This window comes from Mycobacterium sp. NGS27, from assembly GCF_059813005.1.
Window position 1 is genome coordinate 1 of sequence record NZ_JCALDT010000004.1, and the last position, 452594, is coordinate 452594.

Annotated in this window: 440 protein-coding genes, 4 tRNA genes, 9 pseudogenes and 2 riboswitches (1 of these 455 running past the window's edge); of the genes and pseudogenes, 206 read left to right on the forward strand and 247 right to left on the reverse strand. The window is 66.7% G+C overall.

Annotation, left to right across the window (positions count from 1 at the left end; all coding sequences use genetic code 11):
* A partial coding sequence (locus tag AC5Y30_RS11420) for an Rv1157c family protein (protein ID WP_499918271.1) occupies positions 1-957 on the forward strand: 957 nt, incomplete at its 5' end.
* 82 nt (positions 958-1039) lie between these two features.
* Here the strand turns inward: AC5Y30_RS11420 and AC5Y30_RS11425 are convergent.
* Together AC5Y30_RS11425 and AC5Y30_RS11430 are read right to left on the reverse strand one after the other, a co-directional pair.
* The gene (locus AC5Y30_RS11425; RefSeq protein WP_003875447.1) at positions 1040-1186 is read right to left on the reverse strand and encodes a hypothetical protein; all 147 of its coding nucleotides are present in this window, start codon (positions 1184-1186) and stop codon (positions 1040-1042) included.
* Between the two features lie 29 nt (positions 1187-1215).
* Complete coding sequence (locus tag AC5Y30_RS11430; protein WP_499918985.1) at positions 1216-1788, reverse strand: HhH-GPD-type base excision DNA repair protein; 573 nt, start codon at positions 1786-1788, stop codon at positions 1216-1218.
* A gap of 89 nt (positions 1789-1877) precedes the next feature.
* On the opposite strand from AC5Y30_RS11430, the gene AC5Y30_RS11435 reads away from it, so the two are divergent.
* Positions 1878-2411, forward strand: coding sequence for a nuclear transport factor 2 family protein (locus tag AC5Y30_RS11435; protein ID WP_499918272.1), 534 nt, complete (start codon positions 1878-1880; stop codon positions 2409-2411).
* A 61-nt stretch (positions 2412-2472) separates the two neighbouring features.
* On the opposite strand, the gene AC5Y30_RS11440 is transcribed toward AC5Y30_RS11435, so the two are convergent.
* Together AC5Y30_RS11440 and AC5Y30_RS11445 are read right to left on the reverse strand one after the other, a co-directional pair.
* Positions 2473-2688, reverse strand: a complete 216-nt coding sequence (locus AC5Y30_RS11440) for a DUF5302 domain-containing protein (protein WP_499918273.1) — start codon at positions 2686-2688, stop codon at positions 2473-2475.
* A gap of 51 nt (positions 2689-2739) precedes the next feature.
* The gene (locus AC5Y30_RS11445; RefSeq protein WP_499918274.1) at positions 2740-3183 is read right to left on the reverse strand and encodes a PPOX class F420-dependent oxidoreductase; all 444 of its coding nucleotides are present in this window, start codon (positions 3181-3183) and stop codon (positions 2740-2742) included.
* Between the two features lie 65 nt (positions 3184-3248).
* Here AC5Y30_RS11445 and AC5Y30_RS11450 point away from each other — a divergent pair, with 65 nt between their 5' ends.
* Positions 3249-3770 carry a DUF1697 domain-containing protein gene (locus AC5Y30_RS11450; protein ID WP_499918275.1) on the forward strand — a complete coding sequence of 174 codons (522 nt, stop codon included), beginning with the start codon at positions 3249-3251 and terminating at the stop codon, positions 3768-3770.
* Positions 3771-3814: 44 nt separating this feature from the next.
* On the opposite strand, the gene AC5Y30_RS11455 is transcribed toward AC5Y30_RS11450, so the two are convergent.
* Entirely contained in the window at positions 3815-4180 is a 366-nt protein-coding gene (locus tag AC5Y30_RS11455) for an Rv1152 family transcriptional regulator (protein WP_067352016.1), read from the reverse strand.
* A gap of 37 nt (positions 4181-4217) precedes the next feature.
* Here AC5Y30_RS11455 and AC5Y30_RS11460 point away from each other — a divergent pair, with 37 nt between their 5' ends.
* Positions 4218-4931 carry an NAD-dependent deacylase gene (locus AC5Y30_RS11460; RefSeq protein WP_499918276.1) on the forward strand — a complete coding sequence of 238 codons (714 nt, stop codon included), beginning with the start codon at positions 4218-4220 and terminating at the stop codon, positions 4929-4931.
* A gap of 12 nt (positions 4932-4943) precedes the next feature.
* On the opposite strand, the gene AC5Y30_RS11465 is transcribed toward AC5Y30_RS11460, so the two are convergent.
* Together AC5Y30_RS11465 and AC5Y30_RS11470 are read right to left on the reverse strand one after the other, a co-directional pair.
* On the reverse strand, positions 4944-5573 hold the full coding sequence (locus tag AC5Y30_RS11465) for a class I SAM-dependent methyltransferase (RefSeq protein WP_499918277.1): 630 nt from the start codon (positions 5571-5573) through the stop codon (positions 4944-4946).
* Between the two features lie 56 nt (positions 5574-5629).
* Positions 5630-7951 (reverse strand): MMPL family transporter, encoded by a 2322-nt coding sequence (locus AC5Y30_RS11470; protein ID WP_499918278.1) that lies wholly within the window; start codon positions 7949-7951, stop codon positions 5630-5632.
* A 309-nt stretch (positions 7952-8260) separates the two neighbouring features.
* Between AC5Y30_RS11470 and AC5Y30_RS11475 the strand changes: the two genes are divergently transcribed.
* Positions 8261-8383: a hypothetical protein gene (locus tag AC5Y30_RS11475; protein WP_156655929.1), complete on the forward strand. Its 123-nt coding sequence runs from the start codon at positions 8261-8263 to the stop codon at positions 8381-8383.
* A gap of 142 nt (positions 8384-8525) precedes the next feature.
* Here the strand turns inward: AC5Y30_RS11475 and AC5Y30_RS11480 are convergent, their stop codons facing one another.
* Entirely contained in the window at positions 8526-9290 is a 765-nt protein-coding gene (locus AC5Y30_RS11480) for a 3-hydroxyacyl-CoA dehydrogenase (RefSeq protein ID WP_499918279.1), read from the reverse strand.
* Between the two features lie 47 nt (positions 9291-9337).
* Positions 9338-10420, reverse strand: a complete 1083-nt coding sequence (locus tag AC5Y30_RS11485; protein ID WP_499918280.1) for a CaiB/BaiF CoA transferase family protein — start codon at positions 10418-10420, stop codon at positions 9338-9340.
* Positions 10421-10539: 119 nt separating this feature from the next.
* Here AC5Y30_RS11485 and AC5Y30_RS11490 point away from each other — a divergent pair, with 119 nt between their 5' ends.
* Positions 10540-11352: an enoyl-CoA hydratase gene (locus tag AC5Y30_RS11490; RefSeq protein WP_499918281.1), complete on the forward strand. Its 813-nt coding sequence runs from the start codon at positions 10540-10542 to the stop codon at positions 11350-11352.
* Between the two features lie 89 nt (positions 11353-11441).
* Entirely contained in the window at positions 11442-12833 is a 1392-nt protein-coding gene (locus AC5Y30_RS11495) for a DUF2867 domain-containing protein (protein ID WP_499918282.1), read from the forward strand.
* Here the strand turns inward: AC5Y30_RS11495 and AC5Y30_RS11500 are convergent.
* Both AC5Y30_RS11500 and AC5Y30_RS11505 read right to left on the reverse strand, forming a co-directional pair.
* Entirely contained in the window at positions 12796-13518 is a 723-nt protein-coding gene (locus AC5Y30_RS11500; RefSeq protein WP_499918283.1) for a CPBP family intramembrane glutamic endopeptidase, read from the reverse strand. The genes AC5Y30_RS11495 and AC5Y30_RS11500 overlap by 38 nt on opposite strands.
* Positions 13515-14663 (reverse strand): NAD(P)H-binding protein, encoded by a 1149-nt coding sequence (locus AC5Y30_RS11505; RefSeq protein WP_499918284.1) that lies wholly within the window; start codon positions 14661-14663, stop codon positions 13515-13517. The genes AC5Y30_RS11500 and AC5Y30_RS11505 overlap by 4 nt, the downstream gene beginning before the upstream one ends.
* A gap of 72 nt (positions 14664-14735) precedes the next feature.
* On the opposite strand from AC5Y30_RS11505, the pseudogene AC5Y30_RS11510 reads away from it, so the two are divergent.
* From AC5Y30_RS11510 to AC5Y30_RS11520, 3 genes and pseudogenes are all read left to right on the forward strand, one after another.
* Positions 14736-14876, forward strand: a pseudogene (locus AC5Y30_RS11510) (type III polyketide synthase); the annotation flags it as partial.
* Positions 14877-14929: 53 nt separating this feature from the next.
* Complete coding sequence (locus AC5Y30_RS11515; RefSeq protein WP_499918285.1) at positions 14930-15430, forward strand: isoprenylcysteine carboxyl methyltransferase family protein; 501 nt, start codon at positions 14930-14932, stop codon at positions 15428-15430.
* On the forward strand, positions 15427-16443 hold the full coding sequence (locus AC5Y30_RS11520) for an NAD(P)/FAD-dependent oxidoreductase (RefSeq protein WP_499918286.1): 1017 nt from the start codon (positions 15427-15429) through the stop codon (positions 16441-16443). The genes AC5Y30_RS11515 and AC5Y30_RS11520 overlap by 4 nt, the downstream gene beginning before the upstream one ends.
* On the opposite strand, the gene AC5Y30_RS11525 is transcribed toward AC5Y30_RS11520, so the two are convergent.
* Positions 16444-17247, reverse strand: a complete 804-nt coding sequence (locus AC5Y30_RS11525) for a crotonase/enoyl-CoA hydratase family protein (protein ID WP_499918287.1) — start codon at positions 17245-17247, stop codon at positions 16444-16446.
* Complete coding sequence (locus AC5Y30_RS11530) at positions 17244-18392, reverse strand: thiolase family protein (protein WP_499918288.1); 1149 nt, start codon at positions 18390-18392, stop codon at positions 17244-17246. Before AC5Y30_RS11530 ends, AC5Y30_RS11525 begins: the two co-directional genes overlap by 4 nt.
* A 180-nt stretch (positions 18393-18572) precedes the next feature.
* On the opposite strand from AC5Y30_RS11530, the gene AC5Y30_RS11535 reads away from it, so the two are divergent.
* Positions 18573-20015 (forward strand): WS/DGAT/MGAT family O-acyltransferase, encoded by a 1443-nt coding sequence (locus tag AC5Y30_RS11535; protein WP_499918289.1) that lies wholly within the window; start codon positions 18573-18575, stop codon positions 20013-20015.
* A 14-nt stretch (positions 20016-20029) separates the two neighbouring features.
* On the opposite strand, the gene AC5Y30_RS11540 is transcribed toward AC5Y30_RS11535, so the two are convergent.
* The 10 genes from AC5Y30_RS11540 to AC5Y30_RS11585 form a co-directional block, all read right to left on the reverse strand.
* Complete coding sequence (locus AC5Y30_RS11540; protein WP_499918290.1) at positions 20030-20821, reverse strand: lysophospholipid acyltransferase family protein; 792 nt, start codon at positions 20819-20821, stop codon at positions 20030-20032.
* The gene (locus AC5Y30_RS11545; RefSeq protein ID WP_499918291.1) at positions 20818-22086 is read right to left on the reverse strand and encodes a cytochrome P450; all 1269 of its coding nucleotides are present in this window, start codon (positions 22084-22086) and stop codon (positions 20818-20820) included. Before AC5Y30_RS11545 ends, AC5Y30_RS11540 begins: the two co-directional genes overlap by 4 nt.
* A gap of 121 nt (positions 22087-22207) precedes the next feature.
* Positions 22208-22843, reverse strand: a complete 636-nt coding sequence (locus AC5Y30_RS11550; RefSeq protein WP_499918986.1) for a maleylpyruvate isomerase family mycothiol-dependent enzyme — start codon at positions 22841-22843, stop codon at positions 22208-22210.
* 91 nt (positions 22844-22934) lie between these two features.
* Positions 22935-24419 (reverse strand): aldehyde dehydrogenase family protein, encoded by a 1485-nt coding sequence (locus tag AC5Y30_RS11555; protein WP_499918292.1) that lies wholly within the window; start codon positions 24417-24419, stop codon positions 22935-22937.
* Between the two features lie 91 nt (positions 24420-24510).
* Complete coding sequence (locus AC5Y30_RS11560) at positions 24511-25728, reverse strand: cytochrome P450 (protein ID WP_499918293.1); 1218 nt, start codon at positions 25726-25728, stop codon at positions 24511-24513.
* A 10-nt stretch (positions 25729-25738) separates the two neighbouring features.
* Entirely contained in the window at positions 25739-26752 is a 1014-nt protein-coding gene (locus AC5Y30_RS11565; RefSeq protein ID WP_499918294.1) for an SDR family oxidoreductase, read from the reverse strand.
* Complete coding sequence (locus tag AC5Y30_RS11570; RefSeq protein ID WP_499918295.1) at positions 26745-27896, reverse strand: spirocyclase AveC family protein; 1152 nt, start codon at positions 27894-27896, stop codon at positions 26745-26747. Before AC5Y30_RS11570 ends, AC5Y30_RS11565 begins: the two co-directional genes overlap by 8 nt.
* 3 nt (positions 27897-27899) lie before the next feature.
* Entirely contained in the window at positions 27900-29018 is a 1119-nt protein-coding gene (locus AC5Y30_RS11575) for an ABC transporter substrate-binding protein (protein WP_499918297.1), read from the reverse strand.
* 84 nt (positions 29019-29102) lie between these two features.
* Positions 29103-29960, reverse strand: coding sequence for a CbbQ/NirQ/NorQ/GpvN family protein (locus AC5Y30_RS11580; protein ID WP_499918298.1), 858 nt, complete (start codon positions 29958-29960; stop codon positions 29103-29105).
* A 55-nt stretch (positions 29961-30015) separates the two neighbouring features.
* Positions 30016-31740, reverse strand: a complete 1725-nt coding sequence (locus AC5Y30_RS11585) for a nitric oxide reductase activation protein NorD (protein WP_499918988.1) — start codon at positions 31738-31740, stop codon at positions 30016-30018.
* 121 nt (positions 31741-31861) lie between these two features.
* On the opposite strand from AC5Y30_RS11585, the pseudogene AC5Y30_RS11590 reads away from it, so the two are divergent.
* The 6 genes and pseudogenes from AC5Y30_RS11590 (at position 31862) to AC5Y30_RS11615 (ending at position 38185) form a co-directional block, all read left to right on the forward strand.
* Positions 31862-32835, forward strand: a pseudogene (locus tag AC5Y30_RS11590) (SDR family NAD(P)-dependent oxidoreductase).
* Positions 32836-32919: 84 nt separating this feature from the next.
* Positions 32920-34062, forward strand: coding sequence for an acyl-CoA dehydrogenase family protein (locus AC5Y30_RS11595; RefSeq protein WP_499918299.1), 1143 nt, complete (start codon positions 32920-32922; stop codon positions 34060-34062).
* Complete coding sequence (locus AC5Y30_RS11600) at positions 34059-35180, forward strand: acyl-CoA dehydrogenase family protein (protein ID WP_499918300.1); 1122 nt, start codon at positions 34059-34061, stop codon at positions 35178-35180. The genes AC5Y30_RS11595 and AC5Y30_RS11600 overlap by 4 nt, the downstream gene beginning before the upstream one ends.
* The gene (locus AC5Y30_RS11605; protein ID WP_499918301.1) at positions 35180-35827 is read left to right on the forward strand and encodes a nitroreductase family protein; all 648 of its coding nucleotides are present in this window, start codon (positions 35180-35182) and stop codon (positions 35825-35827) included. The genes AC5Y30_RS11600 and AC5Y30_RS11605 overlap by 1 nt, the downstream gene beginning before the upstream one ends.
* A gap of 138 nt (positions 35828-35965) precedes the next feature.
* Positions 35966-37246 (forward strand): TetR/AcrR family transcriptional regulator, encoded by a 1281-nt coding sequence (locus AC5Y30_RS11610; protein ID WP_499918302.1) that lies wholly within the window; start codon positions 35966-35968, stop codon positions 37244-37246.
* Between the two features lie 96 nt (positions 37247-37342).
* Positions 37343-38185: an SDR family oxidoreductase gene (locus AC5Y30_RS11615; RefSeq protein ID WP_499918303.1), complete on the forward strand. Its 843-nt coding sequence runs from the start codon at positions 37343-37345 to the stop codon at positions 38183-38185.
* On the opposite strand, the gene AC5Y30_RS11620 is transcribed toward AC5Y30_RS11615, so the two are convergent.
* Positions 38182-38316: a hypothetical protein gene (locus tag AC5Y30_RS11620; RefSeq protein WP_499918304.1), complete on the reverse strand. Its 135-nt coding sequence runs from the start codon at positions 38314-38316 to the stop codon at positions 38182-38184. The genes AC5Y30_RS11615 and AC5Y30_RS11620 overlap by 4 nt on opposite strands.
* On the opposite strand from AC5Y30_RS11620, the gene AC5Y30_RS11625 reads away from it, so the two are divergent.
* Together AC5Y30_RS11625 and metE are read left to right on the forward strand one after the other, a co-directional pair.
* Positions 38315-38956: an SDR family oxidoreductase gene (locus AC5Y30_RS11625; RefSeq protein ID WP_499918305.1), complete on the forward strand. Its 642-nt coding sequence runs from the start codon at positions 38315-38317 to the stop codon at positions 38954-38956. The two genes, AC5Y30_RS11620 and AC5Y30_RS11625, sit on opposite strands and share 2 nt — an antisense overlap.
* Positions 38957-39012: 56 nt before the next feature.
* Positions 39013-39182: riboswitch (cobalamin riboswitch) on the forward strand.
* 154 nt (positions 39183-39336) lie between these two features.
* Positions 39337-41607 (forward strand): 5-methyltetrahydropteroyltriglutamate--homocysteine S-methyltransferase, encoded by a 2271-nt coding sequence (gene metE, locus AC5Y30_RS11630; RefSeq protein WP_499918306.1) that lies wholly within the window; start codon positions 39337-39339, stop codon positions 41605-41607.
* A 36-nt stretch (positions 41608-41643) separates the two neighbouring features.
* On the opposite strand, the gene AC5Y30_RS11635 is transcribed toward metE, so the two are convergent.
* The gene (locus tag AC5Y30_RS11635; protein WP_499918307.1) at positions 41644-43377 is read right to left on the reverse strand and encodes a DUF3556 domain-containing protein; all 1734 of its coding nucleotides are present in this window, start codon (positions 43375-43377) and stop codon (positions 41644-41646) included.
* A gap of 301 nt (positions 43378-43678) precedes the next feature.
* On the opposite strand from AC5Y30_RS11635, the gene AC5Y30_RS11640 reads away from it, so the two are divergent.
* The 3 genes from AC5Y30_RS11640 (at position 43679) to AC5Y30_RS11650 (ending at position 46853) form a co-directional block, all read left to right on the forward strand.
* On the forward strand, positions 43679-45043 hold the full coding sequence (locus tag AC5Y30_RS11640; RefSeq protein ID WP_499918308.1) for a flavin monoamine oxidase family protein: 1365 nt from the start codon (positions 43679-43681) through the stop codon (positions 45041-45043).
* A gap of 79 nt (positions 45044-45122) precedes the next feature.
* Entirely contained in the window at positions 45123-46484 is a 1362-nt protein-coding gene (locus tag AC5Y30_RS11645; RefSeq protein WP_499918309.1) for an HNH endonuclease signature motif containing protein, read from the forward strand.
* Positions 46485-46622: 138 nt separating this feature from the next.
* A complete protein-coding gene (locus AC5Y30_RS11650; protein WP_499918310.1) occupies positions 46623-46853 on the forward strand; it encodes a hypothetical protein in 231 nt (76 codons plus the stop codon).
* A 37-nt stretch (positions 46854-46890) separates the two neighbouring features.
* On the opposite strand, the gene AC5Y30_RS11655 is transcribed toward AC5Y30_RS11650, so the two are convergent.
* A complete protein-coding gene (locus tag AC5Y30_RS11655; RefSeq protein ID WP_499918311.1) occupies positions 46891-47400 on the reverse strand; it encodes a DoxX family protein in 510 nt (169 codons plus the stop codon).
* Between the two features lie 68 nt (positions 47401-47468).
* Between AC5Y30_RS11655 and AC5Y30_RS11660 the strand changes: the two genes are divergently transcribed.
* The 3 genes from AC5Y30_RS11660 to AC5Y30_RS11670 all read left to right on the forward strand — a co-directional run bounded on the left by AC5Y30_RS11660 (position 47469) and on the right by AC5Y30_RS11670 (position 50396).
* Entirely contained in the window at positions 47469-48083 is a 615-nt protein-coding gene (locus AC5Y30_RS11660; RefSeq protein WP_499918312.1) for an NADPH-dependent F420 reductase, read from the forward strand.
* Positions 48084-48147: 64 nt separating this feature from the next.
* Positions 48148-49785, forward strand: a complete 1638-nt coding sequence (locus tag AC5Y30_RS11665; protein ID WP_499918313.1) for a pyruvate, phosphate dikinase — start codon at positions 48148-48150, stop codon at positions 49783-49785.
* Complete coding sequence (locus tag AC5Y30_RS11670) at positions 49782-50396, forward strand: MarR family transcriptional regulator (protein ID WP_499918314.1); 615 nt, start codon at positions 49782-49784, stop codon at positions 50394-50396. The genes AC5Y30_RS11665 and AC5Y30_RS11670 overlap by 4 nt, the downstream gene beginning before the upstream one ends.
* On the opposite strand, the gene AC5Y30_RS11675 is transcribed toward AC5Y30_RS11670, so the two are convergent.
* The 3 genes from AC5Y30_RS11675 to AC5Y30_RS11685 all read right to left on the reverse strand — a co-directional run bounded on the left by AC5Y30_RS11675 (position 50397) and on the right by AC5Y30_RS11685 (position 53142).
* A complete protein-coding gene (locus tag AC5Y30_RS11675; RefSeq protein ID WP_499918315.1) occupies positions 50397-51623 on the reverse strand; it encodes a WS/DGAT domain-containing protein in 1227 nt (408 codons plus the stop codon).
* Positions 51624-51648: 25 nt separating this feature from the next.
* Positions 51649-52557, reverse strand: coding sequence for an alpha/beta fold hydrolase (locus AC5Y30_RS11680; RefSeq protein WP_499918316.1), 909 nt, complete (start codon positions 52555-52557; stop codon positions 51649-51651).
* A 108-nt stretch (positions 52558-52665) separates the two neighbouring features.
* Entirely contained in the window at positions 52666-53142 is a 477-nt protein-coding gene (locus tag AC5Y30_RS11685) for a VOC family protein (RefSeq protein ID WP_499918317.1), read from the reverse strand.
* Between the two features lie 122 nt (positions 53143-53264).
* On the opposite strand from AC5Y30_RS11685, the gene AC5Y30_RS11690 reads away from it, so the two are divergent.
* Entirely contained in the window at positions 53265-54128 is an 864-nt protein-coding gene (locus tag AC5Y30_RS11690) for an alpha/beta fold hydrolase (RefSeq protein ID WP_499918318.1), read from the forward strand.
* A gap of 154 nt (positions 54129-54282) precedes the next feature.
* On the opposite strand, the gene gnd is transcribed toward AC5Y30_RS11690, so the two are convergent.
* Positions 54283-55305, reverse strand: coding sequence for a phosphogluconate dehydrogenase (NAD(+)-dependent, decarboxylating) (gene gnd, locus AC5Y30_RS11695; protein WP_499918319.1), 1023 nt, complete (start codon positions 55303-55305; stop codon positions 54283-54285).
* Between the two features lie 13 nt (positions 55306-55318).
* Entirely contained in the window at positions 55319-56728 is a 1410-nt protein-coding gene (locus AC5Y30_RS11700) for a glucose-6-phosphate dehydrogenase (RefSeq protein WP_499918320.1), read from the reverse strand.
* A gap of 130 nt (positions 56729-56858) precedes the next feature.
* Between AC5Y30_RS11700 and AC5Y30_RS11705 the strand changes: the two genes are divergently transcribed.
* On the forward strand, positions 56859-57683 hold the full coding sequence (locus tag AC5Y30_RS11705) for an adenylate/guanylate cyclase domain-containing protein (RefSeq protein ID WP_499918321.1): 825 nt from the start codon (positions 56859-56861) through the stop codon (positions 57681-57683).
* Here AC5Y30_RS11705 and AC5Y30_RS11710 read toward each other — a convergent pair.
* Positions 57680-57844: a hypothetical protein gene (locus AC5Y30_RS11710; protein ID WP_499918322.1), complete on the reverse strand. Its 165-nt coding sequence runs from the start codon at positions 57842-57844 to the stop codon at positions 57680-57682. The genes AC5Y30_RS11705 and AC5Y30_RS11710 overlap by 4 nt on opposite strands.
* 155 nt (positions 57845-57999) lie before the next feature.
* Between AC5Y30_RS11710 and AC5Y30_RS11715 the strand changes: the two genes are divergently transcribed.
* Positions 58000-58680: a guanylate cyclase gene (locus AC5Y30_RS11715; RefSeq protein ID WP_499918989.1), complete on the forward strand. Its 681-nt coding sequence runs from the start codon at positions 58000-58002 to the stop codon at positions 58678-58680.
* 7 nt (positions 58681-58687) lie between these two features.
* Here AC5Y30_RS11715 and AC5Y30_RS11720 read toward each other — a convergent pair whose 3' ends face one another.
* On the reverse strand, positions 58688-59011 hold the full coding sequence (locus tag AC5Y30_RS11720; protein ID WP_499918323.1) for a putative quinol monooxygenase: 324 nt from the start codon (positions 59009-59011) through the stop codon (positions 58688-58690).
* A 361-nt stretch (positions 59012-59372) separates the two neighbouring features.
* Positions 59373-59930, reverse strand: a complete 558-nt coding sequence (locus AC5Y30_RS11725) for a peptidoglycan endopeptidase (RefSeq protein WP_499918324.1) — start codon at positions 59928-59930, stop codon at positions 59373-59375.
* Here AC5Y30_RS11725 and AC5Y30_RS11730 point away from each other — a divergent pair.
* Positions 59881-60021 (forward strand): hypothetical protein, encoded by a 141-nt coding sequence (locus AC5Y30_RS11730; RefSeq protein ID WP_499919064.1) that lies wholly within the window; start codon positions 59881-59883, stop codon positions 60019-60021. The two genes, AC5Y30_RS11725 and AC5Y30_RS11730, sit on opposite strands and share 50 nt — an antisense overlap.
* Before the next feature lie 95 nt (positions 60022-60116).
* Here AC5Y30_RS11730 and AC5Y30_RS11735 read toward each other — a convergent pair whose 3' ends face one another.
* From AC5Y30_RS11735 to AC5Y30_RS11750, 4 genes are all read right to left on the reverse strand, one after another.
* On the reverse strand, positions 60117-60476 hold the full coding sequence (locus AC5Y30_RS11735; protein ID WP_499918325.1) for a hypothetical protein: 360 nt from the start codon (positions 60474-60476) through the stop codon (positions 60117-60119).
* 63 nt (positions 60477-60539) lie between these two features.
* Entirely contained in the window at positions 60540-60923 is a 384-nt protein-coding gene (locus tag AC5Y30_RS11740; protein ID WP_499918326.1) for an Mtp family mycobacterial-type pilin, read from the reverse strand.
* Positions 60924-60986: 63 nt separating this feature from the next.
* Positions 60987-61385 carry a VOC family protein gene (locus AC5Y30_RS11745; protein ID WP_499918327.1) on the reverse strand — a complete coding sequence of 133 codons (399 nt, stop codon included), beginning with the start codon at positions 61383-61385 and terminating at the stop codon, positions 60987-60989.
* A gap of 112 nt (positions 61386-61497) precedes the next feature.
* The gene (locus AC5Y30_RS11750; protein WP_499918328.1) at positions 61498-61836 is read right to left on the reverse strand and encodes a WhiB family transcriptional regulator; all 339 of its coding nucleotides are present in this window, start codon (positions 61834-61836) and stop codon (positions 61498-61500) included.
* Between the two features lie 334 nt (positions 61837-62170).
* Here AC5Y30_RS11750 and AC5Y30_RS11755 point away from each other — a divergent pair, with 334 nt between their 5' ends.
* Together AC5Y30_RS11755 and AC5Y30_RS11760 are read left to right on the forward strand one after the other, a co-directional pair.
* A complete protein-coding gene (locus AC5Y30_RS11755; RefSeq protein WP_499918329.1) occupies positions 62171-62809 on the forward strand; it encodes a methyltransferase domain-containing protein in 639 nt (212 codons plus the stop codon).
* 283 nt (positions 62810-63092) lie between these two features.
* Positions 63093-63593: a nitroreductase/quinone reductase family protein gene (locus AC5Y30_RS11760; RefSeq protein WP_499918330.1), complete on the forward strand. Its 501-nt coding sequence runs from the start codon at positions 63093-63095 to the stop codon at positions 63591-63593.
* 49 nt (positions 63594-63642) lie between these two features.
* Here the strand turns inward: AC5Y30_RS11760 and AC5Y30_RS11765 are convergent, their stop codons facing one another.
* The 4 genes from AC5Y30_RS11765 to ychF form a co-directional block, all read right to left on the reverse strand.
* A complete protein-coding gene (locus AC5Y30_RS11765) occupies positions 63643-63906 on the reverse strand; it encodes a type II toxin-antitoxin system RelE family toxin (protein WP_499918331.1) in 264 nt (87 codons plus the stop codon).
* A complete protein-coding gene (locus AC5Y30_RS11770; protein WP_499918991.1) occupies positions 63903-64178 on the reverse strand; it encodes a type II toxin-antitoxin system Phd/YefM family antitoxin in 276 nt (91 codons plus the stop codon). Before AC5Y30_RS11770 ends, AC5Y30_RS11765 begins: the two co-directional genes overlap by 4 nt.
* 88 nt (positions 64179-64266) lie before the next feature.
* Positions 64267-64611: a limonene-1,2-epoxide hydrolase family protein gene (locus AC5Y30_RS11775; protein ID WP_499918332.1), complete on the reverse strand. Its 345-nt coding sequence runs from the start codon at positions 64609-64611 to the stop codon at positions 64267-64269.
* A 92-nt stretch (positions 64612-64703) separates the two neighbouring features.
* Positions 64704-65777 carry a redox-regulated ATPase YchF gene (gene ychF / locus AC5Y30_RS11780; protein ID WP_499918333.1) on the reverse strand — a complete coding sequence of 358 codons (1074 nt, stop codon included), beginning with the start codon at positions 65775-65777 and terminating at the stop codon, positions 64704-64706.
* A 140-nt stretch (positions 65778-65917) separates the two neighbouring features.
* Between ychF and AC5Y30_RS11785 the strand changes: the two genes are divergently transcribed.
* On the forward strand, positions 65918-67102 hold the full coding sequence (locus tag AC5Y30_RS11785; protein ID WP_499918334.1) for a DUF6542 domain-containing protein: 1185 nt from the start codon (positions 65918-65920) through the stop codon (positions 67100-67102).
* A gap of 69 nt (positions 67103-67171) precedes the next feature.
* On the opposite strand, the gene AC5Y30_RS11790 is transcribed toward AC5Y30_RS11785, so the two are convergent.
* Positions 67172-68182, reverse strand: coding sequence for a 4-hydroxy-3-methylbut-2-enyl diphosphate reductase (locus tag AC5Y30_RS11790; RefSeq protein ID WP_499918335.1), 1011 nt, complete (start codon positions 68180-68182; stop codon positions 67172-67174).
* A gap of 89 nt (positions 68183-68271) precedes the next feature.
* Here AC5Y30_RS11790 and AC5Y30_RS11795 point away from each other — a divergent pair, with 89 nt between their 5' ends.
* Genes AC5Y30_RS11795 through AC5Y30_RS11810 form a run of 4 tightly spaced genes read left to right on the forward strand, consistent with a single transcriptional unit; the run spans position 68272 to position 71544 of the window.
* Entirely contained in the window at positions 68272-68871 is a 600-nt protein-coding gene (locus AC5Y30_RS11795; protein ID WP_499918336.1) for a lipid droplet-associated protein, read from the forward strand.
* On the forward strand, positions 68868-70124 hold the full coding sequence (gene xseA, locus AC5Y30_RS11800; protein ID WP_499918337.1) for an exodeoxyribonuclease VII large subunit: 1257 nt from the start codon (positions 68868-68870) through the stop codon (positions 70122-70124). Before AC5Y30_RS11795 ends, xseA begins: the two co-directional genes overlap by 4 nt.
* Entirely contained in the window at positions 70114-70383 is a 270-nt protein-coding gene (locus tag AC5Y30_RS11805; protein WP_499918338.1) for an exodeoxyribonuclease VII small subunit, read from the forward strand. Before xseA ends, AC5Y30_RS11805 begins: the two co-directional genes overlap by 11 nt.
* 60 nt (positions 70384-70443) lie before the next feature.
* Entirely contained in the window at positions 70444-71544 is a 1101-nt protein-coding gene (locus AC5Y30_RS11810) for a 3-beta-hydroxysteroid dehydrogenase (protein ID WP_499918339.1), read from the forward strand.
* Here the strand turns inward: AC5Y30_RS11810 and AC5Y30_RS11815 are convergent.
* The 3 genes from AC5Y30_RS11815 to AC5Y30_RS11825 are packed head-to-tail and all read right to left on the reverse strand — an operon-like array spanning position 71541 to position 74633.
* Positions 71541-73079, reverse strand: coding sequence for a carboxylesterase/lipase family protein (locus AC5Y30_RS11815; RefSeq protein WP_499918340.1), 1539 nt, complete (start codon positions 73077-73079; stop codon positions 71541-71543). The genes AC5Y30_RS11810 and AC5Y30_RS11815 overlap by 4 nt on opposite strands.
* 25 nt (positions 73080-73104) lie before the next feature.
* Complete coding sequence (locus tag AC5Y30_RS11820) at positions 73105-73902, reverse strand: dienelactone hydrolase family protein (protein ID WP_499918341.1); 798 nt, start codon at positions 73900-73902, stop codon at positions 73105-73107.
* Positions 73903-73934: 32 nt separating this feature from the next.
* Positions 73935-74633, reverse strand: a complete 699-nt coding sequence (locus tag AC5Y30_RS11825) for a DUF4245 domain-containing protein (RefSeq protein WP_499918342.1) — start codon at positions 74631-74633, stop codon at positions 73935-73937.
* A 55-nt stretch (positions 74634-74688) separates the two neighbouring features.
* Here AC5Y30_RS11825 and glpX point away from each other — a divergent pair, with 55 nt between their 5' ends.
* From glpX to AC5Y30_RS11840, 3 genes are read left to right on the forward strand one after another with little or no spacing between them, the layout of a single operon-like run.
* A complete protein-coding gene (gene glpX, locus AC5Y30_RS11830; RefSeq protein ID WP_499918343.1) occupies positions 74689-75768 on the forward strand; it encodes a class II fructose-bisphosphatase in 1080 nt (359 codons plus the stop codon).
* Positions 75769-75794: 26 nt separating this feature from the next.
* Positions 75795-77201, forward strand: a complete 1407-nt coding sequence (locus tag AC5Y30_RS11835) for a class II fumarate hydratase (protein WP_499918344.1) — start codon at positions 75795-75797, stop codon at positions 77199-77201.
* A 53-nt stretch (positions 77202-77254) separates the two neighbouring features.
* The gene (locus AC5Y30_RS11840) at positions 77255-78271 is read left to right on the forward strand and encodes a hypothetical protein (RefSeq protein ID WP_499918345.1); all 1017 of its coding nucleotides are present in this window, start codon (positions 77255-77257) and stop codon (positions 78269-78271) included.
* A 14-nt stretch (positions 78272-78285) separates the two neighbouring features.
* Here AC5Y30_RS11840 and AC5Y30_RS11845 read toward each other — a convergent pair whose 3' ends face one another.
* From AC5Y30_RS11845 to AC5Y30_RS11865, 5 genes are all read right to left on the reverse strand, one after another.
* The gene (locus AC5Y30_RS11845) at positions 78286-79728 is read right to left on the reverse strand and encodes an adenylate/guanylate cyclase domain-containing protein (protein ID WP_499918993.1); all 1443 of its coding nucleotides are present in this window, start codon (positions 79726-79728) and stop codon (positions 78286-78288) included.
* 144 nt (positions 79729-79872) lie between these two features.
* Positions 79873-80748 carry a polysaccharide deacetylase family protein gene (locus AC5Y30_RS11850; protein ID WP_499918346.1) on the reverse strand — a complete coding sequence of 292 codons (876 nt, stop codon included), beginning with the start codon at positions 80746-80748 and terminating at the stop codon, positions 79873-79875.
* Between the two features lie 57 nt (positions 80749-80805).
* Positions 80806-82107 (reverse strand): RNA 5'-3' helicase PhoH2, encoded by a 1302-nt coding sequence (phoH2, locus tag AC5Y30_RS11855; protein ID WP_499918347.1) that lies wholly within the window; start codon positions 82105-82107, stop codon positions 80806-80808.
* A 246-nt stretch (positions 82108-82353) separates the two neighbouring features.
* Positions 82354-83181 (reverse strand): acyl-ACP desaturase, encoded by an 828-nt coding sequence (locus tag AC5Y30_RS11860; RefSeq protein WP_499918349.1) that lies wholly within the window; start codon positions 83179-83181, stop codon positions 82354-82356.
* Between the two features lie 131 nt (positions 83182-83312).
* Positions 83313-84782 carry a glycine hydroxymethyltransferase gene (locus tag AC5Y30_RS11865; protein WP_499918350.1) on the reverse strand — a complete coding sequence of 490 codons (1470 nt, stop codon included), beginning with the start codon at positions 84780-84782 and terminating at the stop codon, positions 83313-83315.
* Positions 84783-84897: 115 nt separating this feature from the next.
* On the opposite strand from AC5Y30_RS11865, the gene coaA reads away from it, so the two are divergent.
* Entirely contained in the window at positions 84898-85836 is a 939-nt protein-coding gene (gene coaA / locus AC5Y30_RS11870) for a type I pantothenate kinase (protein WP_499918351.1), read from the forward strand.
* A 25-nt stretch (positions 85837-85861) separates the two neighbouring features.
* Here coaA and AC5Y30_RS11875 read toward each other — a convergent pair whose 3' ends face one another.
* The 3 genes from AC5Y30_RS11875 to AC5Y30_RS11885 form a co-directional block, all read right to left on the reverse strand.
* Entirely contained in the window at positions 85862-86284 is a 423-nt protein-coding gene (locus AC5Y30_RS11875) for a hypothetical protein (RefSeq protein ID WP_499918352.1), read from the reverse strand.
* Positions 86285-86512: 228 nt separating this feature from the next.
* Positions 86513-87892 (reverse strand): hypothetical protein, encoded by a 1380-nt coding sequence (locus AC5Y30_RS11880; protein ID WP_499918353.1) that lies wholly within the window; start codon positions 87890-87892, stop codon positions 86513-86515.
* A gap of 40 nt (positions 87893-87932) precedes the next feature.
* Complete coding sequence (locus AC5Y30_RS11885) at positions 87933-88721, reverse strand: (2Z,6E)-farnesyl diphosphate synthase (RefSeq protein ID WP_499918995.1); 789 nt, start codon at positions 88719-88721, stop codon at positions 87933-87935.
* A gap of 175 nt (positions 88722-88896) precedes the next feature.
* Here AC5Y30_RS11885 and trhA point away from each other — a divergent pair, with 175 nt between their 5' ends.
* A complete protein-coding gene (gene trhA, locus AC5Y30_RS11890; protein ID WP_499918354.1) occupies positions 88897-89670 on the forward strand; it encodes a PAQR family membrane homeostasis protein TrhA in 774 nt (257 codons plus the stop codon).
* A 19-nt stretch (positions 89671-89689) separates the two neighbouring features.
* Here the strand turns inward: trhA and AC5Y30_RS11895 are convergent, their stop codons facing one another.
* From AC5Y30_RS11895 to mca, 4 genes are all read right to left on the reverse strand, one after another.
* Positions 89690-90073: a nuclear transport factor 2 family protein gene (locus tag AC5Y30_RS11895; RefSeq protein ID WP_499918355.1), complete on the reverse strand. Its 384-nt coding sequence runs from the start codon at positions 90071-90073 to the stop codon at positions 89690-89692.
* A gap of 77 nt (positions 90074-90150) precedes the next feature.
* Positions 90151-92166 carry a thioredoxin domain-containing protein gene (locus AC5Y30_RS11900; RefSeq protein ID WP_499918356.1) on the reverse strand — a complete coding sequence of 672 codons (2016 nt, stop codon included), beginning with the start codon at positions 92164-92166 and terminating at the stop codon, positions 90151-90153.
* Entirely contained in the window at positions 92153-92446 is a 294-nt protein-coding gene (locus tag AC5Y30_RS11905; protein ID WP_499918357.1) for a hypothetical protein, read from the reverse strand. The genes AC5Y30_RS11900 and AC5Y30_RS11905 overlap by 14 nt, the downstream gene beginning before the upstream one ends.
* Positions 92443-93315, reverse strand: coding sequence for a mycothiol conjugate amidase Mca (mca, locus tag AC5Y30_RS11910; protein ID WP_499918359.1), 873 nt, complete (start codon positions 93313-93315; stop codon positions 92443-92445). Before mca ends, AC5Y30_RS11905 begins: the two co-directional genes overlap by 4 nt.
* 113 nt (positions 93316-93428) lie before the next feature.
* Between mca and AC5Y30_RS11915 the strand changes: the two genes are divergently transcribed.
* The 3 genes from AC5Y30_RS11915 (at position 93429) to greA (ending at position 99002) form a co-directional block, all read left to right on the forward strand.
* Entirely contained in the window at positions 93429-93863 is a 435-nt protein-coding gene (locus AC5Y30_RS11915) for a DUF4307 domain-containing protein (protein WP_499918361.1), read from the forward strand.
* Positions 93864-97454: 3591 nt separating this feature from the next.
* A complete protein-coding gene (locus AC5Y30_RS11920; protein ID WP_499918362.1) occupies positions 97455-97790 on the forward strand; it encodes a hypothetical protein in 336 nt (111 codons plus the stop codon).
* Positions 97791-98507: 717 nt separating this feature from the next.
* Positions 98508-99002 (forward strand): transcription elongation factor GreA, encoded by a 495-nt coding sequence (gene greA / locus AC5Y30_RS11925; protein WP_067348672.1) that lies wholly within the window; start codon positions 98508-98510, stop codon positions 99000-99002.
* Between the two features lie 31 nt (positions 99003-99033).
* On the opposite strand, the gene AC5Y30_RS11930 is transcribed toward greA, so the two are convergent.
* From AC5Y30_RS11930 to AC5Y30_RS11945, 4 genes are all read right to left on the reverse strand, one after another.
* Positions 99034-100200 carry a cystathionine gamma-synthase gene (locus AC5Y30_RS11930; RefSeq protein WP_499918363.1) on the reverse strand — a complete coding sequence of 389 codons (1167 nt, stop codon included), beginning with the start codon at positions 100198-100200 and terminating at the stop codon, positions 99034-99036.
* An 11-nt stretch (positions 100201-100211) separates the two neighbouring features.
* Positions 100212-100946 (reverse strand): RDD family protein, encoded by a 735-nt coding sequence (locus AC5Y30_RS11935; protein WP_499918364.1) that lies wholly within the window; start codon positions 100944-100946, stop codon positions 100212-100214.
* Between the two features lie 87 nt (positions 100947-101033).
* Positions 101034-102440 carry a cystathionine beta-synthase gene (locus AC5Y30_RS11940; protein WP_499918365.1) on the reverse strand — a complete coding sequence of 469 codons (1407 nt, stop codon included), beginning with the start codon at positions 102438-102440 and terminating at the stop codon, positions 101034-101036.
* Between the two features lie 63 nt (positions 102441-102503).
* Positions 102504-103571: an alpha/beta hydrolase fold domain-containing protein gene (locus AC5Y30_RS11945; RefSeq protein WP_499918366.1), complete on the reverse strand. Its 1068-nt coding sequence runs from the start codon at positions 103569-103571 to the stop codon at positions 102504-102506.
* A 244-nt stretch (positions 103572-103815) separates the two neighbouring features.
* Here AC5Y30_RS11945 and AC5Y30_RS11950 point away from each other — a divergent pair, with 244 nt between their 5' ends.
* Positions 103816-104778: an SGNH/GDSL hydrolase family protein gene (locus AC5Y30_RS11950; protein WP_499918997.1), complete on the forward strand. Its 963-nt coding sequence runs from the start codon at positions 103816-103818 to the stop codon at positions 104776-104778.
* 93 nt (positions 104779-104871) lie between these two features.
* Positions 104872-106089 carry an acetyl-CoA C-acetyltransferase gene (locus AC5Y30_RS11955; protein ID WP_499918367.1) on the forward strand — a complete coding sequence of 406 codons (1218 nt, stop codon included), beginning with the start codon at positions 104872-104874 and terminating at the stop codon, positions 106087-106089.
* Positions 106090-106226: 137 nt separating this feature from the next.
* On the opposite strand, the gene AC5Y30_RS11960 is transcribed toward AC5Y30_RS11955, so the two are convergent.
* Positions 106227-107084, reverse strand: coding sequence for a Bax inhibitor-1/YccA family protein (locus AC5Y30_RS11960; protein WP_499918368.1), 858 nt, complete (start codon positions 107082-107084; stop codon positions 106227-106229).
* Between the two features lie 215 nt (positions 107085-107299).
* Here AC5Y30_RS11960 and AC5Y30_RS11965 point away from each other — a divergent pair, with 215 nt between their 5' ends.
* The 3 genes from AC5Y30_RS11965 to AC5Y30_RS11975 are packed head-to-tail and all read left to right on the forward strand — an operon-like array spanning position 107300 to position 110934.
* The gene (locus AC5Y30_RS11965; RefSeq protein WP_499918369.1) at positions 107300-108346 is read left to right on the forward strand and encodes an enoyl-CoA hydratase/isomerase family protein; all 1047 of its coding nucleotides are present in this window, start codon (positions 107300-107302) and stop codon (positions 108344-108346) included.
* A gap of 14 nt (positions 108347-108360) precedes the next feature.
* Positions 108361-109143, forward strand: coding sequence for an enoyl-CoA hydratase (locus AC5Y30_RS11970; RefSeq protein ID WP_499918370.1), 783 nt, complete (start codon positions 108361-108363; stop codon positions 109141-109143).
* A 9-nt stretch (positions 109144-109152) separates the two neighbouring features.
* On the forward strand, positions 109153-110934 hold the full coding sequence (locus AC5Y30_RS11975) for an alpha/beta hydrolase (protein WP_499918372.1): 1782 nt from the start codon (positions 109153-109155) through the stop codon (positions 110932-110934).
* On the opposite strand, the gene AC5Y30_RS11980 is transcribed toward AC5Y30_RS11975, so the two are convergent.
* Together AC5Y30_RS11980 and AC5Y30_RS11985 are read right to left on the reverse strand one after the other, a co-directional pair.
* Positions 110931-111368 (reverse strand): rhodanese-like domain-containing protein, encoded by a 438-nt coding sequence (locus tag AC5Y30_RS11980; protein ID WP_499918373.1) that lies wholly within the window; start codon positions 111366-111368, stop codon positions 110931-110933. The genes AC5Y30_RS11975 and AC5Y30_RS11980 overlap by 4 nt on opposite strands.
* Positions 111365-111976, reverse strand: coding sequence for a cupin domain-containing protein (locus tag AC5Y30_RS11985; RefSeq protein WP_499918375.1), 612 nt, complete (start codon positions 111974-111976; stop codon positions 111365-111367). Before AC5Y30_RS11985 ends, AC5Y30_RS11980 begins: the two co-directional genes overlap by 4 nt.
* A gap of 115 nt (positions 111977-112091) precedes the next feature.
* On the opposite strand from AC5Y30_RS11985, the gene AC5Y30_RS11990 reads away from it, so the two are divergent.
* Positions 112092-112535 (forward strand): lipoprotein LpqV, encoded by a 444-nt coding sequence (locus AC5Y30_RS11990; RefSeq protein ID WP_499918376.1) that lies wholly within the window; start codon positions 112092-112094, stop codon positions 112533-112535.
* 102 nt (positions 112536-112637) lie between these two features.
* A complete protein-coding gene (locus AC5Y30_RS11995; RefSeq protein ID WP_499918377.1) occupies positions 112638-113702 on the forward strand; it encodes a patatin-like phospholipase family protein in 1065 nt (354 codons plus the stop codon).
* Between the two features lie 32 nt (positions 113703-113734).
* Here the strand turns inward: AC5Y30_RS11995 and AC5Y30_RS12000 are convergent, their stop codons facing one another.
* The 11 genes from AC5Y30_RS12000 to AC5Y30_RS12050 all read right to left on the reverse strand — a co-directional run bounded on the left by AC5Y30_RS12000 (position 113735) and on the right by AC5Y30_RS12050 (position 123460).
* The gene (locus tag AC5Y30_RS12000; RefSeq protein WP_499918379.1) at positions 113735-114604 is read right to left on the reverse strand and encodes a patatin-like phospholipase family protein; all 870 of its coding nucleotides are present in this window, start codon (positions 114602-114604) and stop codon (positions 113735-113737) included.
* Positions 114605-114627: 23 nt separating this feature from the next.
* A complete protein-coding gene (locus AC5Y30_RS12005) occupies positions 114628-115518 on the reverse strand; it encodes a class II glutamine amidotransferase (protein WP_499918380.1) in 891 nt (296 codons plus the stop codon).
* A 25-nt stretch (positions 115519-115543) separates the two neighbouring features.
* Complete coding sequence (locus tag AC5Y30_RS12010) at positions 115544-116017, reverse strand: SRPBCC family protein (RefSeq protein WP_499918381.1); 474 nt, start codon at positions 116015-116017, stop codon at positions 115544-115546.
* A gap of 19 nt (positions 116018-116036) precedes the next feature.
* A complete protein-coding gene (locus AC5Y30_RS12015; RefSeq protein ID WP_499918382.1) occupies positions 116037-117662 on the reverse strand; it encodes a long-chain fatty acid--CoA ligase in 1626 nt (541 codons plus the stop codon).
* Between the two features lie 219 nt (positions 117663-117881).
* On the reverse strand, positions 117882-119000 hold the full coding sequence (locus AC5Y30_RS12020; protein WP_499918383.1) for a WD40 repeat domain-containing protein: 1119 nt from the start codon (positions 118998-119000) through the stop codon (positions 117882-117884).
* A 380-nt stretch (positions 119001-119380) separates the two neighbouring features.
* Positions 119381-120154: a DUF427 domain-containing protein gene (locus AC5Y30_RS12025; RefSeq protein ID WP_499918384.1), complete on the reverse strand. Its 774-nt coding sequence runs from the start codon at positions 120152-120154 to the stop codon at positions 119381-119383.
* Positions 120155-120162: 8 nt separating this feature from the next.
* Entirely contained in the window at positions 120163-120435 is a 273-nt protein-coding gene (locus tag AC5Y30_RS12030) for a DUF6295 family protein (protein ID WP_499918385.1), read from the reverse strand.
* A 9-nt stretch (positions 120436-120444) separates the two neighbouring features.
* Entirely contained in the window at positions 120445-120720 is a 276-nt protein-coding gene (locus AC5Y30_RS12035; protein WP_499918387.1) for a dienelactone hydrolase family protein, read from the reverse strand.
* Positions 120708-121193: a dienelactone hydrolase family protein gene (locus tag AC5Y30_RS12040; protein WP_499918389.1), complete on the reverse strand. Its 486-nt coding sequence runs from the start codon at positions 121191-121193 to the stop codon at positions 120708-120710. Before AC5Y30_RS12040 ends, AC5Y30_RS12035 begins: the two co-directional genes overlap by 13 nt.
* A 107-nt stretch (positions 121194-121300) precedes the next feature.
* On the reverse strand, positions 121301-122098 hold the full coding sequence (locus AC5Y30_RS12045; RefSeq protein ID WP_499918390.1) for a hypothetical protein: 798 nt from the start codon (positions 122096-122098) through the stop codon (positions 121301-121303).
* Positions 122099-122233: 135 nt separating this feature from the next.
* A complete protein-coding gene (locus AC5Y30_RS12050; RefSeq protein ID WP_499918391.1) occupies positions 122234-123460 on the reverse strand; it encodes a methyltransferase in 1227 nt (408 codons plus the stop codon).
* A gap of 243 nt (positions 123461-123703) precedes the next feature.
* Between AC5Y30_RS12050 and AC5Y30_RS12055 the strand changes: the two genes are divergently transcribed.
* Positions 123704-124885: a serine/threonine-protein kinase gene (locus tag AC5Y30_RS12055; RefSeq protein ID WP_499918392.1), complete on the forward strand. Its 1182-nt coding sequence runs from the start codon at positions 123704-123706 to the stop codon at positions 124883-124885.
* A 44-nt stretch (positions 124886-124929) separates the two neighbouring features.
* Here AC5Y30_RS12055 and AC5Y30_RS12060 read toward each other — a convergent pair.
* A tRNA-Leu gene (locus AC5Y30_RS12060) sits at positions 124930-125006 on the reverse strand.
* A 351-nt stretch (positions 125007-125357) separates the two neighbouring features.
* Between AC5Y30_RS12060 and AC5Y30_RS12065 the strand changes: the two genes are divergently transcribed.
* The 13 genes from AC5Y30_RS12065 (at position 125358) to AC5Y30_RS12125 (ending at position 139252) form a co-directional block, all read left to right on the forward strand.
* Positions 125358-126257, forward strand: a complete 900-nt coding sequence (locus AC5Y30_RS12065) for a PPE family protein, SVP subgroup (protein ID WP_499918393.1) — start codon at positions 125358-125360, stop codon at positions 126255-126257.
* Positions 126258-126315: 58 nt separating this feature from the next.
* On the forward strand, positions 126316-127470 hold the full coding sequence (locus AC5Y30_RS12070) for a PPE family protein, SVP subgroup (RefSeq protein ID WP_499918394.1): 1155 nt from the start codon (positions 126316-126318) through the stop codon (positions 127468-127470).
* A 160-nt stretch (positions 127471-127630) separates the two neighbouring features.
* A complete protein-coding gene (locus AC5Y30_RS12075) occupies positions 127631-127927 on the forward strand; it encodes a WXG100 family type VII secretion target (protein ID WP_007771418.1) in 297 nt (98 codons plus the stop codon).
* A 36-nt stretch (positions 127928-127963) separates the two neighbouring features.
* Entirely contained in the window at positions 127964-128248 is a 285-nt protein-coding gene (locus tag AC5Y30_RS12080; RefSeq protein WP_067128747.1) for a WXG100 family type VII secretion target, read from the forward strand.
* Between the two features lie 210 nt (positions 128249-128458).
* Positions 128459-129232, forward strand: coding sequence for a response regulator transcription factor (locus AC5Y30_RS12085; protein ID WP_499918396.1), 774 nt, complete (start codon positions 128459-128461; stop codon positions 129230-129232).
* Positions 129229-130755 (forward strand): sensor histidine kinase, encoded by a 1527-nt coding sequence (locus AC5Y30_RS12090; RefSeq protein WP_499918397.1) that lies wholly within the window; start codon positions 129229-129231, stop codon positions 130753-130755. The genes AC5Y30_RS12085 and AC5Y30_RS12090 overlap by 4 nt, the downstream gene beginning before the upstream one ends.
* Before the next feature lie 318 nt (positions 130756-131073).
* Positions 131074-131157 (forward strand): potassium ABC transporter ATPase, encoded by an 84-nt coding sequence (locus AC5Y30_RS12095; protein WP_499918999.1) that lies wholly within the window; start codon positions 131074-131076, stop codon positions 131155-131157.
* The gene (locus AC5Y30_RS12100; protein ID WP_067355147.1) at positions 131154-131243 is read left to right on the forward strand and encodes a potassium-transporting ATPase subunit F; all 90 of its coding nucleotides are present in this window, start codon (positions 131154-131156) and stop codon (positions 131241-131243) included. Before AC5Y30_RS12095 ends, AC5Y30_RS12100 begins: the two co-directional genes overlap by 4 nt.
* On the forward strand, positions 131244-132914 hold the full coding sequence (kdpA, locus tag AC5Y30_RS12105; protein ID WP_499918398.1) for a potassium-transporting ATPase subunit KdpA: 1671 nt from the start codon (positions 131244-131246) through the stop codon (positions 132912-132914).
* The gene (gene kdpB / locus AC5Y30_RS12110; RefSeq protein ID WP_499918399.1) at positions 132914-135061 is read left to right on the forward strand and encodes a potassium-transporting ATPase subunit KdpB; all 2148 of its coding nucleotides are present in this window, start codon (positions 132914-132916) and stop codon (positions 135059-135061) included. Before kdpA ends, kdpB begins: the two co-directional genes overlap by 1 nt.
* Before the next feature lies 1 nt (position 135062).
* A complete protein-coding gene (locus tag AC5Y30_RS12115; protein ID WP_499918400.1) occupies positions 135063-135986 on the forward strand; it encodes a potassium-transporting ATPase subunit C in 924 nt (307 codons plus the stop codon).
* A 12-nt stretch (positions 135987-135998) separates the two neighbouring features.
* On the forward strand, positions 135999-138572 hold the full coding sequence (locus tag AC5Y30_RS12120) for an ATP-binding protein (RefSeq protein WP_499918402.1): 2574 nt from the start codon (positions 135999-136001) through the stop codon (positions 138570-138572).
* Positions 138572-139252, forward strand: coding sequence for a response regulator (locus AC5Y30_RS12125; RefSeq protein WP_499918404.1), 681 nt, complete (start codon positions 138572-138574; stop codon positions 139250-139252). Before AC5Y30_RS12120 ends, AC5Y30_RS12125 begins: the two co-directional genes overlap by 1 nt.
* Positions 139253-139316: 64 nt before the next feature.
* Here AC5Y30_RS12125 and AC5Y30_RS12130 read toward each other — a convergent pair whose 3' ends face one another.
* The 8 genes from AC5Y30_RS12130 to mfd form a co-directional block, all read right to left on the reverse strand.
* Positions 139317-139604 (reverse strand): hypothetical protein, encoded by a 288-nt coding sequence (locus AC5Y30_RS12130; protein ID WP_499918405.1) that lies wholly within the window; start codon positions 139602-139604, stop codon positions 139317-139319.
* A gap of 101 nt (positions 139605-139705) precedes the next feature.
* Positions 139706-140662, reverse strand: a complete 957-nt coding sequence (locus AC5Y30_RS12135) for a Ppx/GppA phosphatase family protein (RefSeq protein WP_499918406.1) — start codon at positions 140660-140662, stop codon at positions 139706-139708.
* Positions 140656-141144, reverse strand: a complete 489-nt coding sequence (locus AC5Y30_RS12140) for a DUF501 domain-containing protein (protein WP_499918407.1) — start codon at positions 141142-141144, stop codon at positions 140656-140658. Before AC5Y30_RS12140 ends, AC5Y30_RS12135 begins: the two co-directional genes overlap by 7 nt.
* Positions 141137-141844, reverse strand: coding sequence for an FtsB family cell division protein (locus tag AC5Y30_RS12145; RefSeq protein ID WP_499918409.1), 708 nt, complete (start codon positions 141842-141844; stop codon positions 141137-141139). The genes AC5Y30_RS12140 and AC5Y30_RS12145 overlap by 8 nt, the downstream gene beginning before the upstream one ends.
* Positions 141845-141864: 20 nt before the next feature.
* On the reverse strand, positions 141865-143154 hold the full coding sequence (eno, locus tag AC5Y30_RS12150) for a phosphopyruvate hydratase (protein ID WP_499918410.1): 1290 nt from the start codon (positions 143152-143154) through the stop codon (positions 141865-141867).
* Between the two features lie 65 nt (positions 143155-143219).
* A complete protein-coding gene (locus AC5Y30_RS12155; protein WP_499919000.1) occupies positions 143220-143948 on the reverse strand; it encodes a lytic transglycosylase domain-containing protein in 729 nt (242 codons plus the stop codon).
* 317 nt (positions 143949-144265) lie between these two features.
* Entirely contained in the window at positions 144266-145291 is a 1026-nt protein-coding gene (locus AC5Y30_RS12160) for a nucleoside triphosphate pyrophosphohydrolase (RefSeq protein WP_499918411.1), read from the reverse strand.
* Between the two features lie 82 nt (positions 145292-145373).
* Complete coding sequence (mfd, locus tag AC5Y30_RS12165) at positions 145374-149042, reverse strand: transcription-repair coupling factor (RefSeq protein WP_499918413.1); 3669 nt, start codon at positions 149040-149042, stop codon at positions 145374-145376.
* Positions 149043-149172: 130 nt separating this feature from the next.
* Between mfd and lysA the strand changes: the two genes are divergently transcribed.
* Positions 149173-150513: a diaminopimelate decarboxylase gene (gene lysA / locus AC5Y30_RS12170; RefSeq protein ID WP_499918415.1), complete on the forward strand. Its 1341-nt coding sequence runs from the start codon at positions 149173-149175 to the stop codon at positions 150511-150513.
* Between the two features lie 9 nt (positions 150514-150522).
* On the opposite strand, the gene AC5Y30_RS12175 is transcribed toward lysA, so the two are convergent.
* Complete coding sequence (locus AC5Y30_RS12175) at positions 150523-151116, reverse strand: TetR/AcrR family transcriptional regulator (protein WP_156656103.1); 594 nt, start codon at positions 151114-151116, stop codon at positions 150523-150525.
* Positions 151117-151286: 170 nt separating this feature from the next.
* Between AC5Y30_RS12175 and AC5Y30_RS12180 the strand changes: the two genes are divergently transcribed.
* The 8 genes from AC5Y30_RS12180 to pth all read left to right on the forward strand — a co-directional run bounded on the left by AC5Y30_RS12180 (position 151287) and on the right by pth (position 157640).
* Positions 151287-151358 (forward strand) — tRNA-Gln (locus AC5Y30_RS12180).
* 121 nt (positions 151359-151479) lie between these two features.
* Positions 151480-152973 carry a bifunctional UDP-N-acetylglucosamine diphosphorylase/glucosamine-1-phosphate N-acetyltransferase GlmU gene (glmU, locus tag AC5Y30_RS12185; protein WP_499918416.1) on the forward strand — a complete coding sequence of 498 codons (1494 nt, stop codon included), beginning with the start codon at positions 151480-151482 and terminating at the stop codon, positions 152971-152973.
* 94 nt (positions 152974-153067) lie between these two features.
* Positions 153068-154048, forward strand: coding sequence for a ribose-phosphate diphosphokinase (locus AC5Y30_RS12190; RefSeq protein WP_499918417.1), 981 nt, complete (start codon positions 153068-153070; stop codon positions 154046-154048).
* Positions 154049-154393 carry an arsenate reductase (glutaredoxin) gene (gene arsC, locus AC5Y30_RS12195; protein WP_499918418.1) on the forward strand — a complete coding sequence of 115 codons (345 nt, stop codon included), beginning with the start codon at positions 154049-154051 and terminating at the stop codon, positions 154391-154393. It begins immediately after the preceding gene.
* Positions 154390-155049, forward strand: a complete 660-nt coding sequence (locus AC5Y30_RS12200; RefSeq protein ID WP_499918419.1) for an LpqN/LpqT family lipoprotein — start codon at positions 154390-154392, stop codon at positions 155047-155049. Before arsC ends, AC5Y30_RS12200 begins: the two co-directional genes overlap by 4 nt.
* Positions 155050-155177: 128 nt before the next feature.
* The gene (locus AC5Y30_RS12205; RefSeq protein ID WP_499918420.1) at positions 155178-156047 is read left to right on the forward strand and encodes an oxidoreductase; all 870 of its coding nucleotides are present in this window, start codon (positions 155178-155180) and stop codon (positions 156045-156047) included.
* A 336-nt stretch (positions 156048-156383) separates the two neighbouring features.
* A complete protein-coding gene (locus AC5Y30_RS12210; RefSeq protein WP_499918421.1) occupies positions 156384-157052 on the forward strand; it encodes a 50S ribosomal protein L25/general stress protein Ctc in 669 nt (222 codons plus the stop codon).
* Between the two features lie 12 nt (positions 157053-157064).
* The gene (gene pth / locus AC5Y30_RS12215; protein WP_499918422.1) at positions 157065-157640 is read left to right on the forward strand and encodes an aminoacyl-tRNA hydrolase; all 576 of its coding nucleotides are present in this window, start codon (positions 157065-157067) and stop codon (positions 157638-157640) included.
* A 16-nt stretch (positions 157641-157656) separates the two neighbouring features.
* On the opposite strand, the gene AC5Y30_RS12220 is transcribed toward pth, so the two are convergent.
* The 5 genes from AC5Y30_RS12220 to AC5Y30_RS12240 form a co-directional block, all read right to left on the reverse strand.
* A complete protein-coding gene (locus AC5Y30_RS12220) occupies positions 157657-159291 on the reverse strand; it encodes a fatty acyl-AMP ligase (RefSeq protein WP_499918423.1) in 1635 nt (544 codons plus the stop codon).
* A 224-nt stretch (positions 159292-159515) separates the two neighbouring features.
* Positions 159516-160472 (reverse strand): 4-(cytidine 5'-diphospho)-2-C-methyl-D-erythritol kinase, encoded by a 957-nt coding sequence (locus tag AC5Y30_RS12225; protein ID WP_499918424.1) that lies wholly within the window; start codon positions 160470-160472, stop codon positions 159516-159518.
* A 59-nt stretch (positions 160473-160531) separates the two neighbouring features.
* Positions 160532-161473: a 16S rRNA (adenine(1518)-N(6)/adenine(1519)-N(6))-dimethyltransferase RsmA gene (gene rsmA / locus AC5Y30_RS12230; RefSeq protein WP_499918425.1), complete on the reverse strand. Its 942-nt coding sequence runs from the start codon at positions 161471-161473 to the stop codon at positions 160532-160534.
* A complete protein-coding gene (locus tag AC5Y30_RS12235) occupies positions 161437-162564 on the reverse strand; it encodes a resuscitation-promoting factor (protein ID WP_499918426.1) in 1128 nt (375 codons plus the stop codon). Before AC5Y30_RS12235 ends, rsmA begins: the two co-directional genes overlap by 37 nt.
* A gap of 158 nt (positions 162565-162722) precedes the next feature.
* Positions 162723-163565 carry a TatD family hydrolase gene (locus AC5Y30_RS12240; protein WP_499918427.1) on the reverse strand — a complete coding sequence of 281 codons (843 nt, stop codon included), beginning with the start codon at positions 163563-163565 and terminating at the stop codon, positions 162723-162725.
* A 33-nt stretch (positions 163566-163598) separates the two neighbouring features.
* Between AC5Y30_RS12240 and metG the strand changes: the two genes are divergently transcribed.
* Both metG and AC5Y30_RS12250 read left to right on the forward strand, forming a co-directional pair.
* Positions 163599-165155 carry a methionine--tRNA ligase gene (gene metG / locus AC5Y30_RS12245; RefSeq protein ID WP_499918428.1) on the forward strand — a complete coding sequence of 519 codons (1557 nt, stop codon included), beginning with the start codon at positions 163599-163601 and terminating at the stop codon, positions 165153-165155.
* Between the two features lie 115 nt (positions 165156-165270).
* Positions 165271-165675, forward strand: coding sequence for a PAS domain S-box protein (locus tag AC5Y30_RS12250; protein ID WP_499918429.1), 405 nt, complete (start codon positions 165271-165273; stop codon positions 165673-165675).
* Here AC5Y30_RS12250 and AC5Y30_RS12255 read toward each other — a convergent pair.
* The 3 genes from AC5Y30_RS12255 to AC5Y30_RS12265 form a co-directional block, all read right to left on the reverse strand.
* A complete protein-coding gene (locus AC5Y30_RS12255) occupies positions 165668-166378 on the reverse strand; it encodes a TetR family transcriptional regulator (RefSeq protein ID WP_499918430.1) in 711 nt (236 codons plus the stop codon). The genes AC5Y30_RS12250 and AC5Y30_RS12255 overlap by 8 nt on opposite strands.
* Before the next feature lie 15 nt (positions 166379-166393).
* Positions 166394-167074 (reverse strand): TetR family transcriptional regulator, encoded by a 681-nt coding sequence (locus AC5Y30_RS12260; RefSeq protein ID WP_499918431.1) that lies wholly within the window; start codon positions 167072-167074, stop codon positions 166394-166396.
* A 298-nt stretch (positions 167075-167372) separates the two neighbouring features.
* Positions 167373-169043 carry a hypothetical protein gene (locus tag AC5Y30_RS12265; RefSeq protein WP_499918432.1) on the reverse strand — a complete coding sequence of 557 codons (1671 nt, stop codon included), beginning with the start codon at positions 169041-169043 and terminating at the stop codon, positions 167373-167375.
* Between the two features lie 366 nt (positions 169044-169409).
* Here AC5Y30_RS12265 and AC5Y30_RS12270 point away from each other — a divergent pair, with 366 nt between their 5' ends.
* Genes AC5Y30_RS12270 through AC5Y30_RS12280 form a run of 3 tightly spaced genes read left to right on the forward strand, consistent with a single transcriptional unit; the run spans position 169410 to position 172760 of the window.
* Complete coding sequence (locus AC5Y30_RS12270; protein WP_499918433.1) at positions 169410-170597, forward strand: NAD(P)/FAD-dependent oxidoreductase; 1188 nt, start codon at positions 169410-169412, stop codon at positions 170595-170597.
* A complete protein-coding gene (locus AC5Y30_RS12275) occupies positions 170594-171505 on the forward strand; it encodes an RNA polymerase sigma-70 factor (protein WP_499918434.1) in 912 nt (303 codons plus the stop codon). The genes AC5Y30_RS12270 and AC5Y30_RS12275 overlap by 4 nt, the downstream gene beginning before the upstream one ends.
* Before the next feature lie 16 nt (positions 171506-171521).
* Positions 171522-172760 (forward strand): aminodeoxychorismate synthase component I, encoded by a 1239-nt coding sequence (locus tag AC5Y30_RS12280; protein ID WP_499918435.1) that lies wholly within the window; start codon positions 171522-171524, stop codon positions 172758-172760.
* A 64-nt stretch (positions 172761-172824) separates the two neighbouring features.
* Here AC5Y30_RS12280 and rsmI read toward each other — a convergent pair whose 3' ends face one another.
* Entirely contained in the window at positions 172825-173661 is an 837-nt protein-coding gene (gene rsmI, locus AC5Y30_RS12285; RefSeq protein WP_499918436.1) for a 16S rRNA (cytidine(1402)-2'-O)-methyltransferase, read from the reverse strand.
* A gap of 25 nt (positions 173662-173686) precedes the next feature.
* Here rsmI and AC5Y30_RS12290 point away from each other — a divergent pair, with 25 nt between their 5' ends.
* Positions 173687-175282 carry a dolichyl-phosphate-mannose--protein mannosyltransferase gene (locus tag AC5Y30_RS12290; RefSeq protein ID WP_499918437.1) on the forward strand — a complete coding sequence of 532 codons (1596 nt, stop codon included), beginning with the start codon at positions 173687-173689 and terminating at the stop codon, positions 175280-175282.
* Positions 175283-175384: 102 nt separating this feature from the next.
* Positions 175385-176233 carry a DUF559 domain-containing protein gene (locus AC5Y30_RS12295; RefSeq protein ID WP_499918438.1) on the forward strand — a complete coding sequence of 283 codons (849 nt, stop codon included), beginning with the start codon at positions 175385-175387 and terminating at the stop codon, positions 176231-176233.
* A 50-nt stretch (positions 176234-176283) separates the two neighbouring features.
* On the opposite strand, the gene arcA is transcribed toward AC5Y30_RS12295, so the two are convergent.
* Positions 176284-177498, reverse strand: a complete 1215-nt coding sequence (gene arcA / locus AC5Y30_RS12300) for an arginine deiminase (RefSeq protein WP_499918439.1) — start codon at positions 177496-177498, stop codon at positions 176284-176286.
* A gap of 95 nt (positions 177499-177593) precedes the next feature.
* Here arcA and AC5Y30_RS12305 point away from each other — a divergent pair, with 95 nt between their 5' ends.
* Positions 177594-178190: an alpha-ketoglutarate-dependent dioxygenase AlkB gene (locus AC5Y30_RS12305; RefSeq protein ID WP_197694692.1), complete on the forward strand. Its 597-nt coding sequence runs from the start codon at positions 177594-177596 to the stop codon at positions 178188-178190.
* Between the two features lie 4 nt (positions 178191-178194).
* Here AC5Y30_RS12305 and AC5Y30_RS12310 read toward each other — a convergent pair whose 3' ends face one another.
* The 5 genes from AC5Y30_RS12310 to AC5Y30_RS12330 all read right to left on the reverse strand — a co-directional run bounded on the left by AC5Y30_RS12310 (position 178195) and on the right by AC5Y30_RS12330 (position 183869).
* Complete coding sequence (locus AC5Y30_RS12310; protein WP_499918440.1) at positions 178195-178845, reverse strand: DUF5642 family protein; 651 nt, start codon at positions 178843-178845, stop codon at positions 178195-178197.
* Between the two features lie 27 nt (positions 178846-178872).
* Positions 178873-179562: a DUF5642 family protein gene (locus tag AC5Y30_RS12315; RefSeq protein WP_499918441.1), complete on the reverse strand. Its 690-nt coding sequence runs from the start codon at positions 179560-179562 to the stop codon at positions 178873-178875.
* 56 nt (positions 179563-179618) lie between these two features.
* Positions 179619-180563 carry an acetyltransferase Pat gene (pat, locus tag AC5Y30_RS12320; protein ID WP_499919001.1) on the reverse strand — a complete coding sequence of 315 codons (945 nt, stop codon included), beginning with the start codon at positions 180561-180563 and terminating at the stop codon, positions 179619-179621.
* Positions 180564-180846: 283 nt separating this feature from the next.
* Positions 180847-181980 carry a M42 family metallopeptidase gene (locus AC5Y30_RS12325; RefSeq protein ID WP_499918442.1) on the reverse strand — a complete coding sequence of 378 codons (1134 nt, stop codon included), beginning with the start codon at positions 181978-181980 and terminating at the stop codon, positions 180847-180849.
* Between the two features lie 95 nt (positions 181981-182075).
* Complete coding sequence (locus AC5Y30_RS12330; protein WP_499919003.1) at positions 182076-183869, reverse strand: CocE/NonD family hydrolase; 1794 nt, start codon at positions 183867-183869, stop codon at positions 182076-182078.
* Positions 183870-184295: 426 nt separating this feature from the next.
* Between AC5Y30_RS12330 and AC5Y30_RS12335 the strand changes: the two genes are divergently transcribed.
* Positions 184296-184427: a hypothetical protein gene (locus AC5Y30_RS12335; protein WP_499918443.1), complete on the forward strand. Its 132-nt coding sequence runs from the start codon at positions 184296-184298 to the stop codon at positions 184425-184427.
* A gap of 892 nt (positions 184428-185319) precedes the next feature.
* Complete coding sequence (locus AC5Y30_RS12340; RefSeq protein WP_499918444.1) at positions 185320-186690, forward strand: PPE family protein; 1371 nt, start codon at positions 185320-185322, stop codon at positions 186688-186690.
* A gap of 361 nt (positions 186691-187051) precedes the next feature.
* On the opposite strand, the gene AC5Y30_RS12345 is transcribed toward AC5Y30_RS12340, so the two are convergent.
* Entirely contained in the window at positions 187052-187753 is a 702-nt protein-coding gene (locus tag AC5Y30_RS12345; protein WP_499918445.1) for an anti-sigma factor, read from the reverse strand.
* The gene (sigK, locus tag AC5Y30_RS12350) at positions 187750-188313 is read right to left on the reverse strand and encodes an ECF RNA polymerase sigma factor SigK (RefSeq protein WP_499918446.1); all 564 of its coding nucleotides are present in this window, start codon (positions 188311-188313) and stop codon (positions 187750-187752) included. The genes AC5Y30_RS12345 and sigK overlap by 4 nt, the downstream gene beginning before the upstream one ends.
* A 296-nt stretch (positions 188314-188609) precedes the next feature.
* Here sigK and AC5Y30_RS12355 point away from each other — a divergent pair, with 296 nt between their 5' ends.
* The 3 genes from AC5Y30_RS12355 to AC5Y30_RS12365 all read left to right on the forward strand — a co-directional run bounded on the left by AC5Y30_RS12355 (position 188610) and on the right by AC5Y30_RS12365 (position 191832).
* Entirely contained in the window at positions 188610-189278 is a 669-nt protein-coding gene (locus AC5Y30_RS12355; protein WP_499918447.1) for a fasciclin domain-containing protein, read from the forward strand.
* A 111-nt stretch (positions 189279-189389) separates the two neighbouring features.
* Positions 189390-191138: a cytochrome c biogenesis protein DipZ gene (locus AC5Y30_RS12360; protein WP_499918448.1), complete on the forward strand. Its 1749-nt coding sequence runs from the start codon at positions 189390-189392 to the stop codon at positions 191136-191138.
* A 115-nt stretch (positions 191139-191253) separates the two neighbouring features.
* A complete protein-coding gene (locus AC5Y30_RS12365) occupies positions 191254-191832 on the forward strand; it encodes a fasciclin domain-containing protein (RefSeq protein WP_499919004.1) in 579 nt (192 codons plus the stop codon).
* Between the two features lie 39 nt (positions 191833-191871).
* Here the strand turns inward: AC5Y30_RS12365 and AC5Y30_RS12370 are convergent, their stop codons facing one another.
* From AC5Y30_RS12370 to AC5Y30_RS12385, 4 genes and pseudogenes are all read right to left on the reverse strand, one after another.
* Positions 191872-192807, reverse strand: a complete 936-nt coding sequence (locus AC5Y30_RS12370; RefSeq protein ID WP_499918449.1) for an anti-sigma factor RsbA family regulatory protein — start codon at positions 192805-192807, stop codon at positions 191872-191874.
* A 262-nt stretch (positions 192808-193069) separates the two neighbouring features.
* Positions 193070-193489: pseudogene (locus tag AC5Y30_RS12375) on the reverse strand (arsenate reductase ArsC); the annotation flags it as partial.
* Positions 193490-193547: 58 nt separating this feature from the next.
* Positions 193548-194604: pseudogene (arsB, locus tag AC5Y30_RS12380) on the reverse strand (ACR3 family arsenite efflux transporter); the annotation flags it as partial.
* Positions 194601-195053 (reverse strand): ArsI/CadI family heavy metal resistance metalloenzyme, encoded by a 453-nt coding sequence (locus AC5Y30_RS12385; RefSeq protein ID WP_499918450.1) that lies wholly within the window; start codon positions 195051-195053, stop codon positions 194601-194603. The gene AC5Y30_RS12385 and the pseudogene arsB, both read right to left, overlap by 4 nt.
* A gap of 98 nt (positions 195054-195151) precedes the next feature.
* Between AC5Y30_RS12385 and AC5Y30_RS12390 the strand changes: the two genes are divergently transcribed.
* Entirely contained in the window at positions 195152-195511 is a 360-nt protein-coding gene (locus tag AC5Y30_RS12390; RefSeq protein ID WP_499918451.1) for an Rv2640c family ArsR-like transcriptional regulator, read from the forward strand.
* A gap of 719 nt (positions 195512-196230) precedes the next feature.
* On the forward strand, positions 196231-197094 hold the full coding sequence (locus AC5Y30_RS12395) for a hypothetical protein (RefSeq protein WP_499918452.1): 864 nt from the start codon (positions 196231-196233) through the stop codon (positions 197092-197094).
* A gap of 65 nt (positions 197095-197159) precedes the next feature.
* Here the strand turns inward: AC5Y30_RS12395 and AC5Y30_RS12400 are convergent, their stop codons facing one another.
* The 9 genes and pseudogenes from AC5Y30_RS12400 to AC5Y30_RS12440 all read right to left on the reverse strand — a co-directional run bounded on the left by AC5Y30_RS12400 (position 197160) and on the right by AC5Y30_RS12440 (position 203723).
* Positions 197160-197303 carry a hypothetical protein gene (locus tag AC5Y30_RS12400; protein WP_499918453.1) on the reverse strand — a complete coding sequence of 48 codons (144 nt, stop codon included), beginning with the start codon at positions 197301-197303 and terminating at the stop codon, positions 197160-197162.
* On the reverse strand, positions 197300-197461 hold the full coding sequence (locus AC5Y30_RS12405; RefSeq protein ID WP_499918454.1) for a hypothetical protein: 162 nt from the start codon (positions 197459-197461) through the stop codon (positions 197300-197302). The genes AC5Y30_RS12400 and AC5Y30_RS12405 overlap by 4 nt, the downstream gene beginning before the upstream one ends.
* 30 nt (positions 197462-197491) lie before the next feature.
* Positions 197492-198400: pseudogene (locus AC5Y30_RS12410) on the reverse strand (phage major capsid protein).
* A complete protein-coding gene (locus tag AC5Y30_RS12415; RefSeq protein ID WP_499918455.1) occupies positions 198292-199119 on the reverse strand; it encodes a hypothetical protein in 828 nt (275 codons plus the stop codon). The pseudogene AC5Y30_RS12410 and the gene AC5Y30_RS12415 overlap by 109 nt, the downstream one beginning before the upstream one ends.
* 203 nt (positions 199120-199322) lie before the next feature.
* A tRNA-Ala gene (locus AC5Y30_RS12420) sits at positions 199323-199395 on the reverse strand.
* Positions 199396-199445: 50 nt separating this feature from the next.
* On the reverse strand, positions 199446-200504 hold the full coding sequence (sepX, locus tag AC5Y30_RS12425; RefSeq protein WP_499918456.1) for a divisome protein SepX/GlpR: 1059 nt from the start codon (positions 200502-200504) through the stop codon (positions 199446-199448).
* A gap of 213 nt (positions 200505-200717) precedes the next feature.
* Positions 200718-201371 carry a GNAT family N-acetyltransferase gene (locus AC5Y30_RS12430; RefSeq protein ID WP_499918457.1) on the reverse strand — a complete coding sequence of 218 codons (654 nt, stop codon included), beginning with the start codon at positions 201369-201371 and terminating at the stop codon, positions 200718-200720.
* Positions 201372-201391: 20 nt separating this feature from the next.
* Positions 201392-202681, reverse strand: a complete 1290-nt coding sequence (glp, locus tag AC5Y30_RS12435) for a molybdotransferase-like divisome protein Glp (protein WP_499918458.1) — start codon at positions 202679-202681, stop codon at positions 201392-201394.
* A gap of 130 nt (positions 202682-202811) precedes the next feature.
* Positions 202812-203723, reverse strand: a complete 912-nt coding sequence (locus tag AC5Y30_RS12440) for a UTP--glucose-1-phosphate uridylyltransferase (protein WP_499918460.1) — start codon at positions 203721-203723, stop codon at positions 202812-202814.
* A gap of 76 nt (positions 203724-203799) precedes the next feature.
* Here AC5Y30_RS12440 and AC5Y30_RS12445 point away from each other — a divergent pair, with 76 nt between their 5' ends.
* The 4 genes from AC5Y30_RS12445 to mscL all read left to right on the forward strand — a co-directional run bounded on the left by AC5Y30_RS12445 (position 203800) and on the right by mscL (position 206102).
* Positions 203800-204399: a 5-formyltetrahydrofolate cyclo-ligase gene (locus tag AC5Y30_RS12445; protein ID WP_499918461.1), complete on the forward strand. Its 600-nt coding sequence runs from the start codon at positions 203800-203802 to the stop codon at positions 204397-204399.
* Positions 204400-204482: 83 nt separating this feature from the next.
* Positions 204483-204833 carry an FmdB family zinc ribbon protein gene (locus tag AC5Y30_RS12450; RefSeq protein ID WP_499918462.1) on the forward strand — a complete coding sequence of 117 codons (351 nt, stop codon included), beginning with the start codon at positions 204483-204485 and terminating at the stop codon, positions 204831-204833.
* A gap of 64 nt (positions 204834-204897) precedes the next feature.
* A complete protein-coding gene (locus tag AC5Y30_RS12455) occupies positions 204898-205578 on the forward strand; it encodes an SAF domain-containing protein (protein ID WP_499918463.1) in 681 nt (226 codons plus the stop codon).
* 65 nt (positions 205579-205643) lie between these two features.
* Positions 205644-206102, forward strand: a complete 459-nt coding sequence (gene mscL, locus AC5Y30_RS12460) for a large-conductance mechanosensitive channel protein MscL (RefSeq protein ID WP_499918464.1) — start codon at positions 205644-205646, stop codon at positions 206100-206102.
* Positions 206103-206142: 40 nt separating this feature from the next.
* On the opposite strand, the gene AC5Y30_RS12465 is transcribed toward mscL, so the two are convergent.
* The 5 genes from AC5Y30_RS12465 to rpmF all read right to left on the reverse strand — a co-directional run bounded on the left by AC5Y30_RS12465 (position 206143) and on the right by rpmF (position 210789).
* Positions 206143-206640 (reverse strand): MogA/MoaB family molybdenum cofactor biosynthesis protein, encoded by a 498-nt coding sequence (locus AC5Y30_RS12465; protein WP_008254072.1) that lies wholly within the window; start codon positions 206638-206640, stop codon positions 206143-206145.
* Between the two features lie 59 nt (positions 206641-206699).
* The gene (locus AC5Y30_RS12470) at positions 206700-208211 is read right to left on the reverse strand and encodes a S1C family serine protease (protein ID WP_499918466.1); all 1512 of its coding nucleotides are present in this window, start codon (positions 208209-208211) and stop codon (positions 206700-206702) included.
* A gap of 72 nt (positions 208212-208283) precedes the next feature.
* Positions 208284-209855, reverse strand: coding sequence for a HAMP domain-containing sensor histidine kinase (locus AC5Y30_RS12475; protein WP_499918467.1), 1572 nt, complete (start codon positions 209853-209855; stop codon positions 208284-208286).
* 16 nt (positions 209856-209871) lie between these two features.
* A complete protein-coding gene (mprA, locus tag AC5Y30_RS12480; protein WP_067930060.1) occupies positions 209872-210558 on the reverse strand; it encodes a two-component system response regulator MprA in 687 nt (228 codons plus the stop codon).
* Positions 210559-210615: 57 nt separating this feature from the next.
* On the reverse strand, positions 210616-210789 hold the full coding sequence (gene rpmF, locus AC5Y30_RS12485) for a 50S ribosomal protein L32 (RefSeq protein WP_003872812.1): 174 nt from the start codon (positions 210787-210789) through the stop codon (positions 210616-210618).
* A 317-nt stretch (positions 210790-211106) separates the two neighbouring features.
* Between rpmF and AC5Y30_RS12490 the strand changes: the two genes are divergently transcribed.
* The 7 genes from AC5Y30_RS12490 to AC5Y30_RS12520 all read left to right on the forward strand — a co-directional run bounded on the left by AC5Y30_RS12490 (position 211107) and on the right by AC5Y30_RS12520 (position 220227).
* The gene (locus tag AC5Y30_RS12490) at positions 211107-212837 is read left to right on the forward strand and encodes an acyclic terpene utilization AtuA family protein (RefSeq protein WP_499918469.1); all 1731 of its coding nucleotides are present in this window, start codon (positions 211107-211109) and stop codon (positions 212835-212837) included.
* Positions 212834-213982 (forward strand): acyl-CoA dehydrogenase family protein, encoded by a 1149-nt coding sequence (locus AC5Y30_RS12495; RefSeq protein ID WP_499918470.1) that lies wholly within the window; start codon positions 212834-212836, stop codon positions 213980-213982. The genes AC5Y30_RS12490 and AC5Y30_RS12495 overlap by 4 nt, the downstream gene beginning before the upstream one ends.
* A gap of 2 nt (positions 213983-213984) precedes the next feature.
* A complete protein-coding gene (locus tag AC5Y30_RS12500; protein ID WP_499919006.1) occupies positions 213985-215574 on the forward strand; it encodes an acyl-CoA carboxylase subunit beta in 1590 nt (529 codons plus the stop codon).
* 5 nt (positions 215575-215579) lie between these two features.
* Positions 215580-217559 carry an acetyl/propionyl/methylcrotonyl-CoA carboxylase subunit alpha gene (locus AC5Y30_RS12505; protein ID WP_499918471.1) on the forward strand — a complete coding sequence of 660 codons (1980 nt, stop codon included), beginning with the start codon at positions 215580-215582 and terminating at the stop codon, positions 217557-217559.
* Positions 217556-218722 (forward strand): acyl-CoA dehydrogenase family protein, encoded by a 1167-nt coding sequence (locus AC5Y30_RS12510; protein WP_499918472.1) that lies wholly within the window; start codon positions 217556-217558, stop codon positions 218720-218722. The genes AC5Y30_RS12505 and AC5Y30_RS12510 overlap by 4 nt, the downstream gene beginning before the upstream one ends.
* Complete coding sequence (locus AC5Y30_RS12515; RefSeq protein WP_499918473.1) at positions 218722-219492, forward strand: enoyl-CoA hydratase family protein; 771 nt, start codon at positions 218722-218724, stop codon at positions 219490-219492. The genes AC5Y30_RS12510 and AC5Y30_RS12515 overlap by 1 nt, the downstream gene beginning before the upstream one ends.
* A 132-nt stretch (positions 219493-219624) precedes the next feature.
* A complete protein-coding gene (locus tag AC5Y30_RS12520; protein ID WP_499918474.1) occupies positions 219625-220227 on the forward strand; it encodes a DUF1707 SHOCT-like domain-containing protein in 603 nt (200 codons plus the stop codon).
* A gap of 9 nt (positions 220228-220236) precedes the next feature.
* Here AC5Y30_RS12520 and AC5Y30_RS12525 read toward each other — a convergent pair whose 3' ends face one another.
* The 7 genes from AC5Y30_RS12525 to AC5Y30_RS12555 all read right to left on the reverse strand — a co-directional run bounded on the left by AC5Y30_RS12525 (position 220237) and on the right by AC5Y30_RS12555 (position 229352).
* Positions 220237-221085 carry an aldo/keto reductase gene (locus AC5Y30_RS12525; RefSeq protein WP_499918475.1) on the reverse strand — a complete coding sequence of 283 codons (849 nt, stop codon included), beginning with the start codon at positions 221083-221085 and terminating at the stop codon, positions 220237-220239.
* Positions 221086-221156: 71 nt separating this feature from the next.
* Entirely contained in the window at positions 221157-223190 is a 2034-nt protein-coding gene (locus AC5Y30_RS12530) for a vWA domain-containing protein (protein WP_499918476.1), read from the reverse strand.
* Positions 223183-224571, reverse strand: a complete 1389-nt coding sequence (locus AC5Y30_RS12535; RefSeq protein ID WP_499919008.1) for a sigma 54-interacting transcriptional regulator — start codon at positions 224569-224571, stop codon at positions 223183-223185. The genes AC5Y30_RS12530 and AC5Y30_RS12535 overlap by 8 nt, the downstream gene beginning before the upstream one ends.
* Before the next feature lie 93 nt (positions 224572-224664).
* On the reverse strand, positions 224665-226248 hold the full coding sequence (purH, locus tag AC5Y30_RS12540; RefSeq protein WP_499918477.1) for a bifunctional phosphoribosylaminoimidazolecarboxamide formyltransferase/IMP cyclohydrolase: 1584 nt from the start codon (positions 226246-226248) through the stop codon (positions 224665-224667).
* Positions 226245-226892 (reverse strand): phosphoribosylglycinamide formyltransferase, encoded by a 648-nt coding sequence (gene purN / locus AC5Y30_RS12545; protein ID WP_499918478.1) that lies wholly within the window; start codon positions 226890-226892, stop codon positions 226245-226247. Before purN ends, purH begins: the two co-directional genes overlap by 4 nt.
* A gap of 133 nt (positions 226893-227025) precedes the next feature.
* Positions 227026-228393, reverse strand: a complete 1368-nt coding sequence (locus tag AC5Y30_RS12550; RefSeq protein WP_499918479.1) for a cell division protein PerM — start codon at positions 228391-228393, stop codon at positions 227026-227028.
* Positions 228394-228440: 47 nt separating this feature from the next.
* Positions 228441-229352: a DUF5336 domain-containing protein gene (locus AC5Y30_RS12555; protein WP_499918480.1), complete on the reverse strand. Its 912-nt coding sequence runs from the start codon at positions 229350-229352 to the stop codon at positions 228441-228443.
* Between the two features lie 255 nt (positions 229353-229607).
* Here AC5Y30_RS12555 and AC5Y30_RS12560 point away from each other — a divergent pair, with 255 nt between their 5' ends.
* A complete protein-coding gene (locus AC5Y30_RS12560) occupies positions 229608-230456 on the forward strand; it encodes an LLM class F420-dependent oxidoreductase (protein ID WP_499918481.1) in 849 nt (282 codons plus the stop codon).
* 96 nt (positions 230457-230552) lie between these two features.
* Here AC5Y30_RS12560 and AC5Y30_RS12565 read toward each other — a convergent pair whose 3' ends face one another.
* The 3 genes from AC5Y30_RS12565 to sucC all read right to left on the reverse strand — a co-directional run bounded on the left by AC5Y30_RS12565 (position 230553) and on the right by sucC (position 234265).
* Positions 230553-232076 (reverse strand): acetyl-CoA acetyltransferase, encoded by a 1524-nt coding sequence (locus AC5Y30_RS12565; protein WP_499918482.1) that lies wholly within the window; start codon positions 232074-232076, stop codon positions 230553-230555.
* A 110-nt stretch (positions 232077-232186) separates the two neighbouring features.
* Positions 232187-233089: a succinate--CoA ligase subunit alpha gene (gene sucD, locus AC5Y30_RS12570; protein ID WP_499918483.1), complete on the reverse strand. Its 903-nt coding sequence runs from the start codon at positions 233087-233089 to the stop codon at positions 232187-232189.
* Positions 233090-233101: 12 nt separating this feature from the next.
* Positions 233102-234265 carry an ADP-forming succinate--CoA ligase subunit beta gene (gene sucC, locus AC5Y30_RS12575; protein WP_499918484.1) on the reverse strand — a complete coding sequence of 388 codons (1164 nt, stop codon included), beginning with the start codon at positions 234263-234265 and terminating at the stop codon, positions 233102-233104.
* Between the two features lie 329 nt (positions 234266-234594).
* On the opposite strand from sucC, the gene AC5Y30_RS12580 reads away from it, so the two are divergent.
* Positions 234595-235638 carry a M23 family metallopeptidase gene (locus AC5Y30_RS12580; protein WP_499918486.1) on the forward strand — a complete coding sequence of 348 codons (1044 nt, stop codon included), beginning with the start codon at positions 234595-234597 and terminating at the stop codon, positions 235636-235638.
* A gap of 1 nt (position 235639) precedes the next feature.
* The gene (locus AC5Y30_RS12585; RefSeq protein ID WP_499918487.1) at positions 235640-236230 is read left to right on the forward strand and encodes a hypothetical protein; all 591 of its coding nucleotides are present in this window, start codon (positions 235640-235642) and stop codon (positions 236228-236230) included.
* An 85-nt stretch (positions 236231-236315) separates the two neighbouring features.
* On the opposite strand, the gene pcrA is transcribed toward AC5Y30_RS12585, so the two are convergent.
* On the reverse strand, positions 236316-238640 hold the full coding sequence (gene pcrA / locus AC5Y30_RS12590; protein WP_499918488.1) for a DNA helicase PcrA: 2325 nt from the start codon (positions 238638-238640) through the stop codon (positions 236316-236318).
* Between the two features lie 391 nt (positions 238641-239031).
* On the opposite strand from pcrA, the gene AC5Y30_RS12595 reads away from it, so the two are divergent.
* Together AC5Y30_RS12595 and pgi are read left to right on the forward strand one after the other, a co-directional pair.
* The gene (locus AC5Y30_RS12595) at positions 239032-239352 is read left to right on the forward strand and encodes a chorismate mutase (RefSeq protein ID WP_499918489.1); all 321 of its coding nucleotides are present in this window, start codon (positions 239032-239034) and stop codon (positions 239350-239352) included.
* A gap of 65 nt (positions 239353-239417) precedes the next feature.
* Complete coding sequence (gene pgi / locus AC5Y30_RS12600) at positions 239418-241082, forward strand: glucose-6-phosphate isomerase (RefSeq protein ID WP_499918490.1); 1665 nt, start codon at positions 239418-239420, stop codon at positions 241080-241082.
* A gap of 3 nt (positions 241083-241085) precedes the next feature.
* Here the strand turns inward: pgi and AC5Y30_RS12605 are convergent, their stop codons facing one another.
* From AC5Y30_RS12605 to cobF, 4 genes and pseudogenes are all read right to left on the reverse strand, one after another.
* On the reverse strand, positions 241086-241835 hold the full coding sequence (locus tag AC5Y30_RS12605) for an SDR family oxidoreductase (protein ID WP_499918491.1): 750 nt from the start codon (positions 241833-241835) through the stop codon (positions 241086-241088).
* 41 nt (positions 241836-241876) lie between these two features.
* On the reverse strand, positions 241877-242344 hold the full coding sequence (locus AC5Y30_RS12610) for a zinc finger domain-containing protein (RefSeq protein WP_499919010.1): 468 nt from the start codon (positions 242342-242344) through the stop codon (positions 241877-241879).
* A 153-nt stretch (positions 242345-242497) separates the two neighbouring features.
* Positions 242498-242740, reverse strand: a pseudogene (locus tag AC5Y30_RS12615) (DNA-formamidopyrimidine glycosylase family protein); the annotation flags it as partial.
* A 4-nt stretch (positions 242741-242744) separates the two neighbouring features.
* Positions 242745-243491 carry a precorrin-6A synthase (deacetylating) gene (cobF, locus tag AC5Y30_RS12620; protein WP_499918492.1) on the reverse strand — a complete coding sequence of 249 codons (747 nt, stop codon included), beginning with the start codon at positions 243489-243491 and terminating at the stop codon, positions 242745-242747.
* A gap of 124 nt (positions 243492-243615) precedes the next feature.
* Here cobF and AC5Y30_RS12625 point away from each other — a divergent pair, with 124 nt between their 5' ends.
* The 4 genes from AC5Y30_RS12625 (at position 243616) to AC5Y30_RS12640 (ending at position 247843) form a co-directional block, all read left to right on the forward strand.
* Entirely contained in the window at positions 243616-244521 is a 906-nt protein-coding gene (locus AC5Y30_RS12625) for an AurF N-oxygenase family protein (protein WP_499918493.1), read from the forward strand.
* 245 nt (positions 244522-244766) lie between these two features.
* Entirely contained in the window at positions 244767-245750 is a 984-nt protein-coding gene (locus AC5Y30_RS12630) for a DUF4873 domain-containing protein (RefSeq protein WP_499919011.1), read from the forward strand.
* Positions 245751-246120: 370 nt separating this feature from the next.
* Positions 246121-246864, forward strand: coding sequence for an STAS domain-containing protein (locus tag AC5Y30_RS12635; protein WP_499918494.1), 744 nt, complete (start codon positions 246121-246123; stop codon positions 246862-246864).
* A gap of 112 nt (positions 246865-246976) precedes the next feature.
* Entirely contained in the window at positions 246977-247843 is an 867-nt protein-coding gene (locus AC5Y30_RS12640; RefSeq protein WP_499918495.1) for an LLM class flavin-dependent oxidoreductase, read from the forward strand.
* A gap of 3 nt (positions 247844-247846) precedes the next feature.
* Here the strand turns inward: AC5Y30_RS12640 and AC5Y30_RS12645 are convergent, their stop codons facing one another.
* Positions 247847-248653, reverse strand: a complete 807-nt coding sequence (locus AC5Y30_RS12645) for an enoyl-CoA hydratase/isomerase family protein (RefSeq protein ID WP_499918496.1) — start codon at positions 248651-248653, stop codon at positions 247847-247849.
* A 73-nt stretch (positions 248654-248726) separates the two neighbouring features.
* On the opposite strand from AC5Y30_RS12645, the gene AC5Y30_RS12650 reads away from it, so the two are divergent.
* The gene (locus tag AC5Y30_RS12650; protein WP_499918497.1) at positions 248727-249644 is read left to right on the forward strand and encodes a class I SAM-dependent methyltransferase; all 918 of its coding nucleotides are present in this window, start codon (positions 248727-248729) and stop codon (positions 249642-249644) included.
* A gap of 13 nt (positions 249645-249657) precedes the next feature.
* Here AC5Y30_RS12650 and AC5Y30_RS12655 read toward each other — a convergent pair whose 3' ends face one another.
* Together AC5Y30_RS12655 and AC5Y30_RS12660 are read right to left on the reverse strand one after the other, a co-directional pair.
* A complete protein-coding gene (locus AC5Y30_RS12655; RefSeq protein WP_499918498.1) occupies positions 249658-251598 on the reverse strand; it encodes a fumarylacetoacetate hydrolase family protein in 1941 nt (646 codons plus the stop codon).
* Positions 251595-253850, reverse strand: coding sequence for an ATP-dependent DNA ligase (locus AC5Y30_RS12660; protein ID WP_499918499.1), 2256 nt, complete (start codon positions 253848-253850; stop codon positions 251595-251597). Before AC5Y30_RS12660 ends, AC5Y30_RS12655 begins: the two co-directional genes overlap by 4 nt.
* Before the next feature lie 128 nt (positions 253851-253978).
* Between AC5Y30_RS12660 and AC5Y30_RS12665 the strand changes: the two genes are divergently transcribed.
* The 5 genes from AC5Y30_RS12665 (at position 253979) to ku (ending at position 259704) form a co-directional block, all read left to right on the forward strand.
* A complete protein-coding gene (locus tag AC5Y30_RS12665) occupies positions 253979-255505 on the forward strand; it encodes a mannitol dehydrogenase family protein (protein ID WP_499918501.1) in 1527 nt (508 codons plus the stop codon).
* The gene (locus AC5Y30_RS12670; protein ID WP_499918502.1) at positions 255502-256350 is read left to right on the forward strand and encodes an HAD family hydrolase; all 849 of its coding nucleotides are present in this window, start codon (positions 255502-255504) and stop codon (positions 256348-256350) included. Before AC5Y30_RS12665 ends, AC5Y30_RS12670 begins: the two co-directional genes overlap by 4 nt.
* Positions 256351-256384: 34 nt before the next feature.
* Entirely contained in the window at positions 256385-257797 is a 1413-nt protein-coding gene (locus AC5Y30_RS12675; RefSeq protein ID WP_499918504.1) for a mannitol dehydrogenase family protein, read from the forward strand.
* Entirely contained in the window at positions 257794-258702 is a 909-nt protein-coding gene (locus AC5Y30_RS12680) for a carbohydrate kinase family protein (RefSeq protein WP_499918506.1), read from the forward strand. The genes AC5Y30_RS12675 and AC5Y30_RS12680 overlap by 4 nt, the downstream gene beginning before the upstream one ends.
* A 96-nt stretch (positions 258703-258798) precedes the next feature.
* Positions 258799-259704, forward strand: coding sequence for a non-homologous end joining protein Ku (gene ku, locus AC5Y30_RS12685; protein ID WP_499918507.1), 906 nt, complete (start codon positions 258799-258801; stop codon positions 259702-259704).
* A gap of 5 nt (positions 259705-259709) precedes the next feature.
* Here ku and pstA read toward each other — a convergent pair whose 3' ends face one another.
* The 3 genes from pstA to pstS are packed head-to-tail and all read right to left on the reverse strand — an operon-like array spanning position 259710 to position 262752.
* The gene (gene pstA / locus AC5Y30_RS12690; protein WP_499918508.1) at positions 259710-260612 is read right to left on the reverse strand and encodes a phosphate ABC transporter permease PstA; all 903 of its coding nucleotides are present in this window, start codon (positions 260610-260612) and stop codon (positions 259710-259712) included.
* 22 nt (positions 260613-260634) lie between these two features.
* The gene (pstC, locus tag AC5Y30_RS12695; RefSeq protein ID WP_499919013.1) at positions 260635-261609 is read right to left on the reverse strand and encodes a phosphate ABC transporter permease subunit PstC; all 975 of its coding nucleotides are present in this window, start codon (positions 261607-261609) and stop codon (positions 260635-260637) included.
* Positions 261610-261639: 30 nt separating this feature from the next.
* Positions 261640-262752, reverse strand: coding sequence for a phosphate ABC transporter substrate-binding protein PstS (gene pstS, locus AC5Y30_RS12700; RefSeq protein WP_499918509.1), 1113 nt, complete (start codon positions 262750-262752; stop codon positions 261640-261642).
* A gap of 394 nt (positions 262753-263146) precedes the next feature.
* Here pstS and AC5Y30_RS12705 point away from each other — a divergent pair, with 394 nt between their 5' ends.
* The 9 genes and pseudogenes from AC5Y30_RS12705 to AC5Y30_RS12745 all read left to right on the forward strand — a co-directional run bounded on the left by AC5Y30_RS12705 (position 263147) and on the right by AC5Y30_RS12745 (position 271803).
* A complete protein-coding gene (locus AC5Y30_RS12705) occupies positions 263147-263938 on the forward strand; it encodes an SDR family oxidoreductase (RefSeq protein WP_499918510.1) in 792 nt (263 codons plus the stop codon).
* Between the two features lie 15 nt (positions 263939-263953).
* Positions 263954-265030 (forward strand): NAD(P)H-dependent amine dehydrogenase family protein, encoded by a 1077-nt coding sequence (locus AC5Y30_RS12710; RefSeq protein WP_499918511.1) that lies wholly within the window; start codon positions 263954-263956, stop codon positions 265028-265030.
* A 74-nt stretch (positions 265031-265104) separates the two neighbouring features.
* On the forward strand, positions 265105-266355 hold the full coding sequence (locus tag AC5Y30_RS12715) for an Nramp family divalent metal transporter (protein ID WP_499918512.1): 1251 nt from the start codon (positions 265105-265107) through the stop codon (positions 266353-266355).
* Positions 266356-267432: a poly-gamma-glutamate hydrolase family protein gene (locus AC5Y30_RS12720; protein ID WP_499918513.1), complete on the forward strand. Its 1077-nt coding sequence runs from the start codon at positions 266356-266358 to the stop codon at positions 267430-267432. It begins immediately after the preceding gene.
* A 7-nt stretch (positions 267433-267439) separates the two neighbouring features.
* Positions 267440-268264, forward strand: coding sequence for an LLM class F420-dependent oxidoreductase (locus AC5Y30_RS12725; RefSeq protein ID WP_499918514.1), 825 nt, complete (start codon positions 267440-267442; stop codon positions 268262-268264).
* A 47-nt stretch (positions 268265-268311) separates the two neighbouring features.
* Positions 268312-268384 (forward strand) — tRNA-Arg (locus tag AC5Y30_RS12730).
* Between the two features lie 310 nt (positions 268385-268694).
* A complete protein-coding gene (locus tag AC5Y30_RS12735) occupies positions 268695-269021 on the forward strand; it encodes a hypothetical protein (protein ID WP_499918515.1) in 327 nt (108 codons plus the stop codon).
* A gap of 245 nt (positions 269022-269266) precedes the next feature.
* Positions 269267-269983 (forward strand): annotated as a pseudogene (locus AC5Y30_RS12740) (class I SAM-dependent methyltransferase); the annotation flags it as partial.
* A gap of 1046 nt (positions 269984-271029) precedes the next feature.
* Positions 271030-271803, forward strand: coding sequence for a DUF4268 domain-containing protein (locus AC5Y30_RS12745; RefSeq protein ID WP_499918516.1), 774 nt, complete (start codon positions 271030-271032; stop codon positions 271801-271803).
* Positions 271804-271903: 100 nt separating this feature from the next.
* Here the strand turns inward: AC5Y30_RS12745 and AC5Y30_RS12750 are convergent, their stop codons facing one another.
* Together AC5Y30_RS12750 and AC5Y30_RS12755 are read right to left on the reverse strand one after the other, a co-directional pair.
* The gene (locus AC5Y30_RS12750) at positions 271904-273274 is read right to left on the reverse strand and encodes a PPE family protein (protein ID WP_499918517.1); all 1371 of its coding nucleotides are present in this window, start codon (positions 273272-273274) and stop codon (positions 271904-271906) included.
* Positions 273275-273302: 28 nt separating this feature from the next.
* On the reverse strand, positions 273303-274535 hold the full coding sequence (locus AC5Y30_RS12755; RefSeq protein WP_499918518.1) for a PPE family protein: 1233 nt from the start codon (positions 274533-274535) through the stop codon (positions 273303-273305).
* A 943-nt stretch (positions 274536-275478) separates the two neighbouring features.
* Between AC5Y30_RS12755 and AC5Y30_RS12760 the strand changes: the two genes are divergently transcribed.
* A complete protein-coding gene (locus AC5Y30_RS12760) occupies positions 275479-275697 on the forward strand; it encodes a hypothetical protein (protein WP_499918519.1) in 219 nt (72 codons plus the stop codon).
* Positions 275698-275861: 164 nt separating this feature from the next.
* Here AC5Y30_RS12760 and AC5Y30_RS12765 read toward each other — a convergent pair whose 3' ends face one another.
* A complete protein-coding gene (locus AC5Y30_RS12765) occupies positions 275862-277364 on the reverse strand; it encodes a glycoside hydrolase family 183 protein (protein WP_499918520.1) in 1503 nt (500 codons plus the stop codon).
* Between the two features lie 837 nt (positions 277365-278201).
* On the opposite strand from AC5Y30_RS12765, the gene AC5Y30_RS12770 reads away from it, so the two are divergent.
* Genes AC5Y30_RS12770 through AC5Y30_RS12780 form a run of 3 tightly spaced genes read left to right on the forward strand, consistent with a single transcriptional unit; the run spans position 278202 to position 281424 of the window.
* A complete protein-coding gene (locus tag AC5Y30_RS12770; RefSeq protein WP_499918521.1) occupies positions 278202-279428 on the forward strand; it encodes an acetyl-CoA acetyltransferase in 1227 nt (408 codons plus the stop codon).
* A gap of 2 nt (positions 279429-279430) precedes the next feature.
* Positions 279431-280945, forward strand: coding sequence for a carotenoid oxygenase family protein (locus AC5Y30_RS12775; protein WP_499918522.1), 1515 nt, complete (start codon positions 279431-279433; stop codon positions 280943-280945).
* Positions 280945-281424 carry a VOC family protein gene (locus AC5Y30_RS12780; protein ID WP_499918523.1) on the forward strand — a complete coding sequence of 160 codons (480 nt, stop codon included), beginning with the start codon at positions 280945-280947 and terminating at the stop codon, positions 281422-281424. The genes AC5Y30_RS12775 and AC5Y30_RS12780 overlap by 1 nt, the downstream gene beginning before the upstream one ends.
* Positions 281425-281427: 3 nt before the next feature.
* Here the strand turns inward: AC5Y30_RS12780 and AC5Y30_RS12785 are convergent, their stop codons facing one another.
* The 8 genes from AC5Y30_RS12785 to AC5Y30_RS12820 all read right to left on the reverse strand — a co-directional run bounded on the left by AC5Y30_RS12785 (position 281428) and on the right by AC5Y30_RS12820 (position 289393).
* Positions 281428-281862: a hypothetical protein gene (locus AC5Y30_RS12785; RefSeq protein WP_499918524.1), complete on the reverse strand. Its 435-nt coding sequence runs from the start codon at positions 281860-281862 to the stop codon at positions 281428-281430.
* Between the two features lie 108 nt (positions 281863-281970).
* Entirely contained in the window at positions 281971-282738 is a 768-nt protein-coding gene (locus AC5Y30_RS12790; protein ID WP_499918525.1) for a VOC family protein, read from the reverse strand.
* 85 nt (positions 282739-282823) lie between these two features.
* Complete coding sequence (locus tag AC5Y30_RS12795; RefSeq protein WP_499918526.1) at positions 282824-283297, reverse strand: type II toxin-antitoxin system Rv0910 family toxin; 474 nt, start codon at positions 283295-283297, stop codon at positions 282824-282826.
* A gap of 3 nt (positions 283298-283300) precedes the next feature.
* The gene (locus AC5Y30_RS12800; protein WP_499918527.1) at positions 283301-283489 is read right to left on the reverse strand and encodes an antitoxin; all 189 of its coding nucleotides are present in this window, start codon (positions 283487-283489) and stop codon (positions 283301-283303) included.
* Between the two features lie 67 nt (positions 283490-283556).
* The gene (locus tag AC5Y30_RS12805) at positions 283557-285932 is read right to left on the reverse strand and encodes a cation-translocating P-type ATPase (RefSeq protein WP_499918528.1); all 2376 of its coding nucleotides are present in this window, start codon (positions 285930-285932) and stop codon (positions 283557-283559) included.
* Positions 285929-287512 (reverse strand): serine hydrolase, encoded by a 1584-nt coding sequence (locus AC5Y30_RS12810; RefSeq protein WP_499918529.1) that lies wholly within the window; start codon positions 287510-287512, stop codon positions 285929-285931. The genes AC5Y30_RS12805 and AC5Y30_RS12810 overlap by 4 nt, the downstream gene beginning before the upstream one ends.
* A 34-nt stretch (positions 287513-287546) precedes the next feature.
* Positions 287547-288656 carry an MBL fold metallo-hydrolase gene (locus AC5Y30_RS12815; protein WP_499918530.1) on the reverse strand — a complete coding sequence of 370 codons (1110 nt, stop codon included), beginning with the start codon at positions 288654-288656 and terminating at the stop codon, positions 287547-287549.
* 5 nt (positions 288657-288661) lie between these two features.
* The gene (locus AC5Y30_RS12820) at positions 288662-289393 is read right to left on the reverse strand and encodes an enoyl-CoA hydratase (protein WP_499918531.1); all 732 of its coding nucleotides are present in this window, start codon (positions 289391-289393) and stop codon (positions 288662-288664) included.
* A 27-nt stretch (positions 289394-289420) separates the two neighbouring features.
* Here AC5Y30_RS12820 and AC5Y30_RS12825 point away from each other — a divergent pair, with 27 nt between their 5' ends.
* The 5 genes from AC5Y30_RS12825 to AC5Y30_RS12845 all read left to right on the forward strand — a co-directional run bounded on the left by AC5Y30_RS12825 (position 289421) and on the right by AC5Y30_RS12845 (position 294993).
* Positions 289421-290911, forward strand: coding sequence for a carboxyl transferase domain-containing protein (locus AC5Y30_RS12825; RefSeq protein ID WP_499918532.1), 1491 nt, complete (start codon positions 289421-289423; stop codon positions 290909-290911).
* A gap of 109 nt (positions 290912-291020) precedes the next feature.
* Positions 291021-291731 carry a two-component system response regulator PrrA gene (prrA, locus tag AC5Y30_RS12830; RefSeq protein ID WP_007777113.1) on the forward strand — a complete coding sequence of 237 codons (711 nt, stop codon included), beginning with the start codon at positions 291021-291023 and terminating at the stop codon, positions 291729-291731.
* Positions 291732-291746: 15 nt separating this feature from the next.
* On the forward strand, positions 291747-293084 hold the full coding sequence (locus tag AC5Y30_RS12835; RefSeq protein WP_499918533.1) for a sensor histidine kinase: 1338 nt from the start codon (positions 291747-291749) through the stop codon (positions 293082-293084).
* A 65-nt stretch (positions 293085-293149) separates the two neighbouring features.
* Positions 293150-293413, forward strand: coding sequence for a DUF2630 family protein (locus AC5Y30_RS12840; protein ID WP_067126442.1), 264 nt, complete (start codon positions 293150-293152; stop codon positions 293411-293413).
* Positions 293410-294993, forward strand: coding sequence for a phytoene desaturase family protein (locus tag AC5Y30_RS12845; protein WP_499919015.1), 1584 nt, complete (start codon positions 293410-293412; stop codon positions 294991-294993). The genes AC5Y30_RS12840 and AC5Y30_RS12845 overlap by 4 nt, the downstream gene beginning before the upstream one ends.
* Positions 294994-295014: 21 nt before the next feature.
* Here the strand turns inward: AC5Y30_RS12845 and AC5Y30_RS12850 are convergent, their stop codons facing one another.
* A complete protein-coding gene (locus AC5Y30_RS12850) occupies positions 295015-296313 on the reverse strand; it encodes a citrate synthase (RefSeq protein WP_499918534.1) in 1299 nt (432 codons plus the stop codon).
* A 134-nt stretch (positions 296314-296447) separates the two neighbouring features.
* Entirely contained in the window at positions 296448-297077 is a 630-nt protein-coding gene (gene pdxH, locus AC5Y30_RS12855) for a pyridoxamine 5'-phosphate oxidase (protein ID WP_499919016.1), read from the reverse strand.
* A 117-nt stretch (positions 297078-297194) separates the two neighbouring features.
* Between pdxH and AC5Y30_RS12860 the strand changes: the two genes are divergently transcribed.
* Both AC5Y30_RS12860 and AC5Y30_RS12865 read left to right on the forward strand, forming a co-directional pair.
* A complete protein-coding gene (locus tag AC5Y30_RS12860) occupies positions 297195-298316 on the forward strand; it encodes a citrate synthase 2 (RefSeq protein ID WP_499918535.1) in 1122 nt (373 codons plus the stop codon).
* Between the two features lie 130 nt (positions 298317-298446).
* On the forward strand, positions 298447-298905 hold the full coding sequence (locus AC5Y30_RS12865; protein ID WP_499918536.1) for a VOC family protein: 459 nt from the start codon (positions 298447-298449) through the stop codon (positions 298903-298905).
* Here AC5Y30_RS12865 and AC5Y30_RS12870 read toward each other — a convergent pair.
* Complete coding sequence (locus AC5Y30_RS12870; protein ID WP_499918537.1) at positions 298902-300590, reverse strand: 4Fe-4S binding protein; 1689 nt, start codon at positions 300588-300590, stop codon at positions 298902-298904. The two genes, AC5Y30_RS12865 and AC5Y30_RS12870, sit on opposite strands and share 4 nt — an antisense overlap.
* Before the next feature lie 17 nt (positions 300591-300607).
* The gene (locus AC5Y30_RS12875) at positions 300608-301633 is read right to left on the reverse strand and encodes an AurF N-oxygenase family protein (protein WP_499918538.1); all 1026 of its coding nucleotides are present in this window, start codon (positions 301631-301633) and stop codon (positions 300608-300610) included.
* Positions 301634-301877: 244 nt separating this feature from the next.
* Between AC5Y30_RS12875 and serC the strand changes: the two genes are divergently transcribed.
* Together serC and sepH are read left to right on the forward strand one after the other, a co-directional pair.
* The gene (serC, locus tag AC5Y30_RS12880) at positions 301878-302996 is read left to right on the forward strand and encodes a phosphoserine transaminase (RefSeq protein ID WP_499918539.1); all 1119 of its coding nucleotides are present in this window, start codon (positions 301878-301880) and stop codon (positions 302994-302996) included.
* 122 nt (positions 302997-303118) lie between these two features.
* Positions 303119-303892: a septation protein SepH gene (sepH, locus tag AC5Y30_RS12885; RefSeq protein WP_499918540.1), complete on the forward strand. Its 774-nt coding sequence runs from the start codon at positions 303119-303121 to the stop codon at positions 303890-303892.
* A 52-nt stretch (positions 303893-303944) separates the two neighbouring features.
* On the opposite strand, the gene AC5Y30_RS12890 is transcribed toward sepH, so the two are convergent.
* From AC5Y30_RS12890 to AC5Y30_RS12900, 3 genes are read right to left on the reverse strand one after another with little or no spacing between them, the layout of a single operon-like run.
* Positions 303945-304229: a DUF2537 domain-containing protein gene (locus AC5Y30_RS12890; RefSeq protein WP_499918541.1), complete on the reverse strand. Its 285-nt coding sequence runs from the start codon at positions 304227-304229 to the stop codon at positions 303945-303947.
* A 10-nt stretch (positions 304230-304239) separates the two neighbouring features.
* Positions 304240-305073 carry a TrmH family RNA methyltransferase gene (locus AC5Y30_RS12895; protein WP_499918543.1) on the reverse strand — a complete coding sequence of 278 codons (834 nt, stop codon included), beginning with the start codon at positions 305071-305073 and terminating at the stop codon, positions 304240-304242.
* Between the two features lie 13 nt (positions 305074-305086).
* Entirely contained in the window at positions 305087-305518 is a 432-nt protein-coding gene (locus tag AC5Y30_RS12900; protein WP_499918545.1) for an Rv0880 family HTH-type transcriptional regulator, read from the reverse strand.
* A 192-nt stretch (positions 305519-305710) separates the two neighbouring features.
* Here AC5Y30_RS12900 and AC5Y30_RS12905 point away from each other — a divergent pair, with 192 nt between their 5' ends.
* Both AC5Y30_RS12905 and AC5Y30_RS12910 read left to right on the forward strand, forming a co-directional pair.
* A complete protein-coding gene (locus AC5Y30_RS12905) occupies positions 305711-305986 on the forward strand; it encodes a DUF2530 domain-containing protein (RefSeq protein WP_499918548.1) in 276 nt (91 codons plus the stop codon).
* Positions 305987-306007: 21 nt separating this feature from the next.
* Positions 306008-306463, forward strand: a complete 456-nt coding sequence (locus tag AC5Y30_RS12910; protein ID WP_499918551.1) for an SRPBCC family protein — start codon at positions 306008-306010, stop codon at positions 306461-306463.
* Between the two features lie 170 nt (positions 306464-306633).
* Here AC5Y30_RS12910 and AC5Y30_RS12915 read toward each other — a convergent pair.
* Positions 306634-307431: pseudogene (locus AC5Y30_RS12915) on the reverse strand (DUF3027 domain-containing protein); the annotation flags it as partial.
* Positions 307432-307561: 130 nt separating this feature from the next.
* Between AC5Y30_RS12915 and AC5Y30_RS12920 the strand changes: the two are divergent.
* Both AC5Y30_RS12920 and AC5Y30_RS12925 read left to right on the forward strand, forming a co-directional pair.
* Positions 307562-309205 carry an MFS transporter gene (locus AC5Y30_RS12920; protein ID WP_499919018.1) on the forward strand — a complete coding sequence of 548 codons (1644 nt, stop codon included), beginning with the start codon at positions 307562-307564 and terminating at the stop codon, positions 309203-309205.
* Positions 309202-309702, forward strand: coding sequence for a DUF2771 domain-containing protein (locus tag AC5Y30_RS12925; RefSeq protein WP_499918553.1), 501 nt, complete (start codon positions 309202-309204; stop codon positions 309700-309702). The genes AC5Y30_RS12920 and AC5Y30_RS12925 overlap by 4 nt, the downstream gene beginning before the upstream one ends.
* A 76-nt stretch (positions 309703-309778) precedes the next feature.
* Here AC5Y30_RS12925 and AC5Y30_RS12930 read toward each other — a convergent pair whose 3' ends face one another.
* The 3 genes from AC5Y30_RS12930 to AC5Y30_RS12940 form a co-directional block, all read right to left on the reverse strand.
* Positions 309779-310783, reverse strand: a complete 1005-nt coding sequence (locus tag AC5Y30_RS12930; protein WP_499918555.1) for a glutathione S-transferase family protein — start codon at positions 310781-310783, stop codon at positions 309779-309781.
* A 77-nt stretch (positions 310784-310860) separates the two neighbouring features.
* Entirely contained in the window at positions 310861-312789 is a 1929-nt protein-coding gene (locus AC5Y30_RS12935) for an acyl-CoA dehydrogenase family protein (protein WP_499918559.1), read from the reverse strand.
* A 141-nt stretch (positions 312790-312930) separates the two neighbouring features.
* Positions 312931-313338 carry a cold-shock protein gene (locus AC5Y30_RS12940; protein WP_499918561.1) on the reverse strand — a complete coding sequence of 136 codons (408 nt, stop codon included), beginning with the start codon at positions 313336-313338 and terminating at the stop codon, positions 312931-312933.
* 165 nt (positions 313339-313503) lie between these two features.
* On the opposite strand from AC5Y30_RS12940, the gene AC5Y30_RS12945 reads away from it, so the two are divergent.
* The 4 genes from AC5Y30_RS12945 (at position 313504) to AC5Y30_RS12960 (ending at position 316549) form a co-directional block, all read left to right on the forward strand.
* A complete protein-coding gene (locus tag AC5Y30_RS12945) occupies positions 313504-313911 on the forward strand; it encodes a YccF domain-containing protein (RefSeq protein WP_499918563.1) in 408 nt (135 codons plus the stop codon).
* A complete protein-coding gene (gene moaA / locus AC5Y30_RS12950) occupies positions 313908-314990 on the forward strand; it encodes a GTP 3',8-cyclase MoaA (RefSeq protein WP_499918564.1) in 1083 nt (360 codons plus the stop codon). Before AC5Y30_RS12945 ends, moaA begins: the two co-directional genes overlap by 4 nt.
* A gap of 4 nt (positions 314991-314994) precedes the next feature.
* A complete protein-coding gene (locus AC5Y30_RS12955; protein WP_499918566.1) occupies positions 314995-315273 on the forward strand; it encodes a MoaD/ThiS family protein in 279 nt (92 codons plus the stop codon).
* 235 nt (positions 315274-315508) lie between these two features.
* A riboswitch (cyclic di-AMP (ydaO/yuaA leader) is annotated at positions 315509-315693 on the forward strand.
* Positions 315694-315706: 13 nt separating this feature from the next.
* Positions 315707-316549 (forward strand): transglycosylase family protein, encoded by an 843-nt coding sequence (locus AC5Y30_RS12960; protein ID WP_499918568.1) that lies wholly within the window; start codon positions 315707-315709, stop codon positions 316547-316549.
* A 92-nt stretch (positions 316550-316641) separates the two neighbouring features.
* Here AC5Y30_RS12960 and AC5Y30_RS12965 read toward each other — a convergent pair whose 3' ends face one another.
* The 4 genes from AC5Y30_RS12965 to AC5Y30_RS12980 are packed head-to-tail and all read right to left on the reverse strand — an operon-like array spanning position 316642 to position 318276.
* Complete coding sequence (locus tag AC5Y30_RS12965; RefSeq protein WP_499918570.1) at positions 316642-317067, reverse strand: molybdenum cofactor biosynthesis protein MoaE; 426 nt, start codon at positions 317065-317067, stop codon at positions 316642-316644.
* Positions 317064-317546: a MogA/MoaB family molybdenum cofactor biosynthesis protein gene (locus tag AC5Y30_RS12970; protein ID WP_499918572.1), complete on the reverse strand. Its 483-nt coding sequence runs from the start codon at positions 317544-317546 to the stop codon at positions 317064-317066. The genes AC5Y30_RS12965 and AC5Y30_RS12970 overlap by 4 nt, the downstream gene beginning before the upstream one ends.
* On the reverse strand, positions 317543-318067 hold the full coding sequence (gene moaC, locus AC5Y30_RS12975; protein ID WP_499918574.1) for a cyclic pyranopterin monophosphate synthase MoaC: 525 nt from the start codon (positions 318065-318067) through the stop codon (positions 317543-317545). Before moaC ends, AC5Y30_RS12970 begins: the two co-directional genes overlap by 4 nt.
* Positions 318068-318075: 8 nt before the next feature.
* Positions 318076-318276, reverse strand: coding sequence for a hypothetical protein (locus tag AC5Y30_RS12980; protein WP_499918575.1), 201 nt, complete (start codon positions 318274-318276; stop codon positions 318076-318078).
* Positions 318277-318386: 110 nt separating this feature from the next.
* Between AC5Y30_RS12980 and AC5Y30_RS12985 the strand changes: the two genes are divergently transcribed.
* Genes AC5Y30_RS12985 through AC5Y30_RS12995 form a run of 3 tightly spaced genes read left to right on the forward strand, consistent with a single transcriptional unit; the run spans position 318387 to position 323667 of the window.
* Positions 318387-319673 (forward strand): PAS domain-containing protein, encoded by a 1287-nt coding sequence (locus AC5Y30_RS12985; protein ID WP_499918578.1) that lies wholly within the window; start codon positions 318387-318389, stop codon positions 319671-319673.
* Between the two features lie 42 nt (positions 319674-319715).
* On the forward strand, positions 319716-321974 hold the full coding sequence (locus AC5Y30_RS12990) for a helicase-associated domain-containing protein (protein ID WP_499918579.1): 2259 nt from the start codon (positions 319716-319718) through the stop codon (positions 321972-321974).
* 43 nt (positions 321975-322017) lie between these two features.
* Entirely contained in the window at positions 322018-323667 is a 1650-nt protein-coding gene (locus AC5Y30_RS12995) for a DNA repair helicase XPB (RefSeq protein ID WP_499918581.1), read from the forward strand.
* A gap of 17 nt (positions 323668-323684) precedes the next feature.
* Here AC5Y30_RS12995 and AC5Y30_RS13000 read toward each other — a convergent pair whose 3' ends face one another.
* Together AC5Y30_RS13000 and AC5Y30_RS13005 are read right to left on the reverse strand one after the other, a co-directional pair.
* The gene (locus AC5Y30_RS13000; protein WP_499918584.1) at positions 323685-324830 is read right to left on the reverse strand and encodes a thiolase family protein; all 1146 of its coding nucleotides are present in this window, start codon (positions 324828-324830) and stop codon (positions 323685-323687) included.
* Positions 324831-324846: 16 nt separating this feature from the next.
* A complete protein-coding gene (locus AC5Y30_RS13005; RefSeq protein WP_499918586.1) occupies positions 324847-325260 on the reverse strand; it encodes a Zn-ribbon domain-containing OB-fold protein in 414 nt (137 codons plus the stop codon).
* Positions 325261-325410: 150 nt separating this feature from the next.
* Between AC5Y30_RS13005 and AC5Y30_RS13010 the strand changes: the two genes are divergently transcribed.
* Complete coding sequence (locus AC5Y30_RS13010) at positions 325411-325704, forward strand: putative quinol monooxygenase (protein WP_499918588.1); 294 nt, start codon at positions 325411-325413, stop codon at positions 325702-325704.
* 19 nt (positions 325705-325723) lie between these two features.
* Here AC5Y30_RS13010 and AC5Y30_RS13015 read toward each other — a convergent pair whose 3' ends face one another.
* Complete coding sequence (locus tag AC5Y30_RS13015) at positions 325724-326713, reverse strand: LLM class F420-dependent oxidoreductase (protein ID WP_499918591.1); 990 nt, start codon at positions 326711-326713, stop codon at positions 325724-325726.
* Between the two features lie 20 nt (positions 326714-326733).
* A complete protein-coding gene (locus AC5Y30_RS13020) occupies positions 326734-327270 on the reverse strand; it encodes a TetR/AcrR family transcriptional regulator (protein ID WP_499918593.1) in 537 nt (178 codons plus the stop codon).
* A 79-nt stretch (positions 327271-327349) separates the two neighbouring features.
* Here AC5Y30_RS13020 and AC5Y30_RS13025 point away from each other — a divergent pair, with 79 nt between their 5' ends.
* The 3 genes from AC5Y30_RS13025 to AC5Y30_RS13035 all read left to right on the forward strand — a co-directional run bounded on the left by AC5Y30_RS13025 (position 327350) and on the right by AC5Y30_RS13035 (position 330122).
* Entirely contained in the window at positions 327350-328558 is a 1209-nt protein-coding gene (locus AC5Y30_RS13025) for an FAD-dependent monooxygenase (RefSeq protein WP_499918596.1), read from the forward strand.
* Between the two features lie 68 nt (positions 328559-328626).
* Entirely contained in the window at positions 328627-329487 is an 861-nt protein-coding gene (locus AC5Y30_RS13030) for an LLM class F420-dependent oxidoreductase (RefSeq protein ID WP_499918600.1), read from the forward strand.
* A 26-nt stretch (positions 329488-329513) separates the two neighbouring features.
* Positions 329514-330122 (forward strand): class I SAM-dependent methyltransferase, encoded by a 609-nt coding sequence (locus tag AC5Y30_RS13035; protein WP_499918604.1) that lies wholly within the window; start codon positions 329514-329516, stop codon positions 330120-330122.
* Between the two features lie 127 nt (positions 330123-330249).
* Here the strand turns inward: AC5Y30_RS13035 and AC5Y30_RS13040 are convergent, their stop codons facing one another.
* Together AC5Y30_RS13040 and AC5Y30_RS13045 are read right to left on the reverse strand one after the other, a co-directional pair.
* Positions 330250-332394: a 3-hydroxyacyl-CoA dehydrogenase NAD-binding domain-containing protein gene (locus tag AC5Y30_RS13040; protein WP_499918606.1), complete on the reverse strand. Its 2145-nt coding sequence runs from the start codon at positions 332392-332394 to the stop codon at positions 330250-330252.
* Between the two features lie 4 nt (positions 332395-332398).
* Positions 332399-333610 carry an acetyl-CoA C-acetyltransferase gene (locus AC5Y30_RS13045; RefSeq protein ID WP_067352530.1) on the reverse strand — a complete coding sequence of 404 codons (1212 nt, stop codon included), beginning with the start codon at positions 333608-333610 and terminating at the stop codon, positions 332399-332401.
* A 280-nt stretch (positions 333611-333890) separates the two neighbouring features.
* On the opposite strand from AC5Y30_RS13045, the gene AC5Y30_RS13050 reads away from it, so the two are divergent.
* A complete protein-coding gene (locus AC5Y30_RS13050; protein WP_499918610.1) occupies positions 333891-335072 on the forward strand; it encodes a pyridoxal phosphate-dependent aminotransferase in 1182 nt (393 codons plus the stop codon).
* On the opposite strand, the gene AC5Y30_RS13055 is transcribed toward AC5Y30_RS13050, so the two are convergent.
* Genes AC5Y30_RS13055 through AC5Y30_RS13070 form a run of 4 tightly spaced genes read right to left on the reverse strand, consistent with a single transcriptional unit; the run spans position 335065 to position 337595 of the window.
* Complete coding sequence (locus AC5Y30_RS13055) at positions 335065-335514, reverse strand: SRPBCC family protein (RefSeq protein WP_499918613.1); 450 nt, start codon at positions 335512-335514, stop codon at positions 335065-335067. The genes AC5Y30_RS13050 and AC5Y30_RS13055 overlap by 8 nt on opposite strands.
* Before the next feature lie 38 nt (positions 335515-335552).
* Complete coding sequence (locus AC5Y30_RS13060) at positions 335553-336008, reverse strand: SRPBCC family protein (protein ID WP_499918615.1); 456 nt, start codon at positions 336006-336008, stop codon at positions 335553-335555.
* 58 nt (positions 336009-336066) lie between these two features.
* Positions 336067-337146, reverse strand: coding sequence for a CaiB/BaiF CoA transferase family protein (locus AC5Y30_RS13065; RefSeq protein WP_499918618.1), 1080 nt, complete (start codon positions 337144-337146; stop codon positions 336067-336069).
* A gap of 5 nt (positions 337147-337151) precedes the next feature.
* Positions 337152-337595 carry an SRPBCC family protein gene (locus AC5Y30_RS13070; protein ID WP_499918621.1) on the reverse strand — a complete coding sequence of 148 codons (444 nt, stop codon included), beginning with the start codon at positions 337593-337595 and terminating at the stop codon, positions 337152-337154.
* Between the two features lie 65 nt (positions 337596-337660).
* Between AC5Y30_RS13070 and AC5Y30_RS13075 the strand changes: the two genes are divergently transcribed.
* The gene (locus tag AC5Y30_RS13075; protein WP_499918624.1) at positions 337661-339346 is read left to right on the forward strand and encodes an alpha-keto acid decarboxylase family protein; all 1686 of its coding nucleotides are present in this window, start codon (positions 337661-337663) and stop codon (positions 339344-339346) included.
* A 4-nt stretch (positions 339347-339350) separates the two neighbouring features.
* Here AC5Y30_RS13075 and AC5Y30_RS13080 read toward each other — a convergent pair whose 3' ends face one another.
* The 5 genes from AC5Y30_RS13080 to AC5Y30_RS13100 all read right to left on the reverse strand — a co-directional run bounded on the left by AC5Y30_RS13080 (position 339351) and on the right by AC5Y30_RS13100 (position 343357).
* Positions 339351-339536 carry a (2Fe-2S)-binding protein gene (locus AC5Y30_RS13080; protein WP_499918627.1) on the reverse strand — a complete coding sequence of 62 codons (186 nt, stop codon included), beginning with the start codon at positions 339534-339536 and terminating at the stop codon, positions 339351-339353.
* A 10-nt stretch (positions 339537-339546) separates the two neighbouring features.
* Complete coding sequence (locus AC5Y30_RS13085) at positions 339547-340173, reverse strand: fatty-acid--CoA ligase (RefSeq protein ID WP_499918630.1); 627 nt, start codon at positions 340171-340173, stop codon at positions 339547-339549.
* A complete protein-coding gene (locus AC5Y30_RS13090) occupies positions 340170-341636 on the reverse strand; it encodes a FadD3 family acyl-CoA ligase (RefSeq protein ID WP_499918632.1) in 1467 nt (488 codons plus the stop codon). The genes AC5Y30_RS13085 and AC5Y30_RS13090 overlap by 4 nt, the downstream gene beginning before the upstream one ends.
* Before the next feature lie 25 nt (positions 341637-341661).
* Positions 341662-342852, reverse strand: a complete 1191-nt coding sequence (locus AC5Y30_RS13095) for an amidohydrolase family protein (RefSeq protein WP_499918634.1) — start codon at positions 342850-342852, stop codon at positions 341662-341664.
* A gap of 85 nt (positions 342853-342937) precedes the next feature.
* Positions 342938-343357, reverse strand: coding sequence for a lipoprotein LpqH (locus AC5Y30_RS13100; protein ID WP_499918637.1), 420 nt, complete (start codon positions 343355-343357; stop codon positions 342938-342940).
* A 107-nt stretch (positions 343358-343464) separates the two neighbouring features.
* Here AC5Y30_RS13100 and AC5Y30_RS13105 point away from each other — a divergent pair, with 107 nt between their 5' ends.
* Together AC5Y30_RS13105 and AC5Y30_RS13110 are read left to right on the forward strand one after the other, a co-directional pair.
* A complete protein-coding gene (locus AC5Y30_RS13105; RefSeq protein WP_499918639.1) occupies positions 343465-344220 on the forward strand; it encodes an enoyl-CoA hydratase/isomerase family protein in 756 nt (251 codons plus the stop codon).
* The gene (locus tag AC5Y30_RS13110) at positions 344217-344651 is read left to right on the forward strand and encodes an Rv2576c family protein (protein WP_499918640.1); all 435 of its coding nucleotides are present in this window, start codon (positions 344217-344219) and stop codon (positions 344649-344651) included. The genes AC5Y30_RS13105 and AC5Y30_RS13110 overlap by 4 nt, the downstream gene beginning before the upstream one ends.
* On the opposite strand, the gene AC5Y30_RS13115 is transcribed toward AC5Y30_RS13110, so the two are convergent.
* A complete protein-coding gene (locus AC5Y30_RS13115; protein ID WP_499918642.1) occupies positions 344567-345286 on the reverse strand; it encodes a TetR/AcrR family transcriptional regulator in 720 nt (239 codons plus the stop codon). The genes AC5Y30_RS13110 and AC5Y30_RS13115 overlap by 85 nt on opposite strands.
* A gap of 194 nt (positions 345287-345480) precedes the next feature.
* On the opposite strand from AC5Y30_RS13115, the gene AC5Y30_RS13120 reads away from it, so the two are divergent.
* The gene (locus AC5Y30_RS13120) at positions 345481-346776 is read left to right on the forward strand and encodes a cytochrome P450 (protein WP_499918644.1); all 1296 of its coding nucleotides are present in this window, start codon (positions 345481-345483) and stop codon (positions 346774-346776) included.
* A gap of 20 nt (positions 346777-346796) precedes the next feature.
* Here the strand turns inward: AC5Y30_RS13120 and AC5Y30_RS13125 are convergent, their stop codons facing one another.
* Genes AC5Y30_RS13125 through AC5Y30_RS13140 form a run of 4 tightly spaced genes read right to left on the reverse strand, consistent with a single transcriptional unit; the run spans position 346797 to position 349255 of the window.
* The gene (locus tag AC5Y30_RS13125; RefSeq protein WP_499918646.1) at positions 346797-347078 is read right to left on the reverse strand and encodes a cytochrome C oxidase subunit IV family protein; all 282 of its coding nucleotides are present in this window, start codon (positions 347076-347078) and stop codon (positions 346797-346799) included.
* A gap of 4 nt (positions 347079-347082) precedes the next feature.
* Positions 347083-347661 carry a cytochrome c oxidase subunit 3 family protein gene (locus AC5Y30_RS13130; RefSeq protein ID WP_499918649.1) on the reverse strand — a complete coding sequence of 193 codons (579 nt, stop codon included), beginning with the start codon at positions 347659-347661 and terminating at the stop codon, positions 347083-347085.
* Positions 347658-348473 (reverse strand): hypothetical protein, encoded by an 816-nt coding sequence (locus AC5Y30_RS13135; RefSeq protein ID WP_499918651.1) that lies wholly within the window; start codon positions 348471-348473, stop codon positions 347658-347660. Before AC5Y30_RS13135 ends, AC5Y30_RS13130 begins: the two co-directional genes overlap by 4 nt.
* Positions 348470-349255 carry a hypothetical protein gene (locus tag AC5Y30_RS13140; protein WP_499918653.1) on the reverse strand — a complete coding sequence of 262 codons (786 nt, stop codon included), beginning with the start codon at positions 349253-349255 and terminating at the stop codon, positions 348470-348472. The genes AC5Y30_RS13135 and AC5Y30_RS13140 overlap by 4 nt, the downstream gene beginning before the upstream one ends.
* Positions 349256-349355: 100 nt before the next feature.
* Here AC5Y30_RS13140 and AC5Y30_RS13145 point away from each other — a divergent pair, with 100 nt between their 5' ends.
* Positions 349356-349958 (forward strand): TetR/AcrR family transcriptional regulator, encoded by a 603-nt coding sequence (locus AC5Y30_RS13145; RefSeq protein WP_499918657.1) that lies wholly within the window; start codon positions 349356-349358, stop codon positions 349956-349958.
* A 5-nt stretch (positions 349959-349963) separates the two neighbouring features.
* Here the strand turns inward: AC5Y30_RS13145 and AC5Y30_RS13150 are convergent, their stop codons facing one another.
* Positions 349964-350383, reverse strand: a complete 420-nt coding sequence (locus tag AC5Y30_RS13150) for a hypothetical protein (RefSeq protein ID WP_499918659.1) — start codon at positions 350381-350383, stop codon at positions 349964-349966.
* Positions 350384-350566: 183 nt separating this feature from the next.
* On the opposite strand from AC5Y30_RS13150, the gene AC5Y30_RS13155 reads away from it, so the two are divergent.
* From AC5Y30_RS13155 to AC5Y30_RS13165, 3 genes are all read left to right on the forward strand, one after another.
* Positions 350567-351286, forward strand: coding sequence for an Rv1363c family protein (locus AC5Y30_RS13155; protein WP_499918662.1), 720 nt, complete (start codon positions 350567-350569; stop codon positions 351284-351286).
* Positions 351283-351888 (forward strand): Rv1363c family protein, encoded by a 606-nt coding sequence (locus tag AC5Y30_RS13160; RefSeq protein WP_499918663.1) that lies wholly within the window; start codon positions 351283-351285, stop codon positions 351886-351888. The genes AC5Y30_RS13155 and AC5Y30_RS13160 overlap by 4 nt, the downstream gene beginning before the upstream one ends.
* 132 nt (positions 351889-352020) lie before the next feature.
* Complete coding sequence (locus tag AC5Y30_RS13165) at positions 352021-352542, forward strand: Rv2253/PknI dimerization domain-containing protein (RefSeq protein WP_499918664.1); 522 nt, start codon at positions 352021-352023, stop codon at positions 352540-352542.
* A 56-nt stretch (positions 352543-352598) separates the two neighbouring features.
* On the opposite strand, the gene AC5Y30_RS13170 is transcribed toward AC5Y30_RS13165, so the two are convergent.
* The 9 genes from AC5Y30_RS13170 to AC5Y30_RS13210 all read right to left on the reverse strand — a co-directional run bounded on the left by AC5Y30_RS13170 (position 352599) and on the right by AC5Y30_RS13210 (position 363847).
* Positions 352599-354368 carry an MCE family protein gene (locus AC5Y30_RS13170; RefSeq protein WP_499918665.1) on the reverse strand — a complete coding sequence of 590 codons (1770 nt, stop codon included), beginning with the start codon at positions 354366-354368 and terminating at the stop codon, positions 352599-352601.
* A complete protein-coding gene (locus tag AC5Y30_RS13175) occupies positions 354369-355751 on the reverse strand; it encodes an MCE family protein (RefSeq protein WP_499918667.1) in 1383 nt (460 codons plus the stop codon).
* Positions 355748-357154, reverse strand: coding sequence for an MCE family protein (locus tag AC5Y30_RS13180; RefSeq protein WP_499919020.1), 1407 nt, complete (start codon positions 357152-357154; stop codon positions 355748-355750). The genes AC5Y30_RS13175 and AC5Y30_RS13180 overlap by 4 nt, the downstream gene beginning before the upstream one ends.
* Before the next feature lie 17 nt (positions 357155-357171).
* Positions 357172-358290, reverse strand: a complete 1119-nt coding sequence (locus AC5Y30_RS13185; RefSeq protein WP_499918668.1) for an MCE family protein — start codon at positions 358288-358290, stop codon at positions 357172-357174.
* Positions 358290-359312 carry an MCE family protein gene (locus AC5Y30_RS13190; protein WP_499918670.1) on the reverse strand — a complete coding sequence of 341 codons (1023 nt, stop codon included), beginning with the start codon at positions 359310-359312 and terminating at the stop codon, positions 358290-358292. The genes AC5Y30_RS13185 and AC5Y30_RS13190 overlap by 1 nt, the downstream gene beginning before the upstream one ends.
* A complete protein-coding gene (locus tag AC5Y30_RS13195; protein ID WP_499918673.1) occupies positions 359309-360568 on the reverse strand; it encodes an MCE family protein in 1260 nt (419 codons plus the stop codon). Before AC5Y30_RS13195 ends, AC5Y30_RS13190 begins: the two co-directional genes overlap by 4 nt.
* Before the next feature lie 19 nt (positions 360569-360587).
* Positions 360588-361433: an MlaE family ABC transporter permease gene (locus AC5Y30_RS13200; protein ID WP_499918677.1), complete on the reverse strand. Its 846-nt coding sequence runs from the start codon at positions 361431-361433 to the stop codon at positions 360588-360590.
* Between the two features lie 7 nt (positions 361434-361440).
* Positions 361441-362259, reverse strand: a complete 819-nt coding sequence (locus AC5Y30_RS13205) for an MlaE family ABC transporter permease (RefSeq protein ID WP_499918679.1) — start codon at positions 362257-362259, stop codon at positions 361441-361443.
* 382 nt (positions 362260-362641) lie between these two features.
* Entirely contained in the window at positions 362642-363847 is a 1206-nt protein-coding gene (locus tag AC5Y30_RS13210) for a CaiB/BaiF CoA transferase family protein (protein ID WP_499918682.1), read from the reverse strand.
* 367 nt (positions 363848-364214) lie between these two features.
* Between AC5Y30_RS13210 and AC5Y30_RS13215 the strand changes: the two genes are divergently transcribed.
* From AC5Y30_RS13215 to AC5Y30_RS13245, 7 genes are all read left to right on the forward strand, one after another.
* A complete protein-coding gene (locus tag AC5Y30_RS13215) occupies positions 364215-364916 on the forward strand; it encodes an SDR family NAD(P)-dependent oxidoreductase (protein ID WP_499918683.1) in 702 nt (233 codons plus the stop codon).
* A gap of 49 nt (positions 364917-364965) precedes the next feature.
* Positions 364966-365163, forward strand: coding sequence for a ferredoxin (locus tag AC5Y30_RS13220; protein WP_499918684.1), 198 nt, complete (start codon positions 364966-364968; stop codon positions 365161-365163).
* 48 nt (positions 365164-365211) lie between these two features.
* The gene (locus AC5Y30_RS13225) at positions 365212-366576 is read left to right on the forward strand and encodes a cytochrome P450 (protein WP_499918687.1); all 1365 of its coding nucleotides are present in this window, start codon (positions 365212-365214) and stop codon (positions 366574-366576) included.
* 75 nt (positions 366577-366651) lie between these two features.
* Complete coding sequence (locus AC5Y30_RS13230) at positions 366652-367095, forward strand: hypothetical protein (RefSeq protein ID WP_499918690.1); 444 nt, start codon at positions 366652-366654, stop codon at positions 367093-367095.
* Between the two features lie 52 nt (positions 367096-367147).
* Positions 367148-368023: an Rv1363c family protein gene (locus tag AC5Y30_RS13235; RefSeq protein WP_499918693.1), complete on the forward strand. Its 876-nt coding sequence runs from the start codon at positions 367148-367150 to the stop codon at positions 368021-368023.
* Positions 368020-368592, forward strand: a complete 573-nt coding sequence (locus AC5Y30_RS13240) for a hypothetical protein (protein ID WP_499918695.1) — start codon at positions 368020-368022, stop codon at positions 368590-368592. The genes AC5Y30_RS13235 and AC5Y30_RS13240 overlap by 4 nt, the downstream gene beginning before the upstream one ends.
* A gap of 187 nt (positions 368593-368779) precedes the next feature.
* Positions 368780-370162 (forward strand): alpha/beta hydrolase, encoded by a 1383-nt coding sequence (locus tag AC5Y30_RS13245; RefSeq protein ID WP_499918699.1) that lies wholly within the window; start codon positions 368780-368782, stop codon positions 370160-370162.
* A gap of 5 nt (positions 370163-370167) precedes the next feature.
* On the opposite strand, the gene AC5Y30_RS13250 is transcribed toward AC5Y30_RS13245, so the two are convergent.
* The 10 genes from AC5Y30_RS13250 to AC5Y30_RS13295 all read right to left on the reverse strand — a co-directional run bounded on the left by AC5Y30_RS13250 (position 370168) and on the right by AC5Y30_RS13295 (position 379592).
* A complete protein-coding gene (locus AC5Y30_RS13250; protein WP_499918701.1) occupies positions 370168-371343 on the reverse strand; it encodes an acyl-CoA dehydrogenase family protein in 1176 nt (391 codons plus the stop codon).
* Positions 371327-372325 (reverse strand): acyl-CoA dehydrogenase family protein, encoded by a 999-nt coding sequence (locus tag AC5Y30_RS13255; RefSeq protein WP_499918704.1) that lies wholly within the window; start codon positions 372323-372325, stop codon positions 371327-371329. The genes AC5Y30_RS13250 and AC5Y30_RS13255 overlap by 17 nt, the downstream gene beginning before the upstream one ends.
* 104 nt (positions 372326-372429) lie before the next feature.
* A complete protein-coding gene (locus AC5Y30_RS13260) occupies positions 372430-373059 on the reverse strand; it encodes a nitroreductase family protein (protein ID WP_499919022.1) in 630 nt (209 codons plus the stop codon).
* An 89-nt stretch (positions 373060-373148) separates the two neighbouring features.
* On the reverse strand, positions 373149-374543 hold the full coding sequence (locus tag AC5Y30_RS13265; RefSeq protein WP_499918707.1) for an acyl-CoA reductase: 1395 nt from the start codon (positions 374541-374543) through the stop codon (positions 373149-373151).
* Positions 374540-375886 carry a hypothetical protein gene (locus tag AC5Y30_RS13270; protein WP_499918708.1) on the reverse strand — a complete coding sequence of 449 codons (1347 nt, stop codon included), beginning with the start codon at positions 375884-375886 and terminating at the stop codon, positions 374540-374542. The genes AC5Y30_RS13265 and AC5Y30_RS13270 overlap by 4 nt, the downstream gene beginning before the upstream one ends.
* 85 nt (positions 375887-375971) lie before the next feature.
* Positions 375972-376430 carry a hypothetical protein gene (locus tag AC5Y30_RS13275; protein WP_499918709.1) on the reverse strand — a complete coding sequence of 153 codons (459 nt, stop codon included), beginning with the start codon at positions 376428-376430 and terminating at the stop codon, positions 375972-375974.
* Between the two features lie 10 nt (positions 376431-376440).
* Positions 376441-377073 carry a hypothetical protein gene (locus tag AC5Y30_RS13280; RefSeq protein ID WP_499919024.1) on the reverse strand — a complete coding sequence of 211 codons (633 nt, stop codon included), beginning with the start codon at positions 377071-377073 and terminating at the stop codon, positions 376441-376443.
* A gap of 442 nt (positions 377074-377515) precedes the next feature.
* Complete coding sequence (locus AC5Y30_RS13285) at positions 377516-378124, reverse strand: TetR family transcriptional regulator (protein WP_499919025.1); 609 nt, start codon at positions 378122-378124, stop codon at positions 377516-377518.
* 72 nt (positions 378125-378196) lie between these two features.
* Positions 378197-378940: an alpha/beta fold hydrolase gene (locus tag AC5Y30_RS13290; protein WP_499918710.1), complete on the reverse strand. Its 744-nt coding sequence runs from the start codon at positions 378938-378940 to the stop codon at positions 378197-378199.
* A 7-nt stretch (positions 378941-378947) separates the two neighbouring features.
* Positions 378948-379592 carry a TetR/AcrR family transcriptional regulator gene (locus AC5Y30_RS13295; protein WP_499919027.1) on the reverse strand — a complete coding sequence of 215 codons (645 nt, stop codon included), beginning with the start codon at positions 379590-379592 and terminating at the stop codon, positions 378948-378950.
* Positions 379593-379638: 46 nt separating this feature from the next.
* Between AC5Y30_RS13295 and AC5Y30_RS13300 the strand changes: the two genes are divergently transcribed.
* The 7 genes from AC5Y30_RS13300 to AC5Y30_RS13330 all read left to right on the forward strand — a co-directional run bounded on the left by AC5Y30_RS13300 (position 379639) and on the right by AC5Y30_RS13330 (position 386143).
* Positions 379639-381063 (forward strand): aldehyde dehydrogenase family protein, encoded by a 1425-nt coding sequence (locus tag AC5Y30_RS13300; RefSeq protein WP_499918711.1) that lies wholly within the window; start codon positions 379639-379641, stop codon positions 381061-381063.
* Between the two features lie 12 nt (positions 381064-381075).
* A complete protein-coding gene (locus tag AC5Y30_RS13305; RefSeq protein WP_499918712.1) occupies positions 381076-381456 on the forward strand; it encodes a carboxymuconolactone decarboxylase family protein in 381 nt (126 codons plus the stop codon).
* Positions 381453-382346, forward strand: coding sequence for an NAD(P)-dependent oxidoreductase (locus tag AC5Y30_RS13310; protein WP_499918714.1), 894 nt, complete (start codon positions 381453-381455; stop codon positions 382344-382346). Before AC5Y30_RS13305 ends, AC5Y30_RS13310 begins: the two co-directional genes overlap by 4 nt.
* A gap of 248 nt (positions 382347-382594) precedes the next feature.
* Positions 382595-383686, forward strand: a complete 1092-nt coding sequence (locus AC5Y30_RS13315) for an amidohydrolase family protein (RefSeq protein WP_499918715.1) — start codon at positions 382595-382597, stop codon at positions 383684-383686.
* Between the two features lie 29 nt (positions 383687-383715).
* Positions 383716-384861 carry an amidohydrolase family protein gene (locus AC5Y30_RS13320; RefSeq protein WP_499918718.1) on the forward strand — a complete coding sequence of 382 codons (1146 nt, stop codon included), beginning with the start codon at positions 383716-383718 and terminating at the stop codon, positions 384859-384861.
* 1 nt (position 384862) lies between these two features.
* Positions 384863-385261, forward strand: a complete 399-nt coding sequence (locus tag AC5Y30_RS13325) for a Rieske (2Fe-2S) protein (protein WP_064882584.1) — start codon at positions 384863-384865, stop codon at positions 385259-385261.
* A gap of 15 nt (positions 385262-385276) precedes the next feature.
* Entirely contained in the window at positions 385277-386143 is an 867-nt protein-coding gene (locus tag AC5Y30_RS13330) for an alpha/beta fold hydrolase (RefSeq protein ID WP_067133749.1), read from the forward strand.
* A gap of 17 nt (positions 386144-386160) precedes the next feature.
* Here AC5Y30_RS13330 and AC5Y30_RS13335 read toward each other — a convergent pair whose 3' ends face one another.
* Positions 386161-386634 carry a hypothetical protein gene (locus AC5Y30_RS13335; protein WP_499918720.1) on the reverse strand — a complete coding sequence of 158 codons (474 nt, stop codon included), beginning with the start codon at positions 386632-386634 and terminating at the stop codon, positions 386161-386163.
* Between the two features lie 36 nt (positions 386635-386670).
* On the opposite strand from AC5Y30_RS13335, the gene AC5Y30_RS13340 reads away from it, so the two are divergent.
* Genes AC5Y30_RS13340 through AC5Y30_RS13350 form a run of 3 tightly spaced genes read left to right on the forward strand, consistent with a single transcriptional unit; the run spans position 386671 to position 389459 of the window.
* Complete coding sequence (locus AC5Y30_RS13340; protein ID WP_499918721.1) at positions 386671-387969, forward strand: NADH-ubiquinone oxidoreductase-F iron-sulfur binding region domain-containing protein; 1299 nt, start codon at positions 386671-386673, stop codon at positions 387967-387969.
* Positions 387966-388262, forward strand: a complete 297-nt coding sequence (locus AC5Y30_RS13345) for a ferredoxin (protein ID WP_499918723.1) — start codon at positions 387966-387968, stop codon at positions 388260-388262. Before AC5Y30_RS13340 ends, AC5Y30_RS13345 begins: the two co-directional genes overlap by 4 nt.
* A 21-nt stretch (positions 388263-388283) precedes the next feature.
* On the forward strand, positions 388284-389459 hold the full coding sequence (locus AC5Y30_RS13350; RefSeq protein WP_499918724.1) for an acyl-CoA dehydrogenase family protein: 1176 nt from the start codon (positions 388284-388286) through the stop codon (positions 389457-389459).
* A gap of 15 nt (positions 389460-389474) precedes the next feature.
* On the opposite strand, the gene AC5Y30_RS13355 is transcribed toward AC5Y30_RS13350, so the two are convergent.
* From AC5Y30_RS13355 to AC5Y30_RS13365, 3 genes are read right to left on the reverse strand one after another with little or no spacing between them, the layout of a single operon-like run.
* The gene (locus AC5Y30_RS13355; protein WP_499918725.1) at positions 389475-390431 is read right to left on the reverse strand and encodes an LLM class F420-dependent oxidoreductase; all 957 of its coding nucleotides are present in this window, start codon (positions 390429-390431) and stop codon (positions 389475-389477) included.
* 12 nt (positions 390432-390443) lie between these two features.
* Positions 390444-391187, reverse strand: coding sequence for a hypothetical protein (locus tag AC5Y30_RS13360; RefSeq protein WP_499919028.1), 744 nt, complete (start codon positions 391185-391187; stop codon positions 390444-390446).
* An 8-nt stretch (positions 391188-391195) separates the two neighbouring features.
* The gene (locus tag AC5Y30_RS13365) at positions 391196-392119 is read right to left on the reverse strand and encodes an NAD-dependent epimerase/dehydratase family protein (RefSeq protein WP_499918726.1); all 924 of its coding nucleotides are present in this window, start codon (positions 392117-392119) and stop codon (positions 391196-391198) included.
* Positions 392120-392295: 176 nt separating this feature from the next.
* On the opposite strand from AC5Y30_RS13365, the gene AC5Y30_RS13370 reads away from it, so the two are divergent.
* From AC5Y30_RS13370 to AC5Y30_RS13395, 6 genes are all read left to right on the forward strand, one after another.
* On the forward strand, positions 392296-392619 hold the full coding sequence (locus AC5Y30_RS13370; RefSeq protein ID WP_499918727.1) for a hypothetical protein: 324 nt from the start codon (positions 392296-392298) through the stop codon (positions 392617-392619).
* A gap of 136 nt (positions 392620-392755) precedes the next feature.
* Entirely contained in the window at positions 392756-394408 is a 1653-nt protein-coding gene (locus AC5Y30_RS13375; RefSeq protein WP_499918728.1) for a thiolase C-terminal domain-containing protein, read from the forward strand.
* The gene (locus tag AC5Y30_RS13380; protein WP_499918729.1) at positions 394405-395295 is read left to right on the forward strand and encodes an alpha/beta hydrolase; all 891 of its coding nucleotides are present in this window, start codon (positions 394405-394407) and stop codon (positions 395293-395295) included. The genes AC5Y30_RS13375 and AC5Y30_RS13380 overlap by 4 nt, the downstream gene beginning before the upstream one ends.
* Entirely contained in the window at positions 395295-396110 is an 816-nt protein-coding gene (locus AC5Y30_RS13385) for an NAD(P)-dependent oxidoreductase (protein ID WP_499918731.1), read from the forward strand. The genes AC5Y30_RS13380 and AC5Y30_RS13385 overlap by 1 nt, the downstream gene beginning before the upstream one ends.
* Before the next feature lie 130 nt (positions 396111-396240).
* On the forward strand, positions 396241-397446 hold the full coding sequence (locus tag AC5Y30_RS13390) for a cytochrome P450 (protein WP_499918732.1): 1206 nt from the start codon (positions 396241-396243) through the stop codon (positions 397444-397446).
* A gap of 11 nt (positions 397447-397457) precedes the next feature.
* The gene (locus tag AC5Y30_RS13395) at positions 397458-397658 is read left to right on the forward strand and encodes a ferredoxin (RefSeq protein WP_065031025.1); all 201 of its coding nucleotides are present in this window, start codon (positions 397458-397460) and stop codon (positions 397656-397658) included.
* A gap of 3 nt (positions 397659-397661) precedes the next feature.
* Here AC5Y30_RS13395 and AC5Y30_RS13400 read toward each other — a convergent pair whose 3' ends face one another.
* From AC5Y30_RS13400 to AC5Y30_RS13435, 8 genes are all read right to left on the reverse strand, one after another.
* A complete protein-coding gene (locus AC5Y30_RS13400; RefSeq protein ID WP_499918734.1) occupies positions 397662-397946 on the reverse strand; it encodes a DUF1330 domain-containing protein in 285 nt (94 codons plus the stop codon).
* A 30-nt stretch (positions 397947-397976) separates the two neighbouring features.
* On the reverse strand, positions 397977-398165 hold the full coding sequence (locus AC5Y30_RS13405) for a ferredoxin (RefSeq protein WP_499918735.1): 189 nt from the start codon (positions 398163-398165) through the stop codon (positions 397977-397979).
* Positions 398162-399433 (reverse strand): cytochrome P450, encoded by a 1272-nt coding sequence (locus AC5Y30_RS13410; RefSeq protein ID WP_499918736.1) that lies wholly within the window; start codon positions 399431-399433, stop codon positions 398162-398164. Before AC5Y30_RS13410 ends, AC5Y30_RS13405 begins: the two co-directional genes overlap by 4 nt.
* A 126-nt stretch (positions 399434-399559) precedes the next feature.
* The gene (locus AC5Y30_RS13415; protein ID WP_499918738.1) at positions 399560-400066 is read right to left on the reverse strand and encodes a hypothetical protein; all 507 of its coding nucleotides are present in this window, start codon (positions 400064-400066) and stop codon (positions 399560-399562) included.
* Positions 400063-400677: a TetR/AcrR family transcriptional regulator gene (locus AC5Y30_RS13420; RefSeq protein ID WP_499918739.1), complete on the reverse strand. Its 615-nt coding sequence runs from the start codon at positions 400675-400677 to the stop codon at positions 400063-400065. The genes AC5Y30_RS13415 and AC5Y30_RS13420 overlap by 4 nt, the downstream gene beginning before the upstream one ends.
* A 129-nt stretch (positions 400678-400806) precedes the next feature.
* Positions 400807-401961, reverse strand: a complete 1155-nt coding sequence (locus AC5Y30_RS13425; RefSeq protein ID WP_499918740.1) for a thiolase family protein — start codon at positions 401959-401961, stop codon at positions 400807-400809.
* 96 nt (positions 401962-402057) lie between these two features.
* Positions 402058-403224, reverse strand: a complete 1167-nt coding sequence (locus AC5Y30_RS13430; RefSeq protein WP_499919029.1) for an acyl-CoA dehydrogenase family protein — start codon at positions 403222-403224, stop codon at positions 402058-402060.
* Between the two features lie 127 nt (positions 403225-403351).
* Positions 403352-404650 carry an amidohydrolase family protein gene (locus AC5Y30_RS13435; RefSeq protein ID WP_499918741.1) on the reverse strand — a complete coding sequence of 433 codons (1299 nt, stop codon included), beginning with the start codon at positions 404648-404650 and terminating at the stop codon, positions 403352-403354.
* 388 nt (positions 404651-405038) lie between these two features.
* Between AC5Y30_RS13435 and AC5Y30_RS13440 the strand changes: the two genes are divergently transcribed.
* The 8 genes from AC5Y30_RS13440 to AC5Y30_RS13475 all read left to right on the forward strand — a co-directional run bounded on the left by AC5Y30_RS13440 (position 405039) and on the right by AC5Y30_RS13475 (position 411173).
* On the forward strand, positions 405039-405572 hold the full coding sequence (locus AC5Y30_RS13440; RefSeq protein ID WP_499918742.1) for a carboxymuconolactone decarboxylase family protein: 534 nt from the start codon (positions 405039-405041) through the stop codon (positions 405570-405572).
* Between the two features lie 18 nt (positions 405573-405590).
* Complete coding sequence (locus tag AC5Y30_RS13445) at positions 405591-406868, forward strand: aromatic ring-hydroxylating oxygenase subunit alpha (protein WP_499918743.1); 1278 nt, start codon at positions 405591-405593, stop codon at positions 406866-406868.
* A complete protein-coding gene (locus tag AC5Y30_RS13450) occupies positions 406852-407175 on the forward strand; it encodes a hypothetical protein (RefSeq protein ID WP_499918744.1) in 324 nt (107 codons plus the stop codon). Before AC5Y30_RS13445 ends, AC5Y30_RS13450 begins: the two co-directional genes overlap by 17 nt.
* A gap of 3 nt (positions 407176-407178) precedes the next feature.
* Positions 407179-408399 (forward strand): metal-dependent hydrolase family protein, encoded by a 1221-nt coding sequence (locus tag AC5Y30_RS13455; protein ID WP_499918746.1) that lies wholly within the window; start codon positions 407179-407181, stop codon positions 408397-408399.
* Positions 408377-408847, forward strand: a complete 471-nt coding sequence (locus tag AC5Y30_RS13460; protein ID WP_499918748.1) for a nuclear transport factor 2 family protein — start codon at positions 408377-408379, stop codon at positions 408845-408847. The genes AC5Y30_RS13455 and AC5Y30_RS13460 overlap by 23 nt, the downstream gene beginning before the upstream one ends.
* An 18-nt stretch (positions 408848-408865) precedes the next feature.
* Complete coding sequence (locus AC5Y30_RS13465) at positions 408866-409963, forward strand: acyl-CoA dehydrogenase family protein (protein WP_499918749.1); 1098 nt, start codon at positions 408866-408868, stop codon at positions 409961-409963.
* A 75-nt stretch (positions 409964-410038) separates the two neighbouring features.
* Complete coding sequence (locus AC5Y30_RS13470) at positions 410039-410797, forward strand: acyl-CoA dehydrogenase family protein (RefSeq protein WP_499919031.1); 759 nt, start codon at positions 410039-410041, stop codon at positions 410795-410797.
* Positions 410798-410894: 97 nt separating this feature from the next.
* Complete coding sequence (locus tag AC5Y30_RS13475) at positions 410895-411173, forward strand: DUF4190 domain-containing protein (protein ID WP_499918750.1); 279 nt, start codon at positions 410895-410897, stop codon at positions 411171-411173.
* A gap of 8 nt (positions 411174-411181) precedes the next feature.
* Here the strand turns inward: AC5Y30_RS13475 and AC5Y30_RS13480 are convergent, their stop codons facing one another.
* A complete protein-coding gene (locus AC5Y30_RS13480; RefSeq protein ID WP_499919034.1) occupies positions 411182-411739 on the reverse strand; it encodes an acyl-CoA dehydrogenase family protein in 558 nt (185 codons plus the stop codon).
* A 9-nt stretch (positions 411740-411748) separates the two neighbouring features.
* Positions 411749-412369 (reverse strand): annotated as a pseudogene (locus tag AC5Y30_RS13485) (acyl-CoA dehydrogenase family protein); the annotation flags it as partial.
* A gap of 242 nt (positions 412370-412611) precedes the next feature.
* On the opposite strand from AC5Y30_RS13485, the gene AC5Y30_RS13490 reads away from it, so the two are divergent.
* Both AC5Y30_RS13490 and AC5Y30_RS13495 read left to right on the forward strand, forming a co-directional pair.
* The gene (locus AC5Y30_RS13490; protein WP_499918751.1) at positions 412612-413262 is read left to right on the forward strand and encodes a TetR/AcrR family transcriptional regulator; all 651 of its coding nucleotides are present in this window, start codon (positions 412612-412614) and stop codon (positions 413260-413262) included.
* Positions 413263-413488: 226 nt separating this feature from the next.
* Entirely contained in the window at positions 413489-414337 is an 849-nt protein-coding gene (locus AC5Y30_RS13495) for a mycofactocin-coupled SDR family oxidoreductase (protein WP_499918753.1), read from the forward strand.
* A gap of 3 nt (positions 414338-414340) precedes the next feature.
* Here AC5Y30_RS13495 and AC5Y30_RS13500 read toward each other — a convergent pair whose 3' ends face one another.
* Together AC5Y30_RS13500 and AC5Y30_RS13505 are read right to left on the reverse strand one after the other, a co-directional pair.
* Positions 414341-414757, reverse strand: a complete 417-nt coding sequence (locus tag AC5Y30_RS13500; protein ID WP_499918754.1) for a DUF5313 domain-containing protein — start codon at positions 414755-414757, stop codon at positions 414341-414343.
* Positions 414758-414776: 19 nt separating this feature from the next.
* Complete coding sequence (locus AC5Y30_RS13505; RefSeq protein ID WP_499918755.1) at positions 414777-415268, reverse strand: MarR family winged helix-turn-helix transcriptional regulator; 492 nt, start codon at positions 415266-415268, stop codon at positions 414777-414779.
* An 85-nt stretch (positions 415269-415353) separates the two neighbouring features.
* On the opposite strand from AC5Y30_RS13505, the gene AC5Y30_RS13510 reads away from it, so the two are divergent.
* Positions 415354-416193, forward strand: coding sequence for an SDR family NAD(P)-dependent oxidoreductase (locus tag AC5Y30_RS13510; protein WP_499918756.1), 840 nt, complete (start codon positions 415354-415356; stop codon positions 416191-416193).
* A gap of 33 nt (positions 416194-416226) precedes the next feature.
* Here the strand turns inward: AC5Y30_RS13510 and AC5Y30_RS13515 are convergent, their stop codons facing one another.
* The 8 genes from AC5Y30_RS13515 to AC5Y30_RS13550 form a co-directional block, all read right to left on the reverse strand.
* A complete protein-coding gene (locus tag AC5Y30_RS13515) occupies positions 416227-418665 on the reverse strand; it encodes a CaiB/BaiF CoA transferase family protein (protein ID WP_499918757.1) in 2439 nt (812 codons plus the stop codon).
* 2 nt (positions 418666-418667) lie between these two features.
* Positions 418668-419795 (reverse strand): M24 family metallopeptidase, encoded by a 1128-nt coding sequence (locus AC5Y30_RS13520; RefSeq protein WP_499918758.1) that lies wholly within the window; start codon positions 419793-419795, stop codon positions 418668-418670.
* Positions 419785-421023: a M24 family metallopeptidase gene (locus AC5Y30_RS13525; RefSeq protein WP_499918759.1), complete on the reverse strand. Its 1239-nt coding sequence runs from the start codon at positions 421021-421023 to the stop codon at positions 419785-419787. Before AC5Y30_RS13525 ends, AC5Y30_RS13520 begins: the two co-directional genes overlap by 11 nt.
* The gene (locus tag AC5Y30_RS13530) at positions 421024-422190 is read right to left on the reverse strand and encodes an amidohydrolase family protein (RefSeq protein WP_499918760.1); all 1167 of its coding nucleotides are present in this window, start codon (positions 422188-422190) and stop codon (positions 421024-421026) included.
* 48 nt (positions 422191-422238) lie between these two features.
* Entirely contained in the window at positions 422239-423483 is a 1245-nt protein-coding gene (locus AC5Y30_RS13535; RefSeq protein WP_499918761.1) for a cytochrome P450, read from the reverse strand.
* A 1-nt stretch (position 423484) separates the two neighbouring features.
* Positions 423485-423679 (reverse strand): ferredoxin, encoded by a 195-nt coding sequence (locus tag AC5Y30_RS13540; RefSeq protein WP_499918762.1) that lies wholly within the window; start codon positions 423677-423679, stop codon positions 423485-423487.
* Positions 423680-423690: 11 nt separating this feature from the next.
* Positions 423691-424356 (reverse strand): TetR/AcrR family transcriptional regulator, encoded by a 666-nt coding sequence (locus AC5Y30_RS13545; RefSeq protein ID WP_499918764.1) that lies wholly within the window; start codon positions 424354-424356, stop codon positions 423691-423693.
* 171 nt (positions 424357-424527) lie between these two features.
* The gene (locus AC5Y30_RS13550; RefSeq protein WP_499918765.1) at positions 424528-425334 is read right to left on the reverse strand and encodes an SDR family NAD(P)-dependent oxidoreductase; all 807 of its coding nucleotides are present in this window, start codon (positions 425332-425334) and stop codon (positions 424528-424530) included.
* A 129-nt stretch (positions 425335-425463) separates the two neighbouring features.
* Between AC5Y30_RS13550 and AC5Y30_RS13555 the strand changes: the two genes are divergently transcribed.
* From AC5Y30_RS13555 to AC5Y30_RS13565, 3 genes are all read left to right on the forward strand, one after another.
* On the forward strand, positions 425464-428247 hold the full coding sequence (locus tag AC5Y30_RS13555; protein WP_499918766.1) for an ATP-binding protein: 2784 nt from the start codon (positions 425464-425466) through the stop codon (positions 428245-428247).
* A 96-nt stretch (positions 428248-428343) separates the two neighbouring features.
* Positions 428344-429108, forward strand: coding sequence for an SDR family oxidoreductase (locus AC5Y30_RS13560; protein ID WP_499918767.1), 765 nt, complete (start codon positions 428344-428346; stop codon positions 429106-429108).
* 21 nt (positions 429109-429129) lie between these two features.
* Complete coding sequence (locus tag AC5Y30_RS13565) at positions 429130-429852, forward strand: SDR family NAD(P)-dependent oxidoreductase (protein ID WP_499918768.1); 723 nt, start codon at positions 429130-429132, stop codon at positions 429850-429852.
* A 164-nt stretch (positions 429853-430016) separates the two neighbouring features.
* Here AC5Y30_RS13565 and AC5Y30_RS13570 read toward each other — a convergent pair whose 3' ends face one another.
* The 8 genes from AC5Y30_RS13570 to AC5Y30_RS13605 are packed head-to-tail and all read right to left on the reverse strand — an operon-like array spanning position 430017 to position 439170.
* Positions 430017-430838 carry an alpha/beta fold hydrolase gene (locus AC5Y30_RS13570; RefSeq protein WP_499918769.1) on the reverse strand — a complete coding sequence of 274 codons (822 nt, stop codon included), beginning with the start codon at positions 430836-430838 and terminating at the stop codon, positions 430017-430019.
* Entirely contained in the window at positions 430835-431824 is a 990-nt protein-coding gene (locus AC5Y30_RS13575) for a cyclase family protein (RefSeq protein ID WP_499918770.1), read from the reverse strand. Before AC5Y30_RS13575 ends, AC5Y30_RS13570 begins: the two co-directional genes overlap by 4 nt.
* Complete coding sequence (locus AC5Y30_RS13580) at positions 431812-432639, reverse strand: coniferyl-alcohol dehydrogenase (RefSeq protein ID WP_499918771.1); 828 nt, start codon at positions 432637-432639, stop codon at positions 431812-431814. The genes AC5Y30_RS13575 and AC5Y30_RS13580 overlap by 13 nt, the downstream gene beginning before the upstream one ends.
* Before the next feature lie 41 nt (positions 432640-432680).
* Entirely contained in the window at positions 432681-433982 is a 1302-nt protein-coding gene (locus AC5Y30_RS13585; RefSeq protein WP_499918772.1) for an LLM class flavin-dependent oxidoreductase, read from the reverse strand.
* A 2-nt stretch (positions 433983-433984) separates the two neighbouring features.
* A complete protein-coding gene (locus tag AC5Y30_RS13590) occupies positions 433985-435712 on the reverse strand; it encodes an FAD-binding protein (protein ID WP_499919037.1) in 1728 nt (575 codons plus the stop codon).
* A gap of 8 nt (positions 435713-435720) precedes the next feature.
* Positions 435721-436638: a 3-carboxyethylcatechol 2,3-dioxygenase gene (locus AC5Y30_RS13595; RefSeq protein WP_499918773.1), complete on the reverse strand. Its 918-nt coding sequence runs from the start codon at positions 436636-436638 to the stop codon at positions 435721-435723.
* Complete coding sequence (locus AC5Y30_RS13600) at positions 436586-438307, reverse strand: bifunctional 3-(3-hydroxy-phenyl)propionate/3-hydroxycinnamic acid hydroxylase (RefSeq protein WP_499919041.1); 1722 nt, start codon at positions 438305-438307, stop codon at positions 436586-436588. Before AC5Y30_RS13600 ends, AC5Y30_RS13595 begins: the two co-directional genes overlap by 53 nt.
* Positions 438307-439170 (reverse strand): alpha/beta fold hydrolase, encoded by an 864-nt coding sequence (locus tag AC5Y30_RS13605; RefSeq protein ID WP_499918774.1) that lies wholly within the window; start codon positions 439168-439170, stop codon positions 438307-438309. Before AC5Y30_RS13605 ends, AC5Y30_RS13600 begins: the two co-directional genes overlap by 1 nt.
* Before the next feature lie 127 nt (positions 439171-439297).
* Here AC5Y30_RS13605 and AC5Y30_RS13610 point away from each other — a divergent pair, with 127 nt between their 5' ends.
* The 4 genes from AC5Y30_RS13610 (at position 439298) to AC5Y30_RS13625 (ending at position 443774) form a co-directional block, all read left to right on the forward strand.
* Positions 439298-439975 (forward strand): IclR family transcriptional regulator, encoded by a 678-nt coding sequence (locus tag AC5Y30_RS13610; protein ID WP_499918775.1) that lies wholly within the window; start codon positions 439298-439300, stop codon positions 439973-439975.
* A gap of 14 nt (positions 439976-439989) precedes the next feature.
* Positions 439990-441606 (forward strand): FAD-dependent oxidoreductase, encoded by a 1617-nt coding sequence (locus tag AC5Y30_RS13615; protein ID WP_499918776.1) that lies wholly within the window; start codon positions 439990-439992, stop codon positions 441604-441606.
* 60 nt (positions 441607-441666) lie between these two features.
* The gene (locus AC5Y30_RS13620) at positions 441667-442407 is read left to right on the forward strand and encodes a class I SAM-dependent methyltransferase (RefSeq protein WP_499918778.1); all 741 of its coding nucleotides are present in this window, start codon (positions 441667-441669) and stop codon (positions 442405-442407) included.
* A 116-nt stretch (positions 442408-442523) separates the two neighbouring features.
* Entirely contained in the window at positions 442524-443774 is a 1251-nt protein-coding gene (locus AC5Y30_RS13625; protein WP_499918779.1) for an HNH endonuclease signature motif containing protein, read from the forward strand.
* Positions 443775-443975: 201 nt separating this feature from the next.
* Here the strand turns inward: AC5Y30_RS13625 and meaB are convergent, their stop codons facing one another.
* Positions 443976-444863: a methylmalonyl Co-A mutase-associated GTPase MeaB gene (gene meaB, locus AC5Y30_RS13630; RefSeq protein WP_499918780.1), complete on the reverse strand. Its 888-nt coding sequence runs from the start codon at positions 444861-444863 to the stop codon at positions 443976-443978.
* 223 nt (positions 444864-445086) lie between these two features.
* Here meaB and AC5Y30_RS13635 point away from each other — a divergent pair, with 223 nt between their 5' ends.
* Positions 445087-445971, forward strand: coding sequence for a proline iminopeptidase-family hydrolase (locus tag AC5Y30_RS13635; protein ID WP_499918781.1), 885 nt, complete (start codon positions 445087-445089; stop codon positions 445969-445971).
* Positions 445972-445992: 21 nt separating this feature from the next.
* Here AC5Y30_RS13635 and AC5Y30_RS13640 read toward each other — a convergent pair whose 3' ends face one another.
* Genes AC5Y30_RS13640 through AC5Y30_RS13660 form a run of 5 tightly spaced genes read right to left on the reverse strand, consistent with a single transcriptional unit; the run spans position 445993 to position 450290 of the window.
* Complete coding sequence (locus AC5Y30_RS13640) at positions 445993-446763, reverse strand: enoyl-CoA hydratase/isomerase family protein (RefSeq protein WP_499918782.1); 771 nt, start codon at positions 446761-446763, stop codon at positions 445993-445995.
* 1 nt (position 446764) lies between these two features.
* Positions 446765-446932, reverse strand: a complete 168-nt coding sequence (locus AC5Y30_RS13645; RefSeq protein ID WP_499918784.1) for a hypothetical protein — start codon at positions 446930-446932, stop codon at positions 446765-446767.
* Between the two features lie 2 nt (positions 446933-446934).
* Complete coding sequence (locus AC5Y30_RS13650) at positions 446935-448017, reverse strand: acyl-CoA dehydrogenase family protein (RefSeq protein WP_499918788.1); 1083 nt, start codon at positions 448015-448017, stop codon at positions 446935-446937.
* Positions 448004-448909 (reverse strand): acyl-CoA dehydrogenase family protein, encoded by a 906-nt coding sequence (locus AC5Y30_RS13655; protein ID WP_499918792.1) that lies wholly within the window; start codon positions 448907-448909, stop codon positions 448004-448006. The genes AC5Y30_RS13650 and AC5Y30_RS13655 overlap by 14 nt, the downstream gene beginning before the upstream one ends.
* Positions 448887-450290 (reverse strand): class I adenylate-forming enzyme family protein, encoded by a 1404-nt coding sequence (locus tag AC5Y30_RS13660; protein WP_499918794.1) that lies wholly within the window; start codon positions 450288-450290, stop codon positions 448887-448889. Before AC5Y30_RS13660 ends, AC5Y30_RS13655 begins: the two co-directional genes overlap by 23 nt.
* Before the next feature lie 126 nt (positions 450291-450416).
* Here AC5Y30_RS13660 and AC5Y30_RS13665 point away from each other — a divergent pair, with 126 nt between their 5' ends.
* Genes AC5Y30_RS13665 through AC5Y30_RS13675 form a run of 3 tightly spaced genes read left to right on the forward strand, consistent with a single transcriptional unit; the run spans position 450417 to position 452395 of the window.
* Complete coding sequence (locus AC5Y30_RS13665) at positions 450417-450755, forward strand: 2Fe-2S iron-sulfur cluster-binding protein (protein ID WP_499918796.1); 339 nt, start codon at positions 450417-450419, stop codon at positions 450753-450755.
* Between the two features lie 23 nt (positions 450756-450778).
* Positions 450779-451093, forward strand: coding sequence for a hypothetical protein (locus AC5Y30_RS13670; protein ID WP_499918797.1), 315 nt, complete (start codon positions 450779-450781; stop codon positions 451091-451093).
* A 33-nt stretch (positions 451094-451126) separates the two neighbouring features.
* Positions 451127-452395, forward strand: coding sequence for an amidohydrolase family protein (locus AC5Y30_RS13675; protein WP_499918800.1), 1269 nt, complete (start codon positions 451127-451129; stop codon positions 452393-452395).
* Positions 452396-452462: 67 nt separating this feature from the next.
* Here AC5Y30_RS13675 and AC5Y30_RS13680 read toward each other — a convergent pair whose 3' ends face one another.
* A protein-coding gene (locus AC5Y30_RS13680; protein WP_499919044.1) for a TIGR03620 family F420-dependent LLM class oxidoreductase crosses the window boundary here: on the reverse strand, positions 452463-452594 show its 3' portion. The gene runs 747 nt beyond the window's last position; the window shows 132 of its 879 coding nt (coding positions 748-879); its start codon lies beyond the right edge, outside the window; it ends in the stop codon at positions 452463-452465.

Sequence of the window (452594 nt, forward strand, 5' to 3'; positions counted from 1 at the left end):
AACGCGGCGCAAGGGCTGCCGGGTCTGCCCGCCTTGTCACAGCTGGGCCCGCTCATCCAGCAAGCGGCCACCGACCCTCAGCAAGCGACGCAGCTGCTGATGGCCGCCGCGCAGGCTTTCGCCCACAACCCGAGCACACCCACTGAGTCCAAAAACGTTGCGGCGGCGGTCAATCAATTCGTGGCCGAGCCCGTCGCACCGGCGCAGCACGTGCCCGCGACAGGGGTGGAACCCGGTTTGCAGGCCCACCTGCCGGCCGGCATCGACCCGGCCCACGCGGCCGGCCCGGCCCCCGCTGCGGCACCCGAGGCCGCTCCCGCGCCAGCTGCTGCTCCGACGCCCGAGGCACACCTGCCGGCCGGCATCGACCCAGCCCACGCGGCAGGCCCCGCCCCCGCGGCGGCGCCCGCCGCACCGGGCCCCGCCGAATGGTCGAAGGTGCCCGCCGCGGCACCGGCGGCACCTCCCGCAGCGCCGGCGGCACCTCCGGCACCGGAAGCCGCACCGGCACCGGCTCCCGCGGCGGCTGCTCCGGGTTTCGGCCCTGACACGCCGCCCACGCAGGACTTCATGTACCCGTCGATCGGCACCAACTGCCTGGCGGACGGCACCAACGCCATCGCCACCGCGCTGTCGGTCGCGGGGCCGGCCAAGATTCCGCTCCCCGGCCCGGGGCCGGGCCAGACCGCTTACGTCTTCACCGCGGTCGGTACCCCCGGACCCGCCGAGGTGCAGAAGCTGCCGCTGAACGTCACCTGGGTGAACCTGACCACCGGCAAGTCCGGGACCGTCGCGCTCAAGCCGCGCCCGGACATCAATCCGGAGGGGCCGACGACACTGAGCGCTATCGCCGACACCGGCTCGGGCAGCGTGATGTCGACGATCTTCGGGCAGGTCACCACGAAGGAAAAGCAGTGCCAGTTCCTGCCCACCATCGGCTCGACGGTGGTGCCGTAGCGGACGGCGCCGCCATCGTCTCATCGCCTGCGAATGCGCGTGTCCCCGAGCGGGGCACGCGCATTCGCGTCGGGCAGTGCAGCTAGTACGCCATGAACAGGATGGCGTCGCGGTCGTACTCGAGGCCAGGATGAACGCTGGCGAGGTGAGCTTGGGTCAGCTCGACCAGTTCGTCCTCATCCTTGCCGACGATGGCTTCGCCGCACGGACACGTTATGTGTGTCTTCACGTTGTCGCCCTTCCCTTCTCCTGGACCTGCTACTTCGCCGCTTTGGCTGCCGCTTTCATCTGCTTCTTGTAGGCGCGCACTTTCCCCATCGATTGGGCGTCGACGATGTCGGCGACCGAGATATGCGCACCGGCCCGGCCGAAGTCCCCCGCAGCCGCGCGCCAGCCTTTCGGCGTCACGCCGTACTGCTTGCCGAGCAGCGCCAAAAAGATCTGCGCCTTCACTTCCCCGAATCCGGGCAATCCCTTGATCCGCCGCAGCAGCTCGCGTCCGTCGGGGTCGCCGGCCGTCCACAATCCGGCCGCATCGCCGTCGTAGCGGTCCACGATGATCTGCGCCAGCGTTTGGATACGCTTGGCCATCGATCCCGGAAAGCGGTGTATCGCAGGCGTTTGCGAGCACAATGCCGCGAACTTGACCGGGTCGTAGTCCGCGATCTCGGCGGCATCGAAGCTGCCCATCCGGTCCGCGATCTTCTTCGGGCCCGCGAACGCCGTCTCGAAGGGCACCTGCTGATCCAGAACCATCCCGATGAGCAACGCCAACGGACTCTCGTCCAGCAGCTTGTCGGCCTCAGGATCTTGAGCCAGGCAAAGTTTCACTGTCAACGATCTTCCTTCCGCGCAGCACCCTGGGACCGGGGACCCATTGTCGCAAGACTACTCAGCAGCAATGACCGGGTTATCGTGGCGTGGTGGTGGATGAGAGCAAGCTGGCACTGATGCTGGCTCGCGACGAGCTGCATCAGCTCGTCACCGCCTATTGCCGGGCCGTCGACCGCGCCGACTATGACACCCTGCGCAGCCTGTACCACCCCGAGGCGACCGATTCGCACGGCTCGTTTTCAACCGGGGCCGTCGAAGGGTTCATCGCGCAGCTGCAAGCCGCGGAACCGTATGTGCGTGTCTCCCAACACAACATCACCACGACGAACTTCGCCATCGACGGCGACAGCGCCCGCGGTGAGATTTACTGCCTGGTGTTTCACACCTTCGCCGGCCCCGAACACGACATCGACGTCATCATCGGCGGGCGATATCTGGACACGTACACCAAGCACGACGGCCGCTGGACGTTCAGCCAACGCACCATCGTGGCGGACTGGGCATACCAGAACGACCCGTCGCAGGTGAACTTCGAACATCCGAGCACCCGGGGGAGCCTGCGCGGCATGCCCGGCCAAGCGGACCCGTCGATCGGCCTATTCGCGGGACCGGAAGGCTGACGCCGTCAGCTGCCAAAAGCGTTGAGAAGCAACCAGACTGCGCGCCGACGCCCAGCGGCCGTCAGCCGCTCTTGCGGCGGAATTCCCGGCGGTTTCCCACCGCGCCGTGCGCCCGAGATCGTTTGGCGGCACCGTCCTTGTGGTCGGACCCGCCCGACGACTTCGCCATCTTGCGGTCCAGGGCTTCGCGGAATTTGCGCTTGGTGTCGTCGTCCGACTCCGGTGATCCCGCGGCGCCCGAGGACGTCGAACCTTGCCGGGCATTCGATTCAGCCATACGGGACAGCCTAGCCCGGGGCTGGCGGAACGGTTCGCCTACGCGCCGCGGCTACCGCTTCCCCGGCGGCATGCCGTACAGGTGGGAGATCGGCAGGCGCAGCAGCACCCGCCGGTCGGTGACCATGGCCTCGCGGTATTCGTCCCAGTCCGGATGTTCACCGGCGATGTTGCGATACAACGCAATCAGCGCCTCCACGGTGTCGTCGTCGGGCGCGGCCGCCGGGGGGGTCAACTCGGCGGTACCCTCCGCGACGGCGTACGACCAGCCGTCGTCGGCGTCGACCAGGATCGAGGCCCGCGGGTCGCGGCGCAGGTTGCGGGTCTTGGCGCGCGGCTCGGTGATCGACACCTGGATCACCACGCTGCGCGGGTCGAAGTGGTAACTCACGTTCGAAAGCTGAGGCCGCCCGTCCCGCTTGATGGTGGCCAGCACCCCAAGGGAGTGGCCGCTGATCAAGGCCAGCAGTTTGTCGTCGAAGACTTGGCGTCCCATGACGAAAGCCTACGTCGCGCGGGCCCGAGGTATTCGTCCCGCGGCCACCCTGGTGAAATCGGGGCATGACCAAGTACGCGGCCTTCCTGCGTGGCGTCAACGTCGGGGGCGTCAATCTCAAGATGGCCGACGTGGCGGCCGCATTCACCGAGGCGGGATTCACCGAGGTCCGGACCGTCCTGGCGACCGGCAACGTGCTGCTGGAATCTTCCGGCGGCGTGGCGTCGGTGCGCAAGAAGGCCGAAGCCGCGTTGCGCGACCGGTTCGGCTACGACGCGTGGGTGCTCGCCTACGACATCGACACGGTGCGCGGCGTGGTCGACGCCTACCCGTTCGAGCGTGAGCTCGACGGCTATCAGTCGTACGTCACGTTCGTCGCCGACGCCGCCGTGCTGGACGAGCTCGCCGCGCTGGGCAAGGACGCGGGTCCCGACGAGAAGATCCGGCGCGGCGAAGGCGTGGTCTATTGGCAGGTGCCCAAGGGCAGCACGCTGGACAGCAGCATCGGCAAAACGATGGGCAAACCGCGGTACAAGTCGTCGACCACGACGCGCAATCTACGCACACTGAACAAGGTGTTGCGCTGAGCGGCTCCAGGCAGCTTGTGCGGCAGAGCTTTTCGACGCCCGCCTTACTCGTCGGGCACCGCTTCGATGTAGCGCACCGCGTCGTCCTTGTCCAAGCCGAGTCCGCGCGCGACCCGGACGTACTCGCGCGCCGCGGCCGCCATCGCGGCGTCGGTCGGGTCGTAACGGGCGATGAAAGTGCCGAAACGCCCGCGGGTTTCGATGATGGCGGAGGTCTCCAGCTCCCGGTAGGCCCGCGCTACCGTGTTGACGGCGACGCCGAGCTGGCCGGCCAGATCCCGAACGGTGGGCAGGCGGGTGCCGGGGGGCAGCGCGCCCTCCCGAACCCCGTCGATGACCTGCGTCCTGAGCTGGTCGAACAACGGCTTTCCCGCCTTCATGTCGACCTTCAACCAGTCACCCAGCTCCACCCGTCCAGTATCCCCCACTCCCGGCTATGTTGGGGGGATGCGAATTGCCGTGCTCAGCGGCGCGGGGATCTCCGCGGAAAGCGGCGTGCCGACCTTCCGCGACGACAAGAACGGGTTATGGGCTCGCTTCGACCCTTACGAGCTGTCCAGCACCAAGGGCTGGCGCGACAACCCGCAGCGGGTTTGGGGCTGGTATCTGTGGCGCCACTATCTGGTCGCCGATGTGCAACCGAATGCGGGCCATCGCGCCATCGCGGCCTGGCAGGACGACGCCCAGGTCAGCGTCATCACCCAGAACGTCGACGACCTGCACGAGCGAGCGGGCAGCCACTCGGTTCATCATCTGCACGGCAGTCTGTTCGAATTCCGTTGCGCGCGTTGCAATACGCGTTACTCCGGCGCGCTGCCCGCGATGCCCGAACCGGCGCTGGAGGTGGATCCCCCGGTATGTCACTGCGGGGGCCTCATCCGGCCCGACATCGTATGGTTCGGTGAACAGCTGCCCGACGAGCCATGGCGGCGCGCGGTCGAGGCAACCGAGGCCGCCGACGTGATGGTGGTGGTCGGGACCTCGGCGATCGTCTATCCGGCGGCCGGGCTGGCCGAGCTGGCCCTGTCGCGCGGCACCGCCGTCATCGAGGTCAATCCCGAGGTGACTCCGTTGTCGAGCAGCGTGACCCTGAGCATGCGTGAGACGGCCAGCCAGGCTCTGCCCGGCCTGTTGCAGCGGCTACCGGCCCTGCTGAACTGACGGGACGGCCGGTCAGGGCCGGCGCGCGCGGCCGAGCAGGAGCTCGGAGACCGGCATGGGCGCCCAGGACGGCAACGTGAACTCCCGCCGCGACGTGTCTACTTCGAATCCCGCCTCGACGATCGAGCGCTCGGTATCGCGATGGGTATGGCAGTTGCCGAAGAGCCGTGGCCACAACGTCGCATCGGCCACGCGCTGAATCCGGCCCCGCGCACCGACACTGGCGATGTGCTCGAGATACCGCAGCTCCCCGCCCGGCCTGAGCAGCGAGTACAGGCGCCGCAACACGTCGCCCGGGTCGTTCACCGAGCACAACACCAGCGAGCACACCACCGCGTCGAAGGGCTCCGCGCCGCTGAACGCTTCGACCGTCTCGCCCGTCACGACGACGCGGGCGGGCACCACGTCGGCGGCGGCACGGGCCAGGGTCGCCAGCCGCGGTTCGGGCTCCATCGCGATCACCTCGTCGACGGAGTCCGGGTAGAGAGCGAAGTTCGTGCCGATTCCGGCGCCTACCTCCAGCACCCGGCCGCGCAGGCCGGCCAGATTTTCCCGGCGCATGGCCCGGATCGCCTCGACTTCATGGGTGGCGACGATCGGCCAGATCCGCGCGAAGAGGGGGTGGTCAACCGCCGTTGTCATACAGATCCTTTCGGCTCGGATGAGCCCAACAATAAAGGTCTGCACGCACGGCGGCGTCAACCGATGTTGGCCGCCGGCTCGGGGAGTTCGGCCGGTCCTCGCGTCGGTTCGAGGCTTTCGACGGTCGCGTCTGCCGCTTTCTCGCTGATGCCGAACCGGTCGTGCAGCCACGCCAGGGGTCTGGGCGCCCACCAATTCCATCGGCCCATCACATGCATGAAGGCCGGGACGACCACCATCCGCACCAAGGTGGCGTCGGCGAACACGGCGAGCGTCAGGCCGAGGCCGAACATTCTCATGAACGAGACGTGGGCCGCGATCAGCGCGGCGAACGACATCGACATCACCAGGGCGGCCGCGGTGATCACCCGGCCGGTGCGGGCGACCCCGAGCGCCACGCTCTCGTCGTTGGCGGCGTGGGCCTGCCTCGCCGTCGGCTTCGCCGGTCGGGCGGCGCCGGACGCCAGCCAGTACTCGCGGATCCGGGAGAGCAGGAACACTTCGTAGTCCATGGACAAGCCGAAGGCGATGCAGAACAGCAGCACCGGCATGTTCGCCACCAGCGTTCCGCTCGGCGTCGTTCCGAGCGCACCCAGATGGCCGTCCTGGAAGATCCACACCAGCGCACCGAACGCCGCCGTCAGCGACAGGACGTTGCAGGCCAGCGCCTTGGCCGGCAGCAGCAGGCTGCCGGTGAGCAGGAACAGCAACACGAAGGTGATCGCCGCCATCAACCCGAGGACCAGCGGAAGCCGGTCGGTCACGGCATCGACGCTGTCGCGGTTGACCTGCGCCAGGCCACCCATCTCGACGGCTCGGCCGGCGGGCCCGCGCACCGCGTGCAACCGCTTCAGCTGGGTGTCGTTCGCCTGGGAAAACAGCGGCGCCGCGCTGCTGACGGTCAGAAACGCGCTGCCGCCGGCCAGCCCGGTGGGCCCGGCGGGCGGCCCCACGCGATTGCCGGCCGTGAAGGTGCCGCCGGGGCTTGACACCGCCGAGACGTCGGCCACCCGCGACAGATCGGCGGCGTAGGTGTCGAAGTCCGACGGGCCCAGGCCGGTGGCATCGGGGATGACGACGGACACCGACGTGGCCGAGTCGTGTGCGAAATCGTTGCGCAGCAGGTCGCCGACCTGATGCGACGACGCCGACCGCGGCAGCACGCGATCGTCCGGGAAGCCCCACGTCACCCGCAGAAACGGATACCCGAGCAGCAACAACAGGGCGACTACCGAGAGGCCGACCGGCGCCCAGCGGCGCATCACGAATCTGGTGGACCGATACCAGAACGATTGCTCGACCGGGCGATGCGCCGGCGCGGGGCGCCGCGATATCCGCCGCGCCAGGCGGCGCACGTCCAGGGCGTCCAGCCGGGGCCCCAGCAGGACGAGCGCGGCCGGGGTGATCACGATCGAGGCGGTTGCGACGAAGGCAACGGTGGCCACGCCGGCGTAGGCGAACGACTTGAGGAAGTACATCGGGAACGCCACCGTCGCCGACATCGACAACGCCACGGTGACCGCGGAGAACAGCACGGTGCGGCCGGAGGTGGCCATGGTCCGGATGAGCGCTTCGTCGCGGGTGTGGCCCTCGGCCAACTCGTCGCGATAGCGGCTGACGATCAACAGGGTGTAGTCGATCGCCAGGGCCAGGCCCAGCGCGGTGCTCAGGTTCAGGGCGAAGATCGAGACCTCGGTGGTGTAAGTGATCAGTCGCAACACCGACATCGAGCCGACGACGGCCAGCGCGCCCAGCGCCATCGGCAGCGCCGCCGCCAGCAGCCCGCCGAACACCCAGATCAGCACCAAAAAGCTCAGCGGCAGGGCGATCATCTCCATCACCAGTAGGTCGGCCTGGTTCTGCGTGTTGATCTGCGCGTACTGCATCGCCGCACCGCCCGCCCGCACGGTGACGCCGTCACGGTCGTGGATGAACTGATCCGCCAACGTCTGGGCGTTGCGCTGGGCGTAGTCCTCGCCGCCTTTGAGGTTGACCACGATGAGTCCGGACTTGCCGTCGCGGCTGACGAGGTCCGCCGCAGCTGGTGGGGGCGCGGTCCACGGCGAGGAGACGTTGTAGACGAGTGGGGACTTTCGCAGCCCGTCAACGAGGTCGGTGCCCACCTTGCGGGCCGCTTCGCTGTTGGTGCCACCCGGCGCGGTCACCAGGATCAGCACCTGCTGGCCGCTCTGGCCGAACTTGTCGCTCAACACGCTGATGGCGCGGCCCGACTCGGAGTTCGGGTCTTGAAAGCCACCGGGCGACAGGCTCTTGGCGACGGGGACGCCGAAGACGGCGGCGGCGATGAAAACCAGGACACCGAGGGCGATGATGCGCCGCGGCGCCCTGATCGCAAGCCGGGCGGTTTTCTGCAGCATTTCGGGCCCTTCCGCCGCCGGTGCCCCGTTGCGCTGGCCGCTCGCTGGTCCGCGACAACGTAACAAACGCTAATCTGCACACGTCGAACAGTGCACTGCCTTTAACACGCAGGGCCCGCCCGAACCGTTCAATGTGCATTTTCAAACCGCTCGGACAATAAGAGTCCGGCCAGAAAATGTGCGACAAGTAAGCAGCTCACGGCCCAAATCGCGTGGTGGGCGACCGGCAACCTACTGGCCGGTAAATTGCCAAGGTTTTCCGAATCGTGACTCAAAGATTCCTTAATGGTGGCCCATACGCTCAGTGTCATGTGGATCGACGACACAAGTGCCGACGTCATCAAAGTTGACTTCGATGCCCTCTACCACGGCGACGTCCTGGTGGAAGGCGAGACCTCGGAGCAGTTCGACGAACTGCAAGCCGCGAGCTGAGGCAGTCATGAGCATGCTTGCCCGGCTGTTGATGGCCGAACCGAACGTCAGTCGATGGTTCCGCAAGTAACCATTGAGTCTGGTTAGCACGAAAGCCCCCCGCCGGTGCGGGGGGCTTTCGTTTTGTCCAGGGGCGTCCGGCTCAGCGAGGCGCCATGCGGATGGCGCCATCCAGGCGGATGACCTCGCCGTTGAGCATCGGGTTCTCCACGATGTGGACGGCCAGGGCGCCGTATTCGTCGGGATCACCCAGCCGCGCCGGGTGCGGCACCTGCTTGCCCAGCGACGCCTGCGCCTCCTCGGGCAGCGATCCCAGCAGCGGGGTCTTGAAAAGGCCCGGCGCGATGGTCACCACGCGGATGAGCTCGCGCGACAGGTCGCGCGCGATCGGCAGGGTCATGCCGACGACGCCGCCCTTGGATGCCGAATAGGCCGCCTGGCCGATCTGGCCCTCGAACGCGGCGACCGAGGCGGTGTTGATGATGACGCCCCGCTCTGGGCTTGTTTCGGGACCGATGGCTTCCGTCTTGGCGATGCGCTCGGCGGCCAGCCGCAGCACGTTGAAGGTGCCGATCAGGTTGACCCCGATCACCTTCTTGAAGCCGTCCAGCGGGAACGGGCCGTCCTTGGACAGGGTCTTGATGGCGTTGCCGATGCCGGCGCAGTTGACGTTGATCCGCAGTGTGCCCATCGACTCCGCGGCGTCCAGGGCCTTGCCGACGGCGGCCTCGTCGGTGACGTCGGCCTCGACGAAGCGAGCGCGATCGCCCAGCTCACGGACCGCTTCTTCGCCACGCAGGTCGATCACGACCACCTGGGCGCCGCGGTCGAGCAGTCGTTTGGTGGTGGCCAGGCCCAGGCCTGACGCTCCCCCGGTGACGACGGCGACGGCGTCTTTGATCTCCATCCGAGTCCTTCCTGATCGCTTGAGTCCAGCCAACTGGTTGGTTGGGACTATACCCATTCCCTGAGAACAGCTTCGGCGTCGGTCACCGGCGCCGCGGGCCGCGGCGTCTCCGGCGCGGTGCGGGAGAACCGCGGCGCCGGTAGCGGCTGCAGGCCGCCGTTGACCTCGTAGAACGTGTCGCGCTCGGTGATGTGCGGCTCGGTCTGAACCTCGCCGAAGGCCAGCACGGGCGTCACGCACGCGTCGGAGTCGGCGAACACCTTGGCCCAGTGGTCGCGGTCCTGGCTTGCGAACTTCTCCGTCAGCAGGGCCCGCAGCTCGGGCCAGCGGCCGACGTCGTTCTGGCCGGGCAGGTCGGCGCCGTCCAGGCCGAGCCCGGCCAGCATGGCGGCGTAGAACTGCGGTTCGATGGCGCCGACCGCGACGTAGCGCCCGTCGGCGCATTCGTAGGTGTCGTAGTAGGGCGCGCCGCCGTCGAGCAGGTTGGTGCCGCGCGCGTCGGTCCACATCCCGGACGCACGCATCTGCCACATCATCTGGATCAGCACGCTCGAGCCGTCCACCATCGCGGCGTCGACCACCTGGCCCTTGCCGGAGGTCTGCCGCTCCCATAGGGCGGACAGGATGCCGAGCAGCAGGAACATGGAGCCGCCACCGAAGTCACCGACCAGGTTCAGCGGCGGGACCGGCCGCTCGTTCGCCCGGCCGATGGAGTGCAGGATGCCGTTCAGAGAGATGTAGTTGATGTCGTGGCCCGCCTGCTGGCTGCGCGGGCCGGTCTGGCCCCAGCCGGTCATGCGGGCGTAGACCAGCCTGTCGTTGACCTTGGCGCAGTCCTCGGGGCCCAGGCCGAGCCGCTCGGTGACGCCCGGGCGGTAGCCCTCGATCAGCACGTCGGCTTTGGCGATCAGTTTGAGGACGAGGCCGCGTCCTTCGTCGGACTTCAGGTCGGCGGTCACCACCCGCCGGTTGCGCATCATGGCGTCCTTGGCGACTCCACCCGGCCCCGAGGAGGGGCGGTCGATGCGCACGACGTCGGCGCCCAGGTCCCCCAGGATCATCGCGGCGTGCGGGCCGGGGCCGATGCCGGCCAACTCGACAACACGCAGTCCGTTCAACGGTCCAGCCACGATCCACCGACCTTTCGTCCGCTTTGACGCCCTTGACCGTTGTCACCAAACAACCAGTCGTTCGACATCTTCGCAGCCGCGCCGCAGGACCGCGCACCCCGGTCACTTATGGTGAGCCGATGACTACATCGGCGATCGCCACCCTGACACCCGTCGCGGGCCTTGACGTCACGCTGTCCGACGGCGTTCTGTCGGTGACCATCAACCGACCCGACAGCCTGAATTCGCTGACCGTTCCGGTGATCACCGGACTCGCGGACGCGATGGAGTACGCGGCCACCGACCCTGACGTCAAGGTCGTGCGACTGGGCGGCGCCGGACGCGGCTTCAGCTCCGGTGCGGGCATCAGCGCCGACGACGTCTCCGACGGCGGCGGCGTGCCACCGGACGAAATCATCCTCGAGATCAACCGGCTGGTGCGCGGGATCGCCGCGGTGCCGCACCCGGTGGTCGCTGTGGTCCAGGGACCCGCGGCCGGCGTCGGCGTCTCCATCGCCCTCGCGTGCGACGTCGTATTGGCTTCGGAGAGCGCGTTTTTCATGCTCGCCTTCACCAAGATCGGGTTGATGCCCGACGGTGGGGCGTCGGCGTTGGTGGCGGCCGCGATCGGCCGGATCAGGGCCATGCAGATGGCGCTGCTTCCGGAGCGGCTGACCGCCGCCGAGGCCTTGTCGTGGGGCCTGGTCACCGCGGTCTATCCGGCCGGCGACTTCGATGCCGAGGTGGACAAGGTGATCGCCCGGTTGTTGAGCGGCCCGGCGGTGGCCTTCGCCAAGACGAAGCTGGCGATCAACGCGGCCACGCTAACCGAGCTGGACCCCGCCCTGCAGCGTGAATTCGACGGACAGTCGGTGCTGCTGAAATCCCCCGACTTCGTCGAGGGCGCAACGGCCTTCCAGCAGCGGCGCACTGCCAACTTCACCGACCGGTGAAGTTGATGCGGTGATCGGCCGCAACGCTTAAGCAGCCTTCGATGAGGTAATCCTCGTCGTCAGACCCACTGACGAACGACGGAGGATCGATGCCCGAACAGGTGCGATGCCTGGTTACCGGAGCGACCGGCTACATCGGCGGACGCCTGGTCCCCCGACTGCTGGACGACGGCCATCACGTTCGGGCGCTGGCGCGCAACCCGGACAAGCTGGCGCAGGTGCCGTGGCGGCAACAGGCCGAGGTGGTCCGCGGCGACCTGGGCGACCTTGATTCACTGACCGCCGCGTTCGACGGCATCGACGTGGTCTATTACCTCGTCCACTCGATGGGTACCTCAAAGGATTTCGCCGCCGAGGAAACCCGCGCCGCCCGTAACGTCGCGACGGCCGCGCGGCGCGCCGGGGTGCGACGAGTGGTGTATCTGAGTGGGCTGCATCCCGAAAACCGCGATCTCTCACCACATCTCGCGTCACGCAGGGACGTCGGCGACGCGCTGATCGATTCCGGGGTCGAGACGGTGGTGTTGCAGGCCGGGGTGGTCGTCGGCTCGGGGTCGGCGTCGTTCGAGATGATCCGGCACCTCACCGACCGGTTGCCGGTGATGACCACGCCGAAATGGGTGCACAACAAAATTCAGCCGATCGCGGCGCGCGACGTGCTGTACTACCTGGCCGCGGCGGCTTCTCTTTCGAAGGCCCCGGTACCGGAGTCGCGCACCTGGGACATCGGCGGGCCCGACGTGCTGGAATACGGCGACATGATGCGGGTGTATGCCGACGTGGCGGGGTTGGGCAAGCGCTACCTGATCGTGCTGCCGTTTCTGACCCCCACGATCGCCAGCCTATGGGTGGGGACGGTGACCCCGATCCCGGCCGGTCTGGCACGGCCGCTGATCGAATCGCTGGAATGCGATGCGGTGATGCGCAATTCCGACATCGACGGCATCATCGCGCCGCCGCCGGGCGGGCTGACCGGCTACCGGCGGGCGGTCGAACTCGCGCTCGCCCGCGCCGCGCGTGGCGTCCCCGAACCCACCTGGTCATCGTTGCGGTCCGAACCGGCCGAGGCCCTGCCCACGGACCCGGACTGGGCGGGCGAGATCGTTTACACCGATGTTCGGACCGCCGCGACCGCCGCCGAGCCCGGCGACGTCTTCACGGCGGCGGAGGGCGTCATGAACTCGCGGGCGGCCGACTGGAAGGTCGACGAGCGCACGGCGGGAACCCTATTGCGGCTGCGCTCCACCAAGCGAGCGCCGGGACGCGAGTGGCTCGAGATTGCGGTCACCGGCCAAGACGGTCGGGGCGCCCGTTATACGCAGCGCTCGATCTTCCTGCCGAGGGGTATCCCGGGGCGGCTGTACTGGTTCTTCGTCCGGCCCGCCCGCGTCGCCGCACGGCGCGCGCTGGCCCGCGAGGTCATCGCGTCAGCGGGTGGAGAAGTCAGACGCCGAACATCGGGGGCAGCACGAGAACCATGATCAGCCCCCACACCAGATGGGTGAGCATCGGCGCCAGGACACCGCCGGTCGCCCGGCGCTCGAACGCGCACACCGTCCCCAGAATGATCGCGGCGAAGCCGAGCATCGGGTTGCCGCTGGCCAGCGTCGCGCACGTGTAGAGGACGGTCGAGATGATGATCGGATGGTGGCGGCCCAGGGCGGTGTAGAGCGCGCCGCGAAAGAACACTTCTTCGGCGACGCCGTTGATCAGTGTGATCGCCACGATCACCGGATACCACCCGTGGTGGGCGTAGAGCAGCACCCGGGTTATCAACTCCGCCACGGGGGTGATCTGCCGGACGATCAGCCCGCCCACCACGAAAGCCCCGCCCACCAGCAGCCCGACGCCCGTGCCGGTGAGGACCGGCCGCTGGTTGCGTCCCCGCCAACAGATGCCGCCGAGGTGCAGCGGGCCGGAGACCAGCGCTCCGGCGGTCCACACCGCCGCCAGCACCAGCGTCAGCCAGTAAAAGCTTGCATCCCCTGGATGCCGCCGCAACGAGAACCCGAGCACGCCGGCCCCGAGGACCACCGTGATGGCCACGATGACCCGCCGGCGCCGCACCACTCCGGGCGATTCGTTATGGGGCACAGCGACATTGGTGACCGCACGGCGTAATTCGGTGAAGACGCCGGCGTGATATTGACTCGCGGACTGGGTCATGCAGGGTGCACCTTCGGGGTCAGGGCGATCAGGATGTCCAGGCCGGTGCGCACGGCCCCGGCCATCGGGCCGGGAACCCTGTCGACCAGCCCCAGGGTCGGCCGCACGATCGACGGCGTGACCCGCCGGGCGAGCCGGCGGATGCGCAGCGCGTCGCCGCCGGCCCAGGCGGGATCGGTGTTGGCGAGGTGGTGTGGATCGGCCAGCGCGTTGACGGGACGCGGCCGGTGCGTGGACTGGCCGGCCAGGGCCAGCGCGATGGACTCGTCGATGCCGAGCAGGCCGCCGGGCGGGTCGGGAACGCGATCGCGCAGCCCGCTGGCCGAAGCCACCATCGGGTGGTCCAGCGATTCGACCAGATCACCCGCCAGTCCCGGGGGCACCGGCAGGGCGACGCCCGTGATCAGCGAGGCCAGCGTGGTGTCGATCCTGCCGACCGGCAGTCCGGTGTGCCAGCGGCCGGAGACGCGTGAGTACGCCTTGAGCAGGTCCCGGTAGGACGTGGTGTCCGGGCCGGCGATGTCGTAAGCCCCGGCGGGCACCAGGTCGCGATCGGCCGCGGCCACGAGATAGTGCAGGACGTCGCGGATGGATATCGGGTCGATCGGGTTGTCCATCCAACTCGGGATCGGGATCAGCGGAAAACGATCGCCGACGTAGCGCATCATCTCGAACGACGTCGAGCCGGCGCCGATGATGATCGCAGCGCCCAGCCATACCAGCTCCGGGCCGTCCGGGATGGTGAGCGCCTCGGCCACCTCGGCCCGACTGGTCAGGTGCTCGGACAGATCCTCGTCCGCGGGCACGAAGCCGCCCAGGTAGACGATGCGTCGCACCCCGGCGTCGCGAGCCGCCGCCGCGAAGTTCGCCGCCGCGGCCTTGTCGGCGTCGCGAAATCCGGGCTGCCCGATCGCGTGCACCAGGTAATACGCCGTGTCAACGGGACCGCAGCCGGCGAAGGCGGAGGCCAGCGTCTCGGGGTCGGCGGCGTCCAATCTCACCGGCGTGACGTCGTCGAACCAGCCGAACCGCTTGAGGCGCGCCGGGTTTCGCGTCGCCGCGATTACCTGATGCTGATCGTCCAGCAGAGCGGTGACCAGGCGTGATCCCACGTAACCGGTGGCACCGGTGACCAGAGCCCGCATATCGCAGACCCTAGCGGCCCGGCAGCGCGGCGGGCAGGTGAACCGGCGGCGCGGCGGCGCCGTCACCTCGACATGGAGGCATGCGGTGGTTTCGCCGCCTCGACGGGCGCTGCGCTGAGAGATTGGTCCATTGCCGGGGTTGCGGTGAAGTCTTCACCCAACCCCTATACCCAAACTGAAGCCATCCGCGCGCCGACCGACGTCGCCGATCCGCGGACGACGGTGCTGGTGCTGCCGGGCCGGCGGAGCTGGTAAAGACTGTAGCCATGTATTACCTGCTGGTCCTGGCGGTCGGACTCGAACGCATCGCGGAGCTGGTGGTTTCCACCCGCAACGCGCGCTGGTCGTTCACCCAGGGCGCCAAGGAGTTTGGCCGATCGCACTATCCGGTCATGGTGATCATTCACGGCGGGTTACTGGTCGGCTGCCTCGTCGAACCGTGGGCGCTGCACCGGCCCTTCATCGGGTGGCTGGGCTGGCCGATGCTGGCGGTGGTGGTGGCCAGCCAGGCATTGCGCTGGTGGTGCATCACGACGCTGGGGCGGCGGTGGAACACCCGGGTGATCGTTTTGCCGCGGGCCCCCTTGGTGCGTCAGGGGCCCTACCGGTGGCTGCACCATCCGAACTACGTTGCGGTGGTGGCCGAGGGGTTGGCGTTGCCGCTGGTGCATACGGCTTGGCTGACCGCCGCCGTCTTCACGCTGGCCAACGCCGCGCTGCTCAGGGTGCGACTGCAGGTGGAGAACTCCGCGTTGGGTTACACGTGACCGATTACGATGCGGACCTGCTGATCGCCGGCGGCGGCCCGGCGGGCCTGGCGACGGCGCTACATGCGCGACGGCTTGGACTTTCGGTGATCGTGGCCGAGCCGCGGGACAGCCCCATCGATAAGGCGTGTGGCGAAGGGTTGATGCCCGGCGGGCTGGCCGAATTGACCTCGCTGGGTGTGGATCCCGTCGGCATGCCTTTTCACGGGATCGCTTACGTCAGTGGACGGGCGCGGGCCCAGGCGCGCTTTCGGGGCGGGCCGGGCCGCGGCGTGCGCCGCACCACATTGCATGCGGCGCTGGCCGCGCGCGCGAAAGAGCAGGACACCGATTGGATCCGCACGCGAGTGACGAGCGTGGCGCAGGACGCCCACGGCGTCTCCGCCGCGGGTGTGCGCGCGAAATGGTTGGTGGCGGCCGACGGCCTGCATTCACAGGTCCGGCGCGCCGCCGGGATCACGGCAACGGCGGGGGCGCCGCGACGCTACGGGGTGCGGAGGCACTACCGGGTGCCTGCATGGTCGGATTTCGTCGAGGTGTACTGGTCGCGCTGGGGTGAGGCGTACGTGACGCCGGTCGAACCCGATCTGGTCGGTGTGGCGATCCTGTCGCGTGGGCGGCCCGACCTGGCCTGGTTCCCGCGGCTGGCCCACCGGCTGCGCGGCGCCGCCTCGGGGCAGGCCCGCGGCTGCGGCCCGTTGCGTCAGGTGGTCTCCCGCCGGGTCGCGGGGCGAGTACTGCTGGTCGGGGACGCGGCCGGCTACGAGGACGCGCTCACCGGCGAGGGCATCAGCCTGGCGCTCAAGCAGGCCGCTGCGGCCGTCGACGCCATCGTCACCGACGCGCCGGCGTCCTACGAGCGGGCCTGGCACCGGATCACCCGCGATTACCGGCTGCTCACCCGCACGCTGGTGTTGGCGAGCTCGTCGCGGGCGGTGCGGCGCGCGGTCGTGCCGACCTGCACGCTGCTACCCGCGGTGTTCGGCCGCGGCGTCAACATCCTGGCGGGCTAGCTAGCGCGCCTGCCAGACCGGCTCCCGCTTTTCGGCGAACGCCCTCGGTCCCTCTTTGGCGTCCTCGGATTTGAGCAGGGCCTTCATCTCGCGCATGGTGCGTTGCCACCCCGGTTCGTCGCCCACCACGACGCCGTCATCGACGCCGTAGGCGACCCGCTTGCTGGCCTGCACCGACAGCGGGGCGTTGACGGTGATCCGCGCGGCCAGCGCCAGCGCGGCCTCCAGCACCGAGCCCTGCGCGACGACCTCGTTGATCAGGCCCCATTCGCAGGCGGCGGCCGCGCTGAGCGGTTCGCCGGTCAGCAGCAGCCGCATCGCCACCTTGCGCGGCAGCTGCTCGGCGATGCGGAAGACGCCGCCGGCGGCGGCGATCAATCCCCGCTTGACCTCAGGGAGGCCGAACTGCGCTCGCTCGTCGGCCACCACCAGGTCGCTGGCCAGCGCCAGCTCGGTGCCACCGCCGAAAGCGGTGCCGTTGACCGCGGCGATGGTGGGCTTGTCGATGAAGTGGTGGACGTATCCGGCGAAGCCCCACTCGGGATGCTCGGGGTGATAGATGTTCTCCCGCCGGGCGATCGCCTTGAGATCGGCGCCGGCGCAGAACGACTTGTCGCCCGCGCCGGTGACCACCACCGCCCGCACCTCGGGGTCGCGCTGCGCCTCTTCGAGCGCGTCCCCGAGGCCGATGCTGACGGCGGCGTTCACGGCGTTGCGGGCTTCGGGGCGGTTGATGGTTATCACCATCACGTTGCCCCGGCGCTCGGCCAGGGCCCCCTTCTCAAGGGCATCGGCCTCGGTCACAACAGTTCCACGATGGTGGCGTTGGCCTGGCCGCCGCCCTCGCACATGGTCTGCAAGCCGTACTGAATTCCCTTGTCCCGCATGTGATACAGCAGGGTGGTCATGATCCGGGCGCCGGACCCGCCGAGCGGGTGGCCCAGTGCGATCGCGCCGCCGTTGGGGTTGAGCTTCTTCTCGTCGGCGCCGATGTCCTTGAGCCACGCCAGCGGAACCGGCGCGAACGCCTCGTTGACCTCGTAGGCGCCGATGTCGTCGATCGACAGCCCGGAGCGCTTGAGCGCCTTCTGCGTCGCGGGGATGGGCGCGGTCAGCATGATCACCGGGTCCGCGCCGGCCAGCGCTGCGGTGTGCACCTTGGCGATCGGCTTGAGCCCCAGCTCCTTTGCCTTTTCGGCGGACATGAACAGGATCGCCGCCGAGCCGTCGGAGATCTGCGACGAGTTGCCGGCGTGAATCACGCCGTCTTCCTTGAACGCCGGCTTCAGCGAGGCCATCTTCTCCATCGGCGTGCCGCGTCGGATGCCTTCGTCCTTGAGGACCACGTTGCCGTCGGCCACGCTGATGCCTACGATCTGGTCACCGAAGGCGCCGGCATCCTGTGCGGCAGCGGCCTTTTCGTGAGAATCGAGAGAGAACTGGTCGAGCGCGGTGCGATCGAACCCCCACTGCTCGGCGATCATCTCCGCGCCGATGCCCTGGTTGGGGATCTGGCCTTGGTAGCGGTCCAGGAATGCCTGGGGATACGGGCGCCCGCCGTTGGCCAGCGATGCGCCCATCGGGGTCCGCGACATCGACTCGACACCACCGGCGACGACAACGTCGTAGTGCCCGGCGATGACCCCGGCGGCGGCGAAGTGGATGGACTGCTGGCTGGAGCCGCACTGGCGGTCCACGGTCACGCCCGGGACGGTCTCGGGCCAGCCTGCCGTCAGCAGGGCGGTGCGGCCGATGTCGAGGGCCTGCTCACCGGCCTGCATGACGCAACCCCAGATGACGTCGTCGACCAGGCCCGGATCGACGCCGGCCTTGTCGACCAGGCCGTTGAGCACCTGCGCGGACAGATCCGCCGCGTGTACTCCGGACAATCCGCCGTTGCGCTTGCCGATCGGTGAACGCACTGCCTCGACGATGACGGCCTCAGCCATGGTCTTGTCTCCTTTGACATGTGGACTTCGAAAAGAGTGGAGTCTTCCCGTTGATTGTCAACCAAGGGGTTGGGCGGGCGAAGCCCGGGGTGCTTCGGGGCACGAAAGCCGGCGCTCGCCGCTTAGCTGTGAACCAGAATTTTGTTCTCATCGCCGCAGGGCCAGAGCAATAATGGTCGTGTGAAGCGGCTCAACGGCATGGACGCGATGCTGTTGTACAGCGAGACGCCGAGCCTGCATACCCACACCTTGAAGGTGGCGATCGTCGACGCCGCCGGCTGCGACGGCGAGGTCAGCTTCGACGTATTTCGGCACACGCTGCGTCGGCGACTGCATCGGCTGGATCCGTTGCGCTACAAGCTGATCGACATCCCGTGGCGATTGCATCGTCCGATGTGGCTGCAGAATTGCGAAGTCGATCTCGATTACCATTTGCGGCGCGTTCAGGTACCCGCGCCGGGTGGACGCCGAGAACTCGACCAGGTGATCGGGCAGATCGCGAGCATTCCGCTCGACCGCGGCCGTCCGCTGTGGGAGTTCCACTTCGCCGAAGGCATCGCCGACAACAAATTTGCGATTATCGGCAAAATGCACCACGCCTTGGCCGACGGCGTCGCCTCCGCCAATCTGCTGGCCAGACTCATGGACTTGACCGGGCCGGCGCAGGACGACCGCGACAACGACACGACATGCACTGCGCCCTCGACGGCGCGGCTGATGCGTGCCGCCGCCGCGGATCACGCCCGGCAGGCCGCCGCATTGCCCGCGGTGATAGCCGACGCGCTCAACGGCGCCCGACGGCTGCGCCGGCGCGCCCGGCAGCGCGGCAGGCAGCCAGAGCTTGCCAGGATGCTGCACGCTCCGCCGACATTCATCAACCACATCGTTTCTCCGGCACGGGCTTTCGCCACCGCAACTTTGTCGCTACCTCAGGTCAAACAGACCGGCAAACAGCTGCAGATCACCGTCAACGACATGGTGATGGCGATCGCGGCGGGTGCGCTGCGCGAACTGCTCTTGCGCTACGACGGCAGCGCAAACCAGCCCCTGGTCGCCTCCGTCCCGGCCACCACGGACAGGTCGCCGCAGCGGATCAGCGGCAACGAGCTCGGGGGCATGGCGGTGTCGCTGCCGACGCACATCGGCGATCCGTTGGAGCGGGTGCGCCTGACGTCGGTGGCAACGACGATCGCCAAAGAGAACAACCAGCTTTTCGGCCCGGAGCTTTACGGCCGATTGATCAACTATCTGCCGGGCGCTGCAGCCCCCCTGGCGTTCCGATGGCTGGGCAGGCGGAACACCCGAAACAGGTTGTTCAACCTCCCGATCTCCAACGTGATGGGGCCGCGTGAGCGTGGCCGTTTCGCGGGCGCCCCGGTCAGCGAAATCTATTCCGCCGGACCGCTGATCACCGCCTGTGGGATCAACATCACCGTGTGGAGCTACGTCGATCAGCTCAACATATCGGTGATCGCCGATGACCGCACCCTCGGCGACCCCCATGAACTCACCGACGCCATGGTCAGCGCATTTTGCGAAATCCACACTGCCGCTGGGTTTTCCGATGACATTGCTACCGCGCAGGGCGCAATGCCACCCGCCCCTGTCAGGTCGGTGGGCTAGCGCGGGAGCTGGCCCTACCCGAGCACCGGGAAGCGCCGCTCGCGGGCCAGGCCGTCCAGGGCGGTCTGCATCACGCAACGGACGTGTGCGTCGACGTCCGCGACGCCGGGCTCATCGCCGAATCGGGCCGCGAGGTCGATCGGTTCCAGCACCTCGGTGACGATCTTGGTCGGCAGCGGCAGGTTGGGCGGAATGATCATGCTGAGCCCGAAAGGGAATCCCACGGTGACGGGCAGAATGTCGGACCGCCACCGCGACAGACCCAGGCGCTTAGCCAGCCACGTGCCGCGCGTAAGAAACAGCTGGCTTTCCTGCCCACCGATCGAGACCGTCGGCACGATCGGCACCTGCGCCTCGATCGCTGACCTGACGTATCCCGTCCGGCCGTTGAAGTCGACGATGTTCTCCGCCAACGTCGGCCGGTAGGCATCGTAGATTCCGCCTGGGAACACCAGCACCACACCGCCGGACCGCAGCGCTCGCGCGGTGTTTTTCGAGGTGGCGCGAATGACGCCGAGGCGGCCCAGCCATTCCGATACCGGCCCGACGAACATGCCGTCGTGGCCGAGGGTGTACAGCGGACGCCGATAGCCGAACTTGCGGTAGAAGGCGGCGGCGAAGATCAGCACGTCGGGCGTGAGCATGCCACCCGAATGGTTGCCGACGATCAGCGCACCCCCATCGGGCGGCACCGATTCCAGCCCACGAACTTCGAAGCGAAACCAGCGCCGCGCCAGCGGTTCTGCCGCGGTGACCAGACGCTCGGTTAAGCCGGGATCCCACTCGCCGCCGTCGCGTGCACTCACGAAGCCGGGGTGAATTCGAGGTGCAACTCGGATAGTCCTCGCATCTGCCAGGTCGGGTCGTAGGTGTAGTGCCGGGCGTCCGACGGGCCGTGTTTGGCTTCCACGATGGCGATGTCCGCCATCCGGTCGAGTATGCGGTTCAGCGAGATTCGCCCCTCCGCACGGGCCAGCGGTGCGCCCGGGCACGAATGATTGCCGCGGCCGAAGGCCACATGTTCGCGCACGTTCGGCCGATCGATGTGGAACTCGTCGGGCCGCTCGAACTTTCGCGCATCCCGGTTGCTCGCACCGGGCAGCAGCATCACCGTGCTTCCCGCCGGGACGTCGACGTCACCGATGGAGGTCGTGGTGCGCGCCATCCGGAAGTGGCACTTGACCGGGCTTTCCATGCGCAGCGTCTCTTCGACGAAATTCGGTATTCGGCTGCGGTCTTCGCGGAGCAGCTTCTGCAACTTCGGGTTCTCGGCGAGGATGCGGACCCCGAAGCTGAGCAGCTTGGTGGTGGTTTCCTGGCCGGCCGCGAATAGAAACGTCGCCAGCCGGACCACATCGATGACTTCCGGCGTTGAGCCGTCCGGATACTTCGCCTGGGCCAGCTCGGTCAACACGTCGTCGCGTGGCTGCCTGCGACGTTCGGTGATGTGGGTGGTGAACTTCTCGTCGAGGTATTCCAGCGGATTGTGTGCGCGCGTCACCGAGTCGTCCTCGACCCCACCGGAGAACTTGTTGGAGAACACATCCCGAAACTCTTCGTGGTCCTCGACCGGAACTCCCAGGAGGTCGGCGATCACCAACCCGGAGAACGGTCGCGCGTATTCGTCGAGGAATTCACAGCCGCCGCGGGACAGGAACTCGTCGAGCTGCTCATCGGCGAGTCGCCACATGAAGTCTTCGTTTTCCTTGAGCCGCCTGGGCGTTAACAGGCGACTGAGCAGACCTCGCGTCCGGGCGTGCTCCGGCGGGTCTTGCGTCACGATGTGTTCGCTCATCGGGATCTGCGAGCGATGCCGATCGATCAGGTGGCCGATGTCATCGCCCTCGGGTTCGAATGGCAATCCCGAAAACGGGCCTGCGACCGAGACGCACGACGAGAACGCCGGATCTTTGTAGACCGCGAGCGCTTCGGGGTGTCCCGTTACCGCCATGACGCCCTGATCGGGTCGCGCCAGCACGGGGCAACGCGCGCGCAGATGGTCGAAGTAGGGGTACGGGTCCGGAATCAGGGACAGGTCGGTGAAGAAATCGACCGATTCGAATTCGCTCAATAGGACTCCTAGGCATCCAGGTAACCGCCCCCGGCAACGTCAACCCGGGCGACGTAACCTCTCCTGCCAATCTAGAGCTGAACAAATATTAGGTCAAGTTGGGCGGTCGGAAGAGTTGGCTCTACCCGGACAATCGCTGGACGAGCCGCGGCAGGCCCGGGCCGTCGAGCATGCGCAGGAGTGCAGTGCGGCCGGCGACAGCCATCATCAGCGCGGCCACCGGTCCGCGGATTTCCGCACCGCTCCCCCATACTCGGCCAATATCACCGGCGCGCAGACTGATTCCGCGCAGTCGCCCGAGGGGGACGAAGCCGAACGGCCACCAGCCGGTCAGGAAATCCATGGCCAATGCTGCTCGCTGTGGATCGGGTTGATAGGGCAGTCCGAGAGGAATCCGGATGTCACCGGTGTGCACCAGAACATCCGCCAGCGGGTCCAACGGTCCGAACAGCGGGGGGTCGATCCGGCGGTCCGCGCATCGGCGCAAACTGGCTGCGATCTCGGCGGCCGGCAATTCGGCACGGCGGCGCGCCAATTCGTCGATTGCGCGAGCCATGCTCCTACGACGCAGCGCGAGCCGCAGGAACGCGCGGGTGCCGTCGGTGGCGGTGCTGACCGCATGAGCGGCCACTGTCTTGACATCCCAGCCCGCACACAGGCTCGGCGTTGCCAATTGTGCGGCGTCCAATTCGTCCAGCAGGATGGCGATGCCACGCCGCTCGTCCGCGACGGCAGCGAAGACGAATTCGCGGTCCACGCGCATGGGCGTCACCGCAGCGAGATTGCCGCTACGGTTGCGATCGGTTCGAAAACCATGACCCTGGCGGCAATCTCGTCGAAAGTGATTCCTAGCCGGCGGGGTATGCGACCGACTTGATCTCGGTGTACTGGTCGAACCCGGCCACACCGTTCTGGCGACCGATGCCGCTCTCCTTGTAGCCACCGAACGGCGAGTCGGCAGCGTAGCCGGCACCGCCGTTGACGCCCATGAAGCCGGCCTTGATCCGGCGGGTCACCGACAGCGCACGCTCGAGGGAACCCGCGAACACGTTGCCGGCCAAGCCGTACACGCTGTCGTTGGCGATCCGGATCGCGTCCTCCTCGTCGTCGAACGGGATGACGGAGAGCACCGGGCCGAAGATCTCCTCCTGGGCGATGGTCATCTTGTTATCGACATTGGTGAAAAGCGTTGGCCGGATGAAGTATCCCTTGTCGAAGCCGGTTTCCGCGCCGGGGCCGCCGACCAGCGCGGTGGCACCCTCGTCGACGCCCTTTTGGATGTAGCCGTTCACCCGCTCGTACTGCCGCTGCGAGATCACCGGCCCGCACAGCGTCGCGGGGTCCTGCGGGTCGCCGCACGTGACGTTCTCGTAGATGTTCTTGAGGATCTCCACGCCTTCGTCGTAGCGGGACCGCGGCAGCAGCAGCCGGGTCGGGTTGGCACAACCCTGACCGGCGTGCATGCACGGCGCTATGCCCACCATGCACGCAGTCGCGAAGTCGGCGTCCTCCAGCACGATGGTGGCCGACTTGCCGCCGAGCTCCAGGAACAGCCGCTTCATGGTGGCCGCACCCTTTTCCATGATCCGCTTGCCGACAATAGTGGAGCCGGTGAACGAAATCAGGTCGACCTTGGGCGACAGCGTGAGCTCCTCGCCGACGAAGTGATCCGAGGCGGTGACGACGTTGACGACGCCGGCGGGGATGTCGGTCTTCTCGGCGATCAGCCGGCCCAGCCGGTTCGCGTTGAACGGCGTGTTCGGCGCCGGCTTGAGCACCACGGTGTTGCCGCTGCCCAACGCCTGGCCGAGCTTGTTGAGCGTGACCTCGAACGGGAAGTTCCACGGCACGATCGCGCCGACCACACCGACCGGCTCCCGCCACACCTTGATGGTGGTGTTCGCGCCGGTGAGGCTGATAACCCGGTCCCCGAGGTCGGTCTCCCAGGCGTACGAGTCGATCAGCCGAGCGGGGTATTTCAGGCCGTCCGCCAGCGGCGCATCAAGCTGGGGCCCGTATGTGATCGCGCGGGGCGCGCCGACCTCGAGGATGAGCTCCTCGCGCAGCTCGTCGATCTCGGACTCGATGGCCTCGTGCAGCTGCAGCAGGCAGCGCTTGCGCAGCTCCTTGTTGGTCGACCAGTCGGTCTCGTCGAAGGCGCGCCGGGCCGCGTCGATGGCCCGGTGCATGTCCTCCTTCGAGGCGTCCGAGACCTCGCCCAGGGACTCCTCGGTCGCGGGGTTGATGTTGGTGAAGGTGCCGGCCTGGCCTTCGACGAGCTTGCCGTCGATCATCATCTTCGGCTCGAAGCGGACCTTTACAGCCTCAGTCATATCTGTCACTCTCTTCTGACTCGGTAGAGGGGCTACGGAGAGCCTTACCGGAAACTAGCCGATTGGCAAGTTGCACCCTTCAGCGGGCCGGTCATCGCGGATCGAACAGCACCGGAACCGACGTCGGCGACCGGAAGACCTGGCCGCGGATGTGGGGGTCGTCCGCATCGGGGTCCAGGCGCAGATTCGGCAGCCGGTCGAGCAGAAGGTTGATGGCGGTGCGCATTTCGAGCCGCGCCAGGTGCATGCCGAGGCACACGTGCACGCCATGCCCCCAGCCCAGATGCGCCCGGGCCTCCCGGTGGATGTCGAAAGTATTCGGATCGGGATAGCGATCCTCCTGGCGGTTCGCCGAACCGAGCATCGGCATCACCGTCGCCCCGGCCGGGATCGCCACGCCTCCGAGTTCGGTGTCGCGGGTCGCCACCCGGGTGATGGTCAACAGCGGCGACTCCCAGCGCACGCCTTCCTCGATCGCCTGGGGCAGCAACGATCGATCCGCGCGGACCGCATCCAGCTGCGCCGGATCCGACAACAGCGCCAAAAGCAGGCTGCCAAGCGCGCGGTAGGTCGTCTCGACGCCCGCCGGCAGCAGCAGCCGAAGGAACGAGAAGATCTCCTCGTCCGCAAGCTTCTCCCCGTCGATCTCGGCCGCGCCGAGGGCGCTGATCAGATCGTCCTTCGGCTCGGCGCGGCGGGCCTCGAGTATCGGCGCGAAGTAGTCGCACAGGGCGGCCGCGGCCGCGAGCCCGCGTTCGGGGTTCATCAGCCAGCTCAGCAGCGAGATCGACCACCGCTGAAACTGTGGGTAATCCTCTTCCGGCAAGCCCAGCAGCCCCGCGATGATCTGGCTCGGGTAGTCGAAGGTGAACTCCTTGACCAGATCGGCCTTGCCATTGGGCGCGAACTTGTCGATCAGGCCGTTCGCCACGCGGCCGACCAACTCGTCCTGCCAGCGCGCCAATGACTTCTGCGAGAACGCCTTCGACACCAACGAACGCAACCGGCCGTGGATCGGCTCGTCCATGCCGAGCATCACGCCTTCACCCAGCACGGGCCCGAATGCGGCGATGACCGCGGCCGAGGAGAACGTCTCGTTGTCGCGCAGCATCTGCTGGATGTCTTCGTGGCGGTACACGATGAACATCGGCAGCCCTTCCTCGTGCGGAAGCGCGCCCGACGTCTCGAGTCGCTGCACCGGTTCCTCGCGGCGCAGCCTCGCCAATTCGGTGTACGGGTCCCGCACGTCACCGGATATCGCGTCGTCGAAGGCGCCGAAATCCGCCAGGTCGTCGAAAAGTTGTTCCATGGTTGCCCCTTCAATCCCCTTGCGCCGCACCCTGTTGCGACGAGAACCGCCCCGCCACCGCGGCCAGCCGCTGCAGTACCGGCTGCGGAAGAACACGGGCGACGAAGACCATCGCCTTTTGACTTGTCGTCAACGGCCACGCCCCGCCCCGCATCGCGCCTTGCCGGGGTATGCCCAGCACGATCCGCGACAGGTGGTGCATGCCCGACGCGGGCAGGATCCTGTTGGCCACCAGCAACATCGAGGCGTCCGGACCGTTGCCTCGGCGGCGGAATGCTCCCCGATCCTCGATCGCCTTGAGCAGGCCGTCGGTGAACCGCTCCGGCGGCCGTGCCATTTTCATCGCGAACCGCCCGCGGCCGTTCATGGTGTTGTGCAGGCGGGCGTACGGGCCGTTGAAGTTTCGGTCATCGGTGGTGCCGGCGTCGGTGATGATCTCGGTGTCATACGTGCCGGCCACCAGGACGGTGACACCGAGACCGAACGGCGCGATCTCGCACGCCATCGACTCCCCCCAGCGCTCCAGGGCCCCCTTGGCCGCCGAATACGGCGCGGTGGCGGGCTGGCCCCGCACCCCGGCCGCGCTGGACACCAGCACGATTCGGCCCCGACCCGCCGCCCGCATCGACGGCAGCAGCGCCTGGGTGAGCGTGACGGGACCCAGGACGCTGGTGGCGAACATGCGCTGCCACAGCGCCATGTCGGTCTCCTCGACCATGCCGGCGGCCGAGATTCCCGCGTTGTGCACCAGTGCGTATGGCGCGCCCACCGTCTCTTCGATTGTTTTGGCCGCCAAAGCGATGGACGCGCTGTCCGTCAGGTCGAGCTGGACGCCGATCAACCGGTCGTCGTCAGGCGCCCCGAGCCCCTGTTCCTGAATAGCCTCGCGCAGCAGCGGCATTCCTTGATCGGGCGTCCGCATGGCCGCGACCACGCGCCACCCCTCCCGGTACATCCGCACCGCCGAGGCGAAGCCCAGTCCGCGCGACGCTCCGGTGATGACGACCGTGCGCGGCTCAGCCATTCTTGCCCTGTGCCGCACAGGCTCCTTGACCGGGCGGCGGCGGTTGGACGTGCGGTCGGCCGTTGGGCTCCCCACTCGCCCACGTGGACCAGATGCCGACGGAGTAGGGCCCTTGTGCGCCCTCCGTCTCGTAAAATCCCTGCGGGTCATACACTTTCGCCTCCGGATATGGCCATGGGCAGGCCACCGAAGTGGCGGCGTGACTGACCTTGATGAGCCAGAACCAGCCACCGTAGGCGAAGTAGGACACATTGATGATCACGAACATCACCAGGAACGTCCCCAGCACCGGACGCGTCGGAAGCAACTTCGCTTTCGCCGCAAGCCTTTCCGCCACCGACTTGCCGGTGTCGTCGCGGTAGCACAGGATCGCGGCCGGCACCATCACGAAGCACACCGAGAACGACTCCCAGATCAGCGGGAACTGGAAGGTCGTGCCGGTGAACACCGATCCCCACGGGATCACCTGCGAGTAGATGTACATGCCCCAGTGCACCAGGATGTTTTCCAGGAAGGCATCGAAAACGAATCCGATCACCAGCGTGATCAGGCCCAGGCTGACCAACGGATGCCGCGACACGTAACTCGTGGGCCCGTACTTTGCCTGCAGTCGGCGCAGGGTCCAGACCGCCGGGAAATAGGGCCCGAAATAGAACATCACGTAGCCGAAGACCACGAATGGTTCGACCGTCGGCGACAACGACACCAGCGGCCAGGATTCCGGCCAGTGGACGAGATCGGGGTTGTAGACGGCGAACGGTGACCAGTTCATGATCGGGTCCTGCCACACGATCAGCGTGGTACACAGGAACATCAACATCACCGGGCTACCCGGATTGCGGCGCCAGCCCCTGATGAACACGATCAACAGCAGGATCAGTGCCCCAACCGTGGCCCAATCCAGGAACCCGATGTAGTCCAGCCCGAACGTGAATTTCACCGGACGGGGCCGCCCAACCACGTTCGGGTTCGCGACGCGAGGGTCAAGGGCCACACGGCAATTGGCGATGAAGAAGAGCGCGAACGCGGCCAGTGCCGCGCCGGCGAACCAACCGCCCCAGCCGCGCTTGTCTTTGCGCTGCGCGACGGCCGGCTCCTGTGCGGCAGGCGGTGTCGTTTGTTCGGTAGACGGGTTCGTGCTCACGAGTCAGCCTTCCTCCCCGAAGCGATCGACCAGATGCGAGTTGACGCCGTCGGCATCGAGGGTGCGTGCCACCAGGTAGCCGGCGCCCATCCAGGCCCGCCGCGTCCACTTGCCGAAGGACACCCGGGTGCCGGGGGCGCCAGAGGCCGCGGGCATCATCTTCACCCGCTCGAGGGCCTCTTTGACGCCGCGCGGGCTCAGCGGATGGGCATCGGTGAACGCGCGCACCAGTGTCGCGGCGACGTCGCGGTTCACCACGGTCACGCAGAACTCGGGGCGACTGCCGTCGTACTTTTCCGCATAGGTGTCGAGGAAGTCCTGGCCGATCCGGTTCGCCTCGTCGTACTGGTCGACACCGATCCAGCCCATGAACGCCTGCCACATGATCGGGTTGACCCACGCGTTCTGCCACGCCGTCGTGGTGAAACGGGGTGGGTCCCACCCCAGGGCCTCGAGCGCCGGGTTGACGAAGACGATTCCGAATCCGAATCCCAGGTGGACGATCCCCTCAGCCTTGGCCTCGTGAAGCGTCTGGACCGCGGCGCTGATGTCCTGGGCCGTCTGGGCTATCGAAACCTCCGCCACGATGCGAATACCCTTGCGCCGACAGGCACTTCGCAGGTTCTTCAGATAGCTCTCGCCGATGAGGCTCTGCTCGACCAGAACCCCGATCTCGGCGAGTCCTCGTTTGGCGATCAGGTCGGCCAGGAAGATCGGCTCGTCGGTCATCGATCCCTGCGGGAACGAGAACGTCCACTCGCCCAGCCAGTCGTCGGTACCGGTCACGCTGATCGCGGGGACCTTGAACCGTTCCTCGATCGCTTCTCGCAACGGCACGCAGTTATCGGTGATGTTCGGGCCGAAGACGACGAGGCAGCCCTCGTCGACGAGCTCGCCATACGCATCGATCACCGCCTTGACCGACCCCTTTGGCAGACCCTCCACCTCGCGATAGATCATCTGCACGGACCGATCCATCAGGCCCTGCTCGACCGCCTGTCCGAAGATGAGATCGAAGGTCTGGGTGAAGGAGGCGAACAGCTCCTCGGGGAATCCCGGGGGAAGCTTGAAGTCCATGAGATAGCCGACCTTGATCGGCTCTGCGCTGCTCTCGTAGGACATCCGACCTCCCGGGTGACTGGATTTTGCATGGGCCGATGCGAAACCTAATATTTGTTCAGACCCTAGCGGGGGCGATATGCAGCGTCAATCGTCGGGCCCGCCGGACACGCTCGGCGCCAGGTAGATCTCGATCATTTCGCCCAGCGCCTTGCCCACTGCGACGTCGTCGGTCAGCGGGCCCGCAATCGCGGCGCGGGCCGCCTCGCGCATGCTCAGGCCCTCGGCGACCAGCCTGCCCGCGGCGATCAACACCCGCGTCGACGCGACCTCGCGCAGCCCGCCGGTTTCCAGCCGGCGGATGGCCTGCCCGAAACGAACCAGTTCGGCCGCGGTGGGCCCGTCCACACCCGCCTCGTGCGCGACGATGCCTTCTTCGAGATCTGCTGCGGGGAAATCGAATTCGATGGCAACCATCCGCTGCCGTGTCGAATCCTTCAGATCCTTCAGCACGCTCTGATAGCCGGGGTTGTAGGAAACGACCAGGCCGAATCCGGGTGCCGCGTCCAGCGTGACGCCGAGTCGCTCGATCGGCAGTTGTCGTCGATAGTCGGAAAGCGGATGCAGCACCACGGTCGTGTCCTGCCGGGCTTCCACCACTTCGTCGAGGTAGCAGATCGCTCCCTCACGCACCGCATGGGTCAGCGGTCCGTCCACCCACACCGTCTCGTCGCCGCGCAGCAGATACCGGCCGACCAGGTCCGCGGTGGTGAGGTCGTCATGACACGCGACGGTGATCAGCGGCCGGCCCAGGTCGTACGCCATCGCCTCGACGAATCGGGTCTTGCCGCACCCCGTCGGGCCCTTCAGAACCAGCGACAGACCCTGGCGGTGGGCCGCCTTGAAAACGGCCTCTTCGCTGCCGACCGCTCGGTAATAGGGCCGTACGGTCTGCGCCTCGGGGGTCCCGCCGTTGACGTAAGCAAGTCCGGATTCGTTGGCCATAGCTTCCCTTCTGCTGCCTCCGGCGATTGGAGCCTAGCCGGAACAGATGTTTGTTTCAAGTGCCCGGCCGAGCGGCATCGACGCCCCCGAGCGCCAACTTCGTTCTGCGACTTGGCATCACCGACACCCTGCGGCGAACCTCCGCCGATCGCAGTGCGGAGCGAAACAGCGGCCCGATGACACCGGCGAGCTGATCGGGTCGCGCGATCGTCGCGTGCGCGGTGCTGCCGAACACCCGGCGCAGCGATTGCACGTCGGTTCCGGCGCCGATCGTCAGGCATACGCAGCCGGTCCCCCGGCGGCGGGCCTCGCTCAGCGCGCGGCGCGCATCCGCGGCACCGTAAGCCCGCTCGTATCCGTGGTCGTAGGCCAGCCCGTCGGACAGCACCACCAGCAGCCGCCGTGACGTACCGCCGCGCGCCTCCAGGGTCGCCGAACCATGCCGGATCGCCGCGCCCAGCCGCGAATACGCGCCGGGTTCAAGGCTATTGAGTCGCCTGATGACCTGGGCGTTCAGCTGGTCGTCGAACCGCTTGACGGGCACCATGCTCACCGCGCGCCGGCCCTGCGAGTAATAGGCGTACAGCGCGACGCGGTCACCGAGATCGTGCAACGCCACGGTCAGGTTGGCGGCCGCCGCGCGCTGGTGTTCATGCACCGTGCGCCCGACTGTTCCGGGTTCGGCCGCCGAGCCCGACACGTCGAGCAGGAGCAACACCGAGAGGTCGCGCCGGCGCCGCAGGCTGTCGAGATACACGGCCTCGTCGGGCACCGATCCGGCCCGCACTTCGACCCGGGCTTCGACCGCGGCATCGATGTCGATGTCGTCGCCCTGCACCTGGCGGTGGCGGCGGTGCAGACCCATGCCGAGCCGCGACAGCGGCCGCCGCACCCCGATGGCGTCGTCGATGGGCTGGGTGGCCGACCCCTTGATCTGTGGCTCGACCTCACGCACCGTGCACCAGGCCGGCCGATAGTTCTTGCGCGCGACGTCCCATTCCGGATACCGCACACCGTCCGCGGCTGTTCGCCCCTCGTGGTCGGCGTCTGCATCGTCGTCGCCGGCGGTCGAGGCGAGCGAGGCGACGGCGTATGCGCCGCGCCTGCCGGAATGGGTGCGGTGGGTCGGGGTGTCAGCACCGGGCGGACCGCCGCCACGGCCGGTCTTGCGCGCCGACGAAAGCATCTTTTTCAGCCACTTACCGATGAATCCGCCCCCGCCGACCGGACTGGTGAACAGGTCCGGATCGTCGGAGTCGTCCACCTCACCGTCGTCGAGTTCCTCCAGTTCCGTTGCGGCATTGCTTCGCGGCGCGTGCTCGGGCTTCGCGGCGTCGTCTTGTTTTGCCACCCGGACGCACGCGGCAATGACCTTGGCCGCACGAATCACGCCGAACTCCGGCGCCGGGTCCTCGAGCGCGTCCCGCGAGGCCGCGATGGCGAGGGAAGCGCGGGGCGAATCGCTGCGACCCGCGATGTCACGATCGCCCAGCGACGCCAAAACACTTGGCAGCAAAGGTGCGTTCGCGACCAATGCCCGGTGGCCTTCGACCGCCAGGTAGCGCCTTGCCAGCTTGCGGTGCCGAACCAGCGTGCCCACCACTTCGGGCGCCAGGCTGCCGGCGGCAATCATCGACGCTTGCACCGCCACGGCCTCCAGTTGCGCGAGCGGGCCCGCGGCGGCATCAATGTGGATGATCTGGCCATCTGTCCACGCCGGTTCGCCCCGTGACAGCCCGTCGACCGCGACGGCTTGGCCCGCCAGCGCGGAAGCGAGCATGCCCAGGACCTGCAGCCGGTCGGCACGGGCGCCGTCCACGCTCAACCTCCGGATTGTTGACCAAATATCTGTTCCACCGTAAAGTCCGGCTGCACGGCAGTCAACGAAGCGGGAGCACACGATGCTTGACTTCACCGGGCAGGTGGCGGTGGTAACCGGTGCCGGTCGGGGGCTCGGTCGGCTGTACGCGCTGGACTTGGCCCGCCGGGGTGCGGCGGTGGTGGTCAACGACCTCGGCGGCTCGATGCGCGGCGACGGTTCTGACTCAAAAGTCGCCGACGACGTGGTCGACGAGACAAGAATGCCGGCGGCGCGGCGATCGCGTCGTACGACTCCGTGGACAACGCCGCGGGCGGTCAGGCGATCATCGATGCGGCGGTGGACGCATTCGGGCGCCTTGACGCCGTCGTCAGCAATGCCGGCATTTTCGGCAGCGCGCCCTTCGAGGACCTCTCGTACGCAGACTGGACGCGGATGCTGCGCGTGCACCTCGACGGCGGCTTTCACCTGTCCCAGCCCGCATATCGCGTGATGAAGAACAACGGGGGCGGACGATTCGTGTTCATCTCGTCGTCCGCCGGGATCTTCGGCCAGCCGATGGAGGCCCACTATGCGGCGGCCAAGGCCGGCCTGGTCGGATTGACGAACGTCATCGCCATCGAAGGCGAGCCGCACGGGATACTCGCCAATTCCGTTATGCCCACCGGCTTCTCACGAATGGTGACCGAGACGGTCGGTGACGAGAGGTTCCTCGCGGAATCCGGCTTCATGCAAGCGATCCGACCGGAGCTCGTCGTGCCGCTGGTGACGTTTTTGGCCAGCACCGCCTGCACGTTCACCCACCGCAACTATTCCGCGGCCGCCGGCCGCTATGCGCGGGTGTTCGTCGGCCTCACCGAAGGCTGGCTCGCCGACGCCGAGGCCGGGCCAACCGCCGAGGACCTCGAGGCGCATCTCGAGCAGATCTCCTCGACGGAGAATTTCATCGTGCCCGCGTCGATCGTGGACGAGGTGCTCGAAGTGTGTGATCGACGCGGTGTCAGCCCGATGCCGGGTAACGCCGAGGTGGCCTTCCCCGAACCCCGAGGGAGTTGATTGACCAACAATCTGCTCAACCGTAAAGTCCGGCTTGGCCACAAGGCTTTCCGACGCCGAAGACGACGCTGAAGACAGAGGAACGTGGACTTTTCCTACCCGGTGGAAGTGGAACAGTTTCGCAGCGAGCTGCGTGACTGGCTGTCGCGCAACCTCACCGACGAGCTGGTGGCGGCCCGCCGGCCGACCGGCCGCGACGACGCCGCGTTCGAGATGCTGCGCGCATGGAACGCGACGATGGCCGACGCGGGATGGGCCGCAGTGTCTTGGCCCCCCGAATACGGCGGACGCGGCGCAACGGTGCTCGAGCAGCTGGTCTACACCGAAGAGACCACCCGGGCTCGAGCTCCTATGCCGCTCAACGTGATTGGACTCAACAATATCGCCCCGGCGATCATGCAGTACGGCACCGAGTCGCAGAAGCTCACCCTGCTCCCCCGCATGATGCGCGCCGACGACATCTGGTGCCAGGGCATGTCGGAGCCCGAGGCGGGGTCCGATCTCGCGGCGCTGCGCACCCGCGCCGTGCGAGACGGTGACGACTTCGTCGTCAACGGCCAGAAGATCTGGACTTCCCTTGGGCATCGGGCCGACTGGTGTCAGCTCTACGTGCGCACCGATCCCGACGCGCCCAAGCACAAGGGGATCTCCTGCCTGATCGTGGACATGACGCTACCGGGCATCGAGGTCCGCCCGCTGGTCACACTCAACGGTGACGCCGACTTCGCCGAGGTCTTCTTTCACGACGTGCGGGTGCCGGCTGACGCGTTGCTGGGTCCGCTCAACGCGGGCTGGCAGGTGGCCACCACGACGCTCAGCCACGAGCGCGCCGGGGCCGCAAGGCTGTACGCCGAGATGCAGGCCCGGCTCGAAGAGCTGGTCCACGACCTCGCCGGCGCCGGCGCCCTGAGCGATCCGGTGAAGCTGCGGCGCCTCGGCGAAATCGCGGTCCGCATCAAGTATCTCGAGGTCCTGTGTCAGCGGTCGATCTCGGCGACGCTGCATGGTGGTGACGCGTTCGGCTCGGCAAGCCTCGCAAAGACCGTGTGGGGCGAGATCGGCCAGGACCTGGCCGCTCTGGCCTTCGACGCCCTGGGCACCCAGGGTGCCGGCGCGCCATGGGCGAACTATCGCCTGACGTCGCGGTCGCTGACCATCGCGGGCGGTACCACGCAGATCAACAAGAACATCACCGCGCAACGAGTGCTGGGGCTGCCGCGCAAATGAACCTCGAACTCACCGACGAGCAGGTGGCGCTGCGCGACACCACGCGGCGCTTTCTCGCCGAGAAGGCATCGATTTCGCAACATGTCCGTCCGCTGCTGGGCGATCCGGCCGGAACGGACGAGGCGGTCTGGCGCGGTCTTGCCGATCTCGGTGCCACCGGGCTGCTGGTGCCGGAGGAGTACGGCGGCGCCGGCATGACGATGGTCGAGGCGGGCATCGTCGCCGAGGAGCTGGGCGCCGCGCTGCATCCGGGCCCTTGGTTGTCGACCGCGGTGGCCGCCGCGCGGGCGCTGACCCGGCTCGGGGACAACGACATCGCACCGAAGTTACTGCGCGGCATCGCCGACGGCAGCACGGTGGCCACCGTTTGCTTCCCGGATTCGGCGAACGCCTCGATCGTCGCGAGCCGACGCGATGACGCCATCGGGTTGCGCGGTGAGATCGCCGCGGTGCCCGACGCCGCGGCCGCCGATGTTCTGCTCGTGGTCGCCGAAGACGCCGACGACACTGCGCTTTTCGCGGTGCGGGCCGGCTCGTCCGGGCTTTCGGTCACCGCGGAGCACGGCATCGACCCCACCCGTAAGCACTTCCGCGTCACGTTCGACTCCGCACCCGCACAACGACTGGCCGCGGCGTCCGCGCACGACCAAGCGGCGGTGATCGACGACGTGCTGATCGCCGCCGCGGCCGACGCGCTCGGCGCCGCGCGCGCCGTAATGGACCTCGCCGTCGAATATGCGAAAAGCAGAACGCAATTCGGTCAGCTGATCGGCTCCTTCCAGGCCGTCCAGCATCTGTGTGTGGACATGTTCGAGACGGTCGAGTTGGCCCGCAGCGGTGTGATCCACGCGTTGTGGGCCAGCGACGCATACCCCGACGCGGATAGCCAACAGGGCGAAGAGCGCCATCTCGCCGCGCTGCGGGCCAAGGCGTTCGCGGGACGGCTGGCCACCGTGGCCGACACCGCCATCCAGGTGTTCGGTGGGATCGGCTACACGTGGGAGCACGATGCACACCTGTACCTCAAGCGCCTGCTGAGCTGGAGTGCGTTTCTCGGCGGTCCCGATGGTTACCTCACCGAACTCGGTGCGCGCCTTGCCAAGAGAGGCGGGGCCTGATGGAGATCGACTACCTGCTCACCGCGACCCCGTCGGCGCGCAAATCGCTCGACCTCAACGCGCCGGTCGACCTCGACGACATCCGCGACTGCCTGCGCATCGCCCTGCAGGCGGCGAACGGGTCGAATGCCCAGGCATGGCGCTGGCTGGTGATCTCGGATCCGGCGCTGCGCACCGAAATCGCCGGGTTGTATCGCCAGGCCTACCTGCTACGGGTAGGTGGACAGCTAATCGCCGACCTCATGCCCGCGGGAACTCCGGAGAGCAGGGTGATGTCGTCGACGGAGTGGTTGGTCGAGAATATGGCGAGCGTGCCGCTGCTGGTAATCCCTTGCTATGAACCGTATTTGCCTCGCATCGAGGGCGATGAATCGTTTCATTTGGCAACGTTGTACGGCTCCATCTTCCCGCCGGTGTGGAATTTCCAGCTGGCCCTGCACACCAGGGGATACGGGACGTGCATCACCACCTTGCATCTGCATCACGAAGCGGAAATCCGGAACCTGCTCGGCATCCCGCCGACCTACGTTCAGGGCTGCCTCCTGCCAGTGGGCCGCCTGCGGTCGGGCCGCAGGTTTTCACCGGCGCGCCGGCGGCCGCTCGAGGAAGTGGTCGCGCGCGACCGCTGGGATGGCCCACCGCTCTAGAATGGGGCTTTCACGGCTTTGTGCAGGGCATTCAACGCGCGCAGTCTGATAGCCTCTAACAAAGATTTGGTTCGGCTAGAGAGGACGAACGCGAATGCTCGCCGACCCGCAATCGTCCGGATTCGCACACCGCTGACCATGGCCAAGGCCGAGTCACTGCGCGCCGGCGGCACAGCCGAATCCCCGACCCGCCGCGCCGAAATCCTCGCCACCGCGGCGTCATTGATCGCATCCTCGGGTCTGCGGACGTCGCTGCAGGAGATCGCCGACGCGGCAGGCATCCTTCCCGGCAGCCTGTATCACCACTTCGAATCCAAAGAGGCCATCCTGGTCGAGCTGATCCGCCGCTACCAGGACGACCTGGAGCGCATCGGCCGGGCGGCCCAGGCGAGACTGGACGAACCAGACTCCCGCCCGGCCGCCGAACAGATCATCGAACTCGGTTCGGCGATCGCCGACTGCGCCGTGGAACACCGCGCCGCGTTGCAGATGTCGTTCTACGAGGGGCCGAGTACGGACCCGGAGTTGATCAAGCTGACGCAGCAACGGCCCGTGGCGATCCAGGAGGCGATGCTGCAGACGCTGCGAGCCGCCCGGTGGAGCGGTTACATCAAATCCGACATCGACCTTCCCACCCTGGCCGACCGGATCTGCCAAACGATGCTGCAGGTCGGGCTCGATGTCATGCGCCACAAGTCCGCCCCCGACCAGGTGGCCCGGCTGCTGTGCCGAATCATCCTGGAAGGCTTGGCAACTCGGCCGCCCACCGACTCGGCACTGGACCGCTCCAAAGCCTTCACCGCAGCCAGCGACGCGATCGCGACATGGTCCGATGACAGCGACGCGGACCCGAGCGACAAGGCGGCCGCGGTGCGTGCGGTGGCACGGGCCGAATTCGGCCGTCGAGGATACGAGGTAACCACGATCAGGGACATCGCCTCGGCGGCCGGTCTCGGCACCGGAACGGTGTATCGGGTGATCGGGTCCAAGGACGAACTCCTCGCGTCGATCATGGAATCCTTCGGCCGGAAGGTCGAGGCGGGCTGGGTCAGCGTCTTGCGCTCGGAATCCACACCGATCGAAAAGCTGGACGCGTTGAGCTGGGTCAACGTCAATGCCCTCGACCGGTTTTCCGACGAATTCCGGATCCAGCTGGCCTGGATGCGCCAATCGCCCCCGGACACGCCCAACCCCGGCTGGCTGTACGCCACTCGGCTGCGGCAGATGAAAATGCTGCTCTCCGAGGGCATCCGGTCGGGCGAAATCGGCGTCGACGCGCCGTCCACCGCGATGTTGTCCCGCTGTGTCGTCGGCCTGCAGTGGATACCGGAGAACATCCTGCAAGACATCGGCACCCGCGCCGGTCTGGTGCACGCCCGCGACACCGTGCTGCGCGGCGTCGCCGTCCCCCGCAAGTAACCCTCACCAACCCGCCCCGGTATTGAACCAAATAACTGTTACCCATACAGTTGAGCAGTTAGAACCGCGTTGGCATTATCCGAGAAGGGGATTTCCATGACCATTGTCGATCGGCTGCGCTACGACGGCAAGCGCGCTCTCGTCGTCGGTGGCGCGACTGGCATGGGCGCCGCGGCGGCCAAGTCAGCGGCCGAGCTGGGCGCCGAAGTCATCGTGATGGACTACGCGCCGGTGAAGTACGACGTCGCCAAGTCCATTCAGGTCGACCTGCGCGACACCGCGTCTATCGACGCCGCGATCGAACAGCTGGACGGCCCGATCCACGCCGTGTTCTCCGCCGCCGGCATCGCCGACGGGACCACCGACCTGATGGCGATCAACTTCCTCGGCCACCGGCACCTGATCGAGCGCCTGCTCGAGCGCAACCAGCTTCCGTCGGGCTCGGCGATCTGTTTCATCTCCTCGGTCGCCGGCATGGGCTGGGAAAACGACCTGGACCTGCTGACCGAGTTCTTGGCGACGCCGGACTTCGCGTCGGCCCAGGAGTGGGTCAAGGCGCACGAGGCCGAGGGCATCATCCACTACGGCTTCTCCAAGAAGGTCGTCAACGCCTACGTCGCGACCCAGGGCTACCCCCTGCTGAAGAAGGGCATTCGGATCAACGCGATCTGCCCGGGTCCCACCGACACCCCGCTGGCCCAGTCCAACGCCGACCTGTGGCTGACGTTCGCCCAGGACTACCGCGACGAGACCGGCTCCAAGGTGCACACCCCGGAGCAGATGGGCGACGTGATGGCGTTCCTGAACAGCGCCGCCGCCTTCGGCATCAATGGCATCACGCTGTTGGTCGACTACGGGCACACGATGGCCTCGCTCACCAATGCCTACCCGCCCGGCAAGCCGATCATCGACATCATCATGGGACGGGTGAAGCTTTAGTGGTGGTCGCGAGCGCGGCGTAGCCGGGCGAAGCGGGCCGCCACCATCGAACCCGTGGTGGTCGCGAGCGCGGCGTAGCCGGGCGAAGCGGGCCGCCACCATCGGGCGAGCCTCGGTACCGTCGAAGGCATGGCACGGATCATCGTCTTCGGCGGACACGGCAAGGTCGCGCTGCAGCTCGCACGCGACCTGACCCAGCGGGGCGACCAGGTGAGCTCAGTCTTCCGCAATCCCGATCAATCCGACGACGTCGCCGCCACCGGTGCCAAGCCGGTGGTGGCCGACATCGAGCGGCTCGACACGAACGCCCTGGCGGACCTGGTGACCGGGCATGACGCTGTCGTCTTCTCGGCCGGGGCGGGCGGTGGCAATCCGGAGCGGACCTATGCCGTCGACCGGGACGCCGCGATCCGGGTGGTCGACGCCGCCGCACAGGCGGGCGTCAAGCGGTTCGTGATGGTGTCCTACTTCGGTGCGGGCCCGGATCACGGTGTGCCGCAGGATGATCCGTTCTTCGCCTATGCCGAGGCCAAGGCCGCCGCCGACACGCACCTACGCGACAGCGACCTGGACTGGACGGTGCTGGGGCCGGGCCGGCTGACCCTCGACCCGGCGACCGGCAAGATCGCGGTCGGCCGGGCGAAAGGGCAGGTCTCGCGCGCTGACGTCGCGCTCGTCGCGGCCGCCGCATTGGCCGACGATTCGACCATCCGGCGAACCATCGATTTCAACAACGGCGACGTCCCGATCGCGGAAGCGCTGGCGGACTGACTAAGCTACCTCTCGCAGCTGGTCTGCCTGCGTCGCAACCGCGCCGCAAGCATCGAGCGAAGCGAACGTTAGTAACGCTTCGTGAGAGGGAACCCGGTGAGAATCCGGGACTGTCCCGCAACGGTATGCAGGAACGACCGCCGTCACAAGCACTGGTCGCAAGGCTGGGAAGCGACGGCCATTAGGAGCACCAACGGGGTGCACGCCTGCGAGTCCGGAGACCTGCCAGCTGCGCCGGGCGCGCCGCGTCCGGCGGCTCATCGCCTCGTGGAATGGGCGTTAGGCTGCAGCCGTTGCGGTTGGTACCTGGTACGCACCGCTATCGGATCGGCTGCACGTCCGCCGGCGGTGGCCACCATGCCGATTGAAGGACGGATATCGTGACCCCTCAAGCATTTACCGCAACGATCGTCGGCTCACCACGCATCGGTCCGAAGCGCGAACTCAAACGCGCCACCGAGGGCTACTGGGCCGGCCGCACCAGCCGGGCCGACCTGGAGAAGGTCGCGGCCGCCCTGCGGCGCGATACCCGGAAGGGCTTGGCCGACGCCGGCCTGGACTCGGTCCCGGTGAACACCTTCTCCTACTACGACCAGGTGCTCGACACCGCGGTCATGCTGGGTGCGTTGCCCGACCGCGCCGCCAAAATTCCCGACGACCTGGACCGCTACTTCGCCGCGGCGCGCGGCAACAAAGACGTCGCACCGCTGGAGATGACCAAGTGGTTCGACACCAACTACCACTACATCGTTCCCGAGATCGAGCCCGCGACGTCATTCGCCCTGAACGCGGACAAGGTGCTCTCGGAGCTGAAAGAGGCTCTCGAGCAAGGAATTCCGGCCCGCCCGGTGGTCATCGGGCCGATCACCTTCCTGCTGCTGAGCAAGGCCGTCAACGGTGGCGGCGCGCCGATCGAGCGCCTGCAGGAATTGGTGCCGATCTACTCCGAGCTGCTGTCACTGCTGGCCGACAACGGCGCGCAGTGGGTGCAGATCGACGAGCCGGCGCTGGTGACCGACATTTCCCCCGACGCACCGGCGCTGGCCGAAGCGGTCTACAACGTGCTGGGCAAGGTGAGCAACCGACCCGCGATCTATGTCGCCACCTACTTCGGTGACCCCGGCGACTCGCTGGGCGCGCTGGCCCGTACGCCCGTCGAGGCGATCGGCGTCGACTTGGTCTACGGCGCCGACACCGCGATTGCGGCGGTGCCAGAACTGGCCACCAAGACCGTGGTGGCCGGTGTCGTGGACGGGCGCAACATCTGGCGCACCGATCTCGAAGCGGCACTGGACAAGCTGGCAACCGTGCAGCGTTCGGCGGCCACCGTCGCGGTCTCGACGTCGTGTTCGACACTGCACGTGCCGTACTCGCTGGAGCCCGAGACCGGCCTGGACGACGCGCTGCGCAGCTGGCTGGCGTTCGGCCGGGAGAAGGTCGTCGAGGTGGTGACGCTCGCTCGCGCACTGAACGAGGGGCGCGATGCGGTCGCCGACGCGATCGCGGCGTCCAACGCCGCGGTGGCGTCCCGCAAGAGCGACCCCCGCCTGCACAACGACCGCATCCGGACCCGCATCGACTCCATCGTCGCGTCGGGTACGCACCGGGGCGACGCCGCCCAGCGCCGCGCCAGCCAGGAGGCGCGGCTGCACCTGCCGCCGCTGCCGACCACCACCATCGGGTCTTTCCCGCAGACCGTCGAGATCCGCAAGGCGCGTGCCGCGTTGGTCGCCGGCGAGATCGACGAGGCCGAGTACCAGAGGCGGATGAAGCAGGAGATCGCCGACGTGATCAAGCTGCAGGAGAGCCTCGGGATCGACGTGCTGGTGCACGGCGAGCCGGAGCGCAATGACATGGTGCAGTACTTCGCCGAGCAACTGGACGGATTCTTCGCCACGAAGAACGGCTGGGTGCAGTCCTACGGCAGCCGCTGCGTGCGCCCGCCGGTGCTCTTCGGTGACGTGATCCGCCAGCACCCGATGACGGTGCAGTGGGCGAAGTACGCGCAGTCGCTGACCGACAAGCCGGTCAAGGGCATGCTGACCGGGCCGGTGACGATCCTGGCGTGGTCGTTCGTCCGGGACGATCAGCCGCTGGCCGACACCGCCAACCAGGTGGCGCTGGCGATCCGCGACGAGACCGTGGACCTGCAGGATGCCGGCATCGCGGTCATCCAGGTCGACGAGCCCGCGCTGCGCGAGCTGCTACCGTTGCGTCGCGCCGCTCAGGAGGACTACTTGCGTTGGGCCGTAGGGTCTTTCCGCTTGGCCACCTCCGGCGTCGCGGACTCCACCCAGATCCATACCCACCTGTGCTATTCGGAATTCGGTGAGGTGATCGGAGCCATCGCCGATCTGGACGCCGACGTGACGTCCATCGAGGCGGCGCGTTCGCACATGGAGGTGCTGGACGACCTGAACTCCATCGGTTTCTCCAACAGCGTGGGACCGGGCGTCTACGACATCCACTCGCCGCGGGTGCCGAGCACGGGCGAGATGGCCGAGTCGCTGCGCGCGGCGCTGCGGGCCGTTCCCGCCGAGCGGCTGTGGGTCAATCCCGATTGCGGGTTGAAGACCCGCAACTCCGACGAGGTGAGCGCGTCGCTGAGGAACATGGTTGCCGCCGCCCAGGAGGTGCGGGCCGAGGCATAGCGATTGTCACGCCAGCGTGGCGCTACCCGCCGAGCGTCACGCTGGCGTGGCGCTAGCCACCTCGACGGGCACGTCGTCGGCCCAAGGTTGGCGGACGACCATGTCGGCTACCCGGACGACGCCGCGCTCGAATTCGCCGGTCGCCGCGTCGACCAACCGGTACGCCTGCGTCTGCTTGTGAATGGGTTGCGCGTCAAGCAAGACCACTCGCACCTCGCCCGGCTCGAAGTGGCAGCGTTCCTGCAGGGCGGCGATCAGTTGCTCGTTGTGCATGTGGCCGTCGCCGAAGTTCCAGCCGATCGCGGTGCTGCAGATCCGCTCGCCGTCGGTGATGACGTAGTCGTCCTCGTTCTGGTCCGCCATGGCGCGGTGTGCCAGCGTGAACAGCGCGCGGCCGTGAGTGTTGAAGCCGCGGAACGCATATCCCATGTAGATCGGTATCTGGGCCGCCTCGGGGCTGCCGTAGAACCGCTCCAGCTGGGCCTGGGGCATGCTGGCGATCGCCACGATGCCCCGGCTGATCTTGTCACTGGCCGACGGCTTGATGCACCACAGCGTGGTGTCCCAATTGCCCGCGTAGTAACGCATCCCCGGGAGGAACGAGATCTTGCGCGGAAACATGTTGCCCAACACGACGATTCCCGCGATGACGACGAACAGGACCGCCACCACCACCGGGTGTCTCAGGTCATGCAGCCCGATGTGGGTGTGCGCGACGAACAACGACAACACACCGAAGATCATGAAGACGTTCCACTCCAGCGGCACCCCCATCGGGATCGACACCAGGATCCCCAGGTGGAAACAGACCATCACGATGGCGGCGATCGTGACGGGCCAGCCGCCGTGACAGAAGAACAGCGGTAGCGGCACCAACATCTCGATGGCGGTGCTCAGGTGTGCGATCCAGCGCGACAGCCGTCCCGGCCGCAGGTCATCCGGGAAGCTTTCGAAGAAGCGCCGTTTCAGCCAGCGGGGCCGCACCAACGGGTTGTTGGACATCATGGTGGAGATGACGAACGGAAAGTGTTTGTTGAGCTTGGATGTCGCGGCACCCATCCAGATCACCAGGAACACCACTTTGGAGCCGACGATCATGTCGGGCGCGGCGAACACGAACGTCACCGCCATGGTCGCGTAGACCTCGCCACGCGCGGCCAAAAAGATCACCTTGTCGCGCAGCCCGGCCACCGCCAGAAGCACGAGGATCAAAACGATCTTCCAGGCGGGCAGCAGCCCGATCGTGGTGCCCAGTTCGGGTATCGGTCCCGTGCCGTCGGCGAACAGCGCCGCAAGCGTCACCAGAAGGAAGAGGCCGTACAGCGCGACGTCGACCGGTTTGCGCTTCGTGCCCTTGGTGAGTGGCACTCGATCGGGCCACGGTGGCAGCCGGATGGTGCCGAAGCGCATCCAGTACAGAATCGAGCCCATCGGCGGGAAGAACCGGTTGTTCAAAGGGCCGAAGCCGCAACCCAGCCCGATCACCTCGAAGAGCATCGTGTACAGCACGACTTTTTCGAAGACGATCGGCTCCGACCACCACGACGCGACGCGCGTGAACCCGCCAAGACCGTTGGTGGCCGACGCGAACAGCCACGCACCGAGGATGTAGAGCAGGATCTTGACGACATAGAACAGATGCAGCACCACCGGTGTACCGAAGCCCACCTCGGCCCAGTGCTTGGCCATCGGCCGGATCTTCTCGCTGCGGGTGCCCTTGTTCCATTCGGCCATGTCGAGCTGCGGCAGCTCCGGCTTCAGAAATCCCATGGTTTCACAGACTAGAACGTGTTCTAGGGGGGCGTACCGCAACCTCGGACAAGAAATCGTTGCGTGCGGCTTTCGCGCCGGCACCGTTGACGGCGGGTCGGCGTGCGGTTACCGAACTGGCCGCGCGCGTGCCCTCTGAGCCTGCTTGTGCGCCAGATCATTTCAGGCGCTCGCCGGGCATGCGCTGGCAAGAGCCGCGTCGTCGGGCACCGAAAGCCCGCGAAGATCTGCCTAACCGGCCTCCGCGGGCACCAGGTCGGTGTAGTTTGCTGCTGGGGTGGACGAGGTCGAGGAGCCAGCCGTGTCTGAGGTCGATTTCTGCGTGGTCGGAGCGGGATTCGCTGGGTTGACCGCCGCGTTGCGGCTCAACCAGGCGGGGCACTCGGTGGCCTTGCTGGAGGCGCGCGATCGGGTCGGTGGCCGCACCTTCACCGAGACCCGGGCCGACGGCACGTGGATCGATCGCGGCGGTGCCTGGATCGGGCCGGGCCAGGACCGAATCCATGCGCTCATGAACGAGTTCGGCGTGCCGGAGTACAAGCAGCACAACGACGGCGACGCCATGATGATCGTCGGCGGCAAGAGACACCGCTATGGCGGCACCATCCCCTGGACGGTGAGCCCGTGGGCCGTCGCCAACCTCGGGTTCGGTTTGGCCGCCATCGACAGGATGTGCAAAGAGATCCCGCGCGAAGCCCCTTGGGACGCAAAGAAGGCCCACGAGTGGGACCGCATCAGCATTGGGGAATGGATCCACAAGAAGTCCATGTCCAAGGACGCCGCCGAGATGTTGGACATGGCCTTCGCCGGCCTCTACACCTCGGCGGCATCGGAGACGTCGTTGCTGTGGGGGCTGCTGCAGACGGCCTCCGCGGGCGGACTCACGTTCGCGATCTCGGGCAAGGGTGGTTCCCAGGATGCCCGCCCGGTCGGGGGGATGGGCGCGCTGCACCGCCCGATCGTGGCCGAACTGGGTGAGGCGCTGCACCTTTCGCAGCCCGTCCGGCAGATCAGCCAGGACGTCGACGGTGTGACAATCGACGCTGCCGACCTGACCGTGCGTGCGCGCCGGGTGATTGTCGCGATCCCGCTGGCGATCGCCACATCGATCGTCTACGAACCGATGCTGCCCGTGGATCGGGAGTTCCTGCATCGGCGCATGCCAAGCGGCGCGGTCGTCAAAATCTCGATCGTGTACGACGACCCCTTCTGGCGCACCGACGGACTGTCCGGCCAATCCGCGGCGCCGAACTCCCCCGCCACCCTGACCATCGACGCCTGCACCGACACCGCGGACCCGGGAATCATGTGCGTCATCACCGAGGGACGCGCCGCACGGCGGCTGACGGAACTCGATGAGGCCGAGCGCAAAGCGGTGATCATCGACGAATTGGTCGACCGATTCGGCAGCAAAGCCGAAGCCGCACGGGAATTCCACGAACAGAACTGGACTACCGACCGCTATTCCGGTGGTGGAATGATCGGCCACGCGCCTCCCGGCGTGCTGACCGAATTCGGCTACACCCTGCGCGAGCCCTGTGGCCGCATCCACTGGGCCGGCACCGAAAGTTCGGCCGTCATGTGCGGGTGGATCGACGGCGCGATTCGCTCCGGCGAGCGGGCCGCGGCCGAGGTGGCCGCAGCCGAGGTCGCGGCCGTCGCGTAGCCCAAATCACTTGTGTCACTTTTGTTTCAGTAGTTTCAACGAGGGTCGTTTTGTCGGCGCACCGACGTATTGTTCGAACATGGGTTCGACTACGCGGGAGCGGATCTGGGAGGCCGTCGGGACGCTGCGCGCGGCGGTGTCTTTGTTGCAGGGGCATTCGTATGACGGGCTGACCAATCCGGAGCGTTTAGCGCTGTTAGAGATATTTGAATGCGAGACTCGCAAACTCCAAACGCCCAGCCACCAATTGATCAATCAGGTAGCCGAGCAATCGGATCCGGCCGAGTTGGGCGGCAAATTGTCCTGGGCGTTGGCCGATCGGCTGCACATCACCCGGGCCGAGGCCGCACGGCGCATCGCCGAGGCGGCGGATCTGGGCCCGCACCGGGCGCTTTCGGGTGAGCCGTTGGCGCCGGTATTGCCCGCGACCGCGGCCGCCCAGCGCGACGGGGCGATCGGGGCCGACCACGTGTCGGTGATCCGGCGGTTCTTCCACCAGTTGCCCGAGTCCGTCGACCTCGAGACCTGTGTGCACGCCGAGAAACACCTGGCGGTCAAGGCCGCCGAGTTCCGGCCCGACCAGTTCGCCAAACTGGCCCGGCGCCTGATGGATTGCCTCCATCCCGACGGCACCTACACCGACGAGGACCGGGCGCGCGTGCGCGGGCTGGTGCTCGGCAATCAGCAGGCCGACGGGATGTCGCGCCTGAGTGGATGGCTGACGCCGGAGGCGCGCGCCAGCTGGGAGGCGGTGCTGGCCAAGCTGGCCGCCCCCGGCATGTGCAACCCCGACGACGACACACCCGTCGTCGACGGCACCCCCTCAGAAGATGCGATTCACCGCGACACCCGCAGCACCGGGCAGCGCAACCACGACGGCCTCAACGCCGCCCTACGGGCCGTCCTCGCCAGTGGAAACCTCGGTCAGCACAACGGGTTACCGGCCAGCATCATCGTGACCACCACCCTTGCCGAGCTCGAAGCCGCGGCCGGAAAGGGTTTGACGGGTGGCGGCACCATCCTGCCGATGTCCGACGTCATCCGCCTGGCCCGCCACGCACATCACTACCTGGCGATCTTCGACAAGGGCAAGCCGCTGGCGCTGTACCACACCAGACGCCTCGCGTCGCCGGGACAGCGCATCGTCCTGTACGCCAAGAACCGCGGGTGCACCGCCCCGGGCTGCGACGTCGCCGGCTACTACTGCGAGATCCACCACGTCGAAGATTGGGCCAGCACCTACCGCACCGACACCGACCAACTCGCGATGGCCTGCGGGCCCCACCACCGGCTGCTCGAGAAAGGCTGGACCACCCGACAACGCGCCAACGGCGACACCGAATGGATCCCACCCACACACCTCGACCGCGGCCAACCCCGGGTCAACACCTTCCACCACCCCGAAAAGCTATTGGCGGACGAGAACGACGATGACCCGTAACTAACCGGCCTGCTTGCGCCACTTTTAATGGTCCGCGCGGGTCGAAGCCGGAGCAATTCATCAAGAAAACATTTCAAATGAGTTGCGAAGAAAAAAGAATCGGCGACTCAGAGATTAATATCCCTAAAGTCTAGGGCCATGAATGCCGAAGTCATCGTCTACGCATTCGTGTGTGAGATCGCCTTCGCCGCCATGGCTGCCGGGGCCCTCTTGGCACTTGCGGCGCTGCTCAAGGTCATACCGCGGGGGGTGCATGACAGTCCTGGCCGTCTGGACGAGAAACGGGAATCCGTGATGGCGAAGCATCCGGACCGGGCCGAAGCCTCGGACATTTCATCGTTCGCCGAAATCAGCTCTTACGAGAGATGAATTCCGTTGGGTCGGGCGAGGGCGACGACGACGCTCACTAACCGGCCTGCTTGGCCGGAGGGCGGTAAAAGATCAGCAGCTGGCCGATGGCGCCGGCCAAGCCGAGCACCAACGAGATCGCGAGCCCGTGCCAGCCGTCCATCCAGTTCTTGCCGAAGACCAGGTGATCCAGGCTGAACTTGCCCGCGCCCAGCGTGGCCACGACCACGGCGCTGGCCGCCAGCACCAGGTTGTATTCCCAGCCCTCCTTGACGATGAAGAAGCCGTTGGCGCGGTGCACCGTCCAGGCCGCGACCAGCATCAGCGACACGAAGCCCGCCGCTGGGATCGGCGTCAGAAACCCGGCGGCCAGGCCGAGGCCGGCGGCCATTTCCGTGGTCGCCGCAACGGTGGCGTGGAACTTGCCGGGCTTCATGCCGATGCTCTCGAACCAGCGCGCGGTGCCCGGGATGCGGCCACCGCCGAAGAACTTGTTGTAGCCATGCGCGGCCAATGTCACGCCCAACACCAGCCGCAGGATCAGTAACCCGACGTCGTAGGGAGTCATAGGTGCAAACTTAGATCATTGCCCCTTCGCATTCGCGAGCAACGTTCACCGAGGGAATCGAGCCCGATATGAAGATCGCGATGATCGGGGCCGGCAACGTCGGCAGCGCGTTGGGTACCGCCTGGCGCAATCGCGGCCACCAGGTCACCTTCGGCGTCCGCCGCCCCGACGACCCGAAATACGCGTTGCTCGACGGCGTCGAGACCAACGAGTCCGCCGCGGCCGGCGCCGATGTCATCGTCTTGTGCACGCCCTGGCAGGGCACGCGGGCGGCGGTGCAGGGTTGTGGTGACCTGACCGGCAAGATCCTCATCGATTGCACCAATCCGCTGACCCTCGACTTCTCGGCGCTGGAGGTCGGACATACCACCTCGGGCGGGGAAGAGGTCGCGAAGTGGGCGCCCGGCGCCCGGGTCTGCAAGGCGATGAACCAGATCGGCGCCCCGATGATGGACGGTCCGCAATTGCCAGGCACACCGGTGATGTTTGTCTGCGGTGACGACGAGGAAGCGAAGTCGGTGACCGCCGGGTTGGTCGCCGAGCTTGGTTTCGAGACCGTCGACGCCGGGGACCTGACGGCGGCGCGGCTGCTCGAGCCCTACGGGCTGCTCTGGATCCACCTCGCACTACGTCGCGGGTTCGGTACGAACTTTGCCTTCGGACTGCTGCGCGGACAGTCCTGACATACTCGTCGAGGCCTGATGGGACGGCCCCATCGATACGGATCGCAGGACGAGGGGGTGCGCCGTGACTCGTAGCGCGCGAGGCGGCGGCCCCTTGCATGGCATCCCCGAGGGGACTTCCGTGGTGTTGCTGGACGGCACATCGAGCCATCCGCGGCAGGTGCTGGGCAACAAGGGCCACGGCATCGACGCGATGCGCCGGCACAACCTGCCGGTTCCGCCCGCGTTCTGCATCACCACCGCGGTGGGCCTGCGGTACCTCGCCGATCCCGCGGCGACCATGGACGCCATCTGGGACGACGTGCTCGACCGGATGCGCTGGCTACAGGCACAGACCTCGCGCACGTTCGGGCAAGGCCCGCGCCCCCTATTGGTCAGTGTGCGCTCGGGAGCCTCCCAATCCATGCCGGGCATGATGGACACCATCCTGGACCTCGGCATCAACGACGCCGTCGAGCAGGCGCTCGCGGCGGGCGGTAGCGCGGCGTTCGCGCACGACACCCGCCGGCGGTTCTTGAAAATGTATCGGCGCATCGTGGGCGCCGGAGAACACGAGTCGGTGCCGTCGGATCCGTACGCGCAGTTGCGCGCCGGCATCGAGGCGGTGTTCGCCTCGTGGAATTCCCCGCGGGCGGTCGCCTATCGCGCCCACTACGGAATCGACGATCAACACGGTACCGGCGTGATAGTGCAGGCGATGGTGTTCGGCAACCGCGGTCCCAATTCGGGTGCCGGAGCGTTCTTTTCACGCAATCCGATCACCGGCGACAATGAGCCGTTCGGCGAGTGGCTGCCCGGCGGTCAGGGCGACGACGTGGTGTCCGGCTCGGTCGACGTCGAACCGATCGTTGCGTTGCGCGACGAGCAGCCGGCCGTCTACGCCGAACTGGTCGATGCCGCCCGCGCCTTGGAGCGGATGGACTCCGACATACAGGAGATCGAGTTCACCGTCGAGGACGGCACGCTGTGGCTGCTGCAGACGCGGGCGGCGGAGCTCTCGGCGCAGGCGGCGGTGCGCACGGCGCTGCAGTTGCGACGCGAGGGACTCATCGACGATGCGGAGACGTTGCGGCGGGTGACACCGGCGCACGTCCAGGCCTTGCTGCAACCCTCGCTGCAGCCCGACATACGTTTGGCGGCACCGCTTTTAGCAAAAGGCCTGCCCGCCTGCCCGGGGGTGGCCTCGGGCAAGGCGTACACCGATGTCGATGAGGCGCTGGACGCCGTCGACCGCGGTGAGCGGGTGATCCTGGTGCGCGACCACACGCGGCCCGAAGACGTCTCGGGCATGCTGGCCGCGCAGGGCATCGTCACCGAGGTCGGCGGCGCCTCCAGCCATGCGGCGGTGGTCAGTCGCGAACTGGGCCGGGTGGCGGTGGTGGGCTGCGGCCAGGGAGTCGCCGCGGCGCTGGCCGGTAAGGACATCACCGTCGACGGCGCCGAAGGCGAAGTGCGCGAAGGCAATCTGCGCCTGTCCGCGTGGTCCGAAGACGATACGCCGGAACTGCGCGAGCTGGCCGACATCGCACGGCGGATCAGCCCGCTGCGCGCGCACTCCGCGGGCGAGCACGTGCGATTGGATGACAACTCCGATGCCTCGGTGCGCGCCATGCTGGACAGCGGGCGTGCCGACGTGGTTTCGGCGACGCCCTTGATCGTGATGCTGACCGCGCTGCGCCTGGCGCCGGGGCCCGTGTCGTGACCGAACTATCTGTGCTGCAGGCGGTTCGGCTCAAGGGCCGGGTGACGCCTGCCGACCTGGCCGCGACGCTGGGCGCCCGCCTTGACGACGTCGCCCCTGTCATCGAGCGGTTGACCGCGGCGGGACTGCTGACCGAAGGCGCCACGTTGCGGATCACCGGTAGCGGCTACGACCGGCTCGCGGCGTTGCTCACCGAGGAGCGCGCGGACATCGATCGGGTCGCGATCGCCGCCGCCTACGACGACTTTCGCGTCGTCAACACCGATTTCAAACGCCTCGTCACCGATTGGCAGCTCAAGGGCGGACCGGACGGCGTTCCCAACGCCCACGACGACGCCGACTACGACGACGCCGTGCTGGCCCGCCTTGACGACGTGCACGCCCGCACGATGCCGATCATCGCGGCTGCCGCCGCACAACTGCCGCGGCTGAGCACCTATGCGACGAAACTGGCTGCGGCACTGGACAAAGTGAGGGCGGGCGAGACGACGTGGCTGACGCGGCCGTTGATCGACTCCTACCACACGGTGTGGTTCGAGCTGCACGAAGAGCTGATCGTCGCCACCGGTCGGACTCGCGAAGAAGCGGCCCGATCCGGCGACGCCCACTAGCTACAGGGCTGCGCCGAGCAGCGCCACGTAGGCATCGATATCGGGCACGGCCGACGCGGAGGCGTGCACGCTGATCGCGATGGTGTCGCCGATGCCGTGCACGCCGTGCGTGAGTCCCATCATCGGCGACAGCGCCGGGTACCCCGACGTCAGCACCACCGGGGCACCGCCGAAGCTCAGATCGGCCGCCCCCCGGTTGACGCTGGACACCACGGTGTTGCCGGACACCTGCGTCGCGCGCTCCTGCACATCGAATTGCCCGATGCCCCAACGCAGCAGCCCGGCCGGCACCGCCGCGAACGCGCGATCGGCGGCCCGGGTGGCCGGGTGCTGGAAGCGGAGCCGGCCGTTGGCCAGGTCGGCCGCGATCCGCTCGGCGCGCGCCTCCGGTCCGAGCGTGGGGTACAGCCCCACCACGACATTGCCGAAGTGGTTGTAGGCCGGCGGATTACCGGGCTTGGCCATCGGCACCTCGGCCCCCAGCGAATCGCATTGCCCACCAAGCAAAGTGGACAGCGCCCGCGATACCGCGCTGAGCACGCCGACGGTGACGGTGGGGCCGGGCAGCTGCGAACGCTGTCGCACCAACGTGCGTATCGCCCGGGCGCCGTCGGGTCGCGCATTCGTCGGCAGCACCGGACGCGACCCGGCGCCGGCGACCAACAGGCCCGCGCGGATGTCGCGCTCGAGCCGGCGATGGGTGCGAGCCGCCTGGGCGGCACGCCAGGGCAGAAAGCCCGGCCGCGGGCTGGGCACCGCGGGAACTGCCTCGGGCCGGCCGAACAGCCACGCCGCCATCGCCGCGGAGCGGGCGCCGTCGGCCAGCGCGTGCGCGACCTGCAGCACCGCGACGGTTCCCGGCCCGCTGGTACTTGGAACGCCCCAAACCGGGGTGAAGACGTGCAGCCGCCAGGCCATCCGGCGAACATCCAGCTGGTCGTCGGCCAGGCCGCAGACAGCCGCCAGGACGCCGTCCCAGCCGGGCTCGGCGAGATCGTGGCGCACCACCTGCTCGGGCGTCACGCCCATCGCTATCCACTGCGGGTAGCGCACGGGGCCCCGGTCCCGCACCCGCATCGTCAGCGCCGGTTCGGCGTTGGCGCGCAAGCAGACGTGCTTCACGGCACGCGCGTAATCGGCTGGCTCACCGTCGAATCCATAGAGCAGGAACTCATCGCTGGGAATCTTGGCCGACATCCAGTAGAACTGCGCATCGACGGCAGCCATCCGGTGCCCGGCCCGAGCCACGGTGTCAGCCGGGTGAGCCGATGAACCCGAGCACCAGGTCGGCGACCTTGTCGGGTTGTTGGAGCTGCAGGAAGTGGCCGGCGTGTTCGACGATGGCGACCTCGCTGCCCGCGGGCAGCACCTTTTCCGCCCAGCGCGCGAAAGCCGGTGTCATGCAACCGTCGTCGCGGCCATGCAGGTACAGGCACGGCAGCACGGGTTCTTCGGTCCACAACTGGTTCAGTTGCGCGTACTGCGCCGACGGCCGGGTGTTGCGAATGGTGGCACGGTAGGGTCCCAGCGCCGCACGCCAACTCTCCGGCGCCCCGATCGCGGCGTCGACGTGACGCAAATCCTCATCGGCGCGGTAGCCGGGCGACCACCGCCGCCACAGCAACGGCAACACCCAGGATGCGGAACGCTCAGGTAGCCAAGGCAATTGGAAGTACATGATGTACCAGCTGCGAAACACCTGCCGTGCGAGATGGGCGGCCAGCCGGCCGCGCTCGCCGGCGCCACCACTGCGCCTTCGAAACGCCGCCGACGGCGGGACCGACATGATCACCGCCTTGGTGAACGGGCTGTCGGGCATCGCGGCCAGGCCGGTGCAGGCGATCGCGCCCCAGTCGTGGCCGATGATGACGTCGTTCTCGGTGCCGCCCGCCGCCTCGCGCACGCGCAGGGCGTCGTCCATCAGCGCGCCTACCTGATAGCTGCCGTCGGCCGGGATCGACGACGGCGCGTATCCGCGCATGAACGGCGCGATCACCCGCCAGCCCGCCTCGGCGAGCCGGGGGGCGATTTTGCGCCAACCGTAGGGCGTGTCGGGAAAGCCGTGCAGGCACAGCGCGATGGGTGCGCCTTCCGGCCCCCAGGTGAGGGCCTTGAGGCCCCCCGCAGAGCCGGTCGCGTCGATCCAGCCCGGTTCAGCCATGTCCACTCCCTGCTCGACGTCTCCGCAGGGATCAACCTAACCTGTGCGGTCCCACGACGCACCGACCCTGGTGGATACGGTGTCAAACCGACACTGTGCGAGCGGTTTTCACCGTTGCAGCGCGGCGGCTCGCTCCAGCTCGGCGACGATGATCTTGCGCATGCCATACATCGCGTTGGTGGCCGCCGCCGCCCGGGTGCGATCGGGATCGCCGATCAGTTCGTAGAGCCGGTCCGGGACAACCTGCCAGCTCACTCCGAAGCGGTCCTTGAGCCAGCCGCATTGCGATTCCTCGCCGCCGTCGGTCAGCCGGTCCCAGTAATAGTCGACCTCGTCCTGGTCCTTGCAGTGGATCGTGAAGGACACGGCTTCGTTGAACTGGAAGTGCGGACCGCCGTTGATCCCGATGAAGCGGGCGCCGTCCAGCACGAAGCTGCCGGACAGGACCCGGCCGGGTTCGCCCGGTCCCGCGTCGGTGGTCTGGTTGAAGCCCTCGATGTGGGAGTTGGGGAACACCGAGGTGTAGAACCTGGCGGCGTCCTCCAGGTTGTCGTCAAACCACAACGACGGGGTGATCGATGGCATATCGGTGGCCTCCTTGATGGCTCGTTTGTCTCTGGCCTTGATAGACCCCGCCACCGACGAAAACTCACCGCCTCGTCCACCCGCGCAACAGTGCTTAACCGGCCTATGTAACGTCAGATCGCATGAATACCGTCAGCAGCGGTCCCGAGACGGTGGAGTTTGCCGGCGCGGGAAAGATCACCCTGGTCGCCGACGAGTGGAACCGTGGCTCCGACGGCGCCGCGCGACCGAGCATTCTGATGTTGCACGGGGGCGGCCAGAACCGGTTTTCCTGGAAGAACACCGGCCAGAAGCTGGCCGATGAGGGGCTGCACGTGGTGGCGCTGGATTCGCGGGGGCACGGAGACAGCGCTCGTTCTCCCGACGCCGACTACGAAATCGAGACGCTCACGTCCGACGTCATGCGGGTGCTCGACGCGATCGGCCGGCCGGTGACGATCATCGGAGCCAGCATGGGCGGGCTGACCGGTATCCTCGCCGCTCACCGGGCCGGGCCGGCCAAGGTGACTCGGCTGGTGCTCGTCGACGTGGTCCCCCGTTTCGAAAAGGGCGGCAGCGCCCGCATCCGCGACTTCATGTTCAGCGGCCTCGACGGCTTCGACTCGCTGGAACAAGCCGCCGACGCCGTCGCCGCCTACCTGCCCTACCGAAGCAAGCCGCGCAGCCCCGAGGGGCTGAAGAAGAATCTGCGCCTGCGCGACGGCCGCTGGTATTGGCACTGGGACCCCGCGTTCATGACCAAGCCCGGCGACGATCCCGAACTGCGCACCGAGAGCTTCGAGCAGGCCGCCAAAAGCCTGACCATCCCGGTTTTGCTGATCCGCGGCAAGCTGTCCGACGTGGTGAGCCCCGAGGGCGTTCGGCATTTCCTGGCCACCGTGCCCCGCGCCGAGTTCGTCGAGCTCTCCAATGCCGGGCACACCGCTGCCGGCGACGACAACGACGCCTTCAGCGACGCGGTGGTCGCATTCGTCAATCGGCGCTAGCTGATGGCGGCGACCCGTCCCCCAGCTTCGCGGGGGTACCCCCAGCGCCCGGCGCCGCCGCGCTCGCGATCGCCGCTAGCTGATGGCGGCGACCCGTCCCCCAGCTTCGCGGGGGTACCCCCAGCGCCCGGCGCCGCCGCGCTCGCGATCGCCGCTAGTTCGCCGGCTTCTCGGCGTGGCCGCCGAACTGCTTGCGCATCGCCGAGAGCGCCTTGTTGGCGAAGTCGTCCAGTGAACGCGACGCGAAGCGGGACTGCAGCGCGGTCGTCAGCACCGGCGAGGGGACGCCTTCGTCGATCGCCGCGATGGCGGTCCACCGGCCCTCTCCGGAGTCGGAGACCCGTCCGGAGAACTCCTTGAGTTCGGGGGATTCGTGCAGCGCGATCGCCGTGAGATCCAGCAACCAAGAGCCGATGACGCTGCCGCGCCGCCACACCTCGGCGACCTCGGGAATGTCGAAGTCGTACTGATAGAACTCGGGGTGCTCCAGCGGAGCGGTTTCCGCGTCACCTTCCTGCACCTGCTTGCCGATGTCGGCGTTGCGCAGAATGTTCAGCCCCTCCGCGAGCGAGGCCATCATGCCGTACTCGATGCCGTTGTGCACCATCTTCACAAAGTGCCCGGCGCCGGAGGGTCCGCAGTGGAGATAGCCCTGTTCCGACCGGGCGACCTCGCCATCGCGTCCGGGCGTGCGGGCCGCGGCGTCGACCCCCGGTGCGACCGTGCTGAAGATCGGCTCGGCGTGCAGGAAGGCCTCGTCGTCGCCGCCGACCATCAGGCAGTAGCCGCGTTCGCGGCCCCACACGCCGCCGCTGGTGCCGCAGTCGAGTAGGTGAATGCCGTTCTCCGACAGCGTTTTCGCGTGGCGAATGTCGTCGCGGTAATAGGAGTTGCCGCCGTCGATGACGATGTCACCCGACTCCAGCGTCTTGGCCAGTTCCTCGATGACACCCGTCGTGATGGTGCCGGCCGGCACCATCACCCAGACAACCCGCGGCGCGGTCAGCTTCTCGGCGAGCTCCTGCAGCGAGCCGACCCCGGTGGTCCTCTCCTCCCCCGCCATCGCCTTGACCGCGTCGGGGTTGTGGTCATAGACCACACATTCGTGTCCGCCCTTGACGACGCGGCGGACGATGTTCGCGCCCATCCGGCCGAGGCCGATCATCCCAAGCTGCATCGTGGGTGTCTCCTTACTGTTCGTTGGGCTTGCTACGCGGCAGCCACGGCTCGTGCCAGCTGTGGTGACCGCGCACCAGCGCCTGTGCGGCTTCGGGTCCCCACGAGCCCTGGTCGTAATGGTGGATGCGGCCCGGCTTGTCCAGCACGGGCTGCACGATTCGCCACGTCTCCTCGATGGCATCTTCGCGGGCGAACAACTGGCGATCTCCGTTGAACGCGGCGTAGAGCAACCGCTCGTACGGCCGGACCGGTTCGCCGAGATCCTCGGCGAACGACGAATCCAGGTGGACGTCGTGCCACGAATCGCCGACCTGAGCCGACAACTGCAGGCGCATCCCGGGATCGGGGTCGATGCGCAGCACGATCTGGTTGCACTCGGGCGGCCGGCGGTTGGGCAGGAACGAAAATCCCGGGACGTGGTGCAGGAACATCCGGACCTCGGTCACCTTCTCCGGCAACGCCTTTCCGGCCCGCAGGAAGATCGGCACCCCCGCCCAGCGCCAGTTGTCGATCTCGGTTCGCAGCGCGATGTAGGTCTCGGTGGTGGAATCCTTTGCCACACCGGCGACATCGGTGTAGCCACGGTACTGTCCCCGGACGCAACGCTCCGGATCCAGCGCCGGCATCGCACGGAAAACCTCGGCCTTCTTGTCGTTCAGGTCGTCGGCGCCCGCGCCGACGGGGGGCTCCATGGCGACCAGGGCAAGCACCTGCAGCAAATGGTTTTGTACGACGTCGCGCAGTGTGCCCACCGCGTCGTAGAACTTGCCGCGGTCTTCGATGCCGAAGTCCTCGGCCATGGTGATGTGGATTTCGGAGATGCTGTCGCGGTCCCACAGCTTGGCGAGCCCTTGGTTGGCGAACCGCAGGTATTGCAGCTCTTCGACGGGTTGCTTGCCCAAAAAGTGGTCCACACGCAGGATTTGGTCTTCATCGAGCACCGCGCGCAGCCGCTCGTTGAGGTCGCGCGCCGAGTCCAGGTCGTGGCCGAACGGCTTTTCGACCGCCACCCGGGCGTGCTCCAGCAGGTCGGCTTTGGCCAGATTCTCCACGATGGGGGCAAACAAGGCCGGCGGCATCTCGAGGTAGTAGAGCGGATGGGAGTCCGCAGGGATCTTCTTGGCGAGTTGTTTGTAGAGACCGGCGTCGGTGACGTCGCCGTGCAGGTAAGACAGCCGCTCCGCCAGTCGGTCGAAGACGGCTTCGTCGAACGCCTCGCCCGATGCCTTGACGGCGTCGCGGGCCCTGTCCTGCAGCTGCTCGATCGTGATGTCGTCACTGGCGACGCCCACGATCGGATGGTTCAGCATGTCGCGGCGCTCGAGCCGGTACAACGCCCGGAACGTCATCTTGCGGGCCAGATCACCGGTGATTCCGAAGATCACCAGCAGGTCAGATGGTTTACTGTCGTCCTCGGCCAAAACCGCTCCTCCCGAAAGTCACCTGATCCGGCTCCTTTGAGATCACTACCCGCGGCTGGCGGAGTCCACACTAGACACTGCCAATAGGGCCGACAACCTGACTGGCCCGCGGCCTTGAAAGGATGGCCGCATGGCTGACCCGCTGCACCTCACGGTCTACATCCTGGCCGGAATTGCCGCGATCGAAGGTGTAGCGCTGATCGTGCTGTGGCGGTTGCTGGTGCGTAGCCAGCAGGAGCTCGACGAGATGCGACAGCGAATCGATGCCCGCACCCAGCTGCTGTCGGGCGGTCGCGAGGCCGTCAAGAGGGTCTGGAATACCGCCAACCTGATGCGCAAGGAAGGTTTCGGCGCGGCGGTGCGCAGCAGCATCGAAGACCTGGCGGACTGGGCCGAAGTCGAGCGACCCGACCTCGCCCGCGTCACCCCGGACGGCCGGGTGGTGATCTTGTTCTCCGACATCGAGGAGTCCACCAAGCTCAACGAGCGGATCGGCGACCGCGCGTGGGTCAAGCTGATCAGCTCGCACGACAAGCTGGTCTCTGAACTGGTGCAGCGGCGGTCCGGTCACGTGGTGAAGAGTCAAGGCGACGGATTCATGATCGCGTTCGCTCGCGCCGAACAAGCGGTGCGCTGCGGTATGGATCTGCAGCGCGCGTTACACAGGGAGGCAAACCGCAAGCGGCGCGAGGAGATTCGCGTTCGGATCGGCATCCATATGGGCCGTTCGGTGCGTCGCGGCGATGATCTGTTCGGCCGCAACGTCGCAATGGCCGCCCGCGTCGCGGCACAAGCGGTCGGCGGCCAGATTCTGGTGAGTCAGCCGGTGCGAGACGCGCTTTCCGATTCCGACGGCATTCGGTTCGACGACGGCCGCAATGTGGAGCTGAAGGGATTCTCGGGCACCTACCGGTTGTTCGCCGTCGAGGCCCCGGCCGATTCAGACTCGGACTAAGCGCCTTGCCCGTTGTATTCGGCCAACCGTTGATGCAGGCGGTCCCGGACCTCGTCCGCGGTGTATGCACGTCGTTTGCGTTGGTCGCGAACCACCAGCACGCCCCCGGCGACGACGCCGGCCGCGCCGGCCAGTCCCACCCACTTCCACACATTGCGCATCGCACCAGGCTATGCGCCGCCGAGTCGTTATGCCCCAATTGTGATTGACTTGTGTGCCCGCAACGTACGGTGCCGCATTGAGCGGCTCGTACCGCCGGGCTCACAATTGCGACGACATTGGCGAAAACCGTAACGGCGGACGGGTTTACACGACGATGCTCACCTTGAACCAGGCGCTCGAAGAGACCAGGACCGGTGATCTGTGGCTGTTTCGCGGCGGTTCGGGACCCGACCGCGCCATCCAGACGTTGACCAACAGCCCGGTGAACCATGTCGGCATGACGGTGGCGATCGACGACTTGCCACCGTTGATCTGGCACGCCGAACTGGGTGACAAGCTCGTCGACTTGTGGACCGGAACGAATCACCGCGGCGTGCAACTCAACGACCTTGCGCAATCCGTGCTGCAGTGGTCGCAGCGCTACCACCAACGGTGCTGGCTACGTCAGCTCACTCCGCCGGCCGATCGCGAGCAAGAGAACAAGTTGCTGCGCGTGATCGCGCGGATGGACGGCACCGCGTTCCCCACCACCATGCGCCTGACCGGCCGTTGGCTGCGTGGCCGGCTACCCAACGCGTACGACTGGGTGCGCGGAATCCCGTTGGTGGACAGTAAGGTTCGAGAGTCGATGGAGCGACGCAAAGAGCGCCAGCGGCTCGGCCTGGAAGCGGCGTACTGTGCGGAGACGGTGGCCATCACCTACGAGGAAATGGGCTTGCTCACCACCGAGAAGTACTCGAACTTCTTCGATCCGGGCTCGTTCTGGAGCGGCGACAGGCTTCCGCTCACACCGGGTTACGCCCTGGGCGGCGAAATCGAGATCGCGGTCGGCTAGTCGAGGATTAGCCGACCGCCATTTCACCCATCTTCGACCAGCCCGTGGCATCGATGGTCTGGTTGATGATCTTGGGCGTGGACTTCAGCGCCTGCGGGACCTCTTGGATGAAGCGCTTGAAGTGGTCGCTGTTGACGTGGATGGCGCCGGCCTCGTCGTCGCGGAACGCCTCCACCAAGACGTACTCCGTCGGGTTGTCCAGGCTGCGCGACCACTCGAACCACAGATTGCCTTCCTCGGCCCGGGTCGCCGCGGTGAACGACGCGACTAGGTCTTGCCAGCGGTCGGTCCACTCGGGTTTGGTCTCGAACTTGACGACGATGAAGATCATTGCGGCCCGCCTCGGTTCGCTGGTACCAGTTACGCCCGCCCGATCTCCGCGGGCAGCGCCAGCCTATCCGGCCAGCGGTGGGCGCCGCGGCGGCGTTCCGGCGGCCAACGCCGGGCGTAGTTTGCTTACGTAATGGCTAGAGCAAAGTGTGCTCATGCGTCACAAATGACACATGAGCACACCTTCACCGCACGTCTGATAGTGGCGTAGCTCACAAATCAGCAATTTGCGGCGATATTTCACTTTCGGAAAACATTATCCCCGGCGCCCACAGCACAGGAATGCCTCACCATTATCAGAGTGAGTCTGTGCTGTATTTGTTATTAATTCGCAATTCCTGCGTTCCCGGAATAACGGTATTTCAGGCAACCGGTGGGGGCGGTTCCGCCGGCGCCGCAGCGTCGATCAAAACGGGCGGCGGCGGCGCATCCGGCGCTGGGGGGGCCGGCGCATCCGGCGCAGGCGGCGGCGGAGCGTCAGCCGGGGGCGGCGGAGCGTCCGGCGCGGGTGGCGGAGCGAACAGAGGCGGCGGCGGCGCGCCCTCGTCCGGTGCCATCGGAAGGAACATATGGTGGGTGAATCCGGCCTGGTAGGCGCCCGCACCGCCGATATGCACGCCGCCACGCTCCCCGCTGGAGACGGACGTTCCATCCGGCAGCGTCACCGCGGTGTGGCCACCGTTCCAGCCGATGACTACGGCGTTGGGGGCGGTTCCATATTGGAAGCCGCGCGCCAGTAATGCGCCCTCTTCGTTTCCGGTGTTGAATCGATTACCAAACACGGGCCTGTCAGTCGCTGCATTCGCAATCCACGACGCGAGTCCCGAACAATCGGTACCGGCGGGTGAATCTCCACCCGCAATATACGGCGTGCCGGAGACCTGGCTGATCAGCGACATCAAAGTTGCAATAACGACCATGGGCAGCGAGGCTAGCAATAACAATTATCGTGAACCAAAATTTGTGGCGCACGTCATTCCCCGCACGGCCAATGACCTGCGCCGCACGTAGAGCAAATTGATTACGCCTCGATGAATTTCCCGCAGCTAATACCTGCGCTTCAGGCATGTCGGCTTGGCAGCTTCCGGCAGGGAGCTTCCCAGCGGTTAGGCGGGATCGCCCCCTCGTTCGCTGAGCGCCGTCTCACGGTCGACGTCGGCCTGCTCCCGCTTTGCGCGTGCTCGCAGCCGCTTTCCCTGTTCGTCCACCCGGCGCAGCCGCTCACGTTCGCGCTCCGCGGACGTGCCCTCACGTTCGTCCGCGCGCTGCTCGCGTTCGTCTGCCAGCCTCTCGCGGTCGTCCGCTATTCGCTCACGTTGGTCGGCGACCCGGTCTCTTCTGCCCGCCTGGAATTCGCGTCGTTTGAGTTCGGCCTCGCGCTGGGCGAGGGTCTCTTCGCGCTCATCGAGCTCGTGAGCCCGGCGCTCCAGCTCCGCGGGCGGCTCGGCGCGGTCCTCAATGGCCACAGTTCACCCTAAGCCTTTGGCGATTCGACCCGCCCAGGGCGCACCCGGTGGTGGCAGACCCGGTCAGATCGGCGTCCATACCCCGTTGTTCCAGATTCCCCAGTTGCCGGCGCCGGTCGGATTCCACATCATTTGCGCTCCGGGCGCCCAGGCCGGTTGAGGTGGCTGCGGCGGAGCCCATGGCGGTGGAGGTCCCCAGGGCCCCCAGCCGGCCGGGGCAGACGGTCCGCACGGGTGTTGCCAGTCGTGGCACTGATGCCAGTCCCAGTCCGAGACGTTGCCCCAGGATGGGTTCCATGGATCACCCGGGCACCAGTGACCGGTAGGCGGCGGGGCCGGGGCCGCCTGGGCGACGATGTCGCCGGCAAGACCGAGAGCGGACAGCGCCGCTGCGCCGCCCACCATCACGGTCATCGCCCACCGCACCGCCCGCTTGAAAGTCGCCATCACCTAAGAATTTCCCTCGGCGACCATCCGGGCAAGTAGTAATCGGATTCGAAAGTGCCATGCTCACACTCCGAACTTGGCCCGCGCCTCCTCGGTCACCGGAGTGAACAGGTTGACCAGGTTCCGATCGGGGTCCCGGAACAACAACGCGCGGTTTCCCCACGGCATCGTGGTCGGCGTCGTCACGAACTCGGCCACGTGCTCGCGGAGCCGCTCGTATTCGGAGTCCACATCCTCGACGATGAACTCCACGATGGCGCTCCGGTTGGCCGCGGGCTCGGCCGACCCGGCCCCAAACAACGGAACGGTCTTGTCGCTGCCTATCGCCAGCGTGCCGACCGGCGTCGGGATTTCGGCGAACAGCTCGTTGCCCCAGATCGCGGAGACCCCGGTGACCATCTCGTAGAAACTCACGAGCCGGCTGACGTCGGCGGTGATGATTCTGGTCGAAACGAACTTCATGCGGTCTCCCTCGCGCTTACCCGGTGCGTATCTGAGCACCGAATGCTAAACGCGGGCTCCGACAAGTTCTTGCCGCCAACTCCCGATCTGCCTCCAGCGGGCCGCCCAGCTGCTATCCGACCGAGCCGGCGTTGCGCTTGTCGAAAAACTCCGTCCACGAGGCGACCTGAGGATTTTTCTTGAGCAGAGCCCGGCGCTGGCGCTCGGTCATGCCGCCCCATACGCCGAATTCGACCTTATTGTCGAGCGCCTCGGCCCCGCACTCTCTCATCACCGGGCAGCGACGGCAGATGACCGTAGCCTCACGTTGCTTGGCACCGCGCACAAAGAGTGCGTCCGGATCTGTTCCACGACACAGCGCCTTCGACACCCAAGCGCGGTCGTTCTCGGCCGCCGCGTTTTTTACGAGCGCAAGGTTTGTGGGCCGCGCGGCCCCCTTCTCTGCTGACAACGAGCTATTCCTTCGTCCAGGCCGGCCGCGAAATACGAGACCGCCTCACACCTGTTGCTGGGATGTGTGCCACATCGGCCCGTACGTGTGACTTGACCCATGCCTAAGTTAGGCGAATCGGTATCGATTGCGCAACCAGATTTTGGCACGGTCGTACCTTTTTCAGCTGCCGAGGGTCGCCCAAGATGGTGAACCGAAAGTCGACCACGTCGGACGGCCCCTCGTCACGACCGCTAGACGACATTCATCCACCGACCGGACGCCGTGCCGTCTGCGCTCCCGTCACTTCATCCAAAAAGCCGTGTCGCATCAGTGTCTGCTCTACGGTCGTCAGATGGGCGCCCGCGACGCCGTCATGGCGGGTATCGCCAAGCAGCTCGGCCATCCACGTGGTCTACGCGGACGGCTGGTGGGTGCGGCGCTCAATCGGGGCAACCGGCGCTTCGTGAGCGCGGCCGCGCGAGCGCTGCAACCTGGTGAAGCGTCGACGGTGGCCGATGTCGGGTTCGGTGGCGCAGTCGGGCTGAAATTTCTGCTTGACAGTGTCGGTCCGTCGGGCAGTGTTCATGGCGTCGAGGTGTCGGAGACGATGCTGCGCCAGGCCGCAGGACGCTACCGTCGCGAGATCGCAACCGGGCGGCTGTCGTTGCATTCCGGGTCCATCACGCAGTTACCGTTTTCCGATGGGGCATTAGACGGCGCCATTACCGTCAACACCATCTACTTCGTCGCGGAGCTCGACCAAGCGTTCACAGAGCTTGCCAGGGTGATAAACAGCCGGGGTCGACTCGTCATCGGACTTGCCGACCCCGATGTGATGGCAAAACTGCCATTTACCGGACACGGCTTTCAGCTCCGTCCGGTGGCGGACGTGATCGACACGCTTCGCAGCACCGGTCTCATAGTGGAACACCGTCAGATCAGTGAAGACGACAACGCGCCGCACCTGCTGATCGCCCACGCCGTCGCGTGAAACTTCGTGAACGAGTGTGGAATTCGATCGAGGCTGACTTTCGTCGTCGATCGAGAGGGGCCGCCCCCGCCTGGGAAGCGAGATCAGAATCAGCGTGAAGCGGCTTTGCCACAAGACGCTGTTTGAAAGCGGAATTCGACCCCCTCGCATCGGCTTCCGCCAGTTATCGCTTCGCAGCAGCACCGACTGCGTCGGTGCCAGAGGGTTGACACGGACCCCATCGGGTTATCCACCGCAGGTTGAGGTCCGATCAGCTTCACCCGCCTAGATTCAGGAGTCATCCATGGCCGATCCCGATGCCGCAGCGATGCAAGCGACGCGCGCTAACTGGATCAGTGAGCACCTAGAGATCTACCTGACTTCCCGGGGCGCGCAGGGCCACATCTTCGACCTCACTGCGGTCGGAGGACGTGAGATGACGACGCACTGCTTGATCAGGTGCGTGGGCCGAAAGTCGGGGAAGGCTTACGTCACGCCGTTAATCTACGGCAACTTCGGTGGCGAGATCGTGATCGTCGCATCAAAAGGCGGCGCCGATACGCATCCGGATTGGTATTTGAATATCTTGGCGTCCAAGGCAATCGGTGTGCAGATCGCGACCCAGGCGTTCGAGGCCACCTGGCGCGAGCCCGAAGGCGAAGAGCGTCATCAGGTCTGGGCCTACATGGCGCACCTGTACCCGCCGTACATTACTTGTCAGAAGTTGACGAGCCGCCAGATCCCCCTGGTGATGCTGACGCTCGGAAGACCGATCGACGTGTTCACCGCGCAGGATTCGCAATAACGCGAATGGCGTTGCCGCTACACGTGAACCGGAACTCGACCACGTCGCGTCATCGATAAACGTCACGGCGGTGCCCGATATGGATGACTCTGACGATTACTCGGTCATCGAAAATTTGGTATATGACCCGGAATTCGCCACGCCGGGCGGAATACCTGCCCTCGAGTTGATCGCCAAGGGGCTTGCCAACGCGGTAGGGGTTTTCCGCCAGCGGGCCGCGAATGAACTCCCAACATGCGACAGCGACGGGCTCGGGCAGGTATTCCGTCAGCGCCCGCATCGCAGCCTTGGTCAGCTCGATCCGGTAAGTCACCGAGGCAGCCGCCCGGCGGCGCGCATCTCCTCGGTTACCTCGTCCAGTGAGAAGATCTCGTCGTCTTCCTCAGCCGCTCGCACATCGCGCATCAACTCTTGATCGCTGAGGATGTCGAGCGTTTCCATGATCGAGTCGTAGTCGTCCGCGCTCAGAATCACCGCAGCCCGCCGGCCTTGCCGAGTGACCTCGATCCGCTGATGGGTACGTACCGCTTCATCGACAAGCTTCGATAGGTTCGCTCGAACCTCGGCCAATGGAAGCGTCGTCATGTACAGAATTCTAGCGTGATCCTCGATAACGGCCACGCACTGAACAGTGAACTGAAATTCTATGATCCCCTGACGATCTGCATCGGGATCACGGAACGTCGAAGTAGTCGCGCCAGGCGGTGATCTTGTCGCCCTCTACCTCGAAGGCGCCCATACAACGCGCTGAAATTTTGTTGCCGTCGTAGACCATCTCGTCAATACGCTCGGTCAACACAACGTTGCCGTTGACGGCAATGTTCACAACCCGCAAGTCAGCTGATTCCATTCGTCGGACGTAGCCCTCGACGGCCGCCCTGATTTCGGCGTGTCCGCGGTGAGCGCCCAATGCGACGTTGTCCCAGACACCGTCCCGATGAAAGTGGCCGACGATCTCCTCGACGTCGAGGGCATGCCACGCACTCAACTCAGCGCGTACAACATCTTCTGGCGTCATCGGACCCCCTGAGGTCTCGTCGAGTGCAGGCCAGCGTACCTAGCAGTGTCAGCGCCTGCCGCACTTTTAGCCGGTGCACACAATGCGGCTGACTAGACGTTGAAGCGGAACTCCACCACGTCGCCGTCGGCCATGACGTAGTCCTTGCCCTCCATGCGGACCTTGCCGGCGGCCTTGGCCGCCGCCATCGAGCCGGCGGCAATCAGGTCGTCATAGGAGACGATCTCGGCCTTGATGAAGCCCTTTTCGAAGTCGGTGTGGATCACCCCGGCGGCCTTCGGCGCGGTGTCACCCTGATGAATCACCCACGCGCGCGCCTCTTTTGGGCCCGCCGTCAGATAGGTCTGCAGTTTGAGGGTGTGGAATCCGGCCCGCGCCAACGCATCTAGCCCACGTTCGATTTGGCCGATGGACTCCAGCAGCTCGGCGGCCGACTCGTCGTCCAGCTCTTGCAGTTCGGCCTCGATCTTCGCGTCGAGGAACACGGCATCGGCCGGTGCGACCATGGCCGACAGCTCGGCCTTGCGGGCATCGTCGGTCAGCACGGCTTCGTCGGCGTTGAACACGTACAGAAACGGCTTGGTCGTCATCAGATTCAGTTCGCGCAGCAGCGACGTGTCGGCACCGGCACCGAAGAGCGTCTTGCCGGTGTTGAGCACGGCCTCCGCGGCGACGGCCGCCTCGTGCACGGGCTTGCGGTCCTTGTTGTTGCGGGCCTCCTTCTCCAGCCGCGGGACCGCCTTTTCGAGGGTTTGCAGGTCGGCGAGGATCAGCTCGGTCTCGATCACCTCGATGTCGGAGCCCGGATCGACCTTGCCGTCGACATGCACGACGTCGTCGTCGGCGAACACCCGCACCACCTGGCAGATCGCGTCGCACTCGCGGATGTTGGCCAGGAACTTGTTGCCCAGCCCGGCCCCTTCGGAGGCGCCCTTGACGATTCCGGCGATGTCGACGAACGTCACCGGCGCCGGCACGACCTTCTCGGAATCGAACATCTCGGCCAGCTTGTCCAGCCGAGGGTCGGGCAGCGGGACGACGCCCTCGTTGGGCTCGATCGTCGCGAACGGATAGTTGGCCGCCACCACGTTGTTCCGGGTCAGCGCGTTGAACAAGGTCGACTTGCCGACGTTGGGCAAACCCACAATTCCCAGGCTCAGGCTCACGGGGAACCAAGTCTAGGTGTCTCGGCGCCGGTCGGCGCCGGGGACCGTTGGTCACCGCCGAGGCGCACCCCGGCATGGCACGCCAGGATCCCTACGAGGTATTTACGGGCCTTTCGGCCCATTCCCGGTACGGTCTACATGTGTCAGCACAGCGGGCAAGTTCGACGGTGGAGGGTGCTCACCGGTCGATCCACCCAAACATCCCAGGCGTGCCCTGGTACGCAGCGCTGCTTATCGCCGTCACCGCGACCGCCATCGGCTACGGCATCGACGCTGGTCACAAAGAGCTGACCCACGTCTTCGCCGGCTTCTATATAGCCGGCTGCGTGGCGGCGGTGCTGGCGGTGCGCCAGGACGGCATCTTCACGACGATCATCCAGCCGCCCCTGATCCTGTTCGCCGCGGTCCCGGGCGCCTATTGGCTGTTCCACGACGCCAAGGTCGGCCGCCTCAAAGACCTGCTGATCAACTGCGGCTACCCGCTGATCGAGCGCTTCCCGCTGATGCTGGGCACCGCCGGTGCCGTGCTGGCGATCGGGCTGGCCCGCTGGTATTTCGGAAACGGCTACAAGAAAACCACCACGACGAATGCCTCCGAGGACGCTTCGGGCGGCGCCAGTGTCGACGTCAAGTCCTTCTTCAACGGCATCGTCGCCAAAGCGCAGTCGGCGCTGCAGCCCGATGACGACGCGGAGAACGCCGAAGACACCGCCGGTTCCCGCCGCGGCCGCAGGTCGGGCTCTTCGTCGAGGACCCGCGGCACGACACGCACCACGCGTTCGGCTCGCACCCGCTCCCGGCATTCCCGCGAGTCTTTGGGCGAGGGATCCGAACCGGCCGAGCGGCCCGATCGCGAACGACGCAGCACCCGGCGCGGCGCCGCCTCGGCCCGCGATTATGACGCCACCGAGCCGCCCCGGCGCCCGCGCCGCCGGCCCCGGCCGGACGCCGACCCCGATTCGCGCGGCCAAGCGCCCCGGGAACCCCGTCGCGAACCGCGCACGCGCCGCAATCCCTACGAGCGGCCCACCCCGCGGAGCAGCCGTTTCGACGGTCTCGAGTCCTACGGCGACCGATATGACCCGCCGAGCGGCACCAATTACGGGAGCCGCTACGAGAGCCGCGAGCCGTACCAGCCGTCCTACGAACCGAGGCGCCGGCGGCCCCCGTCAAACGGCTCCAACACGACCCATCACCCCATTTCGCAGGTCCGCTACCGGGGCTCGGGCTCGCAAGACCCGCCGCGCGAGCCACACACCGAGCGCCGCAGCCGCTCGCGGACGCCCGGACGGCCACCGGCGGAATCGTGGGAGTACGACGTCTAGTGACAATCGCAAGCGCGGCGTAGCCGGGCGTAGCGGGTCGTCACGATCGTCCGAGGCGCCGCGCGGCCCCTAGCGAACGGACCGGATCTCGCGCGGTAGAGCGAACACCAGGGTCTCCTGCGCGGTCGTGACCGGCTGCACCACGTCGAAGCCGCACTCGGCGAGCCGTGCCAGCACGCCCTCCACCAGGACCTCGGGGACCGATGCCCCTGAGGTGACGCCCACGGTGGTGACGCCTTCCAGCCACGCCGGGTCGATGTCGTCGGCCCAGTCGACCAGGTGCGCGGCGGCAGCCCCGCCACCGAGCGCCACTTCGACCAGCCGCACCGAATTCGATGAATTGCGCGACCCGACGACGATCACCAGCTCACACTCCGGCGCCATCGCCTTGACCGCGACCTGCCGGTTCTGGGTTGCGTAGCAAATGTCGTCGCTGGGCGGGTCCTGCAGCTTCGGGAACCGTTGCCGCAGCCGCTCGACGATCTCCATGGTCTCGTCTACCGACAGGGTCGTCTGCGACAGCCACACCACCTTGTTCTCGTCGCGCACCGTCACGTTGTCCACGGCGGCGACCCCGTCGACCAACTGCACGTGGTCGGGCGCCTCACCGGCGGTGCCGACGACCTCCTCGTGGCCCTCGTGGCCGATGAGCAGAATGTCGTAGTCGTTGCGCGCGAATCGCCTGGCCTCGTTGTGCACCTTGGTCACCAGCGGGCAGGTCGCGTCGATGGTGTGCAGGTTCCGATCGGCGGCCGCGGCGTGCACCGTGGGGGCGACACCATGCGCGGAGAACACCACGATCGCGCCCTCGGGGACCTCGTCGGTCTCCTCGACGAACACGGCACCGGCCTTCTCCAGCGTGGTGACGACGTGGCGGTTGTGCACGATCTCGTGACGCACGTAGACCGGTGGGCCGTGCTTTTCCAATGCGCGCTCCACGGTCTCCACGGCCCTGTCCACGCCGGCGCAATAGCCGCGCGGTTCGGCCAGGAGCACTCGCTTACGGACTGGGTCGCCGGCTGCCGATCGCGCTGGTCCTCCCACACGGCCGGGAATCCCCATGTCGATAGTCGGCGGCATGCCATCCAGGGTACTGACTGCCGACACAGGGTTGCCAGCTCGCGCTTGTGGGCTTGGAGTTAGCCGCCGCTTAGGGCAATCTTGGACCCATGGGCACTGCACCGTATGGAGTTCGGCTGCTGGTCGGCGCGGCAACAGTCGCTGTCGAGGAGACCATCAGGCTGCCGAAAACCATCCTGATGTACCCGATGACACTGGCCAGCCAAGCGGCGCACATCGTGATGCGCTTTCAACAGAACCTCGCCGAGCTGGCAATCAAGGGCGACAGCACCCTCGAATCGATCTTCCCGCCCAAGGACGAGAAGCCGGAATGGGCGACCTTCGACGAGGACATCAACGACGCGATCGACAGCGCCTACCTCCCCGCGCAAGACGGCGGCGAGGGCGAGCGCCGGGCCGAGGGCCGGTTCGCGCTGTACTCGGTGGCCGACGCGCACGAAGATGCCGGCGCGCTGACCAAGTCCGCCCGCCAATCCAACAAGCCGGCCGCCAATGCCTCGATTCCGCAACCGGAGGTGGTCACCGAGCTGGATTACTCGTCGTTGACGCTGGCGCAGCTGCGCGCCCGTCTGCAATCGCTGAGTGTGGATGACCTCGAAGCCCTGCTGGCCTACGAGCAGGCCACCAAGGGCCGCGCACCGTTCCAGACGCTGCTCGCCAACAGGATCACCCGCGCGAACGCGAAGTGACCCCGGCCGTTACCTCCGAACCGAACTCCGCCGAGAACCCTTTTCCGGTGCGCGCGGTGGCCATTCGGGTCGCGGGTTGGATCGACAAGCTCGGCACCGTCTGGGTCGAGGGCCAGCTTGCCCAGATCTCGATGCGGCAGGACTCCAAAACCGTGTTCATGGTGCTGCGTGACCCGGCCGCCGACATGTCGCTGACCGTGACGTGCCCGCGCGACCTGGTGCTTGCCGCGCCGGTGAAGCTGGCCGAAGGCACGCAGGTGGTGGTGCGCGGCAAGCCGTCGTTCTACACGGGCCGGGGCACATTCTCGTTGCGGCTCACCGAGATTCGCGCTGTCGGTGTGGGCGAGCTGCTGGCCCGCATCGATCGGCTGCGCCGGCTGCTGGATGCCGAGGGGCTCTTCGATCCTCGACTCAAGCGACCGATCCCCTTCTTGCCCAACAAGATCGGATTGATCACCGGCCGGGCCAGCGCCGCCGAACGCGACGTGACCACCGTGGCGGCCGCACGCTGGCCCGGGGTGCGCTTCGCGGTGCGCAACACCGCCGTGCAGGGACCCAATGCCGTCGCCCAGATCGTCGAATCGCTGGGCGAACTCGATCGCGACGCCGAGGTCGACGTGATCGTGATCGCCCGCGGCGGGGGCAGCGTGGAGGACCTGCTGCCGTTCTCCGACGAGACGCTGTGCCGCGCCATCGCGGCGTGCCGCACCCCGGTGATCAGTGCGGTCGGCCACGAACCCGACAACCCGCTGTGCGATCTGGTCGCCGATTTGCGCGCCGCGACCCCCACCGACGCGGCGAAGAAGGTGGTGCCCGATACCGCCGCCGAGCAGCGGCTGATCGACGACCTGCGCCGGCGCAGCGCACACGCGTTACGCAACTGGGTGTCCCGCGAGCAACGGGCGCTGGCCCAGATTCGCAGCCGCCCGGTGCTGGCCGAGCCGCTGGCGGCGTTGACGGCGCGCGCCGACGAGGTTCACCGCGCCCGATCGGCGATCCGGCGTGACATCACCCGGCTGGCCGCCACCGAGACCGAACGCGTCGGCCACCTGAGCGCCAGGCTGGCGACGTTGGGGCCGGCGGCCACGCTGGCCCGCGGTTATGCCATCGTGCAAACCACCGTGCAAGCCATCGGGGCGACGAACCGCGTGCTCCGTTCGGTCGACGACGCACCGGCCGGCACGCGGCTGCGGGTGCGGGTGGCCGACGGCGCCGTGGCCGCGGTGAGCGAGGGACGCGGCGATGGCGCGTAAAAGCGACGGCGCGGACGACTCCAGCACCCCAGCGGAGGGCGAATCGATTACACCTATTAGTCACCTGGCTTATGAGGCGTGCCGGGACGAACTGATCGAAGTCGTGCGGGCGCTCGAGCAAGGCGGCTTGGACTTAGACGAGTCGCTGAAATTGTGGGAAAGAGGCGAACAGCTGGCTAAACGCTGCGAAGAGCACTTAGCTGGCGCCCGCAAGAGAATCGAAGACACGCTGGCGGCCGGCGACACCGACGACACCTGAATTCGGGGTCGCGGAGGGTCGAATTGAGAATTTCTTCCCAAACTGGAACACGTTTCAGTTATGCTTTCGGCCATGGGTGATGCATCACTGACGGCCGAACTCGGCCGCGTCCTGGTCACCGGGGGCTCCGGATTCGTCGGCGCCAACCTGGTGTCCACCTTGCTCGACCGTGGACATCAGGTCCGCTCCTTCGACCGTGCGCCCTCGCCGCTGCCACCACATCCGCAACTTGAGGTACTGCAGGGCGACATCACCGACACGGCCGTGTGCGCCCAAGCGGTCGACGGCATAGACACCGTCTTCCACACCGCGGCCATCATCGACCTGATGGGCGGCGCGTCGGTGACCGACGAGTACCGGCAGCGCAGCTTCGGGGTCAACGTCGGGGGAACCGAGAACCTGGTCCGGGCCGGGCAGGCCGCCGGGGTGCAGCGCTTCGTCTACACCTCGTCCAACAGCGTCGTCATGGGCGGCCAGAACATCGCCGGCGGCGACGAGACGCTGCCCTACACCAACCGGTTCAACGACCTCTACACCGAGACAAAGGTGATCGCCGAACGATTCGTCTTGGGCCAGAACGGCGTTGACGGCCTGTTGACGTGTGCGATTCGCCCCAGTGGCATCTGGGGCCGCGGCGATCAAACGATGTTCCGCAAGCTGTTCGAAAGCGTGATCGCCGGCCACGTCAAGGTGCTGATCGGGCGCAAGTCGGCCCGGTTGGATAACTCCTACGTGCACAACCTGATTCACGGTTTCATCCTGGCGGCGCAACACCTGACGCCCGGCGGCACCGCGCCCGGCCAGGCCTACTTCATCAACGATGCCGAGCCGATCAACATGTTCGAGTTCGCCAGGCCGGTGGTCGAGGCCTGCGGGGAGAAGTGGCCGCGGGCCCGGGTGAACGGCCCCATGGTGCGTGCGGCGATGACGGGTTGGCAGCGGCTGCATTTTCGGTTCGGGATACCGGCGCCGCTGCTCGAGCCGCTCGCCGTCGAGCGGCTGTATCTGGACAATTTCTTCTCGATCGCGAAAGCCTCCCGCGATCTCGGGTATCAGCCCCTGTTCAACACCGAGCAGGCCCTGTCGGAATGCCTGTCGTACTACGTCGAGATGTTCGGCGAAATGAAGCGACAGGCCCTGGCGGACAAGGCATCCGCCTAGCGAAAGCTGACCATCTCGCTGCCCCACGCGGCACGGATGCTGGCATCGACGTCGTGCGCCAGGGCGTCACGGCGATCGATGATCAGGCAGGAGCGCTCGTCCGTATACGGCGTCCATTGCGGCTCACCGGTGGGGCCCGCGGGCGTGGCGTTCGCGGCGAAATTGATCCATCGGGTCCGCACCCTCTTGGACACCGCCTTGGCGGACTTGGTGCCGCCCAGCATCAGCGTCGGATCCTTGGGCGCACCGAGATTGCCCCAGACGTAAGGCAATTCGGTGGCATGCGCGGCCCCGATCGTGAGCTTCAGCAATGGGGTGGCGTAATCGAACCGGTAGAGATACACCGGTGCCACGCGGGCGTGCCCCTCGGCGAGCCACACCGACGGCATCCGGAAGCCGACGTCCGTCGCGATGCTCAAACTCCTTGCCCTGCGCCGCAATCCCGAATACGTTGAGACGATCTCCTCTTCGGTGGGCAACTGCAGATCGGGTTGTTCGGCGGCGATCTGGTTGAACAACGACGTGATCGCTCTCGGAGTGATCGGCATCAGCGGCGATCTCAGCAACCGGAAGAGCATCGCCTCGTGCTTGTTGGTGCCGATGATCAGCGGGACCGGATGTGAGCGGCCCTCTTGCGCCCGCTTGACCGGGTAGTCGGTCAGAACGTCGCCGTCGACGATCGGGACGAACGCCAGCGTCCCCGGGTTGCGCACCGGCACGTCGTCGAACACCCGTTGCGACGCGGCCAGGATCGCCGCCGTCGGGATCTCCACCAGCCGTTGAGATTCCGACGGGGTGATTCCGAGCCGGTCGAGGAATGCCCTCGCCACCCGCCCTGCACGCTCGCGGTCGTACACCGAAGTGGCCGGCGAGCTTTGCGCGATCGCCCGAGCGAACAGACCTTCTGCCGCGGGGCTGGTTAGCAGCGTGGTGACGATGGCGGCACCCGCCGACTCGCCGAACAGCGTGACCCGCCGCGGATCGCCGCCGAAGGCAGCGATGTTGTCGCGCACCCACTCCAGCGCCGCCAGCACGTCGCGCAGCCCGACGTTCGAATCGAAACGCGGGCCCGCGATGTCCAACGATGACAGGTGGAGAAAGCCAAGCGCCCCGAGCCGATAGTTGACGGTCACCACCACCACGTCGCCGCGGCTCACCAGTCTGCGGCCGTCGTAGAGCGTCTGGCTGCTCGACCCCAGGACGTAGGCGCCGCCGTGCACCCACACCATCACCGGCTTGGCGTCACCCGGCTTGGTACCAGAGGACGCCCAGACGTTGAGCCGCAGGCAATCTTCACCCTGCGGCGCACCCAAATCTATTGGCAGGTTGGGAAATACCGGTTGCGGGCAGGCAGGCCCGAAGGCGGTGGCATCGGCGACCTCGGCGCACGGCGCGGGCGGTTCGGGCGCGCGGAACCGCAGCTCACCGACGGGCGCGGCCGCATACCGCAGGCCTTTCCACGCCTTGACGCCCTCGTCTTGCCCGCCCCGGACCGGGCCGTAGCTGGTTTCGACCACGAGGTCGTCGATTGCCATGCGCGCGCGAAATCTCCTGAGGAACCTAGAAAAGGCGTTGCGTGAGGAACTCGACCACGCGCTTGCGGGCTTCGTAGGCGGGGTGGCCGTCGACTTCGCGGACCTCGTCGGTGAGCACCGAGTGCGCCATCTTGCCGAAGCCGTGCTGATTGCCGGGGCTCGAATCGATGTCGATCACCTCGAAGGCGTCGCCGAGGCGTTCCTTGAGCGTCACGAACCGCTCGCGCGGTACCGCCTTGTCCTCGCTGAACCGCAGCCCCATCGCGCACAGGCCGTCGTTGGCGCACCGATCGGCCACGGCGGCCAGTTCTGATTCGCTCAGGCCGGGATCGCGACGGCGCGCGGCGCCCAGCGGAAACGGGACCGACGGCTGCGAAAGCACCGGCGCCAGCACGCTGTCGTCGACCGCGGCCGCCAGCGCGAACCCGCCGGTGAAGCACTGGCCGATCACGCCGACGCCCTTGCCGGGCGTCGACGCGTTGAGATCACGGGCCAGCGCACGCAGGAACAGCGACACCGGCCGCTGCTTGTTCAACGCGAACGCCGCGAATTCCCTTGCCACACATGCCCGCCCGATCGTACTGGCGATGTAGCCGGCCGTCTTGGCCTTGCCCGGCTCGCCGAACAAAGACGGCATGGCGACGGTGAAGCCGTTGTCTACCAGGTGATTACCCAGGGCTAGCACACCGGGGTGGATTCCGGGAATCTCGGGGATCAGCACCACACCCGGGCCACTGCCCTTGCGGTAGACGTCATGGGTGTATCCCTCACCGCTGAACGGTGCCGCCGACCATCCGGACAGATCAGCCTCTGGTGCAGTCACGTTGACAGGATCCCTTTGCTCGCGCGGGTGAGCTAGCGGCTCGGCAAAGGCGGTTGCGATTGCGTCGCCGACGCCAGCGTACGGAACTGATCGGTGTTTCCGGCGCCGGTTATCGCAATTTGGGTGGCGCCGCCGGGAGCGTTGAGTCGGGTCGTCCATACCGGCTCGGCGTCCGCGCCGTCTTGGCCGGAACCTTGATAGACCACCCAGCTGGTTCCGCTGACATCGACCGCTCCGGTCGGGTAGGCCGACGGGTGGATCGAATTGACGAGCTTGTCCTCGTCGGCGTTGCTCTGGGTCAGGCTCAGATACATCCCGGTCGGACTGATGTAGCCGACGACCGAGATGGGCGCGTTCACCCGTTGACCGCTCGCCGGGTCGGTCCGTCCGCCCTGGATGCCGCCGCGGTGGCCGGAGTTGGCCTGCCAGCCCGCGGGAAGCCGCGGTTGCCGGACCGGAAAGCCGAGCGCGGACGCGTCGGCACGCAGGGCCGCGCCGGCGTCATACGACGGGGCGGGGCCTTGGTGGCTGCCCAGCTGAAAGGAGCACATGCCCAGCATGCCGGCCAGCACAACGCACCCGATGACCAGCGGAATCAGGGACCAGAACATGTCCCGGCCGTCCTGCAACAGCCGGGGCTTCGCCGGCCTGGGAGCGGGTCCGGCCTGCGGAGACGGCGCGCCGGCCACGTTCCCATCGAGCTGGGCATTCAGCGGCGGCTCCTCCGTCATCCCCCAAGTATCCCAGTTCCAGCGGACCGATCCGCTTCTGGGACAATCGACAACCATGACAGTTGAGGGCGACCGCTCGACCGCCGCCGCCGGCCAGGCCTCAGCGCAGGGCCGACCGCGTGGTGAGGCTCCGGACCGCAACCTGGCTTTGGAACTGGTGCGAGTCACCGAGGCCGGCGCCATGGCCGCCGGTCGCTGGGTCGGACGCGGCGACAAAGAGGGCGGCGACGGGGCGGCCGTCGACGCGATGCGCGAGCTGGTCAACACCGTGTCGATGCGCGGCGTCGTCGTCATCGGCGAGGGCGAGAAGGACCACGCTCCGATGCTCTACAACGGCGAGGAGGTCGGCAACGGCGACGGCGCGGAGTGCGACTTCGCCGTGGACCCGATCGACGGCACCACGCTGATGAGCAAGGGCATGCCCAACGCCATCTCGGTGCTGGCGGTGGCCGACCGGGGCGCGATGTTCGACCCGTCGGCGGTGTTCTACATGAACAAGATCGCCGTCGGGCCAGAGGCCGCGCACGTGCTCGACATCACCGCCCCGATCTCCGAGAACATCAAGGCCGTCGCCAAGGTCAAGGCGCTGTCGGTGCGCGACATGACCGTGTGCATCCTGGACCGGCCGCGGCACGCCAAGCTGATCGAGGACGTGCGGACCACCGGGGCGCGGATCCGGCTGATCACCGACGGCGACGTCGCGGGTGCGATCTCGGCCTGCCGGCCGCACTCGGGCACCGACATGCTGGCCGGGATCGGCGGCACGCCGGAAGGCATCATCGCCGCCGCCGCGATCCGCTGCATGGGCGGCGCCATCCAGGCGCAGCTGGCTCCCACGGACGACGACGAACGCCAGAAGGCCATCGACGCGGGCTACGACCTGGATCAGGTGCTGACCACCGAGGACCTGGTGTCCGGCGACAACGTGTTCTTCTGCGCCACCGGGGTCACCAACGGCGATCTACTCAAGGGCGTGCAGTACTACCCCGGCGGCTGCACCACGCAGTCGATCGTCATGCGGTCCAAGTCGGGAACGGTCCGGATGATCGAGGCCTACCACCGGCTTTCGAAACTCAACGAGTACTCCGCCATCGACTTCACCGGCGACACCTCCGCCGCCTATCCCCTGCCCTGACCGACCGAGAGCGAGGACGCCACTCAATGGCCGCTGACGACACCGAGTACCGCATCGAGCACGACACCATGGGCGAGGTCCGTGTGCCCGCAAAAGCGTTGTGGCGCGCCCAAACCCAACGCGCGGTCGAGAACTTCCCGATCTCGGGTCGCGGCCTGGAGCGCACCCAGATCCGCGCGTTGGGCTTGCTGAAGGGCGCTTGCGCGCAGGTCAACAAGGACCTCGGGCTGCTGGCGCCCGAGAAGGCCGACGCGATCATCGCCGCGGCGGCCGAGATCGCCGACGGCCAGCACGACGACCAGTTCCCCATCGATGTCTTCCAGACCGGTTCGGGCACCAGCTCCAACATGAACACCAACGAGGTGATCGCCAGCATCGCCGCCGCCAACGGTGTCACGGTGCACCCCAACGACGACGTCAACATGTCGCAGTCGTCGAATGACACCTTCCCCACCGCAACCCACATCGCCGCCACCGAGGCCGCCGTGCGTCATCTGATCCCGGCGCTCGAGGTGCTGCACGACGCCCTGGCCGGCAAGGCTCGCGAGTGGCACACCGTGGTCAAGTCGGGCCGTACCCACCTGATGGACGCCGTCCCGGTGACGCTCGGTCAGGAATTCAGCGGATACGCCCGGCAGGTCGAGGCGGGGATCGAACGAGTACGCGCCACGTTGCCGCGACTGGGTGAACTGGCGATCGGTGGCACCGCGGTCGGCACCGGCCTGAACGCTCCCGACGGTTTCGGCGCGAAGGTGGTCGAAACGCTGGTCGCCTCCACCGGCCTGAGCGAATTGCGCACGGCGGCAAACTCGTTCGAGGCACAGGCGGCGCGCGACGGGCTGGTCGAGGCTTCCGGCGCGCTGCGCACCATCGCGGTGTCGCTGACCAAGATCGCCAACGACGTTCGCTGGATGGGGTCGGGCCCGCTGACCGGCCTCGCCGAGATCCAGCTGCCCGACCTCCAGCCGGGCAGCTCGATCATGCCCGGCAAGGTGAATCCCGTTCTGCCCGAGGCCGTTACGCAGGTCGCCGCGCAGGTGATCGGCAACGATGCCGCCGTCGCGTGGGGCGGTGGCAACGGCGCGTTCGAGCTCAATGTCTACATCCCGATGATGGCCCGCAACGTCCTCGAGTCCTTCAAGCTGCTGACCAACGTGTCGAAGCTGTTCGCCGAGCGTTGCATCACCGGGCTGGCCGCCAACGTCGAACACCTCCGCGAGCTGGCCGAGTCGTCGCCGTCCATCGTGACGCCGCTGAACTCGGCGATCGGCTACGAGGAGGCCGCCGCGGTGGCCAAACAAGCGCTCAAGGAGCGCAAGACGATTCGGCAGACCGTGATCGATCGCGGCCTGATCGGCGACAAGTTGTCGATCGACGAACTCGGCCGGCGGCTCGACGTGCTGGCGATGGCCAAGGTCAAGCCCGAAGACTGAACCGGCCGTCATTCGGTGACGGCTGTGGTCGACGAGAGTAAGGGTGGTTTTCCATGACGGCTCCTCCCGGCGGTCCCTACGGCCAGGGACCCTACGGAACCAATCCGTATGGGCAGGACCCGAATTGGGGCGGCCAGCCGCAGGGCGGTACCGGCCCCTACCCGCAAGGCGGTCCGGGACCCTACCCGCCGGGCGGTCCCGGTCCTTACCCGCAAGGCGGTCCATACGCGTACCCACCGGGTGGCGCGTACCCCTACCCCCCGCCCGGTGGCGCCCCCTACCAGCAGTATCCCCAACCCGGACAACAGTTTCCGCCGCGCGGCCCGGGCGGGCCCTACCCCCCGGGGCCGCCGCCGGGTGGTCGCGGCTCGAAGCTGCCGTGGCTGATCGTCGCCGGTCTGGTCGTGCTCGCGGTCATCGCGCTGGTGGTGACGCTGTTGGTGATGCGAGGCGGCCATGACAACAAGCCGGCCACGGCGCCCTCGACAACGAGCACCTCGGTCTCGCAGCCGAAGAACTCTGCGCAGAACGCGACCGATTGCACCCCGAACGTGTCCGGCGGCGAGATGCCACGGACCGACTCCCTTGCCGCGGGCAAACTTTCGTTCCCGGCCAGCGCCGCGCCGGGCGGGTGGACGGTGTTCTCCGACGACCAGGGCCCGAACCTGATCGGCGGACTGGGAGTTGCCCAGGACGTGCCCGGAGCCAATCAGTGGATGATGACGGCGGAGGTCGCCGTCACCAATTTCGTTCCCAGCATGGACCTTTCGGCCCAAGCCACGAAGTTGATGCAATGCATCGTCGCGGGCCCCGGATACGCGAACGCGCAGCCGACGCTCGGACCGACGAAGTCTTCGTCGATCACCGTCGACGGCACCAAGGCCGTGCGGGTCGACGCCGACGTCACGATCGCCGACCCCAGTCGCAACGTCAAGGGCGATTCCGTCACCATCATCGCCGTCGACACCAAGCCGGTCACCGTCTTCATCGGCAGCACACCCATCGGCGATGCCGCTTCGGCCGATCTCGTCGGCAAAATCATTGCCGCGCTGAAGGTCTCCAAGTCCTGACGCGGGTCGGCCGGCTAGCCCGCCGAGCCCGTCGGCGCCGAGACGTGCGTGGCCTCGGATCGCCCGCGCAGTACCGTGGAATAGCACTCGGCCCACTGCGCGCGCTCGGCCTCACCCGCGGCGTCGACGGCGCCCGCCGAGCACAGGATCCGCCGGTCGGAGGTTTTGGCGAGGTCGGCCAGTCGCGCGGCTTCGTTGACGGCGTCACCGATCACGGTGTATTCGTACCGGTTTTCGGCGCCGACATTGCCGGCGAACACCCGCCCCGCTGACACCCCGATGCCGAAATCGACCGGCAGCCGTCGCAATTGGGAGCCCAGCGCACGGGCGGTCGCCAGGGCCGACGAGGCCGGCTCGTCGGCCGGCAACGGCACCCCGAAGACGGCCAGCGCGGCATCGCCGGCGAACTTGTTGACCAGCCCGTGATGTTCGTCGACAGCGTTCACGACGATGCGAAAGAAGTCGTTGAGCACCTCCGCGACCTCTTGCGGGGGGCGGCTTTCCGCGAGCCTGGTGGATTCCACCAGGTCGATGAAAAGCACGGCCGCCTCGACCACGTCGCCCGACAGGGATGCGCCCTCGTTGAGGGCGCGCTGCGCGACGTCGGCCCCGACGTGACGCCCGAACAGGTCGCGTATCCGGTCCCGCTCAGCGAGCCCCGCCACCATCCGGTTGAATCCCGTTTGTAATCGCCCGATCTGGGAGCGTTCGTAGGCGCCGACATAGGTGTCCATGCGGCCGTGCTCGACCTCGGCCATCGCGTCGACGACCTCGCCCACCGGATCCGAGATCGACCGCGACGTCAAGATCATGGTGGGCAGTCCCAGCACCAGCGCCGCCAGCGACACCACCAGAATCGGCACGTCCAGCGACGCCGACTTCTCGATCAGCCACCCGTACGAGCGCAGAACGACCATCGTCGCAATGACCGCGATGGGAAATGCGCTGCACAGAAACCACAGCAGGACCAGGCGGGCATACACGCTCGGCACCGCGAGCCGCGGCTCGGCGCCCAACGTGGCGGCGCGCATGATGGGTCGCAGGGTGCGCTGCGCGATCAGCATCCCGGTGCCGGCCGCGGCCGATCCGCCGAGCAGCACGCCGAGCACGATCGGCAGCAGAAGCTGCGGTCTGTCAGTGAGATTCAACAGGATGAAGATCCCGCCGGTCAGTGCCCAGGACGTCACCAGGATCGCCGACTGGCGCCCGGCCAGCTTCATCACGGCTTCGCGTTGCTGCGGGGTGGGGTCGTCGCCCGCGACGAACCAGCGCACTGTGGGAGCCAGGCTGATGGCGCCGGCCACCGCGACACTGACGATGCCCAGCACGACGAGCAACACCACCGGCACCGTGTTCTGCCGCGCGAAGTCGGCGTTGGCACCGACGGAAGTGTGGCCCCGCAGCGGAATCAAGATGGCGGCCGCTTCGACGACGGCCAGGACGTAGGACAGGCTCAGGTCGAACCCGTACTGGATCAACCACCGCCGAACAGACTTTCGTTGCCCCGTGGCACGTTGCCGCGCCTGGCCACGCCATGACGGCGGGAGCCGATCCCGAAGCCAGCCCACGGTGATCATGTAGAGGTAGGTTCGAAATCCGTGCTAGGCACCGTTGTTCGGCCCTCCCGAGTTCTGCCCCGGGATGTCGGTGATCGGGAAGTTGGGCATCGGTTTCGGCGAGGGGGTGTTGGGCAGCGTGGGGATGTCGCCGGGCGGGATGTCGTGCAATGCGTTGACGGGCGGACCGTTCTCCCGGCCGCCGTAACTGCTGCCAGGGGCGCGTGGCCCCAGCAGGTCGCTGACCGTCACCAGCCGGTAGCCGTTGGCCTTGAGCACCGGAATGAACTGGTACACCAAGTCGACGGTGCTCGAGTACGTGTTATGGAACAACACCACCGAGCCCGGCTTGAGGTAAGTCATCAACATGTAGCGTGTCGCGGCCGTGTTCGAGTCGTTCGCCCAATCGAAAGGGATGACATCCCAGAGGATTTCGGCCAGCCCGAACTGGCCGGCGGTCTGTCGGACCACCGGATCGGACAGCCCCCCGGCGGGGCGATACAGGTTCGGGGTGCGCCCGGTCGCGGCGGTGATCGCGTCGTTGGCCTTGGCGAACTGGGCGGCGATGTCTTCGCGTGGGATCGTGGTCATGTTGGGGTGTTCCCAGGTGTGGCTGCCGATTTCCATCCCCGCGTCGGCAATGCGCTTGGCACCCGCGGGGTTGGCGGCCACCTTGTTGCCGATCAGGAAGAAGGTGGCCTTGGCGTCGTTCTGCTTCAGGATCTGCAGCAGTCGCTCATCGAACGGCCCCGGCCCGTCGTCGAAGGTCAACGCGACGCACTTGACGACCGAGCAGCTCAGATCGTCGGCGCGCGTCACGTGGCCCGTCAGCCCGCCGATCACCAGCACCGCGACGGCAGCCGCCACACCGACAACCGTGCGCCAGTAGCGCCAGGCTTGGGTGTCGGGTCGTTTCGCCACCGCAGAAGTTTATCGAAGACGCCGTTACCCGGGTTCAAGCGCGCTGGTCAGGCGCCCTCACTGCGGGCCGGCGATCTCCTCGAGCATCTCGGTGACCAGGGCCGCGATCGGCGATCGCTCGCTGCGCAGCAGGGTGATGTGGGCGAACAGCGGGTGGCCCTTGAGCTTCTCGATCACGGCCGCGACGCCGTCGTGGCGGCCCACGCGCAGGTTGTCGCGCTGCGCGATGTCGTGGGTCAGCACCACCCGCGATCCGGTGCCCAGCCTGGACAGCACGGTCAGCAGGACGTTGCGCTCCAGCGACTGCGCCTCGTCGACGATGACGAACGAGTCGTGCAGCGACCGGCCCCGGATGTGGGTCAGCGGAAGCACTTCGAGCATGCCGCGGGACAGCACTTCCTCCAGCACCGCCGGGCTGGCCAGGCCCTCGAGGGTGTCGAAGACGGCCTGCGCCCACGGGCCCATCTTCTCGCTCTCGCTGCCGGGCAGATACCCCAGCTCCTGGCCGCCGACGGCGTAGAGCGGGCGGAAGACGACCACCTTGCGTTGGGTGCGCCTCTCCAGCACCGCCTCCAAACCGGCGCACAACGCGAGCGCCGACTTGCCCGTGCCCGCCTTGCCGCCCAGCGACACGATGCCCACCGATTCGTCGAGCAGCAGGTCGAGCGCCACTCGCTGTTCGGCGGACCGTCCGCGCAGCCCGAACGCCTCGCGGTCGCCGCGCACCAGCTGGACGCGTTTGTCCGCGTTCACCCGGCCCAGCGCATGAGAGCTACCGCCGAGCAGCCGAACACCGGTGTGGCAGGGCAGGTCTCGCGCTTCCACCAGATCGATCTCGCCGTCGGTGAACAGGGCGTCGATGTCTTCGGTGGCGGTCTCGATCTCGCGCATCCCCGACCATCCGGACGCGACCACGTCCTGCGCGTGGTATTCGTCGGCGGCCAGCCCCACCGCGGCGGCCTTGACCCGGAGCGGAATGTCCTTGCTGACCAACGTAACTCGTTTGCCTTCGGCCGCGAGGTTGGCGGCACAGCTCAGGATCCGGGAGTCGTTGCTGTCGTTGCGGAAGCCGCTGGGCAGCACCGTCGGGTCCGTGTGGTTGAGCTCGACGTGCAACGAACCACCCTGCGCCCCAACGGGAATGGGCTGATCCAGCCGTCCGTGCACCAGCCGAAGGTCGTCGAACAGCCGCAGCGCCTGGCGGGCGAACCAGCCCAGCTCGTGGTGGTGGCGTTTGGCCTCCAGCTCGCTGATCACCACCAACGGAACAACCACCTCGTGTTCGGCGAACCGGCTGCACGCCCAGGGGTCGGACAGCAGCACGGAAGTGTCGATCACGTAGGTCCGGATATCGGTCACGTAGCGCTCCTCGAGCGGGATGAGCCCGCGCGGACCCGCACAGGCATGTCGACGGGAACCGCAGCACCAGGACCGGGGCCGGTCCTTCCGTTGTGGTGACGGGAGGTGCCGCCCTGGCAGCAGAGCATGACGCTGACCATCGAGAACGACGCTACTCCGGTGGCCGCGTGCCCGCTGTGCAGGCGCGCCGACGTGGCGAGCCGCGACCACCTTCATCCGGTGGCCGGTATCGAGAGATGCGCGCGTTCAGCCGACGACGAAGTGCTGCAGTTGGGGGTCGTCCGCGACCCCCCATGCGGTGATGCGGTCGGAGATCGCCTGGCGCAGTTGCTCAGGACCGAAAACGCCTGCCTTCTCGACGTTCTGCACCTTGTCCACGTACGCGTCGATGTCGGCGCCGGGCACCTGCAGGTCGGCCGCGCGGGCGGCGATCGCCGCGATCGTCTCGTCGCGGGTGTACTCGAGGCAGTGCGCGACGAGGTTCGAGAAGAAGACTTCGTGGCGCCGCTCGTCGCGGGCGATCCGGTCGATGAGGCCGGCCAGGATGGGTTCCTCGAGTTGCGCGGCCAGGTTCTCGCAGAACACCGCGTGGGTGCGTTCGACGAACGCCATGTGCACCAGGGTTTCCACCTGCGAGTAGGTGTCGGCGCGGTAGCCCTTCATGACGTACTGGACGCGGGCCTCTTCGTTGGCGGTCGGATCGACCTCTCGGGTCACCACCAGATACTCACGCAGCGCGATCGCGTGCAGGTGCTCCTCGGCGGTCCACCGGCCCAGCCAGCGGCCCCAGTAGTCCTCCAGGATGAAGTGCTCTACCAGCTCGCGGTGGTGCGCGGCGAGGTTGTCCTTGAGCAGGAGCAGGATCTCGCAGGCGTCGGTCAACGGCCTCGGCAGCGTCATCGACGACGGATCCCAGTCGCGTCCACCCAGGAAGGCGAAGTTCTCGCCCCGGTCGAACGGCACGTAGTCGTGCGCGAACCAGATTTCTTCGGTGGACAGGTGGCGGTCGATGTTCGCTTCGACGACCGGCTCGAGTTCCAGGGTCAGCGCGTTAGCGACAGGTCTTTCGGCCATGAGATAACTGTAACCCGCGTACACAGGTTCATGAAATCGACCGGGCCGTGTCGCGCCAACTGGTGACTTTCGTCCCCGAGCGCGCCGTCCGGCCGGGCTCCACTCCCACAGGCCCCTCGTACGGCGGAAACCTACAGCGCGAGGCCGGGGTAGAGCGGGTTGGCGTCCAACAGTTCGGCCGCGGCCGCGCTGACCCGTTCGACGGTGCCATCGGCCAGCGAGTACTTGGCCTTGGAGGTGCCTTCCGGCTTCGTGTTGGACAGAACGTCGACCATCAGCTCGGCCACCCGGTCGAAGTCGGCCGGACCGAAGCCGCGGGTAGTGAGCGCCGGGCTGCCGAGCCGGATACCGCTGGTGTACCAGGCGCCATTGGGGTCGGCGGGGATGGCGTTGCGGTTGGTGACGACGCCGGCGTCCAACAGGGCCGACTCGGCCTGGCGCCCGGTCAAGCCGAACGATGTGACGTCGAGCAGCACGAGGTGGTTGTCGGTGCCCCCAGTGACCAGCTGAGCATCGCGCTTGAGGAAGCCGTCGGCCAGGGCCTGGGCGTTGTCCGCAACCCGCCGCGCGTAGGCCTGGAACGCGGGCTGCCTCGCCTCGGCGAGCGCGACGGCCTTGGCCGCCATCACGTGTGACAGTGGCCCGCCGAGCACCATCGGGCAGCCCTTGTCGACCGCGTCGGCGTATTCGGGTTGGCACAGGATGAGGCCGCCGCGCGGACCGCGCAGCGACTTGTGCGTCGTCGTGGTCGTGACGTGGGCGTGCGGCACCGGATCCTCGTCGCCTGTGAACACCTTGCCCGCCACCAGCCCGGCGAAATGCGCCATGTCCACCATCAGGGTGGCACCGACCTCGTCGGCGATCTCACGCATCGTCGCGAAGTTGACCCGGCGCGGGTAGGCGGAGTAGCCGGCCACGATCACGAGCGGCTTGAACTCGCGCGCGGCGGCTGCGACGGCGCCGTAGTCGATGAACCCGGTGTCGGGGTCGGTGCCGTAACTGCGCTGGTGGAACATCTTGCCGGAGATGTTGGGCCGGAAGCCGTGGGTCAGGTGGCCGCCGGCGTCCAGCGACATGCCTAACAGGCGCTGGTTGCCCAACTTGTTGCGCAGCTTCTCCCAGTCCGCCTCGGACAAGTCGTTGACGTGCTTGACGCCGGCGTCGGCCAGGCCCGGCGCCTCGACCCGGGTAGCCAAGATCGCCCAGTACGCAACGAGGTTGGCGTCGATGCCCGAGTGCGGCTGCACGTAGGCGTGCGGCGACCCGAACAGCTCACGAGCGTGCTCGGCGGCGACGCTTTCCACGGTGTCGACGTTCTGGCATCCGGCGTAGAACCGATGTCCGACGGTGCCCTCGGCGTACTTGTCTGACAGCCAGGTCCCCATGGTCAGCAGGACCGCAGGCGACGCGTAGTTCTCGCTGGCGATCAGCTTGAGCGAATCACGTTGGTCGGCGAGCTCTTTGCGCGTCGCCGCGGCGATGCGTGGTTCGACGGACTCGACCACCTGCAGTGCTGCTCGGTAGGCAGCGGTCGCGGTGTCGGCGTATTCGGCGCCCGGTGACGCGGTCGAGATGGCGGTGCGGGTCAAGTCGGCTGACATGAGAACGAGACTAGTCGGCCGACTAACCCCACAGTGAGGGCGCTCGCGCTATCCAGCGCTGACTTTTCGCCAGCCCAGCCGTTCGGCATTTCATCGCTCCTGTAACACTTGCACTATGCCGCGGCTTAGCGAGCCGAGCCCATATGTGGAGTTCGACCGAAAGCAATGGCGTGCGCTTCGTATGTCGACGCCGCTGGCCCTCACTGAGGAAGAACTGGTCGGCCTGCGGGGCCTGGGTGAACAGATCGACTTGCTCGAAGTCGAAGAGGTCTACCTGCCGCTGGCCCGGCTCATTCACCTGCAGGTCGCCGCGCGGCAGCGACTGTTCGCCGCCACCGCCGAATTCCTCGGCGAACCTCAGCAAGCCCCGGACCGGCCGGTGCCGTTCATCATCGGGGTGGCCGGCAGCGTGGCGGTCGGCAAGTCGACGACCGCCCGTGTGTTGCAGGCGCTCCTGGCGCGCTGGGACCATCACCCCCGGGTGGACCTGGTCACCACCGACGGCTTCCTGTACCCGAATGCCGAGCTGGATCGCCGAAACTTGATGCACCGCAAGGGGTTTCCGGAGAGCTACAACCGTCGGGCGTTGATGCGGTTCGTGACGTCGGTCAAATCCGGTTCGGACTACGCCTGCGCGCCGGTCTATTCGCACCTCAAATACGACATCATCCCCGGGGCCAAGCACGTGGTCCGCCACCCCGACATCCTGATCCTGGAGGGCCTCAACGTTCTGCAGACCGGTCCGACCCTGATGGTGTCGGACCTGTTCGACTTCGGCGTTTACGTCGACGCCCGAATCGAAGACATCGAGCAGTGGTACGTATCGCGATTCCTGGCCATGCGCAGCACCGCCTTCGCGGATCCCGAATCGCACTTCCACCACTACTCGGCGTTGAACGACACCAAGGCGGTCGCCGCCGCGCGCGAGATCTGGCGCTCGATCAACCGCCCCAACCTGGTCGAGAACATCCTGCCCACCCGGCCACGCGCCACCCTGGTGCTGCGCAAGGACGCCGACCACTCCATCAACCGGCTGCGGTTGCGCAAGCTCTGACGCCCCGCACCGGCCGGGCGGCAGATCACGCCTCGAGGCGACGCACTCCCAGGTATTGCAGTCCCGCGAACGCCGCGGTGTATGCGCCGGTGGCCAGCGTCAACGCGACGCCCGTCAGGGTCAGCGGCAGCGCTTCCGCGGCCACGATCGAGGCCAGCGTGAACGCCACATTGACCACCATGACGCTGATACCGACGCGGCGCAGTTCCGGTAGCGCACCGAGGCTGAACACCAGCAGGCCGGCGAGCACGAAAACGACGCCCACGCCGTATTCCTGGAAGGACGTCAGGCCGGTCAGCGACGAAATCGGGTCGGCGAGGAAGGCGATGGCCAAGCCGAACATGCCCGTCAGGGTCGCGTCGGCACGCACGGCAAAACGCAACAGCGAGTCCGTCGAGTCGTAGAGGGGCCGGGTCGGGATTGTTGATACGCCGGTAATAGAGCTCATCTGCTTACTCCTCGCGATGGCGGGTTGGGTCGAACAGCTTTGAGGGTGCCGCCAGTGCACTGCCATATCGACTCGTGGCGCTGCCAACTAGTGCCACGGATACAACGACGAGGTGGTTCACCCGACTTATTCCCATCGGCGGGTAAATATTTGACACGCGCCAACCACGGGGCCTCAGCGGCCCCAGAAGCCACAGAAGTTCCTGACCTCGGCGACCGCGGTGGACTGCTACCCGTTCGAGTCGCTGGGAACCGGGATCCGCCCACGAAGATCGGCGGCGATCAAGCGGGCCGCGGCGTTCTGCCAGTTGTGCAGCGAACGCTGCGGCACCTCGGTGACGAACCAGTGCCAGGCTTGGCGCGCGGTCGGATCCAGCCCCGAGGCGGTGGCGTTCTGCGCGTAAGCACGCACCCCGACGACGTAGGGGAAGTACAGCGAGTTGTAGTAGCGCCACTCTTCGCTGGTCCCGAAGTCGCCGCCGTCGCGCGGTTTGAGCCGCGCTATGCCGTCGGCCAGCACGGCCTTGAGTTCGTTGGCCCGCTCGATCGGTTGGTCGGGGGCTCCCCGGGCCGCCAGCCGCTCGTCGATCAGCGGTAATGCGGTCAGCGGGCTGGCGACCAGCTTGGTCAGGTCACCGTAATGGCCCAGCGCCCGCCGGGTGAGTCTGGCGAAGGTGACGTCGTCGACGTCGGCGAGCGGGTGCTCCTGGCGCAGGGGCAGCGCCGCACCGGTGTGCCGCAGCGCGGCCCGATCCGCCCGCAGCGCAGGCGATTTCGAGAATGCGAGCCGGTCGAGCAGGCCGGCCAGCGGATCCGCGAGCACCTGCACGGTGATCGCGATCGCGAGGCTGGTGAACAGCAGCACCGTAAGCGCGGTCTGCGCGCCGGGATCGTTGCCGGTCACCGCCAACCCGATCAGCGCCTGGCCGCCGAACAGCACCGCCACCGCCACCGAACCGGAGAACGAGCGGAGCATGTCGGCGCGCAGCGCGTGACCCTCGTCGAACGCGTCCCACAGGGCGACGGCGACTCCGAGCCCCAGAACATCGCAACTCGTGGACGCCAGCGCGACCCAGCTGGGCACCAGGCCCAGCGGAATGATCAGGATCGCGTTGCTCAGCGCGAAGAACAGGGTGGCCGTGATCGCCAGTCCCACCGCCGGCTTGGGCCGCCGCGGCCGGCGCAACACGGCAGCCATCGCGCCGAGCGTCGACACCGAGATCACCGCGAACATCAGCCAGTGGCCCGGCCGCAGCGGCCCGTCGACGCCGCCGGCCAGCGTCGCCCCGAACAGGGTCAGCGCGGCAACCGCGGCCACGAGCAGCAACTCGCGGGCGCGGCCCCGGGACACGTCGCTGGGCCGAGACAGCTCGATGAGCACCGCGAACCACGCCACGCCGGGGACGGTCGCCAGGTAGATCTCGGCTCTGCTCAACGCCGGAGCGTACGCGGGACTGGCGATCCGGACCGCGTCCAGCCCCACCACGAGCGCGAACCCACACAGTCCGATCGCGGTGAGCGCGAGGACGGGCTTGCGCGGATCGCGGGCCGCCAGATAGAGGCCCAGCCAGGCGCTCAGCGTGAACACCACCGCCGACAGCGCAGCCATGCACTCAGTGTGGCACGCGGGCGCTTGAGACCTTCGGGGGTTACTTGCCGTGCCGGCGATCCCGCCGGCTGTAGTCGCGCAGCGCGCGCAGGAAGTCGACGCGGCGGAACGCGGGCCAATGCGTTTCGCAGAACCACATCTCCGAATACGCGCTCTGCCACAGCAGAAATCCGGACAGCCGTTGCTCGCCCGACGTGCGGATCACCAGGTCGGGGTCGGGCTGGCCGGACGTGTAGAGGTTCTCGGAGATGGCGTCGACGGTCACGGCGTCGACGAGTTCCTCGGCGGTGGCGCCGTTGGCGAGTTCCTTGTTGAGCAACGCACGCACCGCGCCGACGATCTCCTGCCGGCCGCCGTAGCCGACCGCCACGTTGACATGAAAGGACGCGACGCTGGGCGTGGACTCGACGGCCCCGCGCAACCGGCGGGCCGGCTCGTCGCCGAGCAGTTCCAAGTCCCCCACCGTGCGCACGCTCCAGCGGTTGGCCGGTGCGCAGATCTCCTCCACGACATCGGTGATGATCTCGATCAGCCCGGCCAACTCGTCGGGATCGCGTTGCAGGTTTTCCGTGGACAGCAGGTACACCGTCGTCATTTCGACGCCGGCTTCCTGACACCAGCGCAGCATCTCGGCGATCTTGGACGCACCCATCCGGTAGCCGTAGCTGACGTCTACGTATCCCGCGTCGCGAGCCCACCGCCGGTTCCCGTCGCACAGCACGGCGATATGCCGCGGCAGCTGTGACTTCGAGGCGGCCAGGCCCTGCCGCAGCCGCAACTCGTAGACGCGATACAGCGGCTCTTTGAGGCGCGGTGGGATAATTTCCACGAACATTTACCCTACTGCCAGCGGTGATCAATTCACCGGTCTCATTTCGGCTCGGTGCCTGAGAAACCTGAGAAGTCGAGACTGCGCCGTAACCATCCCTCGCTACTGTGGATTCTGAGCAGCCTTGGGCGACTTCCGCCGGTATCCACAGTTGCGAGAACAAGACACAGGAGACATGAGCAGCCAGACCAGCACCGTCCCCAACCCGGAGCCCGAATCCGACTCGATCGTTCCGGGGAACACCGTCGAGCAGTTCGCCGAGGGTGCCGCCCAGGTCTTGGGCAAGCCCCGGATGCGCGGCTGGATCCACTTCGTCTCCGCGTGGCTGGCCATCATCACCGGCGCCACGCTGGTGTCGGTGTCGTGGGCGGCCTCCTCGCCCCGCGCCGGCCACTCGACGCTGGTCTACGCCGCGGCGACGGTGGCGATGTTCGCGGTCAGCGCGACCTATCACCGGGTGCAGTGGAAGTCAGACGTCGCGCGCAGCCGGATGAAGCGGCTGGACCATTCGATGATCTTCGTCTTCATCGCCGGTAGCTACACCCCGTTCGCGCGGCTGGTCATGCCGCAGGACACCGGGGTGCTGGTGCAGTGCATCGTGTGGGGCGGCGCGGCCGCCGGCATCGCGTTGAAGATGTGCTGGCCGACAGCGCCGCGCTGGGTCGGCGTGCCGCTGTATCTGCTGCTGGGGTGGGTGGCCGTCTGGTTCGCGCCCACGATCCTGCACCAGGCCGGCGTGGCCGCGATGGTGCTGCTGGCCGTGGGCGGCGTGTTCTACAGCGTGGGCGGCATCTTCTACGGGCTGCGCTGGCCCGACCCGTGGCCGAAGACGTTCGGCTATCACGAGTTCTTCCATGCCTTCACCGCAATCGCGGCGATTCTGCACTACATCGCCATGTGGTTCGCCGTCTTCTACACGGGCGACCACGCCTGGCTATTAGGCGGCTAGGGCTGCCTCATCACCCCGATCAGGCGGGGGTGACGTCGTCGTCCGGCGACCAGTAGGCCTTCATCGAGGCGATCTTGCCCCGGCTGTCGAAGACCATGACGTCGATCGGCTCGATCACCATGCGGTGCTCGCCCGCGGTCACGGTCAGCCGGAATTGGAAGGCGGCCTCGTTGCCCGCGACGCGCAGCGTCACCAGTTCGCACTCGCGCCGCAACTCGTTGACCGCGGAGTAGAAGCCGTGGATCGCCTGCCGGCCGATGTGCACCTCGCCGCCGACCGGATCTTCGACGGTGGCGTCGTCGGCGTACAACTCGACCAAGTCGTCGGCGCTGCCCTTGGCGACCAGTTCGATGTAGCGGTTGACCGTGTTCCTGATCGCTTCGGTCTTGGCGGCATTCGGCATGGGACGCAGGGTAACCCCGCGCTAGTGGCGATCGCCAGCGCGGGGTAGCCGGGCGTGGCGGGTCGCCACCATCGGCTTCAGTGACCCGCAACACCCAGGGCGGCGGCCAATTCGGTTGCACCGGTCACCGGCAGGTCGCAGACCTGGCCGCGGCACACGTAGGCGGCGTCGGCGCCGCCCACACGGGGCCGGCCGGCCAGCAGCGGCGACGAATCCACCTCCCCGCCCATGACGATCGCCCCGCCCGGCGCCAGCCGTCGCGCGTCGGCCAGCAGCGTCGAGGCCGACGGGTCGCAGGCAACCGCGATCTGCAGCGGTCCGCGCACCGCCGCTTCCGCGACGGCCAGCCAATGCCCGGCCGACCGCGGCGCGCGTTCCAGCAGCACCGAGTGCGCACCCAGCGATTCGGTGGCCGCGCGCAGGTACCGCTCGGCACGATCACCGTCGACCAGGTGCGCGGCGGTCAGCAGCGCCTCGGTGATCGACGACGCCCCCGACGGGGTCGCGCCGTCCAGCGGGTCGGCCGGCCGGAGCACCAACCGCTCGGCGTCGTCGGCGGTGTCGAACCAGCGGCCGGGTTGTGCATGATCGGCGAAGTGCGCCAGCGCGGTGTCCAGCAGATCGGTTGCCGTCGTCAGCCAGATCGCCTCGGCGGTCAGCTGATACAGCGCAAGGAGCCCGGTGGCAAGCATCGCGTAGTCCTCGAGGATCGCAACGCTCTCGCCGACCATGCCGCCCAGGCTGGCGCGCCGCAACCGGCCGTCGACCACATGCAGATCCAGCAGCGCACGCGCGCAACGCTGCGCGGCTGCGGCCAGTTCGGGCTCGCCCAGCGCCACGCCGGCTTCGGCCAGCGCGGTGATCGCCAGCCCGTTCCAGGACGAGACGACCTTGTCGTCGCGTCCGGGCTGCGTTCGGGTGCGCCGGGCGGCCAGCAACGCGGACCGCACCCGGTGCAACCGCTGCGAATCATCGGCATCGGCGCGGGCCTGCAGCACCGAGGTGCCGTGCTCGAAAGTGCCGCTCTGGGTGACGGCGAAAATGCTTGCTGCCCAAGGCCCGTCGTCGGGTCCGAGCACCTCGTTCAGCTGCGCCGGTGTCCACACATAGGTCGAACCCTCGCGGCCGTCGGCGTCGGCGTCCAGCGACGAGGTGAACATGGCGCCGTCGGCCAGATCGTCGAGCAGGAATCGGGCGGTCTGCGCAGTGATCCGGCGCGCCAGCGGGTCATCGGTGCGCCGCGCCCAGTGCGCGTACGCGCGCAGCAGCAGGGCGTTGTCGTAGAGCATCTTCTCGAAATGCGGTACCACCCAGGCATTGTCGACGCTGTATCGGGCGAAGCCGCCGGCGAGTTGGTCGTAGATGCCGCCCCGTGCCATCGCGTTGCCGGTGTGCGATACCGCCGCAAGGGCCGCCGGCGAACCGGTGCGCTCGAAGTGGCGCAGCAACGCCTCGAGCAACGCCGACGGCGGGAATTTGGGCGCACCGCCGAACCCGCCGTGCACCGCATCGTGCTCCTGCAGCAGCGTGGCGACGGCGTGGTCGCACAGCTCCGGCGCCACCGAAGGACCGGCGCCAGGCAGACCGGACGCCATCTGGCGTAGCTCGCCGGCGATATGGTCCGAGGCCTCCTCCACCTCGCCACGACGCTCCCGCCACGTCGCGGATACGGCCGAAAGGAGTTGCAGGAAACCATCTTTCGGATAGTAGGTGCCACAGAAAAAGGGGCGGCCGTCCGGAGTGAGGAAACAGGTCATCGGCCAGCCGCCATGCCCGGTGAGGGCGACGGCGGCGTTCATGTAGACCGCGTCGATGTCCGGGCGTTCCTCACGGTCGACCTTGATGCAGACAAACCCCGCGTTCATCGCGGCGGCCACTTCGTCGTCTTCGAATGATTCGTGGGCCATGACATGGCACCAGTGGCAGGCGGCGTAGCCGACGGACAGCAGGATAGGCACGTCACGGGCGGCGGCATCGGCCAGCGCCTCGGGGGTCCACTGGTGCCAATGCACCGGATTGTTGGCGTGCTGGCGCAGATACGGGCTCGTCGCCAGGCCAAGGGTATTCGTCGAAGCGGAGTCAGCCGGGCTCATCGCCGGGCCCCGGGGCTCGCGGCGAGCCGTCCGCCTCATCCCGGTCGACCGCGTCGGTGCCCTCGTCGGCGGCCTGGTCCGGTTCGGGGTGCTTGGGATCAAACGTGTCCGGCACCTTCTTCAACTGCCGGTTCATCGAACGCAGCAGGAACAGCGTGCTGATCAACAGCAGCACGACGATCAGCAGCCCGATCGGGCTGGCCTTGCCGAAATCGGGGCCGGTGTGGTGCGGCTGGCCGTCGGCTTGCCAGCCGAGGGCGGCGAGAAACAGGTGATTCACTCGTCGCTCTCGATTCCGGCGAACAGGTCATCCTCGGGTAGGCGGACCGGAACCCGCGACCGCGCCAACTCGAATTCCTCAGTGGGCCAGAGCCGTTGCTGCCACTCGATGGGAGCGGCGAAGAAGTCGTGGTCCGGGTCGATCTGCGTGGTGTGCGCCCGCAGCGCGTCGTCGCGTTGGCTGAAGTACGCCGAGCACTCGACGCGCGTGGTCACCCGGGACGCGAACGGGTCGTGCTTGGCGTCCCAGTGCTCGAGCCACTTCTTGAACGGGGGTTCATGACCGTGCTTGATGGCTTCGTCGTGCAGCAACTGCATCCGGGCGCGCAGGAAGCCGTGGTTGTAGTAGAGCTTGGACACCGTCCACGGCTCGCCGGCGTCGGCGAAGCGCCGATAATCGCCGGCCGCCTCGAAAGCGCCGACCGAAACCTGATGGCAGCGAATGTGATCGGGGTGGGGATAGCCGCCGTTTTCGTCGTACGTGGTCATCACGTGCGGACGGAACTCGCGGACCACCCGGACCAGCGCCTCCACCGACTCCTCCAGCGGCACCAGCGCGAAACAGCCCTCGGGCAGCGGCGGCGGGGGGTCACCCTGGGGTAGGCCGGAGTCGACGAAACCCAGCCAGGTGTGCTCCACGCCGAGTATCTCGGCGGCCTTGGCCATCTCGTCGCGGCGAATTTCGGCGATGTGTCCGTGCACCTCGGGCAGGTCCATCGCCGGGTTGAGGATGTCGCCACGCTCACCGCCGGTCAGCGTCACCACCAGCACTCGATGGCCCTCGTCGGCGTAGCGGGCCAGCGTGGCCGCGCCCTTGCTGGACTCGTCGTCGGGGTGGGCGTGCACCGCCATTAACCGCAATTCGCTCACGTGCCCCCTTGTCTCACCTGCTGGTCGCCCGGTCTGACCCTATAATTCCAGTTTCGAGTTCGTTGCATGCTGTCGGCCGGTGCCGGGCAGCCGACAACCAGGCATAACCAGCTATGACCGAAACTCCTGCCTCGCGTCCGGAGGCCCGCTACGGGCGCTCCCGGCTGTCGCGTATCCCCCGGCGGTGGGTGATCCTCACGCTGGGCGTGCTGGTAGTCGTGGCGGGGCTCGTCGTTGCCCTCATCGGTTATCACCGGTTCGGCACCAGCGACGTCAAGGGGACGATGGCCGGCTATCGGGTGATCGACGACCAGACGGCGTCGATAACGATCAGCGTGACGCGATCGGATCCGTCGCGGCCGGTGGACTGCATCGTGCGGGTGCGATCTCAGGACGGCAGCGAGACGGGCCGGCGAGAGCTGCTGGTCCCGCCGTCGGACGCGGCCACCGTGGAGGTGACCACGACGGTGAAATCCTTCGAACCGCCGGTGGTGGCCGACATCTATGGCTGCGGCACCGATGTGCCCGCCTACCTGCGCCCGGCGTGACCTTCTAATCCGCGACCGAACTGAACCGCAAGTCGGGACACCGCTGTGTTCGGACCGCTGGGCACCGCACTCCACGATCCGTGTGTGGTCGATGACGCGAACGAGACAGTTGCGTAACGCATTCTCCTTGGCGGGACCGAACCTCTTCTCGAGGGTTTCGTTTTGCGGCCAACAAGCGGAACCGAGAACGTGTTGCTGGACGAAACGCGGCGAGTCGAAACCTATTGGGCTGCAAGCTCGTCGCGATTCTCGACGAAAAGGAATTCTTTACCAATCGTTTTCGAATTATCGATCTCGTTAATTTCTAACAAATTCGTTTGTAGAAACTCTACCCATTCAAACCAAACGTATGTCATAGTCACACGCTAAGGGGTTCCTTCCTCGAGAGGAGGTGTGTACCGATGAAGATCGCAGTAGCGACAGCCGGCGCCACCGTCGCGGCCGGCGCCACCACTCCCGCGCCCTTCAGGTTGTGGCGAACCCCTCGTCCCTGAACGGACTCTAACTTTTTATCTTGCGGCCTCTCGCCGCATTAAATGACCGAAGCGCGCGGGACTCACCAGCATGGCATCGAAGAGTGTCTGCGTAGTGCCATAATTCCCCGCCCTGACTGCAGAAGTTCGGCGAAACTCACCAGCCTGCGCGATTGGCGAGAATTTCGCGCGCGAGACGGCGCAGATGGCACTCACCATATCGCCGGCCTAAAACACTAATTGCGGCTGATTTCGCCGCTACCTACAGAGAGGTCGAGTGTCATGTTTGACACACGATTAATGCGGATTGCGGCCGCTGCCGCAATCGGGCTGTCGCCCACCTCGATATTTGTCGCTCCTGCGGCGAATGCCTATTGTCTGCCGTTCGTCGGCTGTTACGGGCCGAACATACCGAACCCTGTAGCACCGCAGGCTCCAATGATGCCGCACGTGCCTGCCATGCCAGCAGCGCCGGCCCCGGTGGCAGCCCCTCCAATAGCGCCACCTGTGGCGCCTGTGGCGCCGCCCCCCGTCTTGGCTGCGCCCCCGGCTCCGATAGCACCAATAGCGCCGCCACCCGTTTTGGCGGCACCACCCCCGGCTCCGCTCGCACCGCCGGTCGCGCCGCCACCCGCACCAGTCTTGGCTGCACCACCTCCGGCGCCCGCGATAGCACCACCAGCACCTGTGGCCCCGCAACCCGAGGTGCTAGCCGCGGCACCGCCGGCACCCATTGCACCGCCGCCGGCACCAGTTCCGGCCGCGGCTCCGGTAGCGCCTCCGGTGGCGCCGCCGCCTGCGGTTCCTGCCGCGGTACCTGATCTGCCAGCACCACCGGCAGCACCAGTACCCGCCGCGGCCCCGGTGGCACCACCCCCAGCGGCACCACCTGCGGTTCCGGCCGCTGCCCCGGTAGCTCCGCCACTAGCGGTGACACCGGATATGCCGGGTAACGATCCGCAGCAGACGCTAGATGCGTTGCGGAATGCAGGTGCCATACCGTCGCCTGGCAACCCCGTACCGGGCCACATGCCAGCACCGCCGCCTGCGGCATCGGAAACAGCTCCTGCACCGGCCAACACGCCGATGCAACAGCTGAACAACCTGGAGAATGAGCAGCGCGCATCCCAAGGGTTACCGCCGCTACCGCCGCCACCGGCTCCTGCACCCAACGCAGCGCCGCCACCGAACATGCAGCAGATCATGGGTCCGTTGCAGAACGAGCTGAACGGGACGAACCCGTCAGCGCAGCCAGCTGTGACGGCACCAGAGCCCGGGGCACCAGTAGGGCCGGCACCCGGCTCGCCACCCGCCATTCCGGCTTCCGCGCCGGGATCGTCCGGTCCGATGCCTGGTGTTCCGGCCGACACCTGCAGCCCTGCGGCCGGGCCGTGTAACAACAATTCGGCGTACAACCAGGCGATGTTGGGCGACTGCCAGATGGCTGGGAACTGCGACAGGGTTCAGTTGTTGCCGCAATACACACCCGGCCCTGGGTCTCAGCCAACAGGGGCACCGGCAGCTGCAGCACCGCCAGTTGGCCCGACTCCTGCGGCCACAGGGGGGGCTGGCCCCGGCAATGGGGCGCCCGCGGACGGCGGCTTACTGCTGGGTAATCCCAATCCTGCGGGTAATCCTGCGGCGGTCTCGCCGCAAGCCTCTCTCTATAACGAGGACGCCTACCCGAGGATGGCCTGCTATCAGTCTCTGATGAGCGACGCCACGTGTGGCAACCTGCCTGAGTTCAACACCAATAACCCGGGGATGAACGTCACGGCCAACGTGATTCCTGCTTCCGGTCCGCAGACGCCAATCACCGATGCGCCTCCTATGGGCTTGCCTAATCCATGTCCAATGGCCAACGGTTACTGGGGCCAATGTGCGCCGCTCGGAACCCCGTCGACACCGGCTGCCGCTCCGCTGGGCACAGCTCCGGCCGTCCCGGCAGCAGTTCCAGCCCCGATCACAAGTGGAATTCCTGCGACCCCGGCCGGACCAGCGCCGGACAGCTACTGCGCAACGTTGATAAACTGCGACTTCTCGTCGATGCCGCCGTTTGATCCGAGCGCAGGAGCGCCGGATGCGGTTCCGGCTGCAGCACCGGACAGCATACTGCCGCCCAACAATGCACCGCCACCTGCTCAGGGTCCATGCCAATCAGGTGCGGCAGTAGGTCCGGACGGCTCCTGCGGGGCTCCGGCAACTCCACCGCAGGATCAGAGCCAACCGGCGGCATGCACATCGTCCAGTGTGTTCTCGACGGGTAGCGACCCACATCGGGCCATCTTGGTTGACGTCAATGGCGCCAACTATTGCGTGGCACCGGGGAACCCACTGTCCCCGGCAGTAAATCCGTCAGACAGTCCTCTCTCAACGCCGCCCGCTAACCCGTATGCCAACTGCATCGGCTCGGCCTGTGTGCAAGATATCCACAACAGTCAGCAAACCTTCCCGACAGACGGCCAGACCTACAACGGTATGACCTACAATGCCAACTGCATCGGGGGCGGATGCTGGCAGGATGCGAACGGCAACACCGTTCCTGACCCACGGCCGATACAGCCGGGTGAAGGGGCATTAGCGCCAGCGCAGCAAACCAATCAGGGTAACGCCCCGCAGTACCAGGGTCCGTGCCCAACCGGCGTTGCAGTGAATGGCCAGACTGGCGCGTGCCCAGCAGCCCCAGCGAAGCCAGCAGTCTCTCCGAGTAACACAAACACCACTACCACGCCTTTAAATGACGGTCCTGGCAGTGGAAACTGCAATCCCGCCAAGTGGGGATTCAGGTGCATCACCGGCTAAGCGAAAGGACGTAGCCAGGTCCAGACTGCGGCCCCCAACCCCCCGGCCCGCAGTCTGGCTCATGGCTATGGCATTACGCCAAGGTCAATAGAAGGGCATGCGCATTGAAAACTCTCTACACAGCGGTGGCGGCGACTTCTTTGCCCTCGCGCCAGTCATCGTTGCCCCGGCCGCAAAGGCCGGTTCCTCCTGTAGTGGAAATGGCGCAAACGCCAGGTCCGCATGCGGATCCTGCCTTGTATACGCCGCAATGCCATGGGCTCCCAGCCGACAAGGCCGCACAGTGTGCCGACCGCATTGCCGTCGGGCGGACATAATGCGCGCCATTGTCGCGGCCTCCGTCGCCGCCACGGCAATAGTCCTGGCTGGCCTCGCGCATGCTGACGGCAGCGCAAGCCTGAACGCCGCTGTCGAGCAGCTCTATAACAAATACCAGGCACGGTGCACCCCCCTGACGCCGCCACACTTCCAAGGCATCCAGATCACCGGTGATGGACACGGCCGGGTCATCGACACCAACCCCAGCTTGGGTGGACCGTTCGAATATATGAAGCTACCCAACGGGGCACCAGGAGTTCCCGGCGCGCAGTATCTCCGCGCAGACGCCAATGACGGCAGCGGGATCTACTACGTCGCCTTTAACTTCTGCTAAGAGACGGCATGCGAAACGTCATCGTCGCGGCGCTATCGCCCTCGCGCCACCGACGGTCCTTGCTCCTATTCCCTCGGAGCCACCGGCCTATTGTGGGCTACCTAAGCCCAACTGAACCCCGAGTAATTTCGGGTGTTTAGCGGGGGTGCACAACGGCCAAGCCCGCAAGGCGGAGCATGTACGGGCACGGTGGCGCAGGTAGCTGACTGCGACGCCCGTAATTTCGGCGGTTAAGCGATTAGACGGAAATCGTTGCGTGGTTGGGCTTATAGCTCCGCTGTCGGGCTGCTTATACTTGCGCCGCCGGCCAGCGCGTGATGCCTGAAGCTTGGGGTGGCCCAACATTCCTGAAACAGACGGCGCTTCAGCCCGCTGAGGACTTTGCCCAAGGTGACGTCCCGCGGCCTTGGCGGCGGTTCCCATGCATCGCGCCGCTATCCCGCTTCCTGCTGGCGCTGGGTCTCCCGTGCCATGTCCTTCGACCCTCAGCGCCTCGTGTAAGGCCTGGTAAATCCTGATGGAGCAAAGCGGTAAGCAACATTTTGCGCGGTGGTAACATGGACTAATACACGGTTCCGGTTGGGACCGTGTTGCTGCATTAGCGGCCGTGAGCAAAACGGAGCGGCAGCACACGGGGCGGGACGCACACGTCGGGAGCGGCGGAGCTAACAGGACTCAACGCGAACTCGCGGAACAACATACGAGGAGCACGACGAGATGACGGACACTTCCGTGACCTGGCTTACCCAGGAGTCACACGACCGACTCAAGGCCGAGCTCGATCACTTGATTGCGAATCGTCCGGTCATTGCCGCGGAGATCAACGACCGCCGCGAGGAAGGCGACCTGCGCGAGAACGGTGGCTACCACGCCGCCCGCGAAGAGCAGGGCCAGCAGGAGGCGCGCATCCGCCAGCTGCAGGACCTGCTGAACAACGCGAAGGTCGGCGAGGCGCCCAAGCAGTCCGGCGTCGCGCTGCCGGGCTCGGTGGTGAAGGTCTGCTACAACGGCGACGAGTCCGACACGGAGACCTTTTTGATCGCCACCCGCCAGGAGGGCGTCAACGACGGCAAGCTCGAGGTGTACTCCCCGAACTCCCCGCTGGGCGGCGCTCTCATCGACGCCAAGGTGGGCGAGACCCGCAGCTACACCGTGCCCAACGGCAACACGGTGAAGGTGAAGCTGCTCAGCGCGGAGCCCTACCACTCCTGATCCGATGGCGGCGGGCCGCCCGGGCCCGCCATTAGCTTAGCGCCCGATCGAGATCGGCCAGCAGGTCGGCGATGTCCTCGATGCCGACCGACAGGCGCACCAGATCGTCGGGCACTTCCAATTGCGACCCAGCCGTCGAGGCATGCGTCATGGCGCTGGGATGCTCGATCAGCGATTCGACCCCGCCCAGCGATTCCGCCAGGATGAACACCGTTGTCTTGGCGCACAACTCGCGGGCGGCGTCGCGGCCGCCGCGCATGCGCACCGACACCATGCCGCCGAAACCGCGCATCTGCCGTGCGGCGACCTCATGTCCGGGGTGTGATGGCAGACCTGGGTAGAGCACGGTGCTCACCGCGGGGTGGCCGGCGAGGAATTCCGCTACGGCCGAAGCGTTTTCGCTGTGCCGCTGCATGCGCAGCACCAGCGTCTTGAGGCCGCGCATCGTCAGGTAGGCGTCGAACGGGCCGGGCACCGCGCCGGCCCCGTTCTGCAGGAAGGCGAACGCCTCGTCCAGCCCCTGGTCGTTGGTGACCAGCGCACCGCCCACGACGTCGGAGTGCCCGCCGATGTATTTGGTGGTGGAGTGCAGCACGATGTCGGCGCCCAGGGTCAACGGCTGCTGCAGCGCTGGAGAGGCAAAAGTGTTGTCCACCAACACCTTTGCCGAACTCTGCCGGCCCAGTTCGGCCAGGGCCGCGATGTCGGCGATGGACAGCAGCGGGTTGGTGGGGGTTTCCGCCCAGATCAGCCGGGTCCGCGGCGTGATCGCGGCGGCGACGGCGTCCAACTCATGGAGCGCCACCGGGGTGTATTCGACGTTCCACTTTGTGAAGACCTTGTCGATCAATCGAAAGGTGCCGCCATAGGCGTCGTTCGGGATCACCACGTGGTCCCCGGGCCGCAGCACCGCGCGCAGCGCGCAGTCGGTGGCGGCCATGCCCGAACCGAAGGCTCGCCCGTAGGCGCCGTCTTCGACGGCGGCCAGCGCCGCTTCCAGTGCGGCCCGCGTCGGGTTGCCGGTACGCGCATACTCGAACCCGCCGCGCAGGGAGCCGACACCATCCTGGGCGAACGTGCTGCTGGCGTAGATCGGTGCGTTCACCGCGCCGGTTGCCGGGTCCGGCCGATAGCCGGAGTGAATGGCTTTGGTGGCCAGCCCGGTGAACTCGGGATGTCGGTTGGGGTCGTCGCTCATCGACGATCAGCCTAGGTGACAGCGGGCCTCTCGGCGCCGTCGATCGGCAGGCACACCGTCGTCATGATCTTGTCCGCCAGCGTTTGACGCTTCGAATCCCACAGCGGGAAAAGGAAACCGATGAAGCAGATGACGGCGTCGACGAAGTGCGCCAGCGAGCGCACCACCGACATTCCGAAGCCGATGGGCCGGCCGGTGACTTCGCTGACCACGTGGAACTTGAGCACCGATTTGCCGACGCTCGAGCCGGTGGTGCCCTGACGGTAGCCGAAATTCCAGATCAGATAGAACAGCCCGATCATCGACGCCAGCCACTGCGCCACCATGCCGGCCGTCGAGTTCTGCGTGGCGCAGTACTGGTTGACGGCGTACTGCGTGACGTCGGTGATGCAGGCGGTCTGTTGGGTGGCGACCAGGATCGCGGTCCCGATGCCGTGCACGACGACGTACGGGAGGATGTCGATGATGAATGCCAGCGCCCGGGTGAGCCAGGGCGTGTAATCCTGCGTCGGCAGCGTGCGGATCGCCGGTCCGGGTGGTGGCGGCGCGTATCCCCCCGCCGAGGGTGGGGGCGGCGGGTAGGAACCGCCGGGCGGCGGCGGGGGCGGCGGGTAGGTCCCACCGGCGGCGGACTGCGGAGGCGGCGCGGTCTCCTGCCCGCCCGAGGGCGGCTGCTGACCACCCGAGGTGCCGGACGACGAGGGGGGTGACGGGTAAGCGCCGCCGGGCGGCGGTTGATCGGTCATGGGCAACCTTCCACTCGCGTCCAGCCGAACTAGGCCGAAACAGTACCCGAGCGCGTCGCGGCCGGGCGAGACGCGCGGCGTCGCGAATCACCGGCGCCCGGGCAGCCCCCGAGGCCTGTCGGAGAGGAAACCCAGCAAGTCATAGCGGGTGATCACCCCGACCGGTTTGCCTTCCTCGACCACCATCAACGCATCCCAATCGCGCAGCGCCTTGCCGGCCGCGCTGACGGACTCTCCGGCCCCGATCATCGGCAGCGGCGGGCTCATGTGCTGCGCGACCGCGTCCGCCAATTTCGCCCGGCCCTCGAAGACGGCCGAGAGCAGTTCGCGTTCGGAGACGCTGCCGGCCACCTCCCCCGCCATCACCGGGGGCTCGGCCCCCACCACCGGCATCTGGGACACGCCGTACTCGCGCAGGATGCCGATGGCGTCGCGCACGGTTTCGGACGGGTGGGTGTGCACCAGGTCGGGCAGCTCCCCGGACTTGCGGCGCAGCACGTCGCCGACCCTGGACTGGTCGGTCGAGCCGTCGAGGCGGCTGCGCAGGAACCCGTACGACGACATCCAGGCGTCGTTGAAGATCTTCGACATGTAGCCCCGCCCACCGTCGGGCAGCAACACCACCACGATCGAGTCGGGCCCGGCCTGCTCGGCGACCCTGAGCGCGGCGACCACCGCCATCCCGCACGACCCGCCGACCAGCATCGCCTCCTCGCGGGCCAGCCGCCGGGTCATGTCGAAGGAGTCGGAGTCGGAAACGGCGATGATCTCGTCGGGAATCGTGGGGTCGTATGCCTGCGGCCAGAAGTCCTCGCCGACGCCCTCCACGAGGTAGGGCCGGCCGGTGCCGCCGGAATACACCGATCCCTCGGGGTCTGCGCCGATGATGCGCACCGCGCCGCCCGACACCTCTTTGAGGTAGCGGCCCGCGCCGGTGATCGTTCCGCCGGTACCGATGCCGGCGACGAAGTGGGTGACCTTGCCGTCGGTGTCGGCCCAGACCTCGGGGCCGGTGGTGGCGTAGTGGCTGGCCGGGCCTTCCGGGTTGGCGTACTGGTCGGGCTTCCACGCGCCGTCGATCTCCGTGACCAGCCGATCGGAGACGCTGTAGTAGCTGTCCGGATGATCGGGCGGCACGGCCGTCGGGCAGACGACGACCTCGGCGCCGTAGGCCATCAACACGTTGCGCTTGTCCTCGCTGACCTTGTCGGGGCAGACGAACACGCACTTGTAGCCGCGGTGCTGAGCGACCAGGGCCAGCCCGACGCCGGTGTTGCCCGAGGTGGGTTCGACGATGGTGCCGCCGGGCCGAAGCTGCCCGCTGGCTTCGGCGGCGTCGATCATCTTGACCGCGATCCGGTCCTTCGAGCTGCCACCGGGATTGAGGTATTCGACCTTGGCCGCCACGATGCCGGCGCCGTCCGGGACGACGGAGTTCAGACGCACCAGCGGTGTGCCGCCGATGAGGTCACTGATGTGCTGCGCGATCCGCATGCATTCATCGTCTCAGGCGGTTTCGCGCGGCGCACAACCACACTCCGCGGAGTTTGCGCGCGCCTACTCGGTGGCTTCGCGGATGTAGTCGCCGATCTGCCGCAGCGAGCGGATGGCCTCGGGCACCATCGGCGCCGCGAGCTGAAAGTCGTGGATTTGTCCCGGCCATACCCGCACCTCCGCCGGCACGCCCACCGCGGCCAGCCGGCTCGCCGCCAGCCGCGCGTCGTGCAACAGCACCTCGGAGCCCGACACGTGGATCAGCGTGCGCGGCAATCCCGGCTTGATGTGGTCGAGCGGCTCGTAGATCTCTTCGGGCTTCCCGTCGACGATGTTCTTCTCGGCCGCGCCGGCCACCAGCTCGGCGAGCGCATCGAACGCCCCGGCGGTGAACATCGCATCCGTCTCGATGTTGGGGTGGGCCTGCTTGGGCTCCTTGGCCAGCTGCAGCAGCGGCGAGATTCCCACCAGCGCGGCGGGATCCTCGCCCTCCTCCTGCAGGCGTTGGGCCAGGGTGAGCGCCAGGTAGCCGCCCGCGGAGTCGCCGGCCAGCACGATCTGGTCCGGTTCGTATCCGCGCCGCCGTAGCCACCGGTACGCGTCATGGCAGTCGTCGATCGCCATTCCGACCGAATTCTTCGGCAGCAGACGGTAATTGACCACCAAGATCGGCGAGTCGGCGAACTTGGAGAGGGCTTCGACCAGCCGGCCATGCGAGTTCGCCCCACAGGTCAAAAAGGCACCGCCGTGCAGGTAGACGATCACGCGGCGGCTGCCGTCGGCGGGTAGCACCCCGGGAGCGCGCACCAGCTGCGCCGACGCGTGGGGCAGCTGCACCGTCTCGCGGACCGTGGCCGACGCCGGGATCAGCACCCGGGCCGTGAGATCGATGAGACCCCAGGGCCACGGCAGGTTGGGGACGTGGCTGCCGACGGACAGAATCGGCCGGATGGTCAGCCGCGAGGTGAGGTTCGCCAGTCGCGCGGCGACGCTGGGCCCCGATTCCAGGACCTCGACCGGGGCGCCGTCGCTGATCGCGAATTTGCGCGCCTGGGCTCGACGCGTTCGCAGGACGTCATGGGGCCGAACGGTATTTGCCGATAACCCCGATTCCTTACTAGGTGCGGTCATGCTCAACACTTCCTACGCCGTTGTAGTGCGATACAGCATGTGACGAGGAGCCCGAGCGTCTGGTTCAGCCGTTTGCCAGAGCGCTCAGCCAATCCCTTGTCTTCAGCTTGACAGGCGTTGCTTAGTACAACGTATGAAATAGCTGATTTGATACCAGTTTTGCTTCGCACCGTGATCAGTTCGTTTTCCAGCCGCACGCCGAGAACTCTTAAGTCGCACTAAACTTGATTGCGTGACCATGCGTGTGCCACGTCGTTCGGCAATCGCTCTGGCCACAGCAGGCGCGCTGGCCTCAACAGGAACCGCTTACCTGGGGGCGCGGAGCCTGTTGGTCGGCCAGGCCACGCACGCGCGCACGATCATTCCGAAAGCGTGGGACATCCCGCCCCGCGCCGACGGCGTGTACGTGCGCGGCGGCGGCCCGGTGGAACGCTGGCACCGCGGCATGGCGGTGGACCAGCACCTGATGATCTTCGGTGACTCGACCGCCACCGGATATGGCTGCATGAGCGCCGACGAAGTGCCCGGGGTGCTGATCGCCCGCGGCCTTGCCGAGCAGACCGGGAAGCGAATCCGGTTGAGCACCAAGGCGATCGTGGGCGCCACCTCGAAGGGCGTGTGCGGTCAGGTCGACGCGATGTTCGTGGCCGGCCCGCCGCCGGACATCGCGGTCATCATGGTCGGCGCCAACGACGTGACCGCGCTGAACGGCATCAGCCAGTCGGCGCAGCGGCTGGGGTTGACCGTGCGCAAGTTGCGCGCCCGCGGCGCCGTGGTGATCGTCGGGACCTGCCCGGACCTCGGGTTCATCAGCGCCATCCCGCAGCCGTTGCGGTCGATCGCGCACGAGCGCTGCCTGCAGCTTGCCCGGGCCCAGACCGCGGCGGTCCGGTCGGCCGGCGGTGTGCCGGTGCCGTTGGCGCAGCTGATGGCGCCGCAATTCCGCGCCACCCCCGACGTGATGTTCTCCGCCGACGGATTCCATCCCTCCGCACCCGCCTACGCGCTCGCGGCCGATGCGCTGCTGCTCGCCCTCTGCGACGCGCTGGGCGAGGAGGTCCAGCGGCCGCCGCTGACTCCGGCGGTGCCCGCGGCGGCACCGGTGCTCGGTCAGGGGCACACCCGATCCAGCGTGATGTCGCGGCTGTGGCGGCGCCCGACGCCCGGACCTGCCCCGTCTTCATGCCCCGAGGTCGGCAGCGACTAGATTTGTTCTCGCCCGTCGCGGTGGACCTACCGCCCAACGGTGAAGCGAGCCAGCCCCATCTGTGGGATCTGCAGTGATCTGAAGGGAACCGCCATGCCTGAAGCCGTCATCGTCTCAACTGCACGCTCGCCGATCGGCCGCGCGATGAAGGGGTCGCTGGTCAACATGCGCCCCGACGACCTGACCGTCCAGATCGTGCGCGCCGCCCTCGACAAGGTGCCCGCGCTGAATCCGCACCAGATCGACGACCTGATCCTGGGCTGCGGCCAGCCCGGCGGGGAATCCGGATTCAACCTGGCGCGGGTCATCGCGGTCGAGCTCGGCTTCGACTTCCTGCCTGGCACCACCGTCAACCGGTATTGCTCGTCGTCGCTGCAGACCTCGCGGATGGCCTTCCACGCGATCAAGGCCGGTGAGGGCGACGCCTTCATTTCCGCGGGTGTGGAAACCGTGTCGCGCTTCGCCAAGGGCAGCGCCGACTCGTGGCCGGACACCAAGAACTCGCTGTTCGATGAGGCCCAGGAGCGGTCGGCCGCCGCGGCCCAGGGCGCCGAGGAGTGGCACGACCCCCGCGCCGACGACAACATCCCCGACGTCTACATCGCCATGGGCCAGACGGCCGAAAACGTCGCGCTGCTGACCGGCATCAGCCGCGAAGACCAGGACCACTGGGGAGTGCGCAGCCAGAACCGCGCCGAGGAGGCGATCAAGAGCGGGTTCTTCGAGCGCGAGATCACCCCGGTAACCCTGCCCGACGGCACCACGGTGAGCACCGACGACGGCCCCCGCCCCGGTACCACCTACGAGAAGATCAGCCAGCTCAAGCCGGTGTTCCGGCCCAACGGCACGGTAACCGCGGGCAACGCGTGCCCGCTCAACGACGGCGCCGCCGCGGTGGTGATCACCAGCGACACGAAGGCCAAGGAACTGGGCCTGACTCCCCTGGCGCGCATCGTGTCCACCGGGGTCAGCGGCCTGTCCCCGGAGATCATGGGCCTCGGTCCGATCGAGGCGACCAAAAAGGCGCTGGCGCGCGCCAAGCTGTCGGTCAGCGACATCGACCTGTTCGAGATCAACGAGGCGTTCGCGGTCCAGGTGCTGGGTTCGGCGCGCGAGCTGGGCATCGACGAGGACAAGCTGAACGTCTCCGGCGGTGCGATCGCGCTGGGCCACCCGTTCGGCATGACGGGTGCCCGCATCGCCACCACGCTGCTCAACAACCTGCAGACGCATGACAAGACGTTCGGTCTGGAGACCATGTGCGTCGGCGGCGGCCAGGGCATGGCGATGGTGATCGAGCGGCTGAGCTAGGCCGTTCGCCGCGTCCAGTGTGAAGGTGCGGCGGCGACACGCCGCGTGTGCGCGCCATAGCTTCACACTCGACGCAGGCGCACGACACGAAAAAACCGGCACGCCAAGCGGCGTGCCGGTTTTTCTCTGTGGCGGAGCTAGTCGTTCTGCAGGTAACTCAGCAGACGCAGGATCTCGATGTACAGCCAGACCAGCGTCACGGTCAGGCCGAGCGCGATGCCCCATGCCGCCTTCTCCGGCGCGCCGGCGCGGACCATCTGGTCGGCCGCGTCGAAGTCGATCAGGAAGCTGAACGCCGCGATCGCGATGCACACCAGCGAGAAGATGATCGCCACCGTGCCGCCGCTGCGCAGGCCCAGGCCGGTGCCGCCGTTGACGTGGAACATCGCCAGCACGAAGTTGCCGAGCATCAGGGCCAGCACGCCGAACATCGCGGCGACCAGCATGCGGGTGAACTTGGGCGTCACCCGGATGGCCCCCGTCTTGTAGACGACGAGCATCCCGAAGAACACCCCGAAGGTGCCCAGCACCGCCTCACCGATCAGCGCCCCGGCGTTGGCGTTCGACACCGAGAAGTTGGCGAAGACGAACGAGATGGCGCCCAGTACCAGACCCTCGAGCACCGCGTAACTCAACACGATGCCGGGGTTGTCCTGCTTGCGGCCGAAGGTGGCCACCAGCACCAGGGCCAGGCCGCCCAGTCCGCCGACCAGGGCCAGCGGCATGGCCAGCGCGACGTCGCGGGCGACCAGGAAGTAGGAGACCACGGCGGAGACCGCCAACACGGCCAGCGTGATGCCGGTCTTGGTGACGACGTCGTCGATGGTCAGCGGCCGCGAAGCTTTGGCCTCTTGATACGGAGCCTGATACGGAGCCGCGTAGGGGTCGGCCCCATAGCCATAGCCCTGCATCGGGGGCGCGCCAGTGCCGAATTGCGCGTATCCGCCCCTCTGCTTTGGCAGCGAACGAAATACCGGGTTGCTTGTCTCCCGCACCGTCGGATCCTCTCTAATTGGCTTCGAGCTGTGCGAACACAATCTCAACGATTGGCGTTGCACCCCGGTTCCCAGCGGACCTGGGCGTTTCGGGGGTGGATATGGCCTGCGCCGTTGTCGTCGCGTTAAAGATAACCCGTACCCGCGGGTACCGCGCCGGTCGTGACGATCTAGATTTCTTGCTCGGGGCTGGACCGGCGATGGGAGGCGAGGGCGTGACCGACGAATCCGATGAGGTTCTGACCCGAGTCGAGGGAAGCGTCGGCTTGATCACCCTCAACCGCCCCAAGGCCATCAACTCGCTGAATCAGCAGATGGTTGACGCGCTGAGCGCCATCCTCACCGGCTGGGCGGACGACGACGCCGTGGGCGCGGTCGTGCTTTCCGGCGCCGGCGAACGCGGACTGTGCGCCGGCGGCGACGTGGTCTCGATCTATCACAGCGCGCGCAAGGACGGGGTCGAGGCGCGACGCTTCTGGCGCGACGAGTATCTGCTCAACGCGCAGATCGCCGAGTTCCCCAAGCCGTACGTGGCCCTGATGGACGGCATCGTGATGGGAGGTGGCGTCGGCGTCAGCGCCCATGCGAACACCCGGGTGGTCACCGATACCTCCAAGATCGCCATGCCCGAGGTCGGCATCGGCTTCATCCCCGACGTCGGCGGCGTCTATCTGCTGTCGCGGGCCCCCGGCGGGCTGGGCCTGCACGCGGCGCTGACGGGGGCGCCGTTCTCCGGCGCCGACGCCATCGCCATGGGTTTTGCCGACCATTACGTCCCGCACGGGGACGTCGAGGCGTTCCGCCGCGCGGTGATCACCGACGGCGTCGGCAAGGCGCTCGAGAAGTACGCCGTCGAGCCGCCGCCCAGTGAGCTTGCCGCGCAACGAGACTGGATAGACGAATGCTTCGGTGGCGACACCGTCGAAGACATCATCGCCAGTCTGCGGGGGCACCGAAAAGACGGGGCCGGGCCGGCCAACGACGCGGCCGACCTGATCGCCACCCGCTCCCCGATCGCGCTGTCGGTGACCCTGGAGGCGGTGCGCCGCGCCGCCGAACTCGAGACACTCAAAGACGTTCTGACACAGGACTATCGGGTGTCCTCGGCGTCGCTTCGCTCACACGATCTGGTGGAGGGCATCCGCGCACAGCTCATCGACAAGGATCGCAACCCCAAGTGGTCACCGGCGCAGCTGTCCGCGGTCACCGCGGCCGACGTCGAGGCGTATTTCACCCCGGCCGACGACGACTTGAGCTTCTAGAAAGGCGGTTGTAGATGGCAGACGCAGACTACGAGACCATCCTCGTCGAACGCGAAGAGCGGGTCGGCATCATCACCCTGAACCGGCCGAAGGCCCTCAACGCGCTCAACACCCAGGTGATGAACGAAGTCACCCGCGCGGCAGCGGATTTCGACGACGACCCGGGCATCGGGGCGATCATCATCACCGGCTCGGCCAAGGCGTTCGCCGCCGGCGCGGACATCAAGGAGATGGCCGGGCTGACGTTCGCCGACGCCTTCGGCGCCGACTTCTTCGCCCCGTGGAGCAAGCTCGCCGCGGTCCGGACCCCGACCATCGCCGCGGTGGCCGGGCACGCACTAGGGGGCGGCTGCGAGCTCGCCATGATGTGCGACGTGCTGATCGCCGCCGACACGGCGAAATTCGGCCAGCCCGAGATCAAACTGGGTGTGCTGCCCGGCATGGGCGGCTCGCAGCGGCTGACCCGCGCAATCGGTAAGGCCAAGGCCATGGACCTCATCCTGACCGGCCGGACCATCGGCGCCGAGGAAGCAGAACGAAGCGGCCTGGTCTCGCGAGTGGTGCCGGCCGACGATCTGCTGACCGAGGCCAAGGCCGTCGCGACCACCATTGCGCAGATGTCGCGCTCGGCGGCCAGGATGGCCAAGGAGGCCGTCAACCGCGCTTTCGAGTCCACCCTGGCCGAGGGACTCCTGTACGAGCGCAGGCTGTTTCACTCGACTTTCGCAACCGAGGATCAGTCCGAAGGGATGGCGGCCTTTGTCGAGAAGCGCCCGCCGAACTTCACCCACCGCTAGGACGCCTGGATGAGCGAGCCGATTTCCGCGACACCCACCGAGGCGGAGCAGCCCGCGGCCGACGTCGCCGAGAAGGCCGAGCCGGACGTCGCACCGCAACGGGCACCCGCGCCACGAGCCGGGCGCGCGGCGCCCACCCTGCCCTGGACTGAAAGACCTTGGTGGGTAAGGCATTACACGTTTACCGGCACTGCGGTCGGCCTCATCTTCATCTGGCTTTCGCTGACCCCCTCGCTGCTCCCGCGCGGCCCGTCCTTCCAGGGGCTGGTCAGCGGACTCTCGGGCGCCATCGGCTATGGGCTGGGGGTCTTTTCGGTCTGGCTGGTGCGGTTCATGCGCGAGAAGGATCACAGCCCGCCGCCGCCTTCGTGGGCATGGAAGGTGCTGATCCCGATCGGCGTGGTGGGCCAGGTGCTGATGGCGATCTGGTTCCACGTGTGGCAGGACGACGTGCGCGACCTGATGGGCGTGGCGCATTTGCAGTGGTACGACTACCCGCTGGCGGGAGTCTTGTCGCTGGTGGTGCTGTTCACGGTGGTCGAACTGGGCCAGTTCACCCGCTGGCTGGTGCGCTTTCTGGTCGGTCAGGTGGACCGGTTCGTTCCGTTTCGGCTTTCGGCGACCATCGTGGTCGTCACGCTCGTGGTCATGACCGTCGCCGTGCTCAACGGTGTCGTGCTCAAGTTCGCCATGCGCACCATGAACGACACCTTCGCCTCGGCCAACGACGAGATGAGCCCCGACAGCGCCGCGCCGAAAACCCCGCTGCGCTCCGGTGGGCCCCAGTCGCTGGTGTCGTGGGAATCCCTTGGCCACCAAGGGCGCATCTTCATCGAGGGCGGACCGAAGCTCGCCGATCTGACCGCGTTCAACGGAACCCCCGCGGTCGAGCCGATCCGGGCCTACGCCGGGCTGGACTCGTCCAAGGGCATCACCGCGGCCGCGGAGCTGGCGGCCCGGGAACTGCAGCGCACCGGCGGCCTGCAGCGCGCCGTCGTCGCGGTGGGCACCACCACCGGCACCGGCTGGATCAACGAGGCGGAAGCCTCGGCGCTGGAGTACATGTACAACGGCAACACCGCGATCGTGAGCATGCAGTATTCGTTCCTGCCGAGCTGGCTGTCGTTCCTGGTGGACAAGGAGAACGCCCGGCACGCCGGACAGGCGCTCTTCGAGGCCGTCGACAAGCTGATCCGCCAAATGCCCGAGGCGCAGCGACCCAAGCTCGTCGTGTTCGGCGAGAGCCTGGGATCGTTCGGCGGCGAAGCGCCGTTTTTGAGTTTGAACAATGTGCTGGCGCGCACCGACGGGGCGTTGTTCAGCGGACCGACCTTCAAGAACACCATCTGGACCGATCTGACGTCGACGCGTGACAGCGGATCGCCGGAGTGGTTACCGATCTACCAAGATGGTCGGTTCGTCCGATTCGTCGCCCGCGCAAAGAATTTGACGCGCCCCAACGCGCCGTGGGATCACCCGCGGGTGGTGTATCTGCAGCACGCGTCGGATCCGATCGCCTGGTGGACGCCGGACCTGTTGTTCAGCAAGCCCGATTGGCTGAGCGAACCGCGCGGCTATGACGTGCTACCTCAGACGCGCTGGATTCCGGTGGTCACCTTCCTCCAGGTTTCGGCCGACATGGCCGTGGCGGTGGACGTACCCGACGGGCACGGCCACCGTTATGTCGCGGACGTCGCCGACGGCTGGGCGGCCGTGCTGCCGCCGCCCGGCTGGACGCCGGACAAGACGGCGAAACTGCGTCCGCTACTGCACTCCGGCGACACGGGTTAGAGCCAGCGGCGGGCGGCGCCGCCGGTGTCCGCGAACACCGGATCGACAGCGCCCCCCGCCAGCTCGCTCAGCACGCCGGCCCCGGCCAGCGCGTGATAGCCGCCGATGACGTCGGTGGCGCGATGCAGGCCGATGTCCAGCAGCGCGGCCGCCGCCAGGCTGGACGTGTAGCCCTCCGAACACAGGATCACCCATTCGACGTCGTCGCCGACGGCCTCGGGCAGCTTGGCCTCGCTGGTGGGATCGCAGCGCCACTCCAGCACGTTGCGTTCGATCACCAGCGCCCCGGGCACCTCGCCCTCGCGAAAACGCTGGGCCTGCGGCCGAATGTCGACCAGCACAGCGCCGCGGCGCAGCGCGTCGGGCACCTCGACCGCGGGCAGGCGGCGAAACCGGCGCCGGGCGGACCTCAACACGACGTCGATGCGGCTCATAGCGATCCCTCCGGCTGGTCGGTCAGTTCGGTGCGCTCGCGCCGCAACGTCTTGCGGTCGGTGACCTCGTAGTACGACATCGCCGTCAAGGGCGGCGAGTAGGCGTGCACGCTCAGGGTCGGCCCTACCGCCGCGGCGCCGACGCCGGGCGCCTCCGCGACGGGCCGGGAAACGGGCACCGTGACCGGCCGCGGCGCCCAGACCACGTCGTGCACCCAGCCCAACGGGAACCCGGCCTGATCGCCTGCGTCGAGCCGACGGCGCCGCAACGCCCTTCCATCCCAGCGGTATTCATTCAACGATCCGGACAGGACGGTCAATGCGCCCAGCGAGCCACCGTGATCGTGCAGTTCGGTCGGCTGCCCGGGCACCCAGCTGATCAGCCACACGTCGAGTTCCTCGTCGCCGTGGATGCGGGTGAACCAGCGCCGCGACTCGGGTATGCCGCCCTCCGGTAGCAGGTGGTCGCAGCGCCCGCTGAGCACATCGTCGGCGGCCCGGTCGGTCGCGTAAAGCAAATCGGGCACGCGCAGCCGGGTGGGACCGGAGGACGGGGCGGAAAGGGGCCGCGGGCGCGGGGCAGCAGAGGTGAAGACGGGCACAGACATCGGAGGGCTCCAGGACGGAAAACGGATGGGACAAGCGGCGGCGTGTTACGGCCGACAACACTCGCAAAATCCGAAGCGCTCCATCACGGCCGCCAGTGTTGCATAGATTGAGAGCGTGCGCTTCAGCGGCGATCGGTCCCGGCGGTGGTGTGTGGTTGTCGCCGCGGCCGGGGCGCTGGCCGTCGCGGGGTGCGCGCACGGTTCCCACAGCGGTGCCCCCTCGGGGCCGCCGACGCGGCAATCCGGCAATCCCAACGGCCCGCGTTCGGCGCCGCCGGGCTCAGTCGGGCTGTCCCCCGCCGGCGTGACGACCAGGGTCGACGTCCCCGCCGACTCGACCGAGGAGGAGTACTACCAGGCCTGTCACGCCGCGCACGAGTGGATGGACGCGCAACCCAAGACCGGCGCGTCGCTGTTCGAGCCGTATCTGTCGATGGTCCAGGCGTCGCCGTCGGGCACCGCGGGCAGCTGGAATGCGCCGTGGTCGACGCTGACGCCGGCGCGGCAGGCCGCCGTGATCGTCGCCGCGCGGGCGGCCGCGAACGACGAATGCGGGTAGCGGCGCGTCCCGGCAATTCTTCGCCGCCGCGCAATTGCGATCACGGGTGAAAAAAGTGCCCGCGCCGCCCGCCGGGCAACGTCGTCCGCGCAAAATGGAGGGGTGCCTGACGAGACTCCGCGTCGATCCGAACCGACCCGGGTGGCACTCGCGCTCGGCAGCGGTGGCGCCCGCGGCTACGCCCACATCGGGGTGATCGAAGCCCTGACGGCGCGCGGCTACGACATCGTCGGCGTCTCCGGCTCGTCGATGGGCGCCCTGGTCGGCGGCCTGCAGGCGGCCGGGCGGCTCGACGAGTTCGCCGACTGGGCGAAGTCGCTGACCCAGCGCACCATCCTGCGGCTGCTGGACCCGTCCATCAGCGCGGCCGGCGTGATGCGGGCGGGCAAGATCTTGGACGCGGTGCGCGACATCCTGGGGCCGGTCGCCATCGAAGAACTGCCCGTCCCCTACACGGCGGTGGCGACCGACCTGCTGGCGGGCAAGTCGGTGTGGTTTCAGCGCGGCCCGCTCGACGAGGCGATCCGGGCGTCCATCGCGATCCCCGGCGTGATCGCACCCCACGCTGTCGACGGTCGGCTACTCGCCGACGGGGGCATCCTGGATCCGCTGCCGATGGCCCCGCTCGCCGCGGTCAACGCCGACCTGACCATCGCGGTGAGCCTGTCCGGCAGCGAGACGATCGCCAACCGCGAGCCGGAACCCGGCGCCACCATCGAGTGGTTGACCCGCATGGTGCGCAGCACCTCCGCGCTGCTCGACACCGCCGCCGCCCGTTCGCTGCTCGATCGGCCGACCGCCCGCGCGGTGCTGAGCAGATTGGGCGGGCCGGCCGGCGAACCGGACGACTGGTCGGACACCCCGGACGACGAGCAGCCGGTTGACGACGCCGCCGAACTGCCCGGTGCGGGCACCGAGGTGCCGAAACTGGGCAGCTTCGAGGTGATGAACCGGACGATCGACATCGCCCAGGCCGCGCTGGCGCGCCACACGCTGGCGGTCTACCCGCCCGACCTGCACATCGAAGTCCCTCGGTCGACGTGCCGGGCCCTGGAATTCCACCGGGCCGTGGAGGTGATTGCCGTCGGCCGCGCGCTGGCGGACGAGGCGCTGGACGCACTGGAAGTCGAGGACGACCAGGACGTCCCACCCGCGATCCAGCGCTGAGCACTCTCAACTCGGTTGTGCGCCAGGCACTTTCATAGCCCCAGGAAGTGGGCGATGGCGGCGGTCTCGCGGCGGCCCTGCGCGCGCCCGGCTACTGCCGACGGGATGCGGCAGCCCGGATCCAGGGCGTTGGGCCCGAAGGCGGCCAGCGATTGGCCGTCGGCGAAGACAGCGAAGGCCGCGCCGGGGAACGCCGAGACCTCGGCGGCCGGCCCGGCACCGAACGGCGACGGCGCATCGACGCCCGCGGGCACCAGCACCACAGCGGTGTCGCAGTCGGTGGCCACCGCGAGGTTGACGGAGCTGGCGACCCCGCCGTCCATGTAGTGGCGGCCGCCGATCGTCACCGGCGGCCACGCCCCGGGCACCGCGCAGCTGGCCGCGACGGCATCGACCAGGTCGACACCGGACTCGCGGTCGAACACGGTCAGCTCGCCGGTTTCGACGTCGATCGCGGTGAGCCGCAAGTCGCGATCCGGCCAGCGGTGCGACGGCAGGCGACGCGCGATCACGTCCCGGCGCACCGGCGCGGGAACGGTTTTGGTCGCCAGCGCCACGGCCCCGATCCGCTGCATCTGTTGGCGTGTTTTGTCCAGTGTCTCCTCGTACGGCTCGCCCAGGGCCGTCAGGAACAGTTCGGTGATCGTCTCGATGTCGACCCCGGAATCGATCTCTGCCGACGACTCGGCGACCTGGCGGTCGAACAGCTCGTCCAGTGTGCGGCCGCTGCTCAGCTGCGCCGCGACGGCCGAGCCCGCGGACGTCCCCACCAAAACGTCCGACTCGCCCAACAGCCGGGCCACCGTCGGCGACTCGTCGGCGATGCCCCGCAGAACACCTGTCTCCCAGGCGATTCCCGCTATCCCACCGCCGGCAAGCACCAACGCGCGTTTGGTTGTCATGCGGTTCACCTTGCCAGCACGGATCACGCCAGCTGCCGGGTGTTCGGTAGGGCGTGCTGCGATTCCTCCACCGGCGAGCTCAGGTCCTCGCGGCGCAGCAGATGTTCGGGCGGGTCGGGCAGGATCATGCTGCGGTGGATTTGCAGATTCGCATCGACATGGAAGAGTTCGCCGGCCGGCAGCAGCCGCCAGCGCGGCTCGTCGTCCATCACCTCGGTGGCGAACACCACCGACGGCCGCTCACACAGATGCTCCGACCTGGCGTGAATCCTCTTGGTGCACAAGTCGAATTCGGGATCGCGCGAACCCCTATCGCCGGATCGATCCAGAATGTAGAGCTGATGGGTCTCCGGGTATCGCAGCGCCCACATGTCGGTGGCGGTGCTCAGCAATACGTTGACCGCATAGATCGGAGCGTGCTCGGCGAGCCATCGCATGGCGTCGGTGAGGCCGGCCGTGATGTCGCCGTCGCGCGCCCGGATCGCGCCGGTGATCAACGCGAAGACGCGCTCGGAGTCGGTGTCGCCCAACATCAGATCGTCGGTGCCGACCTCACGCAGGCGCTCGTCGATGATGTCCAATCCCTCGAGGACGCCGTTGTGCGCGAAGATCCGCCCGTCCTGCAGGAACGGGTGGGTGTTATGGATGTCGAGCGATCCGGTGGTCGCGTAGCGGACGTGGGCGATGACGGTCGTGCCGGTCATCCGGTGCGCCTCGGTCGCGAATTCGGCGTCCTGCCACGCAGCTATCGGCTCCTTGTATACGTGCGGCCGGCCGTGCTCGTCGAAGACGCCCAGGCCGGTGCCGTCCGGATTTCTTCTGCTCTGTTCGGCCAGGCTGTCCGGCGCATCCAGCAGCCAAAAGGTCGCGGTGCAGGCGTGGGTCCCGGCGTGTACGCCAAAGAGTCGGCACATGGCTTTCCACGCTAGCGCTCGACGGTCAACCCGTCAGCAAGGCAGACAGGTGACGCAGCGCGCGCCGCGCGTAACCCTTCCACATCATGCCCAGCAGCGGCAGCGCCCGGGCCGTCAGCGCCGAGCGCGGGTGGATGTCCCAGCGCCAGGTGATAGCGGTGCCACCCGATGCGGGTGTGAAGATCCATTCGCCCAGGATGTGGTCGACCAGCATGGCCATCGGGCCGGTGATTTCGGAGAGCCGGTAGCCGAACGACCGTGGCGGGTCGACGCTGGTCAGTTCCTCGCGCATGCTGGCGCCGCCGGCCAGATGCACGACGCGGGTCTGGCCCGCCGCGTCCCAGGCGCCGGTCTGTTCGCGCACTTCCCTGATCGGGGGGAACGGTCCGTACCAGCGGTGAAAAAGGGTCGGGAGCGGTATCGGCAGCGTCCGGTCAAACGCGTGCCGTACCTCGACCGGGGCCACCACGGATTGGTCGACGACGAGCGAATGTGCCACCGGGGTCCAGCCTTTCAGCTCAGCGCGCCTCGATCACCTGGTATTCGTCCGCGGCGTATCGCGACCGAATGCTTTTCTTGTCGTACTTGCCGACGCTGGTGCGGGGAATCTCGTCGATGAAGGTCCACCGTTCGGGCAGCCACCATCGAACGACCTTGTCGGCCAAGAAGTTTCGCAGCTCGTCGGCGCTCACCGATGCGCCCTCTTTGGCAACGATGACCGCGAGGGGCCGTTCCTCCCAGCGCTCGTCGGGAACGCCGACGACGGCGGCCTCGAGCACGTCCGGGTGGCCGATCAAGAGGTTTTCCAACTCGACCGATGAGATCCATTCCCCACCGGATTTGATGACGTCCTTGGCGCGGTCGGTCAGGGTGACGAATCCGCGCTCGTCGATGCGGCCCACGTCGCCGGTGCGCAGCCAGCCGGAGTCGAACTTCGACTCGTCGCGGCCCAGGTAGTACGAGCCGGCGATCCACGGCCCGCGCACCTCGACCTCACCGACGGCGTTGCCGTCGTTGGGCAGCACCTGCCCCTCGTCGTCGACGATGCGCATCTCCACCCCGCAGACCGGCTGGCCCTGCGTCCCGCGATAGGACCAGTGCTGATCCGCACTGGTACCCGGTGGGGGCCACGCCATGGTGGCCAGCGGCGACGTCTCCGTCATGCCCCACAGCTGACGGATCTGCACGTCGTGCTTTTCCTCGAAAGTGCGCATCAGCGAAATCGGGACGGCCGAGCCGCCGCAGACCACCAACCGCAACGAGGACAGGTCGTGGTCGGGCTCGTCCTCGAGGTGGTGCAAAACGCCGTTCCAGATGGTCGGCACCGCGCCGGTCACGGTGGGCTTCAAGTCCTCGATCATCCGGACCAGCGACGGCGGATCGAGGTGGCAATCCGGCAACACCAGGTCGGCGCCGGCCATCAGCGCCGCATACGGCAGCCCCCAGGCGTTGGCGTGGAACATCGGCACCACGGGCAGCACGCTGTCGGTCGACCCGACGCCGATGCCGTTGGTGGTACACGCGCCCATGGTGTGCAGATAGCTCGAACGGTGGCTGTAGACAACGCCTTTCGGGTTCCCGGTGGTGCCGCTGGTGTAACACATCGCGGCCGCCGAGTTCTCGTCGATGTGTGGCCAGTCGAACTCGGTGGACTCGGCTTCGAGGACCTCGGCATAGCGCAGCACGGTCTTACCGGACCCCTGCAGCGGGTCGGTGTCGTCGCCGACGACGATCACGGTGTGCACCGTCTCCAGGTCGGGCAGCACGGGTGCGAGCAGTTTGACCAGCGCGGCGTCGACCAGCACCACCTGGTCCTCGGCCTCGTTGGCGACGAAGGCGATCTGCTCGGGGAACAGCCGGATGTTGAGCGTATGCAGGACGGCACCCATCGACGGCAATGTCAGGTATGCGGTGAGGTGCTCGGCGTTGTTCCACATGAAGGTGCCCACCCGCTGATCACCCGTGATGCCCAGCCGGCGCAGGCCATTCGCCAGTTGCGCGGCCTGCTGGCCGAGCTCCCGGTAGGTCGTGCTCCGGTAGCCATCCCCGGTGGCTGTCGTGACGGTCCGCTCCCCGTGCACCGTGCAGCCGTGACGCATGATCGCGGTGATGGTCAACGGAAAGTCCTGCATCGTGCCGTCCACTGAGCTACCGCCTTACTCTCGGCGCGGCACCGCATGTGCCGCCGGCCGCCTCTACCCTAAGCCTGAAATCGGCGCGCGTGGCAGCACCTGAGGAGACTGCTGGTCGACTGCGTGGATCCCGTTCGGCCGGGGCAGCTTTGGGCCTAGGCATTGCCGCACGTTCGCACCGAACTGCCCACGGTTCACACCCGGCGCGCCGGGCCCGCCCCTGCGGCGGGGCTAGGCCAGGACGGGCTCCCACTCCGGAAGTTCCGGCAGCCAGCCGGCAATCGACAGGTCCGGGTAATGCGCCCCGCGGTGGGTCTGCGTCGGTGTCGCGGAGGCGATCCGCGCCGCGGTGACCACACCGGAGTGGTCGGCGACATAGAGATGGCCGCCGTCGGGGCTTTCGACCACGCACGACGGGTTCTTGGACAGCGTGACCTCGCCGACGACATCCTGCTGGTGGGTGCTCAGCACCGTGATGCGGTCGTCGCTGACCAGGTAGGCGCGCGCGCCGTCACGACTGAGCGTCATCCGGGTGAGGGGGCCGGTGATCTCCGGGACCTTGTGAGTGCCGACGATTTTGTTGGACCGGGTGTCGACCACATCGAGCACCGCGCCCGCGACCGGATCGCAGCTCGCGACGTACGCCGTGCCGCCGTCGGTGCTCAACGCCACATCGCGGACGGGCAGACCGAGATCGACGACGCCGACGATGCGCGACCGTCCGCCGACCCGGCGATTGTCGGACCGCGTCCGGGTCTCGATCATGGCCAGACTGCCGCCGGTCGGGGCATTCATGCCGACGTAGAGCCGGCGTCCGTCGGCGCTGATCCGCACGCATGCGGTGGTGGCGCCCGGCGCGGTCGCCAGGTCGATGACCTCGAGCTCGCCGGTGGTGGTGTCCAGCACCGTCACGTCGGCGCCGCGAACCGCGTTCCGGCTGGCGTAGAGATATTTTCCGTCCGGGCCCACCGCCAGGCCGCTCACGCTGTTCGCGAGCTGGTGTGTGGCGATGCGCCAGCTCGTGACGACGTCGATGACGTCGATGGCGTCATAGCCGGGGGTCGCGGTGCTGACGTAGGCATAGTTGGAGTCCGCACTGCTCATGGCGACCGCGAACGGTTCGGCCAATTCGGTCACGATGCTCGAGACGCGACACGTGTGGGCGTCGACGACCGAAACCACGTCGCGGGCGTAATTCGTGACGACCAGCCGGCGCCCGTCGGGGCTGATGTCGAGATCGCTGATCGGACCGTTGTGCAACGGGACTCGCCTCACCGAAGTGGTGTCGAGCTCGAAGACTCGCCGGTCTCGATCGCCGTGCGCGGCCGTTGGGCCGTTCACATCGTTCACGCTGGCACCGCCTTTGCTGTGTGTTTCGGCGCGGAGGCGAAGCCGCCGATACGTGTGCGACGGACTGGCCTTCCGGAATCACCGGCTTTCAGCACCGAAAGGCGCTGACGAGACTGGTTTTCGGTAGTCTACTGGCCAAAAATCGCCCCACCGCGGTTCGAAGTGCTCGACGTTAGCTACGTCACTCCGCGTACTCAGGTTCTGCTCAGACTTCCAATCGAGCTGTACCGCAGTCGCTTACCCGTAGCGAAAGTCAGGCAAACCCGCTTCCGGCGGATTTCGCCCGCGCCGCTAACAGCCCACGTGAGGGCGATATCGGTACAGAAGTACGGAATTCTCAGGTTTGTCGGCCGACGAGGGATAGATCACACCGCTCGACGCTAGCTGAACTGCGTCTGCGGCCGCGCCAGCCTCACCCCGTCGACGGTGATGTCGAGCTTCTCGTTGTAAAACGCGATGAGACCGGCGATCTGTCCGACCGCCGGAAGCGGATAGTGATAGGTCCACGCCAGGTCCGCCCGCAAGTCTTGCTCATCTGCGGACCCCACTCGCACCGACCAATACGCTGACGTCACTCCCTTGTAGGGACACAACGTCTGCGTCACGCTGGGTTCCAGGTGCTCGAAGGCGACATCGGCCGGATCGATGTAATATCTTGTCGGCAAACCTGTTTCGAATAGCAGAACGGGACAACTGGTGTCGGCCAAGGTGATTCCGCCGAGTTCCACTACGACATGCCGGCGCGAACGCAGGGCGTCGACGCGCGAATAGGGGTTGCGTGGGTGACCGTAAATCGGCTCGTCTTCTTCGAACCAGCGCAACGGATTCCACTCGAACCGCACCGTACCGGCCAGCGGGCCGTCGCCGTCGGCGTCGAACACCCGCGCCGCGGCCTCGTACGTCTGGCCGGCTCCGGTCAGGGAGTACAACCGCGACGGGCCGAATTGCACCTTCTGGGCGTGGTTTTCGTCGCGCAGGAACTCCGAGCGGACGTCGTCGAGCGGGATGTAGTACTGCGGGTAATACGGGACTTCCCACACGTACCGCGCGGAGGTGGTGTCGAACACCAGGGCATCGCCGAGATAACCACGGACCCGGCGCGGGGCGGGTTCGATCCTGCCCCGCTCGGCGGCCATCTGCGGGTAGTCGATCATCGCGTGGCCTATTGGTTCTTGGAGGCCAGCCCGGCGGGTGCGTGACCGATGGCCTTCCGGATGGCGTCGGCCAGCGCGAGCGCGCTCTCCTCGGTCAATTCCAGGGCCACCCGCGCCGACGGGCCGAGCTGCGGATTGATCACGTCGATGTTGACGGTGTGACCGTAGGGCGCGTGCACCGGATGGTCGACGTACACCGTCGCGCGGTCGGCGCCGAACCATCCCGTCGCGCCCTTGCCGCTGCCGTCGATCTCGACATGTTCGGTGAGATAGGTGCACATGGCGCGTGCCTAGCCTTTCAGGTAGGTGGCGAAGAACTCGTCGATGCGCCGCCAGCCGTCCACCGCGGCCTCCGGCCGGTACGCCGGCCGGTCGACCGAGAAGAACGAATGACCCGCGCCCTCGTAGGAGTGGAATTCGTGCGGCTTGTCCAGCTTGTTGAGCTCGGCATCCAGCGTGGCCACCGCAGCGGGGGCCGGGAAGCGGTCATCGAGTCCGAACAAGCCGAGCAGCGGACAGCTGAGACTGGCGGCCAGATCCAGGATCGGCTTCATCACCTTGGGCATGCCCTCGGGCGGGTCCTCGACGCCCCGTAGCAGTCCACCGCCGCGTCGAAGGGCAGCGAGCAGGCCGCCAGATAGGCGTGGCGTCCGCCCGAGCAGTGCCCGATGACACCGAACTTGCCGTTGGCGCCGGCCAACGAGCGCAGGTGCTCGACCGCGCCCGCGACGTCGCCGACCAATCGTTCGTCGGGCACTCCGCCCGCCGCCCGCGCCGCGGCGGCCGCGTCATCGGGCGCGGCACCCGGCGCTTCCCGCGAGTAGAGGTTGGGCGCCACCGCGTTGTAGCCGCTGACGGCGAGGCGGCGGACGAACTCCTTGGTCTCCCGGTCATATCCGGGCATGTGGTGGATCCACACCACGCCGCCCCGCGAGCCCGGTGCCAGCGGCACGGCTTGGTACGCCTCGATCTCGTCGCCGCCGTGGCCGGCGATGGTGATGGTTTCTGCGCGGATGGCGTCCGCGCTGAATGCGTTCATCACGACTCCTCGTCTCCGCTCCGATGGCACTCCCGCGCCACCCGGATGCGGAGCGCCGCTGCAGTCGGTCCGCTCCGCCGAGAACCAACGTAGCGCGCCGCGGGTTTTCAGTGCCGCTTGTCGCGCACCTTGTAGGTCGAGGGCCACGACTTTCGGGACTCGTCTCCGGTCAGCGGAGTTCCCATCCCGCCGACCTTGACGGCGTAAGCCTCCTTGCCGGGCCCGACCTCGCGGTTGGCGTGCTCCTGGGCCAGGAAGTAGAGCTCATCGATGGTGGCTTCGTCGTAGGCGACAAACGAGGTCTCCCGCGCGACGTCGTCGATGCCGACGAGCAATCGGTCGGGCAGCAGCCGCGACGCCACCGCCGCGAGCCCCAGCAGCCCGAAGGGAATGATCCAGTAGCAGAGAAACGACAGCGGGGTCTTCGTGTCCAGCATCCAGGCCGCGGTGGTCCCGGTAGAGCTTTGCGCGACCGACGGGATGACCGACGACACCGTCATCCCGGCGAAAGTTGCGACCCACAGGCAACTGAGGATCTTGACGACCCGGCCGAACAGCTCGGTTTTGACGACGTCGGGAGCTTGTTCAGCCGCGGCGAACTCGGCCACGAAGGGCTTGCCAACCAGCACCCCGAGGAGCGTCACCAGCAAGATCCCGGCGTTGCTCAGCGGCAGGATCCACCGCTGCAGGAACGACTCGCTGAGCGTGAAGGCCAGGACGGCGAGAATCAAAAGCACTGCGACGGAAGCAAAATCGAAGAACTGCCATTTCCTGCCCACCGCACCCCCCACGCCCAGGCTGGCGGCGGCGATGGCCAGGGCGACCAGCACGGCCGCGACGAACGGAACGTTACCGACGAGCACCCAATACACGATCCACGGCGCGAGGCCGAACAGCATCCCCATGCTGCGTCAGTGTATGAGTGGCGCTTTGCGGCGCCGTCGGCGGCTAACCCAAAGTATTGGTCCGCGCGCCGAACACGGCGGCCGGCCGTGGCACGCAGGACTTTCAAAAACCTTGCGCCGCAACCTAACCCGGGTCTACGCGGGGGCCGGCGTGTTGAGCGCCATCGCCAGGAAGTCGAGCCGCCACAACGAGCGGAACAGTGCCAGCCCGAATTCCTGCACGCGCTCTCCATCTTGCGGTCTGACGTCGCCGCGCCGCGCCACGCAGTCGATGATTTCTGTGATCGTGCGACGGCCGTCGACGTGCTGAACGAAGGGTAACTGGGCCGGGTTGAGTTTCAGCGTCGCGCCGGGCAGGTGGATCGTCTCGCCGGACAGCAGGCACGCGGTGCGCAGCAGCGGGACGTAGTCGAGGCAAGCCGGCGCCGAGAAGTCGACCGCATAACCCGCTTTCGGGCGTTCGGGGCGGCAGGCGAGGAAGAAGTGGGTGGCGTTCGCCGGCTGCAGCCGCTCCATCACCGACCACAGTTTGGTGTCGGGCAGCTGGTTGACGAGCGACTGGAATTGGCTCGCCGGCGCGACGAAGTCGTGCGGGTAATACGGCGCGTTGCGCAGCCAGCCCTGAAACGCCAGCCCGGCCGACGCGACCAGGTCCAGGCATTCGTCGACGGTGTAGCTGCGTTGGCGGGCATGCAAGAAGGTGTCAACAAGGGCACCCTCGGACATCAGGTCGCGGGCAGCCTGCAGGTAGGAGCGGACCGGATGGTCGGAAGGTAGCGTCGCGATCGCCTGGACAACCAATTGCACCGACGCGGCGTCCTGGGACAGCCCCAGGTCGCGGAACGCCGATTCGAGCATGTCGACGCCGATTCGGCCGTACTTCGCGTAGAGCATGACGCCTAGGGCCCCGTCCCGGCGCAGACACTGGCCGAGCGCCGTGAGCCCGGCCAGCGGATCGGCCATATGGTGCAGGACGCCGCTGCAGACGATGAGGTCGAAGTCGCGGGAGAGCGCCGAGACCTCTTCGATCGGAAGCAGATGCAGTTCCAGGTTGTCCAGACCGTGCTTGTCTTTCAGCTGCCGATGGTGATTCAGCGCAGACTGGCTGACGTCGATCGCGACGACTCTGGCGCCGCGGTTCATGTAGGCCAGCAGGGCCGCCTGGAAGGTGCCGCATCCGGCAACGAGAATGTCCAAGTCCGCTTTGTAGTCCCGATCGGGCCACAGCATCCGGTGGGACCAATAGGGGTCGAACCAATCCCAGTGATTAGACGTCCACGCCGCGAGATCGGTTACCGGAGGCGGATATTCCCACCGATCGTATTGACGGCTGACACCGTCGACCCGCGAATCCTCGGTCACTTCGGCGCTTGCTCCTTCGCGGTGGCGGATCGCCCAACGGTACGACGAACTTACTGCGCCCGCCGATTCTGTGCGCGCGATGACGCACCGCGAAATTCCGTTCATCGCAAACGACATCGCCTGGTGTGGGTACGTGTTTGTGCGCTTGCGCTGTGCGGGTCGGGGATGAGCGTTTTGAGCCGTCGCTGTTCGGGTAAACGACGGCACGATTGTGACCGCAGGGGCACGGAGTTAGCAGGGCGAATGGACACCCGCGTGTTGCTCGCCGGCCGTTATGAAGTGCGCGGCAGGCTGGGTCGTGGTGGCATGGCCGAGGTTTGCGACGGCTGGGATACCCGATTGCGCCGACCGGTCGCGATCAAGCTGATGCATCCGGACGTGAGCGCCCAGAGCGGCATGCGGAACCGGTTTGATGCGGAGGCCCGCGCGGCCGCGGCGCTCAACCATCCGAATATCGTCGCGATCTACGACACCGGCGAGCACGACGGCAGGCCGTTCATCGTGATGGAACGGTTGCCCGGCGGAACCCTGGCTGACGAGGTGCGCCAGGGCCCACTCTCGCAGCAGCGGGTCCACGCATTGCTCGACAGCGTCCTGGCGGCGCTGACTGAAGCGCACCGCGCCGCCATCCTGCATCGCGACATCAAGCCCGGAAACATTCTGCTTGCCGCGGGCGGCGAAACCATGAAGGTTGCAGACTTCGGGATTGCCAAGACTCCGGAAGCCACCAAGACGCTCACCGGCCAGATCCTCGGCACCATCGCCTATCTGAGCCCCGAGCGACTCGCCGGGGCGCCTGCGTGCGTGGGTGACGATCTGTATGCGGTCGGCGTGGTGGGCTACGAAGCACTCGCCGGGCACCGCCCGTTCCCACAGGAGAATATGGCGGCGCTGGCCGGGGCCATTCTGCACGGACGCCCGCCGCGGCTGGCCGGGCTGCGACCCGACGTCGAACCCAGCCTGATCACGCTGATCGAACGCGCGATGGCGCACGACCCACGACAGCGGTTCGGTAGTGCCGAGGAGATGCGCGCCGAGCTGCACCACGGTCGCAACGCGGCCGCAGCCATGCCGGTCGCGGCGCCACCCTATCCGGCCACCAAGCTGCTGGAAGTGCCGGTAGCCGGCCGGCCCACGAACACTTTCTTCCCGGCGCTGGTCGATTCGACGACGAGCCGCAGGAGAAAGTTGCTGGGCATCATGGCGGTCGTGGCGGTACTGATCCTGGTGCCGCTCGCCCTCGCGCTTGACGCGTCGTCCTCGCACGCACCCCAGGAGCCCGCCACCACCAGCACGCCGGCGCCGGTCCCTGTCAATAGCGCCGCGCCACCGCCTTCCCCGCCCCCGCAACAGCCGCCGGTCCCCGCCTTGCACGGCCCCGGCAAAGGGCACGGCAAGGGAAACGGCGGCAACCGGGGAGATTAGGGCGACCACGCGGAGCAGAGCGGCCGCGCGGTTCCCGGCAAACTTGGTGCCCCCAGTCGGACTCGAACCGACACTGGGCGGATTTTAAGTCCGCTGCCTCTGCCAATTGGGCTATGGGGGCCCGGCGGCGAATCTAGCGCGCCGCCGCCGAATTCAAGGCATCGCATCCCGCTCGAATCGCCACAAATTCGCAAGATGCATTCGGGATGAGTCTGGGCTAAGATCCGCGCCCGCTCGCCTTAACGGTGGCTTTCCGTCAGATGACAGATGACGCCGCTATGTCATCCGGCAAGGCCGTGTTAAAACTGCCGGCTCCATCGTTAAAAAGCCGTAAACGGCTGTCAACCTGGCCCTTTAGGCCGGGAACGTGGACGTGTGGCTCGTTAGTGTTACGCCAACGCACAGGGGCCGTTACGCAAACACACAGGTCGACCAGCACATGTGGTCGGCTCGTTCCAGCTTAGGAGCAACCGTGGCTTTTCTGACAACACAGACCGAAGAGATGCTCGCCGCCGAGGGGCTGCTCTCGGGCATCAACACGAATCTGGCGGCGCAGAACGCGGGCGCCGCGGCGGCGACGACGGTCATCGCGCCCGCCGCAGCAGACCCGGTGTCGGTTCAGCAAGCGGCAATCTTCTCGGCGTACGGCACCCAGTACCAAACGATCGCCGCGGAGGCGCAGACCCTTCTGCAGAATTACGCGCAAACCCTCGGCATCAGCTCCGGCAGCTACGGGGACACCGAAGCCATCAACGCCGCCCAGGCCACGCTTTCGAGTGCCGCATCTCCTCTCGCTGCCGCTGCGGCCACACCCTCGAACACTCCGCTGGACTTCCTCTCCTACCTGCTCGGCAGCACCGGCAACGGCACCAATCCGAACATGCTCGGCGGGATCTTCGGCCTTTCGAGTAACGGCGCCAACATCCTGAACATCGGCGCCGGTAACTGGGCGTCTGCGGGGTCGGACCTGCTAGGTCTGGCCGGTGGCGGTCTGCTCGACACCTCTGCGGCCGACGCCGCCGGTTCGGCCGCCGACGCGGCGGGCCTCGCCGACTCGACAGCGCCGATGGCGCCCATGGCCGGCGGCGGCATGGCAGGCCTGGGCGCGCCGATGGCCGCAGCAGGACAGGCCACCATGGTCGGCAAATTGTCGGTGCCGCCGACCTGGGCCGGCTCGGCCACCCCGGTCGTCGGCACCAGCGCTGCGCCGCTGGAGACGGTGGGCTGGACTGCCGCCGCACCGCAGGCCGGCGCGGGGACCATCATCCCCGGGATGCCCGGGATGGGCGCGGCCGCGCGCAACAGCGCCGGCTTCGGCGCGCCGCGCTACGGCGTCAAACCGATCGTCATGCCGAAAGCGGCGACCGTCTAAGCAGCGAGCACGGTTAAGCGAAGCAGTTTCCGAACGGATAAAGGGAGCGAGAAGACAAATGGTTTTTGATTTTGCCGCCATGCCGCCAGAGCTGACCTCCACGCTCGTCTACACCGGTCCGGGCGCGGCGCCGCTCATGGCGGCCGCGGCGGCGTACGCCAACCTGGCCGCGGAGGTGAGCTCGACGGCGACCCAGTGGGAGTCGATCATCTCGTTGCTGACCACAGAGAGCTGGACCGGCGGTGGGTCGGCGGCGGCCGCCGCCGCGGCCCAGCCGATCATCACCTACCTGACCGAGACGGCGACGACGCTCGAGCAGACGAGCGCACAGGCCACGGCGTCGGCGGCAGCCTTCGAGGCGGCATACATGGGCGTGGTGAACCCGGCGCTGGTCTATGCCAATAGAGCCGCCTTCTACGCCGCACTCGCGGGGCTGCCCTTCACGCTTCCGCAGGTGGCTGCGCTGGAAGCCGAGTACGAGGCGATGTGGGTTCAAGACGCCACCGCGATGGGCGCGTACCAGGCCGCCTCAACCGCGGCCGGGGTCCTGACGCCCGTCACGCCACTGACGTCGGCTGTCAACCCGGCTAGTGCCGCGGCCGCGGACAGCACCGCCCTCGCCGCGGACTCAACCGGCGGCACGGTCCAGGCGTTGGCGGCCCCCATCTCCAATGCGGCCGCGGCCGCCCCGACCCTCCCCTTCACCACCGACGGCTTGCTGTCCTCGATCGACAACTTCCTCGGCACGCCGTCCGTCTTCAACGCCATCAACGGCGCGGTCAACACCGGGGCCTGGTTCACCATGAACGCCATCCCGACGGCCGTATCACTCGGGCACACCCTGGGTACCGTGCCATCGATCCCCTTCGCGCTGACCGACTCTGTCACGCCGCTCGCCGGCGGGATGATCCCCGGCACGATGGTGGGTTCGGTGACCGGCGCCGGGGCGTCGGCCGCGGTGGGTGAAGCCTCGGCGGTCGGCGGCCTGTCGGTGCCGGCCAGTTGGTCGGCGGCCGCGCCCGCGGCGTCGGCGGCTTCCTCCACCGCTCCCCTGGCGGGCTCGGGGTGGACGGCGGCGGCCGAGGCCGAGCCGGTCGCGGCGATGCCCGGTATGCCCGGAATGGCGGCCGCCGCAAAGGGCGCCGGCGCCTATGGCACCGGACCGCGGTACGGCTTCAAGCCGATCGTCATGCCCAAACAGGTTGTCGTCTGAGAGCGGACCGCTGATATGGCAAGAAGGGGGTACCTGTCACCCGTTTGAGGCGAGCAATTAACCGGGGCGCCGTAATCTCTTTACAACGCGGCCACCACGGCATTAAGTACAACTGTTAAGACTTCGGCGAACTGAAGCTTCACGATAGGAGACAGCCGACATGGCAACACGTTTTATGACCGACCCGCACGAGATGCGGGCGATGGCGGGCCGCTTCGAGGTGCACGCCCAGACCGTTGAGGACGAGGCCCGCAAGATGTGGGCGTCGTCGATGAACATCGCCGGCTCGGGCTGGAGCGGTCAGGCCCAGGCCACCTCGTATGACACCATGGGTCAGGTCAACCAGGCCTTCCGCAACATCGTCAACATGCTCCACGGAGTGCGCGATGGACTGATTCGCGACGCGAACAACTACGAGCAGCAAGAGCAGGCCTCGCAGCAGATCCTCGGCAGCTAACAGCCTGTCGCCCAACACTTTTAAGGAGCTACGCAAATGAGCATCAATTACCAGTTCGGCGATGTAGACGCCCACGGTGCCTTGATCCGCGCCCAGGCCGCGTCCTTGGAGGCTGAGCACCAGGCCATCGTTCGCGATGTGCTTGCTGCCGGCGACTTCTGGGGCGGTGCGGGTTCGGTGGCGTGCCAGGAGTTCATCACCCAGTTGGGTCGCAACTTCCAGGTCATCTACGAGCAGGCCAACGCGCACGGACAGAAGGTTCAGTCCGCGGGCAGCAACATGGCCAGCACCGACAGCGCCGTTGGGTCCTCCTGGGCCTGACACCTCGTCTCGACAACGGGGGCCGCACACCACGTGGTGTGCGGCCCCCGTTGTCGAATGTGCTTGTCCCGCAACGGCACGCCTGTTCGCTGCCCCGCGACTCAGCCCACCGCCCCGCGCAGTCGGACGCGGCCGCTGACCGACGGCTACATTTGAGGTTTCTATGAACTCCGTGACAGTCACGTGTGCGGCTTGCCAGAATGTAGGAACATGACCGCAATGTCGGGAACCTCAGCCGCGCAGCGCCCACGTCAAGCCATCCTGGGGCAGCTGCCCAGGATCTACCGTGCCGACGGGTCACCCATCAGGGTTTTGCTGGTCGACGACGAGCCGGCGTTGACGAACCTGGTGAAAATGGCGCTGCATTACGAAGGCTGGGTCGTCGACATCGCCCACAACGGACGCGAAGCCATGGCCAAGTTCGACCGGGTCAACCCGGACGTCCTCGTCCTCGACATCATGCTTCCCGATGTGGACGGGTTGCGAATACTGGAACGCGTCCGGCAGTCCGACGCCTACACCCCCACGCTGTTCCTCACCGCGCGCGACTCGGTGATGGACCGGGTCACCGGTCTGACCGCGGGCGCCGACGACTACATGACCAAGCCGTTCAGCCTCGAGGAACTGGTTGCCCGGCTGCGCGGCTTGCTGCGCCGCTCCGGGCAGCAACCCACGCCGACCGCCGAGACGCTCAAAGTCGGCGGACTCAAGGTCGACAGCGCCAGCCGGGAAGTCACCCGCGACGGCGACCCGATTTCGCTGTCCTCCACCGAATTCGAATTGCTGCGCTTCCTCATGCGCAATCCCCGCCGCGCGTTGAGCCGGACCGAGATCCTGGACCGTGTCTGGAATTACGACTTCGCCGGCCGCACCAGCATCGTGGATCTCTACATCTCGTACTTGAGGAAGAAGATCGACTCCGGGCGGGAACCGATGATTCATACCGTCCGTGGTGTGGGGTACATGCTCCGGCCGGCGGAATGACCCGAGACCCGATCGGCGTATCCAGGGACTTTCCCCGGTGGTTCCCCCATTCGCTGCGGCGCCAACTGCTGTTGGGGGTGCTGGCGGTGGTCAGCGTGGTGCTGGTGACGATCGGGATCGTGTCGGTGTTGAGCCTGCGCGGCTACGTCAACATCATGAGCGATGCCGATGTGGCCGAGTCCCTGGACGCGTTCAGCCACCAGTACACCAAATACCGCAACGGCGAACATGTTTCGCCGAAGCCCGGCACCCCGCCGATCGCACAGGCGATGCTGGAGTTCACCGGGCAGACGCCGGGCAACCTGATCGCCGTGTTGCACAACGGCACCGTGATCGGGTCGGCAGTGTTCTCCGAAGACGAACCCAAACCCGCGCCGGCCGACGTCGTCCGTGACCTTCAATCGCAATCCTGGGGTGATGGGCCGCCGCGCACCGAAGTTCTCGGCAGGCTGGGGCCTTACCGCATCGACAGCACTGTCAACGGGTCCGACGTCCTCGTCGTCGGGGTGTCGCACAACCTGGCCGACCGAATCATCGCCCGAAAACAGCTCACCACCATCGTGCTCACCGCGGCGGCATTGCTGGTCACCGCCGGGCTCACGGTGTGGGTGGTCGGCTACACCCTTCGCCCGCTGCGCCGGCTCGTGGCCGTCGCCGCCGGTGTCGCCGCCATGCCGCTCACCGGCGACGACCACCTGATCAGCGTCCGGGTACCACCGCAGGACACCAACCCCCAGAATGAGGTGGGGATCGTCGGCCACACGCTGAACCGCTTGCTGGACAACGTCGATAGCGCTCTGGCGCATCGGGTCGACTCGGATCTGCGGATGCGCCAATTCATCACCGACGCAAGCCATGAGTTGCGCACACCGCTGGCCGCCATTCAGGGCTACGCCGAACTGACCCGCCAGGACAGTTCGGCGCTGCCGCCGACCACCGAATACGCCTTGGCCAGAATCGAATCCGAGGCTCGTCGGATGGCATTGCTCGTCGACGAGTTGCTCCTGCTTTCGCGGCTGGGTGAAGGCCAGGATCTGCAGACCGAAGAGGTCGACCTGGCCGAGTTGGTCAGCAACGCGGTGAACGACGCGACGGTGGCAGCCTCGACGCACCACTGGGTCAAAGACCTGCCCGACGAGCCGGTATGGGTGCTCGGCGATCACGCCCGGCTGCATCAGCTGGTCAGCAATCTGCTCAGCAATGCCCACGTGCACACTCCGCCAGGGGTTACGGTGACGACCGGAATCACCTGCCGCCGTGTCGGTCCCGGTGCGCCCTACGCGGAAGTGACCGTCACCGACGACGGCCCGGGCATCGACGCCGAGCTGCTGCCCAGGTTGTTCGAACGGTTCGTCCGGGCCGACAAGTCGAGGTCCAACGGCTCGGGCAATGGACTGGGTTTAGCCATCGTCAATTCGATCGTCAAGGCTCATCAAGGTTCGGTCACCGCCGAATCCGACGAGAGCCGCACCGTTTTCCGGGTGCGGCTGCCGTTGATCACCAGGTCGACCGCCGACAAATAATCGCAGTAGCGCACCCGCGGTGGTCGCATGGATGCCGTTGCCGCAGCCGCTGATTGACCGACACTGCGGTTCTTTCTTGCCCGGGCCCCAGGCGTAAAGGAACCGTAAATGTGCACCGTGCGCCCGTTAGGAAACCGTCAACCGGACGCGCCGGCGGATGCCACCGAGCTAATTTCGAGCTGATCTTGACTGGCGAGACCTTCGCTGATGGTGGTGACCCGCTGTGCCCGGCTGTGCCGCGCTTGCGATCACCACACGATGTGGCCGGCTCGTCGAGTCCCATTTCGTATGAACGTGGTTGGCGCGGACGGAGAAATGATGGGCGTGGCGGTGTATCTCGTGCTGACGGTGGCGGTGTTCGCCGCACTCGGCCTGGCTCAAAAGTTGGTCGAGCGGCTGTGAACTACCAGAATGCGGTCGGCCTGGGGCTTTCCATCCTTATCGCGCTCTACCTCGCAGGCGCCCTGCTGTTCCCGGAGAGGTTCTAGATGAACACGACGACAGCCGGGATCCTTTTTTGGGTCGTTCTCGTCGTGGCGCTGGTGGTCGTGCATATTCCCTTCGGCGACTACATGTTTCGGGTGTACACGTCGGACAAGGACCTGCAGGCCGAGCGAGTGATCTATCGACTGATCGGGGTCGATGCCCGCGCGGAGCAGACCTGGGGCGCCTACGCCCGCAGCGTGTTGGCGTTCTCGTCGGTCAGCATCCTGTTCCTGTTCGTGTTCGAACTCGTGCAGGGAAAGTTGCCGTTGCATCTGCATGACCCGGCCACCAAGATGACGCCCTCACTGGCCTGGAACACCGCGGTCAGCTTTGTCACCAACACGAACTGGCAAGCGTATTCGGGTGAAACGACCCAAGGCCATCTCGTGCAGATGGCCGGGCTGGCTGTGCAGAACTTCGTTTCCGCCGCCGTCGGTATGGCGGTGGCGGTGGCGCTCGTGCGCGGGTTCGCCCGCCGGCGTACCGGCGAGCTGGGCAACTTCTGGGTGGACCTGGTGCGCGGAACGCTGCGCATCCTGCTGCCCATCGCCATCATCAGCGCGATCCTGTTGGTGGCCGGTGGGGCGATCCAGAACTTCCACCTGCACGACCAGATCGTCGCAGGAGTCAACGGCACCGCGCAGACCATCACCGGCGGTCCGGTGGCCAGCCAGGAGGTCATCAAGGAACTCGGCACCAACGGTGGCGGTTTCTACAACGCGAACTCCGCGCACCCGTTTGAGAACCCGACCGCGTGGACCAATTGGCTGGAAATCTTCCTGATCCTGGTGATCGGCTTCTCGCTGCCCCGCACCTTCGGACGGATGGTGGGAAACACCAAGCAGGGCTTCGCGATTGCGGCCGTGATGGCGAAGCTCTACACGATCAGCACGACGTTCATGCTGTGGTTTCAGGTGCAGCACCACGGCACGGTGCCGACGTCGATCGGCGCCGCGATGGAGGGAGTCGAGCAGCGCTTCGGCGTCACCGACTCCGGGGTGTTCGCCGCCGCCACGACGCTCACCTCGACCGGTGCCGTCGACTCCGCTCATGACTCCCTCACCAGCCTGGGCGGCATGATCGCGATGTTCAACATGCAGCTGGGCGAGGTCGCGCCCGGCGGCACCGGGTCCGGCCTGTACGGCATCCTCGTGCTGGCGGTGATCACCGTCTTCGTCGCCGGGCTGATGGTCGGGCGCACCCCCGAATACCTCGGCAAGAAGATCACCCCCCGCGAAATCAAGCTTGCCGCAAGCTATTTCCTGGTCACGCCGTTGATCGTACTGACCGGCACCGCGATCGCGATGGCACTGCCCGGCGAGCGGGCCGGCATGCTCAACGGCGGACCGCACGGACTCTCCGAGGTGCTCTACGCGTTCACCTCCGCGGCCAACAACAACGGGTCGGCCTTCGCCGGGCTCAGCGCCAACACGATTTGGTGGAACACGGCCCTCGGGCTGGCGATGGCCTTCGGCAGATTCCTGCCCATTGTGCTCGTGCTGGCCTTGGCCGGCTCGCTGGCCAAGCAGGGCGCCACACCGGAGTCGACGGGCACCCTGCCCACCCATCGGCCGCAATTCGTCGGGATGGTGGCCGGCGTCACGTTGATCGTCGTTGCCCTCACGTTCTTGCCCATGCTCGCGCTCGGGCCTCTCGCCGAAGGAATCCACTGATGACCGCGACCGCGATCGAGCCGGCCGAACAGACGCAACCGGCTCCGGTAAGCCGAAAACGGGTGCAGGGCGGCCTGCTCGACCCGAAGATGCTGTGGAAGTCGACCCCAGATGCGCTGCGCAAACTCGACCCGCGCACCCTCTGGCGGAATCCGGTGATGTTCATCGTCGAAATCGGCGCCGCCTGGAGCACCGTGCTGGCGTTCCTGAGCCCGACGTGGTTCGCCTGGCTGACGGTGATCTGGCTATGGCTGACCGTGCTGTTCGCCAACCTCGCCGAGGCGGTCGCCGAAGGCCGGGGCAAGGCCCAGGCCGAAACGCTGCGTCGGGCCAAGACCCAAACCATGGCCCGGCGGCTCAAAGACTGGGCGCTCGGAGCCACCGCGGTCGAGGAAGCCGTCGCCGCGGCGCAGTTGCAGCAGGGCGACATCGTCGTGGTCGAAGCCGGACAGGTGATCCCGGGTGACGGCGATGTCGTGGAAGGCATTGCCTCGGTGGACGAATCGGCGATCACCGGTGAATCGGCGCCGGTGATCCGCGAATCCGGTGGAGACCGCTCGGCGGTCACCGGGGGAACCACCGTGCTGAGCGACCGCATCGTCGTGAAAGTCACCCAGAAGCCGGGCGAAAGCTTCATCGACCGGATGATCGCGCTGGTCGAGGGCGCCAACCGGCAGAAGACTCCCAACGAGATCGCGCTGAACATCCTGCTGGCGGCGCTGACCATCATCTTCGTGTTCGCCGTCGCGACGCTGCAGCCGCTGGCGATCTACTCCAAGGTCAACAATCCGGGCGTCCCGGATGGCCAGGCGCTGGGCGCAAGCGGTGTCACCGGGATCGTGATGGTGTCGCTGCTGGTCTGCTTGATTCCGACGACGATCGGTGCGCTGCTGTCGGCCATCGGCATCGCCGGCATGGACCGGCTGGTGCAGCGCAACGTGCTCGCCATGTCCGGGCGGGCGGTGGAAGCCGCCGGCGACGTGAACACCCTGCTGCTGGACAAGACCGGCACTATCACCCTGGGCAACCGGCAGGCCGCGGCCTTCGTCCCGCTCGACGGCGTCTCCGCCGAACAGCTGGCCGACGCCGCGCAGTTGTCCAGCCTCGCCGACGAAACACCCGAGGGCCGTTCGGTTGTCGTGTTCGCCAAGCGGCACTTCGGGTTGCGGGCACGCACGCCAGGTGAACTGGCCCAGGCCCAATGGGTGATGTTCTCGGCCACCACCCGGATGTCGGGTGTCGACCTCGACGGGCACCTGTTGCGCAAGGGTGCCGCGAGTTCGGTGGCGGAATGGGTACGCGCGCAAGGCGGTACGGTGCCCCAGCAGCTCGGCGAGGTCGTCGACAGCATCTCCGCCGGGGGCGGTACTCCGCTGGTGGTCGGGGAAAGCCGTGGCGGCACAGCGTCGGTGCTCGGCGTCATCCATCTCAAGGATGTTGTCAAGCAGGGCATGCGCGAGCGGTTCGACGAGATGCGGCGGATGGGCATCCGGACGGTGATGATCACCGGTGATAACCCATTGACCGCCAAGGCGATTGCCGATGAGGCCGGAGTCGACGACTTCTTGGCCGAGGCCACTCCCGAGGACAAACTCGACCTGATCAAGCGCGAACAGGAAGGCGGCAAGCTGGTCGCGATGACCGGTGACGGGACCAACGACGCGCCGGCCCTGGCTCAAGCCGACGTGGGCGTGGCGATGAACACCGGCACGTCGGCCGCCAAAGAGGCCGGCAATATGGTCGACCTGGACTCCGACCCCACCAAACTCATTGAGATCGTGGAGATCGGTAAGCAGCTGCTGATCACCCGGGGCGCCCTGACCACCTTTTCGATCGCCAATGACATTGCCAAGTATTTCGCGATCATCCCGGCGATGTTCGTCGCACTGTTTCCCGGGCTGGACCTGATCAACGTGATGCGGCTGCACAGCCCGCAGTCGGCGATCCTGTCCGCGGTGATCTTCAACGCGATCATCATCGTGCTGCTGATCCCGCTGTCGCTGCGCGGTGTGCGATACACGCCGAACAGTGCGTCAAAGTTGCTGAGCCGCAACCTCTACGTCTATGGCCTCGGCGGCATCGTCGCCCCGTTCGTCGGCATCAAGTTGATCGATCTGATCGTCCAATTCATCCCGGGGATGTCCTGACATGTCTTTGTCGAATTTCGTTCGCCTGCACTGGGCGGCACTGCGCACCCTGCTGGTGCTGACCGTTGTCACTGGTCTCGCCTACCCAGCGTTCGTCTGGCTGGTCGCGCAGTTCCCCGGGTTGCGCGACCAGGCCGAGGGGTCGATTCTGACCGCCAACGGTAAGCCGGTGGGCAGCAGACTGATCGGTCAGCTGTTTACCGACAAGGACGGCAACGCGCTGCCGCAGTACTTCCAGAGCCGGCCCTCGGCGGCCGGCAACGGGTATGACCCGACCTCGTCGGGCGGCAGCAACCTCGGCCCGGAAAGCATCGTCGACACGCCCGCCGATCCGTCGCAAGTGGCGGGCGGCAAGTCGGCGTCGGACGCCGGCTTCAAACCGAGCTTGTTGACGACCGTGTGCTCGCGCAGCGCCGCGGTGGGCAAGCTGGAGGGGGTCGACGGGTCGCGACCGTTCTGCACCGGCGGTGGCGTGGGTGCGGTGTTGTCGGTGATCGGCCCCCGCGACGCGCGCGGCGGCATCATCCGACCGACCCGGGTGGTCAGCGTCAACGAGCCGTGCGGAGCGACGATCACACCGTTCCTCGCCCTGTACCAGGGCGTGCGGGTGGAATGTGCCAGGTACGGCGAGGACTACTCGATCGGGCAGACCGTCCCCATCCGCGGTGCCGCACCCGCCGATCCGGCGGTGCCTGCGGACGCGGTGACGGCCGGCGGCAGCGGCCTGGATCCGAACATCTCACCCGCCTACGCCGACATCCAGGTGGCGCGGGTGGCCAAGGTGCGCCACGTCAGTCCAGAGCAGATACGTGAGGTCGTCGCGCAGAACAGCAGCGGTCGCGGGCTCGGATTTTTCGGTGAACCATGCGTCAATGTGCTGCAACTAAATCTGCAACTCGACCACCGGTACCCGGTCACGAGTTAGCACCGAGGGGGGATGATGGTTGACGTGAGCGACGTCAGCCTCCGCGACCACCATCCCAAACGCGGGGAGCTGCGCATCTATCTTGGCGCGGCTCCGGGCGTGGGCAAGACGTACTCGATGCTGGGCGAGGCACATCGGCGGCTGGAACGAGGCACCGATCTGGTGGCCGGCGTGGTGGAAACCCACGGGCGGTCGAAAACCGCTGAGCTGCTTGAGGGCATCGAGCTCATCCCGCCCCGCCAAGTCGACTATCGCGGCGGCAGCTTCGCCGAACTAGACGTGCCCGCGGTCCTGCAGCGCCGCCCCCAGGTCGTCCTCGTCGACGAACTCGCGCATACCAATACACCGGGCAGTAAGAATGCCAAGCGCTGGCAAGATGTCGAGGAACTGCTCGACGCCGGGATCACTGTGATCTCAACGGTCAACGTGCAACATTTGGAAAGCCTGAACGACGTTGTCGCCCAGATCACCGGCATAGAACAGAAGGAGACGGTGCCCGACTCGGTGGTCCGACAGGCCTCTCAGGTCGAGCTGATCGATATCACGCCAGAAGCATTGCGCCGCAGGCTATCTCACGGCAACGTCTACGCGCCGGATCGCATCGATGCTGCGCTGTCCAACTACTTCCGTCGCGGAAACCTGACCGCGTTAAGGGAATTGGCCCTGCTGTGGCTTGCCGACCAGGTCGACACGGCGCTGGCCAAGTACCGCGCCGAGAACAAGATCACCGACATGTGGGAGGCGCGCGAGCGGGTCGTCGTGGCGGTCACCGGTGGGCCCGAATCCGAGACGCTGGTGCGACGGGCGTCGCGTATCGCGTCGAAGTCCACCGCGGAGCTCATGGTGGTGCACGTCGTGCGCGGCGACGGGCTGGCCGGCCTGTCGGAATCGCGGATGGCCAAGATTCGCAAATTGGCGAGCAGCCTCGACGCGTCGATGCATACGGTGGTCGGTGACGAGGTGCCCACGGCGCTGCTCGAATTCGCCCGCGAAATGAACGCCACGCAGCTGGTGATCGGCACCTCGCGGCGATCACGCTGGGCACGCCTCTTCGAGGAGGGCATCGGTCCAAGGATTGTCGAGCTGTCGGGAAAGATCGACGTACACCTGGTCACCCACGAGGAGTCCAAACGCGGCTTCCGGGTGTCTTCACTCGTACCCCGCGAGCGGCGGGTGGCATCGTGGCTGGCGGCCTTCATCGTGCCGTCGGTCATCTGCGCGATCACGGTCACAATGCTGGACCCATATCTGGACACCGGCGGCGAGAGCGCGCTGTTCTTTATCGGCGTGCTGCTGGTGGGCCTGCTGGGAGGCGTTGCGCCCGCGGCGCTTTCGGCCGTGCTGTCGGGCCTGCTGCTGAACTACTACCTGATCGCACCGCGGCACAGCTTCACCATCGCCGAACCCAACAGCGCCATCACCGAATTGGTGCTGCTGCTCATCGCGGTCGCCGTCGCCGTGCTGGTCGACTTCGCAGCCAAACGCACCCGGGAAGCCCGACGCGCCTCGCAGGAGGCCGAGCTGCTGACCCTTTTCGCCGGGTCGGTGCTGCGCGGCGCCGACCTGGAAACGCTGCTCGAACGGGTACGGGAGACCTACGCCCAGCGTGCCGTCAGCATGCTGCGGGAAACCGGCGAGGAAGCGCTCGCCGGCGGGAAGAAGAGCGAAGTCATCGCCTGCGTCGGCAGAACCCCCTGCGCCACCGTCGATTCCGCCGACACCGCGATCGAAGTCGGCGACGACGAGTTCTGGATGCTGCTGGCCGGCCGACAGCTCTCCGCGCGCGACCGGCGGGTGCTCGGCGCGGTGGCCAGGCAGGCCGCGGGTTTGATCAGACAGCGTGAGCTTGCCGAAGAGGCGAGCCGCGCCGAGGCGATCGTCCGGGCCGACGAACTTCGGCGCTCACTGCTGTCGGCGGTCAGCCATGACCTGCGCACCCCGCTGGCCGCGGCCAAGGTCGCCGTCTCCAGCCTGCGCGCCGAGGACGTCGCCTTCTCCCCCAACGACACCGCGGAACTGCTGGCCACCATCGAGGAGTCGATCGACCAGCTGACCGCGCTGGTCGGAAACCTGCTCGACTCATCGCGTCTGGCCGCCGGGGTGATCCACCCAGAGCTGAGCCGGGTGTATCTGGAGGAGGCCGTGCAGCGGGCCCTGGTCAGTATCGGCAAGGGCGCCACCGGGTTCTTCCGGTCCGCCATCGATCGGGTCAAGGTCGAGGTAGCCGACGCCATGGTGATGGCCGACGCCGGGCTGCTGGAACGGGTGCTGGCCAACCTGATCGACAACGCGCTGCGTTACGCGCCCGACTGCGTGGTCCGGGTCAACGCGGGCCGGGTGGGTGATCGCGTGCTGATCAATGTCATCGACGAGGGCCCGGGGATTCCGCACGGGGCCGAGGAACAGATCTTCGAAGCGTTTCAGCGCCTTGGCGATAACGACAACACCATCGGTGTCGGCCTGGGCATGTCGGTGGCGCGCGGCTTCGTCGAAGCCATGGGCGGGACGATTACGGCCACCGACACCCCGGGCGGCGGCCTGACCGTCATCGTGGATATGGCTGCGCCACAAGCGATGGACGCGTGATGACGCGCGTCCTGGTGATCGACGACGAACCGCAGATCCTGCGTGCGCTGCGCATCAACCTGTCAGTGCGGGGCTACGAGGTGATCACCGCGTCCAGCGGTGCCGGCGCATTGCGCGCGGCCGCCGAGCACAAGCCCGACGTGGTGATCCTCGACCTCGGCCTGCCCGACATCTCCGGCATCGACGTGCTGGCCGGTCTGCGCGGCTGGCTCACCGCACCCGTTATCGTGCTCTCGGCGCGCACCGATTCCTCGGACAAGGTCGAGGCGCTGGATGCCGGCGCCGACGACTACGTGACGAAACCTTTTGGGATGGACGAATTCCTGGCGCGACTGCGGGCGGCAGTGCGGCGCAACACCGCCGCCTCCGAGCTGGAGCAACCGGTGATCGAGACCGAATCGTTCACCGTCGACTTGGCCGCCAAGAAGGTCACCAAGAACGGCAGCGAAGTGCATCTCACCCCGACCGAATGGGGAATGCTCGAGGTCCTCGTCCGCAATCGCGGCAAGCTGGTCGGCCGTGAGGAACTGCTCAAAGAGGTGTGGGGACCGGCGTATGCCACCGAAACACATTACCTGCGTGTGTATCTCGCGCAGCTGCGCCGCAAACTCGAGAACGACCCGTCGCATCCCAAGCACCTGCTGACCGAGTCGGGCATGGGATATCGCTTCGAGGCATGAAACCCGCGGCCGGGTGCGCACGCCACTCTGGCGTCCGCTCCGGTGAGTTAGTTAATTGCCCGCCTCATAGCGACAGCCGGGCCGCCTCGCGCAATGCCAGCACACGCTGGTGGATCCGATGTTCGGTGCCACGCGGCATATACCCGGGCCCATACCGGCCTCGCCCGAGTCGCAACACCCTGCCGCGTTCGACCTCCCATCGCAGCGCATCCGAGATCGCCTTCGATGGTCTCCCGCACACTCCGAAGCTGTGCCATTGCAGCGCATCGATCAATTCGGCGATGGTCGCCGGGCCGTGCACCGCCAGTTGCATCGCGAGCACGTAGCGCAATTCAATTCCGCGAAGTGTCATCCCCGGACGGTCGCATACGGGTACGACACCGCCGAGACTGTCGCTACGAGGCGGGCGAAAGGCACACCCATTTTTCTAGATGCAAATGTGGCCTGTGTGATCTACGCCGAGATGGACAACACGATGCCGTCCAGGATGTCGTGCTCGCTGACCGTCAGCTCGCCGATGCCCGCTCGGGCACGCAGTTCGCGTGCCAACTCCTCGACCACGATCGCACCCCCGCCGATCACGTCGGCGCGACCCTCGTGCATCGGCGGCAAGGCCGCGCGCTCGGCGCGCGTCATGCCGATCAGCCGTTCGCAGACCGACAACAGGTCGTCGCCGGGTACGCACGAAAGATGAATGGCCGCAGAATCATACGCCGTCAAATTGTGGGCCAGCGCGGACAGCGTCGTCATCGTCCCGGCCAGCCCGACCCAGGTCTTCGCCCCCTCCACCGGCACCTCACCCAGCGCGACCTCCAGGCGTTCGCGCACCACCGCGCGCGCCGCCGCGACCTCCTCGGGCGTCGGTGGATCGGAATGCAGGCAGCGTTCGGTCAGCCGTACGCAGCCGATGTCGGCGGAGTAGCTGGCCGTCACTCCCCCGTCAGCATCGGCTCCGACCACTATCTCGGTGGAGCCACCGCCCAGGTCGACCACGACGAAAGGGCCCGCCGCACTGTCTAACTCGCCGACCGCCCCACGGAAAGAGAGCTCGGCCTCTTCGGCGCCGGTAATCACCTCCGCCACCGCTCCGGGCAGCACCGCGCCCAACACCTCGGCCGTCATCGCAAAGAACGCATCGCGGTTGGCGACATCGCGGGCGGCGGATGTCGCCACCATTCGCACCCGCCGCGCGCCGTGCTCGTCGATCAACGCCGCATAATCGCTCAGCGCCGCGCGGGTGCGCGCAATCGCGTCCGCCGCGAACTCACCGGTCGCGTCCACGCCCTGGCCCAGCCGCACGATCCGCGTCTCCCGGTGCACGTCAACCAGCCGGCCACCGTCGAGGTCGGCGATCAGCAAGCGAATTGAGTTGGTACCGCAGTCGATTCCCGCGAGCCTTACGTTCACCATTGGCCTGCCGCCAACACGCCCGCCATCGCGGGCTCGTCAGCCAGGATCGCCAGCGCCTCGTCGCCGAACGGATTGACGCCGGGGCCCTTGGCCAGCGAGTGGGCGATCAGTACGTGCAGGCATTTGACCCGGTCCGGCATTCCGCCGCCGGAGAACGTCGTTCCCAACGATTCGATCGCGTCTCGTTCGGCCAGATACGACTCGTGGGCGCGCCGGTAGGCGGCCGCCAACCCGGCGTCCTGGGCCAGCCGCTCGGTCATCTCGCGCATCAAGCCCGTGGTCTCCAGCCTGCTTGCAGCGGCCGTCAACGCCGGATGGGTCAGGTAGTACAGCGTCGGAAACGGCGTGCCGTCAGGTAATTTCGGCGCTGTCTTCACCACGCCGGGCTCACCATTGGGACACCGGTAGGCGATCTCGAGTACCCCGCGCGGCTCGCGCCCGAGCTGGCGCGCCACCGCTTCCAGGTCGGCATGGTCAACCACCGGGACCCGTGGGGTTCGGTGCGGGCACCGGCTCGGTCGATCCCGGCTCCGCCGGAGGGGGCGGGGGCGCAGGCGATTTGGCGGGCGGCAGGTGCGGGGCGTCGGCGATGGTGTGCCACAGCGACGTGTACCAGGGATCTCCGTTGGCCGGCTTCGCCGACGGGGATCCCGGCTGCGCGGGCTCGGCCGCCGACGGCGGAAGCTGAACCTGAAACGGGATGTCTCCTGGCTTGACGAAGCCCAGCCGCTCGCGGGCCTGCGCCGCAATGTAGGCCGGGTCGGCGAGTTTGGCCTTCCGCTGCTCCAACTCCGCGACCTGACTGCGCAGCGCAGCCTCGGTGGCGGCGAGCTGATTCATCTCGGTGCGCTGCGCGAAATAGGTGCGCACCGGTCCGGCGATGGTCAGCGTCAGCACGCAGACCACTGCGGCGAGCACCGCCGCGCGGCGCGCGGTGAAGCCCAGCCGTTGTTCGGAGCGCTGCTCAAGGGATTCGGCGGCCTGGCGCACGATGGGCTCGACGACATGCTCTTGCTGCGTACGCGTGGGATTGCGGCCGGCCTGGTTCGCGGTGGGCGACGTCCGCGACGACGGCTTGGACGACGGCTTGGCCGTGCGACGCCCCCGACCCGAATCGCCGGCCTTCCCCGGGCGGGATGCCGGGGAGCGCCGCTTCGAGTCGGGCCGTTTCGCGTCAGCCATGTCAGCCGTTGAACGTCAAGCTATTTCGCCTCCACGGCATACCGAGGGAAGGCAAGGTCACCGGCGTAGCGAGCCGCGTCGCCGAGCGCCTCCTCGATCCGCAACAGCTGGTTGTACTTGGCGACGCGCTCGCTGCGGGCCGGCGCACCGGTCTTGATCTGCCCGCTGCCGACGGCCACCGCCAAATCGGCGATCGTGGTGTCCTCGGTCTCGCCGCTGCGGTGGCTCATCATCGTGCGGTAGCCGCTGTGGTGGGCCAGCGCGACGGCGTCCAGCGTCTCGGTGAGCGTGCCGATCTGATTCACCTTGACCAGCAACGCGTTTGCGACGCCCTTGTCGATGCCCTCTTCCAGCCGTTCGGGATTGGTGACGAAGATGTCGTCGCCGACCAGCTGCACCCGGTCGCCGATCGACGCGGTCAACGTCACCCAGCCGTCCCAATCGTCTTCTGACAGCGGGTCTTCGATGGACACCAGCGGGTACGAGCCGAGCAGGCCGGCGTAGAACTCCGCCATCTGCTCGGCGGTGCGGGTGGCACCCTCGAACTTGTAGCCGGTCCCGTCGGTGAAGAATTCGGTGGCGGCCGCGTCGAGGGCCAGCGCCACGTCGGCGCCGGGCTTGAAACCGACCGACTCGATGGCCCGGCTGATCAGATCCAGGGCCGCCGTGGTGCCGGCGACGTCCGGGGCGAAGCCGCCCTCGTCGCCCAGGCCCGTACTCAGACCCTCCTTCTTGAGCACCGACTTCAGCGCGTGATACACCTCGGCGCCCCAGCGCAGCGCTTCGGCGAAGCTGGGCGCACCGATCGGCGCGACCATGAACTCCTGGATGTCGACGGCGGTGTCGGCGTGCGCGCCGCCGTTGAGGATGTTCATCATCGGCACCGGCAGGATGTGCGCGTTCGGGCCGCCCAGGTAACGGAACAGCGGCAACTCGGCGGAGTCGGCGGCGGCCTTGGCCACGGCAAGCGACACACCCAGGATCGCGTTGCCGCCCAGCCTCGACTTGTCGGGCGTGCCATCCAGATCCAGCAGCGCCTGGTCCACCAGCCGCTGGTCGTCCGCGTTCAGGCCGATCACAGCCGGACCGATCTCGTCCAGCACTGCCTGCACCGCTTTGCGCACGCCCTTGCCGCCGTAGCGCTCGCCGCCGTCGCGCAGCTCGACGGCCTCGTGCTCGCCCGTCGACGCGCCGGACGGCACCGCCGCGCGGGCAAAGGTCCCGTCGATCAGGGCTATCTCGACCTCGACCGTCGGGTTACCGCGGGAGTCGAGGATCTCGCGGGCCCCGACCTGCTCGATAATCGGCACTGAGTTCTCCTTGCTTGGACTTGCGTAGTCGCCGGTGCGCTTTCGCCGGTCAGCGATACATCCTGCTACAGCGGGTGACCTTTCGCGTAAGCGGTCGCCCAATCCCGGACGGCCCGGGCGTAGACACCGGAATTGTTGTAGGCGCGCAGCGCCGTGATCCAACCACGGGGAGTTCCGAGATCCTTTCCGCGCCAACACAGATAGCCGGCCGCCGCGAGCGCGGCGTCGTCGATGTTGTCGGGGCTGACGCGGCCGTCGTTGTGAGCGTCGACACCATAGAGCCGCCACGTCTCCGGGATGAACTGCATCGGCCCCATGGCGCGCGTCACGCCGTCGTCGTCGGTGACGGCTTCCTCGGTGTCCACGATGCGCAGGGTGCCGCCGCTGCCGTCGAGGCGGACGCCCCGAATCGGGGGGCTCACATCGCCGTTGGGGGCCAGCCGCGCGCCGCGATAGGTGCCGTGGTGGCTCTCGACCTGGCCGATGCCGGCCAGGGTGGTCCAGGCGATGTGGCATTTCGGGTTTTCCACTTCCGCGACCCGGGCGGCGTAGGCGTAGGCCTCGAGCGCGATCACCGGGATCTCCAGCCCCGCCGACCGCTGTTGCGCCCACTCCCGCAACTGATCCGCGGGCCGGCCGCTGGCATGAGTGTCCACCGCCGGCACCGCATCCCCGGCCGGCGGCGGGACGCCGTCGGGAATGAACAGGCTGAGCTGCCAGGTACAACTAGAGGCCAGCACGATCGAGGTCGCGCCGATCACGGCGGCCGCGCGCAGCCAACGCCTCGGCGACACCATGCTTTCCTGAGCTCCCCACACTCGCCTGCACCAACTTCCGCCACACCATCGTCCCATGCGTTCGGCAACTACCCGGTTGCCTCGGGCCTCGGCGCACCGACCTATCGCCGGTTTCAGCTAATCATCGGTTAGCTGCTGGTCGCCCTGGCTAGCCCGGCCAGACCGAGGCCGACCACGGTGATTCGCAACCTCATCCGCGATATTACCGAGTGGCCGATGACATATCCGGCAAACATTTCGGTGATCGCTCACGCGGACGGGCGAAAGTGTTGAAAAAAGGCGCGGGGCCCCGCGGTAACGACGTGGCCACTGCCTCAGGCGTCACCGGCCGCGGCGTCGGCGCCGGATTCCACCTCGACCAAGTCGGAGTCGGCCTCGACCGCCGACGCTTCATCGTCGAGTGCCGCCGCGACGGTCGGCCAGTGCTCACGCCACTCCTCCTCGGAGATCTCGCCGGGCGGGGCCACGTCGAACTCGTCGGGAACGTCGGTGCCGCGGCGTGCGGCCGAGATCGTCCGCTCGACGTCGCGGACCGTCTCCACGAAGCCCAGAACGGCGGCGCGCAGGGCACTTTCGGCGTCGACGTCGGCCGACACCGAGATCGAGCTGATCGCCTCGGGGATCAGGTCGGCGGGTAGGCCCGCTTTGCCGGCACGGGCAATGACCTTCTGGGCGAGCGCCAATGCGGGCTGCCCGGTGTGCACGTCGTCCATCACCGATTTCCGTGGCTTCTCGGCCGCCTTGCGCTCTTCCCACTGGGCCAGTTGTTCTTCGAGCGAAATAGATTGCCCGGCAAGCACTCCCGGTACCCGATTGCCCAGTTTGCGCATCAGGGTGGCGGCGACGTCGTCGATGGTGAAGGGAGACTGCGCCGCATCCTCGGCGATGCGGGCGTGGAACAGCACCTGCAACAGCACGTCGCCGAGCTCTTCGCGCAACGCCTCGGCGTTGCCGCTGCCGACCGCGTCCAGCAGTTCGTAGGTCTCCTCCAGCAGAAATCTGCGCAGGGAGTCGTGCGTTTGCTCGCTTTCCCATGGGCCGGCGGTGCGCAGTTTGTCCATCATCGCCACGGCATCGACCAGCCGTTCACCACGTGGCGTCTCGGGCGCCGAGATCAGCCGGGCACCGGCCGCCAACCGTGCGACGACGGCGGGGTGCTCGCGGTCCGACGACAGCAGCACCGGCGCGTCGTCGCCGGAGTGCACCGGGCGCGCCGCTGACAGCGACCAGGGCACCGCGACGGGCATCTCCTCGGTGTATTGCACCTCGCCGGACAGGTGCTCGATGGCTTCGACGGGGACCAGCGAGGGCCGGCGGGGGTCGAACAAGACGACGATCAACTGCGCCCCTCCTCCTCATCGCTTCGTCCCCCTCGCTGCTTCGCGGCTGGGGGTTCCCCCACTGCATCGTCGCTGGCGCGGATCATCGCGCCTGTCGCTCCTCACTTGCCATCGATGCAGGCAGCTCACTCGTTATACCAATATCTGTCTGCGGTTTACCCTGCAGTGCCGTCACCAGGTTGGCCACCATCTGCACCAGCTCGACATCGCGCAGACGCGGCGCGCCGACCCCGCCGGCCCGCGGGATGGGAACCTGCACCGTCGACGTCGTGGCCCGATAGCTCGCCGCCGGATACATCCGCTTGAGTCGCACCTGAGCGGAATCCGGCAACGTCATCGGCGACAGGCGCACGGTCGACGCCGACGCCGCGGACACCTCGGTGATGCCGGCGGCGCGGCACAGCAGCCGCAGGCGCGCCACCGCCACCAGCCGAAGGGCCGGCTCGGGTAGCGCCCCGTACCGGTCGACGAGTTCCTCGACCACCGCGTCGATCTCACCGTCGGAGGACGCCGCGGCCAGCCGCCGATACCCTTCCAGGCGCAGCCGGTCACTGGCGATGTAGTCCGGCGGCAGGTGCGCGTCGACCGGCAGGTCGATGCGCACGTCCTTGGGCTCCTCGGTGGTGGTGACGGTCTGGCCGTCGGCGGCCGCCCGGTAGGCCTCCACCGCCTCGCCCACCAATCGGACGTACAGGTCGAAGCCGACCCCGGCGACGTGTCCGGACTGTTCGACCCCCAACACGTTGCCGGCGCCGCGGATTTCGAGGTCCTTCATCGCGACGGCCATGCCCGCGCCCAACTCGTTGTTCTGCGCGATGGTGGCCAGCCGGTCGTAGGCCGTCTCGGTCAGCGGCGAGTGCGGCGGATAAAGGAAGTAGGCGTAGCCACGCTCTCGGCTGCGGCCGACCCGGCCGCGCAGCTGGTGCAGCTGCGAGAGACCGAAGGTGTCGGCGCGCTCGACGATCAGCGTGTTGGCGTTGGAGATGTCCAGCCCAGTTTCCACGATCGTGGTGCACACCAGGATGTCGTATTCGCGGTTCCAGAACCCCTGCACCGTGCGCTCGAGCCGTTCTTCGGGCATCTGCCCGTGCGCGACGACGACGCGCGCCTCGGGCACCAGCTCCCGGATCCGGGCGGCCGTCCGGTCGATCGAGCTGACCCGGTTGTGCACGTAGAAGACCTGCCCGTCGCGGAGTAGCTCGCGCCGCAGGGCGGCCGCGACCTGCTTGTCGTCCTGCGGCCCGACGTAGGTCAGCACCGGATACCGCTCTTCGGGCGGCGTCAGGATGGTCGACATCTCGCGGATCCCGGCCAGGCTCATCTCCAGCGTCCGCGGGATGGGGGTGGCGCTCATGGTCAGCACGTCGACGTGGGTGCGCAGGCTCTTGATGTGCTCCTTGTGCTCGACGCCGAACCGCTGCTCCTCGTCGACCACGACCAGCCCGAGGTCCTTCCAGCGCACGCCGGTCTGCAGCAGCCGGTGCGTGCCGATCACCACGTCCACCGATCCGTCGGCCAGCCCCTCGATGACGGCCTTGGATTCGGCCGCGTCGGTGAACCGGGACAGGCCCTTGACGGTCACCGGGAATCCGGTCATCCGGTCGCTGAAGGTCTGCAGATGCTGGTCGGCCAGCAGGGTGGTTGGCACCAGCACGGCCACCTGCTTTCCGTCCTGGACCGCCTTGAACGCCGCCCGCACCGCGATCTCGGTCTTGCCGTAGCCGACGTCGCCGCAGATCACCCGGTCCATCGGGATCGGCTTTTCCATGTCGCCCTTGACCTCGGTGATCGCGGTCAGCTGGTCAACCGTCTCGGCGTAGCCGAACGCGTCTTCCATCTCGGCCTGCCAGGGCGTGTCCGGACCGAACGCGTGGCCCGGGCTGGCCTGCCGCTTGGCGTACAGCGACACCAGCTCGCCGGCGATCTCGCGCACCGCGCGGCGGGCCTTGGTCTTGGTGTTGGTCCAGTCGCTGCCGCCCAGCTTGCTCAGCGCGGGCGCCTGCCCGCCGACGTACCGCGACAGCTGGTCCAGCGAATCCATCGGCACATACAGCTTGTCCGAGCCGCCACCCCTCTTGCTCGAGGCGTATTCGAGCACCAGGTACTCGCGGCGCGCGCCGCCGACGGTGCGCTCGACCATCTCCACGAACCGGCCGATGCCGTGCTGGTCGTGCACCACCAGATCACCGGCCGTGAGCGCCAACGGGTCAACGGCGTTGCGCCGCTTGGCCGCCAGGCGCTTGCCCTCGACGGCCGCCACCCGGCTGCCGGTCAGGTCGGTCTCGGTGATCACCACCAACGTGGCGCCGGGGATGATGACGCCGTCGTGCAGCGGGCCCTTGAGCACCCCGACCACGCCAGCTTTGGGGGCGGCGCCCGATTCGAGCATGGCGGCGGGGGTGTCGCATTCGGCCAGCCGTTCCACCACGCGGTGCGCGGTGCCGGCGCCGGGTGCGACGACGGCGGCGTAGCCGCCCGTGCTGACGTGCGCGCGCAGCATCGCGAAGATGCCGTCGATGTCGTGCTGGTGCCCGCGCGCCGACGGCGCCGACCGGATCTCCAGCTCTACGGCCAACTCGTCGGACAGCTGGCTCAGCGTCCACCACGGATGCCCGCCGCGGGCCGCCGCGGCTCGCACGTCATCGAGTTCGGCGAAACCCGATCCGCCGAACTGCGTCACGTCGACGGGGGCGTCGGTGCCCAGCGCGGCAACCGACCACGACGCTTCGAGGAATTCGCTGCCGGTCTTGATCAGGTCGGCGGCCCGGGTGCGGACCTTCTCCGGATCGCACAGCAAGACCGGTGTGCGCTGGGCCAATTGGTCGGTGAGCAGCACGTGTTCGCCGGGCCGAAGCACCGGCAACAGCGCCTCCATACCGTCGACCGCGATGCCCTCGGCGATCTTGGCCAGCATGTCGGTGACGCTGCCGGTGATGGCGGGCTCGGTGGTGCGGTGCCGCGCGGCCAGCTCGGCGGCGCGCTCACGCACCTCATCGGTGAGCAGCAGTTCGCGGCAGGCCACCGCGATCAGGGTGTCGACGTCGAGCTCCGGGATCGAGCGCTGATCGGCGACCGAGAACATCCGCATCTCGCTGACCTCGTCGCCCCAGAACTCGATGCGCACCGGGTGCTCGGCTGTCGGCGGGAAGACGTCGAGAATGCCTCCGCGCACGGCGAATTCGCCGCGCCGGCCGACCATGTCCACCCGGGTGTAGGCCAGCTCGGCGAGCCGGGTGATCACGCCCTCGAATTCGATTTCCGCGCCCACGCTCAACGTGACCGGCTCCACCAGCCCCAGCTGCGGCGTCATCGGCTGCAGCAACGAGCGCACCGCGGTCACCACCACCCGCAAAGGGGGCCCGGATGGGCGCCCGTCAGGACCGAGGCCGGGATGGGCCAGCCGGCGCAACACCGTCAACCGGGCGCCGACGGTGTCGACGCCGGGCGAAAGTCGTTCGTGGGGCAGGGTTTCCCACGACGGAAAGACCGCGACGGCGTCGCCGAAGACGCCGCGCAGTTCAGCGGTCAAGTCGTCGGCTTCGCGCCCGGTCGCGGTGACTACCAGCAGAGGACCCAACCGCGCCAGCGCACTGGCGACGAATAGCCGTGCGCTGGCTGGACCCACCAGGTGTAATTCGGCCGGCGAAGCGGCCGCGCTGTCGATCAGCTGCTGGAAGGTCGGCGCGGTGAGCGCCAATTCAACGAGCCCCGCGATCGGGGTTTCTGGGCGAGCAGCCCCCGGTGCGGTCATGATGAATTCCATTCTAGGGGCCCTCGGTGTCCGGGCCGGACACACCGAACCTCGTCAATATCGAGCTCTCCGGCGTCAAGGGATCGTAAGGAAGGCACCACCGGGTTACCCGCGGACGCACGTTGAATTCATGACATTGCTGGACATCCTGCCGTCTCTCGGTCAGGCGGCTTCCCCGCGTTTCGATCCCGCGATCTGGCCCATCACCGCACACCCCGACGAGGCGGGCAGGCTGTGCGTCGGCGGTGTACCACTGACCGATATCGCCGACGAGTTTCACACCCCGGCCTACGTCATCGACGAAACCGACTTCCGGCATCGCGCCCGCCGCTACCGCAAGGCGCTGCGCGGCGTCGAGGTGGTGTACGCCGGGAAGTCGCTGCTGAGCACCGCGGTGGCCCGCTGGGCCCGCGACGAAGGCCTCGGGCTCGACGTCTGCTCCAGCGGCCAGCTGGCCGTCGCCCTTGCCGGCGGAGTCGACCCCGCGCGCATCGTCATGCACGGCAACGCGAAATCGCCCGAGGAGCTGCGCGAAGCGGTGCGGGTCGGGGTGGGACGCATCGTGCTGGATTCGGGCATGGAAATCGCCTACCTCGCCGGGCTGGCACAGCGCCGCCAGCGGGTGCTCATTCGGGTGACCCCGGACATCGACATCCACGGCCACCGGGCGGTCACCACCGGCATCAGCGACCAGAAGTTCGGGTTCACGCTGCATGGCGACCGCGCCGACGTCGCGGCCCAGCGGGTGCTCGCGCACCCGATACTCGACCTGGTCGGCCTGCATTGCCATATCGGCTCCCAGGTCACCGACGCCGACCTGTACGGCGAAGCGATCCGCCGGATGATCGCGGCAATGGCCGACATCCGAACCAGGCACGGCGTCATCCTCACCGAGCTCAACATCGGCGGCGGCCACGCCATCCCCTATCTGGCCGGCGACCGCGAGCTCAACCTCGAACAGTTGGCCGACGTCATCGAGAACGCACTCGACGAAGCCTGCGCCGCCGAACATTTCCCGCGGCCCCAGATGGTGGCGGAGCCGGGGCGGGCCATCTGCGGCCGGGCCGGCGTGACGCTGTACCGGGTGTGCTCGATCAAAACCCAGCCGGGTGGACGCACCTTCGTCGCGGTGGACGGCGGCATGAGCGACAACCCGCGGGTGTCGCTCTACGGCGCGCAATACACGGCCGCGCTGGCCAACCGGCATGCGCTGGGGCCCAAGCACCGGGTCACCGTCGTCGGCCGGCACTGCGAGGCGGGCGACGAGATCGCCCGCGACATCGAGCTGCCCGCGGACCTGCACCCCGGCGACCTGTTGGCCGTGGCCTGCACCGGCGCCTACCACCACAGCATGGCGTCGAACTACAACATGGTCGGCCGCCCGGCGCTGGTGGCGGTCAAGGACGGGCACGTCCGCGAATTGGTTCGCCGGGAGACCGTCGCCGACCTGCTGGCCCGCGACTGCGGTTAGCCCGCGCGGCTACTCGTCCTGCAGCCGAGGGTCGGCCTCCAGGTGGGTCAGCCCGTTCCACATCAGGTTGACCAGGTGGGCGGCCACCACTTCCTTCTTGGGTTCCCGCGTATCGAGCCACCACTGGGCCGTCATCGACACCGAGCCGACGAGGGCCTGGGCGTACAGCGGCGCCAGCCCGGGATCCAGGCCACGGCGGGAGAAATCGCCGGCCAGGATGGAGCTGACCTGGTTCACGGCGTCATTGAGCAGGCTGGAGTAGGTGCCCGAGCTGATCGCGGCCGGTGAGTCGCGGATCATGATCCGGAAGCCGTCGGTGCGCTGTTCGACGTAGGTGAGCAGCGCCAGTGCGACGCGCTCGACGCGTACCCGCGACCGGTTGTTGGTCAGCGACGAGGTGATGCCGTCCAGCAGCGCGGACATCTCGCGGTCGACGACGACCGCGTAGAGGCCTTCCTTGCCGCCGAAGTGCTCGTAGACCACCGGTTTGGACACGTTGGCGCGCAGCGCGATCTCCTCGATCGAGGTGCCTTCGTATCCGCGTTCGGCGAACAGCGTGCGCGCGATGCCGACGAGCTGCTGGCGGCGCTCGGTGCCGGTCATCCGGGCGCGCGGCGCCCGCACTTCCTTCTCCACCTTGTCCGGGTCACGATCGAGCACGGCCACGTCAATCAGCGTATCGGTGAACAGCCGACAAGCGGCCCGCATCGTCGTCAGACTAAAGTCTTCTTGGCGCCGTCGGTATAAAACCGCCGCTCGCCATCGGTTAGCGATCCGTCGTGGTGTAATCGGCAGCACCTCTGATTTTGGTTCAGATAGTTCAGGTTCGAGTCCTGGCGACGGAGCTTTGATTGCTGATTGCGATATCCCATCGTTTTTTGCCTTCACCGCAGCTGAAGTGACACGCTTGACGGCGTGTCGGCGCTTGAAGCGCGCAGCCCGCGCGAACCAACGCAAGGAGGGTTGATGTCGTCTCCTGGTGATACCGCGGTCCTGGTGCTGGCGGCCGGGCCCGGCACCCGGATGCGCTCGGACACCCCGAAAGTCCTGCACACCATCGGTGGGCGCAGCATGCTGTCCCATCTTCTGCACGCGATCACCAAGGTGGCTCCCCAGCACCTGGCCGTCGTCCTGGGCCATGATCACGAGCGGATCGCCCCGCTGGTGGCCGACTGGGCCGACGCCCTGGGACGCCCCATCGATGTGGCGCTGCAAGAGCGCCCCCGCGGCACCGGCGACGCCGTGCTGTGCGGCCTGTCCGCGCTGCCCCCCGACTACGCCGGGGTCGTCGTCGTCACCTCGGGCGACACCCCGCTGCTGGACGCCGACACCCTGGCCGACCTGATCGCCACCCACAGCGCGGCGCCGGCCGCGGTCACCGTGCTGACCACCACGGTGAGCGACCCCAGCGGCTACGGCCGCATCCTGCGCACCCAGGACAACGAGGTGATGGCGATCGTGGAACACGCCGACGCCACGCCCTCGCAACGCGAGATCCGTGAGGTAAACGCCGGCGTCTACGCCTTCGACACCGCGGCGCTGCGCTCCGCGCTGAATCGGTTGAGCTCCAACAACGCTCAGCAGGAGCTCTACCTGACCGACGTCATCGCCATCTTGCGCGGCGACGGCCTGGCCATCCACGCCCGCCACGTCGATGACAGCGCGCTGGTGGCCGGCGTCAACAACCGCGTCCAACTGGCGCAGCTGGGTGCCGAACTGAACCGCCGCATCATCGCGGCCCATCAGATGGCCGGCGTCACCATCGTCGACCCGACCACCACCTGGATCGACGTCGACGTCAGCATCGGGCGCGACACCGTCATCCAGCCGGGGACGCAGCTGCTCGGCCGCACCCAGGTCGGGAGCCACTGCGTCGTCGGGCCGGACACCACCCTGACCGACGTCAGCGTCGGCGACGGCGCCTCGGTGGTCCGCACCCACGGCACCGCGTCGTCGATCGGCGCCGGCGCGACCGTCGGGCCGTTCACCTATCTGCGACCCGGCACGATGCTGGGCGACGACGGCAAGCTCGGCGCGTTCGTCGAGACCAAGAACGCCACCATCGGCACCGGCTCGAAAGTGCCGCACCTGACCTACGTCGGGGACGCGGACATCGGCGAACACAGCAACATCGGCGCGTCCAGCGTGTTCGTCAACTACGACGGCGAATCCAAGCGGCGGACCACCATCGGCTCGCACGTGCGCACCGGCTCGGACACCATGTTCGTCGCGCCGGTGACCGTCGGCGACGGCGCCTACACCGGGGCGGGCACGGTGGTGCGCAACGACGTCCCGCCCGGAACGCTCGCGGTATCCGCCGGTCCACAACGCAACATCGAAGGATGGGTGCGCCGCAAGCGCCCGGGCAGTGCGGCCGCGCAGGCCGCCGAGGCCGCCGATAAAGCCGCCGGTCAGAGCGTCACGGCCGGCCCAGCGCCAGAAGCCGAACCGAAACCGTGAATTTGCTAGCTGGCAACCCGGCCATCGTTCCGTACCATTCGCTTCGTACGATGGGGCCTTCCATCCCCCACCCCGATTTGGCGAGGGCAGTGCGTTGAGCCACGACTGGACCGATAACCGCAAAAACTTGATGCTCTTCTCCGGCCGCGCGCATCCGGAGTTGGCCGAGCAGGTGGCCAAGGAACTCGACGTCCACGTCACCGCACAGACCGCGCGGGAGTTCGCCAACGGCGAGATCTTCGTGCGGTTCCACGAATCGGTGCGCGGGTGTGACGCCTTCGTCCTGCAGTCAGCCCCGGACCCGGTCAACAACTGGCTGATGGAACAACTGATCATGATCGACGCCCTCAAGCGGGGCAGCGCCAAGCGGATCACCGCGGTCATGCCGTTCTACCCCTACGCCCGGCAGGACAAGAAGCACCGCGGCCGCGAGCCGATCTCGGCCCGGCTGGTCGCCGACCTGCTCAAGACCGCCGGCGCGGACCGAATCGTCACCGTCGACCTGCACACCGACCAGATCCAGGGCTTCTTCGACGGGCCCGTCGATCACATGCGCGGGCAGAACCTGCTGACCGGCTACATCCGCGACAACTACCCCGACGGCAACATGGTGGTCGTCTCGCCCGACTCCGGCCGGGTGCGCATCGCCGAGAAATGGGCCGACGCGCTGGGCGGCGTCCCGCTGGCCTTCATTCACAAGACCCGCGACCCGCGGGTGCCCAACCAGGTGGTGTCCAACCGCGTCGTCGGTGAGGTGCAGGGGCGGACCTGCGTCCTGATCGACGACATGATCGACACGGGCGGCACCATCGCCGGCGCGGTCAAGTTGCTGCGCGACGAGGGCGCCGGCGACGTGATCATCGCGGCCACCCACGGCGTGCTGTCCGATCCGGCGGCCGAGCGGCTTGCCGCCTGCGGCGCCCGGGAAGTGATCGTGACGAACACCCTGCCGATCGGCGAGGAGAAGCGCTTCCCCCAGCTGACGGTCCTGTCCATCGCGCCGCTGCTGGCCAGCACCATCCGCGCCGTCTTCGAAAACGGTTCGGTCACCGGGCTTTTCGACGGAGACGCCTAGATGGCCGATTCCGTCATCTATCACAACCCCAAATGCAGCACCTCGCGCAAGACGCTGGATTTATTGCGGGACAACGGCATTGAGCCCACCGTCGTCCAATACCTGAAAACCCCGCCGTCGCGCAGCGAGCTGGCGAAGATGATCCGCGACGCCGGCATCGACGTGCGCGCTGCGGTGCGCAAGCGGGAAGCCCTCTACGAGGAGCTTGATCTCGGGGACGCGAACGATGACCGCTTGCTCGACGCCATGGTCGAACACCCCATCCTGATCGAACGACCCTTCGTCGTCACGCCGAAGGGCACTCGGCTGGCCCGCCCGATCGACGCGGTCCGCGAGATTCTGTGAACCGGCTCGGCCGCCTCGTGGCCGCTGCCGCGACGGTTGCGGCGGCTTTCATCGCCGCCGCCTGCGCACCGAAATCGCCTGACTACCAATCGATCCTGTCCAACACCCCCACGACCACGACCACCAAGCCGGCGGAGAAGCCGGTTCCGCTGTCGCAGTATCTGCAAAGCATCGGGGTGACCGGAGAGCCGATGGCGCCGGGATCGCTGCCCGACCTGACGGTGTCGATACCCACACCGCCGGGCTGGTCGCCGTTCACCAGCCCGAACATCAGCCCGCAGACGCTGATCATCTCGCAGGGCGGCAAGTTTCCGACGGCGAGGCTGGTGGTGTTCAAGCTCAACGGCGACTTCGACCCCGCCCAAGTCATCAAGCATGGCAACGACGATGCCCAACTGTTCGAGAACTTCAAGCAGCTGGACGCCTCGGGCGCGCCCTATAACGGCTTCCCCTCGTCGATGATCCAGGGCAGCTACGACCTCGACGCTGGTATGCGGCTGCACAGCTGGAACCGGATCGTCATCGCGACCGGATCACCGCCCGCGCGCCAGCGTTATCTGGTGCAGTTGACCATCACCGGCTTCGCCAATCAGGCCGCCGCGCAGGCGAGCGACATCGACACGATCATTCACGGGTTTGTCGTCGCGGCGAAGTGATTGGCGATACGGCGCTGATCTCACCGAAATTGCCGTCACGGTCGTAATCGACAATCAAACACAGCCCTGACGGCAATCTCGGCGGCCGTTCGGCGGCCCGGCGCGCTCCGCGATTAGTGTTGTCTGCCATGACTGGCTGGACCGCCGCTGATCTACCGTCGTTCGCCGAACGAACCGTCATCATCACCGGTGCCAACAGCGGGCTGGGCGCCGTGACCGCCCGTGAGCTGGCTCGACGAGGGGCCACGATCATCATGGCCGTCCGCGACATCCGCAAGGGCGAGGCCGCGGCCCGCCGGATGGCCGGTCGGGTCGAGGTGCGGGAGCTCGATCTGCAGGACCTGGCGTCGGTGCGGCGATTCGCCGACGGGGCGGGCCAGGCCGACGTACTGATCAACAACGCCGGCATCATGGCCGCCCCCTTCGGCCTGACGGTCGACGGCTTCGAGACCCAGATCGGCACCAATCACCTCGGCCATTTCGCGCTGACGAACTTACTGCTGCCCAAGCTGACCGATCGGGTGGTGACAGTGTCGTCGATGGCGCACTGGCCCGGAACCATCAACCTCGACGACCTGAACTGGCAGAACCGGCGCTACTCGCCGTGGCTGGCCTACAGCCAGTCCAAGCTCGCCAACCTGCTGTTCACCAGCGAGCTGCAGCGCCGCCTGACCGCCGCCGGTTCCCCGCTGCGCGCGCTCGCCGCCCACCCCGGCTATTCGCACACGAACCTGCAGGGCGCCTCCGGCCGCAAGCTGGGTGACACGTTGATGTCGGCCGTCACCCGGGTGGTCGCGACGGACGCCGATTTCGGCGCCCGGCAAACCCTGTACGCGGCGTCCCAGGATCTGCCCGGCGACACCTTCGTGGGCCCGCGATTCGGCCAGATCGGCCGGACGCAACCGGTCGCGCGCAGCCGGCGGGCCCGGGACACGGCCACCGCGTCGGCGCTGTGGTCGCTGTCCGAGCAGCTCACGAAGACCCAGTTTCCCCTCTGAGCACGTCCGTCACGTGAGTCCCTCGCCGGACCGATCGACGTTTTGCCCGCCTTTAAGCGACAACCCGGGTCGACGGCACCAGGGCCGCACATCACCGCACCACGCCGCTGGCTTGTCGCTCGAAGGCGGGCAAAAGCAACATGCCCCCGGCAAATGACGGGTGTGACAAGACCGCGACTGACCACGAATTTCCCCTGTGAGGTGCAGATGCGCTAACCTGGCCGGGCGTCACGGCGAGGGTGGCTGGCTGGCTGGCACCGTTATCGACGGAGACCGACGAATCGTCGCGACCCCGGCCGTGCCCCGAAACACAGGCGAGCACACAGGAGCGACAAGATGGCCAAGCAAGCACTCAACCAGCTCAAGGTCGCGGTCCGCGGCGAGACCGGCAAGGGTGCGTCCCGGCGGGCCCGCCGCGACGGCAAGATCCCGGCCGTCCTCTACGGCCACGGCTCCGCCCCGCAGCACCTGGAACTGCCCGGCCATGACTTCGCGGCGGTGCTACGGCACGCCGGCACCAACGCGGTGCTGACCCTCGACATCGAGGGCAAGGAGCAGCTGGCGCTCACCAAGTCGCTCGACATCCACCCCATTCGCCGCACCATTCAGCACGCCGACCTGCTGGTCGTGCGTCGAGGCGAGAAGGTCGTCGTCGAGGTCCGCGTCGTCATCGAGGGCGACGCCGTGCCCGGCACCCTGGTGACGCAGGACGCCAGCGCCATCGAGATCGAGGCCGACGCCCTGTCGATTCCCGAGCAGTTGACGGTGTCGGTTGAGGGCGCCGAGCCCGGCACCCAGTTCTCCGCCGGACAGATCGCCCTGCCCAACGGTGTCAACCTGATCTCCGACCCGGAGACGCTGGTGGTCAACGTCGTCACCGCGCCGACGGAGGAGGAGCTCGCCGAAGAGGGCGCCGGCGAGGTCACCGAGGAAGCCGCTGCGGCCGAAGGCGAGGAAACGGGCGAGACCGGCGAAGAAGAGGCCGCCGAAGCCGAGTCCGAGTAGGCGGATCACAACGTGGCCGAGCCGTTGCTGGTCGTCGGCCTTGGCAATCCCGGAGACAACTACGCCCGGACCCGACACAACGTCGGGTTCATGGTCGCCGACCTGCTCGCGGCGCGGATGGGTTCGAAGTTCAAGGCGCACAAGCGTTCCGGTGCCGAGATCGTCAGCGGCCGCCTCGCCGGGCATTCGGTGATCGTGGCCAAGCCGCGCTGCTACATGAACGAATCCGGCCGTCAGGTCGGCCCTTTGGCGAAGTTCTATTCGGTGACACCGGGCGACATCATCGTCATACACGACGATCTCGACTTGGACTTCGGCCGTATCCGGCTCAAGATCGGCGGCGGCGAAGGTGGCCACAACGGTCTGCGTTCGGTCGGTAACGCTCTGGGCAGCAAGGACTTTCAGCGGGTTCGCATCGGGATCGGCCGTCCGCCCGGACGCAAGGATCCGGCGGTGTTCGTGCTGGAGAACTTCGGCGCCGCTGAGCGCCCCGAGGTCCCCACCATTTGCGAGCAGGCCGCGGATGCCACCGAGTTGCTGATCGAACTGGGGCTAGAGCCCGCGCAGAACCGCGTCCACGCCTGGTAGCCGCCGCGTAGCCGGACTAGGTGACCAGGTCGAGCGACGTGGATCGGCGCAACTTGCCCGACGGCGTCTTCGGGATGGTGCCCGGGCCGAGCACCACCACGTTGCGCGGCCGGACGTCGACCTCGGCCACCACCTCGCGGGCGACCCGGTGCTCGATGCGGCGCACCTCGGCCTGGTCCTGGTAGGCGTTGGACTCCACGGCCACCGCGAACGTCTCGCGGGAATGGCCGGCGTCCAGGCGCACGGCGACCGCGCAGCCCGGCCGCACACCCTCGACGCGGCAAGCGGCGCGCTCGATGTCGGTGGGATAGATGTTGCGGCCCGCCATGATGATGACGTCCTTGACGCGGCCGCACACCACCACGTGGCCTTCCTCGGTCAGGTAGCCGAGGTCACCGGTGTCATACCAGCCGTGCTCGTCCTGGGCCGAGATGAACCCGCCCATGGTGAGGTAGCCGGGCGTCAGCGACTCACCGCGCAGCTCGATGACTCCGACCCCGCGCGCCGGCATCACCTCGCCGTTCTCGTCGATGATGCGCGCCTCGAGGTCCTTCAGCAGCGGGCCGAGCGTGGCCAGCCGGCGGGTGTTGCCCTTGGTGGCGGGTACGGCCCGGCGCAGGGCGGCCAGCAGGTCGGCGTCGACCTCGTCGACCACCAGACCGGCGTTGCACTCCGAGAAGGACACGGCCAGCGTGGTCTCGGCCATGCCGTAGGCCGGCAGGATCGCCGACGGCCGCAGGCCGAAGGGCTTGCCCGCGTCGAGCAGGTCCTCGACGTCGGCGGGCTCGACGGGCTCGGCGCCGGACAGCGCGAACCGCAGGGTCGACAGGTCGAAGTCGCCAGGCTTGGCCTGCCGGCGCAGCCGCTTGGCCAGCAGCGCGTAGGCGAAGTTGGGCGCCGCGGTCATGGTGCCCTTGTACTTGTCGATGAGCTTGGCCCACAGCAGCGTGTCCCGCAGGAAGTCCATCGGGGTGACCTTGACCAGCTCGGCACCGAAGTACATCGGGATGGTGAGGAATCCGACCATGCCCATGTCGTGGAAGCAGGGCAGCCAGCTGACCATGACGTCCTTGTCGACGTCGTACTGGGCGCCGATGAACATCGCCTCGGCGTTGGAGTAGATGTTGCGGTGGGTGATCTGCACCGCTTTGGGCGATCCGGTGGATCCCGACGTCAGCTGCATCAGCGCGAGCGCGTCCTCGCCGACCTCGACGGGGTCGACCGGTTCCGCCGCGAGCAGATCGGCAACGGTGACGACGTGAATGCCCTTCTCCTCGAGGACCGGGATGGCCACCAGGAAGGGCTCCGAGACGACGACGGCCTTCGCCTCGATCATGCCGATGACGTTCATGGTGTCCTCGGCCCACACCGCTAGGTCCGTGCGTGGCGTTGGCTGGTGCAGCATGGTGAGGCTCGCGCCGCGCATCCACAGGCCCTGTGCCGTCGGCGCGATCTCCACCGGGTAACCGGCGAGCACGCCGACCGCGTCGCCGGGCCCGATGCCCGCGGCGGCCAGGCCACCCGCGATACGGCGCGCGCGTTCGTGGACCTCGCCCCAGGTGTGACGAACCGGTTCGTGAGGTTCACCGGTGACCATGCCCGTCGTCGCGGACCGGGCATTGCGGTACATCTTCTCGGTAAACCTGCTCACAAATCCTCCTCGGTTGCAGCCCTCGTACCAACGCCCCGGACTTCATGGTCCGCCCGCTGGGTAGCGCTTCGCCGCAAGCACGCCAACACAGTTGAGCGGCGGTTAGGTCTCGGATCGATGATGCGTCCGCATCCGCCGCGATCCGGCAGCGCTTCCGGTCACCGCGCCTCATCTTAAACTCCTCTTAGGGAGGCGCCAAACCAACGCACACGTTGGGAAGAAATTCACACTTCGGTGGGTGTAGGCACCACGCGCGCGCCCACCACCGGCCCACTGGCGACCCGCACCGTGCGGCAGACACCCGCGCCGGACACCTCGGTCCCGATGTCGACCGCGGCGGCCGCCGACGAGCACAGGAAGGCGCACGTCGGGCCGGAACCGGACACGATGCCCGCCAGCGCCCCGGCCTGGACACCGGCGCGCAACGTCCGCCGCAGGGCGGGGTGCAGGCTCACCGCGGCCGCCTGCATCTCATTGCCCAGCAGCGGCGCCAACTGCTCGGCGTCGCCGGCGGCCAGGGCGGCCAGCACCGGCCCGGGAGCGGGCAACCGGGGCGGATCTCCCGCCTCGCGCAGCCGGTCCAGCTCGGCGAACACGGCCGGCGTCAGCAGCTCACTGTCGGCGAACGCCAGCACCCAGTGGAAGGTGTTGCGGGACAACACCGTCGCTAACTCCTCACCGCGGCCGGTGCCCAGCGCGGTTCCGCCGTGCAGCGCGAACGGCACGTCACTGCCCAAGCGGGCGGCCAGCATGCGCAGATCGCGGCGGGGCACGTTGAGCTCCCACAGCGAGTTCATCGCGACCAGCACTGCCGCAGCGTCGGCGCTGCCACCGGCCATACCGCCGGCCACCGGAATGGTCTTGTCGATCATGATCGACACATCCGGCGCCCGGCCGACGTGTTCGGCCATCAGCTCGGCGGCCTGCCAGGCGAGGTTGCGTTCGTTGGTGGGCAGCGTCTCGGCGCCCTCGCCGACGATCTCCAACGAGAGCACATCGGCGTTGCGGACCGTCACCTCGTCGAGCAGCGAGACGGCCTGAAAGATCGTGTTCAGCTCGTGATAGCCGTCCTCGCGGCGGTCACCGACCGCCAGGTAGAGGTTGACCTTTCCGGGCACCCGAACCGTGACCGAGCCGGTGGGAACCCACTGCGCGGCGGTGTTGCCATCAGACGCTGACACCGCAGCAGACTATCGCTGCAACCGGCAGATCACACGCAACGGCGCCCCGGCGGCCGCCGTCAGCCCGCGGACGCTCCCTGCTCGGCGGTCGCTGCTGTGCCAGGGGGCCGATCGGCGGACCGCTGCCACAACCGGACGAAGTCGTCGATGGAAAGGGTCTCACCGCGGCGGGCGGGGTCGATGCTGGCGGCCAGCAGCCGGTCCGCCGACTCGTTGCCAGAGCCGGCCCAGCCCACGAACGCATTACGGCATGTCTTGCGCCGCTGCCCGAACGCGATGTCGACCAGTTCGAACACCTGGCGGCGGAAGGCTTCGTCGGTGGGCCACGGCGAGGTCGCGTACCTGTCGATGCGAACCAGGCCGGAGTAGACGCGGGGAATCGGCCAGAAGACGGTCGGCGACACCATGCCGCAACGACGAACCCCACCGAAGAAGCGCACCTTGACGCTGGGCACGCCGTATTCCTTGCCACCCGGCTCGGCGGCCAGCCGCTCGGCGACCTCGGCCTGCACCATGACGGTCACGGTGCGAATGGACTCGAACTCGGCGAGCAGGTGCAACAGCGCCGGAACGGCGACGTTGTAGGGCAGATTCGCGACCACCGCGGTCGGCGGGACGGCGAGCTCGTCGCGGCGCAGGGTCAAGACATCGCGATTGACCACCGTCAGGCGCTGGCTTTCGCTGTTGGAGTGCTCGGTGACGGTTTGCGGCAGCCGTTCGGCCAGTACCGGATCGATTTCGACGGCGGTGACGGAGGAGCCGCGGTCAAGCAATGCCAGGGTCAGCGACCCCAGCCCGGGCCCGACTTCCAGGACGTGGTCAGCCCGGCTCACCCCGGAGGTCGAAACGATCCGGCGCACCGTATTCGCGTCGTGAACGAAGTTTTGGCCGAGGGATTTCCGTGGCCGAAATTCAAGTTCTTTCGCCAGCCGCCTGATCTCGGAACGCCCGAGCAGCCGAACGGTCAGCGTGCACCAGCTCTTCCGCTGCACACTGGCCACGCGCCCCAACCCTGGCGCTCACGGGTCACCTCGGCAACGGTGATCTGCTCTTCACGGGTGGCGAGGTCGGCGCGAGAGGCGAACCGCAAACCGCCGTTGCGCTCCCAGGTGCCCTGGTCGAACTGCACACCGCCGTAATACCCGTTTCCAGTGTTGATCGCCCAGTTTCCGCCCGCCTCGCAGCTCGCGATCGCATCCCAGACGGAACCGTCGCTGACCGGAGGCACCTCGGTGCCGGGTTTGGTGCCGATGCGCACCACCGAGTCGCGGGCGGGCGTGATCACCGTGTTGGCGATCGGCAGCCGGCCCGTCTCGACGCCGTTGACGGTGGCCACTGAGAAGGTGACGTCTTGGGTGCCCGGGCTGCCCGGATCCTCGACGACCTGGCGGCTCATGTTCATGCCCGGATCTTCGATGCGACGGGCGGTGGGCGGGAGCGGGATTCGCTCGGTGACCTGCTGGATCCGGTTACGGGTGACCTGGACTTCCATCCCGTCGACGATCGGCATGCTCGCGGGGGGCGTCACCTGGTCGCTGTCCAGCAGCGGTGCGCCCGCGGCGCTCAACAGGCCGGCGACGTTGGGCGCCGCCAGGTGCACATTGCGGATAGCGCCGGCGTCGTTGATGCGGACGGTCTTGGCGCTGACCACGGGCAGCGCCATTCCGGCCAGCGGAACGCGGCTGCCGCGGTTGGCCGCGGCCGGCGCGGTGTCGGTCATCGAAAGCTGAGCCAGCGCCTCGTCGACTGTGGATGCGGTGGTCCACACCTGCTTGGTGTCGCGGCCGTCCAACGAGATCTGCAGTGGGCGGCTGCGCCGCAACACGATCTTGCCGGCGTCGTGAACCGCGACATCACCCGCGGGATACAAGTCGTCGCGTTCGTCGATGGCAAAGCCGTTCTCTTCGACGACGTCGATCACCCGCGACTTCATGGTGGTCACCTGCATGGCGACCCCGTCGACGGTCAGCGTCACCGTCTTGCACACCGAGACCGCGTATCCACCCGCGAATGCCAGGACTACCAGCAGCCCTCCGACCACGAGCCGCAACATCGGCGAAGGATTCTGATGCAGTTTTGTCAATACACTCAACGCGCGCTACCCAACCCTCAACGACCAACTCATTCAGCAGCAAGTCACAAATTAAGGGCCCGTAGGCCCTACCGTTCGATCACAAGACGGTAACGAACCGGTCAAGGTTGGGCAACTCCAACGCGGCGACTTCAAACCAAATCGCCTGGTCGTTTACCTCACACTGTGACCAATCCGTACACCCGCGCAGCATTGCGAGTTGTCATCTCGGCCAGCTCTTCCGGGCGACGACCGACCAGTTCGGCGATCGCCCGAACAGTATAAGGAAGGCAATAGGGCTCGTTCGCAGTCCCCCGATAGGGGTGCGGCGTCAGGAATGGCGCGTCGGTCTCCACCAGCAGCTGCCCCGGCGGGATCAACGGGATGGCTTCGCGCAGGGCGTGCGCGTTGCGGAAGCTCGCGGTACCGGAGAGGCTCAGCAGCCACCCGGCATCCACGCAGCGGCGGGCCATGGCGACGTCGGACGAAAAGCAGTGAAAGATCACGGCGTCCGGGGCACCCTCGGCCGCCAGCACGTCGAGGACCTCGGCGTCGGCGTCGCGGTTGTGGATCATCAGCGGTTTGCCACATCGCTTCGCCAGGTCGATGTGCCAGGCGAACGCCTCGCGCTGCACGGCCGGCTCGGCGCAGCCGTCCAGACGGCCGGGCCAATACAAGTCCAGGCCGGTTTCGCCGACCGCCACCACCCTGGGATGGGCCACCAGTCGCTCGATTTCGGCTCGGGCGGCGTCGTCGAGCGCGTCGGCGCGGGTCGGGTGCAAGGCCACCGCAGCGTAGACCCGCGGGTCCCACTCGGCGGCGCGCGTGACCCAGCGCGCCGAATCGAGGTCGTCGGCGATGGTGACGACCGCCCGCACCCCTACCGCCGCCGCGCGGTCCACGATCGCCCGCACGCCCTCGGCGTCGGCGGCGCCGCACGCATCCAGGTGGGTGTGCGCGTCGACGAGTGGGCTCAACGGCTCGGGGGCCGGGGGCGGCTGGCGTTTGGAGCTCACGCGCACACAATAAGGTGCCCCCAAATAAGGTTGAGGGCGATGAGGCCCTATTACGTCACCACCGCGATCACCTATCCGAACGGCGATCCACACATCGGGCATGCGTACGAGTACATCGCGACCGACGCGATCGCCCGGTTCAAGCGGCTCGACGGGTTCGATGTGCGGTTTCTGACCGGCACCGACGAACACGGCCTCAAGATGGTCGAAACGGCGGCGGACGAGGGCATCCCGACGGCCGAGCTGGCCCGGCGCAACTCCGATGTGTTCCAGCGGCTGCAGGAGCGGTTGAACATCTCCTTCGACCGCTTCATCCGCACCACCGATCCGGACCACCACGAGGCGTCCAAGGAGATCTGGCGTCGGATGGCGGCGGCCGGTGACATCTACCTGGACACCTACTCGGGGTGGTACTCGGTGCGCGACGAGCGGTTCTTCGTCGAATCGGAGACCAAACTCCGCGACGACGGCACCCGGCTTGCCGTGGAGACCGGCGCCCCGGTGACGTGGACCGAGGAGCAGACCTACTTCTTTCGGCTCTCGGCGTACACCGACAAACTGCTGGCCCACTACGAGGCGCACCCCGAGTTCATCGGACCCGACGTGCGGCGCAACGAGGTGGTCAGCTTCGTCTCGGGCGGCCTGCGCGACCTGTCCATCTCGCGCACCTCGTTCGATTGGGGCGTGCAGGTACCCGAGCATCCCGACCACGTCATGTACGTCTGGGTCGACGCGCTGACCAACTACCTGACCGGGGTCGGCTACCCCGACACCGAATCCGAGCGGTTCCGGCGCTACTGGCCGGCCGACCTACACATGATCGGCAAGGACATCATCCGATTCCACACCGTGTACTGGCCGGCGTTTTTGATGTCGGCCGGAATCGAGCTTCCGCGTAGGGTTTTCGCGCACGGCTTCCTGCTCAACAAGGGCGAGAAGATGAGCAAGTCGGTGGGCAACGTCGTCGACCCGATCAACCTGGTGGACACGTTCGGCGTGGATCAGGTGCGGTATTTCCTGTTGCGGGAAGTTCCCTTCGGGCAGGACGGCAGCTTCAGCGAAGACGCCGTCGTCACCCGGATCAATTCCGACCTGGCCAACGAGTTGGGCAACCTGGCCCAGCGGTCGTTGTCGATGATCGCCAAGAACCTCGACGGGGTCGTTCCCGAGCCCGGTGAGCTAGTTGCCGCCGACTCCGAGTTGCTCGCGGCGGCCGACGGTTTGATGGACCGGGTGCGGGCCCACTTCGACTCCCAGGCGATGCATCTGGCCCTGGAGGCGATCTGGCTGATGCTCGGCGAGGCCAACAAGTATTTCTCAGCGCAGCAACCGTGGGTCCTGCGCAAGAGCGAATCCGCGGCCGACCAGCGACGGTTCCGCACGGTCTTGTACGTCACCTGTGAGGCGCTCCGCATCGCCGCGCTGCTGGCCCAGCCGGTCATGCCGGAGTCGGCCGGCAAGCTGCTCGATCTGCTCGGGCAGGAGCGCGACCAGCGAGCGTTCGCCGCCGTCGGCACGCGCCTGACGCCCGGCACGGCGCTGCCCGCTCCCACGGGCGTGTTCCCCCGCTACCAGCCGGTTTCCGAAGCTGGGTGAGCAGCCGGGAGCAAAGGGTCGTCCGCATCGGTGAAAGCGCCGAGCACAGCCTTCAGAGATAGGCCATAATCGGCCGGTGGACCGACGAGACCACCGGCCACCGAACGAATCGCCGATGGCCGCATTGCAGCGCCTGCCGGCTTTGGTCGCGCTGGAGCAAATCGCGGTTCCCGTGCTGGCGATCGGACATGACGGCAGTGTCCTGTTCGCCAACACCGCCTTTGCCGACATGATGGGCTATCGGCGAGACGAGGCCTTGTCGCTGCGATTCGAAGAGGTCTTCCTCCACGCGCAGGAATCGGATTCGGTGTTGGCGACGGTTCATGCGCTAGCGAATACGGTCGTCGAAATGGCGCACAAAGACGGCTCGGTCGTGCGCGCGATGATGAGCAACTCCGCAACCACGCAAGTGGACGACCAGTTCGCGATTGCGGCGTTTCAGGATCTGACCGAACAGCTCTGGGAAGAGGCCACTAGCCTCCGCCGCGGGTCGAGGCAACAACGCGCGGGATCTAGTTGATTTCCGATTCCGTTGCGGCCTCTTCACGGGAACCCCTGGCCGCGGCGCGGCGTGTTTCTTCGCGGTAGAGGAATTGCTCGAAGTAGGGCAGCGACGCTTTTGAGACAACACCTGGGAGCAGCAAATTCCATATTTGATGCAAGCGTGCGGTGGGATCACCGATGACCTTGCCGACTTTGTCGTGGCTCCATATCGCGTTGGCTACCAATTGCGTTCCGAATATGGCGCCGATGATCGAGGCGCTGAACACGTCGGGGTCGATCTCACTGCGGAGGTCCCCCTCTTTGATAGCGCGCCGCGCCTCGTGTGCCGCCTCCCGAATCAAGTTGGCGTAGAAGCTCGAGGCGGTCGGGTTGAACCCGTCCAAAGCGAGGGCCAATTGCGCAGCCGCGCGGGCCATTCTGTCCGAGCTCAACAGCTCAACGACTGTGAATGTGCCGTGCAACAGGTTCTCCAGCCCAGGCGACGACGACCCACCGACGTTGCGGAAAGCGCTGAGAAGTGTGTAGGACCCTTCCTCAATGATGTTCGCCGCCAACGCTTCCTTCGAATCGAAATGATGATAGAGGGCGCCCTTCGTCATTCCCGTCCGCTCGATGATGGTGTTCCATCCAGCGGCGGCGTACCCCACGTCACCGAAAACTTCGATCGCGGCATCGAGAATTTTTCGGCGAGTGGCTTCAGCCCGAACTTGGCGTGCCATGGTGGCAGTCCGCCGTCACTGCTGCTCGTCGGCATCCGCTGAACTGGTGTCGATGGCCAGCGCGGCTCGCCTCCGGAGAAATTGGCGGAAGTACTCGGTGCGGCCCGCTTGCAGAATCCCGGTCAGCAGCAGCAACCAACACTTTTCCAGGTCCAGCAGGAACCGCGCGGGTTCGTCCAGATTGCTGGTTTTTCGCAGCCCGATGTGCAGCGAAACCATCAAGCGGCCGATGTCCTCCGGGTCGCACGATTGGTCGATGTCGCCCTCGCTCTTGGCCTGCTCGGCGACACCGGCCAGGGCGCTGATCCATTGATCTTGCAACTTCTCCTGCAGCCCATCCGCGAGGCCGACCGACTCCATCAGATTCAGCCCCGACCTGACCTCGTCGGTCTTGATGTCCTTGACGGCGATCAGATACGAGAAGTCGATCAGGGTCTCGAGGCCCGAGCGCCCGCGCGTCATCAGCTCGTGCACGTCGTCGGTGCCCGCCTCGGTCAGGCTTTCGATGATCGCGACTGCCAACGCGTGCTTCGACCTGAAATGGAAATACATCGCGCCTTTGGTGAGTTCGGCCTCACTCAGAATGTCGTCGAGACCTACGGCGTGGTACGGACGGCGGGCGAACTCACGGGATGCGGCCCGCAGGATCTGTTGCCGGGTCGCATCCGCTCGTCCTTCAGTCGAATGAGTCGTCATCGCACTCGCTAGCTCGGGTTCCCCGCGGAGCGGGGTTTGACGCGCATTTCCCGGCGAGATAGCCGCCGGGGGCTCGCATCGGCGGCCGCAACCTCGACAAACGCCTTGCTCACGCAGGGCACAACTACCTCGTTTTCTTCCGAAAGTGGAGCGAACACGCGTCCGTGTCGCTTAAGACATCGAGCTGCCTCCCGAGGTTAGCAGCCACATAACCGACGGTTGACACCTGCGTCAATACCGCAGATTTCCAGCATAGGCGGTCGTCGAACCATCAGAACGTGTCACACGCCGTGGATCGTTAGTTTTGCCCGCTAACGGAGTCACTCGGGATGTCAAGTGTGGCAATCGGGTACAGCCCGGCACCGTCGCGCCCGTCCCGCGCCAGGGCCATCGGTGCGTAGTTCACGACGTGTGAGGCGCCCGGTATGTGCTGTTGCCATTCAACGGAGGCGCGCAGCGTGTAGTGACCGGGCGCCAGGCCCGTCACGTCGACGCGTACCGACTCGGTGGCGGACTCCGCAACCGGCTCCTCGCGTGACGGGCTGGATTCGTCGTGGACCAGGGTCTTGAGATTGACCGTCGCGGGCAGGCTGCGAACCACCGCGCCCGAGAAGTCGACCAGCTTGTAGCCGGGCACCCAGGTCTCGGTGGCCGCCGCCGCGCCGTAGTTGGTCCAGTCGACCGAGATCGTCGCCACCTTGCCCTGGATCGACTGCGAGCCCGGCTTCGCCTCGACCGAATACCGGTAGCCGGCGGAGGTATTGGCCTGGCTCCATAACTGAAACAGCTTGGGGTCCATCGCCGACGCCGCATCGCGGTCCGGGAAATCGGTGCTGGAGGTCATCGATACGTGGTACCGGATGACGTCGTGCAGCCCCTTTTCGTAGTACGACCGCGCATCGGCTCCTTTGGGCAAACGGCACCACTGGCTGATCACCAGCGCCCTCATCAGCCGCTGCCTGATCGCGTTGACGACCGCGTCGTTGGACCGAACGTACTGCGAGTCGTTCGACTCGGCCCATTCCGGCAACGGCGTCTGCACCCCGAGGCAGTCGGCGCGGACGCCGACCGGTGCGGCCAGTTTCTTGGTGACGTCCTCGGCGAACAGCTGGCGGACGATCTCCGGATTCTGCGGAGCAACCACCAGTTGGGTGTGTGGGAAGGCGTTGACGTTGGCCGCTACCAGCTGGGCGATCGAAGCTTTGGTGATGCTCTGGTCGCGAAACTGGCTGTAATAGCCCAGCTTTGCGGTGCTTTCGTCGGGGGTGGGCCCCGCGGTGCCCAGCGAATCCCGCAGATAGGCGAGCTGGTTCTGGCCGAAGTCCCCGTATCCGGAGAACTCGAACACGGATAGCCGCTCGTCGCCGTCATAGCGGCGGCCGAGCGCGGCCAGCAGCTGGCCCACGCCGTTGAGGTAGTCGGGGTCGTTGAAGTTCGGCACCACCTGGGTGACGCCCGGTGCGGAACCGGCCGGCGCCGCGGGATAGCTGGCCGCCGACGGACGCAGCCAGTCCGGGATCGCGATGTTGGTGTTGCCGGCGTAGGAATCGTTGCAGCAGGACTTGTAGACGTACACGCCCAGGGTGAGGCGCATGTTGCGACTGCCGAGCTTGGTCAGCGCGTCATCTATGGCGCTGAAGTCGAACTTGCGGTCGTCGGGCGCGTCGGGGGGCAAGGCGCGGGGATCGACGGGCTGCAGCTGCCGCCACGAGACACGCAGGCTGGCGTCGTACGACGCCGGCCAGGCGGAGTATCGCTGTTGCGCCGAATTACCTTGCGGGAAGAGCGGATTCAGCATTTCCTCATACTGGCCACGCAGCGGGTTGGGTATCTCTTGCGCGGTGGGCGGGATGGCCGGGCTGACCATCGCAGATAGCGGTCCAGGGTCGCTTTTGTCACCGCAACCGCTGAGCGCCGCGGCCGCGCACAGGACAGCGGCCAGCGCGCGCTTCCTCCATGAGCACACCATGGTGGCGTCAGATCGCGCCCGGCGACCACGGGTCGCGGGGGTTGTGCGACTGCACCGGCGCGCCGCCGGGCCCAGTCAAAACGATCGTCGTCGTCAAGGTTGCTTCTCCCAATACACACCGATGCGCGGTAAGTGGCCCCATATTTTCGCGCGTTTCAGTGGTGGGTGAATCCGGCCTGGGGCGGGCCACGAAATTGGCGTAGCGCAGCGTATCATGCGCGTTTCGGCATAGCTTCGCTGCAGCTCAGCGGGGGTGCACGGGCAAGCTGCGCGCAGTGAGACGGGTCACAATTGCGGACTTGGCTGTCACGCTCGGCGGTTCTGCGGTGTCTCAAGGGCACAGGTCCTCACGAAAAGGAGACAGCCATGACCGAGGTGGCCCCCGAAAGAACCCATGTCGTCGTTGTCGGCGCCGGATACGCCGGAACACTGGCGGCCAACCATCTGCGTCAGCGCCCGGACATCGACATCACGGTGGTGAATCCGCGACCGGTCTTCGTCGAGCGAATCCGCTTGCACCAGTTGGTCGCCGACACCGGCGCGGCGACGGCCGATTACGCGACGTTGCTCGGCGAAGGGATCCGGTTGATCGTCGACAGCGTCGATCGGATCGAGACCGCCGGCCGGCGGGTGCTGCTTTCCTCGGGTGCCGAGCTGAGCTACGACTATCTGGTCTACGCCGTGGGAAGCACCGGTGTCACCGCATCGGCGGTGCCGGGCTTCGCCGAATTCGCACATTCGGTCGCTGATCTGGAAAGCGCGCAGCGGCTGCACTACGCGCTCACCGATCTGCCGCTGCCGGCACCCATCACCGTGGTGGGTGGCGGATTGACCGGGATCGAGACCGCGTCCGAGCTGGCCGAGGGTGGCCGCCCGGTGACCCTGGTCTGCGGCCCGGTGCTCGGTCCGTCATTGAGCAAGCGGGGCCGGCGTTCGGTGGCCAAACAACTGCGCGGCCTGGGTGTCAACGTGCTGGAGTCCGTGGCGGTGGCCGAGGTGCGCTGGGATGAGGTGGTGCTCACCGACGGCGTGGTGCTGCCCAGCGCGGCGACCATCTGGACTGCCGGATTCGCCGTGCCGGATCTGGCCACGCGCAGCGGGCTGCACACCGACCCGATGGGCCGGCTGCTCACCGACGAGACGCTCACCAGCATCGACGACGAGCGCATCGTGGCCGCCGGTGACGCCGCCGCGCCGTCGGGTCAGCCGTTGCGGATGAGCTGCCAGGCCGCCGGCCCGTTGGGTGTCCAGGCCGCCAACACGGTGCTCAGCCGCATCGCCGGCGACGTCCCCGCGGCCCTGAGCCAGGCGTTCGTCGGGCAATGCATCAGCCTGGGCCGCACCCACGCGACCGTCCAGTTCTCCCGCGCCGACGACACCCCGGTGAACATGTTCCTCGGCGGCCGGGCGGCGGCTTCGGTCAAGGAGGCGATCTGCAAGGGCACGCTGTGGTCGATCCGGCGCGAGGCCGCCAAGCCCGGTTCGTACTTCTGGATCAAGGGTGGCAAGCGGCCCGCGCAGTCACCGGCCGACGAGGAGGTCGCCGCGCGATGACGCAAGCACCGACCGGCAGCGAGCACGCCGAACGGTTCACCTTGCTGCGGCCACTGCTGTTCACCATCGCCTACGAGATGCTGGGCTCGGCGACCGAGGCCGACGACGTCTTGCAGGACAGCTATTTGCGGTGGGCGGCGGTCGACTTGGCGACGGTGCGCGACACCAAGTCGTACCTGGCCCAGCTGGTCACCCGCCAGGCGCTGAACTCGCTGCGGGCCGGTGCTCGCCGGCGCGAGGACTACGTGGGGCCGTGGCTGCCCGAGCCGCTGCTGCTCGACGAGCAGGACCCCTCGGCCGACGTCGTTTTGGCGGAATCGATTTCGATGGCGATGCTGGTGTTGCTGGAGACGCTGAGTCCCGACGAGCGGGCCGTGTTCGTGCTGCGCGAGGTGTTCGGATTCGACTACGCCGAGATCGCCGAGGCGGTGGGCAGGCCGGCGCCCACCGTCCGGCAGGTCGCGCACCGGGCCCGCGAACACGTGCGGGCCAGGCGGAAGCGATTCGACTCGGTCGACCCGGAACGCAACGCCGAGATCACCGCGCAGTTCCTGGCGACGGCGGCCGGCGGTGACGTGGACGCGCTGATGACTGTGCTCGCCCCCGACGCGACCTGGACGGCCGACAGCGGCGGCGTGGTGAGGGCCGCCCGCCGGCCGGTGGTCGGCGCGCAGAAGGTCGCCCGCGCGATCGCCGGCCTGATGCGCCGGGCCGCGACGATGGGCGCGATGCGGGTGGAGATGGTGACCTGCAACAGCGCCCCGGCGGTGCTGCTCTACCTCGGCGAACAGCTCGAAGGCGTGATCACTCTCGAGATCGCCGAGGACAAGATCACCAACTTCTACGTGATGCGCAACCCGCAGAAGCTGGCCGCCCTGGCCACCGCCCGCGACATCAGCCGCGGCTGAGCGGCACACTGGGTCGGTGCGCATCGACCGGCTCGGCGATCTCGGCGCCGCACCCCAGGTGCTGCGCGCCGTCGGTGACGCCACCACCCGGCTGGGTCTCCCGCCGCCGGCCGCGCTTACCGGCGAGTGGTTCGGCGCCCTGGCGGTGATCGCGCCAAGCCTGTCGGTGCGCCCGGTCCAAGTCGGCGACGTGTTCGCGGTCCCGGCATCGCGGACGTCCGAGCCGCACGCGGTGGGCGGGGGCTGGATCGGTTACCTGTCGTATCCCGACCCCGGCGCCGACGCCCGGCCAAACCGGATTCCCGAAGCCGCCGGCGGCTGGACCGACAGCGTGCTGCGCCGCGACCGCGACGGGCAGTGGTGGTACGAGAGCCTCTCGGGAGCACCGATGCCGGACTGGCTCGCCACCGCGCTGACCACGCCGACGGCTCCGCCGCGCGAGTGCCACATCGACTGGGGCATCGCCGATCGGGCGGCGCATCGCGACGGGGTGCTGGCCTGCCTGGAAGCCATCCGCGCCGGCGAGGTCTACCAGGCGTGCGTGTGCACGCAGTTCACCGGAACGGTCACCGGCAACCCGCTGGACTTCTTCATCGACGGCGTCGCGCGCACCTCCCCGGCACGGGCGGCCTACGTCACCGGCGCCTGGGGTGCGGTGGCGTCGCTGTCGCCGGAGCTTTTCCTGCGGCGGCGCGGCACGATCGTCACGTCCAGCCCGATCAAGGGCACCTTGCCGCTGGACGCCTGGCCGTCGGCGCTGCGGGCGTCGGCAAAAGAGGTCGCGGAGAACATCATGATCGTCGACCTGGTGCGCAACGACCTCGGCCGGGTCGCGATCGTCGGAACGGTGACCGTGCCAGAGTTGTTGGTGGTGCGGCGCGCCCCGGGGGTGTGGCACCTGGTGTCTACCGTGTCCGCGCAGGTCCCCACCGAACTGCCGACGTCGGCGCTGCTGGACGCCGCGTTCCCGCCGGCCTCGGTCACCGGGACGCCCAAACACCGTGCCCGTCAACTGCTTTCGCAGTGGGAGCCGAATCGTCGTGGAATATACTGCGGCACAATCGGTTTGGCCTCGCCGGTGGCCGGTTGCGAATTAAGCGTCGCGATCCGCACCGTCGAATTCGACGCCGCGGGCGGCGCGGTGCTCGGTGTCGGCGGCGGGATCACCGCCGACTCCGACCCGGACGCCGAGTGGGCCGAATGCCTGCACAAGGCGTCCCCCATCGTCGGGCTGCCGTCCATCGCCGCCGGCTGACCGAGCGGCTAGTCCTGATGGTGGCGGCCCGCTACGCCCGGCTTCGCCGCGCTTGCGACCGCCGCTAGTCGCGTCGTGACCGCAGCACGGCGTCGTAAAGCTGGCGCGAACGCGCCCCCGGATGGGCGACCGCCACCTGGCCGCAGGCGTCCTTGACGCGAACGCCGTCGGCCACCAACTCCTCGACCTCGGCGACCAGCGACGCCAGGTCGGCGCTCGGGGTGGCCCCGGCCAGCACCACGGTGATCTCACCCAGCACACCGTCGGCCGCCCACGCCGACAGTTCGTCGAGCGATCCCCGGACCACCTCCTCGTGCACCTTGGTCAGCTCCCGGCAGATCGCCGCCCGGCGTTCGCCGCCGAGCCGCTCGACCGCGTCGCGCAGACAGGCGGACAACCGGCGCGGCGATTCGAAGAACACACAGGTGCGCCGCTCGTCGGCCAGCGAATCCAGCCAGGTCCGCCGCGCCGCCTTCTTGCGTGGCGCGAATCCCTCGAAGCAGAACTTCTCGGCCGGCAGACCGGACAGGGCCAGCGCGGTCGTCACCGCCGACGGCCCGGGCAGGCATCCCACCGGCAGGCCGGCCTCGACGCAGGCCGTCACCAGCCGGTAGCCGGGATCGCTGATCAGCGGCATCCCGGCGTCGCTGACCACCAGCACCGTCGCGCCCGCGCGGATCGCCTCGATCACGGACTGTGCCCGGGTGCTCTCGACCTGATCGAACATGCTGATCACCCGACCGGCGATTCGCACGTCGAGGGACTTGGCCAGCGTGCGCACCCGGCGGGTGTCCTCGGCGGCCACCACATCGGCTCGGGCCAGGGCGTCCAGCAAGCGGGGTGAGGCATCCGACGGCTGGCCCAGGGGGGTCGCGCCCAGCAACAGGCGGCCGGTGGTCATGACCGACAGCCTACGATCGACACCGATGACTGCCCCGCCCCGCGAATCCCCCTTGCACACCGAGGGTGCCGACGCGGAGCGCGCCGTGCCCGTCGTCAGCCCCGGACCGCTGGTGCCGGTGGCCGATTTCGGGCCGACCGATCAGATCCGCGGGTGGGTGGTGACCGGGGTGATCACGCTGGTGGCGGCGGTGACCCGGTTCCTGAACTTGGGCTCGCCCACCGATGGCGGCACCCCGGTCTTCGACGAAAAGCACTACGCGCCGCAGGCCTGGCAGGTGCTGCACAACCACGGCGTGGAAGACAACCCGGGCTTCGGCCTGGTCGTCCACCCGCCGGTCGGCAAGCAGCTGATCGCCCTCGGCGAGGCGATCTTCGGCTACAGCGGGGTCGGCTGGCGGTTCACCGGCGCACTGCTCGGCGTCGTGATGGTGGCGCTGGTGATGCGGATCGTCCGGCGGATCAGCCGCTCGACGCTGATCGGTGCGATCGCCGGCGTGCTGGTGATCTGCGACGGCGTCAGCTTCGTCGCCTCGCGGACCGCCCTGCTCGACGGCATCCTCACGTTCTTCGTGGTCGCCGCCTTCGGCGCGCTGATCGTCGACCGCGACCAGGTTCGGCAGCGGATGCACATCGCGCTGGCCGAGGGCCGCAACGCCGAGACGGTGTGGGGTCCGCGGCTGGGTGTGCGGTGGTGGCGCTTTGGCGCCGGGATCCTCCTCGGCTTGGCATGCGGCACAAAGTGGTCCGGCCTGTACTTCGTGTTGTTCTTCGGTGCCATGTCGCTGGCCTTCGACGTGGCCGCGCGGCGTCAGTACCAGGTGACCCGGCCGTGGCTGGGGACCTTGCGCCGCGACCTGGTTCCGACCGCATACGCGCTGGGCGTCATGCCGGTGCTGGTGTACCTGGCCAGCTATGCGCCGTGGTTCGCCTCCGAGACCGCGATCGACCGGCACGAGGTGGGCCAGACGATCGGCGACCATGCGATTGTTCCGATGCCCGACGCCATCCGATCGCTGTGGCATTACACGGCCAAGGCGTTCCAATTCCACGCGGGCTTAACGAATTCCGCGGGCAACTACCACCCGTGGGAATCGAAACCGTGGAGTTGGCCGATGTCGTTGCGGCCGGTGCTCTACGCCATCGACGAGCAGAACGTCGCCGGGTGCGGCGCGCAATCGTGCGTCAAGGCCGAGATGCTGGTGGGCACCCCGGCGATGTGGTGGCTGGCCGTGCCGGTGTTGGTTTTCGCGTTGTGGCGCATGCTGGTACGCCGCGACTGGCGTTACGCCGCGGTGCTGGTCGGTTACTGCGCGGGCTGGCTGCCCTGGTTCGCCGACATCGACCGGCAGATGTACTTCTTCTACGCCGCGACCATGGCGCCGTTCTTGGTGATGGCGATCGCGCTCATTTGCGGCGACATTCTCTACACCCCCGGCGCCCCGCCCCGGCGGCTGCGACTGCAGCCGAATTCCGAGCGACGCACGCTTGGGCTGATCGCCGTGTGCTGTTACGTGGCGCTGGTGGTCACCAACTTCGCGTGGCTGTTCCCGGTGCTCACCGGTCTGCCGATTTCGCAGCAGACCTGGAATATGGAGATCTGGTTGCCCAGCTGGCGCTAGTTTTCGCCGCCGAGATTGCCGTGAGGGCTGCGCTTCGCGCCTTGTCCACAGCCATGGCGGCAATGTGGACGCGACAGCGGCGCCGACCATCATGATGAGCGCGTGGCGAGGGTCTTCCTCGGGACCGAGGCGGTAGCGCGCGGCGGGCTGACCCGGGGCCGATTGCGTTGGAACTACCGGCGGATTCATCAAGACGTCTACCTGCCGAAAGGCGCCTCGAGATCCTTGCGGGACAACATCGTCGGGGCGTGGTTATGGTCAGGCCGCCGGGGAATCGTCGCGGGCCGCGCGGCGGCGGCGCTCCATGGGGACAAGTGGGTCGACGAATCCACACCGATAGAGATCACCGGGCCGTTCAACCATCCTCCGCCCGGAATCATCGTTCGCCGTGAACGAATCGGCGCCGACGAGATCGTTGACCTGGGCGGGCTACCTGTCACCAGCCTGGCGCGTACGGCGTTCGATCTGGGCCGGCACCTACCGCGGGGATCAGCAGTCGCTCATCTCGACGCGTTGTCCGCCGCGACGGGTGTCACCGCGGCCGAAGTGACTCCGTTGATCATCACCCACAAAGGAGCCAGAGGAGTGCGCCGGTGCCGAACGCCCTTGGCACTCATGGACGGCGGCGCGCAATCACCCAAAGAAAGCTGGCTGCGACTCGTCCTCATAGACGCGGGACTCCCCGCGCCTGCCACGCAGATTCGGGTCACCGACGGACGTGTGGTGGCTTACCTGGATATGGGGTGGGAAGCGCCGATGGTGGCGGTCGAGTACGACGGCGAGCAACATCGCACCGATCGAAGACAGTACGTCAAAGACATCCGGCGAGCCGAGATGGTTGGCCGACTTGGCTGGAACGTGATCAGGGTGATCAACGAGGACCGTCCGAACCTCATCGTCCAACGTGCGCGCGAAGCGTTGGCCCGCCGTTCGTCGTCGAGATTGCCATGACGGCTGCGGTTCACGCGCGAATCGCGACCGTGGCGGCAATCTCGACGCGTCTAGGGCAGCAGGTCGCGGGCGACGGGGCAGGACATGCACCGGGGTCCGCCGCGGCCGGTACCCAGTTCGGAGCCGGCGATGGTGAGCACCTCGATGCCGGCGTCCTGCAGGCGAATGTTGGTCTGCAGATTGCGTTCGTAGGCGATTACCACGCCGGGCGCCAACGCCAGCGTGTTATTGCCGTCGTCCCACTGCTCGCGTTCGGCGACAACGGGATCCAGGCCCGTGTCGATGACGCGGAGCTGGTCGATCTCCATCGCCTTGGCCGCTGCCTCCAGGAAGGGGGCCACGTCGCTGATGGCGACCCCGTCCGGCGTGCGCTGAATCGTGAAGGCGGACAACGAGTCGACGATGTTCGCGTACATCACCACCGTATCGGTGTCGACCATGGTGCACACCGTGTCCAGGTGCATCTGGGCGCGCCGCTGCGCGATCGGCACCGCGAGCACCGTGTTCGCGAGGTCGTCGTCAAACAGGCTGCGCGCCAACGCTTCAGCGCCGGCGGGAGTGGTCCGCTCCCCGACCCCGACCGCGACCACCCCGGGCGCCAGCAGCAACACGTCACCGCCCTCGACGGGGGCGGTGCGCGACTCGTAGGCGCGTCGCACGCCGGTGAATCGGGGGTGGTGGGCGTAGATCAGATCGGTCAGCGACGCCTCGCGGGTGCGGGCTCGCAGCGCCAGCGTCGGGATGACCACCCGTTGGCCGATCCAGATCGACGAGTCGCGGGTGAACACCAGGTTGGGCAGCGGATCGATGACGAAGTCGCCGCCGTGATGCATGCGCAGCACCAGTGAGACGTCGGTCCGGGTGTCGGAGGGCAACTCGTTGAACGTCATGCCGGCCATCAGCACCTGAGCCAGCCGGGCCGGCTCGAGCCCCCGCAGGTATGCCGAAAGTTCTTGCGCCAAGGGCACTCCGAGTCGTCGCGCGTCGACGGCGGCCGCGACGCCCTGCATCCGGGCGGCTCCGCTGTGCGTCAGCGCCTCGGTGAGCAGGTCCGACAACAGCAGCACCTCGACGCCGCGGGACCGCAGCAGATCGGCGAACTGGTCGTGCTCGTCTTGCGCGCGGGCGACCCAGGGCAGGCCGTCGAACAGCAGCTGGTCGAGGTTGCGCGGATTCAGGCGGAGCAGTTCGGCGCCGGGGCGGTGCAGGATGACCACGCGCAACGCGCCGACCTCGGAATTGGTGCCCAGCTCGACAACACCCACAGCTCAACCGTAGCGGCGCCCCGCCTTGCCGTCCCGCCACACACGCCCGTCGCGCGCCACCCGCCATCGAACGGATGTGCGATAAACTCACTTCCGTGGAGATCGCGGTCCAAGGCTCCCTGTTCCAGCACACCGAGCGCAGACAACTCGGCGACGGCGCGTTCATCGAGATCCGTGCCGGCTGGCTCACCGATGCCGATGACCTGCTGGACGCCCTGCTGTCGACGGTGCCGTGGCGCGAGGAGCGCCGCCAGATGTACGACCGCGTCGTCGACGTGCCGCGGCTGGTGAGCTTTCACGACCTTGCCGTCGACGAGCCCCCGCATCCGGAACTGGCCCGGCTGCGGCGCCGGCTCAACGACATCTACGCCGGGGAGCTCGGTGAGCCGTTCACGACGGTCGGGTTGTGTTGCTACCGCGACGGTTCGGACAGCGTGGCCTGGCACGGCGACACCATCGGCCGCAGCAGTTCCGAGGACACCATGGTGGCGATCGTCAGCCTGGGCGCCACCCGCTCTTTCGCGATGCGCCGCCGCGGCGGCGGGCCGTCGCTGCGGCTGCCGCAGGCGCACGGCGATCTGCTGGTGATGGGCGGATCGTGCCAACGCACCTGGGAACACGCCGTGCCCAAGACGACGGCATCGGTCGGCCCCCGGGTGAGCATCCAGTTCCGCCCGCGCGGCGTGCGGTAAACAGTCAGGCGCGCACCGCGGACACGGCTTTGACGAGTAGGTCGCGCGCCCGCTGGGTGTCCACCGGGGCGACCGGCTGATCGGGGACCACCAGCGGGTTGGCGATGACGATCACCTGGTAGTCGCCGAATGCGGCCGAATAGTCATACAACTCGCCGGTGCGCGGGCCACCCGAAGTCAGCGCCTGCATGACGCGATGCACGCCCAGCGTGCGGGTGCTCTCGATCTGCGGCACCTCCACCACCTGGACACCGCCCCGCAGCTGCGGTCCGGTGAAGGTCACCTTGGCGCAGTCCTTCCCAGGATCGTTGAGCGGCAACGCTTTTGAGGTCTCGAGCGCGATCACCACGAACCGATTGCCGCGACCCTCGGCGGTGACCGCGGACATGTTGCCCTGCAGGTCCGCCGGCATGTCCGGCCCGGCCGCGACTTTCGCGCAGTTCGCGGGGTCGAACGTCAACCCGTCCGGCAGTTTGCGACCGGCCAACAGCTTGGGATCGATTCCCCGTTCGCTGATGTCGCTGACCTTGTACTCGGGTCCGAAGCTGGACTTCACGTCGACGACCTTGTTGATGTCGACCTTCGCCGGGTGAGTGGCCGATGAGCAGCCGGCCAGGACGCAGACAGCTACGACCGCGGGCAAGATCTTGGACATCGTCGCCAATCTACCCAAGCGAAGAGCTCAACTGCGCAACGTGGACACCGTTTTGGCGAGCAGATCCGCGGCGAATTGCGGCGGCAGCATCGGCAGCGCCGAGCCCGGATCGGTGGTGAGCGTGGTAAATGCGTAGTAGTTGCCCAGGTACGCGGTGAATGTGTAGATGCGCGAATCTATTTCGATACCCGACTCGACGGATGACTTGACGTCGGCCACCATTCCGACGGTGTCCACACCATCGACGTGCGGGGCGTCGGTGAGGTGCACGTGGGCCACGGTCTGCCCGGCGGTCTCCGACCACTGCGCACACGTGGTAACCAGGTCCTCGGGCAGATCGACCGGTCCCGGCAAAGCCACCACCACGGCGTCGACGATGCCGCCGCTGCCCGATCCCGAGACGCCCTGCGCCGACTGGTCGCGCCCGTTCCCCGGGTCGGCCAGCGTCCCGCACACTGCCGGCTTGGCCTGCAGGCCGTCCCCGAGGCTCCACATCACCCGGGGTGAGGCGGCACTGGGGATTGCGGTGTTCACCTCATAGCCGTGCGGCAGGTCGCGAACGACCCGTTTGATGTTCGCGGGGTTGACGGTAACGACGCTCGCCGGAACGGATTTCGTGGGACCGGCCGCCGGAGCGCGTGCCGGTGAGTGACCGCACGCCGCGATCGCCGACGTGAGCACCCCGATTAGCGCCGGACCGATCCAGAACGGCCGCATGAGGAGTTGATAGCACAGGACATCGCCAAACCGTCTCCCCCGCGCCAGCGCGGGTCTCAGCCAACCGCCGCGATGACCTGCCGGGCGACACGCTTGATCTGCTCGGCCTCCTCACGCCGCAGGTGGCGGGGGGCCGGCACGTCGATCACGGTGGTGATGACGCCGACGTCTTCGCGCTGCCAGACGGCTCCGTGGCGGTCCATGATCGCGCGCATCGGCCCGTTGTCGGAAAGCATTCGCGCGGAGAACCTTTCGACGCCGTCGACCTCGGCGGCGATGGACAGCGCGCTCATCAAGAAGGTGCCGATGCCACGGCCCTGATAGGCATCGGCGACGGTGAAGGCGATCTCGGCGACGGTCGGGTCACTCTCGTCGCGCACGAAACGCGCGTCGGCCACCGGGTCGCTGCCGTCGGTGACCACCCACACGAAGTGATCGACGTAGTCGACCTCCGATAGGTAATGCATCAAAGCGGGAGTCGGAAGTCGCGGGGTCATGAACCGCCGATAGAGCGTGTCGCTGGAGAAGTAAACGTGTCCGTGCACGGTGCGCTCGCTGTCGCCGGGGAGCACCGGCCGCAGCAACAGGAGCGTGCCGTCGCGCACGCGAATCGGGATCGGCGTGATGAACGCGGCGAGCCGCTGACGCACGGTGCGCAGCAGCCGCGGCGTGATGCCGGGGATGTGCACCATGCTGGCGAACGCCCTGGTGTCACCGATCCAGCCGGTCAACGGTTCGGCGGTGGTCACCGTCGCGGTCCGGGGAATGTCACGCAGCAGGGCGATCTCGCCGACAATCATGCCCGGGGAGGCATGCTCGACGATCGTTACGCCGTCGTCACCGACGTGTTTGATCTCGGCGGTGCCCGACGAGATCAGCAGAAACGAGACCGCCTGCTCTCCCTGCCGCATCAGCACCTGGCCGGCCGGGGCGCGCAGCGGTTGCAGGCGGCCCGCCAACGGCGCCAGGTCTTCGGCGGGACATCCCGTGAAGATGTCCATCGTCGCCAGCTCGTCCACCCGCGCGCCGGTGAGCCCGGCCACCGCTACGGACCGCCGCCCGCGGCATCGCGGCACCGCTCTGCGCGTCGCGGTGATGCCATGACCTGCCCGCCTGCTCGCCGTCGTCTGCCGCGCCGGGCCGACCCCCCGGATACGGTCGGATGTTGCCAGGTTATGAGCACGGTCGCGGCTCGGGCAAGCATGCGCGGGTCACTGGTGCGATCGGGCGGCCCGCCGGAAGGCAGACGCGCGGGGCGTTGCCGCGTGGAGCATTCGGCAAGCCTCAGGCGCTCTTCTGACTCGGCTGCAGCACGAAATCGACGACGATCGCGGCCACGTCGTCGATCGCGCGGCGAGCGATCACCTCATAGCCGTGGGTGCTCAGCGTGGGCAGGCACAGCAGGCCGGCGCGCGCGGTCAGCCCGTTCGCCTTTGAGTGCGAAGCGTCGGATTCGAACGCACCCAGCGCGGCCGCCTGCGGCGACAGCTCGCGGTCGGTGGCGATTTTGAGCAGCCGGTCGGCGACTTCTTTGTCGTAGACGCACAGGGCGTCGCTGTACCCGATGATAGGGCCGCCGGTGACGCTGGTGCTGTATTCGCGTTCGGTGGGGCCGACCTCCAGCGCCACGGTGAGGTCGCCGGGCAGGGTGGCGCTGGCGTAGGTGCCTCCCACCCCGCCGACCTCCTCGTTGGTGGTGAACACCAGGTACACGTCGTCGGCGGGGCGTTGCCCACGCTCGCGCAGTTGGCGTGCGGCGTGCAGCAGGGCGGTCACCGCGGCGCGGTCGTCGAGGAAGTAGGCGCCGACGAAGTCTCCGATCTCGACAACGGCTCTCTTGCTGCGGTCGACGCACACCCGGGTTCCGGCGTGCACCCCCGCGGCGGTCAGCTCGTCGCTGCTGCGGCCGGTGAACACGTAGACGTGATCCCAATCCAGCGCGCGGTCACCCTGGTCGGGTTTGGTCTCCCAGATTCGCGAGCTTTCCTGGGTGGTGTGCTCGGAGCCGAGAGTCAGTACGGCGGTGAGGGTTTCGTTGTCACCCAGCACGGCGACCGGACCCAGTCCGAAGTTGCCCGGGTACATGGTGCCCAGCTGCGTCAGGTGCAGTGTGCCATCGGATTCCACCCGTTTGACGATCATGGACAGCTCGTCCATGTGCGCCATGACCCGTGTGGCGGTGCCGGGGATGGACTCCGTGCGGTGGCGGTGGTTGGGCGCCCCGGCATCGCCGGCCGACGGGTTGGCGGCGACGTAGCCGATCAGGTTGCCGGCGTCATCAGTCCACATGTCGTCGACGACGGGTTGCAGTTCGCGGGCGATAACCGCGCGTACCTCGTCCTCCTGCCCGCACGGCCCGTAAGTCAACAACAGTTCTTGCAGCAGCTCATCGGCGTAGTCACGATCGCGGTCCGCCATCGAATCCTCTCCGTCATCGGGTTCGAAGGATCAGTACCCGCGTTGGTCTGCACCTACGCAACGGAAGGCGCGGATGCCGTCGAAGACAAGGCCCGTCAGCTCACGGCGTCCGGGTCTGCCAACGAGATCAGAATGTGCGACGGCGTAGGCCCGCCCTGATGCAATTGGTAGCGCCCCCCGGCCAACGCCCGGCGGGCCGGCTTGCTGGGCACCAGATGCGGAAAGTCATAGGTGGTGATCGTCAGGCACAGTCGATGGCCGGCGGCGATCAACGCCGCCGTCGGGAAGATCTCCACGTCGTAGCGGGTCACCTCCCCCGGCACGACGGGCTCGGCGGCCGATCGGGTGCTGAGGTGCTGCGGCCGCAGCACGGTGCCGTCTGGCAGGTACCAAGTGCGGTCGGGGTCCAGCTTTCGGTGCGACCCCAGTAGCGCGCCCTGCGTCAGCGGGCGGCTGGCCCCGTCGGGGGCGACGTCGTCGAGGTGGGCGACCCACAGTGTCTCGGTGGTGGTGGCCGTCGCGTGGATGGTCAGCGCGATCGGCCCGGCCACCAGCTTCGCCTCGCCGAACGGCTCGGTGGTGTAGGTCAATGCGCCGCGCTGCAGGCGGCGGTTGTCCTGGTCGTACCTGATGCTGCGGCCCCGTTGGGAGAACATGAAGCTGTTCAAACCCAGCGACCACTGCTCCAGGCTGCGACCGGACAGGGGTCCGCGCGCCACGTAGGTGATTGGCGCCGCGGTGCCTTCCGGCGACGCGTCCGGGCTCAGGCGGCCCGCGTCGGATAGATAGAAACGGGTGGGCGTCGCCTCGGCGAGGGGATAGTTGTCGGCGCGATACCACTGCGAGCTTCCAATCGCCTGAAAAGCCAACGGCTTTCCGCAGATGGCCGCGTCGGCGTCGTCCTTGAGCCAGCGGTTGAACCAACGCAACTGCAGCGCGTTGAGGTGCAGTCCGCCATGGTTGGACACGTGATACCAGGGGCCCATCATCAGTCGGATCCGATCCGATACCGGCTGGCCGGGTTCCATCGGTGCGTCCTGCGGCCGGCCCGCGGCCGCGTTCTGCAGGGCGGCGTAGTTCAGCGGCGCCCCGCGTTGGAACGCGTCGTGCCACCCGCCGACGAGGAAGGTCGCAACTCCGTTGGCCGCGACCTTGGATAGGACCAGCCCCGGACTCATCGCGTCCCAAAACGGGCCGTCAAAAGCGGTTTCACCCCCGGCGACGACCTCAGCGATCAGGGGTCGGAAATAGCGCCGCTGGTCGCGTCCGCGCTGCCGAACCGCGGCGAAGCCGCCCGAGCGCGGTCGCGCGTGACCGCCGCGCGCGAGCCACTCCAGGGTCGGGTTGACCACGTTGAGCAGCGTGTAGACGGAGCCGTATCCGCGAACCGCGTGCAGGTGCGGCACACCGCCCATCGTGGCGGCGTCGCGATAGAAATCCCGCGCCGCCATTACCGGGAAGATCGCTTTCAGCGGCGACTCCGGGCCGACCGCGGCCGCGGTGAACAGCTGGTTGATCGCAAGGTAGGACAGCCCGACCATGCCGACTCGGCCATTGGCATTGGGCAGCGTCGACGCCCACTGCACCAATTCCACGCCGTCCTGCGTCTGCCGCTCGCCGCACATCTCGAACGAACCGCCCGAGGATCCGGTCCCGCGAACGTCGACCATCACCTCGATGTAGCCGCGCTTGATCAGGTAGGGGGCCGCGCCGCCGCCGATCTGGGCGGCCGGCGGTGGCGCCTTCTTGCCATACGGCGTGATCGACAACAACACGGGAAACGGACCCGCCGCGGGCTGTCCGGTCTCGGGCACCGTGGGGTAATGGATGTCCGCCCGCAACTCGACACCGTCGGTCATCGGCACCGCGACGTTGTGACGGACGCCCACCCCGTACGACGCCGGGGGCGGCGTCCATTCCGGCGCGAACGGCGACGGGCTCGTCTGGCGAGCGCGTCGCCTCCGACGCGCGCGCCCCAATCGCCGACTGGCCATCAGAACGCGTTCTCCTCGGTCGGAAGACGGCTGGGATCCCGTCGCTCTCACCATCGGCAGCTCCCCCTGAGGCTCGCGGCCGCAGCGCCGCGAGATACCACAAGAACTTAGAGCAAGTCCTCCTGTGGAGGCAGAGGGGCATCGAGGCCGCCACGGTCCCCTAGCGGATTCGGCGGCGGGTTCTATCGGGGCATATGTCGGCCGACAGCAAACCCTTTGCGGTTTGCGCAATATTACACACACGTCAAAAGACAGCGATAACATCGGCTCACCGGCGGCAGTTTCTGCCACGGCTGTCTCTACCAGGAGAAAGGCGAACCGATGAGCGCAAGCAAGAAGAGGATGCTGAAAGCGGCCGCGCTGGTCACGGTGCTGACCGGTGTGATGCTGGGGTCGTCGGGCTGCATAGCAATCGAGCTTGGGGGCGCGCGGCCAATTCCCACTAGCTTCTGATCGCTAGCGCTTAGGCAATCGCGGCATTGGGCTGCGGACCTACGTCCGCGGCCCGGTGCCGGCGGCGATTCAAACCCTGTGTTCGCCCGCTGTGAAGCCGGTTGAAGCGCAGATCTTCTCGGCTTCGTGCCGCGGTGCGGCTCGGCGGCGGTCGACGCATAACTGGTAGCCTGTGTGGCACTGTGAGTTTCGGATTGAGCATGCCGTCACGATGGTTACGACGACGATCTGCGTTGGCCATCGTTGCCGCGCTGGCTCTCGTCGCCACCGTTTTTGGTTGCGGGGCGGTGCACGCCCAGGTGGCGGCCATCGCATCGCAGTCGTCCGCGGCGGCCCCGTTGGCCAGTCCGGAATCCAACCCGATGCCGTCAGCCGGCGCCGTGACGCCAGTCCGTCGGCTTGGCGTCGGATCGACCGTCAACGATGACAAAGCGTTCAGAAGCGCTGGCGTAAAGCGTGATCGGGCAACAACTTTGGCGCTTTCCACGCCACGATGGTCCGATTCTGCGACCCCGCCGTCGGTTGGCGCGACCTGGTCTGGGCAGCGGGCGGACCAGCCCGCACGAGCGCCGGTGCCCCGTTCCGCCGTACCCAATCTTTTGATTCAATTCTGCGTCGCCCGTTGCTGATTGAGCACGGCCGCTAGTCTGCGCCACAACGCCATTGCGGCAGGTTAGCGCTAGCCGGTACTAGCTGCAGCTCATTCGTGTCCGCGGCGATCGATGCCGTCTTCCGGATCTGGCTGAATGACGCCGTCGCGCGTTGCTGAGACACGCACATTACTCACCACTTGCTTTGCCGACCAACCGTTGTGGCCTACGTCGCCGGCTTCAATTCGACGCCGCCCACCGCCACATCGGTTAAAAGACTCAACCAAGAAACAGGGATAGACATGGACTTTGGGGCGCTACCACCAGAGATCAACTCCGGTCGAATGTACGCAGGGCCCGGACCCGCGACCTTACTGGCCGCCGCCACCAGCTGGGAGTCGCTGGCGGCCGAACTGGCGGAGGCCGCCAGCAGCTACCAGAGGGTGATCGCGAGCCTCACCGACGAGCCCTGGCTGGGGCCGGCGTCGATGTCGATGACGGCTGCCGTGATGCCCTTCATAGCCTGGATGACTGGGACCGCCGAACAATGTGGCCAGGCGGCCGCACAGGCGACGGCCGCCGCAGCAGCCTTCGAAACCGCCTATGCGATGACGGTGCCGCCCCCTCTGGTCGCGGCCAATCGCGTTCGCCTTCTGGCGTTGATTCAGACCAACATCTTCGGGCAGAACACCCCGGCCATCATGGCGACCGAGGCCGAGTACAGCGAGATGTGGGCCCAGGACGCCACCGCGATGTACGGCTACGCCACCAATTCCGCCGCGGCATCGAGACTTTCGCCGGTGCTCGCGCCGCCGCAGACGGCCAATCCGGCCGGCCTCACCGGTCACATCGGTGCCGTCACCCACGCAGCCGCCCACGCGGGCAGCAACACTACGACGCAATGGCTCTCCTCGGTGCCCCAAACTCTGCAAGGACTCTCCACCCCCGGCTCTTCCTCGAGCGCCGGATTGTCACAGGCGGCGATGGGCACCGGAGCGTCACTGGGGGCGTCGGGAGCGTCCGCGCCATTCAGTTCACTGTCGAGTTTGACCGGCGCCTCGGGCAAGGGGGCGGCGAAGAGCGCGAGCACCGGAGCGGGCGCGGCCTCGGGACTGGCCTCGGCGCTCGCTGCCGCACCCGCAGCGGACGGAGCCGCGGCCGGCCTGGCCTCCGAGGTGGCCGGCTATGGTGCCGACGGCGCCGGCCTCATCGCCGACGGCGGCGGCATCGGCATAGACCTCTACGGCCTGGATCTGGATTACCAGGGACTGGGACTGGACTACCAGGGATTGGCACTGGATGAAGCGGGCGCCGGTTCCATTTTAGGAGCCGAGGGCCGTGCCGGGATAGCGAGCATGGGAGGCGCGGCGGGCCTGGGAAACCTCGGCCCGCTGGCGGGGCTGGGCGAGGGGGCCTCGGCGAGCGTGGGCCAGGCCAGTTCGCTGAGCACCCTATCCGTGCCACCGAGTTGGGCGGCAACGGTTTCATCGGTCACCCCGCTGCATGCCCTCAACGGCGGCGCCATGCCGGGTGGATGGGCCGCCGCACCCGCACCCGGCACCGCTGTCTCCAAAGTGCCGCTGGGCGGCATGGTCGGTCGCGAATCGGAGGGCGCGGTTCAACGCGTCGGCATGCGCGTATCGCTCATTCCGCATTCGCCGGTGGCCGGGTAAGGCACCGAATCAGTCATCACGTTCGACTCCAAAGGAAATCGCCATGGCCAGCCCCAAGCCACCTGAGCCTCGGGCCCCGATCGGGACACGAAAACCGTTGCCCTTCACCACAAAAGCGCTGGCATGCGCCGGCCTAGTCTTAGCGTTCTTGACTTCGGCGCGGGCGCCTGCCGGCGCCGACCCAAGTCCGAGCGGCGACCCGAGTCCCTTCGGGGGCCTCAGCTGCAGCTGCAGCGAAACCGCCCCCGCAGACAGCTCATCCCTAGAACGACAGATCCGTCGGGGGATACGGCAAGGGCTCTCGATTGGGGGACGCGATTAGGACGTTCGCCTCGACGCAGATGGGCATGGACGGCGTTGTTCAAGTCAACGGCAGCGTGAGCAATGGCGAGGTGGTGGGTTGGCTCGACCCTCGGCCGGGTTCCTTGGTGAGCGCGAATACCGTGCTGTGTCCGAGGTCCCCAATCACCGCGGTGGTCGATGGCTTGACGGTGTCGGTGTCCATGGTTCCTGCGGGGCGGGGCCCCTTGGGATCTATAAGCCACATCTCGTAGACGCTGCCCGAGTGGGGCGGGGGCACGTTGTTCATGACGATGACGGCCGCGTTGCTGTGTTGGGATGACAGCATGGTCACGGTGCCGCCGCCGGGAAGTTGGGCGGTGGCGGTGCGAAGGTCCGGCGCGGCCAACACGTGTTCAGTCGTCGATGACGGCGGCGCCGGGCGCAGCGCCACGGTGATGCCCGTTGCGACCACCGCGGCGATGATAGCGGCTGCCGCCGCCAAAACCGCTGCACGCCAGTAGGTCCTACGTGGACTGGCCGGCAGGGCAACTTCGTTGAGTATCTTGGCTCGCAGCGCCGGCGAGGGTTCCAGCCGAGTCGTATCGGAGAGCGCCGCCATCGCCTCCCACACCGCCCGCACCTCTGCGTAGAACTCTTCGGCTTCAGATGAGGGGGCTGCGGCCACACGTCGTTCGATGTCCTCGCGTTCGCTGTCCGAGACAGCGTCCAGGGCGTAGGCGCTCGCCAGTTCGAGCAGCGGGGTGTCCATTGGATCGGTCATGGGATTTCCAAACAACGACGTAAGGCTCGCAACGCGTCGCGCATCCGAGATTTGACGGTCGAGGGGTTCTGCGTGAGCTGCTCCGCGACCTGGACGTAGGTCAGGCCTCGATAGTAGGCCAGCTCGATGCACTCGCGCTGCGTCGCAGTCAGCGCGTGGAGGCAACCGAGTACGCGATCACGCTCTTCGCGGGCGAGCGCCGTGTCCGCCACCACGTCGCTGGGGCGCTCGACATGGCTGGCACCGTAACGCGATTCGCGCTCCATGGCGGCCTGCTCGGATCGGACCCGATCGATGGCGCGCCGATGCGCCAGCATCAGCATCCATGCCAGCGCGCTTCCGGCGGCTGGGTCATAGTCGCCGGCGTTGCGCCAGATCTGCAGATAGAGCTCTTGGGTCGTTTCCTCGCTGTAGTTGGCATCACGCAGGATCTTGAAGATCAATCCGAACACCCGTGCGCGGGTCCGGTCGTAGAGCTGCGTAAACGCGTCGACGTCGTGCTCGGCGACACGGCGCAGCAACGCGTCGAGGTCGCCGCCGGTGCGCGCCGAACTGCCCATGGCGCGATAGCGTATCGGCTTTCGCGTCCGACGCTGCGCGTGCCGGGGCCGTGGCGCCATCCTGCGTGCCGAATTCGGCGCAGCACTGCCGGTCGCGTCCCCAGACCATGTCGTGAGGCTGGAGCGCGTCATCGGTCTGGTTACGGCGGATCGCATACCCGGTATTCGGCGCCGAACGGCATCCGGATGCAGACTTGCGCGGCTCGGACCCATCCGCGACGGCGACGTTTCCGAATGACTCATGACCGACCAACGATGGCGGCGCTGGGCCGCCCACCACGAAGGAGCCGAACGCAATGAGGAACGCTCGGGCAAGATCAGTCGCTGCCTCTGGCATGGCGGCGGCGGCGCTGGTAGCCGGCTTATCGGCATGTTCATCGAACAACTCGGCGTCTGGGACGACCACGGCCAGCAGCACGGCCGGCAGCATGGCCGCGTCCGTGACGACGTCCGTGACCGCCGATCCGGCGGCCGATCTGGTAGGCGCGGGCTGCGGGGACTACGCCAAGCAGAATCCGACCGGCCCCGGATCGGTCGCGGGCATGGCACAGGATCCTGTCGCCACGGCCGCCTCGAACAATCCAATGCTCACGACGCTGACGTCGGCGTTGTCGGGCAAACTGAACCCGCAGGTCAATCTCGTCGACACGCTCAACAACGGCCAGTACACGGTCTTCGCGCCGACCAACGCCGCTTTCGACAAACTGCCGGCGGGAACCATCGATAAGCTCAAGACCGACGCGGCGATGCTGAAAAGCATCCTGACGTATCACGTGGTTCAAGGGCAGACGAGTCCCAGCAAGATCGACGGCACCCATGCGACGCTGCAAGGCGCCAGCCTGGGCGTGACCGGCCAGGGCAACGATCTGAAGGTCAACGACGCGGGGTTGGTGTGCGGAGGGGTGCACACCGCAAACGCGACGGTGTACATGATCGACACGGTGCTGATGCCGCCCAGCCACTGAGTCCGCACGCCCACCAACCAAAGGCAGCCGGGCACAGCCCGGCTGCCTTTGGTCTGCCGTCGACTCGACGCGTCAGGCCATCCGCGAACGCTCCGGTAACGAATATCGGTCATGGTTACTCTTGCGTTGGTCGGCTTCCTCGGAGGCTTGATCACCGGCGTCTCGCCGTGCATCTTGCCGGTGTTACCGGTCATATTCTTCTCCGGCGCCGACCAAGGCTCCCCCAGCCAACGACAACATGCGCCCGAAGATTCCGGCACGTCAGTCATGACGAAAACGGCTCTCGCACAACGGTTCCGGCCCTACTGGGTGATCGGCGGCCTCGTGCTGAGCTTCAGCGCCGTCACGCTCGTCGGATCGGCGATGCTGTCCCTGCTGCACTTGCCGCAAGACGCCGTCCGATGGGCCGCGCTGGTCGCCCTGGTCGCGATCGGGCTCGGCCTGATCTTTCCGCGGTTCGAGCAGCTTCTCGAGAAGCCCTTCGCGCGCCTTCCCCAAAAGCAAACGCGTAACTACGGCAACGGATTCGCGCTCGGCCTGGCGCTGGGCGTACTCTACGTGCCCTGCGCCGGTCCGGTATTGGCCGCGATCATCGTGGCCGGCGCAACAGCGAAGATCGGCACCGCCACGATCGTGCTGACATGCGCTTTCGCGCTCGGCGCGGGACTCCCCTTGTTGTTGTTCGCGCTGGCAGGTCAGCAAGTGGCACAACGGGTGAGCGCGTTCCGGCGCCGCCAACGCCAGCTTCGCATCGCTGCGGGGATCGTGACGATCCTGCTCGCGGTGGCGCTGGTCTTCAATTTGCCCGCTCTGCTGCAACAGGCCATTCCCGACTACACGAGTCCGTTACAGGACAGAATCGCAAGCGATCACCGAATAGAAGAGAAGCTGAACTTGGGCGGGATCGTGAACGACGAGAACGCGCAGCTGTCACACTGCACCGACGGCGGCGCGCAGCTCGAAAGTTGCGGGCCCGCCCCCAGTCTCAAGGGCATCGTCGGCTGGCTCAACACACCCGGTAATCGACCGATCGACTTAAAAGCCTTGCGCGGCAAGGTTGTGCTGATCGATTTCTGGGCCTATTCGTGCATCAACTGCCAGCGCGCCATCCCCCACGTCGTCAACTGGTTCAAGGCCTACCACGACAATCTCGAAGTCATTGGAGTGCATACCCCCGAGTACGCGTTCGAGAAGGAGCCCGCCAACGTCGCCAAGGGCGCGGCAGACCTCGGCATCACCTACCCCATCGCGCTCGACAACGGCTATGCGACGTGGACCAACTACCGCAATCGCTACTGGCCGGCGGAATATCTGATCGACGCCACCGGTTCGGTGCGACACATCAAGTTCGGTGAAGGTGGCTACAGCAACACCGAGAAGCTCATCCGGCAGTTGATCGTCGACGCCGACCCAGGAGTCAAGCTTCCGCCCCCGCGAGACACCGCACAGGACAACCCCCCGCGGCAAAACACCACCCCCGAGACGTACTTCGGCGTCGGCAAGGTGGTCAACTATCGCGGCACCGGCCAATATGACGAGGGCGCAATGGTATTCGACTACCCACCGCATCTTCCCGCCGACAGCTTCGCCTTGCGCGGCCCATGGTCGCTGGATTACCAAGGCGCAACAGCCAACAGCGACGAGTCCAGCATCGAACTCAACTACCACGCCAAAAACGTCTATCTCGTCGCCGGCGGGACGGGCACCATCACCGTGACCCGAGGCGGACAGTCCAAAGCCATAGCCATCGCCGGCCCGCCGACATCGCACCTGCTGGTGGCGGACGACCACACCCAAACCGCGACGCTGCAGGTGCGCCTCACCAAGGGACTCCAGGCGTTCTCCTTCACGTACGGCTGATCGACGCTCGTCAATCCCCTGACCAATCCGAACCCGCCGCGGCTCCGAATCACCGATGCCACTGCGAACACGGCGCATGGCTGTCGACCAGAATCAAGGAGCAAACACGATGAAGATGTCCAAATCGCCATTGACGGCCGCAGGCCTGACAGCGGCGACCATCGTTGGATTTGCCGTTGCCACCGCACCGATGGCAACGGCGGCTGACTTAGTCGGACCCGGATGCGCAGACTATGCGAACGCACATCCCGCCGGACCCGCCTCCGTGCAGGGGATGTCGCAAGACCCCGTCGCGGTCGCAGCTTCCCACAACCCGATGCTCACCACGTTGACCGCCGCGGTCTCCGGACAGCTCAACCCACAGGTGAACTTGGTGGACACCCTGAACAACGGCCAGTACACGGTTTTCGCACCGACCGATGACGCGTTCGCCAAGTTGCCGGCCTCGACGATCGACGAACTCAAGACGAACTCCTCGATGCTGACCAGCATCCTGACCTACCACGTCGTCCAAGGTCAGATGAGTCCGGCCAAGATCATCGGCAGCCACAAGACCCTGCAGGGCGCAGATCTGAACGTCACCGGCCAGGCCAACACCCTGAGCGTCAACAACGCCGGTGTGGTGTGCGGCGGGGTGCCTACCGCCAACGCGACGGTCTACATGATCGACACCGTCTTGATGCCGCCGGCCTGACTTCCCACCGGCAGTCATGCCGCACCGGCCGCGACGCCGCTAAGCGGCGATGGCCAAATAGGCTTGAATCGTCGTGCCGATCGCGGTGGTATGCGTCCGTACGAGGTCGGCGACCGCATTCACCAGCAACAGGCCTCGGCCGCGCTGCGCGGTCGGCTGACGGTGGCCGCCGAGGGGATCGTCGAACCGGCCGGTATCGCTGGCCTCGCAGACGAGATGGCGGCCGTGCTGCCACAACGCCAGGCGGCAGGCGCTGCTGGTGTGTTGCAGGCTGTTGGTGGCCAGTTCGGTGGTGATCAGCAGCAAGTCGCTGATCCGCCTGCTGGGCAAGCCGAGCCACGTAGCGTAGCTGACAGCAAACGATCGCGCGAGGTTCAGATCGGCGAGGCGTTCGACCGTGTAGGTCCGTGCCGCAGGGTTGGTGGGCAGCGGCCGATTGTAGCGAGCCAGCGCCTCTTTGGGCGCGTAGTCGTCGCTGTCCACCGACGCCCCGTCCTGCAACAGCAGGGGGTGGGTAGCGCGGGCGTCGGCAAGTGTTTGGGCGTCGAGCCGGCCGGCGTTGTACGGGCATAGGCCGGTCACCTCGTAACCGTCGAACGCAAGATTGCACAGGGCTTCAAGCCGCACACAGGCGGGATACTCAAGCTGACTGCGCCCCGCCCAGACACATTCGCCGACCAGGCGCACCCGTCGACCCGGATACTTTGCGACGAAATTGCCGAACAGCCCGATCATGCGCCCCGGGTTGCGGCCCACCTCGGCCATATCGACCAGCGTCACCCCGGCGGCGTCGGTGCCCAGTGCGTCGTGCAACACATCCAAGTTGTATTTCGGCACAGCAACCAAAACCGGCTCATCGTTCGCCAAGCCGTCGACGATGTAGGGTGCGGTCGAATCGATGTAGTGCTGTTCAGAACGATAGAACAACGCGTGATGACGTACGCCGCGTGCGCCGCCAAATGGATCGTCGATCATCAAATCCGTTGTACCTCAACTGCACTCGCGCTGCGGGCAACCCCCGCGACGACTACGCCGTCGGCGCCCGATATCCCAGTACCGTCACCTGCACGGGACCTCCCGGGAAGGCGCGAACCGCCACCAGAGGAGAATCCGGTCGAGTCGCTTGCCGTCATTCGCCAGGATCAGCGGCGGCGTGCACCGCGGCTTCTGCGTCATCCCAAGTGGGATACAACGCAATAACCTTGTGCAACTGCGGGCGGTTCTGGTCCAAAGGGGGTTACCTCCCACCCTCTTGAGATACGGCTAGCTGGGCCAATAGCGCAGCCACGCGACGTTCTATCTCGTCGCGGATCGGTCGTACTGCTTCAAGGGGTTGGCCGGCGGGGTCGGGTAGCGTCCAGTCTTCGTAGCGTCGTCCGGGCAGGATCGGGCAGGTGTCGCCGCATCCCATGGTCACGACGACATCGACGGCTTCGAGCATGTCTGTGGTCCATCGCTTGGGCTGCTCGGCGGCGATGTCGATGCCCTTTTCTGCCATGGCAGCGATGGCTACCGGGTTTACGTCGCTGGCTGGTTGCGACCCGCCCGAGTAGACGGTTACCTAGTCACCGACGAAATGCTTGAAGAAACCCATGGTCATCTGGGAGCGCCCCGCGTTGTGCGTGCATAGGAAAAGCACGGCAGGTTTGCCGGAGCTGCCAGTCCTCGGATGACTTGACCTAATGTGACCGACAGTCGCGGGTCACCATCGGTGTATCGGCGCCGCAAGGCCAGTGAGACGTAGACCAGACCGACGAGGACGGGCACCTCGATAAGTGGGCCGACGACACCGGCGAGTGCTTGGCCCGAGGTGGCCCCATAGGTAGCGATGGCGACGGCGATGGCTAGCTCAAAGTTGTTGCCAGCGGCGGTAAATGCCAGCGTGGTAGTGCGTTGGTAGCCCAGGCCAAGCATCGTGCCCAGGGCGTACCCGCCGACCCACATGATGGCGAAGTAGGCCAGCAGAGGTAGGGCGATGCGAGCCACATCGATTGGGCGGCTGATGATCTGGTCACCTTGTAGCGCGAAGAGGATCACGATGGTGAACAGCAGCCCGTAGAGCGCCCAAGGGCCGATCTTGGGCAGCGCCGTGGTCTCGTACCAGCTTCGACCCCTAGCCCTTTCGCCAAAGCGTCGCGACAGATACCCAGCAATCAGCGGGATGCCTAAGAAGATCAGTACCGACTTGGCGATCTGGCAGGGCGATGTGGTGATGGTGGTCTGGGGCAGGCCGAGCCAGCCGGGTAGCACTGACAGATAAAACCAACCGAGCGCGGCGAACATGACGACTTGGAAGATCGAATTCAGGGCCACAAGTACCGCTGCGGCTTCGCGGTCGCCGCATGCGAGGTCGTTCCAGATCATGACCATCGCGATGCATCGGGCCAGGCCGACGATGATGAGCCCCGTCCGATACTCGGGCAGATCGGGTAGTAAGAGCCACGCCAAAGCGAACATTAACGCCGGGCCAAGTACCCAGTTCAACAGCAGCGAACTGAGTAGAAGCCTGCGGTCGGCGGTCACCGTGTCGAGGCGGTTGTAGCGGACCTTGGCCAGGACCGGATACATCATGACCAGCAAGCCCAGTGCGATAGGCAACGAAATCCCGTCTACCTGAACGTGATTGAGGGCTGCATTGAAGCTCGGTACGAACCAACCTAGAAGCAGTCCCGTCGCCATAGCGATGCCGATCCAGACCGGCAGAAAACGGTCGAGCACCGAAAGTTGTTTGACGACCGCCGTATGTTCGGGATGCTGCACAGTTTGGGTCACGACCGTGCGCCCACCGCGTCATCGCTGCCGGTTCCACAACACAGACCGCCGTTAGCGGCGTTCTGCGGCTCCGGGCCAAAGGATTCCGCATCGGCCAACACCGTGTACACCTCCCACTTTTCCCCGGCGGGTCCAGTCACCCAAACCTTGTCTTGTGTGGCAAAGCAGCATGTTGTCCCCATCTCTTCCTCAGTGAACACGCCCTCGCCGGCCAGACGGGCGATCTCAGCGTGAACGGCGTCGCTGGACTCCACTTCCACGCCAAGGTGGTTGAGAGTTCCGGCATGGCCGGGGTTTTCGATGAGGACCAGCTTTAACGGCGGCTCTGCCACCGCGAAGTTGGCGTAGCCCTGTTTGACTTTGGTGGGCGTTGTGTTGAACAGCTTCGAGTAAAAGGTAATCGCCTCGTCGAGGTCGTTGACATTGAGCGCAACTTGAGTCCGTGACATGGCTGATTTCTACCTCTGTGGCTTATGTCGAACTTGTAGTATTCCCGATACTGCCACCTCTTTGATATATGTCAAGAAGGTATGGCAGGATGTTTTGCATGCCGAAGACGTTGCCGGTGGTGGATATGTCCGCTCCAGTGTGCTGCTCTCCGGTGGCGGCTGGTCCGGTGGACGACCATGCGGCGTTGGACATTGCGCTGCGCCTCAAGGCGCTGGCCGACCCGGCACGGGTCAAGCTGGTCTCATTCCTGTTCTGCGCCAAGGCCGGCGAGATGTGCAGTAGCGACCTGGCGGCATCGGTCGGGCTCAGTGAATCGACTGTCAGCCATCATTTAGCCCAGCTACGCCGGGCCGGGATCGTGGAGTCCGAACGACGGGGCATGAATGTCTATCACCGTCCGCGTCGCGAGTCCCTGGCGGCACTGTGCGTGGTGCTCGACCCGGATTGTTGCCGCTAGGAGCCGCCAACGCCCCCTGTAGACGCTTGGCCGGCCTGCTCGCCGAGAACTCGATATAAGACAGTGGCGCGGCTGATGCAGAGACGGAAGTAATCCCTCGGCATCCCGATTCGACTCAGCGATGAGAAACTACGACGCCAGCACCGGGCCACACTTTCACAGCGACCATAACAATCCGCACGGAAACCAGGCAAGCCACCCATACGGCGAACCTCCGCATTCCGATGGTCACGACCACCGTTGTGAATGCCAGGCCGAAGGCAACACTTCCCGGCCAGCCCTGTGAACTGCTCAAACTCTGTGGAGCTAAGGGGAATCGAACCCCTGACCTAGTCGATGCGAACGAGTCGAAAACCGCCCACCTGCGCGTTTGTTGATTCAAGCTCTTGGCTGTGCACCATCGTCGCAGGTCACAGCGTTGGGACTGACGGTTGCCGAAAGTCGGCTCAAACTCCGCGATGATTTACTGCGGGCCGGACTGCGGGCCGGGGCCATCCTGACAGCGGGCCAGCAAACACACAGGGCGGGCGTCGCCGATCACGGGCCACGACCAGTTGATCCGCGCCGTGTCCAGCCGAAGTCCGGGAGCCGAGCCGCGTGCGCCGCTGGGCGGTCGACGGTGGCGCTGCCGCCGAACGTATTCGGCAATCTCCGACGAATCGGGAGGCGACATAGCGCCGACCGTCTTGAACGGTCCCACCCCGAATAGAATTCTTTTCGTGGGAAAGAAGCGCACACCCGAACAGTGCATGTACTGCGGCAAAACTGCGCTCATGACCCGCGAACACATCTTCCGGGCGTCGTGGCGAGACAAAATCGAGACCAACGAGCACCTAACGAACTTGCCGGGTGTCGACCGCAAATACATCACGTACGGACCCGACAACTCTAAGATCACCTCGAAGTCGGAGGACCTCTTCTCCGTGACACTGCGGCGAGTGTGCGACGACTGCAATAACCGGTGGATGAACCAGCTTGATTCCGTGGTAGAGCGGTGGGCACTTGACCCTAACAACGATGACAATCGGTGCGATCCGAAAGAGTTTCGGCGCTGGGCAATCAAAATTGCATTGCTCCGCGAAGCGTATGACAACCTGTTTATCGTCGACTCTGCTGATCCACCAAAGATTTTCGCCGGTGAGGACATACCGGAATGGCACGTGTACATCGGCCACACCGCGGTACCCGAACACCGGCACGCGATGTGCGGAATCGGGCCGGTGTTGTTGGGACCGCCAGGTGGGAAGCCGTTCGGGATTACACAAGTATCTTGGACACTCGGCCACAGTCTAGTTACGGCGCTACGTATCCATGGAACGGACATGATTTCGGGCAACTGTTACCGAAATTTTCGGCAGTACAACCGGGTTCGAGGAGGCGTGGTCCGTGAAGTCAAGCCGACTGACAGCGAAATGCCTACAGTTCGGCTAGTGAAAGCCTTGTCCGCAAATGAGATTCAAGAACTCGTCTGGCTCTACACGCCACATCCGTCTTCCCCGTTCGCAGACGAAGTACGCAAGGCAAACGAGGGAGCACGCACGCTCGCAGACCAACTCGGGGTTGAGTGGCGCGATTCAGTCTAGTCAGTGTGAGCATCTGACTCACATGGCTAAACGTGCCAGGCCGAAGCGATTCGAGCCTGGCACGTTTAGAACTGTTGCCAGCCTTTCGATTTCCCAGACTCGATGGCGCGCTGATCGGCCAGTGGCGTCTCTAGCCGTGTCACCGTGACTTCACGGCCGTTGTGCCGTTCGATATGTCGGCGCGCATAAACTTTCGACGTGTCGTTCATCGGTGCGAACCTTTCGACTTGGGTGCTGCCCCGGACGCCCAACCCTCGGCGACCCACCGTTGTGCCACCGCATCGGGCACGTCGGCGGTGTCGCCACTGTCGAATACTTCCCCGTCGTGGACGCACTGGAACCCTTGCGCCACTCTCACTTTCGCCATGATTTGCTCCTATCGCTATATGCTTCGCTGCTACGACGTGGGCAGACCGGTGAGTTTCAGTACAGCACTTGGCCTTTCGACCGCGAGGTTCAGCCGTTCCTCGCAGACGAACCGCACGATGTTCGACGTGAAGTCGTTGCCGTCCGTGCCGGTCCGCAACGTGATCGACTCTCGCAGCACCACGAACCCGAACTTGTTGGTGTCCAACACAAGCGCCGTCCCGGCCGCAATTTGCGTGGTAGCAATAACGTCGATGCCCCAGACCTGATTAGCCTGCTCGGCGCTCGGGTCGGCGTTGAGCAGGTAGCGCCCCTGCGTGTCCTTGCACCTGCGCACCGCTGAGAACGTGGGCGGATGCAGCACAACAAGATTCGCCTCGGCCAGCGCCGCACCGGTTCGCAGCGACGCTATCGCCTTCTACACCGCATCCAGGGCCGTGTCGGCGCCGATGGTCGCGGTGAGAATGCCTGTCGTGGAAAGGAACCCGGTCAGACGAGCCGTAGTTCCGTCGCCCGCGATCAGTTCCGCGTTCTCGGTGTTGATTACCTGCCGCGTCAACTCCTGCTGCACGTAGGTCACGAACCGGTCCCAATCGGACAGAATTTCCCACGACACACCAGTGTGTGCCGCGAGTTTCTTTGCAGAAACAGTGATTTGGTCAGTTGTGTAGACCAGCTCCGGCTTCTGCTCACCCTCGGCAACAATCGCCGGTGCTCCGGTTGTCGCCGTATGACGGACGTGGAGTTGGATGCGGCGATACAGTCGGCCACCAAGGCTGCCAAGAACGCGAACGCGTGATGGGCGGAAGCCGGTTCGACCAGTTCTAACCTCTAAATCGGTGGATCGACCCGGTACGCGAATCGCACTGAATAGTCGTACTGGGTGTGCCGATGATATTTGGTGCCTTCGGCGTACAGATAAACGCCCATTGCTTGGAATGTCCCGACCTCGTCGTCGGTCACATGCCAAGTGAGTTCGACTGGACGACCGGCTTTTTCAAGCACCTTCTGCCGTGGTTCTATGCCTAGAAGACTCGCCCGCAGTTCAAAGCGCAAATCGCGATCTTGGGCATCAAACGCGGTCGCGGTGAAGGTTACGAGGTCCCCCGGATGCAGCACAATCGCGGTAACAATGTCGTGGTTTATCTGGTCAGGTGCCTCGCCGTTGTAGGTGTTGCCGAATGAATCGATTATTGACTCGATTCGGGGGTAGTGGTCTCCCGCCGGGTCTTGTGTGGTCATGAAGATCGTCACCTGATTCCTGATTTGTCCGGCAATCCCCGAGTACAGCTCCTTTTCGAAGGTGACAAGTTCCCGGTGGTGGGCGACCGTGTTACGGAGGTTGTCAAACCGTTTGAGCAGAGCCACTGTCGAAGCCCTCTTACCGAGAGCCGGGGCCAGCGGCTGCCAATGCTTCTCGACGAAGCTGAGTAGGTCATAGAAATTGGCGTATGCAAGCCCGACGGACGGAACGACCGCCACCCCTTTACGCGTTGTCTGTTCAGTCGCAGCGCGGCCAGCCCATTCGTTTCTCTGGTCTTCTGTGGTGATTCGGTCGAGCCAGTCATCGCCGTAGGCGTCGCGGTATGCGTGCGTCATGAGTTGCCGTAGAGCGTTCTCGCATGTTTCCAGCGCGACTGTCGGGTCGAGGGCCACCACAATGATCTAGTTTGGCATGCAGTGGCTGCACCAGCAGCGCCCCTGTTTGCGGCGCAGTGCAGAAGCGGTATGCCGGAATGCCGCGCGAGCGCACCATTTTCGTGAGTTAGAGCGAGTCGTTGCGGGCCCGCTGCCGGCCGGGGCGGCCGAATCCGCGTCACCAGCTAACGGTTAAATACCGTATCTAGCTGGACTTTCTTCTGTGGAGCTAAGGGGAATCGAACCCCTGACCTACTCGATGCGAACGAGTCGCGCTACCAACTGCGCCATAGCCCCTGACCGCTAGCAGGCTACCAGCCGCGGCACCAACCGCCGAACTGCGAGCGCTACTCGCCGACCGCGCGCGGCAGGTCCCGGGGCCAGCCGAAGGTCCGCATCGCCATCGCGTAGTCCAGGTGCTCGAAGACGGGGTCCTCGTCGTCGATCTCCAGGACCACCGCGCCGGGGCGCCGCAGCCGCGACGGGATCACGTCGTAGTCGCGGTCGTAGGCGTTCTCCACGCCGAGTCGCGCCCGCGCCATCCGCTTCATCCGGCGGTGCCGCACCTTCTCCTCGATGCGCGTCTGGCGGCGGAGGTAACCCAGGTAGAGCAGGGTGATCGCGGTGGCGCTGCCGCACGCCCACCAGGCCGCCGGCGAGACCTTGAAGGCCGCGGTGGCCGAGCCGATCAGCACGAGCGCCATCGCGATCAGGACCTTCTTGCGGAAGGCGTACTTGCGCGCGCTGACCGCGGCCGCGGTCTTGGTGTCGAACCGGCGCCGCCGTGCGGCGTTGCGCGGCATCGGCGCCGGCGCCTCGTCGTCGGCGTCCTCACCCTCGGCCGCGGGCTCCAAACCGGACGAGTCCTCGATGTACTCGTAGCGGTCCTCGTCCTCGCCGCCGCGCTCGGCGACGGCCTCGGTGTCGGCCTCGTCGCCTTCGACGGGTTCGACGTCGGCCGTGTCCGCCTCGGCAGCAGAACCACTGGCGCCCACCGGAAGTACGTGAGAGTCCTCGACGACGTCGACATCGAGGTAGTCGGGTTCGGTCGGCTCGGCGACCGCCATCCGCATCGCGACCGGGCGCTGGCGGCTCAGCTCGTCGGTGTCGGCGTCGTCCGCCACATCATGGTCGCGGTCCTCGTCCTCGGAAAAGCGTTCGTCGTCGAGGTCGGTGTCGGTCGAGTCTTGCGGCGGCGTCCAGTCGGGGTCGCTGCGATGCCCGGCGGCCGGACCGCTGCGCTTGATCAGCCGGGAGTTGCCCCCGCCGTTGAGCACCCGGGTCGCCAACGCCACGTCGCTGGTGCGCCGCACCGCGTCGCGTTTGCTCACGAGCATCGGCACCAAGACGAACAGCCATAGCACCACGAGCGATATCCACAACAATGACTGCGGGATGCTTGGCATGTTGACCTGCTCTCTTCGGTGTCCATCGCCCGCGAAGCCCATCTCTGGCCGACGCGGCCGGGTCCAACTGACCAGGACAATTACACACCTGTAATTTGCCTCTCACAAGCACCATGAGTCACTCGTGTCGCGCCAGTCCCAGAACGGCAACGATTTGGACTCCTCGGCCGCCGCGGGAGACCCTGGGAGCGGACGGCCTCGCAACGGCCAGCGTCACACCCAGCTGGCGTTTCCGGCGCGCACCAGCGTCGATGCCACCGATCCGCTCACTTCTTCGGCGGTGATGGCCATCAGCAGATGATCCCGCCACGCCTTGTCGACTTCCAGGTAGCGCTGCAACAAGCCTTCCTGGCGGAACCCGACTTTTGCCAGCACCGCGCGGCTCGCGGCGTTTTCCGGGCGCACGGTGGCCTCGACGCGATGCAACATCACCGGGCCGAAACAGTGATCCAGGCCCAGCGCCAAAGCCGCGGTCGCGACGCCGCCGCCGGTGGCCGAGCGCGGCACCCAGTAGCCGATCCACGCCGAACGCAACGCACCGTGGGTGACGTTGCCGATGGTCAGCTGGCCACAGAACTGGCCGTCGAGTTCGATGACGTAAGGCAGCATCCGCCCCTGCCGCGCCTCCGCACGCAAACCAGAACACAACGCCGGCCACGCCGCCACCGCGTGGCGAGTCGTCCAATCGCCCTCGGAACTGGGCTCCCACGGTTCCAGATGCGCGCGATCGGTCAGCCGGATCCGGCTCCACTGCGCGCCATCGCGCAACCGCACCGCCCGCAACCGGACGACGCCGGCCGAAACCCGAAGCGGGCCAACGCTCATGGGCCAACCGGGATGACGGGAATTGGAGCGCAACAGGTTCACCGGGTACGCAGTCTTTTCGCTCAGCCGCGCTGAGCCAGGAAGGCGACGTCGACGATCTCGCCGGTGCGAATCTGCTCGGCGCCGCTGGGCACCACGACCAGACAGTTCGCTTCGGCGAGGGTGGCCAGCAGGTGCGACGACGCGCCCGGACCGCCGCCGAGCGCCTGCACCAGATACTCGCCGCTGTCCTGGTCGCGCATCAGCTGGCCGCGCAGGAAGCCCTTGCGCCCGGCCACCGACGTGATGGGTGACAGCGTGCGCGCCTGCACGATGCGGCGCATCGGCTGACGCTTGCCCAGCGACAGCCGAATCAAGGGGCGGACCATCACCTCGAAAACCACGAGTGCGCTCACCGGGTTTGCCGGCAACAGGAACGTCGGGACGCCCTCGCGGCCCAGCTGCCCGAAACCCTGGATGGATCCCGGATGCATGGCGACCCGCACGACCTCCAACTCGCCGAGCTCGGCGAGCACCTGGCGCACCGCCTCGGTCGCGGCGCCCCCGACCGCGCCGGCGATCACGATCACCTCGGCTCGATTGATCTGGCCCTCGACGATCTCGCGGAGTTCGCGGGGGCCGCCGCTGACGATGCCGACGCGGTTGACCTCTGCGCCCGCATCGCGGGCCGCGGCCGCCAGCGCGTAGGAGTTCACGTCGTAGACCTGCCCGTTGCCCGGGGTACGCGAGATGTCGACCAGCTCGCCGCCCAGCGCCATGATCGTCACCCGGGGACGCGGGTGCACCAACACCCGTTCGCGGCCGACCGCGGCCAGCAGCCCGACCTGCGCCGCGCCGATCACCGTCCCGGACCGCACCGCCACGTCGCCGGGCTGGACGTCGTCGCCGGCGCGGCGCACGTAGGCGCCCGACGGGGCGCCCCGCAGAATCCGCACCCGCTGGGTCCCGCCATCGGTCCAGCGCAGCGGCAGGACCGCGTCGGCAAGGGTCGGCAAGGGGGCCCCGGTCTGCACGCGCACGGCCTGGCGCGGCTGCAACCGGCTAGGCGTGCGCGAACCGGCCTCGACGGTGCCCATCACCGGCAGCACCAGGCCCTCGCGCCCGTTGCCCTCGCCGGAATCGTCGAACGGTCCCGGCAGACGTTCACTGCCCACCTCGCCGACACCGATCACGTCGACGCTGCGCACCGCGTACCCGTCGATCGCGGCCTGATCGAACCCGGGCATCGGGCGTTCGGTCACCACCTCCTCGGCGCACATCAGTCCCTGCGCCTCGGCGATCGCCACACGTATCGGCCGCGGGGCCACCGCGGCCGCCGTGATCCGGGCCTGCTGCTCTTCCACCGAACGCACAGCGCGCCTCTCTGCCCTCAAACCCGGCGGGCGCCGCGCATCGGGCGACCCGCTCACTGCGCAGGCGGGGCATCCCCGCCCGGGACCGCTACGCGCTCCGCCGGCCTCCGCCAGCCGGGTGACCGCCCGGCTAGTGTTCGGCCAGGCCCAATCGCGCCACCAACCACTGCCGCAAATCCGGGCCGTAGTCGTCACGATCCAATGCAAAGTCAACCGCAGCCTTGAGGTAGCCGCCGGGATTTCCCAAGTCGTGTCGAGATCCGCGATGCACGACCACGTGCACCGGGTGGCCCTCCTCGATCAGCAAGGCGATCCCGTCGGTGAGCTGTACTTCGCCGCCGGCCCCACGCTCGATGCGGCGCAACGCATCGAAGATGGCGCGGTCGAGCACGTAACGGCCGGCCGCGGCGAACAGCGACGGCGCGTCCCCGGCCGGAGGCTTCTCGACCATGCCGTTGACCTTGAGCACGTCGGGATTGTCGTCGTCGGGAATGGGTTCGACATCGAAAACGCCGTAGGCGCTGACCTCCTCGGGTGTCACCTCGATGGCGCACAACACCGTGCCGCCGTAGTGCGCGCGGACCTTCGACATCGTGCCCAGCACGCCGGTGGGCAGCACCAGGTCGTCGGGCAGCAACACCGCGAGGGCGTCCTCGTCGTCGGCCAGCCGCGACTCCACGCAGCCGATCGCGTGCCCCAGCCCCAGCGGCTCGCTCTGTACCACGGACTCGACCTTGATCAGCTGCGGCGCGCGGCGGACTTTGTCGAGCATCGCCGTCTTGCCGCGCTCCTCCAACGTGCTTTCCAGCACCAGGTCTTCGACGAAGTGCGCGACGACGCCGTCCTTGCCCTCCGAGGTGATGATCACCAGCCGCTCGGCGCCGGCCTCGGCCGCCTCGGCGGCCACCAGCTCGATGCCCGGCGTGTCGACAACCGGCAACAGCTCCTTGGGGACCGTTTTGGTCGCCGGCAAGAAGCGGGTCCCGAGACCCGCGGCGGGCACGACTGCAGTGCGTGGCACCACCACGTGTGGGCTTGACATTGTTCACACGATAACCCGCATCGGCTCGGCCGAGTCGCTGTGGCGCGTCCGAAGACCTGGCTGTCATGGTTGACGCATGGCGACCACCGGCAAAGCCGCGCTGCGCGACCAGCTGCTCGCCGCCCGGCGTCAGGTTGCCGACGACGTTCGCGTCGCCGAGGCGCAGCAGGTATGCGCGCGACTGGAAGCCCTGGAAAGCATTGTGACCAGCGACAGCACGGTCTGCGCCTACGTGCCGGTGGGCACCGAGCCGGGGTCAATCGACATGCTCGATACGTTGCTGCGGCGCGCCGGACGGGTCCTGCTGCCGGTCGCGCGCACAACCGCTGACAACGCGCCGCTGCCGCTGTCCTGGGGCGAATACCGGCCCGGCACCCTGACCACCGGGCGGTGGGGGCTGCTCGAACCGCCGGAGCCCTGGCTGCCGGCGTCGGCCCTGGCGCAAGCCGGCGTGGTGCTGGTGCCGGCGCTTGCCGTGGACCGCCGCGGCGTGCGGCTGGGCCGGGGCCGGGGCTTCTACGACCGCTCTCTGGGACTTCGACGCCCACACGCGCGGCTGATCGCGGTCGTTCGGGACACCGAGGTGCTCGACGAATTACCGGCCGAGCCGCACGACGTCCCCATGACCCACGCGCTCACACCACGACAGGGATTGATCGACCTCGCCGGCCCCTGATGGGAATGAGTCATGTCACGTGGCGGTTCTAGCACTTGAGACGCTAGAGTGCTAACCAGGTTTGTGATCATCCGGAGGTTTTTGTGCCGACTTACAGCTATCAGTGCACCGAGTGCGACGATCGCTTCGACATCGTGCAAGCCTTCACCGACGACGCGCTGACCACGTGCGAACGCTGCTCCGGGCGGCTGCGCAAGCGCTTCAACTCCGTCGGCGTGGTGTTCAAGGGCAGCGGCTTCTACCGCACCGACAGCCGCGAGTCGGGCAAGAAATCGTCGAGTTCGAGCAACGGCTCCTCGTCGAGTGACTCGGGATCGAGCAGCTCGGCCTCCAGCGAAACGTCGGGCTCCGGCTCGGGCGAGAAGTCCAGCTCCAGCTCGAGCGACAAGTCGAGCAGCAGTTCGGCAACATCGACGGCCGCCGCGACCAGCTGACGGTTATCCACACCGGCGTTGCCGGCCGTGAGCCCGGGCGCCGGGTTGCGCCTACCGTTGCGACGTGGGCGAATCATCGCTGAACCCAAGCCTATTGACCCGGCTGTCGCTGTGGCTGCGCCCAGACTGGACTCGCACCGTGCCGGCACGCCGAGTCGCCGCGGGCGGGCTGGTCGTGCTGGCCGCAATCGCGACGCTGCGCTCCAATCCCGCCGGTGACTACGCACAAGTCGTGGTGGCCGACCATGACCTTCGTCCCGGTGTCGGGTTGACTCCCGCTGATGTTCGACTCGAAAAGCGTTTGACCGCAACCGTTCCCGACGGGGCGCGAGCCGACCTGGGCGCGGTGGTGGGTTCGACGCTGACCGGCCCGACACGACGCGGCGAGGTCATCACCGACGTCCGGTTGTTGGGAAGCCGGTTGGCGGAGGCCGCAGTCGGGTCAAAGGCGGGGCCGGGCGCTCGCATCGTGCCGCTGCATCTGGCCGATGCCGCCCTGATCGACCTCGTGCGGGTCGGCGACGTGGTCGACGTCCTGGCCGCGCCGGCCGCCAGCGCGCCGGACAATTCGCACGCCGCCCCCAAGGTGGTGGCCACCGACGCCGTGGTGGTGCTCGTGTCGGCCAAAGAAAAGATTCAGGCCGCCGATGCCGACCGCGTAGTGTTAGTTGCGCTGCCGGCTCGTGTGGCGAACGCGGTAGCAGGGTCGGCGCTGGGCCAGACCGTCACGCTCACCCTGCACTGAGTGCCTGGCCGTCGCTGGTCCGCCAGCCGACAGCAGATTCTGTCCAGTCCCAGAAAGGCGTCTCAATGCTCAAAGGGTTCAAGGAGTTTCTCTCCCGGGGCAACATCATCGACCTGTCTACCGCGGTGGTCATCGGTACCGCGTTCACCGCACTCGTCACGACTTTCACCAACGCCATCATCAAGCCGTTGATCAACCGGATCGGGGTCAACCAGAAGTCCGACCTCGGCGTCCTGCGGATCGGCATCGGCGGCGGCCAGACCATCGATCTGAACGAAGTCCTGTCGGCCGCCATCAACTTCGTGATCATCGCGGCGGTCGTCTACTTCCTGGTCGTGCTCCCGTACACCACATTGCGCAAGCGCGGTGAGGTCGAGCCGGCGGACGACGCGCAGGTCGTCCTGCTCAAGGAGATCCGCGACCTGCTCGCGCAGACCAACGGCGACGCGCCGGGCAAGCACGGCACTGTGACCACCACGCCTCCACCCGAGCACGGGCCCCGCGCGGAAGCCGAATCGAAGTAACCGCGTCGGCTTGCCGCGGGGCGCACCTCTCGGCGCGGTCTTAGATCTCCAGGCTCGACAGTTGCCCGATGATCTGGGCCGCCAACGGGTTCAGCGTCGCCATCCCGTCTCGCACCGCGTAGCGGGAGCCCGCCAGGTTGACCACCAGCGTGCTGCCGGACACCCCGGCCAGACCGCGTGACAATCCGGCGTCGATGATCCCCGCCGACAGCCCCGAGCCGCGGATCGCCTCTGCGATGCCGAGGATTTCGCGGTCCAGGATCTCGCGGGTGGCTTCCGGGGTGACGTCGCGGGGGGTGACGCCCGTCCCGCCGACCGAGACGACCAGGTCGACCCCGCCGATCACCGCGGTGTTCAGCGCGTTGCGGATCTCGACCTCGTCGGCGGCGACCGCGACCACCCCGTCGACGACGAATCCCGCCTCGGTCAGCAGTTCGGTCACCAGCGGACCGCTGTGGTCCTCGTCCCCATGAGCGGTGCGATCGTCGACCACCACAACCAAAGCCCGGCCAACTACCAGTTCCGCACCCGTTTCCATGGAGGCAACCGTATATCCGAGCTCAGACAATCCCGGCGCCGAGGGTTCGTCCACTCTCACTACTGATCCGCCTTTCCGAGGGTGACCGGCAATGTCCGGCTGCCGCCGCCAGCGGGATCCTGGAACGTCAGCGAGATCTTGTCGCCGGGTGCTTTGGACCGCACGGCCGCAACCAGCGCGTCGGCGCTGTTGATGGGCCGGTCGTCGACCTTGGTGACGACCACGTTCTTGGGGACGCCGGCGGCTGCCGCGGCACCGCCCGCGACGACGTCGACGACCTTGGCACCGGGGGTGCCCTTGTCGTTCATCACCTGCACGCCGAGCGAGGCGTGGGACGCCTTGCCGCTGGCGATCAGTTCGTCGGCGATGCGCTTGGCCTGATCGACCGGGATGGCGAAGCCCAGACCAATCGAACCGCTCTGGGCGTCCGGCGAGTCGGCGCCCAGGGTGGCGATGGCCGAGTTGACGCCCACCAGCTGGCCGTTCATGTTGACCAGCGCGCCACCGGAGTTACCGGGGTTGATCGCGGCGTCGGTCTGGATCGCGTCCAGCACGGTGTTCTGGTTGCCCGACTCACCGGTGGTGGACACCGGCCGGTTCAGCGCGCTGACGATGCCGGTGGTGACCGTGCCCGACAGACCCAGCGGCGAGCCGATCGCGACGACCGGCTGGCCGACGTGCAGGTCGGACGAGGAGCCCAGCGAGATGGGCGTGAGTCCGGAAATGCCCTGCACGCGAATCACGGCGATATCGCTGGTGGGGTCCGCGCCGACCACGGTGAACGGCGCGGTGCGGCCGTCAGAGAAGGTCACCGTCGTCTTGGGCGTCGGGGCGCCGGCGCCGGCACCGCCCGGGCCACCCGGTACGCCGGGAGGCACCGGAACCCCGGTCGGGCCTCCGGGCCCCTTCGGCGGTCCCGCCGCGGCGGCGATCACGTGGTTGTTGGTCAGGATCAGCCCGTCGGTGGACAGGACGATGCCGGAGCCCTCTTCGGACGCCCGACCGATGTCGGTCTCGAGCATCACGACGCTGGGCACCACTTTGGAGGCGACTTGTTCGACGCTGCCGGGCGGCATGTTCGCGGCCGGGACACTGGGCGCCGCCCCGATGACCCGACCGCCACCGTTGCCCGTCGAGTGCGTGCCGAGCTCGATCGCGGTGGCAGCGGCACCGCCGATGCCGGCCGACACCACCGCGACGGCCAACGCGCCGACGATCAAAAGGCCTGCGCGAGAACGCTTTTGGGGCTCCGGTGGGATGGGCATGCCCGGCGGCATGCCGGGAATCGGACCCGCGCCGGTGCCTCCCGGTATCGGACCCACACCGGTTCCGCCGGGGATCCGGCCCGGCCCGGTGTTGCTGAAGGGCTCGTAGGGCGGCCGGAACTGGGTCGTCGGCGACGACGAGGGCTGCGACCGATAGCGCCAGTCGTATTGCTGGTTGTACGGCTGCTGTTGTCCCGGGGCATAACCTGGGGACACCGCATGGCTGGGGACTGGCGCAGTCTGATTGGGCGCGGGGGGGTATCCCGGCTGCTGCGGCGGTGGCGAATACCTCGGGTCATTCGTCATGTCGCTAAGTCGCTCTTCCTCTATCTCAGTGTTTCGGCAAGTCGACGGCTGGGTCCAACAGTAGCCGCAGACCTACCTTGCCCGCGCGGACTGAGAGTCCACTGAGATAACGTTCGCTGATTCCCGAGAGTTCGCCTCATCGCCGGCCGGCGCTCGAGAAGGGTCGGTCGCGATGTCTATCTGGCCGGTTTGCCGCTCAGCGGCGCCAGGCGTGCCGTGCGTCGGGGCGGGTAACGGCCGGCCGGGCAGCAGGACATAGAACGAAGTACCCGGCGGCTGGCCTCCCGGAACGGTGTCCTCGACGCGCAGCAGTCCCCCGTGATTGAGGACCACCTTCTTCACAATCGCCAGCCCGAGGCCCGAGCCCGGCATGGCGCGTGCCGTCGTCGATCGGTAGAACCGCTCGAACACCAGACGGCGCTCCTGGGGCGGAATGCCGGGGCCGTGGTCGGCGATCACCAGCTCGGCGTGCGACGGGTCGAGCTGGCGCATAGTGACACCGACGTGGCCACCGGGCGGGCTCCACTTGGCCGCGTTGTCCAACAGGTTCAGGACCGCCCGAGACAGCCCCGCGGCGTCGCCGTACGTCTGCCACGGCGTCACGTCGACGTCGAAGTGAATGTCGTTGCGCCGCCGCCTGACTCGCTCCAGGCTGCGATCGATGACTTCGGACACGTCGACGGACTCGTGCACCACCTGGCCGGCGTCGTCACGGGTCAGATCCACCAAATCGCCTACCAGCGTTGACAATTCCTCGATCTGCGCGATGACATCCGCGCGCAGATCGACCATCTCCTGCTCGGGTAGGCGCGGCGCCCCCGGCTCCATCGCGGCCATCAGCAGCTCGACGTTGGTTCGCAGCGACGTCAGTGGGGTGCGCAGTTCGTGCCCGGCGTCGGTGACCAGCCGCGCCTGCCTCTCCCGGGACTCGGCCAGCGCGCGCAGCATCAGGTTGAACGACTCGGTGAGCCTGGCCAATTCGTCACTGCCGAACACGGGGATGGGCCTCAGGTCATCGGTGCGCGCCACCCGCTCGGCCGCTTCGGTCAAGCGCGCCACCGGGCGCAGCCCTGCCCTGGTGACCATGCCCCCCGCCACCGCGGCGACCGCCACACCGACCCCCCCGACGATCAGCAGCACCCAGCGCAGCCGGTTCATCACCGCTTCGGTGGGCTTGAGGCTCTTGGAGATCAGCAACGACGTGCCGTTCTGCAGGTGCACGGCAAGGATTCGCTGATCACCGGCGGTACGGCGCGACATGAACAAATCACCGTGGATGACCGCTTTTTCCGGTGCGCCGACCGGCAGGGTCTGGCCCGGCTGCTGGGCGGTATAGATCGCGTGGCCCGGGTTCACCAGCATCGCGTTGACGTCGGAATACGCGGTGCCCTCGATGGCCTTGCCCGGGTCCGCGGCCAGCGAGCCGCTGGCGATCAGCAGTTGCGCCCGGCTTTGCAGCTGGTTGTCGATGTCGCTGTACAGCGCGGCGGAGATCACGGCGTAGACGGCGAAGGCCATCAACACCACGACCATCGCGACCATTGACATCGCCAGCAGCATCACCCGCCACCGCAACGACAACGAGGGCGTTGCGCGCAACGGTGGGCGCAGCGGTGGACGTTGAGGCCGGGGAAACCGGATCATCGAGCGGCCCGCATCGTCACGGGGGTGTCTCCCGAAGGACGTAGCCCACGCCGCGCACTGTGTGGATCAGCCGCGGCTCCCCATCGGCTTCGGTTTTGCGCCGCAGATAGCCCACGTACACCTCCAGCGCGTTGCCCGAGGTGGGGAAGTCGAAGCCCCACACCTCCTCGAGGATGCGGCTGCGGGTGAGCACCCGGCGCGGATTGGCGATCAGCATCTCCAGCAGCGCGAATTCGGTGCGGGTCAGGCTGATGCGGCGCTGACCGCGGGTGACCTCGCGGGTCACCGGGTCCAGCGTCAGGTCGGAGAACGTCATCGCCACCGATTCGGCGTCGTCCTCCGGCTTGGTGCGGCGCAACAGCGCGCGCATCCGGGCGAGCAGCTCTTCCAGGGCGAACGGCTTGGGCAGGTAGTCGTCGGCGCCGGCGTCGAGCCCGGCGACCCGCTCTGACACCGAATCGCGCGCCGTGAGCACCAGGATCGGCAGGTCGTCACCGGTGCTGCGGAGCTGGCGGCAGACTTCGAGGCCGTCCAGGCGCGGCATCATCACATCCAGGACGAGCGCGTCGGGGCGATCGCTCGCGATCAGTTCGAGGGCCTCGACCCCGTCATGGGCCAGCTCAACGGAGTAGCCGTTGAAGGACAGTGACCTACGCAGCGACTCGCGCACCGCGCGATCGTCGTCGACGACCAGTATTCGCACGGCCCCTAGTTTCGTCCCACCGCCTGAGACTGACCTGAGAGGCGCGCCGTGAGGGGGCTAGCGGCGGTCGAGGTCGATCAGACCGAGGCGGGCCGCCTTGAGCAGCCTGCGGGGCACTTTGTGCCGCTGACCTGCGACCGTCACACCGACGAGTTCGGTCTTCTCGGCCTTCCACTGCGCGCGCCGGCTACGGGTGTTCGCGCGCGACATTCTGCGCTTGGGTACGGCCATGGTCGGGCCTGACTCCTCAATCTGGGACTTGCAGTTCGGCATGTCGCGCGGCGTGGCCGGTGGGCCGATCGGGCGGGCGACGATCGCACATCAGAATAGTCGCTGGTCGGCTTGTCGCCAAAATGGGCGCCGCGCCGGCCGGCAGGCTCGCCGAGATTGCCGCGAGGGCTGTGACTTTTCTGCGAAGTGCGACCCCATGGGCAATCTCGGCGCCAAGGGAGTCACCAGGCATCCTTGACGTGACACCGGCGGTACCCGCTAACCTACCGGTTGGTTGGGTGGTCCGAATCGGTCGAATCCGCGAATGGAGGACAGGCATGGCCTCTGCGTCCGGCGCCTCTGGTGCTTTGGGCAGCTCCGGTGCGGTCCGAATCGCCAACTGTTCGGGTTTCTACGGCGACCGGCTGTCGGCCATGCGCGAGATGCTCACGGGCGGTGACGTCGACTATCTCACCGGCGACTACCTGGCCGAACTCACAATGCTCATCCTGGGCCGCGACAAGATGAAGCATCCCGAGCGCGGCTACGCCAAGACCTTTCTGACCCAGCTCGAGGACTGCCTGGGCGAGGCGAGTGACCGCGGCGTCCGCATCGTCGCCAACGCCGGCGGCCTCAACCCGGCGGGCCTGGCCGATGCGATACGCGCCCTGACGGAACGGCTGGGCATCGACGCCCGGGTCGCCCACGTGGAGGGTGACGACCTGTTGCCGCGCGCCGCCGAACTCGGGCTGGGCACCCCGCTGACCGCGAACGCGTACCTGGGCGCCTGGGGGATCGTCGACTGCCTCGACAGCGGCGCCGACGTGGTCGTCACCGGCCGCGTCACCGACGCCTCGGTGATCGTCGGGGCGGCCGCGGCCCACTTCGGCTGGGACCGCACCGACTACGACAGGCTCGCCGGCGCCGTGGTCGCCGGCCACGTCATCGAATGCGGGGTGCAGGCCACCGGGGGCAACTACTCGTTCTTCACCGAGGTCGCCGACCTCACCCACGCCGGCTTCCCCCTGGCCGAGGTCAGCGCCGACGGATCCTCGGTGATCACCAAACACCCGGGCACCGGCGGCCTGGTCAGCGTCGACACCGTCACCGCGCAGCTGCTCTACGAGATCACCGGCGCGCGCTACGCCAACCCGGACGTCACCGCCCGGATGGACAGCGTCGAGCTGTCGTCCGACGGGCCCGACCGGGTGCGCATCAGCGGGGTCCGCGGCGAGGCCCCGCCACCCACCTACAAAGTCTCGACGAACAGCATCGGCGGGTTCCGCAACTCGATGACTTTCGTGCTGACCGGCCTCGACATCGAGGCCAAGGCCGACCTCATGCGCCGGCAACTCGACGCCGCGCTCACCGTCAAGCCCGCCGAACTGCAATGGTCGCTGGCCCGCACCGACCACCCCGACGCCGACACCGAAGAAGCCGCCAGCGCGCTGCTGCACTGCGTCGTGCGCGATCCCGACCCGGCCAACGTCGGACGCCAATTCTCCTCGGCCGCTGTCGAATTGGCGTTGGCCAGCTATCCGGGATTCCACGTGACCGCGCCGCCGGGCGACGGCCAGGTCTACGGGGTGTTCACCCCGGGCTACGTCGCCGCCGATCAGGTACCGCACGTTGCGGTACACGCCGACGGCACCCGCGTCGACATCGCTTGCACCACAGAAACTCTCGAGCTCTCCCCCGCCGCCGAGCCACCGCTTCCCGAACCGTTGCCGGGCGGGGCCGCCCGGCGGGCGCCGCTGGGCCGCATCGCCGGCGCCCGCAGTGGCGACAAGGGCGGCTCGGCCAATGTCGGGGTGTGGGTGCGCACCGACGAGCAATGGCGTTGGCTGGCCAACACGTTGACCGTCGACCTGCTCAAGGAGCTGCTTCCAGAAGCGGCTGACTTCGACGTCGCCCGCCACCTGCTGCCGAATCTGCGGGCGGTCAACTTCGTCATCGACGGCATCCTCGGCCAGGGCGTCGCATACCAGGCTCGGTTCGACCCCCAGGCCAAGGGGCTAGGCGAATGGCTCCGCGGCCGCTACCTCGACATCCCGGAGAGTTTACTGTGAATCTTTGGACCACGCCCGAACGCGAACAGTTGCGAAAGACGGTGCGCTCGTTCGCAGAACGCGAGATCCTGCCCCACGTCGACGAGTGGGAGCGCAGCGGCGACCTGCCGCGCGAATTGCACCGCAGCGCCGGAGCCGCCGGACTGCTGGGTGCGAACTTCCCCGAATCGGTCGGCGGTGGTGGCGGCGACGGCGCCGACGCGGTGATCATCTGCGAGGAGATGCATCAGGCCGGAGCGCCGGGCGGCGTGTTCGCGTCGTTGTTCACCTGTGGCATCGCGGTACCACACATGATCGCCTCGGGCGATCAGCGGCTCATCGACTCGTTCGTTCGCCCGACGCTGGCAGGCGAACTGATCGGTTCACTCGCCATCACCGAACCCGGCGGCGGTTCCGATGTCGGACATCTTCGAACCTCGGCGGTTCGCGACGGTGACCACTACATCGTCAACGGCGCCAAGACTTACATCACCTCGGGAGTCCGCGCCGACTATGTGGTCACCGCCGTGCGCACCGGAGGCCCCGGCGCGAGCGGGGTTTCGCTTCTGGTGGTCGAGAAGGGCACGCCAGGTTTCGAGGTGAGCCGCAAGCTCGACAAGATGGGCTGGCGCTCCTCGGATACCGCCGAGCTGTCCTACACCGACGTCCGCGTCCCGGTGGCCAACCTGGTCGGCGCCGAGAACAGCGGCTTCGCCCAGATCGCCCAGGCCTTCGTTTCCGAACGCATCGGCCTTGCCGCACAGGCATATTCGAGTGCCCAGCGGTGCCTGGACCTGACGGTGCAATGGTGCCGCGACCGCGAAACGTTCGGACGCCCATTGATATCGCGCCAATCGGTGCAGAACACGTTGGCCGAGATGGCCCGTCGCATCGACGTCGCCCGGGTCTACTCGCGCAGCGTGGTAGAGCGGCAGCTCGCCGGCGAGACGAACCTGATTCCGCAGGTGTGCTTCGCCAAGAACACCGCCGTCGAGGCCGGCGAATGGGTGGCCCACCAAGCCGTCCAGCTGTTCGGCGGCATGGGTTACATGGCCGAATCCGAGGTCGAACGCCAATACCGGGACATGAGAATCCTCGGCATCGGCGGCGGGACGACCGAAATCCTCACCGCCCTGTCCGCCAAACTTCTGGGATTCCAATCATGACCGTGCTGCAGTCCACCCTCGACGCGGAGGCCACCGCCTTCACCGACGCGGCGGCGGCCGCGTTGACGAAACTCGAGGAAATCGACAATGAGTTCGCCAACGCCCTGGCCGGGGGCGGGGCCAAATACGTTGAGCGCCATCATGACCGCGGCAAGCTGACGGCCCGCGAACGCATCGAATTGTTGGTCGATCAGGATTCGCCGTTCTTGGAACTCAGCCCGCTGGCCGCCTGGGGCAGCGCATTCAAGGTCGGCGCCAGCACGGTCACCGGCATCGGCGTGGTCGAAGGCGTCGAATGCATGATCGTCGCCAATGACCCGACGGTCAAAGGCGGCACCAGCAATCCGTGGACCCTGAAAAAGATCCTGCGGGCCAATCAGATCGCTTTCGAGAACCGGCTTCCGGTGATCTCCCTGGTGGAGTCCGGGGGTGCGGACCTGCCCACGCAGAAGGAAATCTTCATTCCCGGCGGACGGATGTTCCGCGATCTGACGCGGCTTTCCGCGGCCGGCATCCCCACCATCGCGTTGGTGTTCGGCAACTCCACCGCGGGCGGCGCGTATGTCCCGGGCATGTCCGACCACGTGGTGATGATCAAGGAACGATCGAAGGTCTTCCTCGCGGGCCCCCCGCTGGTGAAGATGGCCACCGGTGAGGAGTCCGACGACGAATCGCTCGGCGGCGCCGAAATGCATGCCCGCGTCTCGGGTTTGGCCGATTACTTCGCCGTCGACGAACTCGACGCGATCCGGATCGGACGTCGCGTCGTCGCCCGGTTGAACTGGGCCAAACAGGGGCCGAAACCCAAGCCGGTCACCGCGCCGTTGTTCGATACCGAGGAACTCATCGGCATCGTGCCGGCGGATCTGCGCATCCCGTTCGACCCCCGCGAAGTGATCGCCCGCATCGTCGACGGCTCCGAATTCGACGAATTCAAGCCGCTGTACGGGGCCTCGCTGGTGACGGGCTGGGCCCAACTGCACGGCTATCCGATCGGCATCCTGGCCAATGCGCGCGGGGTGTTGTTCAGCGAGGAGTCCCAGAAGGCCACCCAGTTCATCCAGTTGGCCAACCGCTCCGACACGCCACTGTTGTTCTTGCACAACACCACCGGCTACATGGTGGGCAAGGACTACGAAGAGGGCGGGATGATCAAGCACGGCTCGATGATGATCAACGCCGTGTCCAACTCGACCGTCCCGCACATCTCGCTGCTGATCGGCGCCTCCTACGGCGCGGGCCACTACGGCATGTGTGGCCGCGCCTACGATCCGCGGTTCCTCTTCGCCTGGCCGACGTCGAAGTCCGCGGTGATGGGCGGCGCCCAGCTGTCGGGCGTGCTGTCGATCGTGGCCCGGGCGGCCGCCCAGGCGCGCGGCCAGCAGGTCGACGAGGAGGCCGACGCGGCGATGCGGGCCGCGGTCGAGGGGCAGATCGAAGCCGAGTCGCTGCCGCTGGTGCTGTCCGGGATGCTCTACGACGACGGGGTGATCGACCCGCGAGATACCCGCACCGTGTTGGGAATGTGTCTGTCCGCCATCGCCAATGGCCCGATCAAGGGGACGTCGAATTTCGGCGTCTTCCGGATGTGAGCCCCATGGTTTCTCGAGTTCTGGTCGCCAACCGCGGTGAGATCGCCCGGCGGGTGTTCGCCACCTGCCGCCGGCTCGGCCTGGGCACCGTCGCCGTCTACACCGACCCCGACGCGAGCGCGCCGCACGTCGCCGAGGCCGACGCCCGGGTGCGGCTGGACAAGACCAACGACTACCTCAACGCCGACGCCCTCATCGCCGCGGCCCGCGCCGCGGGTGCCGACGCGATACACCCCGGTTACGGATTCCTCTCGGAGAACGCCGATTTCGCGGCCGCCGTCCAGGACGCCGGACTGACGTGGGTCGGACCCCCGGTGGCCGCCGTGCGGGCGATGGGCTCCAAGATCGAGTCCAAGAAACTGATGGCCGCCGCCGGGGTTCCGGTGCTCGACGAGCTCGACCCCGACACCGTCACCGAGGCGCAGTTGCCGGTTCTGGTCAAGGCCTCCGCGGGTGGCGGTGGTCGCGGCATGCGCGTGGTTCGGGAATTGTCCGCGCTCGCCGGCGAAGTCGCCGGGGCGAGCCGGGAAGCGCAGTCCGCCTTCGGGGACCCGACCGTGTTCTGCGAGCGCTACCTGCCGACCGGACACCACATAGAGGTCCAGGTCATGGCCGACGCCCACGGCACCGTGTGGGCGGTCGGCGAACGCGAATGCTCGATTCAGCGCCGGCACCAGAAGATCATCGAGGAGGCTCCGTCGCCGTTGGTGGAGCGCACAGTTGGCATGCGCGCCAAGCTGTTCGACGCGGCCCGGTTGGCCGTCGAGGCCATCGGCTACACCGGGGCCGGGACGGTGGAGTTCCTGGCCGACGACGACGGCGAGTTCTACTTCCTGGAGATGAACACCAGGCTGCAGGTCGAACACCCGGTCACCGAAGAGACCACCGGCCTCGATCTCGTCGAGCTGCAGCTCGCCGTCGCGGACGGCGCTCGCCTCGGCGCGCAACCCCCTGCCGCGCAGGGACATTCGATCGAGGCCCGGCTCTACGCCGAGGACCCTGCCAAGAACTGGCAGCCACAGGCCGGTTTGATGCGCGCGTTCGAGATGCCTTCCGTCCGGGCTGAGTTCAGCTCGCTGGGGCACCGGACCGGGATCCGGCTGGATTCGGGCATCGTCGACGGGTTCACCGTCTCCATCCACTACGACCCGATGCTGGCCAAGGTCATCTCCTACGCCCCGACGCGCCGTCAGGCGTCGCTGGTTCTCGCCGACGCGTTGGCCCGCGCCCGCGTGCACGGCGTGCGCACCAATCGCGATCTTCTGGTGAATGTGCTGCGGCATCCGGCGTTCCTCGACGGCGCCACCGACACAGCGTTTTTCGACACCCATGACTTGGCGCGGTTGGCGGCGCCACTGGGCGACGCCGCCGTGATCCGGCTGTCCGCCGTCGCGGCCGCACTCGCCGACGCCGCGCACAACCGCGCTACCGCGCCGGTGCTGAGCGCCGTTCCCAGCGGCTGGCGAAACCTGTCATCGGGGCACCAGGTCAAGGACTACCGCGACGAGCAGGCTCACGAGCTTCGGGTTCAATACCGTTTCACCAGAACCGGTTTGGTGCTGCCCGAAGACCCGTCGGTGCAGCTGGTGTCGGCCACGGCCAATGACGTGGTCCTGCGGGCCGACGGCGTCGAGCACAGCTTCTCGGTGCGCCGCTATGATTCCGATGTCTACGTCGATTCCGCCCTCGGGCCGGTGCACCTGATCGCGCTGCCCCGTTTCCCCGAGCCGGGTTCGACCGTCGAAAAGGGCTCACTGGTCGCCCCGATGCCCGGCAGCGTCATCAGGCTTGGTGCCGCGATCGGCGAGGCGGTCACCGCCGGACAGCCCTTGATCTGGCTGGAGGCCATGAAGATGGAACACACCATCGCCGCCCCGGTCGACGGGGTTCTCGCCGAACTCAATGTCAAGACCGGTCAGCAAGTCGAAGTTGGCGCTGTGCTGGCAAGAGTGGAAGCGCCGCAATCAGAAGGAGATCCAGCATGACCGACACCAGCTTCATCGAGAGCGAGGAGCGTCAGGCCCTTCGCAAGTCGGTGGCTGCGTGGGCAGCCAATTACGGCAGCGAGTACTACCTGCGCAAGGCCCGTGCCCAGGAGCACACCGACGAATTGTGGTCGGAGGCAGGCAAACTCGGCTTCCTCGGGGTGAACCTGCCAGAGGAGTACGGCGGTGGCGGCGCCGGCATGTACGAGCTGTCGTTGGTCATGGAGGAAATGGCGGCCGCGGGTAGCGCGCTGCTGCTGATGGTCGTCTCGCCCGCCATCAACGGCACCATCATCAGCAAGTTCGGCACCGAGGAGCAGAAGAAGCGCTGGATTCCCGGCATCGCTGACGGCACGCTGACGATGGCGTTCGCCATCACCGAGCCGGACGCCGGCTCCAACTCGCACAAGATCACCACGACCGCCCGCCGGGACGGCAGCGACTGGATCCTCAAGGGCCAGAAGGTCTACATCTCGGGTATCGACCAGGCGCAGGCGGTACTGGTGGTGGCACGCACCGAGGAGGCCAAGACCGGCAAGTTACGCCCCGCGCTGTTCGTCGTGCCCACCGACGCGCCCGGCTTCAGCTACACCCCGATAGAAATGGAACTGATCAGCCCCGAACGCCAGTTCCAGGTCTTCCTCGACGACGTCCGGCTGCCCGGCGACGCACTGGTCGGCGCCGAAGATGCCGCTATCGCACAGCTTTTCGCCGGTCTCAACCCGGAACGCATCATGGGCGCGGCGAGCTCCGTCGGGATGGGACGCTTCGCCCTGAGTCGGGCCGCCGACTACGTCAAGACCCGCCAGGTGTGGGGCACCCCGATCGGCGCGCACCAGGGCCTGTCACATCCGTTGGCACAGTGCCACATCGAAGTCGAGCTGGCCAAGCTGATGTTGCAGAAGGCCGCCACCCTCTACGATTCCGGCAACGACATGGGCGCGGCCGAGGCCGCGAACATGGCCAAATACGCTGCGGCCGAGGCGGCTACGCGGTCGGTGGACCAGGCGGTGCAGTCGATGGGCGGCAACGGGCTGACCAAGGAATACGGTGTGGCGGCCATGCTGGCCTCGGCCCGGCTGGGCCGCATCGCTCCGGTCAGCCGCGAGATGGTGCTGAACTTCGTCGCGCAGACATCGCTGGGCCTGCCCCGAAGCTACTGATGGCCACCCTCGTCGAATACACCGCCGACGGGTACGTTGCGCGGCTGACCCTGAATTCCCCGCACAACCGCAACGCGCTGTCGACGACCTTGGTCAATCAGCTTCACCAAGGGCTGCGCGACGCGGCGGCCGATCCCGCCGTGCGCGTCGTGGTGCTCGGCCACACCGGCAACACGTTCTGCGCGGGCGCGGATCTCTCTGAAGGAACCTCGAGCAGCGATCCCGCCGAGGCGACCGCCCAGCGCTCGAAGGAGATGGCCCAACTGTTGCGTGCGATCGTCGAGGCGCCGCTGCCGGTGATCGTCGCGGTCGACGGCCACGTTCGCGCCGGCGGCATGGGACTGGTCGCCGCGGCCGACATCGCCGTCGCCGGCCCCAGCAGCACCTTCGCGCTCACCGAGGCCCGGATCGGCGTCGCCCCGGCCATCATCTCGTTGACGCTGCTGCCGAAGCTGTCGCCCCGGGCCGCGGCGCGCTACTACCTGACCGGTGAGAAGTTCGGCGCCACCCAGGCGGCCGAGATCGGGTTGATCACCGAGGCCGCCGAGGACGTCGACGCCGCAGTCGGCAAACTGGTCTCCGAAATCGGCCGGGGATCGCCTCAGGGCCTCGCGGCCTCCAAGGCACTGACCACGGCCGCGGTGCTGGATGGGTTCGACCGCGACGCCGAGCGGCTCGCCGAGGAATCCGCCCGACTGTTCGTGTCCGACGAAGCCCGCGAAGGCATGCTGGCGTTCTTGGAGAAGCGTCCGCCCAACTGGGCCGGTTAGCCACCGAGAAGTTAGCCAGATGTCAAACAGGGGGTCCGGCCGGACGGCCGGCGGCGTGGCCCGGGCGGGCGCAACGTTGCAGTTTAGCCAATCCTCTTGCGGCAAAACCTGGACGTCGTAGGCTCGTGGGTGATGAGCAACTCAACGCAACGGGATGCGGAGGACACGCGCGGCGAGCCGCCGCGCGCAGGCGATACCGATCGCATCCAGACTGCGCAGCTGCTCGCGTACGCGGCCGAGCAGGGCCGCCTGCAGCTCAACGACTACGAAGACCGTTTGACCAGGGCTTACGCGGCGACGACATATGAAGAACTGGATCAACTGCGGGCCGATCTGCCGGGGACGCCGATCAGCCCGCGCCGCGGCGGCAAGCTGAATCCGGCGCCGTCGACGCTGCTGCTGGCGTTGATGAGCGGCTTCGAGCGCCGCGGACGATGGAACGTCCCGAAGAAGCTCACCACCTTCACGCTGTGGGGCAGCGGGGTGGTCGATCTGCGCTACGCCGACTTCACCTCGACCGAGGTCGACATTCATGCGATGTCGATCATGGGTGTGCAGAACATTTTGCTGCCGCCGGAGGTCAACGTCGAGGTGCACGGCCGCGGCGTGATGGGCAACTTCGACCGCGCCGTGCTCGGGCAGGGCACGCCCGGCGCGCCGACCGTCCACATTCGCGGCTTCTCGCTGTGGGGCGGGGTCGGCATCATCCGCAAGGCCCGGCGGCCACGCGGCTAGCGAAACGTTCTAGTCGGGCACGTAATCGAAAGTGTCGGGGTTGGGGCCGTTGCGTCCCGACTCACCCTTGTTCAGCGCGTCGATCGCGTCAATGTCCGAGTCGTCCAGCTCGAAGTCGAACAGCTCGAAGTTTTCTTTCACCCGTTCGGGTGTCACCGATTTCGGGAAGACGATGTCGCCGCGCTGAATGTGCCAGCGCAGCACCACCTGCGCGGAGGTTTTACCGCGGGCCTCGGCGACGCGCTTGATCACCGGATCGTCGAGCACCTTGCCCTGCGCGATGGGTGCCCACGCCTCGGTGGCGATGCCATGCTCGCGCCCATAGGCCCGGACTTCGTCGTTGCCGAAGTAGGGATGCAGCTCGACCTGGTTGACCGACGGGACGGTGTCGGTGTCGTTGGCCAGCCGTTGCAGGTGTGCCACTTGGAAATTCGAGACACCGATGCTGCGGGCGCGTCCGTCGCGCGCGAACTCCTCGAAGACCTTCCAGGTCGAGACGAAGTCGCCGTCGTAGAGCGTGGGCAGCGGCCAGTGGATGAGGAACAGGTCGACGTAGTCGGAATCCAGCTTCTTGAGCGTCTCGTCGAATGCGCGACGCGCATCGTCCGGCTGGTGGAATCCGTTGTTGAGCTTGCTGGTGACGAAGACGTCACCGCGGTCGAGACCCGCGTCGCGAATGCCTTGTGCGACTTGCCTTTCGTTGCCATACATCTCGGCCGTGTCGATGTGGCGGTATCCGATCTCAAGGGCCTTCTTGACCGCCGCGGCCGTCTCGTCGGGCTTGATCTGGAACACGCCGAAACCCAGCTGCGGAATGCTGACACCGTCATTGAGTTCGATCGCCGGAACCTGACTCATGCATTTCCTCCTCGTTCACATCCCTGTACCCAGTCCAGGACACACCTACCCGGACGCGGTCTGCAAGGCGCCTAACGACGACGAGACCGCAGGTAGTCACCGACCACGGCCGCTCCCAGGCCGTCGAGATCGGGCACCACGACCCGCCCCTCGACGCGTCGGGCGACCTGGTCGATGAACCGGGCAAGACCAGGGTCGCTGCCCAGCCGGAAGATGGTGATCTGGGCGCCCAGCCGCGCCATCTCGTCGAAGCCGCGCACGGTGTGCGCGATGGTCCGCGGATGCGGTGGGTAATCGAAGAACACGGTCGTGCCGTCGCCGTCGAAGTCCTCCAGGTGCGCGGTGGGCTCACCGTCGGTCACCACCAAAACCACCGGCTGCGCGTTGGGATGCCGGCGCAGATGCCGACCGGCCAGCGCCAGCGCGTGATGCAGGTTGGTGCCCTGCTCGTAGACGCCCTCGAGCCCGGTGAGCTCCGCGGCGGTCACCGTCCGGGCATATCGGCCAAAAGCGATGATCTGCAAGGCATCCGAACGAAAACGCGTGCACACCAGATGGTTGAGCGCCAGCGCCGTCTGCTTCATCGGCAGCCAGCGACTCTCCATCACCATGGAGAACGAGGTGTCGACCAGCAGCGCGACCGCGGCCTGCGTGCGTGTCTCGGTCTCGGAGACCTCGACGTCGTCGACGGTGAGCTTCAACCGCCCGTCGCGGCCGTCCAGGGTGGCAGTTCCCGCTTGCCGCAGCACGGCATTGGTCAATGTGCGGGAGATGTTCCACGGTTCGGTGTCCCCGAACTGCCAGGGTCGGGTGGCACCGGTGAGTTCGCCGGCCGCTCCCGCGCGCCGATGGTCGCGCTCGCCGCGGCGCCCGGAAAGTTGTTGTGCCACATCGCGCAACGCCGTCTCGCCGAGCCGACGCATGGCCTTCGGCGACAACCGCCACTGGCCGTCGGAACCGCGGTCCAAAAAGCCCTGATTGACCAGCGCGCGTTCCAATTCCGCAAGGGCGCGGGCGTCGACGGCCGCCTCGTCTCCGAGTTGACGCGCCAGCGCATCCAGGTCGACGTCGTCCATGGTGGCGCCCGGATAGCTCTGCGACAGTTGCTCGGCCAGTTGCTCCAGCTCGGCGATGTCGGACAGCGCCTGGGTGCCCTCGCCCATCCCGAACGGGTTGTCACCGGAGAACTGCTCGGACCCGCTCCAGTCCTCCCCCGGCCGCGCCGCCTGCAGGTGCGCGTCGAGCCGGTCCAGCGCCTGCATCAGCGCTGGTGACCCAAAAGCTTGCTGCGCCAAGGCATCCAGCTCCGCGCGCTGCTCAGCGCTGAGGCTGTTGCGAAAACGCTGCGCGGCGGCGGCACGCTTGGCCAGCGAGTCCAGCAACTCATCGACGTTGCGCGGGTTCTCGGGAAAGAACTCGCCGTGGGAGTCCATGAAGTCTTCGAAGTCTTGCTGGGTGTCCTCGCCGCGGGCGTGCTTGTCCAGCAGGTCGTTGAGGTCGTTGAGCATGTCGTTGACCCGCTGACGATCCTCGTCGGTGGCGCCCTCCAGCGCCTGCTTCATGCCCGCGAAGCGTTGATCCAGCATCTCGCGGCCGAGCAGATCCTTGATCTGGTCGTACTTTTCACGGGCCTCGCCGCTGCGCCAGTTGTAGTCGGAGAGCTCCTGGACGGCCTTGGCCGGCGACGACGGCAGCGCGTCCAGTTGCAGTTCGCCGAAGCGGGCGTCGTCGTCAAGCGCGCGAGCCAGCTCCTTGCGTTCGGCCAGCACGGCCTCGTCCAGAAGTTTTTTGATCTCCTGCAGCGTTCCGTCTAAGTTGTTGCGCCGCAACAGTTCCCGTCGTCTCCGGTTAGCCTCGGCGGCCAGCCGATCCGCGCCCGGCATGTTCTTGGTGCCGCGACGCAGCAGCTCGGACAGCGCGCGGCGTGGCGACGTGCCGGCCATGACATCTTGGCCGATCTGTTCGAGCGCCTCGCGCAGGTCCACCGGCGGGGCCAGGGGGTCGGGCCCGCCGGTGTACGCCGAGTAACGCGAGGAGTGCCCTCGTGACGATCGCAGGCGCGGCGAAGCCGGGCGCTGCGGGTCGTCATCATCAGACCTAGCCATAGACGGTTTGGCCCTCCTCGGATACCTTGTCGATGCGCTTGGCCAGATACAACGCCTCGAGCGCCAACTCCAGCGCCGCGGCGCGTTCGCCTTCCGACTGCGCACCCAGCTTGGCCGCAATCTTGTCCACCACCGCCAGGCTCGGGACGGCGGCCAGCACATCCTTGGCCGAGACCCGCTCGCCCGTCGTCACCGCCGAACCGCCCTCCACCGCGGCCACCAGCGATCCGACGTCGATGCCGCCCAATACCCGCGACGCGGTGTCCGCGGTCGCCCGGCGCAGCAGGTGTTCGAGCACGGCCTGTTCGCGGCCTTCCTCGCCGGATTCGAATTCGAGCTTGCCGCGCAGGACGTCGATCACCGTGCCCAGATCGACGACCCGGGCCACCGGATCGGTCTCCCCCAGCATCGCGCCGCGGTGTCGCGCGGCGGCGGCGACCGTCTCGGCGGCGGCGATCGCGAACCGCGCCGACACCCCGGAGCGTTGATCGACGGAGTTGGACTCGCGCAGGTACCGGGCGAACCGGGCGATGATCTGCATCAGATAGCCGGGAACCTGGGCGGACAGGTGCGCTTCCTGCGCGATGACACCGACTTCCGCTTCGAGCTCGAGCGGGTAGTGGGTCCGGATCTCCGCGCCGAAACGGTCCTTGAGCGGAGTGATGATGCGCCCGCGGTTCGTGTAGTCCTCGGGGTTGGCGCTGGCGACCACCAACACGTCCAGCGGCAGGCGCAACGTGTAACCGCGGACCTGGATGTCGCGCTCCTCCATCACGTTGAGCATCGACACCTGGATGCGCTCGGCGAGGTCGGGCAGTTCGTTGACCGCGACGATGCCGCGGTGGGCGCGCGGTATCAGGCCGTACGCGATGGTCTCCGGGTCTCCGAGGCTGCGGCCCTCGGCGACCTTGATCGGGTCGATGTCGCCGACCAGGTCGGCGACGCTGGTGTCCGGGGTGGCGAGCTTTTCGGTGTAGCGCTCGCTGCGGTGCTTCCATTCGACCGGCAGGTCGTCGCCCAGGGTGGCGGCCTTGCGGATGGACTCCGGCGTAATCGGTGAGAAGGGGTGCTCGCCCAGTTCGGCGCCGGCGATCACCGGCGTCCACTCATCGAGCAAGCCGGTCAGCGCGCGCAGTAGTCGGGTCTTGCCCTGGCCCCGTTCGCCGAGCAGAACGAAGTCGTGGCCCGCGATCAGCGCCCGTTCCAGCTGAGGCAACACGGTGTCGTCGAACCCCAGAATCCCCGGCCAGATGGCTTCACCGTCTCCGCCTTCGGCGAGGCGTGCGAGCAGATTTTCGCGGATTTCCTGTTTGACTCCCCGTTCACGATGACCGGCGGCGCGCAGCTCGCCGACGGTGCGGGGCAGGTTGCTCGGTGACATCACCACTCCACGCTACGACGCGGGGTCAGACGAGTCATGCCAAGGGCGTTCACCGAACGCTTATTGACACGTGCGTCGCTGCGGGCACCGTGACTAATGCGCGAAGTGACGCGCCCCGGTGAGATACAGCGTGATGCCCGCGTTGGTGGCCGCCGCGGTCACCTCGTCGTCGCGCACCGATCCGCCGGGATGCACGATCGCCTTCACTCCCGCGCCGGTCAGCGTCTCCAGTCCGTCCGGGAACGGGAAGAACGCATCCGAGGCCGCCACCGCACCGCGCACCCGCTCGCCGCCGCGTTCGACGGCCAGTCGCGCCGCGTCGACCCGGTTCACCTGACCCATGCCGACGCCGATGGTGGCGCCGCCGCCCGCGATCACGATCGCGTTCGATTTCACAGCGCGACACACGCGCCAGGCGAACACCAGGTCGGCCAGCGTCGCCGGGTCGGCGGGTGAGCCGGTGGCCAGGGTCCAATTGACCGGGTTGTCGCCGTGCGCGTCCAGCTCGTCGCGCTGTTGCACCAGCAGGCCGCCGCTGATCGGCCGCAGCTCGGTCCCCCCGCTCAGCGGCTCCGAACCCACCAAAACCCGGATGTTCTTCTTGCGGGTCAACACCTCCAGGGCGGCCGGCTCATAGGCGGGGGCCACGATGACCTCGGTGAAGATGGTGCTGACGTATTCGGCCATTTCCAGGCTGACCTCGGTGTTGGCTGCGATGACCCCGCCGAACGCACTCAGCGGATCGCATTCGTGCGCCTTGCGGTGTGCGTCCGCGACCGATGCCGACGAGATGGCGATCCCGCACGGGTTGGCGTGCTTGATGATCGCCACGCAGGTCTGCTCGTGATCGAAGGCGGCCCGCCAGGCCGCGTCCGCATCGGTGAAGTTGTTGTAGGACATCTCTTTTCCGTGCAGCTGCTCTGCCTGCGCCAACCCCGGCCACGCGCCGGGGTCGCTGTAGAGTGCGGCCTGCTGGTGCGGGTTCTCGCCATAGCGCAGCATCGCCGAGCGCCGCCAGCTGCGGCCCAGCCACTTCGGGAAGGTCGTCGGCGGGTGTTCGGGGGCCAGCGTCGACTCCATCCAGCTCGCCACCGCGATGTCGTATTCGGCCGTGTGCTGAAACGCCAGCGACGCCAGCTTTTTCCGCTCGGCGAGGCTGAAGCCGCCCTCGCGTACCGCGGCGAGCACACCGTCGTAGCCCCTGGGGTCGGTGATCACCGCCACGCTGGGATGGTTTTTCGCCGCGGCCCGCACCATCGACGGCCCGCCGATGTCGATCTGTTCGACGCATTCGTCGATGCTGGCCCCGGAGTCGACGGTCTCGGTGAAGGGGTACAGGTTGACGACGACGAGCTCGAACGCCGCAATGCCGAGTTCCTCGAGCGCGGCGGCGTGCTCGGGTTTGCGAAGGTCGGCGAGCAGGCCCGCGTGCACGCGCGGATGCAGCGTCTTGACCCGGCCGTCGAGAACCTCGGGAAAACCGGTCAACTCCTCGACCCGGGTTACCGGAATGCCTTTGTCCGCAATGACCTTCGCGGTGGATCCGGTCGAGACGATCTCCACACCCGCACCCGCCAGTCCCTGCGCGAGGTCGGCCAGCCCCGTCTTGTCGTACACGCTGATCAAGGCGCGCCGGATCGGCCGCTTGGCGTCTTCGCGCCTGTCGTCGGTGCTCATCGGTTCATCGCCTTTCGTCCGATCGTCGCTTTTCTCCCGACCACGGTCAGGCCGCCTGTCGCGATCGCGCCCACCACGTCCACCAGTAGCTTTCGTTCGGTGACTTTGATGCGTTCGTGCAAGGTCTCTTCGGTGTCGTCGTCGAGCACCGGAACGGATTCCTGCGCCAGGATCGGCCCGGTGTCCGTCCCGGCGTCTACCAGGTGCACCGTACAGCCTGTGAGCTTCACGCCGTAGGCCAGCGCGTCGGCCACCCCGTGCGCACCCGCGAACGCCGGCAGCAGCGTCGGGTGCGTGTTGATGATGCGGCCATGGAATCGCGAAAGGAATTGCGGTCCAAGTATTTTCATGAAGCCGGCGGAGACCACCAGGTCGGGCGAGTGCGCGGCGGTGGCCTCCGTCATGGCCGCGTCCCAGGCGTCGCGGTTTGGGTGGTCGCCGAGTCGGACGGTGAATGCGGGCACGGAGGCGGCCGCGGCGATCTCGATGGCCGGGCAGTCGCGGTCGGCGCCGACGGCGACCACCCGGGCCGGATAGTCCGCGACGGCCGACGTCAACAGGGAATTCAGCAGCGACCCGGTGCCCGACGCCAGTACCACTACCCGTGCCGGTGCGTTCGGGGGCACATGGAGCGGTTCGACCACATCGGCGAGCCTACTGTCGGCGTCATCCCCGTGACGATGAGGCTGGCCGCAGGGGAATTGCCCACCTCTGAGCGACAATCGCCGGTGTCGCACCCGCCCGCGCAACGGTGTCGCTACGAGGCGGGCAAAAGACCTAGTCCGTCGAATCTCGCTCGGTCGCCCCCGACTCGGGTTCGGCCAGGGGCGGCTCGTCGTCGCCGACCGACGCGTCGGCTGCGGCAGACTCGCCCGGCGCGTCAGGTTCGACCCGGGCGCCGGAATCGCCCGAGTCCACTGCGTCGGTGGGCGCCTCGTCGGCCGGGTCCACCGGCGTCGTGTCCTCGGCCGTCGCCTCCTCGGCCGGCGCCGGTCTGGCCTTGGGTTGCCGGGGACGACGCCGGACCCCACCGCTCATCACCACCGTGACCCCGCCGACGACCGCGAACCAGAAGAAGACGCCGATCAACAACGCGCTCTGGTCCACGCCGACGTGGCCGAAGTTGCCCAGCTGGCCGCTGCCGGCATACGCGAGCACGGACATCACCAGCGCCCCGGCGACCGCGGCGACCAGCAGCTTGGCCGCGGCCGCCAGCGGCGGCAGCGCGCGCCGGGCGCATTGCTGACCGACCGCCACCCCGGACGACGCGCCGATGATCAGCAGCGCCACCCAGACCGGCCCCAACGGAGGCCTGGGGACGGCGGCCAGCACCGGCAGGGCCGGGATATCACCACCGAACACGGTGAACGAACTGAATGTCGCGAACCCGATGTGCGCGCTGGACCCGACGGCCATCGCCGCGGTGCCCACAATCACGTTGGGCGCGTACAACATTGACAACAGGGTGAGACTGAATTCGCCGAAGATCGAATCGGTGATGCCGTAGAGCTCCTGCATGGTCGACCAGTGCACGACCAGCGATCCCGCCGTCACCAGCCCGGAAAGTCCGAGCAGTGCGAGCAGACCGGCGGTGGCCGCACGCAAGGAATCGCCCAGCCAGAACGGCAGCGGCGACGCAGCCAGCGCGCGTGGTCCCACCCGGGACCACACACCGATCCCGGCGCCGGCGGCATGAACCGCGAGCACGCTGAGGAACGCCCGCAGCGCGCTCGGCGTCTGCAGCTCGGTGATCACCGACGACGCGTCGTGGATGACCGCCAGGGCGATCGCCGTCAAGAACAGCGGACCGCCCAGCGCCGACGCGATGACCCAGCGGACGACCAGCCACGACGAGTGGGGCGTGGTGGCCCGCGCGGTGTTGCGCGCGGTCGCCCAGATCATCAGCAGGACCGGCAACAGCGGCATCACGCCCAGTTCGCGGCCGCCGATCGACACCGGTACCTGGTGCACCCCCAGCCACATGCTGGCAATGGCGCCCAGCGCGCCGGTCATGTCGCTGTTGGCGATCAACAACTGGGTCAGCGTGACCGCGGCGATGATGACCAACGCCACCACCGCCGGGGCGAACGCGACCCTGACGAGGTCACGCGCCTGGCGAGCGCCCGCTGCCCGGTTGTCCTCCACCCGTGTCACTCTGGGGCACGTCCCCGACTAGGCGCGACAGCGCACGGTTAGGAGGGCGCTGGCCCAGACGGTGAAGACGGCGACTGCTGCTCGTGGCCGAACTGCTGGCCCCCACCCTGCTCGGAGAAGTTGGCGGTCGCCGAACCGGCATCCGATCCACCGGTGTTCGGCGGTGGGCTGAAGCTGGGGAAGCCGGTGGGCGGAGTGGACGAGCCATGCTGCTGCGCGGACGGCTGGGGTCCCGACTGCGGCGAGGGTTGAGCGCCGAAACCGCCGGTCGGGACGCCGCTCTGGGTGGGTGCCGCACTCGGCGAGTAACCGCCGTACTGCGACCCGTACCCCTGCGGCGACTGCTGCTGGCCGCCGTGCTGCTGAGCGCCCGGCTGCTGGCCGTAGTAAGGCTGTTGACCGTACTGGCCGTACTGCCCGTACTGGCCGTATTGCGCGTAAGGGTCGTACTTGGGTCGCGGCGCCGGCGCGGTGATGACGCCGGATTCGAGCAGAACAACGACGACCGCGGCGATGGCCTGGAGCACTACGGCCGCCACCAGCGGCCACATCGCCCAGCCGATCGAAAACCCGGCGGGCAGGTTGATCGTCTCGGTGATGGCCAGCAAGGCGCCCAAAACCGCGATCACCGCAACGATTCCCGGATAGTTCTTGGTCTTCGGCAGCAGGCCGAGTCCGGCGAGCAGCGCGGCCAGCACCGCAACCACGACCGCGGTGCCCGCGTCGCCGGCGCGCCCACCGATGCCCGGACCGAGGTCGGCGCCGATGGTGAAGGTGGGACCGAAGTTCAGCAGGTACGCGGCAAGACCGAGGACCACCACCGCGACGTTGAGGTAAAACGGCAGCTTGCTCGTTCCGTCGTCATCCTTCGCGAAGGACGGTGTGCCGCCCGCATAGGCGCCGCCGGATTGCGACGGTGGATAGCCCGGGCTTCCGGGAGAGTAGGTCATGGCTCCTCCTGTTGCTTCCAGTGCCTTGAACTGCCTAGCGGTCGCCACGGTTGCAGTTGCAACGCTGTGCTTGCAGGCGCCTCGCTGCGTTAGCGACGCGGTCGATCACCCACGCTAGCGCACGTGCGGTAACCCGTGCCGCTGCCACTGGCTTGCGCGGCGGGGCCCGCACCGGCGTCGCCACGCGCCGCTCGCGAGACGGTCCGTGCCACCGCGGCTTGCTCAGCACAGGTAGAACACGTTCTAATTCTCTGCATGGATTACGGGCTTGTGCTTTTCACCAGCGATCGTGGCATCTCCCCGGCGAAGGCCGCGAAGCTCGCCGACGACCACGGCTTTGCGACCTTCTACGTGCCAGAACACACTCACATTCCGGTGAAGCGCGAGGCGGCTCATCCCACGACGGGGGACGAATCGCTGCCCGACGATCGCTACATGCGGACACTAGACCCATGGGTAAGTCTGGGCGCGGCGTGCGCGGTCACCTCGCGGGTGCGGCTGTCCACCGCGGTGGCCCTTCCGGTCGAGCACGACCCGATCACGCTGGCCAAAAGTATTGCCACCCTTGATCACTTGTCGGGCGGACGCGTCAGCCTGGGCGTCGGGTTCGGCTGGAACACCGACGAACTCGCCGACCACAACGTGCCGGCCGGCCGGCGCCGCACCATGCTGCGCGAATACCTCGAAGCGATGCGGGCGCTGTGGACCGAAGAAGAGGCTCAGTACGACGGTGAATTCGTGAAGTTCGGCCCGAGCTGGGCCTGGCCAAAGCCGGTGCAATCGCACATCCCGGTGCTGGTGGGTGCCGCGGGCACCGAGAAGAACTTCAAGTGGATCGCGCGCAGCGCCGACGGTTGGATCACCACCCCGCGCGATTTCGACATCGACGAGCCGGTGAAGCTGCTGCAGGACACCTGGGCTACGGCCGGCCGCGACGGCGCCCCCCAGATCGTGGCGCTGGACTTCAAGCCGGTGCCCGAGAAGCTGGCCAGGTGGGCCGAGCTGGGGGTGACCGAGGTGTTGTTCGGTCTGCCGGATAAGTCGGAGGACGAGGTGGCCGCCTACGTCGAGCGTTTGGCGGGCAAGCTGGCGGCCCTGGTCTGACTGCCTTTCATCTCCGCGAGACTTAAACCACGGCGACCGTTCGCGGCGTGTCGTGTGCGTGGTTTAAGTGTCGCGCGCTCAGACGCGGTGGTACATCTAGCCGAGCGAAGCCCGGTTGCCGTTGCCGGTCGACCACACCGAGATCTCGGCACCGAGCGGATCGCCATCGCACATCAACGCGACGAGTTCGTCGTCGTCGGTGGTGGCCATGAACCGAGTGTTGTCCGCTTCGAGCCTGCCGACGATGACGCCGGTGCGGACCGGCCAATCGTAGTGCACGGAGTATGTCTCGATCGTCGCCGCGCCGTCGGGTGTCTTGGTGACGTCGACCTTCGGCAGCGCGTCGATCTCCTTCTTCAGCTCCGCACAGTTGTTCGTGCGCCAGTTCACGGGTGTAGTCGAGTAGATTCCGACCGAGTACTTGCTCATGATGCCGCCGTTGGCGCCGACGAAGCCGAATCGCCCTGGCCTGTCCCGCATCTGCGCGACGGTCTCGGCGATACCGTGCAGCGAGTAGCTGTTTCCGGGACCACCGAAGTACGGCAATCCCCCGGTCAGGGTCAGGCCGCGCGGGTCGTCGCCGCCGATGCCCAGCGCTTCGCAGATCACGAACACCGGGAACGGAAAGCAGCTGTACAAGTCGAAGGTATCGATGTCGTCGACGCCGATTCCGGCTACCCGCAAACCTTCTCGGGCAGCATGGACCGCCGCGGGGCTGGCACCGAGGTCGACGCGATCGAGCATCGCCTGCTCGATCATGTCCGAGTGGCCGTGCACAAAGACCCACTTCTCCTCCGGCACGCCCAAGCGGGTCGCCGCCTCTACTGACGTCAGCACCGCCGCCGCGCCCTGGTTGACTTGATCGCGGGCGACGAGCAGACGGGGGTAGGGGTCACAGATCATTCGGTTGTCGTCGGTGATCGTGCTGATCTCGTCGACCGACCGCTCCACCGGTGATGACGAAAGCGGGTTCTTGGCAGCCACTTTGGACATCGGGGCGAACAGTTCGGCCATCTCGCGCCGATAGTCGGCCACGCTGCGCCCCAGCCGCGCGCGGCGGGCGTTCTCCAGGAGCCCGTACTGCACGGGCGCCCCGGTCAGACCGTGCTGAATCGTGTATTCGTCGATGTAGCTCGAGATCTGGTGGCCGCGATCTTCCAGTTGGCCCTCGACATGTTCGGTGAAGTCGGGTTTGTCCTCGCGATCGGCGAAGTAGCGAGCCGTCGATCCCGGCTCCGAGCCCATGATCATGACGACGTCCGCTTCACCCGCCGCGATCGCGTTGCCCGCCTCGGTGACAAGCTTCTGCGGCCCCTGCCCGCCGACCGGTTCGAGTACTACGCGGGCGGGATCGCCGCCGAGCCGGTTCATCACCGAACGCGGGTAGTTGTTCGACTTGCCCAGCCTCGCGGGCATCGGTCCAGAGATCTCGAACTGCCGTAGTCCGAAGACCGTGTCGATGGCCTGCGCGACGCCTTTGGCGCCGGTGTCGTCAAGTGCTGCCCGCGCGGCCGCCGTCGCGAGGTCGACCGCCGACATTCCCCGATAGGCGGGGTCGTCGATGCGCTCGGTGAACTGGCCGACCCCGACGAGCACCGGGGTTCGCGGCTCGACCGCCATGACAAACCTCCTGGCAACTGTTAGTTCGACAGGCTAACCGATGGCTGGAGCCGAAACGAAACCGTCGTCAGTTCGCGGATTCGCGATCTGACCACGGTCTCGGTGAAGAACTACAGGCTCTGCAGGATCTTGCGGGCCAGCTCCGCCGTCTCCGACGGCGTCTTGCCGACCTTCACGCCGGCGGCCTCCAGGGCCTCCTTCTTGGCGGCCGCGGTGCCCGACGAGCCGGACACGATGGCGCCCGCGTGTCCCATCGTCTTGCCCTCCGGCGCGGTGAATCCCGCGACATAGCCGACGACCGGCTTGGAGACGTTGGCCTTGATGTAGTCCGCCGCGCGCTCCTCGGCGTCACCGCCGATCTCCCCGATCATCACGATGACCTTGGTGTCGGGGTCCTTCTCGAAGGCCTCGATGGCGTCGATGTGGGTGGTGCCGATCACCGGGTCACCACCGATGCCGATCGAGGTGGAGAAGCCGAAATCGCGCAGCTCGTACATCATCTGGTAAGTCAGGGTGCCCGACTTGGACACCAGCCCGACCGGACCGGGCCCGCTGATGTTCGCCGGGGTGATGCCGGCCAGCGCCTCACCCGGGGTGATGATGCCCGGGCAGTTCGGCCCGATGATGCGCGTCTTCTGCCCCTTGTCCACGTTGTAGGCCCAAGCAAAGGCGCTGTCCTGCACCGGAATTCCCTCGGTGATGACCACCAGCAACGGGATCTCGGCGTCGATCGCCTCGATGATCGCGTCCTTGGCGAATTTCGGCGGGACGAAGACGACCGACACGTTCGCGCCGGTCTCCTTCATCGCTTCGGCGACGGTGCCGAAGACCGGGAGCTCGACGTCCTTACCGACCGGGTCCACGTGCGACACGGTGGTGCCTGCCTTGCGCGCGTTGACGCCGCCCACCACCTGCGTACCGGCCTTGAGCATGAGCGCGGTGTGCTTGGTGCCCTCACCGCCGGTGATGCCCTGGACGATGACCTTGGAGTCCTTGTTCAAGAAGATCGACATGGCTTGACTCCCCTACTTGTTCGCCAGCTCGGCGGCTTTGTCGGCACCGGCGTCCATGGTCTCGGCCTGGATCACCAGCGGGTGGTTGGCTTGGGCAAGGATGCGGCGGCCTTCGTCGACGTTGTTGCCGTCGAGCCGGACCACGAGCGGCTTGTTGGCCTCGTCGCCGAGCATGTTCAGCGCCGTCACGATCCCGTTGGCGACGGCGTCGCACGAGGTGATACCCCCGAACACGTTCACGAACACGCTCTTGACCTGCTTGTCGTTCAAGATGACGTCGAGGCCCGCGGCCATCACCTCCGCCGACGCGCCACCACCGATGTCGAGAAAGTTGGCCGGCTTCACGCCGCCGTGCTTCTCGCCCGCGTAGGCGACGACATCGAGCGTCGACATCACCAGGCCCGCGCCGTTACCGATGATGCCGACCGAGCCGTCCAACTTGACGTAGTTGAGGTCGTGCTCCTTGGCCTTGAGCTCCAGCGGGTCGGTGGCGTCGCGGTCCTCGAACTCCGCGTGACCGGGCTGACGGAAGTCGGCGTTGGCGTCCAATGTGACCTTGCCGTCCAGCGCAAGAATCTGGTCTTGCGGGTCGCGCACCAGCGGGTTGACCTCAACCAGGGTGGCGTCCTCGGCGACGAAGACCTCCCACAGCTTGTTGATGGTGATCGCGGCGGCGTCGAGCACCTCGGCGGGCAGGTGGCCCTGCTCGGCGATGGAGCGCGCGGTAGCAAGGTCGACACCCTTGACGGCGTCCACCGGAACCTTGGCCAGCCGCTCGGGCTTGGTCGCCGCGACCTCCTCGATCTCCATGCCGCCCTCGACCGAGCACATGGCCAGGTAGGTGCGGTTGGCGCGGTCGAGCAGGAAGGAGATGTAGTACTCCTCGGCGATGTCGCTGGCCTCGGCCACCAGCAGCTTCTTCACGACGTGTCCCTTGATGTCGAGACCGAGGATGTTCTTGGCGTGCTCGTAGGCGTCTTCGGGCGTGGCCGCGTATTTGACGCCGCCCGCCTTGCCGCGTCCGCCGACCTTCACCTGCGCTTTGACCATCACCGGACGGCCGATTTCGGTCGCGATCTCGCGCGCGCCCTCGGCGGTGTCGGTCACGCGTCCCGGCGTAGTCGGTACGTTGTGCTTGGCGAACAACTCTTTTGCTTGATACTCGAAAAGGTCCATGGACTCTCTGTCTTCGCTCGACTCAACTACTAGGCCTCTTGGTGGGCGTTGCCGCACCCGGCAACTCGCACGGACGAACTGTATCCACCCCTCCAACGGCGATTACCGCCGCGTCCGCCGATGTGGCACAGCTCACGAGCCGTGGGTTGACTGTCCGCGTGATCCAAATCACAATTCCGCCCTGATTTTCCGACGAGGTTGCCAGCCCCGCGCGTTAGCGGATACCTTCCTAGGGTCCAGATAACGTTATGGTCACGATACGAGGACATTTCAGGTTGTCCCAGCACCGTTTTGCCCGGTCTTCTGCCGTAACCGAAGGCGTCGTGAGGGTGGGTCGCGCGGCAGGCGCCCGATGGGCCGAAGCACCGCATCGCACCGAGGTCACGGAAATCCTTCCGCTCGACGGCTTTGACTTCGACGACTTCGAGTTCAGCGACGACGCCGGCGATCTTGGCGACCTGGACTTCAACGGCGACTCACCCTTCGACAACGAAGCGCAGGTGCTGCTGGCGCCCGAGCTCGACGACCTGCACGAGGCCGACGACGTACGTCCGGTCTGGCTGGCCGCACCCGTCACCGAGGTGCTGCCGCGGGTGATCGTCGAGCCTCGCACCGAACGACGCCCGGATCGCTCGCACACCGTCGACGTCGTAGGCGTCCGCCGCGCAGGACAGCACCGCAAGCAACCGACCAGCGCGGCCCGGGGCCGCCTGCTGATCTCGGCGATGGCGGCGGGAGCGGCCGCCGCGGCCGCCCACACGGCCACCAGCCACGCCGACACCCCCACAACCGACGCGGTGCTGACCGCCAACGCGTCGGCGCTGGGCGGCGGGGCGGGCAGCAACACCGTCCGCGGCCCGCAGGTGATCGCCGCGGCGCCGTCGGCCACCGCCGCACTGCACAACCAGGAGCTCGCCAAGGGCGTCGCCTTCGCCAACGACCGCGCCGAACGCGAGGCGCGGTTGTCGCAGCCGCTCTACGTGATGCCGACCAAGGGCATCTTCACCTCCAACTTCGGCTACCGCTGGGGGGTGCTGCACGCCGGTATCGACCTGGCCAACTCGATCGGCACACCGATCTACGCGGTGTCCGACGGCGTGGTCATCGACTCCGGGCCGGCCAGCGGCTACGGGATGCTGGTCAAGTTGCGCCACGCCGACGGGACGGTCACGCTCTACGGCCACGTCAACACCACGCTCGTCAGCGTCGGTGAGCGCGTGATGGCCGGCGACCAGATCGCCACGATGGGCAACCGGGGCAATTCCACCGGCCCCCACCTGCATTTCGAGGTGCTGCAGGGCGGCACCGAACGGATCGATCCCGTGCCGTGGCTCGCTAAGCGTGGTCTTACAGTCGGCAACTACGCTGGCTGAGGTGACCGAGCCGAACGAAGAACCTTCCGGTCCGCGTCCGCCCGAGCCCACGCCCGAGCACGATCCGCCCTCCGACTCACGGACACGGATCATCCGCCGCGCGCCTACCGGCCCCATCCCGACCACGCCGGACGCCCCGACAACGCACTTCGCTCCGCAATCGGCGCCCTACCGGGCCGGTCCCCATGCGGGTCGGACCAACTATGCCGGGGTCCCGGCCCTCGAACCCTCCGATCGGACGGCCGTTGCCGCGTGCGCGGTGAGCATCATCAGCGGCTGGGCCACGTCGGTGGTGGCCACCGATCTGATCGCCGGTTGGTGGCGAACCGATCGTCTGTTCTGCATCGCGGTCGCGTTCCTGGCCCTGGTGTTTGCGGGGACCACGGTGTCCGGCGTGATCATGCTGCTGCAGCGCCGATCGATCAGCCGCTACCTGTTGATGGCCGGCGCCCTCGTCGCCTTCCTCACCTACATCGGGGTGTTCATCGCCGGCGCGCGGGTCGCATGGGTGGTGCACCTGCTGCCGATATTGCCGATCGCCACGGTGGTGCTGGTGCTGCTTCCGCAGACCAAACGGTGGCTGGGCGCCTGACCTTCACCGAACGCGCACTGCGGGCGAATATTTCGCCGAATTTCCGCCGTGAGTGCACGTTCGACGCGGTCGATTGCCGCCGGGGCTAAAGCTTGCTGAGCGGGGCGTGGTTGTGCATCAGCTTCACCCGGCCCGAGCTGCCGAAGTCGATCAGCGACATCGCCGATTCGCCGACGCCGGACACCTCCTCGACCCGGCCCAGCCCGTACTTGTCGTGCGTCACCCGGTCGCCGGGGGCGAGCACCAGTAGCGGGCGTTTGCTCATTCCCGAGCGGGTGGGGGCGGCCCGCGGCGTGCCGAACCGGCCGGCACCGCTCACGGGCGCGCTGAACGAGGGGGCCGGCGCGGTGCGTCGCCAATCGATGAGTTCCTGTGGAATCTCTTGCAGGAAGCGCGATTCCGGGTTGAGCATGGGCTGTCCCCAGGAGGACCGGACGATCGCCCTGCTCAGGTAGAGCCGTTGGCGGGCCCGGGTGATCCCGACGTAGGCCAGCCGCCGCTCCTCGGAGAGTTCGACCGGATCGTCCAATGACCGCATGTGAGGGAACATCCCGTCCTCCCATCCGGTCACGAACACCACCGGAAACTCCAGGCCCTTGGCGGTGTGCAGCGTCATCAGGGTGACCATGCCGGCGCCGTCTTCGGGAATCTCGTCGCTGTCAGAGACCAGCGAAACCCGCTCCAGAAACTCGGCCAGCACGCCGGTATCCGGCACGTCTTCGTCTTCGGGGGCTTGCAAGGACTCGCCCAGTGCCGCGGCGTTGGCCCGATCGGTACTGAATTCGTGTGCCACGCTGACGAGTTCGTTGAGGTTGTCCAGACGCGCGAGTTCCTGGGGATCGGTCGAGGATTCGAGTTCCCGGCGGTATCCGGTGCGTTCGAGCACCGACTCGACCAGATCGCCGAGATCGTCGTCCAGGCGTCCGCGCAGCTCGTCGAGCAGTTCGACGAAACCGGCGATCGACTTCTCGGCACGCGAATTCAGCATCGGCACTTTGCCTTCGGCCGCGGCCACGAGCGCGTCGGCGAAACTGGCGCCGGTGTTCTCGGCATACACCGCCACGCACGCCTCGGCGCGATCGCCGATGCCCCGGCGAGGGGTGTTGAGGATGCGCCGCATGCTGACCGTGTCGCCGGGGTTGTCCAGCACCCGCAGATAGGCGACGATGTCGCGAATCTCCTTACGCTCGTAGAAGCGCACTCCGCCAACGACTTTGTAGGGTATCCCGGCGCGGATGAACACCTCTTCGAACGACCGGGACGAGTTGTTGGTGCGGTAGAAGATGGCGACGTCGTTGTAGGTGATCTCGCCGTTGGCGGCCAGCGCGTCGATCTCCTCGGCGACGAATCGGGCTTCGTCGTGTTCGTTGTCGGCGACGTAGCCGACGATCAACTCACCGGCGCCTTCGGCGGTCCACAGCCGCTTGTCGCGGCGTCCGGAGTTGCGGGCGATCACGGAGTTGGCCGCGGACAGGATGTTCTGCGTCGAGCGGTAATTCTGTTCCAGCAGAATGGTTGTCGCGTCCGGGTAATCGCGTTCGAAGTCCTCGATGTTGCGGATGGTGGCGCCGCGGAACGCATAGATCGACTGGTCGGCGTCGCCGACCACGCACAGCTCGGCGGGCGGCACGCCGTCCGCGGTGTCCGTGCCCACCAACTCGCGCACCAGGACGTACTGCGCGTGGTTGGTGTCCTGGTATTCGTCGACGAGAACATGACGGAACCGCCGCCGGTAGTGCGCGGCGATCTGCGGGAAGGCCCGCAGCACCGCCACGGTCTCCCCGATCAGGTCGTCGAAGTCCAGCGCGTTGGCCGCGCGCAGCCGCCGCTGGTATTCGCCGTAAACGCCGGCCACGGTGCGGGACAGCTCGTCGGAATCGTCGGTCAGGTTGCCCACCGCCGCGGCCGGGTCGATCAGCTCGTTCTTCAGGTTGGAGATGGCGTTGGCCAGCAGCCGCGGCGAATAGCGCTTGATGTCGAGGCCCATGTCGCGCCCGATCATCTGCAGCAGGCGCCGCGAGTCGTCGGCGTCATAGATGGAGAAGTTGGAGTTGAGGCCCTCGATCAGGGACGCCTGGTTGCGCAGGATGCGCACGCAGGTCGAGTGGAAGGTCGACACCCACATGGCGCGAGCCCGGTTGCCCACCAGCCGCACCACCCGTTCCCGCATCTCGGCGGCCGCTTTGTTGGTGAAGGTGATGGCCAGCACCTGACCGACCCCGACGCCACGCTCGGCAATCAGGTACGCGATGCGGCGGGTCAGCACCGCGGTCTTTCCCGAACCCGCACCCGCGACGATCAGCAGTGGGGAGCCCTCATGCACCACCGCCTGGCGCTGTTGGGGATTGAGGCCCTCGAGCAGTTGATCTGCCTCGGAGGCCGGCTTGGCATCTGTTGCGTGCACACTCATGTCAGTCCAAACTTACCGCCGCCCACTGACGCTGAAGCGCCCCGGCATCAGACCAGGTTAGTGGCCGGGGCGACCGGGACGCCGTCACGCCGACTCGCGGGAATTCGGCGTGTCGGACCGCGATTTCCGGACCGGGTTCGATCGCCGGCGCAATTGCACCCAAGTTCAAAAACCGCAGCTTAAATCCCATTCTTTGTACGTCTAGCATTTTTGATGGCAAACTCGATTCGTGCTCAACGCGCAGTGTCGGCGACACTCCACGACTCAGGAGTGGCGCCGTTGACTCCCCTACGGGTGCCGGTTCGCGGTGCCCGTGGGTTAACTGCTTCCGCAGAGCCCCGTGGTCCGCTTTCGGCGCCCGGGGCTCGTCTTTTGTGAGGCCCGATACTGCATGAGACCAGAACCCCCCAATCACGACGAAGACGCGGAGTCAGCAGAGATGAACACCGAGATCGCGGAGACCCGAGAGGTCACCGACATAGACGACTTGCGCCAGGAGATCGACCGGCTCGACGCCGCGATTCTCGATGCAGTGAAACGACGCACCCAGGTATCGCAGGCGATCGGTAAGGCCCGGATGGCCTCCGGCGGCACGCGACTGGTCCATAGCCGCGAAATGAAGGTGATCGAGCGCTACAGCGAACTCGGCCCCGAAGGCAAGGACCTGGCGATACTGCTGCTGCGCTTGGGCAGGGGCCGGCTCGGTCACTGACGCGGCGGAGCACCGGCTCGCCCCGACACCTGGCTCCGTCACGTCACAGCCCATAGTGTCGAAGGATGACCTCCGTGCACATCCTCCCCGACATCACCGCCACCCCGGCATGGGACGCCCTGCGCAGGCATCACGACCAGATCGGCGACACCCATCTTCGGCAGTTCTTCGACGACGATCCCGATCGCGGCCGCGAGCTGACCGTCTCCGTCGGCGACCTCTACATCGATTACAGCAAGCACCGCATCACACGAGAAACGCTGCGGCTCTTGATCGATCTCGCGCGCACGGCCAACCTCGAGGAGCGCCGCGACCAGATGTTCGCCGGGGTGCACATCAACACCTCGGAGGACCGCGCGGTCCTGCACACCGCCCTGCGACTGCCCCGGGACGCCGAACTGGTCGTCGACGGCGAAAACGTCGTCCAAGACGTGCACTCGGTGCTCGACGCCATGGGCGAGTTCACCGACCGGTTGCGCACCGGCGACTGGACCGGGGCCAGCGGGAAACGGATCAGCACCGTGGTCAACATCGGGATCGGCGGATCGGACCTCGGCCCGGTGATGGTCTACCAGGCACTGCGTCACTATGCGGATGCGGGGATCTCGGCGCGTTTCGTCTCCAACGTCGACCCCGCCGACCTGATCGCCACCCTGGCCGACTTGGACCCCGCCACAACGCTTTTCATCGTCGCGTCCAAGACGTTCTCGACGCTGGAAACCCTGACCAACGCGACGGCCGCGCGTCGCTGGATCACCGACGCCCTCGGCGACGCCGCCGTGGCGCAGCACTTCGTCGCCGTCTCCACCAACAAACGCCTCGTCGACGATTTCGGCATCAACACCGACAACATGTTCGGGTTCTGGGACTGGGTTGGCGGCCGCTACTCGGTGGACTCGGCGATCGGTCTTTCGTTGATGGCCGTTATCGGCCGACAAGCCTTCGCGGACTTCTTATCCGGATTCCACATCGTCGACCGGCACTTCAAGACGACGCCACTGGAATCGAACGCGCCTGTGCTGCTTGGCCTTATCGGCCTGTGGTATTCGAACTTCATGGACGCGCAATCGCGCGCCGTGTTGCCGTATTCCAATGACCTGGCGCGTTTCGCGGCCTATCTGCAACAGCTGACCATGGAATCCAACGGCAAGTCGACCCGCGCGGACGGCAGCCCGGTCACCACGGATACCGGTGAAATCTTCTGGGGCGAACCGGGAACCAACGGGCAGCACGCGTTCTACCAGTTGCTGCATCAGGGCACCCGACTGGTGCCCGCCGATTTCATCGGGTTCAGCCAACCCCTCGACGATCTGCCCACCGCCGAGGGCAGCGGCAGCATGCATGACCTGTTGATGAGCAACTTCTTCGCCCAGACCCAGGTGCTGGCCTTCGGCAAGACCGCCGAAGAGATCGCCGCCGACGGCACGCCTTCGGACGTCGTGCCGCACAAGGTGATGCCCGGTAACCGGCCGTCGACCTCGATCCTGGCCAACCGGCTCACCCCGTCCGTCTTGGGCCAGCTGATCGCGCTGTACGAACATCAGGTATTCACCGAGGGCGTGATCTGGGGAATCGACTCGTTCGACCAATGGGGAGTGGAGCTCGGCAAAACCCAGGCCAAGGCGTTGCTTCCGGTGATCACCGCCGACGGCTCGCCGGCGCCGCAGTCCGACAGCTCCACCGACGCACTGGTGCGCCGCTACCGCACCGAACGCGGGCGAACCAGCTGAATCTCAGGCGAACATCTTGGTCAGCTGAGGCGGTAGCACCCGCATCAACTGCACCAGCGGCGCCCACGGCCACCACGGCACCGCGGCCCGGCCGGGCTCGCGTTCCATGGCGGCGACGAGCGCGTTGACGCCGGTTTCGTTGTCCACCATCAACATTGTGCTGTTCGACTTCGCCGTCATCTCCGACTCGATGTAGCCGGGCTCGATGACCGAAACCTTGACGGGCCCCTTGGCGTATTCGGCGCGCAGCGATTCGCCCAGTGAGCTCACCCCGGCCTTGCTCGCCGCGTAGGCCGCCTTGACGCCGGGCACGCCCTTGTTGCCGAGCACCGAGGAGATCAGCACCAGGTGGCCCGAACCGGTTTTGTTGAACATCTCCAGGGCGGTCTCGATCTGCACCAGAGCTGCCACCAGGTTGGTCTCGATGGTGGCCTTGTTGGCCCACAGCTTGCCGGACCCCAGTTTCGCGCCCTTGCCGATGCCGGCGTTGACGACGATGCGGTCGATGCCGCCCAGTTCGTCGCTGAGTTCGGCGAACACTTTGGGGACGGCCTCGTGGTCGTTGACGTCGAGCGCGGCGACCGCGATCGTGATGCCCGGATGTTTCTGCGACAGCTCGGCTTTCAGCTCATCGAGCCGGTCGGTGCGCCGCGCGCACAGCGCAAGGTCGCGGCCTTTGGCGGCGAACGCGCGCGCCATCCCGGCGCCCAGGCCGGAGCTGGCACCGGTGATGAGGATCTTCTGGCGAGTCATCGGGGCAGCATATCGACAGGTGTCAACTCGCGGTCGCGCGACTACTTCAGCAAACGCGACATGCGCCGGTCGGCGAGGACCTTGCCACCCGTCTGGCACGTTGGGCAGTATTGAAAAGACTTGTCGGCGAACGACACTTCGCGAACGGTGTCCCCGCATACCGGACAGGGCAATCCGGTGCGGGCGTGCACCCGCAATCCGGAACGCTTCTCGCCCTTGAGCGTGGCCGCCCCCTGCCCGACGGACCGGCTCACCGCATCGGTGAGCACCGAGACCATCGCATCGTGCAGCGTGGCGAGCTGGGCGCCGGTCAGCTTGTTCGCGGTGGCGAATGGCGAAATGCGGGCGACGTGCAGGATCTCGTCGCTGTAGGCGTTGCCGATCCCGGCGATCACCTTCTGGTCGGTGATGACCGTTTTGATCCGGCCGGTGTTACCGGCCAACCGATCGCCCAGCGCACCCATGTCCAGGTCCAGCGCGTCCGGCCCGAGGCCGGCGATCTGTGGGATCTGCTGCGGATCGGCCACCAGCCACACGGCCAGCCGCTTCTGGGTGCCTGCCTCGGTGAGGTCGAAGCCGGGCGCCGCACCGGGCGTACCCAGGTGCACCCGAAGCGCGATCGGGCCCTTGCCGGGCCGCAGCGGCGCCGCGGCCAGGTTGTCCGACCACCGCAGCCAGCCAGCCCGCGACAGGTGCGCGATCAAATAGAGATTGTCCGTCCGCAACCCGAGGTATTTGCCCCACCGCTCGGCCCCGACCACGGTCTGGCCGTGCAGCGCGCTGATCGGCGGGTCGAACGTCTTCAACACGGACAGGGCGGCGACGTCGACCCGGCCGATGGTCAGGCCGACGGCATGGCGCCGCAGGTGGTCGACCAGCGCTTCGATCTCGGGTAGTTCGGGCACGGTTTCAGTGTGCCGGTCTAAGCAAATAGGTGTCCATGATCCAGCCGTGCCGGGCGCGGGCTTCGGCTCGCAGCGAAACGATGCGGGACCCCACCTCGCCGACGGTGCCCGCGACGAGCAGTTCGTCGTCGGTGCCCAGATAGGCGCCCCACCAGATCCGCGTGTCGGGCGGACAGAGACGGAACGAGCAGTCGGCGTCGAGCATCACGACGGCGGATCCGGGAGCCGGCCCGCGGCTGCGCAGTTGCCTTCCGGTGGTGATCAGAACGGGTTCGCCGACCTCGTTGAGCGGGATGCGGTGTCGCGCGGTCAGCGCCTGCACGGCGGTGATGCCCGGGATGACGTCGAACGTGAAGTCGACCCGCGCGGCCACGGCGTCGAGGATGCGCAAGGTGCTGTCGTAGAGCGACGGATCGCCCCACGCCAGAAACGCCCCGACGCCATGCGGGCCCAGCTCGGTGGAGATGGCGTCGGCCCAGATGGCCGCGCGGGCGGCGTGCCAATCCGCGACCGCGTCCCGGTAGTCGGCATCGACTGTCCGCTTCGGGTCCGACAGCTCCACGAAGCGGTAGCCCGGCTCGCGGATGAAGCGGCCGCAGATCTCGCGGCGCAGCGCCACCAGGTCGCTCTTCTGCTCGCCCTTGTCCATCGCGAAGAACACCTGGGTGTCGTTCAGCGCCTCGATCGCCTGCACGGTCAGGTAGGCGGGATCGCCGGCACCTATGCCGATGACGTGAATGTGCCGACCCACTCGTCGCCTCCCGCCGCCCGTTGCCCGACAGATTGCCGAATCGCAACCTTCAGCATCTAGCCGGGACCGCAAGTACCCAGTACCATGGGTACCGTCTGAAGCACCCAATGGAGGGAGCGGCGCAATGACCTCAGCGGTCAAGCCGGTAGGGCCCAGTCGTGAAGAATTCTCCGACCGCCTGCTGAAGGGCTCGGTCAAAAAGTCTTATGAGCCCGTCGTCGACATCGACTGGGACGCCCCGCTCGACCCGGACAAGTTCTATCTGCCGCCGAGGCTGGTGTCGCTCTACGGCACGCCGATGTGGGACGAGATGACCCGCGAGCAGCAGATCGAGCTGTCCCGCCACGAACTGGTCAACACCTTGTCGGCCGGGATCTGGTTCGAGAACATGCTCAATCAATCGTTGCTGCGCACGATCCTGCACGAGGACCCGACAAGCAAGTCGACGCATTACAAGCTCACCGAACTGGGTGACGAGACCCGGCACATGGTGATGTTCGGCAAGGCCATCGAACGCGTCGGCGCCAAGCCGGTACGTCCGCGGCGGTTGCACCGGATGATCATCAACCTGCTGCCATTGGCCTTTCAGCGCGGCTCGATGCTCTGGGTGGCCGCCCTGATCGGTGAGGAGATCTTCGACTCGCTGCAGCGGCAGATGATGGACGACCCGGAATTGCAGCCAATCATCCAGCGGCTCATGCGTATTCACGTCACCGAAGAGGCGCGTCACATCCAGTTTGCGCGCGACGGTGCCCGCAAGCGCGTGGTCGAAATGCCCCGGTTGAACCGCTGGTTCATGGCCAACATCAACGGCCTGGGCGGCTACTTCTTCAACTACCTCTTCAGCAACCCCGTGCCGTACGCGCGAGCGGGTCTGGACCCGAGGCGGGCCCGAAAGGTCGCGCGCTCCAGTCCGCACCGGCGCGAGGTGCAGGTCGCCGGCTTCGCGCCACTGGCGGCGTTTTTGACCGAAGTCGGCTTGATGGGCTCGATCGCCCGCCGCGGCTGGAAGCGCAGCAGATTTCTGTGACGCAGCCGCATGACCGCGCCGAGCACCGCCGTCATATCGTCGTCGTCGGCGCGGGCGCCCGCGGTGAGAACGCCCAAACCGCCTTGCTGGCAGCCGGTTTCACCGATCTCGTCGCCCTCGACGACCATGTCGAGAGGTCACGCTTCGACGACGTCACCGACACCTGGGTGTTGACCACGGCCGGTGGCGCGGTCTTGCGGGCCGACATCGTCGTCGCCGCTGACCGTCCGGTCCAGCGACCGTGGCTGCCGCGCATATCCGGGTGGTTCGGCGGGGAGTCGTTTCACGCCGCGGCGTGGGATGCCGGATTCGATCCGTCCGGCAAGCGCATCGCGGTCGTCGGGACCGACGCCAGCGCCGGGCACCACATCGACCGGCTGGCCCACACAGCCGCATCGGTCACCGTGTTCCCCCACGCGCCGCGTCGCGTCGTCAGCGAGGTGCCGGCGTGGTCCACGCGGGCCCAGCGCTGGCTGCGCCGCCACATTCGGACGGCCGGCCGGCCCTCGGTCGCGATCGCCTCGTCGGTCATCGAGGCGCTGACCGAGACGGGGGTGCGCACCAGCGATGGCGCCGACCACCGGGTCGACGCCATCATCTACGGGACCGGATTCTGCATTCCGCAGGACGTCGCCGATGAGACGCTGGTCGGCGCGGCCGGGCTGCCGATCCGCCGCGCCTGGCACGACGGCATGGAGCCCTTCTACGGGGTGGCCGTTCGCGGGTTTCCCAACTACTTCTTCATCACCGGACCCGACCCGGACGCGCAGGCGCGCTACATCGCCGAATGCCTGAAAGCCATGCGGCGCACCGTCAGTGGCCGCATCGAGGTGCGCGCCAGCAGCCAGCAGGTGTTCAATGAGCGGGCTCAGTTGCATGCCCCCGAGCCGCCCCCGGTGGCGTCGGCCTTCGAACTCTCGGCCAGCGTGCCCGCCGGCGAAGACATTTACGACGGCGCCGCCACACTGGAAATCGCCGGCGCCCGCCACCCGGTGCGGGTCCGGCTGACCGGTCATCTGGACCCGATCGACGGCCGCTACCACTGGCAGGGAACGGTGTTTGGTTCCGAGTCGGAACCGCTGTCCGGCGAGATCCTCAAGCAGGCGAGAACCGGCACGCTGACCGTCGGAGAGTGCAGCGCGGCCGCCCGCATCGTCGAAAGAACACCGTGGGGGACGCACTCGGTCGCCGGAGTAGGCGCTCCCCCCTACGCCCTGAGCAACCGCTGAGCCGATCTGCGCGCCCGCACGCCGGCCGAGCCAGTGCCTTTGCACTGGTTAACGCACCGGCCACCGGACGTACCTAAAAGTTTGGCGGCAATCGCGGTGTGGTAACCCCGAACAAAGCGCGTGCCGGGCGTTGAGCCCCATGGCGCGTGGAGTGATGGTCGACTTCCCACGGTGGAGGGCCGCATGGTGGTTTCGTTGCGAGCTTGTGGGTACGGATTTGCCGGGTCCCAATCGCCGCGTGCGGTTTCGGGCGGTATTTGGCCGCCGGCGCCCCGATTAGACTTTTGCCGCTGAGAGCGGATACTCAAGCAATCGTCCCGGCGGAATGCGAGGAGCGGGAAATGAAAACGGACACCAGGACCGAGCTGGAATGACCCCGGTGGCCGTGGCAATGCGGACGGATAACTCGGTTGCCGTTCTGACCGTCGACGGCGAACTTGATGCCGCCCACGAAACCCCGCTTCGCGACCGCATCCTCAAGGCCACACTGGACGACGCGGCGGCCGTGATCGTCAACGTTTCCGGGCTCAAGGTTCACACCGAATCCGCATGGTCCGCCTTCATGGGCGCGTATTGGCAGCTCGGCGACGCGCCCCACATCCCGATTCTGCTGGTCTGCACCGACCGCGCGGCCCGCGACGCGATCACCCGTAGCGGTGTCAGCCACTTCATGCCCATCTACTCGAGCGAGAAGGCCGCGCTCAAAGCGCTCGGCCAGAACAGACGTCGCCCGGTGCGGCGCGCCGACATTCAGCTGCCCGCCGACCTGACCAGCCTGCGCGAATCGCGGCGCCTGGTCCGTGAATGGCTTACCGCCTGGTCGCAGTCCAAGCTCATTCCGGTGGCGCTGGTGGTGGTCAACGTGTTCGTGGAGAACGTGCTGGAACACACCGCGAGCGTCCCGGCGGTGCGAATCGAGGCGCAAGGTGACGCCGCGACCATCGCGGTGTCGGATGCGAGCAACACGCCTGCGGTGCGACTGCCCTCGCCGAATAAAGGCATCGACGTGTCCGGGCTGGCGATCGTCGAGGCGTTGTCCCGAGCCTGGGGCAGCACACCCACCTCGTTCGGCAAGACGGTGTGGGCTGTCATCGGTCCCGAGAACCAGCTGTAGCGCAAACCTGCTCCAGCCGGCGGCCCGGCGTCGTCGCGCCCATTTCGCGGTTGTGCTGAAACTAGAACACGTTCTAATGTCGGAAGACGACCCCTTCAGGAAGGCAGATGACGTGCGGTTTACCTACGCAGAGGCGATGACGGACTTTAGGTACTACATCCCGCTGGCTCAGGCGGCCGAGGCGGCCGGCTACGACGCCATGACGATCGCCGACAGCATCGCCTACCCCTTCGAATCCGACTCGAAGTACCCCTATACCCCGGACGGCAACCGCGAGTTCCTGGACGGCAAGGAGTTCATCGAAACCTTCGTGCTGACTTCGGCGTTGGGCGCGGTGACCACCAAGCTGCGCTTCAACTTCTTCGTGCTCAAGCTGCCCATCCGGCCACCGGCGTTGGTGGCCAAGCAAATCGGCTCGCTGGCCGCGATGACCGACAACCGGGTGGGTTTCGGAGTCGGCACCAGCCCGTGGCCCGAGGATTACGAGCTGCTGGGTGTGCCGTTCGCCAGGCGCGGCAAGCGGATGGACGAATGCATCGAAATCATTCAGGGGCTCACCACTGGTGAGTACTTCGAATTCCATGGCGAGTTTTACGACATCCCCAAGACCAAGATGACCCCGGCCCCCACCAAACCCGTCCCGATTCTGATCGGCGGGCACGCCGACGCGGCACTGCGGCGTGCGGCACGCCTGGATGGCTGGATGCACGGCGGCGGCGACCCCGAGGAACTCGACCACCTGCTGGCCAAGCTCACCAAGTTCCGCGAAGAAGCAGGCAAGACCGGGCCGTTCGAGATCCACGTCATCTCGGCCGACGCCTACACCGCGGACGGCATCAAACGGCTCGAGGACAAGGGCGTCACCGACGTCATCGTCGGATTCCGCATCCCCTACATCAAGGGCAACGACAACGAGCCGCTGGACAGCAAGATCCGCAATCTGGAGATGTTCGCCGAGAACGTCATCGCGAAACTGTAACTCTCACAGCACATCCCATTTCGGTGCGCGTTTTTCCCGGTGCGCCATCGCGGCCTCCACCGGGTTGTTCGTGAAGCCGCTGAGGATCTGGGTGCGGTTCTCGATCTCGATGGCGTGGCGCAGGCTGGGGGCGTCCAGGGCGGCGTTGAGGCCAATCTTGGTCTGCCACACGCCATATGCGTTGTTCTCGGCGATCGAGCGCGCCAGCTTGACCGCGGCCGGCATCAGATCATCGGGGGCGACGACCTCGTGCACCAGCTTGATCCGATAGGCCTCGGCCGCGTCGATGATGCGACCGGTGAGCATGAGTTCGCGGGCCACCCCGGCGCCGACGATCTTGGGCAGCAGGTAGCTGGTGCCCATGTCCATCGACGAGAAGCCCGCCTTGATGAACACCGAACCGAATCGGGCCTGCTCGGAGGCGACGCGGATATCGCAGACCAACGCGAACGCCAGGCCACCCCCGACGGCGACACCGTTGACCGCGCCGATCACCGGAACGTCCATCTCGTAGATCCGGGTGTACAGGTTGGCCAACCGAACCTGGGCGTCGTAATTGACCTTGAACGCCGGGGTGGTCGGCTTGTTCTTCGTCCACGCCTGACCGGTGCCGCTCAAATCGGCGCCGGCGCAGAACCCGCGCCCGGCGCCGGTCAGGATCGCCACCCGGTACTCGCCTTGGTCCAGCACATCCAGGGCCTCGTGGACGCCGTCGATCAACGACCCATCGATGGCGTTGAGGCGCTCCGGCCGGTTGAGGGTGATGCAGGCGATCTCGTCTTCGAGGGGTTCCAGTGTCACTGCGGGCATAGGGGAACCGTAGGCGACGACGCAATTCACCCAGGAGGCATACCGTGGTTGCGACCGCATCGAAGGAGAAGCCATGGCACGAACCGAAGGCGATACCTGGGACCTGGCCAACAGCGTGGGCGCCACCGCCACCATGGTGGCCGCGGCCCGCGCGGCGGCCACCAGACGCCCACAACCGGTGATCACCGACGAGTTCGCCGAGCCGCTGGTGCGCGCCGTCGGGCTGGACGTGTTCACCAAGCTGGCGACCGGCGAACTCGATTCAGACGAGCTCGAGAACGGCGTCAAATTTTCGCGGATGGTGGACACATTCGCCGCCCGGGCCCGGTTTTACGACGATTACTTCGCCGCAGCCGGTCAGGCCGGTCTGCGCCAGGTGGTGATCGTGGCATCGGGTCTGGATTCGCGGGCCTACCGGCTGCGTTGGCCGGCCGGCACGACGGTGTACGAGATCGACCAGCCGGAGGTGATCGCGTTCAAGACGGCGACGCTGGCCGAGATCGGCGCCGCCCCGACCGCCGAACTCCGCACGGTGGGTATCGATCTGCGTGAGGACTGGCCGGCGGCTTTGCAGGCGGCGGGCTTTGACCCGGCGCAGGCGACGGCGTGGCTGGCCGAAGGAGTGTTGATCGGGTTCCTTCCGCCCGAGGCCGAAGTTCGGTTGCTGGACTCCATCATTCCGTTGTCCAGTGAGGGCAGCCGGTTCGCCGCCGACTTCGGGACCGTCGCCCCGGCGACCCCGGAGGGGCGCGAACAGTCCCGGCTCGCGACCGAGGGGTGGCGACGGCAGGGGCTCGATCTGGACATCGCCGGTTTGGCCTACCCGGGCGAGCACACCGACGTCGCCGCGCACCTGGCGGCAAACGGATGGGATACCAGCACATTTCGGCTCGCCGACCTGTTTTCCGCCGCGGGCCTACCGCAACTGGGGCCCGTCGAGCACCAGGTTCCCGCCGCCACGATCAGCTTCGTCAGCGCGGTGCGGCCCTAGCCGCCGTGAGCGGTCACGCGGATCGTTTGGCCAGCCATTCGGCCTGCATCACCAGCAGGGCCATGACCTCCAATTGCGGTGTCTGCGGGTCTAGTTCGCGGTATCGCTGGTAGACGTTGACGACCACCCGCTCGGCATCCAGCCAGGTCGCGTACTCGCCGAGGTCGATGGCGTCGGCGGCCTCGGCCCACGACAGCCCCCGGCGGTATGCCGCCTCGGCCTGTTCGGCCACGTGCACGAGGTAGCCACGCACCGCGCGGATTCCGTCGGGATCGGTTACCGGGCCGTGTCCGGGGACCACGGTCGGCGCGTCCAGCGCGATCATCGCGTCGCACGCCGCGACCCAGTTGCCGATGGGTCCCGCCCACACGATGGGCGTGCAGCCGATGAACAGCAGGTCGCCGCCGAACAGGACGCCCGCATCGGGCACGTGCACCACCGAATCGGCGGCGGTGTGCGCGGGACCCAGGTTCAGCACGTCGACCCGTCGCCCGCCGACGTCGACGCGCAGGCTGCGCTCGAAGGTCTGGTCGGCGTTGCGCAACGTGATGTTGCTGAAGTCGAAGTGCCCGAAGCGCTCTCGCGTGTACGGGGTGGCCACCGGCCCGAGGTTGGCGGTTTGCGCGATGGCCAGCATCTCGGGCGCCATCCCGTGCTCGATCTCCTCGGCGGTGCCCTGCGCCGCGATGATGCGCACCGAGGCGTCCAGCAGTTGGTTGCCGTGGGTGTGGTCGCCGTTGGAATGGGTGATCACAGCGTCGGTGATGGGCGCCGACCCGGTGATGGACCGCATCGCGGTGAGCATTTCGCGCGTCAGTGCCAAATCGAAGAGGGTGTCCACCAACAAGGATGCGCCCGCGCCGGCGATCAGTCCGGCGTTGCTCCACCCGTAGCCACCATCCGGCAACGTCCACGCCCACACGCGGTCGGCGACCCGATGCAGCCCGCGGGTGTACGGCACCTTCGCCGGCGCGCGGTTGACCCGCCGCGCGGCGGGTGCGGCGTCCGGATTGGGCCGGGCGGCCAACGCGTGTGGCGCGCTGCTGGCGCGGACGGTTTGCCGGGTCTCCCCCAGCCCCTCGACGCGCAGCGTGACGATGTCGCCGTCGTGCAACCAGCCGGGAAACGATTCCAGCGCAGCGGGATTGAGGTGCTCGACCAGTGTGCAGGTGGGCACCGTCCCGGAGCCGATGACGTCGCCGGGATTGAGGGTGACGCCGCGCGAGGCGTAGGAGATGACTTCGCCGAAGGTCCAGTCCATTTGGGCCGTCGACCCCGTGCCGATGACGTTGTCGTTGACCAATGCGGTGACCTGGAGGTCGAGTTTGGCGCCGTGGCGGTACGGCTCGAGCTCGTCGGGGGTCACGAGGTAGGGGCCCAACGTCACACCGCTGTCCTTGCCCTTGCCCTGTCCGATGCCCAGCTGGCTTTCCATCTGCTGCAGGTCGCGCGCGGACCAGTCGTTGAAGATGGTGTAGCCGATGATCGCCTGTTCGGCCTGCTGGACGGTGAGATCCTTGCCCCCCGTTCCGATCACCGCGGCGATCTCCAACTCGAAGTCCTGCCAAGCGCTTCCGGGTGCCGTCGGCGCGTCGTCGTACGGCCCTAAAACTGTTGTCGGACAGGCGAAGTAGAAGGCGGGGATGCGATACCAGGTGTCGGCGAGCAGGCGCCCGGCGCCCAGCGCGGCTTGGCAGTTGCGCATGTGGTCGAGGAAGCACAAGGAATCCCGGATCGTAGGCGGACGCGGAATGGGCGCCCGCAGTCGCGCATCGGCGAGACGCACCGTGGCCGACGGGGAGCGCCGCGCCTCCTCCCCCGCTTGGCGCAATCCCTCGGAGCCGCGCGCGATCAGGTCGAGCAGTGTCGCTCCCGGCGGCATCGCATAGATGGTGTCGCCGGAGACGACTCCGACGCGCTCGCCGTCATCACCTTGGTAGGTAACCCATTTCACTCCCGCACCACCTCACTCGCTTCCTTGTCCGGCCGCAGCCCCCGCCAACTCGATTGACGCAGCCGGTTGTCCGGGGTCCACTCGCTGTAGCGCACCTCCCCGACCAGGATCGGCTCCACATACGTCACGCCCCGGGCTTCGCTGCGGGGCAGCGGTGGGTGAAACGGTGATTGACCGGTGTGCAGCGGCGCCAGCGTCTTTTTCAGGTTGGCCAGGTCGCGTTCGGTGAACCCGGTGCCGACGCGTCCCGCGAAATGCAGGCCGTCGGCGGTGGGGATGCCCAGCAGCAGTGAGCCGATGCCGCTGGTGCGTCCGCCCTCCCCCGCCTTCCAGCCGCCGATCACGACCTCCTGCGTGTTCCAGTGCTTGTCCTTGATCCACGAGGACGAGCGCCGGCCGGGCTGGTAGGTGGAGTCGCGCCGCTTGGCGATCACCCCCTCCCAGCCGCGCTTGCCCGAGTCTTCCAGCGCTTGCGTGCCATCTCCGGGTAGCAACTCTGGAACGACGAGATTGGTTGCGGTGCTGAGCATTTCCAGCACCTTTCGCCGGTCCCGGTAGCTGGCCCGCAGCAGCGAGCGCCCGTCGAGGTACAACACGTCGAACGCCCAGAATTCGACGCGCGAGCCTCGGCCCCGGTTCTGCATCTCGTGGAAGTTGGGCACCCCCGAAGAATCCAGGACCACTGCCTCACCGTCGAGGATCACATGGTGCTCGGCGAGATCGTCTGCCAGCCAATGCAGTTCGCGATATTCACCAGTCACTTCGCGACCGCGCCGAGACCGCACCCGGATGGCGCCGTGGTCGGCCTCGATCAAAAGCCGGTAGCCATCCCATTTGCCCTCGAACGCCCATTGTCCTGCCTTGAGCGCCGTCACCGAACCGTGGGTGGCCAGCATGGGGGCGATCGTGTCGAACTCAAAGACGTTCTGGTCCTTCATCCGGTGCGCCAGCCATTGGTTCCCATTGGTCTGAATCAGGGCATAGCGTCCGGAGATCTTGGTGCCGCGCAGATTGACGATGACTTCGTCGTCAAGGAACTTCTCGGCCTCATAGGTTCCGGAGTCCCAGATGACCACCTTTCCCGCGCCATACTCGCCTTTGGGGATGATGCCCTCGAACCCGCCGTATTCCAGCGGATGGTCCTCGGTGTGGACCGCCAGGTGGTTCACCGAGGTGGTTTCGGGCAGGTTCTTCGGTACCGCCCACGACACCAGCACGCCGTCTCGTTCCAGCCGGAAGTCGTAGTGCAGCCGGCGGGCGTGGTGTTCCTGGATGACAAAGCTATTCCCCTGCCCTATAACGGGTTTCGACGCCGGCACCGGCTCGGGCGTTTTCGATGCGTCGCGCATGCTGCGGTACTTGCTCAGTCGGTCCGGCACCGGTGCGTCCTCGTCCAGCGGTGCCAGCAGATCGCCGTCGCGGGCGACCCGGTCCAGCACTTCGTCGTAACGCAACTGGCGCAGCGACGGGTCGTCGAGTTCCTCCCAGGTGCGCGGCGCCGCGACGGTGGGTTGCTCACGTCCCCGCAGCGAGTACGGCGCGATGGTCGTCTTGGCGCCGTTGTTCTGACTCCAGTCCAAAAAGATCTTGCCGGCCCGCAGGCTCTTGGTCATGGTCGACGTCACCAGCGTGGGCATCGTCTTTTCCAGTTGTTGCGCAACGCGTTTGGCCAACACCGTCGCGCCCTTGCTGCTCACCGGCTCCTGCAAGGGCGTATAGAGGTGCAGGCCCTTGCTGCCGCTGGTGAGCGGATAAGTGGTCAGCCCGATACCGGCGATCAGTTCGCGGACGGCGCGCGCCACCTCCGCCAGCTGGGCCATCGTGACGCCTTCGCCGGGATCGAGGTCGAACACCAGCCGGGTCGCCGGGCCCGGTTTCAGTTCTTCGGCCCGGCTGCGGGTCCACTCGGCGACGAAGCGCCACTGCGGCACGTGGACCTCCAGCGCGGCTTGCTGGGCGATCCAGGCCAGGCCGTCGACGGTGTCGATGATCGGATACGTCGTCGTTCCGGATCGGTGGGTCACGCTGGCGCGCGGCAGCCAGTCGGGCGCCGACGCCGCCAGTTGTTTCTCGAAGAACGATTCTTCGTCGACGCCGTTGGGCCAGCGCTTGCGCGTTGCCGGACGCCCGGCGACGTGCGGGATCATCACCTCGGCAATCCGCGTGTAGTAGTCGAAGATGTCGCTCTTGGTGGTTCCGGTGGCGGGATAGAGCACCTTGTCGGCGTTGGTCAGTTTCACCCGCGGTGCCATGTTGTCAACCTACGCGTTTCGCGCGTGTTAACCGCTTTGACCACCGCTAATCGCGCAACCGTCGGTTCGTTTTGTGACATGACCCACGAGCGGGTATACCTCCGGACGGTTCGGGGCACAGGAACACGATGTTCGATCTGATCCCCTCCCCTTGGCGTCCAAAAAACGGCGTCCCATTGAGCGACGCGACACTACGGCTGCACTCGCAACGAGTCGACGTTCCGACGTACGACCGGTCGGCCCTCGGTCGAGGAGTCGTCCACATCGGCGCGGGCAACTTTCACCGCGCCCACCAGGCCGTCTACTTCGACGACCTGGCCCGCAAGGGCATTTCGGGACGCTGGGGAGTCACCAGCGTCAGTCTCCACTCCCCCGACCTCAAACACCTGCTTTCGGCGCAGGACGGGCTGTACACCGTCGTACAGCGCGGCCACGACCGCCAAACCGCCCGCGTCGTCGGCTCGATCGGCTCCGTTCATTACGCGCCGAACGACGGCGCGGCGGTCCGTAGCGCCCTGGCCGATCCGCAAACCCGCATCGTCAGCCTGACCATTACCGACAACGGATACTTCCTGAATCCGGTCACCGACGAATTCGACGCCGACCACCCCGACGTGCGCGCCGACCTCGTCGCCTCCGGCAGCTACGCCACCGCGTGGGGATACCTGGCCGAAGCTCTCGACCGGCGCCGTCGCGCGGGCGTCGCGCCGTTCACCGTGCTCTGCTGCGACAACGTTCCCGGCGACACGCAGCCGGCGAGAACCGCGCTGGTGTCGTTCGCCGCCTTGAAGGATCCCGGGCTTGCCCGCTGGATCGAGACGCACGTCGCGTTTCCGTCGACCATGGTCGACCGCATCACCCCCCAAACCACCAGATCTGAGCGCACATTCGTCGAGCAGACATTCGGCGTCGCGGACAAATGGCCGGTGGTGACCGAGCCGCACAGCCAATGGGTGATCGAGGATTCGTTCAGCAACGGGCGGCCGCCGCTCGACGAGGTCGGTGCCGAATTCGTCGCCGATGTCAGCGACCACAAGTTGATCAAAACCCGTCTTCTCAACGGAACCCATATCGCGCTCGCGTGCCTGGCCATCCTGGCCGGCTACCAGCGCACCGACGAAGCGATGCGCGATCGCGTCATCTTCGACTACGTCGACAAGCTGCTGCGCGACGAGATTCAGCCGCTGCTGCCCGCGGTGCCCGGCATGAACACTCCCGAGTACCGGGGCACGTTGCTGGATCGGCTCAGCAATTCCCGGATGAGTGACCAGTTGGCGCGGCTGGCCCGGCGCGGAACCAGCAAGATCGCGACGTTCGTGCTGCCCTCGCTGCGGGAGGCGATCGCGCAGGGCAGGCCGCACACATTGTTGATGGTGGCCGTCGCGGGATGGGCCCGTTACATGCGGGGCCACGACCTCGACGGGCGAAAGCTCCGCCTGGAAGACTCTCAGGCGATTCCGGTGGCTAGGTTGGCCAATATGGCCCGCAGCAATCCAGATCCGCTGCTCAGACACGAGATGTTCGCCGAGGTACGCGCGGTTCCCGGTTTTGCCGAGCGGCTGGGCGCGATGATTTCCGATATCGACGAGCGCGGTGTGGTGCCCACACTGCGGGATGCGATGCGCAACGACGAGTGGGAGTTGGTGTCGCGATGACTGGGCTGACCTTTGTGCGCACCTTCGACGCGGCGCCGATCACGACCTTGCTGTGCGATGCCGATGACAACCTGTTCGGGTCCGAGAGGCCGGCGTTCGACGCCTCGACCGAGGTGACCAACCGTTTTTTGGCCAGGTTCGGCGTGACCGCCCCGCTCAGCTGCGAGGAGCTCCGCAAGCGGGCTGTCGGGAAGAATTTCCGTAACACGGCGCTGGACCTGGCGGTGCAGTGCGAAGTGCCGCTCGACGAGACGTTGGCCCGGGGCCGTCCCGCAGCACGGGTCGCCTCGGCCGGCGGCCTCGCCGGCGGCAACGCGTTGTCCACCGACGAGCTCGAGCAGTGGGTGCGCGAGGAGCGTGAGCGGGTCACCGCTCACCTGGCTGACACCCTGACCCCCGATCCGGAGGTGGTGGAGCCGTTGCGCAGCCTCGCCAACCGGTACGCGCTCGCGGCCGTGAGCTCGAGCGCCACCGGGCGGCTGCGGGCCTGCTTCGCCGCCACCGGCCTCGACTCGCTGATATCGGAGGCGGTGACTTTCAGCGCGGAGGATTCGCTTCCGGTGCCGACCAGCAAACCCGACCCGGCGGTGTACGTGCATGCCGGGCAGGTACTGGGCGTCGCACCGAAACAGGGGCTGGCCATCGAAGACTCCGTGGCCGGCGTGACATCCGCGGTGGCGGCCGGCTACCCCACCATCGGCAACCTGATGTTCGTGCCACCTGACGAACGGGATTGCCGCCGTGCGGAATTGGTCGATGCGGGAGCAGTCGCGATCACCGATTCGTGGCGCGCGATCGCGGATGTGCTGCTGTTGTCTGCGGCCGAAGGTTTCCGGGCCGGGTGACGATCCGGGCGTTGAGGCGGGGAGGAGTGGGCCAATGGAGGCCAACGGAATCGACCTGAACAATGCGGCGCTCGCGACGATGCCGATCGATGCGCCCAACTACGACCGCAGCAGGGTGACCGTCGGGATCGCGCACATCGGGGCCGGTCATTTCCACCGCGCGCATCAGGCCGCCTACATCAACCTGTTGCTGCAGCAGGGCCTGGCGCACGAGTGGGGCATCTGCGGTGTGGGTGTCATGCCCGCCGACTGGACGATGCGCGACGTCCTTGACGGTCAGGACGGGCTCTACACGCTGATCCTGGAAAATCCCGACGGTAGCCGCGACGCCCAGGTGATCGGCTCGATCATCGACTATCGTTACGCGCCCGATGATCCCGAGTCGGCGCTGGACGTGCTGGCGGCACCGGCCACCCGAATCATCTCGCTGACCATCACCGAGGGCGGCTATCGCGACCCGGACGGCCCCGCGTTCGCGTTGATCGTCGAGGCGTTGGACCGGCGTCGCCGGCGGGGGATCGCCGCGCCGACGATCGCCTCCTGTGACAACATCGAGAACAACGGTGAGGTCGCCAGGCGTGCCGTGCTCGCAGGCGCCGAACGCCGGGATCCCGAGTTGGCCGAGTGGGTGGCAGAGCACGCCCGGTTTCCGAGTTCGATGGTCGACCGCATCACGCCCGCAACGACTTTGGCGATGGCCGCGGAAGTGCGACGCGACTTCGGCGTCAACGACCGGTGGCCGGTCGTGGCCGAGCCGTTCACCGCCTGGGTGATCGAGGACTCCTTCGCCGACGGCCGCCCGCCGCTGGAGCAAGCGGGCGTTCTGCTGGTCGACGATGTGCGCCCGTACGAGCTGATGAAGCTGCGACTGCTCAACGCCGGGCATCAGTGCCTTGCCTACTTCGCCCACCTCTGCGGGTTCAAGTTCGTTCACGAGGCCGCAAGCGATCCATTGTTCGCCGAATTCCTGCTTGCCTACTTCGAATCCGAGGCCATTCCGACGCTCCCGCAGGTGCCGGGAATCAACCTGCATGAGTACGGCCGCACGCTCGTCGAGCGGTTTGCCAACCCGGCCGTGCGGGACACCGTCGCGCGGCTGTGCGCCTACTCGTCGGACCGCATCCCGAAATTTCTGTATCCCGTCATCTGCGACAACCTGGCCCACGGCGGGCCGGTCCGGCTGGCGGCGGCGGTGGTGGCGAGCTGGGCCCGCTACGCCGAGGGTGTCGACGAGTGGGGCAACCCGTACGAGGTGCTGGATCAGCTGGCGGACTCGCTCATCCCGATCGCCAGGTCGCAGCACGAGAATCCCACCGCGTTCATCGAGATCACCGCGGTGTTCTGCGACCTGGCCCATCAGCCACGCTTCGTCGAGGCGTACCTGTGGGCGCTGGATTCGTTGCACAGCAAGGGGGCTCGCGCGACGCTGGATGCCTTGGTGCGATGACCCGCGGGCTGGTGATCGGCGAGTCGCTGATCGATATCGTCGACAGCGACGAGCATGTCGGCGGCAGCCCGCTCAATGTTGCCGTCGGGCTTGGCCGACTGGGTCGCGGAATCGACTTCCTGACGTCGATCGCCGACGATGCCTATGGCCGGCACATCAGCGAGTACGTCGAAGCCGCAGGGGTGCAACTCGTTTCGGAAAGCCGGGCGGCCCAGCGCACGGCGACCGCGCGGTCGACCATCGCCGAAGACGGGTCCGCCGAGTACGTGTTCGATCTGGACTGGCGACTCTCCGGAACACCGCCGGTCGCACCGCCGCTATTCGTCCACACCGGATCGATTGCCGCCGTGCAGGATCCGGGCTGCCTCGCGGTCGCGGCGCTGATCGACGCCTATCGCGTCTCGGCCACGGTCACCTTCGATCCCAACGTGCGGCCGTCGCTGATCGCCGACCGGGGGCTGGCCGTCGCGCGCATCGAGCACCTCGTCGAACGCAGCGACGTGGTGAAGGTCAGCGAGGAAGACCTGCGCTGGATCGACCCCACGCGGCCCCCCGAGCAGATCGCGCAAACGTGGCTGCGGCTGGGCCCGGCCATCGTGGCGATCACGATGGCCGACCGGGGCGCGGTGGCATTCTGCGCGGCGGGCGCCGCCCGGGTACCGACGCGGGCGCAGCGCGTGGTCGACACCGTCGGCGCCGGCGACGCCTTCATGGTTGGTCTGCTCGACGCGCTCTGGGAATCGGGGTCGTTGGGCGGCGACCGGCGCACCGAATTGCGCGAAATCAGCGTGGACGCGCTGACGATCGCGGTGGAAGCGGCGAGCCTGTGCGCGGCGCTCACCGTCGCTCGCGCGGGAGCCGACCTGCCGGATCGGGCCGCGCTGGATGCGGCTTCGCGTCGTTAGCCACGCACCTCGATCGCCGGAGTCCGACGTGGACAATCCCCGGTCGTAGCCTCGTCGTGCTGTTTTGCCACCGGCCCTCCGGGCATACTGACTTGCATGCGCTCGATCTGGAAGGGTTCCATCGCGTTCGGGCTGGTGAACGTCCCCGTCAAGGTGTACAGCGCCACCCAGGACCACGACATCAAATTCCACCAGGTACACGCCAAGGACAACGGCCGTATCCGGTACCAACGCGTGTGCGAGGTGGACGGCGAAGTCGTCGAATACCGTGACATCGCGCGGGCCTACGAGTCCGACGACGGTCAGATGGTGATCATCACCGACGACGACATCGCCACCCTGCCCGAGGAACGCAGCCGCGAGATCGAAGTGCTGGAGTTCGTGCCGGCCAGCGAGGTGGATCCGATGCTGTTCGACCGCAGCTACTTCCTGGAGCCGGACTCCAAGTCGTCGAAATCCTATGTGCTGCTTGCCAAGACCCTGGCCGAGGCCGATCGGATGGCGATCGTCCACTTCACGCTGCGCAACAAGACCCGGCTGGCCGCGTTGCGCGTCAAGGACTTCGGCAAGCGCGACGTGATGGTGATCCACACCTTGTTGTGGCCCGACGAGATCCGCGACCCCGACTTCCCCATCCTGGACAAGAAGGTCGAGATCAAGCCGGCCGAGCTCAAGATGGCCGGCCAGGTGGTGGAGTCGATGGCCGAGGACTTCAATCCCGATCGCTATCACGACACCTATCAGGAGCAGCTGCAAGAGTTGGTCGACGCCAAACTCGAAGGCGGAGAAGCGTTTACCACCGAGGAGCAGCCGAAGGAGCTGGACGAGACCGAGGACGTATCAGACCTGCTCGCCAAGCTGGAGGCCAGCGTGAAGGCGCGTTCCGGCAACGGCAAGGCGCCCGCGAAGAAGGCCGCGGCGAAAAAGGCCCCCGCGAAAAAGACGACCGCCAAGAAAGCGCCGGCCAAAAAAGCGGCCAAAAAGGCGGCGTCGAAGTCCTGACCGGGTCAGCGTCTGCGGGTTGCCACGAAACGGGTCAGCGCCGCAACGATGTTGATGACGGCGACCATGATGATCAGCGTCAGCGCCGCGCCCCAGATCCGCAGGAATCCGGCGTGTTCGGGATTGGTGAGCTCGGTGTAGATCAGCAGCGGCAGAGACGCCATGTTGCCGTGGAAGATGTCGAGGTTGATCGATCGGCTGTAGCCGACCAGCACCAGCACCGGCGCGGTTTCACCGATCACCCGCGCGATGGACAATAAAATGCCGGACACGATGCCGGGCATCGCGATCGGAAAGACGATCCGCACGATGGTCTTCCATTTCGACACACCGAGCGCGTAGCTGGCCTCGCGCAGTTCGTCGGGCACCAGCCGCAGCATCTCCTCGGCGGAGCGCACCACCACCGGCAACATCAGCAGGACCAGGGCCAGCGATACCGCGAACGAACTCTGCTGAAAGCCCAAGGTGGCGATCCACAGGCTGAAGATGAACAGCGCCGCCACGATCGAGGGCACTCCGGCGAGGACGTCGACCATGAACGTCGTCAGCCGCACCAAGCGGCCGGATCCGTATTCCACCAGAAAGACCGCGGTCATCAGGCCCAACGGCACGGCCATGGCCGCCGCCACCCCGGCTTGTACCAGCGTGCCGTAGAGCGCGTGGTAGACGCCACCGGCGAACTGCTCCGGCAGCACCCCGTGCAGCGAGTGGGTCCACCACCCCGACCGGGTGACGGCGTACCAGCCTCGTTCGACCACGATCCACAACACCCAGATCAGCGGCACCAGCGCAACGCAGAACGAAGCGAGGAAGAAGATCGTCGCCGTGCTGTTGGTGATCCGGCGCCGGAAGCTCAGCGGCCTGAACACCTCCACCTTGACCGGTCGGTCCAACGCTTCGACGGTCACGGGCGCCGCTCCACGTTGCGGTTCATCCGTTGACCTTGCCGCCGGCGATCGCACGGGCGAGCGCGTTGACCACGAACGTCAACACGAACAGCGCGAATCCCGCCGAGATGTATGCCCCCGTGGGCAGCGGCGCGCTGAACTCCGCGGCCGCCGACGCGATCTTCGAGGCGAACGTGTAGCCGCCGTCGAACAGCGACCAACTACCCGCGCGGGCGGCCGAACGCAAGATGATCAGCACCGCCACGGTCTCGCCCAGCGCGCGGCCCAGCCCCAGCATCGAGGCCGCGATCACACCGCTGCGCCCGAACGGCAGCACGGTCATCCGCACCACCTCCCATTTGGTGGCGCCGAGTGCCTGCGCCGCCTCCATCTGGATGTGCGGGGTCTGCCGAAATACCTCCCGCGAGACGGACGTGATGATCGGCAGGATCATTACCGACAGCACGACGCCGGCGGTGAAGATGGTGCCGCCACCGGCCAACGAGACATTGCCCTGCTTGAACAGGAACAGCCAACCAAGGTGACGGTTGAGAAACGCGGCCACCGGCTCGATCTGGGGGGCGAGCACGAAGATCCCCCACAGCCCGAAGATGATCGATGGCACCGCGGCCAGCAGGTCCACCACCGCGCCGAAGGGCCGCGCCAGCCGCCGTGGCGCGTACTGGGTGAGAAACACCGCGATACCGACCGCGACGGGAACGGCCAGCACCAGCGCGCTGACCGAACTGAGCACCGTGACCATCAGCAGGTCACGGATGCCGAAGGCGAGCCTGTTCGGGTCGCTGGTGCTGAATTTGGCGCTGGTGAAGAAGTTCGCGTGGTTGACGCGCAACGATGGGACCGCACGCAGCAACAGGAATACCGCGATCAACAGGATGGCGACCACGATCGTCGAACCGGCAGCGGCGGCCGTCAACTTGAACAGTCGATCAGCCCGCCGCCCCACGTGTTCACTCAGCGTTGTCAGCGCCGGTTTCTCCGTGGTCGACGAGCTGATTGCGGTTCCTCGTGTCACGACCACTTCAGGTTATGTGATGGCGTTGATGGAAGCAGACAACCTCGACTTGAACGCGTCAGGGATGGGGATGTAGCCGTTGTCGACCAGGCCGTTCTGCCCCGCGCCGATGGTGCTTTGCAGGAACGCCTTGACCGCCGTGCCGACCTGCGCGTCGGGATACTTCGAGCAGACGATCTCGTAGGTGGCCAGCACGATCGGGTAGGAACCGGCCTGGGTCGGCTTATAGAAGGACAGCGTGTCCAGCACAAGGTCGTTGCCCTGGCCGGCGATCTTGGCTCCAGCAATCGTCTTACCCACCGAGTCGGCGCTGATCGACACCGCGTCCGGCCCGGCCGGCGTGATGATCTTGGCCATGTTCAGTTTCTGCGCCTGAGCAAACGACCATTCGTTGTAGGTGATCGACCCCTCGGTCGCCTTGATCGCGGCCGAGGTGCCGTCGTTGCCCTTTGCTCCCTCGCCGACACCACCCTTGAACGTCTTGCCGGCCCCCTTGCCCCACGCGCCGTTGGCGGCGGCATCGAGGTACTTCTGGAAATTGTCGGTGGTGCCGGATTCGTCGTTGCGGAAGACGACGTGAATCGGCTCGGCGGGCAGCGTGACACCCGGGTTGAGCGCTCCGATGGCGGGATCATTCCATGTACCGATCGCGCCGTTGAAGATCTTGGCGGCGGTGGCGCCGTCCAGGCTCAGCGAATTGAGGCCCGTGACGTTGTAGGTGATGGCGATCGGGCCGAACACCACCGGGAGATTCAACGCCGGCGACCCGCAACGTTGTTGGGCCGCGGCGTATTCACTGGCGGCCAGCGGTGAATCCGAACCACCGAAATCCGTTTGCTTACCGTTGAATTCGCTGATTCCCGCGCCCGAACCGTTGGCGGTGTAGTTCAGCGTCTGGCCGGGACAGGCCTGCTCGAACGCGTTGACGAACCGGGTCATCGCGTTGGCCTGAGCCGTCGAGCCGCTGGCCTTGAGGGCCTTCGTCCCGCCGCAGCTCACGCTGCCCGACGAGGAGCCGCTCGTTGCGTGCGCGCCGGTCCCGTTGTTATCGCTTCCGCATGCCGACAACGCCAGCGCGCCAGCGCTCAGCACACTCAGCACGGCGCCAAATCGGTTGAGTTTCAATTCGCTTCCTTACGGTTGGGATGAAACGGGACCGCCGCCGGTCGGTAGCCAGTGCGCCCGACCAGCCCGGCTCGCAGCCACGAAGCTAACAGTAACAAGGTGAACGCTGAGCAAAATGATCGGCGATCACCGCTTAACGCGATGGCACCGGGTGGCGCCGTGGGTGGACGCAAGCTGAACCCTGTTTCTGCGTCCTCCGACAGCAAAGCGCGTTGGCTGGCTTTGCGACGCCGCGAACCGGTCGTCCAGCACGGGATTCCCGCGCGCATGCCTGCGCTGCGGGCCGGCCCACCACGCCCTCATGCGAAAAATAGAACGTGTTCCAGAAATGCCCGATCCGAGACGGCGCGGCTTGCTACGGTGTCGGCTGACACCGAAAAAAGAGAGGCCGCCAATGATCCTTGACAGGTTCCGTCTCGACGACAAAGTCGCCGTCATCACCGGTGCAGGCCGCGGCCTCGGGGCGGCGATTGCGCTGGCCTTCGCCGAGGCCGGCGCGGATGTGCTGATCGCCTCGCGCACGGAGTCACAACTAGAAGCCGTCGCAGAACAGGTCGGAGCCGTCGGACGGCGGGCCCACGTCGTGGCCGCCGACCTGGCGCATCCCGAGTCCACCGCCGAGCTGGCCGGCAAGGCCGTCGAGGCATTCGGAAAACTAGACATCGTCGTCAACAACGTCGGCGGGACGATGCCCAACACGCTGCTGACCACCTCGACGAAGGACCTCAAAGAGGCTTTCACCTTCAACGTCGCCACGGCCCACGCGCTGACGCTGGCCGCGGTCCCGTTGATGCTGGAGCACTCCGACGGCGGCAGCATCATCAACATCACCTCGACCATGGGCAGGCTGGCCGGGCGCGGATTCGCCGCCTACGGCACCGCCAAAGCCGCGCTGTCGCATTACACTCGGCTGACCGCCCTGGACCTGTGCCCGCGCATTCGCGTCAACGCGATCGCGCCGGGGTCGATCCTGACCTCCGCCCTGGACGTGGTTGCCTCCAACGACGAGCTGCGGGCACCGATGGAGAAGGCCACTCCCATGCGGCGCCTCGGCGATCCCGTCGACATTGCCGCTGCCGCAGTCTATTTGGCGTCCCCCGCCGGCAGCTTCCTGACCGGCAAGACGCTCGAGGTCGACGGTGGTCTCACCTTCCCCAACCTCGACATACCCGTCCCGGACCTGTGACCTAAGGAGCCAGTCATGCCCATCCCCGTCGTCCAACTGGGCACCGGCAACGTCGGTATCCACGCTCTGCGGGCGCTCATCACCAATCCCGAGTTCGACTTGAAAGGCGTCTGGGTGTCCTCGGACGCCAAGGCCGGCAAGGACGCGGCCGAGCTTGCGGGGCTTAGCGATTCGACAGGAGTGCTCGCCAGCACCGACCTGGATGCCGTGCTGGCCACCGGGCCACAATGCGCCGTGTACAACGCCCTGGCCGACAACCGGCTGCCCGAGGCGCTCGAGGACTACCGGCGCGTCTTGGCGGCGGGGATCAACATCGTCGGCAGCGGCCCGGTGTTCTTGCAGTATCCGTGGCAGGTCATCCCCGAGGAACTCATCAAGCCCTTGGAAGATGCGGCGCGCGAAGGGAATTCGAGTCTCTACGTCAACGGTATCGATCCCGGCTTCGCCAACGATCTGTTGCCACTTGCCCTGGCGGGCACCTGCCAGAGCATTCAGCAGATTCGATGCATGGAGATCGTCGACTACGCCACGTACGACAGCGCCGCGGTCATGTTCGACGTCATGGGGTTCGGCAAGCCGCTGGACGAGGTTCCCATGCTGCTGCAACCCGGCGTGCTCAGCCTGGCGTGGGGGTCGGTGATCCGCCAAATGGCTGCGGGCCTGGGCATTTCGCTCGACGCGGTCACCCAGGACCACGTTCGCATACCAGCCCCCGAGGACTTCGACATCGCCTCGGGTCATATCGCCAAGGGCACCGCCGCGGCGCTGCGCTTCGAGGTGTTCGGCATGGTCGACGGCAATCCCGTCGTCGTCCTGGAACACGTCACCCGGCTGCGCGAGGACCTGTGCCCCGACTGGCCCCAGCCGGCCCAAGAGGGCGGTTCCTACCGCATCGAGATCACCGGCGAACCGTCTTATGCCATGGATGTCTGCCTGAGCAGCCGTAAGGGCGATCACAATCACGCCGGCCTGGTGGCCACCGCGATGCGCGTAGTCAACGCGATCCCGGCGGTAGTCGCCGCGCACCCGGGCATCGTGACGACCCTGGACCTGCCGCTGGTCACCGGGAAGGGGCTTTACCGCCCCAGCTGAGGCACGAGGGCCTTAAACGCCGGAGCCGCCGACGGTCGCGTTGCGATGTTCGGTTAACCTCACTTTATTATTTGGTGGAGGGAATCGAGGTCGGCACGTTGGGGCAGCGCACCCAGGGCTCGCTGAAGGGCAACTGGTATCTGCTCGGGCCTGCGTTCGTCGCCGCCATCGCCTACGTCGACCCGGGCAACGTCGCCGCCAACGTCAGCGCCGGCTCGCAGTATGGCTACCTGCTGCTGTGGGTCATCGTGGCAGCCAATGTGCTGGCGGGCCTTGTGCAGTACCTGTCGGCGAAGCTGGGGCTGGTCACCGGACGCTCGCTGCCCGGCACGATCGGTAAACGGATGGGCCGCCCGGCGCGGTTGATCTATTGGGCCCAGGCCGAACTCGTGGCCGTCGCAACCGACGCGGCCGAGGTGGTCGGCGGGGCCATCGCCCTGCACATCCTCTTCGATTTGCCGCTGCTGGCCGGCGGGTTGATCACCGGTCTGGTCGCCTTGCTGCTGCTGGGGATTCAGGACCGGCGCGGACAGATCATTTTCGAGCGGGTCATCACCGGCCTGTTGCTCGTCATCGCGATCGGTTTCGCGGCGAGCTTCTTCGTCAAGACGGCGCCGCCGGAGGAGATGCTCGGCGGACTGGTACCCAGATTCCAGGGCACCGAAAGCGTGCTGCTGGCGGCGGCCATCCTGGGCGCCACCGTGATGCCGCACGCGGTCTACATGCATTCGGGCCTCGTGCTGGACCGGCACGGGCATCCCGGCGAGGGGTCGCATCGGCGCCTGCTGTTGCGCATCACCCGCTGGGATGTCGTGCTGGCGATGACGGTGGCCGGCACGGTGAACGCCGCGATGCTGCTGATCGCCGCGGTCAACCTGCAGCACCGCGACCTCAGCGCCTCCATCGAGGGCGCCTATGCGGCGATTCACCACACGCTTGGCCCGACCATCGCGGTGCTGTTCGCGGTCGGCTTGCTCGCGTCGGGTCTGGCGTCGTCGTCGGTGGGCGCCTATGCCGGCGCCATGATCATGCAGGGCTTGCTGCGCCGGTCGATTCCCATGATCGTGCGCCGGGTGATCACCCTGGTGCCCGCCCTGGTGATCCTGGCGGTCGGCTTCGACCCCACCCGCGCATTGGTGCTGTCGCAGGTGGTGTTGTCGTTCGGAATCCCTTTTGCGGTGCTGCCTTTGATCAAGCTGACCAGCGACCGCGAGTTGATGGGTGGCGACGTCAATCACCGCATCACGACGATTGTCGGCTGGGCCGTCGGCGTATTGATTAGTCTGCTCAACGTGGTGCTCATCTGGCTGACGGTGACGGGCTGAATGCCGGCGCTCGGGCACCTCTACTTCGCATACGGGTCGAACCTATGCGTCCGGCAGATGGCGCAACGGTGTCCCGACGCCGCGCGGCCGCGACCGGCGGTGCTTGCCGATCACGACTGGCTGATCAACCAGCGCGGCGTGGCCACCGTGGAACCGCTCGCCGGTAACGAGGTGCACGGGGTGGTTTGGCAGATCTCCGACGGTGACTTGGCGACGTTGGACAGCGCCGAGGGTGTGCCGGTGCGCTACCGGCGCGACGAGATGACCGTGCACACCGACGACGGGCCCGCGTCGGCCTGGGTCTACATCGATCACCGGGTCACGCCGGGCCCGCCCCGCCCGGGTTACCTGCCCAAGATCATCGATGGCGCTACCCAGCACGGGCTGCCGCAGCGTTGGGTCGACTTCTTGCGCCGCTGGGATCCCGCCGGATGGCCCGGTCCGAGATCGTCCTCTGCGTCCGGGCCTGGGCCACAGTCACTTTCGGCACTGCTGCGCGAACCTGGGGTGACCGAGATCAGCCGATTGCGTTCGCGTTTCGGCTTTTTCGCGATCCACGGCGGCGGGCTGGAGGAGATGACCGACGTCATCGCCGAGCGCGCCGCCGAAGCCGCCGGCGCATCGGTCTATGCGGTGCGCCATCCGGATCGCTACCCGCACCACCTGCCGTCGGCCCTGTTCGATCCGGCCGAGTCGCCACGGCTCGCCGAGTTCCTCGACCATGTTGACGTCGCGGTGTCGCTGCACGGGTATGGCCGCGACGGTCGGAGCACCCAACTGCTGGCCGGCGGTCGCAATCGGGCATTGGCCGCCCACCTGAACCGGCACATCCAGCTGACCGGTTACCAGGTGGTCACCGACCTCGACGACATCCCGCCGGAGCTGCGGGGCTTGCACCCGCGCAACCCGGTGAACCGGGTGCGTGGCGGCGGAACGCAACTGGAGCTCTCGGCGCGGGTCAGGGGGATCAGCCCGCGCAGTCCGCTGCCGGGCGACGACGGTTTGTCGTCGGTCACCAGCGCCCTGACCCAGGGGCTGGCCGCGGCCGCCCGCAGTTGGTCGATGTCGGATCGTTGAACGGAGATTGTTGGTGGCCAGAGACTTTCGCTTCGGAATGAGCATGCGGTTCTTCAAGTCGCGCGAGGCGCTGCTCGACAAAGCCAAGCGCGCCGAGGACGCCGGCTTCGACATTCTTTGTGTGCCCGACCATTTGGGTGCCGCGGCACCGTTCCCGACGCTGACCGCGGTCGCGATGGTCACCACGACGCTACGGCTGAGCATGTACGTGCTGAACTCCGCGTTCTACAAGCCGGCCCTGCTCAGCCGCGACATGCAGGCCCTGGATCTGCTCAGCGATGGCCGCCTGGAGATCGGGCTGGGCACCGGTTATGTGCGAGAAGAGTTCGAGGCCGCGGAGATTCCCTATCCCAGCGCCGGCGCCCGGGTCGACTACCTCGAGCACATGACGAAGTACCTGAAAGAACACCACCCGTCGACCCCACTCATCATCGCCGGCAACGGTGATCGGGTGTTGACCATCGCCGCCCGCAACGCCGACATCATCGGGCTGACCGGCTCCAAGGTGCGCGACGTCGAGGATCCGTTCGCCGAACGCGTCGAGTTCGTCCGCAACGCCGCGGGAGAACGGTTCGACTCCCTGGAGCTGAACCTGGCGATCACGGCGATGCCACGCGACGGCGAGACCGAGCCCGACCTCAAGCTGACCCGCACTTACGCGCCCAACCTGTCCGACGAGGAGATCCTGTCCCAGCCCTCGGTGCTCAGCGGTTCGCCGCGGGAGATCGCCGACACGTTGCTCGCATACCGCGACAAATACGGCGTGTCGTCCTTCACCGTGCAGGACAACAACATCGGCAACTTCTCCAAGGTGATCGCCGAACTGCGCTGACCGCCGGGGCGATTGCCGCCGGCCTGCCGGTAAGCTCAGGCCGGTCCGCCCCCGTAGCTCAGGGGATAGAGCACGGCTCTCCTAAAGCCGGTGTCGCAGGTTCGAATCCTGCCGGGGGCACAGGTGGTTGTATTACGTCGGGTGATGCGTGACAGTCTGTCTTCGGCTGATGTGTGACAGTGTTTCGGCTGATGCTTGACAGTTAGTTCGGCTGATCCGCGACACTCCTTCGACTGAGGGAGTTGAGCGTGGCAGAGCAGTGCCGAGAAGGTTGGCAGGGGCACCATCTGAGCACCGAGTGAGCGGCCAGATGCACTGTTGCTGGCCTGCCCAAGGTGCGTCCGATATCCGACCAGGTGCGTAAATCTGCGCATCGTGGCAATACAAACAAGGCGAAAGAAAGGTTAAAGCAGACGGGAGGCTACGACGAATGAACCTCGGCATTTCGCGTGTTGGAGAACCCAAGCCGCTGCACGGGCCGAGGACCCTCTTTCCGTCGGCGTTGAGGCAAGTGCGGAACGTGTACGAGATCGAGACCACGCCGCTTCCCGCCTGGCCCAGAGGCGCCAACTGGCGCCAGCACTTCAAAAAGCAATTCTCCGGCCACGACCGGTTCCGGGCTGAACATGACGGGGTCAACAAGATCGAGGCAGCATGCTTGCCCGATGATGAGCCCCACTTGATCGAAGCGGTAGATGCGGCGATTGAGAAGGCTAACGAGGAAGAGGGCACCGTCGCGTACACGGGCAACATCTGAACAGTTGCCCGGGGCGTCGCGGCCCTCCCACGCCTCACCGCCAGAAAGCGAACTCAAGAAATCGCACGACGAAGGACCCGGTGTGTACGCACAGAAAAACGATTAGCGCACGTGTAGCGTTCATCTCCGCACGAATAGGGCAGCGTCTAAGATCACGAGCGGGGGTGCTGGGCTTGGTGTTGAACTTTTTGACCCGTTCGAAACGGGGCGCCGGCGGGGCGGCCAAAAGCCTCGAAATCGACAGTATGCCGCGCGGGGGCCCGGACGCCTCATGGCTGGACCGGCGGCTGCAAACCGATCGTCTGGAATACCTCGACCGCGACGATGTCGACGATCTGAAACGCAAAGTGGTCCGCTCATTGGAGCGCATGGAAAGGTTTTCGGGTACCCAGAAGAACTTCGCGCGCATCGCGCTCGATGAGGTCGCGGAAGTACCCGATCCCAACATCATCGAACTCGGTGCCGGCCACGGCGGGTTGTCGCGAGCGCTGCTGGAGATGCATCCCACCGCCCGAGTGACGGCCACGGACATCGACCCCACATTTGTGTCGACCATCGCCGAGAGCAACCTCGGCAGACACCCGCGTGCGGTGGTCCGCGCGATGGACGCGACCGCCATCGACGCCCCCGATGGCCATTACGACCTCGCCGTGTTCGCCCTGTCTTTACACCACCTGCCACCGCCGCTAGCCGCTCGAGTATTTGCCGAAGGCACCCGCGTCGCGAGCAAACTGCTGATCATCGACCTGTCGCGCCCACCGTCGTTGGTACACATTGCGCGGTTGTCGTTGACCCTGCCGTTCGCGCCGATATTGCCGGTACCGCATGACGGATTCATCAGCGCGCTACGCGCGTACAGCAAGTCGGCGCTGCGGACGTTGGCTCAGTACGCCGACCCGGCGATCAAGGTCGAGCTGCGGGGCGGAAAGACATTCAAACCGCAGATAGTGGTGGCGAGCCGAGTGCCCAGCCGGGAGACGTCGTTCGACAACGCTCAGCTCCCCGACAACAAGGGCCTCAAGGGCCAGCCCACGACGCAGCGGCCGAAACGTCGACAGGCGTCACCCGCTGACAAACTGTCGAGCACCAACTGACGTCATTCGGCTGAGAGCGCTCCCGGCATGTTTCGGGCGCACAGCAACCGCGCGGCCTTACTCCTCCTCCGACGGGACCTCCGCGCGTGCTTGAATCACGACCCGGCTCCACAGCAACGAACGACCAACGTAAATCGAACCGTTCGATCCTCTAGTCTTCCCGGGTCAGGGGGAATAGCCTGCGGTTTATGAAACGAGAAATCGTTGGATTAGCAACGATCATGCTAATGTCCGGCGGTTTGGGTATGGCGAGTTTGGGGCCGGGCGCTGGTATCGCTCACGCCTACACCTATGGCCCATTCCAATGGTGCCCAGGACAAGCTATGCCGAATGATCCACCTCGGTCGGATGCCGACCTAGTTTGGGACATGAGTGTGTGCCACACCTATTACTTCGCCTACGACGTGCGGACTCACGCTCCCGCGCACTACTGGGAAGGTCCTAACCTCTTCCCAACTCCAATCCCGTCACCCCCGCCGCAACCTTTACCACCGGATTGCCCTCCCTGGTCGCCCATCCTGGCGCCGTCACGGTGCGGGGGCCTCTGATAGGCAAAAGGAGAAAGCCTCACGACCGATCCGCCCAGCGTTTCCCTGAGGCGGACCTGAGCCAGGGCGGTCTGGCCCCGATCGCGCCGGCGGCTCAAGGGTGCAGAGCGGTTGCGAGATTCACAATTCCCGTGTAACTGCCAGCTGAGGCATTTACGCTCGAACCGACGAGTCGGGCAACGTCACCAAATTGCATCACCAATCGCGGAGGTTTGGGCGAGCATGTTGTCCCGCGGCGCATCTCACGGCCACGACGGCGTTCAACAGTCACTTGTAGTAGCCGCCTCATGACTGCCCAGTCGATGAGCCGGCATCCGTCCGGATTTGCCGCCGAGTTCCGCCGACTGGCTTCGCAGCGGTGACGTCATGGATGCGGCGAACTTCTTCTACATTCTCTTTGTTGTCTTCTTTGTCGCGATCGGTGGAATCGTGCTCGGGGCGTTGGTCGTTCAGACGAGGCCCGCGAAGGCGAGGGCCGCCAAGGCGAGGACACGAGCGGCAACCGCCAGGAAAGCAGCCGCCCGAGACGCCGATGTTCGCCCTGCCGGAGTCGGGATCGAGGTGGTCCAGGCCGACGGCCCCACCGCGGCGCCGGACTCCGAGGCGGTCGCTCAGCCAAGCAAGTCGGGGAGGCAAGACAACCCAGCGACACTGACCGAGCGCTCGAAGCTGTATCGGGACTTCTGGGAGCAGTTTCTCAATCGGGTCGGCGCGGAGCACCCTGGCTGGACAAAACGGAAAACACCGACACGCGCCTCGCGATACAACCTGCCTACCGGCACGAGCGCGGTCTCCTACTCAACCGCCTTCACGCACCAGGGTCTCGGCGTGCAGCTCTACTTCAGCAGCCCCGATGCCCGTGTCAATTTGGGCCGGTTCGAAGCACTCCATGCGATAAAAGACGAATTCGAGCGGGCCTTGGGCCAGGACGCCGAGTGGGACGACAAGCCCGGCAAGAAGGCCGCCGCCATCTGCGTCACCTCGCAGTTCGACGACGTCGCGGATGTGGATCTGTGGCCCGCGATGCTGGACTGGGTGATGGATCAGCATGGGCGGTTCAGGCAAGCGGTTGAAGCGGTCGGCGGGCTCGGGAGGCTCAAAGAGACGGCGCCTTCCTTGCGTCTGGCAGAAGCCGGCTGACTGGACGTCGCCCGTTCCTCCCCTGGCCGGACCAGGCGGATACGCTGCCGAAAGATGCTGTGTATCAACAATATTGGGCTGCAGCACACCACCGGAACGTTCAGCCCCACGTTGGCCGCGGCGGTGTGGCTTTGGATTTGCCGGCCGACGACAAGTGCACGGCGTGCACGCCCGGCTTCTTGGAGAGCTGGTCCAGGAGGCTTTCCAGATGCGCCTTATCGGTGTGCCAGTGCTGAATCACCTCGGGCGCTTGCTGCAGCTCCGCGAGTACAGCCTTGAGTTTATCGGGAGTCTTGTCGTCACTGTCCGATGCGCGACGGCCGACGTTTCGGGCGCTGCCTTTAGTGAACCCGCGGGGCACGGCACCGCCGAGAGCGCCTCCGGCCAAGCCTGCCAAGGCCATCTCACCCGAGAAGCCACTCACGGCCGCTGGAGCGGCACCCGTGCTAGTGCACTCCAACACACTGGCAGCGAGCTTGACCGCGGGGCTGGCCACGGCCCAGCTCGGCGGCACCGATAGGGCACCGGCTAGGCCCGCACTGCCGACGCTTGCCGACACCGCAGCCCCACTCGCTGCCCCCACCGTCTGGCTACCTGAACCGAGCGACGCGAACAGTGGCGCCTCGAGATCGACCGCTGTGTCGCTCCAGGTCCGTGCCGTTGCCACCAGGCCCAAGCTGAGACTAAGCAACGTGTCATTCACCGGCCGAATGCCTTTGGTGACGAATTCGATGTTCGCGGCAATCCTCGCCAGCGGCGTGGAGTTCAAATTGTTCAAGAACGTTGTCAATGACGACGGATCGGCCGCAGGCGATGGGGCGGGCGACGCGAGGCTTTGCAGCGTTCGCGGTGTGGTCGACATCAGCTGCGACAAGGCCGACTGCGTGTTGGCCGGCGCCGTGCCGGCAGCCTGGGCGACGGCGCCCGATTGACCGGCTGCTCCAACGGGATTGGTGGTTTGCGGCGGCTGGCCAAACGGCGACATCTGCGCGGCAGTCGCAGAGGAACCGGCATAGCCATACATGGCGGCCGCATCTTGCGCCCACATCTGCCCGTATTCGGCCTCGGTCGTTGCGATCGCGGCGGTGTTCTGCCCGAGAACGTTTGTCGCCACCAGTGACGCCAACTGACCGCGGTTTTCCGCGATCGCCGCCGGGGGCACCGTCGCCAGGAACGCGGTCTCATAAGCCGCCGCCGCCGCTCTGGCTTGGGAAGCGGCCTGCTCCGCCTGTGCGCCGCTCGCCCTCATCCATTCCACGTAGGGCGCCGACGCAGCCTCCATGGCCACCGACGACGGACCCTGCCAACCGCTCGACAGGTTCGCGATCACCGACTCATACGATGCAGATGCAGCGTACAGCTGGGCGGCCAATCCGTCCCATGCCGACGCCGCGGCCAACATTGACCCCGAGCCGGGGCCGGCGTACATCCGCACGGAGTTGGTCTCCGGCGGTAATGCTCCAAAATCCATTGCTGCTCCTTGATATGAGCGCGTCAGACTATTCCTGCGCGTCGTCCCCATTGATGACGATGATCGTGGCAGTGGTCGCCGTTCGTCCGAAGGCATTGCCTCCGAACCCTATTCCGCGGCCAGAACCATCACCGGTCGCGACCACGGCGCGCCCCGCCAGGCCTGAAGCGGCCATGTTGCCGAACAGGCTCCCCTGCCCTTCTGCCGTCAGGGCGACCGGAGCAGCGGCGAAATTGGCCTGCGGCAATACTGCGGCAACCGACCGAATTTCGGGGGCTGCCGCAGCCCATCCGCGCGGTACCGACAAAGGTCCTACCGCTGCGGAACGGCCTATACCCGTTGGTATTCCGGCGCTGCCGGTGGTCGTTGTCCCCACTACCCGCGTCTCCGGACCGCGGTCCAGGCCAAGCGACCGCAGCGCCGATCTGTCCCGGTCGAGCCGTTGTCTGGCGCTGTTCACATTCGCCACGTTCTGGGGAACCAGGTAGCTCTCAACGCCCAGCAGATAGGGACTGCCCCCGATGCCGTACAACGAGACGGGCCCCAACGGACCGGTGAGGGCCGAGTCGAACGCGGACAGCAGCGACGGCGGGTCGGCGGCGGCCGTAGGCGTTGCCAGGGTTTGCAACGACTGCGGCACGGACGACATCAACTGTGGCAGTACGGTTTGCGTGCTTGTTGCGGCAGAGCCATCGGTCGCGTGCGCGACCGCAGCGGCCTGTATTGCTGTGCCGGCCGGGTTGACGGTCTGCGGCGGCTGGCTGAGTGGTGTCATCTGTGTAGCGGTCGCCGAGGCGGCGGCATAGCCGTACATCGCCGCCGCATCCTGGGCCCACATTTCGGCGTACTCGGCCTCGGTGGCCATGATCGCCGAGGTGTTCTGACCGAGAAGATTGGTCGCCACCAGAGTCATCAACCGGGCACGATTGGCCGCAACGATAGGCGGAGGCACCGTTGCGGCGAATGCGGCCTCATAGGCAACTACGGCCACTCGCGCCTGAGCAGCGGTTTGCTCGGCCTGGGCAGCGGTCGCGCTCATCCACGCCGCATAAGGCGCTGCCGCGGCCGACATCGCGGTCGACGAAGTACCCTGCCAGCCGCCGGTCAGATTCGAGATCACCGACTCATACGATGCTGCCGCCGAGTGCAACTGGGCGGCCAAAGCATCCCACGCCGCGGCTGCGGCGAGCATCGGCCCCGATCCGGGCCCCATGTACATCCGGCCGGAGTTGACCTCCGGCGGTAAACCCCCGTAATCCATTGATGCACCTCATATTTGATGGCGTAGCGAACTCACCTGCGGAACGGACGGCGACTCGCCATACCCATCGACTGATTCGTTGACCGCACTTTCGTGTTGAGTGCGCAACCACCGGTCCCCATCCAGACCCGCAACGCGGCTGGCTCATTTCCGCCGGTGGGACTAAGGCCGAGCGCTACCACATGGCTTGCTGTGACACACGCGAACTGCAACCGTGGCCCGGATCCGCGCCAGCAGATTGCGGCTCGGGCTACCTGCACGACGCGAGATCTCGCTACGGCGTTGTTCGGCCGTGGGCGACATGCCTGCCTGGTCGGAGTTGCTGTGCAACGCCGATCACGACATGGATGGCTCGGCTTGCGAGGCTAAGATCCGCGGTTGCGCCACGGACGATGCCGTCGGCGTTGCAGGTAGGATTCGACGCGCCGATTATGGCTATCCGCAATGAATTCTATTGCGCGCCAACTATCTTGGCGTGTTTGCTCAGAGATGACTCTGTCGAGGCAGGGACGGGCGTGTGCGAGGTAACGGGCGGCCAACGGGCCGTGACTCAGGCGGCGCAGTACAACTTCAGAGGTCCTCACCGCAAACGCCGAAGGTGAGCTCGAATCGAGATACCTCATTGTTAATGCTCCTGGCTGCACGGGTTTGTGCCGCAACAATTTCTGCTCTGACAATAGATCGCTGACACGAGCGTACTTTTCGTTGTGATGCCCTGTCCAGGTTGCGTTTCTCGATTTCGCCTATTGTCCCGCGCTCGCCGATGCCGCCACCGGTATACAGCAATGACGGCCAAGTCGACACATCGCCGGCTGCGCGGTGACCGACCGGAGAATCTCAAGTCCCACACCAGACGGAAAAGAGGGCTAGCATCGATACCATGCATGCGAGGGAAGAACCGTAGCGCCCCCTTCGTCGGGGCACGAAAGTCGCCGAGTTTGCGATGCGGAAGCTATTCGCGACACTGATGGCCGTTGGAGCCGTGATGCTCAGCGGGGCCATCGCACGCGCTGAGAATCAGCCGGCCCCACCGCCTCCCGGCCCTTCGTTCTACGCACCGAAATGCCTGAGTTTTGACCCCAATCCGCCCGCGCACTGGAACTACCTGCCCTGCGGGTGGACGACGGACGGTAAGCGATGGATTCCGCTGCCACCGCAGTAGCCGATACCCCCACGGCAGACTTACCGAAAAGCATTGAGCCGCTGGCTAACTGATCTTGCAAAGCAAATTTCCGGCAGCTAACGCCGCAGACGCCCGCATCCCCCCGGGCGTCTGCGAGCGAAAGCGTCCGGTCACTCGACAGTCGTTGTTCGCCGGCAACGGCGCTACGGCAGCACGGTGTGCATCAGCATCACGTCGTAGGCCGACCACAACGACAGGTTGAAGTACAGGTCTCGGCCCGACGACCAAGGATGGATCATCGGCGCATAGATGCCACCGGGCATTTGGAAGGATGACACCAGCGGTTGCTCAGGGCTCCACGGCCCCTGGGGCGTCGGCGCGGTCCGCGCCACCACGTCGTTGCTGCCTCCGTCGGTGTACAGCACCAGGTACTGCTTGAGATAACTGTTGTACTGGGCCGACATTTCGCCAACGGGGCCCGGGAAGATCGGCGTCGCCGCGCCTGGGTTGTTAGCCACCCAATGGCCGCCGTTGTCGCCGTTCCAGTACTGGTACTTGGTCAGGTCGGGCAATTGATTCGGCGGGACGCGCGAGAGGAACGCCGCGCCGCCGCGTCCGGAGGGGGTGCCGAACTGGTAGAGGTAACCGTCGTTCCCCTTCATGAACGCGCCCATCTGGAAGTTCTCGTTTCCCGGCGTAAACCCCGCTCCCGGAATGGCATCCGGCGAAGCGGTACGAATGGTTGTCGGGAAGATCCCCCAGTTCTGGCCGTTGTCGTTGGACCGGGCGATCGCCGAGTAGTTCGTCGACCATTCGCCGTCGCGGCCCCACTGGCGAATCGACATGTAGCTCATGTACTGGGTCCTGCCCATCGACATCGCCGCGGTCGGGATGATCCCAGTCTCGTGCGCGGCTTTGTGGATGGTGTTGACGACCTGCTTGGAAAGTCCGGGCGCCCACACCGGCGAGCCGGAATACCTGTCGTTCGGCACACCGTCGGCGATGTGAATGCCCTTGGACAGGTCGTGGTCGTTGCTGCGGAACAGGGTGTTGTAGCGCCACTGCTGGCCGTGCACCTTGCAGTAGCCGAAGGTGTCACCGAAGGCCATCAGCACCTGGCGGTTGGCGGGATCACCGTTGTCCCAAGCAATTCCGAGGTCGGTACCGGAGATGCTGAAACGTTGCAGGGTTTTGTTGGGGCCGTTCGGTCCGGTCACCCAGTCGACGAGCGACGTCGGAGCCCCCGCGATCGAAGGAGGCGGCGGTCCCGGCTCGGGCGGCGGCTGGGGCTGTGGCTGCGGTTGCGGAACGGGAGCGGCGTTGGGGCGCAATTGGTTTGCGTTGGGCGGTAGCGGGACGCCGGGCGCGGGCGGATTGGGGCCCGGGGGCAGCACCTCGGCTTGCGGATGCAGCGGTGCGGAGTACTGGCGGCCCGGAGCGGCCGGTTTGAGCAGTGACGAGATCAGTGGCCCCAGCCTCGGTAGTGGCGCCTGGTCATTCGTGTGGGTGGGCCGGCGCCCGGTCGGCGGCTGCACGACCGGCTGGGGCGCGGGCATGGCCGGGGGCGCGGCGGGAGGGTCCACGTTCGCCTCGGGCGCCCCGCACGGTGTGGCGTTTGCAACCGGCGCGGGCCCCACCACGAGGACGAATCCGATAGCGGCCGCCGACGCCATCGATAGCGACACACTTCGCAGAAACGCCGACATGTAGCACCTTTCGAGGGGTAGGACACCGCGATGACGTCCCTTAGCTGGCCCATGTGACGATAGTGATTGGCGGGGCAAATGTGACCAGTGATGAGCTGATAGGTATTCATCCGTGACCGTGTCGCAACGCGACGGTCCCCGCCCACGCCGCGGTCCGCAGATGATTAGCTCATCACTCATGCGAGCGAGATGAGAAGCGTTAAGGCCTTTGCCGTCGTGGCCGCTAACCGGGTCAAAGGGCGCCCGGCATGGTGCCGAAATGGGCCGCGGTCGGCGTCACCGCCAGGTGGCTGATCGCTCGACCGTCCGGCTGTGTCGCGGTGAGCGGGCGCCTCGCCACATGCCTCGCGGCAATGGCGCGGCGGTCGGGGGACGCGGCGGGTGGCGACATCGCCAGATTTGCTGGGCGCCCCCGGGAAGCCGGTGGCGGTGCGCGCCTCGGCGCAGGCGGTTGGCGCGTCGGACTCCGTCGGAAGCCGAGCGGCGACGCGAGCCGCCGATCGGTACAAGCGCACCACATTGCCGCAGCTCAGCCTTGCACCGGCACAATTCTCCGAAGCTCTATTGCACACGCGCGTAACGAAAATCGTCGGCCGCCCGGTGCGCGCCAACGGTGTCGCACAAGCGAACGAGTTAGGGTCCGCATGTTTGTCGACCCCCATCGGTGGCAATGATGCAACAGAGGCGTGTGCGTCGGCCGGCCTGCGCACCCGTCTAGGTCCCGTCGGTTCAGCCCGAGAGCCGACGGGGCCGCCCCTTTTTCTCGGCTCTTGGCCGACCCGCATCGGGTGGCCGATAGCGCTGAACATCCCCGCCGTCCCGGAGTACCGTCGGCGTATGGATGACTCGGCCGGTGTGTGGATTCTCGGTGGTTATCAAAGCGATTTCGCTCGCAATCTCACCAAAGAAGGCCGCGACTTCGCCGCGTTGACCGCCGAGGTCGTCGACGCCACGCTGACGGCGGCCGGGGTCGATGCGGCCGACATCGAGGTGGTCCACGTCGGCAACGCCTTCGGCGAGATGTTCGCGCGTCAGGGCCACCTCGGGGCGATGCCGGCTACGGTCTGCGACGGCCTCTGGGATACACCGGCTTCACGACACGAGGCGGCGTGCGCCTCCGGCAGCGTGGCGGCGCTCTCGGCGATGGCCGACCTGCGATCGGGCGCCTACGATGCCGCGCTGGTGATGGGCATCGAGTTGGAGAAGACCGTCCCCGGCGACACCGCCGCGCAGCATCTGGGTGCGGCCGCGTGGACCGGGCACGAGGGGGCCGACGCCCGCTACCTATGGCCATCCATGTTCGCGCAAGTGGCCGACGAGTACGACCGGCGGTACGGCCTGGACGACGCGCACCTGCGGGCCATCGCACAGCTGAACTTCACCAACGCGCGGCGGAACCCCAACGCTCAAACCCGGGAATGGATCGTCCCCGACCCGATCACCGACGACGACGCGAGCAACCCGATCACCGAAGGCCGGCTTCGTCGATTCGACTGCAGCCAAATGACCGATGGCGGCGCCGGATTGGTACTCGTCAACGACGCGTATCTGCGCGACCATCCCGATGCGCGCGCGATCGCCCGAATCGACGGGTGGGGCCATCGCGCCGTCGGGTTGGGTCTGCGACAAAAACTCGACCGCGCCGATGGCGACCCGTACGTCCTGCCCCATGTGCGGGCCGCGGTACTCGACGCGCTGCGCCGCGCCCGGCGCACCCTCGACGACGTCGACGGATTCGAAGTGCATGACTGCTTCACCCCCAGCGAGTACCTGGCGATCGACCACATTGGGCTGACCGGCCCGGGTGAATCGTGGAAGGCAATCGAGAACGGCGAGATCGAGATCGGCGGCCGTTTGCCGATCAATCCCAGCGGCGGCCTGATCGGCGGCGGACATCCGGTCGGAGCCTCCGGCGTGCGGATGCTGCTTGACGCGGCCAAGCAGGTCAGCGACGACGCCGGCGAATACCAGGTCGATGACGCCCAAATTTTCGGCACGCTGAACTTCGGCGGCAGCACCGCCACCACAGTGAGTTTCGTCGTCAGCGGCACCGGAGGCGAGTGAGAATGGATGTTGAGATCGTCGGCAAGTTCCTTTCCACGCTGCCTGAGGACGACGAGCATCCCTACCGGACCGGACCGTGGCGGCCCCAGACCACCGAGTGGGACGCCGACGACGTCCGCGCTGTCGAGGGCGAAATCCCCCGCGATCTGGACGGCGTCTACCTGCGCAACACCGAGAACCCGCTGCATCCGGCGCTGAAGACCTATCATCCGTTCGACGGCGACGGCATGGTGCACGTGGTCGGCTTCCGTGACGGAAAGGCGTTCTACCGCAACCGTTTTATCCGCACGGACGGGTTTCTGGCCGAGAACGAGGCCGGTGAGCCGCTGTGGCCGGGTCTGGCCGAGCCCGTGCAACTGGCGCGGCGCGAACAGGGGTGGGGCGCACGTACCAAGATGAAGGACGCGTCGAGCACCGACGTCATCGTCCACCGCGGGATCGCGCTGACCAGTTTCTACCAGTGCGGCGACCTGTACCGGATCGATCCGTATTCGGCCGCCACGCTGGGCAAGGAGTCCTGGAGCGGCGGCTTCCCCGTCGAGTGGGGTGTGTCCGCACATCCCAAGGTAGACAACAGAACCGGTGAACTGCTGTTCTTCAACTACAGCAAGCAAGAGCCGTACATGCATTACGGCGTGGTCGACGAACACAACCAGCTGGCGCACTACGTCGACATCCCGCTGCCCGGTCCGCGTCTGCCCCACGACATGGCGTTTACCGAGAACTACGCCATCCTCAACGATTTCCCGCTGTTCTGGGATCCCCAGCTGCTCGAGCACGACGTGCACCTGCCGCGCTTCTACCCCGACATCCCGTCGCGGTTCGCGGTGATCCCGCGCCGCGGCGGCACCGCAGACATTCGCTGGTTCGAGGCCGACCCCACCTTCGTGCTGCACTTCACCAACGCCTACGAGGACGGCGACGAGATCGTGCTCGACGGCTTCTTCGAGGGCGATCCGTCCCCGCTCGATACCGGCGGGACGAAGTGGGAGAAGCTGTTTCGCTTCCTCGCCCTCGATCGCCTGCAGGCACGGCTGCACCGGTGGCGGTTCAATCTGGTCACCGGGGCAGTACGAGAAGAGCGGCTTTCGGAGTCCATCACCGAATTCGGCACCATCAATCCCGAATGCGTCGGCGGCGACTACCGCTACACCTATGCCGCCACCGGCAGGCCAGGCTGGTTCTTGTTCGACGGCCTGGTCAAACACGACCTGCGCGCCGGAACCGAGGAGGTGTTCTCGTTCGGTGAGGGCGTCTACGGCAGTGAGACCGCGATGGCGCCACGCGTGGGCGCCGTCGGTGAGGACGACGGCTACCTGGTCACCCTCACCACCGACATGAACACCGACGCCTCCTACTGTCTGGTCTTCGACGCGTCCCGCGTCGGTGACGGCCCGGTCTGCAAACTTCAACTGCCCGAACGCATTTCCAGTGGGACCCACTCCACCTGGGCGCCCGGTGCGCAATTGCGGCGCTGGGACACCTCCGACTCGGCCGCTGCCGCGATCGGACTGTGATGCGCACCGGCAGGCGCCGCCACACACACTGGCCACTGCAACTCGCGCCGATCGGCGCCATCCGTTTCGCGCGCCGCTCCGCACATTTCGCTGAAACCGTGCAGTTTTACCGCGATCTGGTCGGCCTGCCGCTCTACGAGACCTTCGGGGACAGCTACGGAAGCAACGGCGCGATCTTCGGGTTGCCCAGCTGGAACCTCACCATGGAAATCGTCGAGGCCAGCGACGACGTCGCGGTGGACCCCCACGAACAGCTGTGTCTGTACTTTCCCGACCAGCAGTCGCAGCAAGCCGCCCTCGCGCGCCTGCGCGACGCCGGCGTCGAGCCCGTCGAGCAGCACCCGTACTGGGCGGCGACGGGGGCGGCCACCTTCCGCGACCCGGACGGACGCGAAATCGTGTTCGCGCCCTTCGTATTCGGTGTCAACGAGCCCGAGAGCAGCGGCGCCTCGGGACAGCACGAATTCCCACCCGCCTGAAAGTCAGCGACCGGGCCGGCCGGAAGCCAAGGCGGCGATGACGGCCACCAGCGAGCAGCCGACCGCACCGACGGCCGCGCCCGCGCCGACGTACAGCCCGTATTCGGCCGACACCGGCGGATTGACATTGAGCTTGTAGTACCAGACCGTCAGTGCCACGATCAGCAACGAAATCAGTAGTGCGGCAACCGAAGCGAGCCTCACCGATAAACCACGACCCATCATGGCGCCGACCACCAACAGCGTCGAGGCCAACAGCACGATCAGCTGACCCGCGCCGAACCCCCGCGGCAGCTCCAAGTTGCCGTGGGCGCCGCCGATGGCGTTGGCCCAGCCCCCGCCGTTCACCCGCGTCCGCAGCCACGGCAGCCATGCGCTGGCCGACACCATGACGGCGAAAAGGGCCACCAGCCAACCGGGACGCAGTCGGCGAGTCATGCTAGCGAGACTAACGGACTGCGGGGCCGGCTCCCGTGAGCGAGCGTCCCGCTAGCGTGGCGCAACTCGCCGACGGCCACGCCGGCGTGACGCTGCCGTCCAGAGACGCTAGGCCTGCAGCGAGGACAAGTTGAAGATCGCACCCGTCGGATCGCTGGCGGCGGCCAGCCGTCCGTACGGGGTGTCCTCGGCGTCGCGCACCACCGCGCCGCCGTTGTCGGCGATGACCCGCAGGGTCTTGTCGACGTCCTCGGCACCGAAGAAGATCACCCAGTTCGGCGGGATCTCCTCCGGCAAGAAGGCGCCGTCCATCACGCCGAGCAATTGCTCGTCACCGAATCGTGCCGTGCTGTAACGGAATTCGTCGGTGTCGGACACAGTCTCGGTCTGCCATCCCAGAACCTCGCGGTAGAAGTCGAGGGCCGCGTCGTAGCCGCGTGTGGTCAGCTGGTGCCACACCGGGGCACCCGCCGCCCCGATGAGCTCGAAGCCGCGGTGTTCCAGCGGCTGCCACAGCCCGAAGACCGCGCCGGCGGGGTCGGTCGCGACGGCCATGTGGCCCTTGGCGGGCACCTCGATCGCCATGCACACCGCACCACCGGCCCCGGTCACGGCCGCGAGTGTGGTGTCGATCTCGGCGGTGTGGAAGTAGGTGGCCCAGCGGTCGGGCGACTCGGCTTCCGGCCGATTGGCCATGATGCCGGCCACCGGGTGACCGTCCTTGGCGGCGTTGACGTAGCCGTGGTACTCGGGTCCCGCGGACTCGAACGTCCAGCCGAAGACCAGGCCGTAGAACTCCTGGGCGCGGCCGACGTCGGATGTGGTCAGATCGATCCAGCATGGAGCGCCCAGCGGGGCGCAGTCACGGATAGGCACGGTGACCTCCTGGTGGTGTCCTGGGCCCGAAGGAAAGGGCTTCACACTATCGACTGCCGCCGCGCCCGAAACTCATCGCCGGCGATCAGCGATGAGCCGCACCGTCTCCGTTGGTGCTCGGGTCGGCCCGGGTGAACACCGTGACGAAGTTCTCCAGCGATTGGTTGATGTCGCTGCGCAGGGCGGCGGCGACGATCATGCCGATGGGGCCGAACAGCGCCGGGCCGCCGAGGTGCACGTCGAAGCTGACGACCGACCCGTCGTCCTTGGGTGCGATCTTGGCCATCAGCTTGACCTTGACCCCACCGACGCCGTCGCCGTTGAGCGTCATGCCCTCGGGCGGCTTGTAGCGCACGACCGTCCATTTGATCCGGCTGTACATGCCCTTGACCTCGACGATCGACTCGACGACCGTGCCCTTTTCGATCTCGTCGGGCAGGATGCTGCGCCACACCCGGTGGATGGTCAGCCAGTCCTTGTACCGGGACAGGTCGGAGGCGTGCTGCCAGGCCACCTCGGGTGGCAGCGGGACATCGATGGATCCGGAGAGCTTCGCCATCGCTCAGTTCTGCTGGTCGCCGGGGTCCGCAGCGCCGGTGGCCTTCTTGGCCTGCTCCTGCACCTGGTGGATGGTGTCGGTGTACTTGCCCTGCGTCTTGTCGTCGACGAACTCGCCGGCCTTGTCGATCGCCATCTCGACCTTGTCGGCGTTCTGCGACAACAGGTCCTTTGCCTTGTCCAGGAATCCCATGCACCCTCCCTTTTCCCCGGCATCGTACTTGGCCGGCGAGGGCCCGCTGCGGGTGAGTTCGGCGCGCTCAGCGCCACAACCGCGGCCGCACGCCCAGCACTTTGGCGCGGATCCACCAGGTGGCCTCGATCGCGGCGGCGCCCAGCACGCCGATGCCCACCGCCGTCGACGTCACCGCGACGTTGGACGGGTCGAGCAGGAACTCCTTGCGTGCCAACGGCAGGCTGAAAATCACGACATAGGCCAGACCAGAAGCGATCACCAGCGCCACCCGCCACCACTGATACGGCCGGGCCACCACCGCCAGCACCCACAACGCCGTCATCAGCAGCGTGATCAGGGCAGCCGTGGACGCCTGATCCTGTTGGACGAAGCTGGCGTGACGCCCGTGATACGCCAGCAGGTAGGAGGCGAACGTCGCGCTGCCGACGATCAGTCCGCAGGGCAGCGCGGACGTGAGGACCCGGCGCACGAAGCCCGGGTGGGCGCGTTCGTTGTTGGGCGCCAGCGACAGGATGAACGACGGTATGCCGATGGTGAACCAGGCCGCGATGGTGACATGGATGGGCTGGAACGGATACAGCAGCGGGTCGGCCCCCAGCGGTTTGGCCAGCAGACATTCGACGCCCACCAGGAACGCCAGCAGGACCGAGTACACCGTTTTGGTCAAGAAGAGGTTGGCGACGCGTTCGATGTTGCCGATCACCCGACGGCCCTCGCCCACGACGTAAGGCAGCGTCGCGAATCTGTTGTCCAGCAAGACGATCTGCGCCACGGCGCGCGCTGCCGGGCTGCCGGCGCCCATCGCGACACCGATGTCGGCATCCTTGAGGGCCAGCACGTCGTTGACGCCGTCGCCCGTCATCGCGACGGTGTGCCCGTGCGATTGCAGGGCGTGCACCATGGCGCGCTTCTGGTCCGGCCGCACCCTGCCGAAGGCGGTGTGGGTGTCCAGCGCATCGGCCAAATGTGCAGGTTCCGAGGGCAATTGGCGCGCGTCCATCGCCTCGCCGCGCAGCCCGAGCTCCCCGGCGACGGCGCCCACCGAGACCGCGTTGTCCCCGGACAGCACCTTGACCGAAACGCCTTGTTCGGCAAAGTAATCCAGAGTCTCGCGCGCGTCCGGGCGCACCTTCTGTTCGAGGACCACCAGCGCGACCGGGGTGACGCGGCCCGGCGCGTCGGGATGGTCGACGGCGACGTCACCCGCGCCGACCAGCAGGACCCGCAGCCCCCGCGCGCCGATCCGCTCGGCCTGTTCGGCCGCCGCCGAGGCCGGCTCGAGCAACACGTCCGGAGCCCCCATCACCCAGTTCCCGTGCCCGTCGAAAGAAACACCGCTCCATTTGGTGGCCGACTTGAAAGGTGCTGTCGCCGTGGCGGTCCAGCCCGGGGGCCGGTGATAGGTCTCGGCGATGGCCCGCATGCTCGCGTTGGGTCGCGGATCGGCGGCGGCCAGCGAGGCCAGCACATCGGCAATCCCATTCGCCGCGGGGTCGAGTTCGTCCACGGTTGCCACCCGCATGCCGCTCTCGGTCAGGGTGCCCGTCTTGTCCGCGCAGACCACGTCGACGCGCGCGAGTCCCTCGATGGCGGGCAACTCCTGCACCAGGCACCGGCGCTGACCGAGCCGCACGACCCCGACCGCGAACGCGACCGACGTCAACAGGACCAGCCCTTCGGGGACCATGGGCACCAGTGCGCCGACCGTGCGCAGCACGGCCTGCCGCCAGTCCGCGCGCGTGGTGAACAGCTGGGTGTAGATGGTGAGCAGTCCGGCTGGCACCAATAGGTAGGTGATGAATTGCAGGATGCGGTTAATGCCGTTGCGCAGTTCGGATTTCACGAGGGTGAACTTGCTGGCCTCCTCGGCGAGCTTGGTCGCGTAGGCGTCCGGGCCGACCTTGGTGGCGCGGTACGCGCCGCTGCCCGCGACGACGAAGCTGCCCGACATCACCGCGTCGCCGACGGCCTTGGCGATCGGGTCGGCCTCCCCCGTGAGCAGCGACTCGTCCACTTCCAGGTTCGCCTCCTCGACGACCTCGCCGTCGACGACCACCTGATCTCCGGGGCCCAGCTCGATGATGTCGTCGAGTACCACTTCACCGGGCGGCACCGCCCTGGTCCCGGATTGCCTGCGCACCAAGGGTTTCGCCTGCCCGACGATGGCGAGCTTGTCCAGCGTCTGCTTGGCCCGGATCTCTTGCACCATGCCGACGACGCTGTTGGCGATGATCAGCAGCCCGAACATCCCGTTGATCAGCGAGCCGGTCGCGAGCACGATCAGCAGCAACACTCCCAGGATCGCGTTGATCCGGGTGAACACGTTGGCCCGGACGATGTCGGTGATGCTGCGTGTGGCGCGTTCCCGTACTGCGTTGCTCTTGCCGTCGGCCACCCGCTGGGCCACTTCGGCGTCGGTGAGGCCAGAGGCGTGAGTCATCGCGTGAAGGTTCCCAGCTTGTCCGAGTCGTAGTACTCCAAGTTCAGCGTATGGTCGCCGAAAACGGCCTTGGAAACCGTTCCGGGTGGGGCGTTTTCGTCGGTCAACGTGAAGGTGAAGGTGTCGCCGTCCCAGTGGGTGAGGGTGGCCGTCCGGTTTGTCGGACCCATCCGCAGTTGCAACGCGCCGTCGTGCTGGGTCACTACTGCCGGTCCCCAGTAGTCGTTGGCGTAGCTGCCGGCGTAGTCACCGAGCGGCCTGGCCGGGGCGGGGTTGGTCGGGGGTTGCCGGCCGACCAGCGAGCCGAGCGGGTTGTTCAGCCATCCGATCGCCTTCTTGTACAAGGGCGCCCAGTCCTGGCGGATCTGACCGTACTGAACCAGATCCATGAACTGGGCGGTGAGCGTTTCGGGGATGCCGTAGGGCGCGGCGTTCGTCAGCGCGATGATGCCCAGATCCTCGGAAGGCAGCACCACGAAGTTGGTGGCCGCTCCCAAATCGAAAGCGCCGGAGTGACTGTACTCGGTGCGTCCCGACGAATCGACCGAGGAGTTGAAGCCGTATCCGTAAAAGCCGGTGCGCGCCTGCGGCGTCTTGGCGGGTGATGACACCATCTGCGGGCTGGTGGCGGGCAGCAGGGCCTCCGGCGACGCGACCCGGTGACCGTCGTAGGTTCCGTTGCCCAGCAGCATCAATAGCCAGCGCGCCATGTCGTTCACCGATGAGCTCACGCCGCCCGCCGGCGACTGGGGATCCGGGTCGCGCTGGAAGCGGGCCTGCCACCTGTCGTCGATCTTGATGTGGTTGACGGCGTGGTTGGGCCGGGCGATGAAGTCGGCGAACCGCGAACTCGTCGACGCCATGCCCAGCGGGCGGTAGAGCGCCTCGTCGGACAGCTCCTCCCATGGCTTGCCCGCCGCGGCCGCCACCGCCTCGGCACCGGCGGTGATCCCATAGTTGGTGTAGGCGTAGCTGATTCGAAACGGGTCCAGCGGCAGGTACTTGAGCCGCTCCAGCGTTTGCCGGCGGTCGTAGCCCAGGTCTTCCAGCTTGTCACCCGCGTGGTCCGGCAACCCGGAGCGATGCGCATACAAATCGCCGATGGTCACATGACTGGTGACGTAGGGATCATTCAGCGTGAACCACGGCAACTCGGACGCGACGGGCGTGTCCCACCCGACGACGTTGTCGCTGACCTCGTGCGCGATCACCGTCGCGCCCACCGATTTCGACACCGAGGCCAGCTGGAAGACGGTGTCGGCGTCCACCTTGTTGTCCAAACCTTGCCCTCGGCTCACATCTTTTAGGCCAAAGCCTTTGGCGTACAACACCTTTCCGCCGTGCACGACGGCTACGGCCATCCCCGGGATGCCGGTGCTTTTCATCAGGTCGCCGACCAGCCCGTCCAGCTTCGCCACGGCATCGTCCACGCGGCCGGCGGGGATCGCCACGCCGGAAACCTGGTTGGGCGGGACGTCAGACAACGTGGACGGCGGCCCGGCGGTCGGCTGCGCGGAGCCGCAACCCGTCAACCCGAGCAGCGCCGCGGTGAGGCCGGCCCCGGCCGCGCGTTTGATCATGCGCGAACCCTACGCGCGTGCGCGCCGGGGCGATCTACAGCCGCCACCACGGGGCGGATTCCTCCGGCGCCGCGGGATCGATGCGTTGACCCGGCAGCGGCACCGCCACCTTCACCCGCTCCGGCGCGGCGGCGGCGAGCAGGCGCTCAACCGGTTCGGCCCACGGGTGCGGGGCCAATCGGAAAGTGCCCCAATGGATCGGCACCAACAGTCCGCCGTCGGTGACGTCCAGATGCGCCCGCACCGCCTCCTCGGGGTTCATGTGCACGTCGGGCCACGCCGTGTTGTAGGCCCCGATGGGCAGCAGAGTCAGGTCGAACGGCCCGTGATCGGCGCCGATCTGCTCGAAACTCTTGGTGTAGCCGGTGTCGCCGCCGAAGTAGGCGCGATGCTTGGGGCCGACGAACGCCCACGACGCCCACAGCGTCGTATTGCGGTCCAGAAAGCGTCCCGAGAAGTGCCGCGCCGGTACGCATACCACCTCCAGCTCGTCGACCTTGGCGCTCTGATGCCAGTCGAGTTCGACGATGCGCGGCTCCGGTACCCCCCACCGGCGCAAGTGGGCCCCGATGCCGAGCGGCACGAAGAACGGTGCCCGCTGAGTGCGGGCCAGCGCCCTGACCGTGTCGATGTCCAGGTGGTCGTAATGGTCGTGGCTGATCACCACCGCGTCGACGGCGGGCAGCGCCTCGAGCGGAAGCGGCGGCGGATGCAGCCGCTGCGGGCCCACGACGTCCGACGGCGAACAACGTTCGCTCCACACCGGATCGGTGAGCACCCGGTAGCCGTCGATCTCCAGCAACGCCGTGGAATGGCCGAACCAGCTGACGGCCAACCGGCCCGGGCCGGCGTCGAGCATCCCCGGCGAGGCCAGCGGGATCGGCCCCTTCGGACGGCTGCCGCCCCGGTTGCCGATCAGCTCCCACGCGATGAGCCGCAATTGCTCGCGGTCCATCTTGATTTCGGAGGCGGGCTCGACGTTGACGAAAACACCGTCACGGTAGTGCGGCGACCCGGCGGCCGCCTCGGCGATCGATGCCGGGTGGGCGCCGAGCGCGTCCGGCGCGCCGTGCAACGCTCGCACCAGCCAACCACCGGCCGCCAGCGACGCCGTACCGGCGACTAGCCGTAGCGTCCCGCGCATAGCCGTCAGGCCCCCTGGAACTTCGGCGGCCGCTTCTCGATCCGGGCGACCTGGGCCTCGACGACGTCTTGGCTGCCCCAGGCCTTGTCGAACAGTTCCTTGTGCACCGGCCCGGGCTCTTCGATGGCACCGTCGTCGTTGAGCACCCGCTTGGCGTGCTGGATCGCCAGCGGTGCCAGACCGGCGATCTCGGCGGCCCAGGCCTGGGCGTCGGCGAGCGTCCCGATGCGGTTGGCAATCCCGGTCTGCAGCGCCACGTCGGCGGTCAGCTTTTCGGCCGTGAGCAGCATCGCGCGGGCGCGGCCGTGACCGACGAGCGACGATAGTCGCCGAATGCTCCAGTTATCCAGGGCCAGGCCGTATTTCGAGGTCGGGAACTGAAAGAACGCGTCGGGTGCGACGACCCGCAGATCGCATTGCATGGCCAGCTGCAGGCCGGCGCCGATGGCCGGGCCGTTGATGGCCCCGATCACGGGGATCAGCGTGGCATCGAGCACCCTGTGCAGCTCGACGAGCCGGTCGGGGTAGTCGGCCGCGAAGGCGTCACCGCTCAGGTCCGCGCCGGCGCAGAACACCGTGCCCTGACCCGTCAGCACGATTGCGCGGGTGGAGCCGTCGCCGGCCTTCAGCACGGCCTCGCGCAGCTCTTCGACCAGCTGGGAGTTCAACGCGTTGCGGCGCTCGGGACGCTGCAGCTCGATCGTCATAACGGCCTCGGCCTGGGTAACACCGATCATGGCAGCCACCCTATATAGCCTCGTCTCGTGAGTCGTATTACGGCTGCTCAACTCCGCGATGCGGTGCTGGACGAGAATTCCTTCGTCCGCTGGGACGGTGAACCCCTCGACGTGCCGGTCAGCCCGTCCTACGCCCAGGAGCTCGCCGACGCCCGCGCCGCGACGGGCCTGGACGACTCTGTGCTCACCGGCGAGGGACGCGTCTTCGGCCGGCGGGTCGCGGTGGTGGTCTCCGAATTCGGCTTCCTGGGCGGGTCGATCGGGGTCGCCGCGGCCGAGCGGATCACCGTAGCAGTGCAGCGGGCGACGGCCGAGGGGTTGCCGCTGCTGGCCTCTCCGAGCTCCGGTGGCACCCGCATGCAGGAGGGCACGGTCGCGTTCCTGCAGATGGTGAAGATCGCCGCGGCGGTCCGGCTGCACAGGCAAGCGCACCTGCCCTACCTGGTCTATCTGCGCAATCCGACCACGGGCGGGGTGTTCGCGTCCTGGGGGTCGCTGGGCCATGTGACGGTTGCCGAGCCGGGCGCGTTGATCGGCTTTCTCGGCCCGCGCGTGTACCAGCTCCTGTATGGCGAACCCTTTCCCGAGGGCGTGCAGACCGCGGAGAACCTGCAGCGGCACGGCGTGATCGATGGCGTCGTCCGGCTCGAGGAGCTGCGCCGCACGCTGGACCGTGCGATGACCGTGATGGTCGACGCTCCCGGGCCGCTGCCCGCGCCGGTACCGGCCGAACCGACGCCCGACATCGCGGCCTGGGACTCGGTGGTGGCGTCGCGACGGCCCGACCGGCCGGGGGTGGGCCTGTTGCTGCGGCACGGCGCCACCGATCGGGTGCTGCTGTCGGGGACCGGCCAGGGAGACGCGGCGACCACGCTGCTGGCGCTGGCCCGGTTCGCCGGCCAGCCCGTGGTGGTGCTGGGGCAGCAGCGGCTGACGGGCGGCATCGAAAAGGGTGGGGTGGGGCCCGCCTCGCTGCGCGAAGCCCGGCGCGGCATGGCGCTGGCCGCCGAGTTACACCTGCCGCTGGTGCTGGCGATCGATACCGCGGGCCCGGCGCTGTCGGCCGAAGCCGAACAGGGCGGCTTGGCCGGGCAGATCGCGCAATGCCTGGCCGAGTTGGTGACGCTGGAAACCCCGACGGTGTCGGTGCTGCTGGGCCAGGGCAGCGGCGGGCCCGCGCTGGCGATGGTGCCGGCCGATCGGGTGCTCGCCGCGTTGCACGGCTGGCTGGCCCCGCTACCGCCGGAGGGCGCCAGCGCAATCGTCTTCCGCGACACCGAGCACGCCGCCGAACTCGCTGCGGCCCAAGGCATCCGGTCCGCCGATCTGCTGAAGTCGGGGATCGTCGACGCCGTCGTGCCGGAGTATCCCGACGCCGCCGACGAGCCGGTCGAGTTCGCGCGGCGATTGGCGCGGGCCATCGCCGCCGAGGTCCATGCGCTGCGCGAACTCCCCGCCGCCGAGCGGCTCGCCGCCCGGTTGCGGCGCTACCGCAACATCGGTTTGCCCGGCGCGTAGACCCGCGAGCAGACGCAAATGTCCCGTTTTCCTCGGCGTGTCGGGTGCTTTTGCGACTGCTCGGCCGCAAGGTCGCGCCTCCCACAGCCATAGTCGACAATCAGGCAAAATGGGCGGCATGGACACAGGCGCTAGCTCACCGCGGGTCTTGGTCGTCGACGACGATTCAGATGTGCTCGCGTCGCTCGAACGCGGTCTGCGGCTGTCCGGATTCGAGGTGTCGACCGCGGTCGACGGCGCCGAAGCGTTGCGCAGCGCCACCGAGACGCGCCCGGACGCGATCGTGCTCGACATCAACATGCCGGTGCTGGACGGCGTCAGCGTCGTCACGGCGCTGCGCGCCATGGACAACGACGTCCCGGTCTGCGTCCTGTCCGCCCGCAGCTCGGTCGACGATCGGGTGGCGGGCCTCGAGGCCGGAGCCGACGACTACCTGGTCAAACCCTTCGTGCTCGCCGAGCTGGTCGCGCGGGTCAAGGCGTTGCTGCGCCGCCGCGGTGCCACCGCCACGTCCTCGTCGGAAACCATCACGGTCGGGCCGCTGGAAGTCGACATCCCGGGACGGCGTGCCCGGGTCAACGGCGTCGACGTCGACCTGACCAAGCGGGAATTCGACCTGCTGGCGGTGCTGGCCGAACACAAGACTGCGGTGTTGTCCCGCGCGCAACTGCTCGAGCTGGTGTGGGGTTACGACTTCGCCGCCGACACCAACGTCGTCGACGTCTTCATCGGGTATCTGCGCCGCAAGCTGGAGGCGAACGGTGGTCCCCGGCTGCTGCACACCGTCCGCGGAGTGGGATTCGTACTGCGCATGCAGTAAGCAGGTCGACCGGCAATGAACTTTCTGTCCCGGATTGCGACCCGTACGCCATCGCTACGGGCGCGGGTCGCTGTCGCGACGGCCATCGGCACCGCCATCGTGGTGGTCATCGCGGGCGCCGTCGTGTGGTTCGGCATCACCAGCGCCTGGAAGGAACGACTCGATCGCCGCCTGGACGAGGCGGCGGGCTTCGCCATCCCCTTCCTGCCGCGTGGACTCGCCGACATCCCGCGCACCCCCAACGACCAGGACACCGTCATCACGGTCCGGCGCGAGGGTCAGGTCATGTCCAACTCGGACGTCACGCTGCCGCCGCTGGATGTCGGGTATGCCGACACGTACATCAACGGGGTGCGCTACCGGGTTCGCACCCTGGAGGTCCGCACGCCGCAGCCTGCGACGGTGGCGGTGGGTGCGACGTACGACGACACGATCGCCCAGACCAACAACCTGCATCGCCGGGTCATCCTGATCTGTGCGCTCTCCATCGGTGCGGCGGCGGTATTCGCTTGGCTCCTGGCGGCTTTCGCGGTACGACCGTTCAAACGCCTTGCCCAGCAAGCCCGTTCGATCGACGCCGACGAGCGCCCACAGGTAGCGGTGCGCGGCGCCAGCGAGGCCGTCGAGATCGCCGAAGCCATGCGCGGCATGCTGCAACGCATCTGGACCGAACAGGACCGGACCAAGGATGCGCTCGCGTCGGCCCGCGACTTCGCCGCCGTGTCCTCGCACGAACTGCGCACTCCGTTGACCGCGATGCGCACCAACCTCGAAGTGCTGTCCACCCTCGACATGCCCGACGAACAGCGCAAAGAGGTGCTGGGCGACGTCGTGCGCACCCAGTCGCGGATCGAGGCCACGTTGACCGCCCTCGAACGGTTGGCTCAGGGCGAATTGTCGACGGCTGACGATCACGTGCCCGTCGACATCACCGAGCTGCTCGACCGCGCGGCCCATGACGCCACCCGGATCTATCCGGGGGTCGACGTTTCGCTCGTGCCGTCACCCACCTGCATCATCGTCGGGTTACCGGCCGGGTTGCGGCTGACTGTCGACAACGCGATCGCCAACGCCGTCAAGCATGGCGGCGCCACCAAGGTCCAGCTCTCGGCGGTCAGCTCGCGCGCCGGCGTCGAGATCGCCATCGACGACAACGGCAGCGGCGTGCCCGAGGACGAGCGCCAGGTGGTGTTCGATCGGTTTTCTCGTGGCTCGACGGCCTCCCATTCCGGGTCGGGCCTGGGGTTGGCACTGGTTGCCCAGCAGGCCCAACTGCACCGGGGAACGGCGGCACTGGAGAGCAGCCCGTTAGGTGGGGCGCGGCTGGTGCTGCGGCTCCCGGGCCCCAGCTAGCGCCGCATCGCCGCCGCGGGTCGGCGGGGCCGTCCACTAGCTGGCGAGTCGGGCACACTGGAGTGATGGCCAACGGCAGTAAACCGACCGACAACGACACGCTGGCAGTGATTCGCGACCTGGTCGCCGAGGAGAAAGCGCTGCGGGCCCAGCTGCAGCGCGGGGACATCGACACGTCCGAAGAGCATGACCGCCTCCGGCGGGTGGAGGTGGAACTCGACCAGTGCTGGGACCTGCTGCGGCAGCGCCGGGCCCTACGTGAGACCGGCGGCGACCCTCGGGAGGCGGAGGTGCGTCCGCCCGACGAGGTCGAGGGCTACCTGAGCTGAGCGGCCACCCGAGCCAAGTCGACGCCGTCGTCATCGGAGGCGGCCACAACGGCCTCGTGGCGGCCGCCTACCTGGCCCGCGCGGGCCTGCGGGTTCGCCTGCTGGAACGGCTCGACCACACCGGCGGCGCGGCGGTCTCGGCGCACGCCTTCGATGGTGTCGGCGTTCGGGTATCGCGCTACTCCTACCTGGTCAGCCTGCTGCCCGCGCGGATCGTCCAGGATCTGGGCGCCGGCGTGCGGTTGGCCCGGCGGCCGTTTTCGTCCTACACACCCGATCCCGCGACCCGCGGCCGCAGCGGGCTGCTGATCGGGTCGGACGGTGACACCTTCGCCGGCATCGGGGCCGCGGGCGATGCGCGAGGGTTCGCCGACTTCTATCAACGCTGCCGGTTGGTCACCGAACGCCTGTGGCCGACATTGCTCGAGCCGCTGCGCACCCGCGAGGGCGTCCGCCGGCAGGTGATGCGAGGCGGCGATCGCCGCGCGGCGCGCGCGTGGCACGCGATGATCGAAGAGCCGATCGGACACGCGATCGCCGACGCGGTGCGCAACGACGTGGTGCGCGGGGTGATCGCGACCGACGCGCTGATCGGCACGTTCGCCCGCCTCGATGACCCTTCGCTGGCGCAGAACGTCTGCTTTCTGTATCACGTGCTCGGCGGCGGCACCGGCGACTGGGACGTCCCGATCGGCGGCATGGGCGCGGTCACCACGGCCCTGGCCGCGGCGGCAGAGGGCTATGGCGCCGAAATCACCACCGGCGCAGAGGTTTACGCCGTCGATCCCAGCGGCGAGGTGAGGTATCGCACCGGCGACGAAGAGCATCGGATCCGGGCGCGGTTCGTTCTCGCCGGCGTCACACCGACAGTCCTGGCCGGGCTTGTCGGCGACCGACCGCCGCCCCCGCCCCAGGGCGCGCAGGTCAAGGTCAACATGGTGCTGCGCAGGCTGCCCCGGCTGCTCGACGAGAAAGTGAGACCCGAGCACGCTTTCGCCGGGACTTTCCACGTCAACGAAACCTGGACCCAGCTCGACGCCGCGTATTCGCAAGCGGCGACCGGGCACATCCCCAATCCGCTGCCCTGCGAGGCCTATTGCCACTCGCTGGCCGACCCGAGCATCCTCTCGGCCGGCCTGCGCGACTCGGGCGCGCATACGATGACGGTGTTCGGCTTGCATACGCCGCACTCGCTGTTCGACGGCACCTACTCCGGCGCCCTGCGCGACCGGCTGACCGACGCCGTACTGGCGTCATTGAATTCCGTTCTGGCCGAACCGATTCAAGAGGTTCTGCTGAGCGACGCGCGCGGCCGGCCCTGCATCGAGACGACGACCACGCTGGACTTGCACCGCACCCTGAGGATGACGGCGGGCAACATCTTCCACGGCGGCCTGTCGTGGCCGTTCGCCGAAGACCACGACCCGCTGGACACCCCGGCGCGGCAATGGGGTGTGGCCACCGCGCACGAACGGATCATGCTGTGCGGCTCCGGCGCACGCCGGGGCGGGGCGGTGTCGGGCATCGGGGGGCACAACGCCGCGATGGCGGTGCTGGCCTCGCTCACATCGCGAATGTGACTGCCGCGCTTGCGGATCCGCTTACTTGCGCGCGTCGATGGTGACGTAGTCGCGCTCGGTGTAACCGGTGTAGATCTGGCGCGGGCGCCCGATCTTGCTGTCGCCCTCGTCGTGCATCTCGCGCCAGTGCGCGATCCATCCGGGCAGCCGCCCCAGCGCGAACAGGACGGTGAACATCCGGGTCGGGAAACCCAGCGCCCGGTAGATCAGGCCGGTGTAGAAGTCGACGTTCGGATAGAGCTTGCGCTCGACGAAGTAGTCGTCGGTGAGCGCCGCCTCTTCGAGCTCCTTGGCGATGCTCAGCAGGTCGTCGTCGCCGCCCAGCTTGGCCAGGATCTTGTCTGCCTGCTCCTTGACGATGCGCGCGCGGGGGTCGTAGTTCTTGTAGACCCGGTGACCGAAGCCCATCAGCTTCACGCCTTCTTCGCGGTTCTTGACCTTGCGCACGAATTCGCTGACGTCGTCGTCGCTTTGGCGGATCTTCTCGAGCATCTCGAGCACCGCCTGGTTGGCGCCGCCATGCAGCGGCCCCCACAACGCGTTGATGCCACCGGAGATGGAGGTGAACAGGTTGGCCTGCGACGACCCCACCAGCCGGACCGTCGAGGTCGAACAGTTCTGCTCGTGATCGGCGTGCAGGATGAGCAGCATGTCCAGCGCCCGAACGATTTCGGGATCCGCCTGATAGGGCTCCGCGGGCAGGCCGAACGTCATGCGCAGGAAGTTCTCCACCAGCGACAGCGAGTTGTCCGGGTAAAGGAAGGGCTGGCCGACCGACTTCTTGTAGGCATAGGCCGCGATGGTCGGCAGCTTGGCCAGCAACCGGATCGTCGACAGCTCGACGTCCTCGCTGTCCATCGGGTCAAGCGAATCGGGGTAGTAAGCCGAGAGCGCGTTGACGGCACTGGACAACACCGGCATCGGGTGCGCGTTGCGCGGGAAGCCGTCGAAGAACCGCTTGAGATCCTCGTGCAGCATGGTGTGCAGCTGGATCTGCTTGGTGAAGTCGGCCAGCTGCTCCTTGCTGGGCAGCTCGCCATAGATCAAGAGGTAGCTCACCTCGATGAAGGTCGACTTCTCGGCGAGCTGCTCGATCGGGATGCCGCGGTAGCGCAGGATGCCCGCGTCGCCGTCGATGTAGGTGATGGAACTCTTGCACGCGGCGGTGTTGACGAAGCCGTTGTCGAACGTGGTGTAGCCGGTCTTGGACAACAGCGAGCCCAGCGCGATGCCGTCAGCACCCTCGGTGGCCTTGACGATCTGCAGGTCGGTGTCGCCGCCCGGGTACTTCAAAGTGGCGGTGTCGTCGGTGTCTGCCACGAGAACCCCTTTGCGCTCTGGCTGAATGGCTGCTGACTTGGTGCTTACTGCAAAAGTAGTCGTTATGAGGATAAGACGCCTGCCCGGGGTCGAGTCTGCTGGTCACGCAGGCAATCGATTCCCGTACGACGCGGTCAGGGCTGCAGGCGCTCCACCCGGTCGCCGGTGATGCGGATGCGGTTGTGCAATCGGTTTTCCCGGCCCTGCCAGAACTCAACCAGCTCCGGGGCAATGAGATAGCCACCCCAGCCCGGCGGGACCGGGACCTGCTCGCGGTCGGCGAAGCGGGCGGTCACCTCGCTCAGCTGGTCGAGCAGGGCCGCCCGTGAGGCGATCGGCTGCGATTGGTGCGACGCCCAGGCGCCCAGCTGCGACCCGCGCGGCCGCTTGGACCAGTAGTCCTCGGTGACGTGCGCGCTGACCTTGCTCACCGGCCCGCGGATGTGGACCTGACGGCCGAGCTGGTACCAGGGAAAGGTCGCCGAGGCGTACCCGGTGGCCGCGAGATCGTCGCCCTTGGCCGAGTCATAGTTGGTGAAGAAAGTGATTCCGGTCTCGTCCACGCTCTTGCACAACACCGACCGGCTGGCCGGCCTGCCGTCGGCGCTGACGGTCGCCAGCACGAACGCGTTGGGTTCGGCGACAGCCGACCGCTCGGCGTCGTCGATCCATTTGCGCAACAACGAAACCCAGCCGTCATCGAGCCAATCCGCGTCGAGATCTGGACTGCCGTCTTTTTCCACCGACCCGTACTCCACACGCATTCTTTGCAGGTGCTCTTTTCCTGGTCCGGGGTCTGGTCCTGCCATCGCGTCCACGCTACCGGCGCTTGCTACCGGCCGGTAGCGTCGGGCCGATCAGGGGGTGCGAGAATTTTCGGTATGACTGTGGTCCCCGAAGACTTCGTCCCCGGCCTCGAGGGCGTGGTCGCCTTCACCACCGAAATCGCCGAACCGGATAAAGACGGCGGTGCGCTGCGCTATCGCGGTGTCGACATCGAAGACCTGGTGACCCAGCAGGTCACGTTCGGCGACGTGTGGGCGCTGCTGGTCGACGGCAAGTTCGGCCGCGGCCTGCCGCCCGCCGAGCCTTTCCCGCTGCCCATCCACACCGGCGACGTCCGCGTCGACGTGCAGGCGGGCCTGGCGATGCTCGCCCCGATCTGGGGGTACAAGCCGCTGCTGGACACCGAAGAGACCGTCGCCCGCGACCAGCTCGCCCGGGCGTCGGTGATGGCGCTGTCCTACGTCGCGCAGTCGGCGCGCGGCATCTACCAGCCCGCCGTCCCGCAGCGGATCATCGACGAATGCGACACGGTCACCGCCCGTTTCATGACGCGGTGGCAGGGTGAGCCGGACCCGCGGCACGTCGAAGCGATTGACGCCTACTGGGTCTCGGCCGCCGAGCACGGCATGAACGCCTCGACGTTCACCGCACGGGTGATCGCCTCGACCGGCGCCGACGTCGCGGCCGCGTTGTCCGGTGCGATCGGCGCGATGAGCGGCCCGCTGCACGGCGGGGCGCCGGCGCGGGTGCTGCCGATGCTCGAGGAGGTCGAGCGCACCGGCGACGCGCGGGGCCTGGTGAAGAAGATCCTGGACAGCGGCGACAAGCTGATGGGCTTCGGGCACCGGGTCTACCGCGCGGAGGACCCGCGGGCCCGGGTGCTGCGCGCTACCGCCGAACGGCTGGGCGCGCCACGCCACGAGGTGGCCGTCGCGCTGGAGCAGGCCGCGCTCGCGGAGTTGCGCGAACGCCGTCCGGACCGGGCGATCGAGACCAACGTCGAGTTCTGGGCCGCGGTGATGCTGGACTTCGCCCGAGTACCGGCCAGCATGATGCCGGCAATGTTCACCTGCGGCCGGACCGCGGGGTGGTGCGCCCACATCCTCGAGCAGAAGCGGCTGGGCAAGCTGGTCCGGCCGTCGGCCATCTACGTGGGCCCCGGCCCGCGCAGCCCGGAAACCGTCGAGGGCTGGGACCGCAGTCTCACCAACGCCTGAGCCGCTCGATTGTCGGTACCCGGCGATCTAATGGTTGTCGTCGCGATGAGTTTCCATCGCCGACGCAGTCATAAATCGTGGGCCTGCCCGTCCCCCGGGCAGGAACGGGAACCGAACAAGGAGAACCAGCATGGCGATCAACATCGAACCGGCACTGTCCCCGCACCTGGTGGTCGACGATGCCGCCGCGGCAATCGACTTCTACGTCAAGGCTTTTGGGGCGGAAGAAATAGGGCGCGTGCCGCGCCCCGACGGCAAACTGGTGCACGCCGCGGTGCGTATCAACGGCTTCACGGTGATGCTCAACGACGACTTCCCCGAAATGTGTGGGGGCAAATCGATGACGCCGACGTCGCTGGGCGGCACCCCCGTCACGATCCACCTCGAGGTCACCGACGTCGACGCCAGCTTCCAGCGCGCGCTTGACGCGGGCGCCACCGTGGTCACCCCGCTGGACGACCAGTTCTGGGGAGACCGCTACGGCATGGTCGCCGACCCGTTCGGCCACCACTGGTCACTGGGGCAGCCGGTCCGCGAGGTCAGCATGGACGAGATCTCGGCGGCGATGGCCGGGCAGGCCGCGAACTAGCCGAGCAGCCGATCCAGCAGCCGGCGCCGCGGTGGCGGCGCCGGTTCTGCGGTGGCCGCCGCCGCGAGCATGGCGGAAACGTCGGTGAACTTATTGCGGGGCCGGCCCTCAGCGCTGCCGCGCGCGATCTCGGCTGCGTCGATGGCGCGCCACCCCGCCGCGTCGATGGCCTCGGGCTGACGGGAGTGCACCAGGCCGGCCAGCGCCTCGGGCTTGCCGACCGGATCGGTCAGCTTGCCGGCGTTGAAGTCGGCGACCAGGGACTGGACGGTCTCGAACGAGCAGGACTTGTTGGTACCGATGAACCCACTGGGCCCCCGCTTGATCCATCCCGCGACGTAGGCGCCGGGCACCGGTTCACCGGATCCGGGTTCGACGACGCGGCCCCCGTCGTTCGGCACCACGGCCGACGATTCGTCATAGGGAAGATCGCGAATCGGCTTGCCGCGGTAGCCGATCGACGTCAGGACCAGGCCCGTGTCCAGCACGCGCGTCTCGTCGGTTCCGGTGACCGAGAACTCGATACCGGTCGCGCGTTGCTCCCCCAGCACGCGGTTCGGGGTGAGCCGATAGGCCAGCCTGATCCTCGGACGCGAGGACGGCGTCGAATCGTCGCCGAGCGTGCTCAAGATTTCCAGCTTGCGCTTGGTCAGCGCGTCCGAAGCGGTCGCGAGATCGGCCGCCACCAGCTGATGGTCGGCCGCGCTGAGCACCACCTCGGAGCTGCCGGAGAGCCCGATCAGCTCGGGCAGCGTGAACGCCGACTGCGCGGGGCCACGCCGGGCTGCGATCACCACCTCGCGCACCGCCGAACCCCGAAAGGCTGCCAGCGCGTGGTCGGCGATGTCGGTGCGGGCCAGGTCGTCGGGATCCGCCGTCAACACCCGGGCAACATCGAGCGCGACGTTGCCGTTGCCGACGATCACCACCCGCTCATGGCTGAGATCGACTGGCAGACCGGTGAAGTCGGGATGCCCGTTGATCCACGCGACCAGTTCGGTTGCGGTACCGGTACCCGGCAGGTCCATGCCCGCGATGTCCAGCCGGCGGTCATCCGGTGCACCGACGGCATACAGCACGGCGTGGTGGTGAGCCAGCAGGTCCGCATGGCTCAGCTGCTTGCCGACCTCGACGTTGAGATAGAACCGAAACCGGCGATCACCGGCGACTCTGTCGAAAAGACGGGTGACCCTCTTGGTGTTCTGATGATCGGGCGCCACCCCAGCCCGCACCAATCCATAAGGCGTGGGCAGCTTTTCGAAGACGTTGACGCACACGCGCTGCTGGGTCAGCAGTTCGTCGGCGGCATACATCGCCGCGGGCCCCGATCCGACGATCGCCACGGTCAGCGGCCTCCGGCGGGCGTGCACCTCGGCGGCCGGGATCACCGGGGCCAGCTTCGACGTCGGCGGCAGCTTCTCGTCCTTCGGCCGATCCGGATAGAAGGAGGCGTTGATCTCGATGAAAGGCAGCTGCTTGGAGTCCAGCCGGGTGTCGGGTGCGATCGCGCCGACGGGGCATGCGCTGACACACGCGCCGCAGTCCACGCACGCCACCGGATCGATGTAGAGCATTTCCGACGTGGCGAAGCCCGGCTCATCTGGTGACGGGTGAATGCAATTCACCGGGCACGCGAAGACGCAGGACCCGTCGTTACAGCACGACTGGGTAATAACGTGCGGCATAAAGGATCTCGCAGTTATTAGGCGGCCGGGACCGCGGCCAGGTGCTGGCGCTGCGGCTCGCTGCGGTAACGCGACGGCTTGCCGTTGATCTTGCACAACCGCCACATCAACCGGGCCGAGCGCGTCTCCATCAGGCCGGTGTCATAAGCCAGCATCCGCACATCACCGAACATGTCGCTGAGCCACTTACGCGATTCCGGCGAGCGGAAGAACAGTTCCTTGCGCACCTCACGCGGGATGTCGAACTCGCGCCAGAATGCCTTGGGGGGCACCACGATTGCGCGGCACAGCACCTTCATGGTCAGCGGCAGGTACAGCGCGGTCCAGAACCGCTGTCTCTTGGTCAATTCCGGAACCCGCTTGCGCAGGAACTCGTGGGCAAACGAGATGTGGCGAGCCTCTTCGGCCACGTGGATGGCCATCACCCGCTCCATGATGGGATGCAGCGACTTGCCTTCGCGCAGAACATTTTTCTGCGTGTGGTCAATGGGCTCCTCGCCGGCGAGTACGCCGATGAAGAATGCCACCGGCAGCGGGCCGGCCACCAGTGGAACCAATGGCGAGAGCCACTTGAGGATCCGCGGCATGCCAGGCACGTCGGCGCCGATGCGGTTGACCATCTCCTGGAACATCATGGTGTGGTTGCACTCTTCAACCGACTCGTGCAGGCAGTACCGGTACTCCGGCGACCCGTTGGGCACCCAGAACGTGTAGTTCATCAGCCCGCGGATCAGGATCGATTCGAAGTGCAGTCCGACCTTGGCCACGTTGGCCTGGCGCCACATCCCGATCCTGATCTTGCGTTCGTCCGACTGCGCCAGATACCACGGGTGCCGGCCCAGCGGGTCGGTCGTCGGCAGAATCCACCGCGGGTCGTTCTCCGTGACGGCGAATTCTGGCGAATCCCAGTCGATGTCGGTGTACGGGTTGAAGTTGCGCCGCACCGACCCCTCGGACAGTGTGGCAAGCATGTTGACGTATTCGGCGTCGTCGCGCACTTCCATGTTGCTGCGCCAACGCCGGACCAATCGCGTCCTAGCCATATCCAGGCCTCCCCAACGAGGTTTACATTTGGACGTGCTGTGTCCAGACAGTACCGCAGGTACCGGATATTCTCCAGACCCCCTCGGGCAGTGTGATCTGACCGGTGGTCATGGATTTTTATGCTCCAGATCACATGGGATCAAACGTCCGACCACGCGCGAGCAGGCGTTTTCACCCGGCGGCTTGGGCCCGGGGGCGGGCCGCCGCACCGGCCCGTCAGGTCGGCTCACTACCCTGATGGGCATGGCTGACCAGCTCGAGATCCCCGCTGACATCAAACCCCGAGACGGCCGCTTCGGCTGTGGCCCGTCGAAGGTCCGGCCCGAACAACTGGAGGCGTTGAGCACTTCGGCCGCGCCGCTGTTCGGCACCTCCCATCGGCAGGCGCCGGTCAAAAACCTGGTCGGCCGGCTGCGGTCCGGGCTCGCCGATCTGTTCTCCGTGCCCGACGGCTATGAGGTGATCCTGGGCAACGGCGGGGCCACCGCGTTCTGGGACGCCGCGGCCTTCGGGCTGATCGACAAGCGTTCGCTGCACCTGTCCTTCGGCGAGTTCAGCTCCAAGTTCGCCTCCGCGGTCGCCAAGAACCCGTTCGTCGGCGATCCCGTCGTCATCAAGGCGGACGCCGGCAGTGCCCCCGAGCCGCAGGGCGACCCCTCGGTGGACGTCATCGCCTGGGCGCACAACGAGACGTCGACCGGCGTCGCGGTGCCCGTCGGCCGGCCGACAGATTCCGGCGACGCGCTGATCGTCATCGACGCGACCTCGGGCGCCGGCGGCCTGCCCGTCGACATCGCCGAGACCGACGCCTACTACTTCTCTCCGCAGAAGAATTTCGCCAGCGACGGCGGCCTGTGGCTGGCCATCATGAGCCCGGCGGCGCTGGCCCGCGTCGAATCCGTCGCGGCCTCCGGCCGCTGGGTTCCCGACTTCCTGTCGCTGCCCATCGCGGTGGAGAACAGCCTGAAGGACCAGACGTACAACACCCCGGCGGTCGGCACCCTGGCGCTGATGGCCGAGCAGGTCGACTGGATGCTGGGCAACGGCGGGCTGGACTGGGCCGTCAAACGCACCGCGGACTCGTCGGGCCGGCTGTACTCCTGGGCCGAGGACAGGTCCTACACCACGCCATTCGTCGCCGACCCGAAGTTGCGTTCGCAGGTGGTGGGCACCATCGACTTCGCCGACGAGGTCGACGCCGCGGCCGTGGCGAAGATTCTGCGGGCCAACGGCGTCGTCGACACCGAGCCGTACCGCAAACTCGGCCGCAACCAGCTGCGGGTGGGGATGTTCCCAGCGGTGGACCCCGACGACGTCAGCGCACTGACCCAATGCATCGATTGGGTCGTCGAGCGCTTGTAACCGACTGGCAATCAAGCCGCAACCGCACAGCGTGTCAGCACAGGTGATGGGCGGTTGCTGGACTACAGTGCGCACGTGACGGGTCCGTCGCTGACCTGCACGGAGCCTGCGAGGAGATAACCATGCGGGAACTCAAAGTGGTTGGGCTGGATGCCGACAGCAAATATGTCATCTGCGAGGGCGACGATGCCGCGGAGCAATTCAAGCTGGCGGCCGACGACCGCCTGCGAGCCCTGCTGCGCGACGCCGCCCTGTCCTGCGAGCAACCGCAGCTCGAGATTGAAGTCACCAACATGCTGAGCCCCAAAGAAATTCAGGCCAAAATCCGCGCGGGCGCCTCCGTCGAGCAGGTCGCCGCGGCGTCCGGCTCGGAGGTGTCGCGGATCCGCCGCTTCGCCCACCCGGTGCTGTTGGAACGGTTCCGCGCCGCAGAACTGGCAACCGCCGCGCACCCGATGCTGGCGGATGGTCCCGCCGTGCTGACCCTCCTGGAGACGGTCAGCGCCGCACTGGTCAAACGGGGTCTCAGCCACGACAAACTGAGCTGGGACGCCTGGCGTAACGAAGACAACCGTTGGACGGTGCAACTCGCGTGGAAGGTCGGCCGGTCCGACAACCTTGCGCATTTCTGTTTCTCGCCGGGCGCCCACGGCGGAACGGTCACCGCCATCGACGACGCGGCCAGCGCGCTGATCGACCCCAGCTTCGAACTTCCGCTGCGCCCCCTGGCCCGGGTGGCCCACGTCGACTTCGAAGAGCCCGCCAAGCCGCCCGTGCCGGAACCACCGGTGGCAACCGAGCCTGAGGAAAAGCCCGTGCACACCCGCCGGGGTAAGCCGGTCATTCCGGCGTGGGAGGACGTATTGCTCGGCGTGCGCTCGGGCGGACAGCGCTAGGGCCGATGGTGGCGACCCGCTTCACCCGGCTATGCCGCGCTTGCGATCGCCACTAGGCCGGATGGTGACCCGCGGCCGTCAAGGCGAGCAGCACCAACCAGGCTCCCGCGACACCGACCGCCGCACCTAGCACGAACCAGCGCAGCACTGGGGTGCGCCGCCACCCCCACAAGGTCGGTGCGAGCCCTCCCGCCGCGACGACGTTGAGCCCGACGGCCAGCAGCGCGTGCACCCGAAGCAGCCCCAGACTGAGCACCACGATCGCGGCGGCGGTGACCGCCGCAACGAATCCGGACACCGTCAAACCCGTTGCCCAGGGCACGGACTCGTCCCTCATCAGCCGGAGCCTAGTTTGACTGTCCATCTCCGCCTCTCGTCGTCGAGCGCGCCCGCTCGTAGAAGGCCAGCGCCGCCGCCGTCGCGACGTTGAGGGAGTCGGTGCCCCGCGACATCGGGATGCGCACCCGCACGTCGCTCGACCGCAGGGCGGCCGGCGTCAGTCCGGGCCCCTCGGCGCCCACCAATACCGCGACACGTTCATCGCGTGCGGCCGTCATCGCGTCCGGCAAGGCGCAAGCGGTGCCCTGCGGTGTCATCGCCATTAGTCGAAACCCGTTGTCCCGCAACCCTTTGAGGTCGGCCGGCCAACAGGTTGCGCGCGCGAACGGCACCAGCAGCGCATGGCCCATCGACACCCGGACCGCGCGCCGGTACAGCGGGTCGGCGCAGCCGCTGCCGAATACGACCGCGTCGACGCCGAGGCCCGCCGCGTTGCGAAAGATCGAGCCCAGGTTCTCGTGATCGTTGACCCCTTCGAGCACCGCGACGGTGCGGGCCTTCGCGATCACTTCGGCAACGCTGGGTTCGGCCACCCGACGGGCGGCGGCCAGCACTCCGCGGTTGAGGTGGAAGCCGACCACCTGGGCCATCACGTCGGCGGAGGTCCGGTAGAACGGCACCGCGCTGCCGGCCAGGTCATCTTCGAGTTCGGCGAGCCGACGGTCGGTGCCCAGCAGGGCATGCGGACGAAAGCGTGACGCGAGCATGCGCTGCACCACCAGGACACCTTCGGCGATCACCAGACCCTTGCCGGACGGCAGATCCGGACGGCGGTCGACGCTGTTCAGGTCGCGGAAATCGTCGAGCCTCGGATCGTCGGGGTCGTCAACGTCGGTGATCATTCGGTGGTGTGGCTCACGGGCCTTCGTCGACCAGGGCCAGCATCAGGTCGGCCGCGTTGCGCAGGGTGTCGCGCTGTTGGCTGTCCAGCGTCGCCAGCCGCTTGGCCAGCCACTCCTGCCGGGCACGACGGTTTGCCTTGACCAGCTCGGCGCCGGACTCGGAGACCGAAACAAGTACCTGTCGGCCGTCGACCGGGTGTGGCGCGCGGTCGACAAGTCCCATCTCGGCCAGCGACGCGATCACCCGGGTCATCGACGGCGGCCGGACACGCTCGCGAATCGCCAGTGCGCCGGGCGTCATCGGGCCTTCGTTGGTCAGCATCGCCAGCGCCGACAGCTGGGACAACGACACCGGCGACGACGGATTGCGAAACCGCAGTTGGCGGGCCAGCCGCATTACTGCCAGTGACAGGTCGCTGGCCAGCCGCGCATCGCTGTCAGGCATGGCGCGAGGTTACACGGCACGCTCACAAACCGGGACACGAACCCGAGAACGACGGGGTGTTGATCGTTATGGCCAAGCGGCGGGGTTTTTTCATCGAAACGCTTATCCGCCCGCGTATCCCGCTTTGCCCCGAGGTGTCGGGCAAGCGGGTGCGCCGTCTGCAGAGACCACCGGCGGGTTATGTTGATCGCGATGTCTGCCGAGCCCGGTCGCAACCGCACAGCACCGCCGCTGCCGGCTGCGCTGCTGCGGGCGTGGCCGTTCATCATCCTCGGTGCGCTGGGATGGCTGATTGCGGTGGGCGCCGCTTTCCTGGTGCCCTCCCTGCAGAGCTGGCGTCCGGTTGCCCTGGCCGGGCTGGGCGTGGGGGCGCTCGGCACGAGCATCTTCCTGCTGCAGCTGGCCGCGGCCCGCCGTGGTGCGCGCGGCGCTCAGGCCGGGCTGGAAAATTTCCTCGACCATGAGTAACACACGGAACCTGGAGGAGCGATGGTAGCCCCGCTGTTGCAAGCGCATGTCGATATCGACGCCCCGGCCGCCACGGTGTGGGGGTTGGTCTCCGATCTGCGGCGGATGCCGCAGTGGAGTCCGCAGTGCCGGTGGATGAAGCCCTTCGGCCCGCTGCGTCAGGGCACCCGGACCCTCAACCTCAACCGCCGCAAGCGGCTGTTCTGGCCGACCACCTGCACCGTCGTCGAGGTCGTCCCGGACCGCAGGCTCGCGTTCCGGGTCGACACCAACAACACCATCTGGACTTATGAGCTCGAGCCCAGCGGCGAGGGCACCCGGCTGATCGAGAGTCGCCACGCCGAAAACGGCGTCACCGCGTTTTCGAATCTGTCGGTGAACGCGCTCTTCGGCGGGACCACCAAGTTCGAACGCGAATTGCTCGACGGCATGAACGCGTCGCTGGCGCGCATCAAGGCCGCCGCCGAAACCGGTTAGTCGGGCGTCTCATCCCGCGGTGGCTGCCCAGGCTCCGGTGCCTCGGCCACCGGCGCGGCCTCCGACGTATCCGTTTCCGCCGGTTCGCCCGGCGTATCGGGTTGGGGCTGCACAGCCTCGGGCTCCGGCTGCTCTTCCGCGGCCTCCGACGGCTCCGAAGGCGGCGGGGATGGCTCGACCGGTGCCTGGGCGACGTCCAAAAGGCCGTCGTCGTACGGCTCGTAAGCCGGCGACCCGCTGCCCGCCGGGGCCGGTGTGTCCGAGTGGGCGCCGCAGCCGTACAGCTTGTCGACGATGTGCCCGTCGGCCGACAATTCGTTGCCGCACACCCCGAACAGCGCCCCCAGGGAACCCGACAGCGGCAGGAAAAAGCCGCAGTCGCGGCACACCCGCTTGGTGGATCGCGCCATCGGCGAATCGGGGCCGTAATCGCCGGTGCGCCAGCGTTCGGCCGCCTCGGAGCGGCCCTCGACGCTCATCACCCAACGACGGCCCAGCCCGATTTCCGCGGCGGTCTCGTCGACCTGGGGATCCCCACTGGCGGTGTAGCCGGGCACCAGCCGGGGATCATCGGCGGCGGGCGCCAACAGGTCACCGGGGCTCAGGTCCCCGGGCCGCACCCGTTGCTCCCACGGCACCCATTCGGGCGCCAGCAATGCCGTCGGCCCCGGCACCAGCACCACCTCGCTGATGGTGGCGTGGTCGGCGCCCGGATAGGCGGCCACGACGACCGCCCATTGCCATCCCTGGTAGCCGGGTAGATGCGCCAGGAACCGGTGGGTGGCGGTGTTCGGGTCTTCGTAGCCGGCGCCCAGATAATCGCCGACCATCTCCGGCCCGCTGAACTCCACGACGGCGGCCCTGGCCTGGTCCGCCGCGCTCGTCAGCACCGCCGCCAACCCCTCGGGCCAGTCGCCGACGGTCGCCACGGCGTAGTCCACGGTGGGCTCCTCGGTGGGTCGGGTCACGCTGTCTTCTTTCTGCATGGCGTTTCCAATACTAGGTTGACGAGCCACACCCCGTTGCCTGCAGACGCATGCAGTCGGCATAGGGGAGAATCGGGACGTGTCCGGAAGGCGGCAAAACAATCCGGGCCGGGTGGCCGCTCAGCCGGGCCGCCGGCCCCGCAACGGCCCTGCCGCCCAGCATCCGGGCGCGGCGAATTACCCCGCCGGTGGCGCGGCCGACCGGCGTACCCGCCGCCCGTCGCCGATGCCGAGCGCCAACCGCTATTTGCCCCCTCTGGACCATGAGCCGGAGCCGGAACGCAACAGTGGCGGGGCGCCTCGCGGTGCCGGCGAGCGGATCACCGTCACCCGCGCGGCGGCGCTGCGCAGTCGCGAGATGGGTTCGCGGATGTACTGGATGGTGCAGCGCGCCGCGACCGCCGACGGCGCGGACAAGTCGGGTCTGACGGCGCTGACGTGGCCGGTGGTGGCCAACTTCGCGGTGGACGCCGCGATGGCCGTCGCACTGGCCAACACGCTGTTCTTCGCCGCCGCAACCGGCGAGAGCAAGGGCCGGGTCGCGCTGTACCTGTTGATCACCATCGCGCCGTTCGCGGTGATCGCGCCGCTGATCGGCCCGGCGCTGGACCGGCTGCAGCACGGCCGCCGCGTCGCCCTGGCCGCATCGTTCGCGCTTCGCACCGCCCTGGCCGTGCTGCTGGTTATGAACTACGACGGCGCGAGCGGCAGTTTCCCCTCGTGGGTCCTCTACCCGTGCGCACTCGCGATGATGGTCTTCTCGAAGTCGTTCAGCGTGCTGCGCAGCGCGGTGACACCGCGGGTGATGCCGCCGACCATCGACCTGGTCCGGGTGAACGCGCGGCTGACCATGTTCGGCCTGCTGGGCGGCACGATCGTCGGCGGAGCGATCGCGGGTGGCGTCGAGTTCGTCTGCACCCACCTGTTCAAGCTGCCCGGGGCTTTATTCGTGGTGATCGCGGTGACGATCGCCGGCGCCCTGCTGTCCATGCGGATACCGCGCTGGGTCGAGGTGACCGCCGGCGAGGTCCCCGCCACCCTGAGCTATCGCCAGGACAGTGAACCGCTGCGGCGCAGCTGGCACAAGGAGGTCAGCGGGGCGTTGCGACAGCCGTTGGGCCGCAACATCATTACGTCGCTGTGGGGTAACTGCACCATCAAGGTCATGGTGGGCTTCCTGTTCCTTTATCCCGCATTCGTCGCGAAGGCCCATCAGACCAACGGCTGGGCCCAGGTCGCGATGCTCGGGGTGATCGGCGCCGCGGCGGGGATCGGCAATTTCGTCGGCAACTTCACCAGTGCGCGCCTGAAGCTGGGGCGGCCCGCCGTGCTGGTGGTGCGCTGCACGGTCGCGGTGAGCGCCGTCGCGCTGGCCGCTGCGGTGGCCGGCAACCTGGTGCTGGCCGTTATCGCCACCCTGGTCACGTCGGGGGCCAGCGCCATCGGGAAGGCGTCCCTGGACGCGTCGCTGCAGAACGATCTACCGGAGGAATCCCGCGCATCGGGGTTCGGGCGCTCGGAGTCCACACTGCAGTTGGCCTGGGTCCTCGGCGGCGCGCTGGGGGTGTTGGTGTACACCGAACTGTGGGTCGGTTTCACCGCGGTCACGGCGCTGCTCATCCTGGGCCTGGCGCAGACCCTGGTCAGCTTCCGCGGTAACTCACTGATTCCCGGCCTGGGAGGAAATAGGCCAATCATGGTCGAGCAGGAGGGCAAGCGCCGCGGTGTCGGCGCTCCGGCGGTGGTTGCCGAGTGAAACCCAGAAGCAAGCGGGGGGTGGCCGTGCTGCTCGCCTGTGTGGTGGCTGTGCTCTGCGTCGGCGCCGGCGTGGGCGCCTGGTTGCTGGTGGGCCGCTCCGGACCGCGGCACCCCGAGATCAGCGCGTTTTCACACGGTCACCTGACCCGGGTGGGGCCCTACCTGTACTGCAACGTGCTCAACCTCGAAGACTGCGAGACACCGCAGAACCAGGGCGAGCTGAAGGTCAGCGAACGTTACCCGATTCAGCTCTCGGTGCCCGACGCGATTTACCGGGCGCCCTGGCGGCTGCTCCAGGTATACGACGACCCGACCAACACGACCAGCACCATCTTCCGGCCGGGCACCCGGTTCGCCGTGACGATCCCGTCGGTCGATCCTCATCGCGGGCGGCTGGCCGGCATCGTCGTGCAGTTGCTGACGTTGGCGGTCGATCCCGCGGGCGAGTTGCGCGATGTGCCGCACGCGGAATGGTCCGTGCGCCTGACCTTCTGAGGGTTCGCGCCGAACGTCGAGTTGTTGTGCAAATGCGCGTATTTGGGCGCACCTACTCGACGTTCGGCGCCACGAACTAGGCCCCGTGCCCGGCGGGCACGCGTTCGCCTTCGACCGGCGGCCCGGGCGGTGTCCCCGTTCCGAACGGCTTGCCACCGAGACTTTCTCGCCCGTGCGGAGATAGCCAGCTGGCCAGGTCCGGACCCTTGGGCACGATCCGGGTGGGATTGATGTCGGCGTGCACGATGTAGTAGTGCTGCTTGATCTGGACGAAGTCGACGGTGTCACCGAATCCGGGTGTCTGGAACAGGTCGCGCGCATAGGCCCACAGCACCGGCATTTCGCTCAGTTTGCTGCGGTTGCATTTGAAATGGCCGTGATAGACCGGGTCGAAGCGGGCCAGGGTGGTGAACAACCGGACGTCGGCTTCGGTGATGGTGTCTCCCACTAGGAATCGCTGTTCGCTCAGCCGTTCGCTCACCCAATCCAGCGCGGTGAACAACCGGTCGTAGGCGGCTTCGTAGGCCTGCTGCGAGCCGGCGAACCCGCACCGGTACACGCCGTTGTTGATCTCGGTGTAGACCTTCTTGCTCACCTCGTCGATCTCGGAGCGCAAGTGTTCGGGATACAGCTCGGGTGCCCCGTCGCGGTGGTATGCCGACCATTCCGTCGACAGATCCAGGGTCATCTGCGCGAAGTCGTTGGTGACCACCTCACCGGTTCCCACGTCGACGATCGCCGGGACCGTGATGCCCTTGGGGTAGTCCGGGAAACGCTTGAAGTAGGCGTCCTGCAGCCGCGGGATCTTCAGCACCGGGTCGACGCCGCCGGGATCGAGATCGAACGTCCAGCTGCGCTCGTCGTGGGTGGGGCCGCAAAAGCCAATGGAGAGAACACTTTCCAGGCCCAGCAGGCGGCGCACGATGATCGCGCGGTTCGCCCATGGGCACGCCCGGGCGACGACCAGCCGGTACCGCCCGGGCTCGACCGGATAGCCGTCGCGCCCATCGGCGGTGATGCGGGTGGTGATGTAGTCGGTGTCGCGGGTAAATTCGCCCGCCGAAGCAACATAGGAAGCCATATCTCCCATAGTCGCTCAACATCGATTCATTGCCGAGCGATCGCCGGGATTCAGCCGCCTCAGGTTCGACCTGCGCCTCAGGTCGTGAGAAATCTCCGGGCCAAGTTGGTCTCGGTCGACGCGCCCTCGTCCCACTCGGCGATCCACGGCCCGGTGCCCTCGGACTGATCGATGACCCCGTCCTCGAGCCAGCCGTAGCGCCCCTGAAGCAGGTTACGGGTGAGCGCGACATCGCTGCCGTCGGTGTTGTCCCACAGGGCGTGAAACAGGGCTTCCACCCGCAAGGCCGCTTGCCGGCAGAACGTTTCGGCGAGCTCGTACGCCTGCTGACCAATTGCCGCATCGGCGGCGCGTTGTGACTCCGCCCGCACGCACGCCGCGGACATCGCGAACAGTTCGGCACCGATATCGACCACGCGCCCGAGGAAGCCCTGCCGCTGCTCCAGTTTTGCCTGCCAACGTGCCATCCCGTAGAACGTGTTGCGTGCCAGCTTGCGGCTGGAGCGTTCGACGAAGCGCAGGTGTGCCGCCAGCGGACCGAACTCATGGTAGGCGCGGGGCCGCTGCCCTTCACCGAAAACCAGCTGCGGCAACCACTTTGCGTAGAACCCGCTTGCCCCGACGGCCGCGGCGGCCTTCTGCCGCAAGCCGGTGTCGGGCTTCGCGAGGTCACCGGCCGCGGCGAGATGGGCATCGACCGCTTCGCGTGCGATGAGCAGTCTCATGATCTCACTGGACCCCTCGAAGATGCGATTGATCCGCAGGTCCCGCACCGCCTGCTCGACCGGAACCGCACGTTCGCCGCGCGCCGCCAGCGACTCCGCCGTCTCATATCCCCGCCCGCCCCGAATCTGCATGACCTCGTCGGCGATCAGGCAGGCCATCTCGCTGGACCATAGCTTGGCCAACGCCGCCTCGATGCGGATGTCGTTGCGGCCCTCATCGGCCATCTGGGCGGACAGTTCCAGCACCGCGTCAAGGGCGTAGTTGGTCGCGGCGATGAACGAGAGCTTGCGTGCCACCGCCTCGTGTTGGGCCAATGGTTTGCCCCACTGCACACGCTCACCGGACCATTCGCGCGCTATCTTCAGTGCCCACTTCGACGAGCCCGTCGCACTGGCGGGAATCGACAACCGTCCGGCGTTGAGGGTGGTCAGCGCGATCTTCAAGCCGTCGCCTTCGCGGCCGATCAGGTTTTCGCTCGGGACCCGGACCTTGTGCAGCCTGGTCACACCGTTCTCGATGCCGCGCAGCCCCATGAATTTATTGCGTCGCTCCACGGTGATGCCGGGCGAATCAGCCTCGACGACAAAGGCGCTGATGCCGCCTCGATGTCCGTCGCCCTTGGGCACCCGGGCCATCACCACCAGCAGCTCTGCGACCACGCCATTGGTGGTCCACAACTTCACGCCATCGAGTTCGTAGGCCTTGCCGTCCTCGACCGGTGTCGCCGTCGAGGCCAGCCGTGCCGGGTCGGAGCCGACGTCGGGTTCAGTAAGCAGAAATGCCGATATCGCCCCAGCCGCGCACCGCGGCAAGAACTTTCGCTTCTGCTCGGGTGTCCCGGCAAGCTTGAGCGGCTCGGGTACGCCGATGGATTGATGAGCCGACAGCAGTGCGCCGAGACTCGGATGCACGCTCGTCACCATCATCAGGGCCCGGTTGTAGGCGACTTGCGACATATTCAGCCCGCCGTAATCGGACGGTATCTTCATCCCGAAACAGCCCAGATCGGCCAGACCCTTCACATACTCGTCAGGGATGTGCGCATCGCGTTCGATGACGCTGCCATCCACGGTGCCCAGGAACTCTCGTAGCCGGTCGAGAAACGCACGGGTGCGCGCCTCGTCAGCCTCCGACGGTGTGGGAAACGGGTGAATCAGCTCCAGCGGAAAACGACCAAGGAACAACTCCTTGGCGAAAGATGGTCTTTCCCAACCCGTTTCACGAGACTCCTCGGCGAGAGCTCTCGCTTCCTCTTCGGTGACCTGCTTTTGCTGCGCCATCACAGCCTCCTTGCTCGATACCCGTCGTGAGCAGGGAGTACCCCAGTGCGGGCGTCGCCACCCTCCGTTGGGGCGCAGACGGTGATTCTGCTGGTTGGCCGTGTGCCACCGGCCGGCCGGCGTGGCCGGACACAGGCACCGTCAGGAGTCGAGTTCGCGGGCTACGGCCTTGACCACCTCGGAAACCCGGCGGGCGGTCTTGCGGTCCGGGTAGCGACCCTTGCGCAACTCGGGCTGCACCGCGCTTTCCAGCAGCGTGATCATGTCCTCGACCATGCCGTGCAGCTCGTCGGGGCTGTGCTTGTGCTCGGCGGGCACCTCGCGCCGCGTCTTGGTCAGGCTGGGCGGCGGCTCAATCAGTTTGAGGCTCAACGCTTGCGGTCCACGCCGTCCGGAGGCGATGCCGAACTCGACACGCTGGCCCGCCTTGAGGCCCTCGACCCCAGCGGGCAACGCCGACGAGCGAACGTACACGTCTTCGCCGTCCTCTTGCGACAGGAAGCCGAAGCCCTTGTCAGCGTCGTACCACTTCACCTTGCCCGTCGGCACTGGTCTCACCTGCTTGTCTAACGAATCAACGGAATTAGGCAACAAAATATGCGTCCCGCCTGCGCAGGACGCCGTATTAGGAGTCTGATCCTACTCGGAAGCCCAGATGACGAGCACCCCCGTTATTTGGCACTCGGTACGCTTGGTGATAACCGCGGAGGAGATATGCGCCTGATCCTGAACGTCATCTGGCTAGTCTTCGGCGGCCTCTGGATGGCCGTCGGCTACCTGGCCGCGGCGATCGTCAGCTTCGTGCTCATCGTCACCATTCCGTTCGGCTTCGCGTCGCTGCGCATCGCCTCATACGCGCTGTGGCCGTTCGGCCGCACGATTGTGGACAAGTCGACGGCGGGGTCCGGCGCCCTGGTCGGAAACGTCATCTGGGTCGTGCTGTTCGGGGTGTGGCTGGCGATCGGTCATCTGGTCAGCGCGGCGGCGATGGCGCTCACGATCGTCGGCCTCCCGCTGGCGCTGGCCAACCTGAAACTGATTCCGGTGTCGCTGATGCCGCTGGGTAAGCAGATCGTGCCGGTCAGCTCGCCGACCCACTACGCGCCGCCGGTGGCCGCATGACCCTGACGACGTTGGGCGTCCCCTCGGTGCCGCGCCGCGATGACGGCCCGGCCGTTCCCGGCGATGTGCCGGCCAGCGGCCCGCTGGTGGACACCTACGGGCGGGTCGCCACCGATCTGCGGGTCTCGCTGACCGACCGCTGCAACCTGCGGTGCAGCTATTGCATGCCGGCCGAAGGCCTCAACTGGCTGCCGGGCGAACAACTGCTGAGCGCCCACGAGGTGGCCAGACTGATGCGGATCGCGGTCACCCGGCTGGGGGTCACCAGCGTGCGGTTCACGGGCGGTGAACCCCTGCTGGCGCGCCACCTCGAAGAGGTGGTGGCCGAGGCGGCCGCCCTGCAGCCCCGCCCCGAGATCTCGCTGACCACCAACGGTGTCGGGCTGGCGCGGCGCGCAGCCGGGCTCGCCGCGGCCGGCCTGAATCGGGTCAACGTCTCACTCGACAGCGTGGATCGCCGGAATTTCGCGGCCATCACCCGTCGCGACCGGCTCGCAGACGTGCTGGACGGCCTGGCAGCCGCCAACGACGCCGGCCTGACGCCCGTGAAGGTGAACGCCGTTCTGGACCCCGGCACCGGCCGCGAAGACGTGGTGGGGTTGTTGCGGTTCTGCCTCGAGCACGGCTACCAGTTGCGCGTCATCGAGCAGATGCCGCTGGACGCCGGACACCGATGGCGGCGGGACGCGGCGCTGAGCGCCGACGACGTGCTGGCCGCGCTGCGCCCCCACTTCCGGCTGCGGCCCGACCCCGCGCCGCGGGGATCGGCCCCCGCCGAGCTGTGGCTGGTCGATACCGGCCCCGGCACGCCGAGCGGCAAGTTCGGGGTCATCGCATCTGTCTCGCACGCGTTCTGCGGGGCGTGTGACCGCACCCGCTTGACGGCCGACGGTCAGGTCCGCAGCTGCCTGTTCGCCGAGCAGGAGACCGACCTGCGTGGGCTGCTGCGTAGCGGTGCGCCCGACGACGCCGTCGAGGCGGCGTGGCGCGCCGCGATGTGGGGCAAGCCCGCCGGCCACGGCATCAACGATCCGAACTTCATCCAGCCCGACCGCCCGATGAGCGCGATCGGTGGCTAGTCCCATGGGACAGACCCCTGTCCAAGCCGACGGAATCCAGGTGACGGTGCGCTACTTCGCGGCCGCGCGGGCGGCCGCCGGCGTCGACTCCGAGGCAGTGGTGCTTCGCCCCGGCACGTCGGTCGGCGAGCTGGTCGAGCGGCTCGCCGTTCGAGGGCCCCTCCTGGCCACCGTTTTGACCCGATGCTCATACCTGCGCGACGGGATCGCGGTGCGCGACGAGACCGCGGCGTTGCAACCCGGTGACACGATCGATGTTCTGCCGCCATTTTCCGGCGGTTGAAACTGTGACATATCTCACGTAACGGAACGATAACGGCGCGATCACGCTCCGATATCGCGCATTGCGACCTGCGCAAACACTATGTGTTCCTGCGGTTTTCGTAGATGGCCGAGCGGGAAACGCCGGGTTTCCCTAGACGTGACGAGACCAACAGAAACGGTTAACGTCTCCGGAGGCTCGCCAGCCATCCCGATTGGCGGACCTCCCCTCCCTATCGCGCCGAGCTCCATCCAATAGGCGGGGGCCTCCGAACTACATGGATGGAGACGGGGGACCCACCGGTCCACCGTGATCGGATTGGGGCCGCTCGCGGCTCCTAGGGGTGAAGTCGACGTCGTCTCGTTCGAGACCACGCCGGCCGGGTGGCCTCTCCAACCCGAACCCGACAGCTGACCTCGCAGGCGCGTGACGAGAGAGGAATACATCGGCGCGTATGAGTGGACGTCACCGTAAGCCCAGCAGTTCGAACATCAGCGTCGCCAAGATCGCCTTCACCGGCGCGGTACTTGGTGGCGGCAGCATCGCCCTTGCCGGCCAAGCGGCCGCAGCCACCGACGGTGAATGGGATCAGGTAGCCCGTTGCGAATCCGGTGGCAACTGGGGCATCAATACCGGCAATGGCTACCACGGTGGCGTGCAATTCAGCGCGAGCACCTGGGCCGCACACGGCGGTGGCCAGTACGCACCGTCGGCCGAACTCGCCAGCAAGGAACAGCAGATCGCCGTCGCCGAGCGGGTGCTCGCCACCCAGGGTCGTGGCGCCTGGCCCGTGTGCGGTGGCCCCCTGTCGGGTCCCACCCAGCGCGACGTGCCGGCTCCGGCCAGCCTGGATGCGCCCGGCATCAATGGCGCCCCGGCACCGCTGGCCCCGCCCGCCGACGCGCCCCCGCCCGCTCCGGTGCAATTGGCCGGGTTTGACCGGCCGGCACCGCCGGACGCTCCTCCGCCGCCCCCGGCGGACCTGCCGCCGGCTCCCCCGGCCGACGCGATGCCGCCCGCGCCTCCCGTGGACCTGCCGCCGGCTCCCCCGGCCGACGCACCGCCGCCGGCCGACGCGATGCCGCCCGCACCTCCGGCCGACGCGATGCCGCCCGCACCTCCGGCGGACGCACCGCCCGTCGTGGACACGGGCTTCCACGGTTTCGTTCCGGAAGACATGCCGCAGCAGGCTTCTGAAGGTAACTACCTCGTGCAGCTGTGGGATGCGATCCGGGCCCAGGACGTTCACGGGAACGACGCGCTGGACGCTCTCGCTCAGCCGTCTCCTAACGCCTGACGCCGCCGTACTCCCCGCACGCCCCGAAACCCCTCCTTTTCGGGGCGTGTCGGGCTCGGCGCACCGTTCCGGTGGCCGCCGTGCCTAGCGCGTCAGGCCGAGCCCACCCACTCCTCGGTTCCGTCGGCGAAGAATTGGTGCTTCCACACCGGTAGCCGCGCCTTGATGGTGTCCACCAGGTGCGCGCAGGTGGCGAATGCCGCTTGCCTGTGGTCGGCGGCGACGGCCGCAACCAGCGCCGCCTCTCCGATGCGCAGCGGGCCGATGCGATGGCTGGCGGCGACGGCGCGCACGCCGCTGGACTGCTCGGCCACCTCGGCCACCACGTCGGCGATGACCTGGTCGGCAGACGGGTGCGCGGAGTACTCCAGCCGCACCACCCGCCGTCCGCCGTCGTGGTCGCGGATCATGCCGACGAACCCGACGATGGCCCCTGCCGACTGATGGCCCACCAACTCTTCATGCTCGGCCAGTGAAATGGGGTGCTCGGTCATCGCGGCGCGCACGACGAGCGTCATCGCGGGTGATCTTTGCCGGCGAGCTGATCGAGTGCGTGGTCCAGCACATCGGCGAGCACGCCGAGGCCGTCGCGAACCCCCCCGGGCGAACCGGGCAGGTTCACGATCAGGGTCTGGCCGGCCACACCGCACACCCCGCGCGACAACACCGATGTCGGCACCTTCGGCAGACCCGACTGGCGGATCGCTTCCGCCAGTCCCGGAATCAGGTAGTCGACGACGGCCACGGTGTGGTCCGGTGTGCTGTCGCTGGGCGAGATGCCGGTGCCGCCGGAGGTGATGATGACGTCGGCCCCGGCGTCGATCGCGGTGCGCAGCGCGTCGCCGACCGGTGGCCCGTCGGCCACCACCTCGGCCTCCGGGGCCGAAAAGCCGCGCTCTGCAAGCCATTCGGCGATGATCGGGCCGCAACGGTCGTCGTACGCCCCTGAGGACGCGCGGGTCGAGGCGATGATGATGCGGGCGGAACGGGTGCTCATGGGCGCGCCCACCTTCCGGTCTTGCCGCCTTCCTTGCGCAGCACTCGAATGTCGTCGATTCGTGCGGCCGGGTCTACCGCCTTGATCATGTCGTAGAGCGTCAGCCCCGCGACGCTGACCGCCGTCAGCGCTTCCATCTCTACCCCCGTGCGGTCGGTGCTTCGCACCGTTGCGATGATCTCGACCTCAGACTCCCGCACGGTGAAGTCGATGTCGACCCCGGTGAGAGCGAGTTGATGACATAGCGGGATGAGTTCGCTGGTGCGCTTCGCGGCCTGAATGCCGGCTATCCGCGCGGTGGCCAGGGCATCGCCCTTGGGCAGGCCGCCGGTCGAAATCAGCGCCAGCACTTCCGCCGATGAGCGCACCACCCCGGCGGCCATCGCAGTTCGCTTGGTGGCTGCCTTCTCGCTGACGTCGACCATGTGCGCCGCCCCACGGTCGTCCAGATGTGACAGGACGCCGGGGCCGGAATTCTCCGACGCCCATTTCGCCGAGGCTTTGGAGTCCTCAGAGGCCATCTGGCGGCCTACCGATTGACGACGGTGACCGGGTGCAGGTAGGGCAGTTCGGTGGAAGGCAGCGGGAACACCAGCTCGCCGAACGGCGACAGTGCGCCCGTGCGATCGGTCACGAGTTCGCTCACCGCGTGGTCGTCGGGGTCGGTCGTCGGCCAGCCGTTGTCGACATACTTGGTTTTGCGCGCTTTGCCGTCAGCATTGTCAGCCACGAGGTCCATTCTGACAGGTGGCGCACAGCATGTAGCCGCAAGGGCTTGGGTGTTGGGCGCCCTCGAACGTAATGCGACGGTCGGCCACGCCGAGTTACGCTGAAATGATCGTGCCAGCCGTGCTAGACGCCGCCGCGAACAGTCCGGTTTTTGCCGTGACGGCGGCTCCTTACCTGCTCCTGGATGCGGAACTCAACATCCGGGCCGTCAACGACGCCTACCTGCGGGCGACGAGTCGTGAGCGCGACGAACTCATCGGCGAGCAGATGTTCGACGCTTTCCCAGACAATCCCGCCGACGTCGCGGCCACCGGCGTGCAGAACCTGCAGGCTTCGCTCAGCCGGGTCCTGCGGGACGCGGCCGCGCACCAGATGCCCATTCAGCGTTACGACATCGCACCCAGCGGCAGCGCCGAATTCATTCCCAAGATATGGAGCCCGGTTAACTCTCCGATCAGCGACGACGAGGGCCGGGTGGTGGGGTTGCTTCACCACGTCGAAGACATCACCCCGCTGATCGCCGATGGCATCGACCGCAGCGCAGACGGTCGCGCCCTTGCCCTGACGGCGTCGCGCTATCGCGGTCTGCATGACCTCCTGATCGAGCAGAACACGAGGCTGACCGATGCGCTACTCGCGGTAGGCACCTCGCGCGGGCCGTCCGGCCCGACGGCATCCAGTCAGCGGCGCCGCCGGCTGTGGCAGCTGCTCATGGCGCACACCCGCGAAAACCCCGGCCGCGGATGGTCGGCCTCGCTGTGCGTCCTGGCCGTGGAAGCATTCGACACCGTCGTCGGCGCAGCTATTTCGCTGCAGAGCGCGTCCGGGCAGCTTGCACTGTTGACCGCCAGCGACGCCCGCGCCAGCAACATGGATCAGTGGGGCGCCGAATTGGCGGAGGGTCCCATGCATGCGGCCCTGCTCAGCGGCGTTCCGGTGCACGTCGCCGACCTGGCCAGCGATTGTGCCCTCTGGCCCGGCTACGCCACGGCCGCCCTCGACCTCGGCATCGTCGGAGTCTCCGCGTATCCGATGATGCTCGACGGCGACGTAGTAGGAGCGTTCACCGTCTATCGCAGCCGCCGCGAACGCGCTCCCGACCACGCCGAATGGATCGACACCGCGATCGCGGCCGACCTGGCGGTCTCGGCTCTCCTGTCCGACGGAGTGCATATCGAATCGCAATTGGACACCGACGACTTCGACCTCGATGTGACGATCGCCGCCGGGATGCTCAGCTCGCGATTCGACATTTCCATGGACGACGCCGTGAACAAGTTGCGCCGCCGCGCCCGCCTTAAGAATGTGCCCGTGCGGCACGTCGCCGCAGACTCGATCCGGCGTTGGGGCGATTACTCCCGGCGCCAGGCACGGTTCAATCAGACCTCCCCGCGCTGAGCGTCTGCTGGGTACCCGCCACCTGCTTTACGCTGGTCAGCAATGACCGACAACACCCCGGATATCCCGCTGGGGTCGTGGCTGGCCGAGTTATCCGATGAGCGGCTGATCCGACTGTTGGAGTTGCGGCCGGACCTGGCCCAGCCCCCACCCGGCAGCATCGCCGCGCTGGCCGCGCGCGCCCAGGCCCGCCAGTCGATCAAGGCCGGCACCGACGACCTCGACTTCCTGCGCCTGGCCGTACTCGATGCGCTGCTGGTGCTGCAGGCCGACGCGGAGCCGGTGCCCGCCGCGAAACTGCTGGCGCTGATCGGTGACCGCGCCGCCGAAGCCGACGTCCTCGATGCGCTGGACGACCTCCGGCAACGCGCCCTGGTCTGGGGTGAGGCCGCTCTGCGCGTAGCAGCCGACGCCGCGACGGGGATGCCCTGGCATCCGGGCCAGGTCATTCTCGAGGACACGTCGCGCAGCGCCGAGCAGATCGCCGGTCTGATCGACGATCTCGATCAGGCCCAGCTCGACGTGCTGGAGAAGCTTCTCGAGGGTTCCCCGATGGGCCGCACTCGCGACGCCGCGCCCGGCGCGCCCGCCGACCGGCCGGTCCCCCAGCTGCTGGCCATAGGCCTGCTGCGGCGCGTCGACGCCGAGACGGTGATCTTGCCCCGCCACGTCGGGCAGGTGCTGCGCGGCGAGCAGCCGGGCCCTATGCAGCTGACCGCACCCGACCCGGTGGTCTCGACGACCACGGCCCACGACGCGGACGCGGTGGCCGCCGGGGCCGTCATCGACTTGCTACACGAGGTCGACGTTGTGCTTGAAACGCTCTCCGCCGCACCGGTTTCCGAGCTGCGCAGCGGCGGCCTGGGAATTCGCGACGTCAAGCGGCTCAGCAAGGTGACCGGCATCGACGAGCCGCGGCTGGGATTGATCCTCGAAGTCACGGCCGCGGCCGGATTGATCGCCAGCGGCATGCCCGACCCCGAGCCGGTCACCGGCGAGGCGCCGTACTGGGCGCCGACGGTCGCCACCGACCGGTACACCGCGATGTCGGCGGCCGAACGCTGGCAGCTGTTGGCCGGCAGCTGGCTCGACCTTCCCGGTCGGCCGGCGCTGATCGGCAGTCGGGGCCCCGACGCGAAGCCCTACGGGGCTCTCACCGACGGCCTGTACTCGACGGCCGCGCCGCTGGATCGCCGGCTGCTGCTCGGCATGCTCTCCGAGCTGTCCCCCGGCGCCGGCGTCGACGCGGCGGCAGCCTCGGCGGCGCTGATCTGGCGGCGTCCACGCTGGGCGAAGCGGTTGCAGCCCGGGCCCGTCGGGGACCTGCTCGCCGAGAGCACCGCCTTGGGACTGGTCGGCCGCGGCGCGATCAGCACACCCGGCCGTGCGCTGCTCGACAACGACGGCGATCCGCAGGTCGCGATCGAGGCGATGAACCGGGCGCTACCCAAACCGGTCGACCACTTTTTGGTGCAGGCGGACCTGACCGTGGTCGTGCCAGGGCCATTGGAACGCGACCTGGCCGAGCAACTCGCCGTCGTCGCCACCGTCGAATCGGCCGGCGCCGCGATGGTGTACCGCGTCAGCGAGCAGTCGATCCGGCACGCACTCGATGTCGGCAAGACTCGCGACTGGATGCATTCCTTGTTCGCCAGGCATTCCAAAACGCCTGTGCCCCAAGGGCTTACCTATCTGATCGACGATGTCGCGCGCCGGCACGGGCAGCTGCGGATCGGCATCGCCGCGTCGTTCGTGCGCTGCGAGGACCCCGCGCTGCTGGCCCAGGCTTTGGCCGCGCCGGCGGCCGGGGAGGTGCAGTTGCGGGCCCTGGCGCCGACGGTCGCGGTGTCGCCGGCTCCGATCGGCGAGGTGCTCGCCGCCCTGCGGTCCGCGGGCTTCGCGCCGGCGGCTGAGGATTCATCCGGCGCCATCGTCGACGTGCGTCCGCGCGGCGCCCGGGTGGCCACACCCCAGCAGCGCCGGCCCTATCGCCCGGCCCGGCGCCCCAACAGCGAAAGCCTCAACGCGGTGGTGGCCGTGCTGCGCAAGGTGACCGCCGCGCCGTTCGGCAATATCCGCATCGATCCCGCCGTGACCATGACGCAGCTGCAGCGCGCGGCCAAGGAACAAGACACCCTGGTGATCGGTTATCTGGATGCGGCGGGCGTGGCCACCCAGCGGGTGGTGTCGCCGATCACCATCAAGGGCGGTCAGCTGGTCGCCTTCGATTCCGCGTCCGGGCGGCTGCGTGACTTCGCCATCCACCGCATCACCTCGGTCGTGTCGGCCACCGCCGGATAATGGTTGGCACGCAGAGCACCGATGAGAAGGAGTGGCGCTGAACATGTCTGACGGACCGTTGATCGTGCAGTCCGACAAGACGGTGTTGCTCGAGGTAGACCACGAGCTGGCCGGCGCGGCGCGCGCCGCCATCGCGCCGTTCGCCGAGCTGGAACGCGCACCCGAGCACGTGCACACCTACCGCATCACGCCGCTGGCGCTGTGGAACGCCCGCGCCGCGGGTCATGACGCCGAACAGGTGGTCGACGCGCTGGTCAGCTTCTCGCGCTACGCGGTGCCCCAACCACTGCTGGTCGACATCGTCGACACCATGGCCCGCTACGGTCGCCTGCAGCTGGTGAAGAACCCCGCGCACGGCCTGACGCTGGTGAGCCTGGATCGCGCGGTGCTCGAAGAGGTGTTGCGCAACAAGAAGATTGCCCCGATGCTCGGCGCCCGCATCGACGACGACACGGTCGTCGTCCATCCCAGCGAGCGCGGCCGCGTCAAGCAGATGCTGCTCAAGATCGGTTGGCCTGCCGAGGATCTCGCGGGCTACGTCGACGGCGAAGCGCATCCGATCAGCCTGGCCCAGGACGGCTGGCACCTGCGCGACTATCAGCAGATGGCCACCGACTCCTTCTGGTCCGGCGGATCCGGGGTGGTGGTGCTTCCGTGCGGCGCCGGCAAGACGCTGGTGGGCGCGGCCGCCATGGCGAAAGCCGGTGCGACGACGCTGATTCTGGTCACCAACATCGTCGCGGCCCGGCAATGGAAGCGCGAGCTGATCGCGCGCACGTCGCTCACCGAGGATGAGATCGGCGAATACTCCGGCGAGCGCAAGGAGATTCGGCCCGTCACCATTTCGACGTATCAGATGATCACCCGCCGCACCAAGGGTGAATACCGACACCTGGAACTCTTCGACAGCCGGGACTGGGGGCTGATCATCTACGACGAGGTCCACCTGTTGCCCGCGCCGGTGTTCCGGATGACCGCCGATCTGCAGTCCAAGCGGCGCCTGGGTCTGACGGCCACGCTGGTCCGCGAGGACGGCCGCGAGGGCGATGTGTTCTCGCTGATCGGCCCGAAGCGCTATGACGCGCCGTGGAAGGATATCGAGGCGCAGGGCTGGATCGCGCCGGCCGAGTGCGTCGAGGTGCGGGTCACCATGACCGACAACGAGCGCATGCTTTACGCCACCGCCGAGCCCGAAGAGCGGTACAAGTTGTGCTCGACTGTCCACACCAAAATCGCTGTGGTCAAGTCGATCCTGGCGAAGCATCCCGGTGAGCAGACGCTGGTGATCGGTGCCTATCTCGATCAGCTCGACGAGCTTGGCGCCGAGCTGAACGCCCCGGTGATCCAGGGGTCCACCCGGACCAAGGAACGCGAGGAACTGTTCGACGCGTTCCGGCGCGGCGAGCTGTCCACCCTGGTGGTGTCCAAGGTTGCGAACTTCTCCATCGACCTGCCGGAAGCCTCTGTGGCGGTGCAGGTCTCGGGAACGTTCGGCTCACGCCAGGAGGAGGCGCAACGGCTGGGCCGGTTGCTGCGGCCCAAGTCCGACGGTGGGGGCGCCATCTTCTATTCCGTGGTCGCGCGCGACAGCCTGGACGCCGAGTATGCCGCGCACCGGCAGCGCTTCCTGGCCGAGCAGGGCTACGGCTACATCATCCGCGACGCGGACGACCTGCTGGGCCCAGCGATTTAGGCTGCGGCGCAAGCGATTCAGAGCGACAGGATGGTCGCCGACGCGGTGCCGGGCGCACCGTAAACCTGGGCCAGCCCGACGCGCGGGTTGCCGGGCACCTGCCGCTCCCCCGCCTCGCCGCGCAGCTGCCGCACCAGTTCGTGCATCTGCCGCAGCCCCGACGCGCCGATCGGCTCGCCGTTGGCGATCAGCCCGCCGTCGGTGTTGACCGGCATCGAGCCGTGGATCTCGGTGGCGCCGTCGGCCAGCAGCTTCTCCTGCTCGCCGTCGGCGCACAGCCCCGTCTCGGCCATGTGGATGACCTCGTTGCCGGCGTCGGTGTCCTGCAGCTGGGCGACGTCGACGTCCTCGGGCCCGATGCCCGCGGCTTCGTAGGCCGCCTTGGCGGCGTACACCGTCGGGGAGACGTCCTCATCGAGCGGCGCGAAGGTGGCGTGCACCTCGTACGCACCGAACGTGCGGGTGCGGATCTCACAGGCGCGCACGTACACCGGCTTGTCGGTGAACCTGTGCGCGATGTCCGCGCGGCACATGATCACGGCCGCGGCCCCCTCGTCGGGCGCGCAGAACATGTACTGCGTCAACGGGTAGTTGAGCACGGTCGAGTTGAGGATCTCCTCGACCGAGATCTCCTTGCGCCGGAAGGCATTCGGGTTCAGTGCGCCGTTGCGGAAGTTCTTGTTGGCCACCCGCGCCAGCGTCTCCTGGGAGATGTTGTGGTCGTGCAAGTACTTGTTGGCCTTCATCCCGAAGAACTTGGTGGTGACGAACTGACCGTTCTGCGCGTACCACTGCGGCAGCGCCAGCTTGGCGGGGTCGTCGGTGAAGGCGCCGCGGGGGTGCTTGTCCAAGCCGATGGCGATGCCGATGTCGTACTTGCCCAGCCGGATGGTGTCCGCGGTCTGCTGGATGGCGCTGGCCGCGGTGGCGCAGGCGTTGAAGACGTTGGTGAAGGTGATGCCGGTCAGTCCGACCAGGCGGGTCACGGCATCCGGGTTGGACACTTCGTGACTGCCACCGAAGCCGAACTGGATGTCCTTCCACTGCACTCCGGCGTCGGTGAGCGCGGACTGAATGGCCTCGGCGCCCATCTGCATCGCGGTCTTCTCGAAACGGCCGAAAGGATGCAGGCCCACACCGATGATCGCCACATCATTGGTCATCTCAGGCTCCTTCTGTCTAGACCGGCTGGAAAGCGAACGTGACGATCTCGTTGCCGTCCGCGTCGGTGGTGAACGGCACCATGGTGAGTTCGACTTCCTGGCCGAACTTCAGCTTGGCGGGGTCGCTCTCGGTCAGCCGGCCCTCGACCCGGATCACGTCGCCGAGCTGGACCAGACCCACGCCGAACGGCACGAAGTCCTTGCCGGTCGGGCCGGCGTACGGGGCCCCGGGCGGGAAGCCCTGGGTGGTCCAAGCGACGACGGTCCCGGTCCGCGGCAACAGCACGTCGCTCATCGCGCCTCCGCTGCACCGCGGGCACCGCTCCTGCACCGGAAAGGTGGTGGCGTTGCAATCACCGCACCGACTGCCGATCAGCTGCGGATTCTCGTCGGGCCAGGTTGAGATCTCGGGAGCCAGCGCCTTCTGCATTGAGGGGTCCTCCAGCGACGTCCACGGTGCACCAAATGAACAATTCCGACTGAACCGTATAACAGCTTTCCGAAAAGTGGAAACCGCATTCTCCTCCTTGGGATGACGGGCGGGCCGCCGCCCGACCAGGCGCGAAGATATGTTGGGCCCATGACGGTCACCGTGATACTTGAGCTCAGATTCAAGCCCGGCGAGGTCGCTGCGGGGCGCGAGCTGATGGGCCGGGCGCTACAGGACACCCGGGCGTTCGACGGCAACGTCCGCACTGACGTGCTCGTCGACGAAGACGACGAAGCGCACTGGCTCATCTACGAGATCTGGGAGACGGTCGAAAACGACGAGGCCTACCGCGCCTTCCGCGCCGGCGAAGGCAAGCTGACCCAGCTTCCTCCGCTGCTGGCCGCGCCGCCGGCCAAGACCAGGTACACGACTTCCGACATCTGACGCCGGCTTTCGAGGTTGGCTAAGTCAGCGCGGGTATGACCTGGCTCTCGAACATCTCGATACCCGAACGGTCGTAGGCGGCCTCGGGGAAGTAGCAGATGGCGTATTCGCACCCGAGGTCGCGGATCTTCGCGAGCCGCTCGATCACCTGATCCGGTGTGCCCGTCGCCGAGTCCGGTCCGCTGGTGCCGGCGATCATCGCATCCGCCGCGGCCTCGCCCACACAACCCACCAGCCGGTCGCGGACTCGTTGCAGCCGGTCTTTGACATCGGCCTCGGAGTTGCCGACGATCGCATTGACGTTGACCGACCGCACAATCGCGTGATAGTCGGTGCCCACGCTGCGGCAGTGCTCGGCCAGCACCTCGGACTTGTGCGCGAACGCTTCGGGCTCCGGCGTGAAGTTGGTGTACTGCGCGTATTGAGCGGCGATCCGCAACGTCACCTTCTCACCGCCGCCGGCGATCCATAGCGGAATCCCGTTTTCCCGCAGGGGCTTTGGCGCGAGGATCGCCCCGTCAACCTGGTAATGCTTGCCCTCGAAGCTGACCTTGCCGTCGCGCCAGGCGTCGCGCATGATCTGCACGCCCTCGTCGAGTCGACCCAACCGCACCCCCGCCGACGGGAATCCGTAACCGTAAGCGCGCCATTCGTGTTCGTACCAGCCACCGCCGATCCCCATCTGGATGCGGCCACCGGAGATGATGTCGGCAGTCGCGGCGACCTTGGCGAGGTAGACGGGGTTGCGGTAGCTCATCGCCGTGCACATCTGACCGAGTTTGATCCGCGAGGTGGTGGCCGCATATGCCGCCATCAACGACCAGGCTTCGTGGGTGGCTTCACCCGTCGGCACCGGAACGGTGTGGAAATGGTCGTAGACCCACAGCGAGTCCCAGGCGCTGCGGTCCGCGTAGGTCGCCAGATCTCGCATCACTGCCCAGTGGTTCTCGGGTTCGATCCCGACCAGATCCATTCGCCAGCCTTGCGGAATGAAGAGTCCAAAGCGCATACCGGGACTGTAGCCCTCCGCTACCCACCCAGCGCGTCGAGCGCGGCCGCAACCGACTTCTCGCGTAGCTCTTCGTACGGCGCATCGGGAAACTGCACGCAGCAATCCTGCAAGCCACCGAACGCGACCACCGCCCGGGTGGACTGCGCGAGCGTCGGCTTCTTGCCGAACACCAGCCTGGCCAGCCGCTCACGCCACGCGAGCACCGTGTCGATGAGGTCGAGGTCGATCAGCGTCGACAGCTCGGTCAACAGCAGCACCAGGTCGCGGCGGTGCCGGTAGTGGAAATCGAAATACCCCTCCAGCAGCTCGCGCGCATTGTTGCGGCGGCGACCCTCGTGCTCGGCCACGAAGCGTTCACCCTCGTCAATCAGCGGCACCAAGATGCTGCGCACCAGGTCTTCGCGTGAGGGAAAGTGGTAGTACAAGGCGGGTTTGGTGATACCCAGCCGGTCCGCGATGTCCTGCAGGCTGGTGCGCTGCACGCCGCGCTGCAGGAAGAGCTCCCGGGCGACCTGTTGGATGCGCTCACGGGTATCCGACCGGGGCCTGCTCACCCCGCCAATTTACCTGACTTACCGATAGGTAAGTGGGATGTTACGCTTACCGAACGTTAAGTAAGCGTGGGAGGTGATCATGCGCATACTCATCTCGGGCGCCAGCATCGCGGGTCCGGTCCTGGCGTACTGGCTCACCCGGTACGGTTTCGACGTCACCGTGGTGGAGCGCGCACCGACGCTGCGCAAAACCGGTGGCCACGCCGTCGACTTGTTCCGTCCCGCAATGGAAATCTCGACGAAAATGGGTGTGCTTCCGCGCATCGAGGCGCGGGCCACCGGAACGGAACGGTTGACGATGTACCGCGAAGGGCGGACGAAGGCCATCGAGGTCGACCTCACCAAGATCTACGCCGCGACCTCCGATTCGCACGTGGAAATCATGCGCGACGACCTGAGCGAGATCTACTATGACGCGGCCCGCGACGACGTCGAGTACGTGTTCGGTGATTCCATCACCGCGATCGAGCACGACGGCACCGTGACATTCGAGCATTCGCCGGCGCGTACCTTCGACGTCATCGTGGGCGCCGACGGGCTGCACTCCAACGTTCGGCGCCTGACCTTCGGCGAGGAAGCCAACCTGACGCGCTTTCTCGGCGGGTACCTGTCGGTGTTGTCGGCGCCCAAGGCGCTCGTCGAATCCGGCGAGATGGTCGGTCACGTCGGCGTCGGCCGTTTCGCCGGAATCTATACGGCGGACCACCTGGATGACGCCCGGGCGGTGTTCCTGTTCCGCAGCAAAGAGGAATTGGATTACGAGCATCGCGATGCGTTGCGGCAGAAGGAGATACTGCGCGACACTTTCGCCGGCATGCACGAACAGGTGGACACCTGGCTGGCAGAACTGGAGCACACGCCCACCTTCTACTTCGACTCGATCACCCAGCTGCGCACCGACCGGTGGTCACGGCGGCGGGTCACCCTGGTCGGTGACGCGGGTTACTGCCCGGGGCCCGCGGTGGGCGGCAGCACCAGTCTCGCCGTCCTGGGCGCGTATGTGTTGGCCGGAGAGCTCGCCGAGGCGGACGGGGACCACCTGCGCGCCTTCGCCGCCTACGAACTGCGGATGCACGAATCGGTGCGGCGCAGCCGGACTTTCGCCCGCGGCGCCGCCAAAGGCATCATCCCCGGTTCACGAATCGGAGTATGGGCGTTAACCCGTGGAGCCCAGCTGATCTCGGCGATGCCCGGGTCGCTGTCCCGGTCTGTGGCGAAGCTCAACACCAGGGGCGTCCGGATGCACGATTCGATGCCGGTGCCCGAATACTCCGGAAGCGACGTCTGACAGCATGTCGTGTAGAGCCGCGGCCCGAGCCACCGCGGCAGGCGCGCGCCACGAAGGGAAGACTGCACATGGAATTGACGGGCGTTGGAATCTGGAGCAGTCAGCTACGCTACGGTGACCCGACCGAATCCGCCGAGGCCGCAGCCGAACTCGACGAACTGGGGTTCCCGGCGCTGTGGATACCCGATGTCGGCGGGCCGGTGTTCGACGCGGTGGGGCATCTGCTCGGCGCGACCAAGCGGACCGTGATCGCCACGGGCATCCTGAATCTGTGGATGCATTCGCCCGGCGATGTCGCCGACTCCTACGCGACGCTGACGGCCGAGCACGGTGACCGCTTCCTGCTCGGGATCGGCGTCAGCCACGCCCCGCTGATCGACGCCGGCCAACCCGGGCGATATCGCAAACCACTGGCGGCCACCGCATCCTTTCTGGACGGCCTGGACGCCGCGCCGCGGCCGGTTCCCACCGAGCGCCGGGTGCTTGCCGCGCTGGGCCCCAAGATGCTGACGTTGTCGGCGACCCGAGCCGGCGGCGCCCATCCTTACCTTGTCACCCCCGAGCACACCGCTTCTGCCCGTTCGACTTTGGGCAGCGGTCCGTTGCTGCTGCCCGAACAGACGGTGATCTTGACCGACAGCGCCGACGAGGCCCGACAGATCGGAACCGATTGGCTGCGGTCGTATTTGGCGTTGCCCAACTACGCCAACAACCTGCTGCGCAGCGGCTTCACCGAAGACGACCTGTCGCAGGTGAGCGATCGGCTGTTCGACGCCATCATCGCGTGGGGTGATGAAGAGGCCATCATGCGCCGCGTCGCCGAGCATCGTTCCGCGGGCGCCGACCACGTCTGCGTCCAGGTGCTGCTGCCCGATCCCCGGGCCTTCCCGCGGGAGCAATGGCGCCGCATCGCCGCCGCCTCCAGGTGACCGCCCCCGCGGGCCTAGGGTGAGCTATGGCTTCCAAACAAACGCTGTTTCGGATCTTTTACCGCATCGGGTTCACCCCGTGGGATGGTCATCCGCTGGCGCAGAGCCTGCGGGGCCTGGTCGAGGGAACGGCTGACGCCGCGGCGCTGACCGCCGGGTCGGCCCTGGAGGTCGGCTGCGGTACCGGCGACTGCTCGATCTATCTGGCCCAACACGGCTGGAAGGTCACCGCGGTCGACTTCGTGGCCAAACCACTCGAACGCGCACGTGCCAAGGCCAGCGCGGCGGGCGCCGCCGTCGAGTTTCTTCGGGCCGACGTCACGCAACTGAGCCGGGCCGGCGTCGGCGCGAACTTCAACTTGATCGTGGACAACGGCTGCCTGCACAACATGAGCGACGCCGACCGCGACGCCTACGTCCGCGAGATCAGCGCCCTGGCGGCGCCCGACGCACGGCTGCTGATCGTCGCGTTCGTCCCCGGCGGTCGGGTCGGGGTGCGCGGAGTCGACCGCGCCGAGATGGAACGCCGATTCGCGCAGAGCTGGACGCTGTTGTCGGTCGGCCCCGAGCGCGAGCTGGACCGCGCCGAGAAGACCCCGGCGTGGTACTACCTATTCGCGCGCCGCGACACGTAACCTGTTGCGACGACACGCCGTATCGCTTCGCAATGGCTTAAGTCTCGGGCGCAGCACAGCCGTCGAGCCACCGAACGCACCAGCCCCCGAGCACGTCGCTTCGGGGGCTGGCCGCTTGCGTCGGTGATTAGCTCAGCGATGCCGGTGGCAGGAAGCGGTCGCCGTAGCGGGCGGCCAGTTCCTTGGCCCGGGCCACGAAGGCTTCCTTGCCGACACCGTGCGCACCCTCGTAACCGACGATGAACTGCGCGCTACCACCGGTGTACGGCGGGAACCCGATGCCCATGATGGACCCGATGTTGGCGTCGGCGGTCGACGTCAGCACGCCCTCGTCAAGGCACTTCTGCGTCTCGAGCGCTTCGGCGAACAGCATGCGATCGATCATGTCCTGCAACGGGATTTCCGCGCTGCCGGACTTGAACGTCTCGCGCAGGCCCGGCCACAACCGGGTCCGCTTGCCGTCGACGTACTCGTAGAAGCCGGCGCCCTTCAACCGCGAGGGCCGCTCCAGCTCGATCATCTTCTCGACGACGGCCTCCGCCGGGTGCGGCTCGTAAGTGCCGCCCGCGTCCTCCACGCCCTTGCGGGTGGCCGTCGCGATCTTGTGCATCAGCTCCAGGTTCAGCTCGTCGGACAGCTGCAGCGGCGGCGCCGGGTAGCCGGCCTGCGAACCGGCGTGCTCGACGCTCGCGGGCTCCACGCCCTCACCCAGCATCGCCAGCGCCTCATTGACGAACGTGCCGATGACGCGGCTGGTGAAGAACCCGCGGCTGTCGTTCACCACGATCGGGGTCTTGCCGATGGCCAGCGTGTAGTCGAACACGCGGGCCAGCGCCTCGTCAGAGGTCTTCTCGCCCTTGATGATCTCCACCAGCGGCATCTTGTCGACCGGCGAGAAGAAGTGGATCCCGATGAAGTCCTCCTGGCGCTTCACACCGGTCGCCAGACCGGTGATCGGCAGCGTCGAGGTGTTCGACCCCAGCAGCGCGTTGGGCTCGACGATGTCCTCGATCTCCTGGAACACCTTGTGCTTGAGTTCCTGGTTCTCGAACACGGCCTCGATCACGAAGTCGACGCCCTTGAGGTCGGCCGGGTCGGCGGCCGGGGTGATGCGGTCCAGCAGCGCCTTGCTCTTCTCCTCGGTGGTCTTGCCCCGCTGAAGTGCCTTGGCCTCAAGCTTTTCCGAGTAGCCCTTGCCCTTCTGGGCGGCCTCGAGGCTGACGTCCTTGAGCACCACCTCGTAGCCGGCCTTGGCCGACACGTAGGCGATGCCGGCGCCCATCATGCCCGCGCCCAGCACCCCGATCTTGTTGATTTTGACCGGCTCGATGCCGTCCGGCCGGGAACCACCGCCGTTGATGTGCTGCAGGTCGAAGAAGAACGCCTGGATCATGTTCTTGGCGACCTGGCCGGTCACCAGCTGGGTGAAGTAGCGGCTCTCGATGCGGCTGGCGGTGTCGAAGTCCACCTGCGCGCCCTCGACCACGGCGTCCAGGATGGCCCGCGGCGCCGGCATCGGCGCGCCCTTGAGCTGCTTCTTCAGCAGCGCCGGGAACGCCGGCAAGTTCGCCGCCAGCGCGGGGCTGGACGGAGTGCCGCCGGGCATCTTGTAACCCTTTTTGTCCCAGGGCTGTTCGTGCGAATCGGGGTTGGCCTTGATCCACGCCTTGGCGGCGGGCACCAATTCGTCGACCGAGCCGACGAGTTCGTCGACCAGGCCGATCTCCTTGGCCTTGTCTGCCTTGAAGCGGGTGCCCTGCGACAGGATGTTCATGAAAGCGTTCTGGATGCCGAACATCCGCACGGTGCGGGTCACCCCGCCGCCGCCGGGCAGCAGGCCCAGCGTGACCTCGGGCAGGCCGACGACCAGACCCTTGACGTCCGCGGCGATGCGGTGGTGACAGGCCAGCGCGATCTCCAGGCCGCCGCCCAGCGCGGCCCCGTTCATGGCGGCGACGACCGGCTTGCCGAGGGTCTCCAGGGCGCGCAGGTCACGCTTGACCGACTCGACGGTGTCGAACGCCTCGCCGGCGTTCTCCGGGCCGAGGTTGATCATGCCCTTGAGGTCGCCGCCGGCGAAGAAGGTCTTCTTCGCGCTGGTGATGACCACGCCGGTGATCGAATCCTTTTCGGCGGCAAGGCGTTCCACAGCGTTGTGCATGGACTCGCTGTAGTGCTCGTTCATCACGTTGGCCGACCCGGTGGGGTCGTCCAGGGTCAGCGTGACGATGCCGTCGGCGTCCTTATCCCACTGAATGGTGTTCTCTGCCATGGTCTCAAACCCTCTCGATGATGGTGGCGACACCCATGCCGCCGCCGATGCACAGCGTGACCAGGGCGCGACGCGCGTTGCGGCGCTCGAGCTCGTCGACCATGGTGCCGGTGATCATGGCGCCCGTGGCGCCCAGCGGGTGGCCCATTGCGATGGCGCCACCGTTGACGTTGAGCTTCTCGTCCGGAATGTTGAGGTCCTTCTGGAACTTCAAGACCACCGACGCGAAGGCCTCGTTGAGCTCGAACAGGTCGATGTCGTCGATCGTCAGGCCCGCGCGGTCGAGCACCTTGCGCGTGGCAGGGGTCGGGCCGGTGAGCATGATGACGGGGTCCGAGCCGCTGGTGGCGGTGGCCACGATGCGCGCCCGTGGGGTCAGGCCCTGCGACTTGCCGGCCGCTTCCGAACCGACCAGCACCAGCGCGGCGCCGTCGACGATGCCGGAGCTGTTGCCGCCGGTGTGGACGTGGTTGATCTTCTCGACATAGTGGTATTTGGTCAGCGCCACGTCGTCGAAGCCGCCCATCTCGCCGATGCCGTCGAACGCGGTCTTCAGCTTGCCCAGGCCTTCGAGCGTGGTGTCGGGCCGCATGTGCTCGTCGTGGTCGAGGATCACCAGACCGTTCTGGTCGCGCACCGGAACGACCGACTTGGCAAAGTAGCCGCCGGACCACGCCGCGGCCGCCTTCTCCTGGGAGCGCAGCGCGTAGCGGTCGACGTCCTCGCGGGAGAAGCCTTCGATGGTGGCGATCAGGTCGGCGCCGATGCCCTGGGGCACGAACCCGATCTGGTAGTTGGTCTCGGGGTCGGTTGCCCAGGCGCCGCCGTCGGAGCCCATCGGGACGCGGCTCATCGACTCGACACCGCCGGCCAGCACCAGGTCGTCCCAGCCGGACCGTACCTTCTGCGCGGCGGTGTTGACGGCCTCGAGGCCCGACGCGCAGAACCGGTTGAGCTGCACGCCGCCGGTGGTCTCGGGCAGGCCGGCGGCCAGCACCGCGGTGCGGGCGATGTCGCCGCCCTGGTCGCCGACCGGGGACACCACACCCAGGATCATGTCGCTGATCAGGTTCTCGTCGAGGTCGGGGAAACGCCGCCGGAGCTCGTCAACCAGGCCTACGACCAGGTTGAGTGGCTTCACCTCGTTCAGCGAACCGTTGCGCTGCTTGCCCCGCGGGGTGCGGATGGCCTCATAGATAAAAGCTTCTTCGGACATGACGACTTCCTGATCTGGCGAATAGGGTTCGAATCCGTCTTGAAGACTAGATCCCGCCCCACCCTAACAGGGCCCCCGGCCAACCTGTTGGTTGGCCAAACCGCGCAGCTCAGGGGCGGCGTGTGACGACGACCACGCGTCGGCTCGCCCGGCCGGGACGGCCGCCCCGGCCGACCGTGAAACTACTTTCACGCTCGGCGACGAGTGTGCAATTAACTTCACGCTGGCCTGCCACGTCCCGGGCACTGGCCGTGGCCCGCCGCGCCTAAGCTCAACCACCATGACGGTGTCGCGACTGCGCCCCTACGCGACCACGGTGTTCGCCGAAATGTCGGCGCTGGCCGCGCGGATCGGAGCGGTGAACCTCGGCCAGGGGTTCCCCGACGAGGACGGACCCCCGGCGATGCTGAAGGCCGCCCAGGAGGCCATCGCCGACGGCGTCAACCAGTACCCACCGGGCATCGGCATCGCACCGCTGCGCCACGCCATCGCCGCCCAGCGGCAGCGCCGCTACGGCATCACCTACGACCCCGACGCCGAGGTGCTGGTGACGGTGGGGGCGACCGAGGCCATCGCCTCGGCGGTGATCGGCCTGGTCGAACCCGGCTCCGAGGTCCTGCTCATCGAACCGTTCTACGACTCCTATTCACCGGTGGTGGCGATGGCCTCCGCGCAACGGGTGGTCGTGCCCCTGGTCCCCCACGGCCGCGGCTTCGCCCTGGACGCCGACGCCCTGCGCCGGGCCGTGACGCCACGGACCCGCGCGCTGATTGTCAACTCCCCGCACAACCCGACCGGCACCGTGCTGAGTGCCGACGAGTTGGCGGCCATCGCCGAGGTCGCGACCGCGGCGGACCTGCTGGTGATCACCGATGAGGTCTACGAGCACCTGGTATTCGACGGGCGGCAGCACGTTCCGCTGGCCGGCTTCGACGGCATGGCCGAGCGGACGATCACCATCTCCAGCGCCGCCAAGATGTTCAACTGCACCGGCTGGAAGATCGGATGGGCTTGCGGCCCAGCGCATCTCATCGCGGGGATGCGCGCGGCGAAACAGTATCTGAGCTATGTCGGCGGCGCGCCGTTCCAGCCGGCGGTGGCCCTGGCACTGGAGACCGAGGGCGCGTGGGTGGCCGGCCTGCGCGCCACTTTGCAGGCCAGGCGCGATCGACTGGCCGCCGGGCTGATCGACGTCGGGTTCGAGGTGCACGACAGCGCCGGCACCTACTTCCTGTGCGCCGATCCCCGTCCGCTGGGCTACGACGACAGCGGCGCGTTCTGCGCGGCGCTCCCGGAAAAGGTTGGAGTCGCCGCGATCCCGATGTCGGCCTTCTGCGAGCCGGCGGCCACGCACGGTCCGGCCGATGTGTGGAATCACTTGGTGCGCTTCACCTTCTGCAAACGCGACGACACCCTCGACGAGGCGATCAAGCGACTCGCCGGGCTGCGCGACGCTACCTAGCCGATCCGAAGCCCTCCATCACCCGCTTGCGCAGCCCCTCCAGCGCCGAGTGCAAAATTTTCTTTCGGGCCCGGGCTATCCAGAACTCCGGTAGCGGCGCCCAGGGTTCGACGGTGATGGTGAAGCGCACCCTGGTCTTGTCGACGCCCAAGCGGCTCAGGTTGTACTCGCCGTGCTGACCATGCTGCTGCGCCGTCTTGTGGGCGTCCCACACCATCCAGTCTGCGCCCCAATGGTATTCGAGCACTTCCGTGTCGTGGATGCCGGTCACCGAGATCGTGACCTTCACGTGGTGGGGGCGGCCGTCGGGATGCTTGTCGACGACCTCGACCCGCTTGTGGACCGACGACCACGAGGGCACGGCATCCATATCGGCGAGCGCCTCCATAATGACTTCCGGAGGCGCGTCGATGACGATTTCCGAAGATGCTTGAACGGCCACTAGTACTAAGTTAACGCCAGCGCAGCCACCGGCGAAGGCTATTCCGGCCGGGAAGAACCGCTGCCGCCTGCCACCTGGTCGCACAACCCTTTCATCGCGGCGTCGAGAACACTCTCGGCCGCGCGCCGCACGACGAACGCAGGCATGGGCCGGCCGGGTTCGACGGTGATGTCGAAGCGCACCCGAGTCTGGTCGACCCCTTCGGGTTTGAGGGTGTACTCGACGTGCTGGCCGTGCTGCTGCGAGGTCCCCTTGGCGTCGTAGACAACCCAATCCGGTCCCCAGTGGTATTCCAGGACCTCTTTGTCGACCAGCCCGAGAACCTTGATGGTGGCCTTGACGTGGTGCGGCCGGCCGTCGGGATACCGGTCTATCACCTCGACATGTTTGTGCAGCGGCGACCACGATGACAGGACGCCGACATCGGTCAGCGCCTCCATGACCACTTCTGGCGGCGCGTTGACGACGAATTCCCTTGATGCTTTTACGGCCACTGAGGATCAACTTAGCAACGCCGACCGCGATGCGGACCGGTTCGCCGTAAAGGATTTTCTACCAGTCGATTTCGTTGAGCGGCGTGGTCGCCGCCGGAGGCGGTCCGACGGGCCCGGCGGGGGTTCGCGAAAAGCGTGGGGCGGGTGCGGCCTGGTCGGCGCCGTGGGCGGTGATCAGGGTGGAACGCGCCCGCAGGTGCCCATCGGCGGCGGCCTCCTGCCACGTCAGCACCGGGGTGACACAAGCATCGGTGCCGGCGAAGGTCCGCGTCCATTCGTCCCGCGTCCGGCTGGCGAATCGCTGGGTGAAGATCTCGCGCATCCGTGGGTAGGACGCTTTGTCTTGCTGGGCGGGCACGTCGTCGGGTGACAGGCCGAGCCCGTCGAGCAGCGCCGAGAAGAATTGCGGTTCGATGGCGCCGACGGCGACGTATCGTCCGTCGGCGGTCTCGTAGCAGCCGTAGAACGGGGCGCCGCCGTCGAGCAGGAACGATTCGCGTCGGTCCCGCAGTGCGCCAGTGGACTTCATAGTCCACATCATCTGGGCCAGCAGGCTGACCCCGTCGACCATCGCCGCGTCGATCACCTGCCCCGCGCCCGAACGCTCCCGTTCGTACAAGGCGGCCACGATGCCGATCACCACCAGCATCGAGCCGCCACCGAAGTCCGCGACCAGGTTCAGCGGCGGCATCGGCGGCCGGTCGGCGTAGCCCAGCGCCGACAGGGCGCCGGTCTGCGACAGGTAGTTGATGTCGTGACCGGCGGTCGGCGCCAGCGGACCCTCCTGTCCCCACCCAGTCATCCGCGCGTAGATCAGCCGCGGGTTGACCGCCGCGCAGTCGTCCGGCCCGATGCCGAGTCGCTCGCAGGTCCCGGGCCGGAAGCAGTCCAGCAACACGTCGGCCTTGGCGGCCAGCTCCAGCAGCGTTCGCGGCTGCGCCTTGACGTCCAGGTCGACGATTCGCTTGCCGCGGTGCAGCAGATCGCGGTCCTCGGCCGGCATCCCCAAGCCGCCCGCTGGACGCCGCACCCGCACCACGTCGGCTCCCAGATCGACGAGCAGCATTCCCGCGTGCGGTCCCGGCCCGATGCCGCCGAGTTCTATGACTTTCACCCCGGACAGCGGGCCGCCGCTCACGGCAGCTACTTACCCTTCTTCACCTGGAGCACCCGGTCGCGCAGCGCCTTGGTCGCCGAATCGATCGTTCCCTTCACGGCGCGCTTGAGCACGAAGCCGGGCAGCGGCACATTCGGGTCCGCGAGAAGCTCGAACTTGACCAGAGTCTCGTTGCCTTTCGGCACCAGGGTGTACTTCCCGTCCTGCGCCTTCTGCTGCGAGGAACTGACCAGCTTCCAGCTCACCACATTGTCGCCCCACGTGTAGGCGACCACCTGTTCGTCGGTGATCCCGGCGACCTTGACCTTCATCTTCACCTGCCGGGGGCGCCCGTCGTCACCGGTGTCCAGGATCTCCGCGCTCTGATGCGGTTCCGACCATTCGGGCATCGCTTCGAAGTCGGCGATGACGTCCAGAATCTCCTCCGGACTGGCTTCGATGACGATGTCGCGGGATTCTTTGAGTGCCATGGCCCGCACGATACTGGCCCGGCGTCTCGCCCGGAACGGATTCGACCGAGCGTACCGTCGTGCCTGTGACTGATGCTGCGACCGATCCCGCATACACCGTCGGTGACTATCTGTTGGACCGCCTCGCCGAGCTCGGCGTCTCGGAGATCTTCGGCGTTCCCGGCGATTACAACCTGGAATTCCTCGACCACATCATTGCGCACCCCAGCATTCGCTGGGTCGGCAACGCCAACGAGCTGAACGCCGGCTACGCCGCCGACGGGTATGGCCGGTTACGCGGAATGTCGGCCTTGGTAACGACTTTCGGGGTCGGAGAGCTCTCCGCGGCCAACGCGGTCGCGGGCAGTTATGCCGAGCAGGTACCCGTTGTGCACATCGTCGGCGGCCCGTCCAAGGATGCCCAGCACACCCGCCGGGCGCTGCACCATTCGCTCGGCGACGGGGACTTCGAGCACTTCTTCCGGGTCAGCCGCGAAATCACCTGCGCCCAAACCAATCTGATGCCCGCGACGGCCCGCCGCGAGATCGACCGGGTGCTGTCCGAGGTGCGCGAGCAGAAGCGCCCCGGATACATCCTGATGTCCACCGACGTGGCTCGCTTCCCCACCGAGCCGCCGGAGGCGCCGTTGCCCCGCTATAGCGGTGGCACCAGCCCCCGCGCCCTGGCGATGTTCGCCGAGGCCGCGGCCGAACTCATCGGCGACCACCGGCTCACCGTCCTGGCCGACTTGCTGGTACACCGACTGCAGGCGATCAAAGAACTCGAGGCGTTGCTGGCGGCCGACGTGGTGCCGCACGCCACGTTGATGTGGGGAAAGAGTCTGCTCGACGAGAGTTCGCCCAACTTCCTGGGCATCTACGCCGGGTCCGCCAGCGCGCCGGCGGTGCGCACCGCGATCGAAGAGGCGCCCGTGCTGGTCACCGCCGGGGTGGTGTTCACCGACATGGTCAGCGGCTTCTTCAGCCAGCGCATCGACCCCGCCCGGACGATCGATGTCGGCCAGTATCAGAGCAGCGTGGCCGGAGAAGTCTTCGCGCCCTTGGAAATGGGCGCGGCGCTCGATGCGCTGACCGCGATCCTGGTGCGCCGCGGAGTCTCCTCGCCACCGGTGGTGTCGCCGCCGGCCGAGCCGCTGCCGCCGCCCCCGCCGCGCGACCAGCCACTCACCCAGAAGATGTTGTGGGACCGCCTTTGCGTGGCCCTCACCCCCGGCAACGTGGTGCTTGCGGACCAGGGCACCTCGTTCTACGGCATGGCCGACCACCGGCTGCCGCAGGGTGTGACCTTCATCGGCCAACCACTGTGGGGCTCAATCGGTTACACGTTGCCCGCCGCGCTCGGGGCCGCGGTGGCGCATCCGGACCGCAGGACGGTGCTGCTCATCGGGGACGGCGCCGCGCAGTTGACCGTCCCGGAACTGGGCACCTTTTCGCGTGAGGGGCTGTCCCCGGTCATCGTGGTGGTCAACAACGATGGCTACACCGTGGAACGGGCGATCCACGGCGAGACCGCGCCGTACAACGACATCGTCAATTGGAAGTGGACGGAGGTCCCCCGCGCGCTGGGGGTCACCGACCACCTGGCGTTCCAGGTCCGGACCTACGGCGAACTCGACGACGCCCTGACCGCCGCTGCCGAGCAGCGAGACCGCATGGTGTTCATCGAGGTGATGTTGCCGCGACTCGAAATCCCGGCCCTGCTGGTCGAACTCGTCCAACCGACATCACCGGATGGCAGTCCGCGCCGCTGACGAGCTAGCGCGAGTTCGGGGTTCGGTCCGGACTGGACGATCGCAGGATGGCCTGCACCGTGCGACGGCAGCGTCCGCAATCGGCTCCCGCCCCGCACGCCTGGGCGACTTCCTTGGTGGTCGACGCCCCGCACGAAACGGCTTCGGTCACCGTTTGACTGGTGACTCCATTACACAGGCACACGAACACCGGCGGATCCTCAGTCCGCCTCGATGCGCATCATGTCGAAGAATCGGCCGACGAACAACGGTGGGTAGGCGCCGATGCCCGCACCCGACATCCATTGCGCCGCCGCGTCTGGGTGGTCGATCCAGTCCCGCGCGCTTTTCTCGTCGGGGAACTCCTGCAGGATCAGCACTTCGTGATCGTCGTCGAAAGCCTGGAACACCCACGTCTTTCGGATGCCGGCCGTGGTGAATCTGTCGATCGCCGTGCTGACTTCGGAGGTCAGCAGGGACACGTCGTTGACGGAGGCGATGGCGGCCACCACGACGCCCGGCGCCGCCGGAGTTGTCGGTGGCTGCGCGATGAACCTGTCGACGATCTCGCCGGCGAAGACCGCGGGAATGTCTTCCACGCCGGCCTCGTCGAACCAATCGAAGAAGACCCGGGACCGCAGCAGCTCCACGATCGGCTCACGGCTGTGCACGCCGATCATCACCAGGACCCGCCCGTGATCGCGGGTCGAGGTGTAGACCAACACGTGGTGTGCGCCGATATCGGCCAGGGCGGCTTTGTTGCGTTTCAGCAGTGGCCATACCCGGGTGGGATCGGGGACGCGATAGTCCGATGCGATCACCATCGAATGGATATCGCCGTTGTTCATCGGAGCTGGTCCTTCATCACTTTCCCCGTCGCGTTGAGTGGGAGTGAATTGAGGAACTCTACCGTGCGGGGCACCTTGAATCCGGCCATCCGGTCACGACACCAGCCGATCAATTCGTCGGCGCTGACCTCGCCGTTGCGCACCACAAACGCTTTGCCGACCTGGCCCATCCGTTCGTCGGGGACACCGATGACCGCGGCCTGTGCCACGGCCGGGTGATTGAGCAGGAAGCCCTCGATCTCGGCCGGGTAGGCGTTGAACCCACCGACGATGAACATGTCCTTCTTCCGGCCGACGATGCGCAGCCGCCCGGTCTCCGTGAAGTCTCCGAGGTCTCCGGTGTGCAGCCAGCCGTCGCGGTCGATCGCTTGGGCGGTGGCCTCCGGTTCGTCGAGGTACCCCCGCATCACTCCGTAGCCACGGACCAGCACCTCGCCGTCCTCGGCGATGCGCACCTCGACCCCCTCGCACGGCACGCCCGCGGTGGTGGCGACGTCCTCGAAGGAATCGCCCGGCAGGGAGAGGGTGACGTTGCCGGCCTCGGTGAGGCCGTAACCGGTCATCAGCGTCTCGAACGGCAGTTCGTCGTGGATGCGACGCACCAGCTCGACCGGGATGTCGGCGGCGCCGGTCACGCCCGCACGCAACGACGACAGCCTGGACTTGTCGGCCACCGTCAGCAACGAGTGATACAGCGTCGGCGGTCCGGGCAGCATCGTGATGCGTTCACGTTCAACAAGATTCACTACGGTGTCGACGTCGAACACCGCGACGGGCAGCATCGTGGCGCCGCGCAGGAACGAGGCGACCAGACCCGCCTTGAGTCCGAAGGTGTGAAAGTACGGGTTGATCTGCAGGTAGCGGTCGCCCTCCCGCAGGTCCGCGAGCGTCGCCCACTCCTCGTACATGCGCAGCGTTTGACCGTGATTGAGCATCGCCCCCTTGGGACGCCCGGTCGTGCCCGAGGTGAAGATGATGTCCGAGGTGTCGGTGCCGCTCACCGGCCGTTCGAATGGCGAACCACTGGACAGGAAGTCGGACTTCAGGTCGATCACCGGCACTCCGGCGGGCGCGCTGTAATCCTGGTCCAGGAAACCCTTTTGGACCAGGACGGCCTTCACCTTGCTGCGGACGATGATGTCGCGGGCTTCCTCGCTCTTGAACCGCGTGTTGACCGGGACGAGCACGCCGCCGGCGGTGAGCAACCCGAACGCCGCGATGATCCACTCGGCCGAGTTGGGCGCCCAGACAGCGACCCGGTCACCCTTGTCGATGCCGAGGTCGGCGAAAGCGCCTGCGGCACAACGGATTCTCTCGGTCACCTGACCGAATGTCAAGCGCAGCGGACCGTCGACGACCGCTTCCGCGTCGCCGAAGCGGTCCGCTGCGCTCAAGACCATCTCCGGGATGGTCTGCCACTGTCGGTTGGCCGGCTCCTTCTCAGGACGCTTCACGTCCTGCATCGTCGCCGCCCGGAGCCCCTAGACGTCACACCGTGACGAGCCGACCGAGGTTGCCGCCCATGATCTTTGCCTGATCCTCAACGGATAGATGCGACAGCGCGTTGACGTAGAACGTCGGCTCCGCCAGCCCCTCCGGGTGCGGCCAGTCCGAGCCGTACAACACTTGATCGACGCCGACGAGGTTGACCAGATCGTCGATGCCGTCCTCGAAGAACGGGCTCACGTGGATGCGGTTCTTGACCATCTCGACGGGGTCGCTCGGGAATACCTCCGGGGCCTTGCGGAACACCTCGGCCAGGCCGTCCAGCAGCGGCGTCATCCACTTCGACCCGGCCTCGACGATCGCGACCTTCAGCTTCGGGTGCCGGTACAGCGCGCCGTGAATCACCCACGACCCCACCGCGTCCTGGATCGGCCGCCACTCGTTGAGGATGCCCATCGCATTGGTTTGGAACGGCAGCATCTCTTGTTCCGCGCCGTCCCACTCGGAGGTGTAGCGCGAATAGCCGCTGTCGCTGGAGTGCATGCCGACGAGTAAGTCGTACTCGACGACCCGCTCCCAGAACGGGTCGAACTCGGGCACCGCGAAGGAACGCGGGCCGCGGAAGCCCGGGACCGGCGCCGGGCGGATCAGAATGCACCGCGCGCCGCGCTTGACGGCCCACTCCAGTTCCTCGATCGCCTTCTCGACGATCGGCAAGGTGATGACCGGGGTGGTGAAGATCCGGTTCTGGTAGTTGAAGCCCCAGACCTCGTCGAGCCATTCGTTCAGCGCGTGGATCAGGACGTGGACGGCCACCGGGTCGTCGCGCAGACGTTCCTCGAGCAGGCTCGCCAGCGTCGGGAACATCAGAGTGCGATCCAGACCAAGCTCGTTCATCTTCTCCAGGCGCGGGCCGGGCTCGAAGAACGCCGGGATCGCGCGCATCGGTTCACCGAACAGTTCGCGCTTGCTCTTGCCGTCCGGGTTGCCGTACTTGAAGTACTCCTCCCAGGCGCCCGGCCGGGCGACGACCTCGAAGGTCGGGTTGGGAATGTAGTTGCTGATCTGACCGCGGATCGCAATCTTGGTCCGCCCGTTGATCTGGACGTACTGGACGAAGTCCTTGTACTCCTTGGGCAGGAACTTGGTCAGCGCCTCTGGGGGCTCGTACAGGTGGTTATCCGCGTCAAAGATCGGGAATGGGACGTCTTCCCGATGCGACAGCTGGCCCATGAAATCCTCCTTCGCAATTTATGAGAATACTATTCTCTACGGGAGCGTAATCGCAACGTGGGTCTCCGGACCCCGGTCCGGCGTGTCAGCAGGCCACGGAGATCTTGTACGTGGCGGTAGCCGGTTCACCGGGTTTGGCGGTCAGGTACCCGTTGGCGGTGCCGCTGACGGTGAATTTGTCACCGGTCATGCTCATGCCCCCTTCGCCGTCGCCGCCCCGGGAGTACATTCCGCTGAAGCCACCCAGGTTCTGGATGTGTACGGACTCGGCGGTCGCCGGTTGCGCACTCTCGTCGATCACGACCTTGGCTCCCGCGAAGTCGCTGCCGATGTCGATCGTTCGGGTCCACTCCCGCTGACTGCACTTCACGACGTGAAAAGTGCGGTCAGCGCCGTTGACGGTCACCGTTGCCGTGCTGGCGATTTGGCTTGGGGGCCGCGACGTGCACGCCCCGACCAAGGCAATGGCAAGGACCGCGGCGGCGGCCAGGATTCGGTTCCGCATCGAGTCACCTCTACCTCACTGGCTGAAGTTCTTGGGCCTGCAGCGATGATGTTATTCTCGCGAAAAGAGAATGCCAATATCGTGTTGTTGTCGAGGAGCGAAAACGCATGGTGGATCTGGAGATCGACGCCGGGTTGGCGGTGGTCACCATCGATCGCCCGCAGGCCCGCAACGCCATCGGTCTGGACACCATGGACCAGCTGGAGAAGGCGCTCGATGCGGCGGAAGGCGTTCAAGCGCTGGTGATCAAGGGCGCCGGAGACAAAGCTTTCGTCTCCGGCGGTGACCTGAAGGAGTTGAGCGCGCTGCGGACCGAGGAGGACGCCGCAGCCATGGCCCGGCGGATGCGGTCCATCTGCGATCAGCTGGCGGACTTCCCCGCCCCGGTGATCGCCGCGCTCAACGGCCACGCGTTCGGCGGCGGCGCCGAAGTCGCGGTCGCCGCCGACATCCGGATAGCCGCCGACGACATCAAGATCGCCTTCAACCAAGTTCAGCTGGAAATCATGCCGGCCTGGGGCGGGGCCGAGCGGCTGGCCACGCTGGTCGGAAAGAGCAGGGCGCTGCTGCTGGCCGGCTCGGGAACCGCCCTCAGCGCGTTCGACGCCGAGCGCATCGGCCTGGTCGACCAGGTCGTGCCCCGCGACGTCTTCGATTCGCCCGACGAGGGTTGGCGAGCCATCGCGAGGTCGCTGGCGCGCCACCCGGCGACCGAGATAAAGCGCGTAATCCGCGGAGTTTCCCCGGAGGAGGCGATAGCATCCTTCGCACGGCTGTGGGTCGCCGACCCGCACTGGCAAGCCGCAGAACGGGTGATGAACCGCAACAACAAACCGCGCCCGGCCGCCGGAGGAGCGTCATGACCACAACGAGGACAGCGATGGGCGTCGGCTCCATCGTGTCGTTGGCTTCGCTATTGGCGGTCGCGAGCGTGCTGGTGGGAAGCGGACGGGCGCATGCCGACCCGGTCATGCATCACGTCAGGTACACCGTTTCCGCGCAGAACCCGATCTATACGTCCATCTACTACCTGGACCACCAGCCGGAGAAATTCTCCGACTACAGCCATAACCCCTACTCGTTCACACCCCATGTCGACGTCGATCTCGCCCCGGGCAAGCCGTGGGGCTTCGATCTGGACATGTCGGACCCCGACCATTACGCGATGGTGGTGGCGAGCACCGGCACGGAGCCCGGCACGCCGGGACTTCACTGCGATCTGGCGGTAGACGGCGCGGTCGTCGTATCCAAGGATGGCCCCAAAGGCGTGCTCTGCTCGCTGCGGAACTGGTGAACAATCCAGGTATCCGGTACACCCTCGATCGGCCGCGGTTCGCCTTCCAGGCGGCGCAAGTAGTTCTCCACCAATTCCAACGTCTCGGCGTGTCCGGCGGACATACCGATCGCCTGCTCGAGGACCAGGAACCGCGACAGGCTGCTCATCAGCACCGTCCACACCACCGGAGGGATGTCGATGTCCTGGCCTTCGTCTTGAATTCTGGAGCCGTAACGCTCCAGCGCGGTCGTCACCGCTTGGCGCTGCTCTTCGCGGAAACGCTCTGCATAGTAAGCGATTTCGGCCCGCATCTCCTTGCGATGATTGGCCAGCGCCATGAATTCCATCGAAATCCGGGTGAAGGCGGGGTCCGTGCCGAATCGCCAGAGCGCCCACAGCGGCTGCGGCGACTTCAGCATTTGCGCGTGCACTTCAAGCGCTTCTTCGGCCCGGCGACGGAACACTTCCAGGAACAGCTCTTCCATGGTGCGGAAGTAGTAGTGCACCAGCTGAGGCTTGAGCCCGGCCTTGTTCGCCAGGCGGCGGGACGTGACCGCGGCATAGCCCTCCTCGAGCATCAGCCGCTCGGCGGCATCGAGCAACAAGACGCGGTTTTTCGCGTCCGGCGCCCCGATTCTGCGGGCCGATGTCATGTGCCTGCTCCGTACTGTGTGCCATCCCGTGCCGACCACACGGATCGTATCGTGGCGCGCCGCCCTCAACCTTGACCCTGACATTACCGCCATGCTAAGCAGGTGCTCAGCACATTTTGGATCTCGAAATCGGGCGGCGGTACGGCTTGCCGCCGAATACCGCCGGTAAACCCAGCCCAGGGAGACGCATTCCGATGAGCACCTTCGACTCGATCGACTTCTTCACCGATCCGTCATTGGTCCCCGATCCGCACCCTTACTTCGACTACCTGCGCAGCCAAAACCCGGTGCTGCGCCTGCCGCACTACGGGGTGGTCGCCGTCACCGGCTACGACGAAGCCTGCGAGATCTATAAGGACCCGGACACCTTCTCCAACATCGTCGCCCTCGGCGGGCCCTTCCCGCCGCTGCCGTTCACGCCCGAAGGCGACGACATCAGCCCGCAGATCGATGCGCACCGCAGCTCGTTTCCGATGAACGAGCACATGGTCACCATGGACCCGCCCGACCACACGAAGGCCCGGTCGGTGCTCGCGAAGTTGCTGACCCCGAGCCGGCTGAAGCAGAACGAGGAGTTCATGTGGCGCCTCGCCGACCGCCAGCTCGACGAGTTCCTCGGCCTCGGTGAGTGCGAGTTCATCGCCGAATATTCCAAGCCGTTCGCCACTTTGGTGATCGCGGACCTGCTCGGCGTGCCGGAGGAGGACCACAGGGAATTCCGTAAGGTGTTGGGCGCCGATCGCCCCGAGGCGCGAGTGGGTGCCCTGGACCACGAGTCGGTGGGTATCAACCCGCTGGAGTGGCTCGACGACAAGTTCTGTCACTACATCGAGGATCGGCGCCGCGAGCCCCGCGGAGACGTGCTGAGCTTCCTGGCGGACGCGAAGTACCCGGACGGATCGACACCCCCGGTGATCGAGGTCGTCCGCTCGGCGACCTTCCTCTTCGCCGCGGGACAGGAGACCACCGCGAAGCTGCTCAGCGCCGCCCTGCAAGTTCTCGGCGACCGGCCCGATATCCAGCAGCAGTTGCGTGACGACCGCAGCCTGATTCCCGGGTTCATCGAGGAATCGCTACGGATGGACAGCCCCGTCAAGAGCGACTCGCGGCTGGCGCGCAAGGCGACCACCGTCGGAGGTGTCGACATCCCCGCGGGCACCGTGGTGATGATCCTGCCGGGCGCCGCCAACCGCGACCCGCGTCGGTTCGAGAACCCGCACGAATTCGACTTGCGCCGCAGGAACGTTCGCGAACACATGGCGTTCGCCCGCGGCGTGCACTCGTGCCCCGGCGGTCCGCTCGCCCGCGTCGAGGGGCGTGTCTCGATCGAGCGGATCCTGGACCGGATGCCGCACATCGAAATCAACGAAGCCCATCACGGGCCGGCCGCCGATCGTCGTTACACCTACGAGCCCACCTACATCCTGCGGGGCCTCAGCGAACTGCACCTGAGGTTCACCACCGCGGACGCGATCGCGCCGGTGGCCTAGGAACTCCCGACTGGCGAGCGCTAACGGATTTGCAGTCCGACGAAGTAGCTGCCGAGCAAGACGGCGGCGATCAGCACCACCCACGCGTCGGTAAGGCGGCAGAGCAGCACCGGGGCGTCGCGCACCTCCATGAATTCGCGAAAAATGATGCGCACCTTGATAAGTGCGATGACGATGACGCTCGACGTCACCACCGCGCTGGACTTCAGCAATCCGCCGGCGGAGTGATCTATCCACAGGTAAGCCAGCGTCAACGCGGCCAAGATCAGCCAGACGAACAGCAACCTCTTGTTGAATTTCACCCGCTCACCTCACCACGTAGAGCAGCGCGAAGATGAGCACCCACAGGAAATCGACGGTGTGCCAATACGTTGCACCGGTTTCGACGATTTCCTGGGAGCGCCGCGCCGGACTCATGAGTTGGTAGACGACGACGCCCAGGACGACGAAGCCGATCAGCAGATGAACAAAGTGGATCCCGGTGAGGAAAAAGTAGTACATGAAGAAGTCGTTGCGGTCTATGCCATTTCCCGCTTGGACCAGCCGCGCCCACTCGAACACCTTGAAAAACAGGAATACGACGGCGAATCCTGCCGTGATGGCGGCATCCCTGAGCGCCGCGCGGTAAGCGCCGGCGCGCGCCGACTGAACGCACCGCGCGACCGACCATGAGCTGAGCAACAAGACCAAAGTGTTGAAGACTCCGACGCGCAGGTCGAGATGCGCCTGCGAGTGCAGGAAGAGTTCGGGGTTGCGACCCCGTGCGAACAGGTAGAAGGCGAAATACCCGGTGAACACCAGGGTTTCGAACAGGACGAAGGCCCACATGTCGGGTTGGCCCGGTACGGCCCTAACCCGCGCGCTGTTTTCGGCGAGGTCCGTCATTGCGCAACCGCCGTCTTTCGCGGCAGGTCCGGCAGTGGTCCGGTACCGAAGTCTTCGCGCCGGATCATCTGGAACAGCATGACGATGAACGTGACCTGGTAGACCCCGAAGACGACCATGTCCAGCCACCACGCGATCTCGCCGTCCCACGCGAACACGCCACGCCGGAAGATCCAGCAGGGCGCCACGACCACCTCCGTCAGCGCGTTGCACAGGTTGAGATAGCCGAACCACTTGGGGAATACGCGGTTCTTGTCGAGCAAGATCGCCACCATCCAGATCAGTGAGCCGATCAGGAACACCCCCATGGTTCCGTCGAAAGACAAGAAGGCGAAGTCATAGAGCCAACCGATCGCTTCGGGGTCGCGGTCCGGTCGCAGGGTGCCCACGATCAGCGCGATGTTGAGCAGCAGCATGCCCGGAACCGCGCTGAGTGAGTAGATGAGCAGATAGGAGTACGCGAACGCGCGGCTGACCGACATGCGGCGCATCGAGTACGCGATGAGTGCGTTGTTGACCGCGATCATGCCGCTGATGGCGAAGATGACCCCGAAGCCGACGGGTATGCCGAGGTGACGTTCGGCGAACCAGTGGGCTTGGGTCGCGAGGTCCCAGGTCGGCTCCGGCGGCGGCTGAACCTGCGCCACGATGAAGAACATCGGGAAGAAGAGGCCGTAGAACACCATGAGCACCCCCCACGCCAGCCACAGCTCACGCTTGGGGTCGCGGCTCAGGTGCCAACCGATTCGGTGGTGCAGGGGGCCGGCGGGCGGCGTGGCCGGGGACGTCGGCGGTGCGATCACCGCGCTCATGCGGTGACCAGTTCCATTGGTTGACCGCGGGATTCGGCGCGCTCGCGATAGACGGCCCGCCCCAAGACGATGCCCATCACGACGATCCAGACCGCGATGGCGACGTTTTTCACCCAGAACGACAGCAGGCCGTCCCAGGCCAGCGGGCCCGTCAACGACACGCCGACGAACGCCGCCGGCACCAGCGCGGCCGCCACCAGAAGATTGAAGTAAGCCACCCACCGGTGGAACACCGGGCGGGACGGGTCGTCGAAATAGATTGCCAGGGCCAAGATTACGCACTGACCGATGAAGAACGGGACCAGGATGGTGAAGGTGATCCAGGCGAGGTCGTTGAGCAGCTGAGTCAGTTCCGGGCTGCGCTCCGGGCGAAAGGCGGCCAGCAGCCAGCAGACATCGGCGACGAGGAACAGCGTCGGGCCGCCGGCCGCGCACCCGAGCATGGCGTAGGAGAAGATCGGTGTCCGGTGCGCCATGCGGCGGATCTGCAGCACGATCAGCGCCAGTATCGGCACCAGACACACCCCGAACCAGTTGAACAAGATCATGCTGGAACGGATCTGCGGAATGTGCCCCGGATCGCGGTAGAAGGCGGCCACCTGCTCCGCCGGCATGGTGGGTGACATCGGCGGGTTGAATCCCGGGAACAGGAAGAAGGAGGCGATCCACAGGATCAGCGCCACTGGCAAGGTCCAGAGCAGGATCAGCTCGCCGTCGGTCCGCCGGTACGCGCTTCGGGCAGTTTGGCGACCGCCTGGGTCGTCCGCGCCGACGTCGGACATCGATACTCCTTCCCGTACGAGATTGCGGCCGGTACCCGGCTAGTGAGCGAAGCTAGCCGATCGGCTAGCCAGGGTCAATAGCGTCGTCTAGTCTCGGGGCGTGGGAACAGCACGGCAGCCGGTCGCCGCTGAGCAATTTTGGCTCATCGAGCACAGCCCGGCCCGGACGCGGGTACTCGACGCCGCGTTGGATCTGATCGCCACGCACGGTGTCAGCGGTACTTCACTGCAGATGATCGCCGATGCAGTCGGAATCACGAAAGCCGCTGTCTACCATCAATTTCGGACCAAAGAGCAGATCGTCATCGCCGTGACCGAGCGCGAACTCGGCCGACTCGAGCCGGCGCTCGAGGAGGCCGAAGCATACGACGACGGTCCCCAAGCGCGCGATGCCTTACTGGTGCGCGTGGTCGAGATGGCCGTGCGTGACCGCCGGTTGGTGCGCACGCTGCAGTTCGACCCCGTCGTCGTCCGATTGCTGGCCGAGCACAAGCCGTTTCAACTTTTCATGGACCGTCTGTACCGGGTGCTGCTGAGCGATGCGGGTCTGGACGGGCGGATCGAGGCGGCCATGTTCTCCGGCGCGCTGAGCACCGCGGTCATGCATCCGCTGGTTGCCGACATCGACGACGACACGTTGCTCGAGCGGGTGACCGACTTGAGCCGGCGCCTGCTCGGCCTGCCCCGGAAATCCCGCGACTGACTCGGCTATGTGTCGGCGCGGACCCAGCTCGCTATGCCGTCGTGAGCGATACAGATCAGGAACAGGCCGTCGGGCGCCTGCGCGACGTAGTTCAAATAGTTCGGGCATTCGGCGTTTTCGTCCTTGACCCCCGCCATCGGAGGTGAGCGGAACCAGCGCGGCTGGTATCGCCGCGGCGAGCCGCAGAACATCAGCCGGCCGGGCTCCGAGGCGAAGGAAACGTAGCCGTCGGCGACACCGAACGCGTAGTAGCTGGTGTTGTCACACGGCGCGCCCAGAACCTGGTGCGGCATGATGCCGGGGGTGCAGGCGGGGTAGTCGCAGACAGTCGGCCCCGCCAAGGCTGGCGGCGCCGCCACCACACCGGCGCCGAGCAACGCAGCAACCAGGGCCACGATCGATCGCACCCGATAACTCTGCCACATCCGAAAAGAAAATTCTCCTGGTTGGAGAAGATCAACCCTGACTGCACGGTCGGCGGCGCCGAGGCATCGAGCGCGACTACGTCGGGTGTCCCGACGGGCGAGCATTTCCGCATGTGAGAGCCGCAAGGACAGCCGCCCCGTGGCGCCTTTGAGCCCGCGCGGAAGTGATAAGCTCGCTCTCCGATGCACGATCCGGACGGGCCCGACGCCGACCTCTCGGAAGTGGACGCAGAAGACGAAGTTGCCGAGGCTGAAGCGCGCGCCGAGGCGGCTCGGGCACGCCTGGAAAGCCTGCGCGGAGCGGCCGAAACCGGGGATTCGGCCGACGATGCACATGATGCCGAGCACCGGCCCGCGGTGTCGATCCGGAAACGGCTACGGTTGCCGCGCCGTCCCAGGCGACCGCGATGGCTGCGGCGCCCAAAGCGGCGAACGGTAGCCGCCGGCATCGGCACCGTGCTCTTCTCCACTTCTCTGGGAGGGAGCGGCTACATGCTCTGGCAGCACCACATCGCGGTGCATAACCGCCAGCTCACCGCGGAGTTCAGTGCAGCTGCCCGGCAAGGGATTACCGCATTCATGTCGATTGACCCCGCTCATGCCAAAGAGGATGTCCAGCGCTCGATCGATGCCTCCACGGGCGACCAGAAGAATCAGCTGTCTGTGCTGTCGAGGCTGATCGTCAACAAGGCCGAGGAGACGAAGGTCGGCACCAGGGTCACCGTGGAAGCCGTCGCGGTCCAGTCGGTGAGCGACAATTCGGGAGTCGTGCTTGTGGCGGCGAAAACCGATCCCATTGGGCCCGATAACGCCAAACCGCCACCGGCCCTGTTTCGGCTCAGCGTCAATTTGGACCGCGACGGCGGCCAGCTCAAGATGTCGAAAGTTGATTTCCTGCGATGACTGTCGAAGATGGCTCCTCGCTGGGCGGCACCGAAAACGCGAGTGACGGCTCGACGATTCCAAGTGCCGACCAGGAGGGGCGGCCGGCGGCGATTCGCCGTCGGGCGCGCCGCTATTTGGCGCGGTGGCGTTCGATCGTCGCGACAACGTTGGTGATCGCCGCCATGGGAGTCGCTGCCGGCGTGTACTTCATCCTGTACCGGCCGGATCAGCAGGTTGGCGACGCCGCGGCGAACCGGGCAATACAGGCGGCGTCGAATGGTGCGGTGGCGGCGTTGTCGTATTCCTACGACCATTGGAATCGCGATTTCGACAACGCGAAGTCGCATCTCACCGGCGACTTCTTGGCCTATTACAGCAAATTCGCCGACGAAGTCATCGCGCCGACTGCGCAGAAGGGACAACTTACGGCGACGGCCAAGGTGATTCGGGCCGCGGTCTCGGAATTGCATCCCGATTCGGCCGTGGTGCTGGTATTCGTGGACCAGACCACCGCAAGCGCACAAAAGAAAGACCCCGAGACGACGCAGAGCAGTGTCCTGGTCACGCTGACCAAGGTCAACGGCTCTTGGCTGATCGCGAAATTCGACCCGTCCGGATGAGCGCGACAGATGTTGTCCTAACCATTATCTGGCGGGCTAAAGCAGTGTAACGTCATCGCTCGAGAACGTCGCAACCGACGGCGGAATAGGTGCCATAGGCACTCTCGGATTACGCGCTTCGAGGAGCACCTGATGCGTTCAGTCAGAACACTCACCACCGCAACGCTGTTGGCTGCCACCGCATTCGGCGGTTTGGGCACTGCATCCACAGCCCAGGCGATAACCAAGGAAGACGTGGCCATCAATGGGACGTTCCGTGCCACGTCCATTGGCGATTACGCCCAGAGAAATGACCAGTACTTCGGCGAGCCAACGGTCTATCAAGTATGGACCATCAGCTCGACCTGCGACTCGACCATAGAATGCCATGGCACGGTGACGAGCGACCAGGGATGGAGCGCGGCCCTATTCATGAAAGATGGCGAGATGTGGAAGGTGAGACGCGAAGTGCCGAACTGGGAGCGGTGCCAGGACGGTACCGCGTTTGCGGGGCAGCAGCAGTTCTTTTTCTACCCGGTGAACGACAATGGTGGATTCCAGATCGGGTCGCGGGTTTTCGCGGGCAAGGATAAGACAGTCGGCCCGAGCGGTGCCTGCGGGCAAAACCAGTGGCTCGATATCACGATGCCGTTGCGCCTGGATCAGCTCTCCTGACCGGGCCGTCCTAGCTTCATTGCCCCGCCCCCGGGCCGCTTCGCCTTCCGGCGAATTCAGGTGGGTAGCATGTCCTTCCACGTCCTGGGTGCTTTCGGAGCAACGAGATCCGACTGCTGGTACAACTTTCCGTCCGGACCGACGTAACGACCGGTGCGCGGATCGTACTTCGCCACCACGACCGACGGCGTTGGTTTAGATGCGTTGCCTCCGAACGAGCTTGGCGCAGCCTGAGGTCCTCCCCCGCCGGTCGTGTCGGCTGGTCCGGGATCGGAAGGAGAGGGCGGGGCTGGAAGCGGGACTGGAAGCGGGGCCGGCGCCGCGGGCGGCGGGGGAAGTTCTCCCGCCGCAGGAACGTCGAGTGGCGCTATGGGCGGAAGGTCCGCCGACATTCTCGACATCGGCGCCAGCGCGGGGGGTCCCGAAGACGGGACGGGGGGGACTGCGGCCCCGACCGTGCCCGGTGGCGGATTTTCTCCCCGCGGCCCCACAGGAGCGCCGCGCGGCACCGCCCCCGGCGGTAGCGGCGTACCCTCGACCGGGCCGAAGATCCTGTCATTGACGGTGATTCGGTCATCGGGCGGGACGCCCTGGGCCAGCAGATTCGGGTCCAGCGGATAGGGGCCGAGGGTGTGCTGTCGCATCGCTAGCGGCATATACGGCTTGTCGCTGTTGCAGATTTCGACGGTCGGTGCGCGCTTACCCGGGTGACCCATACAGGGATAGTTGCGGGCACCGCGAACCGCGATCGGTGAATCCTGCGGGAGTTTGCAATACAACCCGTCCGGTGTGTCGATGTCGGTGAGGTCGTCCGGTGATCGCCAGGTGTTGGGTGGCATGAAGCCGACCGTACAAATAGGTGGATCGTCGACCGTGGCCGCGAAGTCGCCGTAAGCCCTACCGTCGGGATGGTTTTCACCCTGCGCGGCCTGCTCGACAGCAACCCCCGACGGCAGCAACACCAGTAGCTGCTCGAGCGACGGGTGGTAGGTGACGCCGATCTGCCCGATGGTGGTCAGGTTGGCAAGCAGCACCGGCAGCGTCGGTTTGATTTGTTCGAGAAGCCGCGACGCTTCGTTCGCGGCGTCAGGACCCTTCTCCAAGATGGCGCGGAAGTGGGAATCGTTGTCCACCAGCGTGTCCGAGATGCCAGCGAAGCTGTGTGCCCACTTCCTGATCGAATCGGTGGTGCTTGCCTGAGTGTCCAGCAGCGGCCCGGTGTCTTCGGTGAGGGCTCGGGTGCGATCGACGACGCTATTGGCGTCGCGGGACAAAGTCTTCGAGGAATCGAGCAGCGACCCCAGGTCGTAACCGGAGCCGTTGAAGCCCTGAAAGGACTCGTCGAGCAATTGACCGAGTTTGGTCTTCGGGATGCTTTGAACCAAGGCATTGACCTGTTCGAGCATTGGGGCGACCGGCTGCGGAATTGTCGTGTCCCGCACGGCGATAACCGAGCCGTCGTGCAGATAGGGCGGCGAATCGGTTTTGGGCTGCAAGTCCACGTACTGTTCACCCACCGCGGAAACGCTCAGCACCTTCGCCGTCAGATTCGCAGGGACCTTCGGTGAACTACTAAGCGAGAGTGTGGCTTTCGCGCCGGTCGGCGTCAGATCCACCGAGGTGACCTTGCCTTGCTGAACCCCGCGGTAGGTCACGTTGGAAAACCGGTACAGGCCGCCGGTGGCCGGCAGCTCCAGCGTTACCGTCATCCGGCCGATGCCCAGCAGGGTCGGCGCTTGGATATAGAAGAGGACCATGGCGATCACGCCAATGATTCCGGCGATCGCGAAAATCGCCAGCTGGATGCGAACGAAGCGAGTCAGCATCTATCCACCCGCTCCTGTCGGCGGCGCCTCTGCGGGCGGCGCCGTCTGGCCAAGACCCGCGTCAGGCAGCGGGGCCGCACCAGGCGGGGGACCGGGCAGTGGGGCCGCACCCGGCGGCGGGCCGGGCAGCGGGGCTGCGGCCGGAGCAGGCCCGGGCAACGGTCCATAATTCCCCGGTCCCGGTCCCGGTACCGCAGCCGGTGGCGGGCCGGGCAGCGGAGCCGCACCCGGCGGTGGTGGGGGCAGCGGCAAGGCGTCGGGATCGATCCATGGTGGCCTCAGCGGGTTATGCAAAGGATCGAGTGTGTAATTCATGCGATACGGATCCCCGGGCACCGGTGGCACGGGCATATCCAGCTGCCCCCAGTGGGTTCCAAGCAACAAACCCTTCTTGAGCCGTGGAATCGTGAGGTCGAAGTCGAAATGCAGGTTGAAGAAGTCGCCTCGGACCGCGCGGTCGACGAAGTTCTGGGTGAACGGGAACACGGACGCCGCCGCGATGGCCGCGCCGAACTCCGGTCCGACGTCGGCGAGCGCCTTGATGGTCGGCTCCAGATTTTTGAGGTTCGTGACCAGGTCGGCCTGGGAGTCGTTGATCAGCCGGGTGGCGGTGTTGCTGAACACCCGAAGATGATCCAGGGCGGCCGTCAGACGCGGCCGCTCCTTGATCAACACCTCGAGCGCCGGCGGTATCTTGCGCAGCGCGTCGGTGACGACGTCGCGTTGGTCGGCGAACGTGGCCGACAGCCGATTCAGCGCCTGGATGGAGGCGACGATGTTGTCCCGCTGGTCATCCAGTGTCCCCACAAACGTGTCCAGGCGGGTAATCAGATCACGCACGGCACCCTCGTGCCCGGACAGGGCGGCCGAGAAATTGTGGATGACCTCTCCGATCTGGCCCAATCCCCCGCCGTTGACGACCGCGCCGAGCGACGACAGCGTCTGCTCTGTCGACGGGTAGGCCGATGATCTGCTCAGCGGGATGGTGGCGCCCGGCTGCAGCCGTCCGGCTCCCGATTGCCCGGGCGGCGTATTGAGCTCCACATGCATCGAGCCCAGCAGGCTGGTCTGACCGACGGTCGCTACCACGTTGGCCGGGACCACCACGTCGCGTTTGACCGAGATCTCGACGTCCGCGTGCCAGCCTTGCACCCGCATCGTGCCGACACTGCCGACGACGACGTCGTCGATCAGCACCGGCGAATTCGACTCCATCGTCCCGACATTCGGAAGTTCGACGTGGTAGATGTTGGCCCCTGGCCCACGTCCGACCGCGCCGGGCAGCGGTAGTGAATTCAGGCCGTGGAATGCGCATCCCGTCGTCATCAACATCACGCAACAGCCGACGGTGAACACCCGCCTAGCGATCACCCGGGCGATCATTGTTGGGGGCCTCCGTCTGGCAGCAGCATGCCCGACACGGTCGGCCCGGGTGGCGGTGACATCGGTGTCGACGGTGGCGGCGGCAGCGGCATCGCCGCACCGGGTATCCGCTCAGGCGGCACCGCCCCCGGCGGTCCCACCGGATCACCCGGCAGACCGGTGTAGGCCGACACTTCGGGCGGGATCTCGGGTGGTCCGGGCTTCGGGCCCTCGCCGCCGGGCGCCAGGCGCGGCTCGGTGTAGAGAACCCGGCCCGGGTCAATCGATTTGGCGATGAGCGGGTTGATGGGAATCGGCGAGTTATTGAAGTTGGTCTGCCGCAAGCCGGGACCGAGGAACAGGGAGCACAGCTTGCCCGATTCGACCGCGGTGATGTTCTCGACAGCGCCGATTTGCGTGCAGCCCGGTACGGACAGCAGAACCTGCCCGCCCCAGGTGGGATTCGCCATGTTCATCAGCCCGAACCCACCCACGATCGTTCCGGTGTCGGCGTTGTAGTCGTTGAAGAAGTTGCCGAAAGCGTTCGGCGCCGCGTGCAGAATGTTTTCCAGGGCCATGTGGTGATCGACCAGGTTCTGCGTGACATCGGCCAACCGGGCGATCTGCTCGCTGGTCTGGTTGCGGGTTCCGGCGATGAATCGCCGCACCTCACCGACCGCCGTCGACAGGTCGGTCAGTGCCGCATCCAGGTCGGATTTGCTGTCATTGACCACGCTGGTGAGCGTGGCCAGCCGGTCATTGAACTGCACGAGTTGCACGTTGCTGTCGCGCAGCGCGGCGACGAACGTCTGCAGGTTTTTGATGATATCGACGATGTTGCCGCTGCCGTTGGCCAAGATCCGGCCCACGCCTGACAATTGACCGAGCGTTTGGCGCAGCTTGTCGCCGTTGCCGTCCAGCGCATTGGCGGCACTGTCGATGAACCGCCCCACGGATGTGCCCGATACCCCGCTCTTGGGTCCCAGATCCGTTGCCAGCCGCATCAACTGGGTTTTGACCTCGTCCCACTCGACTGGGACCGCGGTACGTTCGACCGGTATGACTGCCCCATCGTGCATGACCGGGCCACTGTCGCGGTAGGCCGGTGAGAGCTGGACGTAGCGCGCGGCCACCAGGTTTGGGGCGACGATGACAGCCTTTGCGTCCGCCGGAATGGGCACGTCGCGGTCGACCTTGAGGACCATCTTGGCCTGAGTGCCTTGCGGCTGAATGGATTTGATGCTGCCGACTTTGACGCCCGAAACCCGCACCTCGTCATGGGGATAGATCGCGGTGGCGGTGGTGAAGTAAGCGGTGATGGTCCGTGGGCCGAAGAACGTGTTACGGATGACCACGGCGGCGCCGGCAACGATGAGTCCGACGAGCACGACAGCCGTCACGGCCGCCACCCGCTTGCGCGGCATCCGCGAGATCCGGGAGGTCACTGTGATCCTCCGATCCGTCCGCCCAAGGTGCAACCAGGGCACTGTGGAATCAAGTTGTATGGCCAAGGGGTCAGTGCCCGAGGTACCGGCGATGGGTATCCGGGTCCCTTTGAAGTATCGAAGGTCCGGAATCCCCACAGGTAGTCGACCAGCTCTTGGAAGAGTTGCGGGACAAGGAAGTTCGGGGCGAACGCCTGGTAGGCGTACATGCCGGAAATGGCCTCACCGACGGTGATCTGGAATTTGGCGAGACCCGGCAGCGCTTTGCCGATGTTGTCGCGGTTCTTCTCCAACACCCCGAGAACCCGGTTCAGCCGCTCCAGCGTCGGTGCCAATGTGCTTTCGTTGTCGTGCACCAACGCCGTCAGCTGCTTGGCCACCACCGACGTGTTGGCCAGCAGGTCCACGATCTCTTGACGGCGCGCGACCAGCACTTGCAACAGCGAATCGGAATTCAAGATGAGCTTGTTGACCTGCATGCTGCGTTCGGAGAGTATTCCGGTGACATCGCCGGCGCTCTTGAACAGCTCGCCCAGGTTCTTGTTGCGGCTGTTGAGGGTTCGCGATAACCGAGTGAGCGCGTCGAAGGCCGGCCCCATCTGGGGTGCGATCTGATCGAGCGTCGCAGCCAGCGTGTCCAACGACTGATTCAACGCCGTGGTGTTGGTGCCGGCCGTGTCCGACGTCAGGTCACTGACCGCCTCGGTCAACGAATACGGCGAGGACGTGCGCGAGATGGGGATCAGAGCCATCGGATGCATGGTGCCGCTGCCGGCGGACTCCACCGTCAGCATCCGCTCGCCCAGCAGCGTGCCGGTGCGGATGTGCGCGGAAGTCTCCGAGCCGAGCAGGACGTTGCCCTTCATCGCGAACGTCACCAGCGCATCGCCGTGGCGCAGCTTCACATCCGAGACCGTGCCGACCTTCATCCCCGACACGATCACCGGGTTGCCGGTCGCGAGACCGCCGGCTTCGGTGAACAGCGCCTGGTACCTGACCATCGTCGCCCATTGGGTGAAGCGGTCGGGCGACAGGCCCACCAGGATGACCATCACCGCCAGGACGACGCCGATCAGTCCTGCCTTGACGAGCCCAGCTCCGCGATACTTCAGCATTAGGGTTCCGAGCACCTTCCTGCTTCTGACCTAAAGATATTGGCGCGCACGGTCTTACCCGAAAGATCCGTACCGCGGAGCCCGAACTGGCAGAGGTAGTACGGAATGGTGGCGCCGTTCACGCCGAGCCGGACCAGCTTGCGGTAGTTCTGTGGCGCCTTGCCGAGTACGGCGTCGAGGCGGTCCCTGTCGCCATCGAGTATCGGCGCCAGCCGATTCAACTGCGCTATGGTGCCGGACAGCGGCGGTCGCGCCTCGGCCAGCAGGTCCGCCAGCGAGGCGGTTCCCTTGTCCAGGGCGTCGATGGCGGACCCGATCGTGTCGCGATCATTCGACAAGCCGCTGACAAGCTGCTCGAGGCGATCGATCGCGCCGGAGAACTGTTTGCCGTCCTTCGAAACCGTGCCGATCACGATGTTGAGATTGTCGATCAGTTGCTGGACGGTTTGATCGTTGTCGGCCAAGGCGTTCGAAAACGAAGTCGTCTTGGCGAACAGCGAGTCGAGGGTCCCCCCCTGGCCCTGGAAGACTTGCAACAGTCCTGAGGTCAGCGCGTTGACATCGCGCGGATTCAGGCCCTGGGTGACGGGTTTGAGTCCGCCGAGCAGCAGATCGAGGTCGAGCGCCGGCGCGGTGCGGCTAACCGGAATCTGACCGCCTGCCGGCAGATGCTTGGTCGAGCCCGGACCATCGACGAGTTCGAGGTAGCGATCGCCCACCAGGTTGAGGTAGCGGACCGCTGCCCGGGAGCCCTCGGTGAGGACGACGTTGCGGTCGACGTCGAAGTTCACCACAACCTTCTTGTCCGGCTGCAGCGAAACGCCGTTGACCGTGCCCACCCGGATGCCGGCGACCCTTACCGACTGCCCCGTCTTCAGCCGCGACACGTCGGTGAACACGGCCGAATATTTGTTCGTCGATCCCGTCCGATACTGGCCGAAGATGAAGAAAAGGAAGGCGGTAAGCATCGCCATCACGACCGCAAAGATCGCGAACTTGATCAGCGTGGCGCGCGTCCTCATCCGGGTTGTCCGATCTGAGCGGAATTTCGTGGCGGACCGGCAATTGGCCCGTACAACAGCTGTTTGAGGAGATCAGAGTTGAGCAACAGCTGCGGGTTTCCGTAGTTCACCGGGTCCGCGCCGATATCGGCAATCAATTGGGGTGGGCTCGTATTGAACGGCAGCGGCAGACCCACGCACTGCGGGCCGCCCGTCGCCGCGACCTTGGGCAGATTCGTCGGATACCGATAACGTTCGGCGCCCCACGTGAGGCTCGCCGAGATGTTGATGCTCGGTTCCGACAACGGCGCCCCGTGCGATATGCGTACGAGTCCGGTGAAAGCGCAGGTGAGCGCGGGGTTGTACTCATTTAGCAGGTCGGTGGTCGGCACCAGCAGATGCAACACATTCGTCAGCGGTTGGCGGTTCGTCGACAACACCTCGTTGCCGATGTCGGCCAAACCGATCGCGCTGATCAGCAACGCGTCCAGGTTGTGCTGTTCCTCGACAATCGTCTTGCTGATCCGGGTGGCGTTGGCCGCGGTCTTCACCAGGTCCGGTGCCGCGTCGGCATAGGCGTTGGACACCGCGGGTAAGACCGTGAGGTCATGCCTCAATGCGGGAAGGCTCGGCTCCCACTTCGCAAGAAAAGAATCCAGGTCGCTCAGGGACTGGCCGAGCTGTGGGCCCCGCCCGCTGAACGCTTGCGCCAGCGCACCCAGTGACTCGTTGAGCTTCGGCGGGTCGATGTGCGACAGGACCGACACGAGTTCCTGGAAAACCGTGTTGATTTCGACCATGACGTGCTGGCCTCGTAGCGTCTGGCCGGCGCGTAGCCGCTGGGCCGAGGGCTGTTCGGGTGGCACCAGCTCGACGGACTTCGCGCCGAAGACCGTCGAGGATGCGATGTTCACGAGCACGTTGCTGGGGATGAAACGCATCTGCGACGGGTCCATCGCCAAGTGAATGGCCGCTTGGCCGTTGGGCAGCGATTGGATCGAGTCGACCTTGCCCACCTGCACGCCACGCAGCTTGACCTTGGCGTCCGGGTTCATCACCAGACCGGCTCGTTGCGAGATCACGGTCACCGGCACGGTTTCGGTGAACGAACCCTGAAACAGACCCACCGCCACGGCGAAAATCAAGCCGATGATGAGGACGGTCGCCAATCCGAGCAAGGGCGGCAGGTAATTCCGTCCGGCCGGTGGCCGCGCATGGCCGGTGCGCGGGGGCCGGCCGGCGACCGCGCCGCGACCCGCTGGCACACTCTGCGTCACTACCGTTCCACCTCCTTTGCTAACCGGACAGGTTGAAGTTGCCGTTCGTACCGTAGATAGACAGCGAGACCAGCAGCGTTACCGACACCACGACGATGAGCGAGGTGCGTACCGCATTGCCGGTCGCGTTACCGACACCGGCGGGCCCACCCGAAGCGAAATAGCCGTAGTAGGTATGGATCAACAGGATGGTGAGCGCCATCAAAATGGCCTGCAGAAATGACCACAACAAGTCGATCGGGTTCAGGAACGTGTTGAAGTAGTGCTGGTACAAACCCTGCGACTGTCCGAGCAAGAACGTCGTGGTGAACTGGCTGGCCACAAACGACAGGATCACGGCGATGCTGTACAGCGGCGTGATAGCCATCATTCCGGCCAGGATCCTGGTGCTGACCAAGTAGGCGATCGGGCGAATGGCCATGCTTTCCAACGCATCGACTTCTTCGTTGATCCGCATGGCACCCAGCTGGGCCGTCACCCCGGCGCCGAAGGTGGCCGCCAGGCCGATACCGGCGACGACCGGTGCCGCGATGCGCACATTGATGAACGCGGACAGAAAGCCGGTTAGCGCCTCGATGCCGATATTGCCCAGCGAGGTGTAACCCTGAATGGCCAGGGTGCCGCCCGCCGCGAGGGTCAGGAACCCGACGATCACGACGGTTCCGCCGATCATCGCCAATGTGCCCGCGCCCATGCTGATCTCGGCGATCAGTCGAACGACTTCGCGGGTGTAATGCCTGGCCGCGAAGGGGACCCCGGCGAGCGCCTTGCCGTAAAACAGGGTGTGGTCGCCGATCCGCCCCATCAAGGCGACCGGACGCTCGAGTTGGCGAGTCAATCGCGGATATGCAGCCCTCAGCGCCATGATCGCCCTACTTCGCCGTCATCTTGATGCCGATCGCGGTGACAACCACGTTGACGACGAACAGGGACATGAAGGCATAGACCACGGTTTCGTTCACCGCGTTGCCGACAGCTTTGGCGCCACCGCCGGTGATCGACAACCCCCGATAGCAGGCGACCAAACCGGCGATGAGGCCGAAAAGCGCCGCCTTGACGCAGGAAATGACGACCTCGGGCACGCCGGTGAGCAACGTGATGCCGGCGGCGAACGCGCCGGGATTGACGTCTTGCACAAACACCGAAAAGACGTAGCCGCCAAGGACCCCGATGATCACCACCAGGCTGTTGAGCAAAAACGCGACCAATCCGGAAGCCAGCATGCGCGGCGTGACCAAGCGCTGTATCGGGTTGATACCCAGCACTTCCATCGCGTCGATCTCTTCGCGAATCGTGCGCGACCCAAGGTCCGCACACATTGCCGTGGCACCGGCCCCGGCGACGATCAACACCGTGACCAGAGGTCCGAGCTGGGTGACTGCGCCGAACGCGGCCCCCGCACCCGATAGGTCCGCTGCGCCCAATTCACGCAGAAGGATGTTGAGTGTGAAGCTGACGAGGACGGTAAACGGGATCGCCACCAACAGCGTGGGAGCCAGCGACACGCGCGCGACAAACCAGGACTGCTCCAGGAACTCCCGCCACTGGAACGGCCGGCGGAACACGAACTTGACCGCATCGGCCGACATCGCGAACAAGGCACCGACGGCCTGCATGGGCCCCGAGAGGTCCCATTTCAGTTTCAGCTGCGGCAGTCCCGCTGACCAGTGGTCGGCGCCCTTGGTCGCCATCGGCGTCAGACCCTTCCCCGCGTTACGAGACCGGCAGTCTTGTTCTGGCGCAACGGCTGCGGTAAGTTCGACAGAATTGACGGCTGTAAACGCGCGCTGACGAGGGCGAAATGGTCAGCGGGCAACCACGTTTCGGCATGGGCCTGCGATGTGACAGCCGCGACCTCGCTCACGCCAAACCTCCGTCCTATCGCGTGAGTTCGCTGTAAAACGAGGAGCTCCGCGTCTTGAAGCGTCCGGCGATTATGACTCATGCGGCGTCCGGGTGGAGCGAAAAATGCATAACCGTTACCGCGCACTTCGCGGTCGGTGCAGTGACGCAAGGCGACTGCGTCCCAACGCAAGCGACAGTCTGCTCAACCATGTCCGAGCTGCTCCGGTCTTAGGTGACGGCGCCGGCCGTCTTGAGTTCGATGATGCGGTCCCAGTCGAGGCCGAGCTCCATCAGGATCTCGTCGGTCTGCTCAGCGAATCCGGGTGCTGGCCCGATCTGTGGCGCTGCGACGTCGAACTGTACCGGGTTGGCCACCAGCTCGAGTTCACCAGCCTGCACCAGGTACTCGTTCGAGCGGATCTGCGCGTCGTCGGCCGCTTGCAGGGTGTCCTGCACGGGAGCCCAGGGTCCGGCGAGGGTGGCGAAGCGCTCGCTCCACTCGGCCAGCGTGCGAGCACCGATGGCCTTGGTCAGGAGTTCCACCGCGTCGGCCGTGTTGGCCGCGATGTTGTCTACCGTGTCGAAACGCGGGTCGTCGGCCAGCTCGGGCAGGTCCACATGCCGGCACACGTCGGCCCAAAACTTGGTGGGCTGCATCATCACGAAGGAGATGTAGCGACCGTCCGAGGTCGTGTAAAGGCCCACCAACGGATTATTCGGCGCGCCGTGCACCCCCGGCGGCGGCGCTTCCAGTCGCTGGTTCAGATGCTTTGTCAGCGCGACGGTGTGACCCATCGACCACAGACCGCTGCCGAGCAGGGACACGTCGACGACGGACGGTTCGCCGGTCCGCTCGCGTCCGAGCAGCGCTGCCGCGATGCCACCGGCAAGGTTGGTGCCCGAGATCGTGTCGCCGTAGGCCGGTCCCGGCGGCGCGATCATGCCCGGCATGCCGGCGGGGGTAATTGTCGCGGCAGTGCCGGCCCGGCACCAGAAGGCGGTCATGTCGTAGCCGCCTTTGGTCGACTCTTCTCCGCGCGGGCCGAGCGCACTGCCCCGCGCGTAGACGATCTTCGGGTTGACCGCACGGATGTCGTCGACATCGATGCCGAACTTCTGCCGGTGATCGGGCAGGAAACTGGTCAGGAAGACATCGGCCCGACGGGCCAGCTCGTAGAGGACTTCCTTGCCTTCCGGCACCGACATGTCCAGTCCGATGCTGCGCTTACCGCGGTTGGCGTGCTCGATGTTGGGGTTGGGATCGCCTTCGACGCGCAGCATCCCGGTCTGACGCAACCCTCGTTGCGGATCACCGGTCACGGCGTGCTCGACCTTGACCACGTCGGCGCCCCATTCGGCGAGCACCGCACCCGCCGACGGGACGAACCCGTACATGGCTACCTCGAGGACCCGGATGCCTTCGAGCGGCCTCACGTGCCGGCTCCGTCGGCTGAGACGGCTTGTGACGCGATGGCCGCTGCGGACCCAGTGGCGGGCTCTGCCGTGTCCTGGGCAGGCATTACGTACCCCCTAGTGTGGTGGCGGTCACGGTAATTTCATTCTCTTCCCCGGCGAATCTTACATTCGAGTTTCGATAATTCAAGAAACTCTCAGGAACAATATCGAGGTGCTGACCAGGGCGAAAAATGACCGCGGGTCGCCGGCCTGGGCGTCTCGACGCAGGCAGGAGGCGCTGTTGCGCGCGTGTTGCACGCCACTCCGCGTGGAGAGTAGGGTTCTCATAATTGTAAGGGAGATTCTTTGTGGCTGAAATGGCCCCCGTCGGAGTAGAGGCCTCGACATGAAGACTGCGGTAGTGACCGGTGGCGGATCGGGCATCGGTCTCGCCGTCGCGCAACGCCTGCGGGCCGACGGTTTAAGTGTCGCGTCCATCGACCTGCGTCCATCGGAAGCCGACTGCGCTTTCACCGCCGACGTCACCGACCGGTCGCAAGTGGATGCGGCGCTCTCGGCCATCCGCGGCCAACTTGGGCCGGTGACGGTTCTGGTCAACGCCGCCGGACTCGACGGGTTCAAAAAGTTTCACAACATCTCCTTCGAGGACTGGCGGCGGGTGATCGACGTCAACCTCAACGGCGTCTTTCACACCGTCCAAGCGGTGCTGCCCGACATGGTCGAGGCCGGATGGGGACGCATCGTCAACATCTCTTCGTCGAGCACGCATTCCGGCGCGCCCTATATGAGTCACTACGTGGCGGCCAAGTCGGCGGTCAACGGCCTGACGAAGTCACTGGCACTCGAGTACGGACCCAAGGGCATCACGGTCAACGCCGTGCCGCCCGGCTTCATCGACACCCCGATGCTGCGCGCCGCCGAGAAGAACGGCTTCCTCGGCGACATCGACGAGACGATCGCGCGGACGCCGGTACGCCGGATGGGTACGCCCCAGGACATCGCTGCAGCATGCGCGTTTCTGGTGTCCGAGGAAGCCGGCTACATCACCGGTCAGATCTTGGGCGTCAACGGCGGCCGCAACACCTGAGCGGCGGCTGGCCAGCAATGCCCGCCAACAGTGTGAGAGGAGAAAGCCCGTGAAGGTCTCGGTGGATTCGCAGCGGTGCCAGGGCCACACCCTGTGCGCGATGATCGCTCCGGAGTCGTTTCAGCTCAGCGACATCGACGGCAGTTCGTCGGCAGTCGACGAGGTGGTGCCCGCCGATCGCGAGGACCAGGTGCGTGAGGCCGCCCAGTCCTGCCCGGAGCAGGCCATCACGGTCACCGACGACTGAGCCGGCGCCGGGTCCTTAGCACGCGAAACCTGTAGGGAGACAAAGCCGTTGAGTGTCGATGACGTCGTCAATGACAGCGACCGCAAGAAGAACCGGTACCACTTCGACCGGCATTCGTCCGAGTATCGGTCGCAGTTCAAGAGGATCACCGAAGAGATGCACGCAAAGTGCCCCATGGCGTGGACCGACACGTACGGCGGGCACTGGGTCGCTGCCGGAAGCCACGAGGTCTTCGAGCTGGCCCGCTGCCCTGCAGTCTCCAACGACCACGACATCCACGGCGAACGCCGGGGCTACAAAGGCATTTCGATTCCCACCGCCAGCCGCGTCAGCGCGGTGCGCGGCGGCATATTGGAGATGGACGACCCCGAACACCGCACCTATCGAACGGTGCTCAACCCGTACCTTTCACCGGCGGCGATCAAGCGCTGGGAACCGTTCATCGACGACGTGACGCGCGCCTGCCTCGACGAGAAGATCGAGAGTGGCCGCATCGATTTCGTCGACGATCTGGCCAACATCGTGCCGGCCGTCTTCACCCTGGCCATGCTCGGCATCCCGCTGAAGAAGTGGAACATGTACAGCGAGCCGGTGCACGCCGCGGTGTACACGCCCGAGCACTCCCCCGACATCGAGCGCGTCACCGCGATGCACCGCGAGATGGGGCTCGACATGGTCAACAACATGCTGGAGGTCCGCGAGAACCCGCGGCCGGGGATCATCAATGGCCTGCTGCAGATGCGCATCGACGGCGACCCCGCCCCGGATCTGGAAATCCTCGGCAACCTTGGCCTGGTCATCGGCGGCGGCTTCGACACCACGACCGCCCTGACCGCCCATTCGCTGGAATGGCTTTCGGAACACCCGGACCAACGGCAGCTGCTCAGCAACGAGCGCAAGACCCTGCTCGACCCCGCGACCGAGGAGTTCCTGCGCTACTTCACCCCGGCGCCCGGCGACGGCCGGACGTTTGCCGACGACACCGAGCTCGACGGCACCCGGTTCAAAGAGGGTGAACGGCTGTGGATTTCGTGGGCGATGGCCAACCGCGACCCCTCGGTGTTCCACGACCCGGACCAGATCATCCTCGACCGTAAAGGCAACCGGCACTTCAGCTTCGGGCTGGGCGTCCACCGGTGCATCGGCTCGAATGTGGCGCGCACTGTGTTCAAGTCCATGCTGACCGCGGTGCTCGACCGGATGCCCGACTACACGTGCGATCCGGAGGGCACCGTCCATTACGAGACCATCGGTGTCATCCAGGGCATGCGTAAGCTGCCGGCCACCTTCACGCCCGGGCGTAAGGTCGGGCCGGGCCTGGACGAGACGCTGGAGAAGCTGCAGCGCATCTGCGACGAGCAAGAGCTCGCCAGGCCGATCACGGAACGCAAGGAAGCGGCTGTCATTGACTGAGCCGCTCATAATTTTTGCGAGTGGGCCTGTTCAGCGTGACCGCGTCTTATATTGAGGCCAAGCGCGTGTGCAGAGATGGGAGACGCATCCGTGAAGACTTTCGCAATGAGCCTTGCACTTGCGATGGCCGCGCTGACTCTCACGCCGACCGCCCACGCGGACATGGTGCCTGGCAACTACCATCTGGACACGAACCGGGATCCCGGCCACTTCTGGATTTGGTCGATCAGCCCGTGCGTCCAGCCAACGCCAGGATGCGCGCAGGTGTACGCGACTCCGCAGCCCAACGGGCAAGCGACCGTCTACAGAGGCATAGCTCAGCTTGCCAACGGCCGCTACACCCTGGCCGTCGATGTGCCCGACGGTGTTCGCTGCGTGGTCCAGTTCTTTCCCTCGCACGACGTCTACTCGTGGGACGCGGTGACACTGGCGGGTCAGGTCGACTCGACGTTCGACACCGGTTGCGGAGGCGGACCCGGGGGCAGCACCAGTTACCCGTTTTCGCTCGTGCGATTCTAGCCGCGTGAGTCGCATAGGAGTCGGTCGCTCATGAGGGCGATGGGGAGTCAGGATGCCTGAGGCGAAGAAGCCGCCACACGACTCGGCCACCTCGAAAGCCGACGCACAGGCGTTGCTCGAGGAAGCCGAGGCCGAGGCCGCGGAAGCCGAGGCGCTGGCCGCCGCGGCGCGCGCCCGCGCCCGCGCCGCCCGGCTCCGGCGTGAAGCGCAGGCCTTAGCTGAGGCAGAGGCCAAGGCTGAGACCGCCGAAGAAGCGTCGGGAGACGACGAGGACGCGACCGACACCGACGAAGCGGACACCGAGGCGAAGACCGAGGGCGTCTCCGACGAGGACGCGGACGACACCGACGAAGCAGAGACCCAGGCCGAAGCGGAGTCCGACGAGACGGCCGAAGACGCAGAATCGGAATCCAAACCGGCCCGCTCTCGGCGACGCCTGCGATTGCCATCATGGTCGGTGGCATGGAAAGCTGCCGTCGTCGTCCTCATCTGTGCCTTCATCGCGGCCAGCGGATACATGATGTGGCAGCGCCACGAAACCGTCGAACGCAAGCAGCGCGCCGCGAACTTCATCGCGGGTGCCCGACAAGGTGTCGTCAACCTGATTTCCATGGACTTCAATAAGGCCAAGGAGGACGTCCAGCGGGTGATCGACAGCTCGACCGGGCAGTTTCACGACGACTTCCAAGCGCGTGCAAAAGATTTCACGACCGTGGTAGAGCAGTCCAAGGTGGTCACCCAGGGAACCGTGAATGCCGCGGCCGTGCAATCCATCAACGGCGACTACGCACTGGTTCTCGTCGCGGCGACGTCGCACATCACCAATGCCGCGGGCGCCAAAGACGCACCACGCAATTGGCGGCTCAAGGTGACCGTCAAAGACGACGGCGGGCAATACAAGATGTCCAACGTGGAGTTCATTCCATGAGCGAGGACGACCGCAGCATCGAAACCGCTGACGACTCCGCCGAAGAAACCGAACACGGCGGACCTACCGAGCCACGCCCGCGGCGCAAGGTGAAAGTCATTCCCGTGATTCTCATTGTGCTGCTGCTGCTTTCCGGCGGTGTGGCGACGTGGCTGTACTTCAAGCAGTACCGGCCGGACAAACAGACCGACGCCGGCGTCGCGAGCGCCGTCGCCAACGCGGCGTCCGATGGCACGGTCGCATTGCTGTCCTACTCGCCCGAATCTCTCGACAAGGACTTTGCCGCCGCCAAGTCTCACCTGTCCGGGGACTTCTTGTCGTACTACAACCAGTTCACCGAGCAGATCGTGGCTCCGGCGGCCAAGCAGAAGTCACTGAAAACCAACGCTCGGGTGTTGGGGGCCGCGGTTCAGGAACTGCATCCGGATTCCGCCGTCGTGCTGGTGCTGGTCGACCAGAGCACCACGAGCAAGGACAATCCCGACCCCGCGATGGCCTCCAGCAGTGTTTTGGTGAGCTTGACCCGGGTCAACGGCGCCTGGCTGATCACCAAATTCGACCCGGTGTAGGTTCCCCAGGGCCCCGGCCCCGCCGAGCGTGAAATCAATCGCCCGCTCGAAGCCGAGCGTGAAGCCGGCTTCACATTCGACGCCGAGACGCCGATTGCGCCCCCAGACTCGGCCCCAAGAATCCACCAAGGATTCGGCGAGGCCGGCATTCGATCCTTCTCTCGTACCGCTGAGAAGAGGAGTCGACATGTCGCTACTGGGCACTTCACTGACCCAAGGTTGGGCGCCGATCACGGCTCAGATCGTCGCGCCGATCGCGCTGGGACTGGCCGCCGGGTGGCGCTCGCGGCGTTGGCGCCTGTTGTGGCTGCCCGCCGCCGCCGTCGTCGGGGTGATCACGGCCCTCGGGGCGCATTCCTTCATCGCCGACGGCGCCAGCAAGTCGGCACCGGACGCGCTGTACGTGTGGATCGGGCTGGTCGGAATGGCGACGGCGGTGCCGATCCTGGGCTGGCGCGGCGCACGGTGGTGGCGGCGCGGTCTAGCGATCCTGGCCGTGCCGCTGTGTCTGCTCTGCTCGCTGCTCGTGCTGAACCAGTGGATCGGCTACTTCCAGACCGCGCAGAGCGCGTGGGACCAGTTCACCTCCGTTCCGCTGCCCAACCAGGCGGACAAGGCCACCGTCACGACGCTGGCCGCGAAGGGCTCGAAGCCGCCGCACGGCAACCTGGTGCCCGTCGTGATCCCCGATGACGCATCGCATTTCACGCACCGCGAGGAACTGGTCTACCTGCCGCCGGCATGGTTCGCCAGCTACCCGCCCCCACAGCTGCCGACGGTGATGATGATCGGAGGCATGGTCAACACTCCCGCCGACTGGGTGCGCGCCGGCGGCGCGGTGGACACCGCCGACGCTTTCGCGGCCGCCCACGGCGGCAACTCACCGGTGCTGGTGTTCGTCGACCCGGGCGGGGCGTTCGACAACGACACCGAATGCGTCAACGGAAGCCGCGGCCAGGCGGCCGACCACCTGACCAAAGACGTTGTGCCCTACGTGGTCTCGAACTTCGGGGTGAGCCCCGACCCGTCCCGGTGGGGCGTCGCCGGCTGGTCGATGGGCGGAACGTGCGCGGTGGACCTGACCGTCATGCACCCCGACATGTTCAGCTCGTTCGTCGACATCGAGGGCGACCTGACCCCCAACGCCGGAACCAAGGAACAGACCATCGCCACCCTGTTCAACGGCGATGCCGACGCATGGGCGAAATTCGACCCGACCACGGCGATCACTCACCACGGCCGCTACACCGGAGTGTCCGGTTGGTTCGCCGTCTCGTCGGGTGGCTCACCGCGTCGCGACATCACGACCGTCGATCCCGCCGCGATGGCCGTCGCCGGCCGCGCCGCCGCCGCCGACCCGGGCAACCAGCCGGCCGCCGCGGCTTCCTTGTGCCAGCTCGGGCGGGCGAACGGCATCGACTGCGCGTTGATCACCCAGCCCGGCAAGCACGACTGGCCGACGGCCGGCATGGCGTTCGCCACCGCGCTGCCGTGGCTGGCCGGACAGCTGCACACCCCGGGCGTGAGCCGGATTACGTTGCCCGGCAATGCCTCTCAGCAGGCGCTGTGATGATGCTAGCCGCGCGGCAGGCCGAGCACCCGCTGGGCGATGATGTTGCGCTGGATTTCGGAGGTGCCGCCGGCGATGGTCCCGGAGAAGCTGCGGGCGTAGCGCTCGAACCAGCTGGCGAAGTAGTGGTCGAGGTTCATGTGCGCGTACGGCCCGGTCAGTCCGGGGTGCACAAGCCCGTCGGATCCCGCGGATGTCAATGCGAGCTCCATGCCCCGCAACTCCGCTTCGGAACCGAGCAGCTTGAGCACCGAGATCGCGGCCACGTCATCTTCGCCGCGCGCGGCGCGGGCCAGGGCCGCCGAGCCCAACAACCGCAGCGCCTGCCTGTCCATGATCGTGGTGGCGTACGGGTCGCGCTCAACCTCGGTGCTGGGGTGAAAGTCGTCGATCATGTTCTCCAGGCGATCGGCGAAACCCAGCCACATCATGGTGCGTTCGTGCCCCAGCGATCCGTTGGCCACCCGCCAACCCTGGTCGAGTTCGCCGACCAGGTTTTCGGCCGGCACCCGCACGTCGGTGAAGAACACCTCGTTGAAATCCAGATCGTCGGCGCCGCAGATCGACGGGAACGGACGGCGCACCAGCCCTGGCGTGTCGGTGGGGATGATGAGCGCGCTGATTCCCTTGTGTTTCGGCACATCTGGGTTGGTACGGACGAACGTCAACAGAACGTCGGCATCGTGGGCCCCCGAGGTCCACACCTTCTGGCCGTTGACCACGAAGTGATCGCCGTCCAGCACCGCGCGGGTGCGCAGCGAGGCCAGATCGGAGCCGGCGCTGGGTTCGCTCATCCCGAGCGATGCGGTGATCTCGGCCCGCAGGATCGGCACTGCCCAGCGCCGCTTCTGCTCGTCGCTGCCGAACGACAACAGCGACGCGCCAACGATGTTCACGCCCTGCGGGTTGAAGCTGTGGTAGATCCGGCGGCGGCTGAGCTCCTCCAGGTAGACGAACTGCTGGATGACCGACGCGTTACGACCGCCGAATTCCGGCGGCTGGCTGGGCAGCAACCAGCCGTTGTCGAACAACAGCCGCTGCCAGTCGCGCGCCCACTGCGGCATGTGCGAGACCGACCGGGGACGCTCGAGCGTTTCGCTTGCGGGAGGCAGATTTTCGTCGAGGAACGCCGAGAACTCCGCCCGGAACTCCTCGACGGCGGAATCAAAAGTCAGCTGCACGGTATTCCTCCGCTATCCGCGCCCGGTGCTCCGCCGCGCCGCCGAGCATCAGCTCGCCCGCTTTGGCCCGTTTCAGCGCGAACTGCAGGTCGTTCTCCCACGTGAATCCCATTGCGCCGTGCAGTTGTAGGCCGTGCCGGAACACCAGCGACTGGCACTCCCCCGCCGATGCCTTGGCCATTGCGGCCGCCAGCCGGCGGCGGGGATCGTCGGCCGCGATCGTCAACGCGGCGAAATACGCCAGGGCCCGCGCCCGTTGGATGGCGACGTGCATGTCGGCGGCCTTGTGCTGGACCGCCTGGAAGGAACCGATAGCCACGCCGAATTGCTGTCGGCTGGTGACGTGCTCGAGCACCAGGTCGAGTATGCGTTGGCAGGCACCGACCATGGTGATCGCCATGCCGGTCAACGCGAAATGGTGCGCGCGCTCGGCGTCGACCGTCAGGCGCTCGGTGTCGGGCACCCGAACCTCCGCGAACGACAGATCGGCGACGTGCAGCACCGGGTCGAACACCGCCGAACGCCGGGCCGCCACCTGACCGGACTCGACCAGGAACACCCCGGCATCGGTCACCACCGCCAGCCGTTCCGCGCGGTCACCGTCGAGCACATGGCGCGCGGTGCCGTCCAGCACCCAGCCCTCGGCGTCGCGGTGCGCCGCGATGCCGCCGTAGACCGCGGTGCCCGACTGGTGTGGGTCGAACCGGTCCGCGGCAAGCGGTGCGAACTGGCTCATCGTCGCCAGGAACGGGGTGGGGTCGGTGGCGCGGCCGAGCTCTTCGAGCACGATGGCCAGCTCGACGGCGCTGTCCGCATCGCTGAGCTCGGTCCAGCCCTGGTCTACATACGATTTCCACAGCGGGCTCGGGTCGACGCCCTCTTCGGCAACGCTGCGCACCAGCGACGGCGGGCACTGCTTGGCGACGGCGTCGCGCACGGTGTCCTGCCACAGTCGTTGATCAGCATCGAACTCCAACAGCATCCGCGCCGCCTCTCGTCGTGACTGTCACGTGAGAATAACATTCTCGGTTGCGGAAGTAATAATCTCTGAATCGGCGTATGGCGTATCGATGCAGGCCATGGCTGCTACGCGGGGGCTCGCGCACCGTCGACGAGGCCGCCGGCGGCATTGTCCCAGCGGTCCAGGTTGACGAACTCGGCGAGCGGGCGGCGGCGCAGCGGCCCATGGTTGCCCTTGGGCCACCCGACCACGATGTGACCGGCGATCATCCAGCCGTCGGGTATACCGACGGCATCCCGCAGCAACTGTTCACCGCCGTACGAGGCCCAGCTGGTCAAGCAGGCGCCGAGCCCCTGGGCGCGCGCGGCCAGCAGAAAGTTCTGCATGGCGGGAAAGATCGAACCGCCCAACAGCAGTTCCGACGCCGTCGGGTAGTGCTCCTGGGCGAAGAGGACCGAGGTGAATTCACCGGCGCGGTCGTGCAATTCGTACGTCGCGCGGTAGGTGCGGGCGCGGCGGCCGTTGTCGCCGTCGGCGGGCCGGCTCATCCCGTAGACCGGCTCGATCACCTCAAGCGCGTGGGCCGCGGCCTTGGCCACGACCGCTCGCTGCTCGGGCGACCGCAGCACCACGAAACGCCAGCCCTGCGCGTTGGCGCCCGAGGGGGCCCACCTGGCCGCCTCGAGACATCGCGCCAGGGTCGCGTCGTCGACCGGCTCGTCGGTGAAGCGCCGGATTGTCCGGGCCGTCGACATCACTTCCCAGATGTCCGCGCTTGCTACGGTCACTGCTTCTCCTTCGTCCGGTTCCCTCCCGCAACCTAGCGCGCAGCCCGGCCGCGGGGTCAGGCGCCGGGCGCGGTGATGTCGTCGTCGCCCATCCATTGCACGAACCGCTGCAGGGGATACATCGCATCGTGCGGGCTGCCGAGCACGTGCGCATTCGCTGTTCCCAGCCGGCACAGACGTTGGGCCCCGGCACTTGCCAGCCGGTCCCGCAGCCCAGCCTTGCGTTCGTACGGGTAGACACCGATGGTTTGAGTGGCGACGTTGACGTAGCGGACCGCGTCCTCGAGCGAGGCAACCATGACAACGTTCGACGTCTTGTTGGTGGGCTGAAATTCGACCGGTCGATCCGAAAGGATCACCAGGCCACGCCCGTCGAAGCCGCCCCAGACCTCGAGGTCACCCATGGCCTCCATCACCTGGATCTCGTCGCGCACCTCCGACGGCGGTCGAGGCCCCACAGCCGAGGCGAAGTCGCGGTCCACGGCCAACCGCTGCGCCAGCGTGCCGCACAGCGATTCGACCTGGGGCCGTTCACCTTCCACGAACGCGAAGCGGCTGGCCAAGCAGGCCTCCTGGTTGAACACCGTGGTGTCGGCCGCTAGCCGATCGGCAACATCGGCGACGCGGTCTTCGGACTCGAACACCTCGCGTCCGATCATCGAAATCGAGGACTTCGGATCAAAGGAGATCAACTGGATTCCCGGGCCCAGGTACTGGATCACGTTGTCGATCGCCTCGCCGCCGCCCCAGGCGACGATCTTGTCGAAGTACTGCGGCCGGTAGAGCGCGCGCTCGATGGTGCTGTCGCCGCCCTGCCAGTAGACCGCCGACATCGATTGCACGACAGGGTGTTTCGGATCTATTTCGGCCATGGTGCGCAGCACCGCCACGGTGGTGAAGGGGTCACTCGACGGCATCTTGAACAGGTTGACAGCCTTGACCAGGGCGCCCTGTGCAATCGACGCGACGCATCCCGATGGGGCGTTGCCGGCGAGCATGTGCACCATTCGCGACGGGAACGCCCGCACCGCACCCTTGTTGCCGTACGGGTCGACCCGCTCGACCCATCCGTCCAGCGCCTCTCGATTGGCGAAATTGGAATCGACCATGCTCTCCAGGAGCGGCTTGGTCAGGTACGTCGGGGCCTGGCGATAGAGATTTTCAACGATGCGGCGCGGCAACGGATTGGTGGCCGCGATCAGTTCCAGGCAGCGCCGCAGGTGCGGGTTGCGGTCCAAGTTCAAGCGCTCGCCCAGTTCGGCCAGGAAGTCGATGATCTCGGCGAGCTTGACGTTCAGTAGCGGCGGCAGCCGCGACCGTGGCATGACGAGTGCGTCGAGATCGATGGCGGGAGTGACGAAGTCGGCACCCAGGTCTCGTGATCGGTGACGAACCACGTCCCCCTCGACCAGCGCGCCCTGGACGAAATGGGGCGCCGCCAACGTGGTCACGCGACGCCTCGGACATAGGCGTCGATGCCGCCCGCGCAGGTGATCTTGTCACCGCCCGGCAGGTCGGCGTAGCGCGTGATCTCGCGGCCGACCGTCGGGCCCTGGTGCCCGCATGCGCACTTTCCAAAACTGACACTGACCCGGTCCCCGCTGATCACGCCACCCCAGCGACCCTCGATCGACGCGTCGAAAAATGCTGCCCGGGCCTCGATCTCGCCATCACCAGGCTCGAGTAATCTCTCACCGGCCGTATCCAGCGGCAGGAGGATGACCCAGGGTGAGACGTGGTACCGCTCGGCGTGACACAGCGGGAATGTCGCATTGATCTCGCGCATGCTGTACGCGTGATACAGCCGCTCTTCGGTGACGTTGAACGTCTCCATCACGTACTCGCGGTAATTGTCCGGTAGCGCAGCGCCTTTGAGTCCGCCGGCGACCATCATGGCGTTATTCGGATTGAAATCGTCGCCGCCGTGCCCTGCGCTACGGATGCCCTCCGCGATCTGATACAGCGTCGCGAACATGCCGGTTGCGAGCAGGGGCAAGTCGCGGGCACCGATGACTGCGTCAATTGCCTTCTTGGCGGAGATGTCCATATCGTTCGCGCGCTGAGTGGCTATGCGCTCGAACTCGGCGATCTCGCTGGGACGCGCGCTGCCGTCGGTGAGTTTGCGGCGCAGCGTGATGATGTCCACCATCGATCCGACGGTGATCGGCTCGCCGTCGCCGAACTGGTAGGGCGGATACTTCGACGAAAAGCAATCGACCATCGTCTGACGGATCGCGTCCTCGCGAGGGGCGGCGAATTGTGGCCCCAGGCCCAGGAATTTGCGGTCCTCACCGCGGGCGATGCCGGTGGCCCACAGCAGTGCCTCGACGTTGATTTGCGCCGAGAGTTCGATGTCACCCTCGGTGCACGACAGCATGGCCGGTTTCCCGGTGGTGCCGCTGGAACAGGAGAGGTAGTGACCGACGCTCTCGAGTTGCTTGATCCAGTCGTCCAGCGTCTGCACACCGCCGACGTCGAGCCCGGCCACGTCGCGGGTGGAGACGGTGGCCAACCACTTGCCCATGCGGTCCCACTGACCATCGTTCAGCCAGCCTTCGGCATAGGTCTTGTAAGTGGTGTGGGCGAAAAGCAGCGGCACCAGATCGCTGGGCCGCTTGATCTGTCGGACGCCACCGGATTCGGCGCGGTTGGCCAGCAGCGGAATGCGTTGGGCCTGCGCCTCAAGACGCTCATTGGCCGCCGCCAATTGCACGGGCAGCAGTTCAGTGGGCTCGATGTCGAAGCAATCCTTCGCCCCGACCAACTCGACCAGCCGCTCGGTCGCCGATGTCATCGGTGGCTCCTCTCTGACCGCACCGTCATTAAGTACACGTCACTGTATATTATTGTTCCGATTCGGTCGAGGCGAAGACCACCCGTCACGGGTGCGCCGCTACCTGATCGTGCCCGGCTTGTTGGCGGGCGATCCGTCGATCGTGGATCCTGACCAGCTCGCGGAAGCCCAACCGCGGATATTGCGGGACGGGTTGAATTCCCCACTGGTCCTTGGCCGTGTTGATGCCCGCTCCTTCGGGCGCGCCGCTGATGGGCGGCCCTGGGAACGGGTATGGGTATTGGCATTCCAACGATTCGTTGCTGTAGCGCACCTTCATCAGCTCACTGCAGATGTCACGAAAGCCCAGGGTCGGGTACCCGTACCAGATCGCCAAGAACGGCAGGGTGAATCCCCCTTCGGCCACCAGCCCGATCAAACAAACCATGATGCCGCGTCGCAGCCACTTGTGCAGGCGCGCATACTCTTTGGTGGTTCCGGATGGCAGTTCGTCAGCGTTCACCGATTCATCGGGCCTATTGCGCGCGTCCGCCGATGTGGTCATTGGCGCATCCCTAATCCGTGAAAATCTCGCGATTGACGGTGTGCAGGTAGGGGATCGCCAGGAAGGGGGTGATGTACATGATGTCGTAGATCCACCACCCGAGCACCGGGAAAACAACCCCCGAATAACGGACATCGGCATACACGGTCATGTTCATCACGTAACCGACCCAGATGACGACGCCGAACCAGCACGTAACCAGTAGCCACTGGTGGCCCCACCGCTTCATCTGCAGGAAGGCGATGGCCGCGGCGATCCGCATGGGAAACACGGTCAGGATGAGCGCGACTTCCCAGCTCTTTTCGCCGGGTGCGCTCGCGCCGCCGATCCACAGTTGGTTGTAGTGCCAGAAATATCCGGCGTCAAAAGCGTTGCCCCACGCCGTATACAGGACGCGGTAGATGAGGGTGTGATTGGCAACCATGTCCAGGATCCAGCCCTGCAGGTTGAGCCCGGCATCGAGTATGACCAGATATCCGATCAAGGTGACCATGATCGGGCGCACTGACAGCCCGGATTTCAATGCCCGTCGAAGCAGTGTCAACCCGTAGAGAAACAGCGGCAGACCGAAAATGCCGGGCACGTTGGCCCCCATCAGCAGCGTTCCGGCGATCAGCCATTTGTCGGCCCGTCGTTGCGCCATTCGGCTCTGTCTGATTTGCTCGTCAAGCGACACCGGCCCGGCACCTGCCGAGGCGACCACGGCATTGCGCCTATTACCGGAAAAGCGTTTGATCACAGGCGGGTTCATCGTCAAACCTACCAGTCCCGCGTCGCCCACATCGACAGTTGGATTCCGAACATCAGCAGCAGGTAGTCGTAGATGAAGATCTGAAAGGCGATTAGAGCTCGCCTTCTGCGGCGTTCTGGGTTCATGGTTGTCTGGCTCCCTTCTCAACCGGTCGATGGATTCTTCGGACTTCCGTTTGTCGGAGGGTGGAGGTACCGACTAGAAGGTGCCAATGCCGCGCAGGACGTAATACCAAAACCCCACCAGCGCAGCCGCTGCGCCCCATCCGAGACCGAGTCGTACCAATTCCTGCCACACAGTTGACCCTCCGATCGATCACTGACGCCCGGTCGACTTACAGGGCCCCAAGCCCATGGCGGGTAGTCGCGACGAACTCATCGAGTACACGACCGCGTGCCGGCTTGGAGTCGTGATTGGTGACGAGCAGCGCATAGAACCCCATCAGAAAGAAGAGCGCACTGTTCTCGGGGTTTGCCTCTGCACGGACGACCCCCTCGCGTTGAGCCCGGGCGATCTGCTGGGCGACGTGCGCCACCAATGGATGGTCCGCGGGCTTGCCGAATCCAGGTGGCCGGGTCTGCGAAAAGTGCAGTGCCAGAACATCTCTGAATAGCCGGGTGCCAAACCTGGACTCGGCCGCAAGTACCAGGCGCACTACCTCCGCGAGGGTCGCCCATACGTTGGGCGCCGCGGCGACAAAGCGGTCCAAGTCGCCGGCCAACCGGGTGACCAAATCTCGCTCAATCTCCTCGAGAACGTGTTCCTTGGTGGGGAAATGAAAATAGAAGGTTCCGCGGGCGACCCCCGCCGCCGAGATGATTTGGCCGATATCCGCGTCCGCCATGCCCGAGCGTTTGAACTCCGCGATCGCCGCGTCGTAGACACGTTGGCGAGTCTCGAGTCGCTGCGCTTGGCGTCCGCGCGGCTTCGCTTTGGTTTGCATTCTCATCGAAGCCATCGTGACGCCCGTCATTGACAAATGTCAATGACAATTTTCAACGAAACGCCGCGGCACCTAACCGCCGGCGTACAAGCGGCACCGATCGGCCAGCGTGGTGGCAAGCCATCGTGGGCGGGAGAACATCACGTCATGGCAGGCGTCGACGCAGATCATCGTGTCGACCCCGCCGAGGGATTCGATCGCGTCGAGCTGCTGGCGCACCGACAGTGCCCGATCGTCCAGCGTCATGATCCAGGTCCGCGGCACCTCGCCGGGCAGCTCGCTGCGGTCGACCCGTTCGAAAACGACATTGGGTGACTCCATGCAGAGTCGGGACAGGGTCAGCACGCGTTGCTCGCGCGTCATGCCGTTGCAGAAGGCGTAACGCGCCAGCGCTCTGGGCATGGGAAACGACCTGTGCAGCCGGCCCGCCGACCGCGCCAACGGGGCCAGGGGCCCGCGCAGTGCTTGCACCACAGACGAACCCTGCGGCGGCACGAAAGCCGCCAGCAGAATCATTTCCCGCACTCGCGCGGCCCCGAGCTTCGCCACGATGCCCGGTACCGTCAGCCCAGCCATCGAATGCCCCACGACCACAACATCACCGAGGCCGGCGTCCTCGATATCGGCGATCGCGGAGTTCACCCAGTCGGCGGTTGTGACGGCCGTCAGATCCGCCGGCCGGCCGCCGCGGCCGGGTAGATCGACCGCGAGGACCGGCAATTGCGGTGTCTGCCGGGACAATTCGGCCACTGTGAGATCCCAGCAATCGGCGGCATGCGCTCCGCCGTGCACCAGTACCAGCCCCGGCCATGCCATCGCGAATTCAGCCCCGGCGCAGTATGCCGCGTAAAAACAGGTCGACGGCGTGTTGTAGGTGGCGCTCGTCCTCTTCGGCGTCGCGGTAGATGCCGCAGTCCGCCAGCCGCGCGGGCAAATGCTCGACGAGCGCGATGAAGTGGCCCGCGGCCAGTTCTAGATCGTCCACCTGGATGACCCCGGCCTCCTGGTGGTGACGAAGCAGGTCCATCACCTGCCGATGACGCGGGGACCAGGTCATGGAATGCGCGCTGACCGCGAATTCGGGAAACCGTGCCGACTCGTTCATCGCGATCTGCTTCAGGCGGACGATGTCGGGATCGATCGCCCGCGCGAGACCCGCGCGCCCGATCGCGACGAGGGCGGCCCGCAGATCACCGCCATCGAGTTCCTCGGCGGCTTCGCGTTCCGTTCTGCGAGTGAGGGCCCAGGGGATGACGTCCAGGAAGACCGCACGCTTGTCCGGATAGCGGGCGTAGAGAGTGCGCCGGGTGATGCCGGCCGCCTTGGCGATAGCGTCCATGCTGGTGCCGTCGTAGCCGTGCTTGACGAACGTCGCGACGGCCGCCTTGCGCAGCTTTTGTTGCAGCTTCTTGGCTTCGGCGTGCGTTGGTCGCCCACGCCGGGTTGTCGTGACCACGGAAATATACATTAACGTGTAGATATCCGTCGGCGCGACGAAAGAGGTCAGGGCCACCGTGACCAGCACGCAGTCATTCATCAACGGCGAATCGGTGCCCTCTGCGGACGTCTACGACAACATCGATCCGGCAACCGGAAGATCTCTCGGCCCGGTGGCGCGCGGCGGCAGTGCTGAAGTGGATCGCGCCGTCCGGGCGGCGCGAGCCGCATCGAAGAGTTGGCCGGACACCTCGCCGGAGGCGCGAGCAACACTGTTGACCCGAATCGCCGATCTCATCGATGAGAACCGTGAGCGGTTAGCCCGATTGGAGAGTGAGGACACCGGAAAACCGCTGCGCCAGGCACGCGCCGATGCCGGCGTCGCTGCACGCTACTTCCGCTTCTACGGCCACGCCGTCGACTCCTACTACGGCCAAACCATCCCGCTCTCAACGGATCTGCACGTGTACACCCGGCGCGAGCCGTTCGGCGTGACCGGTCACATCATCGCGTGGAACTATCCGATGCAACTGCTCGCCCGTGCGGTCGCTCCCGCCATCGCGGTGGGCAACTGCGCCGTGGTCAAGCCCGCCGACGAAACACCCAGAACGGCAGTGGAACTCGCCGCGCTAGCGGTGCGGGCCGGCTTGCCGCCGGGGGTGTTCAATGTGGTGACCGGCATCGGCGCCGAGGCCGGCGCGGCGCTGGCCGCGCATCCCGGTGTCGACCACCTCGGCTTTGTCGGATCGACCCAGATTGGATCGATAGTTGCTCATGCCGCCGCCGACCGCGTGATCCCCACGACGCTCGAGCTAGGCGGCAAGTCCGCACAAATCGTCTTCCCCGACGCGGATCTGGCTCGCGCCGCGGACTCGATCGCGAAGGCGATCCTGCAGAATGCCGGGCAAACCTGCTCGGCCGGCTCGCGCCTGCTGGTGCACGACGGGATTCATGACGCCGTGGTGGGCACGGTCCAACAGCATCTGTCGTCGGTCACGGTTGGGCCCGGGATCGAGGACCACGACCTCGGACCGCTGATCTCCCGAAAGCAGCAGCACCGGGTGCAAACCATGCTCGCCGACAACGTGAAAGGCGAAATCCTCTGCGGCGGTGGCCCTCCGGACGACGCGCGACTGGCGGACGGCGCTTACTTCTCGCCCACGATCATCGACGGCGCCGATCCCGCATCGACGATCGCCCAGGAGGAGATCTTCGGCCCCGTGCTGACGGTCAACCGGTTCGCCACCGAAGAGGAGGCGATCGAGCTGGCCAACGGCACCCAATACGGCTTGCTGGGCGCGGTGTGGACCGCCGACCTCTCGCGCGGGCATCGGCTGGCGGCACAGATCCGCGCGGGCCAGGTCTACGTGAACACCTACGGCGCCGGCGGCGGAGTGGAATTGCCGTTCGGCGGCTTCCAGAAGTCCGGCTATGGCCGCGAGAAGGGGTACGAAGCCCTCGACACATTCAGCGCCACCAAGACCGTGGTCGTTCGCCTTTGAAGGAGGAAAACATTGGATCGCGAAACCTATCAGCGCGGACTCCACATCCGTTCCGAGGTGTTGGGCGAAGAATACGTCAACCGCGCAATGGCCGACGCGGATGACTTCACCCGGCCCCTGCAGGATCTCGTCACCGAGTACTGCTGGGGCGCGGTGTGGGGCCGTGAGGAACTGCCACGTAAAACCCGCAGCATGCTCAACCTGGCGATGATCGCGGTCCTCAACCGGCCCAACGAATTGCGGATGCACGTCAAGGCGGCGCTGACCAACGGTGTAACCCGCGAGGAAATTCGCGAGATCTTTTTGCAGGTGGCCATCTACGCCGGCGTACCCGCGGCCGTCGACAGCTTTCGCATCGCGCGCGAGGCGTTCGCCGAGCTGAACGAGTCATGACACTCGGGTTCATCGGGCTTGGAAACATGGGCTTTCCCATGGCTGGCCGCCTGATTCGGGACAAGCACGACGTCGTCGCCTTCGACGCGCGTGGTGAGGCCCTCGAGCGCGTCGTCGCGCTGGGCGCCCGCCCGGCGTCGTCACCCCAGGAGGTCGCCGACCACGCGGAAACGGTGCTGGCCAGCCTTCCCACCCCGGGAGCGTCGCTCGAGGTGGCAACCGGTCCGGCCGGCGTGATCGAGGGCGCGCGGGTGCAGCGCTACGTCGATTTGTCCACTGTCGGAAGCCAAATGGCGGTGCAGATCCATGGCCTGCTCGCGCGGCGCAACATCGTGGCGATGGACAGTCCGGTCAGCGGCGGCGTCAGCGGCGCCGAGAAAGGGACCCTGGCGCTCATGGTGTCCGGCCCACGCGGCGAATTCGACGCCGTGCGAACCACACTCGAAATCCTGGGCCGGCCGGTGTATGTCGGCGAGAAGCCCGGGTCGGCGCAGACGATGAAGCTGGCGAACAACATTCTTGCGGCAAACGTTTTGACCGCGACCGCTGAAGTCGTCGTGATGGGCGTCAAGGCCGGACTCGACCCCGGCGTGATGATCGAGGTGCTCAACGCCGGATCGGGTGCGACGAGTGCAAGCCGCGACAAGTTCCCCCGGGCGATCCTGCCGCGCACTTTCGACTACGGCTTCGCGACCGGGCTGATGCTCAAAGACGTGCGCCTTTACCTCGACGAAGCGAGAGCACTGGGCGTCCCCGCCGAAGTCGCCGAGACGATCGGCCGGCTGTGGGAGGCGCTCGCCGACGATGAAGGGCCCGCCTCGGATTTCACGACGGTGATCAAGCCGTTCGAGCGGGCGGCCGGCGTCACGGTGGGCGGCACGTCGGAGTAGCCCGCCGAGGTGATCCCCCGTCGTGGCGAGCAATCCGCATCGCGGGTGTCCCCAAGCGGAGAATGGTATTATCCGGAAACAAGAACCCGACTTGCCCAATAGACCGCAAAACGTCCTCTACCTGGGGCGATGATTAAACGAAATGCTTACCGGAAACCCATTGATGGACAGCCGCAGAAAATGTTAGATTGGCTATCATATGACCTCGCACGGCCGGCTTTGGCCGCCGTAGCCGAAGGGTGGCCCTGGTGATCACACACGCTGACGGAAGCAGCACACCGCTGATCGATGCGAGCGTGCACATCTTCTTCCCGTCCAACAAAGCGCTCCGGAAGACCCTGCGCGAGCCGTTCAAGAGCCGCGGCTTTCCCGATTACGAGATGGACTGGTACGGCGCACCCGGCGGCGAGTACGCACCCAACACCGAGGGTCCCGACGGACAGTACCCCGGATCGGATCCGGATTTCGTTGCCGATGAACTGTTTTCGAAGCGCGGGGTCGATGTGGCGGTGCTGCATCCGATGGCGCGCGGCATCATGCCGGACCGGCACCTGGGCAGCGCGCTGCATGCCGCCCACAACGAGATGATGGTGTCGAACTGGCTGGAGTCCGGCCAGTTCGGCGAACGGTTCCGCGGCACCATCCGGGTCAACCCCGATGACATCCCCGGCGCGCTACGCGAGATCGAGAGATGGCGCGCCCATCCTCGGGTGGTTCAGATCGGCGTGCCGCTGCAATCCCGCGAGCTCTACGGAAAACCGCAGTTCTGGCCCATTTGGGAGGCCGCCGTCGATGCCGGGCTTCCCGTCGCTGCGCACATCGAGGTCGGGTCGGGCATCGCGTTTCCGCCGACGCCGAACGGGAACACCCGGACCTACGAGCAGTACGTCAGTTTCATGGCGTTGAACTACCTGTATCACCAGATGAACATGATCGCCGAGGGTGTATTCGAGCGGTTCGACGGCCTCAAGTTCGTGTGGGGCGATGGCGCCGCCGATTTCATCACGCCGTTCATCTGGCGCATGGACACCTTCGGCCGGCCGCACCTGGAGCAAACTCCATGGGCCCCGCGGATTCCCAGCGACTACCTGCCCGGTCACGTGTATTTCGTTCAAGGCAGCCTCGATGGGCCCGGCGACGTCGAATTCGCCGGTGAATGGTTCGGCTTCACCGGCAAGGACGACATGGTGATGTTCGGCTCGAGCTATCCGCACTGGCAATGCGGCGACGTGAGCAAGCTGCCCAGCGCGTTGTCCGCCGAGCAGCGCGAGAAGCTGTGCTGGCGCAACGCGGCGCAGCTCTACGGCATAGACATTCCCGCCGGGGTGGGCGCACAGTAGAAATATCGCGAAAGACTGAGGAGAACCAGATGACGCTGACCCATTCGCAGGAGCGGGTTCCCGCTACCGAGCGCATAGCCGTCCGCTGCGTCGACTCGGATGTTCATCCCGCCCCCAAGCGCGGAGAGTTGCTCCCCTACATCCCCGAGCCGTGGCGCAGCAAATACTTCCTCACTCGCTCCGTTGGCGAGCAGATCTACTACGACGCGCCGGACTATGCGCACTCCTACGCGATGCGCGTTGACTCGTTCCCGGCCAACGGTGAGTTTCCCTGCAGCGACCCGGATTTGGCGTTCCGGCAGCTGATCATGGAGGCCGGCTCCGATATCGCGATCCTGGAACCGGCGGCATATCCGGCGCGCCTTACCGAGGCGCAGCACGCGATGTCGGCCGCGTTGAACGACTGGCAGGCCAATCACTGGCTGGACAGCCACAACAACTGGCACGAGCGGTGGCGCGGTTCGATCTGCATCGCCATCGAAGAGCCGGAAGAGTCGGTGCGTGAGATCGAGCGCTGGGCCGGACACCCCTTTATGGCGCAGATTTTGATCAAGGCCGAGCCGCGGCCGTCCTGGGGCCATCCGAAGTACGACCCGATCTGGGCGGCCGCCACCAAGCACGACATCACCGTGAGCTGCCACCTGTCGCGCAGCCAGTTCGATGAGCTGCCGATCCCGCCGGTGGGCTTCCCCAGCTACAACCACGACTTCATGGTGACCTACTCCCTGCTGGCGGCCAACCAGGTGATGAGCCTGATTTTCGACGGAGTCTTCGACCGATTCCCGACGCTGCGAATCGTGTTCGTCGAGCATGCGTTCAGCTGGATACTGCCGCTGATGTGGCGGATGGACGCGATCTATGACGCGCGCAAGTCGTGGCTCGACATCAAGCGCAAGCCGTCCGAGTACGTCAAGGACCACATCAAGTTCACCACCCAGCCGCTGGACTACCCGGAAGACAAGACCCAACTGACCCGCGCACTGGAATGGATGGAGTGCGAGAAGATTCTGCTCTTCTCCTCGGACTACCCGCACTGGACGTTCGACGACCCGCGCTGGTTGGTCAAACACCTGCCCAAATACGCCCGCGACGCGGTCATGTACAAGAACGGCATCGCCACCTATCACCTACCCGAGACCGTTCCGGTGCTCGAGGGTCAGACCCGGGTGCTCTGAGTTGACGGAAGAAACCAAGCGGCCCGAGCCAAGACTCGCCCAGGGCCGCGAGCATGTCGTCGCAACCGTAGACGAAATCCCTCCGGGCACACACAAACTGGTTCCGATCGGGCGACACGGCGTCGGCGTCTATAACGTCAACGGCACGTTCTACGCCATCGCGAACTACTGCCCCCATCAAGGCGGCCCGCTGTGTTCGGGACGAGCCCGCGGGCGCACGATCGTCGACGAGACCGCGCCGGGCGACTCCGTCATGGTGCGCGACCTGGAGTACATCTACTGTCCCTGGCACCAATGGGGTTTCGAGCTGGCGACCGGCACCACCGCGGTCAAGCCCGAATGGAGTATCCGTACCTATCCGGTGCGCGTCGTCGGCAACGATGTTTTGGTTCAGGCCTAGCTACAGGAGAATCGGGTGCCTGCTATCGAGATCAACGGGGGAAATGTCGTCTACGAAATCCTCGGTGACTCTGGCGATCTCATTGCCCTGACGCCGGGCGGAAGGTTCAGCAAGGAGATCCCCGGCCTGCGTCCGCTGGCCGACGCCCTGGCTGCCGGCGGATATCGAGTGCTGCTGTGGGACCGGCCGAACTGCGGCGCGTCCGATGTGCAGTTCTACGGGCAAAGCGAGTCGCACATGCGCGCCGAGACGCTGCACAAGCTGGTGACCGGCCTGGGCTTCGAGCGCTGCATTCTGGCCGGAGGGTCCGGCGGCGCAAGGGATTCCATGCTGACCACGATGCTTTACCCCGAGATGGTCACCAAGCTCGTGGTGTGGAACATTGTCGGCGGCACCTACGGCACCTTCGTGCTCGGTTCCTTCTACATCATCCCCAGCATCCTCGCGGTGCGTGGCACCGGCATGGACGGCGTGGTGAAGGTGGCCGAATGGCGCGAGCGCATCGAGGAGAACCCTAATAACAAGCAGCGGTTCCTCGACTTCGACAAGGATGAGTTTCTCAAGCTCATGCTGCGCTGGCTCAACGCCTTCGTTTCTAAGCCGGGACAGACGATTCCGGGCGTCGAGGACGAGATGTTCGACCGAATCAAGGTCCCCACGTTGATCATCCGCGGGGGCGAGAACGACATGGACCACCCGAAGCGGACTTCCCTGGAAGTCAGTTGCCTGATCAAGGGATCGAAGCTGATCGATCCGCCCTGGCCCGAGGACGCCTGGGAACGCGCGTCCGAAGACCGCGCGGCCGGCCGGGTGCAGCATTTCAACATGTTCGACACCTGGGTGCAGGCGGCGCCCGCGATTCTCGAATTCCTGGGCTCGTAATGGGGCGAAACGGTGCATTACCTGGTGCGGATGTGGACCTCACAATTGAGCGACGCCTCCAGCGCCGTGTGCACACGGCTTTCCGGAATCCGTTCGAGGTCGGACTCTCGCAGCGTGACGTGGACGATGTCGAACCCGTCATCGCCGGGCGTGCGCTCGATGTCACCGGTCAACCCGAACGCGGACAGCACCCCGTGCGCGTCGTCGTCAGTGCCCCGGCTGACAAAGGTGATCACACCCGGGACCGGCCCGGCGCCGAACACCTTGGCGCACAACTCGATAGCGGTGCTCCTGGCCGTCTCGCCATCTTCGGCCTCGATGAGCAGTTCAACCTCGCGACGACTCGCCGGCAGGGACGCGAGGTCGTTGTCGACCACTCCGACGCCGGCCTCGGCCGCAGCCTCGAGGAGAGCCGCCATGCCGTCACGTAGTTGCGCAGGCGCGAGAACGGTGTCCGGGTCGACGTTGACACGCACCACGGCAGTTCGCATGTGCGCAAGCCTAACCAAGACGATGGCAGGCCAGCTGTGAACACCACTGAAACCACCAACATCACCACCGCCAGCGCACCCGGGTGCACGCCGCGGCTGCTGATCGAGCAGACCGGTCGGGAAGACCTGGCGGCCTATCGAAAGCTCGGCGGCTACCGTCCACTCGCCGATGCCGATGAATTGCTAAGCGAGGTCGAATCGAGCGGACTGGTCGGGCGCGGGGGTGCGGCGTTTCCGCTGGCGGTGAAGCTGCGGGCGGTACGCGACAACGGACGCTTGATGGGTGTCCCCGTCGTCGTCGCGAACGGCGAAGAGGGAGAACCGGCTTCGATCAAGGACCGCTGGTTGCTACGGAATCGCCCGCACCTGGTCCTGGACGGGCTGCGGCTCGCCGCGACGATGGTGACCGCTGACCGCGCCTGCATCTACGTCTCCGACCCGGAATCGGCACACAGCGTCGAAGCCGCGTTGAACGAGTTGGGCGCCGAGACGCTCGGCGTCACGATCGACATGCTCACCGTGCAACCGGGATACGTGGCCGGCGAGGAGACCGCCGCGGTCCGGGCCATCAACGGCGGCCCCGCCAAGCCAACGGACAAACCACCGCGGCCCTTCGAGGCGGGAGTCGACGACCGGCCCACGTTGGTGAGCAACATCGAGACTTTGGCGAACCTGCCCTATCTGCAAAGCCACGGCTCGGCTGATTTTCGGTCGCAAGGCACGACGCTGTCGCCGGGGACCTTCCTGGCCACCATCACCGGAGGCGGTAAGCCGCCGGTCCTCTACGAGCTTCCCCATGGACTGGCGTTCACCGATTTACTTGGCTTGCACGGCGTTTCGCCCGGCGACGTACGCGGGGCGTTGATGGGCGGCTACTTCGCCGGTCTGCTCAACCGTTCTGTGTTGGAGACGACCCTGGACCACGAGACGATGCGGCGTGTCGGTAGCGGCCTTGGCTGTGGCGCGATCTCGGTGATCACCGACGACTGTCCCGTCGCGGTGGCGGCATCGGTGCTCGCGTACTTCGACCGCGAAAACGCCGGGCAGTGCGGCTCTTGTTTCAACGGGACGGCGGCGATGGCCGCGGCCGCCGGGGCGCTGCGCGACGGCGCTGCGACGACAGAAGACGTCCAACGGTTGCGCCGTTGGTCGGTGCTGCTGCGTGGACGCGGCGCGTGCGCGACGCTGGATGCCGCGACCAACGTTGCCGCCAGCCTGCTCGACCAGTTCCCGGACGAAGTCGGTGTGCATCTCGACGGCAGGTGCCCTGACTGCGCAGACGGCGCGTTCCGCGCGGACCGCCCCTACGAGGCGGAACCAGTGAGGCAAGCATGAAAATCCGTCTGGACCGCACCATTTGCGACGGCTTCGGTATCTGCGCCAAGCACGCGCCGGGATACTTCTCGCTGGACGATTGGGGATACGCATCGCTCATCGGGGACGGCACGGTGGCGGAGCCGGATCGCGACGCGGTCATGCGGGCTCTGCTCGACTGCCCCGTGCACGCCATCACCGAGATCGGTCAGCGCACCAACCGCGCTTCTCAGCCCCCGCTCGCCGACACCGAGGATCCGGCCGAACACCTGAAAACCGAAGAGAACGAGGCGGAGTGGGGATTCACACGCTGAGGCGACCGGGAAGGTAGCTCGGTGCGACTCACCTTTGACACCGACGTGGAAGCGTTTCGCGCGGAGTTCGTGAGGTTCCTGACCGAACATCTGCCGAGCCAAGCCCAGGCCGGGGAGCGGCCCTCGTCGACCTCGCACATGCCCGAGTGGTCGCGTCGCTGGCAGCGGCTCCAGTTCGACCACGGGTGGCTACTGCCGGGCAACCCGCCGGAATTCGGCGGCCGCAACGCAAACATCCTGAAGCAGTTCGTACATCGCGAGGAGTTGTCGCGCCGCCGGATCTATCACTGCTTCAATCCGCAAGGCGTCGGCATCATCGCGGCGTCGCTGTTGTCCTTCGGCACCGAGGAACAGAAGCGGCGCTGGGCCGTTCCCATCCTGCGAGCCGAAATGACCGCGTCGCTGGGAATGAGCGAACCCGGAGCCGGCTCCGACCTGGCCGGGCTGCGAACCAAGGCGGAGTTGATCGGCGATGACTTCGTGGTCAACGGGCAGAAGGTGTGGACGTCTGGCGCTCATGACGCCGACGTCATCCTGACCTTCGTTCGCACGGACCCAAAGGCCCCCAGGCACAAGGGAATCAGCGCGCTGCTCATCCCGACCGACACTCCGGGGGTGGTGCGTCGGCCCTTCCCGCCGGTCTATGACCGTGACGAGTTGGACTTCAACGAGGTCTTCTTCAACGACGTCCGGGTCCCCACGGACAACCTGGTCGGCCCGCTCAACGGTGGGTGGCAGGTGGCCAACGGCTCCCTCGGCCACGAGCGCACCCTGATGTGGATGGCCTTCGCGAACCGGCTCGAACAGCTGCTCGAGAACTACCGGCCGGCGGACGCGGTGAACGCGGACCACTACGCCACTATCGTGATGGACTATTACGCGCTGCGGCTGCTCGGTTCGGCTGCGCTGGGGCGCGCGGCCCGGGGTGAGGTAGACGTGGCGGCGCTGTCCGTGCTGAAGGTCTTCGGTTCGGAGGCCGAGCAGAGCGCACTCCGGCACGCACTGGACGCGGCGGGGGCCGACGGTTTACGCGACAAAATGCTCACGGCTCCGTACAACCCTTACGCCCCCGACCTTTTCACCGCCGGCTGGTTCGCGCGCTACATCAGCAGCTACGCGGGCACCATCGCGGGCGGCACCTCGGAGATTCAGCGCAACATCATCGCCCAGCGCGTCCTCGGATTGCCGTCGCGCTGATCTTCAGCGGGCCGCTCAGATACTTGGACACAGGGACGACAGGAACTCCTGAGTACGACGCCGCGATTTGGTCCGCTCGCTGATGTCCTTGCCCAGCGGCACGATTCGCACCGCGAGGTCGGTGACGCCCGCGTCGCGATACCGGTTCAGCCGATCCAAGACGGCCGCCTCGTCGCCGGCCGCCATCGTGTCGCCGACGTCTGCGGCGTCGCCGTGCTGCAGCAGCCGCACGTAGTTCGGCGAGAAGTCGGCGTGCCCGAGCACCTCGCTGGCGTAGCCGCGAGCACCGTCGGTCTCGGCGTTCGAGCAGAGTGCGACGGGCACCCCGGCGACGATCCGTGGCGCGGGCCGCCCGGCCCGGTCAGCCGCCGCGGTGATGCGCGGAACGACGTGGTCTGCGATTGCCCGCTCGTCCGCCATCCACAGAACGGTTCCGCCGGAACGCTCCCCGGCGAGCTGCAGCATCGTCGGACCGAGCGCTGACAATAAGACCGGCATCTCGAACCCGTCGGTGACATCGACCGGTGAATGGACGCAGAAGCTTTCGTTGTCGACATCGACGCTCCCGGGCCCGGCGAAGGCCGAGCTGAGCACCTCGAGGTAGTCACCCATCAAGCTGGCCGGGCGATCATAGGGCAATCCCAATTGAGAGTTGACGATCCAATGATGCGAGGGTCCGATGCCAAGCGTGAACCGCCCGTCACACACGGCCTGGGTGGTCAACGCTTGTTGCGCCATGATCATCGGATGGCGAGTCTGGATCGGCACGACGGCCGTTCCGATCTCGATACGATCGGTGGCCTGTCCGATCAGGGCCACGGCGGTCATCGCGTCGAGGTAGCCGGGGACCTGGGGCATCCAAAACGCGGTGAAACCGTCGGTTTCGGCGGCGACACCATCATCGACCAGTCCCGCTAGCCGATCGGCGCGCGAGCGCTCCTTATCAGAACCAACCATCAGGCCGATGCGCACACGACCCCTTTTCTAGGGCACATACCGGTCCCACTCGTACGGAACGACCGCGAAAAAGGGTGCGGCGAAAAAAGGTTCGATGTCCGACTCGGCCCACCGGGTCTTGAGCGCCGGGTGCAGCCGTTTCGCGGTGGCGATCGGATCGTCATCGAGGAAGCAGTATGTGATGGTCTGATTCTCTTGCGCACTGGCCAAGCCGGCGTCGACCCGAAACGATACTGCGGACCAGACACCCGCGACTCCGTCGACCTCCAACAGCGGGTTCGGCGATGCCGATCCTCGCTCGACCAACACGAAGGCGCCCCGGACGGGCAGCCAGGGCAGCACGTCCGACCCGACCTTGACGCGCGGCGCGGCCGCTTTCCGTTGCACGCCATAGACGCCGCGCTCCACCGGTGGCAGCAGCGGGAGCTTACGGTCGGCATTGCCCAATGCCGTTGACAGCTCGTTGAAATCCTGCAGCCCGGCCGGGTCGGTGAAGAAGTAGGTCATCATGTGGTCGACGGCGTCCAAGGGCCCGTCGATGATCGCCCGGGCGGAGCGGCAGGCCGGCGTGGACACCAGGCGCAGTGAGGCGCGCACAGCGGCCAACCGGTGCTGCTCGGGGCGGTGGTCCAGGGTGTGCCAGCGTAGGTACTCCGCGTCCTTGCCGTCGGGGTGCCGGGTCGCCATGGAGACGAACAGGGTAGTGATCTCGCCACTGCCGGTGGCAAGGATCTCGGTGACCTCATCGGACGGCGTGCCGGGAAGGTGCATAGCCGTCGTCACGCTCTCGCCGGATCGTGCTGGGGCCGAGGAATTTCGGGATGTCGTGCCGCGACCATGCGCCGGAACCCCTCTCGCCACGGCACCTTGGTGCGCCCGAGGACGTCGTGCATGCGGGTGACGTCGGGCCACAGCGGCGTGTGCGCCTGATCTGTGTACTCGAAGATCGGCTCGACACCGACCAACTCACCCATGAAGGCGCAATACTCCTCGACGCTGACCGTCTCGCTACCGGCCCAGTTCACCACCACGGGCGGCACCGCGGCGACCTCCATCGCACGGATGCCGAGTTCCACATAGTCGTCTTCATAGATGGGGTTGTAGTTGTTCGGCTTGTCCGGATGCAACCGAATGGGCTTGCCCGCCAACATCGCATCGAGACGATCGGCGGGTGCACCGCCTTGGGGGCCATACGTCGAACAAATGCGGATGATCGTCAGCGGAATCCGGTAGTGCTTGGCGATCCAGGTGCACACCGCCTCGGCGGCAACCTTGGAGAAGCTGTAGTTCGCCCGCAACGGCGCCCCCGGTGGATCGGTCTCGGTCAGCGGTCGGTGGCCCTGGTAAGCGTAGATCGAGCCGGTAGAGCAGAAGACGAAACCCTGTGCGGCGCGGCAGTGGTACAGCAAGTCGCCGGACGCCTGTGCGTTCGTTTCCACGCAGCGGTTCCAGTCGTCCACGCCGGGGTCTACGGCCGCGTGGAATACGTAGGTGAAATCGTCTGGGAGAGAGGAGAAGTCCCCGTCGCCGACGTCCAGCGCCACGGGTTGGATCCCGGCGTCCGCGAGTTTCTGCCGGGCCGCGGGGTCTTTCAGGCGCGCGGCGCCCCATACCTCGTTTCCCGCCGCCGCCAGGGCACGCGCGATGGGGAACGCGATCTTGCCGGTCGCGCCGGTGATCAGGATCTTCTCTGCGTCGAGCAATCAGCCCTCCGAATGTTAAGTACTTGATATCGCGTCTGGAGCATAACCTTCGGCCGCAAGTAAATGCCACAGGCCAGAGCGGCTCGCTGCTGCTTCGCTTTGAATCTGGCCGTGGCGGTACCGACGGAATAAGCTGTGACCAGCCAGCGTGGGGATGGCGCCAAGGGAGGCCCACCATGAGGTGGTTTTTGGGTCGTCTGACAGTTGTCGTCGCTGTTGCCTTCGTGCCGATGGCGGCCGCGGTGATCGCGACGCCGGCAATCAGCTCGGCGGAGTGCGATCCCAACATGTCGTTCAACGTGGCGACGTGGGAATGCAAGCCGATGGCGGGCCCACCGGCGTGGTATGCGGCCCCACCTGCATATGCACCGCCGTTTGCCGCGCAGGACGTGCCGCCGCCCCCACCGCCACGGCCATGGTGGTTACCGAACGAACCGATGTGGAATGCCGGCTTTCACCAATGGGGTACCTATTTCACCGGCACCTGGGTGCCGTACTGACGGCAAGCCGCTCCTCGCCTGATAGGCGGCACGATCGCCGCCAACGCCATCTAGATCATGCCTCTCGGCAGTGATAACGTGATTCTCCGATTCGTATAATGGGGCTACCGCCCGCCGTCCGACTCCCGGAGGTGACGTGCCAGAACCCGGACGTCCTCTGCCCCTGATCACGCAGGACAACGAATTCTTCTGGACCTCGGGCGCCGACGGCAAGCTCCGGCTGCAGGAATGCCAGGCGTGCCAATCGCTGATCCATCCGCCGGCGCCGGTGTGCCGGTATTGCCGGTCACTGGACATCGGAATTCGGGAGGTCTCCGGCAGGGCGACCCTCGCCGGCTTCACCATCAACGAGCGATTCAGCCTGCCCGGGCTCCTCGCGCCCTACGTGATCGCGCAGGTGGCGATCGCCGAGGACCCCCGGGTGCGACTGACCACCAACATCGTCGACTGCGAATTCGACGACCTCGAACTCGGACAGCAGGTCGAGGTCACCTTCGAACAGGTCGAGGACGTCTGGTTCCCACTGTTTCGGCCCATCCCCGGCGTCGAGCCCGCTCCCCTGCCGGTCGACGAGATCGCACCGGAACGCTTCGGCGAGTACGTCCGGCCGATGCTCACCACCGAGAAGTTCGAAGACAAGGTCGCGCTGACGGGTATCGGCATGTCGCCGATCGGGCGCCGGCTCATGCAGCCGCCACTGGCGCTGACGGTGCAGGCGTGCGAGGCGGCGATCGCCGACGCGGGCCTGACCTATGCCGACATCGACGGCCTGTCCACCTACCCCGGCGCAATCAACGTGGCGGGGATGGGCGAGGGGGGCACCACTGCCCTTGAGGCCGCGTTGGGCATCCGGCCGACATGGCATAACGGCGCGATGGAAACGTTCGGCCCGGGTGGCTCTTTGATCGCCGCGATGCTTGCGGTCGCGGGGGGGCTGGCGCGGCACGTGCTGTGCTTCCGGACGGTGTGGGAAGCCACCCATGGCGAGCTGATGAAGCAGGGCAAGATCGCCCCGTCGATGGGCCGAATGTCGGGCTGGCAGATGCCGTTTGGCGCCACGTCCGCGGCGCACACCCTGGCGATGAACGCGCAGCGGCACTTTCACCGGTACGGCACCACGAAAGAAACGCTGGGCTGGATCGCGCTGAACCAGCGCGCCAACGCCGAACTCAACCCGACGGCCATCTACCGGTCGCCGATGACGATGGACGACTATCTCAACGCGCGGCCCATCACCACGCCGTTCGGTCTCTACGATTGTGACGTGCCCTGCGATGGCGCCATCGCCGTCATCGTCTCGGCCGTCGACGCCGCCCGCGACCTGGCCAAGCCACCGGTGCTGGTGGAGGCCGTGGGGACGCAGATCATCGAGCGAATCGACTGGGATCAAAGCACTTTGACGCACGAGCCACAGGTGCTGGGCCAGGCGGCGCATGTGTGGACGCGCACCTCGCTGCGGCCGGCAGACGTCGACGTCGCCGAGCTGTACGACGGGTTCACCATGAACTGCCTTTCCTGGATCGAGGCGCTGGGCTTCTGCGGGATCGGTGAGGCCAAGGAATTCCTGGACGGCGGCAAGAACATCGCGCGCGACGGACAGCTGCCGCTCAACACGCACGGCGGTCAGCTTTCGCATGGCCGCACCCACGGCATGGGCCTGTTGCACGAGGCCGTGACCCAGCTGCGCGGCGAGGCCGGTGACCGCCAAGTCACCGATGCCCGCGTCGGTGTGGTCAGCAGCGGCGGACTGACCCCCAGCGGCGTGATCCTGCTACGGGCCGACACATGAGCGCCGCCCCCCGCCCCCGGCTCGTCATCGTCGACGGGGTGCCGATGTCGGCGTTGGTCGCTGAGGCCGAAGATCCCAAGGCCGTGATCGTGGCGATCCACGGCGGCGGCACCACCGCGATGTATTTCGACTGCCCCGGTCACCCGTCGTATTCGCTGTTACGGGCCGGCGCCGCAGCAGGATTCACCGTGGTGGCCCTCGACCGGCCCGGCTATGGCAGCTCGGCACCGTATCCCGACGCGATGGTGTCGGGCGAGCAGCGCGTCAACCTTTCTTACGGTGCTGTCAATCGCATCCTCGACGAACGACCGCGTGGCGCAGGCGTATTCGTGTGGGGGCATTCGGGCGGCTGCGAGCTGACCGTACGGATGGCCGCCGACGCGCGGGGTGCCGACCTGCTCGGCATCGAGCTCGCGGGCACGGGCCGGCACTACCACCCCGCGGCCAAGGAGATACTGAAAACGGCTACCCGCGAACACCGCCCGTCGGGCATGCGCGAATTGCTGTGGAGCCCAGAGGAACTCTATCCTCCTGAGGTGCTCGGCGGCGCCACGGTTTCGCCTTCGGCCCCCGCTTACGAGGACCAGATGGTGTCGGACTGGGCGCGAAAGACGTTTCCGGAGCTCGCGCCCGCAGTGCGCGTCCCGGTGCATTTCAGCATCGCCGAACACGAAAAGGTCTGGCAGACCGACGATGCGGCGGTCGCCGAGATCGGCACCCTGTTCGCCGGGGTCCCGAGGTTCGTCGTGCATCGGCAACCGGACGCGGGGCACAACATCAGCCTCAGCCACGCCGCCCCCGCCTACCATTCGAAAGTTCTTGCATTCGTGCAGGACTGCGTGGCCGAGGGTTCAACGGACACGCAATCCGATCTGGAGGCCGGCTGATGCGCGTCGGGTTCATCGGGTTGGGCAGTCAGGGCGGCCCCATGGCGCGCCGGATCGCCGAAGGCGGCTACCCCACCACGTTGTGGGCGCGCAGGCCGGAAGCCCTCGAGGCGTTCGCCGACACCACAGCCAAGATCGCCGGATCTCCGGGCGAACTCGCCGCAGCCAGCGACCTGGTCTGCCTCTGCGTAATCGGCGACGCCGACATCGACGAACTCGCCTGCGGCGAGAACGGATTGCTGTCGGCGATGAAACCGGGCGGCGTCATCGCCGTGCACAGCACGGTGCACCCGAACACCTGCCGAGAACTTGCGACCAAGGCCGCCCCGCTGGGCGTATCCGTCATCGACGCGCCGGTGAGCGGCGGAGGAGGGGCGGCGGCCGAGGGCCGCCTGCTGGTGATGGTCGGCGGCGACACCGACGTCGTCGAGCGCTGCCGCCCGGTCTTCGAAACCTATGCCGATCCGGTCGTGCACCTCGGTGAGCTGGGTTCCGGACAGACCACGAAACTGCTCAACAACTTGCTGTTCACCGCCCACCTGGCCACCGCCGCCACCGCCCTGTCATTGGCCAAGGAGCTGGGCGTCGAACCGGACCGTCTCGCCGAGGTGGTGTCGCGCAGCAGTGGCAGCAGCTTCGCGCTGAATGCCCTGGGTGGGATCGGTGGGCTGGATCGGCTGGCCGGTGTCGCGGGTGGGCTGCTGCAGAAAGACGTTCGGTTGGTGGTCGACCTCGCCGACCGGGCCGGAGCAAACGGCGGCGCCGTGCTCGATGCGGCCGATGCGGCGCTGACCATGATGGACCACCCACGATGAGAGCTCAACAGGGTGCGAAATGCCAGCGTTTTGGTCTTTCCGGTTCGTCACGAAGGTATTACCGTTAGCGTTACAGTCCCGGACTCCGCTGTAAAGGTTTCAGCCCGCCCTCGCCGCTGAGGAGGATTCAGTGACAAAACCGAAGGTCGTCTTCGATCCGTTCTCGGAGGAGTACTTCAACGATCCGTTCGAAATCTACCGACGGATGCGTGAGGATGCTCCCCTGTACTACGACGAGAAAGAGGACTTCTACGCGCTGACCCGCCACGAAGACGTGTCGGCCGCGTTCAAGGACTTCGAGACGTATTCCTCGGCGCGCGGCTGCGACCTTGCGATGGTGCGCAAGGGCATCTCGCCCGAGCAGAAGTCGATCATCTTCATGGATCCCCCGGAGCACCGCCACATGCGCAGCTTGCTCAATAAGGCGTTCACCCCGCGGGCCATCCAGTCGCAGCGCGAGACGGTCGTCGAAGTCATCGAGAAGTATCTGGGCGCCGCCAATCCCGACAACTTCGACGTCGTGCAGGACTTCTCCGGACCGTTCCCGGTGGAGGTCATTACCCGGATGGCGGGGGTGCCGGAGGAATACCGCCAGCAGGTGCGCCTGTGGATCGACACCAGCCTGCATCACGAGCCCGGGCAGATCGAGGTCAGCGAGGCCGGCATTCAGGCGAACATCGACACGGCGATGTACTACTTCGGTCTGATCCAGGAAAGGCGCGCGGAGCCGCAGGACGACATGATCAGCAGGCTGATCGCGGCCGAGATCCCCGGTGAGGACGGACAGCCCCGCAAACTGGACGACATCGAGATCACCGGCTTCGCAACGCTATTGGGTGGTGCCGGCGCCGAGACGGTGACGAAGCTGCTCGGCAACGCGGCGGTGCTCTTCGCCCGTCATCCCGAGCAATGGCAGAAGCTGCAGGACGATCGCGACAAGATCCCGGGCGCGGTGGAGGAGCTGCTGCGCTACGCGGGTCCGGTGCAGTACAACGTCCGTTACACGCTGAAAGAGGCCCACGTCAGCGGTGGCGTGATTCCGGCGGGCAAACCGGTGTTCCTTTGCGGCGCCGCGGCGAACCGCGACCCGGAGGCCTTCACCGAGGCAGACACATTCGATATCGAGCGTGACCAGACCGAGGCGCAGCATCTCGGGCTCGGATACGGGATTCACAGTTGCCTCGGCGCGGCGCTGGCCCGCATGGAGAGCAGGGTCGCGCTGGAACACCTGCTCGACTTCATGCCCCGATACGAAGTGGACTGGGCGGGGTGCAAACGGGTGAATATGCAAAACGTGGCGGGCTGGAAGAACGTGCCCGTCAAGGTACTTCGTTAAAGGAGGCCACAATGACGAAGAAGATCGAAGTCGATTGGGGACTCTGCGAGAGCAACGGTGTGTGCATGGGCATCAACCCGGAGATCTTCGAACTCGGCGACGACGACATGCTGACCGTCCACCAGGAAGAGGTCACCCCGGAGAACGAGGCGGACGTGCGCGAGGCCGTCCGTCAATGCCCCCGGCAGGCGATCTCCATCGTCGGGGAGTAGCGATCAGAATCCGGAGAGGATGACCGCATTGCAGTCGGCGGCGGCCTGCCGCAGTTTCGCGGCTTCCTGGTAGCCCTCGGACTCGTACCATGCCCGAGCCGCATCGACCGACTCGAATTCCAGCACGACGGTCTGGTCGCCGTGCCAGTCGCCTTCGATGACCTTGGGTGCGGTGTCCACCGCAAGGATGGTGGCACCGCTCATCGCCGAACCGGCGGCTTGGGCGTAGGCCTTCATGCCTTCCGGGTCCTTGATGGCCTCGGTGAGGATGACATACCCTTTGGCCACTCGAATCTCCTTACTCGTCCGTAACTTTGGTCATTTCTCGCTGATCGCCTGCTCGGGACAGCATTGGATCGCCTCGACAGCGGCGGACTCCAATTCCGTTGGGACATCGGAATCTATGGCCTCGGCGTAACCGTCGTCGGTCAGGCTGAACACGTCGGGGCACAGTGTGAGACACATTCCATGGCCGCGACACTTCTGGTCGTCTACCCATACCTTCATGCCAGCGTGAACTCCAGGTGTAGTTCGGTCAGGCCGCGCAGGATATAGGTCGGAACATATTGGTAGCTGCGGTCGTTCGCCGGCCCGTGAACGCTCTCGTCGATCCTGATGTCCGTCGTGCGGTCGAGCAACCGCTCGATCGCCACCCGGGTCTCGGCCCGGGCCAGGGGCGCGCCGGGGCAGCTGTGGATGCCTCGCCCGAACGAGATGTGTTGGCGCGCATTCTTGCGGGCCGGATCGAAGATGGCGGGTTCTTCGAACCGGCGCGGATCCCGGTTGGCCGCCGCCTGCAGGATCATCACGGTGCTGCCCGCGGGCAGGTCGACCCCGCCGACGTTGACCGGCCGGCGGTTCATCCGGAAGTCGCCCTTGACGGGGCTCTCGTAACGAAGCGACTCTTCGATGAAGTTCGGAATCAGGCTGCGGTCCTTGCGCAGCTGTGCCTGGATGTCGGGCCGTTCCCCGATGGTCTGCAGCGCGGCGCCGAGCAGCCGGACCGTGGTCTCCTGACCCGCCGAGAAGACGTTGCTGGCAACGCGGGCCACGTCCTCGACCTCCGGGGTGGAGCCGTCGGGATACGTGGCGGTCGCCAGGCCGGTGAGCACGTCGTCGCGCGGCGCATTGCGGCGATCACGCACATAGTCGGAGAACAGGCCGTAGAGGAACTCCAGCGGACTGTGGGCCAGGGATCCCTTGGTGCCACCGACGCCCCCGCCTGCGTGCTCGGCGATGCCTTTGACGAACTTGTCGCGATCCTCGATCGGCACTCCGAGCAGGTCGGCGATGACCAGCAGCGTGAACGGGCCCGCGAAGCCCTTGATCCACTCGCCGCGCCCCGGCGCCAGGAAGTCGTCGAGCGCCTGGTCGGCGAGCGCCCACATGGCGTCCTCGTTCTCCTTGAGGCGCTTGGGAGTGATCAGCCGCATCATCAGGGAGCGGTGGTTGGTGTGCGTAGGCGGGTCGAGCGTGGGCAGTTGGTCGCTGAACGGCAGCTCGTCGCGATGCTCCTCGATCAGCTCGGTGATGTCGTCACCCTCGATCGGCACCGGAAAGCCGGGGAACGGGCCGGTCACCGAGATGCACGAGGACCAGGTCTCGGCGTCGTTGAGCACCGCGCACGCCTCGTCCCAACCGGTGATCATGGTGACGTCGTGATGGCTCTCGCGTGTCACGGGGCACCGCTCCCGCAGCGCCTCGTAATAGGGGTACGGGTTCTGGATCAGCTCGCTGCCGCGGAAGAAGTCCAACTCGGAGAATTTGTTCGCCATCTCCCGCTCCTTGAATCTCGGCTAGTGAGAACGTGCCTCTCGCAGATGAGTATTACATTTTCACACAGGCTGGTGGTCGTCAACGACGGACCCCGGCACGAACGTCAGGCCGCGACGTAACCCCGGTTAGCTGGCGGGGACCAGGTCTGCGGCAACCGACGGCCAAGCGAGCAGCCCGCTCCGGAAGGTCTCCACGTGACCGACTGAGGCGTGCGGCACCGACGCCGCCGCCAGGGCTTGGGCCTTGAACGTCTGCGCGGCCATGCTCAGTTGGTGTTGCACCAGCCCGACGCTGTCGTCTAGTTCGGATGGCCAGTTTTCTCCCCACAGCGTGACCTCGGTGACGCCGTGATCCAGGGCCTGCAGCACGCCTTGGCGCACCCGTGCGTCGCAGCCGAACAGGTCCGCCGCCGCCGCCAGGGCCTGCGGGCGGGGACGCGATCGCACCGTCGCCAGCGCGTCTTCCAGGTCGAGCACCTGGGCCCCGATGATCTGCAACGGCCGGTCGTCGGGGTGGTCGGCGACCAGCACGGTGACGTCCCAACCCGCCATCGACCTGTCGAAGATCCAGCCGCCGGCGAACCTCACCACGTCTATGACGGTGGCGGCGACGACGTCGAGCCGGTATCTCATATCGCCTCGGGCTTCTTCGGAGGTGCGAAATCCCGCGCCAGTGTCTCGGCGTACTGCTTGAACGCCTCGGCTAGCGGGATCGAAGGATCGAGTAACCATGTGGTTTCCATTCCGTGGACGAAGGCGAGGATTTCTACTGCCTTGACGGCGGGGTCTATGTCTTTGCGGTACCGGCCGTCGGCCTGACCGCGACGGATGAGGTCGGCGACGATGTCGGTCGCGGCCCGGTGCCTGGCGAGCATGCGGTCGTGCAACGGGGCGTCGGGAAGGATGTTCTCGACCAGCAGCACCGTGAACGTGCCCACGAGTTCGGGTGCGCGGTGAAAACGGTCCGCGACCGCGGCGATCTGGTCGAACAGGTCACCGGTCCGGTCGGCGTGAGTGTCGTCATCCAGGTCGCGGGCATCGAGCACCGCGTGCAGCAGCTGCTCCTTCGATTCGAAGTGATGCAGCAACCCGGCGGGGGTGACCCCGGCCTCGCCGGCGATCTGGGCGAGTGTCGTGCTGCGCCAGCCGTTGCGGGTGAGCAGGCGTTGCGCGACGTCGAGAATCCGCTGTTTGCGGTCCTCGCCCTTGGCGAGCAGCGTGTCGTATCGCCGTGCGACGGGCACCGGGACCCCCTCAAGCCACGTTGTATCGACGTCGGGAAACCAACCTAGTGAACACACAGTAGGTTAGTTTGGCCGCTGTGACAAGGGTCACGCAGAGCAAGATTTTGTGGATGCGGCTGGCCGCGGCTCTTAGCTCACCAGCTCCACCAGCGTGGCGTTGGCGGTGCCGCCGCCCTCGCACATGGTCTGCAGGCCGTAACGAATCCCGTTGTCGCGCATGTGATGCGCCATGCGTGTCATCAGCACCGCTCCGGACGCACCAAGCGGATGTCCCAGCGCGATGGCGCCGCCCAGCGGATTCATCCGTGCCGGGTCGGCCCCGGTCTCGGCCAGCCACGCCAGCGGCACGGGGGCGAAAGCTTCATTGACCTCGAAGGCGCCCACGTCGGACAGGCCAATGCCGGCCTTGCTCAGCACCTTTTCGGTCGCCGGGATGGGGCCGGTGAGCATCAGCACCGGATCCGCTCCGGTCACCGCGCCCGCCAGGTACCGCACGATCGGGGTCAGACCCAGCTCGACCGCCATCTCGGCGGTGGTCACCAGCAACGCGGCGGCGCCGTCGGAGATCTGTGAGGAGTTGCCCGCGTGGATCACGCCGTCCTCGGCGAAGGCCGGCTTGAGCGTCGCGAGCTTCTCGACGCTGCTGCCGCGCCGCACGCCCTCGTCGGCGGTGACGACGTTGTTGTCGGCTCCGTCGACGAACACCGGCACGATCTGCTCGGTGAAGGCGCCGCCATCCTGGGCCGCGGCGGCCCGCTCGTGGGATTCGACGGAGAATTCGTCGAGCCGGGTGCGCGAGAATCCCCACTTCTTGGCGATCATCTCCGCCGACAGACCCTGGTTGAAGGAGAAATCGTCATAGCGGGCAAGGACTTTCGGGCCATACGGCATACCCGTCGCCCGGGCCGAACCGAGCGGAACGCGACTCATGACCTCGACTCCACCGGCCACGACGACATCCTGCTGGCCCGACATCACCGCATGCACGGCGAAGTCCAGCGCCTGCTGGCTCGACCCGCAGGCGCGGTTGACGGTGGTCCCGGGAATGGTCTCGGGCCAGCCGGCGGCCAGGACCGCGTAGCGCCCGATGTTGCTGGACTGGTCGCCAACCTGGGACACGCAGCCCCAGACGACGTCGTCGATGATGTCTGGACCGATGCCGGTGCGTTCGATGAGTTCTGTCAGTACGACCGCGGAGAGGTCGGCGGCATGCATGCTGGACAGCGCGCCGTTGCGCTTTCCCACGGGCGTACGCACGGCCTCGACGATGACTGTTTCACGCATATCTTTGCCCAACCTCTCAGTCGCCGAGCGTGCACTGAGGGCGAAAAAACCGCAACAATCCCGCCGTCAGTTCACGTTCGATGACAAACAAACTACCTAGTAGCTTCTCGGCAGCTTCAGGACGTTGGCTCCCAAGAAGTTCAGGATCATCTCCTGGCTGACCGGCGCGATCTTCATCAGCCGGGCCTCGCGGAAGTACCGTGTGATGTGGTACTCCTCGGCGTAGCCCATGCCGCCGTGCGTTTGCAGCGCCCGGTCCGCGGCGGTGAAGCCGGCGTCGGCGCACAGGTACTTAGCCGTATTGGCCTCGCGCCCACAGGGTTTGCCGTTGTCATAGAGCCAGGTGGCCTTACGCAGCATCAGTTCGGCGGCATCGAGTCGGGCCAGTGAATCGGCGAGCGGAAACTGCAAACCCTGGTTCATCCCGATGGGCCGGCCGAAGACCTCGCGCTCGTTGCCGTATTTCACCGCCTTCTCCAGCGCCACCCGGCCGATACCGAGCGCCTCGGCCGCGATGAGCATTCGCTCCGGGTTGAGGCCGTCGAGGATGTACTGAAAGCCCTTGCCCTCCTCGCCGATTCGGTCCTCGACAGGCACCTCGAGATTGTCGATGAACAACTCGTTGGAGCTGACCGCGTTGCGGCCCATCTTGCGGATCGGGCGGACGTCGACCCGGCTGCGGTCGAGATCGGTGATGAACAGCGTCATCCCGTCGGTCTTCTTGGTGACCTCGTCGTAGCTTTGCGTCCGGGTGAGCAACAGGATCTTGTCGGATTCCATCGCCTTCGAGATCCACACCTTGCGTCCGTTGACGATGTAGCGATCGCCGTCACGCTTGGCGAAGGTGGTGATACGCGAAGTATCAAGCCCGGCACCGGGTTCGGTGACGCCGAAGCACACGTGGACCTCGCCGGTCGCGACGGCGGGCAACGTTCGGGCCTTGAGCTCGTCGGAGCCGTGCACCACGACCGGCTGCATGCCGAAGATGGACAGGTGGATCGAGCTCGCCGCGTTCATGGCACCACCCGATTTGGCGACCTCCTCGAGCAGGATCGTCGCCTCGGTGATGCCGAGGCCGTGACCGCCGTACTGGGTGGGGATGGTCATTCCCAACCAGCCGCCGTCGGCGATGGCGCGGTAGAACTCGGTCGGGAATTCGTGCGCCTGGTCTTTTTCCATCCAGTACTGGTCGTCGAATTTCCCCGCCAGCTCCGCCACCGACCGACGGATCAGCTCCTGGTCATCCGTCAGCTCAAAGTTCATTCCAGCCACCGGTGGCCTCCTCTTCTCAGCGCGAGCTGGGGGTCCCCCCGCGTGCGGGGGAACACAAAAGCACCCGACACGCTGACAAAGTAGGTGCTTTTGCGTCTGCTCGGCGACAGTCTCGCGCTCAGTCCTTATTGCCGGTAAGGGCTTTCGCGTTGGCCGCGAAATCGGCAAAGGACGCGCCGCCTCGGCCGTCCTTGGCGTGGCCCGCCGCCTTGATGGAAACGTCATGCCCCTCGGCGGCCTTACGCAGCGCACCGACGGTGGCCTGTTCACGCGAAATGTGCGTGAAGGGGTCGAACGAGTACCAGCGCATCGCGTTCTCATAGGTCATCTTGTTGATCTCGTCGTCGGGAACGTTATTGATGGACAACACATCCCATAACTCTTCCGGCGCACCCGGCCACATCGAGTCGCTGTGCGGGTAGTCGGCTTCCCAGCAGATGTTGTCGATGCCGATCATGTTGCGCAGCGCCACACCCACCTTGTCGCTGATGAAGCAAGTCAGGAAGTGGTCGCGGAACACATCGGACGGCAGCTTGTCACCGAAGTTCTGATGCGTCCAGGTGGAGTGCATTTCGTAGGTGCGGTCGGCGCGCTCCAGGAAGTAGGGGATCCACCCGGTGCCGCCCTCGGACAGGGCGATCTTGAGGTCGGGGTACTTCTTGATCGGTGCCGACCACAGCAGGTCCGCCGCGGCCTGCACGATGTTCATCGGCTGCAGCGTGATCATCACATCCATCGGCGCGTCCGGCGCGGTGATCGCCAGCCGGCCCGAGGACCCGATGTGGACGTTCATCACGGTGTTGGTGTCGCACAACGCTTCCCACAACGGGTTCCAGTATTCGTTGTGGAAGCTCGGGTAGCCCATCGCGGCCGGGTTTTCGGTGAAGGTCAGCGCGTGCACGCCCTTCTTTGCGACCCGGCGGACCTCGGCGGCACACGCCTCGGCATCCCAGATCACCGGGATGGCCATCGGAATGAACCGCGCCGGGTAGGCGCCGCACCACTCGTCGATGTGCCAGTCGTTATAGGCCTGCACCAGCGCGATGGAGAAGTCGTGATCGTCGGTGACGAACAGCCGCCCGGCAAATCCCGGGAAGGAGGGGAAGCAGATCGAAGCCAGGATGCCGCCCGCGTTCATGTCCTTGACGCGTTCGTCGACGTTGTAACAACCCGGCCGAATCTCGTCGAGCCCGGTCGGCTCGATGCCGTACTCCTCCTTGGGACGACCGGCGACCGCGTTCAATGCCACGTTCGGGATGACCGTGTCGCGGAACTTCCACATATCCGAGCCGTCATCGTTGTGCACCAGCCGGGGTGCGTCGTCCCGGTACTTCTTCGACAAGTGGTTCTTGAACATGTCGGGCGGCTCGACGGTGTGGTCGTCGACGCTGATCAGCATCATGTCTTCTTTGTTCATGAGCTTCCCTTTCATCGGATCCATCGGATCGATCACAGCCTCGGCGAACCGCTGTCCCGTGCCAAGATCACTGAAATGAAAACTATCTTCTCGCCAGACGAGAATCAACATTCATAGGTTGCTGCGGCCGCATGCAGCGGCCTGACCTGCGGCCCAGCAGTCCGGCGAATTTCCCACCGCCATGCGGCAAGGCCATGAGGTAGACGCCGGCGTGACACGTCGGTGCGGCCGGGCCCGGTCACGCCCCGACCGTCCGGCCGCCCGGGTGCGCCAGGCGGCTCCCACGCGCGCCCGCTCGGCACGCCGGCATTGACCGAGCGCGCGTTTCGTGCCAGTCTGTTAGTTGCAAATGAGAATATGATTCTCTTTCACCGAGAGGACACTGCCGATGCGCCTGCAGCCGCTCCCCGCCGACCAGTGGGACGAGGCTACCCAGCAGGCACTCTCGGCCATGCGGGACGCGGACACCAACAACGCGCTTTCCACGCTGGCTCACCACCCAGCGCTCGCCAAGGCGTTTCTTCGATTCAATGTCCACCTGTTGACGTCGTCCACACTGCCGGCCCGCATCCGCGAACTGGCCATCCTGCGGGTGGCCCATCGTCGCCAGTGCGCATACGAGTGGTCGCACCACGTGCGGATGGCCAAGGATGAAGGGATCACCGACGAACAAATCGCGGCGGTGCGGCGATTCGGCGATGGCGGCGCGGAGGACCTCGACGCGTTCGATCGCGCGGTGATCACCGGGGTCGATGAGCTGGATGAGAAGTCGGAGTTGTCCGACCAGACTTGGGCGGCGCTGGGCGAGCGCCTCAGCGACCAGCAGCGCATGGATTTCGTCTTCACGGTCGGCTGCTACGCCCTGCTGGCCATGGCCTTCAACACTTTCGGCATCCAACCCGAACACGCCGACCAGCACTGATCAAGAGGAGTAAGAACGTTGCCGCACTTCCCGAAACCAGCCGCCGGCAGCTGGACAGAAAACTACCCCGACCTCGGGACCGCGCCGGTTGACTACACCGACTCGATCGACCCGGCGTTCTTCGAGGCCGAACGCGACGCGGTGTTCCGGAAGACGTGGCTGAACGTCGGCCGGGTCGAGCGCCTCCCCCGCACCGGCAGCTACTTCACCAGGGAACTGCCGTCGGCCGGCAAGGGCACGTCGGTGATCATCACCAAGACCAAGGACGGGACGGTCAAGGCGTACCACAACGTCTGCCGCCACCGGGGAAACAAGTTGGTGTGGAACGACTTTCCCAACGAGGAGACCTCCGGCACCTGTCGTCAGTTCACCTGCAAGTACCACGCCTGGCGCTACAGCCTCGACGGCGACCTGACCTTCGTCCAACAGGAAGAGGAGTTCTTCAACCTCGACAAGAGCAACTTCGGCCTGGCACCCGTCCGGTGCGAGGTGTGGGAGGGCTTCATCTTCATCAACTTCGACGACGACGCGGCGCCGCTCATCGACTACCTCGGGCCGCTGGCCAAGAGCATCGAGGGCTACCCCTTCGGCGAGATGACGGAGACCTACTCCTACCGGGCCGAGGTCGGCAGCAACTGGAAGCTGTTCATCGACGCGTTCGTCGAGTTCTACCACGCGCCGATCCTGCACCAGGGGCAGTACACCAAGGAAGAGGCCGCCAAGATCCAGAAGTTCGGCTACGAGGCGCTGCATTACGAGCTGGCCGGACCGCACAACCTGCAGTCGACGTGGGGTGGCCAGGCGCCGCCGGAGGACATGTCCATGGTCAAGCCCATGGACCAGGTGTTGCGCAGCGGTCTGTTCGGTCCGTGGGACAAGCCAGAGATCATCGAAAAGCTGGAGCTGCCACCGGGTGTCAACGTGAAGAGGGTGCCGCAGTGGGGAATCGACTCGTGGCTGTTCTACCCCAACTTCATGCTGCTGATCTGGGAGCCGGGCTGGTTCCTGACCTATCACTACTGGCCCACCGCGGTGGACAAGCACATCTTCGAGTCGACGCTGTATTTCGTTCCGCCCCGCAATGCGCGGGAACGGCTGGCCCAGGAGCTGGCGGCGGTGACGTTCAAGGAGTACGCGCTGCAGGACGCCAACACGCTGGAAGCGACCCAGACCATGATCGGCACCCGGGCCGTCAAGGAGTTCCTGCTCTGCGACCAGGAAGTGTTGATCCGTCATCTGCACAAGACGACCGCCGACTACGTGAAGGAGCACCAACGCAATGGCGTTACCGTCTGAATTCGCGGCCCTGGAGCCCTATTTGGATTGGGACCTGGCCACCGAGCCCGAGCGCTACGCCAAACGGCTGGCCTCGACGATGCCCGAGATGCAGGCCTTCTATGACGTGGCCTTCCCGAAGCTCAACGCCGTCATCGAATATGTCGACAAGTTCCCACTGGACGACTTGCCCGACGACGCAAAGACATTGATGCACATGATGCAGTCACTGGTCATGGTCTCGTTTCCCATCGAGGCCTGGAAACAGCCGCGCGTTCCCGACAGCGGCGCGGCGTGGGTTGAAGTGATCAGGGAGCCGGTGATTTAGGCGGTGCTGACGATCAAGGCCGCAGGGCTCCTCGATATCGATGCCGGTGAGATCGTTCGCCCGGGCATTCTGCAGATCGAGGACGATCGGATCGTCGGTGTGGGCGGCGATCCCGAGGGCGAAATCATCGACCTCGGCGACCAGATTCTGTTGCCGGGCCTGATGGACATGGAGGTCAACCTCCTGATGGGCGGGCGCGGCGAGACACCCGGGCTGTCCCAGGTGCAGGACGACCCGCCGACGCGGGTGCTGCGCGCGGTCGGCAACGCCCGACGCACGCTGCGCGCCGGTTTCACCACCGTGCGCAACTTGGGCCTGTTCGTGAAAACCGGCGGCTACCTGCTCGACGTCGCGCTGGCGAAGGCCATCGACGCGGGCTGGATCGACGGGCCGCGAATCGTCCCGGCCGGCCACGCCATCACGCCCACCGGCGGTCACCTGGACCCGACGATGTTCGCCGCCTTCATGCCGGGCGCGCTCGAGCTCACGGTCGAAGAGGGCATCGCCAACGGGGTCGACGAGATCCGCAAGGCGGTGCGCTACCAGATCAAGCACGGCGCCGAACTGATCAAGGTGTGCGTTTCCGGCGGCGTCATGTCGCTGACCGGCGAGGCTGGGGCGCAACACTATTCAGACGAGGAACTGCGCGCGATCGTCGACGAGGCGCACCGGCGTGGGCTGCGCGTCGCCGCGCACACCCACGGAGCGGAAGCGGTCAAGCACGCGGTCGCGTGCGGCATCGACTGCATCGAACACGGCTTCCTGATGGACGACGAGGCCATCCAGATGCTGGTCGACAACGACCGCTTCCTGGTGACCACCCGCAGGCTCGCCCAGGCGATGGACGTGTCGCGCGCCCCGAAGGAATTGCAGGACAAGGCGGCCGAGATGTTTCCGAAGGCGGAAACGTCGATCAAGGCCGCCTACGAGGCCGGGGTGAAGATCGCGGTCGGCACCGACGCCCCGGCCATCCCGCACGGCCGCAACGCCGATGAGCTCGTCACGCTGGTCGAGTGGGGCATGCCACCGCTGGCGGTGCTGCGGGCGGCGACCGTCACCGCGGCCGAGCTCATCAACGCGAGCGACCGGGGCCGCCTCGCGGCGGGCCAGCTCGCCGATATCATCGCGGTGCCCGGAAACCCGTTGGAAGACATCACCGTCACCCGAAACGTCGGCTTCGTGATGAAAGGCGGCAAGGTCTATGTCGACGCCCGATCAGTCTAAGAGTGGCTCAAGCCGAACTGACGACCTCGTCGAGATTCAGCAGCTGCTCGGCCGCTATGCGGTCACCATCACCCAGGAGGACATCGAGGGCCTCGTCGCCGTCTTCACGCCCGACGGCACCTACAGCGCCTTCGGTGAGACCTACAGCCTCAGCCGATTCCCGGAATTGGTGGCCGCGGCCCCAAAAGGCCTGTTCCTCACCGGGACCGCGGTGGTCGACCTGGACGGTGACGCGGCCAGCGGCACCCAGCCGCTGTGCTTCATCGATCACGCAACCCACGACATGCGGATCGGCTACTACCGTGACACCTATGTGCGAACCGCCGACGGGTGGCGGCTGAAGACCCGCGCCATGACGTTCATCCGCCGCAGCGGTGTGCACGACTCCGGACGCCCGCACGCGATCGGGCGTCCCGCCGGTGACTCCGCGGCCCAGGCAGCGACCTAAAGGAGCCGATCAATCGAAGTGAATGTCGAGCAGTTCCGGGCCGACCTGCGCGCGTGGCTCGACGACAACGATCTGACCCCCGGGCCCGACCACTCGCTGCGGGGGCACATGCGGCAGTTCGCCCGGGTCAGCCGTGCGCTCTACGACGCCGATTGGATGCGATTCGGCTGGCCGGTCGAGGTGGGTGGATTGGGCGGTCCCGCGGTGCTGCGAGCGATCGTCGGTGAAGAGGTGGTGGGCCGCCGCTTGGCCGAACCCGGACCCTATTCGATGCTCGAGGTGCTCGCGCCGACAATGATCGACTACGCGCCGGCCGAGCTCGCCAAGGAGATGGTTCCGCGCCTGCTGAGCGGTGAAGAGCAATGGTGCCAAGGCTTTTCCGAGCCGGGCTCGGGCAGTGATCTGGCATCGCTGACAACACGGGCGGTCCAGGACGGCGACAACTGGATCGTCAACGGCCAAAAGGTATGGACCAGCTTCGCGCAGTTCTCCACCCGGTGCGTCCTGCTTACCCGCACCGCGCCCGGGCACGACGGGATCACCGCGTTCTTCGTCGATCTCGACACTCCGGGCATCACCATCCGTCCGCTGCGGACGATGCACGGCGTCGACGAGTTCTGCGAGGTGTACTACGACGACGTGGTGATACCGGCCAGCCGGATGCTGGGCAAGCCGGGAGACGGCTGGCGGCTCGCGATGGACCTGCTGCCCTATGAGCGTTCGGCGTGTTTCTGGCAGCGGATTGCGTACCTCTATTCGCGTTTCGACGATCTGATCACCACGGCAGCCGAAGTCGGCGAGCCCGACGAATCCGCGCTCGGCGGCGCCTATCTGGCGCTGCACACATTGCGCTGCCGGTCGCGCGCGACCCAGCACCGGATGCGCGATGGGGCCCGGCTTGGACCCGACACCTCCATCGACAAGGTGCTGCTCGCCTCTGCCGAGCAGCGGCTCTACGACACCGTCCGCGATGTGTTGCCGGGCACGCTCGAGCTCGAAGACACGCCGTGGCGTTCGGAATACCTGTACTCGCGCGCGGCGACGATCTATGGCGGCACCGCCGAGATCCAGCGCAATATCATCGCCCGCCGGCTGCTCGACCTCGGGAAGGAGTGAACCGTGGCTTCTTCGGCAGATACCGAGTCAGACCCCGAATCGCTGCGCCTGCTGGCAGAGTCGCTGCGGACGACGATGAGCGCCGCCTCGGGCGCCAAGCTCGATGCGGCGCTGACCGACCTCGGCTGGCGCGACATGCTCGACGAAATGCCCGATACCGCAATACCTCTGGTGTTCAAACTGCTCGGTGAGACCGGCGCGCACGCGCCCGTCCTCAACGACGTAGTGCTGTGCGCGGCCGGCGACGCGCCCGGAGGCACGCTGCCGCTGCCGTTCGCCGGCGGCTCCTGGGTGCTGTGGGAACGCCGCGACCACCCCGAGTCGGCGATCGACGAGTTGCTGCCGATCCGCCCCGCACCGCAGGGAGATCCTCTGCCGTCGGCCGCCCTGCACGCGGGTTGGCTAGCCGTGGGTTGGTGGCTGGTCGGCACCAGCCGGGCCATGCTGTCACTGGCTCGTCAGCACGCCGTGGACCGCGTGCAATTCGGCCGCCACATCAGCTCGTTCCAGGCGATCCGGCACCGGCTGGCCGAGACGCTCGTCGCGATCGAGGGCGCCGAGGCAACACTGCAAGCCGCGACGGAATGCGACGATCCGCAGGGACTGGCTTCCCTGCTGGCCAAGGCCGCGGCTGGTCAGGCCGCGCTCACCTCCGCACGCCACTGCCAGCAGGTGCTCGGCGGGATCGGCTTTACCGCCGAGCATCCGCTGCACCACCACATCAAGCGGTCCCTGATTCTCGATGGGCTGCTGGGCAGCTCTCGAGAACTGACGCGTGCGGCCGGAAAAGCGTTGGTGGCGGCCGGTTCTGCGCCGCGGCTCGCGCAGCTGTAACGGGTCGCGCGCCCCGGAACCAAGCAGCGTACGCCGGGCATGGGATGCTTCGCTGCAACGATGGCGCGTGGGTCGACCACGGCCGCAACCCGGGGAGGTGGGAAGCACGAATCACGCGCAAGCACCACAAAACCAGTTCGGCGTCGCCTCGCTCCTGCTGGGCCTGGTCGGACTCGTCACCTGCTGGTTGCTACTGGGAGTGCCCTTTGGCATCGCGGCGGTGGTGACGGGCGACATCGCCCGGCGAAGGGTTGCCCGCGGGGAGGCGAACAATCCGCGAACCGCGGTGGCCGGCATGGTTTTAGGGGCGATCGCGGTGGTGGCGGGTCTCGTCGCCATCGGCTACTACGCCCAATTGGACGCGAAGAACCACTGACGCTCAGATCAATTGCGCGGTAACCCGAGTACGCGTTCTGCGATGATGTTGCGCTGAATTTCCGATGTACCGCCGGCGATGGTCGCGGCGAAGGTGCGGGTGTACCGGTCGAACCAGCTGCCGTAGTGGCTATCGAGGTTGAGCGGCGCGAACGGGGCCGTGACCGCGCGCAACGCCAGTCCGTCGCCGTCCTTGGCGGCCAGTGCGTCCTCGCTGGCGCGTTGCATGGCCTCCGAGCCCAGCAGCTTGAGCACCGACTGAGCGGGGACGTCCTCTTCGCCGCGAGCGGCTTTGGCCAGCGTTGCCGACCCCAGCAGCCGCATCGCATAGAAGTCCATCACCAGCGTCGCGTAGTGATCCCGCTGCACCGGACCCGAGGGATGGGACTCGACCGTCAACGCGTGCAACATGTCCGCGTAATCCAGCCACAGCATCGCGCGCTCGTGGCCGAGCGAACCGGTCGCGACGCGCCAGCCCGCGTTCAGCTCGCCCACCAAGTTCTCGGCCGGCACTCGTACGTCGGTGAAGAAGACCTCGTTGAAGTCGACGTCGTCGATGTCACCCATCGAGGCGAACGGGCGGCGGACCACGCCTGGGCTGTCGGTGGGAATCAGTAAAGCGCTGATGCCCTTGTGTTTTGGCGCGTCCGGATCGGTGCGCACGAAGGTCAGCAACACATCGGCGTGATGGGCGCCGGATGTCCACACCTTCTGCCCGTTGACGACGAAGTGGTCGCCGTCTGAATCAGACGAGCGCACCGCGCGCGTCTTCAGCGAGGCGAGATCCGAGCCCGCGCCGGGTTCGCTCATCCCCAGTGACGCGGTGATCTCCGCCCGCAGGATCGGTACCGCCCAGCGCCGCTTCTGTTCGGGTGTACCGAATGACAGCAATGACGCCGCGATGATGCCCACACCCTGCGGATTGAAGCTCTGATAGATGCGCCGCCGCGACAGCTCTTCGTGGTACACGTACTGCTGCAGTAGCGTGGCGTTGCGCCCGCCGAACTCCGGGGGATTGCCGGGCTGTAGCCACCCGCTGTCGAACAGCAAGCGCTGCCACCGGCGGGCCCACTCCGGGACGTCCGAACTCGATTGGGGCCGCAGGAACGCCTCGGCCTCGGAAGGCAGGTGCGCGTCGAGGAAGGCCACGAATTCGGCGCGGAACGCCTCCACCTCCGCGTCAAAAGTCAGCTGCACAGCTCTTCCCGGGATGGTCGTGAGCGCACCGCGCCGTCAGTAGATCATGGTTTCCGCCGACGACGCGGTTCGCTCTTGCGATTAAGCTTCCATACACACGTCTAAGAGAATAGTATTCTCGCGGTAAGAAAGTTACAATCTCCGACACGTGATCCGTGAGGGGGTCGAGCGCAGCGATGTCACGGCGTTCTCCGTTAGAGTCCAACCATGTTCTCCCCTCGCGGCAATCACCTGAGCCGGCCGTGACCAATCCAAGCGAAGAGCCGGCCTGGAAGCAGCGTGCCGTCGAGCGGTCCATCAAGACGGCGAAACTGCGCGCCGCGCAGCGTGTTCAGCGCTTCCTCGACGCGGCCCAGGCCATCATCATCGAAAAGGGCAGCACGGACTTTACCGTGCAGGAGGTCGTGGACCGCTCCCGCCAGTCGTTGCGCAGCTTTTACCTGCAATTCGACGGCAAACACGAGTTGCTGCTGGCGCTCTTCGAGGATGCCCTGAGCCGATCGGCCGACCAGATCCGCGCGGCCACCGAGAGCCAAGCCGATCCGTTGGAGCGGCTGCAGGTCGCCGTTCAGCTCCTCTACGAGGCATCGCGCCCGGACCCGACGGCCAAGCGCCCGTTGTTCACTGACTTTGCCCCGCGGTTGTTGGTGACGCATCCGGCCGAGGTCAAGGTGGCTCATGCGCCGTTGCTCGCGTTGCTGACGGAACTGATGGAGGCGGCGCACGACGCCGGCAAGTTGCGCACCACCAGCAATCCGAAGCGGGTGGCCGCCATGACAATGCAGACCGTCATGTTCATCGCGCAATCCAGCGGCGGCCCCGATGACGCGACGATGCACCCCATCACCGCCGATGAGGTGTGGGATTTCTGCTCACGCGGATTCGTCGCGTAGCACAACCGCGCCCCGTCCCCTCCCGTGATGAGCGAATAGCGCACGCCGTTTGCCGGTGAGAATGAGATTCTCTAATATCTAGAATCACAAATAGCCGAAACGGATTCGTCATTGACACCCGCGACGGCTCAATGACAGAGTTCAAGGCGGCAAGACCCGCGGTCCTGCAGAACGCGTTCGTTCTCCGCCGAGGCGTGCCGATCGAAAGTCAGGAGTTGAGGTAGCCATGACCGGACGTGTTGAGGGCAAAGTCGCTTTCGTCACCGGAGCGGCGCGCGGTCAGGGCCGCAGCCATGCGGTGCGGTTGGCCGAGGAGGGTGCCGACATCATCGCCGTTGACATCTGCAAGCCGATCCGCGACGGCGTGACGGACACCGCGATCCCGGCGTCGACACCCGAAGACCTCGCCGAAACCGCGGACCTGGTCAAGGGGCACAACCGCAGAATCTTCACGGCCGAGGTCGATGTGCGCGACTTCGACGCACTCAAGGCGGCGGTGGACAACGGTGTCGAACAGCTCGGCCGCCTCGACATCATCGTCGCCAACGCCGGAATCGGCAACGGCGGCGAGACTTTGGACAAGACCAGCGAAGAAGACTGGACAGAGATGATCGACGTCAACCTGTCCGGGGTGTGGAAGAGTGTGAAAGCCGGTGTGCCGCACATCTTGTCCGGCGGGCGAGGTGGCTCCATCATCCTGACCAGCTCGGTCGGCGGGCTCAAGGCCTACCCGCACACCGGTCACTACGTCGCGGCCAAGCACGGCGTCGTCGGTCTGATGCGCGCCTTCGGAGTCGAGCTGGGGCAGCACATGATTCGCGTCAACTCCGTGCACCCCACGCACGTGAGCACCCCGATGATCATGAACGAGGGCACCTGGAAAATGTTCCGCCCCGACCTGGAGAGCCCCGGCCCCGACGACATGGCGCCGATCTGCCAGATGTTCCACACGCTGCCGGTTCCCTGGGTCGACCCGATCGACATCAGCAACGCGGTCCTGTTCTTCGCCTCCGACGAGTCTCGCTACGTCACCGGCGTGACCCTGCCCATCGATGCGGGCAGCTGCCTGAAGTAGCCGCTAGAAGGGGCTGCTATTCGACTGCCATTCGGCTGACTCGGGTCGCGGCCCGTACCGGCGGATGTAGTCCTCGTGCATCCGTGCCTGTTTGCGGCGGGCGATCACGTCGACCAGATTCGGGTCCAAACCGTGGACGGCCAGCCGGTGCCGCCGCCAGACCTTGTTGAGGGCAAGGGTTATCAGCAGCGCCCAGATGTAGAGCGGCGCGGTCATCTCCGTGTGCACGTAGAGCGAGGCGGGCAGCAGCCAGAATGGAGCAAGGACCAGCAGGGGCGGGATGGCCCACCTGATCATGTGCCGGCGGATGGCTCCCTCGCCGGCCAAGTCTCGTGCCACCCAGGTGCGCATCGAGTCGGGCAGTCGCTGGCCGTAGGAATAGCCGATCCGCTGCCAGAGAGTGGGTTTCGCGTCGGTCATCATGCTCCTCGGGGTGATATCAGGCTTGCAATGCGCCGGCCGCCACGGCCGCGGCGTTGATGCGGGTGAGGACCCGATGCAGGTTCTCGAGTTCGGCCATGTCCACACCGAGCCGGGCAACGACGGCGGGCGGAATCTCAAGTGCCTTCTCCCGCAGGGCGATTCCGCGTTCGGTCAGCCTCACGTCGGTGGTCCGCTCGTCGCCCGCATTCTTCGAGCGGGTGATCAGCCCCAGCCCCTCCAGCCGTTTGAGCATCGGCGACAGCGTGGCGGAATCCAACTGCAGCGCGGTGGCGATCTGCTTGACCGACAACGGGAACTGCTCGGCCCCGGGGGTTTTGCGGTGATCCCACAACGCCAGCATCACCAGATACTGCGGATGGGTCAGGCCGAGCGGCTCCAACAGCGGCCGGTACACCGCCAAGACCGCCCGGTTGGTCGTCGCCAAGGCGAAACACACTTGGTGTTCGAGGGCTAGGGGGTCGATTTCGCGCGCGGTCGGTGCGGCCATACGTACATAGTGCGCTAATAGTTAGGGTGCTATCTACATGACGCCTCTCACACCGCCCCGCGCGCGGGTAATACCCTCGGAATCCATGGACGATTTCGCGGGACGCGGGGCAGTCATCACCGGCGGTGCGAGCGGCATCGGTTTGGCCACCGCCACCGAATTCGCCCGGCGCGGCGCCCGCCTGGTGCTGGCCGACGTCGACCAGGCCGCGCTGGAACGGGCCGTGGCGCACCTGAGCGGCGAAGGCTTCGATGCGCACGGAGTGACGTGCGACGTGCGCCACCTCGATCAGATGGTTCACCTGGCCGAGGAGTCCTTCCGCCTGCTGGGTCAGGTCGATGTCGTGTTCAGCAACGCCGGCATCGTCGTCGCGGGTCCGCTCGCGGCGATGACGCACGAGGACTGGCGCTGGGTGATCGACATCGATCTGTGGGGTTCCATCCATGCCGTCGAGGCGTTCGTGCCGAAGCTGATCGAGCAGGGCAGGGGCGGGCACATCGCCTTCACCGCTTCCTTCGCCGGATTGGTGCCCAACACCGGTCTCGGGGCGTACGGCGTTGCCAAGTATGGGGTCGTCGGTCTGGCCGAGACCCTGGCCCGGGAAGTCAAGGACAACGGCATCGGTGTATCGGTGCTCTGCCCGATGGTCATCGAGACCGGGTTGGTCGCGAACTCGGAACGAATTCGCAGCGCCGATGACGGGCTCGCGTCAGCGCCCGACCTGACGAGTGGGTTCGGACAGCTCCCGCCGACGCAGGATGACACGGTGTCGGTCGATGGCGTCGCGCGCCTCACGGCCGACGCGATTCTGGCCAACCGCTTGTACATCCTGCCGCACGAGGCGGCCCGGGCGTCGGTCAGACGCAGGTTTGAGCGCATCGATCGCACCTTCGACCACCAGGCCGCAGAAGGGTGGAGACACTAACCGGATGTTCGATTAGTCGATCACCATGGCCGCTCAGCTACTTGCGCGCGTGGCCGGTGCGCGGCCGATCACACCGTCGGATTCCAGGCGGGCGATGTCGCAGTCGGACAAGCCCAGCCCGGACAGCATCTCGTGGTTGTGCTCCCCCAGCAGCGGCGCATGCTCGGTGTGGAACCTGTGGGGCCCGGCGGAGAACCTCGCCGGCACGGTGCTGAGCCTGGCCGGCCCGTTGACCGGATGGTCGACCTCTTCGAAGAAATCCCGGAACGCCAACTGCTCCAGCTCAGTTTGACGGTGCGGTTGCATGACTTTGGCCACCGGGACGCCGGCGTCCCAGAGAGTCTCGACGATCTCGTCGCGGCTGCGGTGCGCGCACCAGGCGGCGAGTCGCTCATCGATGAAGTCGTGGTGCGTGCGCCGGCCGGCATCGGTCGAAAGTCCGGGATCTGTTGCCCAGGAGGGTGATCCGAGGGCCCGGCACAAACCGTCCCACTGGTCGTCGGTGGCCACCGCGATCGCGACCCAGCAATCGAGCCGGCCGAATTCGTCGATGTCAGCGCTGAGGTAAAGGTTCTGCGGCGCGGCGGTCGGGCCCCGGTTGCCGGCACGCTCCAACACCGCCCCGTATGCCGAGTACTCGACAACCTGCTCGGCGGAGATGCTGAGGGCGGCGTCGACCATCGCCGCCTCGACGAACACGCCTTCGCCGGTGCGGCGCCGGTGCTCCAGCGCGAGCAGTATCGCGTTGAGCGCGTGCACGCCGGCGCATGCGTCACCGATCGAATAGGGGTCATACGGTGTGCGGTCCGGGTAGCCGGTAAGCCAACTCACGCCGGACGCTGATTCGATGGCGTAGGCGAACGCCGGGTTGTCGCGCCACGGGCCGCCGAGTCCGAATCCGGGCATTCGCACCAGCGCCGTGTCCGGCCGAATCGATTGCACAGTGGCGAAATTTAACCCGATCTGGTCCAGCACCCGCGGCGTGAAATTCTCCACGATCACATCGCAGGTCGCGATGAGCTCACGCAGCAATTCGCGACCGCGCGGACTCTGCAGGTCGAGCGTCAGCCCTTTCTTGTTCGTGTTGAGGGCCTCGAAGATCGGCGACTTCTCCCACCACTGATCGTCGGTGATCGGGATGCCGGCGATCATCCGTGTGCCATCGGGACGGCGGGTGGATTCGACGTGGATGACCTCGGCACCCAGCAAGGCCAGAGCGTGGGTACAGCAGGGTCCCGCCCAGAAGGTCGTCATGTCCAGGACCCGAAGTCCGCTCAGGGGAGACGCTTTCGCCACACCGGCAGGCGCGGGTCGCGCCGGAAGGGCCGCGGCGCGGTAGTACTCGGTGTGCTCCCCCAGCCGCGGTGCGGGCTGCGGCGGGCGCAGCTGCGCGGGCCGCATCCGATACGGGTGGCTGGGCTGCTGGAACCCGTCGCTTGGATTTCGCACGAACGAGCCGCGCTCCACGAACTGATCGAAGGACGTGACGTTGGCGCCGTTGGCGACCGGCGCGTTGGGAATGCGGAATGCCGACGCCAGTTCGCGGATTTCGTCGACCGGGGTGGCGGCCAGCCAGGAGAAGATCTCATCGGCGTGGATGTTGGCCTGCTCGGTGATGGACAGCGGTGATTCCTCGTCGATCCATTCCGGATGGCCCACCATCGCACACAGGTCAAACCATTGTTGCGCGGTCCCGCAGCCGAGGTTCACCAGGCCGTCCTTGGCCTGAGCCACTCCCGGAATCGTCGGCCGTCGCGTGTCTCGCCACGGCCGGCCGAGCACCTCGAAGTAGGTGACCGGGTAATAGGTGAGGCCGAGGATCTGTGTCTCCAGCATCGAGAGGTCGACCAATTCCCCTGCGCCGCCGTTGATCCGGCGCCAGCGGGACGCCAAGGTGGCCGCACTTGCGTAGACACCGGCCAGGTATTCGCCGGCCTGACCGCCGATGAAGACGGGCGCGCGCTCCTGCTCGCCGCGGCCGAGCCCGACGATGCCTCCCGACCACGCCTGCAGGGTGAACTCGGTCGCCGGGCGGTCTCGCCAGGGGCCTTCCAGCCCGAACGGTGTGATCGCGGTGACGGTGAGGTGCGGGTGGCGTCCCTGGATGGCATGCGGCGTGAAGTGCGGCTGCTCAACCACTTTCGAGCCGGCCGACCACACCACCGCGTCAGCGGAAGCCAGCAGCCGGTCCACCAGCTCGGTATCGTCGCCGCTGGTGGGGTCGGCCACGACACTGTGTTTTGCCCCGGCCAGGAAGCTGAACAAGGCGCCGTCACCGCCGACCGGGATGGTGGCGCCCGAAGCCGACCACCTGCGCAACGGATCACCCTCTGGCGGTTCGACTTTCACGACGTCGGCGCCGCCGTCGGCGAGCAGCTTGGTGCAGTAGGCGCCGGCTATCCCGGTGGACAGGTCGACGACGCTGTAGCCGCTCAGCGGCGCTTCGGCCGTCGGCACCGAGGACTCGGGCACGGTTAGGGCCGCCAGAACGGGCTCGCGGTAAGCACTTCGGGGCCGTCGGCGGTGATCAGGACCGCTTCACGCCCGAATACCGCGCCGCCTCCTTCTTCCCACACGTAGCCCGTCACGGCCAGCACCATTCCCCGCTCCAGGCGTTCTGCGGCCGCGGTGGTGGGCAGGTGCTTGGAAACGACGGGTGGGTCGAACCCCATGCCCAGGCCGCGGGCCACCGGCATCGGCGGCTCGGGCTCCCCCGCGCTCCGGTAAGCGGTGAGCAACTCGTCCGCGCTCGTGCCGGGATGACAGGCTGCGATCAGCTTGCCCCACAGTCGATCCCACCGCGTGTGCAGTGCTGCCGCACCGCTGGGCGCACGCCGGTTGTCGGCGGGCCAGGTCCGGCCCACTTCGCCGACGTAGCCTCCCGCCAGCACTCCGGCGGAGAACGCCACCAGATCGCCGTCCTGGATACGACCGTCGCCGTGAGCGCGCCGCCAGGGGTGCTTGCGCGATGTCACCCATGCGACGTCCTGGTTCGACGGCGTGCTGACACCGCCGGCCGCGGCGGCCTCCAGCAAGACGCCGGCCAGCGCCTGCTCGGTGACCCCCGGCCGCAGTTCGGAAACCGCCGCCGCGAGCGCCGACTCGGCCACCGCGACTGAGTCCCGCAGCGCGGCGATCTCCTCGTCCGTCTTGATGCGCCGCGCGGCCCGCATGGCCAGCTCACCGTCGACCAGCTGCGCGTTGGGGAACGCGGTCGGCAGGAGTTGGGCGAAAACCGGTGACAGCGCATCGGTTCCGACGCGTCGTGCGGTCGCCGCGCCGTCGATGCGCTGCAAGGCCGCCATCGTGTTCATCGGGTTCCAGGAGATGCCGTAGAGGTTCTCGTGGGGAATGTCTTCGGGGACGCCCTCATCCCACGTGCTCAGCAGGTGCACGGCGCCGGTCTCGCGCACCAGCACGCAGGTCGGGCCGAACGGCCGGGTGCCGGCCACCCACAATTGTGGAGCCCCGGTGACGTAGCGGACATTGGCTTGCCGGCCGAGGACCAGTACGTCGAGATCGTGTGCCGCCATCTGGGCCAGCGCCCGCTGGCGGCGCCCGGAGCGCAGCGTGCGCTCGTCGGGCAGGACTTCAGTTGCCATAAGGGTCATAGGGGTAGTCGGTCAAACGGATCCAGCCTTCCTCGGTGATCACCAGGACCTCTTCGCTGCGGTAGCCGCCGGTGCCGTCCTCCCATACGACGGGCTCGAGAACCAGCACCATTCCGGATTGCAGGACGAAATTCTCGTCGAACTCCTGCCCGAGATCGGTTCCGATCATCGGCATTTCGGCGGCGTTGACGCCGATTCCATGGCCGAGGTAGAAGTGCGGCAGCCACGGCTTGGTGCCGCCGTTGGCCGTGATGGCGGCGCGGCCCAGGTCCGCCGCGGTGGCGCCCGCCTTGGCGACGCCCAGAACTGCGCTCATGATCTCGAACCATTTGTCGAACTGCGCTTGCTGGCGCCGGGACGGGTCCCGTCCGACGATCCAGGTGCGCCCGAAGTCGGAGCAGTAGCCCTGATACGTGATGCTGACGTCGGTCCACAGCACATCGCCTTCGGCCAGCTCGCGCTCGGTGGTCAGGAGCGGCAGCGCCAAATCGCCGTGCGTGGTCCACACGCCCTCGGCCTTGCTCGGCGGCATCACCTGCCAGATCGGCTCGAGCATGCTGGCCGTGGCGCCCAGTTCGAAGGCGCGCCGCAAAAAGCTTGCCGACAAGTCGATCTGGCGGATACCGGGCGCCAGGCGTTTCTGCACCTCGACCATCGCCTCGTCGGTGATCCGGATTGCGGTGCGCATGCACGACAATTCGTCGGGCGTTTTCACCGACTTGGCGGCGCTGACGATGGCCGCGGCGTCAACGGGTGCACCGCCGGGGAACAGGAGCTTTGTGGCGCGCGACATGGCACCGGTGAACTCGTCGACCGCTACGACCGCTTTGGCCGGCATGAGCTCGGCCAGCTGGCGCGCGAAATGCTGTACCCCCTCATCGAATTCGAGGTAGACGGGCCCATGCAGGTGATCGGCCGGCAAATCCGCTTCCTGTGAGGCTCCCTCCCGGAAGGGCAGGAACAGGTGCGGCCATTCGTCGTCGGCGAGCACCACGGCCACCGGCCGTTCGACGTAGGACAATCCGGCGTCGCCGAGTGGCCAGCTGGCGCCGGTGGCATAGACCACCGCGTTGTTGCCCAGCAGGATCATCGCGTCGACACCGCGCTCGGTCATCGCCGAACGCAACCGGGCCCCCGTCTCGCGGCGCAGGCGAGTCAGGTCGGCCGTGTCCGGAATCACCAGCGTGGTGTTGGTGTCCAGTTGGGCGAACGTCGTCACTTACAGACCCAGGAACTTCGTGACGTTGCCGCTGACGATCTTCACCGCGTCGTCCGGACCCACCGCGTCGACGACGGCTTTCAGCGATTTCTCGGAATAGCCGTACGTGCTTTCGTTGTGCGGGTAGTCGCTCGACCACATCACCTTGTCCACCCCGATTTGGTCGATCAGCTGCAGGCCCAGCGGGTCGACCATGAACGACGCGCTCATATGCGTGTCCCAGTAGTAGCGCGGGTCGTGCTCGAGGGAGCGGTTGAACATGTGTTGGTATGACCCCATCAGGTGGTCGGCATCCTGCAACGCCCAAGGCACCCAGGCAATCCCGCCCTCGAACCAGCCGATTCGCAGCCCGGGATGATCATCGAGGATTCCGGTGAAGAGGTACTTGGCGAACTGCTCACGGAAGCCGTCGATGTTGATCATCATGCCGACCACCACGCTGTTGAACTGGCACGGGGTTTTCGGCGGCGTCTCCCCGATGTGGTGGGTCACCGGCAGACCGGCGGCCTCGATCTCGTCCCAGACCGGCTTCATGGCGGTGCTGCCATAGTCGATGATGTTGCCGTCGTCATCCTTGCCAGGATTGAGCGGCAACAGGAAAGTCTTGAGCCCCAACGACTTCAGCTCGTCCAGCGTCTTGCGGGTGCCCTGCGGGTCCCACCAGTTGATCAGCCCGGCGCCGTAGAAGTGGCCGTTCGAGCGCTCCTGAAGCTCGGCCATGTACTCGTTGTAGATGCGGAAGGCCAGCTCGCGAAGCTGCTTGTCCGGATAGTGAAACAGCGCCAGCACCGCGTTGGGGAACGCCAGTTCCTTCTCGACGCCGTCGTCGTGCAGCTCTTGAATCCGGGCCTCGATGTTGGTGCTCGCGGCACCGGGCAGATCGTCGTACTGCATGAGCACGGCGCTGAAATCGCCCGGCAGGAAGGACTGGCCCTTGCGACCGACCTGGTAGGCGCCCTCCTCGTACCAGATCCGCGGCGCCTTATCCTTCAGCTCGTCCGGAAAGCGTTGATAGAAGATGTCATCCGCCAGCGAGATGTGGTTGTCCGCCGAGAAGACCGCCGTCCCCCGCGGCAGACCGACATCGGCGCCCGCGGCGTGGCCACGCCGATCCTTCGGAGCGCCATAACCTCCGGGCGGGTAAAGCGTGCTTGCTTGAGTCGTCATCATTGACCCTCCGTTCGGATCCGCAATTTGGATAGGCAGCGAGCTGGGCTACCAGGTCACCGGCAATTCGTAGACGCCGTAGGCGAGTCGGTCGTCCTTGAACGGCACCTCCTCGATCGGAATGGCAAGTTGCAGAGTGGGTATGCGCCGGGCCAGGGTGTGGAACACGATCTGCAGTTCGGCGCGGGCAAGCTGCTGCCCCACGCACTGGTGCCGGCCATAGCCGAACGCGACGTTGCGGTCGGCGCCCGAGCGATGCAGGTACAGCCGGTCCGGCTCGGCGAACGCGTCCGAATCCCAATTGGCCGGGGCCAGATCGATGATGATGCCCTCGCCGGCACGGATCGTCTCGCCGGCGATGTGAATGTCGTCGAGCGCGACGCGGCGCTGGCCGTTCTGAATGATGCTGAGATAACGCAGCAGCTCTTCCACCGCACTGGCGATGACCTTCGGATCTTCCGCATCGCGAATGATGGCCAGCTGGTCGGGATTTTCCAGCAGGGCGAGCACACCGAGGCCGATCATGTTGGAGGTGGTCTCGTGCCCGGCGATCAGCAGGCCGGTGCCGAGTTGCGCGGCCTCTTTCACGCTGAGCTCTCCGGCCTTGACCCGCTCGGCGAGGTCGGAAACCGCGTCCTCGGCCGGCTTCTCCATCTTGGCTTCGACCAGCTGAGCGAGGTATTTGTTGAGATTCATCGCGCCTTTGACGGTGTCCGCGCCGGTGGCATAACGCGCGAGACCGACGTTGGCGTGGTGCTGAAACATATCGGCGTCTTCGTACGGAACACCCAACAGCTGGCTGATCACCAGCGAGGGCACCGGCAGCGCCAGCGCGGTGACGATGTCAGCGGGCTGCGGCCCGGCGAGGATCGCGTCGATATGGTCGTCGGTGATCTGCTGGATGGTCGGGCGCAGGTTTTCGACGCGCTTGAACGTGAAGGGTTTTGACAGCATGCGCCGGAACCGGGTGTGCTCCTCACCGTCGGCGGTGAACACCGACCGCGGGCGCTTGTGCACCGTCGACAGCATGCCTTCGTTCCAGTGCGGGAATCCGGGCTGCCGGTCGTCGACGCTGACCCGGGAATCCGAAAACAGTTCGCGCACTTGCTCGTAGCCGGTGATGAGCCACGGTGTGCTGCCGTCCCAGATCCGGACCCTGGACAGCGGCCTGGCCTCGGCCAGTGCCATGACGTCCGGTGGCGGCGCGAATGGGCAGCGCGGCTCCCTGGCCATCGGGTAGTCCGGGATGTCGGAGGTCTGCGCTGTTGCCGTGCTCGCCAGTGTGTCTGACATGTCATTCCTCGATGTGGATGGCGAGCGCGGGGCAGGCAGCCGCCGCCCGCCGCGCGCCTTCGGACTGTTCGGGAGTTGGGTTTGGGTTGAGGAGGACGACGACGCCGTCGTCATCGCGCTGATCGAACACGTCGGGCGCATTCATCACGCAGTTCCCCGAAGAGGCGCAAACGTCTTGGTCGACAGTCACTTTCATCGGCGAGTCCTTCACTCGTACGCCGTGACCGGCGCCAGCCACAGGCCGACGATCGCGTCGATGAGCCCGGATGCCGCAGCCCGCCATGGACGATGGGACGTCATCGCGCCCGTGGCGAAGGCGCGTTCACGATCGGCGCAGGTGTGCATCAACAGGTTTCGGGCCATGATGTTGCGTTCGAAGTGCACATCGGCGGGCAAGTTGGGCAGGCAGCGGTTGAAGCCGTCGACGACCTGCACCAGCGACGGCGAGCTGAGCGCGCCTTTGACGACGATGTTGTAGTAGGCCGGATCGGTCATGGCCTGGGCGGCGAAGCGCGCGTACCACGTCGGGTTTCCCAGCTGCTCGAGGTGATCGGTGAGTGGGCGCACCAAACACGCCACCCAGGAGCGCAATTCGCCGGACCCACCCGAGGCCAGCAGGTCGGACACCATCCGCTCGCGGAGCTCCTCGACGGGTCCGCGGTGCTTTTGCTCGATCGCCCGCACCAGGTCGGCTTTGGTGCCGAAGTGGTAACCGACGGCGGCATTGTTGCCCTGGCCGGCGGCCTCGCTGACCTGCCGGTTGGACACCGCGAACATGCCGTGCTCCGCGTACAGGCGCTCGGCCGCCACCAGGATCGCCTCCTGGGTGGAACTGGCCCGATCGGTGCGAACGGTCCGGCCGGCGGTGGTCATTGGATCAGTCAACCTCCTGCTAGGGTTTAAGTCAAGCGATTGATTTAAATGGACTGGGCGTACAGGGCCTGACGTGCCGCCGACCCGCCGCCGCGCCTGGGCGAACATGACCGCAGTGTCACGCTGGAGCCCGACCGTGACCGCACCGTCACGCTCGCGCCGTCGGCGATGTCACCCGTGCTTCTTGGAACGGATCGGCTTGCCCGCCACGGTCCCACCGTCGACCGGAAGCACCGTCCCGGTGACATAGCGCGAGCGGTCGGTGGCGAAGTACAGCGCCGCTTCGGCGACGTCATCGGGAGTGCCCTCGCGCTTCAGCGGCCGGTCCTCCCGCATCGTCTCGCGGATTCGCGCCTCGAACTGCTTCAGCTGCTCGGGGTCCATGCCGGTCCCCGACTTTCCCAAGATCGGCGTCGGTATGTTGCCGGGTGCGATGGCGTTGACGCGAATCTCGTGGTGGGCCAACTCAATCGCGGCGGCCTTGGTGAATTGAATGACGGCCGCTTTGGACGCGCGATAGATCATGACGCCGCCGCCGGCCTGGATGCCGCCTATCGAGGTGATGTTGATGATCGACCCGCCCCCGTGTTCTGCCATGTGCCGCGCGGCATCTCGGGTTCCTGCCATCACGCCCAACACGTTGACCCCCATCACCCGGTGGAAATCGCTGAGGTCGTCGTCCAGCAACTTGCGCAGCGGGCTGGAAATCCCGGCATTGTTCACCATGACGTGCAGGCCGCCGAACTTCTCGACGGCACCGGATACCAGCGCTCGCACCTGTTCGGGGTCGGAGACGTCGGTCCGGCAAAAGACGGCGTTGTCACCGAGCGAGGTCGCCAGCGCCTCGCCGCGATCGGTCTCGACGTCGGCGATGACGACCTGTGCGCCCTCGGCCACAAACCGCTCCGCGAGACCGCGGCCGATGCCGGAGGCCGCGCCGGTGACGATGGCGACCCTGCCGTCCAATTCGTTAGCCACACGACGAGTTAATCGGCGCATGCCGCGTTAAGTCAAGCAATTGATTTAACGGGGGCGCCGCTCACCGCGGTGATGACACCCGCGCCCCGGTAAGGTCGAACAGCAAATCTTCTTCCAGCGGTGGTACGGGTGAAAGTTCGACAGGCATCGCCTCTGCGCGGTCGACGTGCGGAATGCGCGGCCCTCGATCGGCTGGTATCGGGCGCCCGCTCGGGCCGGGGCCAGGTCTTGGTGCTGCGCGGCGAGGCCGGCATCGGCAAGACGGCCCTGCTGGACTTTGCGGCCGAGAACGCCGCGGGCTGCTTCACCGCGCGGGTGGCGGGGGTCGAATCAGAGATGGAACTCCCCTTCGCTGCCCTGCAGCAAGTCTGTCTGCCGCTGCTGGAGTGTCTCGATCGGCTACCGCCGCCGCAGCGGGGTGCTCTGGATGTCGCCTTTGGACGAAGCATTGGGCCGGCGCCGGACCGCTTCCTGGTCGGGTTGGCGATGCTGAGCCTGATCGACGCAGCGAGCGAGGTCAAGCCCCTGATCTTCCTCGTCGACGACGCCCAGTGGATTGACCGAATCTCGGCCCAGACGTTGGCCTTTGTTGCTCGCCGCCTCATCGCAGAGCCCGTGGCGATGGTGTTCGCAGTGCGTGACGGCTGCGACGATGAGTTGGCCGGCCTTCCCGAATTGACTGTGCGTGGCCTCAATCCGCGCGACGCTCGCGCATTGTTGAACTCGGTCATCCTCGGCCGGCTGGACGACCAGGTGCTCGATCGCTTCGTGGCGGAAACACGGGGAAATCCGCTGGCGCTGTTGGAGTTGCCCCGTGGCCTGACAGCGGCGGACCTGGCGGGAGGCTTCCAGCGCCCAGACGTCCAGCCGTTGGCGGGACAGATCGAGCACGTTTTCATCCAACGCATCCGGTCATTGCCCGAAGAGTCCCAGCGGCTTTTGGTCACCGCGGCAGCGGAACCGGTTGGCGATGCGGCGCTATTGTTGCGCGCCGCAGAACATTTGGGTCTTCCACTGGGTGCGGCGGAAGCCGCCGAGTCCGCGGGACTGATCGACATCGGGACGCGAGTGCGATTCCGGCACCCGCTGGTGCGGTCGGCGGCATACCGCACGGCGGACCTGATGGAGCGCCGCCGGGTACATCAAGCCCTCGCCGAGGCAACGGATTCCGACGCCGATCCCGACCGACGCGCATGGCATTTGGCGATCTCAGCGCCAGGACCCGACGAGTCCGTCGCTGCCGCGCTCGAGCGCTCCGCCGATCGCGCACACGCCCGGGGCGGTGCCGCCGCTGCGGCCGCCTTCTTGGAACGGGCGACCCAGCTGACCGCCGACCCGGCCCGCCGCGGAACACGGGCCTTGGCCGCCGCTCAGGCCATGCGCGACGTTGCGGCTTTCGACGCCGCGGACGAACTGCTGACCATCGCCGAGAACGCGTCGCTGAACGAAGTCGGGCGGGCCCGAAGCGCCAGGCTGCGCGCGCAAATGATTTTCGCTCGACGCCGGAACGGAGATGCCGATGCGCCTACGGTTTCCGATGCCGCCGTCGGTCTCCTCGATGCCGCCCGCCGGCTGGAGACACTCGACGACGCACAATCTCGGGAGACGTATTTGGACGCGCTGGGGGCTGCGATGTTCGGCGGCCGGCTGTGCCCGCACGGCGGTATTCACCTGGTCGCTGAAGCCGCCCGCACGGCCCCACCCGCGCCGAAGCCCGAACGGGCCGTCGATCTCCTCCTCGATGGCATCGCACTGCGAGCCACAGCCGGTCTCGTCCCGAGCCTGGCGCCGCTGCGGCGTGCACTGACACTCATCGATGCCGAAGCCGAGCGTGGCGACGACGTCATGCACTGGTTCTGGCGAGCCTTCCCGATCGTTCAGGAATCCAGCGTCCACGAAACATGGGACGACGAAGTGTGGCACCGGCTTGCCACGCACGCCGTCCGTCTCGCACGTGATGCGGGCGCGCTCGCGGTGTTACCGCACGCGCTGGCCTACCGCGCCGGCGTACACCTACAGGCTGGAGAGTTCGCGTCGGCTTCGGCGCTGATCGACGAAGCCAGCGCCATCAGCGCCGCGACCGGCTATGCCCCAGTGAAGTACCAATCGGTGCTGCTGGCCGCCTGGCGCGGCGTCGACGCCGAGGCGCACAAGCTGATCGACACCGCTGCCGCCGACGGAATGGCAAGGGGTGAAGGACGAATCGTCGGTTTGGCGGGCTACACGAAAGCCTTGCTGTACAACGGCCTCGGCCGCTACGACGACGCGTTCGATTCCGCGCGGCAGGCATGCGAACACGAAGATCTCGGTCTGTTCGGCTGGTGTCTCATCGAACTCATCGAAGCCGGCGCTCGAAGCGGCGAGCACGAAGCGGCGAACGATGCCCTGCGCCAACTGGAAGAGCGCGCGACAGCCAGCGGAACAGACTGGGCTGCAGGCATTTTAGCCCGATCGCGAGCGCTGCTGGTCCACGACCGCAAGGCCGAGAACTTCTACCGAGAGGCGATCGAAAAGCTCGAACGCACCCGCATCACGGTGCAACTGGCCCGTGCCCATCTGATCTATGGAGAGTGGCTGCGCCGCTGCAATCGACGCATCGATGCCCGCACACAGCTGCAGACTGCCCACGAGATGTTCGGACGGATGGGCGCCGAGGCGTTCGCCGCGCGGGCGCGCCGCGAACTATTGGTCACGGGCCAGAAGGTGAGTAAGCGACCCGCCGCCCCGGGCGACGAGTTGACGCCCCAGGAGGCGCAGATCGCGCGCCTGGCCGGGGAGGGCCTGACCAATCCCGAGATCGCCGCTCGGTTGTTCATCAGCGCGCACACCGTCGAATGGCATCTGCGGAAGGTGTTTGCCAAGCTCGGCATCACCTCGCGCAGACAGCTCCGGGGTTGCGACTTGGCCCCCTGAGCCGATAAGACTACGGACTTTCCAGGGTTCCGGGCGGCCTCGTTCAGCGCCATGCTGAATACACCAGTTCATCGGGAAATTCGGAAAGGCGTGATCATGAAGGTTCTGGTAATCGGCGGTAGCGGACTCATCGGGTCGCAGGTAGTCACCCAGCTCGACGAACTGGGACACGAGGCGGTTGCGGCCTCGCCGAGCTCCGGGGTCAACACCATTACCGGCGAAGGTCTCGCCGAGGCCGTCGCCGGTGTCCACACCGTGGTCGACGTGTCCAACTCCCCGTCCTGGGCCGACGAGGACGTGTTGAACTTCTTCACGACCTCAACCCGGAACCTCCTCGAGGCCGAGCGCGCGGCCGGTGTGCACCACCACGTTGCATTGTCGATCGTGGGAGCCGACCGAGCGGCGGCAAGTGGCTATATGCGCGCCAAGGTGGCCCAAGAGAAGCTGATCACCGAATCCGCCGCTCCCTACACGATTGTGCGGGCTACTCAGTTCTTCGAATTCGTTGAGGGCATTGCCGATTCGCTGGCCGAGGGCGACACGGTGCGCGCCCCGCATGGCGCATTCCAGCCGATCGCCGCCGCAGATGTCGCCACGGCTGTCACTCGCGCCTCGGTCGGAGATCCGGCCGGACTGATCAATATCGCCGGTCCAGAGAAGCAAGGCATGGACGACTTCATCCGGACCCGCTTTGCCGCAACCGGCGACACCCGCCAGGTGGTAACCGACCCGAATGCCCAGTATTACGGCGCCGTGCTCGACGAGCGCATGATCGTTCCCATCGAGGGCGAAGAAGTGACGATCTACTCCACTCGATTCGGTGACTGGCTGACAGCCCAGGTGCCCAGCAACGCCAAGTAGGCGTCCGCGGGGTCGACTTCGATGGAGCTGATGGATCAGACCGCCGTGATCACCGGCGGAACAGCGGGAATCGGACTGGAATCCGCGCGACTGCTCGCAAGCGAAGGCGCTACCGTCATCATCGCCGGCCGCCACCGGACCAAAGGTGACCAAGCCGTGGAAGCCATCGGTACGAACGCACGGTTCGTCCAAACCGACATGGCCGACGCCGAATCGGTGAATTCGCTTGTACGGCGGTGCGGCGAGGTCGACATCATCGTCAACAACGCCGGCAGCTTCCCGTCCGCATACACGGTCGACCAGGACATGGCGATGTTCGAGACGATGTTCGACACCAATGTCCGCGGCGCCTACTTTCTGGTCGCCGGCCTGATCCCGGGAATGTTGGCACGACGCCGTGGGAGCATCGTCAACGTCACCAGCATGGCGGCGTTCAAGGGGATCCCCGGCGCATCGGGCTACAGCGCCTCCAAGGCCGCGCTGGAGTCGCTTACCCGCACCTGGGCCGCCGAATTCGGGGCGGCCGGGGTGCGGGTCAACAGCGTGGCGCCCGGCCCCACCCGCACAATCGGGGTGGCCGCCGCATGGGGCGACGTGAACGAGGAACTCGGAAGGGCGTTGCCGCTCGGCCGCACCGCGTTCGCGTCCGAGATCGCGGAGGCCATCCTCTTTCTCAGCTCCCCACGGGCCAGCTTCATCACCGGCTCTACCCTCCACGTCGACGGCGGCGGTGCGGCCGTTTGATTCCGCCTACCCGAGATAGCCTCAGGCTCACCCGCATTGACACGATCGAGGGGCAATGCCCGAATGCCGGGCGACTCGCGATACTCGGATGGGCTAGCGCGGGCGGTTGAGCTCCGCCTCGCAATAACAGCACGTGAGCCAATGACGAGGAGCACCAATGACCTTCAGACGGCGCCCAAGAAATCCATCAGCAGCTGGTTGACAACCGAAGGCTGCTCGATCTGGGGGCAGTGGCCGGCCTTGTCGACCACGACCGAACGGGCCCCGTCGATCTGTTTGGCGATCTCGGCGGCCCAGCCGGCCGGAAGGAGCTTGTCCTCTGCACCCTCGAGGACAAGCGTTGGCACGCCGATGCGTTCGTAGGCTCGTGTGGTCGACGGCGCCGCGGACGGCGTGGCGCCGGGGCGGCGAAACCTGGCCGCCGCCACGGCCTCCCATGCCCCCGGCGCGGTGCTCGATTCGTGGCGGCGGCGCACGTAGCCGTCGTCGGCGGGATAGCCGGAGTCGAAGAACAGCGCCTCGACGATGCGGCGCATGCCAGGCACCGTTGCGTCATAGTTCTGCAGCGCCTCGAAATGCTCGTTCTGCTGTATCTCCCCGCCGCCGCAGATAAGCACCAAGCTGTGCACCGGCAGCAACGGTGTGCCCGACGTGGCGTCGGTGAGCAGATTGATGGCGCCCATCGAATTGCCGACGAAGTGCGCAGAGTCGACGCCGAGCAGTTCGCAAAAGCGCGCCACATGCCGAATCCGCATGCCACGACCGTCCACGAAGTCGATGACCTTGGCGGATTCCCCAAACCCCAGCTGGTCCGGCGCCAGCACCCGGTAACGGGCGGCAAGCGCTTCGATGTTGCGCTCCCACCCGAGCTCGGCGCCGGCCCCGAACTCACCGCCGTGCAGCAGCAGCACCACCGGATCGCCTTCGCCGGCTTCCAGATAGCTGGTGGTCAGCCCGTCAACCGAGATGGTTTTTCGTTGCATCATTTGATCGCGATCGGGTTCACCGGTGAGCCCACTGCCCCAACGAATCTCAACGGCGGTGCGATGAGCTGGAACTCGTAGACGCCGTCGGCTGCGCAGTCGGCTGCCAGAGCGGTCAAATCCCAGTATTCACCGAGCATCATGCCCATGTCGCGCAGCGTCAGCAGGTGGAAGGGCAAAAACACACCGTCGACCCCGGACACCGGGTCTTCCACTTGGAGGTTATCGGCAGCGACCGCGGCGATCTCGTGATCGTGCAGCCACTGCGCGCATCGCCAGTCCAGGCCCGAATAGCGTTCGGTTTTGTTTCCGGTCTGCAGATACCTTGTCCACCAACCGGTTTTGATGAGCAGGATGTCACCCCGACCGATCGTCACATCCTGTGCGCGGACGACATCGTCCAATTCTTCGGGGGTGATGGGATTTCCGTGCTCCAGGAACACCTCCGCGCCCCGATGGCGCACCAGGTCCAGCAGCACACCGCGGGAGGTGATGCCCTTACCGTCGACCTTCTCGATGCCGAGATGCCGTGCGCCGAGGCTGGTCACCGAACCGGCCGGGATACCATTGTAGAGCTGGTCGTCGTAGTAGACGTGCGACAACGCGTCCCATTGGGTGGCCGCCTGCAACGGCATGATGATCATGTCGTCGTTGAACCGGAACAGGTTGTCGACGAAGTACGGGCCCATCTGCGCCGCCGTCGGGTTCCGTTCCCAATCCGGCCCGTACTGGGCCAGCGTGCTGGCGTCACCGCCGTCCACCGTCATGACGTGGACCGGGTTGTGCCGAAAACCGAAGGCGCCCTGCGGCCCCGACGAGCCGAAGTCCACGCCGAGGGGAAACACTTTGCCGTGCCGGACCAGGCTTGCGGCCTGGGCGATCTTGGCCTCGGTGATGAAGTTCAGTGTGCCGAGTTCGTCGTCATCACCCCAGCGGCCCCAGTTGCTGACGTCGCGGGCGGTCCGGCGAAAGTCGGTCACACTGGCCACTGGACACGCCCTTCCTCGAGTTCACGCGCGATTGCGGCGCCCACGTTTCCGCCGTCGACCCACACCACTTGGCCCGAAATATAGCTGGCGGCATTGCTATTCAGGAAGAGCAACACCGCGGCCTGCTCGGCGGGGCCCGAGACGCGGCCCAGCGGCTTGGGAATGTCGTCGAGGAAGCCCTGTCCGTACGCCGTACGCAGCTGGTCCAGGATCGGTGTCTCGGTGACCCCGGGGCCGGTGCAGTTGATGCGGATTCCCCGCGCGCCCAGCGGCGTGGCGCTGCGCATGGTGTACAGGATGATCGCTTCCTTGGACAGCTGATAGCCGGTGCCCAGCGCGTCGGGATGCTCACGGCACCAGTCGATACCCTCCTGCATCGTCGCCGTATTCAGCAGCGGCGCAACATCTCTCAGATGCTCCCGAAACGCGGCAGCGGCGAGAGAGGACACGCCGACAATGGAGGACCCCGCGACCATCTTCGGGATCAGTGCCTCGGTGAGGTGACGCATCCCCAGGAAATTGATGGTCACCACGAGTGGCGGATCGCCGATCCCGGACGACACGCCGGCAACATTGAACAGCGCATCGACCCGACCCGTTACCCCGGCTACCGCCGCGTCGATCGATGTCCGATCTGCCAGGTCGACCTCATGGAATTCGTCGATCGCGAAGTCGGGTCGCCGTTTGTCGAGTCCGACGACTTCGGCCCCAAGCTCGGTGAGCTGCCGCACCACGTGTTCGCCGATGCCTGAAGCGCATCCCGTCACCACCGCACGGCGGCCGCCGTAGCGCCACAGCTCGTCGATCTCTCCCAAGGCTCGCCTCGAAATCCTCCCGGCTCAGATGCCGTCCGGTCCTACTTCTGCTGTTCCTTTGCGCGCTGCGCGGCCTGCACGCGGCCTTCGTTTATCTCCGCCATGGCTTCGGGGATCTCGCTGGCGGTGAACTTACCGCCGCGACCGGTTGGGAGTCCACCAAACGAGTAATCCTCGTCGAATTGCGGTGCGGTCGATTCCGGCCGGCGCGACTCCACCTTTTCGATGACGGGCTCCAGCCGCTTCGCCTTTTCCGCCACGGCCTTTGCGTCCCGCTCGATGAATTCGGGGAGCACCTCTTTGCCCATCAGCTCGATGGATTCCATGGTGCCCTCGTGGCTGCGCGGGTTGAGCAGCAAGATGATCTCGTCGACTCCGCTCTCCTCATAGCCGCGCAGGAACTCGCGCACCGTGGCCGGCGAGCCGATCGCACCCCGGCCCGGCCCGTACGCCAGCGTCGGATCCTTGTCCACCTCTTCGAGATAGCGCTGCCACACGCCGGTCCGTCCCGGCGTGTGCACGCCGGTCATGTAGTAGTGCATGATCCCGAACGAGAAGAATCCGCCGCCCTGCCCGAGGCGCTGCAGGGCCTGCTCATCGGTCTTGGCCACCATCATCGACAGGTCACCGCCGATCGCCAGGATGTTGGGGTTGATCCGGGGAGTGACCGGGACGCCGTTCTCTTCGAACTCCTTGTAGTAGCCGTTGACGCGCTCGGTGAGCGGTCCGGGACCGGTGTAGGCGAAACTGAGTGCGCCGATCGCCTTTTGGGCCGCCATCTGGACGCTGGCCGGCCGCGTGCAGGCGACCCAGACCGGCGGGTGCGGCTTCTGCAGCGGCTTGGGGACGACGTTACGCGCCGGCATCTGGACGTGTTCGCCGTTGAAGCCGGTGAACGGCTCCTCGATCATGCACCGGATCGAGACCTCGAGGGCCTCTTCCCACTGCGCCCGCTTGTCGGCGGGGTCGATGTTGAATCCGCCGAGTTCGCCGACCGACGACGATTCCCCGGTGCCGAATTCGACGCGGCCGTTGGAGAGCAGGTCGAGGGTGGCGATGCGCTCGGCCACCCGGGCGGGGTGATTGACCATCGGCGGCAGGTGCATGATGCCGAACCCCAGCCGAATGTTCTTAGTCCGCTGGCTGGCCGCCGCCAAGAAGATCTCCGGTGCCGTCGAGTGGCAGTACTCCTCGAGGAAGTGGTGCTCGGTCAACCACACGGTGGAGAAACCCGCTTTGTCCGCGGCCTCGACCTCGTTGAGACAGTCCTGCAGCAGGACGTGTTCGTCGTCGGGCGCCCAGGGTCGCGGCAGGGCGAATTCGTAGAACAGTGAGATTTTCATCGTTACCTCCTATGAGTATTAAGGGCACGCTTGGCTGCTTCGGCCGCAACGTGTTTCGCCGCGACATAGCCGAAAGTCATGGCCGGGCCGATGGTCGCGCCGGCACCGGCATAGCTACGGCCCATCACCGGGGCGGAGGTGTTACCCACCGCGTACAGGCCGGGCACCACGCCGCCGTCGGCCCGCAGCACGCGGGCGTGTTCGTCGGTCAGCAGGCCGCCCGAGGTCCCGAGGTCCCCGAGCACGATCCGGAAGGCGTAGTACGGCGGATCGCCAAGCGGATACAGGTTCGGGTTGGGCAAGGTGTGGTCGCCGTAGTAGTTGTCGTATACGCTGTCGCCGCGGTTGAAATCGTCGTCGTGGCCCCTGCGGGCGAGTTCGTTGAAGCGGCTGGCGGTTTCGGCAAGCTGGTCGGGGGGCACGCCGATCTTGGCCGCCATTTCGTCCCACGTCCTGGCCGCTTTGACGACGCCCGATTCCAGCCAGGCCGGCGGGATCCTCCGGCCGGTGGGCACCGGCGCTCCCGGAATCTTGGGTATCGGCAGGTGTCCTCCGACGACGTAGCGGTTGAACGATCTGTGGTCGGTGATCAGCCAGCACGGGATGTGGGTGACGCCGGATCGCTGGCCCTCGATCATGGCGTGACCGAAGTCCATGTAAGGAGCCGCCTCGTTGATGAAGCGCTTGCCCGCACCGTTGACGATGAACTGCGCCGGCATCATCCGTTCGTTGAGCATGAATTGCATACGGCCGTCCGGCCACTGGATCGCCGGGAACCACCAGGCCTCGTCGAGCAGATCCGTTGCGGCGCCCACCTTTTGGCCCGCGCGGATGCCGTCGCCCATGGCCGCGGGATTGCCGAAGCTCCAGTCCTGATCCACCTCGGGCAGGAGCTCCTTGCGCCAGGCGAGGTCGTGGTCGAATCCGCCGGACGCCAGGATGACGCCCCGTCGTGCGCCGATCCGCTGTGGCGTGCCCTCCCGTTCCACCACCGCACCGGTGACCGACCCGTCGGACTCGGTCAGCAGCTGGACCATCGGCGACTCCAGCCAGAGCGGAATGCCGCGTTCGCGCAGCGCCAGCCGGAGACGGGCCGCCAGCGACTGCCCAATCGCGGCCATCCGCTCACCGAACACCCTCGCCCGGACCATTCGCCCAATCAGCTTCAGCAGCACTCCTTTACCGGTCCAGGACTGCCTGATCCGGTAGAACTGACGGAGCTCCTTGGGCCCCAACCAGATTCCCTTCGGCGCCAGGGCCAGGGGCTGCAACAGCTTCTGCTCGCCGGGGCCCAGCTTCCGCAGGTCGATGGGCGGCACGTTGATGGTGCTGCCCAGTTCCGAACCGCCGGGAAGCTCCGGGTAGTAGTCGGCATAGCCGGGCTTCCACACGAATTCGCACCATCCGGACAGTTGCTCCAAGAACTGGAGCATCTGTGGTGCGGAGTCAACGTACTGCCGCAGCCGTGCCTCGCTGACCAATCCGTCGGTGATCAATTTGAGATAACCCACAACGTCCTCGGGTGAGGGCACATAGCCCTCGCGCCGCTGTGCGGGGGCCCCGGGCACCCAGATGCCGCCGCCGGACAGGGCCGTGGAACCCCCGAAGTACGAAGACTTTTCGATCACCAGCGTGTCGAGGCCGGCGGCGTGGGCCGTCAGCGCGGCCGTCATGCCGCCACCGCCGGACCCGACGATGAGCACGTCGACGACGTGATCGAAATTGTCCAGTGCGGATGTCACTTCGGAAGTGCCGTTCTGATGGCGAAACCGGCGATCAGTTCGGGCGCGGGTTGGTAGAACCGCCCGCTGATTTCGTACGGTCCCGCCGATTCCAGCGCCCCGAATGCCGCGACCCAGGTGCGGATCTCGTGCGCGGAGTTGCCGCCCTCATGGGCGACGAACGAATTCGACCACCCATCCAATTCGGCGAGCCGCCCGCCGTCGATGATGTCCAGGAATCGGTGATCCCATGCGGGGTTGAGTGCCTGCAGGTCGCTCTCGCCCGCGGCGAAGCTTCTGGCCGCGTCGATGACGGCGGCCTGGCGGGCGTGCCGCTGTTCGGGCGTCATCGGGCGGCCGTGCACGATCCGCTCCAGCATGGGTGCGGGCGCGGTCGCCAGGTTCGGCACCGGCGGGCTGTGCGAGAGCCCGCCGGATCCCAGGATGAGCACTCGCTTGTCCAGGCTGACAAGGTAATTGCCGACGGCGGCGCCGAGCGCGCGGCAGCGATGCATCGGGCCCAGCGGCACGCCGATGGCGTTGACGAAGATCGGTATCACGGGACGCGATGTGGCGTCGCCGAAGAGCTTCTCCAGCGGCTGGATCGTGCCGTGATCTACATCCATGCTGGCCGACACCGCGATGTCGACGCCCGCGTCGAGGACCGCCTTCGCACACTCGGTCGCAAGCGTCTCCGGCACGTTCAGCGGACCGGCGTGGGTGCCGTAGTCGCCCACCCCATGGGCGCTGGTGCCAATGCAGAAGGGCGGCATCACCTTATAGAAGAAGCCGTTGTAGTGATCCGGTGAGAAGCTGACCACGAGTTCGGGGTCATACTCTTCGACGAAGCTTCGGGCTTCCGCGATTGCGCCCTCGATGTCGTCAAGCAGGTCCCGCGACGGCCCCGGAAGATTCAGGAGAGGGCTGTGCGACATACAGCACAGAGCCAGTGCCACTTTGTAGATCACCCCCTCGCGGCGTGAGTGTGAGTGCGTCAAGGAGCGCGGCACTCAGGTCGGGCGCGCGCTGAGCGATGCACGCACCCGCGATGCATCGGTCGGGGCGCAAAAACAGCACCGAGTCCGAGTGGGTGTCGAACCAGGACTTGAGGCCGCCGTGCCGATCACCGACGACCGCCACGTCGGGGTCGTCGTGTCCGGTCCAGTGCAGCTGCGTCGCCGGGCGCAGTGCAAAGAATCGGGCGCCCAGAGCTTTCCAGTTCGCGAATGCCACATCGCCGAGAATCTTGCGGGGGTTGTTGTTCCAGCACAGCACGGCAAACCACGAACCGAGCACGTCGTCGAGCAACACGTCCTGCTGGTCGCGGGTGTCGACGCGCGGCTGGACGAACAGCGTGCCCACCGGCGAATCGGTGCACCCTGGCGCGGCGTGCACGACGGCCCCCTGCTCGTAGCGCGGCATCGGCTTGAACCGCATTTCCAGCACATAACGCTTGAGCGACGGGACAATTGACGCCGACCGCACCAGCAGATCGCGCGCCGCCGCCACGCGGCGGTTGGTCGGCGAGATCACCCGGCCCACCATGGTGGACAGGTCGATCATCGCGCGGGCATGCTTGCGGCGTTCCACGTCATAGGTCTCCAGGAGCTTGTCGTCGGCGCGGCCGCTCACCACCGCGGCGAGCTTCCAGCCCAGGTTTGCCGCGTCGCGGATCCCGCTGTTGTACCCCTGCCCCTGCCAGACCGGCATCAGGTGGGCGGCATCGCCGGCGAGCAGCAGCCGGCCCTGGCGGAACGCACCGGCGATCCGCGAGTGGTGGGTGTACACCCGGCGCCGGATCACGTCGACCCGGTCGGGGTGGGGCACCATCCTGGCCAGCATCTGCGTCAGGAACGCGGGATCTTCGGCCTGCTCGTCCGTCTCATGGGCGTGAATCATGAACTCGAAGCGGCGAATTCCGTGAGCGATCGAGATCGAGGCATACGGGCGTTCGGGGTCGGCACCGACCTCGCTGTTCGGGTGCCCCAGCGGGTCGTTGGCGATGTCGACCACCAGCCACCGGGTCGGCGACGTCGTTCCGTCGAACGACACGCCCATCACCCGGCGTGTCATGCTGCGGCCGCCGTCGCACCCGACCACATAGCGCGCCCGCACGCGTGAGTCACCGTCGTTTTCGGCGCCGCCACCGAGCTCGACGGTCACCCCGTCGCGGCCCTCCCGGCATGCCGTCATCGGACGCCCCCACCACACCTGGACATGTTCGAATCGGTCCAGGCCGGTAAGCAATTCGGCGTCGACGAGCGGTTGGACGAAACCGTTTCGCTTCGGCCAGCCGAAACATGCGTCAGGAGGGGCCATTTCGGCGAGCACACGCCGCTTGGCGTCGACGAACCGCAGAATCTGATTTGGCACGGTATGCGGCAGCACCCGGTCGGCGAGTCCGATCGACTGGAAGGTCCGCAGCGCCTCGTCATCTAGGCCGACCCCGCGAGGGTAGTCGATCAGGGTGTCCCGCTCGTCCACCACCACCGTGCGAATGCCCTGCAGGCCAAGGATATTGGCGAGGGTCAAACCAACCGGGCCCGCGCCCACCACCAAGACGTCCGTCTCGATGTCAGCAAACTCCTGCCCCGGTGCGACCATCACCGGCCCAGCAGAAAGTCGAGATGCAACTGATTGAAGGTCTTGGCGTCCTCGTACTGCGGCCAATGGCCGCAACCGGGCATCACCTCGAAGCGCGCGCCCGGAATCATCGCCGCCATCCGGCGTCCTTCCGTGACGTCCGCGGTGGGGTCGTCACTGGTCCACAGCACCAGCGTCGGGGCGATGATCGACCCGTATTCGTCCGGCCCGAGGATGTTGCGTGCGCGAATCTCCGGATCCTGCAGCGCCATGATGTCGCTCATTGCGGAGACGAATCCCGGTTGCCGGTATACGCGTTGGCGGCTGGCGACCAGATCGTCGTAAGACTTGGACTTGTCGGCCATCAGCCATTTGATGCGCGCTTGCACCGTTTCCCAGGTTGGGTCCTCGGCGGCCGCCATGGACAGCGTGATGATCCGCTGCATCACCACGGGATCGGCCTGAGATCCGCCGGCGGTGTTGAGCACCAGTCGCTCGACGACATCCGGATGGTCGACCGCCGTGCGCGCGGCCACCCAGCCCCCGAGCGATTCGCCGCTCAGGTAGGCACGACTGACACCGATGGTGCGCAGCACCGCCATCAGATGCTCGACGTAGTGGACGACTTCCAGCGGATGCCCCGGCTTGTCGGTGTACCCGTGACCAAGCATGTCGATCGACCACGTCCAGAAATGCTCGGCGTGCGCACCGAGGTTGCGTACGTAGGCTTCGGCGTGGCCGCCGGATCCGTGCAGCATCATCAACACGGGCTTGCCGGGATCGCCGGCGCGCAGGTAGCGGGTCCGTATTCCTCCCGCATCGAGGTAGCCCTGCTCAAACGCGACGCCCTGGAGATCGCTCCAGATGCTCTCGAACTCCGCCACGGTGCTGTCCGGCCTCCAGTTCGGGGGAAATCTCGTTCTCGTTTTCTGCCTACGTCGTGTGCTAATATCGCACACTAATGTGCGTTATATATAGAGCTTCGCTTTTGTGGGAAGGTCTGTCAAGGCTGTGACTGGGTCCGGTACCGGTTCTCAGACCCTGGCCAGGGGCTTGACCGCGCTGCAGATGGTGGCGGATTCCCCCGGCGGGCTGACGGTGCAACAACTCGCCGATCAGGTGGGGGTGCACCGGACCATCGCCTATCGATTGCTGACGACGTTGGCCGAGTTCCGGCTGGTGGCCAAGGGGGAAGACGGCCGCTACCGGCCGGCAGCGGGCCTGGCCGCGCTCGGCGCTTCCTTCGATCGCAATGTGCGCCAAGTGAGCCTGCCGACGCTGCGCGCCCTGGCCGATGAGCTCGGCACGACCGTGTCCTTACTCGTTGCCGAAGGCGATCAGCAGGTGGCGATCGCGGTGATCGTGCCCAGCCATGTCGCCTACCAACTCTCCTTCCACGAAGGCAGCCGATACCCGCTCGACCGCGGCGCCGCCGGCATCGCCCTGCTCGCCTGCATGCCTCCGCGGCCGGGCGAACGCGAGCTGGTTTCCCGCGCGCGGCAACGCGGTTGGGTGATGACCTACGGCGAGATCGAACCGAACACCTACGGCCTGGCCGTGGGGGTACGCCGCCCGGCGCCGTCACCGCCGACGTGTATCAACCTCATTTCCCACCGAGAAGACGTGGTGATGCGCGGAAAAGACGCGGTCGTCAAGGCCGCCACGCAGTTGTCGGAGCTATTGAGCTGAAGGGATAGCAGCCCATGTCATGGGACCACGAAGTCGACGTCGTCGTGCTCGGCAGTGGCGGCGCCGGCCTCACCGCAGCGCTGACCGCCGCCGTCGCGGGAGCCTCGGTGGCGGTCTACGAAAAGGCTCCGACCGTCGGCGGCACCACCGCCGTCTCTGGCGGCATCGTGTGGATCCCCGCCCATAACCGTTCTGCCGACTGCGAATTGACGCCCGCCGATGCGTTGCGCTACCTGCGCGCCCAGTCGCTGGGATCGATGGACGACGAGCTGGTCGAAACGTTCGTGCGCACCGGGCCGGCGATGCTCGATTTCATCGAGGCACACAGCGGTCTTCAGTTCGAGATTGCGACCGGCTTCCCCGACTACCGTCCCGAACTACCGGGCGGGCAGCCGACGGGGGGCAGGTCGCTGAGCGCCGCTCCCTTCGATCTGGCCCAGCTCGGCGAATGGGCAACGCGGATAACGTCTTTCCCGGCGGACTGGTCCAACGTCGGTTTCGATGCCGAGACTCGGGCGCGCCTGCACGCGGCGATCGACGAACGAACCAGCCATCTGTGCGTCGCCGGCACAGCGCTGATAGCCGGGCTCCTCAAGGGCCTGCTGGACGCCGGGGTGACCCCACACACCAATGCGCGGGCCGAAGGACTCATCGCCGAAAACGGGGAAATCACCGGGGTGCGCGTGGCCCTGCCGGATCGGATGATCAGTGTTCGCGCTCGGCATGGCGTCATCTTGGGCACCGGCGGCTTCGAGTGGGATTCCGCACTGACACAAGCCTTTCTGCGCGGCCCCATGCACGGCGCCGTCTCGCCGCCCAACAACACCGGCGACGGTTTGCGCATGGCGATGGAGCACGGGGCCGACCTGACCAACATGGGCGAAGCGTGGTGGGTGCCGATCGTCCAGATCCCGGGCGACACCATCGAGGGCAAGCCGCGCAGCCGCAGCGTGCGGCTGGAAAGAACGCGGCCCCGCAGCATCATCGTCAACTCGGCCGGCCGGCGCTTCGTCAACGAGGCCTGCGATTACAACTCGATGGCCGGCGCCTTCCATTACCTGGATCCTCGCGGCGGCTACGTCAACGACCGCGGATGGATGGTGTTCGATTCGATTCACCTGCAGCGCTACGGTTTTCTCGGTATTGAGCCGGGCCAACCCGTCCCGGACTGGTTCTGTGAGTCGGCCGACCTCACCGAGTTGGCCGCCAAGACCGGCATCGACGCCGACGGTCTCACCCGCACCGTCGAAAACTGGAACCGCCATGTGGCTGCCGGCGCAGACCCCGACTTCGGCCGCGGCTCCAGCGCTTACGACGGCTACTGGGGCGACGACAGCGCGACCACCCCGGCCGGTAAGACGCTGGGCCCGATCGACACCGCCCCGTTTTACGCGGTTCCGGTGAGCATCGGCGCGATGGGCACCAAGGGTGGACCGCGCACCGATCACGACGCCCGCGTTTTGCATGTCAGCGGCGAGCCGATACCGGGCCTTTTCGCCTCGGGAAATGCGATGGGTGGCGTGACCGGGCGGGCCTACGGCGGCGCCGGCGGAACACTGGGTCCTGCAATGGTTTTCGGGTACCGAGCGGGCCACGCGGCGGCCACCGGGAAGTCGATCGACCTGATTTAGTTGAAACCGGGCAGGCGCCGATGCTGGCGTATTCGAACCCCCTTGCGTCATCCTGAGTTGATGGTCGCCTACGACCGGATCGGTGCTACCTATCGCAGCACTCGTCGTGCCGATCCGCGGATCGCCGCGCAAGTGCATGCCGCGCTCGCCACGATGGGCACGGTCGTCAACGTCGGGGCAGGAACGGGCTCCTATGAACCGGCCCAGACGGTCGCCGCGGTCGAGCCCAGCATGGTGATGATCGCGCAGCGTCCCGTGGGAGCAGCGCCGTGTGTCCAGGGTATGGCGGAGGCCTTGCCACTGCGCGACAGGTGCGTTGACGCCGCGATGGCGATGCTGACAGTGCACCACTGGCATGACCTGATGGCCGGAATCGACGAATTGCGCCGCGTCGTGCGCCACCGGATAGTCGTGCTGACGTGGGATCAATCCGTGATTGAGAAGTTCTGGTTGCTTAGCGAATACCTGCCCGCCGCCGCTCGGATCAACGAAGAGCTTCATGTTCCAATCGCGCGACTTGTTGAGTTACTGGGAGGGGCGGAGGTGCACACGGTGCCCGTACCACATGACTGCACCGACGGATTCGGTGCCGCCTATTGGCGTAGACCCGAGGCCTATCTTGACGCCACCGTCCGCGCGGGTATTTCCATGTTGGCGTATGCGGATCAAAGCTCGCTGGACGACGGCCTGGCCCGGCTCGCGGCCGACCTGCACTCGGGAAGATGGCAGCAGCGGCACGTCGATCTGCTTGAGCAACAACAACTCGACGCCGGCTACCGCCTGCTCGTCAGCGATTGCTGATTAACGCACAACTTTGGATCAATCCTCGTGAATCTCACCAGCTTTCGGGTGGGCCGTGGTGGGACCTCGGGCGGCTGCGCGCCGGTTTTGTCGGTGGTGGCTGCGATGATGGGGTCATGTCTTCGAACGCATCCGCCGGCGTCGTGGTGGCCAGTCCTAAAGAGCGTCTTGAGGTGTTGTTCGAGGAGTTGGCAGAGTTGACCGGTCAGCGCAACGCGATTGATGGGCGCATGGTGGAGATCGTGGCCGAGATCGAGCGCGACGAGCTGTGCGGCATGACCGGCGCGCGGTCGGTGCCGGCGTTGGTGGCCTGGAAGACCGGCTGCTCGCCGGCCAACGCCCACACAATCGCCACCATCGCGGGCCGGCTGCAGGAGTTCCCGCGCTGCGCGGCGGGCATGCGGGAAGGTCGGCTGTCGCTAGATCAGGTCGGCGTCATCGCGGCGCGCGCCGGGCAGGGCTCGGATGAGCATTACGCGCAGCTGGCGTCGGTGGCCACGGTCAATCAGCTGCGCACCGCGGTGAAGCTGGAACCCCGACCTGACCCCGAACCGCGGCCCGAGCCCGAGCGGTCGATCACCGCGACCACCAGCGAGCACGGCAGCTGCTATCGGATCACACTTGGCCACCTGGATGCAGCGAAGTTCGACGCGGCGTTGGCGTCTCATCGGGATGCGCTGATCGCCCAGTGGAAACGCGATCACGGCGAGGGCGCGAGTGCTTCAGGTCAGCGGCCCCCGTTGCCGAACACTGGTGAGGCGTTTATGCGCCTCATCGAGGCGGGTTGGGACGCCGAGGCGGCCCGCCGTCCACACGGGCAGCACACCACCGTGGTGGTGCACCTCGACGTTGAAAAGCGTGCGGCGGCATTGCATCTGGGTCCGCTGCTGTCCGACGCCGAGCGCCGCTACTTGATGTGTGATGCCACCTGCGAGGTGTGGTTGGAACGTCACGGCGAGGTCATCGGCTCAGGTCGGTCGACCCGCGTGATCAACCGGCGGCTGCGCCGCGCGCTCGAGCACCGCGACCGCACCTGCGTGGTGCCCGGCTGTGGGGCCACCCGCGGTCTTCACGCCCATCACCTGCGGCACTGGGAAGACGGCGGCCCCACCGAGTTGGCCAATCTGGTACTGCTCTGCCCTTATCACCACCGCTTGCACCATCGCGGCATGATCACCATCACCGGACCCGCCGGCGCGCTCACCGTCATCGACGACGCGGGCCGAGCACTAAGCCCGGGATCGCTGGCGTGCCCACCAACCACACCCCCGCCTGCGGTGGCGCCGTGTGCGGGACCTACCGGCGAACGCGCCGACTGGTGGTGGTACACACCCTTCCAACCCCAACCACCACCCACCAACAACTAGGGAACTTGCCGCCGCCGGTAATGACTAGCACCGGATCAAAGGCCCAAAAGTGTCGAGGCATCAAAAGATTCGTTCACGACTCGCACAGCAACGCCGACGTGTACGCTAACCCGAACCAAATTGGGTCTCAACTGATCTGCCTGACCCTCAACTCAGGGCGACCGCAGGGGACGCACGTCCCCCGATCGGGGCAGGGGACGGTCAGTCCGTTTGAGTCGCGGCAGGTGAGATCAGCTGATCGGCAGCCGTGTACGGGTCCTGTTCGCCGTCGACGACCGCCTCGGCCAGCCGGTCGAGATCGGGCTGGGTACGCAGCCGGGTTTGCGCCAGCGACAGAATCTGGGCCCGGGCTCGGGCCAGCCTGCGGGCGCGGCTGTCGGTGCGGCGGTGGTCCTCGATCGCGGCCATCAAGTCTTCGATGCCCTCGCCCCGGGCGGCGATCAACGAAACGATGGGGGCGCTGGTTTCGGCCCGGAGATCCCGAACCGTCTGTTCGGCACCGTCCCGGTCCGCCTTGTTGACCGCCACGATGTCGGCGACTTCCAGCACGCCCGCCTTGGCGGCCTGAACCGCGTCGCCCGCACCGGGATTGAGAATGACGATGGTCGGGTCGGCGACCGCGGCGATCTCGATCTCGGACTGCCCCACCCCCACCGTCTCCAGCAGGACCACGTCGTAACCGATCGCGCCGAGCAGCCGGATGGCCGCCGGAACCGCGGCCGCAAGGCCGCCCAGATGCCCACGGGTTGCCACCGACCGGATGAGTACGTCGGAATCGTTGATATGCGCGGCCATTCGAATTCGATCGCCCAGGAGCGCGCCGCCACTGAACGGGGACGACGGGTCCACCGCCAATACCGCCACCCGGAGGCCGCGTCCGCGGTAGGCGCTGACCAGCGCGCCCACCGTCGTCGATTTTCCCGCGCCCGGCGGCCCCGTGATGCCGACGACCGGTCCCATGCCGTCCGGTGCGGGACCGATCGTCGCCAAGACCTCGTCGCGCTGCTCGCTCTCCACGAGGCTGAGGAGGCGACCGGCGGCGCGGGGAGATCCATTGCGCGCGCGGGCAATCAGATCAGCGATGATCATGTACGCATTATGGTGCCGCGACCTCGATCACCGTCGCCGAGCCCACTCCACCGGTCGGCTTCAGACACGGGCCTTCTCCAGTTCAGCCAGCAGGTGCCGAACTTCAAGAGCGATCCACTCGTTCATGAGAACCATATTCTCTCATTGCGAGAGTACGGGTCGCAAGGAGCGGCCCTCGCCGCAGCCCACCGCGGGTGGGCCACGATTGCCTACACTGCTGCTGATGGCGGACGCGACGACTGCGCCGGAGGGGACGATCGCAGTCCCGGGCGGCAACGTGTGGTTCAAACGGACCGGTGGGGGTCCGGGTTTTCCGCTGCTCGTCATTCACGGCGGCCCGGGACTGCCGCACGATTACCTGCGGTCGCTGGGGCGGTTGGCCACGGAGCGCGAGGTCATCTTCTGGGATCAGCTCGGCTGCGGAAACTCGACATGCCCACCCAACCGCGGGCTTTGGACCATGGAGCGCTCGGTGGCCGAGATGGACGCCGTGGTGCGAGCCCTGGATTTGGACCGCTTCCATCTTTTCGGCAATTCGTGGGGCGGGATGCTGGCCCAGCAGTATGTGCTCGACGTGGCACCGCCCGGCGCCGCGAGCCTGACCATCTCGAACAGCATCGCCTCCATCCCAGCGTTCGCGAACATAGTGGCGCGCTTGAAGTCCGAGCTAGACCCGGCCACCCAGGCCGCCATCGACCAGCATGAAGCCGCCGGCAGCACGCACGCGCCCGAATATCGGGCCGCCATCCGCACCTGGAACGAAACCTACCTGTGCCGGGTACGGCCGTGGCCGCGAGAGCTCGAGGATGCGTTCCGGAACATGGGCGCCGAAATCTTCGAGACCATGTTCGGCCCCAGCGACTTTCGCATCGTCGGGACGATCCGCAACTGGGATGTGTTCGAGAGGCTCCATGAAATCGCCGTCTCCACACTGGTGATCGCGGGCAGGTATGACGAATGCGTGCCCGAACACATGTGGGATATGCACCAACGCATTCCTGGCTCGCGCTTCGAGCTGTTCGAAGCCAGCGCCCACATGCCCTTCATCGAGGAGCCAGACAAGTTCGACTTCGTGATGCGCGATTTCCTGCACCGGCACGACGCCTGAGGACGACCGGCGGCAACGACCTCAGTTCTTCTTTGCCGCGTTGAATTTCGCGACGTTGGCCCGGAAGTCCTCGGTGACGAACGACTGACTTTCGGCAGAGAGTGCATAGTCCAGGCTCGCGAGCACGGCCCGCTCCAGATGAATGTTGAGCACCCGCTTGGTGCTCTCCACCGCCTGCTGCGGAAATTCCAAAATCTTTCTGGCGGCGGCGATCGCCTCGGCAACCGGGTCGTCGACCACATGGTTGGCCAGGCCGAGCTCGACGGCGCGCTGCGCCTTGATTCGGGTGCCGGTGAGGGCGAATTCCTTGGCCAGCAGCAGGCTGATGTGCAGTGGCCAGGTCAACGGTCCACCGTCGGCGGCCACCAGCCCGACTTGCACATGCGGGTCGGCCAGGTAAGCGTCCTCGGCGATGTAGACGATGTCGCTGAGTGCCACCAGACTGCAGCCCAGGCCGACGGCGGGACCGTTGACCGCCGCCACCACGGGAATGCGGCAGCGGGCCATGCCCAACACGATCTCGCGCCCGTCCCGAATCGTCTTGGCGCGCAGCTCGGCATCGTTCGCCAGCTCTTCCAGATACGTGAAATCGCCACCCGCCGAGAACGCTCTGCCTGCGCCGGTGATCACCGCGGCACGGGCCGTGGGGTCATCGGTCAGTCGCTGCCACAACCGTGCCAGTCCGACGTGCAGGTTGTCGTTGACGGAGTTGAGCGAATCCGGCCTGTTGAGCGTGATGATGCGCAAGGCACCGTCGGCCTGAACGTCGATTTCGGTAGGCATGTCGTACACGTCAGACTCCTTCAATGGTCGTGACCCGCTTCACCCGGGCCTCGCCCGCGCTCGCGATCACTCCTTCAATCGTCGTGACCCGCTTCACCCGGGCCTCGCCCGCGCTCGCGATCACTCCTTCAATGGTCGTGACCCGCTTCGCCCGGGCTTCGCCCGCGCTCGCGATCACTCCTACAATCCCAAGATTCGTGAAGCGATGATGTTCTTCTGTATTTGTGATGTTCCGCCCATGACGCTCTGCGCCCGGCTGTACAGGTAGGCGCTCAGCAGGTCGGGATCGCGAGTCCCCGTAACGGCAAGGGCCGCATGCCCGACGGATTGCTCGACCCACGTCATCAGCAGCTTGTCCAGCGAACCTTCCGAGCCGTGCGATACCCCGTCGAGCTGCTCGGACAGCCGCCGCCGCACGTGATGGGTCAGCATGTCCGACTGAACCGCGGCCCACGCCAACTCTTCGGGCACTTCTCCGTCGTTGCGCGACAACAACTCTCGAACGAGCTTGCCGTAGCGGGCCGCGTAGCCGAGCGTGGACGGCTCACGCTCATGCCCGACGACGGTCATGGCCACGGCCCAGCCATCGCCGGGAGCGCCTACCATCCGGTCCGCCGGCACCGTCGCATCATCGAAGAACACCTGACCGAATTCGTTGGTCACCCCGTTGATCATCTGCAGCGGGCGTTGTTGCACGCCAGGCTGTTTCATGTCGAGAACGAAAGCGGACAGGCCGCGGTGGCGCTTGGCCTCGGGGTCGGTGCGGGCCAGCAACAGGCACCGGTCCGCCACATCGGAATAACTGGTCCAGATCTTGTGCCCGTTCACCACATAGTTGTCGCCTTCGGGGCGAGCGGTGGTGGTCAACGACGCGAGGTCCGAGCCGGCGCCCGGTTCGCTGAAGCCCTGACACCAGCGCTCGGTGCCGTTGATGATGCCGGGCAGGAAGCGCTTCCGGAGCTCATCGCTGGCATGAGCGCCGATGCCGTACACCAGATATCCGACGCTGGGGCGCGGGGGCGCACCGGCACGCACCAACTCCTCGTCGACGATGACGTCGTAGACCGGTGCCAGGTCTTTGCCGCCCCAGTCGCGTGGCCAGGACAGGCCGAAGAATCCGTTGTCGTACAACGCGCGATGCCAGTCGGCCATGCGCACCCAGTACTCGTCACCCGAGCCGGAGTACTCCTTGGCGTGTGCGGCAAGCCAGGTGCGCAGCCGCTCCCGGAAGGCGGCTTCATCGGGTGAGTCACGAAAGTCCAAGATCGATCTCCTTCAACGCGACCGGCCACAGCTCGGTCGATGTGAGGGCCCGGCGCAGGTAGACGTGCGCCACGCATTCCCAGGTGTTGCCGATACCGCCGTGCACCTGGATGGCCGTCTCGCAGACGGTCCGGGTGGCGCGCGCGCAGTAGACCTTTGCGATTTGGGCGGCCCGGTCGGCTTCGGCGGCGGCAAGCTCGTCCACCGCCCACGCGGCATGACGCAACACGCTCACCGAACCCTCAATCAGCGCAAGGCTTTCGGCCAACAGGTGTGCGATGGCCTGATACGAGCCGATCTGCTTGCCGTACTGTTCACGGATTTTCGCGTAGTCACAGGCGACGGCGTGTGCGCCCCGGGCGATGCCGACCAAGTCGGCCGTCGTGGTGACCAACGCGAGGGCCCGCCATTGTGCGGCGACCTCGGGCGACACATCGCCCAACGGCTCCGGCGCGCCGGCGATCGTTCCGTCGGCCCGCGTGAGGTCGACGCTCTGCGGCGACGCCTGCACATCGACGGCGAGGACCGAGCCGTCCGAAAGCGACAGGGCGCGCCGGGCGCCGCGGGCGTCGATCACCCGATCGTCGAAGGCGACGGTGGCCGCGGACACGTCCGCACCGACGTGGCGGCCCAGATCGTCGGCGAGCACCGGGCCGAGAAACGGCGTGTCAACCAAACGGCGCCCGAATTCCTCGGCCACGATGGCCACCTCGACGCCGGATGCGCCGTCGGAACGCAACGACCGCCACCCGGTGTTCTCGATCTGCTTGTCCAGGCGGGCAATTCGATCCTGGTCGTCGAGATCCTGCACCGTGGCCGGCCCGAGATCGTCGGCAAGCTTGCCGGCGGCATCGCGTAGTTGCCGTTGTTCAGCTGTCAGACGTACATCCATGGCGCTCCTTCAGCACTCGGCGCAGCACCTTGCCGGAGGGCAGGCGGGGAATTTCGGGGACGAACACCACCCGGCTCAGATGTTTATAGGTCGCCAGTTTGTCGTCCACCATGGCGGTCAATTGGGCCGCATCGACGGGACCGGACGTCGCCACCGCGGCGACGACGGCTTCGCCGTTGAGCCCGTCGGGGATGCCGAACACCGCGCAGTCTTTGACGGCCGGATGGCCGTGCAGCACCGTCTCGATTTCGGCGGGCGCAACCTGGAAGCCGCGCACCTTGATCATCTCTTTGAGGCGATCGGTGATTCGCAACCATCCGCCGCTGTCGAGCCAGCCGACATCCCCGGTGCGGTACCACCCGTCACGGACCGCCTCGCCGGTCGCTTCGGCCGGCAAGTATCCGGCCATGAGCGACGCCGACCGGGCCTGGATCTCACCGACCTCCCCCGGGCCGACCGGCTCGCCGGTCTCCAGTGAAACGACTCGTAGGTCCACGCCCGGCACCGCCCGTCCGACGGTGTCGAGCCGCGGCCCATCGATCGGATTACACGCTACGACAGGCAATTCCGTGGTTCCGTAAGCCGGAAGCCAACGCACTCCGGCGCGCCGGGTCACCGCCTCTGCGACATGGGTGCTGACCGGCGTGGCCCCCCACATGATGTAACGCAGCGAGGACAGATCATAGGACTCGAGGTCGGGATGCGAGGCCATCGCCAGCGCGATGGGTGCGACCGCCATTTCTACTGTGATGCGGTCACTTTGGATGTGCTGCAGCATCCGGTCGATGTCGAACCGGCGGTGCAGCCGCACACAGGCGCCGACCTTGAGGGCGGTCAGCAGGTTCAACAGTCCCAGGATGTGTGACGGCGGTGTCGCAACCTGGATCCGGTCCTGGTGCGTCAGTTGCAACGCTTGGCGCCAATGCCGCACCGCCTCGCCCAGCGAGGCGTGGGTGTGCCGGACGGCCTTCGGCAGCCCCGTGGTGCCGGAACTGAACACCAGCGCCGCGTCGTTCGTGGGCGGCGCGCCGAGGGCTATCGGCTCCGCGGGCGCGACCGGATCGTCCAGATGCAACACCGGCATCAGACCGGCCAGCACCGGTTGGTCCCCGACGGCGTGCTCGGGGTTGGTCAGCGCGAGCGCATGGGCGACCTCGTCGCGCTTCCACGCGGGGCTGATGAGCACGGCGGTGGCCGCCAGTCGCCAGATCGCCAGCACCACGGCGAGGAACTCCGGCCGATTCGACGCCATCACGGCGACGCGTTGACCCTGGGTGACACCGTATTTTGCCAGGTTAGCGGCCCACCCGTCGGCCAGCGCGTTGAGTTCGGGCGCGCTGAATCGCCGTTCCTCGAACGCGAGCGCCGCCGGCTCGGTCACGTCCCGTCCTTCCCTGACAGACCGGGCTGACCCGACATCCATACAGTCTTGAGAAGATGCTGTCGCTTCGTGAGAATAGTATTCTCTATACTGAAGAATGCAAATACGTGAGAGGGGGCGGTCGCAGTGACGATCACCCGGACCATCGAGGGGACCTCGCGGGTGACAGATCCGGCAACAAACGGCTCCAGCGCCGGAACGGTGACGATTCATCTCGACCGCAAGAAGGTATCGGTGCCCATCGTCCCGGGCGAGACTCTCTTGGAGACCGCGCGACGGGCCGGGCTAGAGCCCCCCTTCAGTTGCGAAGCCGGCAACTGCGGTACGTGCATGGCCAAGCTCGAAGACGGCCATGCCACCATGCGGGTCAACGACGCTCTCGAGGAGGACGAGGTCGCCGAGGGTTACATTCTGACGTGCCAGGGCGTTCCGGATACGGACTCGGTCACGGTGCGCTACGAGTAGCAACCAGAGAGGTGGCGGCGACGATGGCCAAGGGCATCATCCTCGTGGAAAGCCGACCCAGTTCGCCCGAGCGCGAACAGGAGTACAACACCTGGTACGACGAGGTGCACCTGGGTGAGCTCGTCGCCCTGGACGGATTCGTCTCGGCGCGCCGGCTGCGTCCCGTCGACGCCGACGGACCCTATGTCGCCATCTACGAGATCGAGGGCGACGACCTGCAGGCGATCCTGGACAACATGATCGCCAACGCGGGGCAGTTGCACATGTCGGATGCCCTGCAGCTGGATCCGGCGCCCATTCCACGACTGCTCGAGACCACCACCGAGCGCAGCGGCTGATCGAATTCGGGCTGCGCGGGAGAGGACTGCTTGATGAAGGTCGATGACCTGATCTTGGTGAGCATCGACGACCACGTGGTGGAACCACCGGACATGTTCGTGCGGCACGTGCCCGCCAAGTACCGGGACGACGCGCCCGTCGTCGTCACCGACGACAAGGGCGTCGACCAGTGGATGTACCAGGGCAGGCCGCAGGGCGTGAGCGGACTCAACGCCGTGGTGTCCTGGCCGGCCGAGGAGTGGGGCCGCGATCCCGCCGGTTTCGCCGAGATGCGTCCCGGCGTTTACGACGTCCACGAACGCGTCCGGGACATGAACCGCAACGGCATCCTCGCGTCGATGTGTTTCCCAACGTTCACCGGCTTTTCGGCCCGTCACCTCAACATGACGCGCGAAGACGTCACCCTGGTGATGGTGTCGGCCTACAACGACTGGCACATCGACGAATGGGCCGGGTCCCACCCGGACCGCTTCATCCCGATCGCGATCCTGCCGACCTGGACACCCGAGGGCATGTGCGCCGAGATCCGCCGCGTCGCCGCGAAGGGCTGCCGCGCGGTCACCATGCCGGAGTTGCCTCACCTGGAAGGACTTCCGAGCTACCACGACGAGGACTACTGGGGTCCGGTGTTCCGCACGTTGTCCGAGGAGAACGTGGTGATGTGTCTTCACATCGGCACCGGATTCGGGGCGATCAGCATGGCGCCCAACGCGCCGATCGACAACCTGATCATCCTGGCCACCCAGGTGTCGGCGATGTGCGCCCAGGATCTGCTGTGGGGCCCGGCGATGCGCAACTATCCGGATCTCAAATTCGCCTTCTCCGAAGGCGGTATCGGCTGGATTCCGTTCTATCTGGATCGCAGCGACCGCCACTACACCAACCAGAAATGGCTCCGCCGCGACTTCGGTTCTCAACTGCCCAGTGACGTCTTCCGCGAACACTCGCTGGCGTGCTACGTCACCGACAAGACGTCGCTGAAGCTGCGCCATGAGATCGGCATCGACATCATCGCCTGGGAGTGCGACTACCCGCACTCGGACTGCTTCTGGCCGGACGCGCCCGAGCAGGTGCTCGCCGAGTTGAACGCTGCCGGGGCCGACGATTCCGACATCGACAAGATCACCTGGCAGAACTCGTGCAAGTTCTTCGGATGGGACCCGTTCGCCCGGACCCCTCGCGAGCAGGCGACCGTCAAGGCCCTGCGCGCCAAGGGAAGTGACGTGGACGTGTCGATCCGTTCGCGGGCCGAGTGGGCGCGGCTGTATCAGGAAAAGCAGCTCGCGCCGTCCAACTCTTGAGGCCCGAACGTCGACTTGTTGCGCGAAATCGGCGCCGCTTTTGGCCCGACAACTCGACGTTCGGCGGCTAGCCGATCAGCGTCGAAGCCAGCTCTTCGAATTGTCCTATGCCGGCGGCAAATTCACCGTCAATGGACGGAAGCAGCGCGACGTGATCCGCACCCGCCGCCAGGTGATCCCCCACCTTGGTCGCGATGTC

What these genes read in the sequence shown, in the direction of transcription:
- AC5Y30_RS13360 (WP_499919028.1), bottom strand. Translation starts at nt 391,187, where the DNA reads ATGCACCTTCCCGGCACGCCGTCCGATGAGGTCACCGAGATCCTTGCC.
- AC5Y30_RS12945 (WP_499918563.1), top strand. Translation starts at nt 313,504, where the DNA reads ATGCGCCTGATCCTGAACGTCATCTGGCTAGTCTTCGGCGGCCTCTGG.
- AC5Y30_RS12765 (WP_499918520.1), bottom strand. Translation starts at nt 277,364, where the DNA reads ATGTCGGCGTTTCTGCGAAGTGTGTCGCTATCGATGGCGTCGGCGGCC.
- AC5Y30_RS12175 (WP_156656103.1), bottom strand. Translation starts at nt 151,116, where the DNA reads ATGACCGGCACCGAGCGCCGCCAGCAGCTCGTCGGCATCGCGCGCACG.
- AC5Y30_RS13595 (WP_499918773.1), bottom strand. Translation starts at nt 436,638, where the DNA reads ATGTCGCACAGCCCTCTCCTGAATCTTCCGGGGCCGTCGCGGGACCTG.
- AC5Y30_RS12520 (WP_499918474.1), top strand. Translation starts at nt 219,625, where the DNA reads ATGAGCAACTCAACGCAACGGGATGCGGAGGACACGCGCGGCGAGCCG.
- AC5Y30_RS12680 (WP_499918506.1), top strand. Translation starts at nt 257,794, where the DNA reads ATGACCCGCGGGCTGGTGATCGGCGAGTCGCTGATCGATATCGTCGAC.
- AC5Y30_RS11900 (WP_499918356.1), bottom strand. Translation starts at nt 92,166, where the DNA reads ATGAGCCCGGCTGACTCCGCTTCGACGAATACCCTTGGCCTGGCGACG.
- AC5Y30_RS13615 (WP_499918776.1), top strand. Translation starts at nt 439,990, where the DNA reads ATGTCATGGGACCACGAAGTCGACGTCGTCGTGCTCGGCAGTGGCGGC.
- AC5Y30_RS11515 (WP_499918285.1), top strand. Translation starts at nt 14,930, where the DNA reads ATGTATTACCTGCTGGTCCTGGCGGTCGGACTCGAACGCATCGCGGAG.
- AC5Y30_RS13180 (WP_499919020.1), bottom strand. Translation starts at nt 357,154, where the DNA reads ATGCCGCGCAAGCGGGTGGCGGCCGTGACGGCTGTCGTGCTCGTCGGA.
- AC5Y30_RS13095 (WP_499918634.1), bottom strand. Translation starts at nt 342,852, where the DNA reads ATGGGCCAGCTGTCGCATCGGGAAGACGTCCCATTCCCGATCTTTGAC.
- AC5Y30_RS13005 (WP_499918586.1), bottom strand. Translation starts at nt 325,260, where the DNA reads ATGCAGAAGGCGCTGGCTCCCGAGATCTCAACCTGGCCCGACGAGAAT.
- AC5Y30_RS12465 (WP_008254072.1), bottom strand. Translation starts at nt 206,640, where the DNA reads ATGGAAACGGGTGCGGAACTGGTAGTTGGCCGGGCTTTGGTTGTGGTG.
- sucD (WP_499918483.1), bottom strand. Translation starts at nt 233,089, where the DNA reads ATGTCGATCTTCTTGAACAAGGACTCCAAGGTCATCGTCCAGGGCATC.
- AC5Y30_RS13050 (WP_499918610.1), top strand. Translation starts at nt 333,891, where the DNA reads ATGACGGTGTCGCGACTGCGCCCCTACGCGACCACGGTGTTCGCCGAA.
- AC5Y30_RS13130 (WP_499918649.1), bottom strand. Translation starts at nt 347,661, where the DNA reads ATGACGGACCTCGCCGAAAACAGCGCGCGGGTTAGGGCCGTACCGGGC.
- AC5Y30_RS13585 (WP_499918772.1), bottom strand. Translation starts at nt 433,982, where the DNA reads ATGAAAATCTCACTGTTCTACGAATTCGCCCTGCCGCGACCCTGGGCG.
- AC5Y30_RS13545 (WP_499918764.1), bottom strand. Translation starts at nt 424,356, where the DNA reads ATGACCACCGCCGGCCGGACCGTTCGCACCGATCGGGCCAGTTCCACC.
- AC5Y30_RS11560 (WP_499918293.1), bottom strand. Translation starts at nt 25,728, where the DNA reads ATGGAACAACTTTTCGACGACCTGGCGGATTTCGGCGCCTTCGACGAC.
- AC5Y30_RS13480 (WP_499919034.1), bottom strand. Translation starts at nt 411,739, where the DNA reads ATGGGTGACATCGACGACGTCGACTTCAACGAGGTCTTCTTCACCGAC.
- AC5Y30_RS11860 (WP_499918349.1), bottom strand. Translation starts at nt 83,181, where the DNA reads ATGGCCGAAAGACCTGTCGCTAACGCGCTGACCCTGGAACTCGAGCCG.
- AC5Y30_RS12535 (WP_499919008.1), bottom strand. Translation starts at nt 224,571, where the DNA reads ATGTCACCGAGCAACCTGCCCCGCACCGTCGGCGAGCTGCGCGCCGCC.
- AC5Y30_RS12530 (WP_499918476.1), bottom strand. Translation starts at nt 223,190, where the DNA reads ATGGCTAGGTCTGATGATGACGACCCGCAGCGCCCGGCTTCGCCGCGC.
- AC5Y30_RS12815 (WP_499918530.1), bottom strand. Translation starts at nt 288,656, where the DNA reads ATGCGCGGGACGCTACGGCTAGTCGCCGGTACGGCGTCGCTGGCGGCC.
- AC5Y30_RS13040 (WP_499918606.1), bottom strand. Translation starts at nt 332,394, where the DNA reads ATGGCAGAGAACACCATTCAGTGGGATAAGGACGCCGACGGCATCGTC.
- AC5Y30_RS13310 (WP_499918714.1), top strand. Translation starts at nt 381,453, where the DNA reads ATGACACTCGGGTTCATCGGGCTTGGAAACATGGGCTTTCCCATGGCT.
- AC5Y30_RS12265 (WP_499918432.1), bottom strand. Translation starts at nt 169,043, where the DNA reads ATGGTGTGCTCATGGAGGAAGCGCGCGCTGGCCGCTGTCCTGTGCGCG.
- AC5Y30_RS13500 (WP_499918754.1), bottom strand. Translation starts at nt 414,757, where the DNA reads ATGACCGACGCGAAACCCACTCTCTGGCAGCGGATCGGCTATTCCTAC.
- AC5Y30_RS12835 (WP_499918533.1), top strand. Translation starts at nt 291,747, where the DNA reads ATGAACTTTCTGTCCCGGATTGCGACCCGTACGCCATCGCTACGGGCG.
- AC5Y30_RS11440 (WP_499918273.1), bottom strand. Translation starts at nt 2,688, where the DNA reads ATGGCTGAATCGAATGCCCGGCAAGGTTCGACGTCCTCGGGCGCCGCG.
- AC5Y30_RS11805 (WP_499918338.1), top strand. Translation starts at nt 70,114, where the DNA reads ATGGCGCGTAAAAGCGACGGCGCGGACGACTCCAGCACCCCAGCGGAG.
- sucC (WP_499918484.1), bottom strand. Translation starts at nt 234,265, where the DNA reads ATGGACCTTTTCGAGTATCAAGCAAAAGAGTTGTTCGCCAAGCACAAC.
- AC5Y30_RS11475 (WP_156655929.1), top strand. Translation starts at nt 8,261, where the DNA reads ATGTGGATCGACGACACAAGTGCCGACGTCATCAAAGTTGACTTCGAT.
- AC5Y30_RS11635 (WP_499918307.1), bottom strand. Translation starts at nt 43,377, where the DNA reads ATGGGATTTCTGAAGCCGGAGCTGCCGCAGCTCGACATGGCCGAATGG.
- AC5Y30_RS13535 (WP_499918761.1), bottom strand. Translation starts at nt 423,483, where the DNA reads ATGTCAGACACACTGGCGAGCACGGCAACAGCGCAGACCTCCGACATC.
- AC5Y30_RS13675 (WP_499918800.1), top strand. Translation starts at nt 451,127, where the DNA reads ATGAAGGTCGATGACCTGATCTTGGTGAGCATCGACGACCACGTGGTG.
- AC5Y30_RS11880 (WP_499918353.1), bottom strand. Translation starts at nt 87,892, where the DNA reads ATGGCTGCGCTGTCGGCGGTGGTGTTCACGCTGAGCGCCTGGCTGGGC.
- AC5Y30_RS12070 (WP_499918394.1), top strand. Translation starts at nt 126,316, where the DNA reads ATGGTTTTTGATTTTGCCGCCATGCCGCCAGAGCTGACCTCCACGCTC.
- AC5Y30_RS13370 (WP_499918727.1), top strand. Translation starts at nt 392,296, where the DNA reads ATGAGGTGGTTTTTGGGTCGTCTGACAGTTGTCGTCGCTGTTGCCTTC.
- AC5Y30_RS13410 (WP_499918736.1), bottom strand. Translation starts at nt 399,433, where the DNA reads ATGGCGAACAAATTCTCCGAGTTGGACTTCTTCCGCGGCAGCGAGCTG.
- rpmF (WP_003872812.1), bottom strand. Translation starts at nt 210,789, where the DNA reads ATGGCCGTACCCAAGCGCAGAATGTCGCGCGCGAACACCCGTAGCCGG.
- AC5Y30_RS11445 (WP_499918274.1), bottom strand. Translation starts at nt 3,183, where the DNA reads ATGGGACGCCAAGTCTTCGACGACAAACTGCTGGCCTTGATCAGCGGC.
- AC5Y30_RS11660 (WP_499918312.1), top strand. Translation starts at nt 47,469, where the DNA reads ATGAAGATCGCGATGATCGGGGCCGGCAACGTCGGCAGCGCGTTGGGT.
- AC5Y30_RS11710 (WP_499918322.1), bottom strand. Translation starts at nt 57,844, where the DNA reads ATGCGCAATGTGTGGAAGTGGGTGGGACTGGCCGGCGCGGCCGGCGTC.
- AC5Y30_RS13120 (WP_499918644.1), top strand. Translation starts at nt 345,481, where the DNA reads ATGAGCACCTTCGACTCGATCGACTTCTTCACCGATCCGTCATTGGTC.
- AC5Y30_RS12710 (WP_499918511.1), top strand. Translation starts at nt 263,954, where the DNA reads ATGCCCATCCCCGTCGTCCAACTGGGCACCGGCAACGTCGGTATCCAC.
- AC5Y30_RS12705 (WP_499918510.1), top strand. Translation starts at nt 263,147, where the DNA reads ATGATCCTTGACAGGTTCCGTCTCGACGACAAAGTCGCCGTCATCACC.
- AC5Y30_RS11505 (WP_499918284.1), bottom strand. Translation starts at nt 14,663, where the DNA reads ATGCGGGCTCTGGTCACCGGTGCCACCGGTTACGTGGGATCACGCCTG.
- AC5Y30_RS11625 (WP_499918305.1), top strand. Translation starts at nt 38,315, where the DNA reads ATGGCACGGATCATCGTCTTCGGCGGACACGGCAAGGTCGCGCTGCAG.
- AC5Y30_RS12810 (WP_499918529.1), bottom strand. Translation starts at nt 287,512, where the DNA reads ATGATCAAACGCGCGGCCGGGGCCGGCCTCACCGCGGCGCTGCTCGGG.
- AC5Y30_RS13505 (WP_499918755.1), bottom strand. Translation starts at nt 415,268, where the DNA reads ATGGCCGCACCGACCGCGCGCGAAATCGACCCCCTAGCCCTCGAACAC.
- AC5Y30_RS11840 (WP_499918345.1), top strand. Translation starts at nt 77,255, where the DNA reads ATGACGGCTCCTCCCGGCGGTCCCTACGGCCAGGGACCCTACGGAACC.
- AC5Y30_RS12805 (WP_499918528.1), bottom strand. Translation starts at nt 285,932, where the DNA reads ATGACTCACGCCTCTGGCCTCACCGACGCCGAAGTGGCCCAGCGGGTG.
- AC5Y30_RS12995 (WP_499918581.1), top strand. Translation starts at nt 322,018, where the DNA reads ATGTCTGACGGACCGTTGATCGTGCAGTCCGACAAGACGGTGTTGCTC.
- AC5Y30_RS13010 (WP_499918588.1), top strand. Translation starts at nt 325,411, where the DNA reads ATGACGGTCACCGTGATACTTGAGCTCAGATTCAAGCCCGGCGAGGTC.
- AC5Y30_RS12045 (WP_499918390.1), bottom strand. Translation starts at nt 122,098, where the DNA reads ATGGGGATGCTGTTCGGCCTCGCGCCGTGGATCGTGTATTGGGTGCTC.
- AC5Y30_RS12115 (WP_499918400.1), top strand. Translation starts at nt 135,063, where the DNA reads ATGTCTTTGTCGAATTTCGTTCGCCTGCACTGGGCGGCACTGCGCACC.
- AC5Y30_RS12820 (WP_499918531.1), bottom strand. Translation starts at nt 289,393, where the DNA reads ATGATCGGTGTTACCCAGGCCGAGGCCGTTATGACGATCGAGCTGCAG.
- AC5Y30_RS11755 (WP_499918329.1), top strand. Translation starts at nt 62,171, where the DNA reads ATGGGCGCCCGCGACGCCGTCATGGCGGGTATCGCCAAGCAGCTCGGC.
- AC5Y30_RS13385 (WP_499918731.1), top strand. Translation starts at nt 395,295, where the DNA reads ATGCGCGTCGGGTTCATCGGGTTGGGCAGTCAGGGCGGCCCCATGGCG.
- AC5Y30_RS12555 (WP_499918480.1), bottom strand. Translation starts at nt 229,352, where the DNA reads ATGACCTACTCTCCCGGAAGCCCGGGCTATCCACCGTCGCAATCCGGC.
- rsmI (WP_499918436.1), bottom strand. Translation starts at nt 173,661, where the DNA reads ATGACCACCGGCCGCCTGTTGCTGGGCGCGACCCCCCTGGGCCAGCCG.
- AC5Y30_RS12965 (WP_499918570.1), bottom strand. Translation starts at nt 317,067, where the DNA reads ATGACGCTCGTCGTGCGCGCCGCGATGACCGAGCACCCCATTTCACTG.
- gnd (WP_499918319.1), bottom strand. Translation starts at nt 55,305, where the DNA reads ATGCAGCTTGGGATGATCGGCCTCGGCCGGATGGGCGCGAACATCGTC.
- trhA (WP_499918354.1), top strand. Translation starts at nt 88,897, where the DNA reads ATGAGCAGCCAGACCAGCACCGTCCCCAACCCGGAGCCCGAATCCGAC.
- AC5Y30_RS11970 (WP_499918370.1), top strand. Translation starts at nt 108,361, where the DNA reads ATGGCAGACGCAGACTACGAGACCATCCTCGTCGAACGCGAAGAGCGG.
- AC5Y30_RS12785 (WP_499918524.1), bottom strand. Translation starts at nt 281,862, where the DNA reads ATGACTCGCCGACTGCGTCCCGGTTGGCTGGTGGCCCTTTTCGCCGTC.
- AC5Y30_RS11605 (WP_499918301.1), top strand. Translation starts at nt 35,180, where the DNA reads ATGGAGATCGACTACCTGCTCACCGCGACCCCGTCGGCGCGCAAATCG.
- AC5Y30_RS13025 (WP_499918596.1), top strand. Translation starts at nt 327,350, where the DNA reads ATGCGCATACTCATCTCGGGCGCCAGCATCGCGGGTCCGGTCCTGGCG.
- AC5Y30_RS11920 (WP_499918362.1), top strand. Translation starts at nt 97,455, where the DNA reads ATGCGCGCCATTGTCGCGGCCTCCGTCGCCGCCACGGCAATAGTCCTG.
- AC5Y30_RS12275 (WP_499918434.1), top strand. Translation starts at nt 170,594, where the DNA reads ATGACGCAAGCACCGACCGGCAGCGAGCACGCCGAACGGTTCACCTTG.
- AC5Y30_RS13450 (WP_499918744.1), top strand. Translation starts at nt 406,852, where the DNA reads ATGGCGTTACCGTCTGAATTCGCGGCCCTGGAGCCCTATTTGGATTGG.
- AC5Y30_RS13240 (WP_499918695.1), top strand. Translation starts at nt 368,020, where the DNA reads ATGAGCGAGGACGACCGCAGCATCGAAACCGCTGACGACTCCGCCGAA.
- AC5Y30_RS12135 (WP_499918406.1), bottom strand. Translation starts at nt 140,662, where the DNA reads ATGGTGAACGTAAGGCTCGCGGGAATCGACTGCGGTACCAACTCAATT.
- AC5Y30_RS13160 (WP_499918663.1), top strand. Translation starts at nt 351,283, where the DNA reads ATGACTGTCGAAGATGGCTCCTCGCTGGGCGGCACCGAAAACGCGAGT.
- greA (WP_067348672.1), top strand. Translation starts at nt 98,508, where the DNA reads ATGACGGACACTTCCGTGACCTGGCTTACCCAGGAGTCACACGACCGA.
- AC5Y30_RS13285 (WP_499919025.1), bottom strand. Translation starts at nt 378,124, where the DNA reads ATGCAAACCAAAGCGAAGCCGCGCGGACGCCAAGCGCAGCGACTCGAG.
- glmU (WP_499918416.1), top strand. Translation starts at nt 151,480, where the DNA reads ATGTCGTCTCCTGGTGATACCGCGGTCCTGGTGCTGGCGGCCGGGCCC.
- AC5Y30_RS11930 (WP_499918363.1), bottom strand. Translation starts at nt 100,200, where the DNA reads ATGAGCGACGACCCCAACCGACATCCCGAGTTCACCGGGCTGGCCACC.
- AC5Y30_RS12360 (WP_499918448.1), top strand. Translation starts at nt 189,390, where the DNA reads ATGGTTACTCTTGCGTTGGTCGGCTTCCTCGGAGGCTTGATCACCGGC.
- AC5Y30_RS13230 (WP_499918690.1), top strand. Translation starts at nt 366,652, where the DNA reads ATGGGAGACGCATCCGTGAAGACTTTCGCAATGAGCCTTGCACTTGCG.
- AC5Y30_RS12405 (WP_499918454.1), bottom strand. Translation starts at nt 197,461, where the DNA reads ATGGCGAAAGTGAGAGTGGCGCAAGGGTTCCAGTGCGTCCACGACGGG.
- AC5Y30_RS12125 (WP_499918404.1), top strand. Translation starts at nt 138,572, where the DNA reads ATGACGCGCGTCCTGGTGATCGACGACGAACCGCAGATCCTGCGTGCG.
- AC5Y30_RS12290 (WP_499918437.1), top strand. Translation starts at nt 173,687, where the DNA reads ATGACTGCCCCGCCCCGCGAATCCCCCTTGCACACCGAGGGTGCCGAC.
- AC5Y30_RS12720 (WP_499918513.1), top strand. Translation starts at nt 266,356, where the DNA reads ATGCCGGCGCTCGGGCACCTCTACTTCGCATACGGGTCGAACCTATGC.
- AC5Y30_RS12385 (WP_499918450.1), bottom strand. Translation starts at nt 195,053, where the DNA reads ATGTCACGGACTCAAGTTGCGCTCAATGTCAACGACCTCGACGAGGCG.
- AC5Y30_RS12075 (WP_007771418.1), top strand. Translation starts at nt 127,631, where the DNA reads ATGGCAACACGTTTTATGACCGACCCGCACGAGATGCGGGCGATGGCG.
- AC5Y30_RS12130 (WP_499918405.1), bottom strand. Translation starts at nt 139,604, where the DNA reads ATGACACTTCGCGGAATTGAATTGCGCTACGTGCTCGCGATGCAACTG.
- AC5Y30_RS12260 (WP_499918431.1), bottom strand. Translation starts at nt 167,074, where the DNA reads ATGACGACTCATTCGACTGAAGGACGAGCGGATGCGACCCGGCAACAG.
- AC5Y30_RS12755 (WP_499918518.1), bottom strand. Translation starts at nt 274,535, where the DNA reads ATGGATTACGGGGGTTTACCGCCGGAGGTCAACTCCGGCCGGATGTAC.
- AC5Y30_RS12250 (WP_499918429.1), top strand. Translation starts at nt 165,271, where the DNA reads ATGGCCGCATTGCAGCGCCTGCCGGCTTTGGTCGCGCTGGAGCAAATC.
- kdpA (WP_499918398.1), top strand. Translation starts at nt 131,244, where the DNA reads ATGAACACGACGACAGCCGGGATCCTTTTTTGGGTCGTTCTCGTCGTG.
- lysA (WP_499918415.1), top strand. Translation starts at nt 149,173, where the DNA reads ATGACATTGCTGGACATCCTGCCGTCTCTCGGTCAGGCGGCTTCCCCG.
- AC5Y30_RS13565 (WP_499918768.1), top strand. Translation starts at nt 429,130, where the DNA reads ATGGAGCTGATGGATCAGACCGCCGTGATCACCGGCGGAACAGCGGGA.
- AC5Y30_RS12145 (WP_499918409.1), bottom strand. Translation starts at nt 141,844, where the DNA reads ATGGCTGACGCGAAACGGCCCGACTCGAAGCGGCGCTCCCCGGCATCC.
- AC5Y30_RS11720 (WP_499918323.1), bottom strand. Translation starts at nt 59,011, where the DNA reads ATGATCTTCATCGTCGTCAAGTTCGAGACCAAACCCGAGTGGACCGAC.
- AC5Y30_RS13030 (WP_499918600.1), top strand. Translation starts at nt 328,627, where the DNA reads ATGGAATTGACGGGCGTTGGAATCTGGAGCAGTCAGCTACGCTACGGT.
- AC5Y30_RS12400 (WP_499918453.1), bottom strand. Translation starts at nt 197,303, where the DNA reads ATGAACGACACGTCGAAAGTTTATGCGCGCCGACATATCGAACGGCAC.
- sepX (WP_499918456.1), bottom strand. Translation starts at nt 200,504, where the DNA reads ATGCCAAGCATCCCGCAGTCATTGTTGTGGATATCGCTCGTGGTGCTA.
- AC5Y30_RS13070 (WP_499918621.1), bottom strand. Translation starts at nt 337,595, where the DNA reads ATGGCACTCAAAGAATCCCGCGACATCGTCATCGAAGCCAGTCCGGAG.
- AC5Y30_RS12955 (WP_499918566.1), top strand. Translation starts at nt 314,995, where the DNA reads ATGGGACAGACCCCTGTCCAAGCCGACGGAATCCAGGTGACGGTGCGC.
- AC5Y30_RS13170 (WP_499918665.1), bottom strand. Translation starts at nt 354,368, where the DNA reads ATGCTGACTCGCTTCGTTCGCATCCAGCTGGCGATTTTCGCGATCGCC.
- AC5Y30_RS13185 (WP_499918668.1), bottom strand. Translation starts at nt 358,290, where the DNA reads ATGCTGAAGTATCGCGGAGCTGGGCTCGTCAAGGCAGGACTGATCGGC.
- AC5Y30_RS12505 (WP_499918471.1), top strand. Translation starts at nt 215,580, where the DNA reads ATGGTTTCTCGAGTTCTGGTCGCCAACCGCGGTGAGATCGCCCGGCGG.
- AC5Y30_RS12525 (WP_499918475.1), bottom strand. Translation starts at nt 221,085, where the DNA reads ATGAGTCAGGTTCCGGCGATCGAACTCAATGACGGTGTCAGCATTCCG.
- AC5Y30_RS12625 (WP_499918493.1), top strand. Translation starts at nt 243,616, where the DNA reads ATGACCTCAGCGGTCAAGCCGGTAGGGCCCAGTCGTGAAGAATTCTCC.
- AC5Y30_RS13530 (WP_499918760.1), bottom strand. Translation starts at nt 422,190, where the DNA reads ATGACGACTCAAGCAAGCACGCTTTACCCGCCCGGAGGTTATGGCGCT.
- AC5Y30_RS13190 (WP_499918670.1), bottom strand. Translation starts at nt 359,312, where the DNA reads ATGAGGACGCGCGCCACGCTGATCAAGTTCGCGATCTTTGCGGTCGTG.
- AC5Y30_RS11715 (WP_499918989.1), top strand. Translation starts at nt 58,000, where the DNA reads ATGCTCACCTTGAACCAGGCGCTCGAAGAGACCAGGACCGGTGATCTG.
- AC5Y30_RS11610 (WP_499918302.1), top strand. Translation starts at nt 35,966, where the DNA reads ATGGCCAAGGCCGAGTCACTGCGCGCCGGCGGCACAGCCGAATCCCCG.
- AC5Y30_RS12910 (WP_499918551.1), top strand. Translation starts at nt 306,008, where the DNA reads ATGGTAGCCCCGCTGTTGCAAGCGCATGTCGATATCGACGCCCCGGCC.
- AC5Y30_RS11825 (WP_499918342.1), bottom strand. Translation starts at nt 74,633, where the DNA reads ATGACGGAGGAGCCGCCGCTGAATGCCCAGCTCGATGGGAACGTGGCC.
- AC5Y30_RS13255 (WP_499918704.1), bottom strand. Translation starts at nt 372,325, where the DNA reads ATGCTGTTGGAGTTCGATGCTGATCAACGACTGTGGCAGGACACCGTG.
- AC5Y30_RS12445 (WP_499918461.1), top strand. Translation starts at nt 203,800, where the DNA reads ATGGCGACCACCGGCAAAGCCGCGCTGCGCGACCAGCTGCTCGCCGCC.
- meaB (WP_499918780.1), bottom strand. Translation starts at nt 444,863, where the DNA reads ATGATCATCGCTGATCTGATTGCCCGCGCGCGCAATGGATCTCCCCGC.
- AC5Y30_RS13620 (WP_499918778.1), top strand. Translation starts at nt 441,667, where the DNA reads ATGGTCGCCTACGACCGGATCGGTGCTACCTATCGCAGCACTCGTCGT.
- AC5Y30_RS12795 (WP_499918526.1), bottom strand. Translation starts at nt 283,297, where the DNA reads ATGGCGAAGCTCTCCGGATCCATCGATGTCCCGCTGCCACCCGAGGTG.
- AC5Y30_RS12560 (WP_499918481.1), top strand. Translation starts at nt 229,608, where the DNA reads ATGGATTACGGGCTTGTGCTTTTCACCAGCGATCGTGGCATCTCCCCG.
- AC5Y30_RS11975 (WP_499918372.1), top strand. Translation starts at nt 109,153, where the DNA reads ATGAGCGAGCCGATTTCCGCGACACCCACCGAGGCGGAGCAGCCCGCG.
- AC5Y30_RS13090 (WP_499918632.1), bottom strand. Translation starts at nt 341,636, where the DNA reads ATGCAGGACGTGAAGCGTCCTGAGAAGGAGCCGGCCAACCGACAGTGG.
- AC5Y30_RS13430 (WP_499919029.1), bottom strand. Translation starts at nt 403,224, where the DNA reads ATGAACTTTGAGCTGACGGATGACCAGGAGCTGATCCGTCGGTCGGTG.
- AC5Y30_RS12645 (WP_499918496.1), bottom strand. Translation starts at nt 248,653, where the DNA reads ATGCCCGCAGTGACACTGGAACCCCTCGAAGACGAGATCGCCTGCATC.
- AC5Y30_RS12315 (WP_499918441.1), bottom strand. Translation starts at nt 179,562, where the DNA reads ATGCGGCCGTTCTGGATCGGTCCGGCGCTAATCGGGGTGCTCACGTCG.
- AC5Y30_RS12895 (WP_499918543.1), bottom strand. Translation starts at nt 305,073, where the DNA reads ATGATCACCGACGTTGACGACCCCGACGATCCGAGGCTCGACGATTTC.
- coaA (WP_499918351.1), top strand. Translation starts at nt 84,898, where the DNA reads ATGCCGCGGCTTAGCGAGCCGAGCCCATATGTGGAGTTCGACCGAAAG.
- AC5Y30_RS12660 (WP_499918499.1), bottom strand. Translation starts at nt 253,850, where the DNA reads ATGGCACCGCGGGTGAAACTGACCAACGCCGACAAGGTGCTCTATCCC.
- AC5Y30_RS12990 (WP_499918579.1), top strand. Translation starts at nt 319,716, where the DNA reads ATGACCGACAACACCCCGGATATCCCGCTGGGGTCGTGGCTGGCCGAG.
- pdxH (WP_499919016.1), bottom strand. Translation starts at nt 297,077, where the DNA reads ATGCGTGTGGAGTACGGGTCGGTGGAAAAAGACGGCAGTCCAGATCTC.
- AC5Y30_RS12205 (WP_499918420.1), top strand. Translation starts at nt 155,178, where the DNA reads ATGACTGGCTGGACCGCCGCTGATCTACCGTCGTTCGCCGAACGAACC.
- AC5Y30_RS12930 (WP_499918555.1), bottom strand. Translation starts at nt 310,783, where the DNA reads ATGGCTTCCTATGTTGCTTCGGCGGGCGAATTTACCCGCGACACCGAC.
- AC5Y30_RS13440 (WP_499918742.1), top strand. Translation starts at nt 405,039, where the DNA reads ATGCGCCTGCAGCCGCTCCCCGCCGACCAGTGGGACGAGGCTACCCAG.
- AC5Y30_RS12665 (WP_499918501.1), top strand. Translation starts at nt 253,979, where the DNA reads ATGTTCGATCTGATCCCCTCCCCTTGGCGTCCAAAAAACGGCGTCCCA.
- glpX (WP_499918343.1), top strand. Translation starts at nt 74,689, where the DNA reads ATGACAGTTGAGGGCGACCGCTCGACCGCCGCCGCCGGCCAGGCCTCA.
- AC5Y30_RS12325 (WP_499918442.1), bottom strand. Translation starts at nt 181,980, where the DNA reads ATGGCGGACCGCGATCGTGACTACGCCGATGAGCTGCTGCAAGAACTG.
- AC5Y30_RS11790 (WP_499918335.1), bottom strand. Translation starts at nt 68,182, where the DNA reads ATGCCGCCGACTATCGACATGGGGATTCCCGGCCGTGTGGGAGGACCA.
- AC5Y30_RS12095 (WP_499918999.1), top strand. Translation starts at nt 131,074, where the DNA reads ATGGGCGTGGCGGTGTATCTCGTGCTGACGGTGGCGGTGTTCGCCGCA.
- AC5Y30_RS13435 (WP_499918741.1), bottom strand. Translation starts at nt 404,650, where the DNA reads ATGAACAAAGAAGACATGATGCTGATCAGCGTCGACGACCACACCGTC.
- AC5Y30_RS12055 (WP_499918392.1), top strand. Translation starts at nt 123,704, where the DNA reads ATGGACACCCGCGTGTTGCTCGCCGGCCGTTATGAAGTGCGCGGCAGG.
- AC5Y30_RS13275 (WP_499918709.1), bottom strand. Translation starts at nt 376,430, where the DNA reads ATGACCACATCGGCGGACGCGCGCAATAGGCCCGATGAATCGGTGAAC.
- sigK (WP_499918446.1), bottom strand. Translation starts at nt 188,313, where the DNA reads ATGGGCAGTTCGGCGCGCACCGGCGGCGACCTCGACGCGTTGCTGCGC.
- AC5Y30_RS11585 (WP_499918988.1), bottom strand. Translation starts at nt 31,740, where the DNA reads ATGCTCGCTTCCGCGCTGGCGGGCCAAGCCGTCGCGGTCGACGGGCTG.
- AC5Y30_RS13520 (WP_499918758.1), bottom strand. Translation starts at nt 419,795, where the DNA reads ATGGCAACTGAAGTCCTGCCCGACGAGCGCACGCTGCGCTCCGGGCGC.
- AC5Y30_RS12475 (WP_499918467.1), bottom strand. Translation starts at nt 209,855, where the DNA reads ATGATCCGGTTTCCCCGGCCTCAACGTCCACCGCTGCGCCCACCGTTG.
- AC5Y30_RS11685 (WP_499918317.1), bottom strand. Translation starts at nt 53,142, where the DNA reads ATGCCATCGATCACCCCGTCGTTGTGGTTTGACGACAACCTGGAGGAC.
- AC5Y30_RS12735 (WP_499918515.1), top strand. Translation starts at nt 268,695, where the DNA reads ATGAACCTCGGCATTTCGCGTGTTGGAGAACCCAAGCCGCTGCACGGG.
- AC5Y30_RS13540 (WP_499918762.1), bottom strand. Translation starts at nt 423,679, where the DNA reads ATGAAAGTGACTGTCGACCAAGACGTTTGCGCCTCTTCGGGGAACTGC.
- AC5Y30_RS11865 (WP_499918350.1), bottom strand. Translation starts at nt 84,782, where the DNA reads ATGTCAGCCGACTTGACCCGCACCGCCATCTCGACCGCGTCACCGGGC.
- AC5Y30_RS12080 (WP_067128747.1), top strand. Translation starts at nt 127,964, where the DNA reads ATGAGCATCAATTACCAGTTCGGCGATGTAGACGCCCACGGTGCCTTG.
- AC5Y30_RS12650 (WP_499918497.1), top strand. Translation starts at nt 248,727, where the DNA reads ATGGCACGAACCGAAGGCGATACCTGGGACCTGGCCAACAGCGTGGGC.
- purH (WP_499918477.1), bottom strand. Translation starts at nt 226,248, where the DNA reads ATGAGCACCGACGACAGGCGCGAAGACGCCAAGCGGCCGATCCGGCGC.
- AC5Y30_RS11815 (WP_499918340.1), bottom strand. Translation starts at nt 73,079, where the DNA reads ATGGCAATCGACGACCTCGTGGTCGAAACCAGCTACGGCCCGGTCCGG.
- AC5Y30_RS11955 (WP_499918367.1), top strand. Translation starts at nt 104,872, where the DNA reads ATGCCTGAAGCCGTCATCGTCTCAACTGCACGCTCGCCGATCGGCCGC.
- AC5Y30_RS13135 (WP_499918651.1), bottom strand. Translation starts at nt 348,473, where the DNA reads ATGAGCGCGGTGATCGCACCGCCGACGTCCCCGGCCACGCCGCCCGCC.
- AC5Y30_RS12345 (WP_499918445.1), bottom strand. Translation starts at nt 187,753, where the DNA reads ATGACCGATCCAATGGACACCCCGCTGCTCGAACTGGCGAGCGCCTAC.
- AC5Y30_RS13245 (WP_499918699.1), top strand. Translation starts at nt 368,780, where the DNA reads ATGTCGCTACTGGGCACTTCACTGACCCAAGGTTGGGCGCCGATCACG.
- AC5Y30_RS13235 (WP_499918693.1), top strand. Translation starts at nt 367,148, where the DNA reads ATGCCTGAGGCGAAGAAGCCGCCACACGACTCGGCCACCTCGAAAGCC.
- AC5Y30_RS12800 (WP_499918527.1), bottom strand. Translation starts at nt 283,489, where the DNA reads ATGGGATTCCTGGACAAGGCAAAGGACCTGTTGTCGCAGAACGCCGAC.
- AC5Y30_RS12900 (WP_499918545.1), bottom strand. Translation starts at nt 305,518, where the DNA reads ATGCCTGACAGCGATGCGCGGCTGGCCAGCGACCTGTCACTGGCAGTA.
- AC5Y30_RS11810 (WP_499918339.1), top strand. Translation starts at nt 70,444, where the DNA reads ATGCTTTCGGCCATGGGTGATGCATCACTGACGGCCGAACTCGGCCGC.
- serC (WP_499918539.1), top strand. Translation starts at nt 301,878, where the DNA reads ATGGCTGACCAGCTCGAGATCCCCGCTGACATCAAACCCCGAGACGGC.
- AC5Y30_RS12490 (WP_499918469.1), top strand. Translation starts at nt 211,107, where the DNA reads ATGGCCTCTGCGTCCGGCGCCTCTGGTGCTTTGGGCAGCTCCGGTGCG.
- AC5Y30_RS12025 (WP_499918384.1), bottom strand. Translation starts at nt 120,154, where the DNA reads ATGATCGACTACCCGCAGATGGCCGCCGAGCGGGGCAGGATCGAACCC.
- AC5Y30_RS12440 (WP_499918460.1), bottom strand. Translation starts at nt 203,723, where the DNA reads ATGTCAAGCCCACACGTGGTGGTGCCACGCACTGCAGTCGTGCCCGCC.
- AC5Y30_RS12210 (WP_499918421.1), top strand. Translation starts at nt 156,384, where the DNA reads ATGGCCAAGCAAGCACTCAACCAGCTCAAGGTCGCGGTCCGCGGCGAG.
- AC5Y30_RS11600 (WP_499918300.1), top strand. Translation starts at nt 34,059, where the DNA reads ATGAACCTCGAACTCACCGACGAGCAGGTGGCGCTGCGCGACACCACG.
- AC5Y30_RS12890 (WP_499918541.1), bottom strand. Translation starts at nt 304,229, where the DNA reads ATGAGGGACGAGTCCGTGCCCTGGGCAACGGGTTTGACGGTGTCCGGA.
- AC5Y30_RS12510 (WP_499918472.1), top strand. Translation starts at nt 217,556, where the DNA reads ATGACCGACACCAGCTTCATCGAGAGCGAGGAGCGTCAGGCCCTTCGC.
- AC5Y30_RS13290 (WP_499918710.1), bottom strand. Translation starts at nt 378,940, where the DNA reads ATGGCATGGCCGGGGCTGGTACTGGTGCACGGCGGAGCGCATGCCGCC.
- AC5Y30_RS12905 (WP_499918548.1), top strand. Translation starts at nt 305,711, where the DNA reads ATGTCTGCCGAGCCCGGTCGCAACCGCACAGCACCGCCGCTGCCGGCT.
- AC5Y30_RS13280 (WP_499919024.1), bottom strand. Translation starts at nt 377,073, where the DNA reads ATGGCGCAACGACGGGCCGACAAATGGCTGATCGCCGGAACGCTGCTG.
- AC5Y30_RS13035 (WP_499918604.1), top strand. Translation starts at nt 329,514, where the DNA reads ATGGCTTCCAAACAAACGCTGTTTCGGATCTTTTACCGCATCGGGTTC.
- AC5Y30_RS11495 (WP_499918282.1), top strand. Translation starts at nt 11,442, where the DNA reads ATGCCCGAACAGGTGCGATGCCTGGTTACCGGAGCGACCGGCTACATC.
- AC5Y30_RS12760 (WP_499918519.1), top strand. Translation starts at nt 275,479, where the DNA reads ATGCGGAAGCTATTCGCGACACTGATGGCCGTTGGAGCCGTGATGCTC.
- AC5Y30_RS11655 (WP_499918311.1), bottom strand. Translation starts at nt 47,400, where the DNA reads ATGACTCCCTACGACGTCGGGTTACTGATCCTGCGGCTGGTGTTGGGC.
- AC5Y30_RS13600 (WP_499919041.1), bottom strand. Translation starts at nt 438,307, where the DNA reads ATGGTCGCACCGGGGCAGGAGTTTGCTGACATCGAGACGGACGTCTTG.
- pat (WP_499919001.1), bottom strand. Translation starts at nt 180,563, where the DNA reads ATGGACATCTTCACGGGATGTCCCGCCGAAGACCTGGCGCCGTTGGCG.
- AC5Y30_RS13165 (WP_499918664.1), top strand. Translation starts at nt 352,021, where the DNA reads ATGCGTTCAGTCAGAACACTCACCACCGCAACGCTGTTGGCTGCCACC.
- AC5Y30_RS13395 (WP_065031025.1), top strand. Translation starts at nt 397,458, where the DNA reads ATGACGAAGAAGATCGAAGTCGATTGGGGACTCTGCGAGAGCAACGGT.
- AC5Y30_RS11490 (WP_499918281.1), top strand. Translation starts at nt 10,540, where the DNA reads ATGACTACATCGGCGATCGCCACCCTGACACCCGTCGCGGGCCTTGAC.
- AC5Y30_RS11745 (WP_499918327.1), bottom strand. Translation starts at nt 61,385, where the DNA reads ATGAAGTTCGTTTCGACCAGAATCATCACCGCCGACGTCAGCCGGCTC.
- AC5Y30_RS11985 (WP_499918375.1), bottom strand. Translation starts at nt 111,976, where the DNA reads ATGTCTGTGCCCGTCTTCACCTCTGCTGCCCCGCGCCCGCGGCCCCTT.
- AC5Y30_RS13115 (WP_499918642.1), bottom strand. Translation starts at nt 345,286, where the DNA reads ATGACATCGGCCCGCAGAATCGGGGCGCCGGACGCGAAAAACCGCGTC.
- AC5Y30_RS13000 (WP_499918584.1), bottom strand. Translation starts at nt 324,830, where the DNA reads ATGACCAATGATGTGGCGATCATCGGTGTGGGCCTGCATCCTTTCGGC.
- AC5Y30_RS13270 (WP_499918708.1), bottom strand. Translation starts at nt 375,886, where the DNA reads ATGACATCGGCGACCGAGCGGCTGGTCGAGTTGGTCGGGGCGAAGGAT.
- kdpB (WP_499918399.1), top strand. Translation starts at nt 132,914, where the DNA reads ATGACCGCGACCGCGATCGAGCCGGCCGAACAGACGCAACCGGCTCCG.
- AC5Y30_RS13045 (WP_067352530.1), bottom strand. Translation starts at nt 333,610, where the DNA reads ATGTCCGAAGAAGCTTTTATCTATGAGGCCATCCGCACCCCGCGGGGC.
- AC5Y30_RS12000 (WP_499918379.1), bottom strand. Translation starts at nt 114,604, where the DNA reads ATGACAACCAAACGCGCGTTGGTGCTTGCCGGCGGTGGGATAGCGGGA.
- AC5Y30_RS12515 (WP_499918473.1), top strand. Translation starts at nt 218,722, where the DNA reads ATGGCCACCCTCGTCGAATACACCGCCGACGGGTACGTTGCGCGGCTG.
- AC5Y30_RS11835 (WP_499918344.1), top strand. Translation starts at nt 75,795, where the DNA reads ATGGCCGCTGACGACACCGAGTACCGCATCGAGCACGACACCATGGGC.
- AC5Y30_RS11895 (WP_499918355.1), bottom strand. Translation starts at nt 90,073, where the DNA reads ATGCCGAATGCCGCCAAGACCGAAGCGATCAGGAACACGGTCAACCGC.
- AC5Y30_RS12675 (WP_499918504.1), top strand. Translation starts at nt 256,385, where the DNA reads ATGGAGGCCAACGGAATCGACCTGAACAATGCGGCGCTCGCGACGATG.
- AC5Y30_RS13495 (WP_499918753.1), top strand. Translation starts at nt 413,489, where the DNA reads ATGACCGGACGTGTTGAGGGCAAAGTCGCTTTCGTCACCGGAGCGGCG.
- AC5Y30_RS12935 (WP_499918559.1), bottom strand. Translation starts at nt 312,789, where the DNA reads ATGGCGCAGCAAAAGCAGGTCACCGAAGAGGAAGCGAGAGCTCTCGCC.
- AC5Y30_RS11675 (WP_499918315.1), bottom strand. Translation starts at nt 51,623, where the DNA reads ATGGCTGCCGTCGATGCGCAGTTCTACTGGATGTCGGCCAAGATTCCC.
- metG (WP_499918428.1), top strand. Translation starts at nt 163,599, where the DNA reads ATGAGGCCCTATTACGTCACCACCGCGATCACCTATCCGAACGGCGAT.
- AC5Y30_RS13295 (WP_499919027.1), bottom strand. Translation starts at nt 379,592, where the DNA reads ATGTATATTTCCGTGGTCACGACAACCCGGCGTGGGCGACCAACGCAC.
- AC5Y30_RS11465 (WP_499918277.1), bottom strand. Translation starts at nt 5,573, where the DNA reads ATGACAACGGCGGTTGACCACCCCCTCTTCGCGCGGATCTGGCCGATC.
- AC5Y30_RS11450 (WP_499918275.1), top strand. Translation starts at nt 3,249, where the DNA reads ATGACCAAGTACGCGGCCTTCCTGCGTGGCGTCAACGTCGGGGGCGTC.
- AC5Y30_RS11580 (WP_499918298.1), bottom strand. Translation starts at nt 29,960, where the DNA reads ATGGCCAACGAATCCGGACTTGCTTACGTCAACGGCGGGACCCCCGAG.
- AC5Y30_RS12030 (WP_499918385.1), bottom strand. Translation starts at nt 120,435, where the DNA reads ATGTGCACCTATCTCACCGAACATGTCGAGATCGACGGCAGCGGCAAG.
- AC5Y30_RS13380 (WP_499918729.1), top strand. Translation starts at nt 394,405, where the DNA reads ATGAGCGCCGCCCCCCGCCCCCGGCTCGTCATCGTCGACGGGGTGCCG.
- AC5Y30_RS13335 (WP_499918720.1), bottom strand. Translation starts at nt 386,634, where the DNA reads ATGCGAACTGCCGTGGTGCGTGTCAACGTCGACCCGGACACCGTTCTC.
- AC5Y30_RS13415 (WP_499918738.1), bottom strand. Translation starts at nt 400,066, where the DNA reads ATGAGATACCGGCTCGACGTCGTCGCCGCCACCGTCATAGACGTGGTG.
- AC5Y30_RS11760 (WP_499918330.1), top strand. Translation starts at nt 63,093, where the DNA reads ATGGCCGATCCCGATGCCGCAGCGATGCAAGCGACGCGCGCTAACTGG.
- AC5Y30_RS13460 (WP_499918748.1), top strand. Translation starts at nt 408,377, where the DNA reads ATGTCGACGCCCGATCAGTCTAAGAGTGGCTCAAGCCGAACTGACGAC.
- AC5Y30_RS12255 (WP_499918430.1), bottom strand. Translation starts at nt 166,378, where the DNA reads ATGGCACGCCAAGTTCGGGCTGAAGCCACTCGCCGAAAAATTCTCGAT.
- AC5Y30_RS11980 (WP_499918373.1), bottom strand. Translation starts at nt 111,368, where the DNA reads ATGAGCCGCATCGACGTCGTGTTGAGGTCCGCCCGGCGCCGGTTTCGC.
- AC5Y30_RS13260 (WP_499919022.1), bottom strand. Translation starts at nt 373,059, where the DNA reads ATGTCGACGGCCCGGACAATCCGGCGCTTCACCGACGAGCCGGTCGAC.
- AC5Y30_RS13625 (WP_499918779.1), top strand. Translation starts at nt 442,524, where the DNA reads ATGTCTTCGAACGCATCCGCCGGCGTCGTGGTGGCCAGTCCTAAAGAG.
- moaC (WP_499918574.1), bottom strand. Translation starts at nt 318,067, where the DNA reads ATGGCCTCTGAGGACTCCAAAGCCTCGGCGAAATGGGCGTCGGAGAAT.
- AC5Y30_RS12085 (WP_499918396.1), top strand. Translation starts at nt 128,459, where the DNA reads ATGACCGCAATGTCGGGAACCTCAGCCGCGCAGCGCCCACGTCAAGCC.
- AC5Y30_RS13155 (WP_499918662.1), top strand. Translation starts at nt 350,567, where the DNA reads ATGCACGATCCGGACGGGCCCGACGCCGACCTCTCGGAAGTGGACGCA.
- AC5Y30_RS11935 (WP_499918364.1), bottom strand. Translation starts at nt 100,946, where the DNA reads ATGACCGATCAACCGCCGCCCGGCGGCGCTTACCCGTCACCCCCCTCG.
- AC5Y30_RS12960 (WP_499918568.1), top strand. Translation starts at nt 315,707, where the DNA reads ATGAGTGGACGTCACCGTAAGCCCAGCAGTTCGAACATCAGCGTCGCC.
- AC5Y30_RS12090 (WP_499918397.1), top strand. Translation starts at nt 129,229, where the DNA reads ATGACCCGAGACCCGATCGGCGTATCCAGGGACTTTCCCCGGTGGTTC.
- AC5Y30_RS13175 (WP_499918667.1), bottom strand. Translation starts at nt 355,751, where the DNA reads ATGATCGCCCGGGTGATCGCTAGGCGGGTGTTCACCGTCGGCTGTTGC.
- AC5Y30_RS11460 (WP_499918276.1), top strand. Translation starts at nt 4,218, where the DNA reads ATGCGAATTGCCGTGCTCAGCGGCGCGGGGATCTCCGCGGAAAGCGGC.
- AC5Y30_RS11945 (WP_499918366.1), bottom strand. Translation starts at nt 103,571, where the DNA reads ATGACCGCACCTAGTAAGGAATCGGGGTTATCGGCAAATACCGTTCGG.
- prrA (WP_007777113.1), top strand. Translation starts at nt 291,021, where the DNA reads ATGGGCGGCATGGACACAGGCGCTAGCTCACCGCGGGTCTTGGTCGTC.
- AC5Y30_RS11615 (WP_499918303.1), top strand. Translation starts at nt 37,343, where the DNA reads ATGACCATTGTCGATCGGCTGCGCTACGACGGCAAGCGCGCTCTCGTC.
- AC5Y30_RS12120 (WP_499918402.1), top strand. Translation starts at nt 135,999, where the DNA reads ATGATGGTTGACGTGAGCGACGTCAGCCTCCGCGACCACCATCCCAAA.
- AC5Y30_RS13570 (WP_499918769.1), bottom strand. Translation starts at nt 430,838, where the DNA reads ATGATGCAACGAAAAACCATCTCGGTTGACGGGCTGACCACCAGCTAT.
- AC5Y30_RS11555 (WP_499918292.1), bottom strand. Translation starts at nt 24,419, where the DNA reads ATGACTGAGGCTGTAAAGGTCCGCTTCGAGCCGAAGATGATGATCGAC.
- AC5Y30_RS13635 (WP_499918781.1), top strand. Translation starts at nt 445,087, where the DNA reads ATGGCGGACGCGACGACTGCGCCGGAGGGGACGATCGCAGTCCCGGGC.
- AC5Y30_RS12270 (WP_499918433.1), top strand. Translation starts at nt 169,410, where the DNA reads ATGACCGAGGTGGCCCCCGAAAGAACCCATGTCGTCGTTGTCGGCGCC.
- AC5Y30_RS12370 (WP_499918449.1), bottom strand. Translation starts at nt 192,807, where the DNA reads ATGATCGACGATCCATTTGGCGGCGCACGCGGCGTACGTCATCACGCG.
- AC5Y30_RS12355 (WP_499918447.1), top strand. Translation starts at nt 188,610, where the DNA reads ATGAGGAACGCTCGGGCAAGATCAGTCGCTGCCTCTGGCATGGCGGCG.
- AC5Y30_RS13470 (WP_499919031.1), top strand. Translation starts at nt 410,039, where the DNA reads ATGAGCGCCGCCTCGGGCGCCAAGCTCGATGCGGCGCTGACCGACCTC.
- AC5Y30_RS13215 (WP_499918683.1), top strand. Translation starts at nt 364,215, where the DNA reads ATGAAGACTGCGGTAGTGACCGGTGGCGGATCGGGCATCGGTCTCGCC.
- AC5Y30_RS12390 (WP_499918451.1), top strand. Translation starts at nt 195,152, where the DNA reads ATGCCGAAGACGTTGCCGGTGGTGGATATGTCCGCTCCAGTGTGCTGC.
- AC5Y30_RS12040 (WP_499918389.1), bottom strand. Translation starts at nt 121,193, where the DNA reads ATGAACGCATTCAGCGCGGACGCCATCCGCGCAGAAACCATCACCATC.
- AC5Y30_RS12335 (WP_499918443.1), top strand. Translation starts at nt 184,296, where the DNA reads ATGAGCGCAAGCAAGAAGAGGATGCTGAAAGCGGCCGCGCTGGTCACG.
- AC5Y30_RS13085 (WP_499918630.1), bottom strand. Translation starts at nt 340,173, where the DNA reads ATGAACAACGGCGATATCCATTCGATGGTGATCGCATCGGACTATCGC.
- arsC (WP_499918418.1), top strand. Translation starts at nt 154,049, where the DNA reads ATGGCCGATTCCGTCATCTATCACAACCCCAAATGCAGCACCTCGCGC.
- AC5Y30_RS12635 (WP_499918494.1), top strand. Translation starts at nt 246,121, where the DNA reads ATGACCCCGGTGGCCGTGGCAATGCGGACGGATAACTCGGTTGCCGTT.
- AC5Y30_RS12745 (WP_499918516.1), top strand. Translation starts at nt 271,030, where the DNA reads ATGGATGCGGCGAACTTCTTCTACATTCTCTTTGTTGTCTTCTTTGTC.
- AC5Y30_RS11620 (WP_499918304.1), bottom strand. Translation starts at nt 38,316, where the DNA reads ATGCCTTCGACGGTACCGAGGCTCGCCCGATGGTGGCGGCCCGCTTCG.
- AC5Y30_RS13150 (WP_499918659.1), bottom strand. Translation starts at nt 350,383, where the DNA reads ATGTGGCAGAGTTATCGGGTGCGATCGATCGTGGCCCTGGTTGCTGCG.
- AC5Y30_RS13670 (WP_499918797.1), top strand. Translation starts at nt 450,779, where the DNA reads ATGGCCAAGGGCATCATCCTCGTGGAAAGCCGACCCAGTTCGCCCGAG.
- AC5Y30_RS11530 (WP_499918288.1), bottom strand. Translation starts at nt 18,392, where the DNA reads ATGGCTGAGGCCGTCATCGTCGAGGCAGTGCGTTCACCGATCGGCAAG.
- AC5Y30_RS12840 (WP_067126442.1), top strand. Translation starts at nt 293,150, where the DNA reads ATGGCCAACGGCAGTAAACCGACCGACAACGACACGCTGGCAGTGATT.
- mscL (WP_499918464.1), top strand. Translation starts at nt 205,644, where the DNA reads ATGCTCAAAGGGTTCAAGGAGTTTCTCTCCCGGGGCAACATCATCGAC.
- AC5Y30_RS11795 (WP_499918336.1), top strand. Translation starts at nt 68,272, where the DNA reads ATGGGCACTGCACCGTATGGAGTTCGGCTGCTGGTCGGCGCGGCAACA.
- AC5Y30_RS11575 (WP_499918297.1), bottom strand. Translation starts at nt 29,018, where the DNA reads ATGTCCTACGAGAGCAGCGCAGAGCCGATCAAGGTCGGCTATCTCATG.
- AC5Y30_RS13345 (WP_499918723.1), top strand. Translation starts at nt 387,966, where the DNA reads ATGAAAATCCGTCTGGACCGCACCATTTGCGACGGCTTCGGTATCTGC.
- AC5Y30_RS12875 (WP_499918538.1), bottom strand. Translation starts at nt 301,633, where the DNA reads ATGGCTAGGACGCGATTGGTCCGGCGTTGGCGCAGCAACATGGAAGTG.
- AC5Y30_RS12035 (WP_499918387.1), bottom strand. Translation starts at nt 120,720, where the DNA reads ATGCCCAAGGTGATGAAGCCGATCCTGGATCTGGCCGCCAGTCTCAGC.
- AC5Y30_RS12775 (WP_499918522.1), top strand. Translation starts at nt 279,431, where the DNA reads ATGGATGTTGAGATCGTCGGCAAGTTCCTTTCCACGCTGCCTGAGGAC.
- pcrA (WP_499918488.1), bottom strand. Translation starts at nt 238,640, where the DNA reads ATGAGTGTGCACGCAACAGATGCCAAGCCGGCCTCCGAGGCAGATCAA.
- moaA (WP_499918564.1), top strand. Translation starts at nt 313,908, where the DNA reads ATGACCCTGACGACGTTGGGCGTCCCCTCGGTGCCGCGCCGCGATGAC.
- AC5Y30_RS12670 (WP_499918502.1), top strand. Translation starts at nt 255,502, where the DNA reads ATGACTGGGCTGACCTTTGTGCGCACCTTCGACGCGGCGCCGATCACG.
- AC5Y30_RS11915 (WP_499918361.1), top strand. Translation starts at nt 93,429, where the DNA reads ATGACCGAAACTCCTGCCTCGCGTCCGGAGGCCCGCTACGGGCGCTCC.
- AC5Y30_RS13205 (WP_499918679.1), bottom strand. Translation starts at nt 362,259, where the DNA reads ATGGCGACCAAGGGCGCCGACCACTGGTCAGCGGGACTGCCGCAGCTG.
- AC5Y30_RS11565 (WP_499918294.1), bottom strand. Translation starts at nt 26,752, where the DNA reads ATGGCTGAGCCGCGCACGGTCGTCATCACCGGAGCGTCGCGCGGACTG.
- AC5Y30_RS11740 (WP_499918326.1), bottom strand. Translation starts at nt 60,923, where the DNA reads ATGGCGACTTTCAAGCGGGCGGTGCGGTGGGCGATGACCGTGATGGTG.
- AC5Y30_RS11775 (WP_499918332.1), bottom strand. Translation starts at nt 64,611, where the DNA reads ATGACGCCAGAAGATGTTGTACGCGCTGAGTTGAGTGCGTGGCATGCC.
- AC5Y30_RS12340 (WP_499918444.1), top strand. Translation starts at nt 185,320, where the DNA reads ATGGACTTTGGGGCGCTACCACCAGAGATCAACTCCGGTCGAATGTAC.
- AC5Y30_RS12565 (WP_499918482.1), bottom strand. Translation starts at nt 232,076, where the DNA reads ATGGCGGTCGAGCCGCGAACCCCGGTGCTCGTCGGGGTCGGCCAGTTC.
- AC5Y30_RS12365 (WP_499919004.1), top strand. Translation starts at nt 191,254, where the DNA reads ATGTCCAAATCGCCATTGACGGCCGCAGGCCTGACAGCGGCGACCATC.
- AC5Y30_RS13110 (WP_499918640.1), top strand. Translation starts at nt 344,217, where the DNA reads ATGACCACAACGAGGACAGCGATGGGCGTCGGCTCCATCGTGTCGTTG.
- AC5Y30_RS12750 (WP_499918517.1), bottom strand. Translation starts at nt 273,274, where the DNA reads ATGGATTTTGGAGCATTACCGCCGGAGACCAACTCCGTGCGGATGTAC.
- AC5Y30_RS11480 (WP_499918279.1), bottom strand. Translation starts at nt 9,290, where the DNA reads ATGGAGATCAAAGACGCCGTCGCCGTCGTCACCGGGGGAGCGTCAGGC.
- AC5Y30_RS13105 (WP_499918639.1), top strand. Translation starts at nt 343,465, where the DNA reads ATGGTGGATCTGGAGATCGACGCCGGGTTGGCGGTGGTCACCATCGAT.
- AC5Y30_RS11650 (WP_499918310.1), top strand. Translation starts at nt 46,623, where the DNA reads ATGAATGCCGAAGTCATCGTCTACGCATTCGTGTGTGAGATCGCCTTC.
- AC5Y30_RS12870 (WP_499918537.1), bottom strand. Translation starts at nt 300,590, where the DNA reads ATGCCGCACGTTATTACCCAGTCGTGCTGTAACGACGGGTCCTGCGTC.
- mfd (WP_499918413.1), bottom strand. Translation starts at nt 149,042, where the DNA reads ATGACCGCACCGGGGGCTGCTCGCCCAGAAACCCCGATCGCGGGGCTC.
- AC5Y30_RS12865 (WP_499918536.1), top strand. Translation starts at nt 298,447, where the DNA reads ATGGCGATCAACATCGAACCGGCACTGTCCCCGCACCTGGTGGTCGAC.
- pgi (WP_499918490.1), top strand. Translation starts at nt 239,418, where the DNA reads ATGACCTCCGTGCACATCCTCCCCGACATCACCGCCACCCCGGCATGG.
- AC5Y30_RS11470 (WP_499918278.1), bottom strand. Translation starts at nt 7,951, where the DNA reads ATGCTGCAGAAAACCGCCCGGCTTGCGATCAGGGCGCCGCGGCGCATC.
- AC5Y30_RS12770 (WP_499918521.1), top strand. Translation starts at nt 278,202, where the DNA reads ATGGATGACTCGGCCGGTGTGTGGATTCTCGGTGGTTATCAAAGCGAT.
- AC5Y30_RS13405 (WP_499918735.1), bottom strand. Translation starts at nt 398,165, where the DNA reads ATGAAGGTATGGGTAGACGACCAGAAGTGTCGCGGCCATGGAATGTGT.
- AC5Y30_RS11770 (WP_499918991.1), bottom strand. Translation starts at nt 64,178, where the DNA reads ATGACGACGCTTCCATTGGCCGAGGTTCGAGCGAACCTATCGAAGCTT.
- sepH (WP_499918540.1), top strand. Translation starts at nt 303,119, where the DNA reads ATGCGGGAACTCAAAGTGGTTGGGCTGGATGCCGACAGCAAATATGTC.
- AC5Y30_RS12970 (WP_499918572.1), bottom strand. Translation starts at nt 317,546, where the DNA reads ATGAGCACCCGTTCCGCCCGCATCATCATCGCCTCGACCCGCGCGTCC.
- AC5Y30_RS13425 (WP_499918740.1), bottom strand. Translation starts at nt 401,961, where the DNA reads ATGCGTGAAACAGTCATCGTCGAGGCCGTGCGTACGCCCGTGGGAAAG.
- AC5Y30_RS12860 (WP_499918535.1), top strand. Translation starts at nt 297,195, where the DNA reads ATGACTGTGGTCCCCGAAGACTTCGTCCCCGGCCTCGAGGGCGTGGTC.
- AC5Y30_RS13015 (WP_499918591.1), bottom strand. Translation starts at nt 326,713, where the DNA reads ATGCGCTTTGGACTCTTCATTCCGCAAGGCTGGCGAATGGATCTGGTC.
- AC5Y30_RS11690 (WP_499918318.1), top strand. Translation starts at nt 53,265, where the DNA reads ATGAATACCGTCAGCAGCGGTCCCGAGACGGTGGAGTTTGCCGGCGCG.
- AC5Y30_RS13655 (WP_499918792.1), bottom strand. Translation starts at nt 448,909, where the DNA reads ATGGATGTACGTCTGACAGCTGAACAACGGCAACTACGCGATGCCGCC.
- AC5Y30_RS13140 (WP_499918653.1), bottom strand. Translation starts at nt 349,255, where the DNA reads ATGTCCGACGTCGGCGCGGACGACCCAGGCGGTCGCCAAACTGCCCGA.
- AC5Y30_RS11705 (WP_499918321.1), top strand. Translation starts at nt 56,859, where the DNA reads ATGGCTGACCCGCTGCACCTCACGGTCTACATCCTGGCCGGAATTGCC.
- AC5Y30_RS12470 (WP_499918466.1), bottom strand. Translation starts at nt 208,211, where the DNA reads ATGACGAATGACCCGAGGTATTCGCCACCGCCGCAGCAGCCGGGATAC.
- AC5Y30_RS11940 (WP_499918365.1), bottom strand. Translation starts at nt 102,440, where the DNA reads ATGCGGATCGCGCAGCACATCAGTGACCTCATCGGCGGCACACCGCTG.
- AC5Y30_RS11875 (WP_499918352.1), bottom strand. Translation starts at nt 86,284, where the DNA reads ATGAGCTCTATTACCGGCGTATCAACAATCCCGACCCGGCCCCTCTAC.
- AC5Y30_RS12005 (WP_499918380.1), bottom strand. Translation starts at nt 115,518, where the DNA reads ATGTGCCGACTCTTTGGCGTACACGCCGGGACCCACGCCTGCACCGCG.
- AC5Y30_RS11725 (WP_499918324.1), bottom strand. Translation starts at nt 59,930, where the DNA reads ATGGTCGTTATTGCAACTTTGATGTCGCTGATCAGCCAGGTCTCCGGC.
- AC5Y30_RS13320 (WP_499918718.1), top strand. Translation starts at nt 383,716, where the DNA reads ATGACGCTGACCCATTCGCAGGAGCGGGTTCCCGCTACCGAGCGCATA.
- AC5Y30_RS12605 (WP_499918491.1), bottom strand. Translation starts at nt 241,835, where the DNA reads ATGACTCGCCAGAAGATCCTCATCACCGGTGCCAGCTCCGGCCTGGGC.
- AC5Y30_RS13560 (WP_499918767.1), top strand. Translation starts at nt 428,344, where the DNA reads ATGAAGGTTCTGGTAATCGGCGGTAGCGGACTCATCGGGTCGCAGGTA.
- AC5Y30_RS13200 (WP_499918677.1), bottom strand. Translation starts at nt 361,433, where the DNA reads ATGGCGCTGAGGGCTGCATATCCGCGATTGACTCGCCAACTCGAGCGT.
- AC5Y30_RS11500 (WP_499918283.1), bottom strand. Translation starts at nt 13,518, where the DNA reads ATGACCCAGTCCGCGAGTCAATATCACGCCGGCGTCTTCACCGAATTA.
- ku (WP_499918507.1), top strand. Translation starts at nt 258,799, where the DNA reads ATGCGCTCGATCTGGAAGGGTTCCATCGCGTTCGGGCTGGTGAACGTC.
- AC5Y30_RS11645 (WP_499918309.1), top strand. Translation starts at nt 45,123, where the DNA reads ATGGGTTCGACTACGCGGGAGCGGATCTGGGAGGCCGTCGGGACGCTG.
- AC5Y30_RS12780 (WP_499918523.1), top strand. Translation starts at nt 280,945, where the DNA reads ATGCGCACCGGCAGGCGCCGCCACACACACTGGCCACTGCAACTCGCG.
- AC5Y30_RS12595 (WP_499918489.1), top strand. Translation starts at nt 239,032, where the DNA reads ATGAGACCAGAACCCCCCAATCACGACGAAGACGCGGAGTCAGCAGAG.
- AC5Y30_RS13510 (WP_499918756.1), top strand. Translation starts at nt 415,354, where the DNA reads ATGGACGATTTCGCGGGACGCGGGGCAGTCATCACCGGCGGTGCGAGC.
- AC5Y30_RS11680 (WP_499918316.1), bottom strand. Translation starts at nt 52,557, where the DNA reads ATGGCTGAACCGGGCTGGATCGACGCGACCGGCTCTGCGGGGGGCCTC.
- AC5Y30_RS12310 (WP_499918440.1), bottom strand. Translation starts at nt 178,845, where the DNA reads ATGTCCAAGATCTTGCCCGCGGTCGTAGCTGTCTGCGTCCTGGCCGGC.
- AC5Y30_RS13100 (WP_499918637.1), bottom strand. Translation starts at nt 343,357, where the DNA reads ATGCGGAACCGAATCCTGGCCGCCGCCGCGGTCCTTGCCATTGCCTTG.